The organism is Aeromicrobium sp. P5_D10 (genome assembly GCF_054049535.1).
Window position 1 is genome coordinate 1 of the sequence record NZ_JBFUME010000002.1, and the last position, 461373, is coordinate 461373.

A 461373-nucleotide genomic window follows, 5' to 3' on the forward strand; every position below is an offset into this window, starting at 1 on the left:
AACCGACGCCACAGCTCCCACAATGTCTTTGAACTTGCCTACCGGAACCTTAGGAACTGGTGGCTTAGGTTTGGGCCTACCCAACGGATCGACCGGGTTGTACGCATGAGGATCACGCTGTCCCGTGCCCGGATTGACCCAATCCATCTSATCTGGATGACTCGTCCARCYTCCRSCRSTMRSCCAYAGTCCGGACGGATCACTTCGCGTAACAGGATCATTGTTCAGGTCGGTCAGGTTGTCGTCGTGGACGAAGACGTGCTCGACCCACTTGGCGGCTTGTTCGCCGGTCTCGGGGTCGGTCGCGATGACCTCGTCGCCGACCTCGATCTGGTCGATGGGCCTCTTGGTCCCGTCGGCCATCAGAACCAATGTTGCTCCGGAGAAAGAGCAGGCTCTGGCGGCGATCTCAGCCAGCTCATCGCCGTACGTTGCGGCAACGCCCGGGACCGGAAGCGGACGGGGCACTGCCTCGCGGCCTCCAGTGGCCGTCCGGGTTATACCGCCACCGCTGTCGACCTGCGCAAGCTGCACGGTGGGGTCGTAGGTGGTCTAGGTCAACGTCGCAGCGGATTCCAGGCGCGCGGACGCGCCGTCCGACCAATCGCTGACGGCGCGGTGCGAGACGGGAAGGCCGTACGCCGCCGGAGGACCCCGCTCCGACGCTGGTTCGAAGTCGACGCCAGCGTGGCCGAGGTCGTCGTAGACGAAGGCGGCAGCGGCGTGCGCCATCGGCATAGCTGCGATGGAGGCTGCTGGCAGGAATCCGAGCCAGACCAGCAGCAATCCGATCGCAAGTGACAGAGCTCGCCTCACGAGGACCCGCCTAACGCATCCGAGATCGGCGACTGCTGAATCGCAGCGCAGAGTTGCGAATGGTCGGTGTACGGACTTGCCATTGATGGTGCGTAGAGGGCAAGAGCCTCCAAGAGGTCCTCGAACTCTTCTTCGTATGGATGATGAGCGTGAAGCTCTTGTTCGAGTGCAGCAGCTGCAAGACCGGAGTCGTCTCCGTCAAGGATGCGACGGGCGGCCTCGGCGACCTCTGGTGCGACGCCGGTCATCGGACCATCACCGTCACAATGTGCATCTGCCCGTTGTCTCGGACGGCGACCCAGTCCTTTCCTTGGTAGACGCGGACCGTTCCGTTCGGTCGCATCATCGTCCTCGTCGGATTTTTGAGGATGTCGTCGACCCGGCTCAGTGTTGTCGGCGACCGGCCAGGGGCCCCATAGACAATTCGCTCGGCCGCGTGAGCACTCACCGTGTAGCCAGAAGGCGTGCGCGCGTACCCCTCTCCGACCTGGCCGAGCAGGTTTCGCGATGCCGCCGCGGGGTCGTACCTGACGAGAGCGCCGGCCTCATCAACGGTCTTTGCGGCAACACCGGCTGACCCGGATCTTGCGGCGCCGGCAGCTGTTCCGGCCTTGGTCGCAGAAAGCGTACCAAGTGACGTAAGAAGCATGCCTGCGTCCATCACGCTCCATAGGAACGAGAGCGGATCCAAGTCGAACTGCTTGATCATCCAATTGGTCGAGTAGGGGTTGTAATCACTACTGAACGGCGTACGCCCCTGAACACCGTTGGCAACGAGGTCAGCAGCACCCGTAGCAACCGACGCCACAGCTCCCACAATGTCTTTGAACTTGCCTACCGGAACCTTAGGAACTGGTGGCTTAGGTTTGGGCCTACCCAACGGATCGACCGGGTTGTACGCATGAGGATCACGCTGTCCCGTGCCCGGATTGACCCAATCCATCTAACCGACAAGAACCTGCCAAGCTTCGGGTCGTACTCGCGAGCCTCCAGATGAGTTGTACCCGTCGAGACATCCATCGTCTTATCGAGATAACCACGACCATTGGGCCACGGCCCCGCAGCCGACTTAAGCTCCAAACCAAACGGAGTGAACCGACGCTTCTGAACCGACAACGTCGCACCATTGATCGCGAGCTGACCAGAATTGTTGCGATCTCCGATCATCACCGTCAGACCAGAACCACTCCTGCTGGCAACTGGCTCCCCACCGAGACTGTAGTTGCGGACCAGACTCAGCACGCCGCCCGTGCTGGTGTACTCGCTGGCTCCCACATACGCCGTGATCGAGTCAGCAGCTGAATCACTCTTGAGCAGCCGGTTGCCGTCGGCGTCGTAGATGTAGGTGGTGGTCTCATGCGTTGCCTTGTCCTCCACCGACTTCTGGCGACCCTCACGGTCCCAGACGATGAGCTGTCCGCCAGCACCGGTCGAACGCTCAGTCGTGTTGCCGGTGCTGTCGTACTCGAACAATTCGGTCTGATCCACAGTGCCCGTCGACTCCACCTTCGTTGGGGCATGCGGCGCCGCCGTCAGTGATTGCGGATCTGGATAGGTCGACACATGCGTCGTGGATGAGACACCCGAACCCGTGCCGGTCTTCTGGATCCACTGGGTACGGTTGCCTGATTTGTCGTAGCTGTACTGATCCCAGTACGGATTCTCGGTCCCCAACGAAGTTTCCGAGGGTGCCTGGCAATCGCTGCTGCCAGTCGACCACGCCTGCTCAAGGCGTCTCAGGTGGTCATAGCTGAAGCACTGCTTGAGCGGGGCAGAGTCGGAAAGGTCATCGAGACTGATGATGTTGTCAGCTTTGTCGTAGCCGTAGCGCAGGTCGAGCTGAGTGGTCGCTGCCGACGGTTGAAGCGCTACCGACTGGCGGGTGAGCCGCCGTGTCGCCTCGTCATACTCTCGGCTGTCGTACACAGTCTTTCCGACCGTCGACCCCAAGGCACGCTGCGCCAGTTCACCGAACGGCGTGTAGGTCGTTCCGGCCACAAGAGCCCCAGCACCTGTGAGCGTCTTGACGTTGCCAAGATTGTCGTAGGTGTAGTTCAGATTCTCGTTGACGACGCCGGTGCCGCTGGTCGATGGCTGTTCAACCTGCTTGAGCAAGCCATTGTCGTAATACGACAGCTTCGTGACGTACCCGCCGGCCCGGTACAAGCCCGACGCCGATTCCGGCAGTTGGAGCCTCGTCGCCGCCGGACGACCTTCGCTGTCGTACGCCGTAGTCGACGTCGTGTACTCGTCTGATCCCACAATCCGGGTCGATGCCGACGGCATGCCCTTGAGAACAGAGTCATACGTCCACTTTGCCCTTAGGTTGCCGTTTTCGTCGCCATCGCGCAGTTCGGTCTTGCGACTGAGCCGGTCGTAGCCGGTCCACAAGCTGTGGCCCTCCGCGTCCGTCGTCGTGACAGTTCGCCCCAGGGCGTCGAATGTCGTCTGGGTAGCTCCCTTGTCAGGATCGACTGCCTCGATTCGGCGTCCACGAGCGTCGTAGCGGTACGACCACTTTGTTCCGTCGACATTCGTGACCGTCTTGAGTTGTCCAGCCAGCGTGTATGCGTAGGTCGTCTCGTCGAACGCTGCTCCCGATTGGAGCGGATCGCCCGTGGTGTACTGGCGCAGCGCCGTGGTCCGGCCGTGAGCATCACTGATCGTCGTCGTGGCCGTCCCACCGGTCGGCGGTTTGACGTGGACCCGGTCCCCCTCCTGCGTGGTCTCAGTGCGCGAGATCTCCTTGCTACCCGACATGAGAATCGCAGTCGTGCGACGAGAAATCGGGTCGAACTCGAAGTTGGTGTAACGCGGGATGCCATTGGTCATGGCTGTGACGAGTGTTTCGTCCACGGCGGCAGTGTTGAAGTATGGCCCGCGCTCTGACTCGACTCGACCCTGAGCGTCATACCGCGTCTCGGTGATCAACCGACCCCCGGTCGGATTGGCTGCGGGTGACTGAGTCTGCCTCGGTCGGACGAGACCGTCGAAGAACTGCACCGACTTGATGTAGCCGTTGTCGGTGCCGAGCGTTTGGGTCGTGATCCGGTTGGGCGCCGTGGCAGACATGAAGTAGCTGTACTTGGAGGTGGGAGTCTTCGTCGCCCGATCACGGCCAGGTGCCCACACATTGGTCACTCGACCCAGCGCGTCGCGGGCGAATTCCGTGGTCCGACCGCTCACGTCGACAGACTTGTCGACCGATCCCCACTCGCGATTGAGTGTCTGGGTCGTCTTGTGCGCCAGACCCCCTTCACCAGAATCGGCCGTCGTGGTGATCGTCGTAGGTATCCCGAAGGTGCTTCCATAGACCGTGCTGGACTTCGTGCCGACCGCATCGGTCACCGTCAAGGGACGTCCACTGGCGTCGTAGGTCGTGACCGCATCGGTCTGATAGGTCACGCCACTGTCGAAGCCGTCCATCGAGCGCGATGTCGTGGCGAGTCCACGTGTGGGGACTGCTGACGTGCTGCTTGCGCCGTCGAAGTATGTCTCGGTCGCGCTGATCACCGCGTCAGCGTTCGTAGGTTGGGCGCACGCCGACGAGGTCGTCGCGTAGGTGGTCTCCCGCTCCACCGCTGCCATCAACCAAGCCGTCGAACCCGTGGTCGGCGTCGCGTAGACGCGATCCGTGCATCGATCGTCGGACGCATCGCTCACGTCACCCTCGTCGAAGGCCCGAGTCTGACGGCCTTCGGCGTCGAAAGTGTTGGTGGTGCGGGTAACCCGGAATCCGCCACTCTTGAGCGCAGTCCTGAACTCGGTTTCACCCGTCAGTCGGATGTTCGCGTGGTAGTCCCCTCCGTCAGCGGTCTGTCTGAACGTAGGAGTAGTGACATCAATCGAGACAATACCGCCGCCCGACGTGGTCCTGGTTGTTGTGCGACGAGCCACACCGAGAAAGATGTTCTTGTCGCTGATGGCCGGACTGTTTGATCCATCGGTGATAGTCACCACCTTGCGAGCGTTGGGATTTATCGTGCCGTCAGCGTCTGCGATCCGATCTCCGTCCATGCCTCGCAAATACAGTGTCTCCGACCAGGTGCGGTCATCCGAGTAGCCCGATCGCCCCCCAACTTCGGTGATGACCTTTTGATAGCCGCGCCAGTCTGACCACGTGCGATGTTTCCACAAAGTGAGGTAAGAGCTGTCGAAGCGCCAAGCGGGATCACCGACGTACGTGTAGGTGGTCGTAATCGGCGGTGCTCCACCCGTCTGATCCGACTCCACGATGCTGTCAACCCGATACTTGTTGAAGAACTCCAGTCGAGGCGCGGTTGCGTACTTGGGCTGGTAGTAGCTCGGAAAACACCGGTGCGTGTTCTCGTCCAGCTCATACACTCCCGGCCGATTCGTCAGCGAGCAGGCCCTGGCCGAGTAGTTGACCGCTGTGACACCTCCGAGTCCATTGCGGATCGTCTTGACTCGCCACTTCACGAATGCGGCGACACCGTCGCCTGTGCCGTCGACACGGCTCTCCATCTGCTCGCCGGAGAAGACAATCTCAGGCAGGACGATCGCACTTCCGTTTGGCGCCCTGCCGGTCTGCTGGATCGTCGAGAGCCACAAAGTACGGTCGGTGTCGTCTCCCGACTGCGGGAACTTCTGTTCGAAATCCCATGAATTCACTGGGCGATAGACAGGGGATGTTCCCGTACTGCTGAGAACTGACGTGGTCACCTTCGTCATACGGAAGTTGGTGAAGAATGTCGGCGACGGCCGATTGGCGCACACCGTCGAAGCTATTGTGCAGATCCGGTCATACGGGACGTCTGGCCACGAACGCGCAGTCTCCTCACTCAAGTGGCCTGGGGCGCAATTCTCAGCCTCGGTCGGGATACATCTCTGCTCGTAGTCGAACGTCACGATGGCCGGAGCCGTGGACACAGGCTGGGTTCGGGTGCCGTATTCGATGCGATCGAGCCGCGAGCCCCGCGCATAAAGGGATTGATACGACTCGTCCTCCGCCCCATAGCGATTCTCCTCCTGCTCGTAGAAGTACGTCATGGTGTTGCCGTTGACGTCTTCGACGTAGTCGAGTGACCAGCGCCAGCCCTGCTGGCAGCGGGAGGTGTGGAACGTCGACCCCCGGCACGGCTCTCCGGGATTGTTGCCGAACACCTGAACGAACGACACCGAATCGGTCGTTCGTCCCGAGAACGGGACCCTGTTGATGCCGAAGTGGTACTTCGTGCCATCGGTCGTAGTGGCGATGAAGTACTCGCTGTCGTTGTCGCGGTTGTCACCTGCCGCGCCATGATCACGGACGATCCGAGTGCCGTCATCACTCTGCATCCGCCAGCTGTTGTTGGCCTTTCTGATGAGCCGGCTCGATTTGCCGTTGAGCACGATCGTCAGATCGTCATCGTGCCAACACAGGTCATTCTTGGGCTGGGTGTTCTCCGGAGATTCGTCATCCCCACATCGCACATAACTACGTTCGATGAAGTTGTCGTTGAAGCTGAACCCTTCACCGATCACCGAAGCCTGGTTGTTCGTCGATTCGGTGCGTCCATCCACCGAACCTGACGAGTAGTTGACCGACAGCTCAGGGGTCGGGCCACCTGCCCCGGGCGGAACAGCCAACGGATAGTTCCACGTGAAGTCACCGGACTGTCCGCCGGAGGACCAGGAAGAGTTTGCCGCCAGCGGAGACGCGCTGTAGCTACCCTGGTCACCTGAATCGCCCGCCACCAGAGCCATCGTCACCGCGCCGACGTTGTAAGACCCGGCGGGGAGCACAGCCGTCACCGTCTTGGCTTCGGAATCGTTGGTGGACTCCAACGGCGTCGTCTTCGTGCAACTCAGCTCATCGTCTACGGTCACACAGTCATCGAGCTTGACAGCCGATAGTCGACTGGCCCAGTTTCCGCCGAAGGCTCCCTCAAAATCCTGATATCCGAGCTGGATCTCCAGATCGGCGGTCGGCATGGTCGGCGTCTCCGCAGGCTCTTCCGACGGCGGGTCTACGGGCACCTCGGTTGGCGGGGTCTCTGCTTCCTCGTCATCCTGCAAAGATTCAGCAGAACTCTGCGGCTGCACCGGGGCTTCTGTCACTCCAGGCGCTTGCGACTGAGCCGCCGGCGTGACGGTGTACACCGGACCCTGGCCGGTCACATTTTTCGGCGCCAACTTGCCCAGCGACTCCACGGTCACCGTAGCCGGGGCAGTCTCGGGGTCCGATGATCGCACCGCGATCTCGTCGTCCTCGGCGAACTCATCGGAGACAGCGAGCTCGGTGGTCTCGCCTGCTGCCGGCCAATCAGGTTTCGGTAACCGGTCTGTGTCTGTTACGGCCAGATCCTGCTGTGCTGCCTTGGCGGCAGACTTTGTCACCTTCACCGACGCCGTTTGGTCGACGTCCGGCGTGCCTGCAGAGGCGGCGACCGACGGCGAGGCAGTCAGCATCCCTGCCGTCAATACGGTGCCGAGGGCGGCAACCAGAGCGACCCTTGGGGCCGTCCGGTTCGAGCTGAACGTCAGTTTGCGCACGATGTCGGTCCTTGATCGATACGGTCGTCGGCGTAGCAGCGGCCACCGTCGCTGGTATGAAGCTGCACCAAAGCAACGTCATCCAGCAAGCCCTGCTTGAGCATGATGTTGTCGAGGTCGCCCTTCCATTTCTGTGCGTACGCTGACGCCGATCGAGCACCCCCGATCAGAAGTGGTCCGTCGCTGACTTGGGAAGGAGCCGTCGAAGTTGCTCGGCTCTCCGTGACGACGCCGTCGACCATGACACGCAGACGGATCACGCCGCTCTTCGAGACATCACCCACCAGGTGCACCATCCGGGGCTTAGCGGGCGGCGCGACCGCCAAGTCCTCTGCCACAGTTCGGCTTGACTCGACGTAGATCATCGCGCCCGCCGAGTTGCGAACCCCAAACCGGTAACAGCCGGCAACCGGAGAGGTGCACGCAGTCGACGTCCCCAGAGTGAAATTGCTCTGGGCAGCCGTGCCCTGACTGACTGCGACACGATCGGCGACCTCATCCGGCCGCACCCATGCCGACACCGTGAAGCTCTCGTTGGTCGCGACCACTGGACCAGCACTTCGCGGCGGTGCCGGCTCAGAACCAGCGAGGCGGACCAGATAGTCATCCTTGTTCGCACTCGGAAGAGAACCATCTGCACGATACCCGCCGCGCTTGGTCCACACCTCGGTCATGCCCGACAAGTCGTGGGCACCCGCCTGATCGACCGAGGTTGTTCCATTGCCCTCATCGAAAAGGTACTGAGCCGAGTACCCCTCTCCGCCGCCTTGAGGCTCGAACTTATACGCCGTCGACTCGCTGACACTGCCAGCCGTGTTGTAGGCCCACACTCGAATAACGTTCGGTCCCGTCTTCGTGGGGGTGACAGCGATCGTGGCCCGCCTGTCGGTGGTAGTCGGGACGATGGCCGTCGATGTCGGGGTCTGTGAATTCACTGACCATCGGTAGTACGCGAACGACGACGGAGTCGGGTCATTGACGTTGGCCGTGGGATCGAGCGTCACCGCAACGGGAGCCGCGTCGATGCTCCACGCTGCGCCTCCCGGCACGATGATGCCCGGCGGTCCTACCAAACTCCCGTCGACCTTGAAGGTGCAAGTGACCCAATCCGTCGAAAGATCGGTGTAGTCCGGGTCGGGGTCGACGGCTCTGACTTGCCACGTGTAAGTGCCGTTCGGCAATGTACCGTCAGGCTTCTCCACACGAGTCGCGGACGTGAATCGCGAACCGTGCGAGCCGGCCGCTGAAACCGTCTCCGCCCAAATTGGTGAGCCGCTGACTGTCGATCCGGAGTAGGCGTAGAACTGCACCTTCAGATTGTCGTAGTCCGGGCTGGTCAGGTAGGTGCTCAGACGCGGCTTCACGCCGCCGATCGTGGGCACGGGCGAGGTTCCACACGCCAAGGTGGGATCGGCAAGGTGGAGATTGGTCGGCACGTCTGGCGGGAATTTGTAGATCACGTTGAGCGTCGCCTCGTGATCGAACCACTTCGCGCTCTCATCACTGGTCTCCGTATGCGCCCGCATGCCGAATGTCACGGAACTGTACGGCGCCGCCGCAACAGAAGCGACGGCACTCGTGACTGCGAACTCCGACCGTCGTCCGTAGAGGCCGCATCCCCCCGCAGCTTGATCAGTGTTCGTGTCGAGGTGGGACGACCACGACGGCTGGTTGTTCCACGTCGTGGTCGAACTGATGACCGATGTGCGCCACAACTGCATTCCGTGAGGTGCGCAGGCGTGAGTGCCCTTCAGGCGGCCAACAAAGGTTGCCCTCCTGATCGTGGCACCAGCCAATGACGAGGTACTGAACCGCCAAAACAGGCGCTGCAACTGAGTGCCTTGAAATCCCGCATGGAGACTCGCGTAAGTCCACTTGTAGTAGGAGGCCGTGGGATTCTCCTTGCGGATCCCGGTCCAGTCGACTGTGGACGGCGAAATCTGCGGATCGATGAAAACCGGATACGACACGTCTGGCCCGGTCAACGCCTCGACCTCTGGCCGCAGAACCACCGACTTCCTACTCACAGTGGTGCGGACCGCCGTGACGTCATCACTTTCTGAAGGACCCTCAAACACAGATGCAGACGCGCCCTCGGCCACCTTGTTCGCGTCACGTGCGGCTGGGGACTTCTTCGAGTCCCACATCAAAGGCTGGGGCGCCGCACCGACTTCGCGCCCCTTGGCGTCCACAATGGCAAACCCACCATTAGACGACCGCAGAATGCCCCCATCCACGTCCGTATCCAACACAATCCGGCGCAGGGCAGGATTCCGCGCGGCTTGGCGATTCTTCACCACGAGGATTTGCGAGGTCCCTGCGTCGGTCACCGTCATTCGCAGGTCCACGTCTGGGAAGACATCCGCATACGTCGCAGTAGCACCGTCAAGCACAGGCGCCGGCAGTTTCTCAGGCCAATCCGTCGAGATCTGGACGCCACCGACCTGCGTCACCAACAGCGCGGTGTCACCGCCGCCGGACAGGGCCGTCGGCTCTGGAGGGGCCTTCGGCCGCACTTTGCCGTCGGATCCACGTGTCAGGTCAAGGTCGATTGGCACCCAGGCTTTTCCGACTCGGGCCCGAACCGGCACCGTCGATATCTCACGGCGGAAGTATCCGTCCGGGTTGGCCCACACCGTCTCAGTCGTCGTACGTTCACCGACGACCTCGACCGGCTTGCCCGTGGCCTGTGCTTTTGCGGTCTCTGGGAGAACACCCAGATCGAGTCGCGGCGATCTGCCGGCGGCAGGCAGGATCACCAACAGCAACGCACCCATGACGATGACCACGACGAGTCTCCTGAGAGAGGCCTGTTGATCGCTCGCTGGTCGAACGGATTTGTGCATGGACCGATGTTCAGATGACACGGCAACTCTCAGGATCGATCCGCCCCGTACGTCGCCCCGTGAGTGCAACCAAGATCGGAATTCTTGGCATCGGCTGACCGCCGAGCCTGAACAACACTTGGAATACTCTCAGGTTGGACAGCCATTTGTCCGCGATATGACGAACTCCGAGAAGCTCACGGAATCAGTTTCGGGGCAGCTGCGCAATCAGTTGGAGCTCGTCGTGCCTCGAAAGACCCGCCTTGCGCTCGCGCTCGAGCCCGCGGGTGCGCTCTTCGACGAGCGTGTCCCGCAGGGTCGACGTGAGCGGCCGACGTTCAAGGCCCCACTCAAGGGCGCGCCGGTCGTCCATCATGCCCATCCCACGATGGCTGAACGGGAGCCACAACGGCAGGGAGCGCGGTCCCATCCACTCCTCGATGCCATGTGATCGCAGCCAGCCCGGATCGGCCTCGACCAGGCGGCCGGTGTAACCGGCGGCTTCTGCGGACAACCGCACGAGCTCGCCGACGGTCGTCGGTTCGCCGACACCGTGGACGAAACCGGTGGCTCCGGCCTCCGCGGCGTGCAGGATCCAAGCAGCGAGGTCCCGCACATCGATGACTTGCATGGGCTGCGCTCGGTCACCCGGCACCAGGACAGGTTCAGAGCCTGCGAGCGCGAACCGCGACACGTAATAGCCGAGGCGGTCGGACCGATCCCCAGGCCCGCCGATCAGACCCGCTCGGACGATCAGGTGGCGGCGCAGAGTAGCCACGGCCTCTTCGCACGCGACCTTTGCCTCTCCATAGTGCTCGGGATCGGCTTCGTCGTGGGTATGCGGCTTCAGAAGTGGCGAATCCTCGGTGAGCGCGACACTCTGATCGGCGTAGACCGAGCCGGTCGACACGAGCGTCCAGTGCGAGGTGACACCTCCGAGCGCCTCAACAGCCGACCTGACCTGGCCGGGTTGCCGCGCCACATCGATGACGAAGTCCCAGCGCTTGTCGAGGACTTCGTCATATGCCCCGTGCACAGAACGATCCGCACGAACGAACCTCGCCGCGCTCGGCGCATGCCCGGACTCCCCGCGCGCCAGACACGTGACGTCGTGGCCACGGGCCACTGCATCGTGGGCGATCAGCCCGCCGAGCCAGGACGTGCCGCCCAGAACCAGAACAGAACCCATAGGGCAAACCAACCACAACCCCCACAATCAGCAAGATGACGGCGGAATGCGCTGATGGACGCCATGGTTGTGCCTGACATGACTGTTGTCGCGTTGACCGGGTCCACCGGAGTTGTCGGAGGCGTTGCGGCGCATCTGCTCGCTGACGCCGAGATCCCGGTGCGCCTGCTGGTGCGCGATCCGGCGCGGGCACCGCACGTGACCGGTGCCGACGTGCGAACTGCCGCCTACGGCGATCCTGCTTGCGTCGATGCTCTGGTCGGAGTCGACACGGTCTTCATGGTTTCGGCCCACGAGAGCGCCGAGCGGATGGACCAGCACCGCTCATTCATCGATGCTGCCGTCGAGGCCGGCGTACGTCACGTCGTCTATCTGTCATTCGTCGGCGCTTCGGCGACATCCGGCTTCACGCTCGCCCGCGATCACGGAGCGACCGAGGCCTACCTTCGAGCGTCCGGCCTCGACTGGACGTTCCTGCGCGACAACTTCTACGCCGAGGTTCTGGTCGATTTCGCCGACGAGCACGGCGTCATCCGCGGACCGGCCGGCAATGGACGAGTCGCCCCCGTGTCACAACGTGATGTCGGCGCGGTTGTCGCACACGTCCTGACCGAACCGCGCGATCACATCTTCCAGACCTACGATCTGACCGGTCCAGAAGCGCTGACTCTGGCAGATATCGCGACGATCGCGAGCCACATCACCGGCCGGCAATTCTCCTTCGTCGACGAGACGATCGAGGAGGCCCATGCCAGTCGCGCACACTACGGCGCACCCGACTGGCAGGTCGAGGCCTGGATCAGTACCTACACCGCGATACGCGATGGCGAGCTGCAGCATGTCGACGACGACGTCAGCCGTCTCCTCGGACGACCCGCCACCTCGTTCGACGAGGCCATCGCCGAACGGGCATAGGGTTGTGACCATGTCATCTGAGCTGCTCACCGTCTCCGGCAATGTCTTCTTCCGCGAACGGCTGGCACTGCCGCCCGGCGCGATCGCCACGATCAAGCTGGTCGATGCCGAGGGCGAGGTGCACGCCGGTACCGCCGTCGCAGCTGATGCCATTCCGACCGAGTTCGCCCTGCACGCCGACCCGGAGTTCATCGCCAAACCCGATGAACTGTTCATCTGGGCCGCTCTGCGCTCCGACGTCGGAGTATGGGGAACCACCGATCTGGTGGCAGTCGAAGGCGAGACCGTCGAGGTGCTCCTCACCAAGATCGAGGACTAGCCAGTGCCCCGGGGCGATCGCGGATCCGGCGTCACACATTTGACCGACGCCGAGATCAAGTCAGGTGGCGCGCCGATCCTGGGGCGGATCGCCCACATGCTGAAGCCCTACCGGACCAAGATGATCTTCGTCGCGGTCGCGGTGGTGGCCTCCGCCGTGCTGACCTCGATCGTCCCGTTCCTGACCAAGGCCGCATTCGACAAGGCCTTGTTCCCGCCGAGCGGGGGCGTCGACCTGCACCTGCTCGCCTGGCTCGTGGCCGGCATGTGCGTGATACCGGTCGTCACAGCCTTGATCGGCATCGGCCAGAACTGGCTGACGTCGACGATCGGCAATTCGGCGATGGCCGATCTGCGCAGTGACTTGTTCGCCCACCTGCAGAAGATGGAACTCGCCTTCTTCACTGCGACCAAGACCGGCGCGATCCAGTCACGTCTGGCCAATGACGTCGCGGGGGTGCGGACTGTACTGACCGATACCGCGACCACGATCCTGCAGAACAGTGTCACCGTCACGGCGGCGTTCGTGTCGATGCTGATCCTGTCGTGGCAGCTGACGCTGCTGACTCTGGTCGTCATGCCGCTGTTCGTGTTCATCCAGTTGCAGGTCGGCAAGCGCCGTCAGCGCCTGGCCCGCAAGACTCAGGAATCGCTGTCGGAGATGACCGCGATCACCGAGGAGGCACTCAGCGTCTCGGGCATCTTGTTGTCGAAGGTCTTCAACCGGGCCGACTCCGAGGTGGCCCGCTACCGCGAGGCCAATCACAACCAGACCCGCCTCCAGGTCGAGCAAGCCATGACCGGCCGCGCCTTCTTCGCCACGGTGCAGACGTTCTTCGCCATCACCCCGGCGATCATCTACCTCGTCGCGGGCTACATGCTCGACGGCGGAACGGGCCTGACCGCCGGCACGCTCGTCGCGTTCACGACGCTGCAGGCCCGGCTGCAGATGCCGCTGCTGCAACTCATGCGCGTCACGCTCGACGTGCAGACCTCGCTCGCGCTGTTCCGTCGTCTGTTCGAATATCTCGATCTCGAGCCGGCCATCACCGAACGTCCCGGCGCCCAGGCCCTCGACGCCGAGAACCTCCGCGGTGAGATCGAGTTCCGCAATGTCTTCTTCCGCTACCCCGAACCCCGCAGTCTGACCGGAACGGTCAACCACGATCGCTTCGGTGATTCCGGTGTCCGCATCGACCGAGTCACGCCGGCGCCAGAACCCGGATGGGCGCTCGACGACATCTCGCTGATCGTCAAACCCGGCCAACTCGCGGCCATCGTCGGCCCGTCGGGATCGGGTAAGACAACCATGACCTATCTGGTGCCGCGGTTCTACGACGTCGATCGGGGAAGCGTGCTGATCGACGGCACCGATGTGCGTGACCTCACGATGGGTTCGGTGGCCGAAGCCGTCGGCATGGTCACCCAGGAGCCGTACTTGTTCCACGGCTCGATCCGCGACAACATCGCCTACGCCAAACCCGATGCCACTGCCGACGAGATCGAGCAGGCTGCCCGCGATGCCAATATCCATGACCGGATCCTCAGTTTCGCCGAAGGGTACGAGACCATCACCGGCGAGCGGGGCTACCGGCTCAGCGGCGGAGAGAAGCAACGTCTCGCGATCGCGCGGGTATTGCTGATGGATCCACGCATCCTGATCCTCGACGAGGCCACCTCGGCACTCGACACCGAGACCGAACGACTCGTGCAGGACGCCCTGGAGCGGGCAACCCACAACCGGACCACGATCGCGATCGCGCACCGGTTGTCGACGATCCACAATGCCGACGTCATCTTCGGGCTGGAGGACGGCCGCCTCGTCGAACAAGGCACCCACGATGAACTGCTCGAACTGGGCGGCCTCTACTCACGTCTGTACGTCGAACAGTTCGGCGCCGGCCAGATCGAGGCACGGTTCACCGACGGCGTGCGGTTCGTCAACGGGTCGACGTTCTGCGACCGGCCGCGCGACGACGAGCGCCGCGCCGACGTGTCGCTGTAGACCCCTCGGCGATCAGGCAGCTGCGGCCAGTGCACGCTTGTGCGCGGCCTTGAGCGCGGTCGCAACCCTTCGCTCGTACTTCTTGGACTGCTTGAGTTCTGGCGTCGAGAAGACCAGCGACGTCAGACGTCCACCCGTGCAGGTCTGCGACGAGATGCCGACGACGTCCTCGCTGATCGGCAGATAATTCAGGGTTGTACTTGTGCCCGCCTTGTCACCGCCGATCGCCGCGAGCCGCGAAAATGCACTGCACGCCTGCTTGCCGGTGAACGACTCAGCCTCCGCCAACAGCTTCTTGGCCTCGGCGAGCTGCGCCTTGTCCTCGGCCTTCTGCAGGTCGGCCGTCTGTTCCATCTGCGCGACGATGTCAGGCAGGGTCTTGGCCCAGTCCTCGGCGGCCAGATCCGTGACCTGGATCAATCCCATATCGCTGGACCATCGACACTGCACAGCACCTTCTTTGGCATCGGCGCCCACGACGGCGTCGAGCTCACTACCCAGGAGCGCTGCCCGCTCGGAACCGTTCAACAGTGCGCATCCGGCAGACTCGTCGACCTTGGGATCGACCTTCTCGTTCGAGGCCGTCGAGGTCGGATCGCTCGTGGGTTCATCTCCGGACGAGCTACAGGCCGCAACCGACACCGTTACCGTCACGGCGAGAACCACTGCCTTCCAGCTCACGGTCATGCGGCATCGGGACGACGGCGCAGCTCGCGCACCCGGACGAAGACGAAAACGCCGATGACGACCAGCACCGCCAGGATCACGAGCTTTTGGAACACATCGGCGTAGGGCTCGACCTTGTCCCAGTTCTCACCCAGTCGGTAGCCCGCGATGACGAAGATCGAATTCCAGATCAGACTGCCGAGGGTGGTCAGCACGAAGAACAGGCCGAAGTTCATCCGCTCCACGCCAGCCGGCAAGGAGATCAGACTCCGGAAGATCGGCACCATACGGCCGAAGAACACAGCCTTGCCGCCATGTTTGGCGAACCAGGCCTCAGTCTTCTCTAGGTCACTGACCTTGAGCAGGGGAACTTTCTCGAACACCGTGACGGCGCGGTCACGACCGAACACCGCGCCGAGGCCGTACAGGAGCACCGCACCGATGACCGAGCCGAGCGTTGTCGCGATCAGCGCACCGGTCAGGCTGAACGTGCCCTGACTCGCCGCGAAACCGGCCAACGGCAAGATGAGCTCGCTGGGGATCGGCGGAAAGATGTTGTCCATACCCACCGCCAGCGCCGCGCCGAGCAGGCCCAGCCGGTCCATCAGGTCGACGGCCCACCCGGCCAGCCCCGAATCGGGAGCGTTGGCGGCCTGGGTTGTGAGTGCGGTCAGTAAGGTCACGGGAGTGAGCGTATCCGTCAGGATCAATCCCATCGTCGTGGTCGGCTGTCTGGCTGCTGTGATTCTCGCGGCGGTTGTCGTCGTGACCAGCCGCGACGGCGAAGCCGACTCCGCCAAGTCACCCGATGCTCCAGCCGTCCACTCACCCGCCAAGGCCGTCGACGTCATCGACTCCGCTACGCCGGCGCAATCCGCGGTCGCGATCTCAGCGAGACTCTTCACCCGCTCACCGGTCGCAGTACTCCTGGACGGCCGCGATGCGGCGGCACAGAAGATCGCGATCCACACCGCCAAGAGCTTGGGCGCGCCGGCCCTGGTCGACGACTCTGCAGCCCGCGCGGAGATCACTCGACTCAAGGCCACCACCGTGCTGACGTTCGGTCAGACCCGTGACGTACCCGGCGCGGTACCGGTCCCCGTGGACGCCGAACGTGCCACCGCCGACGTCGCAGCGCTCAACCTCCCCGCACGAGCCCATCAGGTGGACGCCGTCGTCGTGACGCGATCGCTCACCGCGAATGCGGTCGCCGTCGCCACAGCTGAGATCGCCGGTGCCACGGTCATCGAGATTCCCGATGCCGATCCCCGGACCTCACCAGAAGTCTCCAAGCAATTGCGTGACAGACCGGGGAGTCCGGTCATCGCGCTGGGTCGACCGTTCGTGCGCGGATTCCCGTACGCCCTCGACGTGGTCCGACGCAACATCGAACAACCGTCCGGTGGATACCTCGCACTGCCAGGCAAGCACTACACCGCGATGTACGGACATCCCGGTGCGCCGCAACTCGGGGTGCTCGGTGAGCAAGGGGTCCGAGCCTCCATCAAGCGGGTCGAACAGCTCGCTGCCAAATACCGACGGGTCAGCAAAGCCGAGTTCGTACCGACGTTCGAGATCATCGCGACGGTGGCATCGGCCGGCCCCGGTAAGGACAAGGACTACTCCACCAAGGCCTCGCTCAGAACCCTCACTCCCCTGGTCGACGCCGCCGAGAAGGCCGGCGTCTACGTCATCTTGGATCTACAGCCTGGCCGCAGCGACTTCCTGACTCAGGCCAAGCGCTACCGAGCGCTGCTCGAGCGTCCCCACGTCGGCCTCGCCCTCGACCCCGAGTGGCGACTCAGGCCTAAGCAGAAGCATTTGGTCCAAATCGGTTCGGTCAACGTGAGCGAGATCAATCGCACCGCCGATTGGCTGGCAGATCTGACCCGTAAGAAGCGGCTGCCCCAGAAGCTTTTCGTCGTACACCAGTTCTCGCTGTCGATGATCAAGAAGCGCTCCCAGCTCGACACGGATCATGCCGAGCTCGCAACCGTGATCCACGTCGACGGCTCGGGTTCCCAGGACGCAAAACAGGGCACCTGGAAGGTGCTGCGCCAGGACGCCCCGCAGGTCGCCGGATGGGGCTGGAAGAACTTCGTCGACGAGGATGAGCCGATGCTGACGGTGCCGCAGACCTGGCGGTCGGTCCGTCCGCGGCCGGATCTGATCACGTACCAATGAGTCACTGACACCGTCTTGACCTTGACGCTACGTCAAGGTTGCAGGATTGGGCCATGCCACGTAGACCCCTCGCCGTGCCGCTGTACATCGGCGGCGCCTCGCTATCGCTGTTCGGCAACTCGGCCATTTCGATCGTCCTGCCCTGGCTCGTCCTGAGCACAACCGGAAGCCTGTCCTCGGCCGGTGTGATCGCAGCGGCTTCCGGTCTCGCAGCCGTTCCGGCGACGTTCGCCGGTGGACGTCTCATCGACCGGTTCGGCGCGCGCAATGTCGCCGTGGCCGCCGACCTCGGCAGCGCATCGGCTGTCCTCGGTCTCGTCATCGTCCATTCGACCGTCGGTCTGTCGGTGCCGTGGTTCATGATCTTGGGCGCAGCGGGCGCGATCTTCGACGTCCCCGGCATGACCGCCCGCCAAGCCATGCTGGCCGGGGTGTCGTCGGTTTCAGGAACGTCCGTCGACAAGGTCGCCGGACTGTTCCAGGCCGGTTTCTCGCTGGCATTCCTCGCCGGCCCCGGTATCGCCGGCCTCTTGTTGAGCGCGATGGATCCGATCGACGTCGTGTGGATCACCGCCGCCTGCTCGGCAGGTGCCGCTGCCGCGACGGCGCTCGTGCCCGTCATGGGGCAGTCATTCGATCAGGGCGTCCCCACCCCCGGCGGCGGACTCGACCTGATCCGGCGAACGCCTGCCCTGCGCGCGATGCTCATCATCGCGTTCTCGGCCAGCCTGGTCACCCCGCCCATGATCAGCCTGCTCCTCCCAGGTCATTTCAACCTGATCGGCGAACCGGGCCAGCTCGGATTCACAATGTCGGGATTCGCGGTCGGCACCCTGGTCGGATCGGTGCTGTTCGCCGTACTGGCCAAGTATTCTCGTCGCGCCGCGTACGTCGCCGGGATCCTGGCGATGTCGGCCGGCATGTGGCTGTTCGCCCCGCTCGGAGACTTCTGGCTCATCATCGCGGGCATGGTCGTGATGGGGATCGGCTCTGGCCTGTTCGGCCCGATCTGGAACGTCTACATCGCCGAGCAGGTTCCAGACGATGTACGCGGGCGCGTACTCGGCTGGCTCAATGCCGGCAGTCTGGTGGCCGGTCCGATCGGTCTGGGCTTGATGTCCCTCGTGCTGCTCGGCGGCGACCTGGCTCTGGGTGCGATCCTGGTCGCTGCGGGTTGGTCGGTCGTCGCGGCATATGCCGTCATGAGTCGCGGCGCGCATGATCTGACCGAGCCGTCCCACGACCCGGTCGTGGTTCCGGATTGATCAGGCACGATAGTCGGCATGCTGCGCATAGGAGAGCTCGCATCGTACGTCGGCATATCGACACGGACCGTGCGGTTCTACCACCAGCTGGGTCTGCTGCCCGAACCCGAGCGCAACGCTGCCGGCTATCGCTTGTACGGCGCTGACGACGTGCTCCGCCTGTCGCGGATCGTGGCCCTGGCGTCTGCGGGTGTACCGCTGGCCCGTATCCAGGAACTGCTGGGAGCGTCCGACACCACGTTCTCGGATGCACTGGAGGAGATCGACGCTGATCTACGCCATCGCATCCGTCAGCTCAAGGACGACCGCCTCCGCCTTCAACGGCTGCGCGCCGGAGATGCGCTGACCCTGCCCGATGTGATCGCGAGGCATCTGGCCTATCTTCGGTCGGCCGACATCGATCAGTCCAGGGTCGATCACTACCGCGACTCATGGGTGCTGACTCATGCGCTGTACGCCGACCGCTTCGATCCCTGGCTCCGAGAGTTCGGCGAACACATGTACGGAGATCCCGACTACCTCGACCTCATGGTCCGCATGTTCCAGGTCATCGACCATCCCCCGGACTCTCCCGACCTCGACAGTCTGGCCAACGACGCGGTCCAGTGGATGATCGACAACTGGCAGGCCAATAGCGCCGCGTGGGGACTCGACTTCGCCCTCGACGACCCGGTCGCCAATGACCTGCTGAACTCGCAATGGGTCGACACGCCCGCTTGGAGCCGGCTCAATGAGTTGCTCCTGGAAGGGCTCAGAGCGCACCGGCCCGATCACCCGGTACTGGATCGGTAACCGGCAGATCAGCCGAAGAAGTCGCCTGCGGCCGGAGCGCCCGGCGGCGGCTCGGCATCGCGGGCCATGGGGGTGAACCGCGAGTAGTGACCCTGGAAGCTGACCGCGATCTTATTGGTCGGACCAGAACGGTTTTTCGCGATGATGATGTCGGCTTCGCCCGGACGTTCGGACTCGCCGCCGCCGGTCGCGTCGGGCCGATTGAGCAGCAGCACGATATCGGCGTCCTGCTCGATCGAGCCGGATTCACGTAGATCGGAGATCTGCGGGGTCTTGTCGGTGCGCTGCTCGGAGCCACGGTTCAGCTGGCTGATCGCGATGACCGGGACTTCCATCTCCTTGGCCAACAGCTTGATATTTCGGGAGAACTCCGAGACCTCGACCTGACGGTTCTCGACCTTCTTGCCCGACGTCATGAGCTGCAGGTAGTCGATCACGACGAAGCCGAGACCGTGCTGCTTCTTGATCCGCCGGGCCTTGGAACGGATCTCCGGCATCGTCATATTGGGGCTGTCGTCGATGATGATCGGTGCGCTGTTGACCCGCGGCATCGCCTTGGTGATGGCATCCCAGTCACGCTGATGCATCCCGCCACCTCGCATATGCCCGATACTGACTCGCGCCTCGGCCGAGAGCATACGCATCGCGATCTCGGCGCCGGTCATTTCGAGCGAGAAGATCGCGCACGGTATCTGGTGACGGATCGCCGCCGAACGTACGAAGTCAAGGCCCAGCGTCGACTTGCCGACACCGGGCCGGGCGGCGACGACTATCATCTGGCCGGCCTTGAAGCCGGTCGTGAACTTGTCGAGATCGGGGAAGCCCGACGGAACGCCCGACATGCTGCCGTCTCGACCCTGGATCTCTTCGATCTCATCGATCGTGAGCGGCATGAGTTCGGAGACGAGTCGGTAGTCGTCGGCCTGGCTCGTGCCGTCGACGTCGAGCACCTCGGACTGGGCGCGATCGACGATCTCGGCGACCTCGCCCTCACCGGCCTGTCCGAGCTGGGCGATGCGTTGGCCGACCTCGACCAGCCGGCGCAGAATAGCCTTTTCGCGGACGATCTCGGCATAGAAGTCGACATTCGAGGCGATCGGAACAGCTTGAACCAGGTCGTGCAGGTAAGGAGCTCCACCGACTCGACCGATCTCGCCGCGACGGGTCAGTTCTGCCACGACCGTGATGGCGTCGGCGGGCTCGCCGCGATTGGCCAGGTCGGTGATGATGTCGAAGATCAGCTCGTGGGCGGGTCGATAGAAGTCACGACCCTGGAGGATGTCGGCGGCCGGATCGATCGCATTCTTGCTGATCAGCATGGCGCCGAGAACGCTCTGTTCGGCTGCCATGTCTTGTGGCGGAACTCGTCCCGAACCGGGATTGTCGCCCGGGCCGGGACCCGGTTCGTAGAGGTCCGTCACACTCACAGATGAGCACCTTCCATCGTCACGATTCACGTTAGACATCGGCACTGACACAACTGCCGACCCGTCACCTTATGCCTGTCACCAGCCCTCACCAAGACACAGCCTCACAGGGCCTGTGCGCAACTTGGTCATCGCTGTGGAAAACGCCGAGAGCGGTGTGCACAGCCGGTGGATGAACTTGTGGACAAACAAAAATCTTCTGCCCTCCGCAGGCCTCTGACCTGCTGAAATACACGTTTACCGGTGTGGAGACAAACTTTTTCGTGCCAGTCGGTCATCCACGGGTGCCTGTTCATAGACTTGTCGACAAAACCCGCCACTTTGCCCGTACGACACCCGCTGGTCACTTTCGGAAGGCCCTCATGGCTCTGCGTAACCCGTTCGACCGGCAGATCCTGGCGGTCGCCGTACCGGCCTTCTTCGCGTTGATCACCGAGCCACTGATGCTGCTCGCCGACACCGCGATCATCGGTCATCTCGGAACGCCGGAACTGGGCGGTCTCGCGTCCGCATCGGTCGTCCTCGGCAGTGTCGTGGGGTTGTGCGTCTTCCTTGCGTACGGCAGCACCGCGACCGTCGCCCGACACCACGGTGCCGGCGATGAGCGGGGTGCCTACGCGCTCGCGATCAGCAGTCTGTGGCTGGCCGTCTGCCTGGGCGGCGTTCTGGCCCTCGCCCTGGCCGCGACGAGCGACATTCTGTCCCGCGCGCTGTCGAGTTCGTCAGCGGTGGCTGTGTTCGCCCAGGACTATTTGCTTGTCTCGACGCTCGCGATCCCCGCGATGTTGTTGATCCTTGCCGCGACCGGAGCACTGCGCGGCAGCCTCGATCTGCGCACTCCGCTGCGGGTCATGATCGCGGCCAATATCGCCAACGTCCTCCTCAATGTCCTGTTCGTCTACGGTTTCGACTGGGGTGTCCGCGGGGCCGCCACCGGCACGGTCCTCGCGCAGTGGTTGGCCGCCGGATGGCTCGTGACCGTGATCGTCGGACGGGCCCGACGCGCCCGCGCCACGACCCGGCCCCAGGTCGGCGAGATCATCGACGCTGCTCGCCAAGGAGTTCCACTGTTGGTGCGAACTGCGACGCTGCGCGCCTCGATAGTTCTCGGCACCCTGGTCGCGGCGGACCTCGGCGATATCTCACTGGCGGCTCATCAGGTCGCGGGCACCATCGTGCTGTTCTTGGCGTTCGCCCTCGACGCCGTGGCCATCGCCGGTCAGACGTTGACAGGGCACTCCCTGGGCGCCGGCGATGCGGCCACGACGCGATCACTGACCCGTCGCATGATCCGGTGGGGACTGTGGACCGGCCTGCTCGCCGGTGTCGCGCTGGCCGTCTCAGCGCCATGGATCTCGCACCTGTTCACCTCCGACGCCGAAGTACGAGATGCCCTGGTCCCGGCGCTGCTCGTCGTCGCGGCGATCCAGCCGTTGTCCGGTGTCGTCTTCGTGCTCGACGGCGTGTTGATCGGCGCCGGTGACGGGGTCTACCTCGCAACTGCCGGCGTGATCGTCCTCATCGCCTACGTGCCGCTCGCGCTCGCGGTCGGTTGGACCGGTGCTGGTTTCACCTGGCTGTGGCTCGCCTACGGCGCCTTCATCGCCGCGCGCCTCGCAACACTGTGGCACCGGCAACGTCAGGACGCCTGGATGGTGCTCGGTGCCGCCAGCACGCCACACTGAAGTCATGACGCTGCACGATTACTCACCCGGTCGATCCCTTGAGGCGCTCGGACGTCCCGAGCACGGAATCGCGCTGTTGTGGCACGGACGCGGTGTCGACCACGGGGCGTCGATGCAACCCCTGGCCACGCGGATTGCCGGCTCGGGCGTTCTGGCCTTGAGCGTCGACTGGGACTCCGAGGCCGCCGACGCCGGCCGCGCGGACCTGTTGTCATCTGTGCGATTCGCCCGGGAACTGGCGACCTCGAATGGCCTGGATCCCGACTCTCTCGTCATCGCGGGCTGGTCGCTGGGTGGCAGTGCGGCGCTCAGCCTGGCTACCCATTCCAAACGCCTCGGCATCGGCCTGGGTGCCGTCGTGCTGATCGCGCCCGGCGATGGCGATCGTCTGGTCGAGCCGATTACGGCGGCGCCATTGCCTCAACGATTCCCGCCTGGTGCCGGCCGGTGCCGCGTCGATCTGGTCTACGGCGAACGTGACCCCTTGGCGACTCCGGACCTCGTGACCGGCTTGGAGCTTCGCCTACGCGCCTGTGGCTGGGACACCTCGATGCACTCAGTCGACGCCGATCACGCCGGCGTCGTCGGTACACGATATGAGGCGCGCACCGAGCGCTATCTGCCCTCTCGGGCAGCAGACGCACTCCACGCCGCCGACACCGTCGCCGAGCTGATCGTGACGGCGGTCAGTCGTTCTTCGCCGGCTTCTTCTCCTTGAGATAGCCGACCGACGTCCAATCGGGCTGCTCGAACTGTGCCGCACCATAGTTGACCAATCCATCGCGCACCGCCATGGCCAACGGCGTCACGGCCAACGGAATGACCGGTGCCTCGGCGAACAGCCACTCGTCGAGCTTGGCAATCCGTTTGCTGCGCTGCTTGTCGTCGAGCGTTCCGAGCACGGTATCGAAGCCGAGACCGAAGCGGCTGGGCCCGATTCCGGTGAAGTTCTGGGCCGAGTCCAATGGGTAGTAGGTCGGCGCAGCCGCAGTCAGTGGGAACGGCGAGGCCCGCCGCACGAACGTGACCAGATCGAAGTCGAGCGGGATCACGACTTGATCGTAGAAGTCGACCCCGGTCGGGGCGTCACGGAGTTCGACCGTGATCCCGACCTTGGCCAGATCGGCTGCGATGAGCTTGGAGCGGGCGGCATTGGTCGGCGTTTCACGGGGAACCGGCATCCGCAGCGTCAGGAGTTTGCCCTTGCGCTCCACCATCCCGGCGGCGTTCTTGGTGTATCCGGCCTTCGCCAGCAGCTTCTGCGCACCGCCGGGGTTGTAGGCGATCGACGCGGACGAATCCTGATAGCCCTTCTGCCCGGGCACCAGCAGCAGGCTGCCGAGCGGGGCCGGTGGCGCGTGGAGCCCCGTGGCCACCTGCTCCGCGATGGGCCGCCGATCGATCGCCATCGCGACGGCGCGGCGAACGTCCAGATCCGCCAGAGGACCGCGCCCGCCGTTGAGTGTCACCTGCGACCACTCGACGCCGAAAGCCTTCTGCACTGCTCCGACGCCCTTGACCGTGTCGTATGTCGCTGCTTCGAGGTCGACCGCGTCGAGCTCGCGGTTCGCGAAGGCTTTGGCCTGCGTCGTTGCGTCAGCGACGTTCCAGCTGATCTTGTCGAGTTTGGGCGGGGCGCCCCACCAGCGTGGATTGGGCACCTGTGTCACGACACCCTTGGTGGTGTCGATCGCGCTGACGATGTAGGGGCCGTTCGAGGAGATCGCGCGTTGGCGAAATCCTTTGTTGAAGAGCTTGGGCGATGCCGAGACGTTGGCGGCGAGACGTGGGTAGATGTACTGCGGCCAGTCGGCGGTCGGTTCCTTGAACGTCACGGTGTAGTCGAACCGGCTCTTGGCCGGTTCAACCGCTGAGATCGCGTCATAGCCATCGGTCGACGTCACCTCGAATGCACCGTTGCTGCCGTTCTGCGCCTTCCAGAACGCGATCATGTCTTTCGCGGTGATGGAGGTGCCACCCTGCCAGACGGCGTTCTTGTTGAGCTTGACCTCGACCGTCAGCGGGTTCTTGTCGACGACCTCGACCGAGCGGGCATAGTCGGGGTCGACGGTCCAACCGCCGTCCGCCGTGATCCGCACCGCACCGCCGGTCGTCGGCGCGAGGATGCGTGCGGCATCGGAGTTGGCGGCATCGGCCTGGAGCGGATTGAAATTGGGGGGCAGCATCGTGGCTGCCAGTCGCAGGGTGCCGCCTTGAGCGACATCGGCCGATGGCGATGTACGCCACGCGGTGCTCTGCGGGCCTTGCTTGGCGGGCTTCTTGGAGCTCGGGGCGGAAGCGGGCTTCTCGTCGTCGTTTCCGGACAGGACCGAGCAGCCGGAAAGCGCGAGGCTCCCGGCCAGGATGAAGGACGCGGCCGCTGCGACGGGGGAACGCATGAATGGCGGTGCCACCGATAACGGGCCGACACCCTGGCCTTGATGGCTCAGCGGTGTCGGCCCGTCAGTGGACTACTTCGCGGCAACCACGTTGAGCTTGACCTGCGCGCTCACTTCGGGGTGCACGCGCACGGAGACCGTGTGGGCTCCGAGCGACTTGATCGGGTTACCGACCTCGATGCGACGCTTGTCGACCTTGGCACCGGCGACAGCCAGAGCTTCGGCGATGTCGGAGACCGTCACGGCACCGAAGAGACGTCCGCCGACGCCGGCGCGAACCGGAACGTTGATCGGAGCGGCTTCAAGGTTGCCCTTGATGCTCTTGGCCTCTTCGAGATCGTGGATCGCGTGCGCAGCACGGGCAGCCTGGATCGACTCGACCTGCTTGGCAGCACCCTTCGACCAACGGATGGCGAAGTTGCGCGGCAGCAGGAAGTTACGGCCGTAGCCGCTCTTGACCTCGACGATATCGCCGGGGGCTCCGAGGTTCGTGACCTCGTGCGTCAGGATGAGCTTCATCTCAATACCCCTTAACGGCCGGTGGTCGTGTAGGGAAGCAGCGCCATCTCACGGGCGTTCTTGATCGCCTTGGCGATGAGACGCTGCTCCTGAACGGTGACACCCGTGACGCGGCGCGCGCGGATCTTGCCGCGGTCCGAGATGAACTTGCGCAGCAGCGCGGTGTCCTTGTAGTTGATTTCGGTGACCTTGGCCGCAGCGAGCGGATTGCTCTTCTTCTTCGGCTTACGGACGACTGGCTTAGCCATGTTGCTCCTGGTTTCGGTTCTGACCCGATGGATCAGTCTGACGTGAGTGGTTTAGAAAGGGGGCTCTTCGGACGCGCCGGAGTTGCCGCCCCAGCCAGCTCCACCCTGCGATCCACCCTGCGCGGGCTGCGTCGACCATGGGTCGTTGCCGCCTTGCTGGGGTGCGCCACCGCCGGAGTTGCCTCCGCCGTAGCCGCCGCCACCTGAGTTGCCTCCGCCGCCGAAGCCGCCACCGCCGCCACCGCCGGAGCGGTTGGCACGGGTGACCTTGGCAGTTGCGAAGCGCAGCGAAGGACCGATCTCGTCGACGTTGAGCTCAACGCTCGTGCCGCGGGATCCGTCCTGGCGCTCGTAGTTGCGAACCTTCAGGGCACCGGTGACGATGACCTGCTGACCCTTCTGCAACGACTCCGCGACATTCTCGGCGAGCTGGCGCCATGCGGCACAGCGAATGAACAGCGCGTCGCCGTCCTTCCACTCGTTCGTCTGACGATCAAACGTACGAGGCGTGGAAGCGACGGTGAAGTTGGCGACTGCGGCGCCCGAAGGAGTGAACTTCAGCTCCGGGTCGTCGGTCAGGTTGCCAATCAGCGTGATGTTTGTTTCGCCTGCCATGACTCAGCCTTTCAGGTGTGTGGGTGTCTGACTCGAGTGTTCCTCAGCCGTACGACATCTCGGAAGAGTTGTCCACAACTGGGAACGGATCAGGCCTACTTCACGTCGGGACGTGTGACCTTCGTACGCACGACGGACTCGTTGAGTCCGAGCTGGCGATCGAGCTCCTTGACCGTGGCCGGCGTGGCCTGGAGCTGGACGACGGCGTAGATGCCCTCGTTCTTCTTGTTGATTTCGTAGGCAAGACGACGCTTGCCCCACACGTCGACGTTGTCGACGGAGCCGCCATCTTGGCGCACGACGTTGAGGTACGTGTCCAGGCTGGGGGCGACGGTACGTTCTTCGAGATCACCGTCGAGGATGATCATGACTTCATACGGACGCAAAGACATTCAGTCTCCTTCGGACTAAACGGCTACAGGATCCCTGTAGCAGGAGAAAACGCTGCCGATTGGCAACCGCTGAAGTCTACGGGAGACCACCCGCCCGAGGGAAATCCCCTCCCGGAGATCCGCGAGCGGTGCGGTTTGGTCTTTCTGGGACGGCGTGTCTGTCCAGGGCGCACCGCTCGGGGCCCTGCATGCACCACTCGCGCTCATCCGTCTCACTTCCGCCGAGATCGCCGAGAGGTCGGCTGCTCCAACCGGCTGAGCCGCCGAGCCAGTGCACGTCGTCCTGCGGCGGTGACGCTGGCCAGCCTCGCCTCCGCGACCCAGAGGTCGGCCCGTCCGTGCAAATGAGCCAGACCTAGAGCATCCTCCGCATCGCGGACGATCTGGCGGGCCGAGTGGATGATCTCGGTGGCTATGTATCCGTATCGCTGCAATCCATATCGACTCAGAGCCTTCTCCCGACGAAGATCATCTTGATGCTGTGCGCGATCACGATGATCACTCCCGTCGTACTCGGCCACGCGAGCGCTGCCCCGGATGCGCAGATCGACGCGTGCGATCTCGACCCCGGCCGCGTTGACCACCTGCTCCTGCGGATCCACCGCGATGCCCGAGAGGACGTGCACGAGGCGCAGCATCGTCTCCCACCACGACTCGCTCCGACCATCCACGAGGTCGAGCGCCCGTCGAAGCACCCGCACTCCACGTCGTCCTTTGCGCATCGTCGCGCGGATCGCGGCGATCGTGGTGTGCTCGTTATGCAGCGCACAATCGATCACGGCGACAAGATCCAGCAGAGCTAGGTGCTCGGCCAGCTCGACGATCGTCCACTCCGGCGATGCCACCGCGAGGTCACCGAGCTGATGCCGATGCCCCGGCGGGATGTCACAGCGCCGGACGTAGACGCCGCGACGGTCGTGATGCGTCGTGTCGCCATTCGTGCACGCGACGACCGGAAACGAATCGATCATGGGCATCCACCACCCCCGCAGGAGCGCGCTCGTCACGTGCGTGAACACCGCGTCGTCCGGCAGTACGACCGCGATCGCGCGGCAGGTCGATGCCAAGTCATCGGCGGTCGCCGCGAGTTGGGCGACCCCCGCGACGGGATGGATGAAATGTGGCGACCGCCGGAGCGCCCTGGCGGTGTGACCCTGCGCCTCGGCATCTCGATGAAGGATGGGTTGCATCCGCCAACGCTCGGCACTGCCGGACACCCCCGAAAGACCGATCTGATGACCTGTGGACGCACAGGTACGTCCACAGGCTCGCCGAGTGGTGCAGAAGGTGCTCCGAGCGGTGCACCTTGGACAGACACGCCGTCCCAGAAAGACCAAACCGCACCACTCGCGGTTCACGCGGGCGGCGGGTGGGGTTAGGGGTTTTCGGGCCAGTTGTGTTTGGGGTAGCGACCGCGGAGTTCGGCGCGGACCTGGCGGTAGGGGCCGGCCCAGAACGACTCGAGGTCTGCGGTGACAGCGGCGGGACGCCTGGCCGGCGTCAGCAGGTGCAGCAGCAACGGCACCCGACCATCTGCGAGGCGGGGCGTCTGCGTCCAGCCGAAGGCGTCCTGGATTCGCAGTGACAGCACGGGCTGCTCGGTGCCGGAAGCGCCGTACTCGACGCGGATCGCCTGTCCCTTCGGGATGGTCACCCGTTCGGGGGCCAGCTCGTCGAGGCGGCCGGCGGCCGGCCAAGGCAGTAGCCGGCGCAGCGCTCCGAGGACGTCGATGCGCGCGAGGTCGCGACTACTGCGCACGCGGACCAGATCGTTGCCGAGCCAGGCGTCGATACCGGCCAGGAGCGCACCGTCGCCGACATCGGGCCACGGATCGCCGAGGGCATGGTGGAGGAATGCGAGCCGTCGCCGCAACGCGTCGGCGGCTTCGCTCCACGGCAGGACCGCGAGCCCGTCACGGGCAAGGCCCGCGGCAACTGCCTCCGCGACCGCCTCTGGAGACGGATCCGGGAGGGCGGCCGCCGACAGCTCGATCGCCCCGAGACGGGTCACCCGTTGGGCCACGATCCGGCCATTCGTCCAGCTGACCTCATCGACCTCATGCCACGCACCGCCGGCCGCGTCGAGTGCGATGTCCTCATCTATGGGCGCCGCCGAACGGATCGTGGCGTCACGGGCACCCGGCCGCCGCTCGGCGTCGGCGATCGCGATCCATGCCACACCGGCGAGGGCCGGATCGGCGGCACGGAACGATGCTCCAGTGCCCGACACCATGAGGTAGGAGTTACCTCCTGAGCGCCGTCGCGCGATGCGTCCCGGGTGAGCCAATGCCACGACAGTTCCCACCGCGAGGTCATCGGTGAGATCGGTTCGCGCCGGACGTGTCGGCAACAGCGACTCCAGCCGCTTCACGGTGTCCGACCACGATCGGCTGGTCGGGCCGCCCCGCCGCATCGCACGTAGCGCAGCGACCAGATCGCCGCCCGGTGCGCGAACATCGTCATCAAGCAATGCGACGACCTCGGCAGCGCGATGTGCACCCACCGCTCCCGCGCCGTCGAGCAGCGCGCGGGCGAGCCGCGGATCGGCCGGGACCTGCGCCATCGCCTTGCCGCGGGCAGTGATCGTCCCGGTCTCATCGACCGCACCGAGATCGGCCAATGTCTGCCGGGCCGCCTCGACCGCAGCCGGCGGCGGACGGTCGAGCAGCGCAAGATCCGCACTCTCGACGTCACCCCACGCGGCGAGCTCCAGGCAGAATCCCGTCAGATCGGCCACCCTGATCTCCGGGGCCGGGTGAGCGTCCAAGTGGACGTGATCGGCCCGGGCCCAGCACCGGTACACCGCACCAGCTGCCTCGCGGCCCGCGCGTCCGGCACGCTGCTCGGCAGCGGATCGACTGACTCGCACAGTCAGCAAAGAAGGAAGGCCGCGCGTCTGATCGGTGCGTGGTTCGCGCGAGAGTCCAGCGTCGACCACGACCCGCACCCCCGGAACCGTCAGCGACGACTCCGCGACCGCGGTCGACACCACGATGCGACGGCGCGGGCCGCGCGCGAGGGCCGCATCCTGCTCGCGGACGGGTAACCGGCCGTGCAGCGCCAGCACGTCGACGTCCGCGATGCCGGACAGTCGGCGCATAACCCCGTCGACCTCGCCGACGCCGGGCACGAACACCAGCACGTCGCCCTGATCGGCGGCGACAGCTTCACGCACCGTGGCAGCGACGTGGTCGAGAAAACGGGGCGGCACCCCGCGCTCATCAGTCGGCAACACCCCCGGCGGTGGTGGCGCCCAGTGCTCCGTCACGGGATACAACGCACCCGGGACGTCGATGACCGATGCATCGCCCAATGTCGCGGCCGTGCGTTCGGCCTCGACCGTTGCGGACATCGCGACCAGCAGCAGGTCGTCACGCACCGTTGCGCGGACGTCGACCAGGAATGCGAGTGTCAGATCGGCGTCAAGCTGCCGCTCGTGCACCTCGTCGAGGATCACCGCCGCGACGCCAGGCAGCTCGGGGTCTCGCTGGAGCCGCCGCAGGAGCACTCCGGTCGTCACGAACTCGATCCGGGTTGTGGGCCCGACGACCCGATCGCCGCGCACCGTGTGGCCGACGGTCTCACCGACCCGTTCGCCGAGCAGACCGGCAAGACGACGGGCTGCCGCGCGAGCCGCGATACGTCTCGGCTGGGTCACGATGACCACACCGCCACCGGCAACCTGTGCTGCGACGGCGGGCGGCACCAGCGTGGTCTTGCCGGTACCGGGAGGAGCCTGCATGACCGCCACCCCGTGCTCACGCAGTGCCGCGGTCAGCGCCGACAGCCCGCCCAGGACCGGAAGGTCGGGCGGGCTGTCGAGCAGCGTGCGGATCGAATCAGAGATCAGCCGAGACCCTCCACAGGTCGACGCCCTCGGTGTCGCCCGCGAGTCGGTCGATCGCGGCGAGCTCGTCATCGGTGAAGTCGGTCTTGGCCGCAGCAGCCAGATTCTCGTCGAGCTGCTCGGTCGACGACGCGCCGATCAGCGCGGACGTGACGCCGCCGGGGCGCAGAATCCACGAGATCGCGAGCTGCGCCAGCGACTGTCCGCGTTGCTGCGCGATATCGGCCAGACCCTTGAGCCGCTCTATGTTCTCACTCGTCAGAACTCCTTCGTCGAGGCTGCCCCGGTCGCCCTTGCGCTCGACCGGCTCGTCACCGAGATAGCGATCGGTGAGCAGTCCCTGCGCCAGTGGTGAGAAGCCGATCGATCCGAGACCGTGCTCACCCAGCACCGTCAGCAGGCCGCGCTCGACCCAGCGGTTGAGCATCGAGTACGACGGCTGATGGATTACAAGGGGGGTGCCGAGATCGCGCGCGATGGCGATCGCCTCTGCGGTCTTCTCTGGGGAATACGACGAGATGCCCGCGTACAGCGCCTTGCCCTGGCCGACCGCCGTGTCGAGAGCCATGATGGTCTCCTCCAGCGGCGTGCCGGGATCGACGCGGTGCGAGTAGAAGATGTCGACGTAGTCGACGCTCATCCGCTCCAGGGAGGCGTCGAGGCTCGACAGCAAGTACTTGCGCGAGCCGAGCTTGCCGTACGGGCCCGGCCACATGTCCCAACCGGCCTTGCTCGACAAGATCAGTTCGTCACGGTACGGCTTGAAGTCGGTCCGCATCATGCGGCCGAAGTTCTCCTCGGCCGATCCGTACGGCGGGCCGTAGTTGTTGGCCAGGTCGAAGTGGGTGATCCCGTGGTCGAAGGCATGGCGCAGCACCTCGCGCTGGGTGTCGAACGGGCGGTTGTCGCCGAAGTTCCACCACAGTCCCAGCGAGATCGGCGGGAGCAGCAGCCCCGACGTGCCGACCCGGCGGTAGTCGAGATGCTGATAGCGATCCTCGGCGGCGACGTACGGGCGATGGGTCTCGGGCACGCGGTCGGCGTAGAAGCGTTCCTCAGTCATATGACCCACGCTAGCCGGATGGGCTGTCTAGCGCGCCACGGCGAGCAGAACCGGATCGCTCTGACCGTCCCAAGTGCCCGTCAGGGTCTTCCCGCCGAGTGCCCAGGAATCTCCGAGGACCCGCAGCACTTCGATGTCGGCGACGGAGGTGGCGACCAGCGTCGCGGCGTCGACATCGCGCACGTCGACCAAGCCGACGGATCCCACGTCGGTCTCGGAACCACTGCCCACGACCCGTACTGAGGGTTCGACCGGCTCGCGTACGCCGTCGGTGTCGCGTTCGAGCAGGGCCTCGCTGCCGCCGCCGAGGATCGTCGCGGCCAATGCGGCCGCATAGACCGGATCACCGCACGCGTCATAGATCCACCGCGGACCGAGGACCGTGTGCTCCATCGTCGTGATGAGCCACTCGTCGGCTCCCGCCAGCGGCTCGCCCCGGTACGTGAGAGGTACCTGCAGGGTCGGGCCGCCGGGGGAACGGACCAGGATCGTCTCGATGCCCACCTGGCCGTCGGGATCGTCGAACCGATACGCGCCGATCGACTCCAGCCCGACATCGTCGCCGACGAACCAGGGCTGGGTGGGTGCCCAGGCGCGGATCAGTTCGATCTTGCTCGGGCGGATTTCAGCGGCGTGCAGGAGTGCCATTCGTGCACTCTAGCTCCGACGGGGTCGACTCACGCGTCAGGCGAGGGTTGCGACCGCTGCGTCATAGTCGGGTTCCTGGCCGATCTCGGGCACGAGCTGCGAGTGCAGCACCGAGCCGTCACGATCGAGTACGACGACCGAACGGGCGAGCAGGCCCGTGAAAGCGCCTTCGGCCAATGTCACGCCGAAGTCCTGGCCGAACGACGAGCGGAAGGCCGAACCGACCTTCGCGTTCTCGATGCCCTCGGCTCCGCAGAAACGCGCCATCGCGAAGGGCAGATCGACCGAGACGTTGATGACATCGGTCTCGTCGAGACCGGCTGCCAGCTCGTTGAATTTGCGGACGCTCGCAGCGCACACGCCGGTGTCGACGCTGGGGAAGATGTTGAGCACCGTGCGACGTCCATCAGCACGTTCGAGATCGCTGAGATCAGGGGCAGTGAGGGTGAAGGACGGGGCGGCAGAACCGACCGTGGGAAGATCGCCGGACAATGCGACGGGAGTACCGCCGAAAGCAGTTGAAGTCATGCCCTATTCCTAGCAGCCGAGTGGTGCGAACCGTCCTCCGAGTGGTGCACATCGGTACGACACGCCGTCTCGAAACGTCCGAAACGCACCACTCGCGGGAAATGCGGAGACTGGGGAACTAGCGGAGGCGGGTTATTTCGACTTCGACGAACAGTTCGGAGCCGCCGGACGTCGAGAAGATGCCGCGTAGCGGTGGACTGTCGGCGTAGTCGCGCCCCTTCGCCACGACAACGTGCCGGGGCCCTGGCGCGACCGCGTTGGTGGGATCCCAGCCGACCCACTCGCCGTCCCACCACTCGATCCAGGCATGTGACTCACCCGCCACCGGCTCGCCGACGACCGGGTCGATCGCGGGATGCAGATACCCGGAGACGTAGCGGGCCGGAACGCCCGCGGCCCGCAACGCACCGAGGCTCAAATGTGCGAAGTCCTGGCACACGCCGGTCTTGGCGTCCCAGGCATCTGCGGCCGTCGTCGTGACTTCGGTGCTCCCTGGGACATACGCGACCTGTTGATGGATATGTGCCACGACCGCCATCGCATACTCACTCGGCCGGGCCGCCTCGGCCCGCAGCCGATCCAGGTCGACGACCAACGCCGGTGCCGGAGCGACCCAGTTGCTGAGCACCAGGTATTCGCACCACTCGTCACGCACATCGGAAGTGAGGTCCTCCCAGGCGATCTCGTGCGCCTTCTCGGCGACGCCCTGCGTATCGACGATCGAGGTCGCGACGACGGTCAGGTCGACATGCGGTTCCTGCACTTCGAACGAGGTGACCGTCGTTCCCCAGTAGTCGCGGTATTCGTACGACCACGGCGTCGGCGTGATGTCGAGCCTCGAGCGCAGGACGTACTGCTCGGTGGTCGTCATCGGCGTCATGCGGGCCTCGTTGAACGACGCCATCGCGCCCTGCTCGTAGTGATATCCCGTGGTGTGCTTGATCCGCATCTGCATCGATTCGCTCACAGCAGCACTCCCCCTCGCCAGGTGTGGAACTCCGATTCGGCGAAGTAGCGGGCCGAGACCGCATCGCTCGCGGCGGCGCAACTGCGCTGCAGACGCTCCATCTCGGTCGGCAGATCGAACACGATGTCGGTCAGCGGACGGTACTCCAGCTCAGTGCGGGCCCGACCGAGGAGTCGTTGCGCCTCATCGCTGAATCCGGAGCGTTGGCCAGATGACTGCAGGTGTCCCAGGGCGCGTTCGGCTTCGGCCAGCGACGACACGATCGAGCGTGGGAACCAGCGATCCAGCAACAGGAATTCGGCGGCCTGGCGATCGGCCTCGATTCCACGGTAGGCCCGGATGAAACTCTCGTACGCACCGCACGCCCGGAGGGTCGTCGGCCAGGCGACCTGCGGACCCGAGGCGAGCGCCGCGGTCGACAGCAGTCGCGCCGTCATGTCGACGCGCTCGATACTGCGACCCAGCATGTAGAAGTGCCAGCCGTCATCGCGCGACATCGTCGAATCGGCGATCCCCGAGATCATGGCCGTGCGGTTGCGCACCCAATTGAACATGTCGGGCGGACGCATCGCCCGGGCCGATCCGAGTCCGCGCCACGTCGTGTTGATCGCCGCCCAGATATCAGTCGACAGCGTCTCGCGGGCGCGGCGAGCACTCTCGCGGGCAGCACCGATCGCCGCGGCGATCGAGGTTGGCGAATCGGGATTGTGAGCCAGCAGGTCGAGCAGCATCCACCGGTTGGGCTGGCCGACGTACTGCTCGACCCCCATGACCGACAGCAGTTGTTCGCACGAGGTGCGTTCGTCCATACCGGGATCCTCGACCAGCACCTGCATCTGGACGTCGAGGATCCGCGCGGTGTCATCGGCGCGCTCGAGATAACGCCCGATCCAGAACAGTGACTGCGCGATACGACTCAGCATGGGTCACCTGCTTGTTGTTGCTGCTGTTCTTGTTCTTGCACGTGCAGCTCTCTGCCGTCCTCGATCGCCGGTCCGACCGATTGGGCGATACCGCCGACCAAGGTCGCGGTCGGTGCGATCTCGCCTTCGTCCTCGGGATCGCTGGGCCTGGCCAGGACCCAGGTGTCCTTCGAACCGCCGCCTCGGCTGGAGTTCACGATGAGCTCGCCTTCTGGCAGTGCGACGCGGGTCAGTCCGCCGGGGAGTACGAAGACGTCATCGCCGTCGTGCACCGCGAACGGACGCAGATCGACGTGACGGGGCCGGATCCCGTCCTCGACCAGCGTCGGCACGGTTGAGAGCGAAACCACCGGCTGCGCGATCCAGGCTCGCGGATCGAGCAGGATCTTGGCCCGTAGCTCGTCGAGTTCGGGACGGGACGCCGCCGGTCCGATCACGATGCCCTTGCCGCCTGAACCGTCGACCGGCTTGAGCACGAGCTCATCGAGCCGGTCGAGCACCTCCTCGCGCTGATCGGCCTCGCCCATGCGCCAGGTGTCGACATTGCGCAGGATCGGCTCTTCCGAAAGGTAGTACCGGATCAGATCCGGCACATAGGTGTAGAGCAGCTTGTCGTCCGCGACGCCATTGCCGACCGCATTGGCGATCGTGACGTGACCCGCACGGGCCGCGTTGATGATGCCCGGGACGCCGAGCGCCGAATCGGGCCGGAACTGCACCGGATCGAGGAACTCGTCGTCGATCCGCCGGTAGATGACGTGCACCGGTTCGAGGCCCTGCGTCGTGCGCATCATGACTCGCCCCGAGCGGCACACCAGGTCACGTCCCTCGACGAGTTCGACGCCCATCGTCCGGGCGAGCAGCGTGTGCTCGAAGTAGGCGGAGTTGTAGACGCCGGGGGTCAGCACCACGACGGTCGGATCACTCACTCCGGCCGGGGCGGCCTTGCGAAGGGCGGCGAGCAGATGCTGCGGATAGTGGCCGACCGGACGGATCCGGTGATCGGCGAACACCTCGGGCAGCGCGGCCGACAGTGCCCGCCGGTTGGTCATGACGTACGAGACGCCCGACGGGACCCGGACATTGTCTTCGAGCACCCGGAAGTCGCCGTTGCCGTCACGGATCAGATCGACTCCGGCGACGTGGACGCGCACACCGTTCGCGGGCTCAAGACCAGCGACGACCCGGTGATAGTGCGGGGACGTGACAACTGTCGCGCGCGGCACGACGCCATCGGCGAACAGCTCGCCGGGACCGTACGCATCGGCGAGGAACGCTTCGAGCGCCAGCACACGTTGACGTACACCGGTCTCGACGTGATCCCAGTCCTCGGCCTCGATGAGCCGCGGGGCGATATCGAGCGGGAACGGCCGCTCCTCCCCCTCGACGCCGAATGTGACGCCCTGCTCGAGATAGGAGGAGGCCAGCGACTCCGACCGCAGTCGAACTTCGTCGGCGCCCATCTGCTCGAAAGACTCGTGCACCCGGCTGTAACTCGTGCGCACCTGCGTCGCGTCGAACATCTCATCGAAGCCGGCAACCGGGCCGTACCCGTCGAAGAGGTCTGAGGTGTCCACCCGTCCACCGTAGGACAGATTTGTTCGCAGCATGTTTCGAGCAGAGCGCCGGAGTCGGTGACTTCTGCGAGTTTCTGCTCGGCTTTCAGCCTGGATCGCGGCCACACCGACTACGATTCGTCACAAGGAAGGGGCCCGCCATGTCGGATTCGTACGTCCTGGTGCTCAACGCGAGCTATGTGCCCCTTCAGCGTGTCTCGATGCGACACGCGATCAAGATGCTCGTGCGCGAGGTCGCCGTCATCGAGGAAGAAGCCGGCGGAACGTTCGGGCCCTTCCCGGTTCCCAAAGTGCTGCGGCTCGTCCGATATGTCGTGACCCGCTGGATGCACCGCAGCGCCAAGGTGTGCACCAAGTCGGCGATCAAGGCTCGCGACAAGATGTGCGGCTATTGCGGCGGCAGCGCCGAAACCGTCGACCACATCATTCCGCGCAGCCGCGGTGGTGCTCTGACCTGGGAGAATGCGGTAGCGGCGTGCATGCGCTGCAATCACCGCAAGGCCGATCGCACTCCCGCAGAGGCCGGCATGCGATTGCTGATCACGCCGATCCAGCCGCGGTTCAGCGTCGTGGCCTGACCGAGGCCCCGAGCTCGCTCAGCGAGCGACCGGCCGAGGTGGTTGAGGAGCCGAGGAGCGCAGCGACGAGCCTCGAAACCTGGTGAGCCAAAGGGCTCGAGTGGACCGTGGTTTCGAGGCTCCGCTTCGCTTCGCACCTCAACCACCAGCGCTACCAGGCGAGCGCACGGACCGGATTGTGCCGGGTCAGCATGTCGATCTCGTGTTCGTCGACGCCGAGTGCCGTCAAACGAGGGACGAACGAGGTGAGGACGTGCCCGTATCCCGCGCCGCCGAATGACTTCAGATCACTGCGGAAGCAGCGATCGCTCGACATCAGGATCCGCTCGCCCCACCCTTCACGCAGCAGCTGCACGAGAATCTGCGCCCGCCGCTCGTCGGGATTGAGGTGTGTGCGTCCGATCGTGTCGAACTGGACGAACGCCCCGCGCCTCAGCAGCTCGCGGTGGTAGTCGATGTCGAGGCACATGTCGACGTGGCCGATGATGATCCGTTCCGGATCGACGCCTTCTTCGGCCAGGATGTCGAGTTGATCGATCCCCACCGGGTAGACGCCGGTATGGGTCGTGATCGGCGCACCCGTCAGATTCGACGCCCGGCCGCTGGCCCGCAGGACCCGCTCCTCGATGCCCGACACGAAATCGCGGTCGACGCCGATCTCCCCGATCACACCGGCCTTGAAAGCCGTTCCGTCCACACCTTCGACGAGTTCGACAACCATCGCCTCGGCCATCTGCTGCGTCGAGGTGCGTTCGAGCTGGGACGGATAGAACGAGCCCCGATACCAGCCCGTGCCCATCACGATGTCGAGCCCCGACTCGGCCGCGATCCGCGCCAGGTCAGCAGGACGGCGACCCAGATCGGGTGGAGTGACCTCGACCAGACACGTCACTCCCAGATCGACGAGACACTGGACCTCGTCAACGGCCAGAGCCACATCGTTGAGAATGTGATCGAGCTGTCCGGTCACGGCACTGAAGTCACACAGCAGGTGCTCATGCGGCAGAACCCGGCCCACCGAGCTCGGGCTGACGGTCCGGTCCAGGGCATGGATGACGGGCGGCACTACTCGTACGCCTCCATCGCGAAGATCCGATCCAGACCCGATGCCAGGGAGACGGCGACGCTGCGACGCGGGTTGACGACCTGACAGATCTTGACCTCCAACAGCAGTCCCACCGCGAGATAGGCATCAGCCGCCGACATGCCCTGGGTCTCGGCGAAGCGGTCGACGCACAGTCGCAGCGCGATCTCCAAAGCTTCCTCGATCGAGTCACCGACCCCCAAGAGCCAGAATCGGCCGCCGGTCGAGATGATCGGCAGGCCCGGCTGCCAGCCGCGTGCGCGATGCACGGTCAGCTCACTCGACGCCGCGACCTCCACGCCCGTCCCGCACACTTCGGCATCGCCCATCGCGGCGTGCACGTCACCGAGGAAGATGCCCGCGCCGTCGACCTGCGCGCGCAACCACACCGTGGAGCCGGCGCCGGTTCCGACGAAGTCGAGATTTCCTCCGTAGGTTCCGAGCGTCCGCGGCAGCTGTTCGATCTCTGGCAGTACGCCGACCGTGCCGACGTGAAGCTGCGACGGTACCGGGATATCCGGCCCGGGACCCCACTCGATGACGGGGTTCACTGAATCAAGCGACCTGACATGGAACTCGGTCTCGGATCCGAAGCCCAGGCCTGGACGTGTCCAGGTGTGTCCACGAGGATCGGCGACGATCGAATGGATCTCGACGCCGATGAAGTCGCCGGCGCGGACGCCGGTGACGTTGACCGGGCCGGCCACCGGAAAGAGCCGATCGCGATCCAGATCGTCCTGGACGACACCTTCGCGGATCTGATTGCCCGAGGCGTCCTTGGACCGCATGACAAAACGGTGACCGGGCGCGGATTCGAACACGAAAGGTGTGTCCGGCCCGACCAGGTGCGTGTCTTGGGAGATGACCGGGGAAGAAGTCGTCACGGTTCAGCTCACCGGTCCAAGCGTGATCCGCTGGGACAGTTGCGCGCACAGCTCGGAGATCTCCCGGCAGGCAGCGGCAATCGCTTCGCCTCGTTCGGCGATATCGGATTCGCTCCACTTGACGCTGACGTTCGCGATCGCCGCAGCACCCAGGATTTCGCCCTTGGCGTTGAGGATCGGAGCACCGACTCCGGTGATGCCGACTTCAACGTCCTCGACGCTCACGGCGTAGCCGCGCGACCGGATCGTCGTGCGATCCGCACGCAGCACGTCCGGATCGGTCTGGGTCGACTCGGTGTAGCTGACCAGATCCATCGTCAGATATGCGGCGAACACCGGTTCGGGGTAGTGGGCCAGGATCGAGCGGGACGCGGCGCCGATGTGCAGAGGCAGTCGCTTGCCGGTGTCGCAGTAGAAGTGGACGCTGCTGTTGCCGTCGATCCGGTCGACGAACAGCACATTGGGTCCGTCCGGAACCGCGAGCGTCACCGATTCGCCATATCGGTCCGCGATCGAACCGAGGCTGTCGGCGGCGAAGGTGCGCAGCTCGCTGCGATCCAAAATCGCGGCAGACATCTCGACGATCTGCCAGGTCGCCTCGTAGCCGGCCCGGCCGTCGCCGGCCGCACGGACGTAGCCGCCCTCAATCAGCGTCTGTGCAACGCGGTAGGCGGCGACTTCCGAGACGTTCAGCTGCTTGGCCAGGTGCGAGAGGGAGACAGGATCCTTGGAGTGGCAGATGAACTGCAATCCGTCGAGCACCCGCAACGCCGACGACAGCACATTGCCCTTCTTGGCAGGACTCTCAGTCATGAGTTCTTCTCCGATGCTGCAACGCCCGCCAGGATTCGCGACGGATTGTGGATCAGCATCTGATCGATGTCTTCTGGTGATACGCCGCTTTCCAGCATGGCCGGTACCACCTGACGGGGGATGAACGTGTAGTCCCAGTCGGGCAGCTTCTCGGCGAGGGCGTCGGCATTCATCCACTCGTTATGGCAGGCGGTGTCGTGTGACAGGACCATCCGGTCGGCATAGCCCTCGCGGCACAGCTGCGCAACGACTCTGATGCGGGCAGCCGTGTCGAGCGCCGTCTCGAGGCCAAAACGGTCCATCCCGATCGACGATCCGGCGTCCATCATGGCGCGCAGGTAGTCCAGATCCGTCGTGTCGCCGGCATGTCCGATCACGACATTGGTCAGATCGACCCCACGCTCACCCAGGTACGCCTGCTGGTCGAGGCCGCGACGCGTTCCGGCATCCGCGTGGGTCAGGATCGGCACGCCCGTCGCGATACTGGCCTCGGCGGCTGCGCTCATGACGCGGGCCACGCCGGACGTCACGCCCGGCACGTCCGTGGCGCACTTGATGGCGCCGGCCCGGATGCCGGTGCCGGCGATACCTTCGACGATGTCGCGGATGAACCACTCAGTGAGCTGGTCCGGGCCGCCCAGCACTTGATCGGGCGCGGTGAACTGCAGCTGATACGGGAGTTCATTGAGGACGTACATTCCGGTCGCGGCGATGACGTTGACGCCCGTCCCGGTCGCAGCTGCCTTCATGAGCCTGATGTCACGACCCAGGCCCACGACGGTCAGGTCGACGATCGATCGCACCCCGGTCTCGTACGCCGCGCGCAGCTTCGCAGCGGCGTCGGCGACCCGGATCTCGTCGGACTGCCAACTGTCGGTGTAGTTGAACGAGACATCGGGCGAACGGACGAAGATGTGCTCGTGCATGAGAGTCATGCCCAAGCTGGTGGCATCGATCGGCCCGTCGAGGGTTGCGACGACTGCGTGCACGTGAGTTCCTTTTGGTCGGGTAGAGCTTTCAGCAGTTCTTGGCGCGAGTCCGGTCGGCCCTCGGTCAGAGGGCCGACCGGCCACGACTAGTTCAGACCTTCGACATTGCCGAACTTCTGGAGAACGCCGGTGTCGGCAAGGTACTGGCTCTCAGCCCTCAGCGGGGGGAGTTTGACCGCAACCTTGGCATCGCCGGGGTAATACGTCTCGACCGTCTTCTTGTCCATGGCCAGCTGCGGGAGCATCGTCAGCTCCGGCGGCTCGACGCCATTGGCCACGGCGACGGCCATCGCCATGATGTACTGCCCCCACTGCGGGAGGAACAGTGTTCCTTCGACGACCCACGACGGGTTGGTGCGCAGCTCGCGCAGACCCTCGGGCGAACCGTTGTTGCCGCCGATCAGGGTGTTGTCATTGCGCTTGGCCTCGTCGAGGGCACGCCAGGCGCCCAGCGTCAGATCGTCATTGGGGCTGAACACGATCAGGTGACGATCCTTCGGCACCGACTGCAGCGCGCTCTTGACCGCGCTGTAGGACGTGTCGCGGCCGAGGCCGCCGTCGACCTGGAGCAGATTCTTGCCGAGCTTGGTCGTCTTCTCGTTGATATCGGCGGGCTTGACCTCTTCGAGGCCCATTTCCTTCGCGGCCTGGACGTAGAAGTAGCGGGGCGAGTCGTTGACCTCGGTGCCGCATGACGCGCACTGCACGATCAGCGCCGTGGTGTCTTCTGCGGTCCAGCCCTTGGCCTTGGCCTCGCGGGCCACGATCTTGGCGGCGTCCTCACCGGCGATGCGGTTGCTCAGGTTGATGAGCGGGCAGCCCGGGGTTTCGACGTTGACCGCGATGCAGGGGATCTTGGCGCCCTTGAACGTGTTGCCCAGGGCCTTGTTGACGCCCGAGACCAGGTTGTAGGAGATGATGACGTCGGGCTTGGCCTGAGCCATCAACTGGGCGTTGGTCAACGCGACCTGGCCGTCGTCCTTGTTGTTGTACAACTTGAAGTCGACGCCTGCGGTCTTAGCCGCTTCCTCGACGCCATCGCTGATGACGACCTCGTATTCGGCAGACTCTCCCGGGCTGCCGTACGCGACGGTCAGATCTGAGAGTGACTTGTCGCCCGAGGGCTTGGCTTCCTTGCCGCCGTCGCTGCTCCCGCACGCCGAGAGTGACACGACGGCCACCGCGACGATGGCAGCCGCAAACTTCTTGCGCACTACGCTCTTACCGGACATCTTGCTCTCCTTGAACATGGGCTGCCACGGGCGTGGCAATGGGTGAATTCGGGGACGCACGATGGGTCACGTGCGTTGCTTGCCCTGGCGCAGCTGGCTGAAGGCCACTGCCAGGAGGAGTACGAGACCTGTAGCGATCTGCTGATAGAACGGGTCGATCTGCTTGATGGTCAGGCCGTTCTGGAAGGTGCCGAGCACCAGGACGCCGATCATCGTGCCGAGCACGGTGCCGCTGCCACCGGCGAGGGAACCGCCGCCGAGGACGACGGCCGTGATGGCGGTCAGTGCTGCGTCGCGGCCGAGGTTGGTCGATCCGGCCAGCAGCTGGCTCGCCAGGACGGCGCCGGCGAGACTGGCCAGCGTCGCGGAAATGACATAGATCAGCGAGACGGTTCGGTCGACCCGGATCCCGGCGAGCCACGATGATTCGGCATTGCCGCCGATCGCGTACATCGACCGGCCGAATGTCGTGAAGCGCAGCATCAGGGTGAATCCGACGGCCAGGACGAGGAGCACCCACACCGAGTTGGAGACGCCGCCGATGGATGACCGGGCCAAGATGTTGACCTGGGGATCATCGAAGGGCACCGTGATACCGCCCGCGACGGACTGGGCCATGCCGATCGCGACCGACAAGATGCCTAGCGTCGCGATGAGTGGACTGATCCGCAGCTTGGTGACCAGCAGGCCGTTGACCAGGCCGAACGCGGCGCCGACCAACATGACGACCAGCAGGCTGAGCGCGAAGCTGTGACCGGCGTTCAGCATCTTGGCGAAGACGATCGCGCCCATGGGAATCAGACCGCTGATCGACAGATCGAAGCCGCCGCTGATGATCGCCGCGGTCTGCCCCAGCGAGACGATCCCGATGACCGCGACACTCGACAAGATGATCAGGAAGTTGTCGACCGTCAGGAATCCCGGTGCGGTCGATCCGAAGACCGCGACCAGGACGATGAGGAACACGACCAGGCTCACGACCGAGATCGAGTTGCGCAGCCAGGCCATCAGGTCGCTGCGGGCGCCGGTGCGATGCTGAGCCGGTCGCGTTTCCGGCTCGGTCTGGGTGTCGATGCTCATGAAGGTGCCCCTGTCGCAAGTAGAACGGCTTGTGCCTGTGTGGATGTGCTGCCGGAGAGCTCGCCGACGATCTTCCCGTCGCGGATCACCAGCACGCGGTCGGAGATCGCGATGACCTCTTCGACGTCGCTGGTCGCGAGAAGGCAGGCGAGTCCCTCTTCGGCCAGTTGGCGCAGATAGTTGTGGATCTGGAGTCGGGCGCCGACGTCGACGCCGCGGCTCGGTTCGTGCAGCACGACGATCGCTGGTTCGGGCGCGAGCCTGCTGGCCAGCAAGGCCTTCTGCTGATTTCCGCCGCTGAGCTGGGACACCGGCTGCGCCAACGAGGCGAATCTGATGTCGGTGCGCTTGGCCAGATCCTCGGCGATGCGCTGTTCATCGCGGCGAGCGAGGATGCCGAACTTTCGCGCGATCTTCTGGCCGACCGGCAGGACGATGTTGTCGCGGATCGACATGCCGAGGACGAGGCCATTGCGCTTGCGCTCGGCCGGAACATAGGAGATGCCGGTGGCCTGCGAACGTCGAGGATCCTTGAAGACCTTGCCGGACTTGCCGTCGATCTCGATCTGTCCCTCGGCATCGGGGCGCAGGCCGCCAAGGGCTTCGGCCAGTGTGTCGGTGCCGCTGCCCCGCACACCGTAGAGCCCGAGCACCTCGCCTTTGCGAAGTTCGAAGCTGATGTCGGAGATCGGTGCCGCACCGTCGGCGCTGAGTCCGCGCACGGTCATGGCGACAGGACGCGGGGCGCCGACCGTCAGCGGGACCAGTGTTTCGGGGGCCTGACCCAGCATCGCTGTGACGATCTGTTCGCGGGTCGATTCCTGCGGAGTCGTCGTCAGCGCGATCTGGCCGTTGCGCAGAACGTGGACCGTGTCGCTGAAGCGGCCGATCTCGTCCATCCGGTGCGAGATGTAGATCGCCGCGAGGCCTTCGCGCTTGAGCCCCAGCAGGATGTCGATGAGGTGATTGCTCTCCGAATCGGTCAGCGCTGCTGTCGGCTCATCGAGGATCAAGACCTCGGCATCGCGGACCAACGCTTTGGAGATCTCCACCATCTGGCGATCGCCGAGGCTCAACTCGCGCATCTTGCGATCGAGGTCGAGTTCGATGCCGAAATCCTTGATCTTGTCTTCGACGTGGCGGCGCATCGCGCTGGGGCGGGTCACGCCGAACCGGCCCGGCCAGCGGCCGAGCACGACGTTCTCGAAGACCGTCAACTCAGGAACGTAGGCCAATTCTTGGGGCAGCAGACCGATGCCGCAGGCCGATGCCTCTCTGGGTGACCCCAGGTGCACGACCTTTCCGGCGACCGTCAGAGTTCCGGAGTCGGGCTGGTGGACGCCGACCAGGCACTTGGCAAGCGTCGACTTGCCTGCTCCGTTCTCACCGACGAACGAAACGCATTCGCCTGCGGCCACCGAAAAGTCGATGCCACGCAGGATCTGCTGATCTCCAAAGGACTTCTTCAGTCCTGTCACTTCTAATGCGTTTGCCATGACTTCCTTTATATGTAACCGTACTTACATATCTCGTAACGGGAACCTATAGGCGCCCGTAGCGAGCTGTCAATGGCAAACACAAAAAATGGCGGGCCGAGTAATTCGGCCCGCCATTGCGGTGAGGTCAATCGGTCTTCTACAGACCGACCGACTCATAGATATCGTCGAGTGCATCGAGGTACGCGCCTTCGTCCTCGCCGATCTGCTGCTGTGCCTCGGTCGACTTCTTCATGACTTCGTCCGCGACCTCTTCATAGCGGGCATTCCATTTCTCGGCTTCGATCTGCCAGTAGCCGCACGTGTAGAAGTCGCTTTGCGGCCACTTGAGTTCACGACGCAAGTGGCGGCGGGCCGCGCGACTGGCCCGCGCCTCGCCGGCCAACCAGACATATCGGTCGGCGTCCGGCAGGTCGCGCGACGTCACGGCCTGGGCGAGCGCATCGCTGATGTCGGTGTCCTTCGCGACGACCTGCCAGGTGATGTCGACGTCAGCGGCACTCGGCAGGACGATCTTGTCGCCTTCGTCGGTCAGAACCAGGTGGACCACGGCGCGCTGCCCCGGCGAGAGACCCCGCAGGATGCGGGCGACCGCGGGAAGTCCGGTGATGTCGGCGACCAGAAGCTGCCAACCCACATCATCGGGCGCCGCGTAGAGGCCATGCGGTTCGATCAGACCTACCCGATCACCGGCCCGGCAGTTCTTGGCCCAGTCCGAGCCGACCCCTTCATCGTGCACCGCGATGTCGAGGTCGATCTGGGCGTCGCCTTCGACGATGCGGTGATCGGAGATCGTGTAGACCCGGAACTCCGGCTCGACCGCACCCTCGGGGTAGGTGATGGCCCATTTGTCGTCGATCTGCGGCAGAGCGAGCTCTGCACCGGCCGGGGGAATCATGACCCGGATGTACTCGTCAGGAATGCGGGTCGTCGCATAGTCACCTTCGACCCGAAGCGTCACCCGGATCAGATGGGCAGAGATCTGGGTGCGTCCGAGCACTGTTGCGGCGTACGCCTTCACGTGGGGTTCCTCCCGATTGACAAACTTAGGCAAGCCTAACTCATATCGGAAATCTCTGTTCCGCGTCCCAGTTGGTAGCGTGGAGCGGTGACCTCAGCACCTTCCCCGAAACCCCTCAGTGTCAGGTCCATCAGCGACGTCGAGCATCTTGCCTTCGTCCGCACCCGCCGCTCGGTCAGCTTCCTTCAGACTCCCGCGTGGGCGAAGGTCAAGAACGACTGGCGCGGTGAGTCGATCGGCTGGTTCGACGGCGAGACGCTCGTGGGCGCCGCTCTCGTCCTCTACCGCCAACTGCCCAAGCTCAAGCGCTATCTCGCCTATCTGCCCGAAGGGCCCGATATCGACTGGTATGACGGCGAACTCGACCGTTGGCTGACCCCGATGGCGAACCACCTGAAAGCGCAGGGCGCATTCGGCATCCGCATGGGTCCGCCCGTCATCACCCGCCGCTGGCACGCCGGCACGATCAAGCAGGCGATTGCCGATCCGGTCCTCGAAACACTCTCGGAGGTACCCGCCGACGTCAGCGACGAGTCCGCCTTGGCGGTGGCTTCGACGTTGGCCGAACTCGGTTGGAAGGAGATCCCCACCGAGGGTGGATTCTCGGCCGGCCAGCCCAAGTTCAACTTCCAGATCCCACTAGCAGGTCGCACTCCTGACGACCTGCTCGCCGGAATGAACCAGTTGTGGCGTCGCAACATCAAGAAGTCCGCCAAGACGGGAGTCGAGGTGACGATCGGCACTCGTGACGATCTCGCCGCGTTCCACGGTGTGTACGCCGAGACGGCCGAGCGGGATCACTTCACGCCCCGTCCGCTGTCGTACTTCGAACGCATGTGGGACGCGCTTGCCGCCGAAGAGCCCGACCGTCTCGTGCTCTACCTCGCCCACCACGAAGGTGATCTTGTCGCAGCCACCACGATGGTCCGGGTTGGCGAGCACGCCTGGTACTCCTACGGCGCATCGACGACAGCCAAGCGTGATGTCCGCGGATCCAATGCGATCCAATGGCAGATGATCCGTGACGCCCACGCCGCGGGCGCTTCGACGTATGACATGCGGGGTATTACCGAGACCCTCGATCCCAGCGACTCCCATGTGGGGCTGATCCAGTTCAAGGTCGGAACCGGTGGCGAGGCCGTGGAATACCTCGGCGAATGGGATCTGCCGCTCAACCGAGTCCTGCATCGAGGATTCACCGAATATATGAAGAGGCGATGACGATGGGCTTCGAGTTGCAGGTCGACACGGCCCGTTGGCGCAAGGGGCTCTCGGCCGTCGTGGAAGCGACCCCCGGAATCGTGCCGGTCATCAAGGGCAATGGCTACGGCTTCGGCCGCAATCTGCTGGCGCGCGAATCGACCTCGCTCGGGCTTGAGACGATCGCTGTCGGCACCTACGCCGAGGTGCCCGAAGCGCTCGCGACCTTCGCAGGCGATGTCATGGTGCTGACGCCGTGGCGGCCGTTCTTTACCGATGTCGTGCTCGACAAGCGGGTCATCCACACCCTCGGCAGAGTCTCCGACATCGCCGACCTGGCCGGCCGGTCCCCCCATGCGCGCATCGTCCTGGAGGGCGAGACCTCGATGGCCCGCCACGGGCTCGACCGCCACGAACTGGCAGCTGCGGTCGCCGCATTGGGTGAGCTGACGGTCGAGGGACTCGCGATCCATCTGCCCATGGCGGGCGGCAACTTCGCCGAAGCCCAGAGCTGGGCAGCGGCATTGGAGACCTCGCAGGTCGAGACCACGACGATGTTCATCTCGCACCTGACATCGGCCGAGATCACGGCACTGCGCACCCACCGGCCCAATCTCGACATCAAGCCCCGCATCGGCACCTTGCTGTGGCTCGGCGACCTCGGCGCCCTCTCAGTCCGCGCGACAGTTCTCGACACCCACCTGGTCAGTCGGGGCGAACGGGTCGGCTACCGCCAGCGCCCCATGCCCCGAGACGGCTCACTGCTGATCATCGCCGGCGGAACCAGCCACGGCATCGGCCTGGAAGCGCCGAAGGCGACGTCGGGTGTCGTGCAGCGTGGCAAGTCGCTGGCCAAGGGCGGGCTCGAAGCGGCCGGATTCTCGCTCTCGCCGTTCACGATCGACGGCAAGCAGCGCTGGTTCGCCGAGCCACCGCACATGCAGGCCAGCATGGTCTTCCTGCCGACCTCTGCTGCGATCCCCGAAGTCGGCGACACCGTCGACGTCGCGGTGCGGTTCACCACCGCGACGTTCGACGACATCACCTTACTGTAGTCGCGCTGCTCGATCTGGTCGGTCACCTAGTGCGTCGGCACCAGGAGACCGGTCCGACTGGTCCGGTGGCACCAGACGGAAACGGTGGCCGAGGACGATGCTCCGACACGTACCGGAAAGGCAATGTGGAAATCGCGTGAATTTCGCGCATTTCCCTGTGTCTATTCAGTGTCTGGAGTGATCGACGGTGGCAACAATTCTCTACCGGATCGGACGGTGGTCATTCCGCCGCCGCCGGCTCGTGGGCGGCCTGTGGTTGGGCGCCTTCCTGCTCGCGATCGTGGCAGGTCTCACCGCGCCGGCCGGGGATGAGGAAGACATCTCGATGCCGGGCACCGAGTCACAGAAGGCATTCGACCTGCTGGACGAGCGCTTTCCCCAGAGCAGTTCCCAGGGCGCCGAGGCCCGCTTGGTGTTCCAAGCCCCTGACGGTCAGCAGGTGACAGCCACGAAGCACAAGGTGGCCGTCGAGGAAGCGATCGCTTCACTCGGCGCGGGCGAACAGGTAGCGGAGGCCACCGACCCCTTCCAGACCGGCGCGGTCAGCGAGGACGGCACCATCGCGTACTCCACGATCACCTATACCGCGGACGCCGTTGACTTGACCGGGTCGACGAAGGACGCGCTGGAGGACGCTGCGGACCAGGCGCGGGACGTGGGGTTGACCGTGGAAATCGGCGGCTCGGCCTTGGATGCGGAGGTTTCGCCAGGAGGCACGACGGAGATCATCGGCGTGGCGATCGCTGCGGTCGTACTGATTCTCACCCTCGGCTCGCTCGTCGCGGCCGGACTGTCATTGCTGAGTGCCTTCACGGGAGTGGCAATCGCCTTCGGCCTGGTCTCCGCGCTGACCGTCCCCTTGGGACTGACATCCACGGTCGCCATCTTGTCGCTGATGCTGGGGCTCGCGGTCGGCATCGACTACGCGCTGTTCATCACATCTCGATACCGCGAAGAACGCTCGCTGGGCAGGTCGCCGGAAGAGTCCGCCGGGCTGGCGGCCGGCACTGCCGGATCTGCCGTCGTCTTCGCGGGCGCGACCGTCATCATTGCTCTGGTCGGACTGAGCGTCGTCGGCATTCCCGAACTCACCAAGATGGGCTTCGGAGGCGCTGGCGCCGTGGGCTTGGCCGTTCTGGTCGCTCTGACACTGGTCCCCGCGTTGTTCGGTCTCTTCGGACGGCGCGTACTGTCCCGCAAGAGTCGTAAGACCGCGTCCATCGCGACAAAAGACGGGCTCGGCGTTCGTTGGGCACGATTCGTGCTGCGCCGACCGGCGGCTGTCCTGATCGTCGCCGGGCTCGGGCTCGGCGCCGTCGCCTCGCCGACCCTCGCCCTCGAGCTGGGACTGCCCGGAGACGAGTCCAAGCCGGTCGAAACCACGCAGCGACGTGCCTACGACCTGCTGTCGGAAGGCTTCGGCCCCGGCTTCAACGGGCCACTGACCGTCGTCGTGGACACTGCGAAAGCCTCAGACGGCCAGATCGCCAGGGACCGCGTCGTCGAGACCCTACGAGACGTGGAGGGGATCGAGTCAGTGGCTGAACCGATCCTCAACGAGGCTGAGGACACCGCCGTCATCACCGCGGTCCCTGTGACCGCACCGACCGACGTCGCGACCAAGGACGTTGTGGAGGCGATCCGAAGTCAAGCCACCACGATCGAAGCCGACACCGGGGCAAAGATTGCAGTGACCGGCAATACCGCGCTGAACATCGACATTTCCCAGGCCATGTCGGACGCGCTCCTGCCGTATCTGAGCGTCGTCATCGGCCTCGCGATCATCCTGCTGTTGGTGGTCTTCCGCTCGATCCTGGTTCCGATCAAAGCCGCGCTCGGCTTCCTGCTGTCGGTGGGTGCCGCCTTCGGCGTCCTCGTGGCGGTGTTCCAGTGGGGATGGGGCGCAGACCTGATCGGCATCGATCAGACCGGACCGATCATGTCGCTGATGCCGATCCTCATCATCGGTATCGTGTTCGGCCTCGCGATGGACTACGAGGTCTTCCTGTTCACTCGGATGCGTGAGGCCTATGTCCGTGGTGCTTCGCCGGAGGACGCCATCGTCGACGGCTTCCGGCAAAGCGGGCGAGTCGTGGCAGCGGCCGCGATCATCATGGTCAGCGTGTTCGCCGGATTCATCGGGCTGCACAATCCGACGATCCAGACCATGGGTCTCGGGCTTGCCGCCGCCGTGGCATTCGATGCTTTCGTGGTTCGGATGGCGATCGCGCCTGCGGTTATGGCATTGCTCGGCCACCGGGTGTGGTGGCTGCCCCGTATCGTGAGCCGGGTGCTGCCGAATGTGGATATCGAGGGTGAGGCGCTCAGACGGCATGTCCCGGCGCCCGCGTCTGAGCAGTTCGCAGCGGTGGGAGGCGAAAGCCGGCCATGACCCACACCGGTGGCTCCGTCCCGCAACCACGCAGTACGTGGTGGCGGGAGGGAGCGATCACAGGGACCACGTTCGTGATCTGTCTGCTCGGCGGTGTCCTGCAGGTCGACGACACGGTGTCGGCACCACGTCTCGCGGCCTACGTCCTCGCCGTGATGTCATGCGCGGTGCTGCCGCTTCGGCACCAGGCGCCCCTCGTCACGATGGCCGCCACGACTGCATGCGGGATGCTGGTCGCGCCCTTGGATCTCCTGCTGACCCCGCTGATCGTGGCTCCTGCCGTGATCACTGCCTACTCACTCGCCGTGCGCCTCGAACGGCGAACAGTAGTTACGGTGCTCGTGATCTCGGCTGCATTCCTGGTCACCTCTACCGCCTTGTACGGCGACCTCTCATGGCAGGACGCGAGCAGATTGGGAATCGTGGCAGCATTCCCGTTGGTGGCCGGCGTGCTCGGTCATTCGACGCAGAACCGGCGGGCCTACCTGGCGGCCGTGGAGGAGCGGGCGCAGCGAGCCGAAGAGAGCCGAGACAGCGAGGCGCTTCGACGAGTCGCCGAGGAACGCCTGCGCATCGCACGAGAACTGCACGATCTGGTGGCTCATCAGATCACCCTGGCCAGCGCGCAGGCGACGGTCGCCGCCCATCTGTTCAACACTCGGCCGGAGCAGACCCGCAAAAGTCTGAACGATCTGGTTGAGACCACCGGTAACGCTCTCGACGATCTGCGGGCCACGGTTGGACTGTTGCGTCAGACCGGGGACTCAACGGCTCCGGTCGATCCGGCGCCCGGGCTGTCGCGGCTACCCACTCTCATCGAGTCCTTCGGTCGCGCAGGTTTGGAGGTGTCGGTAGTCGAGGAGGGCACGACCAGGCCGCTTCCGCCCGGATTGGACCTCACCGCTTATCGCATCATCCAGGAGTCACTGACAAATGTGACCAAGCACGCCGATACGGGCTGCGCCCGGGTCGGCCTTGTCTGGAACCGCGATCGCGTGACAATCACGGTCACCGATGACGGCGGTGGACCGGGTACGTCCATAGCGTCGGATCGTCCCCCCGGCTACGGTCTGATCGGGATGCGTGAACGTGCCACGGCAGTCGGGGGACGTCTCTTCGCCGGTAGCCGTCCGGGTGGCGGTTTCCTCGTCTCCGCCCAACTGCCCCTTCCCTCCACCAAGGCCGGTGAAGTTCCATGACTGTCCGCGTGCTGCTCGCAGATGATCAGGCCCTGCTGCGTGATGCCTTCCGAACGCTTCTCGACAGCACCGACGACATGATCGTGGTCGGGGAGGCCGCCAATGGCAAGGAGGCGGTGAGACTCACTCGCGAACTACGCCCCGACGTGGTGGTCATGGATATCCGGATGGCCGAGATGGACGGACTCACCGCCACCGCAGAGATCTGTGCTGACCCTGCGCTGCACGCCAGCCGGATCCTGATCCTGACGACGTACGAGACCGACGACTACGTCGCTCAGGCGCTGCGCGCGGGAGCCAGCGGATTTATCGGCAAGGGGATCGGTGCTGATGATCTGTTCGATGCGGTGCGGACGATCGCCGACGGAGACACCTTGCTGTCGGCGGCTGCAACCCGATCACTGATCGCGCGTTTCCTCGCCTCTCCCGATAACGCTCGACAGCACCATCCCGCACAGTTCGCTGTGCTCACCCCTCGCGAACGCGAGATGGTCGCTTTGGTCGCGACCGGGCTCTCCAATCAGGAGATCGCCGAGCACACGTTCCTCAGCCCGTTCACGGTCCGCGCCCACGTGCAACGCGCAATGACGAAATTACAGGCCCGCGATCGCGCACAGCTTGTCGTCATCGCCTACCAGAGCGGCCTGGTCCAGGCTGAGCCTTAGCCCGGATCCAGAGCCGCACCTACATGACCGGCTACTCGTCGCACGGCTCCAGCTGACCGGGGCTGCAGACCGGTTCCGTCGGTTCCGGTGGTGTCGGGACCGTGGTCGGAGGAGTCGTCGGTGCCGGATTCGTCGGCGCAGGCCTGGTCGTGCGTGACGGCTTCGGCTTGGGCTTGGGCTTGGGTTTCGGCTTGGGCTTCGGCGCGACGTAGACCGTGCCCTTGTCGGCACGGATGTTCGCGGCAGGCGGGAACGTCCCGCAGTCACTCGGGTCGAGCGAGGCATTCATGTAGGCGCGGAACGTGAGCGCGGGAATCTGGCCGCCGAAGAAGGGGACCATATAACCCTCGAGATCCGCGTTGCCGAGCTTGCCGCGGTTGTACATCACCGCAGTCGCCACCTTCGGGGTGAATCCGGCGAACCACGAGGACGAGACGTGTTGATCATTGTCCGAGCCTGCAGTCGCGGTCCCAGTCTTGCCAGCCGTCGTGCACACGGTGCGCGCATTCGAACCGGTTCCTGCGGCACCCGTGTTGACGACCTTCTGCATCGCCGCGATGGTGTCGGCCGCGACATCCTCGGGAATTGCCTGTTTACTCTTGACCTTGTGCTTGTACTTGGTGGTGCCCTGGTAGTCCGTTACCTTTTTGATGACGTACCAGTCTGCCCGTTTACCCTCTGCAGCGATGGTCGCGTAAGCATTGGCCATATCGACCGGCGCGACTGGGAAATAGCCTAGAGGGGTAACGAGGGGGAGGCTGTCGTTCTCCAGCTTGCGCTGATTGTCGAGCAGGGATTGCGGAATGCCTGCTTGCTGGGCGGCCTCCAAAACCTTCTCGGGGCCATCCTCCATTTGATCCATCAGATCCAGGAAGGCGGTGTTGACCGATTTCTGGGTTGCGAACTCGAGTGAAACACTGCCGAACGGCCGCCCGCCACTGTCACCCTGATTCTCACCAACTCGCTTACCGTCGATGTACAACGGAGAATTTCCATTCAGCTTGGTCTTGAGGCTGTAACCGTTCTCCAGTGCTGCAATGACCGCAAAAGGTTTGAATGTCGACCCAGGCTGGGTCCCATTAGTGGCCCAGTTGACCTGATTCTTCAAATAGTCTCGCCCCGCGTACATCGCTCGGACCGCACCGGTGCCTGGCTGAACTGATACGAGCGACTGATGCAGTTCCTTTGCGCCGGCCGGGCGGTGCTGCTTGATCGCCGCGACAGCGTTCTTCTGGTCCTGGTAGTCGAATGTCGTGACGATCCGCAGACCGCTGCCGTCGACTTCACTCGGATCGAACTTCAGCTCGTTGACCATCTTGTCCTTGACCAGCTGGAGCAAGTAGCCCTTGGAGCCGCTGAACCGGTTGACGTTCTTCTTCTCGACCACCTTCGGCAGCTTGTCGGCGAACTGCGCCGCCTCGTCTTCGGTGATCGCGCCGGCTTTGGCCATACCTGCCAGGACGTAGTTGAACCGCGGCTGAATGCGGGCCTGGGCGCCCTCGGCGTACGGATCGTAGTAGCTCGGGCTGTTGATGATCGTGGCCAGTAGCGCTGACTGAGCATAGTTGAGCTTCGAGGCGGGCTTGCCGAAGTAGGTCTGGGAGGCGACTTCGATTCCGTACGCGCCGTTGCCGAAGTAGATCGTGTTGAGGTAGCCCTCGAGGATCTCGGACTTGCTCAACTGGTTGTGGATCTTGATCGAGAGGATCGCCTCTTTGACCTTGCGCGTGTACGAACGCTCCTGGGTCAGGTAGAGGATCTTGACGTACTGCTGGGTGATCGTCGAGCCGCCGCCTTGGATCGAACCGCTCGTGGTGTTGTCGCGGGCGGCGCGAAGGATGCCCTTGAAGTCGAGTCCGCGGTTGGTGTAGAACGAACGATCCTCCGCCGCGATAGCGGCTGCCTGCATCGAGGCCGGAACATCGTCGAGCGAGATGCTCTCGCGGTCCTGGGTCGCGAACTCTCCGAGCTTGTGCTTGCCGTCGGAGTAGAAGACCTGGGTCGTCTGGGTCTGGAAGTCGGCGTTCGCATCCGGGATCGAGATCGACCGATAGAGGATGAAGAACGTCAGCGCGAGCATCAGGATTCCGGCGACGCCGAGGAAGGCGAACCACCGAATCGTGCGGACCCACCAACGTCCGCGACCGCCGATTTTGCGGCCGAGCGTCTTGAATCCACTACCGAGTCGGGGTGCGCTTTTCTTCTTCGCGTTCTTCGTGCTCGCGCTCTTTCGCTGTGCTGCCAAGGGTCCGTTTACCTCCGTCGGGACCCCTGAAGCGGATCCACCGTCGATCAAGTGTGCCGAACGTATCTGAAAGAACGGTAATCGCGGGTGCAAACAGTGTCCTGGCTCACACCGGGTCGCTGGTTTGCACACGTCGCGATTCGATGTATCGTCTCGATATAACAAATGACACACTTTGTCTGGACGGATCAATGACACGACGCGGCGCGGCACTCGAGGTGGCAGTTCTAGGACTGCTGCACGATGCCCCGATGCATGGCTATGAACTGCGCAAGCAGGTCAACGCCCTGCTGGGCTGGGGTCGGATCTTGTCCTACGGCACGCTGTATCCCGCCTTGAAGGCTCTCGGCAAGTCCGGCTACATCGTGGCCGACGAGACCGTGGATCCCGAAAGCCGGAGTCGGCGTGCTCGCATCGTCTACAAGCTCACCGCCGAGGGCAAGGACTATTTCGCCCAGGCACTCGAGGACTCCGGTCCGTCGACGTGGGACGACGAAGCGTTCGGCGTTCGATTCGCCTTCTTCTCACGCACCGACGCAGCTTCGAGGGTTCGCATCCTCGAAGGTCGTCGAAGCCGTCTGGAGGAGCGTCTCGAGAACGTTCGCAAGTCCGGGCAGCGCAAACGTGACCGTGTCGACTCCTACACCTTGGAGCTGCAGCGGCACGGACTCGAATCGGTCGAGCGCGAAGTGAAGTGGCTGACCGACCTGATCGATCGTGAGCGTTCGGGCGGATATCCCGCCACTGACCTCACGGACACCAAACCAACCGAGTAATGAACACAAAAGGAGAACCCATGGGTTCGGTACGCGTAGCAATTGTGGGTGTGGGCAACTGCGCCACGTCCCTGATTCAGGGCGTCGAGTACTACAAGGACGCTGACCCGTCGGGCACCGTCCCCGGGCTCATGCACGTCAAGTTCGGCGAGTACCACGTCAGTGACATCGAGTTCGTCGCAGCGTTCGACGTCGACGCCAAGAAGGTCGGCTTCGACCTCTCCGAGGCAACGCAGGCCAGCGAGAACAACACGATCAAGATCATCGACGTGCCGCCGACCGGCATCATCGTGCAGAAGGGTCACACCCTCGACGGTCTCGGCAAGTACTACCGCCAGACCATCGAAGAGTCCGACGCTCCCGCGGTCGACGTCGTGCAGATCCTCAAGGACACCAAGGCCGACGTGCTGGTCTCCTACCTGCCGGTGGGTTCTGAAGAGGCCGACAAGTTCTACGCGCAGTGCGCGATCGACGCCAAGGTCGCCTTCGTCAACGCACTGCCCGTGTTCATCGCCTCCGACCCCGAGTGGGCCAAGAAGTTCGAGGACGCCGGCGTCGCGATCATCGGTGACGACATCAAGAGCCAGGTCGGTGCCACGATCACCCACCGCGTCATGGCCAAGCTGTTCGAAGACCGTGGCGTCACGCTGGACCGTACGTACCAGCTCAACGTCGGCGGCAACATGGACTTCAAGAACATGCTGGAGCGTGAGCGCCTGGAGAGCAAGAAGGTCTCCAAGACGCAGGCCGTGACGTCGAACCTGACGGGCCCGCTGGCCGGTCTGATCGACAGCAAGAACGTCCACATCGGCCCCAGCGACTATGTCGCTTGGCTCGATGACCGCAAGTGGGCGTACGTCCGCCTCGAAGGCCGCGCCTTCGGTGACGTTCCTCTGAACCTGGAGTACAAGCTCGAGGTCTGGGACTCGCCGAACTCCGCCGGCATCATCATCGACGCGATCCGTGCGGCGAAGATCGCCAAGGACCGTGGAGTCGGCGGCGCACTGCTGTCGGCCTCGTCCTACCTGATGAAGTCGCCGCCCGAGCAGCGTCCCGACGACCTCGGTCGTCTGAAGCTCGAGGCGTTCATCAGCGGCGAAGAAGAGCGCTGATCAGCTAGTAAGGCACAAAGAAGGGGCCCGGATCCTTACGGATCSGGGCCCTTTCTTCATGCTCGTTGACTCGCGGGGCCTTAGTGGCTCCGCTTCTTGCGGGGGATCACGTGCATCACCGCGACGACGACAGCACCGACGATCGAGCCGAGCAACGCCGAAAATGCGGTGTTGACGAGCCAGCCGGCCGCTCCGCCCCCGACCTCTCCCTCAAGATGGTGGACCTGCTCGTACGGCCAATGCCAACCCAGCTCGTCGATACCCACGAGCAGGATGTGACCGCCGACCCAGAGCATTGCGACGATTCCCACGGCGGAGAGCACACGCAGGAAGATCGGCATCGCCACGACCAGGCCACGGCCGACTCGCTGCGAGATCGCCGATTTCTGCTTGGCCAGATGCAGGCCGATATCGTCCATTTTGACGATCAGGCCGACGGCCCCGTAGACCAGAGCAGTGATCGCGACGGCGACGACCGCAAGGATTGCGGCCCGGGAGAAGAACGGCTCGTCGGAGACCTCATTGAGTGCGATGACCATGATCTCGGCCGACAAGATGAAGTCGGTGCGAATAGCGCTCGTGACCATGGTCTTCTCATGGTCGGCGCCGGCCTCCGTCGCCACAGGAGCCTCGGCATGATGTTCGCCCGGCCCGAACTTCTCCCACAGCTTCTCCGCACCTTCGAAGCACAGGTACGTTCCGCCGAGCATCAGGATCGGCGTGAGCAACCACGGCAGGAACTGACTCAGCAGCAGCGCCGCCGGCAGGATGAAGATGAGTTTGTTGCGCAATGAACCCACTGCGATCCGCTTGATGACCGACAGCTCGCGCGAAGGATCAAAGCCCTGAACGTACCGGGGAGTGACGGCAGCGTCGTCGACCACGACACCGGCAGCCTTCGTGGCTGCGCGGCCGGAGGCAGCCGCGATATCGTCGACTGAGGCAGCCGCTAGCTTGGCCAACGCCGCGACGTCGTCAAGGAGCGCTACGAGTCCGCCGGCCATCAGCTCTCACACGCAAGAGGGTTCATGGCCAAAGCCTAGGGCCCAACCATAAGCCGAGCGAAGCGAGGCAGCTGCCCGGGCGAAGCCCGGCCGGGACGAAGTCACGGGAACGGCGAGCGCTAGCGAAGCCGTGCAGCCCAGAATGCCTTCAATGCCTCAGTCGCATCGGCCTCGCTGAGCGGCCCACGATCCATGCGCAGGTCGAGCAGGAAGCGGTACGCCTCCCCGACCTGCGGGCCCGGCTCCAGACCCAGGATCGACATGATCTGCGCACCGTCGAGGTCTGGCCGAATCGACCCGAGCTCCTCCTGTTCGGCCAGCACGGCGATGCGCTCCTCGAGCTCGTCGTACGTGCGTTGCAACCGCATAGCCTTCTTGTGATTGCGCGTCGTGCAATCTGCGCGGGTCAGGATATGCAGCCGCTCGAGCTGATCGCCGGCGTCACGGACATAGCGCCGCACGGCCGAGTCGGTCCACTCCCCCGAGCCGTAGCCATGGAATCGCAGGTGCAGTTCGACCAGCGAAGCCACGTCATCGGTCATGTCATTGCTGTATCGCAGTGCGCGCATGCGCTTGCGGACGAGCTTGGCCCCCACGACATCGTGATGGTGGAACGAGACCGTGCCACCTTCTTGGAACCGTCGGGTCTTGGGCTTGCCGATGTCGTGCAGCAAGGCTGCGAGCCGGATCGTCAGATCGGGCGCCTGGTCGAGGCGGTCTTCCAAAGCGATGGCCTGTTCCAGAACTGTCAACGAATGCTCGTAGACATCCTTGTGCCGATGGTGCTCATCGCGTTCGAGCTTCAGCGCCGGCAGTTCGGGCAGCATGCGCTCGGCCAGGCCGGTGTCAACCAGGAGTCGGAGCCCCTCGACCGGATGCTGGCTGAGCAGGAGCTTGTTGAGTTCGTCTCGCACCCGCTCGGCCGACACGATCTCAAGCCGATCGGCCATCGCCGTCGCCGCGGCGATGACGTCGGGCGCCGCCGTGAAATCGAGCTGGGCGACAAAGCGCGCGGCGCGCATCATCCGCAGCGGATCGTCGCTGAAGGACTGTTCTGGCGTGACAGGGGTCCTGATCAGTTGGTTGTCGATATCGTCGAGGCCGCCGAACAGATCGACGAATTCACCCGACGGCAATCGGATCGCCATCGCATTGACCGCGAAGTCACGGCGGGCGAGATCTCCTTCGAGGGTGTCGCCGAACTTGACTTCGGGCTTGCGGGACGCCGTGTCGTACTCATCGCTGCGGTAGGTCGTGATCTCGAGTTGATGATCGCCCTTGCGGAGTCCGATCGTGCCGAACTCACGTCCGATGTCCCAGATGGCATCAGCCCACCCTTTGGCGATCCGTTCGATGTCATCAGGACGCGCTGAGGTCGTGAAGTCCCAATCATTGCCCGGACGTCCGAGGACCGCATCGCGCACCGGCCCGCCGACGATCGCGAGCTCATGGCCGGCCTCGGCGAACAGCACACCGAGCTCGGCCAGGAACGAGTTCGCAGCAAGCTCGGAATCGATCCTGGCCCGGCGGTCTGGGGTCAACGAGGACATAGGCACGGGGACATAGTCTATCCGCCAGACCGGCGTCCCCTGTCCCTGCCGATGGGACGTCTAGCATGTTCGGGTGAGCCGCTGCCGTCGAACTGTCGTGATGACGCTGCTTGCGACGGTTCTCGGCACCTTGTTGCTGTCGGTGCCCCCTGTCACCGCAGCCGAGGAAAGCCCGGATATCCGGGTGTCGATCTCGTCGGTCAGCCCGAGTCGCCTGTCGGCCGGGAGCAAGGTCACGCTGTCCGGCACCGTGGCCAACCGCAATGACCACGCGTGGCAGAACGTGCAGGTGTACCTCGTGATCCCTGCCTCGCCCTTCACGACCCGCGCCCAGGTCGCCGAGGCCACGACCAATCCGAAGGCCTATACCGGTGTGCGTGTCGTCGACGTGGGCACCTTCGACGAACTTGGCGATATCGCCTCCGGCACGCAGCACCGGTTCACGGTGTCGGTTCCGTTCGACAAGCTCGGCATCACTGGAGAAGAAGGCGTCTATCCCGTCGGCGTGCAGGTACTGGGCACCGACACCGACGGCACCCGAAGCGGCGATGCGCTCGCCCGGGCCACGACCTTCCTGCCGCTCATCTCGTCGGACACGGCCGCAGTTCCCACCTCCGTCGTATGGCCGTTCCTGATGCCGGACTTTCGCGGTATCGCCGGCAACTACCAGGATCCCAAGTCCCTGATGGCATCGGTGAGTGCCGGAGGTCAGTTGCGCAATCTGCTGGATCTGGCCGGCTCGTCCGGAACGGCCGCGACCGCATTGATCGATCCCGCGCTCCTGGTCGGCGTCGATGATCTGGCCAAGTTGCGCCATCTGCCCAAGGGCACCGAATTCTCCGCCGCCCAGCAGGCCGAGGCCGAACGTTTCCTGGCAGATCTGCTGGTCTTCGCTCGCGGGCACAGCCCGTGGATCCTTGACTTCGACCGTCCCGACGATCTGGCGTTGACACTCAATCCGGATCTTCGACGGACCCTGCGGACGGCGATCACGACCGCGACGGATGCAGTCCTCGCGAAGTTCCAGCTGAGCGGTCGACGTGTCTCGTGGCCCACCCGAGAAGGCGTAACCGAGGCACTTCTCAGCGATCTGCGCGATACGGGCGACAGTCCCGTGATCGTGAGTCCGATCGCGGTGGATGACTGGCAGCCCCGACTAGGTTCGCTCATCCAATACAACAGTGTTGCCGGACCCGTTCCGATGCTCGTCAATTCGATGCAGACGCTCAACGGAGCCGGCCCGCAGACTGTGGTCACCCTGCGCCAAAAGGTTTTGGCTGACGCCGCGCTTGCAGTTCTCGAACGGTCGATCGATCCCGAATCGCGCGCGGATGCCGTTATCGTGGCCGATCCCCAGTGGAACCCCGGCACCGATTGGGCGAGTGGTCAGTTCTCATCCGCATTCGAGGCACCGTTCACCCGCGGCGTCGGCCTCGACTCACTCCTGACCCGGCCACTCGCTCCGTATGCCGGCAAGGTCCCTGAAAGCGCCAAGGCCAAGCCCATATCGCGCGAGCAATTGAGCCTCGCTGCCGAGATCGTGACGGCGGGCGGAGTCCTGAGCTCAGCGATCTCCCAGTCCGACGAAGTCGACGCCGACCTGGCGCAGACCCTCGCCGGGGTGCTCGGTGTGCGTTGGCGGTCGGATCGCTCGACCGGCGTAGCAGTCGCGGCCGCACGCCTGCGACAGACCCGCGCCGAACTCGACAAGATCTCGATCGAGGCCCCCACGTCGGTGACGCTGTCGAGCTCCAAGGGCGGCTTCCCGCTGACGATCCTCAATGATTCGGATTCGGCGATCACAGTCGGTGTGGACCTCGACTCGAGCAATCCTGCCCTGACGATTCCGGCCGTCGAGCCGGTCACGGTCGGCGCGGGTGATCGCCACACCCTGACCGTCACGGTTGACCTGGGCGATCAGCGCACCGCGTATCTGACCGCCAACCTGGTCACCGCCGATGGAAAAGACGTCGGCAAACCAGAGACTTTCAAGGTGCGTTCCAGCAGCATTGGAATCGTGCTCTGGGTCGCGATGGGACTGGCCGGCGCGCTGGTACTCGCCGCACTGATACGTCGGTTCCACCGGCGACGTACCGGAATGACCGCTGTACGTCTTTCGGACGACGATGACTGAGCAATCCGTGGCGCGCGCCAGCGCCTGGATGGCACTCGGCACGATCGTCTCGCGCGCGACGGGCTTTCTGCGCACCGGTCTGTTGGCCATGGTCATCGGCACCCAGCTCAACGCCGACCTGTTCGAGGTCGCCAACACGATCCCCAACACGCTCTACATCCTGATCGCCGGCGGAATCTTCAACGTCGTGCTGGTGCCCCAACTCGTCCGCGCCATGAAGAACGATCCCGATGGCGGGGACGCATACGCCAATCGGGTCGTGACCCTCGGCTTGTTGGTGCTCGGGGCCGGAACCGTCGTATTGATGTTCGCGGTGCCGTGGCTACTGCATTTGGTCTATCCCGGCAAGCTCTTCACGCCGGCGAACGCTCCGCAGCTCGAGTCGGCGACGCTGTTGATGCTGCTGTGCCTGCCGCAAGTGTTCTTCTACGGCGCTTTCGTGCTGGTAGGCCAGATCCTCAATGCCCGCCGCCGGTTCGGGCCGATGATGTGGGCGCCGATCGTCAACAACATCGTGGCTTGTGCCGTGATCATCTGCTTCTACTTCGCCTTCGGTGCGAGTTCCGGTGTAGGCGGTTTCGAGACCAACGAGGCGCTGCTGCTGGGACTCGGATCGACATTTGCGATCGCACTTCAGGCCATCGTCCTGGTTCCCTACCTGCGTCAGGTGGGCTTCCGGTTCCGTCCGCGCTTCGATTTCCGTGGAGTGGGCCTGGGACACACCCTGCGGCTCGGCGCCTGGACGTTCCTGTTCATCATCGTCAACCAGATCGCCTTCGTGGTCATCACCAGGATCGCGACTGGCTCGACGGTGAGCGGTGCCAGCAATGGTGAGCCCGCAACCGGTGCCTTCGTCTACAGCTTCGGATTCCTGATCAGCCAGTTGCCGCACGGCGTCGTCACCGTCTCACTGGCGACGGCGATCATCCCGACGTTGGCAGCGCTCGCAGCCGATCGCAACTATCCGAGGATGCGCCTCGAGCTGGGGCGAACCATTCGCATCGCTCTCGTGCTCGTGGTCCCGGTCGCCGTTGCCCTGCTGTGTCTGGGACAACCACTGACCGCGATCGCCGGCGGTCTTGGCGCATTGGGTGGCCACACAGTTCCGATCGGTCACACGGTCCAGGCGTTCTCCCTGGCCATGGTGACGTTCACGATCCACTACCTGATGTTGCGTGGCTTCTACGCCAATGAGGACAATCGCTCGCCGTTCTTCATCCAAATCGCGATCGCGGTCGTCAACATCGGTCTCGCGCTGACCTTGACGCAGTTGGTCAGTCCGGCCAGCGTCGCCGCGATGCTCGCTCTGTCGTATGGCATCGCCTACCTCGTGGGTTCGGTCATCTCCGTCACCTGGTTGTCGCGTTCGATCGGCCCGATCGTCGACCGGGAGATGATCTTGTTCGTCATCCGCCTGACGTATGCGACCGGGCTCGCGGCGTTCGTGGCGCTCGGCGTCTCATTCGGGATCGATTCGGCCGGCGTGGAACCCGCCCGGGCGGTGGGTGGCGCGATCACGACAGTCGTCGCCGGCGGTGCCGCGCTCGTCACCTACGTGGCTGCGGCCAAGGTCGTCGGCCTCACCCAACTGAACTATCTGATGGACGCCGTACTCCGACGGACCCGCTGACCGTGCGCAGCTTCTCGGCCCGTCTAGCATGGGCTGAGGTCACCAGTTGGGTTCGGGCGAGGGGCGTGGAATGAGCGACAGGCGGTCTTTGGCCTCCGGTGACGTGCTCGCCCAGCGGTATGAGCTGCAGGACCTGGTCAGCGAGAAGCTCGGCGCCAGTACGTGGCGCGCCCACGACAAGGTGCTCAACCGCAATGTGGGCATGGAGATCCTCAGCAGCTCCGATTCGCGCGCTACCCGCTTCTTGGATGCCGCCCGTGAATCCACCGCGGTCACCGATCCCCGGTTCCTGCGCGTACTCGATCTCATCGAGTCGGAGCAGGGACACCATCTGGTGATCCGCGAGTGGGCTCGCGCATTCCCGCTCGACCAGCTCCTGGCACAGTCCTCGTTGCCCAACCGGCGCGCCGCGACAGTCGTCGCCGAGGTGGCCGAAGCACTTGCACACGCCCACGAGCACGGTGTCTACCACCGGCGTCTGACGCCGCACCAGGTATTGCTGAAGCAGTCCGGTGCCGTCCGGATCATGGGACTGGGCGTCGCGACGGCTCTCGCCCCCCCTGGGCGCCAGGACACGATCGCCGATCTGCAGCAGTACGAGCAGCTCGACGTCCAGGCCCTCGGCAAGTTGCTCTACGCCTGTTTGACCAGCAGATGGCCAGGCGCGAACGTCGACGGCCTCCAAGCCGCACCCACGGAGCATGGACGGCTGCTGCGACCACGCCAGGTCCGTGCCGGAGTGGCCCGTGACGTCGACACCATCGCCGACCGCATCCTCGGCCGTCCTCCGCGCAATCACGCACGGCCACTGCGCAGCGCAGCCGAGATCGCCCGCACCCTGCGATTGTCGGGTGAGGATGAGGATCTCGTCGACGATCAGCCGAGTCTCATGGGTCTGTCATCACCTGATCTACTGCGACTCGATCCGGTGATAGTCCCCGACGGTCCCCCACCGGGTCTGGAACCGCCACGGCGTCGGCCTAAGGCCTTCGAACCGGCTCCCCCGACCACATTCGAGCGCGGACGGGCACGGGCCCGGCGTGCCGCCCGCGGCGACCGCGGCCTCGTACTGACCGGTGTGGTCGGCGCTCTCGTGCTGGTATCGCTGATCGGCTTCTTGGTGAGCCGGTCGGGCAGACACACCGAGGAGCCGATCAACGACTCGTCGCCCGTACGGGTGTTGCCGATACAACGGGTATTCGACTTCGACCCGCAAGGTGAGGACCGCAAGGAGAATTCCGAACTCGTCAACGGGGCGATCGATGGAAAGGCCGAGACCGGGTGGCGAACAGCGACCTACTTCGGCTCCCCCCAGCTGGGCGGGCTCAAGGACGGTGTTGGGCTGGTGCTCGATCTCGGCGGCATGCGTGAGGTCGATTCGATGCGCATCCAGCTCCTCGGCGCTCCGACCGATCTGTCGATCTACTCAGCCCCCCATGCCTCGTCTCGACCTCCCGATCGGATCAAGGCATTGACCCGCGTCGCTTCGCTGGATGGGTCTGGCACGGATGCCAGTCTGTCGTTGTCATCGGGAGTAATGACCCGTTACGTCGTGGTCTGGCTGACGTCGTTGCCCGAGGTCGAGGACGGTTCGTTCCGAGGCGAGATCCGCGAGGTAGTGATCCGCGGACGCTCATGAGCCGTCACAACCCTGGCAGGGAATGCCCACCGCCTAGAATTCGTTGACACCAGCAACACGACCAAAGGGACCTCATGAGCGAGACCGTTCGCAACCTCATCATCATCGGATCGGGCCCCTCGGGCTACACATCTGCGATCTATGCAGCCCGGGCCAATCTGGAGCCCCTCGTCTTCGAAGGCGCGGTGACTGCTGGCGGCGCGCTGATGAACACGACAGACGTCGAGAACTTCCCGGGCTACCCCGACGGCATCATGGGCCCGGATCTGATGGACAAGCTGCGTGCCCAGGCCGAGCGCTTCGGAGCCGAGCTCGTGACCGACGATGTCACCGAGGTCGACCTCACCGGCGACATCAAGACCGTCACGCTGGGCGATGGCACCACTCATCGGGCCAGGGCCGTCGTCCTGGCGATGGGATCGGGATACCGCAAACTCGGTGTCGACGGCGAAGATCGACTCTCGGGTCACGGCGTCAGCTGGTGTGCGACGTGTGATGGCTTCTTCTTCCGGGAGCAGAACATCATCGTGGTCGGCGGCGGCGACTCCGCGCTCGAAGAGGCGACGTTCTTGACCCGTTTCGCCAGCAAGGTCACGATGGTCCACCGTCGCGGCGAGCTGCGCGGTTCCAAGATCATGCAGGACCGCGCCTTCGCCAACGAGAAGATCGACTTCGCCTGGAACAGCGAAGTGGCTGAGATCATCGGCGAAGACAAGCTCGAGGCCGTGATCTTGCGTGACACCGTCACTGGGGAGACTCGCAGGCTCGATGCGACCGGCCTGTTCATCGCTATCGGTCACGATCCTCGCTCTGAGCTGTTGACCGGCCAGGTCGACCTCGACGACGAGGGTTACGTCCTGGTGCAGCCCGGCTCGACCGCCACGAACCTGCCGGGCGTGTTCGCTGCAGGCGACCTGGTCGATCACACCTATCGTCAGGCGATCACGGCTGCCGGCACAGGTTGCGCCGCCGCACTCGACGCCGAGCGCTTCTTGGCAGATCTCGAACATGCCGGTGCCCCGGCGCCTGCCGCCGCACTCGTGGAATAACTGTCCGACCCCAACGTTCTACTTTTGCACAGACCTCAAGGAGATACTCATGGCTGAATCCACTCTCGGCGCCGTCACCGATGCCGACTTCCAGCAGCTCGTGCTCGATGCCGAGGGCCCGGTCCTCGTCGACTTCTGGGCCAGCTGGTGCGCGCCGTGCCGTCAGCTCGCTCCGATCCTCGAAGAGATCGCCACGGAAAAGGGCGACAAGATCACGATCCTGAAGATGGACGCGGACGCCAACCCCGCCACCCCGGCGCAGTACCGGGTCACCGGACTGCCGACGATGAACCTGTACTACAAGGGCGAGGTCGTCCGATCCATCGTGGGCGTCCGTCCCAAGAGCGCGATCCTCAAGGAACTCGAAGAGCACACAGCCTAAACGCTGCCCGCTGAGGAGTCCGCTACGGCCCCTCGATGAGCCCTGAACCTGCGCAAGTGAGCGGGCTGAGGTGCTCGTCGAGGGGCCGTAGTTGACTCGTATGCTTAAGAAACAATATCTATTTGTAACTTTGTCGACTTATATACTTATTTCTTACCTGGATCCATCATGTCGACGATTCGCTCCAGGTCCTCGAGGGTCGCGAATTCCACCGTGACTTTGCCCTTGCTCCGCCCGAGGTCGACTTTGACCCTCGTGTCGTATCGCTCTGAGAGCCGAGCAGCCAGATCGGCCAGGCGCGGCGCGGAGACCTTCGGCGACTGCCGGGCCGCGGGACGCTTGGAACCCTCAGGACCGACCGTGACGATCTCCTCCAGTGCCCTGACCGACAATCCCTCGGCGACGACCCGCGTTGCGAGTCCGTCCTGCAGATCCGGATTGGCGATGCTGACGAGCGCACGGGCGTGCCCGGCCGAGAGCACCCCCGCGGCCACCCGACGTTGAACAGTCGGCGTCAGCTTCAGCAGTCGCAGAGTATTGCTGATCTGCGGGCGGGATCGGCCGATACGTTCCGCGAGCTCTTCGTGCGTGCAGCCGAAGTCGTCCAGGAGCTGCTGGTACGCGGCTGCCTCTTCCAGGGGGTTGAGCTGGGAGCGATGCAAGTTCTCCAACAATGCGTCACGCAGCAGGTCCTCGTCGGACGTGTCACGGACGATCGCACCGATCGTGTCGAGGCCGGCTTTGCCGGTGGCCCGCCAGCGACGCTCGCCCATGATGAGTTCATAGCGATCCTTGGCGACTTCGCGTACGACGATCGGCTGAAGCAGTCCCACTTCCTTGATGGAGTGGACCAGCTCTGCCATGTGGTCCTCGTCGAACACCTGGCGAGGCTGTCGCGGATTCGCGACAATCTGCTCGAGGGGGATTTCGGCGAACCTTGCACCTTGGATCTCCTGGAGGCCGGAGGCCTTGGCATCTGCCGGGCTCGACGGGATAAGGGACTCAAGCCCGCGTCCCAGTCCTCGACGTGTACTCATCGTTCCCTCACTCCCGCCTGCGAGATCTCCCGCGCGGCCTCCAAATAGGACAGCGCACCCGAAGATGTTCCGTCGTACGTGATAACTGACTGCTGATAGCTCGGCGCTTCAGAGATCCGGACCGACCGCGGGATCGGTGTCGGCAGCACCTTTTCGGCGAAGTGCGCGCGCACCTCTTCGGCAACACCGGCCGATAGACGCGTACGCGCGTCGTACATCGTCAGGAGGATCGTGGTGATCTCCAACTTGGGATTGAGGTGCGAGCGAATCAGATCGATATTCCGGATCAGTTGTCCTAGGCCCTCGAGCGCGTAGTACTCGCACTGGATGGGAATCAGTACCTCGCGGCCGGCCACCATCGCATTGACCGTCAGGAGTCCGAGCGAGGGCGGGCAGTCGATCAGGACGTAGTCGATACGGTCTCCCGCGTCTTCACTTGATGCCAGGTAGCTCTGTAGCGCTCGATCAAGACGCGATTCACGTGCCACCAACGACACCAGTTCGATCTCAGCGCCAGCTAGATCGATCGATGCCGGCAATACCGTCAGTCCAGGGATGTCTGGGCACGGCTTGACCAGGTCGTCCAGATCCGCCCCGTCGACGATCGCCTCGTAGACGCCAGGCGTCCCTTCCGTGTGTGGGATGTTCAGTGCTGTCGAGGCATTGCCCTGGGGATCCAGATCGACGACCAGGACCCGTAGACCGCGCAATGCGAGTGCAGCCGCGATATTGACCGTTGTCGTGGTTTTGCCGACGCCGCCCTTCTGATTGGCCACCACGAAGATCCGGGTCCTTGTCGGAGCCTCGAAGCGGGTCACGGCGCGGGTGCGCTGCAGCAAAGACACATGTTCTTCTGCAGCTGCAGCCAACGGGGTCGAATCAGTATTCGACGGGACCGGCACGTCGTAGTTCGACGCTGCGGCCATAGCCGACTGTGGAGACGTGGGGTGTCGATCCGCACCTGGGTGAGGTGACTGGTTCATGCGATCCCCTTCATGGTTTCACGTGAAACATCGTTCACTTGGATACCTCGACGACGGTCGTGGGCACGTCGCCATTTTCATAGCTCTCAACCACGATAGACGTCGCGCCGAGTCGGTGGAGGGTCGCTGTCGCGGCGGACACCTCTTCAGCTGCGGTCCTACCTTTCATCGCGAGGAGCACTCCCCCAGGCTTCACCAGAGGCATGCACCAACGGCCCAACTTGTCGAGCGCCGCGACCGCACGAGCGGTCACGATGTCGAATGTCTCGTCGACTTCTTCGGCACGCGCCCGAATCACCCGGACGTTCGCGAGACCCAGACCATCAACGACCTCATCCAGGAAACTCGTGCGTCGGAGCAAGGGCTCGATCAGCGTCATCTGGATGTCAGGACGTGCAATAGCCCACACTAGACCGGGCAGTCCCGCACCGGTCCCGACGTCAGCGACAGTCGCACCGGAGGCCAGGCGCGGCGCGACCACTGCCGAGTTCATGATGTGGCGATCCCAGATACGAGGCACTTCCCGCGGTCCGATCAGACCGCGAAGGACAGCATCAGTCGCCAAAAGATGCGCGTACTCCTCGATGACACCCAGGCGAGAGCCAAACACCCCCGCCGCATGCGGCGGGGGTGTTTCACGTGAAACATCGGGGGTGTCCGACATCGTCGTGACTACTCCCCCGCGCTGTGGACGACGACGTAGCGGTGAGGCTCCGCTCCGTCCGACGAACTATTCAGACCCGCAGCAGCAACCGCATCGTGGACGACCTTGCGCTCGAACGGGTTCATCGGGTCGAGCGCAACAGAAGGCTCCCCGGCCTGAACCTTCGCAATAGCCGCAGTGGCAATCTCCACCAGCGCGACCTTGCGTGCGGCACGAAATCCAGCCACGTCCAGCATCAGTCGGCTGCGCTCGCCTGTCTCACGGTAGACCGCCAGGCGGGTCAGCTCCTGCAGTGCATCGAGAACCTCGCCGTCACGCCCTACGAGATGATCCAGGTTTCCACCGACCACCTCGACCGCCGCACGGTCGCCTTCGACATCCATATCGATGTCACCATCGAGGTCGGCGATATCGAGTAGGCCTTCGAGGAAATCAGCCGCGATATCGCCCTCTTGCTCAAGCTTGGAAGCGTCACTCATGAAGCCCCGCCCTTCTTTCCGTTGTCGCCCGGCTTCGGCTTCTGAGCCGTGATATCAGGCTTCTTCTTAGGCTTTTTCGCCACAGGCTTCTGGTTCTGTACAGCCTTGTTCACCGGCTTGGCAGGCGTCACCGGCTTCTTGCGCTGACTACGCGGCTGGTTCTTCGGCTGCACCCTAGGGGCCGGCTTCGGTGACGGTTCCTCATCGAGTGCCTTGAGTGGATCCTCGGCGGCGACCTTGCCACGCTTGACGTCACGGTCCTGCTTGGCCTTGAACGCCGGAGTGCCAGGCGCCGGGTTATTACGGATGACATAGAACTGCTGGCCCATCGTCCAGAAGTTGGAGGTCGTCCAGTAGAACAGCACGCCGAGGGGGAATGCGACACCACCGACGGCGAAGACGATCGGCAGGATATAAAGGAGCATCTTCTGCTGCTGTGCGTACTGGCCCGTCATCGCATCGGCCGGCATGTTCTTGCTCATGAGCTGACGCTGAGTCGTGAACTGAGTGATGCACATGATGATCACAAGTGACATCGTCAAGACACGGGTCTGTGTCAGATCGGTGTTCATGAAGGTATCGGCGATACGTGCGCCAAGCAGCTCGGCATTCTGCAGCTGCACGGCATTCGCCTCGGTCATGAAGCCACGTGCACCGCTGGCGCCATTACGAGCCGCTTGATCGATGACCCGGAAGAGCGCGAAGAAGATCGGCATCTGCAGAATCAACGGCAGGCACGACGCAAAGGGATTGGTCCCAGTCTCCTTCCAGAGCTTCATCTGCTCTTGGGTGAGACGCTCGCGATCGTGCTTGTACTTTTGCTGCAATGCCTTGATCTGCGGCTGCAGGAGCTGCATATTGCGGCTCGACTTGATCTGCTTGACGAACAGCGGGATCAGAAGTGTACGAATCGTGATCGTCAGTCCGACGATCGACAGCATCCACGTCCATCCGGAGTCACCAGAGAGACCGATCGCCTCAAAGATCTTGTGCCAGACCAACAGGATGCCTGACACGGCGTAGTACAGCGGCGTCATGATCGCGCCGCCGATATCGCCTAAGAAGCCGAACATTCTTCTCCTCTATGTGACTGTGGAACCGGGTCATACCCGCCCGAGCTCCAAGGATGGCACCGCAGGATGCGACGACCAGCAAGCCAGGTGCCACGCAGCGCCCCATGAGTCTCCACGGCCTGCAAAGCATAGGCCGAACAGGTCGGATGGTAACGACAAACTTGGCCGTACAGGGGACTGATAGCGAATCTGTACGCCTTCAGAAACCAGATGATTGGGTACTTCACCGTGCACCAGCGCGGCGCAATGCCTCATCGAGGTGAGTCGACAACGCCTCGGAGCCGGCCTCGCGTGAGGCGGGCAGCGCTCGCACAACCACCCGGGATCCGGGTGGGAGATCGGCAATCCGATCGCGCATCAGGTGACGCAGACGGCGCTTGACCCGATTGCGTTCCACCGCCGTGCCAACTGCCTTGCTCACGACGAAACCGACGGACGTGTGTCCGCCGGTTCCAGGAACGACATGTGTGACGAGGGAAGGTTGGACTCCGCGGGCTCCACGACGAATCGTGCGTCGGAAGTCCTCCCCGCTGCGCATGCGTTGACTGCGCGCGAGCAAGGGATCAGGCGGACAGCTTGGCGCGACCCTTGCGGCGGCGGTCACCGAGGATCGCGCGGCCGGCGCGGGTACGCATCCGGAGGCGGAAGCCGTGCTTCTTGGCACGACGACGGTTGTTCGGCTGAAATGTGCGCTTGCTCACGATGCTGTCCTTTTGATCTGTACGAGTCTTGCGAATCGCATGTAATTGGGCCGGTCGACGGCCACCGCTCGCCCACAGCCAGTGAAATTGTTGTCATGGGCACGCGGCGGAAGTCGTTCAGGACGACTAGCCAAAGATACGTGGGTGCCAGAGTGCGGTCAAACTGACCCCGTACGCCTCAATCGGCCCAAGATCCAGACGACACGCCGACTTGCTCGGAAAGCGCCGAATCCGCAGCCTGGGGACAGTGTCTTGTCTGGCATTGCCAACGCTGCTAGCGTCACCGCGGTACCGACTTTTCCACAAGGCTGCCTCAACCCTCGAGTTCGCATTCACATACTGTGGAAAACCATGTGGACACATCGGGAGGCAACACATGAATGACACCCATGAGTGACAGTCACGCCGGCAGTCCGGACGAGGAACTCGAACAGATCTGGCAACGAGCTGTCGACACGCTATCTCCTGGCGCCAAGGTGTGGGTCTACTCGGCCACGCCGCTGACACTGCACAACAACATCCTGATCGTCTCGGTACAAGATGACCTGACCAGAGCGCAGTTGGAGTCGCGAGTACGACCCGCGCTGGAGCACGCCATCAGCACGAGTCTCCAGCAAGAGACTCGACTCGTGGTCACGATCGAGCCGACCGTGACAGACTTCAAACAAAGTCCACAAGACGATAAGTCGACAAATCGACCTACCGCATTCGTCCCGGAAGACATCGACGACGATGACGAGGACGACAACGATGAATTCGTTCCCAGCTGGGCCGTTCGAACCACGACTCCCCCACGGATCGGAAGCGTCGCCGAGGCCCGGCTCAATCCGCGCTATCTGTTCGAGAACTTCGTCATCGGCTCATCCAACCGCTTCGCTCACGCCGCCGCCGTCGCCGTGGCCGAAGCCCCGGGCAAGGCCTACAACCCGCTGGTCATCCACGGCGAGTCCGGCCTCGGCAAGACCCACCTGCTGCATGCGATCGGCCACTACGTCCTCAATCTGTATCCGTCGTCGCGCGTTCGCTACGTCAACAGCGAAGAGTTCACCAATGACGTCATCAACGCGATCCGCGAGAACCGCACTGCCGCGCTGAAGCGCAAGTACCGTGAGATCGATGTCCTCCTTGTCGACGACATCCAGTTCCTCGAGGGCAAAGAATCGACCCAGACAGAGTTCTTCCACACCTTCAACGCGCTGCACAACGAGAACAAGCAGATCGTGATGACGTCCGATCGGCCGCCGAAGAACTTGACCACGCTGGAAGACCGCCTACGTAACCGGTTCGAATGGGGTCTCACGACCGACGTCCAGCCGCCCGATCTCGAGACCAGGATCGCGATCCTGCGCAAGAAGGCCGCCAACGAGAAGCTGACCGCGCCGGCCGACGTGCTCGAGTTCATCGCCAGCAAGGTGCAGACCAATATCCGCGAGCTCGAAGGTGCCTTGATCCGTGCCACGGCCTTCGCCAACCTCAACGGCACGACGGTCGACCTGCAGTTGGCGCAGATCGTCTTGAAGGATCTGATCGCCGAGGGCGAGGAGCCCGACATCACCGTCGGCATGATCATGGCGCAGACAGCGGCGTATTCGGAGTTCTCGATCGACGACCTCTGCAGCACCAACCGCAGCCGTGACCTCGTCTTGGCCCGCCAGATCGCGATGTACCTGTGTCGAGAGCTGACTGAGATGTCATTGCCCAAGATCGGCCAGGAGTTCGGCAACCGCGATCACACGACGGTCATGCACGCCGACCGCAAGATCAGGAAGCTCATGGCCGAGAAGCACGCGGTCTACAACCAGGTCACCGAACTCACAGCGCGCATCAAGCAGCAGGCCCGACAGCCGTGAACAGGACAGGATCCTCGCCCATTCACACCTGGGGACGATCCTGTGGGAAACCCCATCAAGCACGTGGACATCAGCAGTCACAATGTGAACACGATGTGAACAAGGCACCTGAGTCCACAACAACTTGTAGTTTGGCCCGCACGCCACACACAGGTTGTCCACCGGGCAAAACCACGCCGTTGCACCACGAAAGACGGTTATCCACGGCGTCCACAGAGGCTACGACTACTACTACTCTTCTAAACTTCAAAAGTTCCAGCGGAAGTCACATCGCGCCCTGTCTGTGGATGAGACTTTGTGTCATTCCCCTGACTACCTCCCAGCACTCCTTCCGTGGCAGGATTCATCACCACGGACCCCGTCCCCGGAAAGGCCTCAACTCGTGAAGTTCCGCATCGAGCGCGACACACTCGCCGACGCTGTCGCATGGACAGCACGTAGCCTTCCTCACCGACCCAGCGTGCCGGTTCTCGCCGGGCTCCTGATCGAGACGGCAGCAGATGGACTGACGCTGTCAGGCTTCGATTACGAGACCTCGACCCGCGCGACGCTTCCAGCCGAGGTCAGCGCGGACGGTCGGGCGCTCGTTTCGGGTCGACTCCTCGCCGAGATCGTCAAGTCACTGCCGGCCAAGCCGGTCGACATCGCCCTCGACGGCACCAAGGTCCAAGTTGTGTGCGGAAGTGCACGATTCAGCCTGCAGACCATGCCGGTCGAGGAATATCCGCAGCTCCCGCAGATGCCGACTGCGTCCGGCACGGTCAAATCAGAAGACTTCTCGACAGCCGTCGCTCAAGCGAGTGCGGCGGCGGGCCGCGACGAGATGCTGCCGTTGCTCACCGGAGTTCGACTCGAGCTCGAAGGTTCGACCATCTCGCTGATGGCGACCGATCGTTTCCGCGCGAGCCTGCGCGATCTGCAATGGCGCCCCGAGGCCAGCGATCTGTCGGCAAACGCTCTTGTGCCGGCCAGAGTGCTCAACGACACCGCACGATCACTCACCGGCGGCAGTGACGTGACGATCGCAGTCTCATCGGGCGAAGCAGGCGATGGACTCATCGGTTTCGAGGGAGTGGTCGGCAACGGCACCCGTCGCACCACGACCAGATTGCTCGAGGGAGACTTCCCGCGCGTGCGCCAGTTGTTCCAGGCTGCAGCCGAGACAGTTGCGTACGTTCCGACGCAGGCTTTCGTCGATTCGGTTAAGCGCGTGGCACTGGTAGCCGAGCGCAACACACCGGTTCGACTGACGTTCGCAGACGGGCAGCTATTGCTCGAGGCCGGCAGCGGCGAAGAAGCCCAGGCGTCCGAATCGATCGAAGCGACGATCAACGGCGCCGATATCTCGATCGGCTTCAATCCGACTTATCTGCTCGAAGGTCTCGCGGTCATGTCGGACCCCGTCGTGCACCTGTCTTTCACCCAGCACACCAAGCCCGCGGCCATTTCGGGAGTCCAGGAGATCGGCGCCGATCCAGACGTCGCCTTCCGTTATCTGATCATGCCCGTACGCTTGCAGGGCTGACGTCAGAAGATCGAGGGGAACGCACGATGGACATCGGACTGGTCGGACTGGGCAAAATGGGTGGCAACATGCGCACCCGCATGCGAAACGGTGGAATCACCGTCGTCGGCTACGACCGCGATCCAGAGCTCAGCGATGTCGACTCTCTGGCCGCGCTGGTCGAAAAGCTCCCCTCCCCCAAGGTCGTATGGGTCATGGTTCCGGCCGGTGACATCACTCGCAACACCGTCACCGACCTGATCGACCTCCTTGGACCTGGCGATGTCATTGTCGACGGAGGCAATTCACGCTGGACCGACGACGAACTGCACGCGGGGCTGGCCGCCGAGAAGCAGATCGGCTACATCGACTGCGGTGTCAGCGGCGGAGTCTGGGGCCTCGAGAACGGCTACGCACTGATGGCGGGTGGATCGGTCGACGACATCGCCAAGGTGCAGCCGGCGTTCGACGCCCTGCGACCAGAGGGCGAATCGGGCTTCGTACACGCTGGCCGGGTAGGTGCCGGCCACTTCTCCAAGATGGTTCACAACGGCATCGAGTACGCCATGATGCAGGCATACGCCGAGGGATATGAACTCCTCGAAAAAGTCGACATCGTCGACAACGTCACGGCAGTCTTCGATTCATGGCGCGAAGGCACCGTCGTGCGCTCGTGGCTGCTCGACCTTCTGGTCAAGGCACTGGAGGATGACCCCGGACTTTCGAAGATCCGCGGGTACGCCGAGGATTCTGGCGAAGGACGTTGGACCGTCGAAGCGGCGATCGACAATGCCGTGCCGATGCACACCATCGCGGCATCGTTGTTCGCGCGGTTCACGTCCCGCCAGGACGAATCGCCAGCAATGCAGGCGGTGGCGGCGATGCGGCAACAGTTCGGCGGGCACGCGGTGCAGGCCGCAGCCGAGGCGGGGCACGACCCCAAGGACGCCTGAGTCTTGAAGGCGTGTCCAGCGTGCACGTAGCGCGACTTGTCCTCCACGATTTCCGCTCCTACGCCGAGGTCGAACTAGAACTCGAACCCGGCGGAACCGCCTTCATCGGCCTGAACGGTCAGGGCAAGACGAATCTGGTCGAGGCCATCGACTACCTTTCACGGCTCGATTCTCACCGGGTTTCCAGTGATGCGCCGCTGATCCGTGCGGGTGCCGACCAGGCCATCGTGCGGGCCGAAGTGGTCAAAGCCGGTCGGACCGCGCTGCTCGAATTGGAGATCACCCCGGGTCGGGCCAACCGTGCCCGCATCAACCGAGCGGCTCTGCCCCGCACACGTGATCTCGTCGGAGTGCTGCGTACCGTGATCTTCTCCCCCGAAGATCTGGCCCTGGTCAAGGGCGATCCATCCGATCGGCGCAGGTTTCTCGACTCCCTGTTGGTCTTGCAGACTCCTCGACTAGCCGGCGTGAAGGCCGACTACGACCGGGTACTGAAGCAGCGCAACACTTTGCTGAAGTCGGCTCGAGGACGCCGCAATGTCGAGATCGCGACCCTCGACATCTGGGACGAGAACCTGGCTCGCACGGGAGCAGAACTCATCGCGTGCAGACTCGTCCTCCTCGATCAGCTCGCACCTCACCTGGCAGCGGCCTATCGGCGGGTGGCGGCCGAATCGGCCGATCATCGCCGTGAGGTCACCGCGACGTACAAGCCATCGCTCGATCTCGACCCGGGTCTTCGTGAGCAGGACCAGATCGAGCAACTTCTCCTCGCCGAGATCGAGCGCCGCCGCGGCGATGAGATCGACCGCGGGATCAGTCTGGTCGGTCCGCACCGCGATGAGGTGATCTTGACGATCGGCGAGCTGCCAGCCAAGGGATATGCGAGCCACGGGGAGTCCTGGTCGTTCGCACTGGCGTTGAAGCTGGCTTCCTTCGAGCTATTGCGCGACGATGGCGATGACCCGGTGCTGATTCTCGACGATGTGTTCGCCGAGCTCGACCAGGGACGACGTCAGCAACTCGCCGAGCTGGTCGGCGACGCCGAACAGGTACTTGTCACCGCAGCGGTCGCCGACGATGTTCCGGCAGCACTCAAAGGACACCGATTCCACGTTTCAGGAGGGACGGTCACCCGTGACTGAGTCAGAAGACGGACTCGACCTGGCACGGCAGATCGCCAACTCCTATCGCGGCAACGGACCGTTGCGGCCGGGGGGGCCACGCAAAAGATCGCGGCCGATGCCGCCTGCACGCGGCAAGAACGAAGATCCGTCCACGATCGGTGACCTACTGGGTCAGGTGGTCCGTAATCAAGGTTGGTCCGACAAGCTCGACGATCAGCGGATCTTCACCGACTGGGTCAAGATCGTGGGACCCGAAGTAGCCCAGCATGCGCAGATCGACGGATTCGAGGACGGAATCGTCCACGTTCGCGCCGATAAGACGGCTTGGGCCAAGGAGTTGACGCTGCTCGCGCCGCGCATCGTGGCCAAGCTCAATCAGGCACTCGGCGACGGGACCGTCACACGCATCGAAGTGCGCGGACCGCAGGCACCGAGCTGGAAGAGCGGGCCCCGCTCGATTCGCGGGGCACGAGGTCCGCGCGACACTTACGGTTGAGCCGCTAGTCCTCTGGGGATATCGCGGCGCACGTCGTGACGAACAGTGCTGTTGCCGCCGAGACGGCACCAAGGACGAGCGCGGCCTCGGTGAAGCCGTCCCACCCCATGACCGGACGCACGCCGATCATGACGAGGAATCCGAGCGCAGCAGCGCAACCCGCGAGCGCGCCGAGCGCAGAGGGCATGAACGACTGACTGGGGCCGGACAGGTAAGCGGCGACGGCTGCGGTCCAGATCAGGCTGACTGCCAAAGCCGCGACGACGTCGGACGGTCGGTGCCAGCCCGCCACGATCGTGGACGCGCCCGTGAGTGTCGTGACCAAGCCGCCCACGGTCGCGATCAACGGCCGGGCGAGCCGAGGTGCGACAAGCAGTGCGGCTCCCACAGCGCTCGCGGCAACTGTGGTGTGACCGCTGGGCAGGCTGTTGAGCGTTCCGAGATCGAAGTCGGGGCGGGTCAGCAAAGTCTGCTTGAGTAGCTGGGTCGTGACATTGGCACCGGCGATCACGATGATGGCGCCGATCGCCAACTGCACCTTGCCGCGCAACAAGGCGACCAGGGCGCAACCGGCCACCACGACGACGATAGCTCCGATCGAGATGTAACCCAGGACGCTGAGCACCTTGAGCTGGGTATCGCGACCCGCCACAACCGTGCGCATCGCCGAATCGTCCCAGTCCTGTCCGCCGGCAGAATTCAGGCAGACGGCGACCAGACCAAAGAGAATGACCGCGCCGGCAAGAGCCGCCATGACCGCGGCAGGCGCCGTCGTTCGGCGGGAGATCAGCATCGTCATACCTCTACGATGCCTGACCAATCCACACCGTCCGCGCGGCTTGGGCCAATCAGCGGCATGGGCGAACTTTCACGCCACGGGCGTGACTGGGGATTGACGGACATGGTTCGACGACGCCAAATGTGCCGTTCTGTGTCTCTCAGGGCCACACCAGGGGCGCGACTCGCGGTCCCAGATCGCCCACTTGTCCGTGAGAGCCACACAACGGCCCGTATACTGATTAGGTGAGCCAAACTCCAGATCCTGAAGCTTCGTACGACGCCAGTAATATCCAGGTTCTCGAAGGTCTGGAGGCGGTGCGTAAGCGTCCAGGCATGTATATCGGTTCCACTGGCGAGCGCGGTCTGCACCACCTGGTCTATGAAGTCGTCGACAACTCGGTCGATGAAGCCTTGGCCGGATACGCCAGCCACATCAAGGTCGTGATGCAGGCCGACGGCGGAATCCGGGTCGAGGACGACGGCCGAGGGATCCCGGTCAAGGAGCACCCGACCGAGAAGATCCCCGCCGTGACGCTCGTGCTGACCTCGCTGCACGCGGGCGGCAAGTTCGGCGGCGGCGGCTACAAGGTCTCCGGCGGTCTGCACGGTGTCGGTGTGTCAGTGGTCAACGCTTTGTCGACAAAGCTACATGTCGAGATTAAGCGCGACGGCTACCGCTGGACCCAGTCATTCACGTACGGCGAGCCCGATGCGCCGCTGGAACGGCACGAGGCGACCGAGGAAACAGGCACCACGACGACGTTCTACGCGAGTGCCGACATCTTCGAGACGGTCAACTACAGCTACGACACGCTCGAGAAGCGTTTTCGTGAAATGGCCTTCCTCAACAAGGGACTCGAATTGGTCCTCCGGGACGATCGCCCCGACGTCGACGGTATGGAGGGTCCCCAAGGCGAAGATCGGTCCCGCGACGCGCGGTTCCGATTCGACAAGGGGCTCGTCGACTACGTCGAGCACATCAACGTCGGCAGCAAGGCGCCGATCCACAAAGACGTCATTGCCTTCGAGACCGAGGACGAGTCCAAGGGCCTGTCGCTCGAGATCGCGATGCAGTGGAACGACAGCTTCGTCGAATCGGTCCACACCTTCGCCAATACGATCAACACGCATGAAGGCGGCACGCACGAAGAAGGCTTCCGGTCCGCCCTGACCGCTACGGTCAACAAGTTCGCCACGACGCAGGGCCTGATCAAGAAGGCCAGCGACAATCTCTCCGGCGAGGACATCCGTGAAGGCCTCACCGCGATCATCTCGATCAAGCTCGAGGAGCCGCAGTTCGAGGGACAGACCAAGACCAAGCTCGGCAACAGCGAAGCCAGGTCGTATGTCCAGGCGGCCCTCAATGACGAGCTCGGTGCCTGGTTCGAGCAGAATCCCGGCGAAGGCAAGACGATCGTGCGCAAGTCGATCGACGCTGCCACAGCCCGCATGGCCGCACGTAAGGCACGCGACCTCGCCCGCAACCGCAAGGGACTCATGGGTGGCGGTGGACTACCCGGCAAATTGGCCGATTGCCAGTCACGCAATCCCGAAGAGTGCGAGATCTTCATCGTCGAGGGCAACTCCGCCGGCGGCTCGGCCAAGGGCGGACGCGATCCGTACGCCCAGGCGATCTTGCCGCTGCGCGGCAAGATCCTCAACGTCGAGAAGGCCCGTATCGACAAGATCCTGCAGAACGCCGAGGTCCAGGCGATCATCTCGGCGCTCGGCACCGGCGTCCACGACGACTTCGACGTCGCCAAACTGCGCTATCACAAGATCGTCCTGATGGCCGATGCCGACGTCGACGGCCAGCACATCTCGACGCTGTTGCTGACGCTGCTGTTCCGGTTCATGAGGCCGCTGATCGATGCCGGTCACGTGTACCTCGCACAGCCGCCGCTCTACAAGATCAAATGGACCAACGCTCCGGCGGAGCTGGCCTACTCCGACAGCGAACGCGATGGACTGCTCGCTGCCGGCGCAGAAGCCGGTCGCCGGCTCCCCAAAGAAGCCCCGGTCCAGCGCTACAAGGGTCTCGGTGAGATGAACGACTCCGAGCTGTGGGACACCACGATGGATCCGGCCCAACGTGTGTTGCGTCAGGTGACCCTCGAGGACGGTGCGGTCGCGGACGAGATGTTCACGATCCTGATGGGCGAGGACGTCGAGCAGCGTCGCTCGTTCATCCAGAGAAACGCCAAAGACGTCCGCTTCCTCGATATTTAAGACTTAAGGGACATAGACCCAGATGACTGATACGACTCCTCCCGAGTACGACCGGATCCAGCACGTCGAGCTGCAGGTCGAGATGCAGCGCTCGTACATCGACTACGCCATGAGCGTTATCGTCTCGCGCGCACTCCCCGACGTCCGAGACGGCCTCAAGCCCGTGCACCGTCGCGTCCTGTACGCGATGTACGACGGCGGCTACCGACCCGACCGCGGCTTCTCCAAGTGCTCGCGCATCGTCGGTGACGTGATGGGCCAGTACCACCCGCACGGCGACACCGCGATCTACGACACCCTGGTCCGACTCGCGCAGCCTTGGGTCATGCGCGCGCCGATGATCTCGGGGCAGGGAAACTTCGGTTCTCCGGGCAATGACGGCGCCGCGGCGATGCGATACACCGAGTGCAAGCTGGCTCCCATCGCGATGGAGATGGTGCGCGATATCGACAAGAACACCGTCGACTTCCGTCCCAACTACGACGGTCGCTCGCTCGAGCCCACAGTCCTGCCTGCTCGGTTCCCGAACCTGCTGGTCAACGGCTCCGCCGGTATCGCGGTCGGCATGGCGACCAATATCCCGCCGCACAATCTGCGCGAAGTCGCCGACGGTGCCCAGTGGTCGCTGGCCAATCCGGACGCATCGAAGGAAGAACTGCTGGAGGCGCTCATGGAGCGCATCAAGGGTCCTGACTTCCCCACCAAGGGCCTCATCGTCGGCACGACCGGCATCGACAATATGTACCGCACGGGTCGCGGCTCGATCCAGATGCGCGGCATCGTCGACATCGAGGAGGATTCCAAGGGTGGCCTGAGCCTGGTCATCAAGGAACTCCCCTACCAGGTCAACCCCGACAACCTCGCCGAGAAGATCGCCGACCTGGCCATCTCAGGTCGCGTCCAGGGCATTGCCGACGTCAACGACGAGTCGTCGTCGCGGGTCGGACGTCGTCTCGTGGTCAAGCTGCGGCGTGACGCTGTCGCGCGAGTTGTGCTCAACAACCTCTACAAGCACACCGAGCTGCAGTCCAACTTCAGCGCCAACATGCTCGCGATCGTCGATGACGTACCGCGCACGCTGACGCTCGACGGATTCATCAGCAACTGGATCAACCATCAGATCGAAGTCATCCAGCGTCGCACCCAGTACTTGCTTGACGAGGCCGAGGCGAAGGCCCACATCTTCCGTGGCTTGGTCAAGGCGCTGGATGCGCTCGATGACGTCATCGCGCTGATCCGTCGCAGCCCGTCGGCAGTCGAAGCCCGCGAAGGGCTCAAGACCCTGCTCGACATCGATGACGATCAGGCCACCGCGATCCTCGATATGCAGTTGCGCAAGCTCGCGGCGCTCGAACGTCAGAAGATCATCGACGATCTCGCCGAGCTCGAGCGCGAGATCGCCGATTACAAGGACATCCTGGCCAGCCCGCAGCGCCAGCGCACGATCGTGTCCGAGGAGCTCGCCGAGATCGCCGAGAAGTACGGCGACGACCGACGTTCGCCGATCGTCCCGGCTGATGGCGATCTGTCGATGGAAGACCTCATTCCCGATGAGGAGGTTGTCGTCACGATCACCAAGGGCGGCTACGCCAAGCGCACCAAGACCGATCTCTACCGCGTGCAGAATCGTGGCGGCAAGGGTGTCCGTGGTGCCGCATTGCGCGGAGACGACCTGGTCGACCACATGTTCTCGACTACGAGCCACCATTGGATCTTGTTCTTCACCACGGCCGGCCGGGTCTACCGTGCTAAGGCGTATCAGCTGCCCGAGGCGGGCCGTGACGCCAAGGGCGGACACGTCGCTGGGCTGTTGTCGTTCCAGCCCGACGAGCAGATCGCTCAGGTGCTGGCCATCCGCGACTACGAGCAGGCCCCCTATCTGGTTCTCGCGACCAAGAAGGGCCTGGTCAAGAAGACTCGCCTCGCCGACTACAACAGCCCGCGTCAGGCCGGCGTCATCGCGATCAACTTCCGCGATGACGACGATGAGCTGATCGGCGCCGAGCTGGTCACGCCGGAGGACGATCTGCTGCTGATCTCGCGCAAGGCTCAGGCGATCCGGTTCCAGGCCGACGACGAGCAGCTGCGTCCGATGGGACGTGCGACCTCCGGTGTCACGGGTATGAAGTTCCGTGACGGCGATTCGATGCTCTCACTGTCGGTCATCCGGCACTCTGCTGACGCCCTCGAAGATGTCGATGTGCCGGCCGAAGACCAGCTCTACGTCTTCACCGTCACCGACGGTGGATTCGCCAAGAAGACACCCGTCGACCAGTACCGTTTGCAGGGCCGTGGTGGACTGGGCATCAAGGCCATGCAGATCACCGAGAATCGCGGCGAGCTGGTGGGCGGTCTCGTACTCGTCGACAGCGATGATGTGATCTCCGTGACGGCCGGTGGACAGGTCACCCGCAGCCTCGTCTCCGGGGTCAATCCCACCGGACGTGGCACGATGGGTGTGAGTTTCGTGAAGTTCAAGGGGGATGACCGAGTGGTGACTATCGCGCGCAACACCGAAGTCCTCCAGGACGAGGCCTCCGAAGCGGCGACGACTGACGAGACTATTACCGACGAGGGCGGGGATCAGTGAGCAAGGAATCTGAAGGCGCCAAGACAACTCCCGGATCGGGGGCCGGCGATGCGGCTCCCACGCAGGCGATCCCGCGGATTCCCAAGCCTGACAACTCCAAGAGTTCAGCGGCGAAGAAGTCTCCCGCGAGCGGGAACGGCACCCAGCCGGCCAAGAAGCCTTCTTCACCGCCTGCGGCCAAGACGACCAGCACCGACAAAGGTCGTCCTCGGCCCGTGACGAAGCAGCCGGCGTCCGCGCCGGAGAAGAAGCGCACGATCGAGCCGATCGGCGGTCCTCCAGGACGTCCGATCACTGCGGCCGAGTACGCCAGGACCACCAAACCGTCCGCGGCGACCACCTCGGTGATTCCGGCGGTCAAAGATCCCAAGCCCACCGCGCCACGACCGGGCTCGGCTCCGGCCGAGCCGACGGCCAGTGGACGTCAGGCCAGCCTGCGGCTGACCCATGTCGAACCGTGGTCGGTGACAAGACTCACGTTCTCGGTCTCGGTGGCGCTGATGATCGTTGCTGTCGTCGCCGCTGCGATCTTCTGGGTCGTCCTGAACGTCATCGGCGTCTGGGGACAGATCAACGAGGCGTTCACGTCGGTGCTGAGCGATGACAGCTCCAGTTTCGACGTCAAGGACTACTTCGGCTTCGGTCGTTTCGTCGGACTCACGCTGGTTCTGTCGTCGATCAACGTCGTCCTGATGACGATGTTCGCCACGATTGGAGCACATGTGTACAACCTCGCCGCCCAGCTCATGGGCGGCGTGGAGGTCACGTTCTCTGAGGAGAAGTAGCCCGGGGGGACCCGTGCTCGCGGGTCGAATCGGCGTGCGGTAACGTTTACCGCTGTTGCGGGCGTATAGCTCAGCTTGGTTAGAGCGCTTCCCTGATAAGGAAGAGGTCCCAGGTTCAAGTCCTGGTACGCCCACTCAACGAGGAGGTCAGATGAAGAAGATAGTTGCCCTCGGGCTGGCTGTTGCAGGAGTCTTCTGGTTCCTCGGCAAGAAGAATTCCGAGAAGAGTTCGGATACCTGGGAGGCGCACACCGACAAGGTGTGATCACCCTTTCGGGGCCGTGGCGCAATTGGTAGCGCACCTGCTTTGCAAGCAGGGGGTTAGGGGTTCGAGTCCCCTCGGCTCCACAGCACATACCAAGCCCGGACCCCAGTCAGCGCAACTGCTGACTGGGGTTCGGGCTTTCTGTGTTCTGGGTGCTGCCGAGTGTATGAATGCAGTCTGTGTCAAATTTGGATCCTGATACAATTTGTATCCACATACAAATTTCAGGAGGTGACACGGTGCGTCCGATGACTCGCGACGAGGTTCGAGCCTCCATCGTGAATCTGTATCCAGCCACTGCGAGGGTGCGTCTGCCGGCGGGGTTCGATGACACTCGCTGGGACAGGATCGACTACCTCGGCTGGCGAGACACCAGGTCGCGGCACCACGCCTATCTCGTCGCGGGCGTCGACGGCCGGGCCTATGGAGCGATTCTGCGGCAGAACCCCAATCAGTCGGCTCTCGCATCACGAGCAGTAATGTGCGATTTATGCCGATCGACTCGCAGATTCAACGAGGTCTCGCTCTTCACCGCATCACGCGCATCGGCAGACAAACGCCGCCGACTCAGTACGGTGGGTCTCTTGTTGTGCACTGAACTGGACTGCGTTCGGGTCGTGCATCACGTACCGGCCACGAGATCACACGATCGACCTCCGGAGCAGATCATCGAAGCTCGTCGCAGCGGGCTCCGCACCCGCACGATCGACTTCCTGCGATCGGTCCCCGATGCATCAATCGCAACGAGAGGTGTGGGCTGATGGCGTATCTGACAAAAGCTGCGCGCCGTCAATCCATCCTGGAAGCGGCGGCAGCGGTGGTTGCTCGTGAGGGTCTAGGCGCCGTCACGACCCGCATCGTCGCCGAAGAACTCAAGGGATCGCCGGGACAGATCCATCACCATTTCGCCTCGACCGATGAACTGGCTGCGGAGGCGTGGCATCACTATGCGCTGGCGGAGATCGAAAGCTATCGAAGTGAAATCATCGGCCTCGACCCGAGTTCGGCACTCAGCCTGTTCTTCTCGGATCTGCTGAGCGAAGACGACGGCCGCCGAACCGCGCTTCTGCGGTGGGCCGAAGCAGGGGCCCACGCGCAGCTGAGGCCGCTTGTCGGAACCCGGTACCTGGAGACGCTGGTCATCTTGACCGACGTGCTCACTTCGATTCTCTCGGCGCGACACAGCGACGAGAAAGAGGCACGCAACGCCGCGGGACGGATACTCCTGCTCGGGGTGGGGCTTGCCGGTACCACGCGGGTCGCCGGGCCGGCGCCGGTGCCAGCCCACGTCGTCATGGCCTCGGCGATCGAGCTCGAAACCGGTTCGCCTCGGTTGTCCCCAGCTGTGCACACAGCTGTGGATAAATAACACTGATGTGATTTCGGGAATAACAGGGATTTCCACACCCCCCGAGCAAAGCCCACAGGGGCCAGATACCGTCGTGTTGAACGCCATCGTGAGTAGAGGGAGCAGATATGCCGCAGATCGTCCGGGGAGTCGTAGCACGCGCAAAGGGTGCTCCCGTCACTGTCGAGAACATCGTGATTCCAGATCCGGGTCCCGGCGAGGTTGTTGTCGATATCGCCGCCTGCGGTGTGTGCCATACCGACCTGCACTACCGCGAGGGTGGCATCAACGACGAGTTCCCGTTTTTGCTCGGCCATGAGGCCGCCGGCGTCGTCGAGACCGTGGGTGAGGGCGTCACCGATGTCGTCCCCGGTGACTTCGTCGTGCTGAACTGGCGCGCGGTGTGTGGCAACTGCCGGGCATGTCTGCGTGGTCGTCCCTGGTACTGCTTCAACACCCACAACGCGAAACAGAAGATGACGCTCGAGGACGGCACCGAGTTGTCGCCTGCGCTGGGCATCGGCGCCTTCGCCGACAAAACCCTCGTCGCGGCAGGACAGTGCACCAAGGTTGATCCCTCGGCCTCGCCGGCGGCCGTCGGCCTGCTGGGTTGTGGTGTCATGGCCGGCCTCGGTGCGGCCATCAACACCGGCAATGTGCAGCGTGGCGACTCGGTGGCCGTGATCGGCTGCGGCGGCGTCGGCTCGGCAGCGATTGCCGGAGCGCGCCTGGCGAATGCGGCCAAGATCATCGCTATCGACCTCGACGATCGCAAGCTCGAATGGGCCAAGGGCATGGGTGCCACCCATACGATCAATGCCTCGGCCGGCGATGTCGTCGAAGCGATCCAGGCCCTGACCGACGGCAATGGTGCCGATGTCGTGATCGACGCGGTGGGCCGCCCTGAGACCTGGAAGCAGGCCTTCTACGGCCGCGATCTTGCCGGCACGGTTGTGCTTGTCGGCGTCCCGACCCCTGATATGCAGCTCGAGGTGCCGTTGATCGACGTCTTCGGTCGCGGCGGATCACTGAAGTCGAGTTGGTACGGCGACTGCCTGCCGTCACGCGACTTCCCGATGCTGGTCGATCTGTACCAGCAGGGCCGCCTGGATCTCGACGCATTCGTCACCGAGAAGATCGGCATCGACGATGTCGAGGCCGCCTTCGACAAGATGCACCGAGGCGAAGTCCTGCGCTCGGTGATCGAACTCTGATGGGCGCGGCCATTCAGAAGGTCGTGACGTCGGGACAGTTCTGCCTCGACGGCGGCAGCTGGGATGTCGACAACAATGTGTGGCTGGTCGGCGACGATGCCGAGGTCATCGTGGTCGATGCTCCGCATGACGCCTCGAAGATCCTCGACGCGATCGACGGACGTACCGTGCTCGCCATCGTCCTCACCCACGGGCACAATGACCACATCAATGCGGCGGTCGAGCTGTCTGCCGCGACGGGCGCCCCGATCTGGTTCCCTGCCGCCGACCGGATGCTGTGGGACGCAGAGCATGCGACTGCTCCAGATCACGAACTCGCATCCGACACGACCTTCGAGGTGGCCGGCACGACGCTTCGTGCGATCGCGACCCCGGGTCATTCGCCAGGCAGCACATGTCTGTACGCCGAGCAGTTGGGCGTCGTCTTCACCGGCGACACCTTGTTCAACGGCGGACCTGGAGCGACTGGTCGCTCCTACTCCGACTTCGGCACGATCATCGATTCCATCCGCGATCACCTGCTGACGCTGCCGACTGAGACGGTCGTGCACACCGGTCACGGCGATGACACGTCGATCGGTGCCGAGGCACCACACCTCGACGAATGGATCGCCCGCGGGGCGTGAGGCTCAGCGTCGGCGCCAAATCAGCATTGCGGCGCCGACGCCCAGCGCGAGTACGCCTATCGCCGCGCCGATTCGAGTCTTGTCCGCCGCGGCGAAGGACTCCTGTGCGCGGGTCTTGACGTCGAGCTTGGCGGCGAGGGCATCGACGGTCTCGCCCAAGTGCTCCCTGGTCTCGGCGATCTCGGTCTCAAGCTCGGACGTCATGCCGAATCACCCTCCGTGCCATGCCGTGCGGCTGCGACGTCGGCTTTGACGCTCTCGCTGCGGTCATGCGGCGCATCGGTTGCCTGGTCGATGCTGCCCTTGCCCACGATGGCCGCGACTCCGGCAGCGATGAACAAGACAAGCGTGACGATGCCGGCCGCGATCCACGGTGCGAGGCCTTCTGCGATGCCGAGTATCGCGGTGGCGATCAGCGCTCCTATGCCGTAGAGCGCCAAGGTGCCCGCGAGCCCGAACATGCCGACACCCACGCCGACCTTCTTGCCGCTTTCGGCAAGATCACGCTTGGCCAGTTGCATCTCGTCGCGGATGAGTGTCGAGATGTCTGCCGTGGCAGCCGCGATGAGCTGACCCGTGGACGCCTCCGACGGGGGCACATGCTGATCGGTCACAGTGGCGTCCCTCCAGCTGACGACGGTGGGACCGGCCGGGATGTGGATTCGTCATCGGAGCTCGAGCCCGAAATGGTGTCGGTCACCTTGGCCTTGACGTCGCCGGCCGCCGAGGCGACTTTGGACCCGACCGACGATGCGACGTCCGCCCCGGTGTGTTTGGCCTGTTCCTGCACGACATCGACGGTCTCTTGCACCTTGGGATTGTTCCAGGCCTTCGTGGCCTGGTTCTTGATCTGTTCGTAGCGCTCACGACCCGCCCGGGTGCCGAGGACGTACCCGGCGGCTGCGGCGATCAGCACGGTCAGCTTCTTCACGTCTTCACTCCTTCATTGAGCAACTCCTGGGTTGTGGAGGTACCCCATCTGGAGAAGATGACACCCGGCGCGGTTCGTCGTGCTTGTCAGGCAGCTGCGCGCAGCTTGAGGGTCACCGAGCGCGCATTGGTACGGGCCGTCTCGTGGGATTCGGCCAACTGGGCGTGCGCCAGATCGCGGAGTTCGGCCATCTGGGGGGTGACGTCGGCCAGTGTCAACTCAGTCTCGATGACGTCCAGGTCGAGTCCCCAGACATCTTCGAGGTAGCGGCGCATCCAGCCGGTCGCGTGGTCCCAGCCGGCCCGCGGGGTGCCCTCGCCATATCCGCCACCGCGTGCCGTGACGAGGAACGCCGGACGGCCCTTGAGTGTCTCTGTGCCGGGCGCGAACCGAGGATCCGTCGCGACGGTGTCGACCCAGGTCTTGAAATGGTGCGAGACGCCGAAGTTGTACATCGGCACGGCGAAGATCAGCACGTCGGCCTCGCTGATCTCGTCGGCCAGCGATGCGGCCGTCGCGAGTGCGGCGGACTGTTCAGCGGTTCGCTGGTCCTCAGGCGTGTAGCCGGCGAAAGCGGCTGTCCCCCAGATGCTCGGATCGATCGGATCGAAGGCGACGTCGCGGCGCACCACGGTTGAATCGCTCAGCTCGGCGGCGATAGCGGACTCGAGTGTGTCTGCGACTGCCCGGGTGACGGATCCTTCCTGGCGGATGCTGGCGTCGAGTCGAAAGATCGTGCTCATGTCATGTGCTCCTGTTGTCGGGGGCCGGTGTGGCTCGCTCCTATATAGTCTTCCAAATAGATCATATTCACAACAGATGATCATGAAAAGTGATGATAGTCATGTCTGAAGGCCGATATAGACTGCAGGGCATGACCGAGACGACCGATGCACAGGCACCCCTGGCTGACGTCGACTTCGGTCAGGCACTCAGCGCGCTGTTACGTCGCTATCTCGACGGCGCACGTGAGGTAGTCGACGATGTTCCGGGTGGACCGCGAGGATTCCAGGTCCTCTCCGTGTCATCCGAGGGAGCTTGCAGTAATCAGGCCACGATCGCCCAGCGGCTCGGAATCGACCGCACGGTCATGACGTACCTGGTCGACGATCTCGAGAAGGCCGGCATGGTCGAGCGCCGACCCGACCCGGCAGACCGCCGAGCCCGCCAGGTCGTCCTCACCGCGCGTGGTGAAACTGTCGTCGCCGATGCGTCGAACCGGCTGAAAGACATCGAACGGTCGGTGCTCGGGCGGCTCACCGAAGACGAGGCGAAGGCGTTCCACAGTCTGCTGGGTCGGGCCATCGCCGATGCGCCGGTGGACCACTCGGCCTGCGGCGAACCTGAAGTTCCGACTTGCTGATCGTCAGGGCGCAGTCGGCGCGTTGATGGCCCAGCGGATCGCGCTCGTCACCGCGATCCCACTGGTTCGCACGGCCGTCGCCTCGGTGACCGGCAGATACGGCAACCTGAGCGGAAGCCTGGTCCAGCGAGGCATCATCGCGACCGCGGCCGCCGACAACAGCCCGTACGGCGCTCGAAGTGCGAGCGGCACAGGCGGGTGGATCAGGATGAATCGGGCAGCCCGTCGCGCGGCGGCGGTGCCGTGCAGTTCTGGACGGTACGCCGCCATGACCTCATCGAGCTCGGCGACCGATTCTGGTACGTCGATCGCGCCGAGCGCCCGGGCGACGTGAGCGGTCTCGGCGACGTAGGCATCTCGACCGGGCTGGTCGAGCCGTTGCGAGCCGTAGCGATCGTGCGCACGCAGGAAACTGTCGATCTCGGCCACGTGGACCCATCGGATCAGATGCGGGTCGGCTGCGGCGTACGGTCGACCGTCTGGGGCCGTGCCGGTGATACGGTCGTGCACCGCGCGGACGATCGCGATCGCTCGGTCCGAGTCCTCGACGGTTCCGAAGGTCGTCTCGGCCAGGAACGTGCTGGTGCGTTGCAGACGTCCCCAAGGATCGCCGCGGTAGCCCGAGTGCTGGTCGACCGCCGCCATCGCCAGAGGGTGCAGCGATTGGAGCAACAGGGCTCGCATGCCGCCGACGAACATCGAGGCATCGCCGTGCACGCGATGAATAGCCGAGTCGGGCGGATAGCGCCTTGGCCCTTCCGACAGATGGATCCGGTCACGCCGGGCCGGACCTTCGTCGCCGGCAACGCGGGCGAAGATCGTCGCACCGACCCGGGTGCGGACAGCGTCGACAGGGTTCATCACTCCAGTGTGCAATGCAGATCCACAACAGGCTGGGGATCACGTGATGTTGGTGAGCAGCGCTCCCCGTTCGGCTCGTCGCCGTGCCTGTTCGACCGGATCCGGGACGGGCACAGCGGCGATGAGCCGCTTGGTGTACTCCTCCTGGGGATCGCCCAGCACCCGATCACGCGGGCCGATCTCGACGAGCTTGCCATGCTGCATCACCGCGACCCGGTTGGCCAGGGTGTCGACGACGGCCAGATCGTGGCTGATGAACAGACACGCGAATTGCAGCCGCTGCTGCAGTTCGGTGAACAGATCCAGGACCCTGGCCTGCACTGACACGTCGAGTGCCGATGTCGGTTCGTCCGCGATCAGCAGATCGGGGTCCAACGCCAAGGCCCGAGCCAGGCTGACCCGCTGGCGCTGGCCGCCTGACAGCTCGTGCGGGAACCGTTCGGCATAGGCACCGCCGAGTTCGACGCTGTCGAGGAGCGATCTGACCTTGGCGTCGATCTCCGCCGTCGACATCTCGGTCTGGACGTGCAGCGGCTCGGCGACACACTGGCCGATCGACATGCGCGGATTCAGTGACGAGGCCGGATCTTGGAACACGAAGCCGAATCGAGAGCGCAGGGGCCGTAGCCTGCGGTCACTGAGCCCGGAGATCTGGTTGCCCGACACATGGATCGTGCCGCTCGACGGTTGTTGCAGACCGACCGTCGTCCGGCCGATGGTCGACTTGCCCGATCCGGATTCTCCGACCAGGCCGAGCACCTCGCCCTTGCGAACCTCCAGCGAGACGTGATCGACGGCCCGGAATGCGGGCTGGCCCAGCTGACCGGGGAAGTCGACGACGAGATCCTCGACGGACAGGACGATGTCGTGGTCGTCGACGAGTCCAGGACCGTGTTCCTGGCCGAGGTGCGGCACCGCGGTCAGCAATGCCCTCGTGTACGGATGGGCAGGCGCGGCGAACAACTGGCGTGCCGGCGCCTGCTCGACGATGGTTCCGCGATACATCACCACGACCCGGTCGGCCATATCGGCGACAACGCCCATGTTGTGGGTGATCAGGACTATCGCGGTGCCGAGCCGATGGCGCAGCGACAGCAGGAGTTCGAGGATCGCGGCTTGCACCGTGACGTCGAGCGCGGTGGTCGGCTCGTCGGCGATGATGACATCCGGGTCGCAGGCGATCGCCATCGCGATCACGACGCGTTGTTTCTGGCCGCCGGACAGTTGGTGCGGGTAGTAGTTGACCCGGACCGATGGATCGGGCATACCGACCAGCTCGAGCAGCTCGACGGCTCGCGCCCGGGCGGCCTTCTTGGAGATCTTCTGATGGGCCTGCAGGCCCTCGATGATCTGCCAGCCGACGGTGTAGACCGGATTGAGTGCGGTCGACGGTTCCTGGAACACCATCGACACCTGATCGCCGCGGATGGGCCGCAGTTCTCCTTGCCGCATGCCGAGCAGCTCGCGCGATCCGAGGAGGGCCGAGCCACTGACTTCGGCTGTTGACGGAAGCAGGCCGAGAACCGCACGGGAACTGACCGACTTGCCCGATCCGGACTCACCGACAACCGCGACGACCTCCCCCGGCGCGACGTCGAAGCTGATGCCGTTGACGGCCCTGACCTGGCCGGCGTCGGTACGAAATGTGACGGCCAGATCGGTCAGTGACAGCGCCGCGACCCGTTTCTGATGCGTCTCGACGGGCTCGACGAAGGGGGCCGGCGCAATCGGTGCGACGTCCAGCTCGGCGAACTCCTGCTCGATCTCGGCTTGGTCGGCCTCGCTGGTGTCGGCGCCACGAGTGCGCAGCAACGGGTTCAAGATGTCATTGAGACTCTCACCGACCAAGGTCGCGCCCAGCACGATCAGCACGATCGCGACGCCCGGGAAAACGCCGGTCCACCAGATACCGGAGGAGGCATCGGGCAAGGCCTTGTTGAGGTCATAGCCCCATTCAGCCGCGGCCGATGGTTCGATGCCGAAACCGAGGAAGCCCAGTCCGGCCAAGGTCAAGATCGCCTCGGACGCATTGAGCGTGCCGATGACCGGCAATGACGAGGACACGTTCGAGAAGATGTGTTTGCGCAGGATGCGCGGCGTACGTACGCCGACAACCTTGGCCGCGTCGACGTAAGGCTCGGCCTTGACCGCGAGCGTCGCATTGCGGATCACCCGGTAGTACTGCGGCACGAAGACCACCGTGATCGACAGTGCGGCGGCCAAGATGCCGCCTATCGCGCCGCTGTTGCCTCCGGAAACCACGATCGACACGACGATCGCGAGCAGCAGCGACGGGAAGGCGTACAGCGCATCCATCACGAGCACCAGAACGCGGTCGAGCCAACCTCCGAGATAGCCCGAGACGAGACCGAGTGGGACGCCGATCAGCCCCGATAACACGACGGCCAGGATGATGACCTCGACCGCAGTACGCGCACCGTAGATGACTCGCGACAACACATCGGTGCCGCCCACCGTGGTGCCGAACCAGTGATCGGCTGAGGGGCCTTGCTGCGTTCCGAACACGACGCCGTTGGCGCGGTCGGCGTTGAAATCGTAGGGGGCCAGCCAGGGTGCGAAGATCGCCACGAAGATGAACACCGCGACCAGACCGAAGCCCAGCAGAAGCATGAAGCGTTGCAGTCCGTGGGACTGCTTGAGAACTGTGAGCATGTCAGAACCTCACCCTCGGGTCGACGAAGGCGATGATGACGTCGATCAGGAAGCTCATGGCCCCGACGATCAGGGCGATGACGGTGACGATGCCCTGGACGGCCAGGAAGTCGCGGCGGATCAGATACTCCGACAGCTCGTAGCCGAGGCCCTTCCACTCGAACGTCGTCTCGGTCAAGATCGCGCCGCCCAGCAGCAGTGCGACCTGCATGCCCATGACTGTCACGACCGGAACCAGCGCATTGCGGAATGCGTGCTTGTTCATGACCCGGCGTTCTGAGACGCCTCTGGCCCGGGCGGCCGTCACGTAGTCCATGCGCAGTGTCTGCAGCAGATTGACCCGGACAAGCCGCAAGAAGACGCCCCCCGTCAGCAGGCCCAAGGCGATTGCCGGCAACATCGCGTGTTTGAGGACATCGCCGATCAGTGCCGGATCGCCCCACAGGAGAGCGTCGACGATCATGATGTTGGTGTGCGGATTGACGTCCTGCAAGGTCAGCTCGGTCGCGATGCTGGCTCGTCCGGACGATGGCCAGCCCAAGGGGGTGAAAGCAAGTTTGAGCAGCAGCCCGACGAAGAACACGGGTGCGGCGTAGACGAGGATCGAGAACAGACGCAGGAGCACGTCGGGCACCCGATCGCGGTACCGGGCGGCGAGTCGTCCGAGGGGGATGCCGACGGCGAAGGCCACGAGTAGTGACCAGAACGCCAGCTCGAGGGTCGCGGCGCCGTTGACCAGGAGGATGTCCGAGACCTTGCGGTTATCGGTCAGCGTCGTGCCGAAGTCGCCGCGGAAGAGCCCGGAGATGTACTCCCAGTACTGCGTGAGGATCGGACGGTCGAGGCCTGCCTCGGCTTTGCGTTCGGCGATCTGTTCGGACGTCAGACGTCCACCGAGCGCCGCTTGGATCGGGTCGCCGATGACGCGCATCAACACGAAGACCATCGTGACGAGCACCCAGATCATGGGCACCAGGAGCGCGAGCCTGATCAGCAGATAGCGGGTGAGTGGACTCAGGCGACCCCGGGAGCCAACGGGAGGTTCGCTCCCGGACGGCTCGAGTGGTGCGAGGACTTCAGCGGTGGCCATGTGTTCCCCTTCTGAACTCCCCGAGCTTGCCGAGAGGAGACCCCTCGGCAAGCTCGGAAATGCGCTGGACCTACTTCGACAATGAGCTGAAGCGGAACTTGAACGAGGCGTCAAGCGTCTTGTCGAGCCCGTCCACCCCGTCGACACCGATAGCGACCTGTGAACCGGTCAGCAGCGGCAGATACGGCACTTCGGCCGCGATCCGGTCCTGGATCTGCTTCAACGTGGCCTCGCGGCTGCCCTTGTCGCCGTCAGTGCGCTCGCTGTCGAGCAGCTTGGTCATCTCCGAATCGGCGTAATCGGTGCCCAACTCGTTGTAGTGCGAGTTGGTGAAGTTGCCCGGCTGCTTGTCGTCGTACGGGCTGAGGAACGGCGACAGGTAGTTGTCGGCATCCGGGAAGTCCGGGAACCAGCCGAGCTGGAACACCGGATAGGCGTCGGCGTTGTACTCCGTGGAGTAGGTGACCCATTCGGTCGACTGCAGATCGACCTTGAACAGACCCGACTCCTCGAGCTGGCGCTTGACGGCGTTGTACTCCTGATCCGAGCTCGAACCGTAGTGGTCCGGGTTGTACTGCAGCTTGATCGTCACCGGAGTCGAGACCCCTGCATCGTCGAGGAACTTCTTGGCCGCGTCCTTGTCGGGCGCTTCGCCGTAGGCGTCCTTGAATGCTTCTGTCGCGCCGGCCTGGCCTTCGGGCACCATCGAGAATGCCGGGGTGTAGGTGTCCTTGTAGACCTGTTTGGCGATCTCGGTCCGATCGATCGACGAGGCCATGGCCTGGCGGATCGCCAGCTTCTGCTTGAGGTCGTCGCCGGGCATCGTCTTGAGGTTGAACGTGATGTAGCGCAGCTCGCCGCCGGCACCGGTGACGACATTGATTCCGTCGGTCTTCTCCAGATCGGCGATATCAGTGGGTGTCAGTGAACGGAAGGCGACGTCGATGGCCTTGTTCTTGATGTCGAGTTTGAGGTTCTCGGGCTTGGCGTAGTACTTCATCGTGACGTCGGACGTCTTGGGCTTTCCGTACGTTCCGTTGTAGTCGGGATTGGCCTTGAACTCGGCCAGCTGGTTCTTCGAGTACTTGGTGATCGTGTACGGCCCGGAGAAACCCTTGGCCTTCACGGCGGCGTCATCGTCGAGCACCTTGTCGGCCGGGTAGGTGTCCTCGTCGACGATCGGGCCGGCGGAGGTCACCAGGATCTGCGGGAACGTCTGATCGTTCGGGGCGTTGAGCGTGAATGTCACGGTCGAGTCGTCAGTGGCCTCGACACTCTTCATCGCGCCGAGCAGCGAGGAGGGACCGTTGGGGTCCTTGATCGTGATGATGCGCTGGTAGGAGAACGCGACGTCGGAGGCGGTCAGCGGATTGCCGTTCGCGAACTTCAAGCCGGGCTTCATGGTGCACACGTACGTCGTGGGAGTCGAGAAGTCGCACTTCTCGGCCGCGTCAGGCGTCAGCTCGGTGCTGCCTTCGGGGAAGTTCAGGAGATATTGGTAGACCTGCGTCTGCACATTGAGCGACCCGTTGTCGTACGAACCGGCTGGGTCGATCGAGACGACCTTGTCCGTCGTGCCGACCACCAGGGCACCGTCACCGGCCGAGTCGTCGTCCTTGCTTTGGCCACACGCACCCAGTGCCAGTCCGGCTGCCGCTGCCACCGCCACGAGTCTTGTTCCTCGACGGAATGTGTTCATTTCGCTCCTCCGTGTCGCGCCCACCACCAGCGCACGGCCGGCGTGTCCACATCATGGGATTGGGCTTTTTCGGCACGCTACACGCGCAAAGCGGTGTCGAGCCTGGCCAGGACGATTGCAGTTTGGTGTACCCCGCAACCAGTTGCGGAGGCCGTGCGCACGCCAAGAGGCCCCGTTCACGCGATGCGTGCCCGGGGCCTTGACCTGGTTGCGCCGTCAGTTGCGTCCAGTGCGAACTCACGGTTTCAAGATCCGGCCGGGAGAGGCCAAGTCTTGAACGCTCCTACGGGGGGAGACCCGCATCGGAACCAGACAGGGAGTGCCTGAAGTCCGAGAGTTCGTACTCCATAGTCGTATATCTAGCGATACCTTGGCAGGGACCTAGGTCCTTGACATGATCGCCGAAGGTCGCAAATTGGGGTTAGCAGTCAATACTCGATCCGTATGCGGACTGAGAGGAGCAGGATGCCGGCCAGTGCCAAGGTTGCGGCTGCTCGGCTGCGCAGCGTCCTGGATGCCGTGGCGGCGATATCCTCTGACCTGTCCTTGGATGGTTTGCTCGACCGGATCCTGCGCCAAGCTGGAGGCTTGGTCGATGCCGAGCGCGGATACCTCGATGTGCTGGATCGACGTTCCGACCGGCGGATAGGCGCCTTCGCGGCTTATGGACTCGACTCGATCGGCGACGATGAGGCCCCGGGACGCCAAGTACTCGTCGACCTCCTCGAGCAGAGCGAGGTTCGACCGGGCCGCGGTCGCAAGGAACTGAACCCTTTCATCGGGGTGCCGATCCGGATCCATGACTTCTTGTTCGGAAATCTGTACCTGTTCGACAAACGCTCCGGCTCCGGGTTCAGCCGAGAGGACGAGGAGGTCACGCATGCGTTGGCCTCGGCGGCGGGGGTCGTTATCGAGAATGCCCGACTGTACGAAGAGGGTGAGCGTCAGAGGATGTGGCTCGAAGCCGCATCCGAGATCACGACGGCGCTGCTGTCACCGATCAGCCGCGAGGTCGCCCTCCAGCTCGTGACCGACCGGGCGCGACAGGTCGCGGCGGCAGATTTCGTCTCGCTCCTGATGCCGCACAGTGATGAGGAATTGGTTGTCGAAGCGGTGTCGGGAATCCCCCCGCAGGGCGTATTGGGCGAGGTCGTCGATGCCGGTCGCAGCCTGGCCGGTGATGCAGTCCGAACGCGCGAGACCGTCGTCGTCGCGGACACCGACTACGAGCCGCGCTACGAACCCAAGAAGACACCGGCCTGGCCGGACCTCGGGTCACTCATGGTGTTGCCGTTGAACAGTGGCTCCGACACGGGCGCTTTGATCGTCGGTTGGTTCAGGGGCCACCATACGGATCGGTGGGAGCTGGATCCGGCTGTTCCCCAGCAGTTCGCCGATCAGGCAGCACTCGTGCTGCAGGTCGCGCGGGCCCAGTCCGATCAGGCTCGTCTCGCAGTGTTCGAGGATCGGGACCGGATCGGCCGGGATCTGCACGATCTGGTGATTCAGCGTCTGTTCGGCATCGGCTTGATGCTCGACAACACAACCAAACTCATCACTTCGCCGGTCGCGGTCGAGCGACTCTCGACGGCGATCGACGACATCGACGAGACGATCAAGGACATTCGCCGGACGATCTTCGCGCTCGGCGCCGCGACCGAGTCGACGGATCTGCGGGCCGAGCTGGAACACATCCTCGACAACGCATCGAAACTGCTGGGGTTCCGCCCCGAACTCAGATTGACCGGAGCCGTCGACACGCTGGTCTCCGACGACGTCCGCGAGCATCTGCTGGCAGTGCTCGGTGAGGCATTGACCAATATCGTCCGTCACGCCCACGCGACCTGGGTTTCGGTCGCAGTCGACGTCGGCGATGGGATCGACTTGACGGTAAGGGACGATGGAATCGGGATCGGCGAAGGGGCCCCGGGGCACGGTTTGCGAAATATCCGGGAACGAGCTGCCCTGTTGGGCGGAACCAGCGAGGTAGTCAGCGATTCGGGTGGCGGAACATTGATCAGGTGGCAAGTACCTAGGGGCGAGATATGACCGAACAACCCATCAGACTTTTCCTGCTCGACGACCATGAGCTGGTGCGCCGCGGACTCAAGGACCTGCTGGAGCAGGAGGACGACATCGAGGTCGTCGGCGAGTCGAGCCTCGCCAAAGACGCTGCTGCACGCATCCCGGCGATCGCCCCCGACGTGGCAGTGCTCGACGCCCGGCTGCCCGACGGTTCGGGCATCGAGGTGTGCCGGGACGTGCGTTCGGCCAATCCCGAGATCGCCGTCATCATTTTGACCTCCTACGACGATGACGATGCGCTGTTCGCCGCAATCATGGCCGGAGCCGCGGGATACGTCCTCAAGCAGGTCCGCGGCACCGATTTGGTCGACGCGGTTCGCCGGGTGGCCGGCGGCCAGTCGCTGCTCGACCCCGCCGTGACCCAGCGCGTGCTCAACCGGATTCGTCAAGGAACCGCCGATGACGACCCGTTGAGTTCGCTGACGAAGCAGGAGCGCCGCATCCTGACGCTGATCGGCGAAGGACTCACGAACCGGCAGATCGCGGCCGAGATGTTCCTGGCTGAGAAGACGGTCAAGAACTACGTGACCCAGTTGCTTTCCAAGCTCGGACTGGAGCGGCGTACGCAGGCCGCGGTTCTGGTGACCCGCCACGCTTCGGCCAAGCCGCGCGACGTCTGACGCGACTGCGATCTCGGTCGGTCGCGGCTCGAAGCTGCCCGTTACTCTTGGGCCATGAGCCTCAACCAGTCCCTTGCTGCTTTCGACCCCGACATCGCCGCGCTTCTCGACGCTGAGCTGCACCGCCAGCAGTCGACGCTCGAGATGATCGCATCGGAGAACTTCGCCCCGGTGGCGGCACTGCAAGCACAGGGAAGCGTGCTGACTAACAAGTACGCCGAGGGTTACCCGGGCAAGCGCTATTACGGCGGTTGTGAATTCGTCGACCAGGTCGAGACGATCGCGATCGATCGGCTCAAGCAGTTGTTCGATGCCGAATACGCCAATGTCCAGCCGCACTCCGGTGCCACCGCGAATGCCGCGGCTCTTCATGCGATCGCGACGGCCGGTGACACGATCCTGGGACTCGACCTGGCCAATGGCGGCCATCTGACACATGGCATGAAGCTCAACTTCTCGGGAAAGATCTACAACCCGATCGCCTATCACGTCGTGCCCGAGACCGGGCTCGTCGACATGGACGAGGTTCGCGCGCTGGCCATCGAGCACAAGCCGGCAGTCATCATCGCGGGCTGGTCGGCTTATCCGCGTCAGCTCGACTTCGCGCTGTTCCGCGAGATCGCCGACGAGGTGGACGCCAAGTTGTGGGTCGACATGGCGCATTTCGCCGGACTCGTGGCCGCCGGTCTGCACCCCAGTCCGCTCCCCCACGCACATATCGTCACCACGACAACTCACAAGACATTGGGCGGCCCACGCGGTGGCGCGATCTTGACCAATGACGCCGAGGTTGCCAAGAAGATCCGGTCGGCGGTGTTCCCCGGTCAGCAGGGCGGACCCCTCGAGCACGTTATCGCCGCGAAGGCGGTTGCCTTCAAAATGGCGTTGGAGCCCGGTTTCAAGGAGCGTCAGGAGCGCACGATCGAAGGCGCACAGATTCTCGCCAAGCGACTGCTCGCCGACGATATGACCTCGGCCGGCGTCAAAGTTCTCAGCGGCGGAACCGACGTCCACCTGGTGCTGGTCGATCTGCGCGACTCCGAGCTCGACGGCCAGCAGGCCGAAGATCGCCTGCACGAGGCCGGCATCACGGTCAACCGGAATTCGGTCCCCAACGATCCCCGGCCGCCGATGGTCACCTCGGGTCTGCGGGTCGGTACGCCGGCACTTGCCACCCGGGGTTTCGGGGCCGAGGAGTTCACAGAGGTCGCCGAGATCATCGCGGCAGCGCTGCAGCCGGGTGAGGTAGACCTCGAAGGACTGCGCAAGCGGGTGACCGCCCTGGCCGAACGCTTCCCGCTCTACCCGGACGTCGTGCCCTTCACGGCGTGACACGTAAGACACCGCTGCGGTCCTGGTTCTCGCCAGGGCTGGTCGGCCTCCACATTTTCGCCGTCGCGGCGGTCTTGTTCTGCATTGTGATGGGTTTGTGGCAGGCCGGCGCCTACGACGACCGGCAGCATGACGAGCAGACCGAGAAGCGCGTGGTACCGACCGTCGCGTTCGACGGATTGTGGAAACCCGGAAGCGCATTTCTCAAGACGTTCAACCATCGTCCGGTCACGGTCGTCGGCGAGTTCGCGCCGACCGGTGACCAGTTCTGGGTCATCGACAAGTCACAAGGCGATCGCACCGGCGCATGGCTGATGGCACCGTTCATGGTCCGCAGCAGCGGCGACGCCCTGCTGATCCTGCGCGGCTGGGCAGCCGAGCCCGGTGAGTTGCCCCCGGCGCCGCAGGGCGATCGCAAGATCAAGGCCGTGCTGGAGCCGGGTGAGAAGGCAGGTACGCCATTCGATGCCGCGAGCCGCACGATCGGTTCGGTCCGCATCCCGGCGCTGCTCAACGAAGTGTCGTACGACTTGTACTCCGGATTCGCCATCAGCACCGATGCGTCCATCAGCGGGGGTCTCGAGCTCGTCGAGCCGCCGCAGCCCGATGACGTGTCGTGGACTGAGGGCCTGCGGAATCTGGCCTATGCGCTGCAGTGGTGGGTATTCGGCGCGTTCGCAGCGTTCATGTGGTGGCGGATGACGGTCGAGACGGCCCGCTCTACAGGCCGAAAGGTAGCCTGAAACAGTGAAGAATCCCCTCGGACCACTACGTCCCTACCAGGTGCTCGCGACGATCCTGGGTCTCAATCTGCTGTTCGTCTGCGGTGCCGCGATCGCACAGCGCGCGACCGATCCGGTCTCGTGGTGGAACCGCAATGACGACCTCATCATGATCGTCGATCAGGTGCATGGCGTGCTGTTCATGGGACTGCTTGTGATCATCGCGATTCTGGCGACCCGTAACCGCTGGCAGCCCGGCCAGACGATCCTGACGATGTTGTTGGCGACGATCCCGTTCGTGAGCTTTTGGGCCGAGCGCCGCACGACCCGGATCGTGCTCGCGGATAACGCAGGCGTCAGCGCCCCGTAAACGTCGCCTTGCCGGGACCCTCGGTCAGAAATGACTCCATTCCGCGTTGCAGGTCTTGGGTGTCGAAGAGCTCTGCGGCGATCGCGGTCGTGTGGGCATTGGCTTGGGGCACTCCCCCGGACTCGAAGTGGCGCAGGATCTGCTTGGCCGCGCCGAAGGCCTGAGTCGGACCCGTGGCGATCTGACGGACGAACGTCATGACCGATTCGTCGAATCCGTCGACCGGCAGAACCCGGTTGACGACATTCCAGCGTTCCAGAGTGTGCGCATCGTAGAGGTCACCGGTGAAGACGAACTCCTTGGCGCGTCCGACGCCGGCCCGCGCGGCCAGGCGTTGGGTCCCGCCCATCGTCGGGGTCAATCCGATGACCCGCTCGACCAGCCCGAACTTGGCCTTCTCGGAGGCAAGGATCAGATCGCAGGCCACGGCCACCTCGAACGCCCAGGTCAAGGTCAGACCATGTGCGGCGAAGAAGGTCGGCACGTCCAGTGCCTCGATGCGGTTGGGCAGCTCGAGCATCCGGTCATAGAGCACCTTGGTCGCGGCTTTGGTCTTCTGGGCATGGAACTGGGACACGTCCACCCCGCCGGAGACGACCTTGCCCTCGGCGCGGATCAGCAGCGCGCGGGGCAGATCAGCGGCGACCTGGTCCAGGGCACGGTCGAAATCGGCGTGCATCTGCAGCGAATACAGGTTGACCGGCGGCTCACTGAATGTGACGACCGCGATGTCATCGGCAGTGCGTTCGACGTGAACCGTCATGCGCCGTTGCCGGGTGCCGTCGGATCGTACGAGCCGCCTTTGTTGGCGGAGGCATTGCGGAATGCAAGCACGGCGGCGATGACTGCCGCGATAAGGACGAGCTTGCGGATCGGGTGGCGTGAAGAGCTGTTCGACATGGGCCAACGATAGCGACCGGTAGTCACTGTGACCTGGGAATGACCGCCGTGGGGTGCTGGTTGGCCGGCCGTGGGAAGATGCGTACAGCACTTTCGAAAGGAATCCCCCTGTGGCCTCGCAGCTCACCGCGACCTTCAAGACCAACCACGGCGACATCGTCGTGGAGCTCTTCCCCAACCACGCGCCCGAAACCGTCAACAACTTCGTCGGCCTCGCCGAGGGCACCAAGGAATTCCTTGACCCCGAGACGCGCAAGCCGACTTCCAAGCCGTTCTACGACGGACTGGTGTTCCACCGCATCATCAAGGACTTCATGCTCCAGGGTGGTGACCCGCTCGGTACGGGTACCGGCGGACCCGGATACACGTTCAAGGACGAGTTCCATCCAGACCTGCAGTTCGATCGTCCCTACCTGCTGGCGATGGCGAATGCCGGACCCGGCACGAACGGCTCGCAGTTCTTCATCACGCTGGTGCCGACCGCTTGGCTGACCCGCAAGCACACGATCTTCGGTGAAGTTGTCGACGAGGCCAGCAAGGCCGTCGTCGACAAGATCGGTGTCGTCGCGACCGACCGCTTCGACAAGCCCCACGATCCGGTCGTCATCGAGAAGTTGACGATCTCCCGCTCCGAGGGATGAACCTCCCCACTTCGGACCATCGCTGCTACCGGCATCCTGACCGCGAGGCCTATATCTCGTGCCAGCGCTGTGAGCGGTTGATCTGTCCGGAGTGCATGAGGGATGCCTCTGTCGGTTTTCAGTGCTCGTCCTGCGTGAACGAGGGCGCCAAGACGGTCCGTGCTCCGCGTACCGTCGCCGGTGGCGCCATCTCGGCACACGCAGGACGGGTCACGACCGTCCTGATCGCGATCAATGCGATCGCATTCGTCGTGACGCAGCTGACCGGGGGCCGCACGGGCGACTTCTTCACCAACGGTGCTCAGGCCGGCATCCCGGTGGCCGACGGCGAACTGTGGCGTATGGTCACGTCGGCCTTCCTGCACAACGATCTGTGGCACTTGTTGTCGAATCTGATCGTGCTGTTCCTATTCGGCCCCTTCGTCGAACGTGCACTTGGCACGGTTCGTTACGTTGCGGCCTATTTCACCTCCGCGGTCGTCGCCTCGGCATTCGTCTACGTCCTGACCGACCCGTTCGTCTACACGATCGGTGCTTCCGGCGCCGTGTTCGGACTGTTCGGAATGGCGTTGCTCCTGCTCTTGCGCGCCAAGGAGGACGTGCGGACCCTGCTCGTCCTGCTGGCGATCAACGCCGTCGTCAGCGTGACCAATGCCTCGATCAGCTGGCAGGGTCATCTGGGCGGTTTCGTCGCCGGCGTCGTGCTGGGCGCGGCCTTTGCATATGCGCCGCGCGATCAGAAGAAGCTGGCCCAGCTCAGCGCATTCGCGATCTTGTGGATAAGTGTCATCGCGGCTGTGGTGCTGAGGACGAACTACCTGCTCTGACCGGCCGCGCAGGGAACTACAGCCATGTCATTATCAACAACTGTGCACACAGCTGTGGATAACTACACGTGTGTGATTCATTCCCACTTCATCGCGAAGCCGAAGGCTGCCACGATGAAGCCCATACCGATGACCAGGTTCCAGTTCCCGAGGTCGGAGTACCAGTCCAGGAATGACGGGTAGTCGATGTCCTGGCCGTTGAGTACGTAGAACACCACGATCCAGACCAAGCCGACGATGGCTGAGGTCAGCATCGCCGGACCTGCCCAGCGGTTGCCGATCTTCTGGGCCTTGGGGCCCCGGGGGGTCTTGTTTCTCGCCACAACGTCTCCGGATGCTCGTTGCGGCGCGAGGCCGCATCGGTGGGTGGTCTCCGATAGCCTAGTCGTCGTCGGACCAGGGAGGAATACGGCATGGCGAAGCGAGGCTCTCATGCGCGCCAGCACTCGCCTGTCATCGTGCTGCTCCTGTTCGTCTTGAGCGGCTTCGTGTTCGTGACGGCTTCGATCAGCGCCGATGGCGATGATCTGCGCCCCGCCGGGGGCGATGTCTCCTCGCTGCTGCAGGAGAGGTCCCAGCGCATCGAGGAACGGCGCAATGAGGCCAAGTCACTGCGGGCTGAGATCGACGCCCTGTCATCGGGCGTTTCGGGCACCGGGCTCGACAAGTTGCGCGAGAAGGTCGAGGAGCTGGAACCGGCCACGGGTCTGACTGCCGTGCGGGGTCCGGGTCTGCGGGTCACGTTGACCGATGCGCCCGATGCGGGAAAAGACTCCGATATCGACGCGAATTATCAGATCGTGCATCAGCAAGACATCCAGGCCTATGTCAACGCACTCTGGACCGGAGGTGCCGAAGCGATCTCATTGCAGGGTCAGCGCCTCATGGCCACGACCGGGATCGTCTGTGTCGGCAATGTCGTGATCCTCGACGGGGTCCCTTACTCGCCGCCCTATGTCATCGAGGCGATCGGTGACACGACAGGTATGGAGCGAGCCATGGCAACGTCGCCTGAGACTCTCAGCTACGCCCGCTATTCGCGGGATTACCAGCTCGGACTCGAGATCGAATGGGTTGACCGGCTTGTCGTGAAGGCCTATGAGAATCCGGTGTCTTTGACCCATGCCAAGCTCGCGACTCCTTAGTCGACGTGTCGGTGGTGCAGGTGTGAGGTGCCGGCTTTGCGCTTGCTGACCGCGACGAGGTGCTGGTAGTCGGCTGCGACTCCGCGGAGCAAGGCGTGGACGGCGCGTTCGACCTCGGCATCGTCGGTGGAGGCATGGCCGAAGATCGCGCGATAGTGGACCAGTGACGCCAAAAGATCCAGCAACAGGTCTCGGTCGACGTTCTCGCGTAGGTCGCCGCGGCCGATCGCGCTGTCGAGCACTTGACCGACGGCTCGACGCGGAGGATCGAATAGCGCTGCCATGAACGCCTCGCGCCGCTGGGGATCGTCATTGCAGTCGGCGAGCAAGGAGGCGAGGGCGTGCGGTGGCATCCGTTGAAAGGCATCGACATGGATCTTGATCGCATCGCTGAGATCACAGATCGTGCAGCCGGTATCGGGTACGTCGAGTTCGCCGAGTCGATCGGTCAGGGCATCGAGCAGCAGTTCGGGCAGTGTGGCCCACCGGCGGTAGATCGTCGGTTTGGTGGTGCTCGCTCGGCGGGCGACTGCTTCGAGCGTCATGCGCGAGTAGCCGACCTCGTCGAGCAAGGTGAGGCCGGCATCGAGGATGGCCTGGTCGATCGTGCGGTCGCGAGGACGACCGCCCAGGTTGCGGCCGGTTTCGTCGTGCTGGCTGTCAGGGAGTGTCGTGTGGTCAGGCATCGAGTCAAGTCTAGCGTATGTTACGTTACGAGCCGTATAGGAACGATAGGTGGAATTGAGAGTGGACATGCCGTCAGGTCGGACTGCAAGAGGTGCGCGAGACCCTGCGACAGGGTGGGGCGCGCTATTTGACCGCAAGCACGGACCGGTCGCCGCGACGCTGGCCGCGGGCGTGGCGTTGCATGCGGTCAACGTCTACCTCGCGACCACGATCCTGCCCTCGGTGACTGCCGATCTCGGTGGGGCGAATCTCTATGCGTGGGCCACGACGGTGTTCGTCTTCGCCTCGGTCCTCGGGTCGACGGTCGCCGCGGTGTTCTTGGGTTCCCGCGGACCGCGGAGCAGCTACCGCATCGCGGCATTGGCCCTCGGTGTCGGCACTGCGATCTGCGCCCTCGCTCCCACGATGCCGATCCTGCTGACCGGACGACTCGTGCAGGGGCTTGGTGGCGGTCTGCTGTTCGCGCTGTGTTACTCGATGGTGCGGATCACGTTCGACGAAGTGCTGTGGCCGCGCGCCATGGCGCTGGTTTCGGCGATGTGGGGCGTCGCGACGCTGGTCGGCCCCGCACTCGGGGGAGCGTTCGCCGAACTCGACGCCTGGCGATGGGCATTTTGGGTCCTGGTCCCGTTCGTGCTCTTCTTCGGCGTCTGGGGTGCGGCGCGTCTGCCAGCAGGAGCTGACGGGGTGGTGCCGCGGATCCCGTGGCTCAGCGTGGGTCTCCTGGCCGCGGCGGTCCTGGTCATCTCCGCGGCGAGCATCTCGTCTCGACTGTCGATCAACGTGGTCGGCCTTTTGATCGCCGTCGTGTTGCTGGTCGCCTGGCTCAGACATGAGCGCGGTGCGACGCTCCGGCTCATCCCCGCCGCCGCATTCGGACCTCATGCGCGCCTTCGACTGGTGTATCTGACGATGGTGTTTCTGGTCATCGCCAGCACGGTCGAGGTCTTCGTGCCGTACTTCGGCCAGAATCTACAGGGAATGGGACCGCTTGCGGCCGGTTACCTCGGGGCCGTCATGGCTGCCGGCTGGACTGCGGGCTCGATCGTCTGCAGCGGCATGGGACACCGTCGCGGCACTGTCATCGCGATCGCGCCGGCGTTCTCGGCGATCGGCCTGATCGTCCTGGTGTTCACCGGACCCGTCCACTCAGACGGCGTCCTGGCGATCAGCGGGGTCGCGGTCGGTCTGCTGTTCCTGGGCTGGGGCGTGGGTATGGCCTGGCCACACCTGATCACGATGGTCTTGCAACACGTTCCGGATGAGGAGCAGAGTCTCGCCGGCTCGTCGGTCACCACGATCCAACTGACCGCGACCGCGTTCGGATCGGCGATCGCCGGGGCGATCGCCAATGTTGCCGGATTCTCCGATGTGGCCGGTATCGACGGAACTCAGGACGCGGCGCGTTGGCTCTTCGGGGCCTTCACGATCGCAGCGGTCCTCGCCCTCGTCACGGCTCGCGCTACGCGTCGCTGAACGCCCACGAGGGGCAGCGGCCGGCAGCATGTGAAAGCCTGTGTCGGACAGTCAGCAACATCGACAATCGGGGGCAATCATCTTTTCAGCAACGTTCGGACCGACATCACGGACCAAGAAGTCCGTCGCCATCGCGACATCGGCGGCCGCGGTCCTCGCGAGCACGGGCCTGGCCGTCGCTACGTCGACGCTCGTGGCGTCACCAGCCGCTGCGGCCTCCCCGCCGGGAACCTGTTTCGTCTCATTTCGGGGTGTGACCAGCACGGGCGCCATCGTGAAGCGTCAATACGCCAGCGGCAAGCTCACTTCGAACACCTACAATCCGGGGCGGCTCGGCTTCGTGCCGCGCGGGATGGTCGGCACGGGCTCCGGCGGCATGGACTTCATCGGCGAGGGCTATCTGGCCAACAGCGCGGACGGCAATCTGTACAGCGTCGGGGTCAGCGCCAAGACGAGCTATAACGATGTCGTCATCACCAAGAAGTCGGTCAACCAGACCTGGGGATCGATCCGATCGCTGACCTGGGGCAGCAATCTGCCGAATGGGAACTCCCTGCTGTACGGGCTCAGCGATGCCAATGGCTTCTACCGCTACCAGACCAGTGCCGGCAGTGCGGCACCCCACACGCGGGCCACGATCGGTGCCAGCGGTTGGTCGCTCAACACCATCACATATGACCGCACAGGGGTCGTTGCCGGTACGACGCGCAAGGCCGACATCTTTGTCGCCACCAGCGCGGGAGGAAAGCTCATCGAGTACACGGTGCCACTCGACAACCCGAGTCAGTGGAGCAGCAAGGTGCTCAAAGCCTCCACCTGGGGTGGCTTCAAGGCTCTGCAGACCGGCGACTGCTACAACTCCACAACCGGCAAGGTGTCCGGTCGGGTCATGATCGGGGTGCTCAAGAACGGCGACGTCAACCTGTACTTCGACAAGGTCGCCACGGACGGTTCGGGCGCTGACATCGTGGGATACGGGAAGATCGCGAGCGGCTGGACCGAAAAGGTCTACAGCTGACACTGACAACGCCAAGGGCCGCCCGGAAGAAGTCTTCCGAGCGGCCCTTGGCATCTGTGTCCGGTCTCAGTCGCCGCCGAGGGGATCCGTCCCGCCGCCACCTGGATCGGTCGGATCGGTGGGGATCTCCCCGCCGTCGCCATCGGCATCGGCATCGCCGGGATTGGTCGAATAGGTCAGGGCGACCGTCGAGCCGCGGGCGACCTGGGTTCCGGACGAGACCGACTGCGCGGTCACCTCGTTCTCCAGTGCGGTCGAGTTGGGATCGGCGGTTGTCGTGACCTTCAATCCGAGCTCTTCGAGCAGACCCTTGGCTTCCTCGATGTCCTTGCCGACCAGGTCGGGCACCATGACTTGACCCCTTGACACGAACACCGTCACCTCCGCACCGACCTGGACATCGGAGTTGGGCGTCGGGGTCGTATTGATGACCTCGTCCTTGGCTGCGGTGTTGTCGACGTTCTTGCGGATGACCTTGAAGTTGTAGGGCGCGTCCTCGAGCGTTGACTTGGCATTGCTGAACGGCAGACCGCGTACGTCCGGCATTTTCTGCGTCTCCGGCCCGGTGCTGACGACGATGTCGACTGTCGTTCCTTCATCGACCTTGGTGTCGGCTGGGGGATCGGTCTCGATGACCTCGTCCTTCTCGACATCGGCACTGGCCTGCTCTCGGACCTCGCCGACCACGAATCCCTTGGCGGTCAGGGCGCGCTCGGCGTTGTCAACGGTCATGCCCGAGACATCGACGACGCTGACCTGTTTGACCGGGGGTGGCTCCTTGGAGTCGAAGGCCCCGGTCATCCACAAGACGCCGACGATCGCGGCGATGATGACCAGCACGAGCGCGCCGATGGCCCACCACATGCCGGAACGGTCGTCAGCCTCTTCCTCAGGCGGGGTGGGCGGACGTGAACCGGCCGCCGCCACAGCCGCAGCTGGCGCCACCGCGGTGGCACCCGGCACGATCGACGTCGCGGCAGTGGGTGCGTCGACCTGATGGCCGGCCAGAACCCGTTCGATGTCCTTGCGCATCTCGGCCGCGCTTTGGTAGCGGTCCTCGACCCGCTTGGCCAATGACTTGGCGACGATGTGGTCGATCGCCTGGCTGACATCGGGATTGAGCTGCGACGGCGGACGCGCCTCCTCGCGGACATGCTGGTACGCGACCGAGACCGGGCTGTCGCCGACGAACGGCGGACGTCCCGTCAACAGCTCGTACAGCAGGCAGCCCGTCGAGTAGATATCGCTGCGGGCGTCGACGGTCTCGCCGCGGGCCTGTTCGGGGGAGAGGTACTGGGCCGTGCCGATCACGGCTGCGGTCTGGGTCATCGCCGACGAGGTGTCGGCGATTGCCCGCGCGATGCCGAAGTCCATGACCTTGACCTGGCCCGATGGCGTCAGCATGACATTGGCCGGCTTGATATCGCGGTGGATGATGCCGGATCGGTGGCTGTAGTCGAGCGCGCTGAGGATGTCAGCGGTGATCGACAGGGAGCGCTCGGGCAGGATCTTGCGGCCGTTCTCAGCTCCGCGCAAGATATCGCGCAGGGTCTGGCCCTCGACGTACTCCATCACGATGTACGGCACGTGGCTGCCGTGCTTGTCGATCGACTCGCCGGTGTCGTACACCGCGACGATCGACGGGTGGTTGAGCGCCGCCGATGACTGCGCCTCGCGGCGGAACCTGGCCTGGAACGTGTCGTCCGCGGACAGATCGCCGCGCAGTTGCTTGACCGCGACCGTGCGGCCGAGGCGGAGGTCTCGACCCACACGCACATCGGCCATACCGCCGCGCCCCAGCAGACCGCCGAGTTCGTAGCGGTCGCCCAGGCGGATCGTCTCGTCGCCGGATTCGGTCATTGTGTCAGTCTCCCAGAACGTGAAGTGAGTGCGAGTAGGGCCAGCGTCGTTGCATCAGACATGCGCACACCGTCGCCGAACTCGCTGAGGGTCTTTGTGAGTACGTGGATCATTTACCCAGCACTGCTTCCATGACGGATTTGGCGATGGGGCCGGCGAGTCGCCCACCGGCGATCTCGCTGCGTTCGGTGTTGCTCGACTCGACGACCACGGCCACGGCGACTTGGCGGTCGCCGTCCTTGGCGTATGAGACGAACCAGGCGTAGGGCGGTCGGTCTTGGGTTGACTGGGCGGTGCCGGTCTTCGCGCCGACCTCGACACCGGGGATCTGAGCCGACGTCGCGGTTCCGACCTCGACGGTGCTGATCATCATCTCGCGCAGCTTGCGGGCCGTGCTGGAGCTGACGGCTTCGCTGAGCTGGGACGGTTCGGCCTTGTCGAGCACCCGCAGATTGGGTGCGCGGACGGTGTCGACGACGTAGGGCTTCATGACCTTGCCGTCGTTCGCGATGCCGGCGACGACCATGGCCATCTGCAGGGGAGTCGCGGCGACCTCGAACTGGCCGATGCCCGACTGGGCCAATTGGGGCTGGTTGAGCTCTTCGCTGCCCGAGGTGGTCCGGCTGGGACTCATCGGCAGGTTCTCCAGTGGGTCGGTGCCGAAGCCGAACTTGGCCGCCTGGGCCTCCAGGTCTTCCTGGCCTACCTTCAGTGCGAGTGCGCCGAAGGCGACATTGCACGAGACGTTCATTGCCCGTTCGAGGGTTATCCGGTCGCCGCCGCAGTTGCCGCCGCCTTCATTGGGCAGCGTGTAGGAGCCGGCCGCGCCGCCGAAGCTCAGCCTGGCGCCGGCCTTGACCTTGTCGTCGATATCGTCGACGATCCCGTTCTCGAGCGCCGCGGCCGCGGTGACGAGCTTGAACGTCGATCCGGGCGGCAGGGTCTGCTGCGCGGCCCGGTTGAGCATGGGCTGATCTTTGTCGCTGTTCAGCTTGTCCCACGACTTCTGCACCGCACCGAAATCGTGGCTGGCGAGCTTGTTGGGGTTGTACGACGGCTGCGTGACCATGGCCAGGATCGCGCCGGTCTTGGGATCGAATGCCGCAACGGCTCCCTTGGTCCCCTTGCCGAGCGCCTCGAGGCCGTCGGCTGCGGTCTTTTGGGCCAGCGGATCGATCGTCAGCTCGACGCTTCCGCCCTTGCGCTGGCGGTTCGACAGCAGGTCGACGACCTGGTTGACGAACAGCCGGTCGTCGCTGCCTGAGAGCACCGGGTTCTGGGAGTTCTCCAGGCCGCCGCGACCGAAGACGTACGAGAAGTAGCCGGTCAGCGGGGCGTAGAGGCCGCCGTCGGGGTATTCGCGCTGGAACTTGTACTCGTCATCGGACTTGACGCTTTCGGCGACCGCTTTGCCGTCGACGAGGATCGCGCCGCGATCACGCGAGAACTGCTCGTTGATGACACGCTTGTTGCCGTTCTTGGCGTTCAGGCTGTCGGCGTTGACGAACTGGACGAAGTTGATGTTGACGAGCAGTGCCACGAACATCACGAGGCACACGATGGCGATATTGCGGATCGGGCGGTTCATGACAGCTTCACCACCTGGGTCTCCTCGTCACTTTGGAAGGTCGAGATCTCCGGGGCGGGACGCCTGGTCTGATCGCTGATGCGCAGGAGCAGGCCGATGATGGCCCAGTTCATGACGACAGACGAACCGCCTTGGGCGAGGAACGGCGTCGTCAGACCCGTCAGCGGGATGAGCCGCGTGACGCCACCGACGACGACGAAGACCTGCAAGGCGAACGAGAAGGCCAGACCGGCTGCGAGCAGTTTGCCGAATGCGTCACGGCACGTCAGGGAGATGCGCAGACCGCGTTCGACGATGAGCCCGTAGATCAGCAGGATCGCCATGAGGCCGGTCAGGCCGAGCTCTTCGCCCATCGAGGCGGCGATGTAATCGGAGAAGGAATAGGGCGTCAGCTGCGGACTGCCCTGCCCTAGGCCCTGCCCGAGCACCCCGCCATGGGCCAACCCGAAGAGACCGCTAATGACCTGGAAGTTGTCGTCGGGATTGGAGAACGGGTCGAGCCAGGCATCGAAGCGGGTACGGACGTGACCAAAGGCCAGGTAGCCGAAGTAGGCGCCGACCGCGAACAGTCCGGCGCCGACCACGATCCAGCCGGGGCGCTCGGTCGCGACGTACAGCATCACGACGAACAGTCCGAAGAACAGCAGGGACGAACCGAGATCGCGCTGGAACACCAGGATGCCGACGCTGATGAGCCAGCAGGCCAGGATCGGCCCGAGATCGCGGCCACGAGGCAGATCGATGCCGATGACCCGCCGGCCGGCGAGCGCGAGCGCGTCCCGTTTGACCACGAGGTAGCCCGCGAAGAAGATTGCCAGGCACACCTTGGCGGCTTCGCCCGGCTGGAAGCTGAATCCGGCGAAGCTGACCCAGATGCGGGCACCGTTGATGGTCCGGCCCAGGCCGGGTATCAGCGGCAGGACGAGCAGGGCGATGGCCACGAACCCGAAGGTGTAGGTCAGCGACTGCAACCGTCGGTGGTCGTGGACCAGGATCATGATCGCGGCGAAGGCCACGATGCCGATCGTGGTCCAGATCAGCTGAGAGTTGGCGAAGGCCGCCCGGTCCGGATTGATCTGTTGGCGACCCAGGTCGAGCCGGTAGATCATCGCCAGTCCCAAGCCGTTGAGCGCGATGACGAGGGGGAGTAGGACCGGATCGGCGTAGGGCGCGACCTTGCGGACGATCAGATGGGTCGCGATCGCGACAACGACGAGGGCGCCACCGAGCTTGTAGGTATCGGCCGGGATCCGGCCTTCGACACCCAGGCCCACCGACGCGTACGCGAAGATGCCGATGAACACCGCGAGCACGGTCAGGAAGAATTCGGCTCCACGGCGTTTGCGGGGAACCCACACGGGGGTCGTCATGGCTTCCATGCCACGTTGGCCGAACTGGCGGCCTTGGTGGTCTTGGTTGTCTTGGGTGTCGGGGTGGTGGTCGTGGGAGTAGGGGTCGGCGGCGGCACCGGCGTGACGTCGAGTTCGGCGACGGTCTTGCGGGCGTCTGCCTTGCTGGACGCCTCGACGCCGGCTTCGATCTGTCGGCGCTGGAAGTCGCTGAGCGAGGTCAGGGCGATCTCGGTCTGCTCTTCGACGTGCTGCAGCGTGATGCCCGGGATGTCGACCTGGACACCCCGGAAGATCGCCACCTTGCCGTCTTGGGCGGCCACGAAGTACTGGTCCTGCGTCCACTTGTAGGCGTAGGTGCCGGCCGCGGCCAGGATCGCCGCGATCACCAGGAGGCCGGCGGTCCAGCGCACCCACCGACGTCTGTCAGGTGCACGCGGGGCGTAGCGAAGCTCTTCGGGATCGAAGTTGGTCAGCTGATCGTGACCGCTGCCGGCGGCGCCTGTGCGGGGGCGCTCCTGCTGGCTCGCGGCACCCACGAGTTGCGGCCGGCCGTCGGCGCACGAGAGATGTTCGTCGGGATCTGAGCCGGCCTCGACGAACTCGGCGATCACGACCGTGACGTTGTCGACCCCACCGGCCTCCAGGGCGAGCCGGACGAGTTCGGTCGCAGCCATGTCGATCGTCTCGGCGCCGAGTGCGCGGGCGATGACCGGATCCTCGACCATGTCGGACAGGCCATCGCTGCAGAGCAGGTAGCGGTCACCGAGGACGGGCTGAACCCAGCTCAGGTCGGCGCCGTTGTCGTCGCGACCCAGCATCGCGCGCAGGATCAGGGAGCGGTGCGGATGTACGCGGGCCTCTGCGGCCGAGATGCGGCCCTCGTCGATCAGACTCTGCACGAAGGTGTGATCGGTGCTGATCTGATTCAACTCGCCAGATCGCAACCGGTACACCCGGGAGTCGCCGAGGTGCGCGAAGGCGAACTTCTCGCCATCCCACAGCAATGCGTCGAGCGTCGTGCCCATGCCTTCGACGGCCGGATCGCGCGCGATGAGCTCGGCGAGTCGTTTGTTGGCATCGTTGACGGCCCGGTCGAGCGCATCCAGGGCGTCGACGTCGAGGTCGCGGTCGAGCTGACGGATGACGTGCAGCGTCTCGGAGGAGGCGATCTCGCCGGCAGCGGCTCCGCCCATACCGTCGGCGATGACCAGGAGTCGCGAGCTGGCGTAGCCGGAGTCCTCATTGTCGGCGCGGCGCAGACCGGTGTCGGTCAGCGCGACATAGCGATACGTCAGGGCGGTCATGGCTTACTTCTGCAGCTCGACGATGGTCTTGCCGAGGCGCACCTGGATTCCGAGACCGATCGGTACGGGTGCGGTGATGCGCTGGCTGCCGAGGTAGGTGCCATTGGTCGAGCCGAGGTCTTCGACGAACCACTGCTCGCCGTTCGTGGCGAATCGGGCGTGCCGGGTCGAGACGTAGTCGTCGTCGAGGCGGATGGCCGCGTCGGTGCCGCGCCCGAGCAGGATCGGCGCATCGCCCAGCGGCACGCTCTGGCCGCTGTTGGGACCCGACACGACCTGCAGTTTGGTCGGCACGCCTCTCGGCGGCTTGCGGGTCTTGGTCGAGGGCGCCTTCTGCTTGGCCGGTCGGGGAGTGGAGGGGGCCTTCGTGCCGAAGATGTCGGATCTGATGACCGAGACGGCCGACAGGACGAAGAGCCACAGCACGGCCAGGAAGCCGAGCTTGATCAAGGTCAGGGTGAGCTCGGACATCAGGTGGCCTCACTCATGCGGATGACGATGATGGTGTTGCCCAGACGGATCTCGGAACCGTCGCCGACCACACCCGTGGCCACTTTGTGACCGTTGAGCACGACTCCGTTGGTCGAGCCGAGGTCGACGATCGTCACGGTCGTCTCAGTGCCGCTTTGGTGGATCTTGATCTGCGCATGGCGCCTGGAGATACCCGGATCGTCGATCTTGAGGTCGGCATCATTGCCGCGGCCGATCACGACGCCGGGAGGGTCGAGCGGGTGTTTCATCCCGTTGACCTCGATCACGACGTTGGAGGATCGGACCGCGGTCTCGGTCATACGCTGGCCGGCGACCGGTGTCACGGCGGCGTTGGTGCGGCTGCGCACCCGGAACCGTCCGGTGCTGAGCTCGCCGGTCTTCTTGAACGAGATCGCCAGGGGACCGGTCAGCGTGTAGCGCTGCTCGGTCACATGCTCGTGGACCAGTGTCGAGAGCTCTTCGGCCAGCGTCGTGCTGAACGGATTGAGACGCTCGTAGTCGGACGGCGACAGCTCGACCGTGAAGTCATTCGGTACGAGCATGCGCTCGCGCGACAGGATGTGGGCAGAGTTGTCGACCTCGCGCTGCAGGGCCGCAGCGATTTCCACGGGCTGCACGGCGCTGCGAAATGCCCGCGCAAACGCGCCAGTGACCGCCCCTTCGAGTCGTTGCTCGAAACGTTGCAGCACCCCCGCCATCTGCGCTCACCCCTTCTCTGCTCGTTGGTGTTCCATGTGATCGTATCGGGAGAGGGCGAAGAGGCGAGTCGTCCGAGGGGGGTAGCCGGGACGAAAGCTCGTTCTGACCGCCTGTTAGACTTCCTTGTCGGTCCTCGAGACGTGTTTTCTTGGACCATGCGCGGGTGGCGGAATGGTAGACGCGCTGGCTTCAGGTGCCAGTGTCCGCAAGGGCGTGGGGGTTCAAATCCCCCCTCGCGCACAAATAAGGATGGGCTCCGACGGTTTTTGTCGGAGCCCATCCTTGCTTTGTAACTGGCCGAAGGCGTTGGCGGTGGAACACGTTCCAGGGTGCTCGAATCCTTACGTGGTAACGCCGCCTTGAGGTCAGCCGCCAGTTGGGCGGGAGACGGCGTGGCGAAAATAGTTACCGAGCCGGTGTAACAACGCGTGCTTCCGTGGGATCTACCTATGTGAGAAACCTCAGAGCCGCGCTTGTCGCCATCGCTATTCCGTCCACGTTGCTGGTCAACTCTCTGTCCGTATCGGTGGCGGTGGCCAATGAAGAGCCGATTAAGCGGGATCCGTTCTCTCTGGCACGAGATGCGGATGAGCCGGTTGAGGTTGAGGACGCCCGCACGACAACTGACACGGTCTACGCCAACCCGGACGGCACCTACACTCGCGAGATCAACGCTCTACCGATACGCGTCAAGGGCGCGGAGGGTTGGGAGCCGGTAGACCTCACGCTTGAGACTGTTGAGGGCGTGGTGCGCCCGAAGGCAGCTTTGGGAGACATCTCGCTTTCTGGCGGCGGTTCTGAAGACATGTTCGGCTACTCGGTCGGAAGCGCGCGCGTCACGCTCTCATGGCCTGACGAGTTGCCGGCACCGGAGCTCGAGGGGAACGTCGCGACATACTCGAACGTTCTTGAAGGCGTCGATTTGAAGGTGACCGTCACCGAAACCGGGCCCACGACGGTGCTCGTCGTCAAGAACGAGCAGGCCGCAAGCAATCCGGAACTTAGCCGCCTGGAGCTCGGCTTCGTTGTCGAGGGCGGCTCTTCTCAACAGGAACCAGGTGGAGCGCTCGAGATTCTCGATGACTCCGGCCGGCCCGTTGCATTCTCGGGGGAGCCGTTGATGTGGGACTCGACAGGGCAGGTCCGCAACGCGGCCAATACGCCGGTCGGTGACTCAACGGCGGAGGCCGTGGAACAGCGAACTGAAGGGCCTGCTGAGGGTGACGCGGTCACCACCGTGGATTCGACACTTGCTGGTGACGAGCTCGTGCTGGAGGCGCCGGCTGATGCCCTAGAGGATGAGGACGTCACGTACCCGCTGTACATAGACCCGGAAGTGACGCGGAACAGACATTCGTGGGCGATGGTGTTCAAGCAGTATCCGTCGACCAAGTTCTGGCACTGGAGTGAGTCGAGCCAAGGCGTGGGGCACCAGTCTGGTTATGGAATGGGAACGTCCACGAAGCGTCTGTTCTGGAACTTCGGCATGCCTTCGTCGCTCGACGGCGCGTACGTCTACTCGGCACAGTTCAGCGCCAACATGGTGCATTCGGCGTCGTGCACGAAGACGGTGACCAAGCTCTATCGGACATCGGACATGAATCTCGACAACCGTCCAACCTGGAACGATCAGCCCAGCTGGTCCAAGTTCCAAGACGAGAAGAAGGCTGCCTACGGCTTTTCCGGTTGTACCCCTGGCGGCAAGGAGATCGAGTGGGATGCCAAAGAAGCCGCCGAGTACGCCGCCAGCAAGGGGCGAAACTGGATGACGTTCGGGCTTCGCGCTGAGGACGAGTCTGACCCGCGGAGCTGGAAGCGGTTTGCGAAGAACGCGAAGTTCACGGTTCGCTACACGCAGAAGCCGCGTAAGCCCACCGCGCTCACTACCAATCCGGCGGTGACCTGTACCGGAGTCGAAGCGAAGCGACATATGGGATACCAGAGGCCTCGCCTCAAGGCAAAGCTCAGCGACCCCGATTCAGGTGACAAGGTGCTTGCTAGCTTCCAGTTCTTCCGGGGAACGAGTCTCACGGAAAGCGCGAGGATTACAACTGTCTCGACGGCCTACCGGGCACCTGGTGACACGTACTACGAGTCGACGTTGATGCCTCTTGACCCGGTGAAGATCGTGGGCGGTATCAAGCAGAAGCAGGTATACACGTGGAGAGTCATAGCAAAAGACAACTCCAAGGACGGTTCCTCTGACGGAGTCACCGGACCATGGTCGGCGCCCTGCACGATCATTGTCGATCCTCAGCGGCCCCTGACCCCTCAAATCCTTGGCGTCGACGATACGACGGTGTGGAGTTACCCAAACACGCAGAAGTCGGTGACATTCGCCCCGGCAGAAGGTGACCTCAATCCGGACATCAGTTTGTACAGATGGCGCTTCAACAACGATCAGCCGCCGACAACAGGGGGTGCGGTTCCGGGCGCTGGTCACAGGCTGACCACGACGGTCACGGCACCGAAGATCGGCATCAACACCCTGTATGTCTGGGCCTATGACGCCGCGAACAACGTCAGTGAGCCGGCTGAGTACCGGTTCGAGACCGTCAACTCCTTCACAACACGCACCTACTTGATGGACGAGGGCTCTCCGACAGCAACGGTGCCGTCCATCTTCGACGACAACGGCGGACTTAACCCGCTGCCAGTAGGCCATTTGCAGTGGATGTACCGCGGAGTCAAGGAAGACGAGTTCGGCAACGGAACGCCAGACCCGTCGTTGAAATTCCAGGGCGGCGAGTCAACAACAACGACGGGAGCCGTGATCGACACATCCCGATCGTTCGCGGTCTCCGCCTGGCTCAACCCGTTCCAGCAAGGGTCGGCCACAGGAGTGAGTCACAGCAACGGCACCAAGACTGGTTTCAAATTGGGCGTGTCGAGCGGTTCCTGCCCAGCGCCGGAGGACGGCGAAGTGCCCGATACCTGCTTCTCGTTCAGTGTTTGGGACGCGGCGAAGAATGCGTACGTCACCGCGTTCGTGCCCCGCGAAATCGATATGACAGTTCAAAATTTGGACCCCTGGGTCAACGTCGTCGGGCGTTTCGACGCGATGAACGGAACCGTCTCGATCTCCTTGCCCGACGGTCTCTCCGAAATGAACTACACGGCAGATGTCGAGATCTCTGACCAACCTGCCCAGAGCAGCGGTCAACTGGCGATCGGGGGCGCGCTAGCGACTGCTGGCGTCACTAGTCGCTGGACCGGAGGCATCGATCATTTGACCCTCATCCAGGGCTACCTCACCCCGATCGACTCCAACGTCATCTACAACAACTCGGTCCGGTCCGACTGTAACGAGAGCTGCTCATGAACCTCTACTCAGGCGGCCAACGCAGCCTCATCCTGACCCTTGCGATCACGCTGTCGGCGTCAACCGTGTCGCTCGCCACGGTGCAGGGCGCGCAGGCCTCACCCGGTGCTCCCGTCGTGCAGCGGGAGAAGTCGGTACCGGTCAAGAACGTCCCACAGGTTCCTTCGACGCTGTCGGCCAAGTCCCGATCTGCTGTGCCGACACAGAAATGGCCAAAGAAGGACAGCAAGGCCTCCGTCGCAGTCACCAACTCGTGGTCGAAGCCAGCCAGCACTGGGCTCTCCCTACGCACAACTCGACAGCCTGAGACAACGCGAAAGTTCGACGTCGCCGTTCTCAAGACAAAGGACCTGGGTGCCAAGCGGGGCCCCGGTCTGGTCTATGAGATCCGGCCCAGGCCCTCAAACACTGTGAAACCCGGCGTGAAAGGGTCGAAAGAGACACTGGAGCTAGCAGTGGACTACTCCTCGTTCGCGGCATCGGCCGGCGGGGACTGGGCCAACCGACTTCAACTGGTACAGACAGACAACGACGGCAATCCCGTCTTTGTCTCCGCGCAGGAGCCTGGACTCGTATCGAACAACGACACGGAAAAGCAGGTTGTCACCGCAAAGGTCTCGGCTGGAGCCGCAGGCCAGCCGATGGTTGTTGCCCTTGCAGCGAGCGCTTCAGGCTCAACCGGCGACTACACGGCAACGCCCCTCGCGTCGAGCTCATCTTGGTCCGCCGGTGGCCAGACTGGTGATTTCAACTGGGCGTATCCGATTCCCACGCCCGAGAGCATCAATGGGCCAGCGCCTGATCTGTCGATCAACTACGCGTCGGCATCCATCGACGGCCGGACCTCGAGCACGAACAATCAGGCCTCCTGGATCGGCGATGGTTTCGACCTCGACGTCGGTTTCATCGAGCGCTCCTACGTTCCTTGCCGGGACGACTCCGCAAGTTCTAACGCACCCTCGGGAGTTGGTGACCTTTGCTGGGATGGGCAACGACTGACAATGTCCCTGGGTGGACAGTCTTCTAAGCTCATCCGCGTTGGCTCGTCAGCGGTGTGGCGGTCTGAGACGGACGATGGAACGCTGATCGAGCGACTGGACGGCGGGAGCAACGGAGCCAGGGACGGCGAATACTGGCGGGCCACCACGACCGACGGCACCAAGTACTACTTCGGCAAGACCCGCAGAACTGGCGACACCTCGAACGTCACAGACTCCGTTTCGACGGTTCCGGTGTACGGAAACCAGTCCGGCGAACCTTGCCACGCTTCGACTTGGGCTGCCTCTCGGTGCACCCAAGCATGGCGATGGAATCTCGACTACGTCGTAGACCCCCACAGCAACAGCATGACCCTGTATTACGCGCAGGAGAAGAACCGATACGGTGCCAACAAGAACACGGCTTGGCCCGAGTACGACCGCGGTTCGGTCCTGAAGAAAATCGAGTACGGCACCCGCACGACCAGCGAAGGAACGACACCGCCGTTCCGTGTCGTCTTCACAACGGCCCAGCGCTGCCTCGTCAAGTCCGGAGTCACCTGCGCAACGCTCGACTCATCACACGCCAAGGACTGGCCGGATGTCCCGTTCGATCAGGTATGCACGAGCAGCACCAGCTGCTCGAACAGGTGGTCACCCGCGTTCTTCAGCCGACTGCGCCTGACCACAGTTGATGCCCAGGTCCGCGACGCCGCCGGCGCCTACAAGACGGTAGACACCTGGGCGCTGGATCAGTCGTTCCCGGCACCCGGCGACGGATCGTCCGCGAGCCTGTGGCTGAACTCGATCCAGCGCACGGGCAAGTCCCAGACCCCGGCTATCACCCAGCCGAAGGTGCGATTCAGGTCAGATGTTCTGCCCAACCGAGTTGACCAGATCGGCGACGGCATCCAGAAGTTCCTCAAGCACCGCCTGGGAACCATCTACAACGGCAGCGGCGGACAGATCTCGATCAACTATCTGGCAACGAACTGCACCTGGGAAAACAAGCCCACGGCCTCAGAACTGGACAGCAATACCAAGCGTTGTTTCCCGTCGTATTACACGCCGGCCGGTTCGACGACACCACAACTGGAGTTCTTCAACAAGTGGGTGGTCGACAATGTCGTCGAAACTGACGGCACTGGCGGTGCGCCAGACAAGCTCACGTCTTACACCTACTCCGGTGGCGGCGCGTGGCGGTATGACGAAGGTTCAATGCTTCGCGCGAAGTACCGCACATGGAATCAGTGGCGCGGCTATGAACGGGTCACCACGAGGGTCGGTCACTCCAGCGAAAACCCCACGAGCACCGAGACGCTCTACATGCGGGGCATGCATGGCGATCGAAAGGTCGGCGGTGGAACCAGAAGCGTCACGGTCACGGACGACGTCGCACCAGACCTCACCGATCACGACTACTTCAACGGATTCGTGCGTCGAACCAGTACCAAGCTTGGGTCCGGTGCAGACAACGTCGAGCACGAGATCAACACGCCCTGGTCAAGCGATCCTACGGCGACAGGCGGCGGTGAGGCGCGCGTGGTCGCTGTGGCCAAGAGCGACACGAAGAGCCCGGTCAGCACGGGTGGCACACGAATCACTCGAGTCACCAACACCTACAACAACGACGGTCTCATCACAACGAGTGAGGACCTTGGAGACACCTCCGTCGCAACCGACGACCGGTGCACCAAGACGTCGTACGCGGTCAACAATGCCGCGAACATCAGTGCCCTCGTCTCTCAGGTCGTGACCACCGCTGGAGATTGCGATACGGCACCATCCGGTGCGAACGACGTCATCTCCGCCGAGCGGTACATCTACGATGGAGGCGCGGTGGGCTCGTCTCCTACCAAGGGCGACGTGACCCAAGCGCTGTCGGCCTCGGGCTGGAGCTCCGGGATTCAATACCAGGTCGATCAGACCCGAACATACGATGACTACGGTCGCGTCAAATCAGAGAGCGACGCGGCGGGCAAGACCGCCACCACGGCGTATTCGCCGACTTCGGGCCCGGCAGATTCGGTCACGACGACCAACGCTCTCGGACAGAGCTCGATCACGACGTTGGATAGATTGCGCGGTGTTCCGACACGCACGAAGGACGCAGCCAATCGCATCACCGACGTCACCTACGACGCTCTGGGCCGGACCACCGCGGTGTGGAAGCCAGGACGAGCGAAGGCAACCCAGACGGCAACCGCGAAATACACGTACACAGACAGCGACACCGCGCCCGGTGTGATCAAGACGGAGCGACTCAACGCGACTGATGAGTATGTGGCGTCCTTCGAGATCTTCGACGGATTGCTGAGGCCGCGGTCCACACAGTCACGCGCCGCCGGCGTGGGAGGCGGACGTCTCATCACGGAAACTGAGTACGACTCGCGCGGGTGGGTGGCTAGCGAAAGAGGTCCGTTCTACAACAGCTCGGTGCCATCCGGAAACCTTGTGACCGCTGCGGACAACGCGACGCCGACGATGACGGCATACGAATATGATCTGGCTGGCCGGACCACACGTGAACTAACAAAGTCATTCGGCGACGATCTGTGGGACCAAAGGACCGCCTACGACGCGGACCGTGTTCGCGTAACCCCTCCAGCTGGCGACACCGCTACCACCACCTTCAGCGACGCTCGAGGACAGACGACCTCCCTTGTCGAGCACAGGGCGTCGGCGCCTACAGGACCCGGCGAAACGACCACCTATGCGTACACCAAGCGGGGTGAGCTCAAAACCATCACAAATCAGGCGGGTAGCAAGTGGGAGAAGTCCTACGACATTCGTGGACGACTGATCACAGATGTTGACCCAGACAAGGGTTCGAGCACGTTCACGTACGACTCCCTCGACAGGCAGGTCACGTCGACTGACGCCCGTGGCGTCACGCTGTGGACTCAGTACGACGCGTTGGGGCGTGAAGTCAAAACCCGTGACGACAACGCTAGCGGAACGCTGCGGACCAGCCGCGTCTACGACACCGTGGTGCCAGGCATGGCGACGTCATCGACCAGGCACACCGCAGCGGGCGACTACACCTCCTCGGTAATTGGTTACGACGCTTCCGGTCGTCCCACCGGCACCAAATTGATGTTGCCGTCAACGGAAACCGCTCTGTATAAGGCGGCTGGTTACGTCACCAATCTGACGTACAACGTTGATGGTTCGGTCAAGACGGTTCAACTGCCCTCGACCACGGGACTTCCGTCAGAGACTCTGCAGTACGGGTACGACGCGCTTGGCAACCAGACCCAACTCGCTGGGTACTCGTCAATCGTCCCCGAGACGATCTTGTCACCGTTCGGCGAAGTGCTACAGCGAACGTTCAAGTCGGCGCTACAAAAAGGTGTCTACGAGACCCGTGACTACCAAGTAGGCACGCGGCGTCTCGAACGCAGGATGGGGTCACTCGAAGGTTCCGGAACGACCGCCATCCTCGATCAGCGCTACAGCTACGACCCAGCCGGTAACGTCAAGACTCTGAACGACATTGCTCCGGGCGACACGACGGGCGCAGGAGCTGACAGCTTCCGGCAGTGCTTCACGTACGACCACCTTCGACGCATGACACAAGCCTGGACGAGCGCGACCACGAACTGTGCTGCGCCCACCAAGGAGACACTTGGCGAGAAGGATTCGTACTGGGACTCGTATGAGTTCGATTCGGCAGGCAATCGGACTCAGTGGGAGAAAGTTCGAGGAAGCGGCCCGAACCAGACTTCGACCACATTCCAGTCAAACTACCCGGCCGCGACGGCCGCGCACCCGCACGCGTTGAGCTCAGTTACCGCGATCGGCGATCAGACAGGAACTGAATCGTTCGAGTATGACCAGACCGGTAACACGACTAGTCGATCTGCCTCCGCCAACACGACCCAAACATACGAATGGGACCGCGAAGGCCGGGTCAAGTCGGTAGTGCACGAAGGTAGTGCCGAGTCGGCTGAGTACGTCTACGACGCCAATGGAAACCGCCTGATTGCGCGGGACAGCGCATCAAATTCCACGACGCTGTTCGCCGGCATGGTGGAGGTGAAGGCGACCGGATCCGCGGTCACATCGACTCGTCACTACACGCTGGGCGGCGAGAAGGTCGCAACGCGTATTTCGGGATCGATCAACTTCCTGATCACGGACCACCAGGGCACCCCACAAGTGTCGGTCTTGGGGTCGAGCCAGCAAGTCACGAAGCGTCGCTTCTCACCCTATGGTGATCCGCTGGCCGAGCCAGCTTCGTGGCCTAGTGACAAGGGATTTCTGGGGAAGACGACGGATCGAGCCTTGGGCACGACCCATCTGGAGGCGCGTGAGTACGACACGGCCTTGGGTCGGTTCCTCACGGTTGACCCGGTTATCGATCCGATGGATCCGCAGCAGCTGAATGGCTATGCCTACGCCAACAACAGTCCTGTGACGATGATGGATCCAGACGGTCTGTGGCCGGGATGGGCGAAGCCGTCGTGGGGCGGGATCAAGGGCGCGGCCAGCGGTGCATTCCGCACGGTCGTGTTCGACTACAAGGCTTGCTCGGGCATGTCGTGGGGTTGCGCCTTCGAGGTGGCGTCCGCGACGCCATGGACGAAGGCAGCAAAAGTCGGCAAGTTCATGCTGAAGGCTAATCCGCGTACAGCAGTGTTCACGAAGAACTTTTCCCCCAAGCCGGCTCCGAAAGCGCCGGTCGCGAACAGGACTTTCCGCAAGGTTCAGGACACTCCGAAGTCTCGGAAGGCCCCGGACCCGGCACCAAAGGCCAAGCCGGACACCGAGGCACCAAAGACCGCCAAGGCGAGCGCCTGCTCGTTTGCCGGGGCGACGACAGTGCTGATGGCCGACGGATCACGCAAACCGATCCGGAAAGTCAGGATCGGGGACAAGGTTCTGGCCACAGACCCGGCCAACGGCCGCAAGGTCGTTCGGAAGGTGCTGACGGTCTTCAAGCACCGCGATGCAGTCGTGGACCTCAAGCTGTCCAGCGGGTCTGTACTGACTACGACGCCGGACCACCCGTTCTGGAATGAGTCCGAGGGCGAGTTCCAGCGCGCGGACGCGTTGTCCCAGTCTGACGAGTTGCTCACGCCGAAGGGTGGTGCGGTGACTGCCGTTGGACTGCAGCGCAGCACCGTTAGGTGGGCAGAGGCCTACAACCTCGAGATCGACGACGTCCACACGTATTTCGTGGGCGAAGACGAGGTCTTGGTCCACAATCAGAACACATGCGACGTTGGCAGTGGCGGCGCGAAGCGCGGCCCGAAACCATTCGGCGAGGGCCTTCACAACGTGAAGATCAAAGAGGTGGCGGACTCGGTTACTGACGGCAGGGTCGTCGGAGGTGGTCAACGGTTCGGCCAGAAGGAGAGCGTCGTAGATACGACGGGCGGATTGAAGTCCTCCCGTCGTCCGGACGTCACAGTTCGTCGGCCCGATGGCAGCCGTTACGGAATAAACGTCGGCAAGCAGAGCCGGAGGTCAGGTGCGCCGATCAAGCGGGAAGCCGAGGCCCTCAACGATCTAGAAGAGTACGGCGGATGGGAGATGTACTTTGTCCCCTACAACTAGGATCATCCCGTGACAGAACCCCAGTTCCGACGGCTTGGTGCGCAATTCCATGCCACGCCATCCGAGCTTTGCGATCTGATTGATGCATTCGCGGAGGCTCACGAACTTGAGCTGATTGCTGAGCGCTTCTTCCCCACGAGGGTTGTGAACGTGTCTGAAAGGGGCCAGCTCTTTCAGTTAACATCCGAGGCGGACAACCCGGTGCGGCGAGTCTTGATGTATCCGGCTGGTGGGGAGGTGCCGAGCGAAGAGAAGCCGGGTGGGTGCTTCGTAACCTTTGGGCTGATCGAGGACTGGGGTCTGGAGCAGACCATGATCAGCGCGTCGTGGGATGTTGCGGACCTTGATCGGGCTCGGTTGTGGAAGAAGTTCAAGCGAACGATCCACAACCAAGCGAGGGCAGGGGCGACGTTTGTCGGCCCGCGCGCATCCGCTTACGACAAGTCTTATCGAATTCTGCCCGAAGCAGAGGAGTACGCACGTGGGGGCGGAAAGCTCGTCACCTTCAAGGATGGGCCGGAGTACCGGCTTCCTGCGAGAGGCTGACTGTCCGGCGTGTGGGCGCCAGAGTGTCGAGTTGCCTCCAGTTCGTCATTCTTGACAACGCTTCAGACAGTTGGCGAGACGTGTGAGTCTGGGAGGTTGATTCATGAGCGGGCGCAGGCGCAAAGTTGGCGATGTCTACCAATTCCAACTGTCTGATGGTAGATATGCTCACGGTCGAGTGCTGAAAGACTCTTGTGTGGCCTTTTACCGAGAGATGACGGTTTCGCCGGACGAACCTCCGATAGGTTCTCGCGACTATCAGTTCGTTGTGGGGGTCTACCGGCATGTCTTCGGCGCCGATGGAGTTACTTTTGTCGGTCATGACAAGAGCCGAGATGAGGTGGATGACTGGCCCCCGACGATGAAGGTTGTGGACGCCCTCACAGGCGAGCCGAGTCTCTACGAGCGTGGTGAGATTCGTCCCGCAGGCACCGTGAATTGCGACGATTTAGAGCCTGTGGCCGCGTGGGATCTGCCGCACCTATTACCGAGGCTTGAAGAGCAGGGATCGGTCTAACCGGGCACGGGTCATTTTCCTGATGCGTTGACGAACATGATGCCGTTGGAGCTTTCGGTCAACAATAGGTTCTGTTCTCAGAGCGTGTGGTCCTCGCGGGAGTCGAGCCGGGCACCTGGTCACTGTCGTGTCGAAATGTTGAGGGGAATTGGATGTATCAGCGTTTCAGGGCCGAGTACGCGTCCCGCAGGGACTCGCGCGTTCTGCCGCCTGCGCCGTGGATCGATGATCGTTTGATTCGTGCCGCTGGGTATGGGGAGTTCGCTGCAGAGTTCGCGGGAGCATCCTTCGAGTCGGGCCTGTACCGGGTACACGACGACAAGACTGGGCCGTTGGCCATGGCTCTTGTCGCTTCTGCGTTCCCCGAGTTTTCGACCCGTGTATGCCCATTCGGCTACGACTGGCTTGGTAGACAGTTCGCTCTGGACAGCAGTCGAGTGGAACGAAATGAGCCGCAGGTTCTGTTGTTGGAGCCAGGCACTGGTGAAGCGTTGGAAATCCCTGTCTCGCTGGCACAGTTTCACAACGAGGAACTGACGGAGCACGCTGATGCAGCCCTAGCAAACAGCTTTTACCAATCGTGGTCACGGGCTAACAGAGAGTCGCTGCCGCTAGGCCGGGATCAATGTGTGGGCTATGGAGTGCCGCTCTTCCTGGGCGGGAATGACGATATCGAGAACCTTGAGGTCATCGACTTGGATGTGTACTGGACTTTGTCGGGCCAGCTGCGTCAGGGCATAGTCCAGCTTCCTCCCGGCGTTTCGATCAGCGGCGTCTCTGGTCGCTAGCTGGCCTCAAGATCGAGAGGCCAAGGCGTGACAGACGCCCATGTCCGAAGGCTATGCGCGCAGTCGCGATTGTTCTCGGTGGCGATCGCATCGACTCGATTTTCGCGTCGCCACGGGGATTCCGGGCGCCGGGGTTGGCTGCCGGAACATGTTCCACTGATCACTGGATGTCGTTGGCGACGAGGAACGTTCGATCTGGTTTGCTCGTTTTGGTCACGCAAGGGCTATTCGAGAGGACAGGATGAGCTTCGTCGAGAAAGTGCAGCGCGCGATTCGACTGACTGAGGAGTTGAACGCTCTTCGGTATGCCGAGCAGGAGGCGATCGGTGAAGCGTGGAGCGAGCTCACGGCCCAGCCCGTCGACGAGTCATTTCATCTGATCCCGCCGGTCTACTCCGACCACGGGATCAACATTCGGATCGGCCGCAATGTATTCGTGAATCAGAATTGCCGCTTCAACGACATCGGTGGGATCGAGATCGGTGACGACGTCATGATTGGGCCGGGCGTCAGCTTGATCACTTCAGGCCATCCCATTGATCCAGCGCAGCGACGACACGGGATCACGTCGGCGCCGATCCGTATCGAGCGAAACGTGTGGATAGGCGCCTCCGCACTGATCATGCAAGGTGTGACCGTCGGCGAGGACGCAGTGATTGCTGCCGGTGCGGTCGTCACCCGTGACGTTCCCGCGCGAACGGTGGTTGGTGGAGTCCCGGCCACCGTGATCAAGGAGATTGATTGAGGCCCTCAGTCCTTCAGCGGATGTGCTGTCTCGTTTTGCGGCATTCGCCCTAACCAGACTGCGATAGCCGCAAGGAGTACGGGTGTGAGGCCGGCCGCCAGGAACAGCGTTGAGATCGGGACTGTCTTCGCCAACAGCCCCGCGAGCATGATGGACAACGGCATGAAGGCGATGGACACGAAAAAGTCCAAACTGGCGACCCGCCCGAGCATGGCCAGTGGCACGCGCCGCTGAAGCAACGTTCCCCAGATCACCATGCCCACTCCGGTGCTGAAACCTACCGCGAAGAGCGCGCCACACATAACCCTGAAGGAACTGGTGAACCCGACGAGCGCAAGCGGCAGTGTGCCGGCGCCCCACCCCATCACCATCACCGTCAGATATCGCCGAGGCAGCTCGAGCGAGGACATAGTGAGTGAGCCGGCGGCGCCACCGAGACCGAAGACGGCCAGGAGTAGCCCGAAAAGGCGCTCGCTGTCGACGAAGTTCTCCCGTACGACGAACGGCAGGAGTACCTCGATCGGGCCCATCACGACCAGCGCCATGAGCGACGCGAACAGTAACGTTCACAGCAGCCAGCGGGTTCCGATGACGAACCGCAAGCTGTCCTTGAGATCCGACAGAGCCGATGTCTCGTGTGCGTCGGCATCACCTGATGCCGGCTCGTGGGACTTCTTCCGGTGCCAACACGGTTGGTAGCAAGGCGCTGTAGGCGGGATAGAAGAACGCGCTGCCGGCCCCGAGGGTGAATGCCGTGAGCGCAAGATGCCACAACTCGATCTTGTCGCTCAAACGGAGGATGGCGACTGCGGTGACAGCCGCTGTGTTCGTTATCCGGACGGCGATAACGATCCCGCGGCGAGATCGTCGGTCGGCCACGATCCCACCCGGGACGGCGGCCAGGAATAGGCCGGCGCTCAGACAGGCCGCGACCGCCGACAGCGCCGCTGGATCATCTCTGACGGCCAGAACCTGAAACACCATGACGATCGTCCACATGCCCGTCGCGAAGAGGGACAGTCCCACGACTGCGATCATCACAAGCTCCCCTCACTGCCACAGTTCGCGTCGGAGCCGGAACCGCGCAGATCCAGGTGGTCCCAACCGGCGATGTCGCGGCGCAGTTGCCGGTCGTGGGTCGCGATCACAACAGCAGCCGGGGTGACCTGAAGAGCCTCCGTCAGTTCCGTCACGAGGGCGATCGACAGGTGATTGGTCGGCTCGTCCAACAAGACGACATGGGGCCGCGCCGCCAGGAGCTTCGCTAGATCGAGTCGGCGCTGCTGGCCCATGGAGAGGTCCTGCACCCGCTTGTTCTGGTCTGCGGATGACAGGAGGCCCATGCCGGTGAGGGACGGTGGTCCTGCCGCGTGCCCGATGCCTTCCCGACTTAGCGACTGGACGTGGGCGGTGAACTCTTCTCTCGGCGTGCGGTCACGCGCGGGCGGGGACTCTTGAGCCAGGAATCCGATCCGCGCTGTGCGTGCTGCCCGGACCGTGCCGGAACTCGGCGTCAGGCGACCGGCCAGGACTGCGAGGAGCGTGGACTTCCCGGAGCCGTTCTCACCCGTCACAGCCAATCGTGATCCCGACTCGAGTGTCAGTGAGGTGCTCCGATGGAGTCGTCCCTCGACGCGGACCTCGTCGGCGGACAGCAGGAGCACACCAGGCCTACTCGGAAGCTCGGGCATGGAGAACCGCAGAGGCGGCACCGGGGCGGTGATGGCATGTTTCTCCAGATCATCTCGACGCCGGTGGACCGATCGGACCAGCGCGGGCGCCCGGGTGGCGCGCGCATGTTTACCCGTGCCTTTGTCAGGTCGCCATCCGGTACTGAGCCTGTTCTGAGCCTCCGACAGATCTTGAGTGAGCCGAGCGTGTTGCAGTCGTTGCTGCTCGTACTCGTTCTCCCAGCGGACAAGTTCCGCAGCTCGGCCATCCCGGTAGCCCTGGAAGCCGTCGCCGTAGGTTCGAGGCAGTCCGTCCAGGCTTGGGTCGAGGTCGACGATCGACGTCGCTACGTCCGTCAACAGTGCTCTGTCGTGACTGACCACGACCACCCCGCCGGGATGAGCTCGGAGACGCGCGGTCAGGAAGTCCAGTCCGGCGGCGTCCAGATGGTTCGTCGGCTCGTCGAGCAGAAGGAAGTCGTGCTGCGCGCCCAGCAGGCAAGCGAGTCGCACTCGGTAGCGCTGACCCACTGACAGTTCGTCGAGGCGAAGTTTGCGGTCCGTGACGGCGCCGAGGTTTTCCAACGCGATGTCGACTCGACGGTCGGCGTCCCACGCGTTCAGGCTCGCGGCGGTGTCGAGCGCGTCCGCGTAGGCGTCTTCGGCGCCGTGCGTTCCTTCGGCGATCGCCTGGGTGCTTGCTTCCAATGCGCTGAGCGCCGCGCGCGCGTCGGCGAGTTCGATGTCGATCGCGTCGCCGACAGTGCCGTCGGCCGAGACCGACATCTCCTGTTCGGCGAGCCCGATCGTGCCGATGCGGTGGACGGTCCCGTCATCGGGCGTCAACGTCCCGGCGAGGATGTGCAGCAGCGTCGATTTGCCGCGACCGTTTTCGCCGACGACTCCTAGACGAACACCGGGTCGAACGACTAGATCGACTGCGGTGAGGACGGTACGACCGCCCCGGTTGATGCCGATGCTGTCGGCGGTGAGTTGTGCTCGGGCGCGCGCAGGCAAGGAAATATGCGTGGTCATGCGGGTTCTCTTCTCCGGACGGGAGGCACCCCTTCAGCGCAAGACGGCGCGAGGAGTGCACTTCTCGGTGACTCGACCTGGTGAAGGTCGAAGGCGACATCAGACAGCCCGCTGGCTCACGTAGGTGAGAGGCGAGTCGTCCGGAGCGGTATCAGGAGAAGAGCAGAGATTGCATACGAGAAGGTTAGCCGAACGCTTCGTCCGACAATGACGAGGTCATTCGGGTGGCGCGGGTAGGCGCATCGATCGCTGCGAAGATCTGAGCGCGGCACCTTCAGGTAGTCGGGTGCTGCTTCAGATGCTCGAGAAGCTTCGACTCCGCGTGGGACAGGTGGTAGAGGCCAGCGCGCTTGGCCTCGGCCGAGTCTCCCGTGCGGATGGCGTCGAGGATCCGCTCGTGTTCGGCAAGGATCTCGGTCGCGTCGAGCAGGTGATGGCTTTGGACTTGCGCAAGGCACAGTCGCATCTCGTTGATGACCAACTCGTGCGCACGGGCCAGTCGGGTGCTGTCGAGGCTCGTGACCAGTGCGCGGTGAAATGCCACGTCGGCATCGACGATCGCCGTGACGTCGGAGCCTTGGGCCGTACGGGTGAAGGCCGCGTGCGTGGCCTCGACGATGTCCGAAACGCCGGTGCCCTCAGCCAGAATCTCGTAGCAGCGTGACTCGATGACGCCGCGTGCGAAGTACAGGTCTTGGATCTGGGGTGCTTCCAGGACGGGAACCCGGGCGCTGCGATGCGCGGTGCGCTCCAGGAGGCCTTCGCCGACGAGCCGCTCGATCGCGGCCTTGGCTGTTTGACGGGCGACCTCGTAGTCACCGGCGACAGACGTCTCGGTGACCGGTACGCCGGCCTTGATGTCCTCGGTGAGGATGCGCTCACGCAGGGAATCCACGAGGGCGTCGCCGACCGACTGAGTCGCGAGATGGATGGGCATGGCGGCTGTCCTTCGGGCCCGTGGTCGGCGGGCCGGAACAGTTTATCGGACGATGTGTGGACAACTAGGTTGGTCGTCGTGATAACTTGACGAACAATCTAGTGATGGAGGACACGTTGATCGAGGCGGAGATGACGCCGAGGGTCGTTCTGGCCCCGGACAAGTTCAAGGGGACGCTCTCGGCCCCTGAGGTTGTCGAGTCGATGCTGGCGGCTTTCGGCTCACAACCGGGTGAGGTCATCGCGGACCGCCTGCCCATCGCCGACGGTGGCGACGGAAGTGTCGAGACTGCTCTGTCGCGCGGGTGGACCCAGATGGTTCTGCCCACGACCGACGCGGGGGGAGTGCCCATCGGAGCCCAGGTCGCGGTGCACGAGAACCGGGCGATCATCGAGGTCGCCTCGATCTGCGGGCTCGGATCTCGGTTGCCGTCGGCCGCCGAGGCGGCAGATGCGACGACTCGCGGTGTCGGTGGCGTGCTGCGCAAGCTGGCCGACCGCGGGTTCGACGACATCACCTTGGCCCTCGGCGGGAGCGCGACGACCGACGGCGGGTCCGGTCTGCTGCGCGCGCTCGGCGCGGTCATGCTCGACGCTCGGGGTGAACCTGTCGTCGAGGGACTCGACGGGCTGCTTGCGTGCTCGTCGATCGACGTGTCCCCCGCGTTGGCGACGATCCGCGGACTGACGCTGACGCTGGCCTGTGATGTGGACACCCCGATGGTCGGCCCGGACGGCTCCGCTGAGATGTTCGCCCGCCAAAAGGGTGCTGATGACTACACCGTGGCCCAGATGTCACAGGCTCTGGCTCGCCTCGCCGCGATGGTCGAGCCGCAGGTCGATCGGGTCGGCGCCAGTTTGCAGGCCGGGTCCGGAGCGGCCGGTGGCCTGGCCTGGGCCGGTGCCCTGCTCGGCGGGCGGATCCGGTCGGGTGGTGAGGTGTTCTTGGACCTCCTCGACGCCGAGCGGGTGATCCGCGGCGCCTCCTTGGTCATCACCGGCGAAGGCCGTGTCGACGAGCAGAGCCTGCGCGGGAAGGCGCCGGTCGCCGTGGCCACGCTTGCGGCCCGACTCGGGGTGCCCACCGTCGCAATTGTCGGAAGCAACCGGCTCGCTGCGTCTGCAGACCATCCCTTCCGTTCGATCATCGCCCTCGACCGTCTCGACGCCGCATGCGCGACCGATCCTGCCCTCACACGGACATTGCTTCAGCAGGTCACCGCGCGGGTGCTTGCCGCCAATCTGCCCACCCCTACCGTCGCCGGAGGCAACTCATGACCACACACCGCCCCTGGAGCTGCGACACGTTCGTGGCCCTGCCCGACGCCACGGCGTCCGGTTCCGTCCTGTTCGGCAAGAACAGTGACCGCCCAGCTGGAGAGACCCAGCCGCTACGCAGCTTTTCGGCTCGAGCGGCCGGCGAACCACTTCAGCTCGCCTACGTCACGATCGACGATGCACCGTCTTTCGCGCATATCGGATCGGCGCCGTTCTGGTGCTGGGGACATGAGATGGGCGTCAACGAGCACCGGGTCGCGATCGGTAATGAGGCGGTCTTCACCCGACCGTGGGCCGCAGCCGTGACTGCTGAGAAGAACGGTGACGGCCCCGAGCCGGGCCTGCTCGGAATGGAGCTGGTGCGGTTGGGTCTCGAGCGTGGCGACTCGGCCCGTTCGGCTCTCGACGTCATGACCGGACTGCTCGAACAGCACGGCCAGTGGGGATCGGCGATGTTCGGGAATTCGCATGCGGATGGCTCGTACGACAATTCCTTCATCGTCGCGGACCCCCACGAAGCGTGGGTGCTGGAGACGATCGGCCGCGAGTGGGCGGCCCGCCGCCTGACGACCGGCGTCGAGTCGATCAGCAATGAGCTCACGACACGACACGACGCCGACCTGACGAGCGACGGACTGCTCGATCTGGCGCTGCGTTCTGGCGGGTGGGACCCCGCACGCGGCGAGCTCGACGTCGCCGATGCCTTCACCGACCCGCAGACACCGTTGCAGGTCTCGCACATTCGGCGACGCCGTTCGCACCAGATGCTCACCGCCGCAGCCGGTCGGGGAGGAGTGACTGTCGCCGACGCGAAGGCAGTGCTACGCGATCATCTGGAGGACTCGTTCCTCGGCGGACCGAGCCTCGACGCATCGCGGCCCGACTTCCACACCTTGTGCATGCACGAGCATCCGTCGGGTTTCACGTGGGGGAACACCGCAGCCTCGATGGTGGTCGAGCTGCATGACGACCCTGACCGGCCGGTGACGATTCTGTGGTCTCCCGTCACGCCGTGCACCGGTGTCTACCTGCCGGTGCATGTGAACGTCGACCTGCCACAGAGCACAGTCGTGCCGGAGCCGTCCGGTCCGGCGGATCCGCGCGGTCACAGGCAGCCCGCTCACGACGCTGCATCGGACTGGTGGCTGTGGCAACAGCTTCTCGATGCCGCCAAGGATCCGCTCGCACGTGACTTCACGGCCCGCGCCGCCACGATCCGTCGTGCCTTCGATGCACTGGAGGCGACGTGGGCGGCGACACCGCCAGATCCCGCTGACCTTGCGGCCTCGTCGGCCCGCGCTGTCGAGCAGGCGCGAGCGGCGGCTCATTCGCTTCTCCATGACTTCGGAGTCAACCCCGATGTCCCCGTCGACGAGCGATGGGCCGCCCCCACCGCCTGACGTCACGCCCTTCTGCACGACATCACCGTTCACCCAAGGAGACACACATGTCCAAACGTTCCGCCTTCCGAGGACCGGAGGCCTCGCTCGACGAGCAGATCGAGAGCTACTCCGTCGAGCGGGTTCCCGACGATAAACGCTGGCCCATCCCCGCGATCAGTCTCGTGCTGCTGGGCAACGCCACCGCGATGTTCTTCTTCTCCTTCGGCGCCCAACAGACCTTCCTGGTCGGCTGGCCCAAGATGCTGATTCCGATCAGCTACTTCTTCCTCGGCGCGATCTTGATCGGGTCGCTGACGATGCGGATGACCAGCCGTGAGGGACTCTCGCAGGGACTCATCTCCCGCGGTCTCGGGTTTGGAAGTCGCGGCGCCGCGATCGCCTCGTTCATCTACGCGCTCAACTTCATCTACTACTTCCTGTTCGAGGGCACGATCGTCTCGCACGCCCTCGCGTACTACTTCGACATCCCGATCGACTCACTCACCGGTATCGCGATCTTCGCCCTCATCGGCCTCGTGACGATCGCGTTCGTGTGGCGCGGGATGTACGCGATGTCGGCGCTGCAGACGTGGGGCTTCCCGATCTTCGTCGGCCTGATGGTGTGGGCGCTGCTGTCGCTCAACGACAAGCACGACGTCGCAGGTCCCGGGATGTGGGAGGCGACCGGACTGTCCGGCGGGGCCGCGCTGATGACCGCGATGAGCTTCGCCAACGGCCAGATGATCTTCCAGGGCCTGATGGCGACCGACTACGGGCGCTTCGCCAGCCGCAATATCCGCTACCGCGGAACCGGCACGATCATGTTCCTCGAGCTTGTCCCGATGTTCACGATCATCTTCCTCGGCGCGATGCTGGGCTCCACCCTGATCGGTGAGTTCGGTGCCGAGAAGGCGCAGGACCCCGGCTTCGTGTTCGTGCACCTGATGGGCTTCGCAGGCGTGGTCTTCGTCGTCATCACCCAGATCCGCATCAATGTCATGAACCTGTATGGCGGCTCGATCACCTTGTCCAGTGGCGTCGATGCGGTGTCGGGCTACCGTCCGGGCCGCCCGTGGTGGATGTTCGCGATCTGGCTGTTCGGCGTCATCTTCTATGCGACCAACGTCATCAACCACCTCGGCACGTTCCTGGCCATCACCGGCGTCCTCACCAATACGTGGGTGCTGATCCTCCTGGCCGACTACTTCGTGTGCCGCCGCTGGCTGGGGCTGGGTCGCTCCGAGAACATCGAGTTCCGCGAGGGCGAGGTGCGCGAGTGGAATCCGTGCGGGCTGGTCTCCTTGGCGGTCGCTGTGGGCATCGGCGCCCTCGGGATATTCGAGGTCTACCCGACCTACTACGCGTCCTTCATCGCGATGTTCGTCGGGCCGATCATCCACATCGCGATGACCGTGGCGACCAAGGGCCGGTACTACACGCCTGACTCGGCGCCCGTGGCCGCCAAGGCCTGAGCTCGGTACGAGGGGGCCGGTGCCGAACTGCGGTCCGGTCCTCTCACACTCTCAGCGCGGCATCTCTTCCCTCGAAGATGCTGTCCTCGATACCCCGTGGAGAGTAGGCGTCCCCGATCAGCACCACGTCGATGTCGGTCGACCGCAGCTCGTGGAACAGCGCGTCCTGCGCGACTGGGGCACCGATCCAGACCAAGGCGTCCAGATCGCCGATGTGTGCCGTCGTCCTGGCATATCCGGTGCGGACGACAAGAGCCCGTTCCGCGGTCTCGACGACATCGGTGATCGGGTGGAACTCGACACCGGCGGCGACCAGCTGTTCGTACTCGAGGCGCCAATTGGTCAACTCCAGGGCTGAACCTGGATACGGCGTCGGCGAGACATAGACGACTTCGGCGCCACGGTCGCAGAAGGCGTGCGCCACACTGATCCCTTGCCAGTCGCCGAGGGCGTCGTACAGGGCGATGCGACCGGTCATCGGCTCCTTGGTCAGACCGCGCCACGGGTCGAGTGACGGCAGCGGACCCCCGTCGAAGGGGTTGTCGGGCAGCCGAGAACCGGTCGCGATCGCCACGGTGTCGGGGGCGAGCGCCGCGACGATCTCCGCGGTCGCTTCGACCTCGGTGCGAATCGTGACGCCCGCGACCAGGCATTGTTGGTGGAGCCATTCGGTGATGTTGAACAGTTCTGACCGGGTCGGAGCGAGGGATGAGGTCAAGACCTGCCCGCCGACCTTGGCCGCCTTCTCCAGCAAGACCACATCGTGGCCGCGGAGTGCGGAGACGCGTGCATGTTCGAGGCCGGCGGGTCCACCTCCGACGACGACGATCTTCTGCGGCCGCTGGGTCATACCGACGTCCTCGGACATCCAGCCCTCCCGGCTCACCGCAGGATTGTGAATGCAGCGAATACCCTCGCCATGGTCGAGGTGTTGCAGACAGTTCATGGCTCCCACACAGGGGCGGATCTGCTCGGTGCGTCCGCTTCGCGCCTTTTCGGGCAAGAACGGATCGGCGATCAGCGCGCGCACCATACTGACGCCGTCGCACGCGCCGGCCTCCAACATGTCTTCGGCGGTTCGCGGGTGATTGATGCGGCCCACCAAGAACGTCGGCACCTCCAACACGCTCTTGATCGCACGTCCATATCGCTGCCACAGGCCGGGGGCGAAGGTCATGTTCGGCACGTTGCGAGCCGTGTTGAGGGCGTCCGAGTAATGGCCGACCGTCAACGAGACGTAATCGAGCAGGTCCCAGGAGCCGACAGTGCCGATGATCTCGGTCATGTCCATCGCGCTGGGCTCCCCGGGATCGAGGCCCAGCGCTGTCATACGTGCACCCACCGCGATATCGGGACCGACCGCTGCACGCACGGCGGTGAGGATCAGTTCGGCGAAACGCAGTCGGTTCTCCAGCGAGCCGCCCCAGTCGTCTTTGCGTCGATTGGTCCGCGGAGAGATGAACTGTTCGACCAGGTTCCCGTGGGCGAAGTGCAGCTCGACCGCCGAGAGCCCGCCGGCGCGACAACGGGCGGCCGCCGCGCCGAACGCGTCGACGAGGGCGAGGATCTCGTCGTCGGTCAGGGCGTGGGGGACCCGCCAGCCGGCATGGAAGTACTCGGCGGGCACGCCGGAGGGGGAGACGAAGACGCTGGCGTCCGGCCCGTGATAGCTGCCCTGGCTGCCGGGGTGGTTGAGCTCGGCGCCGTAGTGGGCTCCGTGTTCGCTCACGGCCTTCTGCACCGCCGCGTACTGCGGGATGATCTCGTCGGAGTCGTTGTAGAGGTCGAGATACCCCGGGACGACCGAGGTCGCTTGAGAGACGATGAACGCTGCCCCGCCGCGGGCACGCTCTCGGTGATAGTCGACCAGCTGATCGGTGTAGCGGCCTGCGTGCGCGTAACCGGTCTGGTGCGGCGCGTTCACGATGCGGTTCTTGAGGGTCATGGGCCCGATCTGCAGCGGCGAGAACAGCAGGGGGAACTCCGGGTGGTCCTCGGTCATCGCGTCGATCTCCTTCTACTCGGTGGGCTCGCTTGGGTGGAGACGGTACACACAACAAGCCCTGCATGCAATACTGCATGCAGAGAGGCTTGGAGGTCTGATGAGTACGGGATCCACGCGAGCCTTGAGGGCCCTGGACGCCGCTCACGTGCCTTATGTCGTGCGGCCGTACGAGCACGATCCCCTCGTCGCGAACTACGGCGATGAGGCGGCCGCTCGGCTGGGCCTCGCGCGCCAGCGGGTACTGAAGACACTCGTGGTCAGGGCGCCGCACGGATTGGTCGTCGTGATCTTGCCGGTCGCACATCGCCTCGACCTGAAAGCGCTTGCGGCGGCGCTGGGGGTCAAGCACGTGCGGGTGGCAGATCCCCAGGAGGCCGAGAGGTCGACGGGCTATCACGTCGGCGGCATCTCACCGTTCGGGCAGAAGAGGGCGTTGCCGACCTTGGTCGATGTGTCGGTGACATCGCAGCGGACCGTCGTGGTTTCGGCCGGAAAACGTGGTCTTGCGGTCGAACTGGCCGTGGTGGACCTGATCTCGGCGACTGCAGCGACCGTGGCCTCGATGAGTCGCGAGGCGATTTAGGGCTGTAATGGCAGGGGAAATCTCCGCGATACCTGCGTGGTCGTGATTTGTAACACGGAATTTCCTTGACGGAATGCGGTATCGCATACGAGACTGCATGCACCAACAAGGAGGCAGAATGTTGATTCCCAAGTTCACTTCGCGCATTGGAGCGGTTGCTCTGGCGGCCACGGTGGTGCTGACCCTGTCCGCGTGCGGCGGCAGCAGCGACGACGCCGGCAGCAAGCGCGAGATGCCTGCGGCCAATGCCGAGCTGAAGGGCGAGATCCACCTCGGCGCGGTCCTGCCGCTGACCGGCGTGAACGCCACGATCGGCAAGGACCAGAAGCGCGGCATCGACCTCGCAGTTGCCACGATCAACAGCAAAGCCGGTGTACTCGGCAAGAAGCTCGTCGTCGACGTCGAGGACTCCGAAGGACGGGCACCGGCCGCGATCCAGGCCGCACGCAAGCTCGTCGACGTCAGCAAGGTGCCGGTCATCATCGGTGAGTACTCGTCCGGCAACAGCATCCCGATGCAGCAGTACCTGCAGAAGCAGGGCATCGTCGGCCTCAACCCCGGCAGCTCATCGATCGATATGCGTCCCCTCGGTGACAAGCAGTTCTCGGTGATCGGCCTCGACGACGTCGCCGGCGCATTCACCGCTGATGCCCTGAACGAGTCGGGACACAAGTCGATCGCGGTCCTGGCGCCCAATAACGCCTACGGCTCGGGGATCGTCGCATCCGTCGCGGACGCCTTCGGCAAACTTGGCGGCAAGGTTGTCGGCAAGGAGCTCTACACCGAAGGGCAGGCCGACTACCGCCAGGAGTTGAACCGCCTCAAGGACCTCAAGCCCGATGCGTACGTCATCACGACGTACGGCAAGGACGGCGCGACGATCAACAAAGAGGTCTTCGAGCTCGGCATCTCCAAGGACCCCGTCTTCGACATCTACCTGTCGCAAGACGTCCCCGACGCCGATCCGGTCGCGGTCGAGGGACGTACCGGCATGGACGTCAACGCGATCGCCGACGCACCCGAGTCAATCGCCTACCGCGATGCCTACAAGCTCGCCTTCGGTGAGGACTTCGTGTCCTCGTTCAACGGCCTGGCCTATGACGCGGTCCTGATCGCTGCAGCTGCGATCAACGAGGCCGGCGCCGCCACGAGCGAGGCGATCGCCAAGGCGCTGCCCACGGTCTCGCAGACGTTCACCGGCGTCACCGGTCCGATCCTGTTCGACGCGGATGGCCAACGTTCCAAGCAGCCGTATGTGCTGGCGACCGTCAAGGACGGGGAGATCGTTCCCCAGTGATCACGTGTCCGGTCCCCATCCACCACCTCATCCAGAAAGCGACCTCATGAGCGAGATCTTGGTCGACGCGACCATCCGCGGCAGCCTCCTGGCGCTGCTGGCCGTCGGACTCACGATGGTTCAAGGGACGCTGGGCTTCGCGAACGTGGCGCACGTCGAGTTCGCCACGATCGCGGGCTACCTGGCCGTGGTGCTGACGGGGGCCGGAATCGGCCTCCTGGCCAGCTCCGCCCTCAGCGTCGTCGGCGTCGCGATCATCGCGATCGTGCTGTACAGAACGATCTTCAGGCGACTTCTCGCGGTCAATCCGATCATGGCGATGATCGGTTCGTTGGCCGTCTCGATCATCGTCCGTGCACTGATCCAGTTCTTGTTCGAGTCTCGACCGCGGACCCTGCCGACTGCGCTGGAACGTGGCATCGACATCGGCGGTGCGCTCGTGACCCCCACTCAGGTGCGCGTCGTGATCATCGCGACGGTGCTCCTGGCCGGGACATTGGCTCTGCTGCGGTGGACTGCGCTCGGCCGGTCGATCCGCGCGGTGGCCTCCAACCCCGAGCTGGCCGAAGTCGCCGGCCTCAACCGCGGGCGGGTCGTCGACGCGGTGTGGGTCCTGTCGGGTGCACTGGCTGCAGCTGCCGGCATTCTGCTCGGGCTCAACTCCGCAGTGTCCCCCGATCTCGGATTCAATCTGCTGCTCCCGGTCTTCGCCGCCGCGATCGTCGGTGGACTCGGCAGCGTCAAGGGCGCAATCATCGCGGCCTACGGCTTGTCGCTGATCGAGGGCATCGTCTTGCGAATCGACTTCGGGGACCTCGTCGACGGGGCCGGATATGTGGCCGTCAGCTACCGGCCGGCCATCGGGTTCGTCCTCCTCATCCTCGTTCTAGCACTGCGTCCCCAGGGACTCATGGGAAGGAAGGTGCGTCGTGCCTGACTACCTCATCGGAGTCGCGATCCTCTTCGCGGTCTACGGCATCAACGCCATCAGCCTCAATCTCCAGGTCGGCGTCACGGGCCTGATCAACTTCGGTCAGGTCGCCTTCGTCGGCATTGGCGCCTACAGCGTCGCGATCCTCTCGCAGCACTCGGTTCCGTGGCCGCTCGGCTTCCTGGTCGGCGGCATCATCGCTGCACTTGCCGGAGCAGCGGTCGGGCGTCTCGGCCGCACCTTGGCCAGCGACTATTGGGCGATCGCCACGCTCGCCCTGGCCGAACTCATCCGTCTGATCGCCCTCAACTCCGATTTCACGGGTGGAGCGCAAGGCCTGAGCAATGTCCCGAACCTGTGGTCCGGTCTGTCGGGCCGAAGCCGCGACCTGGCCATCCTGCTCACAGTTCTGGTCCTGCTGGGCATCGCCTATCTCATCGGTCGCCGCCTGGTCGACGGCCAGTTCGGAAGAGTGCTCCGCACGATCCGCGAGCACCAGGATCTGGCCGCTGCGCTCGGCCACGACGTCGTCAGCGCGAAAGTGCGGGTCATGGCGATCTCGGCTGCCATCGCCGCGGTGTCCGGCGGCTTCTACGCGATGTACATATCGTTCATCGGTCCTAGCCAGCTCATGCCGTTCGAGACGTTCCTGATCTTCGCGATGGTCGTCGTCGGCGGCCAGGGCAGCGTGCTCGGGGCGCTGCTCGGGGCAGCGCTCATCACGCTGCTGTACGACTCGTCGCGCTTCCTGAACGACATCATCAACCTGTCGGCCGATCAGGCGGCCAGCGCGCGAGTGCTGGTTGTCGGAGCGGTGCTGCTCGGATTCCTGCTGGTTCGCTCGCGCGGAATCGTCCCGGAGAAGGCAAGGATCTTCCATGCTGCACGTTGACCGAATCCACAAGAAGTTCGCGGGTCTGGTGGCCCTCGACGGCGCGAGCCTGCAGGTAGAGCAGGGCGAGTCGGTCGGACTGGTCGGTCCGAACGGCTCCGGCAAGAGCACGCTGCTCAACGTCATCACCGGCTTCGAGCGTCCCGACGACGGGACCGTCACATTGGGCGGCCGCGACATCACGAAGAAGGAGCCGTGGGCAGTGGCCGACCACGGCGTGCGCCGGACGTTCCAGCATGCCAACCAGCCCACCCGCATGACGGTCATGGAGCTGATGTTGGCCGGCGGGAGGCTGCCGGTCGGACAGTCGATGTTCGGCAGCATCTTCACGCCCGGACGGGTCAGGCGCGAGCAGGACGAAGCCTTGGAGAAGGCTTGGTCGATCCTGAGGCGGGTCAAACTCGACGCCCTGGCCAATCATCCGGGCGGCAAGATCTCCGGTGGCCAGCAGAAGCTTCTGGGTCTGGGCATGGCGCTCATGGCCGATCCGAAACTGCTGCTGCTCGACGAGCCCACCGCCGGGGTCAACCCCGCGCTCCGTGTCCAGCTGGCCGAACATCTGCGCGATCTGCAGGCCGAAGGTGTCACGGTCCTGACGATCGAACACGACATGCGGTTCATCGCCGATGTGTGCGACCGGGTCTACGTACTCGACAAGGGATCGGTGCTCACGACGTGTCGGCCCGGTGAACTGGCCTCTCATCCAGAAGTGCTGGAGGCCTATCTGGGTCGCAGCGGTCGTGACTCGGTCGAGTCCGCACAAGCGGCAAGCAAGGAGAACGTATGACCATCGAGTTGCGTGATGTCACCGCGGGATACGTCAAGGACGTCCCGGTGATCTGCGATGTGAGCGTCACGGTCGAGCCACACAGCATCACGACCGTGATCGGGCCCAATGGTTCTGGCAAGAGCACTCTGCTCCGGGCCGTGATGGGTCAGGTCCGCAAGATGGCCGGCGACATCCTGCTCGACGGCCAGAACGTCCTCGACACCCCGGTGTACCAGCGGGTGCTGACGCACAAGGTCGCCTTCGTGCCGCAGGTCTCGAATGTCTTCGGACCGCTCACGATCCACGAGAATCTGGAGGTCGGCGGCTCACGGCTGTCGCGTCGTGATCGGCGCGAGCGGATCGATGAGCTGCTGGAGACCTATCCCGATCTGGCCGCCAAGAAGAAGACCCGGGCCGAATTGCTGTCGGGTGGCCAACGCCAGTTGCTGGCCCTGGCCAGGGCGCTCATGACGAGTCCGACCACGCTGCTGCTCGACGAGCCGTCGGCGGGGCTGTCGCCGCGCATGATGGACGAGATGTTCGATGCCGTTCGGGCAACTCGCGATCTGCACGATGTCACGGTGCTTCTGGTCGAACAGAATGCCGTGCAGTCGTTGCAGATCTCCGATCACGGACTGGTGCTGGTGGCCGGACGTGTTGCGATGGCCGGTCCGGCCCAGGAGATCCTCGCCGATCAAAGCGTCGGCGAGCTGTACCTCGGCACCTGAGTTGCGAGGCGGTGCGGGTTCAGCCGATCTTGTCCATCGTGACTTGGAGAGCCTGCATCACGTGCCGTCTCGCGGCCGCTGCTGCCGCATCTGCGTCGCGACTCTTGAGTGCGTCGAGGATCTCCCGATGGCCGCAGATCGCGTCGGTGGCTTCCTGGTCGCTGTAAAGGCGGGCGACCCGACGGTTGAAGAATTGTTCGGAGTTCTGCTTGTTCAGCGTCGCCAGCAGATCGTTGCCGCAGATCTGCACGATGGCCTCGTGGAACACGCCGTTGAGCTGGACGATGACAGCTCTGCTGCCTTCGGCGATCGACTCCTCGTGGGCGCCGATCGCCTCGATCGAGGCGATCTGTTCGTCGGTGGCGCGTTCGGCGACCAGCCGGGCGGCCATCTCCTCGAGCGCGGCGCGGACCTCGTAGATCTGCCGGATCTCGTCGCCGGTGTGCTCGCGCACGACATATCCGCGGTTGACCGCGACGATCAAACCGTCGGCGGCCAGGAGCTGCAACGCTTCGCGGACGGGTGTACGCGAGATGTTCAGTCGCTCGGCCAAGGTTCCCGCAACGAGCCGTTCATTGGGTCTGATGCGACCTTCGAGGATGTCCGAGCGCAGTTGGGCGTGGGCCTCGCGGGTGAGGGAGACGTTCGTCGTCATTGGGAGGCCTTTCCGCCAGCGATTGAGGGTTCAGCATACAACTGTGCATTCAACTTTCCGGCGTGGCCTGACCGCGATTCGGGCGTCGGCGGCATCCACGATTCGGACACTTGGTTGCTGAATTCTACACTGCATGCAATCCTGCATGCATGCCAGAGTTTCAATTCTCACCGTCCCACGACGTGCTCGAGCCGCTGCGTGTTCTCGACAAGTCGGGCCATCTTCTCGTCGATGAGTCTCCGCTCACCGACGACGAAGCACTTGCCGCTCTCGGGCTCATGCTCCTGACGCGTACGTTCGACGAGAAGGCCACGAGCCTGCAACGTCAAGGCCGCTTCGGCACCTTCTCGTCGGTCCGCGGGCAGGAAGGTTCGGTCGTCGGTGCGGCCTCGGCCCTCGATCCGGCCCGCGACTGGGTTGTGCCCCAGTACCGCGAGCTTCCTGCGCTGCTGCGCCAGGGCCTGCCGCTGGAGAACTTCGCGCTGTATTTCATGGGCCACCCCGCAGGTGGGTCGATCCCCGATGACGTCAACGTCCTGCCGATCCAGATCTCGCTCGCCGCCCAGCTTCCTCAGGCGGTCGGACTGGCGTGGGGTCTGCGCAAGCAGGGCCGCGACTCCGTCGTCACGACGTTCGTCGGCGACGGGGCGTCCTCGGAAGGCGACTTCCACGAGTCGCTCAATCTCGCAGGCGTCACCAAGGCACCGGTCATCTTCTTCCTACAGAACAACGGTTGGGCGATCTCGACCCCACGCAGCATCCAGACCGCCGCGCGGACGTTCGCCGAACGCGGTCCGGGCTACGGCGTCGAAGGCATTTACGTCGACGGCAACGACCTCTTTGCGGTGCATGCCGCGATGAGGATCGCCGTGGCACGGGCCCGTGCCGGCGAAGGGCCGACGCTGATCGAGTCGCTGACCTGGCGCGCGGGCGCCCACAACACCGCCGACGACCCCACCAAGTACGTCGGAGCAGACGATCACGAGCAGTGGGAGGGCACCGACCCCATCGAACGGGTCCAGGCCTATCTGACCCGACGCGGACTCTGGACCGAAGAGGTCGAGCAGGACGTGCGTGACCGTTGCGTGGCCGAGGTCGAACGCGCGCTGAGCGTCGCGCAGAAGACTGCCCCGGCAGGCGTCGAAGCGATCTTCGAGCATGTGTTCGCCGAACCGCCGGCACGACTGGACCATCAGCGCGCCCAGTGGGTCGCCGCCGCGAGCAAGGGGATCTGAGATGACCGTCAAGACCATGGTTGAAGCGATCCGCGAGACGCTCGCCGACGAGATGGAGCGGGACGAGCGCATCGTGTTGATCGGCGAGGACGTCGGCAAACTCGGCGGAGTCTTCCGAGCCACGGACGGACTGCAGGCCAGATTCGGCGCCGACCGGGTTGTCGACATGCCCCTGGCCGAAGGCGTTATCGTCGGCTCGGGCATCGGTCTGGCGATGAGCGGGCTGCGGCCGGTCGTGGAGATCCAGTTCCTCGGCTTCGGGCACCAGGCGTTCCACCAGATCGGCCAGCAAGTAGCCCGTTTGCGGTACCGCTCGCAAGGCCGGTTCGCGATCCCCATGGTCATCCGCGCGCCGTTCGGCGGTGGTGTCCGCACCCCCGAGCTGCACTCTGATGCGTTCGAGGCGCTGTACGCGCACGCCCCCGGGCTCAAGGTTGTCGCGCCGTCGACGGCGCACGACGCCCGCGGACTGTTGACCGCGGCTCTCGAGACCGACGATCCGGTGCTGTATCTGGAGCCGCTCAAGGGTTACCGGCTGAGCCGTGACGACGTGCCCGAAGAGCGCTACACCGTCCCCATCGGCGAGGCGGCCGTCGTCCGCGAAGGCGCCGACGTCACCTTGATCGCCTGGTCTGCGGCGGTAGGTCTGGCGAAGCGGGCAGCCGAGGATCTGGCCGCGCAGGGGATCGATGCCCAGGTTGTGGACCTGCGGTCGTTGGTGCCGCTGGACGTCGACACGGTCGCGCGGGCGGTGTCGTCGACGGGACGCGCGGTCATCGTGCACGAGGCGCCGCTGACCGGAGGGTTCGGGGCTGAGCTGGCCGCGACGATCCAGCAGGAGTGCTTCTACGACCTGGAGGCCCCGATCCTGCGCATCACCGCCCCCGACACTCCGTATCCGCTCGCGGGAATCGAGGACTCATACGTGCCCAGCCAAGAGCGTGTCGTGCGTGAGGTCCTCGCCCTGATGGAGGTTTCGGCGTGAACGAACAGTTCGAGTTCTCCCTCCCCGACGTCGGCGAAGGCATCGCCGAGGCGGAGATCGTCGAGTGGCACGTCGCAGTAGGTGACGAGGTGCGTGAGGACGCTCCGCTAGTCACGGTCGAGACCGACAAGTCCTTGGTCGAGCTGCCCTCCCCGGTCGCCGGGACGATCACGACGCTGCACGCCGAAGAAGGCGTGGTGGTCCAGGTCGGATCGCCGATCGTGACGGTGCAGATCGCCGAGGGCGCGACGGCGCCCGCGGTCGAACACGCCCCGATCGCCGCCGGTGTTCCCGACAGTGTGCCGGTGCCCGATGTTCCTTTAGCGACGGCCACGCACGTTCTGGCGAGCCCGTACACCCGTCGGCTCGCGGTACAGCGGGGCATCGACCTCGCCGAGGTGACCGGTTCGGGGCCCCATGGACGGGTCCTGGCGAGCGATCTCGACGATCACGTTTCGGGCAAGACCCGTCCTGACGCGTCTGGACCGGTGCGCTCCGACCGGCCCGCCCCCGCGCGCAGCCACGACGACGAGATCGTTCCCGTACGCGGACTGCGCAGGCAGATAGCCCGCTCGATGACCGAGGCGCTCGCGATTCCGCACGTCACCGAGTTCAAAGAGGTCGATGCGACTGCGCTGTTGCGGGCGCGCGCCGCCCTCAAGCCGCATTTCGAGGCTCGCGGACAGAAGCTGTCGGTGCTGCCGTTCCTGCTGCGGGCGGTGACACGGGCCCTGTTGCTCCAGCCGTCGATCAACGCGACGTACGACGCGGACCGCGAGGAGTTGACCCGCTACGCCGGAGTGCACCTCGGCGTCGCTACTGCCACCGACGACGGATTGATCGTCCCGGTCATCCGCGATGCCGATCAGCTCGGCATCCAAGGACTCACCGAAGCGGTGGATCGGCTGGCCGACCGCGCCAGGACCCGCACCGCGACCCTCGACGAACTCACGGGCGGCAGCTTCACGGTGACCAACTTCGGTTCGTTCGGCACGTGGCTGGGCACGCCGGTGATCCGCCCGCCTGAGGTCGGCATCGCCGGATTCGGCCGGATCGCCGAGAAGGTCGTCGCAGTCGACGGCCAGGCCGTGGTCCGGCCGATGTTGCCCATCGCCGTGGCCGTCGATCACCGCATCAACGACGGTGCCGACTTGGGGCAGTTCGTCGCGGCGGTCGCCGAGGCGATCGTCGAGCCGCTGCTCCTGCTCGGCTGAACCCGTCCTGTCACGACACAGACTCGCCAGATCCCGTCCCGCCAGGACAGAAGGAGAAAACTCACATGGTTGTCGGAGAGATGCCCGAAGGCGTCGACCTCGTGGTCGTCGGCGGGGGCCCGGGCGGTTACGTTGCCGCGATCGCAGCAGCTCAGCTCGGACGCCAAGTGGTCCTGGTGGACGCCGACGGCGCCGACGGGCTGGGCGGTGTGTGCGTTCGCGTCGGCTGTATTCCGTCCAAAGCGTTGATCGAGCTGGCGCATCACGTGCACGACGGACCTGTGTGGGCCAAGCGCGGAGCGCCTGCCGTCGGCGGGTCCGACGTCGACCTGGCGGCATTCCAGACATTCAAGAACGACGTGGTCTCCGGTCTCAACGCCGGAGTGCGGGGTCTGCTCAAGAGCGCAGGGGTCGACGTCCGTCAGGGCTACTTCCGGCTCACCCGACCCGATCAGGGAGCGCTCGTGACAGATCCGGAGGCTCCGCCGAGTCATCTGCAGTTCGCGTCGTGCATCCTGGCGACCGGATCGCGGCCCATGCCCTTGGCCGTCTTGCCGGTCGACGGCATGCGCATCGTCGGCTCCACCGGAGTGCTCGATCTCGACGAGCTTCCCGCCCGGGTCGCGGTGGTCGGCGGCGGCTACATCGGGATCGAGCTCGGAACCGCTTTGGCCAAGTTGGGCTCCGCGGTCACGATCGTCGAGGCCGAATCGACTCTGCTGCCCACCATGGACCCTGCTGCGGGGCGCGCCGTGGCCAAGCGGTTGAAGGAGCTCGGCGTCGCGGTCAGGACGTCGACGACCGTCACGGGGGACGACGGACAGTCGCTCAGGGTCACCGGCAGCGGCGGCGAGGAGGGCATCGAGGTCGACCTCGTCGTGGTGGCGATCGGCCGGGTGCCCAACACCGACGACCTGGGCCTGGAAGCGATCGGAGTTGCTCCTGGTCCACGTGGTCTGCTGGAGGTCGGACCCGATCGACTGCTGACACCTCGGATCGCCGCGATCGGCGACATCACTCCGGGTCCGGCACTGGCACACAAGGCCAGCGCCGAGGCGCATGTGGCAGCTGCGGTGCTCAGCGGACATCGGGAGGTCTACGACCCGCGGACCGTCTCGGCCGTCATCTTCAGCGATCCCGAGATCGCGCAGACGGGACTCACGGTCCAAGAGGCCGAAGCCGCCGGTCACACCGTACGGAGATCGTCGTTTCCGGTGTCGGCCTCCGGCCGGGCCCGCACGATGGGCGCGAGCGCGGGGCAGGCCGACTGGATCGTCGACGACGGCACAGGCATCGTGCTCGGCGCGTTGATCATTGGACCACATGCCACCGAGCTGATCGGCGAGGCTGCCCTGGCCATCGAGATGGGTGCACATCTCGAAGACATCGCCGGAACGATTCATCCCCATCCGACGATGTCCGAAGTGCTGCACGAGAGCGCGCTCGTCGCATTGGATCGCCCGGTCCACGTCCCGAGGGGGACACGATGAACGCGAGTGCCTCTGGCCCGGTGTTCCACGCCAGGCCCGGGCAGGTCGCCTACGGCTACCCGATCGGCATGCTGTGCGCTCAGTGGAACATCCCGTTCGTGCCCGGCGACCTCAACAACGCCGCGACCTTCGACTTCCCGATGCGCTACCTCGAAGTTGACGGCGTATCCGGTGCCGACGTCCTGCGCGGTAACGGCGAGACCTTCACCCGCCTGCTGATCGAGGGGGCACGTCAACTCGAAGCCGAAGGGGTGCGCGCCATCACCGGCAACTGCGGCTTCATGGCGGTCTGTCAGGACGAGGTCGCCGCCGCGGTCGATGTGCCGGTGTTCATGTCGAGCCTGCTGCAGGTGCCGATGCTCAGCAGGATGCTCGGACCTCACCGCCGGCTAGGAATACTGGCTGCCAACTCCGCCGCGCTGACCCCGAGCGTCCTGGGAGGTGCAGGTATCACCGACCTGGATCGCATCGTGATCGGCGGACTCGAGCACCAACCACACTTCCGTGACGTCATCCTCGAGGAGACGGGCACCCTCGACCTCGCGTTGATGAACGCCGAGGTTGTCGCCACAGCGGTCGAGCTGAAGCTGGCGTTCCCCGACCTCGGTGCGTATCTGCTCGAATGCAGCGATCTGCCCGTCTACTCCGCCGCGATCCGCGAAGCGACCGGCCTTCCCGTCTTCGACTGGGCCTCGTACATCGGCTATGTCGAGCGAGCCGCCAATCCACAGCCCTACACGGTCGGCATCTGCTGACCGTCCTGTACCGACCGACAACCCACCAAGGAAAGAAGTCCCATGAGCACCATTCGCACCGTCAACCCGTCCACATTCGGCCCCGCCCTGTTCCCGTACTCCCAGGCCACGGTGGCGAACGGATTCGTCTTCGTCGCCGGCCAGGTCGCACTCGACGATGACAACAAGGTCGTCGCACCCGGTGACGCCTATGAGCAGACCAAGGTCACCCTCGACCGGATCTCGCGGGTTCTGGCAGAGGTCGGCGGAACCCTCGACGACGTGTTGACCGCCACGGTCTTCGTTCCCGGGCTGGAGCATCTGCCGGAGTTCAACCGCGCCTGGCAGGAAGTCTTCGGCTCGCACCGTCCGGCGCGCGCCACGGTCGTGGCCGGACTCCTCATCGACGGTCTCGTCGTCGAGGTCCAGTCCACGGCCGTGCACCACGGCGCCTGAACGGAACAGATATGAAGACAGTCATCCTCGGCGGAGGCATCATCGGTGTCACCTCCGCGTATTACCTGGCCAAGGAAGGCCATGACGTCACGGTGATCGAACAGCGCGAAGAGTTGGGCCAGGACGCCACCGGTGGCAACGCCGGACTGGTCGCGCCGGGTCACTCGTTCGCCTGGGCCTCGCCACAGGCACCCAAGATGTTCTTGAAGTCGCTCGGCGGCCAGGCCACCGCGATCCGGGTCAAGATCAGCGCCGATCCGCGGTTCCTGTGGTGGGGCATGCAGTTCCTGCGCGAGTGCACGACCAAACGGGCCCGCATCAACACCCTGGCCAAGCTGGCGCTGTGCCAGTACAGCCAGGCCGAGATGGATGCCCTCGCTGAGCTCGAAGGTATCGAGTACGACGCGGTCAAACAGGGCGCGGTGTACCTCTACCGCGATGAGAAGGAACTGCAGCTCGGTCTGGCCAAGATGAAGCTCCTGACCGACAACGGTCAACAAGTCCGCCAGCTCACTGCCGATGATCTCGTCGCGCTCGATCCGGCTTTCAAGGACGCGGCACCCAAGCTGACCGGTGCGATCCATGGAGTCACCGACGCCAGCGGCAACTCCGAGCTGTTCACCCTCAACCTCGCGCGGGTCTGCCAGGAGAAGTACGGGGTCACCTTCGTGACCGGTGTGACCGCGAAGAAGTTTCTGGCCGAGGGGCAGCGGGTCACGACCTTGGTCACCGACAAGGGCGATTACACCGCCGAGCAGTTCGTGCTTGCTCTTGGCATCCAGAGCCCGTTCCTGTCGCGGACCGTCGGTCAGAACCTGCCGGTCTATCCGGCCAAGGGATATTCGCTGACCGTCGACGTGACCGATCCTTCGGCCGCGCCGACCGTGTGCGGTGTCGACGAGAAGACCCTGGTGGCGTGGTCGCGCTTCGGCGACACCTTGCGGATGAGCTCGACGGCCGAGTTCGACGGCTACGGTCGGGGCTTCAAGGACGACGACTTCTCCAATATCTTCGCGATGGCTCAGGAGCTGTTCCCGGGCGCGGCCGACTGGGACAACGCCTCGATGCGCTCGTGCCTGCGACCCATGACGCCCGACGGCCCGCCGATCATCGGGCGGGGCAAGAAGCACACCAATTTGTACTACAACACGGGTCACGGTCACATGGGCTGGACCATGGCATGCGGGTCGAGCCTGATGCTGTCGGACATCGTGGCCGGACGGCCCTCGGCGGTCGACACGTCGGCGTTCGTGGTGCGGAACAGGCGCAAGGGATGAGTGTGCCGGCCGGCCGGGCCCTGGTCACAGGCGGCGCGAAGGGAATCGGACTGGCCATCAGCGAGCGACTGGCCGCCGACGGGCATGACGTGTTCATCACGGGCCGCGACGCCGAAGCGATCGACCATGCGGTCGAGACCATCTCGTCGCGGACCGGCGGCCGGGCGCACGGCCACCGCATGGACGTCGGCGATTCGGCCGAAGTCGATGCGGTGTTCGACAGCATCCTTGCCGACCACGGACCGTTGTCGGTGCTGGTGAACTCCGCGGGCGTAATCGTGCGGTCACCCGCGGAGAGCTACTCCGACGACGACTGGTTGCGAGTCATCGACACCGATCTCAACGGTGTCTTCTGGTGCTCCAGAGCGGCCGCGCGGCACATGCTGCCGCAAGGTTCTGGTGCGATCGTCAACATCAGTTCGGTGGCCGCCAATGTCGGTATCTCGGGTCGTGCGTCGTACACGACCGCCAAGGCCGGACTCACCGGGCTGACCCGCACCTTGGCCCTGGAATGGGCCGAACGCGGAGTGCGGGTCAACACTGTGGCCCCCGGATGGACTCTCACCGAGATGGTGCAGTCGGGGTTCGACTCTGGGGATCTCGACGAGGCGACCCTGACGGCTCGCATTCCCCAGGGACGGCTGGCTGCCCCCGCGGAAGTCGCGGCGGTGGTCGCGTTCCTGGCCTCGAACGAGGCGAGCTATGTGACGGGGCAGGTTCTGACCGTGGACGGTGGATTCACCGTCAACGGCGACGCTGTGTGACCGCGCGGGGTCACACCCTGCCGAAGTCGCGGTCGCGCATGCCGGCGGCGAGTCCGTACGCCACTCCCACGAAGACCACCAGGGCCATCGTCCCGACACCGGCAGCGACATGGGCGGTCTGTGCGATGACGCCGGCGACCACTGCTCCGATCGGTGCGCCGCCCCAGGCGAGCATCCGGCCGGTCGTGTTGACCCTCGCCTGCAGACGATCGGGCGTGAGCTGTTGACGCAGGCTGATGCCGTTGAGGATCACGATCGTGTTGCCGACGCTCCAGACCAGGAGGCAGGCCGCGGCGGCGATGATCGAGGTGGATGCCGCGAGCAGGACGAGGGCCAGAAGACAGAGACCGAGGGCGCCCAGGGTTATCCGGCCCACCGCGATATGGCGGACCAGACGCGGGAGGGCCGCCGCGGCCAGGAATCCTCCCACGGCCACAGTCGTGAGGAGGCCGCCGAGAGCCCCGCCCCCGGACGTGATGTCGAGTCGTTCGACCCCCAGCACGAGAAGGAGTCCGGTCACACCACCGGCCGCCACCGAGTTGGCGACGCCTAGCAGCGTCAGGGGACGAATGACGTCGTGCCGCCATAGGAATACGATCCCTTCGCCGATGTCCGAGCGCAGGGTGGGACGTTCGTGGTCCGCCGTCTTTTTCAGCGGGCCCATGGGACGGACGACTGCCAGCATGCAGATCGCGGCCAGGACGTAGCACGTGGCGTCCACGCTGAGGACATTGTGGGCGCCCATCAGTGGAACGAGTAGTCCGCCGAGAGCGGGAGCGCCGATGCCGAGGAGGGTCGACGCCGTCCAGAGCGCGCTGTTGGCCCGTCCGATGTCGGTTCGCTCGACGATCGTGGGCAGGGCACCGAACGCGGCGGCATCGAACCACACGAACGCCGACGCGACGACCGCCGCCACGACCAGTACGTGTGCGACGTGGAGTGTGCCGAAGTGCTCCGTGACCGGGACGGTCAGGAGAGCGAAGGCCGATACGACCTGCGCGCCCAGCATGATCCGGCGGCGGGGCAGCCGGTCAGCCATGGCTCCGGCGAGAAGCCCGAAGACGAGATAGGGCGCAACCTGCAGCGCCGTCACCGACGAGGTGAGCGAGGGTGATTCCGTCAGGTCGTAGACGATGACCGGGAGGGCGACCGCCGTGAGCGCGGAACCCACGACGGCCACCATGCGGGCGGCCCAGAACCAGCCGAAGTCACGTCCCAGGCCGCGCGAGGTCACCCGTGCAGACCCTTGGCGACGATGCGGGCGCCTTCGATGGCCGACAGGGTTCCGGGCTGGACGAAGGTGTTGTCGACCGCGATAAGTCGGCCCGACTTCGCGGCTGGCGTGTCGCGCAGATTCTTGGTCAGGTACGCGCGGGTCTTGGCTTCGTGCTGCTTGTCGTTGACCGCGAAGACAAGCGCCTCCGGGGCCTTGGCCAAGATGACTTCGGCGTTGACCTCGGCGGCGAAGAAGTCGGCGAAGCGACCGTCGCCCGCGAACACGTTCTCGCCCCCGCCCAGACGCAGCACATCGATCTCGACGGCGCCGCCGATCGCGTAGAGCTTGCCGCCTTCGACATAGACCTGGGCGGCCGGGACCGGTGCATCGTCTCCGACGATGTCGGCCACCTCGGCCAGATCGGCGCGGGCCTGCTTCTCGACCTCCGCCGCCTTGTCTTCGGCACCGAACGCCTTGCCGAGGAATGCGATGTCGTCGAAGGTGTCCTCGACAGTTCCGGCGGAGCGCCGGTCCTTGCAGCCGGCGGTGGCGACCCAGGTCTGGGCGCCGACGCTTTCGAGGTCGTCGTAGCTCGCGAATCCCATATCGCTCGTGAATTCGTACTCGGTGCCGCTCAGCACGAGGTCGGGAGTCTTGGCCAGGAGCGTCTCGCGGTTGGGCGGGGTGTCGGCACTGATCGAGGGGATTGCCTCGATCTGCGGTGCCAGTTCCGGCGATGGCTCGCCGAGAGCGTCTTGGGCCTGGGCGACGATCTTGTCACCGAGGCCCAGCTGAATCAGCAACTCGGTGATGCTGGGGTGCATGCTGACGATGCGCTGCGGTGTGTCGGCGATCGAGATCTCGCGGCCGCAGTTCTGCGCCACGACGGGATAGTCGCCGCTCGCGGACGCAGGGGTCTTGTCACTGCCGGTCGTGACGGTGCCACAAGCGGCGAGTGAGGTGAGCAGAGCTGCCGCTGCCAGGCCGAGGCGACTCGTCCTGAGATGGGATGTGGTCATGTTTCTCCTGATTCAAGGCGTTGTGGCGTGGGCACGCTGCCCGCGCCGATGGGTGAGGGCGACCACGGGTCGACCTGTCCGGGGGTGGGTGAGCAGATCGCAGTCGACGCCGTAGACGTTCTCGATCCGTTCGGTCGTCAAGACCTCGGCGGGGGTGCCGACGGCGACGAGTCGTCCGGCGCGCAGCAGCGCCACGCGGTCGCAGTAGGTGCTTGCGAGCGTCAGATCGTGCAGTGCGACGACGCATGTGAGGTCGAGGGATGCCACGAGCTCGAGCAGTCCGAGCTGATGTGAGACATCGAGGTGATTGGTCGGCTCGTCGAGCAGCAGTACCTGTGGTTGCTGGCACAGTGCTCGTGCCAGCAGCACGCGTTGGCGTTCACCTCCCGACAGCGTGGGAAATGAGCGCCCCGACAGATGTTCGGCATCGGTCCGGCGCAAGCTCTCGGCAGCCAGCTCGAGATCGGACCGATCACCCGACGACCGCCGGTGCGGGATGCGTCCGAGGAGGACGACATCGAGTACGGAGAGCTCGATGTCGGTCGCGTGATCCTGCGAGAGGACGGCGCACCGGCGCGCGATCGCCTGCCGACCGGCTGTCCCGACATCGAGATCGTCGAGTGTGATGCGTCCCCGCGTCGCTGGCAGGATCCCGCTGACGGCCCGCAGCAGCGTCGATTTGCCACTACCGTTGGGTCCGAGCAGGCCCACGACCTCGCCGCGCCGGGCAGTCAGGCTTACCTCGTGCAGGATCGGGGTGCCGCCGATGACGACGGAGACATCGTCGACGATGAGTTGATCGCTCATCGTTCGGCTCCCATCGGCCGACGCCGCATGAGCCACAGGAAGAAGGGTGCGCCGACCAGGGCCGTCACGACACCGATCGGGATCTCGCGCGGCGAGGCGGCGGTACGCGCGATCGTGTCGACGAGCACGAGCAGGACGGCGCCGGTGACAGCCGACAGCGGGATCAGCGCACGATGGCCGGCTCCGATCATGAGGCGGCAGACGTGTGGCACGACCATTCCGACGAAACCGATCCCGCCCGCGACCGCGACGACGGCGCCGGTCAGCGCGGACGTGACGACCAGCGTTTCGAGCCGAAGACGCGTCATGTCGACGCCGAGCGAGGCCGCGGTCTCCTCACCGGTCATTGCCGCATCGAGGTGATCGGCCCGCCACACGGCGTAGGCGATGCCGATCGCCAGCGCGACGGCCGGTATCGCCAGAAGGCTCCAGCTCGCCGAACTGATGCTGCCGAGCAGGAAGAACATGAGTCCGGGCAACTTGCCGTGGTCGGCCGTCACGGTGATCCACCCGGTGATGGCACTGAAGAGGTATGAGAGCGCGACACCCGCGAGAACCAGCCGCAGCGGTTCCAGCCGGCGACCGCGCACGGTCAGCACGTAGACCGCGATTCCGGCGGTCGCCGCTCCTGCGAATGCCGAGCCGGTCACCAGCAGCCCGGGGACTGTCGCACCGATTGCGAGAGCGCCGACCGCACCGAGCGCGGCCCCTGAGGATGCGCCCAGCACGTAGGGATCGGCGAGCGGGTTGCGGATGATGGCCTGCAGGATCGTCCCGACCGCGGCAAGTGTCGCCCCGACGAGGGCGGCCAGGAGTACCCGCGGGACGCGGAACGTCCACACGATCTGGTCTTCCACCTGGGTCCAGGCCGCCTCGATCGATCCGGGCATGATGTGCGCCCAGAGGATTTGGATAGTCGTGCTGGGGCTGACCCCGACCGGGCCGACTCCCACGCTGAGGACTGCGACGAGAAGTAGCGCGATGAGCGCGCCGGTCACCGCCAAGCGGCGCCGACGCACTCCGACGTGGTGCACGGCGTCCGCTGTGGTGGGCGGGTGAGCAGAGGTCGTAGCCATATCGGAATGATAACCATTCCCATTAGGGGGACTCGACGTGGCCTGGCCGGGCCCGCGCTACATGCCTGCTTCAGATCAGTGCGCGCCGACTCCCGCCGGACGTTCGGATCCCGTGCGTTCCATGTCAGCCCTGCTGGAGCGCATCATGGCAAATGCCACGAGGGCGCCGGCGAAGGTCAGGCCGGCCGCCCACCAGAACACCGTCGTGTACCCGTGGATGCTGGCCTCGACAGCGGCTCGTGGGCCGGGGTTGTCGGTCGCGTAGTCGGCGACCGCGCTGGCGAACAGGGTCGAGAGCAGCGCCGTGCCCACCGATCCGCCGATCTGCTGCGCCGTGTTGAGCATCGCCGATGCCACTCCGGTGTCGCGTTCGTCCACGCCGAGGGTGCCGGTCGCGAACGTCGTGGTGAACAGGAAACCTGCGCCGACGCCGACGAGGAGCAGCGCCGGCAGGATCGTGAGGTAGCCCGAGCTGCTCGTGATCTGGGCGAGCACGACCATGCCTGCGGCGGCGAGCAGGAGGCCCCACACGATCAGGACGCGCGGGCCGAGCTTGGGCAACAGCACCGATGCGCACACGCCCGACACGATCATGACGGTGATGTTCAACGGCATGAAGGCCAAGCCGGCCTTGACCGGGGAGTAGCCGAGGTTCTGCTGCAGGAAGTAGGTCAGGAACAAGAACACGCCGAACATCGTGATGCCGAGCACCGCGATCGAAAAGTACGAGCCACCACGTGTCGCGTTGAGGACGACGCGCAAAGGCAGCAGGGGTTCGCGCACCCTCTGCTCGATCATGACGAAGGCGATCAGCAGCAGGGGTGCGGCCACGAGGGATGCGATCGTCAGCGGGGAGTCCCAGCCGCGCGCCTCGGCAGAAGAGACGCCGAAGACGAGGGCGAAGATTCCCAAGGTTCCGGTCACGGCGCCGGGGACGTCGATCGTGCGTGCGTGACCGTCTGCTGCCCGGTCGCGATGATGCGCGTGGACGTAGACGATGGCCGCGATCGCGGCCGGCACCGCGAACGCCAGGTTGACGTACAGGCACCAGCGCCACGACAGCCACTGCGTCAGGACACCGCCGAGGAGGAGGCCGACGCCGGCTCCGGCACCTGCGATCGCGCCGAAGATGCCGAACGCCTTGCCGCGTTCTTGCGGATCGGTGAACGTCACCGAGAGGATCGCCAGGGCCGCCGGGGCGAGTGCGGCGGCGAACACGCCTTGAAGGGCACGCGAGACGACGAGGAGTTCGAAGCTGTTGGCGGCACCGCCGAGCGCGGAGGCCAAGGCGAAACCGAACAGGCCGACAATGAACATCTGCTTGCGGCCGAACAGGTCGCCGAGGCGTCCGCCGACCAGCAGGAGGGAACCGAACGCCAAGGCGTAGGCCGTGACGACCCACTGCCGGTTTTCGTCGCTGAAGCTCAGGTCCGACTGGGCTGACGGCAAGGCGATGTTGACGATCGTGGCGTCCAGGACGACCATCAGCTGGGCGACACCGACGATGGCCAGAATGATCCAGCGGGCGGCGTGGTTTGGATCGGTCGACGATGGGTGAGGCGCGCGGGCGCTCATGAAATTGCTCCTCGAGATTGGCGGAACGGGTGGGAAAGACCCACCCGCGAGGGGTGGTCTTTGCGCCCTTGCCCTAGCGCCAACGACCGAAGAACGCTCGACGAGCCGGGAAGACCGGATGAGGCCAGGTCGAGTGGACTTCTCGCGCGCGGGAACCGAAAAAAGGTCACTCCGTGCGCGGCGTCAAAGTTAACACTCGACAGACGTTTCGGCCGCCTCGAACAGGCCGTTCCGGGCTGCGCGGATCGTCACATTGACGCTCGGCGAGTGTTGTGGGCACTGGCGTCGTGTGTTGGGAGATATCTCCGATGCGACGCGAGCCTTGAGTATTGGCAGGAACGTGGCTTAGCGTTCGCCAACCTGGAGGTACCGGCCCGCAGCGGCCCTCGTGGCCGAAGCGTCGGCCAACTCTTCTGTCCCGAACTTTGGCACCAGGTCGAGGGTGCCGTCCGACATCCTCCGACCAGCGAAAAGATATTGCTGATCAGAATTCAGGAGGTTGTCTCCTTCAGGAAGCATGAGTTCGGTGCCGTCTTTGGTGACCCCTCCTCCGAACCCGACCAGAGTGGTTCCGGGTGTCTTGCCATCGAGAGATTGGTCGACCTCAACCTCGTAGACCGTAAGTGGATCCAGGCCGTCATCGTCGAGATACTTAGTCTCGACCTTGCGAGCGACCGTACCTATGAAGATCTCGTCGCTAAAGTCCGCAAGCTCTTGTGGGCTTTCGGGGTCAAACTTATAGATGGCCGAGACTCGGCTCACAGGCAGACCGTCGATGTGCTCGACCTCGGAGTCTGGGGCCGCAGAGCTGCCCGACTGATCGGGGCTGCATCCGGACACAATGGAGAACGTGAGGGCTGCTGCGACGAGCGCAGTGGTTCGGGTCGCTGTCGTCATGAGATCCTCACCAGAGACTTTTGTAGTCGGTTTCGTCGTGCGCACGCACGGTGGTCCATCCTCGAATTGCGTAGTACATGATGTTTTTCCATGATGTCGACTCGTGATCGTCCAGACCGAGCGCATGCCCCATCTCATGAACCATCACATTCTTCATGTTGTTGCCACTCGTATTGCTCATGTAGTTGATCTCAAGCTCGAGCAGGTCGATCTTCGGATACGGGCGGCTGTGGTAGCGACCGGCCCAAGCGGCTGAGGGCCGGTCCACATCCTTGATCTCGAGGTCCGCATTGGTGGTCGCGGAATCGCCCTTGAAGTCGACTCCGCCGACCGCATTCCACTCGCTCTTCGCGTGTTTGAAGGTCGCGTTGTACCTCGTGTTCTCCTCATATCGGATCTCACCACCGTCTACCGAGTCGTGGCCGGAAAAGTGCGCCGCCATGGCCGGACTTGCTATTACGAGCACGAATCCCACTGCAATACCAGTTCCGCCTGCTACCCATCGCCTGCGCGTCATGCCGCAAGATTACGGCGTCAGGCGTAATTGTGTCTGTCTTTCGCAATAAAACCTATGAGGTCTCGAACCGTCGCGCGCGGGGACCTTTGGGTCAATTCGTGCTGCCATCGCAGCGCATTCGACCCCACGGTGTGCTCCGGGCCACATCCGCTCTTGACACTAAACCTAAAACATTTAATGCTTTGGGTATTAATTCGAACCGATGGAGCTCACAGTGATGGCAGAACCGACCTTCAACATGGCGGACCCGAGATTCTCGGTGAAGTCCGACCTGGTCCGCGATGCGCGCGACAGCGATTGGTACGCGACGACCAACTACGGACTCGCGATCCTGCGGTATGCCGAGGTCAACAAGCTCATGAAGCATCCGAAGCTTCGTCAGGGCAGTGTCGCCTGGCCGGCCCACAACGGCGTCACGACCGGAACGTTCGCCGACTGGTGGGCGAGCTGGATCCTCAACAAGGAAGGCGAGGATCACCGGCGTCTTCGCCGCCTGCTCAATCCGGCCTTCTCGCCCAAGCTCCTGGCCAGTCTGGCGCCGCGCTTCGCCGACCTGGGCAATGAGCTGATCGACGGCTTTGCCGACCGCGGCGAAGTGGAGTTCGTCTCGGAGTTCGCCGAACCATATGCCGCACGAGTCATCGCGATCATGCTCGGGATCCCGGAGGCGGAGTGGAAGACCATCGCGAGCCTGTCGACCACGATCGGTCTCGCGATGGGTGTCACGCTGCGCGAAGATCTGCCTCGCATCGAAGAAGCGCTGCTCGGGCTGTACGAGTACGGTGACCAGCTCATCGCAGATCGCTTGGCCAATCCGCAGGACGATTTCGTCACCCGGCTGGTGCAGGCCCAGCGCGATGAAGACAGCCTCAGCGAGCTGGAGCTGCGCCAGACCCTCGCCCTGCTCGTGTTCGGCGGCTTCGACACGACCCGCAATCAGCTGGGTCTCGCGATCCAGACCTTCATCGAGCACCCCGACCAGTGGAAGCTGCTGGCCGACAACCCGGATCTCGGTGGCGCGGCGGTCGAAGAGGTCATGCGCGTCAATCCGACCGTGACCTGGGTGACCCGCGAAGCGCTGGAAGATTTCACGTTCCAGGATCTCGAGATCAAGGCCGGCACGACGCTGCACCTGTTCTCCGAGTCGGCCGGAACCGATCCGCGTGCTGTCGACGGCGGATTCGACATCACCGCCGAACGTCCGCCGCACTTCGGCTTCGGCGGCGGCGCGCACCACTGCCTCGGACACTTCGTGGCCCGCAGCGATATGAGTCTCGCGCTTCCGCTGCTGGCCCAGCGCATGCCCCATGTCGCATTCGGCGGCCCGTCCGAATGGCTCCCGTTGTCGGGCAACACCGGACCCAACATCCTCCCGCTCTCATTCGACCCCACGCCCACGGCCTAGGCCAGGCCCAGCCCGAAAGGACTGCAAACATGAATCTCACAGTCGACCTCAAGAAGTGCCAGAACCACGGGCAATGCGCGATCGCGGCACCAGATGTGTTCCACATGGACGACGAGGGTGAGCTGGTATTCGATGCGAACCCCTCCGACGACACGTACGACGAAGTCGAAGAGGCTGCGGACGTGTGTCCCGTGCAGGCCATCTTCATAGAAGACTGACATGACCGGATCGATTGTCGTCGTCGGTGCCTCGATGGCCGGACTCCGCACCGCAGAGCAACTGCGCGCCGCGGGTTGGGAAGACGCGATCACGGTCGTCGGCGACGAGCTCCACATGCCGTACAACCGGCCCCCGCTGTCGAAGGAGGCCCTTGCCTTACCGACCGAGGCGACCTTGGACGACTGGCACACCGCGACCGCCTTCCGCCGCAAGCGCAGTATCGCCGACGTCGACTGGATGCTCGGAACAGCTGCGGTCAGCGCGGATCTCGCGGAGCGTGCGGTCGTCCTGGCAGACGGACGGCGGGTGCCGTACGACGGACTCGTGATCGCGACCGGCCTGCGTCCCCGGCGTTTGGCTGTGCCGGGCGCTGACGATCGCCGGTTCGTGATTCGGACGATCGAGGATGCCTGGACGCTTCGCCAGCAACTCAAACCAGGACTGACGATCGGCGTGATCGGCGGCGGGTTCATCGGCTGCGAGGTCGCGGTCGCACTCAGCGGAACGGGCCATCGGGTCGTGGTCGTCGAACCACTGACGACCATCATGGAACGCGCGCTGGGAGAGTCCGTCGGTGCCGCGATCCAGGCCCATCACACCGACAGATCGGCGGTGACGTTCCGAACCGGAGCCCAGGTCGTCGGCATCGAAGAGATCGACGATGCCGTCAGACTCGTGCTCTCGGACGGATCTGCGCTGGAAGTCGATCTGGTCGTCGAGTCGGTCGGAGCGGTGCCGAATTCCGAGTGGCTGGCCGGCAACGATCTCGACCTCACTGACGGGGTCCTGACGGACAATCGGTTGCAGCTTCCCGGACATCCCGAGGTTGTCGCAGTGGGCGATATCGCGCGCTTCGACAATCCCCGATTCGGTTCGCGGTCCAGGCGGGTCGAGCACTGGTGCATTCCCACCGACACCGCCAAACGAGCGGCCCGCAGTCTGGTCGACCACCTCGCAGGGCATTCGCCGTCAGCCGAGACATTCGCTCCGCTGCTCTCGTTCTGGAGTGATCAGGGCGAGTTGCGACTGCAGAGCTTCGGCAGTCCGGCGCTCTCGGAACAGCATCGAATCGCCGAAGGAGATCTGGACGATCTGACCGCCGGGGTGGTCGTCGAATACCTGACCGACGAACGACTCACCGGCGTCCTCCTGATCAACATTCCACCGGCCCGACACGCGGAATTCCGCGAACGGGTCGATCACAGCACCGGGTCGATCACGACCACGCCACAACCTATCGAAGGGGCACGACCATGACAGCGCTCGACAGACAACGTGAACTGAACGCCGACGAGGCCAAGATCCGCGAGATCGAGGAGCAGATCGCACGAGCCGGAGTGGAGTTCCTCTACTACCAGGTCGTGACGGTCTCCGGACGGGTCCTGTCGAAGGTCGTGCCCGCTCGCCACTTGCGCCGCAATCTCGACAAGGGCGTCCTGATGCACCGCACGGCGATCGCCGATCTGCAGGCCAACCGTGCCGGGGAGCTGCTCGGCGGCGGAGCGTCATCGCCTGAATTCAATGCCGTGCCCGATATCGACACCTTCGCGATCCTGCCGTGGGACACGACACTCGGCCGCTTCTTCTGCACGCTGTTCGAACCCGATCATCGGGTCGGCAACGGCGGATCGCCGTTCGGCGCCGACGCGCGCGGCGTCCTGAAACGGACGCACGCTGAGTTCACCGAGGCGACCGGGCTCGTGCTGAAGACCGGCTGTGAGCCGGAGATGACCTGGACCGGCCCCGGCCTGGAGGTCAACGTCCGTCCCGACGCGTCACCGGCCTATCACTTCGAGCAGCTCGAACGGATGCGCCCGATCTACCAGTCGCTGATCCGCTACTCGCAGGCCATGGGCCTCGACATGATCGAGGGCGACTACGAGGACACCGGTCAGCTGGAGCTCAACTGGATGTTCGACAGTGCGGAGCTGACTGCCGACCGGCTCATGACCTACCGGCTGATCTGCAAGCAGGTCGCCCGTGAGCACGGCGTGACGGCCAGCTTCATGCCCAAACCCGCGATGGGCACGATGGGCAATGGCTGCCACCACAATCTGTCGTTGTGGGACGGCGACTCCAATGTGCTGGAGGACGGCTCGTCGGAGCTGCATCTGACTCCGATCGGCCGCGACGCTCTGGCCGGACTGTTGCATCACGCCGCGGGATCGATGATCGTCATGGGGCAGACCGTCAACAGCTACAAGCGCTATTGGGATATCGGCCAGTTCGCGCCCACCAAGATCGACTGGGGCATGGACGACAAGACGTGCACGGTCCGTCTTCCCGCGGTCGGACGGCTGGAGTACAAGCTCCCGGACGCGAGCGTCAACCCGTACTTGTCGCACACCCTGCTGCTGGCCGCGATGCGCGACGGTATCGAGAACAAGTTGCCTCTGGAAGGCACCGAGTTCCCGGCACTCCCGAAGACCCTGGGCGAGGCCATCGACGTGTTCACCGACAACAAGCAGATGCGCACGGCCTTCCCGCCCGAACTGTCCGATCTTCTGATCGACGCGAAGACCGATGAATGGGCCCGCTTCTGCGGCACCGTCACCGACTGGGAGCACATGATGTACTCGGAGGCCATGCCGTGAGCCGGCCACTGACTCTGGTCTGCAGCGATCTGTCGGCCATGCCGTTGTTCGAGCTCGCGGACGCTGACGGCTTCCGCGACGGATACGAGCCCGCGGTCGCGGCCCTGCTCGCCGACGTGCTGGATCGCCCGCTGAAGTGGGAGTTCCGGCAATGGGGCGACATGCTGCCCTCGCTCGCCGATCCCGATATCGACGGGGTGCTGTGCGGTCAGGGGATCTCGCCCTCGCGCTTGGAGGTCGCCGACTTCACCCGCCCGTATGCAATGTTCGACGAATCCGTCCTGGTGAGAGGCGACGATCCGTCGTCGAGTCCGTCCGATCTGGTCGGCCGCAAGGTCGCCGCGATCGACGGCAGCGTCAACCTGACGTTGGCGCAGACCTTCGAAGGTGCCGTCGTGATCCCCTTCGACGGCGGCAGCGATGACGTCTTCGGTGACATGCTCGGGGCACTGGCCGCCGGCGTGGTTGACGCCGTCGTCGACGACGATGTCGCGCTCCTGCCGCTGGACGGTGACGAGCGGTTCAACGTGGCCTTCACGGTGCCGACCCGCAATAAGTGGGGTATCGCGGTCTCTCAACAGCGTCCCGAGATCAGGCGCGAGCTCGACGATGCGCTGACCGACGTCATCGGTTCGGGCGAACTCCAGAAGGTGTGGGAGCGCTGGCTGCCGGGCCTGGACTTCCCGCTGGGTGAGCGGCGGTGACCGGGCGGCGCAAGCTGATCGCGGTGACCGGCATGCGCTCCGAGCACGCCGACGGCCTGCGACGCCGGGCCGTGACGGCGTCGGAGAAGGTTCTCGAGAGCATCTGGCGGTCCGGCGCGGAGCCGGTCATCCTGGCACCTTTGACCGGACGGGACGAAGTCGATCTGTCGTCGTACGGCGGCGTCGTGCTGCCCGGCGGTGGCGATATGGATCCGAGTCTCTACGGCCAGGATCCGCATCCGGCCACGGAGAGAACCGATCTGGTCCACGACCGGATGGACATCGCGGTGGCCCATGAGTGCGTGCGTACGGGGCTGCCGTTGCTCGCGATCTGTCGCGGGATGCAGGTTGTCAACGTCGCGCTGGGTGGCACCTTGATGCAGGATCTTCCGGCGTCCGATGTGCCGCATCGCGAGGGATTCCACGCCGTCGCGCTGGAACCTTCCAGCGGATTGCGCGCCGTGATCGGCAGCGACGAGGTGTCGGTGTCGTCCTATCACCATCAGGCCGTGGCCGAACTCGGCTCGGGTCTGATCGTGACGGGCCGCGCCGCCGACGGCTGCATCGAGGCGCTGGAACATGTGTCGTCCCCGCTGCTGGCTGTGCAGTGGCATCCGGAGGATGACGCGCACGAGACGGCGTATGAGCAGGCGATCTTCGATGCCTTGCTGGTCCCGGAGAATTGGAGCAACAGACTCAGCAACAGGGCAGGAGTGTCGGTGTGAGCGGTTTGGACATCGCGGTTGTCGTACCGCTGAAGATTCCCGGTGTCGGCCCGGAGGTCGACGCCCTGGTCGATCGGTTCACGGTCAGCGCACTGCGGTACCTCACGGCCTTGGGCGTCTCGCCGTTGATCGTGGACGTCTCGAGCGTCGCGCCGGTAGCGATCGAGCGAGTTCTCCGCTGTGACGGGATCGTCCTGCTGGGCGGCGGCGATATCGCGCCGGAACGATATGGCCATCACGACGAGGTGCCGAACTCGTACGGCGTCGATCATGGCGCCGACGAGTACAGCATCGATCTGGTGCGGCGGGCTCGCGAAGCGCAGATCCCGCTGCTCGGGATCTGTCGCGGCTCTCAGCTCATCAACGTCGCGTTCGGCGGGACGTTGATCCCCGACATCACCGATCATCTGCTGCATCGCGGCGTGGCACCCGATCCGACATTCCTCGACGAGACGGTGACGCTGCAGGACGGCACGTGGTTGCAGGAGGCATTCGGTCGCGCCGACCTGGTCGTGCGCAATGGTCACCATCAGGCAGTCGACGCTGTCGCGCCGGGATTTCGGATCGCGGCACTGGCCCACGACGGCATCGTCGAGGGAATCGAGTCGGTGACCGGATGGTGTGTCGGTGTGCAGTGGCACCCCGAGGACGCCGACGGCTCCGAAGACGATGCACGGACGCTATTTGGTGGATTCGTCCGCGAGGTCGCCGATCACGTCCGGCCCGCCGGGGTGTCTCAGTCGAGCTGACACAGCGTCCAGTCGGCCCGTCCGGGGTCGACCGGATGAGTTTTGTCGCCCGGGGTGCGAAACCGCTCCCCGGGCGCGAATTCTGGCGAGTTCGAGGTCACGATCCGCGACTCGCGATTGACCAGGACGCAGGACTGGTCGAGCGGTCCCATGTGACTGAGGAAGATCGGCTCGAGCAGGGAGACCAGTACGTCTGCCCCGGTGATGCCCACGAATGTGCCGTCGTGCACGACCGGCTCGGTGCAGGTGATGACGAAGCGGTCGGCACCCGCGAAGTCGAGGTACGGTCCGACGACGGTACGGGTGCCCTCGTGCGCGTGCGCGAACCAGTCCATCGACTCATAGGCGTAGCTGGTGTTGTCGTCATCTGTCGTGCGGAGCAGTAGCCGGCGCGGCTGGCCGCCATGCTCGCCGGCGGTCCACCATTCCCAGAACCGGTGATGGCCCTCGACGATGTCGATCTCGGCGACGAAGCCGCATCCGCTCAGGTGGGGCTGCTTGTCGAGTGTGTCGGCGATGAGGGGCCGCAGTTTCGCCAGGTCGTCCGGCGTGATGGGGCGATCCTCGACGTCGGCCCAAATGGATTCGACCAGACCTCGCAGGTCGTCGGCCGCCGAGAAGATGTCGTCCAGGGTCGTTTCGATGCGCTGGGCGGCCAGAGCGAGCGCGGGGCCGGAATCGGCAGCGGTCACGAGAACATCCTTAGTCGAAGGTCGATGAGCTGGCGGGTGTTGGCGGTCGCGTGCGACTCAGCGAGCGCCCGGGCGGTGAGACCGTCCTCGGCTCGGATCGCGTCGACTATCGCGCGATGCTCGGCCGCGCACTGTGTCGTCTCGATCGTGGATTCGGGCAGCCATAGAAGGTCAACGTACTCCGCGTGCAGGGCCACGAGTCGGTGCGTCAGCCGCTCCGATTGAGTACTGACGGCGACTTCGATGTGGAACCTGGTGTCGAGGCGGGCGGCGTCGGCCCGGTCGGTGGCCTGCTCGAGCTGGGAGACCAGATCGTGCAGTGTGCCGATGTTCCGTTCGTCGAAACGTTTGGCCGCCAGCATCGCCGTGACCCCGGCGATCGCGAACAGCTCGTCGCCGAGCTCGCGCAGATACGAGGGCGTCATCGACTCGAGTCGTTCGAGTGATTTGGCGGCCGAGACGGCGCCCGACGAACGGATGAAGCTGCCGCCGTTGCGTCCTCGTTTGGTCTCGACAAGCCCCTGCTGGCGCAAGATCAGCAGCGCTGCCCGCAAGGTGACGGTCGAGACGCCCAGTTGGACCGACAGGTCGGTCTCGGACGGAAGCTGCTCGCCGTCGGCGATGAGCCCCATGGCCGCGGCCTCGGCGATCCGTTGAGCCACAGCATCTGCGAGGACACCACCGGCTTGGACCGGGACGAAGAAGGACTCTCCGACCACATTCGGCCACGTCTGCGTCATCGTCCGCCTCTCGCAACACGCTGTCAATACAAAGATTACCGGAAACACTGGACAAGAAGACCTTTGAAAACATAGGTTAACGCAATCACATGTTAACCACGTCACACCGAATGAAAAGGTAGACCATGGATCACCCCGAACAAGTCCACGACTCTGAAGGCGCCCGCCTTGCAGAGCTGGGCTACGAGTCGCAGTTTCGACGTGAGATGAGCCCATGGGCGAACTTCTCGCTCGGCTTCACATACCTCTCACCGGTCGTCGGCATCTACACGCTGTTCGGCATCTCATTGGCGCTCGGGGGACCGCCGATGATCTGGAGTCTTGCGATCGTGGGCGTGGGGCAGCTGCTGGTCGCCTTGGTCTTCGGCGAGATCGTGTCGCAGTATCCCGTCGCGGGCGGTGTCTACCCGTGGGCTCGACGCCTGTGGGGCAAGAAGTGGGCCTGGATGACCGGCTGGGTCTACCTGATCGCATTGCTCGCCACGATCGCAAGCGTCTCGTACGGTGCAGGCCCGTATGTGGCGACGGTCCTGGGGTTCACGCCGTCGATCAACACCACGATCTTGTGTGCGATCGCGACCATCGTGGTGGCGACGTTGATCAACCTGTCGGGCACGAAGGTTCTGGCCAAGGCCGCGATCATCGGCTTCGCGGCCGAGATCGTCGGCGCCCTGATCGTCGGCATCTGGCTCCTGGTCGCCCATCGTGAGCACGGCCTCGGCGTCCTGTTCGACGCATTCGGTGCCGGCAGCTCGGGCTCCTACATGTCGGCCTTCATGGCTGCCGGCCTGATCGGCATCTTCCAGTACTACGGTTTCGAGGCCTGCGGCGATGTGGCCGAAGAAGTCACCGATCCGACCCGCAGCATCCCCAAGGCCATGCGGATGACGATCTACGTCGGTGGCGCTGCGGCGACATTCGTCTGCCTCGCCCTGCTGCTGTCGGTCAAGGACTATGCCGCTGTCATCGCCGGCGACGACCCTGATCCGGTCTCGACGGTGCTGGGTTCTGCCTTCGGCAGCGTCGGATTCAAGCTTGTGATCGTCGTCGTCCTGATCTCGTTCCTGTCGTGCGTGATGTCGCTGCAGGCCGCGGCGAGTCGCCTGACCTATGCCTATGCGCGCGATCACATGATCGCGGGAAGCAAGCTGCTCGGGAAGTTCGACACCGTCCGAGGCATCCCGCCGTATGCGCTGATCCTGGCCGGCGCGGTTCCGGCTCTGATCGCGATCGGTTCGAAGGTCTCCGAGGACGCATTGGTCAAGATCGTCTCGTTCGCCGCTTTCGGTATCTACCTCGGTTTCCAGATGGTCGTGCTCGCGGCGCTTCGTGCCCGTCTGCGCGGTTGGCGACCGTCCGGCGCGTTCACGCTCGGCGTATGGGGTGTCCCGGTCAACGTCGCTGCGCTGACCTACGGCGTTCTCGCGATGACGAACCTCGCTTGGCCGCGGACCCCCGACGAGCCGTGGTTCGACAACTACATCGTGATCCTGTCGGCCGTGGTTGTCGTCGGTGCCGGAATGCTCTACATGGCAGTCACCAAACATCACGACCGCAGTGATGCGGCCGCGGGTGATGCGATGCAGGATCGGCCGAGTCAGCTCGCCGGCTGATCCGCCTCGGCCCGACAGCGGCACCGAATAGCTCTCTTGAGCTGTCGGTGCCGCTGTCATGCCAGGCCGTTGCCGCGCAGGTAGAGCCAGACCTCGGCTGCGACGTCGGGATGATCGAGATCGGCGCCCAGCAGTTCGCGACAGCGTGCGATCCGGTGTCGCAGGGTGTTGCGATGGACGCCGAGATCGCGGGCGGCCGGGTCCCACTGGCCACGGTGGCGCAGATATGCCACGAGGGCGGGCACCAGGTCGGCACGCGTGTAGTCGAGGACTCGGCCGATGCCGTCCTGCAAGGCGTCCGACTCGATCTCGAGCTGACGCGGCGACAGGACGGTTCCGCCCGGTGCGGAGGCAACTGCCGACAACAGGCCGACGCGGACCTCATGCACATTGGTCACCGACACGACATCGGACAGCGTGGCTGCCGCGCCGGGATCGACCCCGAGCAGCAGGGGAGTCAGCGTCTCGACATCGGCCTGTGCGGCCGGCACGACGAACCACGAACGGTTGCCTTCCGACGGCGCTGGGATCGCGGCACGATTCCATTGCAGCACGGCGGTGACGACGTCGGCGGACCGTGAGGATCTGACCGCGAGGATCCGGGCGCTGTCGCCGAAGTCCACGAGCTGCAGCCGTGAGGAGAGCCGGTGGGCCGCCTCGACGAATCCCATGTCGAGCAGCGTTGCGATGGCCTGCAGTTGCGACTGGGCGCCGGCATCGGCGCGCTGATGCTGCACCGCGTTGAGGCTCAGCAAGGCGCTTGCGGTCAGCACCAGGCGCCGGTCGGTCGAGGTCAGCCGAGACGACGATCCGACGGCGATGTAGCCGACTACCCGCTCCTCGAGTGGCAGTGGGAAGACCGCGACCACCTCGTCGCCCAGAGGGAAGGTCGCGGCCGAGTGGATCCCGGCGACTCGAAGGTCCTTGATCTGGTCGGCGACGGCCATGGCGTCGACGATGCGTCCGCTCGGGTACACATGTTGGACCTGTCCGCCGGGGTCGAGGGTCGCGACCCATGCGCCGATCGCGCCGGACAGGCTCTTGAGCGTCTCGGCCACCGGATTGCCTGAGACCACCGCGTTGACGAGCGATCGGTGGGCCGTGATCGCATCGCTGAGCTGTTGCTGCGTGGAGCGCGAGCGCGTGGTCCAGTAGGTCTTGGTGATGGTCAAGAAGGCAGAGTCCGGCGGCACGACCAACAGGCACAGTCCGTACTTGGCGCAACTGTGCGCGAGATTGGCCGGCACCTCGGAGATCGTCGGGCCCAGCCCCAGACCCAGGGCGCTGACCCCGACGCCGAGGAGTCGCGAGACATAGCGGTCACAGCCCATCGCGGAGTCCGGGAGCGACAGGCCCGTCGTCAGCAGGAGCTCGCCACCGCTGAGGTAGGCGCTCGGATCGGACAACTCACTCACGTGCACTGCCGAGACCGGGCTTGAGGGCGCTGAAAACCCTTCGGCGAGCATCAGATCGTCCGGGAGTGCGGCGCAGAGCTCGGCCACGGTGGGAAGATCCATACGGACAGAGTATCCAAGATTCGATACAGATGGATGAATTGACCGAGGAAAACCCATCGGCTGAGCGAGAGGATGGGGCTACTCTGACCGCCGCACCAAGGAGCAACCGCGATGTCGCAACCGACCCAGCAACGGATCATCAAGACGGCCCTTCCGGGTCCACGGTCCGTCGAGCTGCAGGCTACCCGCGACAGCAATCTGGCCGGCGGTCTGGGAAAGACGCTGCCGATCTTCGTCGAGGAGGCCGGCGGCGCGATCATCGTCGACGTAGACGGCAATCACCTGATCGACTTGGCGTCCGGAATCGCGGTCACCAGCGTCGGAGCATCGCATCCCCGCGTCGTGGCACGCATCCAGGAGCAGGCCGAGAAGTTCACCCATACGTGCTTCCTCGTGACGCAGTACGACGTCTTCACCGAGGTCGCGGCCGCCCTCAACCGCATCACGCCGGGTGATCACGCCAAGAAGACCGCGCTGTTCTCCACCGGCGCCGAAGCCGTCGAGAACGCGATCAAGATCGCCCGTGTCGCGACCGGCCGCCAGGCCGTCGTCGTGCTGGGCCACGCGTACCACGGTCGAAGCCTGCTGACGATGTCGATGACCGCCAAGAACGTGCCCTACAAAGAAGGCTTCGGACCGTTCGCGCCCGAGGTCTACCGGGCACCGTCGCCGTACCCGTACCGCTGGACCGGAGGCGCCGACCAGGCTGCCACGGAAGGTTTCGAGGCGCTCCGCGAATTGATCCAGACCCAGATCGGTGCCACGAACGTCGCGGCCATCGTTGTCGAACCCATTCAGGGCGAGGGCGGATTCATCGTCCCGCCGCCGGGCTATCTCGCGATGGTCCAGGAGTTCGCGAAGGCGAACGGCATCGTGTTCGTCGCCGACGAGATCCAGACCGGTATCGGCCGCACCGGCGAGTGGTTCGCATGCGATCACGAGGGCGTCGTGCCCGACCTGATCACAACGGCCAAGGCACTGGGCGGCGGTATGCCGATCTCGGCGGTCACAGGTCGCGCCGAGATCATGGACGCCGTTCCCGCCGGTGGTCTCGGCGGCACGTACGCCGGAAACCCCGTGGCCTGCGCTGCGGCGTTGGGTGCCATCGAAGCCATCGAAGCCGAGGGCCTGATCGAGCGGGCGCGCGCGATCGAAGCGACGGTCATGCCGCGTCTCGGCGCACTCGTGGGCGCTGACTCACCGGTCGGCGAGGTGCGAGGACGCGGCGCGATGATCGCTATCGAGTTCGTCAAGCCTGGCACGACTGATCCGGCGCCCGAGATCGCCAAGGCCGTTGCGGCGCACTGCCACGCCGAAGGTGTTTTGGTGCTGGTCTGCGGAACGTTCGGCAATGTCATCCGGCTCCTGCCCCCGCTGGTCATCGAAGACGAGCTGCTCGAAGACGGTCTGTCGGTTCTCGAAGCAGTCATCAAGGCACAGCGATGAGTGTCGACACCAGCTTCGATCCCCGGACGGGAGCCGTTGCCGCGACGGTCGCGCACACCACGATCGAAGAGCTCGACGCCGCTGTCGCGCGCTCCGTGGTCGCCGCCGATGTGGCCGCCCGCACCTCGCCGGCGGATCGCCGAGTCTGGCTGAATGCCGCGGCCGACGCACTCGAATCCCACCTCGACGAACTGGCCCGCATCGCTGACTGGGAGACCGCGCTGGGTCGTACCCGGCTCGACGGGGAAGTCGCCCGAACCGCCAACCAGATCCGTTTCTACGCCGACGTCGCGGTCGAGGGCAGCTACCTCGGCGCGGTCCGCGACGAGGCGGCACCACACATCGCCCGGGTCCAAGTGCCTCTCGGCCCGGTCGCGGTGTTCGGTGCGAGCAACTTCCCGTTCGCGTTCAGCGTGTTCGGCAATGACACCGCCTCGGCGATCGCGGCGGGTTGCAGTGTCGTGGTCAAGGCGCACCCCGCGCACGTGCAGGTCAGCCAGCGAGTCTTCGAAATCACGCGTGATGCGATGGCTGCCGCCGGAGCCCCGCAGGGAATCCTGGAGATGGTCTACGGCTTCGAGCCGGGTCGCGCGCTCGTGCAGCATCCGGCCATCACGGCGCTGGCGTTCACCGGCTCGCAGTCCGGTGGCATGAGTCTGTGGCGGGCCGCGAATGAGCGGGCCACCGTGATTCCGGTGTTCGCCGAGATGGGCACGGTCAATCCCGTTGTCGTGACACCGACTGCCGGTGCCGATATCGCGACGATCGCGAAGGGCTTCGTGGGCTCGTTCACGCTCGGCAGCGGTCAGTTCTGCACCAAGCCAGGTCTCCTACTCGCTCCGCGTGGCGTGGACGCGACGCGCGTCATCGCCGCAGCGCTGGAGGATGCGTACCCGCAGCCGGTCATGCTCACGCAAGGTATCTCCCAGGCCGTGGAGTCCGGGATCGCTGAACTGCAGGAGGCCGGAGCAACAGTCGTGGCTCAGACCTCGGCGTCAGGCGCAGGTTGGTCAGCACCCGCGACGGTCCTGGCCGCCCCGCTCAATCTGCTCCGCGAAGGCAATCGCGTGCTCGAAGAGTGCTTCGGCGCAGTCGCAGTGGTCGTCGAGTACGACTCGATCGACGAGGCGCTGCTGGCCGTCGACAACCTTCAAGGTGCGCTGGCGGCCAGCGTCATGATCGGCGACGAGGACGCGGATGCGGCCGAGGTACTCGATCGAGTGCAGCGCAAAGTCGGCCGGGTCATCGTCAACGACTGGCCGACGGGTGTCGCATTCACCTGGGCGCAGCAGCACGGCGGCCCCTGGCCGTCGACCTCGAATGCTGCCGCGACGTCGGTGGGCGCGGCCGCGCTCGACCGGTTCGTCCGTCCGGTCGCATTCCAAGGACTCCCGGATCAGCTCTTGCCCCCGGCGCTCCAGAAGGCTAATCCGTGGGCGATCCCCGTGCGTGTCGATGGCGCACTCATCGTGCCGGAGTCGACGTGACCGGTCCGCTCGACGGCATCGTGGTCGCCGACTTCAGTCGGGTACTGGCCGGCCCGTTGGCCACCGCCTCGCTGGCCGATCTCGGCGCGACCGTCATCAAAGTCGAACGGCCGGTCGTCGGTGATGACACCCGTCATTGGGGCCCGCCGTGGACCGCGACGACCAGCGCCTACTTCGAGTGCGCCAACCGCTCGAAGCAGAGTGTCGAACTCGACCTCGCTGTGGCCGAGGATCGACGCATCGCGGTCGAGATCGCCAGCACCGCCGACGTCCTGGTCGAGAACTTCCGGCCGGGTGCGCTGGCAGCCAAGGGTCTGGGATACGAAGCGTTATCGGCCGCGAATCCGGGGCTCGTGTACTGCTCGATCAGCGGTTTCGGCAGCGGCGGAGGCGCACACCTGCCCGGATACGACTTCCTGGTCCAGGCCGTCGGCGGTCTCATGAGCATCACCGGTGAGGCCGACCACGAGCCGACCAAGGTTGGAGTCGCTCTGGTCGACGTCCTGACATCCAAGGACGCGGTCGCCGGAATCCTGGCCGCTCTGTTGGAACGGCAGAAGTCCGGTCTCGGACAGCACGTCGAGGTCAACCTGCTGTCGAGCCTGCTGGCGTCGATGGCCAATCAGGCATCGGCATATCTCGCGACCGGCGTCTCGCCGGGACGGATGGGCAATCAGCATCCGTCGATCGCACCGTACGAGACCTTGCGGTGTGCCGACGGTGCGATGGCAGTGTGCTGTGGCAATGACGGCCAGTTCGCCAAGCTCGCCGACGCCGTGGGATCTCCCCTTCTGGCCGAGGATCCGCGGTTCCGGACGAATGCCGACCGCGTGCAGAACCGGCCCGAACTGGTCGCTCTGCTGGAAGCCGCGCTGACCGCCGAGCCCGTCGCGCATTGGGTCGCTGCCCTCACCGCATGCGGTGTGCCGGCCGGCCCGGTCGGTGACGTCGGATCGGCGTTCGCCCTGGCCGAGGAGCTCGGTCTCGAGCCGCGCGTCTCGGTGGGCGAGGACTTCAACGACCAGGTCGCCCACCCGGTGACGTACTCCAGGACACCTGTCAATCACTACGGGCCACCACCCCTGCTGGGCCAGCACAACGAATCCATACGCGCCACCTACTCCGACAAGACGAGGACTTCATGAGCACCAACAGCAAACGCATCAAGCTCGATCCGCTGGACCTGGCCGGGATCGACGACCTGCTCAGCGTCGAGGAGAAGGCCGTGCGCGACTCGGTCCGCCAGATGTGCCAGGAGCGGATCCAGCCATATGTCGCCGACTGGTTCGAAAACGGAGCGCTCGACGATCCCCGCGGTCTGACCAAGGAACTCGGCACGCTCGGCGTGCTCGGAATGCACCTGGAGGGTTACGGCTGTGCCGGCATGAGCGCGACCGATTATGGCTTGGCGTGCGTCGAGTTGGAGGCCGTCGACTCGGGCATCCGTTCCCTCGTGTCGGTGCAGGGTTCGCTCGCGATGTTCGCGATCTGGAAGTGGGCGTCAGAAGAGGTCAAGCAGCAGTGGCTTCCCGACATGGCGGCCGGTGTGGCGATCGGCTGCTTCGGCCTCACCGAGCCCGATCAGGGCTCCGATCCGGGCAATATGCGCACGGTCGCGCGTCGCGACGGTGGCGACTGGGTCATCAACGGCCGCAAGATGTGGATCACGAACGGCACGATCGCCGACGTCGCCGTCGTGTGGGCGCAGACTGATGAAGGCATCCGTGGCTTCGCGGTTCCTACCGACACCCCCGGTTTCAGCGCTCCAGAGATCAAGCACAAGATGTCGCTGCGCGCTTCGGTCACGAGCGAGCTCGTCCTCGACGACGTCCGGATCCCTGACGCCTACGCCTTCCCCGAGGTCCGCGGTCTGCGCGGTCCGCTGAGCTGCCTCAACGAAGCCCGTTACGGCATCGTGTGGGGCGCGATGGGCGCCGCGCGTTCGTCGCTCCAGGCTGCATTGTCGTACTCGATCGACCGCGAACAGTTCGGCAAGCCGATCGCCGGTTTCCAGCTGACGCAGCAGAAGCTCGCGGACATGAACCTGGAATACACCAAGGGCATGCTGCTCGCGCTCCACCTCGGTCGCCGCAAGGATGCCGGAACGCTGCAGCCCGTGCAGGTCAGCCTCGGCAAGCTCAACAACGTCCGCGAGGCCATCGAGATCTGCCGCACCTCGCGCACGATCCTCGGTGCCAACGGGATCTCGCTGGAATACCCGGTCATCAGGCACATGAACAACCTCGAATCGGTGTTGACGTACGAAGGCACGGTCGAGATGCACACCCTCGTGATCGGCCAGGCCATGACCGGAATCCCGGCGTTCCGATGACCGCGATCCAGGACGCCCCCGCGGCGATGGAAGCGACTCCTCTGGCCGATGCGCTGAGCCAGTTGCGCGAGGCCATCGACGTGCTCGGATATGACCAGAGCATGTACGAACTGCTGTCGCGGCCGCGCCGCGAGATCACCGTCAGCATCCCGCTGCGCCGCGATGACGGCACCGTCGAGGTGCTGACGGGCCACCGGGTGCAGCACAACTTCTCGCGTGGACCGGCCAAGGGCGGTCTGCGCTACAGCCCCGACGTCAACATCGACGAGGTGCGAGCTCTCGCGATGTGGATGACGTGGAAATGTGCCTTGCTCGACGTCCCGTACGGCGGCGCCAAGGGCGGCGTGCGCGTCGACCCGCGCAACTACAGCTCGGCGGAGTTGGAGCGGTTGACCCGGCGCTACACGAGTGAGCTCACTCCGGTGATCGGACCGGAGATGGACATCCCGGCGCCCGATATCGGCACCGACGAGCAGACCATGGCCTGGATCATGGACACCTATTCGGTCAGCCAAGGCCACACGGTCCTCGGTGTCGTCACCGGTAAGCCGATGGCTCTGGGTGGATCACTGGGCCGGGCGACCGCGACGTCGAAGGGCGTCGTCCACGTCGCGCTGGCAGCCATGGCTTCGCGTGGTGTCGAGCCGTCGACCAGCACCGCTGCGGTCCAGGGCTTCGGCAAGGTCGGCCGCGGAGCCGCTCGCCTGCTGCACGACGCGGGTCTCAAGGTTCTGGCCGTCAGTGATCAGTACGGCACGATCCACGCCGGCGACGGGATCGACATCCCGGCACTGGAGGCACACGTCGACGAGCACGGGACGGTCGTCGGCTTCGACGGCGCGGAGCCGCTCACGGCGCCCGATGCCCTGTTGCATCTCGACGTCGATGTCCTGATCCCCGCAGCGGTCGAGGGTGTCATCAATTCCGCGACGGCGCCTGGCATCGTGGCCCGCTTCGTGGTCGAAGGGGCCAATGGTCCGACGACCCCCGAGGCCGACCGGATCCTGGCGGCCAAAGGCACCCTCGTGGTGCCGGACATCTTGGCCAACGCCGGTGGTGTCGTGGTCTCGTACTTCGAATGGGTCCAGGCCAATCAGGCCTACTGGTGGAGCTCGGACGAAGTCGACGAGCGACTGCAGACCCGCATGCTCTCGGCCTGGGAAGCGGTGAGGTTCCATGGGGAGTCCCACGGCCTCACGCTCCGCGCGGCCGCCACGTCGCTTGCGGTCAAGAAGGTCTCCGAAGCGCACCGCGCGCGGGGGCTCTACCCGTAAACCGACGCAGTTTTGCGACGCTTCTTTCCGTATTCCTGATCAAGGAGATGTGACATGACCGGTCCGGCCTATCAAACAGTCAATCCGGCAACGGGCGAGACGGTTCGCCGTTTCGAGACCGCAAGCGACAGCGATATCGAAACGGCTCTGACCTCGGCGCACCAGGCCCAGGCGGCTTGGCGTGCGGTGCCGATCGCCGAGCGGGCCGAGATCGTCAAGCGGGTCGGCGCGCTGTTCGTCGAGCGGGCCGACGACCTGGCCGCTTTGGCGACCCTCGAGATGGGCAAATCGCTCGAAGAGGGTCGGGGCGAGGCCGAGTTCTGCGGCTCGATCCTCGACTACTACGCGACTGAGGGTCCGGGCCTGGCTGCGGACACTGAGATCAAGAGCTTCTCCGGTGGTCGCGCGGTCGTGCAGAAACTGCCGATCGGCGCGCTGCTGGGTGTTATGCCGTGGAACTTCCCGTACTACCAGATCGCTCGGTTCGTGGCGCCCAATCTGATGCTGGGCAACACCGTGATCCTCAAGCACGCCGAGTCGGTGCCTCAGTGCGCCCTGGCCGTCCAGCAGATCATGGACGATGCAGGCGTTCCGGCAGGTGTCTACGTCAACGTGTTCGCATCGCACGAGCAGATCGAGACGATCATCGCTGATCCCCGAATTCAAGGCGTCTCGTTGACCGGATCGGAGCGGGCGGGCGCGATCGTCGGCGCTCTGGCGGGCAAGCATCTGAAGAAGTGCGTGCTGGAGCTCGGCGGATCCGATCCTTATGTCCTGCTCGACACTCCGGACGTCGATGCGGCGGCCGAGACGGCTTGGGGCACCCGGATGTACAACACAGGTCAGGCCTGCAACTCCAACAAGCGGATGATCGTCATGAACGACATCTACGCCGAGTTCGTCGAGTCGCTGACTCAGCGCGCCAAGGAGACGACAACGTTCGCACCGATGTCGTCGCGGGCTGCAGCCGTTGGTTTGGCCGCTCAGGTCGAGGACGCTGTGAGCAAGGGCGCGACCCTGCATGCCGGTGGACAACTGTCGGAGGCTCCCGCCGCTTACTACTCGCCAACCGTGTTGACCGGGATCACCAGGGACATGCGGGCCTATTCAGAAGAGCTGTTCGGGCCGGTCGCGGTGGTCTACTCGGTCGACAGCGACGAGGCGGCACTCAAGCTGGCCAATGACACGGTGTTCGGCCTTGGTGGTGCGGTGTTCAGCTCTGATGAGGACCGGGCTGCACGTCTTGCCACTCAGTTGGAAGTCGGCATGACGAACGTCAACACGCCGGCCGGCGAGGGCCCTGAGATTCCGTTCGGTGGGGTCAAGCGCTCGGGCTTCGGTCGCGAGCTCGGACCGCTCGGAATGGACGAGTTCGTCAACAAGCGGATGTTCTACATCGCGGACTGACGGCGGTGCTCGGCGAGGCGAGTCTCAGATCGCTTGACTTCGTCCGACGGCCGATGACTACTGTGGCGTATGGCTGCCGACACTGACTCCCATGCCGTGGCACTGCGTGATTTCACCCGGCTCTCGGTCGGCTCGGCCGTGTGGCTGGGATTGATCGGGATCGGCGGTGTCGTCTACGCGGCCACCCTTGGCACGAGCCAGAGGGAGCAGGTGCGATTCGTCGGTCTTGCGATCGGGGCAGGCCTCGTGCTCATCTCGCTGGGCTTCCTTGTCGCGCTCGTCGTGGCCTGGCGGCGAGATGTGAGGGCGGTTCCGCTCATCGCCGATGATCGCCCCGAGCGCGCCAGCGGCGGGGCGGCCAGGTTCTACGAAGGCTATGTCTCATGGTGGGCCTTCTTGATTGCGGCGATCCTCGCGGCGTTCGGCTTCGTGTTCGTGCCCTCCGTCGCCGATGGAGCGGTGTGGGGCTGGCTCACCCCGGTGGTGATGGGGTTGGTGGCCATCAGTGTTGGGGTGTTCGTGCAGTGGCGCGGCCATGAGTATGTCGGCGTGCACGCGGAGGGAATCAGGATGATCCGCCGCGGGCGACTCGAGACGGCGTCCTGGTCGCGGGTGCTGTATTTCGAGAGCGGGCAGGTCGGTATCGAGGGCAAGCCCGACCGGGCAGGTGTGAGTGACGAGGTGGAGACGCGTATCAAGGAGTCGTCCATCGCGGCCGGACTCGCCACATTCGAAGAGCGTCTTCTGGCCGGGGAGTCGATCGACCTGGGCGCCGTGACTCTCCAGTCAGCTGTTCTGGTGGTTGAGGGCCACCCCATCAGGTGGGACGAGATCGACTCGGTGACCTACGAGCATGACGGAGAGAACAACTGGACCCATGTCGTGGTGCGTGATCGGCGGCGCCGGCAACGTGGCAAGGTGAAAGATTCGGGCATCGCCAACTTCCCCGTCTTCAAGGAAGCGCTCCGCAAGTACACGGGCCTGCGGGTTTGATCCCGCCGTAGTATGCCGGTGGCAGTGCCGTTGATGTCAAGCCTTGGAGCAACCTGTGGAACATAACGTGATCAACACTCCGGATGCCCCGTGGCCCCCTGTGGGGTGCAGCCAAGCGATCACGTACGGCGGTCTGCTCCACGTGTCGGGCCAACTCCCGATCGACCCAGAGACTGGACGAATGCTGTCCCGACCGCCGAACCCGCTGTTTGGTGGGGGTGAAGAAGCGGTCGGCGCTCAGACGAGACAGTGCTTGAAGAATCTGAACGCCATCTGCCAGACCGCAGGGACCGAGCTGTCCAATGCAATCAAGCTCACGATCTACACGCCCGTGCTGATCGAGTTCGGATCCATCATCGATCTCGCGTATCGCGAATTCTTCATCGACGCTTCCCCCGCGCGCTCGATGATCGGGGTCAATGTGCTGACAGGCAATGCCCTGCTGCAAGTAGACGCGATCGTGTCGCTCAGCTGAGGGCAGAGTTCTCCTACCGAACCTGTCTTACGGTCGCCAGCGGTGGTTGCGTTGCCACAGGGTTGATCCGGGTGGCCGGTATTCGATATGGCCGGCGGTGCTGAGTCTGATCGACCACGGTTCGGAGTGAATGAGCCGGTGGTGGTGTGGGCAGATCAGCAGTCCGTCGTCGAGGGTTGTGGTGGCGCCTTTGGCCCAGTCCATCCGCCAGTGATGGCCTTCGGTCTGTTCCGGTGGCCTGTCACATCCCGGGAAGGTGCACCCGTGGTCGCGGGCGGCTAGCGCTTGTTTCTGGGCTTTGGTGAACAGGCGTTGTTCATGCCCATGATCCAGCGGCAGCGATTTGCCGCCGAATACCTGCGGCACAATCCCCAAATTGCAAGCCATCAGCCGTGCCTGTGAAGCAGAAATCCTGGTGCCGGTCGATAACGTCGCGGCTTTGATGCCGTGGATCAGGGTGTCGAGATCCAAGCGCACCATCAACGTCGCACCCAGCCCACTGCGGCCCGGCAGTAGATGCCCGGGAAGGTGTGAGCACAACTCAGCAAAACCGACACCCATCCGGGTCCGGCCCTTCGAGACGCTCGCTTCGCTCGCTCCTCAGGGACCCGTTCATGTCCCTGGCCGGTGGTTGAGGAGCTGTTGGGGGCACCTCCCGCGAGCGTAGCGAGTGGGGGCGGGACGAGCAGCGTCTCGAAACCACCAGCCAGATCAACCTGATTCGGCCTGCGCGTCAGGGAGTTTGAACCCACCGCTGGTGGTGCCGTCACCATTGGGTTTCATCCAAAACTCCGATGCTTTCCAGGCCCGCTTCTCCTGGGCTTCGAGGTTCTCGTTCTCGTCCTTGTCGACTTCTGGTTCGGGTTTGAACTGGTCAGTGATCCGCTTCGACCTGGACTTCAAGTCTTTGAGGTTGTACTTCGGGGCATCACCGATCAACGCCTCTCCACACGCCTTCTTCTGCTCCTCAGTGGTGCCATCGGGCAGGTCACCGATCGCACCGGCAATGATCCCGGCCTGCTTCTCACCAATCTGCCCATCCGCCAAGGCTTCTTCTGTCGACGGCACGTCTTCGAGCGCCTGGCCCTGTTTGACCATCGCCTCAGCAGACCGCCGGTCACCACCAAAAGAACCAGCCAACATCGCACCCGTCGACGTCGCACCAGACTTCCTCGCCAACCCAGACGCCTCCAACGCCCGCGCCGCAGCCAACTGATGCGCCTTGACCCGCGCTTCAGCCCGCATCAACCGTTCAGCCAGACCACGCACCAACTCCGGCTCCAACCCCGCCCACGCGGCGATCGGCATCCGATCCAAACCGTCCTCGATCGCCACAACCCCACCCGACAACGGGTCAGGCAGCAACGCGAGAACAGCCGACACGGGCAACCTCCAAAAGTGACATTCACACCGCCAACCGGTGCAATATCCACTCTGCCGAGAGGGTCAGACAATCACTTTTCGAGCACCCGAAGTTATCCACATCGACGACACCAGGTCAGGAATTCCGCGAGAGCTGGTCGTGCAGCACGACATAGAGGTTCGCGATGACGGCTGGCGATGACAGCGGCGCTTCGATGATCTCCTCGACGCGCCGCAGCCGGTAGCGCACCGAGTTCGGGTGCAGGAACATCGCAGCTGCGGTGGTCTTGGCGTCCATGCCCGACCCGAAGTAGGCGACAAGCGTCTCCACAAGTTCGGTCTTCTCGAGCAGCTCGCCGAACTGCTGCTCGGCTTTGACGTTGAAAGCCTCGACGCTGCGGCTCGACAAGAGCCAGTTGATGACGTCTGCGTCCTCGAACTTGACGATCATCCCGGGCGATCCGCCGCGTCTCTCCTGCACAGATTTGCCGGCAACTTTGTACGCGACCCGGCGTTGGGCGACCCGCATCGCGCGTACCGCGTCCCGGCGACGGGATCTGGACGCGTGAAGATCGACGAACGGTTCGCTGAGACCGACGTGGAACTGATCGGCGAGCAACCGACACCACTGGTCGAGCATCTCGCTTTCGCCGACCATCCCCGAGACGCCGTATTCATCGACCTCGAGCAGAAGCGGCAAGCCGATGTCATGCGCCAGGCTGACGGCCCGGTCGGTGATGTCGTCGCCGTCGACCCCGCGAAGTGCACGAGGTTCGACGCCAGAGATCGAGGCGGTGACGAATGCGCGAATCTCCTGGCCTCGCTGGAACCTGAACGACCGCATGCGGTCCCACGTGCGGTCTGCGGTTTCCGGCGTGATGCTGCTGCGCAGCGACCGCAGGATCTGGGCGGACTCCGCCACGGACTGAGCAGCCGACAACGTGCGCACGCCCCGGATGGCACCGAGGAGACGCTGGGTGGAATCCAGGACGTGTTCGCCGATTTCGTCGAGCACTTCTTCGCGGCGCGAACCCAGTGCGATCCAGTAGCCGACGCCGCGCAAGACGGTAGGTCGTGCGACGACGTGCCAGCGGCCGACCGTGAATCGCAGCTGGGCGGACGGCGTGGATTTGATCGAGCTCCAGATCAACATCGCCGGTCCGTCTCCGGTCGAGGCGACGACGGAACCTGACTCCTCGTAGAGGATCGCGGTGCCCTTGATGAGCCTGCCCATGCGCCTGACGAGTGACTGGATCGGCTGATCGTCGGCGAGCGCAGTGATGAGATCTGTCTGCACCTGAAGGTTCTGCTTCAGCTGCGAGGCCTCGGCCGACATGACGGAGTGGTTGACGGCGCGCTCGACGGCCAGGAACGGCACATCGGCGTCGATCGAGATCAGCGCGACCCCGAAGTCGGCTGCGGCCTTGATCAGTCCGTGCGGGACGGTGTCGAAGTGCACGCCCACACCGAAGAGCAGGGCGGGGACGCCTCGGCGGTCAAGACCAGCCATCAGCTCGGCCTGTGCCGCGCTGGAATCAGCGACTCCGACGAATCGCATGCCGGTCGTCAACATGACCCAGCCGGGCTCCAACCACGCGCCGGGTTGGTCGATCTCGATCGTGTGCGCACCGAGCACTTCGGCGTCGAGATCGCCCTCGACGACAACCTTCAGACCCAGAGTGCGATTGTCGACCAAGTCACGGACTCGTAGCTTTCGCTCTGCTTGCACTCCCATACTCTGTCCAACTTTTGGACATTTCACAACAAACTAAGTGCTGGTTGTCACTCAGTGACAATGACTGGGCCAGATCTAGCGAGCATCGTGGCATGTGATCACTGCCACATAGGCAGCCCCAGTTGGTAGGAGGAACACCGTGCCTGGACTCAGAGTCGCCGTCGATGTCGGAGGAACATTCACCGACGTCTGCATTTTCGACGAGGACACACATCAGGTCCGCGTCACCAAAGTGCCGTCGACACCGGACGACCCCATGCTTGCCGTCATCGCCGGCGTCGAGCGCGCCGAGATCGACCTTTCGGACGTGACGCTGTTCTCGCACGGCACGACCGTCGCGACGAATGCGCTCATCACCCGCCGCTTCCCGAAAGCCGCGCTCGTGACGACCCGCGGGTTCCGCGACGTCATCGAGATCCGCGATGGAACCAAGGACGACCTCTGGGATGCGTACTCCGATGTCTCCAAGCCGTACATCCGTCGGCGTGACCGTTTCGAGGTCACCGAGCGGGTCGATGCCGCCGGGCGCGTCATCACTCCGCTCGACGAGGACGAAGCCCGCCGGGTCGCAGAGCTCCTGGCCCGCCGAGGCGTCACGACCGTCGCGGTCTGCTTCGTGAACTCGTACGCCAATCCGTCGCAGGAACTCCGCATGGCCGAGATCCTCGCCGAAATCCTGCCCGAGGCAAGCGTCTCGACGTCGGCGCAGATCCTGCCCGAGATCTTCGAGTACGACCGCTTCAACACGACCGTCGCGAACGCCGTGCTGGCGCCCCTGGTCACCGGATACGTCAACCGGCTCGAGAAGAAGCTCGCCGACGACGGCTACCGGGGAGACCTCCTCCTGCTGCACTCCGGCGGCGGCTCGATGACGCCCCGCATGGTCGGCACGTACCCCGTCCGTCTGGCGGCCTCCGGTATCGCCGCCGGCGCGATCGCGGCCAAGCACGTTGCCGCCCAGTGTGGTTACTCCAATGCCATCGGCCTCGACATGGGCGGTACCAGCACCGACATCTGCCTGGTCCACGACGGCGAACTGCGGATGACCAAGGAATGGTCTGTCGAATACGGCTACCCGATCATCTTCCCCAGCATCGAGGTGCTCACGATCGGCGCCGGCGGCGGCTCGCTGGCCTGGATCGACGAGGCCGGATCGCTGCGCAACGGCCCCCAGTCGGCCGGCGCGAGTCCCGGACCTGCCTGTTATGGCGGCGGCGGCGATCAGCCGACCAACACCGACGCGAATGTCGTCCTCGGTCGTCTCGGCACCGCACTCGCCGGTGGAGCCAAGCAGCTCGAACCCGTACTGGCCGAGAAGTCGTTCCAGCAGGTCACCCAGCCTCTCGGCCTGGAATTGGCGGAAGCGGCTGGTGCCGTGGTCAAGGTGGCGAACGCCAATATGGCCGACGCGGTTCGCCTCGTGTCGATCCGTCGCGGCTACGACCCGCGCGACTTCGCGCTTGTCGCATTCGGCGGTGCCGGAGCTCTCCATGGAGCCGAGGTGGCCCGTGAACTCAACATCCCGACCGTCATCGTGCCGCCGAACCCCGGTGTCACGTCTGCGCTGGGCTGCCTGCTCGTCGACATCCGCCACGACCTCTCGGCGATGTTCTCGTGCCTGGCCGCCGAGGCGGACGAAGCCGAGTTCGAGTCGACCTTCCTCGACCTCGAACGCGAAGCCTCCCAGCGTCTCGACCAAGAAGGCGTCCAGCCGGGTGACGCGCTCCTGCAGCGCAATGCCTCCATGCGTTACCGCGGGCAGTGGCGTTCCTTAGTCGTCGAGGTCGGCACCGGTGAGGGCGCGCTCGCCGCGGCCGTCGCACGTTTCCACGAGGAGCACGAGCGCGAGTTCGCGTTCCGCCGCGATGACACTCCGGTCGAGATCTATCAGCTCGGACTCCAGGCCATCGGCGTGACGCCGAAGCCGGCGTTCGCCGTCCAGGAAGCCAGCGAGAAGGAGCCGCCGGCACCGAAGACGACCCGTCAGGTCTGGTTCCCCGAGACCGAATGGGTTGCCACGCCCGTCTACCAGCGCGAGGAACTGCCGGCCGGTACCCAGATCGCCGGTCCCGCGATCCTCGACCAGTTCGACTCCACCACCGTCGTGCCGCCGTCGACTCATGCCGAGATCGACGAGTGGCTCAACATCCGCATCCACCTGAAGGAGGCCTGATGAGCACCCAGCTCGACACCCTCGCCAACCGCCGCACCCTGGATCCCGTCACGTTCGAGGTCCTGAAGAACGCCTTCACGACCTCGGTCGACCTGATGAGCGAGCAGATCCTGCGTACCTGCTACTCGTTCGTGATCTACTGCCGCGACTTCTCATCGGCGCTCTGCGATGCAGAAGGCAACACCGTCATGCAGGGCAGCCAGGACATCGCCGTCCACGTCGGCACGCTGCACTTCCAGTGCAAGGCCGTCATCGAGTACTTCGGCGACGAGATCAATCCCGGCGATGTCTTCGCGATCAACGATCCGTATCGCGGCGGAACCCACTTCAACGACATCAGCTTCATCCGTCCGATCTTCGTGGACGACACGATCATCGGCTTCGCGCAGAACAAGGGACACTGGGCCGATGTCGGCGGAACGGTCCCCGGCTCGTTCGACGTCAACGCGAAGGAGCACTTCGGCGAGGGCCTGCGCATCCCGCCGTTGAAGATCTGGGACCGGGGCGTCTTCCGTCACGACGTCGCACAGTTCATCGTCGAGAACACCCGCTCGCCGTTGGTCGGCCTCGGTGACCTGCACGCCCAGTCGGAGGCGACGGCGGTGTGCGAGCGCGAGCTCTTCCGCCTCGTCGAGAAGTACGGCAAGGACACGATCGTCCAGGCCATGGCCGAGGTGCAGGATTACGTCGAGGACATCATGCGGCACCGTCTCTCGGAGCTGCCGGACGGAACCTGGGAGGCCGTCGACTACCTCGACGCCGATCCGGGCGCCGAAGAAGCCCTGGTGCCGATCAAGGTCTCGATGACGATCAAGGGTGACACCGTCACCTACGACCTGGCAGGCAGCGCGCCCGCCGTCGAGACCTTCCTCAACAGCGGGTACGGAGCGACGTACTCGGCGCTCTACGCCGGGACGAAGACGTTCTTCCCGGACATCCCGCTCAACTCCGGCTTCTACCGCGCGGTGCTCGGTGAGCTCGGCCCCGAGGGGACCGTCGTCAACGCCGGCTGGCCCATCGCGGTGACCGGTTTCTGCTCCGGTGCGTACGAGAAGCTCATGAGCTCGATCATCGAGATCTGGTCGGGAATCGTGCCGGAACGGGCCATGGCCTGTTCGTTCAACCTCGAGTACCTGCTGGTCGGCGGACGTGACGGTCGAGAGGAGAGTCGTCCGTACTTCATGTGGTACGACTGGATGGCCGGCGGATGGGGTGGCCGAAGCACCAAGGACGGCTCGAATGCGACCGCGCCGGTGTTCGGCCCGGGACTCGCGGTCCAGCCGTTGGAAGGGCAGGAACGTCTCTGTCCCGTGCTGACCACGACCCACAGCATCCGTCCAGATTCGGGTGGTCCCGGAGAGTTCCGTGGCGGGTGCGGCGTCGAAAAGGGCGGTCTGCTGACCGACGCCGAGAAGACCGTGATGTCGTACTGCTGCGACCGTGCGCGGTCGATCACCTGGGGTATCGAAGGCGGTCTGCCGTCGATCCCGCACGGTGTGTGGCTCAACAAGGACACCGAGAACGAGCGGTTCCTCGGCAGCGTGTTCTCGAACGTCGCGATCGAGTCGGGCGACAGCTTCACCCGGCCCAGCGCCGGCGGCGGCGGTCACGGCGATCCGCTCAAGCGCGAGGTCGACCTCGTCCTCGACGACGTCATCGACGGCTACGTCTCGCTGAACCGCGCCGCGAAGGACTACGGCGTCGTCATCAAGGCGATCGATCCGGAACTGGATCTGTACGAGGTCGACGAGGCCGCGACCCGCAGCCTGCGCTCCGACATCTCAGAGGCGCGCGTCGGTTGGTTGGACGAAGACCCCGTCGCCCTCGCTGAGCGTTACCGCGCCGGTGAGATCGACATGCTCGACATGATCCGTCGCTACGGCGTCATCGTCGACTGGGGCACGGGTGAGCTGCTGCCCACCACGACCGGACAGTTCCGCGAGAGCTTCAAGCGCCGCGCGCTCGCCGGCTGGTCGTGATCTAGACGGAGGTGGTCCGTCGCTGCGAGGCGGCGGACCGGTTCCGTGACCGTTGGTATCGCGCCGATGCGTGATGCCGGGTGGGGTTCGGTGTTGCACCACCGATCCCACCCGCCCGGCTCGGGGCGGGTCTGCAACATCCCACACATGAAGCAAGGAGAAGTCATGCCCGCAGTTCACAGTAACAATGCTCAGGAAGAGGTCGCGCGCATTCCGCGCATCTCCCTGATGATGGGCTGGTGGTCCCTCGTATCGGCCATGTTCTACCTGTACCTCTCAGCACTCATCGCCTCGGTCGTCGGATTCAACAACGCCGTGATCGGCATGGTGCTCACGGTGGCGGTGTTCGGCGCCGTCAACCGGTTGCTCAGCCAGTACGCGATCGACACCGGTTTCAGCGTCGAGCTGTTCTCGCGTGTCGTCTTCGGCAAGGTCGGTGCGCTGCTGGCCACGGCCGTCTTCGCCGCAACTGCGCTGTACTACGGAGTCTTCGAAGGCTCGATCATCGCGGTGACGTTCGAGTCGTACACCCGCTCGTCCCTCGGCTGGCCCATTGAGATCTGGTACCTGATCGTCGTCCTGTATTCGACGCCGCTCGTGTTCGGCGGGGTGCGCAACTGGCTCGACCGGTTCAACGGAATCCTGCTGCCGATCTATGCGGTCGGCCTCATCGCGGCGGTTGTCGTCGCGGGCGTCAAGGGCGAGCCCAGCGGTTGGACCTCGTTCGGCAACGACATCGACATTTCGCTGTCGCATGGCGGTCCGGGCTGGCTTCTGGCTTTCGGCATCTACATGGGTGTCTGGATCCTGATGATGTACACGGTCGACTTCGCCCGCCTCGGACGCAAGGAAGATCGGGCCTTCCACGGGACCGTCACGTTCGGCTGGGTGTTCTACAGCCTGGCCTTCCTGGCCAATGGCGTCATCGGCATCTTCCTGGCGTACGCGCTGCGTGAGTATGTCGGCGCCACGATCACTGAGGGAGGCGTCGCAGTAGCCCTGACACAGGTCATGGGCATTTGGGCGGTGCTGCTGGTCTGGATCAGTCAGACCCGCATCAACACGGCCAACTACTACCTCTCGTCCAGCAACCTCGAAACGCTGGGACGCGAGCTCCTGCGGCTGAAGTTCCCACGGGTCGTGTGGGTGCTCGTCGGCTCCACGATCATGTATCTGATCATGCTGACCAACGTGTTCAGCTACATCCTCACAGCGCTGAACTGGCAGGGCGTGCTGGTCACTGGCTGGGTCTCGATCGCGGTCTGCCACATCCTGGTCGACCGTCGAGAAGGGATCGACCCGAACCTGGCCGAGACCGAACGGGTCAAGTTCGCGAGCGGTCCGGGCGTCATCGCCTGGGTCATCAGTTCGGTGATCGGACTGACGCTTCTCGAGGCCGGTCCGGATTGGGCGGCGACGTGGGGACCGATCGTTACAGCTGTCACCGCAGCGGCGATCTATGTCGGGGCGAGGCGCTCGACTGGTATCAAGAGCGCAGTCGACTATTCCGAGAGCCGTGCTGCTGACCTTGTCTGACGGACGGCCCGGGGCGTGCTTTGCGCGTCCCGGGCTTTCGGGGTTTTGGGTCGGGAGACTCAGCCGTTGGGCTACGTTGACCGCGATGGGCGCAATCGGTTCGACATGACCTGAACAATGATCTGAGATCGCGACGCCCTCGGGCAAAGTCAACAACAGTGGTACTGGCACGACACACTTTGTCTTCTTCAGACAGGAACAAGGTATGGAGTCCACTGCTTTGTCGCCGCAGGCGCGTGAACAGCGTTTCCGGGAGATCTACGAAGCGGTGTACGCCGATCTGCTTGGTTTCGTACGCAGACGCGTGGACCCAACCCACGCTGAGGACGTTGTCGGTGAAGTCATGCTCGTCGCGTGGCGCCGCCTCGACGATGTTCCCTCCGACCTGTCTGCGGCGCGTGCCTGGCTCTTCGGTGTGGCCCGTAAGATCCTCCAGAACACCCGGCGCCGCGACGACAGGCACGTTGCTGTCGCGGTCCGTCTCGCCCAAAGTCGTCGCGGTCCTGCCGATGTCGGACTTCACCCCGACCTGATTGCCTACCGGGTCGACATCGCTGCAGCCTGGCCGCTCCTCAGCGCGTCCCACCAAGAAGCAATCGCACTCTCCGCCTTCGATGGGCTCACCGCGCCCGAGGCGGCCGTCGTGCTGGACATCTCGTCCACCGCCTTTCGCCTGCGGTTGTCTCGTGCCCGGCGTAGTCTGCGGCGCTACCTCGACTCCACTTCCGCTGGCGATCGTCTTCCCAGTAGCCCTACCTCCGAGGGGATCCCACGATGAACAAACACACCAGCGACCAGATGACCGCCGCTCTGCGCGACCTTGACCCCGCACCGAAGACCGACCTGACCGAGGCGGAGCGTCAACACGCCGACGACACGTTCGTCCGCATCATCGCGACGCCCATAGCTGAATCGCCGCCAGTAGGGTTCGATCGCCCTCGGCGGCGCCGGACGCGACTGTTGTTGCCGATAGGTCTGTTGGGTGTCGCAGGAGTTGCAGCGACCGCCCTGGTGTTCGGCGGGGGTTCTGCCCTCGCGTCGTGGACGCCGACGCCCGAGCTACTTACCCCGGCGGAGACGTCTGCGGCCGCCAGCACTTGTCGCGCTGACATCGGTATGCCTGCGAAGGGTGGGGCGACCTTGGTCGCCGAGCGACGTGGCAAGTGGACCTACGTGCTCGTATCTGAACCCACCGGCGAGGCGACTTGCTTGATGCGCAACCACCTTGTTGGCCAGGACCCTGCAGGTCACGAGGTTTTCGGGAGCTATGACACGGAGCCTGAGACGCCGACGGTGGCAAGCGATGGCATTCTCGAGATGGGAAGCACAGCGACCAGCATCGATGAAGGGTGGTTCCGCGGGGAAAGCTGGCTCACCTGGACCTATGGTTATGTGGGCAGCGGTGTCACCGGTGTCATGGTGCACACTCCTTTGGGCTTCGACGTCGAAGCTTCTGTCAACAACGGACGGTTCGCCGCTTGGTGGCCGTCGGACAAACCCAGTAGCAAGAACCTCGAAGTGATGGGTGCGTGGAGCTACACCGTGACCCTTGCCGACGGCAGCACGCGGCGACAGACCACGGGCTGACCTTGAGTCGCTGGCGGTCAGGCGTCGTCAAGTAAGTCATAAAAGGTGGAATAGCGGGGTAGGGGACGAAGGGTGCTCGTGTCAGCAGTTAGAGTCCGGAACGCGTCCCCGGCCCTAGTAGATCCCGAGATAGAAGCGCGGACTTTCGAGGAGATGGCTGCTGGGCCAAGTGTCTTCGCCACGACGGCACTCAACGCGGACGCGGAATTCTGGCACGACCTCCGAGACCCCCATACAAAGTACGAATGCCAACTCTTGACCAATCTGAATCGGTCCGAGGTCCGCCTCGTCGCCGTAAGCAGTTCCGCGACGCGCCACGGGATAGGTGATGTCGTCGTCCGGGCGGGGCCGGTGAACGACAACCGAGTCCAGGTCCTGAGGCCCGTTGTTACGCAAATAGTAGACGGCCGAATTGTCGGGCGCGCTGACAGCCTTCTCAAGCCGGACGCTGATCTCTGGTCGGCGTTCTCGACGATCCTGACTGCGCGCGGCTTCGGCTTGGCCTTCAGTGGCTCGAGTCTGCCGGTGGGTATATGCGACAGAAATGATGGAGACGATAAGCGCAAGGATCGCGACGACGAGAGCTGCCCATGCCATGGGGTGATAATACGACCGGCATCCGACAAGCACGAGTCTTTCGACGGCGGATCGTGGCGGAAAGACGCACGTCCTCTTGCCTTGTGAGAAGCGGCGCGATTCGGACAGACCTGCTTCGCTGCGGTTGCTTCGGTCGAACTCGCGATTCCGTAGAAGGTCACGAGGACGAGGACCTGGACGAGCCTGACGCATAATTGGGCAACAACTTGGCGACCGATTTCGTACATCTAGCCTGAGTGGCCGAGTATCTTGCCGACCATGCCAGATTTCCTCCCCGAGTATCCCTCTCTCAGCATCGCCGAGAGAGCTACGGAGTCATCCGTGCGCCTGAAAAAATCGCGTCGCCATTTTGAAGGGACCAATCCGCTTGCCCCGAAGAATGAGCAGTGGCTTCTTGAGAGCATCGGCCCGGTTGGCGACTTCACCCACGCCTCCACTCGGGACATTCAGTCTTGGCTCGAGGGTTGGCGCATGCCGCACGAAGACTCAGGCGAGGGTGATCTTCACACTTCGGCGTCAGTCTTCGTGGGCGTGGTCGACTCCAGCGGAATGCCGGAGAGTAGCCGCCGCGGTCAGTCCAACCCTTTCGTGGTCATCCCCACGTATTTCGTTCAGTTGTGCTCGAAAGTCGCCGATCTCTTCCCGACCTTCTCACTACTTGTTGCAGGTTCGCCCTCGGCCACTCAAGCATGGAATGCGCGAGAGTTGATCTTCGACTACCTGGGTCCTGAGACGCCTGCCGGAACCAAGAATGTTGCCCAAGTCCGCGCCTGTCGCGACGAACTCTTTACCACACGCACAACAGCTTCTGCTGTCCGATGGGCCATTGCACATGAGATGGCGCACGTTGTTGCCACCAAGCAACAACGTGCGGATGCATACAGCCAAGTCGATCAACTATGGCCTGGCATGGCAAAAGAACAATGGGTGCGATTGAGGAATGATCTGGGTGACTACAGGGGCTCCCTTGAGGCCTACAAGAACGAAATTGCTTGTGACCTACTCGCAAACCAGTATGTTCTTGAGTCGGTTTTTGCCGTTGACGACCTGATGACGCAAGTGTCAGGCGCTCTGCTCGCTCTGCAGACCAGCATCTGGGAAGGCTGGCTCCAGGATGGTTCAGCGATCTCGGAGACGCACCCATCGCCGACGTTGAGGTACAAACTTGTCTACCTGGCTTGGATCAAAACCCTCAGCGATCCTGCGACGTGGATCGGGCGTGAAGCACCGGGGCCTTTGGGTTTGGAAGATTTCGCCATGTGGAACGCGTTTCAACGATGGGTGGGAGGCGAATACGGGGATCATCGTGACGGTCCTCAATGGGACAACGACACGCACCGTGTCCGAGCAACCCTGCATGCGCAAGTTCCCACCGTGGTCGCGGAGCAAATCTACGGCCGCCTTGGCTCTCGCTTAATCCGCATGCCGGAGGCGTTGTCTCAGGTTTGATGGCAACGATCCCAGTTGTGACCGCAACCTGTTGCAGTGCTCAACTTGTCGAGCATATTCGTGCATCTCGCGAGGCTCCTGGCGCCTTCGCTTCTAAGCGTCTGGTCTGCGGCCGTCCAGGAGACTCACCATCTCGGCCAGTTCGCTCAACTTCGTGTGACACTCGTCTACGATCTCGCCGTACTCCTGCGCGTCGTACCCAGGCTCAGCGCCAAAACCTTCGGTCCATACTTTGCCTTCGATAACTCGCGGCAGAGAACTCTTGAAATAGGCGTTTGTGTACTACCGGGCCATGCGCGGTAGCCGTCATAGTGTGAGCCTACTCACGCCAGAGACCCAGTCCCGGTGAGGTTGGAATCCTGTCCGTGGTCTACGCAAGACTGCACCCGTGGACCTTACTGACAGCCTCGCGATCGTCGCCCTAACCGTTTCATTGGGGCTCGCCCTTTGGGAAGTCATTAAGTTCAGGCGGGAGGGCGCCTGGATCCGCGTCACGCTCAGTCCCGGACTTTACGACGACAACATGCTGCGCACGATGAATATGCGAGTGTCGGAAGAGTCTGAACTTTACGGCGAGAAAGGTCTTCGCTTCAACGTCGAGGTAGCCATCGTCGAGGTTGAGAACCGTGGCCGCACCGCCGTGACAGTCCGCGGTGTATCGCTCGAATTCCAGCGGCAGCGGTGGCCGCGGCGACGCAAGCGCCAATCAGTTGGCTTCCCGTTCATCGAGTTCAAGGACTCATCGGCAAGCGACCGGGTCAGGATCGAGGCCTTCGACAGTGCCACCTTCATCATCGACGCGTGTCAGGCACTTCCAGCTATCACAAGCCGAGAAGCAACCGCCGATGTTCGCGCCCTTGTTGACGTTGCCGGCCGGAAGCCAGAGCGGTCGCCGCGGCGCTCGGCCTGGCACTTCGAGGAGGGCGATAGGCCGTGGCTCTTTGACATCGGAACCTTCGATCTGTCTCGTCAGATTTACCGCCTCCTCGCCTGGCGAGTTCGGGCGGACGCCGGGTCGAGGTTGGCTTTGCCGGACTTTGCAATGAAAGTCGCCGCCCTAGTGGAGAGCGGAGCTACACCCAGCCGCGATGAGCTGGAAGAGGTGGTCAGAGGCGAGGCCGACGACTACTTCCCTTTGCGAATGGCCACCTTCGAGTTGGCCACTGCACTTCAAGATCCGTCAGGAGGAATGTTGGACGGGACAGGCATCGAGCGCCGCCGACTGGCTCGGGGTGCGCAGGTAACAGGATCCGACGAGCGCGCTGTCAACCAGTCGCAGTAGCGGGCACGAACTGGCTTCGTTCCCGGCCTACCCCGCTCCGGCGTGTCGTACGTGAAGTTTCCCAAGAACATCGACGAAGCGATCGTCGGCTCCTGCCACCCTGATGGCCGCCAAGATCATGGCCCGCGATGACCTTGAGTCGCACGGCCGGAGGGTCTTCGCGCTCGGATCCCCAATTCCGCCTGACGACATCCCGGCCCCAGGTGTCGTGCCGGAATCCGAGGAACTGCTCCTAGCGCGCGACCAGTAGGCGACGCGCGTCGGTTGCTTCTCTGTAGATCCAGCCCTAGGCAGCTGAACGCGGTGGATTGTTGCGCGGTCAGACGATCAGCATTCGAGAGCCTAGAGGTCGGCGAGGATGCCTCGGTCGATGCTTCGGACAATGACGCCGCGTAGTTGCCGGATGTAGTGCTCCACGTCCTCGGTGAACTGCCACAGCGATAGATCGTGGGTCATGTGAGGGCGACTCTTCACTCGCGTATGACGATCAAAGTCGCCGTGCAAGAGCCCGCCGTAGATTAGGTCTTCTATGATCTCCGGCGCGCTCCGTTCGAAATCCGGGCCTTCCAGTACACCAATTGAACGACCGACGCCTCGGAAATCAGTCCGGTAGGTCTCCACGTTGGCCGCCAGGTCCTGGTTAGTCAGGCACCGCAGGGCTGAGTCAAGCACCCTCGGCACATAGACGTGATCGGTCTTGCTGAGCGCGAACTTGCGGAGCGCCATCACCCGCACGATTCGATGCCAATGGTCGGGTGCTGGCTCTGAGGAAGTTGGTACCAGTTGAAGATTCAGTTCAACCAGTGGAAGTGCAGCCGCCAGGTCGTCGTATTCATCGACCAGATCACAGAAGAGCGCGAGTCGAGCAAAGTCTGTAGGCGGGCCACTCACGTCGCGAACCCTACATTGGGTGCTGCGATGGCTTCTGAGCCTGGCTTCTAGAGCGTTCCGGAGGTCTTGCCTACGTTGGCGATTTGATCAGCGCGGTCGGCGCGGTAGTGGATCCTCCTCTTCTCTCCCGTATGTCACCAATCGACTTCGATGACTGATTGGGGAGAGTTGGATTTACCGACCAAGTTATCCCAACGGCTTCAGGTCGAGAATGTGCTAGCTATCCGGCTAGATGGCGCGAAGGTTGCGGCTCTCGAGAGCACTGGGCGTATCGGGAGGCGAACCGACACGCATCGGCCAAATGCCAGACCGCAACATCAGCGGATTTGATCAGGGCAGACTTGCGGCATGGTGACGCAATCAGCCCGCAGCGAAGGCGATCGAGTCCGGGCGATCGGGGCAGTCGGATTTGAGATTCGGATGATGGCCCATAGTTTTGCGCTGCTGCGCCAGGCAGAAGGGGCAGACGATGAGTCAATGGCGCAGAACGCCTACATCGATTCCGCTTATCTACATGCCCGAGCCCTGATCGCATTTCTCCTAGAGCCCGGCCGGGGATCTGATATCCGGCGAACGGATTTCGCACCTGATTGGAACCCGGAGCCATTGGACGCCGTCGCGAGGCTGAGCATCAATGTCCGACTGCTGCATAAGTACCTTGCTCACCTGACTTGGGAACGAGTTAGCCTCAACGCGCCGGTCTTGAACTACCCGAACATCGCTACCGACGTCATCGACGTTGCCGACGCGTGGTCAGCGCACCTAGCAGCCTCCGCGAACAAGGTCATGTGGAACACCTTCCGACCCCACGTGTACCTGGCGCGCCAGATCCTGAACGGACAATAGTCGGGTCCTTCCCAAGCGCCTCGACGAGGAAGGCCTTGGCGCGCAGGCGACGGAATGACACGCCCTGATACCGCGCTGGTGGGGCAGATCTACCCGCCCGTTAGCAGCAGTCGGCAGTGGATCCACGAACCCGCAACATTTGTGGCGTAAGCATGGTTGGCTGAGCGTATGAACGAGCTGGCGTACGTACAGGCCCGGCTGCACGCGGCAGCCATCGACGACGAGCAAGCGGGCAATCCCGAAGCCGCCGCGACCGCGCGTATGTATGCACTGGAGGCTGCGAAGCACGACCACGGCAATCCGGATGGACGGACCGTCGTTGCGCACGGAACGCCACAGGTCTGCTTGGTTGACGGCGAACGCTGGCCTTGCAATTTCCTCAAGGAGCTCGCTGGTCCTTGGAGCGACCAGGACGGCTTCCCGAAACACCTTCTGTAGGCCGAACCTAGTCCGCCCGCACTTCGGACTCGTAGCAACAGGCGGCGGAATGGCGTACCCAAGTCGCGGCCGACGCGCATCTGAATGTGGGCAACAAGGCGTGGGCGGAGCCTGGCATCAATTGTCGGTTCTACTTGGCATCATTGACATATGGCCGCCACCGTTGAAGAGAGCGTACGCATCCGAAAGTTCCTTCGACGAGCTGAGATCGCCCTCACTGGGCGTGTGTTCGAGCATCGTGGCATGGAGGAAGGCGACTTTGCCATACAGCTGACCTGGGAACAACATGGAGGGACTCAGGAGATGCGGCTTAAGAAAGTCGACTATGGCGTAGACGAGTACACCGAGGACGAACTCACCGGAACCGCAGCACGCTGCCGAGTATTCATCTTGAAGCGCGAGGACAACTATCTACCGAGCGTAGTCGCAGTGTTGCGTCGAGCCGTCACCGTTGACTTCAGTCGGAAGTTGGTGCCGCTAGAGAATTTCGTGAACGAGCACATTTCGGAGGACCGGCTGGTCGGCGCGACCTTCTATTCGGGTCGTCTTGAGTCAGACAATGGTCTGGGACCGAATCAGCTTCTTGGCAATGACCAAATTGCTATGGACTTCATCAACGGGAGGTTGTTCCATGAGGACGATGCGGCTGGCGTTCGGCTGAAGAACGTCGCCTCGAAGGACACGCTAAAACTAGCGATCGTCGTGAAATTGAATGACCTCATGCGTGTTGTCTATGCCGTTAAGGCGCAAATTGAGAAGTCACTAGCTGATGGAAACCTGGTCCTAACAGAAGAAACAGACCCCGAAGAGCGTCTGCGTGACTGACCCAATCCTGAGTAGGATGCGAACGCAGTACAACTGAATCGTGGGTCTAGGTCAGGGTCTTGTTGCGGTTCGATTCCGCACGTCAGCGTGGTTGTATTCATTGGACTGAGTCTGAGCGACGAAATCAAACTGGTACTGAATCTGGTTCGTGTTCTCAAGATGATTCTGAATGGAGTGATGCGTATGAGCACTAACGTGCGATTCCTCGTGATCATGGCTGCCGCTTCACTGGGTGGGAGCCTGACCTAGATTCACGATTCGTTAGAACGGCGGTCCATCCTTCCGGAGGACTGCGCCTTATTTGTCCAGATGCTAGGGCTTCGGCACCTGGTTGTGCGTTATAAACCCGCGTATGATCCGTTTTTCCTACGTGATCTCTCGGAGAGGGGCTTAACTGAGTCAGTCTTTCGCTTAGGTGTTCTCGGGAGCCTCGTGAGCACAAGTCCTAGGGAACATGGAGATGGGTCAATTCCGATCTCATCGGTTCCCCACAAACGAGCTCAATCGGCTGAGGCGGCCACTTCCGCCTGGATCTGTCTACTCAACGAGTGGGTCCCAGCGGTTCCGTGTCACGCTGTGTTCCAGCGTTGCAGGCGCGGCGCCGATCTGTGGGAGTATCAGCCGTGCTGTGAGAACTTTGACGCGGCCATCGACAGTAACAATGGTTTATCGCAGTTCGACGGTGGAACAGTCCGAGGCTCGCACTACGATTTCAATATGGCCGACAAGGATCCGTTGCGCGGGATCTTCAACAGTCCCAGCTTCCAGGTCGTCGCTCGTTCGCAGCGCTTGGCCAGCCAAGTCGTCCAGCAGCAGGCCGAACATCGCCGAAAGATGGACGAACTAACTGACGCCGTCGGTAGCGCACAACGCGAGAAGGTAAAGCGGGAGCGCTCCACCGCCGAGAGTACGGCCGAGGTTGCAGCCTGGGCGCGTGAGCAGTCGGAAGAGAACCGTCGTCTGCGGTACCTGACCAATGTGCTGGCCTTCGCCGTCATTTACGACGTCGTCAGCGGCACGTTCGACAACCATACGTGGTGGACGACCGTCATCTCAGTGACTGTCGGCGTGGCTGTCCTCGGTGGCGCATTACTGCTCGGCAAATGGCATCACCGTAAGCAGGTGGCCGCTGCGGCGGCGAACAACGTGTCCTAAGGCGTCATGTGTGAACCCGACTGAACTGACAGCGCGCAGCGGACATGATCGATTGGGACGCGCAGTCGGCAACTCCGAGAGTCGTGCCGCTGACCTTGTCTGTCAGCGGGAACGTCTCACCGCCCAGACATAGTCCAGGCGTTCGAGACCAGGTCGATGACAACACCCTCCGGCCCGGTGAACTGGCCCAGGATCTCCGGGTCCAACATCGCGTGCATCGCGATGCCGTCGGCGAGACCGACCAGCTCGGTCGACAGGTGCATGGGGTCGAGCTCGGACGGGATCTGTCCGGCGGCCTGGGCCTCGATGACGATGCGGGCGACGACCCGGCGCCAGTTGTGCAGGTAGTCGATGACTTCTTCTCGTGCCTCGACGTTGGCACCCGCCTCGGCGTAGAAGACCAGGAAGATACGAGTCATCGCGACCCGTCGGTCGTCCAGCGGGAGGATGCTCTCGATCAGGCGCCCGAGCCGCTGCATGGGATCGGTCGTGGCGTCGAGCCGCAGCTCACGGAACATCCGACCCTGGATCTCCGCAGCCCTTCGCAGCGCTCCGACCAGCAGATCGTGCCGCGAGGTGAAGTAGTGGTTGATGACGCCGGTCGACCATCCGGACCGCTCGGCGACCGCCCGCGTCGTGACCGCCTTGATGCCTTCTTCGGCGATCAGGCTGAGTGCAGCATCGGCCAGCTCGGCGCGACGAACGTCGTGGTCGACGACTTTGGGCATGGGCACTCCTTTGTTGGACCACGGCAGGGTAACTGATCACGTGGCATAGATCTAGAGCATTTGACGCTTGAAACGCGCTTGAAATCTATTGGGAACATACCATCCTGCTCGCCTGGATACAGCGAAAAATGATCCTTGACACATATTCGAACGACCTTTACGGTTCTTATATCAGTTGGTTGAAATAAGAAGCGGAGAGCACGTGACGAGTACGAACGGGACGCAGCCTGGAGTCATTCGGGTTCCGCTGCGCTGGCGCGACCTGGACCACCAGGCGCACGTCTATCACGCCACGATGCTCACGCTGCTGGACGAAGCCCGCACCCACTGGCTGCGCGACGTCATCGGCGTCGACTTCCCGGACGAGTATGTCGTGGTCCGTATCGAGATCGACTACGTCGCCGAGCTGCTGATCGATGCCGGCGCAGTCGACGTCGAGTTCAAGGTCTCCCGAGTCGGGCAACGGAGCCTGACCACCGCAGAAGTCGTACGCACCCCGCAAGGCGTCGAAGTCGCTCGCACCGCGGTCACGATGGTCATGTGGGACCGGGACGAGCGGCGCTCGCGCCTGCTCACCGACGCCGAGCGTGCCGCGGCCGCAACGATGATGGCTCCGGGAGTGACCCATGCCTGAAGCAGTCATCGTCGCATCGGCACGCACGCCGATCGGCCGCGCCTTCAAGGGTTCGCTGAAGGACGAGCGTCCCGACGACATGGTCGCCCAGGTCGTCCGGCAGGCCCTCGCAATGGTTCCCGAGCTGGACGTCGCCGAAGTCGAAGACCTGCTGCTCGGCTGCGGTTCACCCGGCGGGGAGCAGGGCTTCAACATGGCGCGAGTCGCAGCCATCTTGCTCGGCCACGACCACCTGCCCGGTGTCACGCTGACCCGCTACTGCGCCTCCAGCCTGCAGACCACCCGCATGGCGATGCACGCGATCCGCGCCGGTGAAGGCCACGCCTTCATCTCGGCCGGCGTCGAATCGTGCTCCTCTTACGTCAAGGGCGAGTCCGACTCGATCCCCGGCACTATGAACCCGGCCTTCGACGCCGCACGAGCCCGCTCGGCCGCCGCGAGTGATCCGGGCGCCGACGTGTGGACCGATCCGCGCGCACTCGGCGACCTGCCCGACGTCTACATCGACATGGGCCAGACCGCCGAGAACGTGGCGCTGCAATTCGACGTCAGCCGCGAAGACATGGACGTCTACGCCGCGCGTTCCCAAGAACGTGCCCGCCTCGCGGTGGAGAACGGCTTCTGGGCCTCCGACATCACGCCGTACACCCGCGCCGACGGAACCGTGCTGACCGCCGACGAGTCGCCTCGCCCGAGCACGACACTCGACGGTCTCGCCGGTCTTCGCCCGGTGTTCCGGCCCAATGGCCGGGTCACGGCGGGCAACGCCTGCCCCCTCAACGACGGTGCTTCCGCACTGATCGTCATGAGCGACACCCGGGCCCGCGAGCTGGGACTGCGGCCGCTGGCACGCATCGTCTCGACCGCCGTGTCGGCGCTCTCCCCGGAGATCATGGGAATGGGCCCGGTCGAAGCCACCCGCAAGGCCCTCGTGCTGGCCGGAATGACGATCGGCGACATCGACCAGTTCGAGATCAACGAGGCGTTTGCCGCCCAGGTCATCGCGAGCCAACGCGAACTCGGCATCGCCGACGACCGACTCAACATCAACGGCGGAGCCATCGCGGTCGGACACCCCTTCGGCTCCACCGGCGCACGGATCACGAGCACGCTCGTGAACTCCCTGCGCTTCGCAGACCACCAGCTCGGCGTCGAGACGATGTGCGTCGCCGGTGGACAAGGCATGGCCATGGTCGTCGAACGACTCGACTGACCACACAGATTTCGGGAACTCAATGCAACGCAGGAAACAAGGAAGGTAAGAGACATGAAGCTCTTCAAGAAGCGAGCGGGTATCCCCGCCGCGGTGCTCGGCATCTCTGCTGCTCTCGTGCTCTCCGCCTGTGGCGGCGACAGCGGCGGCGGCTCGGCATCGGATCAGAAGGAGATCCGCATCCTGGTCTCCGCGCCGTTGACCGGCGACTCCGCCGAGACCGGCAAGGACCTGGTCGACGGCGCGAAGCTCGCAGCCGAGTACCTCAACGAAAAGGGCGGCGTGCAGGCCGGCCCGCTCAAGGGCAAGAAGTTCGTGATCGAGTCGGCCGACGACCAGCTCGAGACCGAAGCCGCGACCACGATCGCCGCCAAGTTCGCCGGCGACGACAAGCTCTTCGCCCTCACCGGATTCCTCAGCAGCGGTCAGGCCCAGGCGGCCGGCGTCGTGCTCCAGAAGTACAAGCTCCCCGCCGTCGTCTCGTTCGCCTCGGCAGACTTCCTGACCACGGACGCCGACAACCTCGTCGTCGTATCGGCGGCAGTGTCGAACTTCGCACGAGTCGCAGCTGACTACGCCTCGACCGACCTCGGCGCCAAGACGGTCGGCAGCATCGCCGGCGACTACTCGTTCCTCGACTCCTACTACAAGGGTCTCGACGCGGCGCTGAAGACCAATGGCGCCAAGAACGTCTCGAAGCAGACGTACGCCGACGGCACCGCCGACTTCGCAACGCTGCTGACCCGCATCAACAAGTCCAAGCCCGACGTCGTCATGAGCGGCGCGTTCCAGGCAGATGCGGGCAAGATCGTCTCGCAGATGCGACGCACCGGCATGAAGCAGCCCTTCGTCGACTTCCTCGGTGAGGGCTGGGGCCAGACGTTCTCGGACGCCGCAGGCTCGACCATCACGCAGGGCGACGTCTACCAGATGGACCCGGCCAACGTGTTCCCCGAAAAGGGCTCGCTGCTGGAGCAGATGGACGCCAAGTTCAAGGCTGCGAACGGCAAGAACATCCCGACCGCCAGCATGCACAGCTTCGACAGCGTCCTGACGATCGCGGCGGCCATCGACGCCGGTGCGGAGTCCAAGACTGACCTGCTGGAGTTCATCACCAAGACCAAGGGCGAAGGCCTGCTGGGACCCATCGACTTCACGAAGGACCTGACTCCCAAGGAGCGGTTCGGAACGATGTCGAAGGTCACCGGCTCCGATCCCCAGGATCGCGAGAAGGCTGCTTCTTACACCATGAAGTCGGACGGGACGGTCGAGCGCACCGATGCCCCGTAACGACCTGACCGTGGCCGGGGCTTCCGCTCCGGCCACGGGCCGCCCGCCCCAGGACTACCGGGCGCTCGCGTCGCGGTACCTGACCAAGGTGGCCACGATCGGCGTCCCGGTGGTGCTGGCGCTCGCCTTCTTGCTCCCCCAAGTCGTGACCTCGCCGTTCCGCCTGCAGATCTTCACGGTCGCATTCCTCAACGCCGCGGTCGTTGCGCCGCTGGTCCTCTCCTTGGGCTACGCCGGAATGCTCAATCTCTCGCAGGGCACGTTCTACGGCCTCGGCGCCTATACGACGGCGATCCTGGTGACCGACCACGGTTGGTCGTTCGAGGCCGCGATCGTCGCCGCCGCCCTTGTGGCCGGTGTCGGCGGTGGCCTGCTCGCGTTGGCCACGGCCCGCGTCAAGGGTGACTACTTCGTCCTGATCTCGCTCGGGCTCACGATCGCCGTCGCGCAGCTACTGGCGAACCTCCCGGATCTGACCCGCGGACGTGAGGGCTTCTTCGGCATCCCCACACTCGACTTCTTCGGACTCTCGTTCGGCGACCCGGTCAACGGCTACTACCTGTGCCTCGGACTCCTGGTCGTCCTCTATATCGTCATCAGCCGGATCGCGTCGGGCTTCCTCGGTCGCTCGATGCTCGTGGTCCGCTACGACGATGTGGCCGCCCGCAGCATGGGCATCAAGCCGCTCAAGATCCGGGTCACCGCGATGATCCTGAGCTCGGCCCTCGTCGGCGTCGCGGGTGCCTTCCTGACTGCCACCTTGCAGTTCATCAGCCCCGCCGATTTCAATTTCGACGCCTCGTTCATGCTCAGCCTGTACGTCATCATCGGCGGCATGGCGAGCCTCCCCGGCGCCGTGGCGGTGGCGATCATCTTCACCCTGCTGAACGAGGAGTTCCGCGGAATCAGCGACTACAGCGTCGGCCTGATCGGCATCGCCGTGATCATCGCGGTCTTCCTGCGCGGCGGTGTCTTCAAGGACGCCCTCGGCGAACGACGTTCCCGACGTGGAAAGCAGGTGCGCGATGCTTCGCGTTGATGAGGTTGGAATGACCTTCGGCGGTGTCGTCGCACTCAAGGACGTCTCGTTCTCGGTGGGCCCCGGCGAAATAGTCGGCGTGATCGGCCCGAACGGTTCGGGCAAGTCGACGCTGATCAACGTCATGACCGGCTTCTACCGGCCGACTCACGGATCGGTCAGCCTCGGCGGCGAGACGCTGTCGGGGCTCTCCCCAGAGGCGATCCGTCAGGCCGGACTGGCCAGAACCTTCCAGAACCTGCGACTCGTGCAGGAGATGTCGGTCCTCGAGAACGCGGTGGCCGGTCTGTATCTGCAGATCACGGATGGCCGGTCGCTGACCCAGCGCTGGCTCGCCGACATGATCGCGACACCAGCGGCCCGGCGCCGAGCATCCGCCGCCAAGGACGCCGCAGAGGCTGCCCTCGAACAGGTCGGTCTGCAAGACAAGCTCAACGAAACAGTGAGCTCCCTGTCGTACGCCGACCAGAAACGTCTCGAGCTGGCCCGCGCGATCGCGCTGCGACCCAAGGTCTTGGTGCTCGACGAACCGACGGCGGGCATGTCGGTCGACGAGGCCGACGAGCTGATCCGCATGGTCACGGCATTGGTCGAATCAGACGGTGAGCCCATGAGCCTGTTCCTGGTCGAGCACCGGCTCGAATTGGTGCTCGATGTCTCGCACCGCGCGGTCGTCATGGACGGCGGCCAGGTCATCGCGGACGGACTGCCCGATGACGTCGCCCGCGATCCGCACGTCCGCAGCATCTACGTGGGAGGTGAGTGACATGCTCGAAGTCTCAGACGTGAGCGCCGGATACGGCGTCACCGAAGTGCTCCATGACCTGTCGTTGCGGGTCGAACCCGGCGAAGTGCTGGCGGTGTGCGGCCCCAACGGTGCCGGCAAGTCGACGCTGCTGAAGGTGCTGTCGCGCCAGCTGCGGGCGACCTCGGGAACCGTGACGTTCAAGGGCGACTCCCTGCTGAAGGACTCCCCGGCACGAGTCGTCGAACGCGGTATGGCGCTGTGCCCCGAAGGCCGTCGGGTCTTCCCCCGCATGACGACCGAGGCCAATCTCCAACTCGGTGCCTACAGCCGCAAGGACCGCGCCGCGATCGACGCGGAGATCGAGGCCTATCTCGACGCCTGGCCCGTCATCAAGCGCCGCCGCACCTCACCCGCGGGCCTGCTCAGCGGCGGTGAGCAGCAGATTCTCGCGATCGGCCGCGCCATGATGTCCAATCCGTCCCTGCTGTTGCTCGACGAGCCCTCGCTCGGACTGGCCCCGGTGCTGATCGACCAGGTCTATGAAGGACTCAAGTCGCTCGTGCAGTCGACCGGCATCAGCGTGCTGCTCGTGGAGCAGAACGTCGTCAAAGCCCTCGAACTGTGTGACCGCATCGCGGTGCTGACCGACGGCGAGATCGTCTTCGAGGCCGATGCCGCCGATGTCACCGCCGATGAGGTGGGTTCGCACTACTTCGAGCATCACGGAGAGGCACGCGCATGACGTACTTCCTGCAGCAGCTCGTCAACGGCATCGCGATCGGTGCCCAGTATTCGCTGTGGTGTGTCGGCTACGGACTGGTCTACCAGGTCCTCGGCCTGATGCACTTCGCCCACGGCGACACGCTGATCTTCTCGGCGTTCTTCGCCAGCACCCTGATGCTCCTGGGCGCACCGTTCTGGGTCGCGGTGCTGTTCGCGATGATGCTCGCGGCGATCCTCGCGATCGGCATCGAGCGGGTCATCTACCGTCCGTTGATGTCGCGCAAGCAGCTGTTCATGGCGTTCATCGCGGCCATGGCCGCAGGATTCGTCCTGCGCAACCTGGTGCAGCTGTTCTGGGGCGTGCAGCCCCGGACGTTCCCCGAGGGGCTGCTGCCATCGGGTTCGATATCGCTGGGCGAAGTCCGCATCACGTACTTGGCTTTGATGAACCTGGTCGTGGCACTCGGCATCGTGGCGCTGTTCCAGCTCTTCTTGACCCGGAGCCGACACGGTCAGGCGATCGTCGCCGTCTCGCAAGACCGGGCGACCGCCGAGCTCATGGGCATCCGGGTCAACCGGATCGTCGCACTGGTCTACGGACTCAGTGGAGCGATCGGCATGATTGGCGTGTTCATGTACATCACGAACTTCCGCACCATCACGATCGGCCTCGGCTTCCTGATCACGCTGAAAGCCTTCATCGCAGCGATCATCGGCGGCATCGGATCGATCCGCGGGGCTGTGCTCGGCGGCATGGTGCTGGGCATCCTGGAAGCAATGGTGTCGTCATATCTGTCGAGCACCCTGCTGGAAGCCATCGTCGTCTCGTGCCTGGTGGTGTTCCTGATCTTCAGACCCAACGGCATCATCGGCATCAAGGAGAACCTCAAGCTGTGACGCTCTACTTCAACCAACTCGAGCAGGGGACGTCGTACACGTCCTCGGGCCGCACTGTCACCGAGGCCGACATCGTGGCCTTCGCGGGGCTGTCGGGCGACTTCAACCCGCTGCACATGGACGCCGAATGGGTCAGGGAGAACACGGACTTCGGCGCCCGGATCGCGCACGGGTTGTTGATCCTGTCGATCTCGAGCGGGCTCCGCACGCCGGGGCTCGACGATCTGGCGATCCAGGCCTACCTCAACGTCGACCGGCGGATGTCGGCCCCGACGTTCGCGGGCGACACGGTGCACGTCGTCCAGACCATCAGCGGGCTCAAGCCCAGTTCGTCGAAGCCCGGCATGGGCGTCGTGACGCTCGACGTCGTGGTTGAGAAGCAGGATGGGACCGTCGTCCAGCAGGGGACCGACGTGCTGCTCGTGGCAGGAGCCCCCGATGCATGAACGCGGACACTCGGGTCGTCGCTATGTCGTGACGGGCGGCGCCTCGGGCATCGGTCGTGCGGTCAGCGAGGTGCTGATCCGCGACGGCGCTTACGTCGCCGTCGCCGACCGCGACGTCGACGCGGCGCAGCAGGTCGCCGACGCGCTGGGCGAGCGGTGCCTCGCGGTCCGGCTCGACGTGAGCAGTCGCGAATCGTGGGACGAAGCGGCCCGTCAGGTGCGCGACGAGCTCGGCGGTGTCGACGGTCTGGTCAACAACGCCGGCATCACCCGCGACCGAACCATGAAGCGCATGAGCGACGACGAGTGGCACCAGGTCATCGACGTCCACCTGCGCGGCACCTGGTTGGGCTGCCAGATCCTGGCCGACGACCTCGGCGCCTCGCCGACGGGGTCGATCGTCAACATCTCGTCGTCGGGACGGCACGGCTCGTACGGACAGACCAACTACGCCGCCGCGAAGGCCGGCATCGTGGGGCTGACCAAGTCGGTGGCGCTCGAGCTCGCGAAGCACGGCGTGCGCTGCAATGCGGTCGCGCCCGGCGCCGTCGAGACCCCGATGCTCGCGGACGTGCCCGAGACGGTCAAGCAGGGCTGGATGGATGCGACTGCCCTGGGCCGCCTCGCCCAGCCCGAAGAGATCGCCGAAGCGGTCGCCTTCCTGCTGTCGCCGGCTTCGTCGTACGTCACGGCGCACGTGCTCGACGTCAACGGAGGTGAGATGCACCTGTGAGGGGACACGTCATCGAGGGGGCCGATATCCATCGGCAGGGTCCGGTCATCGACCTCCTGGAGGCCGAGCGGCTGCGCGCCTCGCACCTGCTGCTGCGCTGGCCCGACGGCGAGTGGACTGTCAGCGAGCTCGCCGGTGCGGCCCGCCGGTGCGCCCAGCACCTGCTTGGCATCGGCGTCACCGAGGGTGATCGGGTCGCTCTCGTCAGCGGCAATTCCGAGTGGCGTCTGGCCTGGCAGTTCGGCATCTGGTGGATCGGCGCCGTCGAGGTCTCGGTCAACGCCGAGCTGCGCGGACCGATGCTGGAGTTCGTGCTCAGCGACTGTGATCCCACGGTGATCCTGGCCGAGCGCGAGATGGCCGACGGTCTTCCCCAGGTCGGCGAGGTGCCGCTGGTCGTCACCGACGAGCTCGTTCTCGCCGACATCAGCGCCGACCAGGCTGCCGCGCTCGACGCCGTCGCGGTCGGGCTCGCGCCGTCCGCACTCGGCACGATCCTCTACACGAGCGGCACGACGGGCGCGTCCAAAGGCGTCATGCTGCCACGCGCCTACTTCTCCAACCTCGGCTCGGTCGTCGGTCGGGTCCTCGACCTCGACGAGGGAGACGTCGGCTACTTCGTCCTGCCGTTCTTCCACGTCGACGCGCACATCGTCCTGCCGGCGGTGATCCAGTCCGGCTCGGTGCTGTCGTTTGACCGCCGGTTCAGCGCCCGCAAGTGGTGGCCGCAGATCCGCGAGCTCGAGGTCACGTGGGCGTTCGTGATCGGTGCCGTGCTGTCGGTCGTCATGACGACCGATCCGGGACCGGCGGGCAGCACCCGGCTGACCCGGTTCCTGGGTGCGCCCATCCCGGCGGAGGCCTACGAGTACTTCGAGGACGGCCTCGGCATCTCGATCCTCAGCATGTTCGGCCAGACCGAGGCCGACGGCCCGACGTTCGAGTCGCGCGGCCACCAACGCCGCGGCAGCGCGGGCTGGCCGTGCGCGGGCTTCGACATCGAGATCCACGACCCGGCCGGAGTGCCGGTCGAGACCGGTCAGGTCGGCGAGATCGTGATCCGTCCGCAGGCCGCGAACATGATGACGCTCGGCTACTGGCGTCGCGACGACGCGACCGTCGAGGCATGGCGGGGGCTGTGGTTCCACAGCGGCGACCTCGGACGCCTCGACGACGACGGCTACCTGACGTTCGTGGGACGCCTCACCGACAGCCTGCGCCGCCGCGGCGAGAACATCTCGGCCTACGAGCTCGAGTCGGTCATCGGCACCGCGCCGGGCGTCGTGGAGTGCGCCGTGATCGGCGTCCTCGACGAGATGGGCGGCGAGGACGAGATCAAGGTCTTCGTCGTGCCCGACGAGACGGCGGCGTTCGACGTCGACGACTTCTTCGCCTTCTGCGAGCAGAGTCTGCCCCGGTACGCGGTGCCGCAGATCCTGCAGCTGACCCAGGCGTCGACGTTCGTGCGCAGCGTCGGCACCGGTGTGATCCAGAAGCGACGGCTGTCCGTCGACATCGAAGGACCAGACATCTACCAGCGGGGAGCGACACGAGCCCCCCGCGACGACAGAGAGGTTGCTCAGTGAGCTTCACGTGGAAGAACGCCCTGGAGGAGCTCGACAAGCGTCGCGCCGAGGCCCGCAAGCTCGGTGGCGAGCGCCGGATCGATCGCGCTCACCAGCAGGGCAGGTACACGATCCGCGAGCGCATCGAGCGGGCCTCGAGCGCGTTCTACGAGATCGGCGAGTTCACGACGTACGACGATGTCGACGTCAACGGCAACCTGATCGGGCAGCTCCCGGCCAGCTACGTCATGGGTCTCGCGGAGTTCGCCGGACGTCCGGTCGCGCTGGGCGGCGAAGACTTCACGGTGCGCGGCGGTGCCCCGCAGACCTACCTCGACCGGCTCAAGGGCGGGCTCGGCGGATTCGTCGAGGACCTCGCCCACGAGTACCGCATCCCGCTTGTGATGTTCATGGAAGGCATCGGCGGTGACGTCGCGGCCCAGGCCGAGAAGGGCCACTCCTACCTCGTCAGCTCGCTGAGCTGGAAGCGGTCGTACGAGCTGCTCGCCGAGGTGCCGGTGCTGGCGATGGTCAGCGGCGCGGCCGTCGGCGGCACCGCAGGCCGCACGGTCCTGAGCCACTTCTCGGTCATGACCAAGGACTCGGTGATGTTCGCCGGCGGTCCGCCGCTGGTCAAGCGGGCCCTCGGCCTCGACATCGACAAGTTCGAGCTCGGCGGCGCGAAGATCCACACCTCCGGCTCGGGCGCGATCGACAACATCGCCGAGGACGAGGACGACGCGATCCGCCAGATGCAGACCGTGCTCGGCTATCTGCCGCAGAACGTCTGGGAGCTGCCCCCGCGCGGTGAGCGCACCGATCCGGTGACCCGCCGCGGCGACGAGCTGCTCGAGATCATCCCCGAGAACCGGCGCCAGCCCTATCACGCGTCGAAGGTCATCAAGACCGTCGTCGACGCCGACTCGTTCTTCGAGGTCGGACCCAAGTGGGGCAAGAGCGTCACGACCGGCTTCGCCCGCATGGACGGCATCCCCGTCGGCGTCGTCGCGAGCAATCCGCGCCACCTGGGGGGAGCGCTCGACGCTGCCGCCGCCGAGAAGCAGGTGCGCTTCGTCGACACGTGCAGCACCTTCCACCTGCCGATCGTCTACTTCGTCGACGTCCCGGGCTTCATGGTCGGCCCCAACGCCGAGCGCGGAAACGTCGTCCGCTGGGGCATGCGGGCGATCCAGTCGATCATCGAGGCCGAGGTCCCGGTCGTGACGATCCAGGTGCGCAAGGCGTACGGCATGGCGGTCTCGGCGACGTCGAGCCCCGACAGCCTCAGCCTGCGTATCGCCTGGCCCACCGCCGAGTGGGGCGACCTGCCGATCGAGGGCGGCGTCGAGGCCGGCTTCAAGCGCGAGATCGAGGCAGCCGACGACCCCGTCGAGTACCGCCGCCTCGCCGAGCAGCGGATGCTCGAGCTCTCCGATCCGTGGAAGACCGCCGAGGCCTTCGGCGTCGAGAACATGATCGACCCGCGCGACACCCGCGAGATCGTCTGCGCCTTCCTCAACGCGTCGATGCACAAGGTCGCGACCAACTTGGGACCGCAGAAGAGGCAGTGGAGCCTGCGTCCGTGACGCTCCGCACCACAACCCGTCCGACGCCCAGCACGACTCCCCGTACGAACCAAGCCCGTATCAACGAAAGGCAGAACCCATGACTGACATCGAGTCCGACACCACCGCCGTGGTCTGGAAGGTCCTGGTCAAGGAGGGCGACCAGGTGGCAGAAGGCGACGCCGTCGTGATCCTGGAGTCCATGAAGATGGAGATCCCGGTCGAGGCCGAGACCGCCGGCACCGTCACGAAGGTCCATGTCGGCGAAGGCGATGCGGTCGACGACGGCGACGTCGTCGTGACGCTGGACTGAGGCGCCGTGTTCACCCGGATACTGGTCGCCAACCGCGGCGAGATCGCGGTCCGTGTCATGCGGACGTTGCGCGAACTCGGCATCGAATCGGTCGCGGTGCACTCTGACGTCGAGGCCGATGCGCTGCACGTCAAGGCCGCCGACCACGCCGTGGCGATCGGCGAAGCGCCGGTGGCCGAGAGCTATCTGCGCATCGACGCCGTGATCGAGGCCGCCCTCAGCAGCGGCGCGCAAGCCATCCACCCCGGGTACGGCCTGTTGTCGGAGAATCCCGACTTCGTCGACGCGTGCGAGGCCGCCGGGCTGGTCTTCATCGGCCCGTCGGCGGCGTCGATGCGGGCGATGGGCTCCAAGATCGCGGCCCGCAACACGATGTCCGCCGCCGGTGTCCCGGTCGTGCCGGGTTCGCTCGACGCCATCACGTCGCTGGAGCAGGCAACGGCGATGGCGGCCGACATCGGCTACCCCATTGCAGTCAAGGCATCCGGTGCCGGCGGCGGCAAGGGCTTCCGGGTCGCAGCGTCGCCAGATCAGCTCGAAGCCGCGATCGAAGGTGCCAGCGGCGAAGGCCAGCGCTTCTTCGGTGACGCGACGGTCTACCTCGAGCGCTACCTGGAGGATCCCCGACACGTCGAGGTGCAGGTGCTGGCCGACTCGCAGGGCTCGGTCGTCCATCTCTTCGAGCGCGACTGCTCGATTCAGCGGCGTCACCAGAAGCTCATCGAGGAGTCACCTGCCCCGCAGGTCACGCCCGAGCTGCGCGAACGCATCGGCGCGATCGCAATCGAGGCCGCCCGGGCCGTGGGCTACCGGTCGGCGGGGACGGTCGAAGGCCTCCTGGTCGGCGACGAGTTCTTCTTCCTGGAGATGAATACCCGCATCCAGGTCGAGCACTGCGTCACCGAGATGGTCACCGGCGTCGACATCGTCGCCGAGCAGGTGCGCATCGCGGCGGGCGAGCCGTTGTCGTTCGCGCAGGACGATCTCGTGATCAACGGCCATGCGATCGAGTGCCGGATCAACGCCGAGAACGCCGCCAAGCGGTTCCTGCCCAATCCGGGCACGATCGAGGAGTACGTCGAGCCGACCGGGGAGCACGTGCGCGTCGACTCGGGTGTCACGGCCGGCACCAAGGTGCTGCCCTACTACGACCCGATGCTGGCCAAGCTCGTCGTCTGGGGCCACGACCGGGAGTCGGCGACGCAGGCGATGCTCGCCGCCCTCGACGCGTACACCGTCACGGGCATCGCAACCCTTTTGCCGTTCCACCGTGCGCTCCTGGCGACCGACCAGTGGGCCAAGGCCGAGACGTGCCGCGACATCCTCGACGATCCGGCCAGGCTCAAGGCGTTGCTGGCCGATGCCTGACGGCTACGAGCTCGATCACACGTCGGTCGCGGTGACCGACATCGCCGCGACAGGGCGGTGGCTGCGGCGTGAGCTGGGAGCCACCCCGATCGCGGGCGAGGTGCTCGACGATTTCCGGTACGTGCTGTTCCACGTCGGTGACGCGGACGGCGGCGGACGTCTTGAGCTGATGGAGCCGGAGGCGCCGGGAGGTTTCCTCGACCGGTTCGTCGCGTCCCACGGCGAATCGCCGCACCATCTCACGTTCACGGTGCCGGATCTGGTCGATTCGGTCGCGCAGGTGCGGGCGCTCGGGCTCGAGGTCGTCGGCGAGGACTACTCGTACGACAAGTGGCGCGAAGCGTTCGTCATGCCCGAGCTCACGCATCGCGTCGTGATCCAGCTCGCCGACACCACCGCAGCGTTCCCGCCTGCGGCCGAGCTGATGGCGACCCATGAGCGCGATGTCGACAGCTTCCCGGGCAACCGGGGCGCCAGAGAACCCCGGTGGTGGGAGTTCATGTGGGACGAGGAGCCCAGGCGGCATGTGAAGCTGGTCTCCACGACTCTGCGGTCGCGCGACTTGGATCTGACCGATGCGCTGCTCGGCGGGATCCTGCACGGCACCGCCACCGCCGAAGGCGACGACGTCCGCTACTCGTGGGCACATGCGTCGGTCCTGGTCCGCCCGGCTGCCAAGGCCGGTGTCGCCAGCATCCAGTGCCGTGGCCCGCTTCCTGAGTCCGTGCACGTCGGACTCCTACCTATCGAGGAATTGTCATGATCGCTTCACCTGTCATCGGCACCGAGGTCGTCGGCGAACATGTCCTGGTCGTCACGATCGATCGGCCTGACGCGCGTAATTCGATCAACGATGCCGTCGCCGACCAGCTCGGCCGGGCCATGGAACGGCTCGACGACACCCCGACCCTGCGCGCCGCGGTGCTGACCGGTGCGGGTTCGGGCTTCTGTGCGGGCCTCGACCTCAAGGCGTTCCTCGACGGAGAGCTCGGCGAGCATCCCGAGTACGGTTTCGCCGGGCTGACCCGCCGACCACCCCGCAAGCCGCTGATCGCCGCCGTCGAAGGCTTCGCCCTGGCCGGGGGGCTTGAGATCGCCCTGGCCTGCGACCTGATGGTCGTCGCCGACGACGCCCGACTCGGCATCCCCGAGGTCAAGCGGGGGCTCGTCGCCGACGGCGGCGCGCTGCTGAGGCTGCCCGACCGGTTGCCCGGGAACATCGCGATGCAGATGGCCCTGACCGGCGGCGAGATCTCCGCGACTCGGCTCTACGAGCTCGGCCTTGTCAACGTGCTGACCGCTCCGGGTGAGGCGTTGCGTGCCGCGCTCGACCTCGCCGGTGAGATCGCCGCCAACAGCCCGGCGGCGGTGCAGGTCAGCAAGCAGGTGCTGCGCACGGCTCCCTCGTGGACGCCGGATGAGCTGTGGGAGCGCCAGCAGGTCATGGTCGAGCCGGTCTGGTCGTCGAATGACGCCCGAGAAGGTGCGACGGCGTTCGCCGAGAAACGTCCGCCACGGTTCACCGACGTCTGAACCCTTCTAGTCCGGTCGGTTTGATCTCCCGCACTCCGTTGATATCATCAGATATCAACGGAGGTTTCACATGCCAGATGTATTGATTCGCAACTTCCCAGCAGATGATCTCGCGTTGTTGGATGAGCAGGCGGCCCGGCTTGGCATCTCGCGGACAGAGTTCTTGCGCCGTCAACTGCACCAAGAGGCGCGACGCGCCGTCACGGCCGTCACTGCGCTCGACCTCGCCAGGTTCAGCGCCACGTTCGCAGACCTGGCCGATGACGATGTGATGGCAGACGCGTGGTCGTGAGCACAACCTGGATCATCGACAAGTCGGCGCTCGTCAGACTGGGTGCGAGCCCGGATGCCGACATGTGGGCCAACCGCATCGAGCGTGGCCTGGTCCACATCACGGCGATCACTTTGCTCGAAGTCGGTTACTCGGCCCGGTCGGGCACTGACCTTGACGCGTTGTTGCGTACGGCGCCAATTTCGGCCATGCCGGTCGAGTATTCAGCGCCCGCGATGGAGGACCGCGCGATAGAGGTGCTGCAAAGACTGGTCGAACGCGGTCAGCACCGAGCGCCTTCGATCCCGGATCTCCTGATCGCCGCGACCGCCGAAATCAGCAACCGCTCAGTCCTTCACGTGGACAAGGACTTCGAGCTGATCGCGGGCTTGACTGGCCAGCCCGTTGAGCGACTGAGCCTGTAGTCCAATCGTCGAATGTCACCGTCTGTAGATCCCGACCTCTGGTCGGCTACGCGATCGGTCTGCGCCAGCTCCGAGTCCGAGCAGCCGGCGACGCTGTCAACGAGTGCACACGAACTGAGAGAGACCCCTGCTACTAGGCGCAACGCGATTGCCATCGCCGCGGATCGCGATTGAGCGGTCGCCGTTCTTGACGGCCGGGGACACAGTGCCAACGCGTTGGTGTGGCACAGCGCGATGGTGCGGCTTTTGGGTCTGCGTGTACCGAAACCTCTAACTGGGAGGCGTACCGCATACGATTTCGACAGGAGCGGACGTAGCCGTCGGTCAGCGGCCGGCAACGCTGATGCGTACGTCGAGTCCGTCATTGCCCGGTGCCGCGAGCCCGCCCAGCACGCCGACGAGCATGCCGATCGCGACTAGCTGGCGGATCGGGGCGCCATCGTGGACCGACGGTTTTGTGCGCTGCCAGGCGTACCAGTCGGTGCGGTGGAACCTCGCCAGCCCGGCCAGCGCCACCACCGTGGTCGCGACGGAGAGGACGACCAGGGGCGCCTGGCTGAGGTCGTCGATCGAGACCAGGGCGACGAGTTCTGCGATCAAGCTAAGCACCATCACGATCCAGGCGAAAACCAGCCGGACGGTGCGGGCCCGGACGACCCCGGCGGAGACGTAGCCCACGAGGAGCGCGCCGAGCACGACTGACAGGACAAGCGAAACTTCGTTGTCAAGCTGTACGCCCCGCTGGCCCAGCAGCACCGCCTGGCCCGCCATCGACGCCCAGGCGACCACCCAGATTGAACTTGGCAATGGCGGCGTGGCTCCGAGGTGCTCGGCTCCCCTGTCGATGCCCACGGTGACATCTTGGCACGTCGCTGCCGGAACATACGCATCTGATCTTGGGCGTCCCAGATAGAGCTATGGAGGTCCTCACGTGTCATTTGGGCGGTATGAAACGCCGGTCGGATCGCAGTGAGCGGCAGGCGTCTGCGGCCACTAGTACTCAGCCATGGCCCATAGGACAGGTGTATAGCAATTGCTATAGAGATCGAAGATCTGCGCCGCTCATCGCCGTGGTCAAGGGACCAGCGGTTGCGCGCGAGCCCACGTATCGACGGCGAACGGTCCGGCCTCGGCTGGCAGTGAACCCACACCGGCTGTCCGCTCCACGATGTCGCCGGGCAGTCGACCATCGTCCATCCCAAGGCGATGCCGGTAGTCGGTCGCGAACGCCGCGGCGACCTGGTCCGCAGTAAGGGAGGGCTCGTAGTCGCGCAGACCGGCGATCGATTCCGTCCGCAACTCATAGCCGAGTGCATCGGAAACAGCGGCGATCACCGCGCGCACCTCGGCTGAGACCGCAACCTGCACGACGGTGCTGAACAACGACCCGGTTCCGGTGATGCGTTGGGCCGAACCGACGACCTTGGTCCGTCCGGCGACATTGATGCTGAACTCGCCCGGGCAGTACTCACCGTCGACCGGCCCGACCTGCGCATCGATGTCACCCAACGACCGCAAGACGTTCGCATGACTCCCAGCATTGTCGGCAAAAGTCGATCCACCGGCCTGACGCAGACCCGAACTCCAGGTGAGGTGGTCGATCACGACGGCCCCACTGTCGTACGCGACCATCTGCCCGCCGGGTGAGCGCACGACTGGCTCGAAACCGGCGGAACGAGCCAGATCGGTAGCCGCGAGGATCCCCGGCCGGCGCAGGTCACGGGAGCTGAATGCGACGGTCGGCCCCTGTGGCACGTAGATGTGCACCAGCTCTGACCAGAGGCCAGGGGGGTTGCGCAGCAGCAGGGCGGGGATCGCGAGTTCGACTGCTGCCGACCTGGCCTCGGGAGCCCCATGACCCGCGATCAGTAGGCGAGGAGATTTCTGTTGCACGGCGTGCAGGCCTTCAGCCGCGGTCGATCTGCAGCTCGCCCATCAGGCCCCAGTCCTGGTCGGGGATCACGGCATTGATGATGTGAGGCGTCGACTCCAGCCACTGCGGCATGACCTGCATGGCCTTGACGAAATGCGCCGACTTCACGTGCGCCTCGGCAGCATCGTCCTCGAACGCTTCCAGCAGCACGTATTCGTTCGGATCATCGAGACTGCGCGACCAGCGGAACCACAGGTTGCCGGGTTCGGCGCGGGTGGCCTCGGTGAACTCACGCGATAGCTCGGGCCACTGCTCGGCGTACTCGGGCAACACGTGGAATCGGACGTTAATGAGGATCATGGTTCTCCTGCGGTCGGGTCGGTCTTTATTTACTACGGCGTGCCTGCTCGTGCAGGGAGATCAGCAACTCGGGAGTCGTCCGTCTGATCGTGCCGGCGATTGCCTCGGCGGCCAGATCGTCGAAGCGTTTGAATCGCACACAGCTCTTGCCCATGTCGAGCTTCTTGCCGCTGGCAGTCCAGTCAGCCTGGAACGTTGCCTCTTCCTCGGCGTTCGCGTAGACCCCGTGCAGGTACAACGAGGTGTAGTTCTTCTGCGCGGCGAGGGCGGCGACGCTCAACGGGTGCCCGTTGTAGGTGTCGGGGTACACCTCGAGCGGAATGACCCAGTTCGGCATGCCGAAATCCATCTCGCGCACATACCCTTCTGGCAGGGCCTCCTCGACCAGTTCGATGGCCTGGGTGAGGACCTCGAACCGTTCTGGTGGCAGCCCCGCCAGGTACTCCTCGAACTCTGGCGCTGTGCTCATGATGAGACAGTACCGAGGGCGCGTGCGCGTGAACCGGCCGACGCGAGATGCTGAAGGCTGCACCCCGGCGACACAGGAGATCAGATGACTGTCCATGGGCCCGTCGCGGTCGGCGTCGCAGACGACCAGCTGTCGATCCTCGACTACGCCGCACGTGAAGCCGCCCGGTCCGGCTGCGGACTGCGACTCGTCCGCGCCTATGTCGTGCCGCCCGCACCGCCGGGCCCGATCGCGGGCGTCGACATCGCGGCTTCCTATCGTGCCGGGGGCCAGGACGTCCTCGACGCCGCGGTACGGCATCTGGAACAGAACCACCCGGGTCTCGTCATCGAATGTGTTCTGACACGCGGCCACACGCAGGAGATTCTGGAGCAGGAATCAGCGGACGCGAGGCTGATGATCATTGGTCCGGCAGCTCGCAAACCCTGGTACGTGAAGATGTTCGAGGGAGAGGTCACGCATCACCTCGTCAGGCGTGCCGTATGCCCGGTCCTCGTCGTGCCGGCGCAGTGGCCGCTCGAGCGTGATGCCTTGCCGGTTGTCGTCCTGGTCGGCGGCGACACCCCCGCGCCGTCAGCCCTGGAGTTCGGTCACAAGACGGCGCAGGCCCGCGGGGTCGAACTCCGGGTTGTCCACGCCGAGGGCGTCTCGCGTGACGTCGCTATCGAAGCGGCCGACCGGGCAGGGTTGCTGGTCTTGGTCGATCCGCACGCACAGGAGATCGTCGGCGCGGCCAGCTGTCCCGTCGTCGTGATTCCAGCGGCCGACCGGGAGTGAATCAGCGGTGGTGGACTCGTCTACCGGCGATCGAGCGCGGCTGGACCTCGACGATCGTATTGCGATCGCCGCCGGCCCACGCCGATCGCCGTCCGGAGTGTTCGAGCGCATCGCGGATTGCATCGTCATCGACCTGACTGCTGCTGCCGTGCACCGTGACGTTCCAGCCGTGCCCGAACAGGGAATCGGCGTGGCTGGCGGCCACCGCGACATCGTCATGGCCGTCGGCGAGGATCCCGAGTGAGGTCGTCTCGTCGATGCGGAAGTACAGCCGCTGTTCGATCACCTGGATATTGACCGGGATCAGCTGTTGGCCGTCGGCGTCCACGAAGCCGACGATGCCGACCACGGCAGAGTCGAGCAGATCCCAACACTCCCGCTCGCTCAGTACCGCCAGCTGACCGTTCAACTTGTCGGTCCTGCCTCGGGGTCGAGGTGGAGTTCGGGATCGCCGGCCGTGTCGGCTTCGTCATCGTCGTGCGGGGGCGGAGGTTCGTGTCCTGCGATATCGACGGGTCCGAAACCGGACGGGTCGTCGAGCGGCTGGGGCTCGTCGGGGTCGGGCGAGGCGTCTGATGATGTCGATGTCATGGGAATTCCTGTCCTCAGCTGCCAGGCCACTCGCCGGTCGCCCGCTGGAAGCCCTTGGCGCCCTGGCGTTGGATGACAGTTTTCACAACTGAATAGATGGCTCCCTGGAGCACGGCAGCCAGCAGGATCTCCTTGAATGGATACTCCGACTGCAGCGGTCCGGGTGGGTCCCCGCCGTCGGTGCTGCTGCTGACCCGTTTCCAGATCTGTTTGAACAGCAGACTCGCCACGAGTCCGCCGGCGATCGAGCTGACGATGCCGACGGGTCGGTAGAGGATCTTCGCCGAAGTACTCGGCCGATGGGTAGATGTCACATTGCCTCCTGGAGGCGGCCAGAGCGGACGCCGCGCCCCCGAGACGTGGCGTCCACACTGGTGGTCATAGGGGATTCAACTCGCGATCTTGGAGGTGCGGGCCAAAGCCGCGCGCTCTCCCTCGGTCATGCCGCCCCACACGCCGTAGGGCTCACGGACTGCGAGAGCGTGCTCACGGCAGCGATCGATCACGGGGCAACGTCGGCACAGCGATTTGGCGGTTTCCTCACGGCGCTCGCGTTTGGCGCCACGCTCGGCCTCGGGTGAGAAGAACACCGAGCTGTCGACGCCCGCACACAGGCCGTCGTACTGCCATTCGTACGCGTCGATCATCGGGCCCGGAAGTCGGTTGACGTTCACCATGTTCCTGAAGTTCCCCGCTGTTGACGTTTCAAACAAGTAGGGGATCACTACTCGCGGGTAACATGGGGATATGACCGCACCTAGAGTTCTGACCGAGATCGACGGCCCCGTGGCGTACGTGACGCTCAACCGTCCCGACAAGCTCAACGGAGTCGATCTGGAGACGATCGCCGAGCTCATCGACGCGGCCAAGTTGCTGCGGAACAACACCGAGATCCGCGCCATCGTGCTGCAGGGCACCGGACGTTCATTTTGTGCTGGACTCGATTTCGCCGCAGCGTTCAAGGACAAGAAGCGGGTTGCGCGCTACTTCTTCGCCGGCCCGAGGACCGTCAACAGATTCCAGCAGGTCAATCAGATATGGCGCACGCTGCCTGTTCCGGTCATCGCGGTCATCCAGGGACATTGCTACGGGGCCGGTCTGCAGCTCGCTGCAGGCGCCGACTTCCGTTTCACGACGCCCGATGCCACGTGGGCGATTCTCGAGGCCAAGTGGGGGCTCGTGCCCGACATGGGCGGGACGGTCCCGTTCAGCGAGTTGCTGCCCGCCGATGTGGCGATGCGGTTGTCGATGACCGGCGAACCGTTCAGCGGCGAACGGGCCGTGGAACTCGGTCTGGCAACCGAAGCGAGCGACGATCCGCTGAAGGCCGCGCTCGTGTTGGTCGACCAGATCGTCGAACGTTCGCCCGACTCCGTCGCCGCGACCAAGCAGCTGATCTACCGAACGCGCCGCGGCAGCCTGCGTTCGGCGTACCGGCTCGAGCGTCGACTGCAGGCCGCGATGTTCAAGGCGCGCAATACCGCAATCGCCCGCAAGGCCGGCGCCGCCAAGGAGAAGCCGGTTTTCGGACCCCGCACATTCGGCTGATTCGGGATGCGGCCGTTCGGTTGCTAGGGTTCTGGGCGTGACTGACGAGAATCCCGGCAAGAAGGTTGCCAACCAGTACGAGCGCAACTACGACTACACCAAGTACTGGGACAACCGCGATTACGAGAACGCGGCCGAGCACATTGCGATCCGGCGTCTGCTGAAGGGCAACCGCTACTCCAAGGCGGCTGACATCGGTGGCGGCTTCGGACGTCTGTGCCTGCTGCTGCGCTCGTTCTCGAACGAAGTGACGCTCGCCGAACCTGCCGCGACGCAGCTGGAGGCGGCCAAGAAGGTGCTGGAAGGCACCGACATCAAGCAGGTCCAGATGCAGGCCGACGACCTCAAGTTCGCCGACGGCGAGCTCGATCTGATCACGATGGTCCGCGTCATGCACCACATTCCCGAGCCGACAGCAGAGTTCGCCGAGATCTCCCGCGTGCTCGCTCCTGGCGGTACCGCGATCATCGAGGTCGCCAACTACGGTCACTTCAAGAACCGTCGTCGGCACAAGAGAGAGGGCAAGCCGATGCCGACCACACCGGTCGACATCAGGCAGACCAAAGCCGATGAGCCCGACGCGATCGCGTTCGTCAACCACAACATCGACACCGTCGTGGGGCAGCTCGCAGCGGCGGGACTGCAGCTCGAAAGCAAGCTCTCGGTCTCGAACCTGCGCAGCCAGCGCCTCAAGCGCGCGCTGCCGACGAGCGTCATGCTGGCTGCCGAGAGGGTCACCCAGGCCCGTCTCGCCCGCAGCAATTTCGGCCCCAGCATCTTCTTGAAGCTCCGCAAGTCCTGACGTCCTACCGCACGATCGCTGGCCCTGCCTCGGCTGAGGTGGAGGTCAAGCGGTCGCGCTTCCTGGGTCAGGTCCGGCGGGTCGAGTCCGAGGTCGGTGCACGCGCGTTCATCGACGCGGTGAGGCGCGAACATCACGACGCCCGGCATCACTGCACGGCGTTCGTGATCGGCGCCGACTCGATGTTGCAGCGCTCGAACGACGACGGCGAACCGTCCGGGACGGCCGGCGCGCCGATCCTCGAGGTCGTCACTCGGCGGTCGATCAGTGACGTCGTGGTCGTGGTGTCCCGCTGGTTCGGTGGGACGCTGCTGGGTGCGGGTGGCCTTGTGCGGGCTTACGGCGATGCGGCCGGCGCGGCACTGGATGCTGCAGGGGTGCAGGAGCGATCGCTACGCCATGTCATGCAGGTCGTGGCGATGCCGGCGGACGCCGGTGCGCTCGACAACCGGCTGCGAGCACTGGGAGAGGTGACCGATGTGGAGTACGGCTCCCGCGCGGTGTTCACGGTCAGCGTCGTCGACCCAGCGCTGTTCGAGCGTCAGGTGGCTGAGGCGAGTGCCGGGCGTGCAAACGTCACGAAGTGCGCCACCACCTGGCTCTGACCCCCACGCTCGCGAGTCACTGAATTACCGCTCGCGAGTCGCTCCCTTACGGTCCGTGAGTCACTCAAGTACGCGTGGTTCGTAATTCAGTGACTCGCCGACGGTAACTGAGTGACTCGCGAGCGCTGGGTTAGGAGGCGAAGCGTTTGGCCGATCGTTCCTTGGCCTTGGCGGCCTCGACCTCGCGGTCCTTGGGCGGTGCGGTGGTCACCAGATCGTCGAGCAGGTGTCCGGTGATGTGGGCGATGTCGTCGACGGCCTGCCAGAACACGGCCTCATTGGCCTTCGACGGTTTGGTCGACCCGCTGATCTTGCGGACGAATTGGATCGCGGCGGCGCGGATCTCGTCATTGTTGGCGGCCGGCTCGAAGTTGTGAAGAGTTCGGATGTTTCGGCACATATGTGCAGGCTAACCCCGACCACCCCATTCCCGCGAGTGGTGCAAAGCTGCCCGCGAGCGGTGCGGTTTGGACCGACGCGCCGTCTCAGAAAGACCAAACCGCACCACTCGCGAGAAAGGGGAAGGGGGGAACGGGGACGAGTTAGAGGGCGTTGAGTCTTTTGAGGACGTCGCGGACGTGGGTCAGTGCGTTCTTCTCGCTCAACCCGGTCGTGTCGTCGAAGTACAGACCGTCGCCGATCAGCTGGATCGTGCGGGCCAGGGCCTCGTCGTCGATGTGATCGCGCAGTACCGCGAACCAGTCCTCGCGCAGATCCGCAAGAGCTGCTGAGGCGCGGGAGTCATTCTCCTGCGCGATGCGGCCGGCCGCGATCAGCGCTCGATCGAAGTCGCTGCCGGTGTTGATCGATGTCGTCAGGTAGAACTCGACCGGTCCCTCGCGTGCGGTGCGCATCTTCTCGACGTCGGTCTTGCCCTGCTCGCGAAGCCGGTCGAGCATTCCCTCGACAAGCTCGTCCTTGCTGTGGAAGTGATACAGCAGACCGCCCTTGGACACCTCGGCCGCTGAGGCGACGGCATCGAGGGTGGCAGAACGGCTGCCGGCGGTCACGAGCAGAGTCTCGAATGCGTCGAGGAGGCGGTCGCGAGTCGAACGCTCCTTGGCTGCCATGGGGTCACTGTACCGAGGTGAAGATCACGTCACCCGAGGTATCAACTGTACCGTCCAGACGGTATAGTTGAAAGGTAACCACAAAACCGTGAGGAGGACGACATGACCATGCTCAACGACACCAGCACCTTGAACGACAGCACCATGAACGAACACCGGGCCGGACCCCGTGAATGGGCCGCGCTGGCCGTGCTCATGTTCCCCGTCCTCATGGTCTCGGTCGACAACACCGTCTTGAGCTTCGCGCTCCCGGCGGTCAGCGTCGACCTCAAACCCAGTGGCACTCAGCTGCTGTGGATCGTCGACCTGTACGCCATCATGCTGGCGGGTCTGCTCATCGCGATGGGCAGCATCGGCGACCGTTTCGGGCGGCGCCGGCTCCTGCTGATCGGCTCGGTCGGTTTCGGCTTCGCGTCGCTGCTCGCGGCCTACAGCCAGAGCCCCGAGATGCTGATGGGCGCGCGTTTCCTGCAGGGCGTCTTCGGTGCGACGTTGATGCCCTCGACCCTGTCGCTGATCCGCAACGTGTTCCCCGATGTCCGTGATCGCCGTATCGCGATCGCGACCTGGGCCGCGATGTTCTCCGGCGGTGCCGCGCTCGGACCTGTGCTGGGCGGCTGGCTGCTCGGCCATTTCTGGTGGGGCTCGGTCTTCTTCATCAATGCGCCGATCATCTTGGCACTGATCCCGCTCGCACTCATACTCCTGCCCGAGTCGCGCGATCCCGAGCCGGGACCGCTCGACCCGGTGGCGATCGTCCTGTCGTTGTCGGCGATGTTGCCGACCGTGTTCGCGATCAAGAACGTCGCCGAGCACGGCCTGAACGACCTGACGCTGACCGCGTTCGCGATCGGAGCGATCTCGGGCTGGGCGTTCATCCGCCGGCTGCGCCGCAGTGCTGCGCCGATGATCGACCTGACGCTGTTCAGCAACCGGGTCTTCACCGGCGCGATCATCGCGAACCTGCTGAGCCTCATGGGACTGACCGGCTTCCTGTTCCTGGGTGCCCAACTGCTGCAGCTCGTCATGGGCCTGAACCCCATGGACTCGGCCCTGGTGCTGCTGCCGGGCCTGGCGGCGACGGTTCTGGCGGGCTTCGCGGCGGTGCGGCTCGTGCAGTTCATCTCGCCGCGAGTCCTGGTGACGGTGAGTTTCGCGGCATCGGCGGCGGGATACACCGTCACGGCGTTGACCGGGACGCCCACCGTCGTTTCGGTGGCCGTCGCATTCGCCGTCATGGGAGTCGGCATCGGCATGGCCGAGACACTGACCAATGACCTCATGCTGTCGGCGGTCAAGCCGTCGAAGGCAGGAGCAGCGTCGGCGATCTCGGAGACTGCGTACGAGATCGGTGCGGTTCTCGGCACGGCTGTGCTGGGCACGGTCCTGACCTCGACCTATCGCACGCACCTGACGTATCCGGCGATGCTCGAGTGGGGCGAGCGCCAGGGTGCGTTCGAGACGCTCGGCGGCACGGTCGAGGCCGCCAAGTTCTACCCCAACGAGGTCGGCGAAGGTCTGCTCGAGTCGGCCCATTCGGCGTTCGACTTGGGCGTGCAGTACACCTCGGCGGTCGCGATCGGACTGGCTCTGATGGCGGCGATGGTGTCGTGGCGGACGCTCAAGAACGCCTGACGTCCGGCACTGGGCGACCCCGCTGAGCCCGGCGTCTCATCACGAAGACGACACTGGTTCCATGTCACCTCGTCACAGTCTGCTCGCGCTGACCGTGATGGTGATCTGGGGCGCGAACTTCGTGGTGATCGACGCCGGGCTCGACGGGGTCCCGCCGCTGCTGTTCCTGGCGATGCGGTTCGTGCTGGTCGCCTTGCCGTTGGTGTTCTTCGTCCCGCGACCACAGGCGACCTGGCAACAGGTCGTCGCGGTCGGAGCGTTCATGAGTCTCGGCCAGTTCAGTCTCCTGTACATCTCGCTCGATCTCGGTATGCCGGCCGGGCTGGCATCGCTCGTGCTGCAGGCCCAGGTGATCTTCACGATCGTCATCGCGGCGGTCGTGATCAAGGAACCGCCGACCCGTCGCCAACTCATTGGCGCGACGGTCGGCACGACCGGGCTCGTCGTGGTCGTGCTGGCCCATGGTGCCTCCGCGCCGGTGCTTCCACTGATCGTCCTGTTGGGTGCCGCGCTGTCCTGGGCGACGGGCAATGTCATCGCACGTAGTGCCGGAATCGCCTCGGGCTTCTCACTCGTCGTGTGGTCTGCGCTCGTGGTCCCGATCCCCGCGCTGGTGCTCTCCCTGCTGGTCGATGGACCGGACGAGATCGCCCACGCCATGACTCACCTGTCGGGTGCGGCGATCGCGAGTACGGCGTACACCGCGGTCGGCGCCTCGCTGATCGGCTACGGGATCTGGAACACGCTGCTGGCCCGCTATCCGGCGAGCGCCGTGGTGCCGTATGTCCTGTTGGTGCCGGTCATCGGCATCGCCACGGCGTGGATCGTCCAGGACGAAGTCCCGACCGGGCTGGAGATCGCCGGTGGCGTCGTGATGCTGACCGGAGTAGCGGTGGCCACGATCAGTCGGAGTCTTCGACCTGCGTCGCGTCGATCACGAGGTCTGCCAGCTGAGGAGAGTTCTCGCGGGCGATGAGCGCGACCTCCTGATCGGCCCAGCGCTGCCAGTGCGGCCGATACGTATCACCGTCTCGGGCGAAGGCGCGAGTCTGTCTGAAGGCCTCATCCGCCTCGACCCAGATCGAGTAGGTTGCCAAAGCCGAGCTCGCCCGGGTCAGTGCGCCGGCGCCCTCGACGATCAGCGGATCCGTCGCGTTGGCGGTGAGCCAGCGGCCAGGTGCGGCCGCGAACCAGTCGTACGTGCGCCAGTTGGCGCTGCCGCTCTCGACCAAAGGTTCGAGGATCTCGGTCACGAGGGTGTGAGCGCCTGCTTCGAGTCCGTCCCATCCGGGGTAGATGTCTTCGAGATGTTCGAGCTGCACGCGGATTCCGCGATCTGCGGCGAGAGCCACGAGCTCGGCGGCAAGGGTCGATTTGCCCGAACCGGAGCGGCCGTCGATCAGGATGCGCGCGCCCGGTGCGGTCACGCGGGGAAGGAGTGTCTTGGCCCATTCCCGCCACGTGCGGTTCACGCCAGGAGGGCGGCGCGCGCCATTCTGGCCAGTCGGTCCCGCATCGCCGATTCGCTGATGCGGGCACTGTGCGGCGTCGAGTTCAGCAGGCCGAATGTCGCCTGGACGACGGCCCGGGCCTCCGCGGCATCGAGGTCGCCGCGTAGTTGTCTGACGGTATCGACCCAGATGTCGATATAGGCCAACTGCAGCCTGCGAACCGCGGTGCGGCCCTCGACTCCGAGATTGGTCCACTCGCTGACCTGGATCGTGATGAGTGCGGGATCGGCGAGCGCGAATTCGATATGCCAGTCGATCAGCGCCTCGAGCGCGACGGACGGATCGGCGTTGGTGGCCGCCCGTATCTGTCCTTCGGCCAGCAGGCGCTCGCTGATCCCGACCAGGGACTGGTTGAGGACGTCGTCCTTGCTGGCGAAGTGCTTGTAGATGGCAGGTCCGGAGATTCCGCAGGCGCTGCCGATGTCATGCATCGACACTCCATGGAATCCGCGTTGAGCGAAAAGCGTCGCCGCAGTATCAAGGATTTGGTCGCGGCGCGTCATTGTCACAACCCCAGTATAGCGGCCCCTGGTTAATGGGTGTTAACCTCGGTGTTATGCGTGAACTCGTCCAACAGTTACGTGACCGGCTGGTCACTGTCCGCCAGGGTGGCAGTGAAGCCGCCCGTACCCGACACGTCCAGCGCGGCAAGCTGCTGCCCCGTGATCGTATCGACCGTCTCCTCGACCCGGGATCGCCCTTCCTGGAGGTCGGTTCTCTCGCGGCATACGGCATGTACGGCGGCGAGGTGCCGAGCGCGGGAGTCATCACCGGAATCGGCCGGGTCAGCGGACGTGAGTGCGTCATCATCGCGAATGACGCGACGGTCAAGGGCGGAACGTACTACCCCATGACGGTCAAGAAGCACCTGCGGGCGCAGGCCATCGCGCAGGAGAATCAGCTGCCGTGCCTGTACCTCGTCGACTCCGGCGGAGCGTTCCTGCCGATGCAGGACGAGGTCTTCCCCGACCGCGACGACTTCGGCCGGATCTTCTTCAACCAGGCCCAGATGTCGGCGCTGCGCATCCCGCAGATCGCGGCGGTGCTGGGTTCGTGCACCGCGGGTGGCGCCTACGTTCCGGCGATGAGCGATGAGACCGTCATCGTCAAGGAGCAGGGCACGATCTTCCTGGCCGGTCCGCCGCTCGTGAAGGCCGCGACGGGCGAGGTTGTCACGGCCGAGGCGCTCGGCGGCGGAGATGTGCACGCGCGGACGTCCGGCGTCGTCGACCACCTCGCCGAAGACGACGAGCATGCTCTGCAGGTCGTGCGGTCGATCGTCGGGACGTTGGAGCGTCCCACGAGTGAGCCGCCGCCGCGCGAGCCGGCGCCCCCGCGCGAGGATCCGCAAGGGCTCTACGACGTCGTGCCGGTCGACGGCCGCACGCCATATGACGTCCGGGAGGTCATCCGCCGCATCGTCGACGACTCCCGGTTGCACGAGTTCAAACCGCTCTACGGCGAGACGCTGGTGTGCGGTTTCGCTCGTATCGAGGGTTATCCCGTCGCGATCATCGCCAATAACGGCATCCTGTTCAGCGAGTCGGCGCTCAAGGGCGCGCACTTCGTCGAACTGGCGAATCAGCGCGGGATCCCGCTGGTGTTCTTGCAGAACATCACCGGCTTCATGGTCGGCCAGGAGTACGAGAACCGCGGTATCGCCAAAGACGGCGCCAAACTCGTCACAGCGGTCGCCTCGTCGGTCGTACCGAAGTTCACGGTGGTGATCGGCGGATCGTACGGTGCCGGTAACTACGGCATGTGCGGTCGCGCCTACGATCCGCGATTCCTGTGGATGTGGCCCAACGCCAAGATCTCGGTCATGGGCGGCGAGCAGGCCTCGGCGGTGCTGGCCACGGTCAAGCGCGATGGCATGGAGGCCCGCGGCGAACAGTGGTCGGCCGAGGACGAAGCCGCGTTCCGGGCGCCGATCCGCGAACAGTTCGAGGATCAGGGTTCGGCCTACTATTCCTCGGCGCGATTGTGGGATGACGGGATCATCGACCCCGTCGACACCCGCCGGGTGCTCGCGATGGGCCTGCAAGTGTCCACAGCCGTTCCGATCCCGGAGCCCCGCTTCGGCCTCTTCAGGATGTAGCGATGACTTTTTCTTCTGTTCTGATTGCCAACCGCGGCGAGATCGCCCGCCGGGTCATTCTCGCCTGCCGTGAGGCGGGCCTGCGCAGCATTGCGGTCTACTCCGACGCCGATGCCGACGCTCCTTATGTGCAGTTGGCCGATGATGCGGTGCACCTCGGCCCGACCCCGGCCACTGCGTCGTACCTGTCGATCGACCGCCTCCTCGCCGCGGCGAAGGAGTCCGGTGCGGAGGCCGTCCACCCCGGATATGGATTCCTCTCCGAGCGGGCCGAGTTCGCCCGTGCGGTCGTCGAGGCGGGACTGATCTTCATCGGCCCGACGGCCGAGGTCATGGACGCGATGGGGCGCAAAGACCGGGCTCGGACGATCGCCGAGACGTCAGGTGTCCCCGTCACCCCGCAGTACGACCCCGCCGCGGTTCCGGCCGATGCGTATCCCGTCCTGGTCAAGGCGGCGGCCGGAGGCGGCGGCAAGGGTATGCGCATCGTCCGCGAAGCCGCCGGACTCCAGGACGCGATCGATTCGGCTCGGCGTGAGGCGGCTTCCGCCTTCGGCGACGACACGTTGCTTGTCGAGGCCTACGTCGAAGGTGGCCGACACGTCGAGGTGCAGGTCTTCGGTGACAGCCACGGCAATGTCGTCCACGTCTTCGAGCGGGACTGCTCGGCCCAGCGCCGGCATCAGAAGGTCGTCGAGGAGGCTCCGGCCTACGGACTCAGCGATGACTTGCGGCGCACGCTCCACGACTCGTCCGTGGCGTTGTGCCGCGAGGTCGGATACACCGGTGCTGGGACGGTCGAGTTCCTCGTGTCCGACGGTCGCGCGTACTTCCTCGAAATGAACACCCGCCTCCAGGTCGAGCATCCCGTCACCGAGGAGATCACGGGCATCGATCTCGTCCAGTGGCAGTTCGCTGTGGCCGCTGGGGAACGCCTGCCATTGGCTCAGGATGAGATCACCGCATCGGGGCACGCGATCGAGGTGCGGGTGTATGCCGAGGACCCGTACTCGGGCTTCCTGCCGCAGGCCGGACACGTCCTCGACGTCGCCTGGCCAGATGATGCCCGGATCGAGACCGATCTGGTGGGCGGCGCCGAGGTCTCGACGGCCTACGACCCCATGCTCGGCAAGATCGTCGTCTCGGGTGTGGACCGTCAGGACGCGATCACGGCCATGGTGGAGGCGCTCGACGACACCGGAATCTTCGGCATCACGACGAACCTGGGGTTCGTCCGCCGTCTTGTCGCGAGTGAGGCGTTCGCGGCTGGCGAGGTGCACACCGGATGGCTCGACAGCGAGGCGTCGGCCGACCTGCTGGCGACGCCCTTGGTTCCCGAAGAGGCCGCCCACGCCGCCGCCACGCTCTGGGCCCGTTATGAACTGGTCGGCAGCACTGACCCGTTCGGTCAGTTGGACGGTTGGCGCTCGGGTTCCGATCCGGCGCCGACGCGGATCGCGCTTGCCGACGAGACCGGGCACGTCTGGTCGTTCGACCTCGCCGAGGACGAGATCGACGACGCCGGTGCGTTGGCCATCATCGATCGCGATGCCATCACGATCGCGTGGCAGTCTCAGACCTGGACGCTCGAAGTGCCCGATCCGATGCGCGGTGGTCATCAGCGTGGCGTGTCGACCGACGCCGACCTGGTTTCTCCTATGCCGGGCACGGTGTTGCGCGTCGACGTCGAGCAGGGCGAGGCGGTGACCGAGGGACAGCAGCTGGGTGTGGTGGAGGCGATGAAGATGGAACTCGCGCTGACAGCCCCCTACGACGGCGTGGTGTCCCACGTGGGAGCCGCCGTCGGAGACCAAGTCCCGATCAAGCACCTCCTCTTCACCGTGGACCCCACGTGAACCCCCTTAACCGCGAGCGGTGCGGTTTGGTCTTTCTGGGACGGCGTGTCTGTCCAAAGCGCACCACTCGGGGCGCTGTTTGCACCACTCGAGGAGGCACGTTATGACCAAACCCATGATCGTCCGCGATCCCGCACTGCCGAAGAAGGTCACGATCTATGAGGTCGGGGCCCGCGACGGCTTGCAGAACGAGTCGGCGATCGTGCCGCTCGACGTCAAGGTCGAGTTCATCGAGCGACTGATCGCGGCGGGTCTGCCGATCGTCGAGGCCACCAGTTTCGTCCACCCGAAATGGGTGCCACAGCTCGCCGATGCCGCCGAACTGGTCGGACGCCTACCGCTCGACGGGTCTGTCCCGCTGCCGGTTCTGGTGCCGAATGAGCGCGGTCTCGACCGGGCGCTCGCGGCAGGGGTCAGCCACATCGCCATTTTCGCGAGTGCGACCGAGACCTTCGCGCGTAAGAACCTCAACTCGACGCTCGACAGTCAGTTCGAGATGTTCGAGCCGGTTGTCGAGCGCGCCAGGGATGCTGGATTGGACGTACGGGCGTACGTATCGATGTGCTTCGGCGATCCCTGGGAGGGCGACGTTCCGGCCGAGCAGGTCATCCGGGCCGGCCAGCGACTTCTCGACCTGGGGGCCTCGCAGCTGTCGCTCGGCGACACGATCGGTGTCGGCACGGCCGCACAGGTCGGCGATCTCGTCACCCGCTTCGTCGCTGCCGGAACCCCCGTCGATCAGTTGGCGATGCACTTCCACGACACCTACGGCCAGGCCCTGGCCAATGCGCACGCCGCGTTGCAGGTCGGCATCACGACATTCGACGCGTCCGCCGGTGGCCTGGGAGGGTGCCCGTACGCCGAGAGCGCGACCGGGAACCTCGCGACCGAGGACCTGGTGTGGATGCTCAACGGACTTGGCATCGAGCACGGCGTCGACCTGCCGTCGTTGGTCGAGACGAGCAGGTGGATGGCTCAGCATCTGGGTAAGGAGCCCGCCAGCGCAGTAGTCCGCGCCCTGTCCTGACCGTTCGCCGAGTGGTGCAAAGACGCTCCCGAGTGGTGCAACCTGGACAGACACGCCGTCCCGAAAAGTCCCAACCGCACCACTCGCGGTCGAGGCGCGGTCGAGGCGGGGTTAGCGGAGGCGGCGGTCTTTGAGTTCCTTCGCGGCGTAGGTGCCGATCTGCCACGTCGTGTAGGCGTCGCTGGATGCGCCGACGGCACCGCCGAGGAGCGGCACGCGACGCCCGATCAAGGTGATGGCGCGTCGTCCGGCCGTCCGGCCGATCAGCTCCGACGTCACCTCTCGCGACAACGTCTCGTCGAGCGCCGGATCGTGTACCGGAGACGTCGCGAGCGCCATAGGGGACGACGGCAGCCGATGCGATGCCACGAGAGAGGCGACCTCGTCCTCGCCCAGCATGCAGGCCAGTATCGCGTTGCGGACCCGCGGATCCTCCAGGTCGTAGCCGCGCAGATGCGCGATCCCGGCGACCAAGTGACACTGCACGATCGTCACGCCGGCGACATTGGCCGGTACCGTCACTGCGATCGTGCTCACGCCACCGAGATTCGTCACGAACCCCTGAAGACCGGCCAACGAGGTGTGCATGCGCAACAGGGCAGCCAGAGCCTTCTCGACATCACCGCCGGCGTCGACAAGTTTGGTGTCGGCCGACGCTGCGGCGCTGCGCAGGGGTCCGACGCCGTCGATGGCTTTGTCGAGCACGACCCGCACATAGCCCGACGCAACTGTCGGAGCCAGCTTCGCCCCTGCGCTGACGGCCATAGTGCGACGGACACCCATGGCATCAGCATATGAGAGACCTCCACGTCTCGCGTCGTGTCAGTCGCGGCGGATGGCATCGGTCCGGGCCTACTCTTGGCCCATGAGTCGCCCGTTCTCCGAGCGCGTCGCGCACGATGACTGGCATCGTGACGTCGAAGACTGGGTCCGCACCAGCCTGGCTGGATCCGGGTATGCGGTCGCGGGCCCGATCGAGCAGCTGCGAATACGTCCGTGGTCGACGCAGCTCGCGGTGCAGACCGATCAGGGCCGGGTGTGGTTCAAGGCCAATTGCGCGTCGCTGGCATTCGAGCCGCTTCTACAGGCCGAACTCGCCCGCCTGCTCCCCGACGCGGTCGATGCCCCGTTGGCCATCGACGCCGACCGAGGCTGGATGTTGACGTTCGACCGTGGCGCGACTCTTGCCGACGCGACCGATGTCGACACCGCCAGCTGGCGCCAAGTCATGACCAGGGCGGCCCACCTGCAGCAGGCGACCGCCGGCCACCGTGAGGCGTTGCTCGCTGCTGGGCTGCCCGACTGCGGACCGGAGACCGTCGTCCCGCGGTTCGAGCGCCTGATCGAGATCCTCGCAGAGCTGCCGTACGCCCATCCCTCACACGTTCCGCCGCATCTTCGCGATCGGCTGGTCGGTCAACGCTCCGCGATCGCCGACGCCGCGGCGCAGCTTGCCGCGTCCAGCCTGCCGGTCACCTGGCAGCACGGGGATCTGCATCCCAATAACGTCTTCGCGCGCGATGGACGGCTTTTCGACTTCGCCGACGGTCAATGGGCCCATGCCGTCGAGGTGCTCAGCGTCCCGTACGGGTGGATCATGAGTCAGACCACCTTGGCCTGGCCCGATGTGTTGGAGGCGTACTGCGAGACTTGGGGCGTGCCGATGGTCGAGGTCCAGTCGTTGTCGGCGGCGGCGACCTTGACACAACCGGTCAACCGCACATTGCTGTGGTGGACGTGCCTGCAGGAGGCGACCGCCGCGGAGTGGGCCGAGTGGGGTTCAGCGCCGTTACATCATCTGACGAGGGTGCTCGATCCATGACCCGGAGCCCTATCGAACCTTCGGTGTGGGTCTTCGACCCGGCCGACTGGCCCGATGACGATTGCGTTGCCGTCGGTGCCGATCTGGCCTCGTCCACGCTGTTGGAGGCGTACCGCCGCGGCGCCTTTCCGATGCCGCACGGCGATGAACTGCTGTGGTGGTCGCCGATGCAACGCGGCGTGCTGGTCCCTTCGGAGATCAAGGTGAGTCGGTCGCTGCGGCGGTCGATGCGGCACTTCACGATCACGGTCGACGAGTCGTTCGAAGAAGTCATCGATGCCTGCGCCGATCCGAGCCGGCCCGGTGCATGGATCGATTCGGACATCCGCGAGGCGTATGTCCGGATGTACCGACTGGGCTGGGCGCACTCCGTGGAGACCCGAGATCTCGACGGAAACCTCGTCGGCGGCCTGTACGGACTCAGCATCGGTGCTCTGTTTGCAGGCGAATCCATGTTTCACCGCGCCACGGACGCCTCGAAGGCAGCCCTCGTCGCACTGGCCGAAATGATGGGCACACCCGCCCTGATCGACACCCAATGGAGTACGCCGCACCTGGCTTCGCTGGGTGTCGAACAGTGGTCGCGGCGGCGCTATCTCGGCGCGATCGACTTCTTGGTCGACGTGCGTCCACCCGCGATCTGGCCCTGATATCAGGCGGAATCATGGGGCCGAACGCCGGGGCGCCACAATTCGTCACCGGGCAGTTCATAGACTGTCTCAAGAAAACATCACCACTCACAAGGAGCTTTTGTGGCTATCTCACGCAACGACCTCGTCGCTGCCCTCGCTTCGAAGGCCGGCACCAGCAAGGCCGAAGCAGACGCGGTTCTCTCGTCCTTCAGCGAGATCCTTCTCGATTCCGTCGCCAAGGGCGAGAAGATCTCGATTCCCGGCATTCTCTCCGTCGAGCGAGTTGCACGTGCCGCGCGCACCGGCCGCAACCCCTCGACCGGTGAGACGATTGACATCCCCGCCGGTTTCGGCGTGAAGGTCAGCGTTGGCTCGCGCCTCAAGGCTGCCGCCAAGTAGGCAGAACACTTCAGCGCCCCCCGGGCGGCGGCGGGGGGCCGCTTTTGCGCGTCATGAGCTGCGCAGCGTCAGCTCACGACGGGCAGCCCTGCGGCCTCCCAGGCCTCCATGCCGCCCTCGACGTTGGTCGCGTCGTATCCCTGGGCCTGCAGCCATTGTGTGGCACGCGCCGAGCGTCCACCCAGATGGCAGATCACGAGCGTCGGGGTCGTCGGGTCGAGCTCCCCGAGACGGGTCGGCAGATCACCCAACGGGATGTGGACCGCGCCGTCGATATGACCGGCCGCCCACTCATGCGGCTCACGTACATCGAGCAGCGCATGGCCGTCTGTCAGTGGGCTCGGAACACCCTGGACGTCGATGGTCGGAATGTTTGAGTCGTTCATGGATCCATCGTCCCTTGCCCGCCAAGCTCGGGTCCACAGGGGGATCCAGTGGCAAAAGACTGGCCAATGACCCGGTCGTATAGTTAGTTTGGACCATAGACAAGTCGTCACTACGAACCGAGGCGGCTCCTTTTTTCGCCGATGTTCCAGGGTGGTGAACGACCTGAAGTCCCACGACACGATCTGTCTGCCGTTCGTCATGTCCACTCCCGGTGTGGCCCGTACGCGCCTCGCGGCGTTCTTGACGGTGCACCGCGCCTCGGAGACCGTCATCGACGACGCGCTGATCGTGATCAGCGAGATGATCGCCAACGCCGTGAGCCACGGCGAGCCGAATTCGGCCGGCACGATCGAGATCTCCTGGACGATCAACGGGGATCTGCTCGAACTCAGCGTCCAGGACGCGGGCGAGGGCGGATCGCTCACGCCGATCGACTTCGATGAGGACTCGCTCAGCGGCCGTGGCCTGTCGATCATCAACCGGGTGGCCGACCGCTGGTGGGTCGATATGTCGGCCGGTACCCGCGTCAATGCCGAACTCGGCCTCACTCCCCACTGACCGCGACACCCCGCAGTGACTAGACTCGCCCCTCATGGGCAAGAAGTCGCGAATCAAGAGCAAAGCCGCCAAGAAAGAACGCATGCCGTTCGTGGCGCGCACCTTCGAGGGACTCCCCGGAGAGGCTGACTGGGTCGCGTTGCGCGAGTTTGTGCCGTCGGCGTCGGGAACGATAACCCTGAAGACCGGCGAGACCGTGCGCATCTGTTCGCTGCTGCCCGGCAACGGTGCCGGCATCCGGCGACCTGACGGCGAGATCTGGGTCGGCTTGCAGGTCGCCCACAACTTCGGTGACATCAGCCGCGATCTCGCGCATGTCATCGAGCTGGCGCTCGAGACCGAGCCCGGTAACCCCGTCCGCATGACTGATCCGGGTGTCGGTCCGCGGGTGCAGGATCTGATCGATCCGGCGAGCGGTTTCGATGTCGAGGTCCATGAGGGCTTCGACTACTGGCTCGAAGGTGTCGACCAGGCCGAAGGCGCCCAGGAGATGCTCGACGAGGCGAACGACACGATCGACCCGACGGTCCAGCTGTCGTCGGTCGAGGGTGCGTACTGGACCGAGATGGGTCCGCAGCGCTTCCTGCGTTGGATCATGACGGTCGATGAGACCAAGCTCCTCGACGCCTTGGCCCGCCTGCGCGCGGCCGACGAGGACACCCTCGGTGAGGGCACCAAGCTGATCGGTCACTTCCGGGCCCATGGTCTGCTCGTGCCGGTCTGGGAATTCCCGCATGACGCGGCCGATCTGGAGAAGCCCGCGGTCGAGTTCAAGGCCCGGCTCGATGCCGCCTTGGCCGATGACAGCCCGCTGACCTCGGAGCAGCGTTCAGCTCGTGGGGCCCTGATCAGCCGTCAGGTCACGGTCTGAGTCTGCGGCGATAATCAGGGGTGTCACGTCTGGCACCCCTGCGTCGTCTGAGGGGTGAGCGGCGCACCCGCGCCGCAGGACTGGAGACCTCTCATGCCTCGTATTCCCGCCGTCTCGCCCCAGGACGCCTCATTGCTGGTCAAGGTGGGCTACAAGATCGCGGGCCGACGCTTCGGCGTCGTGCCTGAGCCGTTCACGATCCTGGCCCATCACCCCAAGCTGTTCATGGCCGCGGCCCGGCACGAGATGGCGGTCGAGAAGGCCACCCGGATCATGCCGGGGTCGTTGATCCAGCTGGCGGTCTATCGCACGGCGTGGACGGTCGGCTGTTCGTGGTGCGTCGATTTCGGCACGATGCTGCAGCGTCTGGACGGTTTGGATATCGACCGTCTCCGCGAGATCGGAGACTTCGAGACGTCTGAGGCGTTCACCGACGCTGAACGAGAAGTCATTCGCTACGCCGACGCGATGACCGCGACGCCGATGACCGTCACCGACGATCAGGTTGCCGCGCTCGTCCGGACGTACGGCAACTCCGGCGTGGTCGAGCTGACCTATCAGATCTCGATCGAGAATCAGCGCGCTCGGATGAATCACGCCCTCGGCATCGTCGACCAAGGTTTCAGTTCGGGCGATTCGTGCCGGGTCCCGTGGGCGGCGGAGGCCAGTCAGGAAGCCTGACACCGCCGAGCTTCTCTGGATTGGCCATGTCGTACGTGGCCCAGACCAGGCCGTCGCGCACCGTGAAGCCGCCGACCCGTGGCGGTGAGCTGAGTCGTTTGGTCTCGCCGGTGAAGCCCATGGTCATCAGACCCAGTTGGCCGTTGACGAGGACCGGGACCAACCGATCCAGGGCCTCCGCGCCGTAGCGTCGCAGCAGACCCAGATAGAACCGGGCGAACTTCTCGGGCCCGCGGATCACGTTGACGGCGGTGCTGGTCGTGCCGTTGGCATCGCCGATCACAAGCGCGTCGGGATGCAGGGTCGCCAGGATCGCCGCCAGGTCACCGGCGGCCATCGCGGCGAGGAAGCGGCCGACCGCTTCGTTGTGCACGTCATCGCTCACGGGAGGTGGCGGGTCCGCCACGGTGGCGCGGGCCCGGGAGGCGAGCTTTCGCGCATAGGCCTCGGTGATGTCGAGCGTCGTGGCGATCTCATCGAACGGAACGCCGAAGGCATCGTGCAGGACGAACGCGACGCGCTGCGCGGGCGGGAGAACGTCGAGCACGATGAGTGCGGCCAGACGGTTCTCCTCATGCCGGACCACGGTTGTGAGCGGATCGACCGCATCGGGTTCGAATGACGTCACGATCGGCTCGGGCAGCCACTGTCCGATGTACGTCTCGCGCCGGGCCGCCGCTGAGGTCAGCCGGTCGAGGCACAGTCGGCTCACGGTTGTCGTGAGCCAGGCCTGCAGATTGCGGATCTCGGTGGCACCAGTCGCCCGGTCGAGACGCAACCACGCCTCCTGCACGGCATCCTCGGCGTCCGCGATGCTGCCGGTCAGCCGGTAGGCGACGTTGAGCAGTCGTGGACGCTCGGCTTCGAAGCGGTCGAGGAGATCGGTGTCCATGGGCTCAGTCGCGGTCGATGGGACAGGACATGCAGCGCGGCCCGCCACGGCCCGAGCCGAGTTGATCGCCGCTGATCGCGATGACCTCGATGCCATGTGCTTCGAGTCGGGCATTGGTCTGGACATTGCGTTCGTACGCCACCGCGAGCCGGGCGTTGATCGCGAGCGTGTTGTTGCCGTCGTCCCACTGCTCACGTTCGGCGGTCACCGGGTCGAGGCCTGTGTCGATCTGATGGAGTGTCTCGATGCCCATTGCGGTGGCCGCGGCGGTGAAGAACGATTGCGGTCGTGCGACGACGAGTCCGTCGGCCGAACTCGTGACGGCGTAGGCCTGCAGGGTGTCGGCCATATTGGGGTAGATCACGACAGTGTCGACGTCGACCATCGTGACGATCGTGTCGAGGTGCATCGTGGCCCGGTCCTGCGCGATGGGCACGGCCAGAACGGTTTCGGCCAGCCCCTCGGACAGGACGCTCCCGGCGAAACGCTCGAATCCGGCCGGGGTCGTGCGTTCGCCCACTCCGACCGCGATGACGCCGGGTGCGAGTTCCAAGACATCGCCGCCTTCGAGATGTTCTAGATGCGGACCGTGCACTATTCCGGTGCCGGCGAATCGCGGGTGGTGGGTGTAGATCAACCCGGTCAGCTGGGTCTCTCTCACGCGCGCGGGCATCGCGAGACTCGTGACGGCGACCCGATCGCGCAGCCACACCGAGGAGTCGCGGGTGAACAGCAGATTGGGCAGCGGGTCGATCAGGAAGTCTTCGGGTTCCAACAGGCCCGTCACGATGGACCGGAATCCTGTCACCTCGTCATTGCGCAGCCCGGCCATCAACACCTGGGCCAGCGCGGCCGCATCGAGGTCGGCAAGCCCACGACGCAGATATGACCGCAGACTGTCACCGAGCCGCAGACTGCTGATCGTCGATTCGATGACAGATGTGCGGGCGTCCGGCAGGTCGAGCGTCTCGATCAGCAGATCGGCGAGGTACAGCACGTCGACGTCGTGATCGCGGAGTGCCTGGGCGAAGGCATCGTGTTCTTCCTGCGCACGACCGAGCCAGGGGATTCCGTCGAACAGCAGCTGATCGTTGTTGCGGGGTGTCAGTCGGGCAAGCTCGGCACCTGGGCGGTGCAGCATGACCGTGCGGAGTCGTCCGACTTCGCTGTCTGTGCCAAGGGGCATGCTGTCACCCTAGTCGCGTCCGGGAGGTCATCACGGGCGAAGCGTCGATGCGCCACGCCTGTGATGACGTCCTGCGGGGTCAGGCGGGACGGATGTCGTCGTACCCGTTGAGGACCGCCGACAAGCTGAACGGCGTCTCGATGTTGTACTTCTGAAGCTTCCTGACGGTCTTGGTGCTCGGGGCGACAGCCTTCTTGTAGGCCTTCTTGGCGCGAGCGATGCTCTTGGTCATCGTCTTCTTCGCCTTCTTGGTCTTGCCCGCTTTGGTGTACTTCTTCTTGGCCGACTTGACCGCCGACTGGTACTTCTTCTTGGCGGCCTTCTTCTGCTTGGCGGTCTTGGCCTTCTTGACCTTGGCGTTGACCCAACGGGTCGCGGGTTTTAGGGTCTTGCCGGTTGCGGTCAGGTTCCCTTGCGCATATTCCTCCACGTCGGTGAAGACCGGCTCGGTCAGTACGAGATCGCTGCTGAGCCCTGCGGCGCGATGTGTGACGGGATCCATCGACGAGGTGACGTCCATCGCGTAGCGCCCAGTGAAGGTCAGGCCCTCGTCGGTGAAGATCATCGCGTATGTGCAGGTTGTATCGAGCTCGCCGAAGCCGTCGGCATCGATGTCGGCCGAAATCATCAGGGAGGAGACGTTCTGGGCTTCCGCGATGTCGAGGAGGACGATCGACGCATCGGGGCCGACCGCCTGGCACACCGTGCTGCTGAGGGTTTCGAGCTGTCGAATGAACTCTTCGAATTCAGCATCGGCAGGACCGATCCTGCCAGCGCCATGCGCATCGACGAACTTGGCGACGGCGGCGCGGCTGATCTTCGGGGCGGGTTCGGATGCCTCAGCCGGAACGGCGAGTGCGGCAGTGCCGATGGCCAGCGACGCGATGGCGATCACCGAACGGGACAGGATGGACGTGTGCATGAATCTCCTGGTGAGTGGATCCGGCCATGAGGCCAAAACTCGATCTTCGGGCGGAATGAGGTCTCAGCGCAGGAGGTCGTGACGAAATCATCCTGATGGGCCACATGGAGATGGTCACCATGACTACGTCGACACGGTCCTGGTCGGGCGAAGGCGGCTCGCCGCTCGATGCCGTGACCTTGCCGGCGACCGTCACTGGTCCCGAGTGTGGCGATCATCGCCCTGGGGGATTTACGCACAAGCGACCAGACCTGCGTACGCTCGTGGGTGTGGACTGGAATGACTACGACGCCGCGCTGTTCGACCTCGACGGCGTGATCACGCCGACGGCCGAAGTGCACATGCGGGCCTGGGACCAGATGTTCAACGACTTCCTGCACGAACGAGGTGTCGTCGAGCCGTATACCGCCGATGACTACTTCAAGTACGTCGACGGAAAGCCCCGGTATGACGGGGTCAGATCATTCCTGGCCTCACGCGGAATCACGCTGCCGGACGGTGAGCCGTCCGATCCCGCGACGGCGCAGACCGTGGCGGGACTCGGCAACCGCAAGAACCACGATTTCGAGCAGATCCTTCAAGACGAGGGAGTCGAGCCCTATCCGGGATCGGTCCAGCTGGTCAAAGCGCTGGCCGCCCGCGGCACCAAGATGGCGATCGTGTCGAGCTCCCGCAACGCGGCCGCCGTGTTGAGTGCCGCAGAGGTCTCTGGCTACTTCCCGGTGCTCGTGAGCGGCAAGGAAGCTGCCGAACGAGGCCTGGCCGGCAAACCGGCTCCTGACACATTCCTCGACGCCGCTGCGCAGCTCGGCGTCGACAAAGAGCGTGCTGTCGTCTTCGAAGATGCACTGTCCGGCGTCCAGGCGGGTGCTGCAGGCGATTTCGGCCTCGTGATCGGCGTGGATCGTGGAGTGGGTGCCGAGGCATTGATCGCCCACGGTGCCGACGTCGTGATCTCCGATCTCGCCGAGGTGACGCCATGAGCCCAAGTCACGTCGCGCCGGAGGTCAAGGACTACCTCGACCGCACGCGTTACCCCGTCGACGAATGGGCCCTGGTCGAAAATCACATCAACAATGACGATCTCGGCGCGACCGAGACGCTGTTCTCGGTGGGCAATGGCTACTTGGGCCTGCGCGGGAACGTCGATGAAGGTCGCGACTCGTTCTCGCACGGCACCTTCATCAACGGTTTCCACGAGACCTGGCCGATCCAGCACGCCGAAGAGGCCTATGGCTTCGCGCGGGTCGGTCAGACGATCGTCAACGCCCCCGACGCCAAAGTCATTCGGCTGTACGTCGACGACGAGCCGCTGTTGCTGCCGATCGCCGATCTCGTGGAATACGAGCGCCGTCTCGACTTTCGCACCGGCGTCATGTCGCGCGACATCTTGTGGCGGACGCCGGGTGGCAAACGGGTGCAGATCAGGTCACGCCGGATGGTCTCGTTCACCCAGCGGCACCTGATGGTGCTGACATTCGAAGTCACGATGCTCGACGATCACGCCCCGATCGCGATCTCGTCGCAGATCCTCAACCGTCAAGACGGCGAGGACGAATATCACGTCCGGTCCAAGTCGATGGGCGAAGGCGTCGACCCGCGCAAAGCCGGACAGCTGCGTCATCGGGTGCTGATCCCCCAGAGCAATTCGGGTGAGCTCGAGAACGGGCGGGTGACACTCGGCTACCAGTGCGCCGAGAGCGGTATGACGATCGGCGTCGCGGCAGATCACATCATGGAGACGGCCAACAGCTTCACCGAGCGGGTCACGACCGACGACGATCTCGCGAAGGTCACCTACCGGATCGATGCTCAACCGGGACAGCCCATCACCCTGTCCAAGATCGTCAGCTATCACACCTCGCGCGGTGTCCCATCGCGTGAGTTGATCGACCGTTGCCGGCGCACGATCGACCGGGTGCACGACGAAGGCATCGAGAAGCAGTTCGACGACCAGCGACGGTGGATGGACGATTTCTGGGCGCGTTCCGATGTCGAGATCACGGGTCAGCCCGAGGTCCAGCAGGCGACTCGCTGGAATCTGTTCCAAATCGCTCAGGCCTCGGCGCGCGCCGAGGGGATCGGTATCCCGGCCAAGGGTGTCACCGGATCCGGCTACGGGGGTCACTACTTCTGGGACACCGAGGTCTACGTCCTACCGTTCTTGACCTATACGACGCCGCGGGCCGCCCGCAATGCGCTGCGGTTCCGTTACACCTTGCTGGACGCCGCCCGTACCCGCGCCGGGCAGCTTGCCCAGCACGGGGCACTGTTCCCGTGGCGCACGATCAACGGCGAGGAAGCCTCGGCGTACTACGCCGCGGGAACCGCGCAGTATCACATCGACGCCGACATCTCGTACGCGTTGAGCCAGTACCTGGCAGCCACCGGCGACACGGACTTCCTGACCCGTGAGGGCATCGACATCCTCGTCGAGACCGCTCGCATGTGGGTCGATCTGGGCTTCTGGCGCAATGAGGAGGATGGCACGTTCCACATCCACGGCGTGACCGGTCCTGACGAGTACACGACGGTGGTCAACGACAATCTGTTCACCAATGTCATGGCGAGGTTCAATCTGCGCCGCGCCGCGCAGGCCGTCAAGGAACTCGCCGTCCGTGACGGTGTCGCGTACGACCAGGTGGTGAATCGGCTGTCGCTGGATCTGGCCGAGGTCGACGACTGGAACCGGGCCGCCGATGACATGGCGATCCCGTACGACGAGCACCTCGGCGTGCACCCGCAGGATCAGCATTTCCTGGAGCGCGAGGTGTGGGACCTGGCGAACACCCCGCTCGACAAGCGGCCCTTGCTGTTGAACTATCACCCGCTGGTCATCTACCGCTTCCAGGTGCTCAAGCAGGCCGACGTCGTCCTGGCGTTGTTCTTGCAGGGCGATCACTTCAGCGCGGAGGAGAAGCGCGCCGATTTCGAGTACTACGACCCGATCACGACCGGCGACTCGACGTTGTCTGCGGTCGTGCAGTCGATCATGGCTGCCGAGGTCGGCTATCACGATCTCGCGCTGCGGTACTTCTTGTCGGCGTTGTTCGTCGATCTCGCCGATCGCCATCACAACACCTCCGACGGTGTCCATGTCGCGTCGACGGGCGGCGTGTGGAGCGCGTTGGTCAACGGCTTCGGCGGGTTCAGGGATCACGGTGGGCGGTTCACGCTGGATCCCCGGCTGCCCGAGGAATGGGAGCAGCTGGCCTTCCGGCTCACGTTGTTGGGTACGCGCGTACGGATCAGTGTCTTGCCGGACCGGGTCGATCTGGAGGTTGAGCACGGCGACGAAGCCACGCTCATCATCCGCGGTCAGTCGGTGACGGTGCGGTCGGGCGAACCTGTTTCGATCGCGCTGGTGGGACAGGGTCCGCGACTCGAAGGCGAGCCCGAACCGGTGCCGGGTCGTCGTCGTGCCGACGGCACGATCATCGCGGCGATCGTCCCCGGCACCTGACGCTCGCGAGTCACTGCCTTACGGCCCGTGAGTCACTCAATTACCTGCCGCGAGTCGGGGTTGGCGGGTCTGTGACTCGCCGACCGTGAGCGAGTGACTCATGAGCGTGGGTTGGCCAGCCGGTCGCGAGCTCGATTCGCCGCGGCGGTGACGGCCACGCGGCGGGTTGCGGCGGCGAGACCGCTCAGTGGGGTGTTGACGTACATCGATTCGGCGCTCTGCACGACGTATGTCTCGTGCCAGACTCCGACCGCCCGTGGCGCCTGACGTGCTCGGCGGTTGAAGGTCTTCCAGGCAGGACGATGTGTGGCGGCGGGGTCGGATGCGTATTCGTACAGCGCGTCGACCGACGACCAGTACTGGACGACGGAGGGGCCGCGGGGGCCCACGACGAGCCGGTAGCCGAGGAGCCCGCTGTTCGCGTCGCGCGAGAGCTCGATCAGCATGCGAGGCATAGCGGTGAACACCGGAATCCAGCGGTCCGGCCGCCACCAGTGGTTGATCGTCATGCCGATCAGGAACACGACGAGTTCACCGTCGTGCTGGTGGGTCGTTCGACCCAGGTCGGAAGCCTTCATGATTCTCCAATTAGATAGTTGTACTATCTGATATTGGATAGTGTGAGTCGCTATTGTCAAGGGGTGCGGATTTCAGAGCTTGCTCGTCGGGGCGAAGTGTCGACTGCAACGGTCAAGTACTACCTGCGGGAGGAACTCCTTCCGCCAGGACGGTTGACGTCACCCACGCAGGCGCAGTACGACGAAGAACATGTCGAGCGCCTTCGACTGATCCGGGCGCTGCTGGCCACCGGGCTGTCGGTGGCGACGGCCAAAGAGGTGCTCCAACGCATGGACGCGCCGCCGGCCGACGTGCTCGGCCTGCTGGCAGACGTCCAGATGAGTCTGACTCCAGTGCTCGAGCCGGTCGATCGTGGCGAGGTGACGGCGCTGTTGCAGCGCTGGGGCTATAACGCCGAGGTCGCACTCGACGGGCCTGTGGCGGCGCTCGGCCATGCGCTTGCGGTGGCACGCGATGCGGGATTCGAGATGTCTCCCGAAATGCTGGACCGTTATGCCGCTACGGCTCGGACGATCGCGGAGTACGACATTGCCGGCGTTCCGACCGAATCTCCGGAGGCTGCGGTCCGCTACGTCGTCCTGGGCACGCTGCTGATGGAACCCGTGCTGCTGGCGATGCGGCGATTGGCGCACGCCGATGCCTCGGCTCGCCGCTTCCCCTGACCCTGCGAGTGGTGCAAACCCGTCGCCGAGTGGTGCGCTCTGGACAGACTCGCCGTCTCGAAAGGTCCGATCCGCACCGCTCGCGGGCTGGGGCGTGAAAAACTGTGCCGACGAAAGGGGAGCCATGATCACCGTGACATGGAAGACCGCTGAGGGAACGAGCGGCGAAATGCAGCTTGTCGGCGATGACAAATGGACGTTCGGCCGGTCGGATGGACCCGAGGACCCGACAGTCAGTGTCGACAATCCGCTGATCAGCCGGACTGCTCTGGTGATCCGCGATGCGGGACCGGGGCCGGTCGTATTCCGGGGGCAGCTCGACAACGGTGTGAAGGTGCGGGTCGTCAGCGTCCTCGGCTCGTTCACCTGGCTCGAAGAGGGTACCGCGCGCAATCTGACCGTCGAGGAGAACCGAGTCGAACTGTCACTCGACGACGAGGTGCTGGTGACAGCCGATGTCGCCTTCGAGGACCGGGGCACGGTCGTGGAGCTCCAGCAGACTGAGCGCCAGCAGGACAAGGAGGCCTAGGGGTATGTCGTTCGAACTCGGTCTGCCCAAGGCAGAGCTGCATGTCCACCACGTCGGATCCGCATCGCAGCGGACCGTCTCCGAGCTCGCAGCGAGATATGCGGGCGATTCGCCGGTGCCGACCGATCCTTCGCTCTTGGCCGACTACTTCCGATTCACCGACTTCGCGCACTTCATCGAGGTGTACCTGTCGGTCGTCGACCTGATTCGCACTCCAGAGGACATCTGGACCCTGACCCACGAGGTGGCTCGCGACCTGGCCGCCCAGAACGTCCGATATGCCGAGCTGACCCTCACTCCCTACACCTCGATCGCACGGGGTATCGCTGCGGAGGCCTACTGCGAAGCTGTCGAAGACGCCAGGATCCGGGCGAAGACCGATTTCGGTATCGAGCTGCGGTGGTGCTTCGACATCCCCGGCGAATCCGGGCTTCCGGCCGCCGAGGTCACACTCGATGCCGCGCTGCGGGTGCGCCCTGAGGGGCTCGTCAGTTTCGGTCTGGGCGGCCCCGAGATCGGTGTGCCCCGTCCGCAGTTCGCGCCCTACTTCGAGCAGGCGATCGCGGCTGGTCTGCGCAGCGTTCCGCACTCGGGGGAGTCGACCGGACCCCAGTCGATCTGGGACGCGATCAACTTCTTGGGTGCCGAGCGGATCGGCCACGGTATCGCCGCGGCGCAAGATCCTGAGCTGATGGCCTATCTGGCCGAACATCAGATCGCGCTCGAAATCAGTCCGACGTCGAATGTCTGCACCCGTTCGGTGCCGTCCTTGGCCGAGCATCCGTTGGCGACCTTGGTCGCTGCCGGGGTGCCGGTCTCGATCAACTCCGACGATCCGCCCATGTTTGCCACGACGTTGAGCCAGGAGTACGGCGTGGCCCGTGACCTGCTCGGGCTCGACGACGCGGGTGTGGCCGAGCTGGCTCGCGCCGCGGTGCGCCAGTCGTTCGCGCCCGCTGACGTGAAGGCCTCGATCCTGGCCGAGATAGACGGATACGCCGGGCGCTGATCAGGCCGGGGTTGACGGCCCCATCACCATATGGTTATATATAACCAAGGAGTTATATAAAGGAATGGTCATGAGTGATGAGCAGCTCGATCTCGTGTTCGGGGCCCTGGCGGACCGCACCCGCCGTGCGATCTTGGCCCGACTCTCTCAGGAAGATGCGAGTGTCGGCGACTTGACTGCGCTGTTCACGATGTCGCAGCCGGCGATCTCCAAGCACCTCAAGGTGCTCGAGAACGCAGGTCTGATTTCGCGCACCAGACAGGGCACGATGCGGCTCAGCCGGTTGGAGGGCGCGCCTTTGAAGGACGCGACCAGCTGGCTGGCCGACTACCGGGGCTACTGGTCGCAGAGCTACGACCGGCTCGACGAACTGCTCGACTCGCTCGACTGACCGACCACACCACGAAGGAGACGCACCATGAGTACTACCGACACCCTCACGATCGAGACCCCCGGCAGCCACGCCATCACGATGACACGCGAGTTCGATGCCCCGGTCGACAAGGTCTTCCGGGCTATGACCGATCCGGAGCTCATCGGCCGCTGGATGGGCCCGCGATACCTCACGAATGTCGAGACCACGAGCGATGCGCGCCACGGTGGCACGTGGACGCTGGTCCAGCGCGATCCGGATGGAAACGAGCATGCCTTCCGCGGCGTGTTCCACGGCGAGCAGACCCCCGAGCTGTCGATCCGCACCTTCGAGTGGCTCGGCATGCCCGGCCACGTCTCGTTCGAGACGCTGCGCCTCGAAGATCTCGGCGACGGCCGAACCCGCGCTCACAACGTCTCGGTCTTCACCTCGACCGAGGACCGCGACGGCATGGCCTCCAGTGGAATGGAGACCGGAGTCCGCGAAGGCTACGAACGCCTCGACGAGCTCCTCCCTACGCTCTAGCGAGGCCCTTTCCCGCGAGTGGTGCGGAATGGTCGGTTTCTGACCCGAAATCTGACCAGTTCGCACCATTCGGGGAGGTGTCGACGGGTGTGGATCAACCGGCAGCGGCCGGGGCGACCGGCACCCGCACCAGCAGGACGCCGGGCTGTACGAGGGCCGTGATCATCTGGCCCTCACCGACCGGATCGCCGTCGAGCTGCATCGGCACGGGCTTCTCGGTCTTGATGACGACCTTCTTGCCCGTCAGGCGGTCGAGCCGCTCGTTGGTCCGCTTCTGTCGTCCCACGACCCGCACGATGATCGCGAGCCAGCCGATGAATCGCTTCGGCGCGATCACCACGACGTCCAGAAGACCGTCGTCGATCTGGGCATCTGGCAGCAACGGGATACCGCCCTGCAAGAAGCCGACATTGCCGACCACGACGGTGCGGGCGCGGAACTTCTTGAATTCCTCGTCATCGACCGATATCTGCACCTTCATGGCCGGGAACCGAGCAGCTTTGACCCCGCTGACGAAGTATGCGAGCCAGCCGACCTTGCTCTTGAGCTGATCGTTGACACCGGTCATGATCGCGGCGTCCATCCCGAGCCCGGCCATCACGAGGAAGGTTGTGTTGGCGCCGGTATCCGTTTCCAAAGTCGACAAATCGATAGCTCGGTCTTGACCGCCGAAAGCCACGTCGAGCGCATCGCGGGTGTTGAGCGGGATACCGAGATTTCGGGCCAACAGATTCCCGGTGCCATGTGGCAGGACACCGATCGCGACGCCGGTGCGGGCGACTTCCTCGCACACATTGCGGACCGTGCCATCGCCGCCGGCGGCGATGATCAGATCGACTTCCTCGTGCAGTGCGGCGGTGGCCTGCCCGTGCCCCGGATCCTCGATCGTGGTCTCGTACCAGAGCGGTTCACTCCAGCCTGATTGTTCGGCGACCATCCGCACGCGTGCCTTGAACTCCTCGACGTCCCCGACCTTGACCGGGTTGAGGATCACGGCTGCGCGCTTGCGACCCGATCCGGTGATGACAGCCAGCTCATGGGGCAAGCGGGTCGCATTCGAGACGAGCAGGATCCACAGGCCGAGTGCCACGACCATGCCGAAGCACAGGCCCGCGACGACATCGCTGAGGTAGTGCACGCCCAAGAAGATGCGGCTGGCACCGACGCCGATGGCCAAGGCGCCGAGGATCGTGACGGGGATGCGACGCTTGAAGCCGCGGCCGGTCAGCACGATCGTCATCAAAATCGCCACGGTGAAGAACATCCCTGCGCCCGCTGAGTGGCCGCTCGGGAACGAATAGCCGCCTATCTCGTGCAGCGGTTGGTCGAACAAGGGACGATCGCGGCGGAACACGAGTTTCAGCAGGGCATTGCCGCCGATCGCGACGACGCCGCTGGCGACGATCCAGATCGCGACCATGCGTTCACGTCGGTACAGCGCGAAGGCTGCCAGCAGCGCCAAGGCGATCCCGCACGCCAGATTGCTGAAGATCACGGCGACCGCGTCCAGGAACGAGATCAGACCCGAATCGCCGGATGAGACGTCGTATGCCCAGTCGGCCACGTGGTCGTCGAGCCTGATGACGGCAGGAGCGTCGAACGCGATGCAGAGCGCGAGAACGACGAAGATCGCTGCCGGTACGGCAACCAGCCAAGCAAGAATGGACGGTCGACCGGGCTCGGCACGACGCAGGTCAAACGCCACAGGTCCTCCTCAGGGGTCGGTCTAGAGTAATCGACGGCCAACACTGCCTCACCCGGACGATAGGCTGGCACGGTGATTGACGCCCGAATCCTGCGAGATGACCCCGATGCCGTGCGAGCTGCCCAGCAGCGCCGTGGACTTTCGACCGATGTGGTGGATGAACTCATCAGTGCAGATGAGTCGCGGCGGTCCGCGATCGTTGCCTACGAGGCGGTGCGCGCCGAGCAGAAGAATCTCGGCAAGCTGATCCCCCAGGCTCAGGGCGAGGAGAAGCAGCAACTGCTCGCCCGCACCAAGGAGCTCAGCGCGACGGTCAAAGACGCCGAAGCCGCGCAGACCGAGACGGCTGCAGCGTTCGAGACGCTCATCAAGACGCTGCCGAACCTCGCCTCGCCAGAAGCCCCGCAGGGTGGTGAGGACGATTTCGTCGTGCTCGACACCATCGGCACTCCGCGCGACTTCGCCGCCGAAGGCTTCGAGCCCCGCGACCACCTCGAGCTCGGGCAGCTGCTCGGAGCCATCGACGTCGAGCGCGGCGTGAAGGTCAGCGGCTCACGGTTCTACTTCCTGACCGGTGTCGGCGCCCAGCTCGAACTCGCGTTGACCCAGCTCGCGATGAGCAAGGCCGCCGAATGGGGCTTCACGCCGATGATCCCGCCGGCCCTGGTCAAGCCCAGCGCGATGGAGGGCACCGGCTACCTCGGGCAGGGCTCGGGGGACGACGTCTACTACCTCGAGAAGGACGACCTCTACCTGGTCGGCACCTCCGAGGTGGCGCTGGCGGCCTACCATTCCGACGAGATCCTCGACGCTGCGACGTTGCCGAAACGCTATGCGGCGTTCAGCCCGTGCTACCGGCGTGAGGCTGGCTCGTACGGCAAGGACACCCGTGGGATCTTCCGGGTGCACTGGTTCGACAAGGTCGAGATGTTCGTCTACACGACGCTGGAGGAGTCCTACGCCGAACATCAGCGCATCCTCGGCTGGGAGAAGGCCTGGCTCGACGCGCTCGAGTTGCCGTATCGCGTCATCGACGTCGCCTCGGGTGATCTCGGCCTGTCCGCGATCCGTAAATTCGACTGCGAGGCGTGGATTCCGAGCCAGGGCAAGTATCGGGAGGTCTCCTCTGCGTCCAACACGACAGAGTTCCAGGCGCGCCGCCTCGACATCCGCGTGCGCGGCGAGGAAGGCACAGCGCCTGCGGCGACGCTCAACGGCACACTGTGCGCCATGACCCGCACGATCATCGCGATCCTGGAGAACGGCCAGCAGGCCGATGGGTCGGTGCGGCTGCCGGCGGCGCTGCATCCTCTGCTCGGCGAGGTCCTGAGGCCGCTGCCGTGACCTGGCGGCCGCGCCTCATCGCGCTCGACGTCGATGGCACGATCGTTGACGGTCTCAACGAGATGAGCGCGGCAGTGCGCGAGAGCGTTCGCGCATTGCGGGATTCGGGTATCGAGATCGTCATCTCGACGGGTCGTGCGATCCCCGGTGTGCTCAACACGACCGGCAAACTCGGCTTCACCGACGGCTATGCCGTCGCCAGCAATGGCGCGATCGTCTTTGCCTACGACCCGATCGAGATCCTGCACGCCGTGACGTTCGATGCGAGCGATGCGGTGCGCCGGGTCATGGAATACGTCCCCGACGCGATCGTCGCGGTCGAGGAGATCGGTGTCGGCTTCCGGGTCAACCGGCCGTTCCCGGATGGCGAGGTCTCAGGTCAGTTCATCGTCGAGGACGTCGAGTCGTTGATCGCCGAGCCGGTGACGCGGGTCGTCATCCGTTCCACGGATCACACGGCCGAGGAGTTCTCGGCGATCGTCGATGATCTGGGTCTGACCGGAACCAACTACTTCATCGGCTATTCCGCCTGGCTCGATCTGGCTCCTGACGGAGTCTCCAAGGCTTCGGGACTGGAGTTCATCTGCAATCGGCTCGACATCGCTCAAGCCGACGTCCTCGCGGTAGGCGATGGCAACAACGACCTCGAAATGCTCGAATGGGCCGGCCGAGGGGTGGCGATGGGCCACGCCCCAGAAGCCCTGAAAAAGGTGGCCGACGCCGTCACCGGCTCAATAGAAGAAGACGGCCTTCTAGACGAACTCCGGCGGTACCTGTAACCGGCCGGCAGGCCGGAGGCGCGGATGTCGGCGGTTTTACGTCGATAGGACGACGTCAACGACCTAAAACCGCCGACATCTTGGCCGGGCGGGGGGTGAACCACTTCAGCCACATGATGCTGAAAGCCGGGACGGGACCGTCGTAGCCACGCTCTACCAGGGCGATGTGCACGCGGTGGACGATGGTGCGTGGCTTCTTCAGGTCGGCGACGGTCACCACGATGATGCGCCAGCCGGCCTGTTCGAGGCGTTCGCGACGACCGATGTCGTGTTGGCGCTGCCGGGCGTCCCGCTCATGTTGCCAGCCGTCGTACTCGACCAGAACCAAGTACGTGGGATAGACCAGGTCGCCACGTGCCAGGAAATCGCCGTGCGCGTCACGGATGATCTGATTGGGAAATGGCTCAGGGAGCCGGGCGAACACGAGCATCAGTCGAACGAAGGTCTCCATGGGAGACTCTGCCCCTTCGCGGACCAATGCGAGACAACGGCGAGTGCGGCAGACACCGTCGAGATGTCTGCTCAGCGCATACTCGGCCAATCCCGACAGGGTCGTATGGCCACGGTGGAGCATGAACTCGATGGCCTGGATCAGCTGAATGAGGTCGACCTTGGTGGCGATGTCGACCAGTGTGCGTCGTGGCCCGGTCACGGCGATGCCGTCGATCACCGTGCTTGAGATCTGCGCCCTCCGCTGGTGGGTCGTAATTCCTGCGCGACGGGTGTGCGTCTTCGCGCGGGTTGAGACGTGGAACGGCCGCTCTGCGCCGATCTCGAAGCCGTACAGACGCAGAGCCGTGACGTGGCTGATCACTGATCCGGGTGGTGAGGCGAGCAGCGCAGCCGAAAGCCACAACCGGAGGGTCAACTCGACTGAGGACTGGATGTAGACGCCGTTGAACAGGCGCCGCAGTCGCCTTCGGCGCAGTACCGTGTCGCTGATGCCGGCGGCCAGCGCGCGTTCGCGGGTGAACGGCGTCAGGGTGAACTCGGGCAGCGGGGAGACATAGGGCATCCCCTCACCGTCGGATGCGGCCCGGGAGCAGAAAACCCCTGTGGCGACGGCTGTGGAAAAACCGACTGCCGTCCACCCCTGGGGACGCCGGAAATGTCGGCGGTTCTACGTCGAAAAGTCGACGTCAACGACCCAAAACCGCCGACATCTTGGCCGTTGGGCATTGCGCGGGTTAGGCGACGCGGCTGGACTCCAGTTGGTCGAAGACGTCGAGGACGGCGTCGACGGTCGGCATTGTTGAGTCTGCGGTCGGGTCGGTCTTGGCTTCGACCAGCTTTGCTTCGCGGGCCCGCCGCAGGTGGCGCTTGATCGTCGAGGTCGAACAGCCGAGACGCTCTGCGAGCTGGTGGCAGGTGTCCTTGGGATGGGCCTGTCGCATGTTCATGACGGTCTCGTGATTGACCGGCCCGCCGCCGACTCGAGGTGCACCGTAGGGGACGGTCGAGGCCTGACGGATCTGGACGCCGAGCTTGCGCCGGATCTGCTGACGATCCGCCTCGGTGGTGCAGGCCACAAAACCGGAGACGTCGACCTCGACGACGGCACGGTACAGACAGTCCACGAGCACGGGGCAACCAGCACACTGTCGGTGCGCGGAGGCTCGCTTGACGTTGAGCTGTTCCCACTGAGCCGCGCTGATGTCGGTGCGCGCCGGTGGTGAGTGCAACTGCTCGTCGTCATAAACCTCTGGCACCGCAGCGCATGGAGGTGTGATTTGTTCGGCCAAGATGGTCATGGGCTCCCTCTTCCCAATTGAGGCAGGCACGAGGTGCCGACCTCAGGTCACATCAGGCAAAACTCTAGAGGTACATGCCGCCAGAAGTACTGGTTTCACCAGAATTGGCCGAATCATCACCTTTGGCGTCGTTTGGACCCGGCAGGGCCAATCGCATGTTCTGCAGTTGCGACTGGGCCTGCACCTGCTGGGCGTAGAGGGCTGCCTGGAGGCCGTGGAACAGTCCTTCGAGCCAGCCCACGAGCTGTGCTTGCGCGATACGCAGCTCGGCCTCACTGGGTGCTTCGGAGTCGAACGGCAGACTCAAACGATCCAGTTCGTCGACCAGTTCGGGAGCCAATCCGTCTTTGAGCTCTTCGATCGACCGCAGATGGATAGTACGCAGCCGGAGGCGACTGGCTTCATCGAGCGGCGCTGCTTTGACCTCTTCGAGCAGGTGGCGGATCATCCCGCCGATGCGCATGACCTTGGCCGGCTGCGCGACCAGCTCGCCCAGGTCGGTCTCCTGTGGGGGGACGGATACGGCGTTGCCGTCGGGGCCGATGATCTGTGCGGATTCGACGCGAGATTGTTCGTCAGTCATGTCCCCACACTAACGAGCGATACCGTCAGAGGCTCAGCAATACCTTGCCGAGGTGGCTCGACTCCTCGAGTACCTGGTGCGCCAGTCGCACGTCTTCCAGCGGGTAGGTCGCATGGATGATGGGTCGCACCGTGCCGTCGGCGATCAAGGGCCACACCTGAGCCACCATCTGCGAGACGATGGCCGCCTTCTCACCGGTCGGCCGGGCCCGCAACGATGTCGCCATGACGGCAGCGCGCTTGGTCAGCAAAGCCGCGAGGTTGAGCTCGGCTTTGATGCCGCCCTGCATGCCGATGACGATCAGCCGTCCCGCGGTTGCCAACACCGACACATTGGACGCCAGGTATTTCGCGCCGATGATGTCGAGGATGACGTCGGCCCCGATCCCGGCCTGGTCCATGACCTCGGCGAAATCCTGCTCTCGATAGTTGATCACCAGATCGGCGCCGAGTTCACGACAGAAATCGGCCTTCTCCTGTGATCCGACGGTCACCACGACCCTGGCTCCGAAGGCTTTGCCGAGTTGGATCGCCATGGTGCCGATCCCGCTTCCACCACCGTGGACGAGCAGCGTCTCGCCGTGCTGGAGCTTGCCCATCATGAAGACGTTCGACCACACGGTCGAGGCGACCTCCATGAGGCCGGCCGCCTCCGTCAGCGAGATGCCGTCGGGCACCGTCGCGACCTGGCCGACCGGCACGCTGACGTACTCGGCATAGCCGCCGCCGGTCAGCAAGGCACACACATGCGCGCCGGGCATCAGGTCGGTGACGCCCTCGCCGACCTCGACGATGTCACCGGAGCATTCGAGTCCGAGGATGTCGGAGCCCCCGGGAGGGGGTTCGTAGAAGCCCTGCCGCTGCAGCAGGTCGGCGCGGTTGACACCCGCGGCAGTGACCCGGATGAGTACCTCACCGGGCGCAGGTTCGGGAATCGGGCGATCGACGATGACGAGGGCGTCGACCCCACCGGGATGGGGAGCTGTAACGGCACGCATTCCAACCACGGTATCGGACCGTGACCCGCACGCGATGTCCGCAAGTGCTCGGACGGGCCGGTCTCTAGTGCCTCAGAGTCAGACGGAACTAGTCATGCCGAGTCATTTTCTTGAGTGATTCCGGTTTTGATTTTCCTTCCGGGTGCCGATTCTGTTGGATGTCCTAGGGAGTGTGATCAATGTTTATCGCTGGAGCTGTTCGTCCACGCCGTTCGCGGCGTAATTTTTTTGTTTTCCGCAGGCGGTTCTCGGTGCTGTTGGCAGCCACCATGGCGACCTCGGGCCTCGCGATCATGGCCGTGAACGCACCGGCCGAGGCGGCACCGGTCAGCATCTCGCTCGACAAGACCTCGCCGGCGACAGTTCTGGTCGGTGAGCCGATCACGTTCTCGGTCAAGGCCTCGAACCCGACCGATGACGGCGATGCGGACTTCCAGTACAACCTCACCTTCCGTGACGTCCTGCCCGCCGGCGTGGCCTATGTGTCGACTTCGGCCCCTCAGGGCGCGGGTGATCCCCAGCAGATCGCCGAAGTCAACGGCTCGAATCAGCCGACGGGCCGCACGATCCTGATCTGGAGCAATGTCGCCGACCTGCCGGACGGTTCGGATGTGACCCTGACCTACAAGGTCCAGCCCGATGCGACGACCTACCCCGTCGGCTCGACCGTCACCAACGAGGCCACAGGTTTCGCGAGCAGCAACGAGCGCAAGCTGGCCAAATTCAACGGCAAGGGCGAGCTCCAGCCCGACGCCGCGATCAGCTCGGCCCAGGACACTGCCACCACCGCGATCTCGGCGCTCGAACTGCACAAGAGCGAGCCCAGTTCGGAACACGAGCTGACCCGCGGTCTGCATGACCGTCCGACGGTCTACTCCCTCGAAGTCGTCAACAACGGCAAGGCCGCGACCAATGGCGTCACGGTCGTCGACTATCTCCCTGCCGGCCTGGAGTTCCTCGGCTGCGGCGCGGTCGACAACAGCAGCCCTGGAACCGAGGAGTACCCGGGCTCGGGACGTCTGACCGGCACTCCCGCCGTCTCCGGCTGCCTCGCCCCGACCTCCGTCACGACGGTCAACAGCGGGCTCCCGACCGGTTATCCGGCCGGCGTCTACACCCGGGTCGAGTGGACCCTGCCGTCCGCGCTCGCCGCCAACGGCACCTACACGATCAAGTACGCCGCAGGGATCGCGCTGCGTCAGAACGTCATGCCGGCCGCCGGATTCACCTCGACCGCGAACCTCGACAACAACACCGGCGCTTCGACCCGCGAATCCGCGACCGAGATCGGTTACACCAATCGCGCGGTCGCCACGGGACGCTACCAAGGTCTCAACAACGCCGGGCAGAGCAATGTGCAGGTCAGTGCAAACGACACGGTCACCGTGACAGCCGAAGACATCGCCGTCGCGAAGTCCGTCACGAACTCTGCCGATTTCAATCAGGGTGGCGAAGCCGAGTACGAGCTCGTGGTCCGCACCAGCGAGTACACCGACGGCTCCGACATCGTCCTGGTCGACACGCTGCCGGACGGGCTGTGTCCGGCGGACGCCCCCAGCGGGACCTACACGACCGCAGCCTTGGCGCAGGCCGCCGGCGACTGCGCCCCGACCGGCTCGAATGCAGCCATCGAGAAGGTCGACTATGTGGGCGGCGCCTTCGTCATCACCTTCAAGTCATTCGACCTCAGCGCCGAGGATGCCTCGAAGACGCTGAGATACAAGGCTCGTATGCGCACGGTCTACAGCTCCGGCGACGAGACGTCAGCGGGCGACTCGTTCGTCAACAAGGTCGCCTTGACCGGCACCACGACGCCGATATCGGGCACTGGCGAGTCAGGCACCCGCGCGGTCAAGGACGACTCGGAGGCCACACTCGGTTCGAAGGCCCCGACGCTCGACAAGCGGGTCCTGCCCAACACTGCGGCGACTCACACCTGCAACGAGTCCGACTGGGACAACTGGGAGGACCACCAGACGGCAGCCGCCGACGCCGGCTTCACGACCGGTTCACGGGTCTGCTTCCAGGTGCGCGTGACGTTCCCGGCCGGCTCGTCGACGCGTCTTCCGGTCGTCACGGACTATCTGCCCGACAATCTGACGTACGAGCCGAACTCCTTCGCGCTCGTCAGCGGTGTCAACACCGCTGCCTACACGGTCGACCAGTCTGCACTCAACACCGCATTCGCGACCGGTACCGCGGCGCTGCGTCCCGGCGTCGACGTCGGAGCCAATCGCTATGTCGAAAAGGGGAAGGTCTTCGCCTTCCGAGTCAGCGCGACCGTCAACGGCAATGACAAGACGACCAACGACGTGCAGGGAAATCTGGCCAAACTGCGCTGGACCAACAAGGGCGGACAGGTCTCTTCGCTGCGCGACAAGGCCGACTTCAAGGTGCCGCCGATCCCTCCGGTGAACATCCTCAAGCAGGTTGCCAAGTCGCCATACAGCAGTTATTCCGGCACCCAGACGGTTCGCCAGGGCGACGTCGTCCGCTTCCGGATGGTGGTCCTGAACGAGGCACCGAGCAGCGGTCTGGCAGTCAAGGGCTTGCAGGTCTGGGATGTTTTGCCGCCATTGTTCCGGTGCGTCGACGTCGTGAATCTCAACGGCGGCACGTGTACCGATCCGGGCGCGACAGGACACCCGTCATTTGACGGGAGCGGTGTCTACAGTGCGATCCGCTGGACGCTTCCGGCGACGCTGGCGCCCGCCAACGCGACGAATATCAGCTATGACGTCAAAGTTCCGGTCGGCACGAGCGTCGACACCGAGTACGTCAACACCGCGGCCGTGCGCACGTACACGACCGAGACCAACCTCGGTGTGGCCGTTCCGCATTTCCCGGCCAACAACATCGACGGGACGGTGACGGATGAGCAAGAAGACGTCCCCGCAGCCATCGCCACTGCTTCGGTCAAGCTGCCCGCAGTTGGCATGACCAAGACGAATGTCACCGGCATCACCGAAACGAACAACTCCGCGACGCAGGCGGTTCCGGGCGAGACTGTGACCTACATGATCCGGGCCACCATCCCGGCCCACACGACGGTCTACAACGGCATTTTGACCGATCCGTTGCCGGCCGGCATCCAGTTGATCAGTTCGATCGGCACATATTCGGCGACGGGAGCCGATCCGGCGACCGCACCACTGCCCGCAGGTGTGGCGGTCAGCGCGGAGGGCGTGCTGACGCTGCCGCCGACCTGGACCAACGACACCGACGACCCCCAGGTCTTCCAGATCAAACTCGGCACCAGGGTGTGGCCCAATCACACCGGCACATCGACCCTGACCAACACCGCGACATTCCACAGCAACACGACCCCGGGTGGAGTCCTGCCGGTCACACCGGTCAGAGCCTCATCGGACGTCAATCCGGTTCAGCCGAGCCCCACGCTGACCAAGGCGCTCACGACGCCGCCGACTCAGAGCACCACGCCGGCGATCGGCGAGTCTCGTGAGTTCGTGCTGACCGCTTCCAACGCCCCTGGGCGACCGAATCTGTACGACACGGTCGTCGTCGACTGTGTCCCGACCGGACTTGTGGTCACGGCTCTTGGCAGCGATGCGACCCAAGCTCCTGCCGAAGCCGGTGATGCGTGCGCATCTGTGACCGGGACCGGCACCACGATCACCTGGCCGGTCGGCACAGTTGCTGCGGGCTCGCCGAAGACGTTGAAGTACACCGTCAAGGTAGGCACCGGGGCGGCCGGCGGTCAGGCCTACAAGAACGTCGCGAAGCTCACGGGCAGCACGCTCGACAACGGTGGCAACACCACGACCAACGAGCGCGTCCTGACGGCGACGGACAACAAGACCTTGACGGTGCCGCCGGCCACGATCACCAAGGTGATCACGGACGGCACCCTGATCGTCGGTGAACGCGCGAAGTACGTCCTCACTGCGACGCTGCCGGCGAACGTCAACTTCTATGACGCGTCGATCACCGATGCGCTCCCGGCCGGTCTCGATGACGTGACCCTGTCGTCGGTGACCTGTGTCAACGCCGACACCACGGACTGCACCTTGCCGACCGGCGCGACGCTGACGCCGAGCGGACAGAACGTCGGTTGGTTCCTCGGTGATATTGCCGAGAGCACGCAGAGCCGCACCGTCACGCTGGTCTTCACGGCGAAGGTCACGGCGGCCACGTCCAGCAACTCGATCGGCACGGTCCGCTCCAACACGGCCAAGGTCGCCTGGAACAAGACCAACAAGACCGATCCGACGTCGATATCGGCGACCTTCGACGCCTCGGCCACGTCCTCCGCGGTCACCTACACGATCCAGGAGCCGAAGACCGCGATCACCAAGTCGGTCTCCGACACGACCCCGGCGCCCGGCGACACGTTCACGTACACCGTGCGGGCCTCGAACCCGGGCGGCACGAACGTCAGCGATGCGCACAACGTCGTGGTCAAGGACGTCGTACCGACGGGCGTTATCGTCGACGAAGCCACGATCAGCGGAGGCGGCACGTACGATTCCGACACCCGGACCATCACGTGGAACGTCAGCGTTCTGACGGTCGCATCGCCGAACTTCAAGGAGTTCACGTACGAGGCCGAACTGGCCGCGACCAGCACCCTGGACGCCTCGGGCCGCACCAACACCGCGACCATCACGCGTTTCACGAGTCTGCCCGTCATCGCGGACGGCCGCACCTACACCGGCAGCAATGCCACGGCCACCGTCACGCCGGACTTCCCGCACACTACGGTCGCCAAGCGAGTCGTGGGCAGCGCCGTGTCGTACGTCGGACAGCCGCAGAACTTCGAGATCGTGGTCACGAGCGACGGCAAGTCACCGGCCTACAAGGTCGACGTCACCGACGTGCTGCCCAAGAACTGGTCGTATGACGCAGGCACGGCGACCGTCAAAGTCGGCGACGCCGCAGCGATCGCGTTGGCACCGACCAGTGACGCGGGCAACCCCGAGACGATCACCTGGTCCGATCTGGCTCCGGCGCCGACAGGTCTGCCGGTCGGCAAGACGATCGTGATCAACTACACCGCCACCCCCACCGAGGACGCCGTCGTGGACGCAGGTGCGGGCGCCGACGTCGACCACACCAACACGGTGTCGATCAATGCCGAAGACAAGACCGGCGCGACCGGCATCACGGGCGCACCGTTCTACGGCGGTCCCGGCGACGCTTCGGCACAGATCCATTCGGCCGACCTCGAGATCACCAAGACCGGTGACGGCACACCTGTGGCCGGCAAGACGTATTCGTGGGACATCGTGGTCAAGAACCTCGGCGGCGACACGTCGAAGGCCGACATCGTGGTCACCGACACGATCCCGGAGGATGTCTCGAACTTTAGCCTCGACGGTGGGGACGACTGGGTCTGCGCATCCGATGAGGATGAGTGGACCTGCACCTTGGACGCCGACATCGCGAATGGCGCCTCGGCTCCCACAATCGTGGCCAGCGGCCTGATCGACTCCGATCTGGCCGACGAGGCCGAGATCGTCAACACTGCTCGAGTCAAGGGACACACGTACGATCCCGACCTCGACAACAACCGCGACACCGAGACCGTCGAGGTCACGACGCGCGCCGATCTGACGATCGACAAGCGCCTCGGTGGCACCGTCGTCAAGGCCGGCGAGAACGCGACCTGGACGATCGACGTGACCAACCAAGGTCCGTCGACCTCACGGGGCGCCATCAAGGTCGTCGACACCCTGCCGAGCGGATCGACGTTCGTGTCGGCCACCGGAACGGGCTGGTCGTGCTCCGAGGACGAGGGCGTCGTGACGTGCAACCGCGCGGACGACCTGGCAGCCGACGATGCAGCGAATCAGATCACGATCGTGGCCAAGATTCCCGCGTCGCAGACGGCGAACGTCGTCAACTCTGCGAAGGTCAGCGGCCCGACGACCGATCCGGTCGCGTCGAACAACTCCGACGAGGTCTCGACTGCCCCGACACGTACGGCGGAGCTGACGATCGAGAAGGCGTACACGGGCGAGGAGCCGGCAGTAGCCGGTGACGAGTTCAGCTACGACATGACGGTTCACAACGAGGGCCCGTCGACGGCAACCGGTGTCACGGTCGTCGACACCCTGCCGAGCTACATGAAGTTCGTCCCCGGCGGTACGGGCAATGCCGATTGGGCCTGCACCGCGGCCGGACAGCTCGTGACCTGCGACTTCGACGGCTCGATCGGCGTCGGGGATGACCAGAACTTCAAGATCAAGGTCAAGATCGCGTCGGGCCACACCGGAACTGTCGAGAACACCGCGAAGGTCACGGCAACCGAGGACCCGACCGGCGCCACCGACATCGACGTCAACACGCCTGACCTCGAGTCGGATCTCGAGGTGGAGAAGTCGCACGACGACGACAACGCGATCGCAGGGGAGTCGCTGACGTACGACGTGTTGGTCACCAATCACGGTCCGTCCGACACCGACGGCCCGATCGTGGTCGAGGACACCGTCCCGGTGGGTATGACCTACAAGTCAGCCTCCGGAACAGGTTGGACGTGTGACGAGGACGAAGGTGTCGTGACCTGTACGCACGCCGACGGTCTCGTCGACGATGCCAACTCGACGTTCAGCCTGACATTCGATATCGCGGACGATGCCGGCCCGGCAACTGTGACGAACACTGTCACGGTCGACGGCCCCAATACAGATCCGAAGCTGCCCAACAACAGCGACAGCGATCCCACCGTCATCAAGGATCAGGCGAACATCAAGGTCGCCAAGGCGGCCTCGGCCGACACGGTCGATGCGGGCGACAACGTCTCGTGGACGATCGATGTCACGAACGACGGCCCGTCGACGGCCGACGTGATCTCGGTGGTCGATACCCTGCCGGCTGGCCTGAGCGTCGTCTCGATCAGCGGCAGCGGCTGGACCTGCTCCGATTCGACGATCAGCTGCACGCGGGCAACCCTCGCGCCGGGCGCTGCTCCGACGATCACGGTGGTCACGAAGGTTGGCAGCGGCGTCGCGGCCGGGACCGAGCTGACCAATGGCGTCGAAGTCTCGACCTCGACGCCGGGAGACGACCCGGACGACAACGACTCTGACGACTCCGTCGAGGTCACGACAGCGGCCGATATGACCCTGGCAAAGACCCACACGGGTACGCCGGTGGCGGGTGAGCCGTTCACGTTCACGCTGACGGCGACCAACGACGGACCGTCCGATGCGCTCGCTCCGGTCACGATCAGCGACACCTTGCCGGTCGGGATGACCTATGTGTCGGCCAATGACGCTTGGTCATGTGTCGCCGATGCGGTCTCCGCAGCGGGTCAGGAGGTGCTGTGCACTCTGGTCAGCACAGATCCGCTGCTGCCGGGCACCAGCGCTCCGGCGCTGGCGATGGTCGTCGACGTCGCGGCCGATCAGTCGGGCGAGACGCTGGTCAACCAGGCCGTCGTCGACTCCGACACCCCGGATCCCGACACAACCAACAATGAGGACGACGACACCGTCACGCCCACCGACGAGGTCGATCTGTCGATCACCAAGTCACATGCGGGACCGGTCGAGGTCGGAACTCAGCTGAAGTTCGAGGTCAACGTCAAGAACGCGGGGCCGTCCGAGGCTCGCGACGTCAAGATCGACGACACGTTGCCGACGGGGCTGACCTTCGTCAGTGCCGAGGGCGACGGTTGGACCTGCTCCGATGACGCGGCGACATGCGAGCTCGACGAGCCGCTGGCTCCGGGAGCGTCGGCCGATCCGATCACGGTGACAGTCGATGTGACGCCGCAGGCGTATCCGACGGTCGACAATATCGTCGAGGTCGCGACGTCGTCGAATGACACCGATGACTCCAACGACAAGGCGACTGACTCGGTTGTCGTGCCGCCGAAGGTCGACCTCAGTGTCGTCAAGGAGCTCGCAGGAAAGCTCCGGGTCGGCCAGCAGGGGGTCTACACCTTGACGGTCCACAATGACGGTACGACTCCTGATCCCGGACCGATCTCGGTCACTGACGAGCTCCCGGCAGGCCTGAAGTTCGTCTCCGGAACGGCTGACAACTGGGCCTGTGCTGCCAACGGGCAGAAGGTCACCTGTGATCGTGACGGGGCACTTGCGGTCGACGCGACCGATGTCATCAAGCTGACGGTCGACGTCGGCGCGAAGGCGTACCCGTCGGTGACGAACACGGCAGTTGTCTCGACTCCGTCGAATGACATCGATCCAGTCAACGACAAGTCGACGATCGAGTCGCCGGTCGACGGCAGCGCCATGTTGACGATCGACAAGTCGCTGGACAAGCAGAAGGGCGATGAGGCCGTGTGGTCGATCGTCGTCACCAATGAGGGTCCGACCGAGACCACCAAGGCGATCAGGGTCACCGACAAGCTGCCCAAGGGGCTGAAGTTCGTCAGCGCGCAGGGCGAGGGCTGGGACTGCTCGGCGGCCGGTCGCACGGTCACCTGTGACTACGACGGTGCGCTCGCGGTCGATCAATCGGCCGAGATCCAGATCACGACCAAGATCACGGTCGACGACGGCTCGGAGATCGTGAACGTCGCGACCGTCGAAGGTGGCAACAAGGCCGCAGAGAGCGGCGTCCTGAGTGATGACGCGACCGCGGTCGCGCCGGAGGCTGAGGGCCTGATCCCGGATACGGGCGGTCCGGCGCTGTGGCTCCTGTTGGCCGGCCTGCTCGGAGTGTTCGGTGGTGGGGTCCTGGTGACCCGTCGTCGGCCGAAGGCTCCGCAGAGCGCTGGTCGGCACCGCTGAGACAAGGTGGTCCCCCMCGCCCTTCGTGCGKGGGGGACCGCCCTCAGGGGTGACCTGAGAAGATGGTCGGTATGCATATCGCACTGGTCCAGCGGGCGTCAGCGATCGATTCGACGGCCAACCGGGCATCCATCGCGGCACAACTGGCTGAATTGACCGCTGCCGACGGTTTCGACCTGGTCGTACTGCCCGAAGCTGCGATGCACGACTTCGGTTCCACCGACCACGATCTGGCCGCCCATGCGGAGCCACTCGACGGTCCGTTCGTGAAGCTGATCGCCGACGAGGCGAAGCGTCTGGGTGCGACCGTCATCGCCGGCATGTTCGAACAGACCGATGCGCTGCCGTTCAACACCTTGGTGGTCGTCGGTCCCGACGGCGCGCTGCGGGGCACGTACCGCAAGATCCACTTGTACGACTCTTTCGGCTACCGGGAATCCGATCGCATGCAGGCTGGTGAGATCGAGCCGGTCGTGATCGAGATCGCCGACCATCGGATCGGCCTGATGACGTGTTACGACCTGCGGTTCCCCGAACTCGCACGGGCGCTCGTCGATGCGGGAGCCGACACGATCGTCTTGCCGGCGGCGTGGGTCGCCGGTGACCGCAAGCTCGACCATTGGCGCACTCTGTTGACAGCGCGCGCCATCGAGAACACGGTCTACGTCGCAGCCGCCGCTCAAGGTGGCGAGCGTTGCACGGGTCATTCCTTGGTTGCCGATCCTTGGGGCTCTATCGTGGTGGAGGCCTCCTCCGAACCGGCGATCCTGCGTACCTCGCTCGATGCCGCGGAGGTCGAGCAAGCGCGGAAGACCAATCCGTCGCTGGTCAACCGAAGGATCTGTCGAAGTTCATGAGCTCCCCCGTGCAAGGCGGTCGTCGACGTCTCGACGCATCAGTCGCGCCGGAGTACGATCTGCCGACGCGCGAGCCGCGCCTCGGATCAGCCCGCACGGCACGTCTGGTCATGATCGGCGTGTTCTTGATGTGGGTGGTCGGAACGCTGGGTGCCGCCACGACAGTCGTCGCGGTCGACGCGCCCGAAGGGATCGGCCGGCCATCGGCCGCCCTGCTGATGCTGGTTTTCACGATCGGTCTGATCCACCGCGGCGGCGGGCATATGCGTATTTGGATACCCATCGTGACGGTGCTCGGGATCTCGGCCGTGGTACTGGAGAAGAACTTCCTTCTTGTGTCGTCAGCTGTCGTGTGTGCCGTGTTGTCGGCCGTATGGGCCGTCTTGGTGACGCGTCCGGCACCATCTGTCCTGGCGGCGATCCGGGAGTATCTCCTGGCGTTGTTGGTGGCGCTGAGCGGGACGCTGTCCGTCGCGGCCTGGAACGCTCCGGTGAACTATCAGCGCTTCAACCTCATCGTCGTGGCGGTCTCGCTGGTCCTCGCGATCGCCCTGGTCTGGAACCTGGGCGCCGGCCTGCACGGCCTGGGACGGCAGAATCTGTTGATCCTGACGGGTGTGGCGGCTTTGCTCATCGTGATCTTGGCCTACAGCAGCTTCGTCCGTACGCACGGCTCACAGGCGGTCGTCGACCTGTTCAGCGACGTCGTGGTGTGGAGCCGGCAGAACTTCGAGGGAGTGCCCCGCCCCGTCGAGGTGTTCATCGGCTTCCCGGCGTTGATCGTGGGGGTGTCCATGCGGTCGGCCAGGCGCGAAGGCTGGTGGGTCCTGGTCTTTGCTGTCATCGGTACCGCCGTGCTCACGACATCGCTCGTGACACCGGGAGCTTTTCCGACCTATGTGGGCCTGTCGACGCTCTATTCGGTCGTCTTGGGGCTGCTGGTCGGGCTCATCGTGCGGCACTACGTCGTACGTGAGCGGTCGGCGCGGGCAGCCCGGGCGGTCGAGCCGATCGCCCGTGTCGAACCTCCTCGCTTTGCTGCACTCAAGTGATGCGATACTGGGTCTCGGTGCAGCGCCCCGGCGTTGTCCAGGAGGGGTGCCGGAGCGGCCGATCGGAAGCGCCTTGAAAGCGCTCGCTGGCAGCAATGTCAGCCGCGGGTTCGAATCCCGCCCCCTCTGCCAATGGGTATCGAAATAAGTTTCCCTCGACCAAGATCATTCCTCATGACTTCTGAACAGCCGCAGCCTGCTTCCAGCCCCGATTCGATCGAAGTGGTGAAGTACCGGCTCGACCGGCGGTTTGTGCTGCCGGCGGTCGGACTCCACATCGTGGCGGCAGGAGTCCTGGCGGCGCTGGCATTCGTCTGGTGGCCGCCCCTGGGCATCCTCGCGGCCCTCTTGGTCGTCAACGCGCTGCGCGTGCTGGCGATGCCACCCCACGTGGCTCTGACCGATTCGGCGGGCGTCAGGCTGGGAGGTCCGATGACCGTCAAACGGCTGCGGATCGAGTGGTCCGAGGTGGAGGACGTTTCGGTCGAAGGTGCGCGGTTGTTCTTCGACCGCGGCGATTCGCGATTGCTGGTCTTCCCCTTGGCCTACGTCGGGACGCGCGCAGGAGAGCTGGCCGCCGATGTGCGTGAGCGGCTCAACGCCGCCCATGGTTACCGGCGCTACGACCCCACAGGCCACACTCCGCAGGATCCGGATCCGGCCTGAACCGGCCCGGGTCACCGGGTGTGGGGTGCTGTCGGTATCCTGATGCGGTTGCACTTTGCAGTTGCAGCGAGGAGATGTCGCATAGTGGCCTAGTGCGCCCGCCTGCTAAGCGGGTTGAGGTTTAAACCTCTCGAGAGTTCAAATCTCTCCATCTCCGCCACAGCAGTAGAAGCGCCAGAATGGCCAGCGATCATATCGCTGGCCATTCCTGGTTTCGTCCCTCGACACCACGGGAGAACGACCCCATGACCCATCTCGTCCGGCCCGCGACGCCGGCGGACCTGAGTGCGGCAGCGCGGGTCCTTGCCGCGGCCTTCGACGACTATCCGTGGACGCGGTGGACCCTTCCCGAGGAGGGGTACGCCGAGCGCCTCGAAGAGATCCAGCACCTCTATCTCTCTCACGCCCTTGAGCAGGGCATCGTGATGGTCGACAGCCAGGTCCGCGCGGTAGCCGCGTTCCTCCCACCCGCTGCGTCTGCCCCCGCCGAGCAGACGCAGCAGAGAGTGGCCGAGCTGCACGGATCGCGTCTCGCGGCACTGCTCGAACTGGCTCTGCCTGCAGCCCCTGAAGGCTGTTGGACTCTCGAAACGGTCGGCGTCGATCCGGCGTATCAAGGCATCGGGCTCGGGACAGCTGTGGTCGCCGAAGGATTGGCCACGATCGACCGGAGCCGTGCTCCCGTTGCCCTGGAGACATCCGATGACAAGAATCTGCGTCTCTACCAGCGGCTCGGATTCGCAACTTCTGCGACGACCAGGATTCCGGACGGTCTCATCGTCTACTCGATGAATCGTGCCGCTGCTGAGTAGCAGATACCCTTGACCCCACCAGGGATGCCGAGGGGAGTGGGCGTACGTGGACAGTCCGACGCTTGGTCTGCGGAGTCTCGCCGACATGGTTCACCTTTCAATGCGGGCACACCGCGTCGATGAGCTGATCGAGTTCGCGGCCGAGCATGCCTGCATTGCGCTGGGCGCGGCCACGATATCGATCAGCCTGATCGACGAGGACAATGATGTGATCCGCACGCTCGTCAACGTCGGTGATCTCGGCCCCGATGAGGTGCGTTGGCCCGAAAACGAGGTCTATCCGATCTCCGGTGATCAGCGATTGATGGCTTCGCTGCGGGAGCGACGCAGTGGCGTCGACAGTGTGACCGATCCCGATTGCGAACCCGGCGAGCGTGAGCTGCTGACCCGACTCGGCAAGGGATGCTCGCTCACCACACCGATCATCGTCGACGGGATCGTATGGGCCGAGTTCTACGCGACCCGCTATGTATCGGACGGAATCTTCAACGATGAGGCCGTGGCCTACGCCGAAGTGCTGGCCGCGATCCTCGCGGCAGCGGTAGCCCGCCGGCAAAGAGAAGCCGACCTGGAGGATCTTGCCTTCCACGATCCATTGACGGGAGTCTTCAACCGTCGGGCCCTCGACAGTCGGGCCGCCGAGATCTTCACGGTGCCTGCTGGTGTCTCGCGATGCATCGCGATCGTCGCGGTCGACATCGACGGGCTCAAGAACGTCAACGACTCCGAAGGGCATGCGAGTGGAGACCGGCAGATCCAGGTCGTGGCAGCGGCATTGACGAGTGCCTTCTCCGAGTTCGATCACAGTGTCGTTGCGCGTGTGGGTGGCGATGAGTTCAACGTCTTGGTTGCCAACCACCCCGTGGGGGCCGTCGTGCATGCGATCAACGAAGTATGCCGTGAAGTGGCCTCCGCGCCGCTCGCGGTGGGCGTCTCAGCCGGGGTGGCGGCCGTCGAGATCACGAGCGAGTCGGCACTCCAGCCCTCAGAGCTCTTCGCGGCGGCCGATCATGCGCAGTACGTCGCCAAACGCTCGAGGTCAGGTCTCGCGGTGGTCTCGGAGGAATTTCACGGCTGATCGCCCGGAAAGAAATAGCAGTGCCCCGACGGTCCCGCCCAGCGTGTTGGCCACGACATCGCTCAATGTCGCGAACCGCTCGGGTCGCAGGAGCTCCTGCACCAGCTCGATCGTGACCGACAGGGCCGCCGCGAGGGCGGTCACGTACCACCACCGCCATCGCGAGCCCAGCAGCATCGTGAAGATGCCCAACGGGATGAACAGCGCGACGTTGGCGGCGAACTCGGTCACGTCATAGCCCTGGTCGAGGGTCAGACCGAAGATGCGGATCAGCCAGGCGACCGGCCAAAGATGTACGACGTCCACGCCGCGGTCGACGGGTGAGGACCACAGCGCGATCAGCGCCAGCGCCGACGCATACGCGGTCATCGGGACGAGGAGCCACCGAACGCGCATCCCATGATCCTAATTGCGGGCGTCGGCGCGGTCCGCGAGGCACTAGGATCGGGCCGTGAAGAAGACTCTGCCGCTTCTGTTGATCGCAGCTTTCGTCGTCGTCGATGTCGTACTCATCATGGGCGCACGACGCCACGTGTTCCAGGATCCGCCGCCCGCCGACATCGCGGCGGTATCGGCAGTCTCGACGCCTCAGCCGACGGCCGAGCCCGAGAGTACACAGGTCGACTACGACTTCGATGCCGAACGCTCTGTCGCGATCTCTTCGGCCAGGGACGGTGCACTCGTGTTCGGCAGCCGCGGCGGCACCTGCAGCACTTCGGCCCCGCGTGCTCTGATCTCTGCATCGGCGGATGGGGGAGCCAAGCTCAACCGGGTCGAGACAAGCCTTGTCACGGTTCTGGCAGCCCGCGCCAGTAACAGAACGGACCTGCGGATCCTGGGACAAGATGCCAGCTGCACGGTGCGAGAGGCCCGTTCGACCGACGGCGGTGTCACCTGGAAGGCCAGCAAGGAGATCTCCCTTTGGTATGCCGACCCCGACAACGGCAAGCACGTCGTCTCACCTGTCAATGCGGCCGACACGGGGTGTGACGTCATCTCGGTCAGCCAGGTCACGCCGCAGTCGGCCCGGGTGGGATGCGTCGATGGCACGATCAAGGGAACCGGTGACGGTGGCCGGACCTGGACCGATCTCGGCAGGCTCGACAATCTGCGGGTCGCCACGTTCTTGACCCCGACGGCCGGCTACGCCTTGGCCCGGTACAACGGATGTGCGGCCAATGCCTTCACGACCAAAGACGCCGGCGTGACGTGGACGCCTGGAGGCTGTATCACGGGTGAACCCGCGCAAGGCCTCGCCGCCAGCGCGAACGGCTTGGCCGCGATCGTCGATGACGGGCTCTACACCAGTGGCGACGCTGCGACCTGGACTCAGCCCTGACCCGAATCGGTTCAGCAGGCGGTCTTGATCGTTGTCGACTTCGAGCCCGGCACGATGGACGGCGTCGCCAGGACGCGAGTGTCTTCGCGCTGAGCCTTGCCTGAGGCGATCGTGCTCTCGACCGTCGCGGTCTGGCCCGGCGCGAGTTCGACTGTCACCTGCGTGACTCCCCGTCCCAGGTGTGTCCCGGGGAAGGCTGTCGTCTCCTTGCCGTCGATCGTCAAGGCCGTGACCTTTCCGCCGTCCGGCGCGTACACATAAAGGTTCATCAGCATGGTTCCGGGCACGGCGCCGAAACCTGGGCCCTTGATCGCGACGGGTAGGTCCGCGGCATCGGCCGGGGCGGTGGACCTCAATGTCATGACGGTGTCGTATTTCTGCACGCCGGCGCTGTTGCACGTGGTTGCCTTCGCGGCGATGTCGTAGTCGAGGTAGTACTGCATCTTCGCACCGGTCGCGTCGTTGAGATAGAAGCCGATTGCGGGCCGGGCGTCCTTGCCGGTGGGAAGCTCGCCGGCGATCTGGGTGCCCGACAGTCGGTCTTGGATGGCCTTGTCGGACGACCACACCGCGATCCGTCGCTCGTTGGTGGCGCGGGTCAACGCCGACAGGACCTCGGTGGGATTGCCGGCACCGTTGAGCACTCTGGCAAGGATCTTGTCGGTTGCCGATGCGAAGAAGGCATCCTGTGCCAGGCCGTCGGAGTAGTCGACGTACACGCTGTTGAGCAGCACGTCGACGGCATTCTTCTCGGTCAGGACAGTGCTGTCCGACAAGGCGATCGATCCGGTGCCCTTGAGCAGATACGACAATGTCACCGGATCCAGAGAGATCACGCCGTCGACATCGATGCCGCGTTCTCGTTTGAGCACCTTTGCTCCGATGGCGGCGGCGCGCGGGAAGTCCGGAGTGAAGTTGATATTGCGGAAATCGCGGACGAGCTGGGTGTCGAACAGATCGAGTTCTTCGTCACTGATCGAGGTCACATCAGAGGCCAGGTCGCCCATCGACGCGCCATTGCCTTGGGCGCCGAGGCTGATCGCACCGTTCCTGACCTGGAGCACCGCCCAGGCGCCGGGCAGTCCACCGGTCGCGCGGATCTCGGCATTGTTCTGGAACAGCAGGAGATAGTCATGGGTCCCGGTGAGCATCTCGGGAACGATCTCCGAGGCGGTGTCGGCCCGTGCGGCGGCCGTCGCGGCGTCAGCGACCTTTTGCTGGGCCTCTCGGACGGGTTCTTGGACCGCGCTGAGCAGCGCGCCGGCGTCCACGGTCGCGATCTGTTCGGCGGCGGCATCGAGAACTGTCGATGCCTGCTTGATATTGGGCCCGATCTTCTCGATCGCCGCGACATCCACCGCGCCGCCACGAGGATTGAACGTCTTGGCATTGAACTGATCGGCCACCTCGACCAGCGGAGGCAGACCGGAGTCGGCGATATGTTTGACCGCTGATGTCACGGTGCGCACGGCCGTGATGTTCTTGCCCATGAACGGGACCTTCGTGCCGACCGAGAAGATCGTGCTGTCGAGGATCGAGTCCGCGCTGTCGACATCGTCCTGAAGTGATGTCAGGGCCGCCTTGGCCGCGGGGACGTCCCCGTTTGTCAGGGCGGTCTGCAAGGTTGTCGCCTGCGTCGTCGCGCGGTCGAGGTCGGTTCGGGCCGACGACAGCTGCTGGTAGGCGAAGAACGAGATTCCGCCCAGGACCACCACGACGATGCCGAGCCCGATCAGAGCGAGGCGCAGGATGGTCGACTTCCGTTTTCTGCTGGACCGTTGGCCTGTCACGTGTTCGGCTCCCGAGAGTTCAGGCGGACATGTTCCGCCTGTGCAACTTCACTGCTGAATATCGGACTGCTGGAAAATAAGCAGTGGGGCTGCCGATGGCAGCCCCACTCACGCCTTGATGGCTGTCGAAGCCAGGCGTTACTTCTTCTTCTTGACGTTCTTGACCGTGATCTTCTTGGAGCCGCTGCTCTTCTTGTAGACCGAGCCGGCCTTTGGGGTGAAGGTCGCCGAGATCGTGTACTTCTTGTTCTTGGACACCTTGGGCGCCTTGAACTTGACGCTGGCCGAGCCCTTCGACACGGTCTTGGTGTACGACTTGCCCTTGAAGGTGATCTTGATCTTGCCGGCGACGGCCGAGGCGCTGCCGCCCCGGACCCGAGCCTTGACCGTGAAGCTCTTGCCTTCCTTCACGCTGGAGGGCGCGGATACCGAGGTCGAGGTCTTGACCGTGCCGGGGTATACCTTGGCCTGAGCGGGGCTGGTGAAGGCCAGCGCACCGAGGATGAGTCCGAAGGTGGCGAAGAGTGCGACGAGGGTCTTCTTCATGGCAGTTCCTTTTCTTGGTGCACTAGCCGAGTCTGTTCAAGAAATTCGTGAACCGTCTGGAGAAAAAAACAATAGCGAACTCAGACCGGTGTAAACGACTGTGATCAAGAAAAGTTATTGCAAAGCGGAGTGATCTCGGTCACATTTCTTGCGGCTTTGGCTCCCGCTTGCCTTTGCGGGAGCTCGGCTTCGCATCTGACGGCCCGTAGCCGTAACCGTAGCCATATCCGTAGGCGTCACTGGCCGAAGCCTTGACCATCGACAAGATGATGCCCGACGTGTGTGCACCGACGGCCTCCAGACGGGCTTGTGCAGCCGTGATCTGATCGACCGTGGTCTTGCTGTGACGAACCACCAACAGGGCGCCGTCGGCCTGGGCCGCGATCAGGGCGCCGTCGGTGACAGGCAGCAAGGGCGGCGAATCGATCAAGACGATGTCGAACTCTTCGCGCAGGTCCGCCAGCAACGTCGACATCGCCTTGGACTTCAGCAACTCGGCTGGATTGGGCGGTGTCGCGCCGCTCGCGAGCACCGTGAGGTTCGGGTGAGTGGTCGGCTGCAGTGCGTCCTTGAGTTCGACGCGCCCGACCAGGACCGTGGTCAGTCCGACGGTCGGCTCCAACCGCAGATACTCGCTGACCTTGGGACGGCGTAGGTCGGCTTCGATCAACACGACCCGCTCCCCGCCTTCTGCCAGCACCAACGCCAGGTTGACGGCCGTGGTGGTCTTGCCCTCGCTCGGCAGCGAGCTGGTGACGACGAAGACCTTGTGGTCTTGATCCGGGTCGACGAACTGCAGATTGGTGCGCAGCACCCTGAAGGCCTCGGTGCGCGGGGCGTACGTGTCGAGCGCTGTCACGAGCGGGGTGTCGACAGCCTGGCTGTCGAAGCCGATCGCGCCCAGTACCGGGGCGTCGATGATGGCGCCGAGTTGTTTGGTCGATTTGATAGTCGAATCGAACGTTTCGCGCAGCACCGCGATTCCGGCACCGACCAGCAATCCCAGTGCCAACCCGATGACGAGATTGCGCTTCGGATTGGGCGAGATCGGCGATTCGGACAGATTGGCCGGATCGACGATGGTGGCCTTGATCGTCGCCTCGTCCTTGCCGGGAGGGGTCTCGAGCACGGCGACATAGGCCACGAACTCTTCTGAAACGGTATTCGCCAGCACCCGGGCACGTTCGGGCGAAGGGTCGGTGACCTTGACAGTCAAGATGACGGTGTCGAGTGCTGACGAGGCGGAGATCTGCTTGGCGAGTTCTCGTGGATCCTCCTCCAGGCGGAGTTTCTCGGTCACCCTGCGGGCGATGACTTCGCCGGTGAGCAGATTGGCATATGACTTGACGCGTTGCAGCGAGAACTGGCCGCCCTGATTGGCCTGGACGTCGTCGGCGGCGCTGGAGGTCGAGACGAACAATCTGACCGACGACGTGTACTGAGGTGTCGAGGCCCAGGTCAGTGCGGCGGCGATGCCGAGGGTGATCAGACCGCACAGTGCGATCGACACCCAGCGCGTCCGAGCGATCCTCAAGTAGTCACGCAGGTCCACGGGAGCTCCGTCCAAGCTGGGTAGGTCGCGAATCAGTGTGTGAGTGTATCCGGGGGCGTGGTGAGAGGTCGGGACGAGTGCGGTGGGAGCGGCCCTGTCGGTCAACGCGGTCCTCGCGACCTTCTCTCGAACCGACGCGTGCGTACCGAAGCACCAGGTACCAGGCGTAGATCACGAAAACGTTCTCGATGCGAAGAAGAATGCCTTCTGAGTTGAAGTACGCGGACACCGAGATCAAGAAGGCGATCTCCGGGTAGCGCTTGAGCTGGAAGAGATGCAAGACCGATGATCCGAATGCGTACACGTACAGGGTAGTCAGGACGACACCTCCTCCAACCAGTAGGTGGAGGTAGGAGTTGTCGACGGTGCGCACTGCCAGAACATAGGAGGAGAACTGCTTGACCGACGTACTCAAGACGAAACTGTCGAGGCTCACGTTCTGCAGGAACAGGCTGATCAACTGCGGCCGATAGCTGAAGAACTTGTCTGCTGCGGGGTTGCTGGCCAAGCTCGCGAGGAAGAACGAGATGGCGATGAAGATGACCGGCATGGCCGCCGTGGCACCTCGGAACAGCGGCCACGTGGAGAACAACGGGACGAGCCATAGGAGAACCACGAAGATCAGGAAGGCGAAATATCCGCCTCGGGCGTCAGTCTGCAGGTACAGGTACGTCGTGATGGTTAGGCAGGCCGCGAGTACGAGTTGCCGCCGCCTCAGACGGTACTTGTACGAATACAGCGTCGCCATGGTGGCCGCACCGTAGACGACATTGAAGAAGAATGGGACTCCCTGAGTTCCGAACGTGGCCCTGCTTCTGTAGTCCAGAACCACGTTGTGGGTCACGCCCGCGGCAAGGAAGGCGAAAATCAGTCCGAATGACACCAGCGCGCCGAACACCACGGCGCGTTCGGCATCGCGTTCGGGAATCGACCACAGCAGCGGCACGATGAGAAATACGAAAACGTATGACAGCTGATCCGGATTGCTGCGTAGCAGCATGAGCCCGCACGACAGAAGCGTCGCGCACACGAGCCACCGGGGCAGTTTCGTACCGTCGAGAAGCGCGGCAAAGCCTGCGAGTAGCAGAACGCCGGCCCTCACGATGTTCTTCAGTGGCGACGCCTCGTCGGTCACGACAGTTTGGATCACGACGGCGTTGACCGCGATCGCGACCAAGCAGACGTACGCGACTCGCCGCATGGCGGTGAACCCCAGCCGTGACTGTGTCAACGGGGCGGGCGCGGTCGTACCGGCGTCGTACGGCTGCGGAGTTGTGGATTCCATGGGGGTCGATCGTCTCAATGTCTGTCCTGCTCGGGATGAGACGGGGCGGCCAGCGCGTGTGAGAACGGGGATCTCCCCTCCGCCCTGATGAGTGACAGCATCGTCTTCGTTGCGTCCCGAGTGTGGATCAGTCCGATCCATTCGCTGGCATCTTTGCGCTGATCAGAACTGCCGGGCAGCCGCCCCAGCACCTCGGCCGACCAGGCTGAGAACTCGTCTTCAGTGGCGATCAAAGGGCCCGCGAGATGATTAAGAACCTCGGGTGTCCAGACCCCGCGGCCCTGAAGGTACTCGTCCAGGTCAGGGAAGAAGTACGCGATGGGCCGGTCAAGGAGCAGGTAGTCAAACAGCACGCTGGACACATCGGTGATGAGTCCAGCAGATCTGCCAAGCACTGAATAGAGCGAAGCGCCGACCTGGAAAAGGTCCGAATCGTCGATCGTCGTGGCGCCCACGACACCGCGTGACATGGAGTCGGCGGGGTGGGCCTTCACCACGAACTGGATCCCGTGGGTCGCCAGCACATCGGCACCTGCCGTGATCAGGTTTCCGAGGGCCTCGTCCTGAGTCAGATCTCCTGCATCGCGATAGGTGCGGTCCACGCCGCTGACAACAGAGTTCCGGAAGCTTGGCATCCACACGACGAAAGGCATGGCCGGATCGATGCTCATTTGCCGGAGCTTCTCGTCACTGCACGGACGAAAAAGCTCATCATTTCGCGGATAGCCCGAAAGGATGATGTCCTCTTCCTTGAGCAGTGTTGCTTTCGCGAAGTATGCGGAGTATTGCCGTGTACATGCAATCAGGTAATCAGCAGGCTTGCCGCCGACGCGCCTTCCCGGGAAGGGAGTTGTGCTGTCCTTGATACCTTCGCCGTGCCAGAGATTGAAGGTCGGCTTCCGGCGAACTGTCCGGGGAATGCCGTACAGGCCGTGGGTGAAGAACACCGCTTCTGCTCGAATGTAGAGCCACATGCCCGGCAACGAGAGTCTGCGCACCGATCGAATTGCGCCGGGATCGAGCCCTAGCTCCTGGCAGTACTCGTTGCTGGGAGCATCGAGCCACACCACCTCACCCGCGTAGCGTTGAAGCAGCCCGCGAACCGTTTCGACGACATTGCCTTCGGTGCTGGGGAAGCCGAACAGTACGACGTGTCGGCGTGCGGGCGTCATCGCGCGAAGAATCCAGAGCAGCGTCGGCACGACCCATCGGCCCAAGAGTTGCTTCGCCACGGTGGTTGCCCTTTCGTCGTAGTTGGAAGTGCGGCAAGATGCGCGGAGGCCTCAGCCTGGCACGGAGACCGAGCCGCCCACGCCGCGTCCTTCGTGTCGTCTTCGCAGATAGGCCGTGAGAGCAAGGGCCGATTGGAGAGCAGACGTCAGAGCGATCGCCCAGGCAGCTCCGGACGTACCGGCGATCCAGTAGCCGAGGAAGAACAGCGGGACCATGAGTGCTGCGGGATAGAGGCGGAGCGAGAGGGTGGCCCGAGGGTCCACGATGCGCAGCGCTAAGAACGCCACCGTCGAGATACTGGTGAACGCTGTCTGGACACCGATGGGAACGACGAAATCTCGCGCCAATGTCCAGGTATCGCCGAGGAGGCGTTCACCGATGCCCTGAGGCAGGAGCCACAGGACTGCTGTCAACGTCAGACACGCGACAAGGAGACCTCCGGCCATCAGCAGGAGAGCGGTGTCTCGCCGTGAAGCGCGGACAGCGCTGATCACGGGTGCGCCGAACGAGGTCGTGGCGAGGACCACGACCGTCAACGGTCCGAACAGGGTCGTTGCTCCGCGAAATGCGCCAGTCGCGCTGAGGCCGGCCAACACCCCGAGGATCAGTATCAGCGTCTGGCTTGATGCGCGTAACGCCAGGAACTCCCAGATGAAGCGATATCCCAGATAGGTCCGCGCCCGAAAACGCGCAAGCGTAGGGCGCGGTAGGGCGGGCTCGATGAACCGCGCCGCGGCGAACACCCCTGACAAGCTGCCCGCCACAGTCCAGATTGCGATGAATGCTGTGGGCGAAGGATCAATATCTGCAAGGTGAAGACCGGCGATACCGACGGCACCGAGTCCCAGCCAGGCCGCGTCCGCGATGACCGCGATGTGCATCGAATGGAGCAATGATGCGCAGTACCGCACAGTGTCCTGAACGAGCAGCAAGGGTATGGTCGCGCTCAGGACAAGAAGCGACGATCGCAGATCCCCGAACAGCCAAGCGGCGGCGAAGACCAGCAGGCCTAATCCGAGCCCCAGACAGACCGCGAACAGCAGGGCGTCGCGGCATCGTGCAAGCGTCACAGGTGGTGTTTCGCGGGTCAACACCAGTTCTTGACCGATGATCGCTTGAGCGCAGGCGACCAGGAGTCCGGCCACGATGAACGTCGCTGAAAATGCGCCGAAGTCACCGGGCGACAGAGCGACAGCGGCGACGATGACCACGCCGAAGTTCGTGACACTTGAAATGCCCTGGTCGACGACTCCGAGAACTGCATTGGTCTTTGGCCGGTGCGGACGCCCGGACACCATGGATCGCCTCGTCATAGGCGGCCCTCGTGTCGTCGTCGCTCCATGGAGGCGCCAGTCATCTCAGACGGGCGCGGACGCGACGGACGACGTTCAGCACCGACCCCGCGAAAGCCAGGGCGAGGCTTCGTAGGTGAGGAAGCGACCAGAACCGGGCCCGTCGATGAGAGTCGGCGTGACGTGTCGTGGGGGTACCTCGCAATGCCTCCAAATATCCGTACCCGTGCTCCACGTCCGGTTCGAGGTACGCGCCTTCGGCCCACTCGTTCCATGCATTGACGAACATCAGGCCATGATCCCCGCGGGCAGTGGACTCTTTCTCGCGGGCCTGCTCTACCCAGCAGGAGAATTTCTCGGGTGTCGCTCCCACGTAGACGGTGGCCTTCGATTGACGGCGTGCGGTGTTGTCCCAGCCGGGGACGACACTTCGATATCGGATGAAATCTGGCTCGGGGCGCACTGCGAAGTACCGAGCGAGACGTTCGTACGACATCAGGCGGCCGCTGAAGTCGCGGGCAACCCCGCGGATCGGCGCCAGTGCCGAGGTCCGCAGAGTGTTGGCACCGACCGGCGGGAACTCGACGGCCGCGTCGAATCCCAGGGCCAGCGGATCCACACCGTGCGTTGTTTCGGCCGCGACGAGGTGCACGCCTGGGAGGCCAGCTTGTTCGGCGCGTCTGCGGAAGGTCTCAGCGAAGGCGCGGGGATCAGGAATGATGTCAGCGCGGTGCACCACCAAGATCGGCTCCCCATCTTGTCGCAGATAGTGCGGAGCTTGGAAGTGCGGGAGCAGGTCGTCAAATAGATCATCGGCGTAGCCCGGCGCGTAGCCTTGCGGCATCAGGACATCTCGGGTCTTCCCGTCCCACCGTCGGGTCCAACTCTCGTTCGCCCACGACAGGCAGTACGGCAGCAGGGTTCGGTCTGTCCGCCAGGCCTCCACGGGTCGCTCGAGCAGTCGCTGCCCGTCGAACCAGTAGTAGTACATGCAGAAGGCTTCGACCCCATATTGCAGAGCCAGATCACTTTGCTGTCGATAGACGGCCGGGTCGGTCAGGCTGTACTCGCCGAGCGCGGGCACCCGGGGATGCACGTGGCCTTCGAATTGTGGCTTGGCCCTCCGGACGTTGGTCCATTCGGTGAAACCTTCGCCCCACCACTCGTCGTTCTCGGGAATCGCGTGGAATTGGGGAAGATAGAAGGCGACGGTTCTCATGTGCTGAGCAACTCCTGCGGGGGCGTCAAGGCTGGTCTGAAGAGAGGCGAGATATCGCAGGCGCAGGTCACGCGACCGGCTCCCACAGGCGCCGGAAAAGTTCGCCGTAGCCCTTACGCTCCAACCGGCTGGATCGCGCGGCCGCCGACCAACCTGAGCGCAGCAGTTCGGGGTGATCTCGGTAGAAGGTCCGCATGGAGTCGAGCTCGTACCGCCAAGCCGGTGTGTTGACCTGCATCGTCGCGCGCTGCCACGAGTGGATCCAGCGGACCCGGGGATCCAGGACGACGGACAGTCCGTTTCGCCACGCGCGTAAGCCCAGTTCATGGTCCTCGTAGTAGAGGAAATAGGACTCATCCCATCCTCCGAGATCGCGCACGGTATCTGTCCGTCCCGCAACCGCAGCCCCCATGGCCCAGGCGCAGTAGGTCGGCACAGCCAGACCGGTGCGGGCGTAGTCGTGGCCTCGATCGGTTTCCGGGCGAAGGCGGTTCCGCACTTTTGCCGAAAGGAATGGAATGCCTCGCGCGTTGGGCTGCTCCGAGCCGTCGCTGTAGAGCAGTTGCGGCGTGACGAGTCCGCCGGTTGCGTCGACAGTTTCGGCCAGGGTTCGCTGCCAGCTCGTGCCGCTGATGGAGACGTCTGGATTCACGAAGACGACATACGGGGTGCGAACCGCAGCCAGACCGAGATTGTTGGCCACGGAGAATCCGTGATTGCCGCCCGATGGGATGACGCTGTCGGCCATCTGCGAGGCCAGTTCAACTGTTTTATCGCGTGAATCGTTGTCCACCACGATCCAGTGGAAGTTGCGGTCGGCCGGATCCGCGGGCCAGTGCGCCCGCAGGTGTTCGGCGCTGTTGTAGGTGACGGTGATGACGGACCACTGCTTGTTCATCGGGTTGTTCATCGATCAGTAAGCTCCGCTCGACTGCAGGACGGCACGAACCGTCCGCCACAAGATCATGAGATCGCCGATCATCGACCAGTTCTCGACGTACCTGACATCGAGTCGGATCGCCTCTTCCCAGGCCAGGTCGGACCGTCCTGACACTTGCCACAATCCCGTCATTCCAGGGCGAACCCGAAGTCGCCGGTGAGCTGCATCGTCGTAGAGCTCGACTTCGGCAGCGCGTTGTGGGCGGGGCCCGACCAGGCTCATATCGCCTTTCAGGACGTTGACGAGTTGGGGTAGTTCATCGATCGAGAAGCGGCGTAGGAATGCGCCGATCGGGGTGATGCGCGGGTCGTTCGTGATCTTGAACAAAGGTGTGTCCGCTGTTCCCTGCTCGGCGAGGAGCGAATCGAGTTCGCGGTCTGCGCCGGTACGCATCGAACGAAACTTCAGCATCTTGAACGGTTTGCCGTTTCGCCCGATGCGCTCTTGGCGGTAGAACACGGTTCCGCGGCTGCTGACCTTCACCGCGAGCGCTGTGCCGAGCAGCATCGGCGAGAGCATGAGAAGTAGGAGAGCAGCCCCGCATCGGTCGAAGAGTGCCTTGGGCCAGTTGCCTGCCGAGGCGTACTGCGGCTCCTCCAGATGCAGGAATGACATGTCGGCGATGCCCCGCATATGCAGACGCGCACCCGTGATGTCGATCATGTTGGGCGAGACCATCAAGTCGATGCCCGCGGCTTCGAGTAGCCACATCAGATCACGGAGTCCCTCATGGCCGAGGAATTCGGTGTCAGTGACGATCACAGTGTTGGCATCGGAGATCGTGAGGGCGTCGTTCAGGGCGCGCTCGGTTCCCAATACCGGGATTGAGCGGTGGGCGATCTCCAGCTTTTCGTCCGAGCTGTATCGACGGTCAGGGACCCACACCCCGGTGACCCGGAAGCCGGCGGCCGGATTGGAATCGAATGCCTGGGCGATACTGCTCGACGAGCGCACCCCGCCGATCGTGAGCACTCGTGCCATCCCGTGGCCCCGAACCCGCTGATTACACAACCAGACGCGCCAGATCTTGCGAGTCAGGAGCAGGCCGACGATTCCGACCGGGAAGGCGATGGCCAGGTAGCCGCGGGAAAGATCTGCCTTGAACAGCAGGGAGACGATTGCGAGCAGACTGAAGGTGAAGACAGTGGCACGCACGACCCGTCGGTACTCCTCGGCGTCATCGCCGAAGAGTCGTAGATCGCGGCTGCGGAAGGCGATCAGGCTCAACCACCAGATGGCGACGATGATGATGCCGAGAGTGTTGTAGGTGAGGCCGAGCAGTCCCTGTCCGTCGGTTTGTCCGGTGTCGCCGAATCTCACGACCAGCGCGATCAGGACGGCGATCGACAGTACGAGTAGATCGGACAGTGCCAGTCGTGCAGCGTGACGGCGGTCCCACGCATCGCGGGCAACATGTACGTCGGGGGGCGCGCCGAGTCGGAGTCGTCGTCTACCGGGGCCGCCATTTTGTCGGCGATCGGTTCTGCGCCTCTCCACCAGCGCAGGGTCTACTTGCTGCGTCACGTCTCTCCCTCGTAATCCGGCTCATCGAGCCAGAGCAGCCAGCCGGATCCCCTGCCACTCCCATAGCAGCGGTCCGTAGGTGACACCGTATTGTTAAATCGACTCTGGATAGCGCAAATAAATAAATATTTCACCAGGCGTTCTGTGATGTACGTCATATCTGTTCACCTGCAGTTGCTAATGGGAGAGGTCGGGACAGATTTGTCGGCAGTAGGTCGGGGATCTGTGCCGACCATCGACAGACGGAGAAATTGACTGCTGTGACGAGCCGTTAGGCTCATGGTGTGACCACGAAGATTGCCGTTGTTGGGCTGGGCTATGTCGGACTCTCCATCGCTGTCCTGCTCTCGCAGCGCCACGAGGTCGTGGGTCTGGAGATCGACGCCGACAAGCTGCGTGACCTCGAGGTCCGCCGGAGCCCGATCCAGGATGCCGAGATCGAACGCTTCTTGGCCCGTGACGACTTGCAGCTGACGTTCACGAGCGATCCGGCCGTCGCCTACGCCGATGCCGAGTTCGTCGTGATCGCGACACCTACCGACTACGACGTCGACAACAACTACTTCAACACCAAGACGGTCGAGAGTGTCATCAGCGATGTGACGAGCCGCCAGCCGTCCGCGACGATGGTCATCAAGTCGACGATTCCGGTGGGCTTCGTCCTCGACGCCCGCGAGCGACTCGGCACCGAGAACATCATCTTCTCCCCGGAGTTCTTGCGCGAAGGCAAGGCGCTCTACGACAATCTGCACCCTTCGCGCATCGTGGTGGGCGAGCAGAGTGACCGTGCCCGGCGGTTCGCCGATCTGTTGATGGAGGGCGCCGAGGACAAGGGTTGCCCCGTGCTGCTCACCGAGCCCACCGAGGCCGAAGCGATCAAACTGTTCGCCAACACGTACCTGGCGATGCGGGTGGCCTTCTTCAACGAGCTCGACTCATTCGCGATCAGCCACGGTCTGGAGACTCGGCAGATCATCGACGGCGTTGGCCTGGATCCGCGTATTGGCACCCACTACAACAATCCGTCATTCGGCTATGGCGGTTACTGCCTGCCCAAGGACACCAAGCAGCTCCTGGCCAACTACCAAGACGTGCCGCAAACGCTGATCAGTGCGATCGTCGATGCCAATCGAACCCGCAAGGATTTCATCGCCGAAGACATCCTGTTGCGTCAGCCCAAGGTCGTCGGCATCCACCGGCTCATCATGAAAGCCGGATCCGACAACTTCCGGGCCAGCAGTGTGCAGGGCATCATGAAGCGGCTCAAGGCCAAGGGCATCGAAGTCGTCCTCTACGAGCCCGAGCTGACCGATGACGAGTTCTTCCACTCCAAGATCATCCGCGATCTCGACGAGTTCAAGCGCATCGCCGACGTCATCGTCGCCAATCGGCTTGTCGACGAACTGGAAGACGTGCGGGCCCGGGTCTACACGCGGGACTTATTCGGCTCCGACTGATCGCGCTTACCGGTGCCCGGCTTTCTGGCCGGTTTGTCGGCAGTCGACGACTTATCGCGTTCGGCCAAGCCGTACTCGGCTCGGATGGTTGCTTGCGCCTCGGCCAACTCCCTGACCAGACGCGCTTTATCCCCCTCGAATGACATGTGCTGATCATAGGGGCAGCCAAACGGTTTTGGTGAGCCTAAGTCAGCGCTGCAGTGCGAATTGCAGCAGAAAGTCCCGTTCGATCCGGGCCTTTTTGCCCTGTGCCTACCGAAGAAGTCGTTTTGCTGCGCCACGCACCGTCCTTCCGACAGGATTTGGTCCATGCGCGTTCACTCCCTCAATTGCGGCACATTCGATCCGCCGCTCGCCGGATCCATCGTGTGTCATGTGCTGTTGTGCGAGACCTCCGAAGGGCTAGTGCTCGTCGACACCGGTCTCGGCTTGGCCGACTACGCCGATCCCAAGAGTCGTATGGGTCCGGTCCGCGCCCTCCTGCGTCCGACCTCAGGTGACGGCGACACGGCTCTGCGACAGATTGAGGCTCGGGGTCACAGCGCATCCGACGTCAGTCACATCGTGGTGACGCATCTTGATTTCGACCACATCGGAGGGCTTTCAGACTTCCCTGACGCGCAGGTCCACACGACGGCCGACGAACATGCCGCGGCCGTGACAGCTCCGGATTTTCGCGACAAGCAGCGTTACCGTCCGGTGCAATGGGCCCACGGACCGAGATTCGTGCTGCATGAGGGGCGCGGAGATCTTTGGCAGCACGACCTCACGGGTCATGAGGTGCTGCCCGGCATCACACTCGTGCCGATGCCCGGTCACTCTCGGGGCCATGCCGCCGTGGCGGTGCAGTCGAGCGGGCCGCGAGGTGAAGAGTTGCTGGTGCATGCCGGCGACGCAGCGTTCGATGCCTCGTCCTATGCCGACACCTCGCCGTCAGGCACACCCCTGGCCAAGACCCGCACCATGCGGATCTTCGAATCGACGGTCGGCCGGGACCGGCGGGCCATCAAAGCCAACCACCAGATCCTGCGCAGACTCAACGACACTGCGGGCGTCACGGTGTTCCCGGCACACGACGAGCGCATCCTCGACGACATGATGGACGCCTGAATCCGGTCAGGCGGCGCCGGGAGTGAGTCGCCCCACGTTTGATGGGATCCGACTCATCGGTCACCTAATATGGTTGCAACAAGCAATCGCTTGTCCATGTGTTCGTGAAAGTTTTTGTCTGTGCCTACCGCCGGCCGCCGTACCCATTACTGGCTGACCTTTGCCGTCCTTGCCGTTGCCGTGTCCTCGTACTCGCTGATGCAGTCGCTGACCGTTCCCGTGCTTTCGGAGATCGAAGCGCAGATGGACACCGACCAGAACACCGTCACGTGGGTCCTGACCGCGTACTTGCTGTCGGCTTCGGTCTTCACCCCCATCATGGGACGCCTCGGCGATGCGTACGGCAAACAGCGACTGCTGGTCATCTCGCTCGCGGCTCTCGCGGCGGGATCGATGGTGGCGGCGCTTGCTCCTTCGATCGGCGTGCTGATCCTCGCCCGCGTGATCCAAGGGATGGGCGGCGGTGTCTTGCCATTGGCCTTCGGCATCATCCGTGACGAGTTCCCGATCGCGAAGATCGGCGGAGCCGTCAGCATCGTCTCATCGTTGCTGGCCGTCGGATTCGGCGCCGGTATCGTGCTCGCCGGTCCCATCACGTCGACCCTGGGTTACCACTGGCTCTTCTGGCTTCCGTTCATCGTCACGTCCACCGCAGCGGTCGTCTCGATCCTCGTCGTGCCGGAGTCGCCGGTCCGCACACCTGGTCGTATTGCCGTCCTGCCGGTTCTGCTGCTGTCGGGTTGGCTCGTTGCTCTCCTGCTGGGACTCAGCCAGGCACCCAAGTGGGGCTGGGGCTCGCCAGGAACTATCGGCCTGCTGGTGCTCGCGGTGATCCTCGCGGTCAGCTGGATCTTCGTCGAGTTGCGCGTCGATGTTCCGCTGATCGACATGAAGATGATGCGGCTTCCCGGCGTGTGGACGACCAACCTCGTGGCGCTGCTCGTGGGCACGGGCATGTACGCCTCATTCGGATTCATCCCGCAGTTCAACCAGACGCCCAGCGACAGCGGCTACGGCTTCGGCTCATCGATCACCGAATCGGGGCTCCTGATGTTGCCGTCTGCGGTCATGACCTTCCTCACCGGACTCATCGCGGCTCCGATTGCCCGACGGATCGGGCCGAAGACGGTCGTGGTCTTCGGTTCGGCTCTGGGCGCGGCCGGCATGTTCCAACTGGCCCTGTTCCACGACGAGAAGTGGCAGGTCGCCTTGGCCAATGGCATCACCGGCACCGGCATCGGTCTGGCGTTCGCCTGTCTGGCGGGTCTGATCGTCGCGGCAGTCACGCCGGCGCAGACCGGTGTCGCGAGCGGTATGAACGCCAATATCCGCACGATCGGCGGCTCGGTGGGTACCGCGATCATGGCCAGCATCGTGACCGCGCACTATCTGCCCAACGGCTTTCCGAAGGAGATCGGCTACACCGCCGGCTTCGCGGTGTTGGCCGCGACCTTGCTGGCAGCGGCGATCGCCGGACTGGCCATCCCGTCGATGTCGGAGAAGAAGATCGAAGACACCATCGATCAGGAGCGCATCGATCGCGAGCTCGCGATCATGGGCGCCTGAGCGGACGGTTCCTCGATGAACAGTCGATCGGATGGGGTGAGCGCTCGCCGGACGGTCGCGGTCCTCGCAGTCGGTGTCGCATCGTTCGGACTACTTCAATCGCTGATCATCCCGGTCCTGTCGCAGGTCCAGGACCGGTTCGACACCGATCAGTCCACCGTGACCTGGGTGCTGACGTCATATCTGCTGTCGGCCGCCGTGGCGACCCCGTTGATCGGCCGTATCGGTGACGCTGTCGGCAAGCAACGCATGCTTGTCGTGACGCTCTCGCTGCTGTCGTTCGGCTCGGCCATGGCGGCGCTCGCGCCCAGCATCGAATGGATGATCGCGGCCCGGGTCGTGCAGGGTCTCGGCGGCGGTGTGCTGCCACTGTCGTTCGGGATCATCCGCGACGAGGTGTCGCGGGAACGCTCGGGCACGGCTGTCGGCATGGTGGCATCGCTGCTGTCGGCGGCGTTCGGCATCGGCATCGTGCTGGCCGGTCCCATCGTCGAGGTGCTCGGCTACACCTGGTTGTTCTGGCTGCCGGCTATCGCGACGGGCCTGGCCGCGCTGGGCGCCGTGCTGTTCATCCCCGAGTCGCCGGTCCGACTGTCGGGGCGTATCAGCATCGTGCCGGCGATACTGCTGTCGGGTGGTCTCGTCGCCTTGCTGATGGGGATCAGCGAAGGGAATGATCGTGGGTGGGCCTCGGTCACGATTGTGGGCCTCTTCTGTGCCGCGGTCGTGCTGCTGTTCGGCTGGATCATGGCGGAACGCCACGCCGCGGTGCCGCTGATCGATATCGATCTGATGCGATTGCGAGGGGTGTGGACCTCCAATATCGTCGCCTTCGTCGCCGGCTTCGGTACCTTCGCGTCACTGGGCTTCCTGCCGCAATTGCTGCAGACGCCGGTCGAGTCGGGATACGGCTTCGGTGACACGATCTCGCAGTCCGGGTGGGTTCTGTTGCCGTCGTCGGCCACTGCGTTCGTGATGGGATTCGTCGCCCCGCGTTTGGCGCGGTCGTTCTCGGCCCGTGGGGTCATCTGTGCCGGTTTGGTCGCGAATGTGTTCGCATTCGGCGGGGTCGCACTGTTCCACGACGAAACCTGGCAGCTGGCTGCGTGGATGGTGTTGCAAGGTGTGGGCGTCGGCTGTGTCGTCTCGACCCTGGCTGGGGTCGTGCTCAGTTCGGTGCCTGCCGAGCAGACCGGGGTCGCCAGCGGACTCAATGCCAATATCCGGCTGATCGGCGGATCCATCGGATCGGCGATGATGGGCGGCGTGATCACCGCCCGTGTCGGCGCAGGAGGCTTCCCCCTCGAGGTGGGTTACCGCGATGGATTCCTGGTGCTGTCAGCGGCAGCGGTCGTGGCTGCCGGCACGGCACTGCTCATTCCGCGGGTGCCCGGACATGTGTCGGAGTCGACCGCTGCCACCGGACTGCTGCGTGCTCAGCTCTGAGTGTGGCCGAGCTCTTCGACCAGATTCATGAATCTGCGTGCCGGCTCGGTACGTTCCGTGCCGCCGAGGTAGAGATCGGCCTGCTGCGCGCGGACTCCTGCGAGCGGGTCCTTGCCCAGGGCCGCGGTCAGCACGGAGTCGAGCTGCACGAGATCACGGTCGATGACATAGGCCGCCCGGGCCGATGGATGGGAGGTCCGGAAGTCCGCCGGATCGACGTACTGCGCGGCGTACATCACGAGCGGCTTGTTGCTGGCCATGAAGTCGACCACGATGCCCGAGACGTCGGAGACCATCAGATCGGCGGCGTTGAATGCCTCGATGAGCGGTTGCTGCATCGCCTCGGCACCCCACATATGTGATCCGGGCGCCGACTCCAGGAGTTCGTTGACGCGGACGATCATGGCTTCGGCTTCGACGTGGTTCTGACCGGCGAAGTGACGGCGGAAGATGACGTTGCAGCCCCGATCGAGCAGAGCCTGCACGATTCGGTCGGCCACCGCGAGCGATGAGACGTTCAAGGTGTCGTCCGCGTGGCGCCACGTCGGCGCGTAGAGGACCGTGGGGTTCTTGCGGACCCGCTTCGCGGCAGGTCTGATGCCCTCGGTCTGCGGGCGTCCGATGATGCGGATCTTGTCGGCCGGAACATCGAGACCTGCGGCGGCGAACCGGTCGATCGCAGCCTGACCCGCGACCGCGATCAGGTCGTACTGCAGGACGCGCTCGGACGCGCTGAGCGGCTTGTCGCTGTCGCCGTGGCCGAGGAAAACGTGGGTCGCCGTGGAACCGTCGATGAGGTCGGTATTGGACTTGGCGCCATGCGAGTAGAACGCGGCAGTGACGCTGGCCGGAATCTTGCCCTGGACGATGGGGGTGCCGGGATACATCGCGGCGAGCTCGCGGAACAGGCCCGGGGTGCGGGCCACGATGACCCACGGGATGCGGGTCCGTTCGATCCACGGCGACCACATGCCGATGTGCACGCCCACCTTGCCGGCGTACGGCATCGCGATCTTCGGCTGGAAAGCCTCGACCGCGGCCCGGACCTCCTTGCAGCCGGTCGCGTAGCGCCGTAGAACTGCCGAGATCATGCCCAGCGCCGCGGCGCTGAGGAATGCCGCGGCGACTTGAAACTCCGGCGCGAACAGCATCAGGGCGATCGTGACGAGGGTCGCGATCGCCGCGACGATCACCCAGATCCGGAACCGGAACGGCGGGGCGGGGCTGACCCAGGTCGGCTGACCGGGGATGTGGGCCGCGAGCGGCGGGCGTGCCTTGGCGCCGGCCAGCGCCAGGGGGGCGGTCGCCAGACCGGCAAGAAGAACGACAGCCGCCACGAAGATCACGAGTCGACCTTATCGACCCAGGAACACCGCACCGGCGCGCGGCGTTGACCTGGGCATGACACACGTCGGGTTCTTGTCCTTCGGCCACTATCAACCGGTGCCGGGTTCGCAGACCCGCACGGCCAGCGACGTTCTCCTGCAGTCGATCGATCTGGCGATCGCGGCCGAGGAGCTCGGTCTCGACGGCGCGTATTTCCGGGTGCATCACTTCGCCCGCCAGCTCGCTTCGCCCTTTCCGCTGCTGGCTGCGGTCGGTGCCCGGACCAGCAAGATCGAGATCGGTACCGGAGTCATCGACATGAGGTACGAGAACCCGCTCTACATGGCCGAAGATGCCGCTGCAGCCGACCTGATCAGCGGCGGCCGACTGCAACTTGGCATCAGCCGCGGCTCGCCGGAGACGGCGATCCGCGGTTACGAGTCTTTCGGTCATGTGCCGCTCGAGGGGATGACCGACGCCGACATGGCACGTGCGCACACCGAACTGTTCCGGGCAGCGATCGAGGGTGCGGGAGTCGTCGACTCCGATCCGCGGATGACCGGTCGGTCGGTGAGGCTTCCCGTCATGCCGCAGGCGCCGGGTCTGGCTGAGCGGATCTGGTGGGGATCAGGCAGCCGTTCGACGGCCGCCTGGACCGCGCAGCAGGGGATGAACATGATGAGTTCGACTCTGCTGACCGAAGACACCGGTGTGCCTTTCGACGAATTGCAGCTCGAACAGATCGAGATCTTCCGCGACGCCTGGGCCGAGGCGGGGTGGGAACGTACGCCGCAGGTCTCGGTCAGCCGCAGTGTGATCCCGCTGCTCGACGAGCAGGACCGGGCGTACTTCGGGGAGCGCTCCGGCGACGATCAGGTCGGCCATCTCGATGGCGGTCTGGCCCGTTTCGGCAAGTCGTATGTCGGGACGCCCGACGTCCTGGCCGAGGAGCTCGCCAAGGACGTCGCGGTGCAGGCTGCGGATTCGCTGCTGCTGACGGTGCCGAACCAGCTGGGTGTCGACTACAACACCCGACTCCTGTCGGCGCTGGCCGATCACGTCCTGCCCGCGATCGGCTGGAAGCCCCGCCCCTAAACGCAAGATGTCGGCGGTTTTACGTCCATCCCGGCGTGGGACGACGTAAAACCGCCGACATCTTGGTGGGCGGCCAGAGGCCGGGGTTACAGGCCCAGGCGGGACTTCAGGCCGTCGAGCTCGGTCCAGAGGACGGCCGGCAGGGTGTCGCCGAACTTCTCGAACCATTCGTTGATCTGCGGGATCTCGGCCGCCCATTCATCGGCGTTGACTTCCAACGCCTTGGCCAGCTGCTCTTCACTGACGTCGAGGCCGTCGGTGTCGATCGACGACGTCGGCGGCACGAGACCGATCGGGGTCTCATTGGCCGACACCTTGCCCTCGACGCGGTCGATGACGTACTTCAGGATGCGGCTGTTCTCGCCGAAGCCCGGCCACAGGAAGCCACCGTCTTCGTCGCGGCGGAACCAGTTGACGTAGAAGACCTTGGGGAACTTCGACTCGTCGTTGTTCTTGGCCATGTTGATCCAGTGACCGAAGTAGTCACCCGCGTCGTAGCCGATGAACGGCAGCATCGCCATGGGATCGCGGCGCACGACGCCGACGGCTCCGGTCGCAGCAGCAGTCGTCTCGGACGACAGGGTCGCACCCATGAACGTGCCATGGGTCCAGTCGCGGGCCTCGGTGACCAGGGGGATCGTGGTCTTGCGGCGGCCACCGAACAAGATCGCGTCGAGCGGGACGCCGTTGGGGTCGTCGTACTCGGGAGCGAGGATCGGGCACTGCTTGATCGGCGTGCAGAAGCGGCTGTTGGCGTGGCTTGACAGCTGATCGCTCTCGGGCGTCCAATCGTTGCCCTTCCAGTCGGTCAGGTGCGCCGGCGGTTCGTCGGTCATCCCCTCCCACCAGACGTCATTGTCGTCGGTCAGCGCGACGTTGGTGAATACCGAGTTGCCCTGCGCGATGGTCTTCATCGCGTTGGAGTTGGTGTCCCAGCCGGTGCCCGGCGCGACGCCGAACAGGCCGAACTCGGGGTTGACGGCGTACAGGCGGCCGTCGGCACCGACCCGGATCCAGGCGATATCGTCGCCGATCGTCTCGACCTTCCAGCCCGGGATCGTCGGCTCGACCATCGCCAGGTTGGTCTTGCCGCACGCGCTCGGGAAGCCGGCAGCGATGTACTTGACGACGCCCTCGGGGTTCGTGAGCTTCAGGATCAGCATGTGCTCGGCCATCCAGCCCTCGTCGCGGCCCATGACCGAGGCGATGCGCAGCGCGTAGCACTTCTTGCCGAGCAGGGCGTTTCCGCCATAGCTCGAGCCGTACGACCAGATCGTGCGCTCTTCGGGGAACTGCACGATGTACTTGGTGTCGTTGCAGGGCCAGGCGACATCGGCCTGCCCATCGGCGAGCGGGGCGCCGAACGAGTGCAGCGCCGGCACGTAGTCGGCATTGGTCGACTCGATCTTGTCGAGGACGTCCTTGCCGATACGGGCCATGACGGTCATCGACGCGACGACGTAAGCCGAGTCGGTGATCTCGATACCGAACATCGGGTGATCGGAGTCGAGGTGACCCATGACGAACGGGATGACGTACATCGTGCGGCCCTGCATGCAGCCGTCGTACAGGTCCGTCATGATCTTCTTCATGTCGGACGGGGCCATCCAGTTATTGGTCGGCCCGGCATCTTTCTCATCGACAGAACAGATGTAGGTGCGGTCCTCGACGCGGGCGACGTCATTGGGATCCGAGGCGCAGTAGAAGGAGTTCGGCTTCTTCTCTTCGTTGAGGCGCTTGAAGGTGCCTGCTTCGACGAGCCGGTCGGTGATGGAGACCCATTCTTCTGGGCTGCCTTCGCACCAGTAGATATCGGCCGGCTTGGTGAGGGCGGCTACTTCGTCGACCCAACTTTGCAGCTTCGTGTAGGTGGACGTGTAGTTCGTGGTCAGGGTGTCTGCAGACATGTGTGAACTTTTCCTTCTCGCGCATCGCGGACCAAGCGCATTGGACCGCACTCCCAGGACGATAGGGGCCCTGGGCAGCTGATGTGTGATGAAAATCGTCAACGACGGGCGATGACGATTCAGATGACTTTACGCGGCGGTCTTGGGCATTGGTACGCGTACGCGGGTGAACATAGTCACACATACGTCAGGCCGGGAGCGTGGAAGCTTCCGGCCTGACGTACATAGTGGTGCGGTGGGCTACTTGCGGACGTTGACCTTCAGTTTGAACTCACCGGAGACGATGACCGGGGACTTGACCGTACGGGCATACGACCGCCCGCTCGACAGCATGAGTGCCGCACTGAGAGTGTCCTGGCGAGGCAGCGACTTCATCTGCTGGATGAGTTGGTCGAAGGACTTTGGACGGGTGTCCTCGCCTGCTATGTAGCAGTCACCGTCCTCATCGCATTCGTACGGGACGTCTTCGAACTCCTCAAATTCCTCGAATTCGTCACCGCCTGACGAATTGCCGACGATTGTCGCAAGCGACGCTCCCCGAGCCGACTTTGGGACTTTCCAGGTCACCGTGCGGATCATCGGCACCGCATGGGACTTCTTGTCGGCCTTGACCAGGTTGACCCGAACCGTGAGCTTCTTGCCGGCCCGTACCGTGACCTTGCTGCCGGACGTGGACTTCCGGTTCCACTTGCCCTTGGCGCGGACGTCGACCGATCCGATCTTGTACGCCCGATGTTTCGGCGTGACCTTGTTGGTGAAGCTCACGCCGGTGATCTTCACGTTCTCGAACTCGTTGTCGAAGATTGTGCTGATATCGCCTGCGAGCCCGAGCACGATCTCTTCGCCGATCGAGTCGCTGCTGGAGTAGCGCTCGCTGCGGCTGAAGCTCTGCTGAGCGCCGTTGGCTCGCGTGTAGTTGATCCGCCACGACACGACGGCTTCGCCACCAGCGTCCTGATCGAGGCTCAGAACGGAATCGCGGTAGGCCTGTGTCGCCGCGATGAATGCCAGCGACTTCGGGTTCGGGACCGTGGAGACGCTGCTGCGGCCGTTGGTCGTCGAGGTGATGGTCGGGTAGGTCGGAACGGCGCCTAGCTTGCCCAAGATGGCGTGCAGGCCGTCCTTGGCGAGGGTGCCGCTCGGTGCGCCGAGGTTGGCCATCTTGAAGGAGAAGGCGCCGGCGGCCTGGACCATGACCGCTGAAGCGCCGTGGATCGCCTTGGTCGAAGGCGCGTGCTCGTAGGGATGGCCGAACGCGAGGACCTGGTTGCCGCAGATCGCCGTGGCAGTGCCGACGCCGTAGGACGCGACTGATCCGTAGGAATCGGAGGCAGCCAGGTTGCCGCCCGGGACGATCGGAATGTCGCGGCCCTGGGTCGAGCCGCCGGAGCCGGCAACCCGCGGGACCGGCTGACCGGCTTTGCGAGCGATCGCCGCGATAGTCGCGGGCTTGACGTTCTTACCGCCGCTGACCAGGGGCACCGGGTCGAGTCGCCGCAGCTGTCCGGCCGCCGTCGCGGGTACACCGCTGCGGACGAGCTTGGACTTCTCGCTTGACGAGGTCTTGACCGTCTTGGGCGCGGCTGCTGTCCGGGCGAGCAGCGCGGGGCCGTCGAGGAGGTCGTACATGTCGGCAGCCGGGGTCACACCGGCGAACTCCGAGGCGCCGTCTTCGCCGAATGTGTAGGAGACGGCTCCGATCAGGCGGCCGTCGGCGGCGTAGACGGGGGATCCCGACATGCCCGACCAGATGCCGGCGTCGATATCGCCGTTGGCCTTGGTGATCCGAGATCCCGCAGTCTGGAAGACGAACAGGTCGCCGCTGTCATCTTCGACCGTGCCGATGTAGGTGCCGGTGAACTCCTCGGGGGTCTCGGTGGAGTCGTGCGTCACACCGAGGCTGTCCTTGTAGCGGCCAGCGGTCGTCAGGCCCGTCACCTCCTGGAAGGGGGTGAGCTCATCTGCGGGAAAGACGTCTGGGCAGGGGGTTCCGATCGGAACGGCGGATGGTGCGGCGGTCGCGGTGCTGGTCGTGGCGGCGATACCGGCCGCGATAAGTGCGAAAGTTGAAGTGGCGCTGGCGGCTAGGCGCAGCGTACGAGACGTCATCTCGTGCTCCCCTGGGTTAGTGACATAGTGAATCCAATAGCCTACGGGTTGCTGCCCCGTTGTGGGGTGAGTTGGGCAAGTTCACCCGGTTTCCTTTTCCGAATGGAGCCAAGGTAGGATCGTCAAGGCCCGCAAGGGTGTGCGCCCGTAGCTCAACGGATAGAGCATCTGACTACGGATCAGAAGGTTAGGGGTTCGAATCCCTTCGGGCGCGCAAAGCTGGTCTTTTGACCAGCGACAGCAGATGAAAGCCCCGCGAAACGTCATGTTTCGCGGGGCTTTCGTGTGTCTGGGGCCTCTGTTGCGCCCGGAGTGGGATGTCCGTGCACACGAGGGATCTTTCTTTTGGCGACCCCTTGCGGTGTTTCTGGTTTGCCCCTACATTCAGTCATGAATTAGGCAAGGCTTACCTAACTAAGGAGTTTTCATGTCCGTTCTGACCCCCTCTCGACGCACTACTGCCCGTCTCGCCGTCGCGTCTGCTGCCGCTGCAGCGGCCGTCCTGCTGCCGCAGGCGGCCTTCGCCGCCACGGTGTCCATCAGTCCGAGCAGCGGCCTTTCCGACAATGACGTCGTCAGCGTGACCGGTACCGGCTATGTCGCGAACGGCTCGTACAAGGTCGGCATCTGCTCGAAGGAGACCTACGGGATCTTCGGCATCCCGGCCTGTGCGACAGGCGTTGCTGTCAGCGCCAGCGGCAGTGGTGCCTTGAACGTCAACTACACCGTCATCGCGACGAACGCCAACGCCCATGCGTCTATCCCGGTCGTCGGCCTCGGTCAGCCCAGCACGTTCACGTGTGCCGGCGTCGGTGACGACGACTGCGAGATCGTGGTGACCGATCACAACGGCACCAGCTCGACGGTCGTGGCGCGCCAGGACATCTCCTTCTCCTGATCGAGCGATTGGCCCCGCCGTTCGGCGGGGCCAATCTTCGGTTTTGCTGACCGCCGGATTCGATATGTATTAGGTTAGCCTCGCCTCACTTTGAGTCTCCCCACTTTCAAGGATCTCCATGCACTCCCGCCATCTGCTGCCCCGTTCCTTCGCGGCGCTGGTCGTCGCTGTCGCCCTCGTCTTCTCGACGCTCGGGATCGTTGCTGCGACGACCGCACCTGCGACCGCTGCCTCGGCTGACATCACGAGCGGCTCGTTCGTGTGGGGCTTCAAGGAGTCGTGGCGCAAGTACATCGCGGACGGCGCCACGACTGGCGACGGCGCGACCATCACGGGGCAAGTCCCGAACGGGACCCAGATCCCGTACCCGGCAGCGTTCTCGTTCCCGATCGAATCGGGCTCCTACGAGCCGGAGACCCGGACGACGACCCTCAGGCTCAAGGGATATGTGCACTTCCGGTCGTGGTTCGGGCAGGTCACGCCCGGGCAGTACGCACTCGACACCAAGTTCAGCGACCTGACCGTCACGATCAGCCCCGCCACCCAGGAGATCCGCGGCACCCACACGGGTTACAACCGCAGCGATCCCGGCGGAGCGCTGCACGTCGATGAGGACGTCGTCCTGGCCTCGATGGATATCACCGCAGCGACGACGAGCTTCGCCGACGACGCCACGAGCTGGACGGGTATCCCGACTGTTGCCGGCGACGGCTTCTCGATCTACGGCCCGGGCACGACCCTCGACGCGGCATCGATCTCGTACCCCGGCCCGGGCGGCATGCCGGACCTCACCGAGAAGTTCGACGCTCCAGGCGTCCCGGTCATCGATGCGGGTGAGGTGTGGGCGACCGGTAGTGCCGACTACAACACCAATGGCGGTGCGCGAGAGCTCGAGGTCTCCGGCGACGGCAAGCGGCTGTTCTCCTTCGAGACGTCCCCCACGACCGGCGGCAAGCTTGTTGTCACCGCGGTCAATGCAGCGACCATGAAGACCGAGGGCACGCCTTACGAGTTCAACTACGCCCCCGGCTCGTTCAAGTACGTCCGGACCGCGATCGACCCCGAGACCGACACCCTCTTCTTCGTGACCGGCAAGGACGGAGCCAGCGGTCTTGAGACCACGGTCCGGAGCCTGAACTTCAGCAAGGAGTCCGGCGTCTTCACCGCTGGCGTCGTCGGCCGGCTGCGAGATGCCGCAGGCGCTGTCAACGTCGGACCACTGGTGTGGAACGGGATTAAGCGCGAGCTCTTCACCGCGACCAACTACGTGACTCGCCCTGACATCCTGACGGCGGACGAGGCCTATCGCTTCGTCCGCAGCGGCTCCCAGTGGGACGTGTCGCGGACCGACCTGAGATATCCCACGACGGGAGACTTCGCGGGCGCGACGAGCAATGTCGCGAGCGCTCTGACGGCGTCAGGTAGCTCCAGCCAGATCGCCGATCGTCTCGCCGTGGCATCCGACGGCTCGTACATCCTGGCTGCGGGTGCGACGACGGTCTACCGCGACGCCGCATCGGTCACTCCGCGGATCACTCATCGCATGCCTGCCTTGCGCCTGGTCTTCGGCGCTGATGGGGCGGCCACGATGACCGAGATCGCCGGCACCGTGCAGACAGCGACGGTCCTCGGCACGTACTACGGCTACAGCCGGGTCATCACGACCAAGGGTGGTGTGACGTACCTTCACGGCGACGGCCAGTCGCTGCAGGACTACCTCCGCGTCGACCTGGCTGGTGGGTCACCCACTGTCGGGACCCCCGTCACCGGCCCGGACATCTTCACTCCCTATGGGATGTCGGTCCTGGCGTCGTCCATGATCGACGACCCGTCGCATGGCCTTCTCTGGGCGACAGATCCGCAAGATGTCGACGGCAAGTCGCTCAAGGTCGTCGACGATGACGGCGTGGTCGCCGCCTATCGCATCGCCGACTTCGCCGACAACTACTTCGGGGAGCGCACGATCCACGCTCTCGCGGACGGCGCGCTGATCATCCCTGCCAAGGACCCGGTCTCCGGCACGTACGGGTGGCAGCGTGTGGACGTGCTCGGCATCGCCCCGGCCGTCACCGAGCAGCCCGAGCCGGCCACGGTCGAGCTGGCGGCGGACGAGGAATCCAGGAGCATCTCCTTCTCCGCTGCGATCGACACAGATATCGGCGGTGACCTGCAGTGGCAGTCCAAGCCGGTCGGTGCTTCGAAGTTCGCCGATGTGCAGGGCGCGACGTCGACGTCGTTGGCCGTCGACGCTGGTCCGCGTACGGACGGCAGCCGGTATCGCCTGAAGGTCTCGAACGGCGCGGGGACGGTCGTCTCGGACGAGGTGACCTTGTCGGTCACCTATTCACCCCGATTCGCGGTCCAGCCCAAGAGCGTCACGGCACGTCCGGGCACCATCGCGAACTTCAACGCCGAAGTGCTCTCGAACCCGGGCACCACCTCGACGGCGTGGCAGCGCAAGTCTGGTGGCTTCTGGGTCGACATCGTTGACTCGGATGACAATTTCGCGGTGTCGGGCAATGCCCTCACGGTGCGCGAGACCGACGTCGCCCAGTCCGGAACGCAGTTCCGTCTCAAGGCGGTCAGCTCCCGGGGCACCGCCTACTCATCGGTGGCCAGGCTGACGGTCGAGGCGCCGCAGATCGAAGACGGCTCGATCACCGGAGCCACGTTGGTGTGGACCGGATCGAAGGAGCTGCAGAAGGCGCCGCCCTTCGGCGGTTCCTCGTTCTTCTCTGCGGGAGTCTCTGACGGGCAGGAGTCGACGTATGCGGCGGCGAAGGGGAACGTGTCGATCTTCCAGGTCGACGGGCAGAGCCAGGTGCCTGCAACCTGGTCGACCCGGGCCGCGCACCTCGGTGGCTCGTCGACGCAGACCGTCGTGGTCGCCGACGGCGCGGGCAGGATCGCTGCGGACGGCTCGGCGACGATCGAGTGGGACGGGTCCTGGAGCGTCAACTTCTACGGAGGACTCGTGCCCTTCACGCTCACGGATCCTGTGTTGACCGTGGACGAGCAGGGTAAGGGCACGCTCAAGGCTGATCTGTCCGGCTATGGCTCGACGCAGGAGGATCCGTCGGTCCGTGAGCCGATCGCGAGCGTCGAGGACGTCACGGTGGCGACGTTCGACGACGTGGCGGTCGATCCTGACGGATTCACGATCACACCGGACTACGACGGCGTCGAGGTTGACGTTCCGGTCGAGTTCACGCCGCAGAAGCGATCGGGAGAGTGGGGTGGATGGCCTCAGCCGTTCGTGGGATTCCACCTTGCGACCGGCCTGTCGTCCTACTGGTACACCTCGGGGGGCAGCGCGGATGCGGACAAGGCTCCCTCCGACATCAGGATCGGCAGCTTCGATGTCGCCCGCACGCCGCCGGTCGTGGTGGCGCCGGCCATCGTCGTCCAGCCCTCGCGCACCGCGAGCACGATCGGCACCAAGGCGCGGTTCCAGGTCACCGCGACCGGCACGGATCTTGCCTATCTGTGGCAGCGCCGGGTCGGGTCGAGCTGGATCGACCTCTCGGACGAGCGTTCACCGACGATTGCTCTCGCGAAGGTGCGCTTCGATGACGACGGCGCCCAGTTCCGCGTCAAGGTGTCCAATTCGGCGGGCAGCGTGACGTCGGCGGTGGCGCGCTTGGACGTCGCGGCCATTGCGACATCGGCCGAAGTCACCCGGTCGAAGCGGTCGCAGAAGTACAAGTCGGCGCTGAAGAAGCGGGTGCTGCTTACGGTCAAGGTCCGTTCGGCCACGGGTGGGCCTGCAGCCGGGCGGGTGCGGTTCTATGACGGCAGTCGCAAGATCGCCACGGTCCGGGTCGGCTCGGGACGGGCCAAGTTGCGGCTGCCTCGAACGCTCAAGGTCGGCAGTCACCGCATCAAGGCCGTCTATGAGCCGTACTCGAACGGTGTCTTCGCACGGTCGACGACCAGGACGATCACCGTGAAGGTCACCCGCTAGGGCCGAAAGCCCGGGTGGCACAGCCAGCCATGCAGATTGAGAAATCTGCGTGGCTGGCCCTTTTTTTTGATTGTCACGGCAGTTTCTGATCCCATGTATTGAGACCGGATGAAAACTTCCCCAGTCCGCCGCTGCGAGCAAGAAATGGCTCGGCAGCGGCTCGTTTGCGCTCGTGGCGCTCGACTCAAAACGGGGTGTCCCCGCTCACTTTGTATTTCGAGGTGATTAATATTGCGCTAGGGATTGAATCATGGATCCAATCTCGGATAGTTTCATTCCCACAGTTCATCCGGGGGCAGACCCGAGTGTCTGCGATTGAGAAGAGGAATCACAATGTTGAGGAAGACCTCATCGATCAAGCTGCTGGCTCCCGTGCTGGCTCTTGGCCTGACACTGTCCGCCTGCGGATCATCCGACAGCGAAGGTTCGGACAAGCCCGAGGCCGGCGCAGAGAACACGTACGGCCTGCCGGCCGACTACGTCGGTGGAGAGGTCAAGGTCGGAACATCGGTCGGCCTGGCTCCCTACGAAGTCTTCGGCAAGGACGGTAAGACGATCGAGGGCTACGAGCCCGACATCCTCAACGAGGTCGCCAAGCGCCTCGGCGTCAAGCTCGACTGGACCGCGGCCAAGTTCGAAACGATCATGCCCGGCGTCAACGCCGGACGTTACGACATCGCCGTCAACGGCATCTTCTACAACGAAGAGCGCGCCGCCGAATTCGATCTGCTGAACTACTTCGGCGACTCGGCCACCTTCTTGGTCAAGAAGGGCAACCCGAGCAAGATCGCGTCGTTCGCGGATCTGTGTGGCAAGAACATCGCCGTGCACAGTGGCACCAAGTACGCCGAGGACGTCGCCGAGCTGTCGAAGGAGCACTGCGCCTCCGCCGATCTGCCGGACATGAAGGTCATCAAGTACGGCGACTCGGCCGGCTACGTCCTGCTCATGAACCAGGGACGTGCCGACGCGACTGCCACGGCCCGTCTGGTTGCGGACTACGCCTCGCACATGGGCGACAGCCCGCTGGAGACCGTCCCGGGCGTCGACTTCGACAAGTCGAACTACGCGCTCGTGTTCAAGAAGGACAGCAAGCTCGTTCCGGCGTTCCAGAAGGCACTGCAGTCGATGATCGACGACGGCACCTACGGTGACATCGCCAAGAAGTGGGGCCTCGAGCAGAGCATGATCGAGACCGCTAGCACCGAAGCGCCCGCGAGCTGATCACTAGATGAACTCCACCACACCAAAGCAGCACTCCGCCTCGGCCGACCTCGCGKCGGCCGMGCGGGTGCTGCCCCGGCGGCATTACGGACGTTGGTTCTCTGCCGCCCTGATCGTGGCCGTGGCCGCGATCGTCGTACGCCAGTTCGCCAACGCCGAGATCGACTGGGGAATCATCCCCGACTACGTGTTCTCGGGCATCATCCTCGAAGGCCTGTGGGGCACTATCGCTCTCACGATCCTGGCCATGGTCGTCGGCATCACCGTCGGCGTCGTGGTGGCGATCATGGGGCTGTCGGACAATATCGTCCTGCGTGCCTCGGCCAATTTCTACCTGTGGTTCTTCCGCGGTATCCCCGCGCTGGTCCAGCTGCTGATCTGGTTCAACATCGCGCTGGTCATCAAGGACGTCAACTTCCCCCCGTTCTATGAAGGTTCGACCAACGATCTCGTGACCCCGCTCGTCGCGGCGGTCCTGGGCCTCGGCCTGTCCGAAGGCGCCAGCATGGGTGAAATCGTCCGCAGCGGCATCCTCTCGGTCGACAAGGGTCAGGCCGAAGCGGCGCGCGCCCTCGGCTTCACGCAGGGCAAGACGATGCGCCGGGTCATCCTCCCGCAGGCGATGCGCGTCATCGTGCCGCCGACCGGCAACGAGATCATCAACATGACCAAGTACACGTCGTTGGCGTTCGCGGTCTCGTACTCCGAGCTGCTGAGCAATGCGACAAATGAGTACTCCAGGAACTTCAAGGTCATCGAGCTGCTGTTCACGATCACGATCTGGTACCTGGTGCTGACCACGATCTTGATGTTCATCCAGGCCCGCGTCGAGGAACGCCTCGGCCGCAGCAAGGGTCAGCAGGCCAAGGCCAAGCGTCGGATCCGCCGATTTCGCCCGGAGGTGAAGGTATGAGCACCCTTGTCAACGTCACGGGAGTGACCAAGAGCTTTGGTAGCAACCTGGTGCTCAAGGGCATCGACCTGTCGATCGAGAACGGGAAGGTCCTGTGCATCATCGGGCCGTCGGGCTCGGGCAAGTCGACATTCCTGCGCTGCCTCAACCATCTGGAGAAGATCGACGGTGGACGCATCGAGATCGGCGGCGAGCTGATCGGCTACGAGCGTCACCGCGGTCACCTGCGGGAGATGCGCGAGAGCGATATCGCCAAGCAGCGCAAGTCGATCGGCATGGTGTTCCAGAACTTCAACCTGTTCCAGCACCGCACCGTGCTGGAGAACATCATCGAGGCGCCGATCAAGGTCAAGGGTGAGAACCGGGCCGAAGCGGTCAAGACGGCCAATCAGCTGTTGGCGCAGGTCGGTCTGGCCCATCGCGGAGACGCCTACCCGTCGCAGTTGTCCGGCGGACAGCAGCAACGAGTCGCGATCGCGCGTGCCCTGGCGATGAAGCCCGCGCTGATGCTGTTCGACGAGCCGACGTCGGCTCTGGATCCCGAGCTCGTCAGCGAGGTCCTCAACGTCATGAAGGGACTCGCCGAGTCCGGAATGACGATGGTCGTGGTGACTCACGAGATCGGCTTCGCCCGCGAGGTCGCCGATGAGCTGATCTTCATGGACGACGGACTCATCGTCGAACGAGGCGTGCCTGAAGAGGTCATCTCGGCTCCGCAGCACGAGCGCACCAAAGAGTTCCTCAGCAAGGTCTTGTGACGGTCTTGTGAATGCGCGGATTGGAGTAGAAGGCATGGACCTCGAGGAAAGCTTCCACACCGTCATCATCGGCGGCGGTATTGCCGGTGTCTCGCTGGCGTACTACCTGGCCGAACAGGAGGGTGACGGCAACGGCATTCTCGTGCTCGAGGCCGACGAACTGGCAAGCGGTGCCACGGGTGGCTCGCTCGGTGGCGTGCGCCAGCAGTTCAGCACGGCACAGGCAGTCGAGTTCGGAATTCGCGGCCTCGACTTCTGGCGTGGATTCGAAGATCGCTTCGACTACCCGTGCCCATTTCATCAGGAGGGCTACCTCCTGATGACGAGCGAGGCCGAAACCTTCGGGATGCTGGAAAAGGCAGCCCAGGTCCAGCGTGACGCCGGCGCGCCCAACGTCGAGATGCTGACCGCCGACGGAATCGCCGACCTGCTTCCCTGGGTCGGTACCGACGACCTTGTCGGCGGATGCTGGACACCGAACGACGGCCGGGTCAACCCCACCGACGGCGTCTACGGCCTGGCTCGCGCAGCGCGCAGGCTCGGCGTGAAGTTCCAACTCCACACTCCGGTGCGTTCGATCTCTCCGGTCGGCAGCAGTTGGCGGTTGGAGACTTCTGAGCCGATCGTCACCCAGCGGGTCGTGGTCGCGGCCGGAACCAAGACCCCGGCGCTGCTGTCGCCGTTCGGGCTCGAGCTGCCGATCACGCCGATGAAGATCCACTCGGGATTCACGACCGAGGTGTTGAAGGGCGAACTCTTCCCGATGACGATCGACATGGAGACCGGCTTCTGTGCCGAGCGCGAGCAGGACGGGGCTGTCGTCACCGTGACGAGCTCCAATGCGCCCGACTCCTACGGCGTCGACGACATGCTGATGGAGTTCGCCGAACTGGCCGAGGTGCGGGCACCGATCTTCACGGAGGTCAGCATCCACTCGACCACGACTGCCTATGCCGATGCCACAGGCGGTGACGGCCAGCCGTTCATCGGAGAGGTCGAACCCGGCCTGTGGGTTCTGGCCGGATTCGATGCCCACGGCACCATGATGGCGCCCGTGGTCGCCGAATTCACCGCCAAGCAGATGGCGGGAATCGCAGACCCTGCGATCGACCCGAGCGTCTATGCGCCGCGCCGAGAAGCCGGCGCCGGTGAGTGGCTGCGCGCCGCCAAGCGCGAATAGCGCCGTCTCGTCCGAACTGAACGACCACCTGACCCTGAAAGAGGAAAGTCCATGACGTTCGCCATCGGCACCGCATGTGTCGAGGTGCAGGATCGCTCCTGTGTCGACGTGTGCCCGGTCGACTGCATCTATGAGGGTGATCGCAAGCTCTACATCCACCCGGATGAGTGCATCGACTGCGGCGCCTGCATGACCGAGTGCCCGGCCAAAGCCGTCATCCGGATCGAGGACGCGCTCGACGTCGATCAGGAGGCCGTCGCCGACAACGCACGGTTCTTCCTGGAGATCCTTCCGGGGCGCACCGAGCCATTGGGATCGCCCGGTGATTCCCGCGCGATCGGCCGAGTCGGCGTTGACACTCCGTTCATCCAGGACTTCGTGGCTCAAGGCACGGACGCATGAGCAGCCTCGTCCGGGTCGCGCTGGTCGGGCTCGGCGGGATGGGTATGCGTCACCTGCGCGCGTACGCCGCTTTGCACAACGAAGGTGTGGCCGATGTCGAGCTCGCCTTCATCTGCGATCGTGACGAGGGGCGCCAGCTGGCGGCAGCGAAGCTGTATGAGTCGCTGACCGGGGTGTCACTCGACTGCGTCGCCGACCTCACTGATCTCGCGGCGGGCGATGTCGACGCGGTCCACCTGGCAGTGCCGACCGGTATCCACCGTGTCGTGGCCGAATCGGCCTTCGCGGCCGGACTGCACGTGCTGGTCGAGAAGCCCATCGCGATCACGATCGCCGATGCGCGTGCGATGCAGACCGCCGCCGACGGGGCTGGCCTGGTGCTCGCGGTTGCCGAGAACTTCCGTCGCATCCCGTCGAACCGGGCGGTGCGGGCCATGGTGCGCGACGGCCTGATCGGTCGACCGTACTTCTCGACGTCCTTGTTGTCGCTCCCGGCGGCGCTCGTCCACCCCGACGGCGGTGGCGCGTGGTTCCGCGATCCGGCGGTGGCCGGGTCATTGGCCGCCCTTGAGATGGGCGTACATGAAATGGACCTGTTGCAGTACTGGTTCGGTCCGATCGCATCGGTGCACGGCACCGCCCGCGTGCTCGAACCGGCCGTGCCGGGCCCGGCGGGCATCGCGCCGGACGACCAGACCGATGACTCGTGCTTCGCAACGGTCAGCCTCGCGAGCGGTGTCGTCGCACAGTTCGCACTGACGATGGCCGGACACGGCGGCGCCCAGGCATCGCGACTGATCGTGGGAGATCGCGGCAGCGTGACATCAGACATCTGGGAGGGCTGGCAGGGCGGATTCGTGACGACCGACGATGGTCAACGCCGCCCCGTGCAGGATCAGGTTGCCGACTGGATCGCGGGCCTGGACGAACGGGAGCGGGCCCAGCTGTTGCCTGCGGGTACCTGGGATCCGGACGATCTGACGATCTCGACCGCCGAGCCGCTGCGCTATGGACTGGCCTACGAGATCTGGGACTTCGCGCGCAGCATCATCGAGTCGCGTCAGCCAGAGATCGGCGGACCCGAGGCCATGACCGCGCTGGCCGGTGGCCTCGCGATCCTCGAATCCTCGTGGGCCAAGCGCGAGGTGTCGATCAGCGAGGTCCTCGACGGCAGCGTCGATGCCTGGCAGGCGAGTTTCCAGGCCCGCCAATGAGCAATCTGCTGGTTCGTGGCGGTCGGGTGCACACCCCCGACGGCTCTGAGCTCCGCGACATCCTGGTGCTCGGCGGCCGGATCGTCGCGGTCGAACCCACGATCGCGTCGGTCGACATCGCCGGCGTCCTGGTGCCTCAGTTGCATGCCACGGGCATGGACGTCTTCGCGGGCCTGGTCGATCAGCACTGCCATCCGACCGGTGGTGGGGGCGGACAGGGACCGGCCAGCCAGAACCTCCCGCTGATGTTCGAGGAGTTCACGACCGGCGGCATCACCTCGCTGGTCGGCGTCCTGGGCCACGACACCGTCGTGCGCAATCCCGAGTCGCTGCTTTCGCGGGTGCGGGCGCTCCAGGCCCAGGGCCTGCATGCCTCGATGCTGACCGGTGAGATCAGCGCACCACCGGTCACGCTGACCGGCGATGTGAGGCGAGATATCGCGCTGGTTGCCGAGGTGCGCGGTCTCAAGATGGCCATCGGTGAACTGGGGGCGGTCAGCTCCTCCCGCCAGCTCGCCGATCTGGCGGCCGCCGTCGCAGCCGGTTCCCGTACCGCGGGCAAGCCGGGTGTCGTGCACATCCACATCGGCGCCGATCCGGCCTGCCTCGATCTGGTCGAGCAGGCCGTGAACGAGCACCACGTGCCGCCTGGTCTGTTGACGATAACCCACGTCAATTGGAATGCCGAGGTGCTCGGGAGATCCATCGAATTGGGTCGACTCGGCGTCAATCTCGACGTCACGGCGTGCATCACGCCGGCCTATTTCGCCGGCACGGTGGCTCCCGAAGCGGCGCTGAAGGTTCTGGTGACAGCTGTTCCTCTCGGCCAGCTGACGGCTTCGTCCGACTCCGGCGGCTCGCATCCTGATGCCCACGGTCTTGTCGTCCACACGCCCGGACTGTTGCTCGACGTGGCGCTCGGCTGCCTGTCTGATGGTCTCTTGACAGGACCCGAGGTCGCGGCGATCTTCGCTGCGAATCCGGCGGGCCGCAATGGTCTGAGCGAAGCCGGTCGGGTCGAGCCGGGAGCTCATGGCGATCTGTTGGTCGTCAACGCCGCACACGGCCGTTCCTCGGCCACGGTGGTGCTCGGTGGACGTGTTGTCGTCGCTGACGGAACCGCCACGGTGACCGATCCGTTGACTCGCACCACGGCGGACCGATGACCGCCCATCCGTCCGTCGTCGACATCAGGCGTGACCTACATGCCTATCCGGAGCTCGGTTTCATGGAGTACCGGACGTGCGCCGTGGTGGTGCAACGGCTCAATGAGCTGGGCTGGTCGGTCTCGGTCGGAACCGAGGTGCTCGACCCGGCGCTGCGGATGGGAGTGCCGCCGCAGGAACAACTCGACGAGGCGTGGCGCGAGGCATTGGCCGCAGGAGTTCCCGAAGCGGTGCTTGCGCCGATGGCAGGCGGGATGACGGGAGTCGTCGCGACGCTGACGGGACGCCGGCCGGGCCGGGTCGTGGCGATCCGCGCCGATATCGACGCTTTGCCGGTGCTCGAATCGGCCGATCAGACCCACCCGCCGACGGCGCTCGGCTTCGCGTCCACCAGACCCGGACTCATGCACGCCTGCGGCCACGACGGGCACGTCGCGATCGCCTTGGACGTGGCCAGACGACTGGCCGACCGCGACTTCGCCGGAACTGTCAAGTTGCTGTTCCAGCCGGCCGAGGAGGGGCTGTGCGGCGGCCGGGCGATGGCGGCATCCGGCGTGCTGGACGACGTGGACGATCTGTTGTGCATCCACTTGGGTGTAGGAGTCTCCAGTGGTGCCATCAGCACCGACACCGCGGGATCGCTCGCATCGGCCAAGATGCGTGCGACGTTCGAAGGCACCGCCGCGCACGCGGGTCTGGGTCCAGAACGCGGACGCAGTGCCCTGCTGGCGGCGGCTGCTGCGACGCTCGCGGTGCACAGCATGCCTCAGCACGGCAGCGCTTCGGTGCGGGCCAATGTCGGTTCGCTACACGCTGATGGCGCGACCAACGTCGTACCCGCGCGGGCGGTCATGACGTTGGAGGTGCGGGCCAGTCGCTCCGACGCCTGCGCGGAATTGCTGTCGCGGGTCGAGCAGGCCCTGCACGGAAGCGCCGCGACGTACGGTGTCGGTTGCTCGATCGATCTGATCGGCCAGGCGCCGGCCGTGGTGTCGGATGCGAGTCTGGCCGAGAGGGTCGCTGGCGTGGCGACCACGGTGCCGTCCGTGCTCGAGGTACTGCGGCATACGTCCGACGAGGGCAGCGACGATGCGTCGTGGTTGATGGACCGGGTGCACGAGCTCGGGGGGCGGGCGATCTACCTCGTGATCGGCAGTTCACCGGCCGCGCACCACCATGAGGCGACCTTCGACCTGGACGAACAGGTGCTCCAGATCGGATCGGATCTGCTGTTCCAGAGCGTGCAGGAGCTCGGCACCCGCTCCTGACCCGTGCTCCCGCGCCCCTGGGGCGGTGCGCCAGCGTCCAAGACGTCGGGCTAGGTGGACGCCAGCGCACCGCCCCAGGGGTGGTGCGGCGGCGGGGAAGGGTTACAGAATCGCGGAGCTGTCGATCGTCGAGCGCCACGGCTTGCGGGCGAGGAGGTCGTCGACGTCGATGTCGAACTCCAGCTGCGGGAGGAGCTGAGCCAGTTCGCCGTCGCGGTGCAGGTTCTGCAGATTGATGACGGTGCGGGCGTCGCGGGCCGCTGCGGCGTCGGCGATCGCCTGGTGCTCGTGCGCGTTCGCGATCGCGGCCTGGATGTCGGAGGTGTAGAGCGAGCGGTACGCGTCGGCGTTCCAAGCCTGCTGGATCGCGCCCAGTAGCTGCTCGTGTTCGGGCCGGGTGCACAGCGCGAAATGGAAGCTGCGGTTGGCGTACGTCGCCGCGACCCGGTCTCCGGCGGCCAGGGCGTCACTCGTGGCATCGCAGGCGGCCCGTATGGCCGCGACGTCAGCGTCGGTCAGGTGCGGGACCGTGCGGGCCACGGCTTCGGCCTCCAGCAGCTCACGGGTGCGGTACAGGTCGAACAGCGACTCCAGGCTCAGCCGCGGAACGACATATCCGCGGTGGGGTTCGTACTCGACCTGGTGCTCGCCTTCGAGGATGCGCAAGGCATCGCGGACCGGCGCGCGGCTGACGCCCAGGTTCTTGGAGATCGCGTCGACATTGACCCGGCCGCCGACCGGGAAGTCGCCGACCAGCAAGGCTCGCCGTACTTCCTGCAGCACCGCCTCGACCTGGGTCGGGGGCTTCTGAAAAGAAGGCGCGCTTGACATGACTCTCCTATCGAATCCTGGATCCAAGGAGCCTAGCAGCATCAGCAGACAGGGTGATTCGATTGTTCGGGTGATCTCACATACAAGGACGCCTGCCCTCGACTCCTTCCAACAATCCGACAAAGCGGCCGCTTACTTCTGTGATTCCAGGCTTTTTAGTGCCTGAAGGATTTTCTGTCAACCCATTGACAGTGGAGTATGCATCCTTCATATTGGATCCATTCGCCGATCCGAACCAGGACTAGCACACCCACGAAGTGTCCCTGGACAAGGCTCAGCGGCCACCACGGATGGACGACGCTCTGCTCGCCCGCCAAGCCCCGAGAACGCCGAGTACGCCCCCGGATCACGTTGTCAGTTGCGCCCCAGTGGGGCGCCGGTCCCTGGGGTGAGTTCGGCGCGCTCGCCTGACGAAAGGGAAGTTTCTTCGATGAAGAACAACGGCGCCACACGATTCATGACCGGCCTGGTGATCGGATTGCCGATTCTGGCACTGACCGCCTGCGGCGGAGCATCCGGCGAAAGCGGCGATATCAAGATCGGCGTGCTCGCGCCGATGAGCGGAAGCGTCGCGGCCGACGGAGAAGATATGGTCCGAGCCTCAAAACTGGTCGTCGAGGAAGTCAACGCAGACGGCGGCATCGACGGCCGCAAGATCAAGCTGGTGGTGGCCGACGATGCGTGCGAGGCCCAGCAGGGAACCCAGGCAGCCCAAAAGCTCGTCACCGACAAGGTTGTTGCGGTCGTCGGCGGCTTCTGTTCGTCCGCGACCTTGCCCGCCAGCGAGGTGTTCCACCGCTCCGGGGATCTCCCGCTGGTCACGTCGGTGTCGAGCAATCCCAAACTGACCGACGCGAAGTACCCCGGAATCACCCGCTACATCGGGCGTGACGACCAGGAAGCGCCGGTCACGGCGGTCTACATCGCCGACCAGCTCAAGTCCGAGAAGGTCGCGATCATGAATGACAACACCGAGTTCTCGCGCTCGGTGGCGGACTCGCTGAAGTCGGAGATCAAGGCCAAGGGCTCTGTCGAAATGGTTTACGACGATGGAATCCAACCGGGCCAGAACGACTACCGGGCGGCATTGGAGCGGGTCAGCCGAAGCGGTGCGGACACCCTGGTCTACACCGGCTTCTATCCCGAATTCGGCATCCTCGCCAAGCAATGGGCCCAGCTTCAGCATGGCTATCGTTTGGTCGGTGGTGCCTCGTCGATCGACCTGACGGTCCTCGCGGCGGCGCCCAAGGCCGTCACCTCGCCAGAATTCAGCATCATCTCGTACCCGACAGCAGGACTGTTGCAAGGCGATCAGGCCGATAGGTTCCGCGCAGCGTACGACGCGAAGTTCGACGCGACGCCGGGGCAGTTCGGCGTCTTCCAGTACGACGCCATGCAGGGCCTGGTCAAAGCATTGAAGGAAGATCCGAAGAAGCTCGATCCCAAGGATCTCGGTCGCCGCCTGCGGGCGCTGACGTTCACCGGCGTGACCGGAGACATCTCATTCGACGAACGCGGCGACCGCAAGGCCTTCCCGTTCCTGGCCATCCGAGAAGGCGAAGTGGGCAAGTTCGCCCCCATTGCGTCCTACTCCCCCGACGCAGGTTGGTCGGACGTCGGTTAAGCGGATCTGAGCCAGGAAAGGTCGCCTCCTCATGGACACCTTCATCCAGGTCGTCTTGACCGGCTTCACGATCGGATCCTTCTACGCACTCGTGGCCCTCGGGTACACGATGGTCTACGGGATCGTCAGATTGATCAACTTCGCGCATGGCGATCTCGTCATGGTCGGCGCGTATCTGGGCTGGATGTTCCTCCAGATCGGCTGGATCGACGCGATGCCGATGCTGCCGAGATTGCTGGTGGCAGGTACCGGCGCGGTAGTGGGAACCTCACTGCTGTCGCTGGTCCTGCTGCGCTTCCTCTACACCCGGTTGATCGGCCGATCCACGCTGGGATTCATGCTCGTGACGTTGAGCGTCGCCTTCGCGATCGAGGAGATCGTCAAGCTTGTCTTCGGCGCTCAGCAGAAGACCTACCCGCAGACCGAGCTCGGCAATATGACGATCGACATCGGGGGCGTCGCGATCAGCGGCATGGACGTCCTCGTGATCGGCCTGGCCGGTCTGCTGATGGTCGGCATGATCTATTTCGCCCAACGGACCATGACCGGAACCGCGATGCGGGCGCTGGCCGTCGACCACGATGCGGCCAGGTTGATGGGCATCAACGTGTCATTCCTGATAGCTGCCGCCTTCGTGATCGGTGCGGCCCTGGCTGCTCTCACCGGGGTGCTGGCCGGTGCCTACTATCAGCGGATCTCCTTCGACATGGGATTCGCCTTGGGTCTCAAGGCCTTCACCGCAGCAGTCATCGGCGGTATCGGAAATATCGGCGGTGCCGTCCTCGGCGGTCTGCTGATCGGGCTTCTGGAGGCATTCGTCCAGGGCTATCTGGCAGGAACCTGGTCCGATGCGGTGATCTTCGGCGCTTTGATCCTCGTCCTGTACGTCCGACCACACGGAATCCTTGGCGAACGAGTTGCGGAGCGTGCCTAGATGTTGACCTTTTTGCGCCATGACAAGCTGCGCAGTCTGTGTGATCGGGCTGCGACCTCGATGATCGCGATGCTGTGCCTCGGCCTGCTCGCGGTCGGAGTGCTCAGCCTCTACGGATCCGACTACATCACGACCGTCGCGATCGGCGTGACGACCTATGCAGCGCTCGGCCTCGGCCTGAACGTCGTGATGGGCTACGCGGGCCTCCTGGACATGGGGTACGCGGCGTTCTTCGCGATCGGCGCCTACGTCTCAGCGATCTGCGGGGTCCAGTGGGGGCTCAACTTCTTCGTGTCGATCCCGATCGCGGTGCTGGTCACCAGCGTCGCCGGCATCATCATCGGCTATCCGACGCTGCGCCTGCGTCCGGACTATCTGGCGATCGTGACGATCGGATTCGGTGAGCTGATCCGCACGATCGCCAACAACTGGGATTTCGTGGGCGCCTCGCGGGGACTGTATCCCTTGCCGATCCCGACGCTGGGAGGGTTTCAGTTCGACTCGCCCATCCGTCAGGCGCTCCTTGCGTTCTTGTTGTTGGGGATCGCGGTCGTGTTCTGCAACCGCCTCGGACGTTCGCACATCGGCCGGGCCTGGCGAGCCATCCGCTCTGACGACATCGTGCCCGAATCCATGGGGCTGCCGACGCTGCGACTCAAGATCGGGGCGTACATCGCCGGTGGTGCGATGGGTGCTCTGGCGGGGTCGATCTTCGCTGCGCGATCCGTGGCGATCGACCCGACGAACTTCACGTTGTTGTTGTCGGTCCAGATCATCATGGTCGTGGTACTCGGCGGACTCGGTAGCACGACGGGCGTCTTGTTGGCGGCGGTGATCTTCGTCGGGCTGCCCGAGGTGTTGCGTTCCTTCCAGGAGTACCGTCTGCTGCTCTTCTCGATCGCGGTGATCGTCCTGGTCGAATTCAGGCCGCAAGGGATGATTCCCGAACGGGTGGCCACCCGGGTTCCTGCCTTGGACGGTCTCCCGGAGCGGGTCGCTTCTCGGCGGCGCGAAACCACACCGTTGTCGGGCAGTCCGCTGCTGGAGGTCCGCGACATGACCCAGAAGTTCGCCGGGCTGACCGCGCTCGACGGCGTCTCGATGACGCTGGAGAGCGGAAAGGTCGTCGGCATCATCGGTCCCAACGGGGCGGGCAAGACGACGCTCGTGAACGCAATCACCGGAGTGTGCAGTGCGACGCGCGGATCGGTTCTGCTCGACGGGACCACCATCTCGAATCTCTCGGCCCACCGCGTGGCTCGTCTCGGCATCAGCCGGACGTTCCAGTCGGCTCGCCTGATCGACCAGATGACGGTTCTCGACAATGTCCTGGTTGCCGACTACGCGGACTCGGGGCTCACTGTCAGACATGCGCTGCTCTCGCCGGGTTCCATGAGGCAGTACGACAGCGAGGCCGCCGTGCGGGCGCTGCAGATGCTCGACCGGGTCGGGATTGCTCACCTGGCCGGCCAATGTCCGCCCGAATTGTCGTACGCGGACCGGAGACGCGCGGAGATCGCGAGGGCGCTCATGATGGAGCCGCGTCTGCTGATTCTGGATGAACCCGCGGCCGGGATGAATCCGGTGGAGAAACAAGATCTGGTCAAATTGCTGCGCTCAATCGCCGCGGAGTCTGTCGGCGTTGCGTTGATCGAGCACGATATGCCGCTGGTCACCTCGGTGGCCGACGAGCTCGTGGTCCTCGATCAGGGGAAGGTCATCGCGGCCGGGAAACCCGCCGAGGTTCTGGCCCGGCCCGACGTTATCGAGGCCTACCTCGGAGCGCCAACTGCGCAAGAAGGAGGGACACGCCATGGCACTGCTCAGCATTGAGGCTGTCGATTTGGGATACGGGGAGTTGACCGTTGTCCACGACATGACGTTCGACGTCAACGCCGGGGAGGTCGTGGCGCTGCTCGGCCCTAACGGGGCCGGTAAGACCACGACGATGAACGGCATCTCCGGTCTCTTGACGCCCAAGCGTGGACGAATCCTCCTGGAAGGGCAGGACATCGCCGGGATGCCGGCCCACGAGGTGGTGTCGAAGGGGTTTCGCCATGTTCCTGAAGGCCGGCGGGTTTTCGGCACTCTGTCAGTCGGTGAGAACTTGCGCCTCGGTGCGTACTCGCTGAGAAAGACCCGATCGGTGATCGGCGAGCGGATCGAGGAGGTTTTCGAGATGTTCCCGGTCCTGGGGCAGCGTCGCGATCAGCTGGCAGGGACCTTGTCCGGAGGAGAGCAACAGATGCTCGCGGTCGGTCGGGCTCTGGTCACCCGGCCTCGAGTTCTGGCTCTCGATGAGCCGTCATTGGGGCTGTCGCCGCGAATGTCCCACGAGATACTCGGTGTCGCCTCGAGGCTCGCCGAGGCAGGGACGGCCGTATTGCTGGTAGAACAGAACGTCCGCGAGGCGCTGCGGATAGCTGACCGTGCCTATGTCATCGAACTGGGTCGGATCGTCCTGTCGGGAACCGGCAAGGAGCTTTCGGCCAATAAGCGCATCGAGGAGACCTATCTCGGTGGCACGGTTGACGATGGCAGCAATACTGCTGGTAATCAGGCGTGAGGAAGGAATCCATGACGATTCGCGATGTGGCCCAGTTCGCGTCCGAGCTCACGATCGACCTCATTCCCGATCTTGCCCGCACTCGCGCCCGACAAGGTCTGCGTGACACGGTCGCCACCGCGCTGGCGGGCGCGACGACGAGCGCGGCCCGCACGGCGGAGATGGCCTTCGGCGATGATCTCGGAGACTTCCGGGTTCTCGCGCCGGGCGCTCCGGGACGCAGCGCGACAGCGGCCGGCTTCCAGAGTGCGCTCGCGGCAAGCGCTCTCGACTTCGATGACGGGCACTATCAAGGCGGTGCGATCCATCCGTCCTCGGTCATCGTGCCGACGATCTTGGTGGCTGCCTCGAATCGGCCCACCTCGATGAAGGCGGTGCTGGAGGCGCAGGTGGCAGGTTTCGAAGTCGCCGTCCGGCTCGCCCACCTGTTGTGGCCCAAGGATGAGGTCACCGATCGCTGGTATTGCTCGGGGACTGCCGCGGCCGTCGGAGCGGCGGCCGGAGCGGCGAAGGTCCGAGGGGCTGATGAAGACGGGATCCGGCGGGCGATGCAGATCGCCTGGGCCCACGCTCCGATGGCGGCGCTGCAGTGGCCCATGGTCAAGGAGGCGATCGGCTGGTCCGGAGCCACGGCATTGACCGCCACGAAGCTCGCCGAGGCGGGATTCATGAGGCCGACTCTTGGCGGCGATGTGGCCGATCCGGCGATTTTCCCCGCCACGCCATTCGATGAACCCGGCGCGATGAATGATCCGTTCGTCGACTCGTGGGGCACGGTGTTCGAGATCGAGCGCTCCTACCTCAAGCCGTACCCGAGCTGCAGATACACCCACACGGCGCTCGACGCGTTGGCCGATCAGATCACGCAAGGGCTGGCGGCCGAGCAGATCGAAGGCATCACGGTGCGGACGCACCGATGGGCATCATTCCTCGACCACAAGCGGCCGCCGAGCCTGGAGCACGCGCAGTACAGCTATCCGTTCGTGCTGGGGACGCTGCTGACACACGGCACGGTCGGTCCGGCCCAGATGACGGCCGAGGCCCTGAGTAACGAGCGAGTCCTGGCCGTGGCCGAAACTATCGAAGTGGTGCACGATCCGGCTCTGGATTCCCATCTTCCCGACAAGTATCCGACGCAACTCGAGCTCCGGTTGTCCGACGGCCGCACGATCGTCTGCGAGCCACGGATCGATGCGCGCGGCGACGTGGAACTGCCGATGAGCGAATCGGATCAGCGGGCCAAGTTCTTCAGCTGCGTCGAGCCGGCACTGGGCGCCGAGGTTGCCCGGCAACTCGCGGACGGATTCGACGGCGATATGGACACCGCCGGGTTGTGGGCACTGATCGGCCGCAGCAGCTAGCGATCGAGGTGTCTGCCGGCCTGGCAGGCACCGCACGCATCCGGCTGGTCGGTTGGCCAGGCCGGTGAATCGACGACGGCATATGCGGTCGTTCTTGCCGGGCACGGGTCGCGTGGAGACGACTGTGCCGCTCGGGTGGAACGTGACACCCGACATATGTATGATTGAATCCTGGATCCAATCCTGACCTTGGAGGTGGCATGACAACGCCCGATGCATCAGCGATCGAGCAATTCCGAATTGCGATGGAGCAGTTCTGGCATCCGGTGATCCGGTCGCAGGATCTCGGCGACAAGCCCGAACGCATCACGATCCTCGATCAGGACATCACTGTCGTCCGCTTGGACGGCGAGATCGCCGCATTCCCCGATGTGTGCCGCCACCTCGGTGCCGCCCTGTCGCTGGGAGATGTCACCGACGGCGGCAAGGCGTTGCGCTGCCGCTACCACGGTTGGTCGTACGACAAGTCGGGCCGTTGTATCGACATCCCGCTGCGTGCCAGCGAGAAGATTCCCGCCCAGGCGCGCGTCCGCAAGTACCACTCGCAGGAGCGCTACGGCCTGGTGTGGGTGTGCCTGGCCGAAGAGCCCGTCGGCGATCTGCCGCCCTACGACGAGTTCGACGATGACCGGTACTACAAGAACGAGATCCTGCAGCACGACGAGTGGGCAGCCAGCGCGCCCCGGCTCGTGATGGCCGCCTTGGACGACACGCACTTCTCCTGGGTGCATCCAGGTTCGCTGGGCGTGGCCGGACAGCCGCGCATGCCCGAGCGTGTCGGTGACGTCCCGGTCCGGGTCGAGGACAATATCCTCTACTCGGACTATCGCACCCGGCTCCCGGCAGGTCCGCTGGCACACGAGGGCGCAGAGGTCGGCGAGGACGAGACGATCGAGGTCGAGTTCAACAACGTCTCGACGATCTCCTCGACCAAGAACATCGTCAAGTCCGCGATCGGCGACTCCGTCACCTGGAATGTCTACCTGCCGGTGTCGTACAACCGCACCCTGACGTTCACGCAGCTCGCACGCACGTACGACAAGGATCCCGCCAACGATGCGGCGATCGAGGAGTTCAACCTCGGCGTGAAGCTCGAGGACAAGGAGATCGTCGAGAGCCAGAAGCCCTGGCTCCTGCCGCCGCTGCGCGCCCAGATGATCCTCTACGTGCGTCCCGAGGACGTGCCGTTGGTCGAATTCCAGAAGATGGCCGAACGCCTCGGCGTTCCACAGGTCTGACGGAGGAGAACATGAGTGGTCACGTCAAGGTCGCAGTAGTAGGTGCCGGTCCGGCCGGTACCTACGTTGCCGGCGAGCTGCTGAGCCGCAGCCCGGTGCCGTGCACAGTCGATGTGCTCGATCGGGATCTGACTCCCTGGGGCCTGGTCCGCAGTGGGGTCGCGCCTGACCATCCGAAGATCAAGTCGGTGACCCGGGTGTTCGACCGCATCGCCGACCGCGAGGGCTATGCCTTCTGGGGCGGGGTCAACGTCGGCTCTGACGTGACTCACGAAGAACTGACCCGGCACTTCGACGTCGTCGTCTACGCCACGGGCGCCGAGGTGGATCGCCGTCTCGGCATTCCGGGTGAGGACCTGGCCGGAGTCATGGGTGCCGGTGCATTCGTCGGTTGGTACAACGGACGAGTCGCCGAAGCCGGTCTCGAGATCGGCCTCGATGGGCGTCGCGCCGTTGTGGTGGGCAATGGCAACGTCGCGATGGACTGCGCGCGGATGCTGCTGGCTCCCGATGAGCTGCTCACCGCGACCGATATGGCCGATCACGCGATTCACGCCTTGTCGGCGAGCGCTGTCGACGAGGTCGTTCTGCTGGGACGTCGCGGCCCGGATCAAGCGGCCTGCTCCCCTCAGGAACTGAGGGAGTTGTGCTCCTTGCCCGGTCTAACCGTTGTGGTCGAGGGTGCAGAACTCGACGGCGACAGCGAGATCAGCGCGATCCTGCGCGATGCGGTGTCCCGCGAGCCGGATCCTTCAGCCGACAAACGGCTCGTGCTGCGGTTCCACGCGAGCCCGACCGAGGTCATCGGCGCCGACGCGGTGACAGGTGTGCGTATCGGTGGCGAGGTCGTCGAGTGCTCCTTGCTGATCACCGCGATCGGCTTCTCGACCCTTGCCCTGCCCGATGTCCCCTTCGCCGAGGATCTCGGCCGGATCCCGCACGAGGACGGTCGGGTCGCACCGGGTGTCTATGTCGCCGGCTGGGCCAAGCGCGGCCCGCGAGGTGTCATCGGCGAGAACAAGCGCTGTGCCACGGCGACGGCGGCCAGCATCATGGCCGATATCGAGTCCGGCGCCATCGCGCGGGGCTCGGTGCGTCCGAGCTTCGCCGCGCTGCTGAACCAACGAGTGCCTGCCGCGGTGACGATCGACGGCTGGCGGCGTATCGACCGGGCCGAGGTGTCCGCCGGACTGGCTCAGCAGCGTCCACGGGTCAAGTTCGTGTCCGTGGCGGACCTCCAAGCAGCTGTACGGGCCACCGACGAGAGCGAACGCGAGGCGAGTTGATGAGTAGCCATATCGAGATCGACGAGGGTGCCAAGGCGCAGCTGACTGCGATCCTGCAGGCCGGCGCACGGCTGTACATGCACTTCACCGAGGAAGTCCTGGCGATCGGCGGCCCCACGGCCGAGCCCACCGTCAGGCGTCACCTGCGCGAATACGGCAGCTGGCGAGGCAGGGAGATGCGTCAGGCGCACAACGCCCTGGGCGGGTCGATCGATATGGAAACCCTGATGCGTCGCTGGGACAGCGCGAGCACCTATGTCGTCGCGGACGAGATGGAGTCCAGCGGATCGTACGCACCGTCTGACGTCCAGCACGATGTGCACTACTGCCCGGCGTCACTGGCCTGGAAAGAAGCCGGCTTCCATCGCTGGGGCCACGTGTACTGCGATGAGGTCCACCAGTCGATCGCCAGCAGCTATCACCCCGACGGCATCGTGGTGATCCCCACGAATCTGATGAAGGGCGACAGCCACTGCTCGTTCCGCTGGGTGCTGCCCGGCGGAGTCGATGCTTTCGAGGCCGGCGAGCCGACCGAGCTGGGCCGGCGTCTGGCGCGGATGTATCCCGGCTCGGACACCGATCCGGCCGAGGGTCTCCGCTCGGCGTTGCAGCGCACGAGCCGGCTGGTGGCGGGGCGCTATCTGACCTACGCCAGGTCGATGGAGACCGGAGAGATGCCTGCCGGCGTCCTCGAGCGGGCCATCGGCGTCTGGGCGACCCAGCGCGGCGAGTTGCTGGCCGAGGTGCTGCGGGAGGCAGGTACGCCGTTGACTCCGGCGGCACTGGTCGAGCACCTCGATGTCGCTCCGCTGCGCATCTGGGAGATGGATGTCGAACAGTGCGATGACGACGGATTCGTTGCCGCGGTGCACGACACACCATTCGATGAGCTCTTCCGCGATGAGCAGGCGGGCCAGCACGCCGCACTGTTCTGGGCGGTGTCGTTGCCGGCCATCGTTCGCGGATTCGCGCCCGATTGGGAGTGCCGGGTCACGGTGCAGCCAGGTGAGACTCCGCGTCTGGAGCGAGTCGAGATCACCCGGTCCGCCTGAAGCTGGCGAGATCTCGCAGCGGCCGAAGTGAGGCGAGCGGGGATGGGCTGAGCTCCCATCCCCGCTCTTCAGTCATTGTCGCTCAACCGGGCGCGATTGGGATAATCGCGCTTACCGGATCAGCTGAGCGGGGGCTCCGGGGCCAATGGATCGCCGGTCGCGGCGGCCGGTGCCGGCGGAGTCTTGGGTGCCGCCGGGCTCGCGGGACGCGGCGGTGTGGGCGGCGGGGGAGTGTAGGCCGGGGGCGTGTCGCCGCGGCGCTTGAGGATCGCGAATGCTGCGGCCCCCGCACCGGTCAGTACGCCGACCACTGCGACCTTGCGTAGCCGGCGGCGTCGGGGCTTGACCCGCTCGGGCAGTTTCTCCTGCACGCCTTCGGGCAGCTTCTCGAACAGATCGTCGCGCAGATCGACCAACTGGTCCTTGTCGGGGAGTGCGGCGATCAGCTGATCGCGGACGCCCGGTGCGCGGTCGACAACCTGCTGGCGTAATCCGTCGGTCTGAGAAGCCAGGTCCTCGATATGGTGCTCCAGCTTGTCACGCAGGGTCTTGTTTTTGCGGATGGGCATCTGGGTTTCTCCTCCATGATTCAGACCGACATAGTTCAAGCGAACTATGCCACCTAGTTACTAGTTACCCTTCGGGGCTTGCTTTCACACATCAAATGGTGAAAGGGTTGTGGAGTGGTTGAGCAGTAGCCGCACCCCGGATCGATAGCCCCAGGAGGGTCATCGTGAATTCCGCTCAAACTCGCCCCAGTAGCAGCCACTTCGAGGATACGGCCGTACTCATAAAAGCCGCAGCCGTTGCCGACCCGCACGAGCGCGAGGCACTCGAAGATGAAATCGTGCGCCGTTACCTGGGCCTTTCCCGTCAGCTCGCGGGCCGATATTTCGGCCGCGGCATCGACCGAGAAGACCTGATCCAGGTCGCCAATTACGCCTTGGTCAAAGCCATCCGTGGCTTCCATCACGATCGCGGAGAGTTCGTGCCGTTCGCAACCGTCACGATCCTCGGCGAGATCAAAAAACACTTCCGCGATCACGGCTGGGGCGTACGTCCCCCGCGACGAATCCAGCAGCTCCAGGCCGATATCGCCAAGGCGTCGGAGCGCCGCTTGCAGACAGAGGCGCACGCCCCGGGGGTCGACGATATCGCCGATGAACTCGGTGCTGACGTGGCTGACATCACCGAGGCGCTCGCGGCGAAGGGCTGCTTCGCGCCGACGTCGCTCGACCAGCCTGTCGGCGGTTCGAGCCAGCCGCTCGGCGAGACGATCCGTGTCGAGGAGTCGGCCTATGACTTCATCGACGACTGGGTCACGGTCGGACCGCTGTATCGCCAACTGCCAGAGGACGAGCGCGAGCTCATCCGGTTGCGATTCGTCGAGGACAAGACCCAGCAGGAGATCGCCGATATCGTCGGCGTCAGCCAGATGCAGGTCTCGCGTCGTCTGGCCAAGGTTCTCGAAGGGCTCAGGGCCAAAGTGGGCTTCGCCGACGCTGCCTGACCGAGCGTCCTGACTCCGCCTCGTGGGGTCAGGGCGCTTCCAGTCCCGTCGGCTCGAAGATCTCGTCGGCAATCGTCGAGACGAGTTCGTCGAGCGATGTCCGGTCGAGTGAGGTGTGCAGCGCGTCGAGCGAATCGTGCCAGATCAGTGACGTGCGGTGGTTCTCGCCACTTTGCGCCCAGGCCGTGCGGATGCGGTCGGCCGCTGCAGCATCGCTGGTCGTCTCGCACACCGCGACGGCATGAGTCGCGGGGGCCGAACTGGCGGCCAGGCCGTGCATCGCCTGGTCGCCGGTCGGGGTGCCCAACCGGATCACGGCATGCGTTGTGGAAGCCAGCCAGCCCATCGAGGCGGTGATGATGTGAGTGCTGCATCCTCGTCGGGCCAACTCGACTCCCAAAGCCTGGTCCAGTTCGTCGCGGATGCCGAAGAGGGTCACGGTAGGACCCTCCAATTGCAGGTCTGCGGTCATGACGATCTCCCTTATGGCCGGGCCGGTCAGTGACATATCAACGATGTGCTATCTGCGGAGGTACCCTTCGATCTAACCGCCAAACTGTGGCGACATGACCGCGGTGTACGGTCTCGACAAGCAATTGTCTTTCTGCTCCTGAAAATTCGACTCTGAGGGGATTGCGGTGACCGGTTCTTCGTTCTTCGCGCAGATGGCGCTGGATCTTCACGATGCGCCGACAGCTGAGCGCACCGTTGAGAAGATTGCCGAGTATGCACAGCTCGCCACGAACTGTGATGACGCCGGGATCATGCTGGTACATGCACGTCAACAGATCGAGACTGCTGCGGCGACCTCCGACCGGGTGGGTGAGTCGCACAATCTGCAGATCATCCATGACGAGGGACCGTGTCTCGATGCGATCGAGGGTCCGTCTCATTTCATCTCCGGAGACGTGGGCATCGATCCGCGGTGGCGCAAATGGGGGCCGGCAGTGGCTGCTTTGGGTATTCGCAGTGTGTTGAGTGTGCGCCTGGAGACGTCGGCTCGCCGGTACGGATCGCTCAACCTGTACGCCAACGGGCCCGATGCATTCGACGAGGATGACTTCGCGGTTGCGGCGATCTTCGTGCGCCATGCTGCCGTGGCGCTCGCCAATGCCCACAATGAAGAGGGCCTGCAGATCGCGATCGATGCGCGCAAGCTGATCGGTCAGGCGCAGGGCATTCTCATGGAGCGGTTCGATCTTGACGCGGACCGGGCCTTCGAGTTCCTGCGCCGTCAGTCCCAGACTCACAATGTCAAGCTGCGCTATGTCGCTGAATGGGTTGTCGAGAACCGCCGCAAGCCCGACGCCGTGTTCGAGGTCGGCCCTCTGGCTTGAACCGGCCGCTCTGTCCTCTCTTGTGCATCATGCACAGTGCGGGCCGAGAAGTTCGTGGGGCTGGGACGTGGGCGGGGCCCCCAGTTGTCCCTAGTGTCGTAGGTCACATCTACGACGAAGGGCGCAACTGTGGACCTCCCCTATCTGCCGTGGCAGCAGCCAGCTCGACGACACGGCCGGCCCTGCCTCGCCGACGACAGTTCAGATCTGACGTACGGCCAGGTGGAGCAGCGGGTCGAGGCGATCGCCGAGCAACTGGCTGCCCGCGGCTTCGGGTCGGGAGACGTGCTGGCGATCATGCTGCCCAACCGGGTCGAGCTGATCTTGGCGGTCTTCGCCGCCTGGCGCCTCGGCGGCTGCGCGACCCCGATCAATCCGGTCTTCACGGCTTCGGAGGCCGATCACCAGATCAATGACTCCGGCGCCGTCCTGGTGATCAACGCGGGTTCCGACGCCCCCACCGCAGGACGTCCGCACGTGAGCGTCGACGAGCTCGCGAAGACGACTACGACTGCCGCGCCTCCGCCAGTGCGGCTCGGGCCGGACGACCTCGCACTGCTGATCTACACGAGCGGCTCGACCGGCTCGCCCAAGGGCGTCATGCTGAGCCACGGCAATCTCGAGGCCATGACGTCCTCGATGGGAGCGCACCTGCAGATCTCGGCGGACGATCACTGCCTGCTCGTGCTGCCGCTGTTCCACGTCAACGCGATCGTCGTCAGCACCTTGACCCCGCTCGTCGCCGGAGCCCGCATGACGATCGTCGGCTCGTTCTCGCCCAGCACATTCTTCGGGCACGTCGAACGACTGCGCCCGACGTACTTCTCGGCGGTTCCCACGATCTACGCCCTGCTGGCCGCCCTTCCCGAAGATGTCCGTCCCGATACCTCGTCGCTGCGATTCGTGGTCTGTGGCGCCGCGCCGGTGTCGGCCGAGCTGCTGCAGCGTTGCCAGGACCGGTTCGGCTTCGTCATGGTCGAGGGCTACGGGCTCACGGAGGGAACGTGTGCTTCGGCCTGCAATCCGGTCGACGGCGTGCGCAAGCTCGGCACCGTCGGGCCCGCACTGCCAGGTCAGCAGATCAGGGTCGTCGATGCCGCTGGCGACGATGTGCCGACTGGGACGAGCGGCGAGGTGCTGATCAGCGGCCCCACCGTCATGCGCGGCTATCTCGGCAAGGCCGACGCGACCGCCGAGACGATCGTCGACGGCTGGTTGCACACCGGAGACGTCGGACGCCTCGACGACGACGGCTACCTGTCGATCGTCGACCGGGTCAAGGACATGATCATCCGCGGCGGGGAGAACATCTATCCCAAGGAGATCGAGACCGTACTGGCACAGGTCGACGACGTCCTCGAGGTCGCCGTCGTCGGGCGACCCGATCCCATCCTCGGCGAGGTGCCCGTCGCCTACGTGACGCTCTACCCCGCCTCGACGGTCACCGCAGACGCGCTGACCCAGCACTGCCGCACCCACCTGACCCGGGTCAAGGTGCCCGAGAGCATCACGATCGTCGACGTCCTGCCGAAGAACCCGGTGGGCAAGATCGACAAACCCACATTGCGCAGGGCGCTGCACCCCCAGCCCGCCTGAGCAATAGCACCGCCGCACGACCGCGACATCCCCTCGCGGTGCTGTGCCCTGCCCCCACGCCATATCGAAGGAGACATCTGATGGGACTCAAGACCGCCGACATGCCGCCGGTTGACCCGGCCGAATTCGGCTCACTGCCATTCATGGAACGGATGAAGCTGCTCGCGATCCACTGGTGCGAGTACGGCTTCGGCGGGCCCAAGCAACTGCACCTGCTCTACGTGTTCAAATTGATCTTCTTCATCGGCGGCGGCATCGTCGTGGTAGGACTGACCACTCCAGGACTCGGCGGCTTCGGTGACTTCAGCTCGTGGTGGGACCAGCCGATCGTGTACCAGAAGCTCATGGTCTGGACGATCCTGTTCGAGATACTGGGCCTCGCCTCCTCGTCGGGCCCGCTGGCGTTCAAGTTCAGCCCGTTCATCGGCGGCTGCCTGTACTGGACGCGGCGCCGCACGTTGCGGGTGCCGCCGTGGCCCGGCAAGGTGCCGTTCACGAAGGGTGACGAGCGCACGACTTGGGATGTCACGGTCTACGTCGCGATCCTGGCGGTGTTGCTCTTCCTGCTCGTCGGCCCCGGTGCCACGTCCGACACCTTCCCGGTCGAGCCGGGACTGCTTCCGGTGTGGGGTGTCGCGGCCTATCTCGCGCTGATCGTGCTGATGGGCCTGCGCGACAAGACGGTTTTCCTGGCCGCCCGGTCGGAGCAGTACATCCTGATCCTGTTCTGCTTCGCGACGTTCAGCTCCCTCGTCGACATCATCGTGGCCGCCAAGATCGCGATGGTGGTGATCTGGATGGGCGCCGGCGTCTCCAAGTTCGGCCACAACTTCACGAGCGTCGTGGCGCCCATGGTCAGCAACACCCCGTGGATCACATCGCGCCGGTTCAAGCGGTCGCTGTACCGCGACTTCCCGCACGACATCCGGCCGTCCAAGGTCAGCAGCGCGCTGGCCCACATCGGCGGCACGGTCGTCGAGCTCGTGCTGCCGCTCGTGCTGTTGTTCTCGACCAATCGCACGATGACCTTGCTCGCGATCGTCGGCATGCTGCTGTTCCACGCGTTCATCACGTCGACGTTCCCGCTCGCGGTGCCCTTGGAGTGGAATATCTTCTTCATGTTCGCGACGCCGTTCCTGTTCTGGAACTTCGACGCCGGTGCGGGCTGGGGCGTCGGCGACATGACTCCTGCCTTGTTGGGGTTCGTGGTGGTGGCTGTGCTGTTCTTCCCGATCCTCGGCAACCTGCGGCCCGATCTCGTCTCGTTCCTGCCGTCGATGCGCCAGTACGCCGGCAACTGGGCGTCGGCGACGTGGGCGTTCCGCGGCCGTGACGTCGAGGAGAAGCTCAACACCCACCTGGTCAAGTACAACGCCAATCAGATCGATCAACTCACCGCGGCCTTCGGCGAGGAAGTCGCCGAGATCTTCATGCAGAAGGCCGTCGCCTGGCGCACGATGCACACCCAGGGACGGGCCCTGATGTCGCTGATGATGCGGCACACCGACGAACTGGAGAACTACGTCATCCGGGAGGCGGAGTTCGTCTGCACACTGCTGATCGGCTGGCAGTTCGGCGACGGCCACCTGCACGACGAACGGACCATCGCGGCAGTCCAGAAGCGCTGCAACTTCGCGCCGGGCGAGGTCGTCGTGACGTTCACGGAGTCGCAGCCCATCCACAAGAACTACGTCGAGTACCGGGTCATCGATGCGGCCCTCGGGGTCGTCGAGCGCGGCACCTACATCGCCAAGGACGCGGCGGACGCGCACCCGTGGCTCCCGGACGGTCCCATCCCGCACCAGGTCACCTGGACCCTCGAGGGATACCGCGCACCCGGCGACCTGCCTAAGGTGGCTACGTGACTCAAGCGGTGGTGGTCGGCAGCGGGCCGAACGGGCTCGCTGCCGCCGTGACCCTCGCCGCCGAGGGGGTCCAGGTGCGAGTGCTGGAGGCGGCCGAGACGATCGGAGGCGGCACCCGCAGCGGTGAGTACACCGGTGCCGGGGTGCTGCACGACGAGTGCTCGGGCTTCCACCCGCTCTCGGTCGACACCGCCTTCTCGAGGCGCATCGACCTGTCGCGCTACGGGCTGACCTGGAAATGGCCGCAAGTGCAGTATGCGCACCCGCTCGACGGCGGGCGCGGTGCGGCGGTGCGGCGTTCGGTCTCTGAGACCGCGGCGACGCTGGGTGCCGACGGACGTCCGTGGCAGCGGATCTTCGGGCCGCTCTCGGAGCGTTTCGGCGATATCACCGAAGACTTCACCCGGCCGATGCTGCATGTGCCCGATCACCCGGTCAAGCTCGCCCGCTTCGGGGCGTATGCCGCGATGCCGGCTGCCGTCCTCGCCCGCAGGTGGTCGACCGAGCCGGGGCGGGCGCTGTTCGGTGGGGTCGCGGCCCACGCATTCCGTCCGTTCGGGGGTCCGATGTCATCGGCGATCGGCGTGGCTCTCGGCTCGGCGGCGCATACCTACGGCTGGCCCGTCGCGGAAGGCGGTTCGGCGTCCATCACCACCGCGATGGCCGATCTGCTGGTCGACCTCGGCGGCACGATCGAGACGGGTGTGCAGGTCACCTCGCTCGACGAGCTCGACCGGCCCGACATCGTCATGCTCGACACGGCCCCGGGTGCTGCGGCCCGCATCATCGGACCCCGGTTGCCCGGTCACGTCGCGAGGGCCTTCGGGCGGTATCGGCATGGTCCGGGGGCGTTTCAGGTCGCCTTCGCCGTCGACGGCGGGATCCCGTGGACGCACGCCGACTCGCGTCTCGCCGGTACGGTCCACGTCAGCGGTTCGTACGCCGAGACGGCGCAGGCCGAGCGCGATGTGCACGCAGGACGGATGCCCGAACGTCCCTTCGTCCTGCTGGGCCAGCAGTACCTGGCCGATCCGGGACGCTCGGCCGGAACTGTTCACCCCGTCGACGCCTATGCGCACGTCCCGGCCGGGTTCACGGGTGATGCGACGGCCGCGATCGAGGCGCAGATCGAGCGGTTCGCACCGGGCTTCCGTGATCGGATCGTCGCCCGGCACGTCCGATCCGTCGCCCAGATCGAGGCCTCCAACGCCAACTACGTGGGCGGCGACATCGTGACAGGGGCCAATGCGGCGCTGCGGCTCGTGTTCCGTCCGCGTATCGCGCTCGACCCCTACACGACAGGTGTCGCAGGTGTGTACCTCTGCTCGGCGGCGACTCCTCCGGGTGCGGGCGCGCACGGCATGTGCGGATTCAATGCGGCCCAGTCGGCTCTGAAGCGGCTGAGATGACCCCCGAGGCCGATCAGGAGGTCGCCGCGCTCGTCGCGGTGATAGGCGACCGGCTGCAGCTGCACTTCGATGAGATCACGACGCGGATGACCGATGTCATCGCCCGCGAGGTGGACTTTTTGAATGATCCGGAGCTGATGGCGATGCTGCGGGCCAGCGTCGAGGGCAATATCTCCACGATCCTGCACATCATCCGGCACGGAATCCCGTTCGAGCACGTGCAGCCCATCACGGCCGCGACCGAGTACGCGTTCCGGTTGGCGCAGCGTGGCGTGCCCGGCACGTCATTGCGCCGGGCCTATCACTTCGGTTCAGATGATCTGCGCGACTGGATGTTCGACGAGGTCGAGCAGCTCGACTGCGAGGCGGGGGTCAAGCTGCGTCTGCTCAATGAGTTGTCGCGCTTCCTGCACCAGTACATCGACTGGATCACCCAGATAGTCCTCGACGCGCATGAGCAGGAACGTCAACGGTGGCTCGACAAGAGCGCGAGCGTCACCTCATTGTTGGTCAGCCGGGTACTGGACGGCCAGGCCGTCGACCACGCCGACTTCGCCACGGGGGCGCGGTACCGGCTCGATCAAGTGCACGTGGGTGCGGTCATCTGGATCGACGGGGCCAACTCCGGCACCGACCAGACCGAGGAACTGCGCGATTTCGCCCGAGGACTCGCCGATCCGATCGGCGCCGCGACGATGCTGTTCACAGCCGTCGACCGCGGCACGGCATGGGTGTGGTTCGGTCGTGGGCGAAGTGCGATACCCGTGGATGTCGAGCCGGTCCGTCACAGCCTGGTGCGCACGCCTGATGCGCGGATAGCGCTCGGCTGTCCGGTACACGGGGTCGAGGGCTTCCGGCGGACGCATGAGCAGGCCGATGCCGCGATGAGCGTCGCCCTGACGTCGGCGAGCCCGGTGACCCACGCGATCGGCTTCGGCGAACGAGGGGTCGCGGTGGCGTCGATGTTGGTGCGTGATCTCGACGCGGCCCGCCAGTGGATTGCCGAGGTGCTGGGACCGCTCGCGGTGGACGGCCCGGCCGAGGCGCGCATGCGCGAGACATTGCGGGTCTTCCTCGGCACGGGCGGAAGCTACGCACAGACGTCCGAACAGCTCATGCTGCATCGCAACTCGGTCAAATACCGAATCGGCAAGATCGAGGCCGAACGAGGCCGATCGCTCGACCCCGACCGGCTCGATCTCGAGCTGGCGGTGCAGGTGTGCCACTTCCTCGGCGCGGCTGTCTTGGTGGCCGACCGCCGCTGAGCCCGGCTAGTCCTGAGGTCCCTTCGGAGTCGCGAGAGCGATGACCGCGGCCAGGATCGAGGCTCCGGCGCACAGCGCGAACAATTCGCGGTACGCATCGAGGGTCGGGAAGTCGTGCCCGCCGAGGCTGATGACACTGGCGGCCAGCAACGCTCCGCCCACCGCGCTGGCCAGCGAACTGCCGACCGATCGGACCAGACTGTTGAGCCCGTTGGCGGCTCCCAGTTCGGAGACGGGGGTGTGTGCATTGATGATGGCCGGCATCGTCGCGTAGCCGATCGCGGTGCCCGCGCCGACGATCGTGGCACCGATGATGACCTGGGTCAGCGAGTCGATGAACACGATGCGGCACAACCAGCCGGCCGCGACGACCAGGGCACCGAACGTCAGGATGCGCGGGGCGCCGAACCGGGTGGCGAGCTTGGCCGAGAGCGGCGCCAGCACGAGCATCGCGAGACCGCCGGGCAGCATCGCGAGGCCACCGGTCATGATCGACGAGCCGAAGCCGTAGCCGGTGGCCTCGGGCGCCTGGACGTACGAGGCGGTGCCGATCAGTGAGGCGAACAGCGCGAAGCCGAAGAAGATCGACGCGATGTTGGTCAGCATGATCGGGCGACGGCGCAAGGTCACCAGGTCGACAAGCGGCTCGGCGATACGGGTCTGGGTGAACGTGAAGACCGCGAACAGTACGGCCGACAAGATCAGCAGGCCGATGACCTTGGGTGAGCCCCAGCCCCATGCGCCGGTCTCCGACAGCGGGTAGAGCAGCGAGACCAGGGCGGCGGCGAGCAGTGTCGCCCCGATGAAGTCGACCTTGCCACCTGCCAGCTGGGTGTCCTTGGGGACCACCGTCATGATGCCGATGAAGGCCAGCGCGCTCGCGCCGGCGGTCACCCAGAACAGCACGTGGTAGTCGGAGTTCTGGGCGATCGCCGCGGCTAATGGCAGGCCGAGGGCGCCGCCGACGCCCAGCATCGCGCTGACCGTGGCGATCGCCGTGCCGGCACGCTCGCGCGGAACGAGCGAGCTCAGCAGGCTGATGCCCAGGGGGATGGCGGCGGCCGAGATGCCCTGGATCGCACGTCCGAAGATCAGCACGCCGATATTGCTCGACAGAGCCGTGATGACCGAGCCGACGACGAGGGCCCCGACCGCGATCAGCAGCAGCAGACGCTTGCCGAACATGTCGCCGAGGCGTCCCATCAGGGGCACCGCGACGGCAGCGACGAGCAGCGTCGCGGTCAGCAGCCACTGGACGTTGGCGCCCGAGGTGTCGAGCTCCTCGGGCAGCAGGCCGAGCACGGGAATCAAGATCGTCTGTGCGAGCGAGACGACGAGGGCTGCGGTGCCGACGAAGAAGAGCCACAGGCCGACGCGGGGTTCGGAGTCGAAACTGGTCTCGGGCGGGTTGGTCTCGGGTGTGTTGGGAAGAGTGCTTGTCATCAGGGTGATTGCTCCGAAATCTGGGTTGTCAACTAAGTTGACACCGAATAGTTGCGAGAGTCAACTTGATGTGACGTGAGGAATACTCGAGCCATGACCAAGCCCGTCGCTGTCCTCCCCAAGGACCTGATCGCCGCCAGCGCCAAGTCTCTGTTCGAGGAGCGTGGCTTCGCCGCCGTGACCGTGCGGGCGATCGCCGCCGATGCAGGAGTCGATCCGTCGCTGGTCATCCGGCACTTCGGATCGAAGGAGGCGCTGTTCCTCCAGGTGCTGGGCCTCGACGAGTATGTCCGGCCACCGATCGACGGTCCACTCGACGAGCTCGGGCAACGCCTGGCCGGCTTCGTCCTCGCCAAGGAGCACGAAGAGTTCAGGTCGCACTTCTCCACCATGATCCGGGCCTCCGACCGCGAGGCGATCCGCGACGGATTACGTGAGACGGTGCGGCGGATGTTCCTGGACGATCTCGTCGCGGTGCTGCCGGGACAGGACCGTTATGTGCGCGCGCTGCTGATCGGCACCCAGCTCGGCGGCATCATGCAGTCGGTGCAGTCCATCGAGGAAGAAGTGCTCCCCGCGATCGGACGCGACCGACTCGTCCAGATGTACGGCCGCGCGATCCAGTCCCTCGTCGACCAGGGGTGAGGGCTGCTCAGAGCCAACGGCGCTTTTTCGCAGGCTCGGCTGCGGGGGTCGGCTTCGGTATCTCGAGGTACCCGGGGTCATAGGTCGGGAGACCATCGACGAGGCGGTCACGCAACTGCTGGGCGGCTGCCTCGGGCTCGTCATACGGGATGCCGCTGAGCTGATTGGGTGAGTGGCGCCACCAGCGCAGGTCGAGCAGTTCGTCGCGCAATTCGTCGTCGACGCGCGGACGGATGACCCGGGCCGGGATGCCGCCGGCGATCGAGTACGGCGGGACGTCCTTGGTCACGACCGCGTTCGCCGCGATGATCGAGCCGTCGCCGATCGTTACACCGCGCAGCACCACGACGTTCGCGCCGAGCCACACGTCATTGCCGATCGTGGCCTGGTCGGGACCCACGCTGCGAAAGCTCTGCCGTCCGCCGGCCTCGGGGTCGACGATCTGGGTGTCGTCGGCCGACGGATGCCAGCCCCACGTCGACTTCTTGTACTGAAACGCCGAGACGCTGAGCCAGCTGGTGGGATGTCCGGTGGCGCCGATCAGGCTGCCGGGTCCGATCTCGCAGTAGCGGCCGATCGAGCCGGCCTGCACCTCGACCTCGCGGCCGAACTCGGTGAACGCGCCGATGCGGGTATCGGACCGGATGACGAACGCGCCGAGGAAGCGCACGGGCGGTTCGACCAGAAGGCGTGACGTGCCGACGCGCTGCACCTGGTGCGCGCCGCGGGTGTGCTGTTCCACCTGACCTCCTCGGGACCAGGTCTTAGGCTATCGACCCGGACAGCGGTGCCGTGGGACCACTAGGGTCGACATGTGAATCGACTTTGGCATGGCACCATCGCCTCACTCGCGACGTTCGCACTCGTCGCTCAGATCATCCTCGTGATCGACGGCGACCGCAGCGTCGTCAACTACCTGAGCTACTTCACGGTTCAGTCGAATCTGCTTGTCGCAGTGGCCTGTTGGCTGCTCGTCGCGCGCCAGGATCGTGACGAGCCGTGGTACCAGGCTCTACGGCTGGCCAGTCTGGTCGGCATCACGGTGACAGGCATCGTCTTCGCGACCGTGTTGGCCGGCGACGTCGAACTGACAGGGCTTTCGTGGTGGCTCGACAAGATCTTCCACTACGTCGTCCCCGCGATGTCGGTCATCGGTTTCCTGGCCTTCTCGCCCCGTACGAGGTTGTCGAACGCGGCCTGGTGGTTCTTGGTCTGGCCGATCGTCTGGCTCGTCTACACTCTGGTGCGGGCCGAGGTGGCCGAGCCGGTCTACGAGGTCGGCGAGGGCATCACGAGCGCGGTGCCGTACACGTTCCTCGACATCGCCGAGAACGGCGGCCTGAGCGTCGCGATCGCGTCCCTCGCCGTCACAGCGCTTGCGGTCGTGATCGCGGCGGGTTACATCCGGGTCAGCCGGCGCGGCGCTGCGGCCTGACGACCGTCAACGGCAGTCGACTGCAGCCGACTGCGTCGGGATAGTCGTCGAGCGGGACGAGACTGCCGGTCGCGATGTGAGGGTCCGCTGAGGCGACAGCGCGACCGTCCTGGTTGACGACGGTCGCACCCGCGGTCCGCAGGCTGGGCAGCAGGAGACGTTCGAGCGTCTCGACCAGGGTGTCGGCGCCCACGACTCCGACCATCCGTCCGCGCGAGACGACGGGCGTCGTCGCCGTCATGACGTATTCGTCGGTGCACACGAAGTCGACGTACGGTCCGGTGATGTGAGGTTCGCCGGTGCGCTCAGGGGTCCGGAACCAAGGGTGCCGGGTGTAGTCGAGCGGCTCGCCGGTGTCGGGTGCGCCGGACTCGCCGAGCAGGTGCTGGTCGTCGCCCTGCCACCAGGCGAGGTATAGCGGGACGTTGCTCAGTGCACCGCGGGCCGCGACGAATCCGGCTCCCACGATGTCGGCCGAGGCGAGGAAGTCACGGGCGAGCGGCTCGAGTGTCGAACGGGCTGCCTCGGAGTCGACCGCGCCGGCCTCGAACAGTGTCACGAGCTGGGCGCGCATCGTCTCCAGCTCGTCGAGGATGTGATGGAAGTGGTGTTCCACGCGCTCGGCGCATGCCGCGAGCTCAGCTGTCTGGGTAGGCATGCGGACTGCTCCTGTCGAGAGGTTCGATGTGTCGATCATTGCACCGCCGCATGCAGATCTGCCAGTCTTTCCAGGGCATCACTGACATGCTCCTTGACGCAGCGGCGGGCGGTCTCAGGGTCTTGCCGTTCGATCGCGTCGACGAGTTGGCCGTGGCGTTCGAACGTCGACGACCGGAATGTGTCATCGGCGAGGGGTAGCCGCAACAGCGCGCCGAAGTCGGCCTCGAGGCGTACGACCTCGCGAGTCATCCGGGCCGACTGGGTCAGGGCCGCGATCGACAGGTAGAGCTCGGCGTCGGCATGTCGCCAGTGCCCGATGTCGGTGTCGTCGGCGTCGACCAGAAGCACCCGCAGCCCCTCGACATCGTGCGCGTCGGAGCGTTCGGCCGCCAACTCGGCGCAGCCCGACAAGATGACGCCGTAGATCGTGCCGCGGTCGCGCAGCTCGACACGCGACATCGCGGTGAGCCGTTGGTTGAGGTCGGCGGCCCGGCTCGGTGCGGGCCGACTCACGAAGCTGCCGCCGCCACGTCCACGCGTCGTGGTGACGAGCCCCTGGGCCCGCAACGCAACGAGTGCCTCGCGGGCCGTCACGGTCGCGACACCCAGCATGGCGGCGAGATCGGGTTCGCTCGGCAGCCGTTCGCCGTCGGCCAGGACGCCCGAGCGGATGGCCTCGGCCAGTCGGTTCTCGACCCGGACCGCGCGCCCCTCGTCGCCGATGGGGGCGAAGATCGCCGATCGGGCTCGGGTCGACGCTCGTCGCACAGTCGCCATCTCCACCTCCTCGAGAACGTAACAAGATCGTCGCAAACAGCACCTAGCCAATTAATATCTGGTCCCATATGATTTTGCCAGCACGTGGCTCAGGTCACACCACCGACCCCGAGGGGACAACCCAACGATGAGCGTGAGCACCATCGACGAACCCGCATCCGACCGCACCGCGCCATCTGGCACGGCGATCTCCCTGCGGGGACTCAGCAAGCACTTCGGTGACGTCAAGGCCGTCGACGGGGTCGATCTCGACATCGCTGACGGCGAGTTCTTCTCGATGCTCGGACCATCCGGATCGGGCAAGACCACGGTGCTGCGGCTCGTCGCCGGATTCGAGCAGGCCACCGCCGGGACGATCGAGCTCGCCGGCGAGGACGTCACCTCGCGCGCGCCCTTCGACCGCGACGTCAACACCGTCTTCCAGGACTATGCGCTGTTCCCGCACATGAGCGTCCTCGACAACGTCGCGTACGGTCTGCGCGTCCGCGGCGTCAAGAAGGCCGAGCGCCGCCGGCAGGCCGCTGAAGCCCTCGGAACTGTGCAGCTCGCCCACCTCGGCGACCGGCGCCCCGGCCAGCTGTCGGGTGGTCAACGTCAGCGCGTCGCTCTGGCCAGGTCGATCGTCGTGCGGCCAAAGGTACTGCTGCTCGACGAGCCGCTCGGCGCCCTCGACCTCAAGCTGCGCGAGCAGATGCAGGTCGAGCTCAAACAGCTGCAACGCGATCTCGGCATCACGTTCGTGTTCGTGACCCACGATCAGGAGGAGGCGCTGACCCTCAGCGACCGGGTCGCGGTGTTCAGCGAGGGCAAGATCGTGCAGCTCGGCTCACCGCAGGAGATCTACGAGCAGCCGACGTCGGAGTACGTCGCCTCGTTTGTCGGGACGTCCAACATCTTCGACAGCGCGACCTCGCAGCGGCTTCTCGGCCGTCCGGGTACGCACGCGCTGCGGCCCGAGAAGATCACGATCGGGGCGGGGGCCTCGACAGTCTCGACGGGCGTCGTCTCAGCACCCGGCGTCATCACCGAGTCGATCTACCTCGGCTCGGGTCATCGCCTCCACGTCCGGCTCGACGATGGCACCCGCCTGGTCGTGCTGGAGCAGAGCACCGGCGCGCAGGCCCAGAAGGAACAGCGCGGCGAGAAGGTCGTCGCGAGCTGGTCGCTCGACGATCTCGTGCCCCTCACCTGAACCAGCAGATCCCCGAGAAGTATCACTCCCACCCCGAAGAGATGGAGACAACGATGAGAAGGACGACACACCGGAGGAGGGCCGTCGGCGCCCTGCTCGCCAGCAGCGCGCTCGTCGTGCTCGCCGCCTGCGGCGGAAGCGACTCCGACAAAGCCGCAGAAGTTCCGACCAAGCTCGGCGCCATGGAAGGAAAGGTCTCGATCCTGGCCTGGCCCGGGTACGTCGAGGACGGCAGCAACGATCCGGCCGTCGACTGGGTCAGCGACTTCGAGAAGGAGACCAAGTGCCAGGTCACGTCGAAGACCTACGGCACCTCCGACGAGGCGTTCAACCTCGCCAAGACGGGTGACTATGACGTCGTCGTGGCCTCGGGTGACCTCACGGCGCGCATGGTCGCGTCGAAGGAGGCCGTCGAGGTCAACACCGACCTGATTCCCAACTACGCGAAGGTCTTCGACTTCCTTAAGGACCAGGAGTGGAACACATTCGACGGCAAGCACTACGGCGTGCCGCACGGCTACGGTGCCAACCTGCTGATGTACAACGCCGACGAGGTCTCGCCTGCCCCGACGTCGTGGTCGGCAGTGTTCGAGCCCGACGAGCTGGCCAAGTACAAGGGCAAGGTCACGGCCTATGACTCGCCGATCTACATCGCCGATGCCGCGCTGTACCTCATGAAGCATCAGCCCGATCTCGGGATCAAGAACCCCTACGCGCTCGACGACAAGCAGTTCACCGCTGCGGTCGACCTGCTCAAGGGACAGCGCGCCAACGTCGGCGAGTACTGGTCGGACTACCTGAAGGAGATCTCGGCGTTCGAGACCGGCGACTCGGTCATCGGCACGACGTGGCAGGTCATCGTCAACTCGGTCGACGCCAAGAAGACCAACGTCAAGGCGATCCTGCCCGAAGAGGGAGCAACCGGCTGGTCCGATACCTGGATGATCTCGTCGAAGGCCAAGAGCCCCAACTGCGCGTACGCCTGGCTCAACTACATCGACTCGCCCAAGGCCAACGCTGCGGCGACCGAGTACTTCGGCGAGGCGCCCAACAGCAAGGAAGCCTGCGACTTCGCGAGCGATCCCGGCTTCTGCGATACGTACAAGGCCGGTGACGAAGAGTTCGCGTCCAAGCTCTGGTACTGGCGCACACCGGTCGCCGAGTGCCTCGACGGTCGTACCGACGTCGAGTGCAAGGACTACTCGGAGTGGACCAAGGCCTGGACAGAGATCAAGGGCTGATCAACGACATGTCGATCGACACCAGCCGTGGGGGGGGGGGGGGGGGGGGGGGGGGGGGGGGGGGGGGCGGCTCGCTGCGCTGCTCGTCACGGCGTTGTGGTCGGTCGACAGCTTCACAGGGGAGCTCAACCGCTCCCTGACGTTCGACAACCTCAAAGAGATCGCGACCGAGTCGCTGTACCGGACCGTCGCCCTGCGCACGCTGGGCGTCGCGGTTGCCGTGACGATCATCGACGTCCTCATCGCGCTGCCGATAGCGTTCTACATGGCCAAGATGGCCTCGAAGCGGATGCAGCGCATCCTCGTCATCGCGGTACTGACACCGCTGTGGGCCAGCTACCTGGTCAAGGCCTTCGCCTGGCGCTCGGTGCTGTCGGATGACGGCATCTTCGAGTGGGCCACCAGCAAGATCGGCATGGGCACCCCCGGGTACGGCATCACGGCCGTCATCATCACGCAGGCCTACATCTGGCTGCCCTACGTCATCCTGCCGATCTTCGCGGGGCTCGAACGGGTGCCGAACTCGCTGCTCGACGCCTCAGGAGACCTGGGTGCCTCGACTTGGCAGACCCTGCGCACGATCGTGTTCCCGCTGCTCACGCCGGCGATCATCGCCGGATCGATCTTCAGCTTCTCGCTGACACTCGGCGACTACATCACGGTCAACATCGTCGGCGGGGCCAATCAGATGCTTGGCAATCTCGTCTACACCAACGTCGGCGCCGCCAACAACCTGCCGCTCGCCGCGGCGGTTGCGCTGATCCCCATCGTCATCATGATCGGCTACCTGACGGCTGTGCGCCGCACGGGTGCCCTCGAGAACCTGTGAGGTCGCGATGATCCTCGGCACGGGCGTACGACGCCTCCTCGCGGCGATGACCGCCGTCATCTTGTTCCTGATGTACCTCCCGCTGTTGCTGGTCGTGCTCAACTCCTTCAACACCAGCGCGTCCTTCGCCTGGCCACCGACGGGCTTCACGCTCGACTGGTGGCAACGGGCCTGGAACTCCGACGGTGCGCGCGAAGCAGTGCTGACCAGCGTGCAGGTCGCGCTGGCATCGACCGCGATAGCGCTGGTGCTCGGCACGCTGATGTCGCTGGCCTTGCAGCGGTACAGCTTCTTCGGCAAGAACTCGGTCAATCTGCTGGTGATCCTGCCGATCGCGCTGCCTGGCATCGTCACCGGTATCGCGTTGAACAATGCCTTTCGCGGCATCATGGGTATCCAGTTGTCGATCTTGACCGTCATCGTGGCGCATGCGACGTTCTGCATCGTGACGGTCTTCAACAACGTCCAGGCCCGGCTGCGGCGAATGGGCGGCAGCTTCGAAGAGGCCTCTGCCGACCTCGGTGCCGGAGTCTGGACGACGTTCCGGCTCGTGACGTTCCCGCAGCTGCGTTCGGCCCTGCTGGCCGGTGGTCTGCTGGCCTTCGCGCTGAGCTTCGACGAGATCATCGTGACGACATTCACCGCGGGTGCGGGCACCACGACCCTACCGATCTGGATTCTCAACAATCTGTTCCGTCCCAACCAGGCGCCCATCGTCAATGTCGTCGCCGTGGTGCTGATCTTGTTGTCGATCATCCCCATCTGGGTGGCGCAGAAGCTCAGCGGCGACACCGAGGCGTTGAAGTGATGACGCACACTTGCACCATCCCCATGAAAGCGAGGAGTACGACATGAGCAGTCCCAGCTATCAGGTGACCGACCCGTCGACGGGGGAGGTGCTGGAGTCGTTCGACACTGCGACTGACGCTGAGATCGAGTCGGCGTTGGCGTCGGCGACGACGGCGTACTCCGCGTGGAAGGACGTGCCATGAGGGTGTGGAGGAGGCGGAGTTCTGTCAGGCGATCTTCGACTACTTCGCCGATGAGGGTCCGGGTCTGGCGGCCGATCAGCCGATCAAGTCGTTCTCYGGYGGCAAGGCTGTGGTGCAAAAGCTCCCGGTGGGTCCGTTGCTGGGGATCATGCCGTGGAACTTCCCGTTCTATCAGATCGCCCGTTTTGCGGCGCCCAATCTGATGTTGGGCAACACGATCATCCTCAAGCATGCTGAGTCGGTGCCGAAGTCGGCGTTGGCGGTCGAGCAGATCATGAAGGATGCCGGGTTGCCCGAGGGGGCGTATGTCAACGTGTTCGCGACGCATGAGCAGATCGCCACGATCATCGCCGATCCGCGGGTGGCAGGTGTTTCGCTGACCGGTTCGGAGCGCGCTGGAGCGATCGTGGCCGCGCTGGCAGGCAAGAACTTGAAGAAGTGCGTGTTGGAGCTGGGTGGCTCYGAYCCGATGGTCGTACTCGACACCGATGACCTCGATGAGGTGGCCGACCAGGCCTGGGGTTTCCGGATGTACAACACGGGGCAGGCGTGCAACTCCAACAAGCGGATGATCGTGATGGAGGACCTGTTCGACGACTTCGTCGGGAAGTTGACCGAGAAGGCACTGGCGCTGGAGTCGTTCTCGCCGTTGTCGTCACGTGCGGCGGCGGAGTCATTGGCCGAGCAGGTGCAGGACGCGGTCGATAAGGGCGCGACGTTGCATGCCGGCGGTGTGTTGGGTGAGGGGCCGGCGGCGTTCTACTCGCCGGCGGTGCTGACCGGCATCACCAAGGACATGCGGGCGTATTCCGAAGAGTTGTTCGGGCCGGTCGCCGTGGTCTACAGGGTCGACTCCGAGGAGGAGGCTCTGGCTTTGGCCAATGACACGGCCTATGGCTTGGGTGGTTCGGTGTTCAGCGCCGATCCGAAGCGGGCGGAGTCATTGGCCCAGCGGCTCGAGGTCGGCATGGCCAATGTCAACACGACCGCCGGTGAGGGTGCTGAGATTCCGTTCGGCGGGGTCAAGCGTTCAGGGTTCGGCCGTGAGCTCGGCCCGTTGGGTATGGATGAGTTCGTCAACAAGCGGATGTTCTACATCGCCGACTGAACCCAAGGGTTTCGAGGCTCCGCTTCGCTCCGCACCTCAACCACCGTTGGTTGAGGTGCGCTTGTCATCGTCGACAAAGAACATGATGACTGAGAACACTGCGCCAGCAGCTACTGAGATGAGAATGCCTCTAGCGCCGGTCGAACTCGACGCCCACCCGAGAGCGTTCCCGAGGGACTGAAGGACATAAACGGTGATGGTGAAGACTGCGAACCTTGCAAAGTGTCTCAATTGTCACCTCCACCAACACGCGTGGTGCTCACCGTGCACCGGAAGTGCCCTCGACAGGAATCGAACCTGTGGCCTACCGCTTAGGAGGCGGTCGCTCTATCCGACTGAGCTACGAGGGCTACGGGTGTCAGGTTATCGGTCCTTGGTCGCAGCACATACGATCGCCCTTATGCCCTGCCTGCCGAGCCTCGCCTCGAGCCCGGAGTTTCAGTGCTGAGGCGGTTGATCTTCGGCAGCGCAACGCTCGTGATCGCGGCCGGGACGCTCGCGGCGTGTGGCACATCCGATCAGACACCGGCGGTCTCTCAGCAGGAGTGCGCAACGGCTCGCCCTCTGCCGGCGGGACAGACCGAACGCACGATCGTCTCCGGTGGCCAGAAGCGCTCGTACGTCATGCATGTGCCGCCGGGCTACGACCCCACCGAGCGCACCCCCGTCGCGGTGATGTTCCACGGCCTCGGCGGCGACCCCGACACGGTGCTGAAGGCCACCGACATGGTCAAGCAGGCCAACAAACGCAATGCGATCATGGTCGTCCCGCTGGGCCGGGGCAAGGTCGCGGAGTGGCAGTTCCGATCACCGATCACCGATCCGAACTCGGACCTGGCCTTCGTGCGCGATCTGGTCAAGGAGATCAAGCGCGATGGCTGCATCGACTCCTCACGGGTCTACGCGGCCGGATTCTCCAACGGATCCGCGCTGACCTTGGCCCTGGCGTGTGATGCGTCGACCCAGTTCGCGGCGTACGCGGCGGTCGCCGGTCCCTATTTCGAGCAGCGCTGCGCCGAGGCGCCTCCGGCCTCGATCATCTACTTCCACGGCACCGCCGACACCACGGTTCCGTTCGCCGGCGCGAAGACCGTGATCGGTCCGTTGCCCGCAGTCAACGACACCATGGCCAACTGGGCCATGCACGACCGTTGCCCCGCGGCGAAGGCCGTCACGACGGCGTCGGAGAGCGTGCACTACTTCGCGTGGGCCAACTGCAAGGCGGGGACGTCGGTCGACATCTATGCCGTCGTCGGTGGTGTGCACGGCTGGCCAGGGGGAGGCCCCATGTCGCCGGGACGGACTTCGCGGACGAAGGACAGTCCGGTCGATGCGACCAAGCTGATGTGGGAGTTCTTCGATCAGCACTCGGCCACTGAATAACGTAGGTACTGGTGGACAATGGTCACATGACCAAGCCGATCGAGACCTGGCTGACCGACATGGACGGCGTTCTCGTGCACGAGGAGAAGGCGATACCGGGGGCGGCCGACTTCATCGCACGCCTGCGGGAGGCTGAACGCAAGTTCCTGGTGCTGACCAACAACTCGATCTTCACTCCTCGCGATCTGTGCGCCCGACTGCGAGCGGCCGGCATCGACGTCCCGGAGTCGGCTATCTGGACCTCGGCGCTTGCAACCGCGAAGTTCCTCTCCGAGCAGCGTCCCGAGGGCACCGCCTACGTCATCGGCGAGGCCGGTATGACGACCGCGCTGCACAATGTCGGATACATCATGACGAGCAGTGAACCCGACTACGTCGTGCTCGGGGAGACCCGGACGTACTCCTTCGAGGCGATCACCCGGGCGATCCAGCTGATCGACAACGGTGCCCGGTTCATCGCTACCAACCCGGATGCGACCGGCCCCTCGCCTTCGGGATCGCTGCCCGCGACGGGTTCGGTCGCGGCGCTGATCACCAAGGCGACGGGAGTGGAGCCGTACTTCGTCGGCAAACCCAATCCACTGATGATGCGCAGCGCGCTCAATCAGATCGAGGCCCATTCAGAGACGACCGTCATGATCGGCGATCGGATGGACACCGACGTGCTCTCCGGTCTCGAGGCCGGGTTACGGACCTTCCTCGTGCTGACGGGCTCGACGCCGGCCAGTGCGGTCGACCGGTTCCCGTTCCGGCCCACGGAGATCTTCGCGTCGATCGCCGACGTGGTTCCGCTCGTGACCTGAAAGTTACCCGCTGGTAACACTTTGGCGTCGAAGTTTGTTATCGTTTCGTAATCTCCGGATCCGCCCACAGGCGGCGAAGGCGATGCCCGGATAGTACGTGTCCGGGGACCCCCATCAGGGAGAGAAACGTGAAGGTATTTCTCACGGGTGCCACGGGAGTCATGGGCCGATCCTCCATCGACGCGCTGCACCAAGCCGGACACGACGTCGTCGGACTCGTCCGCACGAGGGAGCAGGCCGCCCTGGTCACGGCCGCGGGCGCACATCCGTGGGTCGGCGACTTGTTCGATCGGGCCACGTTGACCGCAGGTATGAAGGGCTGCGATGCGGTCGCCAATCTCGCGACGAAAGTGCCGATCGGCAAAGGCGCGCTGCGTCCCGGATCGCTCAAGGCGATCGATCGAATCAGGCTCCAGGGTTCGCGGATCGTGGTCGACGCCGCGCAGCGAGCCAGTGTCGGCCGGGTCATCCAACAGAGCCTGAGCTTCATCTACGCCGACCAGGGCGATCAGTGGATCGACGAGCGTAGTCTGGTCGATGTGACCCGGGCGACTGAGCCGGTCGTGGTGGCCGAGGACAATATTCGTGCATTCGGCTCAAGCGGGGGAGTCGCGGTCAGCCTGCGATTCGGGCTCATCACCGGCAAGGATCGCAACACCGCGTGGCTGTTCCGGCGTGCGGCAGCCGGCCGGGCCATCGGGCTCGGCGAACGTGATTCCTGGATGCACGCGATCCATCCGGACGACATCGGCACCGCCGTCGTGCACGCCCTGGCAGCGCCCGGCGGAATCTACAACGTGGGTGCCGATCCGGTAAGGCGTGGCGAGTACGTCGACTCGATCGCGATCGCCGCCGGACGTCCGTCGGGTGAATTCCTGCCGCACTGGATCTTGCGCGTCGGCGCCGAGAAGCTCGAGATCCTCACCCGGTCACAGCGGGTCTCGTCGCAACTCTTCAGCGAGCAGACGGGCTGGCAACCGATCCATCGCACCATGACGCCAGAATGGTTCCGTGAACTCGTCCAAGCCTGAGCCGAAGGCATCAGAACGTGAACGCCGTCGCCGTGCGGCTGAGCTGCTCGGTGACCTGTTGCCGTCCACGACGACCGATGAGACCGACGAGGGCTGGAACGAGCAAGGCGGAACGTCACGCGATGAGGACTACCTCCGCGACGTCCCGCCCCACCACGGCTGAGCCGTGAATTGGTCCTGTGACTGAGCTGTAGTCAGATCTGGGGGCGACGAGCCAGCTGATCGCGGATCTCGCGCAGCAGCGCGATGTCCTCGGAAACGCCTTCCGGCTCGGGCTCCTTGCCCTTGTCGCGCAGCTCGTTGAGCTTCTTCATCGGGACGACGATGAAGAAGTAGACGACTGCGGCAGTGATCACGAAGGTGATGCACGCGGTGATGAATGCGCCGATCGTGAACTGCTGGTCGTTGATCTCGAAGCTCATGCCGTACTGGCCGCCACCGCCGATGACGCCGAGCAGAGGCTCGATGAACGACTTCGTGAACGCTGCCACGAGAGCTGTGAAAGCGGTGCCGATGACAACGGCGACGGCAAGATCGACGATATTTCCGCGGAGCAGGAAGTCTTTGAATCCCTGGAGCATGCATCCCCCTGAAGGTGTAGAAGCTGGTACGACGACCCTAGCCACGTCACGCGGTCCGGCGCTATCCCGGCTGTCACGAGGACGAGGTGATGACGCTGAACCGCGAGTTCAGCCCTGCGGTCGCCAGCGCGAGGGCGTTCTTCTCCGACGTCACGACGCCGAGGGCTGTGACGCCCGAGTCGTCGACGGACGGCACCGTGACGACCTCGACGCCGCGGGCAATCACCTCGGCTTGGCTGTTTCCGTCGGGGTCGACCGCGACGATGTCGACCCGGTCGCCGGGCTGGACGTTCGCCGCGCCGTCTGAGCGGTCCACCCGGATCGTGGTGAGGACGGCGCCTTTGCCGTATCCGGCCATCGTCCCCGGCTGCAATACGCGATAGTCGGTCAGCGCCTCGCCGTCGCGCATGGGACCGGCCACCGTCCGGCCAATCGCCTCGTCGTGTTCGAGCGCATGCTCTGGAGCGGCGTCGGGAGGGACATGCGCCGTACGGAGGTCGGCCCCGGTGAGAATCTGCCCGCTGCGCAGGTCATGGCTGGCGACCGTGACGGCCGTCGTGTCGGGAGAAGCTGTCAGCGCATTGAGTGCCGCGAGGACGGCGAGACCCGTGAAGAGCGCAGCCAGCAATCTGCGGTGCTCGAAGACGATGCGCCAGATGCGGTCCATGACCGGAGCCTAGGAAGGTCCGGCCCGCCGTGCAGGCGGCTGTCCACAGGGTTCAGGCGGCGGAACCGGACCCCGAAGTCTTGGCAGGCGTCGAGGTGGATGCGGCAGGCGTCGCGCTCTCGGACTTGGCCGGCTTGCTGCTTTCGGCCGATGACGAAGTCGATGAGGCAGGTGAGGACGCCGTGGATGTCGAGCGGCTGTCGGTCTTGTAGAAGCCCGAACCCTTGAAGACGACGCCGACTGCGTTGAAGACCTTGCGCAGGTTGCCGCCGCACGCGGGGCACACCGTCAGTGCATCGTCGGAGAAGCTCTGCTGCACTTCCAGCGCTTCTGCGCAGTCCTTGCACTGGTACTGGTACTTCGGCACGACAAGCTCCCGATCGATTGATTGGCCTCCCAAGGGTACAGTTACGCCATCGTGATCGATTACATCCCTCACCGAATCAGTCCTTGTAGAGACCATCGTCCCGGAGTCCTTCGATGACTGAATGGCTGCTCCTGGCCACCTCCTTACTTCTCATGCTGGCCTGCGGCGTGTTCGTCGCCGCAGAATTCTCGTTCGTCACCGTCGACCGGGCGACGATCGAACGCGACGCCGAAGCCGGCGACAAGGGCGCGCAAGGCACCTTGATCGCGTTGAAGTCGCTGTCGACCCAGCTCAGCGGTGCTCAATTGGGCATCACGATCACGAACCTGGCGATCGGCTTCCTGGCCGAGCCGGCGATCGGCAAGCTCCTGAAAGGGCCGTTGGAGTCGGTCGGCCTCGAGGACGGGGCCCTGCGGGGTGTCTCGTACGCGATCGCGCTGGTGCTGAGCACTGTCGTCACGATGCTGGTCGGCGAGCTCATCCCCAAGAACTTCGCGCTGGCGCTGCCGCAGCGCACTGCCGCGCTGACCCAATGGCCGCAACGTGCGTTCACCAAGGCGATGGCGTGGCCGATCCGGTTGCTCAACGGCCTGGCGAACGCGATCCTGCGGGCCCTCGGCGTCGAGCCACAGGAAGAACTGCGCTCGGCCCGTTCGCCTGTCGAGCTGCGGTCGTTGGTGCTGCGCTCGGCCATGGAAGGCGCGATCGACGACGAGACCGCCGACCTGGTGGCCCGCAGTATCGCGTTCGGTGACCGCACCGCGGCCGACGTTCGCACGCCGCGGGTGCGGGTGCACTTCCTCGAAAGCCGCGACACCGCATTCGACGTCATCGAGGCGGCGAGGCAGACAGGCCATTCCCGATTCCCGGTGATCGGCAAGAGCCCCGACGACATCTTGGGCGCGGTGCACGTCAAGCGCGCGGTCGGCGTCGACGTCAACCGTCGTCGCAGTGTCCGACTGATCGACATCCTCGACCCCGTCACGACGGTGCCCGACAGCATCGAGCTCGACCCGCTGCTGCTGTTGCTGCGCGAGCAGGGCATGCAGATGGCGGTCGTCGTCGATGAGTACGGCGGCACCGACGGCATCGTGACGCTGGAGGACCTGATCGAGGAGATCGTCGGCGATATCGCCGACGAGCACGACCGGCTGTCGGCGCGCAGCCGGCACCGTCGCGACGGCACCTGGTCGTTGTCGGGGCTGTTGCGTCCTGACGAGGTCGAAGAGCAGACCGGTATCGCGCTGCCCGAGGGTGAGGACTACGAGACCATCGGCGGCCTGATCAATCTCGAACTCGGCCGAATCGCGGTACGCGGCGATGTTGTGCGGCTCACGATCGAGCGCACCCCCGACGAATCAGATGAGGAGCTCGAACCCACCATCGTGATCTTGACGGTCGAACGCATGGACGGTCGTCGCATCGATCGGGTCTCCCTGACGATCGATGACACAGCCTCGGTCGAGGCAGGTGATGGGCATGAGTGACTGGGCCGGAGTACTCCTCCTGCTGGTGCTGTTGGCGCTCAACGCCTTGTTCGTCGCAGCGGAGTTCGCACTGATCTCGGCGCGGCGCACTCAGCTCGAGCCGCGTATCGCGGCGGGTTCGCGTCCCGCGCGCATGGCGATGCGGGCGATCGAGAACATCACTCAGGTCATGGCCGCGGCGCAGCTCGGCATCACGATGTGTTCGCTGGGTCTCGGTGCCGTCGGTGAGCCCGCGATAGCGCACCTCATGGAGCCGGGCTTCGAAGCGCTGGGCGTCCCGCACGGACTGCTGCACCCGATCTCGTTCGTCATCGCGATGACGATCGTGGTGTTCGCACACGTCGTCCTGGGCGAGATGGTGCCCAAGAACCTCGCGCTTGTCGGGCCCGACCGGGCGTCGTTGTTCCTGGGTCCGTTCATGCTGGGCGTGGTGTTCGTGCTCAAGCCGTTCGTCGTGGTCCTCAACGGCATCGCGAACGTCATCATCCGGTTGTTCCGGGTGCAGCCGGTCGACGAAGTGTCCTCGACCTACACGCACGACGAGGTCGCCGGCCTGGTGGCCGAATCACGCCGTGAGGGCCTGCTCGACGAGCACGAGTTCAGCCTCGTCTCCGGAGCGCTCGACTTCTCCGACGGGACGATCGACCAGGTTCTGTTGCCCCGTGACGGTCTTGTCACGATCCCGCCGAGCTCGACTCCCGTCGACGTCGAACGGGCCTGCGCCGATACCGGGTTCTCCCGCTTCCCCGTCACGGACGGGAGCGGGAACCTGACCGGCTACCTGCATATCAAGGACGTTCTGGAGACCGACGAGACATCGCGCCTGGAGACGATCGCGGACAAATGGGTCCGTCCGCTGGCGACGGTCGGGATCGGGTCTGGCCTGTATGAGGCACTGCGCACGATGCAGTCAAGAGGCTCACACATGGCGCGGGTCGCCGACGAGAACGGCGACGTGCTCGGCGTCATCATGCTCGAAGACGTTCTGGAAGAGCTCGTCGGCGAGATTCGCAGCGCAGAGAGGGCCTGAGCGCCGGCTCGTTCGCAACCGTTGGTGCGGTGGGTGAGAATGGCTCGGTGCGTCGCATCCTGATCGGTCTCGTTGGCTTGCTCACCGTCCTGCTCGTGGCAGGAGCGGTGTTCTCGTTCGTCACGGTGCGCAAGTCGTTTCCCGACACCACGGGTGCGGTACAGATCGCTGGGATCAAGACGGATGTCACGGTCAAGCGCGATGGATTGGGCATTCCGCAGATCTACGCGGACACGTCTGAAGAGTTGTTCCTGGCGCAGGGTTATGTGCACGCCCAGGACCGGTTCTACGAGATGGACTTCCGCCGTCATGTGACGGCAGGACGTCTGGCCGAACTGGTGGGCGATGCTGCGCTGGACACCGACAAGTACGTTCGCACCCTCGGCTGGCGACGAGTCGCCCAACAGGAGCTGGCACTGCTCGACGATGAGACCTTGGGCCTGCTGCGTGCGTATGCGCGTGGCGTCAACGCCTATATCGAGAGCCGTTCGGCGTCGAAGCTGTCGTTGGAGTATTCGGTGCTGGGCCTCACCGGACCGGACTACACACCCGAACCATGGACGATGGTCGATTCGCTGGCCTGGATCAAAGCGATGGCGTGGGATCTGCGCAGCAATATGACTGACGAGATCGACCGGGTACTCGCGACGCAGAAGCTCTCGGTCGCCGAGGTCGAACAGCTGTACCCGGACTATCCCAAGGACCACGCGACGATCGTCGGAGATCAGGGAACCGTGGTGGGCGATCAGTTCGCCCAAGACGGTGCGCCCACGCCGACTGAGGCGGGGCTGGCCAGGTCCGCGGTCGCGTCGTTGAAGAAGGCACGCAGTGGCGCCGAGGCGCTTCCCGCGCTGCTCGGCATCGGCGACGGTATCGGCTCAAACTCCTGGGTCGTCGACGGCAAACGCTCGAAGACCGGCAAGCCGATCCTGGCCAATGACCCGCACCTGGCGCCGTCGATGCCGGGTATCTGGTACCAGGTCGGCCTGCACTGCAGGACCGTCAACAAGGCGTGCCCGTACGACGTCGCGGGCTTCTCGTTCTCCGGTCTGCCGGGCGTCGTGGTGGGGCACAACGCGAAGATCGCGTGGGGTGTCACGACGATGTACGCCGATGTCACGGATCTGTACCTCGAGCGGGTCGTCGGCGACACGTACGAGTTCAACGGCAAACAGGTTCCGCTGGAGACCCGCAAGGAGACGTTCAAGGTCGCCGGCGGCGACACCGAGACGATCACGGTGCGCTCGACGCGGCATGGGCCATTGCTCTCTGACCTCGACGACGACATCGACGAGGTGGGCGAAGGCCTGCAACGGACCACCGATCAGGGGACGTACGAAGTCGCGCTGCGGTGGACGGCGCTCGACCCGTCGCCGACCGTCAAGGCGGTCTTCGCGCTCGGCAAGGCGCAGAACTGGGAGCAGTTCCGTGCGGCCGCCAAGCTGTTCACGGTGCCGTCGCAGAATCTGATCTATGCCGATGTCAAAGGCAATATCGGTTATCAGGCGCCCGGCACGATCCCGATTCGCAAGAAGGGCGATGGACGTTGGCCCGTTCCGGGCTGGGACTCGTCGTACGGCTGGAGCGGCTCGATCCCGTTCGATTCATTGCCGCGTGTCTACAACCCCGATGAGGGCTTCATCGTGACGGCCAACAACAAGGTCATCGGTGATCAGTACCCCGAGATGCTGGGCGCCGACACTGCGGCGGGCTACCGGTCGCAGCGCATCAGGGAGCTCATCGAGGCGACCGACAAGCTCAGCGTCGAGAAGATGGCCGACATCCAGAACGACACCTACAGTGCCGTGGCGGCCAGGCTGGTTCCGGCGCTGCTCGACATACCTTTGGAGAGCAACTACTACCGTCAGGGCGCGAAGACGCTGAAGGGGTGGGACTTCCGGCAGGACGCCGATTCGTCTGCCGCGGCGTACTTCAACGCTGTGTGGAGCAATCTGCTCGCCGACACCTTCCACGATCAGCTGCCGAAGGCAGTGTGGCCCGGCGGGGGAGAGCGTTGGTACAGCATCATCGACGAGATCCTCGACGATCCCGCAAATTCGTGGTGGGACGACGTCCGAACCCCGGTGCGGGAGACTCGCGATGACATCTTGGCTCAGGCCATGCGGGATGCCCGCGACGAGCTGACGATGCACCAGTCACGTAGCCCGGAGAAATGGCGCTGGGGCGCGATGCACACCCTGGAGCTGGTCAACCCGACGTTGGGCGACTCCGGCGTCGGGGCAGTCAATTGGCTGTTCAACCGTGGGCCGTACAAGATCGGCGGCGGCAGCGGCCTCGTCAATGCGACCGGCTGGGATGCAGCTGAGGGCTACGAGATCACCTCGGTTCCGTCGATGCGGATGATTGTCGACCTGGCCGACCTCGACCGGTCGAGGTGGATCCAGCTGACCGGCAACTCCGGGCATGCCTTCCACGACAACTACGTCGACCAGCAAAAGCTCTGGGCGAAAGGCGAGGCCGCGCCCTGGGCGTTCGGCCAGAAGGCGGTCGAGAAGGTGACGGAGAAGGAGCTGACCTTGACGGGAAGGCCGGATTAGTTCTGGCGGCGGTCATTTCGGCATACTTGCCGTGTGACCTGGAGAGTCCTGCACGGCGGATAAGCAATAGTCCGGTCGGAGCGGGAGCTCTGCCTGACACGATGGGTCCATGGCTTCATCTCTTGACGTTGTCGACTGGCCGGTCCGCACCGAACGGTTGGTGTTGCGACGCTTGGCCGACGGTGACATTCCCAAGATCTTCGCTTACCGGTCGCAGCCTCAGGTCGCTGAGTGGATCGGAGGCAATGCCACCGACCTCGAATCGCTCGCCGAGCGTTTCGGCGACGGCGAGACAGCCGTCATCGTCGAGCACGACGGCCAGTTGATCGGTGACCTCATGGTCAAGCTCCGAGCCGCCTACGCGCAGCGAGAGGTGGCCGAGCAGGCCGTGGGATCGGAAGCTGAACTCGGCTGGACCTTCAATCCGGCGCACCACGGCCGCGGACTCGCGACCGAGGCGATTCGAGCTTTGATCGGTGTCTGCGTCGATGACCTGGCGCTGCACCGGGTCACGGCCGCCTGCTTCACCGACAACGAACCGTCGTGGCGTCTGATGGAGCGGGTCGGCATGCGCCGCGAGGCTCATCACGTCAAAGACTCGCTTCACCGCGACCACGGCTGGATGGACGAGTACGTCTACGCGCTCCTCGCCGACGAATGGACGCGCTCGGCCTGAGTCACTGGCGATGCGACGGTAGCGCTGCCTCCGCAGACTCCTCCGCCGGCGCATGGTCCAGCTCCGGCAGCAGCCGATCCAGCCACCCCGGCAACCACCAGTTCGCATCGCCCAGAAGCTTCATGGTGGCCGGGACAAGCACCAGGCGTACGACGGTTGCGTCGAGGAAGATCGCCGTGGCCAGTCCCACTCCCATCATCTTCACCACCGGGTCACTGCCCAGGACGAAGCCTGAGAAGACCGCCACCATGATCAGCGCGGCTGCGGTGATGGTGCGCCCGGTGCCGGCGATCCCCGCGATGACCGCACGGGTGTTGTCGCCGTGTCGCCGGTACTCCTCGCGTACCCGCGACAACAGGAACACCTCGTAGTCCATGGAGAGACCGAACAGGATCGCGAACATGAACAGCGGGATGAACGACACGATCGGCACCGCCTGTTCCACGCCGATCAGGCCGGCCGCCCAGCCCCATTGGAAGACCATGACGAGCACGCCGTACGCCGCGCCGACGCTCAGCAGGTTCAGCAGGACCGCCTTCAGCGGCACCAAGACCGACCTGAACAGCACCGTGAGTAAGAGGAACGACAGCAGCAGCACGGCCATCACGAAGCGGGGCATCCGCTCCTGCACCCGGTCACCGAGGTCGGCGAACGTCGCTGTCTGGCCGCCGACATGGGCTGTCGCCGCGGTGCCTTCGAGCATCGTCGGGATGACCTCGCTGCGTAGCCTCGCGACGGTCTCCTGGGTGGCAACGTCTTGGGGCGAGGTGCTCGGCTGCGCCACCAGGGTCGCCACGCCCGCGGTGAGATCGATGGTCGGTTCGCTGACCGAGGTGATGCCCGGATCGGCTGCCATCGCCTCTGCCAACGGAGCCACGACGGACCCGTCCTGGGAGATGTCGACCGCGATCACCAACGGCCCGTTGGCGCCGGGGCCGAATCCGTCGGCGATCAGGTCGTAGGCCCGTCGTTCGGTCCTCGACTCGGGCTTGGTCCCGTCGTCCGGGAAGCCCAGGTTGAGCGCGAGAACGGGCGTGGCCAGGGCGATCATGAAGACCGCTCCGCAGGCGAGGTACGCCGTAGCGTTGCGGGTCACGTGGGCGCCCCATCGGTACCAGCCGGTGCTCGGCCGGTGCGGCGTGCGCCGGCGTCCGTTGATCCGGTGCCCTGCCAGCCCGAGAAGTGCCGGCAGCAGGGTGACCGAAGCGAACACCATCACGAGCACCATCGCGGAGATCGCGATCCCGCCACCGGTCACGAACGGGATCCCCGCGAAGAGCAGTCCCAGGATGGCCACGACGACCGTGCCTCCGGCGAAGATCACCGCCTGTCCTGCCGTAGCCATGGCTCTGCCCACCGCTTCGGCGACCGGCATGCCCAGTGCCAGGTGTTCGCGGTGCCGGGTGACCAGGAAGAGCGCGTAGTCGATACCGACGCCGAGTCCGACCATCGCCGCAAGCTGCGGCGCCCACGCCGGGATGTCGATCAGGTACGTGACGAGCTTCATCGAGGTGACGCCGACGACCAGACCGAACAGCGCCATACCGATCGGCAGCCCCATCGCGACAAAGGAGCCGAACGCGATCAGCAGGACGATCATCGCGACGACGATTCCCGCGACCTCGCCGAGTCCGGTGGGGGCTTCCTCGAACGCGAAGAACAGATCGCCTCCGGTCTCCAGTGTCAGGGACGAGTCCTCACGCAGGTCGGCGACGGCGTCCTGGAGGTTGTCCAGGTCGGCGGCATCGAGGTGCTCGATCGCGGGGTACTGCACCCGCACGAGTGCAATATCGCCGTCCGGTGAGATGCTGCTGGTCGTCCCGAGCACGTGGGGGAGTGCCTCGAGAGCTGACTCCACCGACGCCAGTCGCGCTGCTGCGTCCTGGGCTTCGAGTACGACGTGTGCGGTGACCCCGCCCTCGTCGGCCTGCGCCTCGGCGAGCAGCTCCGCAGCTTGGTAGGAGTCGAGGCCGGGCGCCTCGAAGCTCTCCTCGAGATCGCGCCCGAAGGCAACGGAGGAGGCGATGACAACGAGCGTGAGAACGACCCAGGCGCCGATCGCGACCCAGGGCCGGGTGGCAGCAGACCGGCCGAGCCGGTAGAGGAGATTCGACATGCCTCCACGGTGGCCCGGCAGCGAGCGACATACATCGGGCCCAGGATTGAGGGACTCCTCGGCCGAAAGGACGAGAAACGGCTCGTACTTGTGCCCCGTACGGTGAGGGTCAATGCTCCCTATGCTGGAGCGGTGTTCGCCGCATTCATCCGCTCGGTCCTAGCCGAGCCCCGTGCCCCGGACCCGCCAGCGCGGGTGTGGTGGGACTGGGCCCTGGTCGGCGCCTTCCTGGTCGCGGCCGCGGGCGAGGCGATCTTCCGCCCTGACGTACCGGAACGCCCCTTGGCCATCGTGGTCGCGCTTCTGGTGATCCCGGTCCTGCTCTGGCGGCGTACTCATCCGCTTCTGGCGACCGCGGTCGGCTTCGGCGGCGCAATGGTGCTGCAGATCCCGATGCTCCTCGACGGCGTCTCCGATGTGGGGTTCAACTCCATGGTCTGCGTCCTGCTGTTGCCTTACGCCTTGTACCGCTGGGCTTCCGGCCCCGAAGCGCTGGTCGGTACGGCGATCGTCGCCGTACCGGCGGGCCTGGGTCTCGCGACCAGCGGGAACCTCGGGGACGTCATCGGTGGCACCACCGTGCTGGTCGCGTCGTTCGCCCTCGGGGCCGCGATGCGCTATCGCTCGGTTGCGCGCCAGCGCGAGGTGCAGCAGGTCCGGACGCTTGAGCGCGGTGAGCTCGCCCGCGAGCTGCACGACACCGTCGCGCACCATGTGTCGGCCATCGCGATCCAGGCCCAGGCGGGACGGGCGGTGGCGGCCACCGACCCGGCTTTGGCGGTCGAGGCGCTGGCAGTGATCGAGGCGGAGGCGTCGCGGACACTGTACGAGATGCGCACGATGGTCCGGGTGCTCCGCGACGGGGAAGTGTCCGACGCAGAGCCAGTCGACTACGCGCCGCAGCGGGGCATCAGCGATCTGGACGAGTTGACCCGCATGAGCTCCCTGGTGCAGGTGAACCGCGGGGGCGACCTCGCTGGCCTGCCGCAACCGGTGGAAGTCGCGGTCTATCGGATCTGTCAGGAGTCGGTCACGAACGCGATCCGGCATTCGCTGAACGCCACAGCGGTCACCGTGGGTGTCACAGGCGACGTCGACGTCGTACGGTTGCGTGTGCACGACGACGGAGAAGCGCCCCGCCCCGCGACCACCGTGGGCTACGGCCTGCTCGGCATGGCAGAACGAGCCAAGCTGCTCGGTGGTGTCTGCCAGGCTGGCCCGGACCCGCTCGGCGGCTGGACCGTCGAAGCGACTCTGCCGCGGGAAGTGCCGCGATGACCATCCGGGTGGTGGTCGCCGACGACCAGCTCCTGGTCCGCACCGGGCTCACCATGATCCTCAACGCGCAACCCGGGATCGAGGTCGTCGGCGAGGCAACGGATGGTCATGAGGCGGTGGCCGTGGCACGCGAGTTGCGTCCCGACGTCTGCCTCTTCGACATCCGGATGCCCGGGATTGACGGCGTCGAGGCCACCCGCCAGCTCGCCGGCCCAGGCGTCGAGAACCCCATGGCCATCGTGATCATCACGACCTTCGATCTCGACGAGTACGTCCATGGCGCCCTCAAAGCCGGAGCCCGGGGCTTCCTCCTCAAGGACGCTGGACCCGAGCTGCTGGTCCAGGCAATTCACGCAGCCGCGAACGGCGACGCGCTCATCTCGCCCGACATCACCCGACGCCTGCTCACCACACTGGCGGGCCCAGACCGAGCCTCCCCACCGGCTCAGCCGATCGAGCCGCTCACTGAACGTGAGGAAGAAGTGCTCCTCACCGTCGCCCGCGGCCGCACCAACGCCGAGATAGCGGACGAGTTGCACATCACCTTGAGCACCGTGAAGACCCACGTCGGCGCGCTGATGAACAAGCTCGGCGCCCGCAACCGCGTCGAGGTCGCGATGTGGGCGTACGAGACCGGTCGCGTCAAGGGATAGGGCCAGCTGTCACGCCGGACCCGTCAGCGTTTGGTGCGCGGCGCCGCAGGTCGGTCGGCCCCCTCGGCCGAAAGGTGTCGAACATCCACAGGAGGATCATCAGCGCCAGGACGCTGCCCGCGGCGTCGCCCCAGTCCCGCCCGCCGAGCGCCACCACGAGTCGCCACCCACACCTGAGTATCAAGTACACGACCCACAGCCCCACGACCCATCGAAGCGCTGTCCTCATGAAGGTACGGTAGCGCTTCGGCATGGCTCAGGTACCAATCTTTGGAAGAGCCACGTTGTCGAGGGTCCACCTCTTCGGATCATGTGTGCGTGCCGATATACCGAGGCACCCGGACCTGTCGTAGAGATAACCGGTCGCATCTTGCTTGACTAGATTTCACCTCTGAGCCGAGACTGCAGAGCGTCAACAGACTCGGTAGCACTGCGACATCAGTTGATTGGACGTATCGCAGGCTTGGTCCTTTGCCTGCCAGAGCGACGTTGATCCTCATCCATCTGACGGAGTCTTGCGGAACCAGACAACGCGAAGGACCGGGTGTTTAGCGCTCTCTGCCCCATTCGCGGTGGATTGAGGCGCTAATCTCCAGTGGTGACCGAACGTGCCTATCTGGAGCATCGCCTCGACGACAACGTGCTGCTCGTGCTCGACCACCGGGTGGTCGACATCTATGACGCCTCTGAGCGTGTGGTGGCGGGTGGGCACGGCCGGTGGCACGTCGATCATCTCGGTGTGGAAGCGAAACCCGTCAGGGGCGGAATGAAGATCAGGGTCGGACTCCGCCGCCCGGATGAGAGCATCAGCGTCAGCTCTGACATTGCGAAGTTCACGGTCACCGACCAGCAGTTGCCGCACGTACTTGCGTTCTTCGACCGAGCCAAGGCAGCCCGACTACTCCTTTGATGGATTCGGAGCTCGCGGTTTGACGCGAACGACCAAGTGCCCCTTGACTGGGACGGTCGGTGCCTTCAAGCGATCAACAGATCGCGGGTGTGGCCGTTGCTGCCCGACGTGCACCTGAGGGTCTGCTCAGCGTGCCTCGCAGCAGACCAGGCTGGTTTCTGCGTTCCGATCCCGCCGGCCGAATAGCGGGGATTGACGCGCGCCACGGTGCGCAGAACCTGGCGATCGCATGGATCGCCATCTCTTCACCGCTCTCGAAAACCAGAACGACAGTCTCGAGTAAACGAGCCCGGGTGTCGAAGCCGAGCCGCAACTCACAATGCGGTCAATCATCACCATCAAGGGGCTCAATCCACTGGGGCCAATCGGCCGCCTGGACAGCGTTCTCGGACAACACTCCGTGCTTGAGCGCACTCGAGTGGATCCTCACGCTGCAAAGTCAGCCAGTGCGCGCCGAATCGCCTCAGAACGGGACAAGTGCTCGCGCTCGGCAACCGCATCGAGCGTCGCGATCTCGTCAGCGGTGAGCCGTACGGCAACCACCTGCATCGGCTCAGCACCACGACCCGGCCGACCACGACCGCGACGCTTCAATTCGTCGATGTCATATCCCGCAGCAGCCTCGTCCGACCACTCCCGAATCTGCTTCTCAGTGACCATAGACAAATCGTATAACGAAAATCCCAGCCAGGTAGGTGCCGACGCCGCTACGGACATTTCGAACAGGCTTCTCCCCGCAGCAAATGCGGTGGATGACGCAGATGTGGAAAGCGGGTCCTGACCTCCGCCTACGTGTCAGAGACTGCTGCGCCCTCGGCCGCCTCGTGGCCGTTGAGGAACTTCACTACCTTGTCGTACGGCATCTCCCAAGGTCCGGAGTGCTTCCCCAGGTGATCGGCAAGCGCGACGATCCGATCCGTCTTGCCATAGGCGGCATCCAGCTCAGAGTGATACAGCTCCATCAGCGGCTGACCCAACATGTCGGTCAGCTCGCGTTCTTCGAGGAGGTCCCTGCGGCCAGCGCCGATGCGCCAAGTAATGATGTCTTGGCGCCACCCGCCGGATATTTCGTGACCAAGCACAGCGCGCTCCGCGACAGCCCCGCCGAGCAAGAAGCGCATCGACGCGAGCATGTCGTTAGGAACCCAAGTCGCCGGGTCGCCATCCAACATTTCGACCGCACCCGGCGCGACTACCAAGCCGTCCGCAAACTTCGGCATGGCATCCTCAGCGAAAAGGACGATGCGCCGGAACTCTAGTCCGTTGTCGATCGCTGCAACAGCGTGCCCTGCCTCGTGCACGAACACGTGCCGATCCAGCCCGTGCTTGTCGCACTCGCTCTCCACCACGTCGTCGTTCATCAGTTTCGAAAGGCCCGAACCAGGTTCATCCCGTCGCCCTCATCCCTAGTAGTCGGTGACAAAGTGTCACACGCCACGGTCAATCTGACGCCCTTTAGTCCTGAAACTCGTCTCTCCAGGCTTCATCAACCTACTTCCGGCGCCTTTGGGTGCCGAGACGCGGCGGATGACGCCTTACGTCTCAGCACCAAGAACACACATCTCAGCATCGTTGTCCGCCTCATGCGCGATAGATCGTCCGATCTTTCAGTATCTGTGCCGAACGTGGCTCGACACGTCTTCTCAGATTCCGGCACTACTGGACCCCAACTGTCACTAAGGTGAGCGCATGTCTGACATCCACGCGCTCGCGTCCGGCGCGTCAGGCTTCTTATCAAGTCCGGCACCGGACGATTCAGGGGCGCAAACGCAGGATCGGTTTGAATGGCAGGCTGCGATGGCAACCGCTGATGTCCTGGCGATGTACTTGGAGTCGCTGGCTCCAGACGGCACCTTGCTCGCCGACTCGGACTTCCAGCTTGTCTGCGAGCATCACGAAGACTGGGCGCTCATTTCCAGTGACAAGATTGAGATCGTCTCGGCTAAGCACAAAGAGACCGCCTTCGGAGCGTTTACTACCGTCTCTTCACTTCTGACCGAGGGTGGGGTTCTCCATCTGTATGAACGTTGGGTAGCGCTTGGAGCAAAGTGTCGATGCCGAGTTGCGACGACGGCAGGTATTGGAGCGGAGGTCTCGAACCTGTCGGCTCTAGGCATGCAGACGATTCCTCCACCGGGTCCGGGCAAATTGACCAAATCCAAACCTTCCATCGACGCGCTTTGCGCAGCCGTTGAGAAGGCACATGGAGGCGGCGTTCCAGTGGCTGACGGGGCCAGTCTCATTGAGAGCGTCTCACGGTTTCTCGCGATACTAAGGATCGAGCACAGCCTCGCTCACCGTCAGCATCTCCCACATGCTGCGCCAGGCATGTACGCAGCACCTATCGCAGCAAAACTCGGCTCTCCTCTCGCAGCTTCAGCAATCTGGAAATCGGTTCTTGAGGTGGTCAGAGAACGAATGCGTTCGGCGGGTCCGAGGACGGCCGGCCGGTTGCCAACTGTCCTCGGACACGAAATTGCACATGGGGACGAAGCTAGGTGCCTCACGCTTCCTGAACTGGATCTAGTCATAAGGATCAGCGCGGCGAATCCAAGGGGATACGACCCCCTACCTCGCCTGCCAAGAACGAATCGCATGGCCATCAAGATGGCAACGGGCCGCTGCTCCGACAACTCAATCGAACGCGCAGAACTGCTGCGTCTTGACTATCGACAGTTCGTGAATGGGCGCGGTTCCTCTCCGTCGAACTCGACTGATGTCAGGCAGCTCCGTCGTCTCTTGCTCCGTGTCGTGGATACCGCAACACATGAGGTCGAAACGTCCGGCGTGCCGTGGGGCGCCGCGCTGTGGCGAAAAGTCGAGGGCGAACTTCTCGCTCTACAGGGAAGGCCGGAGGCTCTAGGTATGGACGCCGACCTGCTTCTCGGAGGAGTCTCTGACCTGTCGAATCAATGCAAAGTTTGGTTCTCCGATCGTTTTGACATCGCTGAGCGAATTGATGCGATTCGTCGAGGCGATGCGCAGTGGTGAATTCAGCAGCCACGAGCGAAGAGGATCGCCGCTGGCTTTTGGACGACTTGGCGTACCACCAGTCACGGGTTCTCCTCCTCATCGAAGCGGTCGCAGCCGACCCCGGCCACGCAAGGAAACTGGACGGACTGACAAAGCTTGCGAAGCTGGACTTCCTGGTTCGATACCCGGGACTCGCGCCAGCCGTATTAGAGGATTTGCAACCGACGGATCCTCGGCTACATATCGAGGATCCCGAGTTTCCCACGCGAGTCGACGATCCAATGATCCGATACAAGTACGGGCCTTGGGATGACCGGTACTACCCGGTGATTGGAGCACTAGTGTCTCGAGGGCTTGTCAAGTACGTACGAGGCCGACGCGGCAGCGTCGCCCTCGCCCCGACGCCATCTGGGCAAGCCTTGGCGAGCGACTTGAAAGACGCCGCGATGTGGGGCGAGATCGCGGAGCGATGCGCCGTCATAGCGCAAGCCACAGGCGGAATGTCGGGTAACCATCTGAAGTCGTTGATCTACGCGAACCTCCCAGCGCTGATGAATCGCCCCCAAAGGACAGAGATTCGATGACTTCGCATTTCAGAATCGTATCTATCCGGCTAGATACGACCAATGGCCAGCTTGAACACTCGTTCTCGTCCGATTTAAGCGTATTGGCGGGCCATACCGGTGTTGGCAAGACAACTCTCCTCGAGCTGGTGAAGCACGTGCTCGGTGGCGACGCGATGTTAGCCCCAGTTGTAAAGGAATCCGTTACTGATGTTCATCTGAACGTCCAAGTCGGCAACGAGTCATTCCAGCTTTCACGTTCGACGGACGCAAACGGCATGAAGAAGATCCGCGTAGTAGATCTCATGACCCGCGAGCGGCTTGGCGACCGCAATGTCGACTCACGCGAACCAAGCATCAGCACCCTCCTGCTGGAGTCGCTTGGACTTGAAGCTGGGATGAAGGCAGCGGCACGAAGTGGACGAAGCGCGAAGCCAGGTGCTGCGATCACCTTCAACGATGTCTTCCAGTACATGTATGTGCCGCAATCCGCGATCAACCGAGAGATTGCGAAGAGTAATGACGGCTACTACGAGCCGAAGCGTAAGGCAGTGTTCGAGGTACTGTTCGGCCTCACAGATTCCGAGATCTTGGGACAGTGGTCCGAGTTCAATCGGCTGAAGGGTCAGATCGAGTCGGCAACTCATGAGTTCCAGACCGTCAATCAGTTCCTGGAGTCAAGCGGCCTTACCGACCGGTTGGACGTCGAGATCCTGCTCGCGAAGGCCGTTGCCGATCAACAGGAAGCCGAGGCTGAGATCGCTTCGCTCCGGGATGAACTAGCTCCAGCAAGCGACCGGGAGACGCAACTGCTGCGCGAGATGCTCGGCAGTGCCGAGCAGGCTCTCACAGAAGCCAACCGAATGGCTGTTGATCTCGCCAGAGAGAGACAAGAGTACGCCAGCGAGAAGAATCGGGTCAGGTCGGAATTGGGCCGCCTCGCGCGTATGTCCGATGCTGGGGAACGACTTGCAAGTATCGAGTTCTCCGTCTGCCCGCGGTGCACTCAACGTTTAGATGCTCGCCAAGTCGCTCCAGAGCTGTGCCGGGTCTGCTTACAGGCCGACGTGGTACCGGGACACAATCACGAACTGCAATACGAAAGCGAGCAGCTTACCGTCCAACTGGCAGAGCTCGAGGATCAATTGAATGTCATTGACCAGCGTGCCTCAGAGACTCAGCGGGTTCAGTTCAGTCGGTCTGAGCTCATTTCATCGATTGCTGAACAGATCGAAGTGCGCACCTCGACCCGGGTGTCTCCGAGGCTGCAGGCGTTCGCCGACGCCACCGCAAAACAGCAACGCGCGATCGTCCAACAGGAGTTTCTCGAGCAGACCCTCCGACAGTGGGACCATGCTGACGACCTCGGACAAGAAGCTGAACGGCTCACCTTGCGTCGCAATCGACTGAAACTGGACGCTGAGAGCGGTCAGGCTCGCTTGTCCCAACGCAAGACGGAAGTCATAGCCGAGTTGAGCGAAGAACTGCAGTCGACGGTTCTTGCGTTCGGAATCCCTAGCGTGGAATCAGCAGTCATCAATCCAGACACATACCTCCCCATGATTAATGGCCTCGTCTTTGACGAGGTCAGTTCAGGCGGCGGGATCATCACATCGACACAGGTTGCGTACTGGCTGAGCCTGCTCACTGTCGCCAACCGTAGATTTGACTGTCCCTACCCAGCCTTCTTAATGATCGACAGTCCAAGGCTGGCTCTGAATAACCAAGACGACATCGCCGCTCAGATGTATCGGCGATTCGTTACGCAGGCAGACGCCACGCCGGGACGTCTGCAATTCATCGTCGCCGACAACGCCATCCCAGACAGGTACGGACAGGAATTCTCGGAGATCGACTTTGACTACGACCACCCAACAATCTCCACGATCGCTCACCCAGGCTTGGCAGCCGTCACAACTCTCGTGCCGGAACCCGAGTAGTCGCACATGCACATGGAAGAACGGACGATGCGCTTGGCGACGATACCGGATCGATTCGACCACGACGGAGCGCCTCGCATCTGAAAAATCATCGTGTCCCCCGCCCGGATGCTGCCTCGACCGTTCTGCACCTTTGTGACTTGCAGGTTTGGTAGAGCGTCATTCTGGGCGGAATGACGCACGTCTTTGAGCATCAGGGATTCTGGGACAATGACACTTATGAGTATCCCAGCGTTCCTCGACAGTGAGGCGGTCACGCGTGCATGTAGACGGCGCGGCGTGGCCCGGCTGTGGGTCGTCGGTTCGGTCGTCGCTGGTCGGTTCGATCCAGAGCGGAGCGGCGTCGACTTCTTGGTCGATTTCCTTCCCAGGGTTCACGATCTGTTGGGGAACTATCTAGCACTCAAGACAGACCTTGAGCGGATCATCGGTCGCAAGGTCGACCTGGTGATGTCCGATGCGGTCGAGAATCCGCACTTCGCGGCTGAGGCGTTCGGAACTGCTGAAGAGATCTACGTTGCCTAGATCGCTCCACCCGCGCTCACGGCACTCGAAAGATCCCCGCAGGAGTCGCAGCCATCTGCACCGGCACGTCGTGGGGCTCGTGCGGAACCTCGGGCAGCAACTCATGGACGAACACCACGGCACAGATCGGAGCAGTGACACTCGCCAGCGCGCGGTCGTAGAAGCCGGCACCGCGGCCCAGCCGATGTCCGGAGTGGTCGACCGCCAGCGCCGGGACGATCACGACATCACAGCTCGCCAAGGCCTCGGCACCCAGACGCTCGCCGTCGGGTTCGGGGATCCCGAGACTCGTCGTAGTCAGTGCGACCGCGGGGTCAAACAGAACCCAGTCGAGAGTGTGATCGTCCTGGGTGATCGGCACGATGACCTCGATCCCGTGCTCGGCAAGCGCAGAGAGAGTCGGCCCAGTGCCGGGCTCTGACAGCATCGACAGATAACAAGCGACCCTGCGAGCCCGCGCAATCACGGGCGTGGCGAGCAGGTGCAATGCGATCGCCTCGGCGGCTTCGGCCCGCTCCGACGAGCTCATCGACCGTCGCCGCGCGAGCAGCTTTTCGCGCACATCGCTCTTCGTCACGCGGCTGACGCTAACCTATGGGCCCTGGGGGAAGAGGGAATGACTGTGACCGGACTCGAACAAGCCAAGCAGCGCATGCTCGCCGCAGGCGTACCTCAGCGTGCCATCGACGTCTTCGCGTCGTTCTACGTGCAGCTCGAACAGGGCGCGACCGGGATGATCCCCGAGTCCGACGTCGAACCGCTGATCGACATCGACCACGCAGGTGCCTTGGAGATCAGCGACGACGACTGTCGCGCGGCCGCCGCCGTCACGGCTGTCATCAAGCTCAACGGCGGACTCGGCACGTCGATGGGTCTCGATCGGGCCAAGACGCTGCTCTCCGTGCGCCCCGACCTGACGTTCCTCGACGTCATCGCCGGCCAGGTGCTCGCGGTCCGTGAAACGTATGGCGTACCGATGCCGTTGCTGTTCATGAACAGCTTCCGCACCCGCGACGACACCTTGGCCGCACTTGCGAAGTACGACGATCTCGCCGTCGAGGGGCTGCCGCTGGACTTCCTTCAGAACCGTGAACCCAAGCTGCGCGCGGACGACCTCACCCCGGTCGACTGGCCGGCCGATCCCTCCCTCGAATGGTGCCCCCCGGGGCACGGCGATCTGTACACGGCGCTCGAAGTCTCCGGAATCCTCGATGCCCTGATCGACGCCGGTTACCGCTACGCGACGGTCTCCAACGCCGACAACCTCGGTGCGGCCCCGGATCCGGCGATGATGGGCTGGTTCGCCGCATCAGGCGCGCCCTACGCCGCCGAGGTGTGCCGTCGCACGCCCGCCGACGTCAAGGGCGGGCACATCGTGGTGCGACGCAGCGACGGACGGCTCGTGCTGCGCGAAACGGCGCAGACTCCCGAAGAAGACATCGAAGCGGCGTCCGATCTGACGAGGCACAAGTACTTCCACACCAATAACCTGTGGTTCGACCTGCAGGCCATGAAGTCGACGCTGCAAGAACGCGACGGCGTGCTCGGGCTGCCGTTGATCCGCAATGCCAAGACCGTCGATCCGACCGACCCGACTTCGACTCCGGTCGTGCAGATCGAGTCGGCGATGGGGGCTGCGGTCGAGGTGTTCGACGGCGCCACGGCGATCGAGGTCGACCGGTCGAGGTTCCTTCCGGTCAAGACGACGAATGATCTGCTGTTGCTGCGGTCCGACGTCTACGGCCTCGGCGACGACTTCCGCGTCCGCGCGCAGGTCAAGAGCCCGCCGCTGGTCGACCTCGACCGCCGGTTCTACACGACGATCACCGACTTCGACGCCCGCATCCCGGAGCCGCCCTCACTGGTGGGCGCCGAGTCGTTGACGGTCAAGGGTGACTGGCGTTTCGGCCACGATGTCGTGGTCGTGGGCAAAGCTCATCTCGACGACACGGGCATGGCCGAGAGCGTCGCAACCGAGACGCGGTTAGGCTGATCGACATGTCGACAGGAGAGACCGGTGACTCATCAGATCAGGACATGCTGCCGATCGACCCGGTGAATTCTGAACCGACGGGCGATGAAGAGCTCACCCAGCCGGTGCCGAGCCCAGAAAAAACAAGCCCGGAGAACCCGAGCCCCCATAAGAACCCGGTGACGCCCGACCCCCAGAAGCCCGCGGCAGAACCGCAGGCCCGTTCGGCGCGTCCCCGACCCGCGAGCATTCGCGAGGGTCTGCTGACGGTCGAAGACCACCTTGAGAAGATCCTGCGCGGAATCGGCCCCCTCGCGGCGTACGACCAGCCGCTCGTCGAGTCCCTGGGACTACCGCTGCACGAAGCATTCGTCGCGCCGATGAGCCTGCCGCTGTTCGACAACTCGGCGATGGACGGATACGCCGTGCGCGCCGAAGACATCACGGAGGCACGCAAGGACCGTCCCGTGACCCTGCCGGTCGTCGGTGAGATCGCAGCAGGATCGGCCAAGCCGTTCGCGATCAGCGCTGGAACCGCAGTCAAGATCATGACCGGTGCCCCGATCCCACGCGGCGCCGATTCGGTCGTTCCGGTCGAGGAGACCGACGGCGGAAACGCCCGGGTGCAGATCTTCGCCTCGACCCAGCCCGGGGATCGGATCCGCCCCAAGGGCGAAGACGTCGCTGCCGGCGACACCGTGCTCGCCGAAGGGACGGTTCTCGGTCCCCGCGAGATCGGCCTGTTGGCCGCACTCGGTGCACCTCGGGTCAAGGCCCGTCCCCGTCCTCGCGTCGTCGTGATTTCGACGGGCACCGAACTGCGCGAGCCCGGCACACATCTCGACTACGACTCGATCAACGACGGCAACAGCTACATGCTCGCCGCGGCGGTCCGCGAGGCCGGTGCGATCTGCTACCGGGTCGGTGCTGTCGATGACAATCCGCGCACGTTCCGCCGGGTGCTGTCGGAGCAGCTCGTGCGCGCCGACCTCGTCGTCACGAGCGGCGGCATCAGCATGGGCGATCACGATGTCGTCAAAGAGACGCTGTCGGCGCTCGGCACGGTCGAGTTCAACCAGGTCGCGATGCAGCCGGGCAAACCCCAAGGCTTCGGCCGGGTCTTCGACGAGCAGACGCCGATCATCACGCTGCCCGGCAACGGAGTTTCGGCGTATGTCTCGTTCGAGGTGTTCGTGCTGCCGGCGATCCGCCGGATGATGGGACGCACGCCGTACCGCCGGCCCATGGTCCACGCGGTGCTCGCGGCTGACCTGCAGTCACGCCCGGGCATCCGCCAGTACGTGCGAGGCGTCTTCGAGGTGACCCACCGTGGTGCCAAGGTCACCCCGCTCGTCGGCGCCGGATCGCACATGGTCGGAGCCTTGGCCAAGGCCAATGCACTGATCATCGTGGGGGAGGACCAGACCGCGCTCAACCTCGGCGACACGGTCCGTACCCTCGTGCTCGACAGGCCGTTCTGATGGGTCACCGGCTGACCCACGTCGACGATTCGGGCGCCGCCCGCATGGTCGACGTGACGGCCAAGGCGGTCACCGCCCGGACGGCGACGGCCAGTGGACGCGTCGAGGTCAGTGCCGAAGTCATCGCCTTGCTGCGGGGCGACGGCGTACCCAAAGGCGATGCCCTCTCAGTAGCCCGCATCGCCGGAATCATGGCAACCAAGCGCACACCCGATCTGATCCCGCTGTGTCACCCACTGGCGATCGGCGGCGTCGAGGTCGATCTCGAAGTCGCGGACGACGCCGTTCTGATCGCCGCGACGGTGCGCACCGCCGACCGTACGGGCGTCGAGATGGAAGCCCTCACAGCGGTCAGTGTCGCGGCCCTGACGGTCGTCGACATGGTCAAGGCGGTCGACAAACTGGCCCGGATCACCGACATCGAAGTCGTCGCCAAGTCAGGCGGCAAGAGCGGTGACTGGCGGCGATGAGTACGCCGAAGGCCGCCGTCGTCGTTGCCTCCAATCGGGCGGCGGCCGGCATCTACTCCGACGAGACCGGGCCCATGATCGTGGAGGCCCTGCGGTCGTGGGGATTCGAGGTCGACGATGCCGCAGTGGTCGGTGACGGCGACCCGGTAGCGGTGGCCATCAAGGCGGCGTTGGATGCCGGTGCAGATGCTGTCATCACGACCGGCGGAACGGGAATCAATCCAACCGACCGAACGCCTGAGGCGACCAGGCCGCTGCTCGACCGCGAACTGCCCGGCGTGGCCGAGGCGATGCGCGCCCGAGGAGTCGCTGCCGGTGTACCCACTGCCGTCCTTTCGCGGGGACTCGCCGGAGTGGCGGGATCGACGGTCGTGGTCAATCTGCCCGGTTCCCGAGGCGGCGTGAAGGACGGGCTGGCCGTACTCGCCGACATCCTGCCGCATGCGGTCGACCAGTTGCGTGGCGGCGATCATCCCCGGAGCGACTCCTGAGCCCCGGCTGGCCGGTCGAGCTGAAACACGGATCGATCGGCGTCCGTCCGCTGCGCAGGCGTGACGCCCGTGCTTGGGCGCGAGTGCGGAACGCCCACGCGTCGTGGCTTCAGCCTTGGGAGGCGACATTGCCCCAGGAGGCCGGACCGCCAGCCGCGTCGTACCTCGGCATGATCTCGACTCTTCGCCGCAGAGCCCGGCAGGGCCACACGATGCCGTTCGTGCTGACCTGGGACGACGAGTTCGTGGGCATGCTGACGGTCAATGCGATCGCCTGGGGATCGTCCCGATCGGCGAGCATCGGCTACTGGGTGGCTCGAAGTCACGCGGGTCGCGGCATCACCCCGACCGCCGTCGCGTTGGTGTGTGACCATTTGCTCACGACAGTCGGACTTCACCGGATCGAGATCGCGATCCGCCCCGAGAACGCTCCGAGCCTGCGCGTCGTGGAGAAGTTGGGCTTCGCCGAGATCGGTCTTGCCCCGCGATTCCTGCACATTGCCGGTGAGTGGCAGGACCACCTCTTGTTCCAGATCCTGGCCGAGGACGTCCCGCGCGGACTCCTCGAGCGTCTCTCGCGCTGACCGAGTCACACCAGCCTCAGAAGTTCTCAGGCGACACACGGCGATTTGTCCGGGCTATCTGCCGCTCGACAGCCTACGGTTTTGCTTGTGGGTGCCAGTGCCGGGTTGATCGTTGCGTTCGTCGTCGTTGTGTGGGCGGCGTACTTCATCCCGCTTGCCCTGCGCCGTTACGACGAAGCCAGCAAGAGCGCGTCCGTGGAGAGTTCCGGATCGCTGAGCCGGGTCATCGCTTGGCCCCGGAGTGGCGCTGCGTCAACTGTCGAGAGCGATGGGGTCGATACGCCTGTCGCAGTGACCAGCAGCGCCGACAAACCCGAGGCACGCAAGCTCGACCGTCCGGCCGCACGACTGGCGGCTCGCCGCCGTCGCCGCACGCTTCTGACCCTGCTGGCGCTTGCTGTGATCGTCAGCGGTGTCGCCTTCGCAGGTGTCATCGCCAAGACGTACATGGCTATCCCGGCCGCCCTGATTCTGGCGTGGCTCGTGGCCTGCCGTATCCAGGTGCGCGGTGAGCTCGGGCTCGTCCGTGACAAGAAGCCCCGCTCGACCAAGTCCGTCGGCACATTCGCGAACAAGGTCAAGAGCAAGGCCAAGGCGAAAACTGCCAAGACCAAGACCAAGAGCAAGACCGGTGCCAACGTCTCGACGGCTGCCGACGAGGAAGAGACGATCATCGTCTCCGGGCAGTTCGAGGACGTCGACCCGGGACGCCCGCACGTCATGGAAGTCGTCGCCCTCGAAGACGATGCGCTCGACGACAAGATCGTCATCGCCGTCCCGTCGGTGTCGACGTCGGGGGAGGCCCTGTGGGATCCGCTTCCCGTGACGCTGCCGACCTACGTGACCAAGCCGCGGGCCGGCCGCACAGTGCGGACGATCGACTTCTCGCAGCCCGGAACGTGGACCTCGGGTCACATCGAGGGCGAAGATGTCGAACTTCCGGCACGCGCCGATGAGCCGGGTGAGGAACGCCGCGCGGTGGGTCACTGACCCCGCCTGATAATGTTGCGGAGCGCTCGCAGGTTGAGCGCATGGGGCATTGGCGCAGTTGGTAGCGCGCTTCGTTCGCATCGAAGAGGTCAGGAGTTCGAATCTCCTATGCTCCACCAGTAAGTCGAGATATGTGACATCCAGAGGAGTCCGGGCCATCGGCCGGGGCTCCTTTGCTGGTTCCGCCGATAGTCAGGTCGATGACGGTGGCTGTTGCGGCAAGGCGTAGCGTGCCCGCATCAGCTCGCCTGCTGCTGGTCCGGCGCGGAACGCGAAACGCGGGTCGGATACCGACACCCCTGTGACGGGATCGATCGTCTCCGGTTCCACCTCGCGTCCGGTCGCCGTATCGACGAGCACCATCGCACGCTCGGACGGAGCGAGCTGCTCGTTCCTCCACGCGGCCATCGCCACCAGGATCGGCCGCAGCGAGCGACCGAAGTCGGTGAGCACGTACTCATACCGGACCGGTCGCTCTTGGTAGGCGCGTTTGGCGAGGATGCCGTTGTCGACCAAAGTCTTGAGCCGGGTCGTGAGCATGCTTGAGGACAAGCCGATGTTGGCCTCGAACTGATCGAAGCGGGTGTACCCGTCGAAGCAGTCGTGCAGGATCAGGATCGTCCACCACTCGCCGACGTACGACATCGCTGTCGACAGGGGGCACTCGCGGTCTTCGGCTCGGACATGCGCAGACACTTGGTTCCTCCTTCGGACGGGCGGTCGAGGTGTCGGTATTCGACGACGCCGACCGTGACTGCTAATCTAGCAGCCGTAGCGACTGCGAAAATAGAAGTAACTGACGAAACGGAGAACTCCATGACCGACACCTTCACCGACTACACCCGCGCGGCGCTCCCGGCCCCCGTACTCGCCTACCTGGACGCCCATGACGAGAACCGCCACGCCGACGCCGCGGCGGTCTTCGCGCCCGATGCGACCGTCCTCGACGACGGGAACACCTACGAGGGCATCGATGCGATCAGCGTCTGGATCGAGACATCCGCGACCGAGTACACCTACACCAGCACCCGCATCGGTCAGCGGGTCGCCGACGAAAATCACGTGGTCGTGCAGATCCGAGTGGACGGGAATTTCCCTGGCGGCACCGTCACCCTCCGCTACCAGTTCGAACTCCACGCCGGACTCATCAAGCGGTTGGCGATCGAAGTCTGACCGCAGAGAGGTCGCGTAAGCAGGCCGTCCCCGAGGTGGAAGGTGTCGGAGCAAGGGTGAGCCGATCTGATTTACTACTCCACGTAGTAGTCATGCGCTCTGCGCAACTCGCAAGGAGGACTGTCATGAGACGCCTGCCCATCCTGTTCGGCGCGATCGTGTGCCTCGTTGCCTTGGTAGCACCGTCGGCCGCGATGGCGCACACCTCGCTGACGGCGTCCTCTGGGACGGCAACACCTACACCTACACCGACGCCCACGACCGGACCCCAGAAGGCGCCGTCGTCCGGTAGTTCCACGACGGCCGTCGATGCCCTGACGATCGTCGGCTTCTCCATCGTCACGATGGCCGGCCTGATCCTGGTGATCCGCGCCGGGCTCAAGTCGGCCAACTCCGAGGACGAGGACTGACGCTGCTGGTTGCGCGATAGCGCTTCCGATGACTATCATCGCCATATGACGATGATAGTCGCGCAAGACGATACCCAGGCCGAAGCCTCGTTGACCGCCGCCGCTTGCCTGTTCCACGGTTTCAGCGATCGTGCCCGCCTGGTGATCCTCCAGCACCTGCTGCTCGGCGAGCACCGCGTCGTCGAACTCACCGAGCACCTCGGCCTGGCGCAATCGACGGTCTCCAAACACCTGGCCTGCCTCAAGGACTGCGGTTTGGTCACATCCCGCCCCCAAGGTCGCGCGTCGGTCTTCAGCGTCACGCATCCCGAGGCGACCACGGCGCTCCTCTCGGCAGCTGAACAGCTCCTGGAACTCACCGGATTCGCGGTCACGCTCTGCCCCGACCACGGGATGTCGTCACATGACTGACCTGGACGTCGCCACGAAAGTGCGACTGGGCAGGCGTGCCCAACTGCTCGCCGGATTGTCGGTGACCTACAACGTCATCGAAGCGATCATCGCGATCACCGCCGGGCTGGTTGCGGGCTCGGTGGCGTTGGTCGGATTCGGCCTCGATTCCGTCGTCGAAGTCTCCAGCGGCCTGATCATCCTGTGGCAGTTCTCGCACCGCATCCCCGAATCCCGCGAGCGCCAGGCCTTGCGGCTCCTGGCCTTCTCATTCTTCGCGCTGGCCGCCTACGTCGGATTCGAATCGCTCCGAGCGCTGATCTTCGGCTCAGAACCTGATGCCTCGACCGTCGGAATCGGGCTGGCGGCCGTGTCGCTGATCGTGATGCCGTTCATCTCCTATGCCCAACGACGCACCGGCAAGGCATTGGGATCCAACGCCGTCTACGCCGACGGCACCCAGACTCTGCTCTGCACCTACCTGTCAGCGGTTCTGTTGATCGGTCTGCTCCTGAACGCGACCCTCGGTTGGTCTTGGGCCGACCCCGTCGCCGGCCTGATCATCGCCGGGGTCGCCGCACGCGAAGGTCTCGAAGCGTGGCGAGGCGACGGTTGCTGTGCAGGCACCCAATCCAGTTGTTCAATCGAGTCGTCAGACTCATTAGAAGGGAAACTCTGATGGGCGCAGGACACAGCCATCCGCCGGCACCGGCCGGACACGCGGGCGGACGGTACCGCCGCAGGCTCATGATTTCGTTCGGCCTCATCGCCGCCTTCTTTGTCGTCGAACTCGTTTACGGACTGCTCGCCGACTCGTTGGCACTGATCTCCGACGCGGGTCACATGGCGGCCGACGTGGTCGCGCTCGGCGCGGCACTCGCCGCGACCAAGATCGCCACCCGCAAGGACAAAACCGGCAGGCGGACGTTCGGCTCCTACCGCGCCGAGGTGTTCGCCTCCGGGTTCACGGTGTTGCTGATGCTGGGCGTTTCCGCGTACGTCGTCGTCGAAGCCATCAGCCGGATCGGAAGCGACCCCGAAGTCTCGTCCGGACCCATGGTCATCGTCGGCGGTATCGGTCTGCTCATGAACATCGTCGTGATGCTCCTGCTCAGAAGCGGCGCTCAGGAAAGCCTGAACGTCAAGGGCGCCTACTTCGAGGTCGTTGCCGACACCGCCGGTTCCGTGGGCGTCGTCATCGCCGGAATCCTCATCGCCACGACCGGCCAAGCGTGGTGGGATACCGCAGTCGCGCTGGCCATCGGAGCGTTCGTCTCTGTGCGCGCCGTGATCCTCGGTCGCCAGGTCCTCGCGGTCCTCGGGCAGCACGTACCCGATGGCATGGAGATCGACCGGGTCGCCGACGACCTCGCAGCCATCCCAGGTGTCAAGAACGTGCACGATCTGCACGTCTGGGTCCTCACCTCCGGGATGAACGTCGCGACCGCGCATCTCGTCGCCAGCGAATCCGATAACTTCCAGCGGATCCTCGACGACGCTCGTGCGACGTTGAAGAGCGGCTATGAGATCGAGCACGCGACTCTGCAGGTCGAACACACCGCTGCCCATGAATGTCACGAGATTGACTGGTAGTGCTGGGAATTATCTTTATCTCGGATCAGTGTGTTTATCGTCGCACTGCCGCGAAAGTGGAAGTTGGTGACACCCTGCGCCGATAGAATTCCTGGGTGAATCGACAGCATCAGAGCAAGTTTGGCCGTTTTGGACGTTCTGGGACCTCCCGACGTTGGTTGATGATCCTGATGGCAGGACTGTTGAGCGTGCTGTCGCTGCCGGTCCTGCAAGGGACGCCGGCTTCTGCTGCGCCGAATTCACTGCAGATCGACAAGAGCGTCGATGTCGCGAAGCCGGCACCCGGCGAGGTGTTCACCTATTCGATTCAGGTGCGCTGCTCCGAGGACGACTGCCTCGACACCCAGGTCGTCGACGAGCTTCCCGATGATCTGATCGGCTTCCCCATCACGGGTGTGACGTTGAGCCCGAACGCCACGAGCGTCCCGCGCGATGTGACGTGGGCCCCCGGCGGTACGTCGACGCCTCCGGCGACCGTCACGGCCGACACGAAGCTGACCGTCGATCTCAAACAGGTCACGGATGATCCGGCCGGCGTCGGCCTCCAAGCCGGTACGACCTACACGATTCAGATCTCGCTGAAGGTGCCCGAGAACTACCCACCGGGCAACAGCGGCGACATCGTCAACACCGCGTCGGTGTCGGCGTCCAATGCCAACACCAAGACGAGTGCTGCCACGATCAACATCGAGTCGGCGATCAAGATGGGCGCCGCCGTTGACAAGAGCTGGTCGCCGTCGAGTCAGAGCTTTAATCCCGGTGCTGAGTCGACGATCGGACTGGAGATCGGCAACACGTCGAATGTTTCCGTCGACAGCCTGACCATCCAGGAGCCCAAGAACGCCCCCAACGGTGCCGCGAACCTCGACTCGAGCAACCCCTACACGATCACCGACTTCGCAGGCTTCGGCGATGTGACGCTGCCTGCGGGCTGCGAGAACGTCAAGGTCTCTGCCTACGTCTACTCCGGCGGTAGCTGGAACTGGGTGGCTGGAACCGAAACGGCGACTCCGACGACCCTGGCACTGCCCAGCGGTGTCAGCGCGGGTGACGTCGGAGGAATCCGGGTCACGTGCGCCGGCGACATCGAGCCGGGCCAGAAGATCTCGCTCGACCTCGACGTCGAGCAGCGGGCGACCCATCGCAATGACGACAGTGATCTGTCGACCGCGGTGCACAAGGTCGACAACGTCGCGACCGGCACGGCCGCCCTCGAGGGCCAGGATTCGGCCACTGACGACGATTCGGCCAGCTTCACGGTCAATCCGGCGATCCCCACCGTCGAGGCGGCCAAGGACATCACGCCCGGCAGCATCACGGCGGGCCAGTCAGCCACCGCGACGATCACCGGAACCAACGGTGGGATTCCGGTCAAGTCGATGACGGTCGCCGACCTCGACTTCTTCACCGCCGATGTCACCTTCGACGGATTCTCATCGGCACCGACGTGGCCTGCCGGTGCAACCGCGGCCACCGTGAAGTATCACCTGCTCGGCGGTGGAGCCGAAGACGTGTCATTCACCGAGGGCAACAAGCCTGCGGATCCCAGCGGCAACATCTCCGGATTCGAGATCACCTGGACCGGTAACACGATCGCCGCAGACGAGACCGCGACGGTCAAGTTCGATATCGCGACCAGCGAGACGGCGACCGGCAACGAACCCGATGTCACGTTGACCAACACGGTCGACACCGACGTCGAGTCATCCAATGGGCTGAAAGCCGACGATTCGGCCAATGACACCTTGCGCATCGTCGACCCCAGCATCGAAGCGACGCTCGAGAAGACCGTGCGTCCGTCGTCGGCTGTCCAGCCAGGTGAAACGGTCATCTCGTCGCTGGACGCCAATGCGAGCGCGACCGGCGATGGCGCGGTCCTCCACGACATCGTGGTCGAAGACGCCCGCGCCAACGGTGACCACGAATTCTGGAATGCCTTCGACCTGAAGTCGATCGCCTCGACCCAGGTTCCGGCCGACACCGAGTTGACCGTCGAGGTCAAGGGCACCGATGGAACGTGGCACACGCTCACGGTCCACAGCCCTGACCCGAGCACCACGATCTTCAAGATGACAGAGGCCCAAGTCACCTCCGCGCTGACGGGACTGGGACTGACCAGAGACGACGTCGTGGGAATCCGATTCAGTTTCCACAACGAGGACGGCTTCGCGTCGGATACCTCGGTCACCCCCAATATCGTGTTCGAGGCGCGTGGCGATCTGCGCGATGGCGGAGCGGTCACCCCCGGAACCAATCAGCCGACGCAGTACACCAACACCGCCACCGTGACCGGTGAGGGCGAGACCGCCGGCGGCACTCCGCTTGAGGGTGAGGACACCGACACCGGTGTCGGCACGATCGAGACTCTGCCGGGTGCGCCCGGCCCGCTCGGCATCGAGAAGCACTGGGTCGAGGACAACGTCGACGCTCAGTCCAACGACCAGGCGAGCACGAACCTCGACTGGCGGGTCAGCGAAGGCTTCTCGCCGGTCACGATCAGCGATCCGGCCAGCGGATTCGCCAATCCCGCCGACACGGTCTTCGATGCCTTCGACCTGATCGGCATCAAGCCGATCTCGGCCTCGAACACGCCCTACTCCACGGGCTGGTACCTCAAGTACGACACGGTGACCGATGTCCAGCTCTTCCACGGCGGATCCTGGCACTCGGTGCCCGCGCCCGGCGGCAGCTGGATGACGTCCGATCGCGGCTTCAAGGGCTACGAGCTGACCGGCACCGAACGCGCCGACACCCAGGGCATGCGGGTCGTACTGCAGGAGACTGCAAGCGATACCGCGGCGCGTGAGGCGGCGCAGCAGGATGGCAGCGCCTTCGACCCGTTCGCTCCGGAGCCCGACTCCGGCGTCGGTGCAGGAAGCACCGACCGCCGCTTCGGACTCACCTGGCAGCTGCGCGACAAGGCCCGCTCGGACGGTCGCTTCGTGACCGGAAAGGCCACCTACAACACCGCGAGTGCGGGAGAGGTCGACAACACCACGTCACTGAGCGGCAAGCCGCTGACTGGCGGAGTCGAAGTCGAGGACGTCGACAACGACACGATCCTGATCATCGACCAGAAGCCGGCGGCCAAGGTGGCGAAGTCGGTCAACCCGACCAGTGACGTGTTCACGCCGCCGGTCGGCACTCCGACCGAGGACTATCCGACGGCGACGTGGTCGATCGTCGGCCACAACAACTCGACGGCGAAGGCCTCGTACGTCCGGCTGACCGATCCTGCGACGTGCACCGACACATCGCTCGGCGACTGCACGAGCGCAGGCACCGCTGCAGGCGCCGTGGCAGACCCCTTCGACACGGCAGCGAACTATCTGAGCAACACCGACGTCGCGAATCCGTTCGAGCGTTTCGATGCCACCAAGATCACGATCGCCGCGAGCAAGAGCGGTCAGATCGATCCGGCCGCTTCGAAGGTGTGGCTGCTGCATTTCAACGGCGGCGTGTACACGACGACATCGCACACCGTGACCGCTGCGAACGCGCTCTCGGCGAGCGCACTGTCTGATGTGGTCGGCTTCTCGGTGACCTTCCAGGACACCGATCCGGCCGCTTCGGGCGGAACCATCACGCAGGACAACAACTTGACGATCACGGTCGAGTCGAGGCTGCGCGCCACGGTGCGCAGCACGGGCGCCGATCAGGTGCTGCGGGCCGGCCAGACGCTCGATGTGCCCAACCGCGTCTTCGTCCAGTCGTACGATCCGGTCCTGGCCGAAGGCATCACTGAAGGAACCAGCGATGTCGACGATGCGATCGTGACGCTGACCGGTGGCGTCGTCAACGTGACGCCCACCAAGCAGGTCTCACCCGGACTCATCACCGAGCCGGCTCCCGACGTCCCGGTGACGGTGACCCTCGGCGCCAACCAGGGCTCGGATCCGCGTAGCTCCTTGTCGCCGGCCAAGGTCACGATCGAGGATCAGGCCGATTCGGCCGAATTCTGGAATGAGTTCGAGTTCACCGGCCTCGGTGCTGTGACCCTTCCGGCTGGTGCCGACCGCGTCCAGGTCGACGTCTACGACGGGACAGCGTGGGTGACCGGTACGGCCGCCGCGACCGCTGCCTTGCCGGCCGACGTCGACAACGCCGACGTCCAGGGCATCCGCTTCACGTTCACCCGTGCTGACGGCGCACTGTTCTCGCAGACGATCCCGGCCCCGAACTGGACCGGATCAGGGGCCTTCACGGTGCAATTGCGTGACACCTACCGCGATTCGGGCGAGCCGGTGACGTTCGATCACTCGGTCGAGAACACGCAGACCTCGCAGTCGACCCGACCGGACGGCAACGACTCGGCCGAGAAGGATGCGACCGCCAAGATCGACCTGGGCCTGGGAACCCACGAGATCGCGGTGCACAAGCTCACCAACGAGGGAGTACGGACCACCTCCGCAGGTGAGACGGTGCCATTCGATCTGACGTTCAAGAACGTCGGCACGGGCTTTCTGACGGTCGACAAACTGACTGACGTGCTGCCGGCCGAACTCGCCTACAACGGCGATCCGGCACCGGAGTACACCGCCGAGTCGGGCGGACTGCTGTCCGAAGACGTGTCGCTCTCGTCGAGCCCTGATGGCAAGACGCTGACGTTCAACTGGCCCGAGGACGGTCAGAAGATGAAGCCGGGGGAGACGTTCAAGATCCGGCTCTTCCTCGAACTGCAGCCCGGTCTCGGTGCGGGGCAGCGGGCCACCAACACCATGACGGTGCAGACAGCGCAAGAACTCGTGGGTTGTCGCAACACCGAGTCGGGTGGAAACCTGACGGGCGATTGGGCAGCTGACAAGCACACGTGCGGCACCACCGACTACATCGGTGCCGTGACCGGCTCGAACCTGTACACCCTCAAGGGCGTCCGCGGATCAGTCGAAGGCGCTTACCGCCCCGGTGCTCCTTCCGCGATCTGCTTGCCGACGCTGGCCGCAACGGGAGGCAACTTCTACCGTTCGCCGTGTGTTGCCAACAGCCAGCTGGACGGCACGGACGACTGGGTCCTGCACAACGTCAACTCCGGTACCGTCACGATCGACGAGATGACGATCTTCGACCAGCTTCCGGTCGCCGGCGACAAGGCACTCGTCTCCGGCGGTTCGCGAGGTTCGGAATACCGTCCCCAGATGGTCGCCGATTCGCTGCAGGTCACGGCTCCGGCCGGCACGACAAAGGTCGTCGAAGTGACGACCAGCGCCGATGTCTGCGTCGGAACCTGGGACGATCTGGCCACCCAGCCGGTCTGCGAACAGAGCTCTGAGGTCTGGAACGCAGTAGACGGTTCGACCGACTGGTCGAAGGTCACCGGTGTCCGGGTGCATCTCGATTTCCGCACCAGCGCCAAGGGACACCTGGCACCGGGCGAAGCGGCCGACGTCAATTTCTCGACGGTCAACAAGGCCAAGACCGACAGCGATGCCAGCGGCGCATCCGACCAGGTGCCGGCCATCGACCAGCTGGCGTGGAACCAGTACGGCGTCAAGTTCAAGTACACCGGCGCCTCGGTGTTCCGCACGATCGCACCGAGCAAGGTGGGTGTCCACCTCCAGTTCGGAGCGATGCAGTTGGTCAAGAACATCACCGGCCCGGCGAAGCAGTACGCGCCGAAGTCGTTCAAGGTCGATCTGGTCTGTACCGCCGGCGACGTCACACTCGACATGGGCGATGATTCGACGGTCGAACTGACCGAGGGCAATGACTACTCCGTCCGGATCGACGGTATTCCGTTGAGCCAGGACGGCACGTCATGTGTCGCGACTGAGCAAGGAGACCTCGGCGAGTACGGCGAGACTTCGCGTTCCGGTTCGCCGTCCACCGTCGACATCACGACGCCGGTCGCACCGGGCCAGCCGCTGCCCGAGGGCTCGCTGGCTGAGATCAGCAATGACTACCAGTACACGGGCCTTTCGGTCACCAAGAAGGTCGAGACCGAAGCCGGCGGCGCCGAGTTCGGGCCGTTCACGTTCGGGGTCAAGTGCGAGACGGCCATGGGCGACGACGTGCTGTTCGACGGCGATGTCACCGAGCTCGAGTTCACGCTCGAGGACGGCGAGACGTGGACCGCGCCGGCCGACCGGATTCCGGTGGGCGCTTCGTGTGCCGTGACGGAGACCGACAAGTTCTTCGCAGATGACATCTTCGTGACGGGTGACAATGTGGTCGACAACGGCGCTGGCGAGGCGACCGTCACGCCCGGCGTCGATCCGGCCGCGATCGTGTTCACCAACGCGTATGACGCGGCGACTGTCACCCTGGGCAAGGTTGTCGACGGTGCGGGAGCTGCGCTGTACGGCACGAAGCCGTTCACGTTCGCGGTCAAGTGCGAGTACCACGGCCAGACTCCGTTCGAGGGCGAGTTCGAGATCCTGGGCGGCAGCACCAAGACCCTCGGTCCCTTCCCGGCAGGCACCAGCTGCGCCATGAAGGAGACCAAGGCGGCAGGTGCGACGACCACGACGCTGGAACCGGCCGATGGCGTCGTCGTGCTGGCCTGTGAGACCGAACCGGAGCCCGCCGACCGTGCGTCGGCTACGCCCGCGCGTGCCGATCGTGACTGCGATGTGACGCTGACCGCGACCAACACCTTCGACCTGACGTCATTCGACGTGGTGAAGAAGGTCACGGGTGACACGACGGTCGACGGCGCCAAGGGGCCGTTCGAGGTCGCAGCGGTCTGTACCTGGCTCGTCGACGGCCAACGGGTCGCGCTCGACGTACCGGGAGGCGACACGCGCAAGCTGTCCAAGGCCAATGGCTACCGGGCCGGCTTCACCGAGCTTCCGTCCAGCACGGAGTGTGAGGTGACCGAGACCGATGCCAAGGGCGCCGACGAGACGACGATCGTCTCCGAGGTCAAGGGCAAGACCCACAAGGTCAAGGGCGAGAACATCACGGTCGATCTGTCGGCCACCGATGGTCCGGACCAAGCGGTCGTGACGATCACCAACCGGTTCAAGTCCGATGCGGGAGTGGGCGACGACGGCGAGGAGAATGGCATCTTGCCGGGCACCGGCGCATCGGCCAGCCTCTGGACGCTGTTGGCGGCACTGGCCCTGATCGGTGCCGGAACCGCAGCGGTGCGACGGAGTCGCAAGGCCTAGTCACCGCCTCCGAACCGAGATCTGGCGAGCCAAACTCGCCAGATCTCGGTTCAGTTCAGTTCCAGTGTTTGCGTCGGGCGATGAGCCGGGCGAGGCCTGCAAGCAGCGCGGCGATGGCGAGCCACGGCAGGAGAATGCCGACCAGCTCGACGACATTGTTGACCGTCGAGACCAGGCCGTTCCACCCGTCGCGAAGGCCGCCGGTGAATCCGCCGGGCTCGACTGAGTCGACGCTCGCCTTCTGGTTGAAATCGACCGAGACGGTCGACAATTCCACCTGACCGGCCAGTGACCGCTTCTGCGACTGCAGGCTCTCCAGCTGCTCCTGGCGCTTGGTCAGCGCACCCTCTGCGGAGATCACTTCACGACTCGTTGTCGCCTTGGCCAAGATCGCCTCGAGCCGCTCGACCGAGATCTTCAGGGCGCCGATGCGCGCATCGAGATCCCGTGACACCGTGGTGACGTCCTCGTTCTGCAGCGACACGTCGTCGACCGTGCCGTACGTCTTGAGCCGCTCGATCATCGCCGAGACCTTGGTCGCGGGTACCCGGACCTGCAGGGAGGCGCCGGTGGTGTCTCCGGTGCCGTTCTCATTGCGGTTGTCGACGCGTCCACCCAGACTCTCGACGTAGGCACTCAGCTTGGCCGCGCTCTGGCGGGGCTGGGTCACGGTCACCGAGATCGACCCGGTCGTGATGACCTGACGGTCTGCGTCGGCCTTCTCGTCCGAACGCAACGCACCGACGTCAGAGCCGCTGGAGCTCTCGTCACCCGCATCGCCCGCGGAGCTCGGCATATCGGACTGGATCTCAGCTGAAGAGCCTCCGGAATCGGCGGAGGTGGTCGACGTGACGTCGAGCGCCCGGACACCGATGGCACCGAAGCCGATCACCACGACACTGGCAGCTGCGATCCCCACTGTGCGCCGGGCGCGGCGTCCGCGTCGCGAGATGTCGTGGTCGACCGCGAGCATGACGCCGGCCCGCATGGCCTGGATCCGCTCGTCGTGCAGGGTAGGTGTGCTCATGATGTCTCCCTCATGGAACGAAGATCGGCGCGAAGCCGGGTGCGGAGTCGTGAGATGCGGTTGCGGACCACAGCGTGGGTCACCCCGAGCTCACGGGCGGCCATCTCATAGGTGTGTTCGCCGTCGACGCACAGTTCGTAGAGTTGTCGATCGAGGGTGCTGAGTGAGGCGATGGCTTTGTCGATCTCGGCGCGGACCTGACTGGCTTCGACTTCGTCCTCGACCGTGTGGCCAGTATCGAGGTCGGGAGCCAGTTCGCTGCTGCGCCGTCGATGTCCGCTGCGGCGAGCGTTGAGAGCCGTGTAGCGGGCAGTCACGAGCAGCCAAGGCAGCACGGATTCATCGACCAGTGTGATGGTTCCGATCCGTCGCCACATCGTGATGAACGCATCCTGAGTCACATCTTCGGCCTCGCGGTCGTCACCGACGACGCCGTACGCCTGCCAGTACACGGGACGGACATGCCGGTCGTACAACTGCCCGAAAGCGCTGCGGTCGCCGGCTGCGGCACGGGCCAGCAGATCACGGTCCCCGCCGGGTTGGTCCGGGGCGATCGACATAGGTGTCACCAGTCGACTCCGATCTGTGCGGTGGTGCAAGACGTCTTTGACTACAGATGTCCGTTCCGCGCTCACCGTCTCACGGTTCGCGCAGGAAATTTCTCGATCGTGGATGATTGAGGGGCAGAGCGTCGGGAGGTGTCGTGAAACGACTCGCAGTGGCCGCAGCCGTACTCGGCCTGCTCGCCGGCTGTTCGGCCGCGCCCTCCGCGCCGTCCGACGTGCCGGCGTCCGTGCCGCGACCCAGTCCGACGATCGAAACACCTGTACCACCGCCGCCGGCCAAGTTCTCCCGCACGATGTTCGCGGCCTCGACATTGAAACAGTCGACCGATCTGATCGACCAGTGCCGGGGACCTGTGGCGGTTCAGTTGCGCGGCGATCGGCCTGTGCTGGTCGCCGAGCACGACTACTGCGGCGGCGAGGACTGGATCCCTCAACTCGCGACGGGCGATGCGGTGAAACTGGACGGTGACGGAGTCGCGGCCGACACGTACATCGTGACCGGGATCGAACTGGCACCCCGCGGAGTCACGAAGGTTAAAGACCTCCCTGAGGGAGATGTCGTGCTGCAGACGTGTATCTCGGCAGATGAGCTGGTCCTGGTGTCACTGGAGCGTTTCGACGGGCTTCGCGAGTCCTGAGAGTCGGTGACCCGGCGGAGTTGCTATCTTGCGTTGTGCTTCCGTCGCCTCCGAGTTCGCCGTCGCGGGTCGGAGCGTTTTCGGCAGTCGCCTTGGTCACCGGCGCGGTCCTCTTCGGCCTGGGTGTGCCGTGGCTTCTGCCGGCGGTGACCGCCGGATTGTTGATCGCGGCCTTCGCGGTCCGGCTCTCCTGGTCCGGGGCAATGGGTGCGGCAACTGTCGTGTCGGCGGCGGCATTGGCCGGGGCGATGGCGGTGCTTCCGCGCTTGGGCGTCCCGGTGACGACGGGTCTCGTCGTGTTGTTCGTGGCATTGGGCGCCGGAGCAGCAGCTGCGCTGTGGTGGAGCGGTGGGCCGCGGCTTCCGGATCATGACGACAAATGGCTGGCATCGGCGACGGCGATCGTCGCGCTGGGCGTGGCGCTGTTCGCGATCGTCGGACACGCCCGCAACGCAGGCGTCTCGTGGGCGATGTGGAATGACGGCATCTATCACCTGACCGGCACCCGTCAGATCTTGGCCGATGGTGGGCTGCTCGCCAGCAGCGGCAACCGGGATCCACTGGCCAATGAGGTCCTGGCCATTGCGACGGCGCCTGGACGGGGATCGGTCGCCCCCCAGGATCTGCTGCAATTCGACGTCGGACGGCAAGCCCTGGTCATCGTGCTGATGCTCGTGTGGCTGGGCATTCTGGCCTCGGTCATCGTGGCGACGGCGGTGCCGCCGAAGCACAGGTACATCCGCGCGGCAGTCGCGATCGGGATCGGCGCATTGCCGTGGACCTGGTTCATCAGCGGCTTCGCCCTGCGCTTCGGATTCACCAACGCCCTGGTATCGATGGTCGTCCTGCTGGCGGCCTGGCTGATCTGGTCGGCGGCACCACAATCTCCGGTTTTGGCATCAGCGCTACTGATGCCGGCGGCCGTCGCGCTCCTGGCAGCCTGGGCTGTGCTGGCTGTGGTGCCCATGGGATGGGGTGCTTGGATCATCTGGCGCTATCGAAGCGAACATCTGGCTTTACGTGGTGCCGGTGCCACGGCCTGGTTCGCAGTCATGGCTGCTTCGGCCGCCTACGCGGGGTGGGTGACAGCACCTGGTGTCAGTACGTCCGACGAGGCGGGGTTGAGCGCCGAAGGTGGCTTCTTCGAGTTCGCTGCCTTTGCCCCGGCACTCGTCCTGATGGTCCTTCTGGCGCTCGCGTGGGTGACCTCGCGATCGACCGGCGATATGTGGAGTCGCACAGGCAGTTTCGTGTTCGGTTTCGCGGCGCTGGTCGGTCTCGCCGTGTTGCTGAGTCAACGCATGGGGAGCGATGCCACGTTGTGGGGCTACTACCCGCAGAAGTACACCTGGGTCCTCTGCGTGCCGGCAATCGTGATCGCGGCTCGGCTGGTCGCTCAGGCGGTCAGTCTCGACCTGCGCCGTGGGCGTGACCGGTTGGCTGCTCCGGCGGTGATCGTGGGAATCGCCATCGTCGTGATGCTCATTGCGCCGCCGAGCGCCTCGCCGCTCGTGGCGAGGGGTGGGGGAGTCGCGATGGTGTTGCCGGTCCTGACCATCGTGGATGGCGCGCATGGAACGTTGGCCGATGACCTGGGTTACCTGTCAGCCGCCGCGCCGGTGTTGTTCGCGCATTCGGAGCCGGATCGTCCGGTGCTGTTGGCACGCTACTTACCGGACACAGTTGCCGAAGGATGGGTCAACGAGTGGACCGTCGAACTCGCGCGTAGCGACGGCAGCACGATGTCGCGCCGTAACGTCCAACGGCTTGACCTACGAGAGCCGGCCGACTTGTGCGAGCTGTTGGCGACGTCGAATCGGCCCGTCACAGTGCTCAGCCGCGACCAAGGTTTGCTCGACCGAGCCCGCGGCCGCTGTCCCAGTGAAACCGCAATTTGGACCCTCGCTGACTGAATCAGGTGGTAGGTTCCCGGCAGGGGGAGCCGTTCGGGTGTCAGGCTGAGCGGTCGAGGAGGAGCACTGCACGGGCCCGGGAGACGCTCGTGCAGGTTTCGCAGCTATAGGGAGAAGTTGTGAGATCCGACAACCGTTCGCGGGGCAGAAAACGCCGAAACCACCGGTCAGATCGCGGTGCGGCAATGGTCGAGTTCGCCCTCGTTCTGCCGATCTTCTTGGCCCTCGTGTTCGGCGTCATCAGCTACGGCTACATGCTGAGTTTTCGTCAGGCCGTCAGCCAAGCAGCGGCCGAAGGTGCCCGGGCCGCAGCCGTGGCACCGCCCGGCATGACCGATGGGGTGCGGACGACCAAGGCGACTGCGGCGATCAACAATGCCCTCGGCGGCTACGGCATCACCTGTGTCTCGGGGCAGCTGCGCAAGGGCAGCACCCCGGTGGGTACGTGCGCAGTGCCGCCGGCAACTGCATGTCCGAATGACGTGACCCGCCGGTGCGCGACCGTCACGGTGACGCACCAGTACCGTGCCAATCCGCTGATCCCGAACTTCCCCGGTCTGGGATTCTCGTTGCCTGAGCAGCTCACCTACACGTCGGTTGTCGAGGTCGGCTGATGCCGGCGAAGTCCCGTGACGAACGCGGCTCGATTCTGCCGCTGACGGTCTTCCTGGTTGTCGTCGTCCTGACGTTCACGGCGTTCGCGGTAGACCTCGGCATCAAGCGGGTCGCCCGCAGCGATATGCAGGCGATCGCCGATGTTGTGGCTCTCGACCTGGCGCGGCAGATGGAGGGCCGCACCCGATCGACGATCGAGGCGGATCCTGCCTGGCTGCAGGCCCGCAATCGAAGCGTGGCCCGTAACAAGACGTCGGTCGGCTCGGCTCCGGTGGCAACGCCGGAGCTGGGCAAGGTCGACGCCGCGACGGGTGTGTTCTCGGTTGTGGGACCTTCTGAAGTGCCCACAGCAGTCAGAGTCACTGCCGGGACCAGCGTTGAGTTCACCTTCGTCAGCGGCAGCGGCCAGACGGCGCGGTCGGCGATAGCGACCGTCGACGCACAGGCGTGCTTCGTGATCGGTGGGTATGCTGCGGCCCTCAACAGCGCTCAGTCGCCGTTGCTGCGGGCGCTCGATGTGGCCGGGGTCGATCTGACCGTGATCGGCTCTGGAGGAATTGCCGCGATCGATTCGGCGACAGTGCCGCTGCTCGGCCTGGCCACCGCATTGGGCGTCGGCACACCGGCAGAACTGACCAATCTCAACGTCAGCCTGCTGACTTTCGTCAAGGCGGCCGCGACGGCGATCGGTAGCTCGAACACCGCAGCCGTCACCGCCCTGAACGCTCTGGCACTCGAACTGAGCGGTCTACCGCCCATGAAGGTCGGCGACATTCTGGGACTTGAATCCGGCGACAACTCGGCGTTGGGTCTCGGAGTCAACGCCTTGGATCTGATCACCGCCGCTCTCTTCATCGCCGGTAAGGGGCACGCTGTGGCGATCCCGGGGGTCACGATCAACCTGCCGGGGCTCGCGACACTCGGGATCGTGTCGACGATCATCGAGCCGCCCAAGATCGCATGCGGTCGTCCCGGCAAGGCCACCGCGCATTCGGCGCAGATCAGGCTCGCGCTCGACGGAGATGTGCTGAAAGTGCTGACCGGCCTGGCGAACGCCAAACTGCATGTCGGCGTCACTGTCGCGGATGCGGTGGGCACACTGTCGTCGATCCGTTGCAACGTCGCCGGTGCCGGACCGAAGCTCGTGGTCGACACGTCGTCGGGGGTCGCGGCCGTCGATGTCGGGCTGACGGCCAAACTCAGTCTGCTGCTTACTACGGCCAAGCTCGACGTTCAGGTCGGACCGAGTTCCGTTGCGCCCCGCGGTCCGCAGCCGATCACACTGCAGTTCGCAGCTCCGCCTTCGACTGTCCTGCCGAAGGCAGCCATGACGGGTGGTCTGACCAGTCTTGGTCTGTCGAGTCTGGACCCGAAAGTGACGCTGACCCCTGACCTGTTGGGTCTGCTCAGCGGGGTCTTGGATACGGTGTTGAGCGGGGTGCTGACGCCGATTCTGGCCGCCCTCGACAGCACCTTGGCGACTCTCTTGTCGCCGGTATTGGATCTGGTCGGCATCAGACTGGGTGGGGCCGAAGTCAGCGCTGCGGGTATGCCGAGCTGCAACTCGCCTCAATTGAACGGATGAGCCGCTTCGCCTGGTCGTCGCGTGCGGTCGTCGCGCTGATGATCGGTCTGGTCGTGTGGGGAATCGCCGCGGGCGCTCCAGAGACAAGCGGCCAGCGTCACGGACCTGCGGATGCGGATCTTCGGCTCTATGCCGCGATCGGCCAACAGATGGGGCAGGGGACGGGCTACTACGCGGCGGTGGCGGAACACCAGTCCCGGCTCGGCTACCCGACCCGGCCTGTCATGACGGTGCGCGAACCGACCCTGGCTTGGGTCGTCGACACCGTAGGGGGACCTGACGCGGCACGGGTGCTGTTGCTCGGGCTTGCGATCGTGACGTCGGTCGTCATGGTTGTCCGCTTGCGATCGGTCATGTCGTCATTCGCGAGCTGGGCTGCTGCGGGCACCTTGTCGACACTGTCACTGCTCCTGATGGCGTGGACGGATCTGGTCCTCCTGCACGAGGTTTGGGCAGGTGTCCTGATCGCCTGGTCCATCGCGCTACGGACCCGTCGGCGGTGGTTGGCGAGTGTCGTAGCCGGCCTGGCCGCGGCGTTGATCCGCGAACTCGCAGTGCCGTACTTGCTGGTGATGTTGTTCCTTGCCTGGCGTGATCACCGCCGCCGTGAAGTGGTTGCCTGGGGGCTCGCGCTCGTTGCTTGGGCGATCTTCTATGGGGTGCACATATGGCGGGTGCTCGACCTCGTGCCTGCGGGAGACAGCGCCTCGCCGGGCTGGCTCGCTGCGGAGGGCTGGCCCCTGTTCGTCGAGATGATCAGATCACGCTCGATGCTGGTGTTGTTGCCGTTCTGGGTCTCAGCCGCCGTGGTTCCGCTCGCTCTCCTGGGATGGTGGACGCGCAAGTCGGCGTATTCGATTCGGGTGGCATTGACGCTCACGGTTTACGCAGTGGCGTTCATGGTCGTCGGCCGGGCTGACACGACGTACTGGGGCTTCTTGTTGGCCGCGCTGGCGTTGCCGGGGATCGCGATGGTCCCCAGGGTCCTGGGACCCATGGCGGACTCTCGGGACCCCGAAAACCGACCGGCGGGAGATGTTGCCAGAACGACGGCGAATTCCCGCCTGGAAGTGGTTCCAACTGACTCGGAGTGACTAGTTCAAGATGGCTCGAACGGATCGTGGCCGAGCGGACTTTATGCCCTAGGTTCATCGGTAGGGAGCGTCGCCGACCGGCGACGGGCAGCACAGCTAGAGGGAGAAAACCATGTTCGTTTTGGCATCCATCATGTCGTACGTCGTCAATCTGGAAGAGCGTCGCAAGGACGACAAGGGCGCGACCGCCGTCGAGTACGGCCTGCTCGTGGCCCTGATCGCCGCCATCATTATCGCTGCGGTTGCGCTGCTCGGTACGAATATCGATAAGGCATTCGGAAAGATCAACAGCAAGCTCACTTGACGTCCAGGCCGGTGCCGACGATCTCGGGTCGTCAGCACCGGCCGGCCGCGCATTTGGGAGACTGCGCCGCCACAACTGCATGACCTGAGCGTGCTGTACCGCTTCACATCTAAGGGAGTAGATCGTGAACAAGAAACTCGCTGCCATCGTCGCAGCGATAGTCCTGGCGTTGCTGGGCATCGTGGCGCTCGTCAGCTACGTCAACAACGCAGACGATCGGGCGTTGGAGAACGTCGAGCTCGCAACGGTCCTGCGGGTGACCGAGCAGATCGACCCGCTGACGTCGGCCGCCGACGCCCAGAGCAAGGTCGAGGCCGTCAAGATCCCCAAGGTCGCGGTTGTGCCGGGCGCCTTGACGAGTCTTGATGAGGTCGCCGATCTGGTGACGGTCGGTCCCTTGGTTCCCGGCGATCAGCTCACCGCTGCGAAATTCGTCAAGCCTGATGAGGCGGTCGGGGAGATCACACTGCCCAAAGGCATGCAGGAGCTCACGATCCCGCTGGCCGGCGCGCGCATCGTCGGCGACGCCCTGCATGCTGGCGACAAGGTCGGCGTCTACATCAGTTATCCAGACGGCGCGAAGACCGCCAACCCGATCAACCAGCTGTTGTTGCTGCGGGTGCAAGGTGTAGTGGCAGAGGACGGCACGGCCGGAGAGCCATTGCTGACGTTTGCGGTGTCGACGCCGAAGGCCCAGGCGCTCGTCAACGGTATGGAGTTCGGCAAGGTCTGGCTCAGCAAGCAGAATGCCGACACCGAATCCAAGGACACCAAGACCATGACGCCGTCGGATGTGGCGCCATGAGCATCGCCCTGATCGTGGGAGGCGGCGATGACCTGGCCCGCCGGATGTCGGACGTGATCGGTCACCCGACGGTCGCGCTTGGCGCCGAGTCCGTTGTCGTCGAAGGCGCCAGCCTGCTGCGGGGCCTCGACGCCGCGACCCTGCCTGAAGCCATCGTTTTCACCGATGCGGTGCCCCTGGCGCGTTCGCTGGCGATGGCCGATGAGATCAGGGCCGTCCGTCCCGACATCGACATGGTGCTGATCGCCGCCGCCGAACGCGAGATCATGCGTGATGCGATGCGGGCAGGTATTCGCGATGTAGGCCCGTCGATCGACGATCCCGCCCTGCTGGCCGGTCTGCGTGATCGACTCGATGCCCGATCGGGCATCGCGCGCCTGGCCGCAGCGGCCCCGGTCCAACAGGCGCCGGTCGACTTCAGCTCCCGCACAATCGCTGTCGTGTCGCCCAAGGGTGGGGTCGGCAAGACGAGTGTTGCCAGCAATCTGGCCGTCGCGTTGGCCCAACTGTCACCGATGGAGGTCGTGCTCCTGGATCTCGATCTGCAGTTCGGTGATCTGTCGACGGTGCTGGACCTCAAGCCGATCCACACCCTGGCCGATGCTTTCGGAACAGCCGCGCGTGACAATCTGCTGCTCAAGACGTATCTGACCGTGCACTCCGCCGGTTTCTACGTCTTGTGCGGGGCCGACTCTCCGGCGGCCAACGACAAGGTCGAAGGTGAGCAGGTCGCCCAGCTGATCCGTCAGCTGCAGGATCAATTCCGTTACGTCGTGGTGGACACCGCCGCCGGTCTCGACGACGCCACGCTGGCCGCGCTCGACTGCGCTGACGACGTCGTACTGATGTCGACGATGGACGTCGCGTGTCTGCGTGGCGTCCGTAAGGAGATCGAGCTGCTGACTGAGCTGTCGCTGTTGCCTGAATCGCGTCATGTCGTGCTCAACTTCGCCGACAAGCAGACCGGCCTGCGGGTCAAGGATGTCGAAGCGATGCTCGGCATGCCGGTCGACTTCGTGATCCCGAGGGCCAAAGAGGTGCCGGCTGCGGCCAATCGCGGCGTGCCCTTGTTGGCGAGCGCCAAGAGCGGACCCTTCGTCAAGACCATCAAAGCGATGTCGAAGCGCATCTACGACCGGGCGCGGGCCGCCGAGGAGAAGCAGGGCCACCGGCGGGTGGACGTCGCATGAGGCTCAGCGACCGGCTGGAGGCCAAGCGCGATGCGCGTGACCACGCGTTGTCGGCCATCGACGCCGAACTGGTTCCCGACCAGGAAGAGGACGTCGAGGCAGTCGGCGATGCATTCGCCGACATCAAGTCGCGGGCATCGGATCAACTGTTCGACCGGCTCGGGGTGCGGATCAGCGATGCCAGCCTGACCGAGAACCAGTTGCACGAACTGGTTCGCGGTGAGCTGACCGAGATCATCGCCACGGATCAGGCATTGCTCAGCGCCGACGAACGACGTCGACTGCTGCGCGATATCGAGGATGACGCGATCGGGCTCGGACCGTTGCAACGGATGCTCGACGACGAGACCATCACCGAGATCATGGTCAATCGCTTCGACAAGGTGTACGTCGAACGCCGAGGACGCCTGAGCCTGTCATCTGCCCGGTTCAACTCCGAGGAGCATCTGCGACGGATCATCGAACGCATCGTCGGCAAGGTGGGGCGCCGTATCGACGAGTCGTCCCCCTTGGTCGACGCCCGTCTGGCCGATGGGTCACGCGTCAACGCGGTGATCCCGCCGCTGGCGGTTGACGGCTCGTCGCTGACAATCCGCAAGTTCTCCAAGACCCCGTTCACGGTGACCGATCTGGTCGCATTCGGCACCATGACCGAACAGATGGCCCATCTGCTGAACGCCTGTGTGCAGGCCAGGCTCAACATCTTGGTCACCGGGGGGACCGGCACCGGCAAGACGACGCTGCTGAACGTGTTGTCGAGGTTCATCCCGGTCAATGAGCGGATCGTGACGATCGAGGACGCCGTCGAACTCAGCCTGCAACAGCCGCACGTCGTCCGTCTGGAGAGCCGTCCGCCCAACATCGAAGGCTCTGGCGAGGTCAAGATCCGTGACCTGGTCCGCAACTCCCTTCGAATGCGCCCCGATCGCATCGTGATCGGGGAGTGCCGCGGCGGTGAGGCACTCGACATGCTGCAGGCCATGAACACCGGCCACGACGGCTCGATCTCGACGCTGCACGCCAATACTCCGCGCGATGCGATGGCTCGGCTCGAGACGCTCGTCCTGATGGCGGGTATGGATCTGCCGTTGCGAGCGATCCGCGAGCAGGCGGCATCCGCGGTCGACCTGGTTGTCCACATTTCCCGGCTGCGCGACGGCAGCCGTCGTATCAGCCACGTGACCGAGGTGTTGGGGCTCGAGGGCGACACGATGGTCATGCAGGACGTCTTCTTGTTCGACTTCGCTGCCGGCGTCGACGCCCATGGACGGTTCCTGGGCACGGCGGTGCCGACCGGCATCCGTCCGCGGTTCAGCGACCGCTTCGAGGAGATGGGCATCGCGTTCGACTTCGACAATCTGGTCAACCACGATCGGCAGGGATGAGGAGATGCTGCTACTGCTGGGACTTCTCCTGATCGCCGCAGCGATCGGTCTGCTGTACGTCGGCGTCGCGGGAGTGCCTGAGGCAAGGGTGCCCAAGGAACGTCTCGTCGCCTTGTCGGTGACCCAGCACAGATCATTGCTGACCCGCGTGACAGACGGCGTCGTGGCTCAGGTCGAGACGGTTCTGAGCCGTCGGGGCTGGCGTCCGTTCTCGGCCAGCGAACTCGAGTTGGCGGGCGTGCGGGCGTCGATCGCCTCCCTGGTCGTGATGATCCTCAGTTTCTCGGTCGTTGCCTTCGCGGGCGGCTTTCTGCTGTTCGGCGGACCACTGGGCGGGGTGTTGCTGGCGCTGCTGGTCCCGATCGCGTGGAAGGCCGTGCTGAGCATTCGGGCCGACCGCCGGCGCAAGAGGTTCGCCGATCAGCTGCCGCAGGCCTTGCAGATGATCGCCGCCGCCTTGCGGGCCGGGCACAGCATCACCCGCGCGATCGAGGCGGTCGCGCAAGAAGCGGCGCCGCCCATCAATGAGGAGTTCGCCCGGGTCGCCAACGAGGTCAGATTGGGACGCGATCTCGTGGAGGCACTCGAACAGGTCGCGGTGAGGATGGAGTCTGAGGATTTCGGCTGGGTCGCCGGTGCGATCGGGTCCCAACGTGAAACAGGCGGCAACCTCAACGAGATCCTCGAGCAGGTGGCAGAGACGATCCGCGAGCGCGGTCATATCCGTCAGCAGGTGCGGTCATTGTCGGCCGAAGGTCGGATCTCGGCGTACATCCTGATGGCTCTTCCCATCGTCATCGGCGTCTACTACGGCCTGGTCAGCCAGGAGATCATGGGCGCCTTCATCGGCTCCGGGATGGGCAAACTGCTGCTCGCCGGGAGCCTCATCCTCTACGTGCTCGGCGGTCTCTGGATGCGCTCTGTCGTGCGGATCGAGTTCTGACATGGCCGCCTATCTGATCCTCGGCATCGCCTTGATTGCTGGCTCATTGGTGTGCCTGTCGGCTGCGATGGGACTCATCACGGTGCCGAACGGAGCCATGCAGAAGCGGGTGCGGGCCTTCTCGTCGAACGTCGAACAGACTGCGCGGAGTGCGCGTAGTTCGGCCGGGAGCGAGTCGGGTTGGCTGGCCAGATTGACACCTGTCTCGATGTTGGATCGGATCGAGCGCAATATGGTGTTGGCCGGACGTCCCGAAGGCTGGTCGCGTCAGCGCGTCATCTTGCTGAAGCCGCTCGGTGCCGCATTCGGTCTGCTGTTCGCAGTGGTGATCGTCTCCAAGAGCGACAACCCCCTGTGGCTGCTGGTGGGTCTCGGGGCGATCGTGCTCGGGTATTTCGTCCCTGACCTGTTGGTCTACAACTATGCGATCAAGCGGCAGGAACTGATCCAGAAGGCGCTGCCCGACACTCTCGACCAGATCGTCATCTCGATCGAGGCGGGAGTCGGCTTCGAATCAGCGCTGACCCGGTCGGCCGAGAAGGGCACCGGCCCGTTGGCCGAGGAGTTCATCCGTCTCATCCAGGACGTGTCGCTCGGCATGTCGCGCCGCGAGGCCTATCTCGCGCTGGCGGGACGGACTTCTGTCGATGAGTTGCGCAACTTCGCACGTGCCATCGTGCAGGCCGAGCAGTACGGCGTCTCGATCGCTTCTGTCGTACGTACTCAAGCGCGGGAGATGCGCATCTCACGCCGCAGCCGGGCCGAGGCCAGGGCGCAGCAGGTTCCGGTCAAGATCCTCATGCCGCTGATGCTGTGCATACTTCCCGTGCTGTTCATCATCGTGTTGGGCCCGCCTGTCGTGAACGCCTACGCGATCAACTAGACCCCGCTCCCTCGGGGAGTCAGCCCGGACCGGCATCCGTCGGCCCGGGCTGACTTGTACCTGAACCGTCCCGGTGTCTGCTGGTTTCCCATGAGGCCTCCGGGTCTTGTCACGCCCCAAGCGCTGTAACGCGAGGTGCGTGGCGGAAACGCTAGGCCTCATGGGAAACCGACGAGGCGGCAGCACTGTGACCCTTGCCACGTCGCTTTACATTTAGTACCTTGATGTAAAGCGACCCACCAGGAGGCACGGCATGACGATCGAGGCAACTGTCGACGGGACGGTCATTCGATGGCGTGACAGGAAGCGTTACCTGTGGCTCATCGGCGCGATCGTGCCGCTGATCCCGGTCTCGATGTGGGGGCTGTACGTCCTGACCGATTCGACCCTGGCGTGGTACTTCGGACCGTTCTTCGTGTTCGTGGTCATCCCCATCGCCGACCTGATTGTGGGCCGTGACAGCGAGAATCCGCCCGAAGAGCTCATCGAGGCGATCGAGGAGGACCGCTACTACCGCTGGGTCACGTACGCCTTCGTGCCGGTGCAGGTCATCGGCCTGATCTGGGGCGCCTACCTCTTGGGCGGCGGCACGCTGCCTGGAATCGACGATCCGCTGACCATCGCCCAGAAGATCGGCCTGTCCCTCGGCCTCGGCATGGTGGCCGGCATCGGTATCAACACCGCGCACGAACTCGGCCACAAGAAAGAAGAGTACGAACGCTGGTTCGCTCGGGCCGCCCTCGCGCAGACGTTCTACGGACACTTCTTCATCGAGCACAACCGTGGTCACCACGTCCGGGTCGCGACACCGGAGGATCCGGCCAGCGGCCGCCTCGGCGAGACCGTCTGGGAGTTCATGCCCCGCACGATGTGGGGCAGCCTGGTCAGCGCGTGGGACCTGGAGAAGAAGCGCTTCGCCCGGCAGAAGAAGTCGCACTGGTCGCTCAAGAACGACGTACTCAATGCCTGGGCGTTCTCCGTCGTCCTGTGGGGCGGGCTCATGATCGCCTTCGGGTGGCAGATCCTGCCGTACCTCGTGCTGCAGGGCATCGTCGGCATCTGGCTCCTCGAATCGGTCAACTACCTGGAGCACTACGGCATGAAACGCCGCAAGCTCGACTCCGGCCGCTACGAGCGCGTGCAGCCCAGCCACAGCTGGAACTCCAACAACATCGGCACCAATGTCTTGCTCTACCACCTGCAACGGCACAGCGATCACCACGCCAATCCGACGCGGCGCTACCAGGCGCTGCGCGACTTCAAGGAGGCGCCGGTCCTGCCCACGGGATATGCGGGCATGATCGTGTTGAGCTGGGTGCCGCAGATCTGGCGGTCGGTCATGGACAAGAAGGTCATGGACCACTACGACGGCGACCTCAGCCTCGCCAACGTCCACCCGCGCACGGCCAAGAAGTATCAGCGCAAGTACACCGAGGTTGCCGCATGAGCAGGTTCGTCTGCCCCAATTGCGAGTACCTCTACGACGAGCAGATCGGGAATCCGCGCGAAGGATGGCCAGCCGGCACAGCGTTCAGCGATATCGATCCCGACTGGACCTGCCCGGACTGCGGTGTACGCGAGCAGGTCGACTTCGTCCCGGTCGAGGAGTTCGTCAAAAATGACCAGGACGGCAATATCATCGCCGCAGAGACGCGGGGACGGAAGGACACACAGTCATGAAGCGTTGGGAATGCCTGCAATGTGGATTCATCTACGACGAGGCCGAGGGCTGGGAAGAGGAGAACATCCCGCCCGGCACGAAGTGGGACGACATTCCGGACGACTGGACGTGCCCCGACTGCGGTGCGGCCAAGGCCGACTTCGTCATGGTCGAGCTGGTCTGATGCTGATCGGGGGAGCGAAATGAGCTGGCGTGTGGTCATCATCGGCGCCGGGATCGCGGGCGTCAGTGCTGCTGGAGCGATGCGGTCAGCGGGGTACGACGGCGAGATCGTGATGATCGGCGACGAACCCGAGTTGCCCTATCGGCGGCCGCCGGTCTCGAAGGAGATCGTGCGAGGCGACAAGACCGCCGACGAGATCAGGATCAAGAAGGCCGCCTGGTACGACGACCAGCGGATCGAGCTGCGCACCGGCGTCCGGGTCGAGTCGATCGACGTCGCGGGGACCACGGTCGCCCTGGAAACCGGAGAGACGCTGACCTACGATCAGCTCCTGATCGCGACGGGCGGACGTGCCCGGAACCCGTGGCCGGCGACAGGAGCGCACACCCTGCGCAGCCTGAGCGATGTGCCGGCCCTGCACAAGGAGCTCATGTCCGGATCGCCCGTCATCGTGGTGGGAGCCGGTCTGATCGGATCGGAGATCGCCGCGAGTGCTCGCGAGCTCGGCTGCCCGGTGACGCTGCTGGAGTCCGCAGAACTCCCGCTGCCCAAGCTGTTGCCCGCCGAGCTCGGGCAGATGTATCTCGACCTGCATCGCGATCGGGGCACCGAGCTGCACACCGACGTCATGGTGTCCTCGATTCACGACTTCGACGGCTCGACGGTCGTGGAGGCCGCCGACGGACGGTCCTGGTCGGCCCCCGTGGTCGTCGTCGCGGTCGGCATGGAGACCCACGTCGAGCTCGCCGAAGCAGCCGGTATCGCGATCGCGTCGGCCGCCGACGGCGGCGGGATCCTGGTCGACGATCACGGCCGGACCTCCGTCCCAGGCGTGTACGCCGCGGGTGATGTCGCCAATCAGCCTCATCCGGTGTTGGACGGGCGTCACCGGGTCGAGCACTGGCAGGGGGCACAGAATCACGGCACGGCGATCGGAAAGATCCTCGCGGGCGGTGACGCTGCCTTTGTCGAGGTGCCGTGGTGCTGGTCCGATCAGTACGGGGTCAACCTGCAGGTCGTGGGCTGGCCGCAGGCGGGACACGAGCTCGTCGTCGACGGGTCGCTGACCGGGCACGACTTCATCGCGTATCTGCTCGATGACGGGATCGTGCGGGCGGCGGTGTCGATAGGACGTCCACGCGATATCCGGACCGCCCGCGCCTGGATCGCCGACCAGGCCCGGCTCGCCGACGTCATCGAGAAGCAAGCGTGACGGTCGACGGCGTTGTGGCGCCGGTGAGGGTCCGATTGCTCGATGCAGCACACGACATGATCGAGTCGTCGGGCTGGTCGGCGGTGACGATGGCGCGTATCGCAGATGTTGCCGGAGTCAGCCGTCAGACCGTCTACAACGAGTTCGGCACCAAGCATGGCCTCGCCGAGCAACTCGCCCTGAGGGAGCTCGCCCGCTTCCTCGACGTCGTGCGTGAACGGATGGAATCGCAGCACGAGATCACCGAGAGCATCCGCGCCGCCTGCGAGGGTGTCCTGGAGGTCGCCGAGCACAGCCTGTTGGTCCGCACGATCGTGGGCGCCGCTCCGAACGACCAGGACACCGATTTCCTGAAGATCATGACGACCGAGTCCGGTGAGATCGTCGAGGCTTCGGTGACTGTCGTCCAACAGAGCATCAACGAGTTGTACCCCGAGACGCCGCTGACGTCCGAAGAACTGTCGGTCGCGGTGGAACTCGTCGTCCGGCTGGTCCTGTCGGCGATCACCCGGCCCTCCAAGTCCCCGTCGGCCGCCGCGGCCGATATCGCATGGATCGTCGACCTGGCCCTGAAAGGGACGCAGGTCAGGGAGTGACCGGGTCAGGCGTCGGGAACGTGGGCGCTGTCGGCAGAGTCGGTGTCGGCAGGGTGGGTGTCGGCGAAGTTGGCTCCGGCGTCTGACCCTGCGGAGTCACCGGCGACGTCGTGCCGGCATCGGTCACATAGACCAGGCGGCCGTCGGCCAATCGATACACGGTGCCGACCGGGGTGCCACGCCCCTGCGTCTTGACGCCCTCGTCGGGCACATCCTCGATCGTCTGGCCGGGTTTGATGGCCACCTCACCGAGCGCGGGCTTGGTCAGACCGCCCTCTTTGACCGCATCCGACAGACCCAGCGACGACAGCGCGGCCAACAAGAACGCCACGGCCAGCACGATCCCGATATCGAACATGTTGACCAGGCCGTCGAGCGGGTCTCCGGCCTTGTCCTGATGGACGCGTGCGCGCGGAGTGACCTTGATCATGACTGGCCGTCCACCGCGACGGTGGGCGCAGGGGGAACCAGGGGTGGCAGCGGTACGGAATCGGTGGTCGGGCCCGACGCGGCCGGCTTCGGCGGAGCCGGCGGGGGAACGATCGACGCAGCAGCCGAGCCGTCATCGGTCAGGATCGCGGCGATGTATTCCAGGTCTGAGAAGTCCTGGCCGTAGAGGCGTTCGCGGAACAGCGAGAGGCCCAGCGCCAGGACGCCGATCATGATGCCCAGCACCGTGATGCTGAAGGCCAGGCGCAGGTTCTCGGTCAGGGTGTCGACATCGCCGCGAGCCAGACCGTCGAGCGCCGGAGCGAGCGGGATCAGGGTGCCCATCAGGCCCAGGGCCGGGCCGAGGCGGACCAGCAAGCGGGTCCGGCCCAGGCGTGCCTGTCGCCCGAAGTCGAAATCGGCCAGTTCCTTGGCGATGCGGGTATCGGCGCCGGGCTTGCCGACTGCAGCGATCAGGACTTTGAAGGCCTTGCTGACAGGGCCACTCCACGCAACGGTCTGCAGCAAGGCCGAGGCCTCGTCGGTCCGTCCCTCGTCGACAGCCCTGCGGGCACCGGCGCCCGACTTCGCCAAGGCCGAGAACGTGCGGCTACGCCGTTTGATCAGCTCGGTGATGAATGCTCCGACCTCGACCAGTACGGCCGCAAGAGCCAGCAGGGTGAGGATCACCACCGGCAGCTCGAGCACCTCCGCGACACGGAAGATGAAGTTGTAGATCTTGTCGCTCATGCACGTCTCCTGAAGTGGTGCAGCCGGTTACGGAACCATCGGGTCTCACTCGTTGCACCGGCACCGACCAGGAGGACGATCGCCAGTGCTGCCACGGCCCAGGTCGCGATCCGCTTGCGGACCGATGTCTCGCTGGCCGGGGTGGGCGAGCTGGACGCCTGGGTGCCGGGGATTGCCTCGGGGATGCCACCAGGGACGATCTCCGAGCCTGCCAGCACATATCCCTCGACATCGATCAGACCGTCGTCGACGGGAATGTCCTCGGTGGGCTCGTCCTCCAGCGGCTCGTCGATGGGATCGGGCGCGGGCGCGGGCAAATTCGTCGACGGAGGATTGTACGGCGGAACGTATCCGCCGCTGTTGCCGCGGACTCCGCCGCCCGATCCTGTCGTGGGGGAGGACGGTGCTTTCGGCGGCTTGCCGACCTTGACCGTCAGGACGGCGGAGCGTCCGTACGAACCATCGGCGCCGAAAACGCTGACGAAGGCCCCGTAGGTGCCCTTCTTGGTGTACTGGTGCGAGGGCGACTTGGAGCCGCGATTTGGTCCGCGGTTGTCGCCGAAGTCCCAGCGGTACTTGAGGAATGTGCCCGGCTTGCCGCTCAGGGAGACCGAGAACTTGGTCTTGTCCTTGGTCGTCGGTGCACTGATGCTGCTCGTCGCGGTCGGCGCGAGGAGCTTGCCGGTGATGTGGATCGTCAGATCGAGGCGGCCCTTGACGAAGAACTTGTCGGGTCCATTGACGTCGTCTTCGCCGGTCAACGGCCGGAAGTAGCCGATCTGCCCGCCTGAAACGTAGAGCGCGGGAGAAAGATTGTCGTCGAACGGAAAGTCCTTGCCATTCGGGTCGCCGAACGCAGGTTGGTCCAATACCCGAGGGATTCCGGACGCGTCGGGGGCTTCCGAGAACGTGACGTCGTCCGTCAGGTCGGCGTGCTCAGGATGGTTCTCGCCGATATTGGTCAGCAGCGTTCTCAGGCTGAGCGCCTTTGCGGGGCGAGGCGTCGGTGACCGCTTTCCCCCCGGCTTGGTGCGGGTGTAGAACGCTGGTTTGTCGAGGTCGGTCTGGGACAGTTGCCGGATCTGGTCCGCCGTGAAGACGTACTTCGTCACGGTTTTTTTGAAGTCCTGGGTCGAGACGACATTGACGACCACGCACGACTGACTCGCGTCGGGGCATCCTGCCGCTTCGACGGGTCCGGCGGCCAATCCGAGGCCGGCAGCGGTGAACCCGAGCGTCAACAGGGCAGCACGCAAAGCTGTCCTACGCATGTCGTTGCTCCTCCCTGAGCGTGTCGCAGATCTCGATGAACTCTACGGTGTGTTCCAAGTTTGCAAAGAGAGTTACCAGATGTCACGTAAAGGGCAGCGCCGTTGCTGCCCAATAGCGCACCACACACGGTCAGAAACGATAACCTGACCCAGGAATCAATTGGATGTGTCGTCGGCAAACCTGGGCTGAAGGGCGTGTTGTGACAAGTCGAAGCCGGGGCGAGCTTCGATACGAGATCGTCGTGATCCTTGTGGGACTCGCCGTGGTCCTCGTCTCGTCATTGAGGTGGCGTCTGGGTGTTCCGGATCTGAACATCGTGACGATCGCCGCCCTGGTGCTGGTGCCGGTCGCCGTCAGATTTCAGATGTCGATCTCGCGAGGGCCCACCGATCTGACCCTCGGGGTCTCGGCTGCGGCACTGTTCGCCGGAGGATTCGACGACCGAGCCACGGTGCTGCCGATCTGGTCGGTTCTCGTGGCCGTCAGCTACTTCGCCTTCCACCGCGATGAATCCGGGGGACAGTTCCGGGCCGCGATACAGGTGTTGGGCGGTGCCGCTCTGATCGCCGCAGCGAAGCTCACCGATGTGGGTGTGCCTCCGTATGACCAGGTATTCGCCGGGCTCCTGGCCTATTTCGTGACGATTTCGATTCTGGAGATCCTCCGCCGGCTCGTCGCCGGATCCGGCAGCGAAGCCAAGGTCCCTCGCCTGAGGTGGACCTTGACGTTCATCATCGGGCTCGCGGCGTTCTACATCGGTTGTGTGCTGGCCGCGGTCCACCGCGTGGAGACCGGCACGCCATTGGGTGTCGTCCCGAGTCTTGCGGTGACAGTCATCGGCCTGTCGGCTGTGGTCGTGGGCCAGGCGATGCGCAACCGGGAGCTGAGCCGAAGCGTCGAGGCCCTCTCGGGTGCCGCTGTGACGATGCCGTGGCGCAAGGAGGTCATCGCCGAGACTCTGAGTCTGTGGGGCGCCAAAGGTCTGCGGGTGCGGGAGGTCCGGGTCGACAAGTCGCCGGGGTCACGCTCGGACTTCAGCGTTCCGTTGCTCGATGGTCGACATGTCGTGGCCGAACGTGCTGTCGGCGGCCTGCCGTTCACGCAGGTCGAACGACACGTACTCGAGGCGTTGGCCAATATGGCCGACACCTCGCGGCGCGAGTCCGAGCAGCGCGAGAAGCTGCGCAACCGCGCGAACACCGACGGTCTCACTGGTCTGTCGACCTACACCTACTTCCGGGAGGTGCTGGCCGAGGTCAGCCGGTCGCGGAGTCCCGGCGAGTCGATCGCGATCGTCTTCATCGACCTCGACGGTTTCAAGGAGATCAACGACCGGTACGGGCACATCGCCGGCGACCGCGCGATCCAGGTACTCGCCGAACGGTTCCTGCGCCACACCGGCGACAGCAAGACGGTGACCCGTTACGGCGGTGACGAGTTCGCCGTGTTGGTACGCGATGTGGGTGACTACGCGGCGCTTACGGAAGAGTGCGAGCGACTCACGGCATTGGTCAGTCGGCCCATCACGGTGGGTCAGAACACCCTGCGGCTGCGGGCGAGTATCGGCTCGGCGCTGTCATCGAGCCCCGAGGATCAGCTGGAAGAGCTCGTACGGGCCGCGGACCAGCAGATGTACCAGCGAAAGCGCGCGATCCACGCCGGCGACAAGGAAGTCACCTCACGCATCGACGAGGGCGTCCGGCAAGCGATCGTCCACGGGCGCCTCACCACGGCGTACCAGCCGATCGTCCATCTCGACAGCGATGCGGTCGCGAGTCTGGAGGTGCTGGTCAGGTACGCCGACCCGCAGATGGGATCCATCCCGCCGCCGGTCATCGTGGAGTCCGCGATCCGGCTCAACATGCTCGACGATATGACGATCCAGGTTCTCGATCAGGCCATCGCGACGATGATCGAGTGCCGCGAGGAGGTTCCGGGTCTCCGTTCGTTCTCGATCAACCTCGAACTCGAACAGATGATGACCTGGACGCCGTTGCTGCAGCGCATCGCCGACTGCAATGACGAGCACGGCATCGGGATCGTGATCGAGATCTCCGAGGGATCCATCGGGCGCTGGTCGGAGGCGAATGCCGATATCTGTTGGCGTCTCCAGCAGGCGGGCGTGCAGATCGCGATCGACGATTTCGGTGCCGGATTCGCCGGGCTCGGCTCGCTGTACTTGCCTCGGGTCGATGTCGTGAAGCTCGATCGCAGTCTGTTGACCGATCTTGCCGATCCACGCCAGACGCTGGTTGTGACCCGGGCGACCGCGATGCTCAACGAGCTGGGGTTCTGGGTCGTGGCCGAGGGGATCACCGACCTGCACGAAGCGACGGTGTTGCGCGAGGCCGGAGCGACCCACGTGCAGGGATTCCTGTACGGCATGCCCGAGGACCGCTCCGCGACGCTCAGGCGATTTCGTGACCACGGTCTGAAACCGCTGGTCTGTTAGATCCAGCGGTTGAGCCACATCCTGTCGTGCCAGCTGTCGTACGGGATCAGGTCATTGGTCAAGATGGGATGGAAGTACCAGAACGCGACGACCGCGGCCAGGGCGTACAGGCCGATCATGAGCCCTGCCAGGTAGGTGTGACGCGGTGTCGTGCGGCTGCGCCACAAGGCATCGGCCACGAGCGAGATGGCGATGATCGTGAACGGGATGACCGTAACGGCGTAGAACGAGAAGATCGGTCGATCGGCGTTGAAGAACCAGGGCAGCCAGCACGCCGCGACAGCTATCGGCGCAAGGCCCCAGGTCCAGCGCCGGGTGACGAGCCAGGCGATGATCGAGCCCACCAGGGCCAGTGCTCCCGACCACCAGATGATCGGATTGCCCAGGATCAGGATCTCCCGCACGCACTTCTCGCCGGCGGCCTGGCCACATTGCAAAGTGGCCGGCAGATCGAACTGGGCGTCGGCCCCCACAGGGCGCAACTGCAACAGCCAGCCGATCGGATTGGACTGGTAGGGGTGACTGACCCCGTCGAGATTGCTGGTGTGGAAGTCGAATGTCATGACGTGGAAGTGCCACAGCGACCGCAGTGCGTCCCATGTCCCGCCGCCGAAACCCGTGGTCGGACGGTCGACGTAGCTGCCCCACGGCGCGGAGTAGTCGCCGTAGCCGTGTCCGAAACGTGCCTCGTACACCTCGTGATGCACCAGGAAGCCCGTCCACGAGACGACGTAGACGACCAGGGCCACCAGCACGATCGAGACGAAGGCCGGAGCACCCACGATCAGCGTCGTGCGCAGCCAACCGTGATGCATTGCGGTGCGCGGATTGCGTCGGCGGGCCAGGACCTCCCAGACCACGACGACGATGCCGAACACCGCCAGGACGTAGACGCCACTCCACTTGGTTGCGCAGGCCATCCCGAAGCTGAGTCCGGCCAGGAGCTGCCAGGGCCGTAGCAGTCGGTAACTGCCGAGGCGGTCCCTGATCCAATCGCGATCGGCCACCAAGCAGGCGACGCCGCACACGATCCAGAACGTCAGGAAGATGTCGAGCAGCGCCAACCGCGACATCACGAAGTGCATACCGTCGACGGTCAGCAGCAGGCCGGCGAAGCAGCCCATGAACGTCGAGCCGGTCATCCGGCGGACGAGCCGTGCCAGTACCAGGACGGTCAGGGCGCCGATCACGACTCCGGATATGCGCCAGCCGAATGAGTCGAAGCCGAAGAGCTGTTCGCCGATCGCGATGATCCATTTGCCGCCGTCAGGATGCACGATCCATGACGGCTCGCCGGTGAAGATATTGGACAGGTCGCCTTTGACGATCTGGGCGTTCGCCTTCTCGACGTAGTCCTGGACGTAGCCATGCTGCAGCAGCGACCAGCCGTCCTTGGCGTAGTAGGTCTCGTCGAAGACGAACTTGTTGGGATAGCCGACGTTCCAGACCCTCAGGACGAATGCCAGCAGCGCCACGCCGATCGGACCGATCCAGCCCCAGGCACGCGCGGGTATCCGGGACACGTGGTTCACGGCTCCAGCCTAGGGGGCCCGTCCCGGATCCGGTCGTCGAGTGGATGGTCGTGCTGGAGGTCTAGGCGGAAGGGCGCCGACCGCCGAGGCTGAGACACTGGACCCATGTTGATCCTTGCCGCGACCCCCATCGGGCAGGTCGCCGACGCCAGCGGTCGCCTGGCGGACGCGCTGACCACCGCAGACGTCGTCGCGGCCGAGGACACCCGCCGGCTCAAACGACTCGCCGCCGACTTGGGGATCGAGATCGGCGGACGGGTCGTCTCGTACTTCGAGGGCAATGAAGAACGACGCACCCCCGAGCTCGCCCAGTTGCTGGCAGACGGGCTGACGATCGTGCTCGTGACCGACGCCGGGATGCCGAGTGTCTCCGATCCGGGCTACCGGTTGGTCGTCGCGGCCATCGCCGCAGACGTCAAGGTCACCGCGATCCCCGGACCGTCCGCGGTGCTCACAGCTCTCGCGGTCTCCGGGTTGCCGGTCGACCGGTTCTGCTTCGAGGGCTTCCCGCCGCGCAAGGCGGGAGAACGCACCCGCGCATTGAAGGAACTCGCGACCGAGCGTCGCACGATGGTGTTCTTCGAGTCGCCGCACCGCACCGAGGCGACACTCGCCGCGATGGCCCAGGTCTTCGGCGGCGACCGGCCGGCTGCGGTGTGCCGGGAGCTGACCAAGACATATGAAGAGGTTGCTCGCGGCACCCTGGATGACGTCGTGGCGTGGGCCGGCAGCCAGGAGCAGGGCATCCGGGGCGAAGTGACGATCGTTGTCGGAGGGATCGTGGCCGAAGCGCGTACATACGGCGCCGACGAGCTCAAGGCCCTGGTCGCCGCGCGTCAGGGCGACGGACTCAGTCGCAAGGACGCGATCGAGCAGGTCGCCGGCGAGACCGGCGTGCGCAAGAAGGACGTCTACGACGCCGCGCACTCCTGAGTCCACAGGTCGGACGTCCACAGCGCCCTACGTCATCGCCCCGCGAGCCGGCACCAGTCGTTGCAGGAGTACATCTTGCAGAGCCTGATCGACCTGGCTCGGACGCCGACTGCTGCGGAAGTACTTGATCTGCACTGGACACGTATGGACGAGTTGGAGGTCGAAGGACCGCCCGTCGACCGTAGCTCCGCTGCTACCGAGGATCTGGGAGCTGCGTGACAACTTCACGTCCTACGACGCGAGCTACGTGACGCTCGCCGAGGCGCTGGGCTGTCCTCTCGTGACGGCCGACAAGCGGCTGGCGAGCGCGCCAGGCGCCCGTTGCGAGATCGTGGTGCTCGGCGTCTGACGCACTCACTAGACTCATCGTTGTGTCCGACCAAACGTTCTACGTCACCACGCCCATCTACTACGTCAACGACGCGCCCCACATCGGGCACGGCTACACGACGGTCATGGGCGACATCATCACCCGGTGGCACCGCCAGCGAGGCGAGAATGTCTGGTATCTGACGGGCACCGACGAGCATGGCCAAAAAGTCCTGCGCAAGGCCGAGGCCAATGGCGTCTCGCCGCAGGAGTGGGTCGACAAGCTTGTCGAGGAGGAGTGGAAGCCGCTGTTGGAGACGATCGACGTCGCCAACGACGACTTCATCCGCACCACCGAACAGCGTCATTTCGACGGTTCGAAGGCCTTCTGGCAAGACCTCTACGAGCGCGATGCGGTCTACAAAGGCTCGTTCAGCGGCTGGTACAGCGTCGGCAGCGAGGAGTTCGTGGGTGACGATGACGTCGTCGACGGCGAGGGCGATGACGAGGGTCACAAGGTCTCCAAGCTCGACGGCAGCCGGGTCGAGCACATGACCGAGGAGAATTACTTCTTCCGCCTCGGCGACTACCAGCAGAAGCTGCTCGACTTCTACGAGGCCAATCCGACGTTCATCCAACCCGACTCGGCCCGCAACGAGGTCATCTCGTTCGTGTCGCGCGGCCTGCGCGATCTGTCGATCTCCCGTTCGACATTCGACTGGGGCATCGGTGTGCCCTGGGACGAAAAGCACGTCATGTACGTCTGGGTCGAGGCATTGCTCAACTACGTCACGGCGATCGGATACGGCGACGACCAAGAGCGCTTCGAGAAGCTCTGGCCGGCCAATATCCACATCGTCGGCAAGGACATCGCCCGGTTCCATGCCGTCATCTGGCCCGCGATGCTGATGGCTGCAGGTCAGCCCGTCCCGCACCAGGTCTTCGCGCACGGCTGGCTGCTGGTCGGCGGGCAGAAGATGAGCAAGTCCAAGGCAAATGGCATCCGTCCTGACGAGATCGTCGGCACGTTCGGCTCGGACGCCTACCGCTATTACTTCGCCAGGGCCCTGACCTTCGGCAGCGACGGCTCGATCTCGTGGGAGGACATCAGCGCCCGCTATCACTCCGAGCTGGCCAATGGCTTCGGCAATCTGGCCTCACGCGTCGCGGCGATGGTCGGCAAGTACTTCGACGGATCGCTCCCCGCGACAGGTGAGATCACCGCCGCTGAACAGAAGGTCATCGACACGGTTGCTGCTGCGGTGCGTGACGCCGACGACGCTATCGAGGCCGTTGCGCCTCAGGACGCACTGGCTGCCATCTGGCGCATCGTCGACGAGCTCAACGGCTACATCACCGAGCAGGCTCCGTGGAAGGTCGCCAAAGACACTGCTGCTGGCGATCGTCTCGGCACGATCCTCGCGACCGCGGCCGAAGGCTTGCGCGTCCTGGCCGTCCTGCTCAATCCGGTCATGCCCAAGGCATCGGCGGTGCTGTGGGACTCGCTCGGTGCCGAGCCCACGCTGGGGGCATTGGCCGATCAGCGGATCGACGCCGTCGCAGCCTGGGCGCAGTTGCCGGCCGGTGCGACGATCACCAAGCCGGCATCGCTGTTCCCGCGTATCGAGGCACCTGCGGAGTGACCGTCACCCAGGGCTGGCCGCAGGCGCCGGAGGCACTGCCGTCTCCGGTTGTCGACAACCACTGCCACCTCGATCACCGCGCCTACAGCAAAGGTGTCGAGGGCGGGCTGCTGATCCCGCTCGACGAGGCACTCGATCGGGCGGCCGCGGTCAACGTGACGCGAGTGGTGCAGGTCGGGTGCGATCTCGAAGGCTCCCGCTGGGCCGTGGAGACCGCCAGGACGTACGATTCCGTCGTCGCGGCCGTGGCGCTGCACCCCAACGAAGCGCCGAAGCGGGCCGAATCGGGTCAACTCGACGCAGCCTTGGCCGAGATCGATCGGCTCGCGCAGGCCGGTGGCCACGTCAGAGCCGTGGGTGAGACAGGTCTCGACTATTTCCGCACGGGGGAGAGCGGCCGTGAAGCCCAGCACGCCTCGTTCCGTGAGCACATCCGGATCGCCAAGCGACACGATAAGACGCTGGTGATCCACGACCGTGACTCCCACGACGATGTCTTGGCGGTGCTCGACGATGAGGGCGTGCCCGAGCGGGTCGTCATGCACTGCTTCTCCGGCGATGCCGGATTCGCTCGCGAATGCGTCGAGCGTGGCGCCTACTTGTCGTTCGCGGGCACCGTGACGTTCAAGAATGCCGAAAACCTGCGTGAAGCGCTCCGCGTGACTCCCGCTGACCGTATTCTTGTCGAGACCGATGCGCCCTTCCTCACACCCATTCCGTATCGTGGGCAGCCGAATGCTTCGTTCATGATTCCACTCACCGTGAGATTCATGGCTGAAATTGCAGGCAAAAGCGTTGAAGAATTGTGCAAGGACATAGATTCCAACACCGATCGCGCATTTGGCGGGAGCTGGGCGCAGCGGGGTTGAAATGGCAACGGATTTGACCTTCAGGAGGTCGCGGTTATGGTGGAAAGTCGGCCCGGTCATCGACTTTCGAGGAATGCAGTGCACAACCCTCCAGAACATGAAGCATCGCCCAAGGTACCCGGACGGCGCGTCAAGCACCGTCAGCGCAAGTCCGTCAAGCTCATCGCCCTGAACGCCGCGATAGTCCTCGCGATCGGCGGCGGCACGGCTGCCTACGGTGCCATGAGTCAGACCGTGACGCTGTCGGTCGAAGGCGTCGACTCGTCGATCCGCACCTTCGGCGGCACCGTGAGCAGCGTTCTCGACGACCACGAAGTCACGCTCAAGACCGGCGACAAGGTCAACATGCCGTTGGACGGCGGGTTGTCGGACGGCGACACGATCGAGGTCGCGTACGCCAAGCCCGTGACGCTGACCGTCGACGGCAAAGTCTCCAAGGAGACGGTCTACGACCGCACCGTCGATCAGGCAATCAGCTCGCTAGGCGTGACAGCGGCGCCCGATGCCTACATTTCGGCGAAGCGTACGGCGACGGTGCCGCGCACGGGCATGTCGCTGGTGATCAGCTCGCCCAAGCAGCTCACGATCGTGGCCGACGGCAACAAGAAGACCGTGACGACCAAGACGCCGACCGTTTCCGGTGTGCTTGCCGAAGCAGGAGTCACGCTCGACAAGGACGATGAGGTCAAGCCGGCGCTCGACGCGTACGTCACTGCCCAGGACAAGGTGCGGGTCGTCCGCATCAAGAAGGTCACCAAGACCGAGACGGTCAAGCTCAAGCACAAGGTCGAGGTGCGCGAAGACCCCGATGCGCTGATGGGTGAGACCGAAGTCGTCAAGGCAGGCAAGAACGGCAAGGCCCGCGAACGGGTGACGCTGGTGTACGCCGACGGGAAGCTTCGCGAGCGCACGGTCCACTCCACCGACGCGGTGAGCAATCCGGTGACCGAAGTCGTGTCACGTGGCACGAGTCGCACACCTCCCGACAGTGTGTGGGACAAGATCGCGCAGTGCGAATCCGGTGGCAACTGGTCGATCAACACCGGCAACGGCTACTACGGTGGCCTGCAGTTCAGCGCCGCCACGTGGCGCAGCGTCGGCGGTCCGGGGCTGCCGCACCAAAACAGCCGCGAGGTCCAGATCAAGTACGCCAAGATCCTCCAGGCTCGTTCGGGCTGGGGCCAATGGGGCTGTGCCCACGCGAGGTTCAACTGACGCACGCGAGGCTGCTCGGAGCCGCTGACGTTCGTCGGCTAGCCGAAACCTGCGGGATCCGTCCCACCAAACAGCGTGGTCAGAACTTCGTCCATGACGCCAACACAGTTCGCCGCATTGTCAAGGCATCGGGTATCACGCCCGACGATGTCGTCGTCGAGATAGGCCCCGGGCTCGGCTCCTTGACCCTGGGCCTGCTCGAAGTGGCCCGGCACGTCACCGCCGTCGAGATCGACGAGGTACTTGCGGGCCAATTGCCGACCACCCTGGCCGAGTTCGCTCCCGATCAGGTCGATTCATTCGATCTTGTGCTGGCCGATGCCATGAAGGTGACCTCGCTTCCAGGTCCGGAGCCGACGGCGTTGGTGGCGAATCTGCCGTACAACGTCTCGGTGCCGGTGCTGCTGACCTTCCTCGAACGGTTCCCGTCGATCCGCACCGGACTCGTCATGGTGCAGGCCGAAGTGGCACATCGTCTGGCGGCTGTTCCGGGCTCGAAGATCTACGGCATTCCGAGCGTCAAAGCCGCGTGGTACGCCGAGGTGAAACTCGCCGGATCGGTTGGCCGCAATGTGTTCTGGCCGATGCCGAACGTGGAGTCCTCACTCGTCGCCTGGACACGGCGCGAGGCACCCGGCGATGAGGAGCTGCGGTTGAAGACGTTCGCGGTCGCTGATGCCGCCTTCGCCCAACGGCGCAAGACCATGCGCGCCGCGCTTGCGTCATTGGCCGGATCAGGCGCCGAAGCCGAGGACGCTCTGAACGCTGCCGGCATCTCTCCACAGGCTCGCGGGGAGATGTTGACGGTCGAGGACTTCGCCCGTCTGGCGGCGCATTTCTAGCCTGGCCCATTACTCTGGCGCCATGATTGTCGACGAGCGGATCTGGCGCATCGCCGGTGATCCGCTGGTGCGCCCGACCGGCTCGGGTGCTCTGACCGGCGAGACTGTCGCGGTCAAGGACATGTTCGCCGTCGCGGGCGAACGGGTGGGCGCGGGAAATCCCGCCTGGCTGCACGATGCGGTGCCACAGCTCTCACATGCCTGGGCGGTCGAGCGTTTGCTGGCCGACGGTGCCGCCGTCCGGGGAATCGCCCGGTGCGATGAGTTCGCGTACAGCCTGGCCGGCACCAATGTGCACTACGGGACACCGCCCAATCCGAAGGCACCGCACCGCGTTCCGGGTGGATCAAGCTCCGGATCGGCATCGGCGGTGTCGATGGGATTGGCGTCGATCGGCCTGGGAACCGACACAGCCGGGTCGATCCGGGTTCCGGCCGCCTATCAGGGACTGTGGGGTATCAGGACGACGCACGCAGCGGTGCCGAATGACGGACTCCTCGCGCTGGCCCCGATGGCCGATGCGATCGGCTGGCTGACCCGCGACTCCGCTCTTTTGGCCACGGTTGCGGAGTCATTGCTGCCGGTCGACACGGCGTCTTTGGCAGAAGTCGTGGTCGTCGACGGACTGTTGGACTTCGCCGAGCCGCAGGTCCGGACTGCGGTGCGAGGACTGGCCGGGACGTTTGCCCGGATCGACTGGCCGCTCGCGGAGATGTCCCGGGTGCTGACGGCGTTTCGGACCAGGCAGGCCTATGAGGCCTGGCAGGAACGCGGGCACTGGCTTGCCTCCCGCCTGGACACGCTCGGGCCTGGAGTGCGTGCCCGGTTCGAATGGGCCTCTTCTCTGACGGCCGAAGCCGGCGAGCAGGCTCGCGTCGAGGTGTTGCGTCATCGCGAGGGCATCCGCCGGCTGCTTGGCAACCGAGTGCTGTTGGTGCCGTCCGCGTCCTCTGTCGCACCGCCTTTGCGCAGGGCCCGGGATCTGGAGTTGCTGCGTCGCACCACGATGCAGTTGACCTGTATCGCCGGGGTTGGGGGACTGCCCGCAGTCAACGTCCCTCTGGTCACCAAGAGCGGCTTGCCGACCGGTGCGAGTCTGGTCGGACCAGCGGGATCCGACCGGGCTCTGATCGACTTGGCGGCGCAGTTGGTGCCTCCGCATGAGCAGGATCGGGTCAAACCACTAGGTTGAACGTGTGAGTTCTGCCAACGTCCGTGTCCCCGCGAAAATCAACCTCTGCCTGGGCGTCGGTCCCGTCCGCGAGGACGGCTACCACCCGCTCGCGACGGTCTATCAGGCTGTCGACCTACATGACGAGGTCCGGGCGACGCTGCGCGATGACGATGAGATCACCGTGGTGGTGCATTCGGAGCTCGACGTGAGTACCGAGATCGCGATCGTGCCCGAGGACGACGACAATCTCGCGGTACGCGCCGCCCGGTTGCTCCGTGAACGCACCGGCGAGGTTCGGGGCGTCGACCTGGCAATCCGCAAGGTCATCCCGGTTGCAGGGGGTATGGCGGGGGGATCTGCCGATGCCGCCGCGGCGCTCGTCGCGTGCAATGAGGCCTGGGGGACGGGTCTGAGTCGCTCGGCGCTCGAGCAGCTCGGCGCCCAATTGGGCAGCGATGTGCCGTTCCTGCTCCACGGCGGCAACGCGATCGGCGGCGGCCGAGGTGAGACGATCAGCCCGGTACTGGCCCGAGGCTCGTACAACTGGGTCTTCGCGACGGCACATGAAGGTCTGTCGACAGCCGCGGTCTACGCCGAGTTCGACCGCATCAACGCCGATTCGGGTGTTGCGATGCCTGCGGTCCCCGATGCCCTCCTGGCCGCTTTGCGGGCCGGTGATGCCGACGCTCTCGGTGCCGCGCTGTCGAATGATCTGACCGAGGCCGCGCTGTCGCTGCGCCCCGAACTGGCCGACACGCTTGCGGTCGGCATCGAGGCAGGAGCCCTCGGTGCGATCTTGTCGGGTTCCGGTCCGACCGCGATGTTCCTGGCCTCGGACGAGCAGCACAGCCTCGACATCGCCTTCGCGCTCACGAGTGCCGCGGACTGCGCCGATGTGATTCAGTCACGTGGTCCCGTCGCTGGAGCACGCCCGATCTGACTCCGCGCTGAGGAGGCACTTCCCGCCCCGTGAGGAGGTGCTTGCGGCCCCCTCGTTGCGGGACGTACCTACCTCGCCGACGGACGATAAGTGCCTCGTCAGCGTTGTTGCAGAGCTTTGGCGGCCTTCGCTGCAGCCGAGCCCCCGGTGAACCCGGCCAGCCAATTGCGAAGCTCAGGTACGTGGGTGCTGCGCCCGAGGCGGATCGATTCGTCCAGGAGTACGGCAAGGATCGCGCCCATGCCACGAGTCTGACGGTCGAGGCGGGGCAGCAAAGCCGTGAGCACGTCGACCACTGAGGCGGGAGCGAGCATGGCAGCGTCGCTGAAGGAGTCGGCCCAGCGGGTCAGGATGCAGGCGGGCACACATGCGGCGAAGCCTTCGGCCGCATCGGCCGCGGACAGCCGAGTGGGGATCACGGCGGCGAAGAGCTCTGCGGCCTGAGCTTTCAGTGAGGCGTCCACCGCCGACATACCGAGCGCGACAAGCTGCCCGGTCTCAGCGGTCCAGCTTCCCGGATGGTTCGCCAGCGCAGTCAGGATCGCGGTCGCTCGGTGCTCGGATCCCTCATCGGCTGCTGATTTCAAGATGCCGATGCCCGCCGCAGTGAGAGGCATGGTCGATGGCGGGTGCACGAGTGCGAGCTGCGAGGAGACCAGATCGGTGACGCCCCAATAATGGGGATGTGTGCTCGGATCGCGCGAGGCAATGATCCCCGGATCGAGTGTCGAGGGTCGTGTGGCGGAATCAGCACGGACCACCGGCGTCCACCACACCCACTGCGGATCGCCGTTGGCCTTACGTGAATCTGACTCGCGGCTGCGCCATTCGATGCCGATTGACTCAGTCACCGGGGGAACCGGGGCCCCTGTCGCGGCAAGTACGCGGTCGAGTTCTGGTGGTGGAACCCGCAACAGGGCTTGGGCGAGATCGGCCGGCAGGGGAGTCACGGAAGCCAACCGGAATCGCTCGAGGAGCACATCGGCGTCGATCCATCCGTGCGAGTCGGTCGGCGTCGCGAGCAGCGGGCGATGTGGTGCATGTCCCTGGGCTATTGCAGCGACCTCGCGCAGCCTGGTGACCAGGCTTGGCAGGATCGTGTGCTCTTCCTCGGTGGGGCGTAAGACTCCTTGCCAGAAGGTCTGGGGCAAGAAGTCAGCCTGCGGATCGACGGCCGCGAGCACCAATGCGGCCGTCCAGGAGTGCGAGTCGTCCGCGTTGATCTTGCGGGCTCGTTTCTCCAATGGTCGCAAGATCTCGTCAGCGCTCTGGGTGCAAGCAAGCCAAGCCAGCGCGCGCTCGAACTCGATCGCATCACTCGAGCCCTCGAGCAGTGAAGCGAATAGTTCCAGTGCATCGTCATTGCCGCACGGCGCTACCGGCACCGGCGTGGGTACTGCTTCTGGGGCTTGGCACGCTGGCTGTGCGGATGTGACCGGCTCGGCAGCTGCCGCCGGCATCAGCTCGGCGAGGACTGCGGGAGCCAATAGCTCGCGTGCCTGGTCGATCAGATCGTCCTGGTGGAGTCTGAGGAGTGAAGTGACGGCAACTCGCTGAACATCGGCATGCGGGTGGGTCAGCCCTTCGGCGATCGCCTCAGCCACCGCATTGCTGTCTGCGTCGGGCTGTGCCGCGATGGAGTTGAGCATGCGGAGCACAGTCAAAGCTGCGGCCTTACTTCCCGCCAAGGCAGGCATGCAGGCCGCGACGAACCCGGCGGCGTCCAGCATCTCTGCCTTGTGGACCGCAGCGAGCTGCTTGACCGCGAGGGACACGCTTGCGGTGACCGATGAGCTGAGCGAAAGCAACAGCAGCTCTTGATCTTCCGCAGCCTCGGCCGGCGTGGGCGTGAGCGCGGCATAAACCCGGGAGAACCAGCCGGCTCGATAGGAGGAGAAGTCGCGGTTCAGGGCTTCGAGACAGGAACGCAGCACGCGCCTGCGGTCCAGAGTTCCCTCATGCGTGAGCAAGACGACCGTGCGATGCCAGTTGAGGTCTCCGCGCGAAAATTTGTCGATATTGGCCAGCGAGATCTCGCCACCACCCTCGACCTCGAAGACCCGCCAGAACACGTCGTCGCGCAAGGCATGGTCATGGCGCAGCAGGTGGATCCGGATCTCCTGCTCATACCGTCCGCCCAGCGACCCGATCAGCGCGAGGACGTAGTCGTCGGTGTGCTCGATCTCGGCGCCACCGAACAGTTCCGTGAGGCGGATCAATGCGAAGAAGGGTCTTTGACTCCACGACGTTGCCAACTCGCGCAATGCCGTCTGGGAGGTGTCGAGCACCCGGATGTCGTCCTGCTCGACGGTCAGCATCGCGTCGTAGATCTCGCGCAACGTCGCCTCTTCGCCCACGAGACGGGTCGTGTCCTTGCAGAAATCCCAGACCGTCTTGTAGCTCATGAAATCTCCTGCTCGAACGTCATGCGGGCCGCGAGACTGTGCTTGCAGGGGCCGCGAGTGCCCCGGTACTTCGCGTACCAAGGGCAGCTGCACCGATCTGCGGCAGCCTCGCTGCCGAGTCGTACCTCGTATCGCGTGCCAGCCGAGTTCACGTGGGCCAATCCGTTGCCGTCCAGGTGGACAGCCCCGGCGAGGATGAGCTGGTGCGCATCGGCCAGGCGTGGGTGCAGGGTGTCGAGCAAGTCTTGGCGTACCGGCATGGGGCGGTGGAAATAGGTTGAGGTGGTGAGGTCGTAGCCGACCTGCCCAGAAGAGGCCAGCACGCTCAACACGATCTGGACCCGTTCCTGAGGCATCGCGAGCACGCTGGCCAGGCGGGTCACGTCGATCCGCGCGTCGAAGCCCAGCAACGCGGCGACACGCTCGACGTCGGCAGACACATCGCCCTCTGCCAACGAGTGCAGCACAGCGCCCTCGCCGGAGAATCCGCGTGCCTTTTCGGGACTCAGCGCGACGGTAACCCGGGCCCCCGGCAGGTCGAGCACCCAGGCGCTGGACGCCGGCAGAGACATGGCGTCGGCTTCAGGACCGTACACACGCAGTCCCGTGGCAAAACGCAGCAGCGGTTCGAGCACACGCAACCGTTCTGGTCCGGCAAGGCACACAGCGCCCGCACTGGGACGGGATGCGAGGCGCAACGAGCGTGCTGCGTGGGTCGCCCACATCGCTGATTTTGTCGCGGACGATCGCGGCAGCGTCTGAACGAACTGGCGGGCGGCCGGGCCGTCGAGTTCATGTCGAAGGTTCATGTTCGCGCTCAGCATCTGGGTCTCCGCGAAACCCTTGAGCCAGCGATGGGGCAAGGGGACCTTCTCTTCTACGATCTCGGCGTCCATGGTCGATATGCGGAGTTCGTCCTGACCGACGTTCAGGTGAAGCGGCTCCGAGGGACGCAAAGCTGCCAGCGCCTGACGAAGCGGCGGGTTCACGTCGACATTCGTCACTCCCGTAGCCACGTGGGCGGCGTCGAGGGCCGCCGCATCGATGTCGAGCCGGCTGTAGACGCCGCAGCACACGCTGAACGACTCGAATCGCAGACCTTCAGGGGTCGAGGTGACCACCGGATCTGCGGCCCGGAGAATCGCGGCCAGAGTATTGGGCGGCACATAGAAGCGGGTGCGCGCGACTCTGGCGATCACGAGCAGGGCTTGTGCCACGACGGCGGGATGTTCGACGAATCCAGAGAAGAAGAACGGGTGCGCAGCAGTCGTCCCGCCGCTGGTGGCAAGCGCTAGTCGCGAACCGTTGCCGTCGGCGACGAGTGTGGAGGAGGCGAGGTAGGCGTAGTCGAGTTCGGGAGCCATCGGCAGTCCAGCGTGCTGCTCAGGACTCGAGCAGTTCGGTCAGCTCCAGCCAGCGTTCTTCGTGGGCGGCGATCTTGCTTTCGAGCTCTTGGATCTCGGCTGAGAGCTTCGTCAAGGTCGGGACGTCCGTCGGATCGACCTCGGTCAGTTCGATCTGTGCGGCGCTGATCCGGGCGGCAAGCTTCTCGATCTTGCGGTCGATCGAGCCGACCTCTTTGCGGGCATTGCGCTCGTCTGCGCTCGACAACGATGACTTCTTGACGTGCCCGGCCGAGGACGGGTTCGACGCCGACGGACCAGAGGCCGCGTCCTGCTTCTTCCGCAGATCGAGGTACTGGTCGACGCCACCGGGCAGGTGCCGGAAATGGCCGTCCATGATGGCGTACTGCTGATCGGTGATCCGCTCCAGCAGATAGCGATCGTGCGAGACGACGAGCAGTGTTCCGGGCCAGGTGTCGAGCAGATCCTCCATCGCCGCGAGCATGTCGGTGTCGAGGTCATTGGTCGGCTCATCGAGAACCAGCACATTGGGCTCGTCGAGCAGGATCATCAACAGCTGCAGGCGACGCTTCTGGCCACCTGACAGGTCCTTGACGGGGGTCGACATCTGCGCGCTGCTGAAGCCGAGGCGTTCGAGCAACTGCGAGGGCGTCATCTCCTTGCCGCCAGAGACATAGGAGGTGCGCTGGCGTCCAACGACATCGCTGACCCGGTCGTTGCCGACGTCCTTGAGCTCATTGAGCTCCTGGGTCAATGTCACCACCCGGATCGTCTTACCGCGCTTGACTCGGCCCGACGTGGGCTGGACCTTACCGGTCACCAGGCCCAGCAGCGTCGACTTGCCGGCACCGTTGGCGCCGAGGATTCCGGTCCGCTCGCCGGGCGCGATCCGCCACTCGACGTTCTTGAGCACCTCGTGGTCGTAGGAGACGCTGACGTCGAGGATGTCGACGACGTCCTTGCCCAAGCGCGAGGTCGCCATCTGCTTGAGTTCGATCGCATCGCGCGGTGCCGGTTCGTTCTCGATCAGTGCGTTGGCGGCGTCGATCCGGAACTTGGGCTTGGTCGTCCGGGCAGGTGCGCCGCGTCGCAGCCAGGCAAGCTCCTTGCGCATCAGGTTCTGCCGCTTGGACTCGGTCGCGGCGGCATGACGGTCGCGCTCGACCCGCTGCAGGATGTACGCCGCGTACCCGCCCTCGAAGGGCTCGACGATTCCGTCGTGCACCTCCCAGGTCGCGGTGCAGACCTCGTCGAGGAACCAGCGGTCGTGGGTCACGACCAGGAGACCCCCGGCATTGGACGACCAGCGCTTCTTGAGGTGACCGGCAAGCCAGGTGATGCCTTCAACGTCCAAGTGGTTGGTCGGCTCGTCGAGGAACAGGACGTCGTCGTCGCCGACCAGCAGCTTGGCCAGCGCGACACGTCGACGTTGACCACCCGACAAGGTGCCGATCGTGGCGTCCCAGGCGATGTCGGAGACGAGCCCGGCGATGACATCGCGGACATTGGCATCACCGGCCCACTCGTAGTCCTCTTTGTCTCCGACGATCGCGTGGCCGACGGTGCCGTCCTGGTCGAGCGTGTCGGTCTGGTCGAGCATCCCGATCGTCACACCGCCGCGCGTCGTCACCCGGCCGGAGTCGGGCTGCACGACTCCGGTGAAGATGCGCAACAGGGTCGACTTGCCGTCGCCGTTGCGACCCACGATGCCGATCCGGTCGCCCTCGTCGATGCCGATGGTGACCGATTTGAAGACGGTCTTGGTAGGAAAGTCGAGCGCGATCTGTTCTACGCCGAGGAGATGTGCCACCGCACGAGTCTAGGCTCCCAGCGGCGGGCCTCACGCAGTGCGTCAGTGGTCGAATGGCAGGGAGAGCTTGCGCAGGGCCGAGATGATGCTGGCCGTCTCGTCAGGCGCCAGTGCCACGAGCAGTCTTTGCTCTGCTTCGAGCAGCGCGTCGAGGGCGCCGTCGACGGCGATCCGGCCGGAATCGGTCAAGCTGACCTGGACCCCTCGCCGATCTGCGGGGTCAGGCAGACGTTCGACCAGCCCCTTGCGGACGAGCCTGTCGACCCGGTTGGTCATGGTCCCGCTGGTCACGAGAGTTTCCTGGACCAGCTGTCCGGGGGAGAGGCGATAGGGCTTGCCGGAGCGCCTGAGCGCTGACAGCACATCGAACTCAGATGGCTCGAGACCATGGTGCGCGAAGGCCTCTTTGCGAGCACGATCCAGGTGCAGCGCGAGCCGGGTGACCCGGCTCAGGACATGCATGGGAGTCACGTCCATGGCAGGGCGTTCGTGCTGCCATGCCGCGATGAGCCGATCGACGTCATCCTCCATGAGTAGACCTTATCAAGATTCTTGATGTCGAGATTGTTTCGGGTGGTCGAACGCCGGTAAGTTGGCGGTGTGCCTGTCTGGGATCCCCACCGCTATCTGCAGTTCGCCGACGACCGGTCACGTCCGTTCGTCGACCTGATCGGCCGTGTGCGCGCCGAGCCGCGGACCGTCGTCGACCTGGGCTGCGGGCCCGGCCATCTCACAGACGTGCTGCGTCATCGGTGGCCCGAGGCAGCGATCCACGGGGTCGATTCCTCACCAGAGATGATCGACCGCGCGAATCACGACAACGGCGACGAGCGTGCGAGCTACGAGCTGGCCGACGTCTCGACATGGACGCCCGCCGAGCCGGTCGACCTGATCGTGTCGAACGCGCTGTTCCAGTGGGTACCCGACCAGTTGGAAGTCATCGAGCGATTGGCTGCCCGGATTGCGCCCGGTGGTGCATTCGCGCTGCAAGTGCCTCGCAACTACTCCTCGCCGAGTCACACCCTGCTGCACGAAATCGCCTCGGAGCCGCCATATGCCGCGCACACCGCGGACATCGTCGCCGACCGTGGGATCGAACCCGTCGCCTATCTTCGGCTGTTCGCGGCTCTCGGTTGGAGCGTCGACCTGTGGGAAACGACCTATTTCCACGTACTGCAAGGAGACGATCCGGTGTTCGACTGGGTCTCCGGCACAGGTGCACGGCCCTATCTCCAGGCCCTCCCGGACGATCTGCGTGAGCAGTTCGTGGCGAGCTACCGGGCTGCATTGCGCTCGGCGTATCCGCCTGAGCCGTGGGGAACCGTGTTCCCATTTCGTCGAACGCTTGTCGTTGCGCACAGCGCAAAAGGTCTCGGGTAGTCTGGCTGGGCAACATTCCCCGGTTGGTCTGCCGGCAGGGCCCGCCGCACTTTGAATGCGGACAAGCGACGTAGGTTCGACTCCTACCCGGGGAGCCACGAGATCGAGTAGATCTATTGGAGGAGCTCACATGAGTGAGAAAGTCACGGCCATTGTGCTGGCAGCAGGTGCCGGAACTCGGATGAAGTCCTCGCGGGCCAAAGTGCTCCACTCGATTGCCGGACGCACCATGATCGAGCACGCGCTGGTCGCCGTAGCCGGTGCCGGAGTGTCCACAACGGTCGCAGTCGTCGGGCACGACCGCGAGCAGGTCGAGGCAGCGGTCGCCGCCTATGATCCCAGCGTGACGCTCGCGGTGCAGGAGCAACGACTCGGCACCGGCGACGCCGTGAGGGCCGGACTCGACGCGCTCGACGAGGTGCCGGTCGGCCCGGTGCTGATCAGCTACGCCGATGTGCCGCTGCTGTCGGCGCAGACCCTTGCCGAACTGATCGTCGCTCACCGGGCAGCCGAGCGATCCGTCACGATCCTGACCGCCGAACTCGAAGATCCCTTCGGTTACGGCCGCATCCTGCGCGATGAGTCAGGCGCGGTCACCGCGATCCGCGAACACAAGGACGCGACTGACGCCGAGCGGCAAGTCCGCGAGGTCAACAGCGGCATCCTGGTCGTCGACGGGACGTTCTTGGCCCGTGCTGTCGCGAATCTCAACGCGGCCAATGCGCAAGGTGAGCTCTATCTGACCGATATCGTCGGGCAGGCCGTCGACGAGGGACTGCCCGTCGGTGCGCACGTCCTCGAGGACGTGTGGCAGACCGAAGGTGTCAACGATCGCTCGCAGCTCGCCCGCCTCGGTCGAGAGCTCAACCGGCGGCTGACCCAGCACTGGATGGCCGAGGGAGTGACGATCGTCGACCCGGCCACGACCTGGATCGACTCGGCCGTCACGCTGGCGCCCGACGTCACGCTGCTTCCCGGAACCCAGCTGCTCGGCGCGACGAGCGTCGGGCAAGGTGCGACGATCGGCCCCGACACGACATTGCGCAATGTCGAAGTCGGCCAGGATGCCACCGTCGAACGCACCCACGGCTCCGATGCTGTCATCGGCGCCGGAGCCAGCGTCGGACCGTTCGCGTACTTGCGCCCCGGCGCCGATCTGGGTGCCGGCGGCAAGATCGGCACGTTCGTCGAGGTCAAGAATTCGCTGATCGGACCGGGTGCGAAGGTTCCGCACCTGTCATATGTGGGTGACGCCACGATCGGCGAGGGAACCAACATCGGGGCCGGCACGATCTTTGCCAACTACGACGGCGTGAACAAGAACCGGACGATGATCGGCGCACACGCCAAAACTGCGTCCAACAACACGTTCGTCGCACCGGTCACCGTCGGCGATGGAGCCCACACCGGAGCGGGAACCACGGTGCGCGAGGACGTACCGGCGGGGGCGCTGGCGGTCTCGGCAAGTGCACAGAGGAACATTGAGGGGTGGGTCTCGGCGAAGCGGCCGGGATCGGCATCCGATCAAGCAGCGCAAGCGGCATTGACACGAACCACTGAGGAGACAACCGGTGAGTAGCCTGTCCAAGAGGACGCCCACCCGGAACATGCTGTTGTTCTCTGGCCGCGCGCACCCCACGCTCGCGCAGGAAGTCGCCGATCTCCTCGAGATCGAAGTTGTCCCGACCACGGCGTACGACTTCGCGAACGGCGAGATCTACGTGCGTTTCGACGAGTCGGTCCGCGGCTGCGACGCCTTCGTGCTGCAGAGCCACGCATCGCCGATCAACGAGGCGATCATGGAGCAGCTCATCATGATCGATGCGCTCAAGCGCGCCTCCGCCAAGCGCATCACGGTCATCCTGCCGTTCTACGGCTATGCCCGCCAGGACAAGAAGCACCTCGGTCGCGAACCGATCTCGGCGCGCCTGATGGCCGATCTGTTCCTGACCGCAGGAGCCGACCGGTTGATGACGGTCGATCTGCACACCGCACAGATCCAGGGCTTCTTCGACGGGCCGGTCGACCACTTGCTCGCGATGCCGATCCTGACCCGCCACGTCAAGAAGCGCTATGGCAAGAAGGATCTGGCAGTCGTGTCACCCGACGCCGGCCGCATCAAGGTCGCCGAGCAGTGGGCCGCTGCCCTTGGCGGGGCGCCGCTGGCGTTCATCCACAAGACCCGCGACCCGCGTCGCCCCAACGAGTCGAAGGCCAACCGCGTCGTCGGTGACGTCACCGGACGGGTCTGCATCCTGGTCGACGACTTGATCGACACCGGTGGGACCATCGTCCAGGCCGCCGAGGCCCTGATGGCAGACGGTGCCGAAGACGTCGTCATCGCGGCGACGCATGCGGTGTTCTCAGGTCCGGCCGTCGACCGGCTGAAGAACTCGACAGCGTGTGAGGTCATCGTGACCAATACTTTGCCGATCGAGGACGACAAACGCTTCGACAAGCTCACGGTGCTGTCGATCGCCCCGCTCCTGGCTCAGGCCACGGCGGCAGTCTTCGAAGAGGGCTCGGTCACGAGCCTGTTCAAAAACTGACGCGCGGATTTCTCCGCCGTGTTTCGCTGCGGTAGACTGCTCCGGTTGCCTCGGCGAGGGTCCTTTCGGACCGTGATCGACAGGGCGCTCCACAGGAGTGCTGTGTCGAGCGCCGGGTCATCTGACCACCGACATTCGCATCACCCCAACGCACTCACCCAGGAGATACCCCGTGGCTGACCTCAAGATCGCTGCCGAGACCCGTACCGAATTCGGCAAGGGTGCGGCCCGTCGCATCCGCCGTGCCGACAAGGTTCCCGCCGTCCTGTACGGACACGGTTCCGATCCCGTGCACGTCACGCTCCCGGGCCACCAGCTCATGCTGGCCCTGAAGCAGTCGAACGCGCTGCTGACCATCGACCTCGGCTCCGAGAAGCACCTCGCGATCCCCAAGCAGGTCCAGCGCGACCCGCTCAAGGGCTTCATCGAGCACGCTGACCTCCTGATCGTCAAGAAGGGCGAGAAGGTCACGGTCGACGTTTCGGTCCATGTCGTCGGCGACGCCGTCAGCGGCAACCTGGTCGTGCTCGAGAACTCGACCATCTCGGTCGAGGCCGAGGCCACCCACATCCCCGAAGGTTTCGAGGTCTCGGTCGAGGGCCTTGAGGCCGGTGCGCAGATCCTGGCCAAGGACGTCGAGCTGCCCAAGGGCACGACGCTCGCGGTCGACGAGGATCTGCTGATCGTCAACGTCACCGCTGCTGCGCAGGAGGTCGAGGAGACCGACGAGGCCGCCGACGCCGCTCCGGCCGACGCTGAGGCAGCCACCGAGTCGGAGTGACCTGGTTGGTCGTCGGGCTCGGAAATCCGGGCCCGACGTACGCCAACACCCGGCACAACATCGGCTACATGGTGGCCGACGTGCTGGCAGCCCGCATGTCGGGGCAATGGAAGAAGCACAAGTCGGGTCGTGCCGACGTCGTCGAGGGACGGCTCGCCGGTGAGCGGGCCGTACTCGGTCGTGCGCGCACGTATATGAACGAGAGCGGCGGTCCGGTTTCGACGCTGGCCAAGTTCTACGATGTCGACGCCGATCACGTCATCGCGATCCACGACGAGCTGGACATCGATTTCGGCATGTTGCGGATCAAATTCGGCGGCGGGGACAACGGTCACAATGGCTTGAAGTCGATCCGCCAGTCGCTCGGCACAGGCGACTACTACCGGGTGCGTGTCGGCATCGGCCGCCCGCCCGGACGCCAGGATGTGCACGACTTCGTTCTGAAGCCGTACTCCTCGACCGAACGCAAAGATCTGCCGACGTACATCGAGGAGGCCGCTGACGCGATCGAGAGCCTCATGACCGTCGGCCTCGAAAAGACCCAGAGCACCTTCAACCGATGAAGGTCCGCGACCGGTGAACTGACCGACCCTCCACGGTCTTTGCGCCAATTTTACGTCGTCAAGAGACGCTTGCCTGCGTTCAGCTCTGAGCTCTTTTCGATGGAGGTGTGGTGAGACGTGACGTCTGTCGAACTTGGTGCCGACCCGATAGGGGCCGCTGCAGATTCCGTCGAGGGACGGATGCGCGGTATCTCGATCCTTCCGCGCGCCGCGCTCGGCCTGGTGAGTGCGCCAGGAGCGTCATATGCCATGGCCTGTGCCGTGGCCGCGATCGTGGCCGCAGCCGTGGCAGCTGAGGCAGGACCTGTTGTGTGGTCGGGCGTGGGCATCGTTGTCATGACGTTGGGTCTGGATTTCGCCGTCGCGCGACCCAGCGATCGGATCGTCGCTCTCCGGACGGTCAGGCGTCTTGCTGTCACAGCAGGCGCCGGCACACTGCTGGCGTCGTCGATGGCCTGGGTGAGCCCGGCCGACGTTCGCTGGGTGGGCCTCATCGTCGTCACGGCAGGGACGGTCTTCACCGGCGTCGTGCTGTTGGCGCGGACGATGCAGGCTCCTCGGTCCGTTCTCCTCGTCGGGGGTCGGGTCGGGACCGGCCAGCTTGCTGCACAGTGGGCTTCCTGCCCAGACATCGAAGTCCGAGGGGTCTGTCTGCCCGAGTTCTTCGACGAATCCGCGCAGGAGATCGGGCTCGTCCCGATCCTCGGCTCGCTCGATGACGCCGTCGCGGTCGCCAAAGCCATCGATGTCGACGAGGTCGTCGTGGTACCGGGACCGCTGCTCAGCGCATATCACGTGCGCCGGTTGAGCTGGGAGTTGGAGAATTCGGCGATAGACCTTTCAGTTGCTGCCGAACTGGAAGGTGTCGTGGCCCGCCGGATCACGCCGCGGGTGCTCGGACGAAGAGTCACACTCACAGTCCAACCAGGACGCCGGTCACGTCCGGCCCTGTGGGTCAAGGGCATCGTCGACCGGATCGCAGCGGCGATCCTGCTGGTGATCCTCTCTCCGCTCTGCGTGCTCGTCGCCATGATCATCCGGCTGGACTCGCCCGGACCGGCGATGTTCAGGCAGACGCGGGTGGGTCTTGACGGGAAGGTGTTCACGATCTACAAATTCCGCACCATGCTGGTCGATGCAGAGTCCAGGCTCGCCGAACTCACCTCCCGCAATGAAGCTGCCGGGCCACTGTTCAAGATGGCTTCGGATCCGCGCACGACAGGTGTCGGACGAGTCCTGCGAAGCAGCTCGATCGACGAAGTGCCGCAATTGATCAACGTTCTCAAGGGAGAGATGTCGCTGATCGGACCGCGTCCCGGTCTGCCGGGGGAGGCGATGATGTACGACGAATGGATCCATCGGCGTCTACGGGTCAAGCCGGGCATGACCGGTGCATGGCAAGTAGGCGGTCGGTCGAATCTGAGTTGGACCGACTCGGTTCGACTCGATATCGACTACGTCGACAACGCGACGCTTCGCGATGACGTCATGATCGCGATGAGGACCGCCCGGGTTGTCATCAGCCGAGAAGGCGCGGTGTAGCCGTGAGGCGCCGCAGGGTCATCGGTTCGGCAGTAGCGACCGTCCTGGTGCTGGCATCGGCGCTGGTCGCGGCCAACAGCAGCGACTGGAACGGCGGCGAGCCGAAGGCAAGTTCCTCGACGGCCGCGACCGAGGCCAACGGGACGTCGGACCCGATCGACTCGTCAGCATCCGAAGACGAAGTGTCCGACAACGGGGTGACGAACGGCGATGGCTCGGAGGTCATCCGCCAGCCGGAGGGCTCCAAGACCAAAGGACTGCCTGGCTTGAGCAAGGTCAAGCCGTCGACCAAGACCTCGCTCATCTCGAAGCGCTTGCCTCCGAGCGCGAGCAGCCGAGGCAGCATCGTGGCGGGCTTCCCGGTGTCGGTCATCCCCGTGGCGCCTGATTCCGTGGTCCGATCAAGCGGAGTCTCGTCCACGGCGAAGACGCTTCAGGTGTCGATCGTCGCGAACAGCTCCAAGTCGCGCGGCACGGTACTCAGGTTCTATCGCCACACACTGTCGGCACGTGGATTCGCGGAGTCGAGTGCGCCGACGACCGCTGGCTCCACCGCTGCAAGTTTCAAGCGGGGAGCCGATCACCTCATCGTCACGGCCAGGGCCGGCGCCAAGAACACGAGCTACTCCCTGTTCGGCACCCTCCAGGCCGATGCGCAGGACTGAGCTGCGACCCGTGACGAGACGTTGGTGACACGGTGTACATATCGATCGGCGATCGCCCCCGAGCCGATCCGGCGAGCCCGCCGGTACCGAAGGCACGCGTCGCCCGGATCGTCGTCCTGCTCGGCGTCGTCAGTCTGCTGACTGATATCTCATCGGAGGCAGTCGCGGCGATTCTCCCGCTCTACCTGATCACTGTCGTCGGTTTGTCGCCGGTGGCCTACGGCTTCCTGGATGGCCTCTACCAAGGAGTCAGCGCGTTGGTGCGGATCGGCAGCGGTTGGGCTGCCGATCGAGGTGGCCATCCGAAGTGGGTTGCCTTCCTGGGCTACGGTCTGTCCGTTGTGGCCAGAGTCGGGCTTCTGATCGCCAGCGGATTCGCCGCCATCACGGCTGTGATCGCCGCCGACCGTATCGGCAAAGGCATCCGGACGGCCCCGCGCGACGCCATGATCGCCGCCTCGACTCCGAGTTCGCACCTGGGCCGCGCCTTCGCGGTGCACCGCACGCTCGACACGATCGGCGCGGCTTTGGGACCCCTGATCGCATTCGCGATCCTCTGGGCGGTGCCGGACGGCTACACCGTCGTCATGGTCGTCTCATTGGCCTTCGCGCTGATGGGGCTTGCGCTGCTGGGGCTACTGGTACCTGACCAGCGCTCGACTCCTGACCGCGTCCCGGCAGGGACCGAGCCCCGCTTCCGGTGGCGCGAAGTAGTCGATGCGCGTCTGCTGAGACTTCTGGTTGTTGCAGGGGCCCTCGGACTTCTGACGATCGGTGACGGTTTCGTCTACTTGGCGCTCTTGGACAGGGGCGGCTTCGCGGCCACGTGGTTCCCGCTGTTGTACGTCGGCACGAATCTGGCCTACCTGGCGCTTGCCCTACCGATAGGGCGCATCGCTGACCGGGTCGGTCGGATGCGGATCTTCGTCCTCGGCCATATCGCGCTCCTGTTGGCGTACCTGTCCGCGGCATTGCCTGTGGGCGGGGTGGCCATGGTGATCGCGCCGCTCGTGCTGCTGGGTGCGTTCTACGCCTCGACCGACGGGATGCTGGCGGCGATTGCGGGCCATCTGGCTGCGCCGGAGGTCCGAGCCAGTGCGATTGCGAGCGCCCAGACTGTCGTGGCACTGGCCCGGCTCGCCGCATCGACGCTGTTCGGTCTGCTGTGGTTCATGCAGGGCCCGCACGGCGCTTTGCTGATTGTCGCGGCCTTGCTCGTGATCGCGGTGCCCCTGGTCTATCGCATCGTCAAGAACCTCGATCGAACCTAGATCGTCACGTTGCAGAGCCGTCAGCTGGCAGAACCCTCGGCCCGAAGCTCCCGTTGGATGCGGCGCTGCGTCCGCGCCTTGACCGCAGGTCGCAGGTGGTGCTCGAATGCATCCCGGATCGCGCCATTGCGGAACTCGTAGCCGTCCTGGCCTACCGTCAGCACGCCGAGGTCTGCCAATTCGTCGAGCTGCGACTGGATCACCTCGAGGTCTGAGCCGGTGTCGCTGAAGGGGCTCAGGAGCTCAGGAGTCACGGGGCGCTTGATCATCGCCACAAGGTGGCAGAAGTCCCTCTGGTCCAAGGTCAACTGCTCCAGCGTGATCCGAAAGTAGTCGCCGACGGGAGAATCGCCCACCAACGCGGTCGCATCGTTGTAGAGATCGAGTCCGTCCAAAGTTGAGATGATCCAACCAGAGGCCATCCACTCGCGCAGGACTGAGACGGCCCGACCGGCCAAGTATTCGCTCTGCTCGGCCAGCTCACGTAGCAGCCGGGGCGCGGCCTTTCCTGACAGGGCGACAGCGGCCAATTGTTTCAGATCGGCCTCGGAAATGGTTCCCACGCTCACGCTGTGCATCGAGATGGGGCCGTCTTTGAGCTTGTCGGCAAGTAATTCTGCGACCGCGGGCGAGGCCACGACGGCGATGACCCGAGAGATCGTGGGATCGATCCCGGAGAAGAATGTCAACAACCGGGTCACCTCCCAACCGGGATCTCCTTGGCACGGTCCCCAGACAGTGATGTCGGACCGGCGGCGACTCACCATGCCGGCCAGGGTCAGCGCATTGGACGTTGGCGGTCCGCCGTGCAGCAGTACGTGAATCTGCGCGTGGGGCACGGTCGCCGCGGCTTCCGCCAGGAGGGCTCCGCGTCCAGACCCTCTCGGGCCGGACAGGCACACGACAGTGCAGCCGTTGTCGGCGATCGCGGCGCGTAGTGCGAGGGCCAGCGTGCGGACGTCCTCCGACCGACCCGCGAATGGGTTGATCGACAGCTCCTCGGTCTCTTCCGAGAGGATCTGGATGTGCAAGGCACGGGTCTGCGGCGATGGATCGGCGCCCAGTTCCTGGGAGAGGCACACCCTGCAGTGCTCGAAGGCACGCAAGGCGAGCTCGATCTCACCGAGCGCCACATGTGCTCGCATCAGTGTGCGATGGGGGCGCTCGAAGCAGGGATCTGCTGCAATTGCCAGGGTCGAGAAATCGATCGCGTCACGCATCCATTTCAGTTTGAGCGCGGACTCGCCGGCGTCGGCCAGCAGCGATTGACGGCTGAGGCGCATGGATTCGCGTGTCTCGGTCGCCCACGTGCTCTTGTCGTCGTAGGCGCGGAAGTCTGAGATGTAGAGTGCCTCAGCTTCTCGTACCAGGGCCACGACGCGTGCGTGATCTCCCTCGCGCAATGCCGTGGCCACGTCATGGATGATGGTTTGGAAGGCCATGACGTCGGACCACGAGTTGCGCAGGATGAGTCCGCCCAGTCGCCGTTCGATACATGGCTCGCCAAGGACCTGACGTACCCGCGAAGCAGCGGTGCGAAGACTCGCCTTCGCCTTGTCCTCGTCGACGTCGGGCCACAGATTGTTGATCAGGCTCTGGACACTGACCGGCCGGTTGCCGTTGAGAGCGAGTAGACGGAGCAGATCTGCGGTCTTACCTGTGCTCCACTCGTCGGCGTCGACGATCTCGCCGTCGGATCGGCGCACGAAGAGCCGGCCGAACATACGAATTTCGATTCGATCGATATTTGGTGCAATCATCGTCCCTCCGCTCCCCTAGCAATCCTCAGACTACGTCGAATATTTGATTCCCGAGCCGAAATGGAAACCGAGTTCCCACTACCCGATCCGGATGTCTGTAGTCGGCTCGGACCCGGCTTTCACGCTGCCTTGACGGCGAGGACCGATGATTCAAGGTGAGTGGCACAACGTGCACTTGATGCCGCGAGGAGCTACCGCGCCAAGCACTCGCATCGCCCGAGGATGCAGTGCGGCGTGGCAAGAGGGATGGCAGCGCGGGAGGGAAACCTCCTGCGCGGCCTCCTGCTTCCCAGGCGGCACAAGGGGCCAGGAACCGCCTTTGACGGCAATTTTGCTGGCACGTGCACTAATAGGCCATCGAGTTTGGGAGCACGACCGAATCGCCATTGGGCGCATGAGTTGGCGAACGGTGACTCCTCTTGGCATTTCAGGGAGCACTGCATGATCAGACAACACACGACGGTGGGTCAGCCGCAACGTCGAGCGTCGCGGCTCGTCATTGCCTCACACGCGGGAGATGAGGTCCTCGGCTGCGGCGGAATGCTCGCGAAGTACCGAGATGATTCGGCCGTCGTCATCCTTGCGGACCCCGACGAAGTTCACGCAGGTCAGATCGAGACAGCGCAGTGGATGCTCGGCGACCCGGAGGTCACCATGCTCGGCCTGCAGATCGGGCACTTGGCCGATGACGTGGACCGGATCGTCGGAGCGTTGGCTGATGTGGTTGCGCAAGTACGGCCAGCGGAGGTCTATCTGCCGTATCCCTTGCTTCACCACGATCATCTGGTCACCTTCGAAGCAGGTATGCGCTCGACCCGGATGTCATCGCCGCGAGAAGACCGGCCTCAGGTCTCGGTCCTGGCCTATCACGTGGGTGCCGTCGGCCCGCAGGACTATCCCGCCGACGTTCAATGGAATGTCTGCGAGCCGCTCGGTGAGGAGGATGTCGATTGCAAGGTTGCTGCGGCGATCGCCTACCGTTCGCCGCTCGCCAAGGTACTCAAGAGTCGTGCCGAAGAGATCGGTTCGGTCAGGCGCACGGCCTGGGCCGAGCAGTTCGCACTCGTCCGGTCTGCACGAGGAGTCTCCCATCGGCACGATGTGCCGTTGGCGACGGCCCAAGACCTGGCGGGCGTCGTCCGATGATCATCGCGAGCCAGTCGGTGGATCTGCTGCCACCGTCTGGATTCTGGTACAAGATGGCCAATGCCGACCTGTTCGACCTCAGGATCTTCGACACCATGCGCTCGTCGGGACCTCAGCGCAGGGTCATGATGCGTGGATACTGGGCCACCATCCCGGTCATCGGTGGACCGGCCGGTTCGCTGATCTCCGATGCCCGGATCCTGCCTGACGAGACTGCCGCCGAACTCACCGCGGCGATAACCGGGCGCTATCAAGATGCCAAACACTGGTCGCGTCGTGGACCACAGATTCTCGACATGGTCAATCAGGTTCGCACCGATCACTTGTGGCAGTTCAACCTGCAGCTGATCCTCGGGATCCGTGACCTGCTCGACATCACGACTCCGGTGTCGATCGGCCGGCCCCGGCTCGGCCAAGGAGGTGACGGGCTGGCGGAGGTCATGGCTGCGTACCACGCCACGACGTATCTGTCGGAGACTGCGGGTCGCGCCTATGTCGGTGGCGACGAGAGCTACGAGCAGTGCGGGCCGAACATCTCCTGGTCGGCCCATCGGCCCGTGACAGCCGACTCGATCCTGTCGGTGCTGATGGACTATGACGACCCGATGTCGATCGTGATGGCCGAACAGCCCCGTCCAGGCGTCCACCGATCCGCCGAGGGCATTTCGGCATGAGTAGCAGCGCCCGGCTGGCCACGTTCATCGTCGTCGCGGCGGTACTGCTCATCATCGCTGCGGGCTACGTCTTGTTCGCGGTCAACCGAACATCGGCGCGCGCAGCTGCACCACCCCGGGTCGCCGTCACAGGCGTCGCCGCGATGGAGGATGCCCCGAGGGTGGTCTTTCGCAATACCGAGGTCGGCAGCAAATACGGGCTGGTGTCGATCGTGAGTCTGGCCGATCCCGGGGGACCTCGGGCGTTCACGAATGTCGCGTGCGACCGGGTCTACGCGACAGCAGCCATAGCGACCTGCCTGCGCACCAAGCGCGGGATCGTCACGAAGTTCGAGGCGGTTTCGTTCGATGCCTCGTGGGACACCACGAAAACCTGGCCTCTGCCCGGTATCCCCAGCAGGACCCGGGTCTCCGCGGACGGCTCGCTCCTGGCCACCACATCATTTGTCACGGGCCATTCCTATATGCAGTCGGGATTTTCGACGGCGACGGAGATCCGCCAGAACGGTGGCCGGGACTACGGGGACCTCGAGAAGTTCAGCTTGATCATCGATGGCAAGGCCGTGAACCCGATCGATCGCAATGTCTGGGGCGTGACGTTCGGGACCGATGACAATACGTTCTACGCGACCGTCGCTACCGGCGGCGACAACTATCTCGTGCGGGGCGATCTCGCATCGCGCACGTTGACCGCGCTCCACAAGGGAGCCGAGTGCCCGTCCCTGTCGCCCGACGGGAAGCGCATCGCGTACAAGCACGACGTCGGCGGATCGACCCCGCACTGGCAGATCGTGGTCCTCGACCTGGCGACCGGCCGTGAGACCGCCCTGGAAGGCGAGGCTCGTAGCGTCGACGATCAGGTCGAGTGGCTCGATAACAGCATTCTGTACGGCCTGCCCCGGACCGATGAGACCGGCGTGAGTGACATCTGGAAGATCGACATCAGCCGAGGGGCCGAGCCGTCATTGTTCATCGAGCAGGCCTGGTCACCGTCGGTCGTGAGGAGCGCAGACGCGTGGTAGCTGATCTGCAGGGCGAGGGACGTCGGGCCGGCGGGGAAACCGGTGACCGGATCACCCGGGTCGAGGCGCACGGCGCCGGTCTTCAAGTGCGACGGCTCCTGAGCGTCGGTCGCGCGGGACTGGCTGCGGGTAGTGAGCCCTCATCCGGTGAGTTCGCGCAGACCTTGAGGAGGGCGAACGGGCCGGGGGAGGGGCAGTCTGCTCGCAGAGAGGGGACGAGCGTCCGCTACACGGCGATCGCGGCACTGGGGCTGGCCCGTCTCGACGTGGCTGCGCAATGTGACGCGCTGCACGGGAGGACGGCCGCCGACCTGGCCCGCGCCGTCGGCGTCCGGGCCCTCGAGCAGTCCGATCCGGGTGCGATCGCGCTGGCGGCATGGGCGATCGCGGAGGTCTCGGGATCAGTTGACGGCGCCCTGTTCTCGCGACTCGACGACATCCTCGCTTTCGACGGGCCGATCCCCACGGTCGACTTGTCATGGATCCTGACCGCTGCGGTGGCAGCGGGCCGGCCGGGCGAGGGTCTTGCCGAGCTCGCGAGTTCGCGGCTGCTGGCGGGACAGGGACCCCACGGGATCTTTCCGCATGTGTTGCCGGCAGATTCGCAGAACCGTTGGCGGCGTCATGTCGGCTCCTTCGCCGACCAGGTCTATCCGATCCAGGCTCTGGCTCGGATGTTCCGGATCTCAGGAGATCGGGAGTTGCTCGAGGCCGCCGAGGCCACTGCCCGCCGGATCTGCGATCTACAAGGCTCCGCCGGCCAGTGGTGGTGGCACTACGACATGCGGACGGGCGAGGTCGTCGAGCGCTTTCCCGTCTACAGCGTGCATCAGCATGCCATGGCACCCATGGCGTTGTTCGATCTGAGCGATGCCGGCGGCACCGACCGGACGACCGAGATCGTCCGCGGACTGCAATGGATCGAGGCCCATCCGGAGGTCGATCGAGATCTCGTCTCCGAGCCGCTCGGTTTGATCTGGCGCAAGGTCGGACGACGTGAGCCGCGCAAAGCGGTGCGGAGGATCTCGGCGGTCACCACGGCGATCAGGCCGGGCTTGCATGTCCCTGGCGTTGATCGGGCGTTTCCGGCCAACACCGTCGACTACGAATGCCGGCCGTACGAACTCGGCTGGCTTCTGTACGTGTGGCTTCCAGCACGCCGGGCGGCGCGCCATGGCTGAATTGGTGCCACCGCGGGTCAGAAGGCCATTGTTCGGGATGCTGATCGACGCCTTGACGCCGCAGGACGTCATAGCCCTCGCCGAGGAGGCCCTGCGGTCGCGCCGACGTCTGCTGATCGGCGTCGTCAATGCGGCGAAGATCGTTCACCTGCGGTCCGATGAGGCGCTGCGTGAGTCGCTGCTCGAATGCGATGTGCTGCTGGCCGACGGACAGTCCGTCGTGTGGGCGAGTCGTCTGCTCGGAAAGCCGCTGCCCCAGCGAGTGGCCGGCATCGATCTGTTCGAACAGCTCTTGGCGCTCGCGGATCGCGACGGTCGCTCGGTCTACCTGCTGGGAGCCAAACCCAGCGTCCTGCGGGCGGTCGAGGAGGTCATTGGACCTCGGTGGCCAGGAGTTCGGATCGCGGGAAGTCGGGACGGCTACTTTGATATGGCCGCTTCTGCTCAGGTCGCCGCGCAGATCGCGTCATCGGGTGCCGACATGCTCTTCCTCGGTATGTCGTCGCCCAAGAAGGAGACCTTTCTCGCGAGTTACGGGCCGGTACTGGGAGTGCCGATCCGGCATGGGGTCGGAGGATCATTCGACGTACTGGGCGGACTGACCAAGCGCGCGCCCGAGCGTTGGCAGCGCTGGGGGCTGGAGTGGCTCTATCGCGTACTTCAAGAACCAGGACGGTTGTGGCGGCGTTACCTGACGACCAACACGGCCTTCGTGCTGCTGTTGATGCGCGAAAGGCTCCACCGTTCACACTTGTACATTCCAACCAGAACCGCCAGTGAGCGGACATCGCGTGCGGCGTGAGGCATCGAGGGCCGTGTCGACATCATCGTCCTGGGGTATTTCGGACCGCCGACGGCCGTCGCGCTTTCGCCCCGCGGTGTGCCTGACCTGTACCTGGTGGGCAAGGTTGTCTACGACACCCGGGGGGTGGCGGTAGAAGCTGGTCCCTGCAATACGAGTGATTCGTGCCACGCGGATCGGGGGGATCGGTCGTGCGGCGTTTGGGTTGCGCATTCTGATGGTGTTACGGTTTCGAGGTTGCGTCGCGACCTCGGGCATTGCGGCTTTCGATTGTCCATAGCTAACTCGGGCTATATCCGGAAGATGTCATATGCCTCAAGGACCCCTCGTCAATCCCTCGATCACCCGGCCGTCGAGAAATCGACGGCTGGCAGCTGTCTGGTTCGTCCTCGTCGCGGTGGTGGTAGCCATGAGCTCCTCGTCGGCGATTGCCAAGAACTCTGAACGCAAGACTGTCCGCGCCTCCGCGAGTTTCAGCGCGCCGACCCAGTGCACGCCGATGACCTGGTACAGAGGCGCGATCGATGGCCAGTCCGCCGGGACGATGGTCAAGCCGGCTTACAGGAAGCACAAGCGGTGCGGAAGCTGGAGGCCCACCACGCCGGCTCCCACCACGCCGGCTCCGACCACGCCGGCTCCGACCACGCCGGCTCCGACCACGCCGGCTCCGACCACGCCCGCTCCGACCACGCCGGCACCGACAACGCCGCCCCCCACCGGCGGAATCGCCACGGCGGCCAGCACAGGAGTTCCGGCCGGCGTCAACCTCGCCGCTTCGAGCGGAAGCATGAATATCACCAAGGACGGCACGGTCGTCGAAGGCAAGAACATCAGCGGCGGCATCTGGATCGATGCCGACAATGTCACGATCAAGTCCAGCCGCATCGCAGGAAGCGGCTTCGCGGTGATCCAAATCAAGAACGGCTCCAAGGGCGTCAAGATCCAGAACGTCGAGATCGACGGCAAGGGAGCCCAGGCGGGCTCGATGGGCATCATCGGTCCGGCCGACGTCTCGGGCGCCGACATCACGGGCGTCGAGAACGGGCTGACGCCCGGTAGCGGCTCGGTGCTGACGAACAACTACGTCCACGGCTTGAAGTCGCCGGGTTCGCCGCACTACGACGGAATCCAGATCGATGGCGGACTGTCCAACATCACGATTTCGCGCAATAACATCGACATGCGTGAGCACACCCAGACCTCGGCGGTCATGATCGACAACTACTTCGGTCCGATCTCCAATATCAAGGTCGACGGAAATCGCCTGGTCGGTGGTGGATACACGGTCTATTCCGATGGCCAGTTCAGCGGAGGGTCGATCTCGGGGGTCTCCTTCACGAACAATGCGCTCGGCAAGGGCTACTACGGATACGCCTCGATCGTGGGCAACAGCCCGGCCTGGTCAGGCAACACCGATGCCACCAGCGGTAAGGCTGTGAACCGCTGAGCCTCAGCGTGCAGTGACCACCTCGACCTGATCGAGGAGGCCTCGTTCGATCCCGTGCCCGCTCACACCGATCAGGTGGCGAGCGGGCCACGGGCGGTCGTGGGAGACATCGTCGAGGTCCTCGACTTCGTACAGCGTGTTGCGCGGTGGGTGAAAGTAGAAGAACCGGTAGCCGAGGGCGGCGATCTTGGGGAACCATGGCACCGATCCCTCGCTGATCAAGATGACGAGCACGTCAGCGCCCTGGCGCGCCAGGAAGGCCGCAGATCCCTCGAGTACTTCGGCCTCGAAGCCGGCGACGTTGATCTTGAGACAGTTCACATGCTCCAGACCGAGGATGTCGACGGTTCCCGACAGCGTCCGCACTGACACCGGTTCGCCGCTGACGGACCCCTGGCCGTGATCGAGCCGGCTGAGGAAGGGATTCTGGAGTGTCGGAAACGTCATCTCGGCATCGCTGTCGGACAGCGCCATGTGTGCGATCGTGACGTGGTCGGCCACGCGATTGCGGCGCAGATTGGCCTTCAACGTCGTGATGTTGTCGCTGCTGGGTTCGAATGCGTGGACGTGAGCGGTCGGCAGCATCGCCGCGAAAACGCTGAACTGGCCGATCGCGGCGCCGACGTCCAGCACGACCCAGTCGGGCCGTGAGACCCTGCGCAAGAAGTCCATCTCGGGATCGATGTAGTCGCCGAAGGCCACCAGGGCCGGGACCAACTGACGGGGATAGCTGAAGCCGAGTACCGGACCGGATCTGAGGTGGACGATGCCTTCGGCAGGGCGACGCAGCAGCAGGCCGGCGAGGCGGAACAGGCCGTTGAGGGCCGCGACCGGCCCGACCACCTTGACCCCCCAACGCAGCTTCGCGGCTGACCTACGCATCTGGTTGAGCATGGGCGCGACCGACTCGGCGATCACGTCCTCGCCCGTGCCAATGAGCCGCACGGTCCCGGCCTCGACGGGCTTCTTGGGGCTCATGCGATCCCTCTCAGCTGATGGATCATGCGGATCTGGCGTCGCTTGCGCGCCAAGGCATTGAGAAGACGGTCTGCCCCGACCGCACCTATCGAGATCAGTCCTGCGCCGAGGAGCAGGGTCGCCGCAGCCGCCTTTTTGCGGTTTCCGTCCAAGCGGAAGACAGTTGCCGAGGCCGGTGCCGACGAAGTCATGACGCGGTTGATCCGGGGAATGTCATCGGCCGCCTGAAGAGCGGCGAGACGCTGCTCGACAGTGCCGACGAGTGAGGCGAGGCGGGTGCGGACCACTGCCTCGCTCGGACCGACGACCTGCACGTCAATGACAGGCCGGCTGAAGTCCGCGGCCCATTGACCGCCGGTGTTCGGCAAGGTGATGGCGTGGCCGTCGCGAACGCCCTCGCCGGCCAGCGTCACGGCCGCGGACGCCGTGGCCGCGGTGTCGATGCCCTTGTTCACCTCGCGCTCGATGAGTCCGGCCATGGCGATGAGGCTCGCGGAGGTCTGTTCGATCACATTGGGATAGCGCGCGCTCTTGGGCGCGAGGAACACGACGTCGACCTGGCTCGAATACACGCTGGGTCGCGAAGTCACGGCGTGGAGCGCGCCCGTGAGCAGCGCGATGCCCAGCACGACGACGTACCACCGTCGCCGCAGGATGCTGCACAGATCACTGGTTGTCATGTCGCCCCTAGATCGCTCGCCTCAGCAGTCTTACAGCGCGCAAGGGCGACCGCCACAGTCTTTTTCGACGTTATTCGACCCGGGTCGGCGATTTTACGGATTTGTGATGGAGACGACTCAGACTGACGTGAAACGGCCCACGGCCGCTCGGGATTGGAAGTGTCATATGTACTTGCGCGATCTTGCAGACAGCTTGCTGAGACGCTGGATCCTCGTCGTCCTGGCCGTGATGATGACCGCGGGGATGTGCTTCCTCGCGGCGAGGTCCATCGCCCCGACATATAAGGCCGAGGCCAGCATGGTCCTTGTGCCGCCCAAGAGCGTGGTCGAGCCGACAGCCAACCGGTTCCTCGGACTCAGCAGTCTGACCCAGGCGGTCGACGTGCTGACCCGGTTGCTCAACGCCGACGAAACCCAGGAACTGGTGCACAAGACGGCAGCTGCCGGCACCTACGAGGCGACGGTCGATGACGCGACCAGCGCGCCGGTACTCGTTGTCACGGCCGAGGCGCCCACTGCGGCCGCGGCCGGGGCCCTGGTCGACGCGGTGCTGAAGCAGACTCCTTCGAGTCTCGCGGCGCTGCAGTCCAAGCTGTCGATCGCTCCGAAGGCCGCGATCACGTCGATTCCGCTCACGCGCGATGCGCCGAAGGCAGATCAGAAGTCCCGGTTGAGGGCCATCGCGGCGCTGGGGGTCATGGGTCTGGCCGGTGGTGCGGTGCTGATCGGGGCGCTCGACGGTCTGCTTTTGGTGCGTGCGAGCAAGAAGGAGCTGCGTCGCCGACGCAATGACGGCGCACCGCCCACTGCGGCTCGCGAGGACGATGACAACTGGCTCGAGAACGAGTTGGCCACGATCTCCAGCGGTGTGCTCGACGCGGGACCCTTGACCAAGAAGACCAAGAAGACGAGGCCGCGCGATCCCGGAGAGCCGTCGTCCCGGAACCGCGAATGAGACGGCACGTCGACGCCGTCCACGTTCTCACGGTCGTCCTGGTCGTCTTGGTGGCGCTGCCGTCCCGTCTGACTTTCTCTCCTCTCGGCGGGGCCGGTGCACCGGCACTTGTCATGGGACTCGGGTGCTTCCTGTGGTGGGCCTATCACCAGGCGCAACGGGTCGAGTCCCGGCCGGTCGGTCTTCAGCCGGTCCGCACTGCGCTGTTCATACTGATGGCCTGCTTCCTGGTCAGCTACGTCGTCGCCATGACGCGGGCGATCGAGGCCGCGGAGTCGAGCACCGCCGATATCGGCATGGTCAGTCTGATCAGCTGGGCCGGGATCCTGCTCCTCGCCAATGACGGCATCCCGTCGCGAGAACGCTACGAGGCACTTGTTCGACGTGTTGTCTTCGCCGGGGGAGCCCTTGCGACGCTGGGCTTGATCCAGTTCGTCACAGGGGCGGCGTGGGTCGACCGCATCAGTATCCCCGGCCTCAGCCTCAACACGACGCTTGTCGGAGTCATCGAGCGAGCCGGCTTCAATCGGCCAGGAGGCACCGCGATCCATCCGATCGAGTTCGGGGCGGTGATCACGATGATCCTGCCGATCGCGATCAACAGTGCGCTGACGGATCCTGTCCGAGGAGCGGTCCGGCGTTGGTACCCGGTGCTGGCGATCGGGCTCGCCGTCGTGCTGTCGATCTCCAGATCGGCCATTGTCAGCGCCGTCGTCGCCCTCACGGTCGTCGCGTTCGCCTGGACCCCGGCAGTGCGCCGCCGGGCGGCGGTGATCGCAACCGGCTTCCTGTGCGTGGTGTTTTTGTCGGTCCCAGGCCTGCTCGGCACCATGACCGGACTGTTCACCGGAATCGGCGATGATTCCAGTGCCCAGTCGCGCACGGGGTCATATGCCATCGCCGCTGAATTCATCGAGCGGAGCCCCCTGTTCGGCCGCGGGTTCTCGACCTTCCTGCCGAAGTACCGGATTCTCGACAACCAGTACCTGGGTCTTGCCATCGAGGTCGGCATCATCGGCTTGCTGGCCGTTGTGGGGTTGTTCGTGGTCGGCGGCCTGTGCGCATGGCGCACCAAGGCCATCGGGCGTGACGAGCGCACACGACAGCTTGGCCAGTCATTCGTGGCAGCGATCTTCGCGTCCGCTGCCGGACTGGCCCTCTACGACGGATTCGGCTTTCCGATGGCCACGGGAATGACGTTCCTGATCTTGGGCCTCGCGGGGGCGGGACTGCGCCTGGCCCGTCTCGAGGCCGCAGCCGTCGAGCGGACGGCAGATGTGTCCAGCCCGACTCGAGTGGGGTGGTGAGACATGCTCCCGGAACTCGGCATCATCGTGGTGACCTACAACAGTTCCGCGGTGATCGGGAAGCTGCTCGACAGTCTCCCTGACGCGTTGGCCGGGGTCGGCGCACACATCGTGGTCGTGGACAACGGATCTGTCGACGACACCTGCGACGTCGTGAAGCAGCGAACCGACGTCGAGCTCGTTCGGGCGGAGAACCGGGGCTATGCCGCGGGCCTCAACCGCGGGGTCCGCGCCCTGACGGGGAATGGGCCGGTCCTGCTGCTGAACCCGGACGTCAGGATGTGCCCGGGGTCGATCCCCGCCCTCCTCGAGGTCTTGCAGCAGCCCCGCACCGCCGCGGTCGTCCCCCGGTTGATCGACGACGTCGGAGAGCTGGCGTTCTCCTTGCGCCGAGAGCCCACCCTCGCCCGGGCTCTGGGTCTCAGCAGGACCGGGCGTGCCGCGCTCAGCGAGGCGGTGGTCCACCGTGCTGCCTACGAGTCGGCCGGTGTGACGGACTGGGCGACGGGGGCCGTGATGCTGCTGTCCCGTGATTGCTATGAGGCCCTGGGCGGGTGGGACGAGTCGTTCTTCCTGTACTCCGAGGAGACGGACTATTGCCTGCGGGCGCGCGATCTCGGCTGGTTCACGCGGTACGAACCGACTGCCGTCGCTGTCCACATCGGCGGACAGTCGGGTCAGTCCGCACGCATCCACGCGATGCAGATCGTCAATCGAGTCCGCTTGTACCGCCGCCGTCACAGCGCGGTCACGTCCGTGCTCTACCTGTTGCTCGCTGTGGCCTGCGAAGCGTCGTGGCTGCTGAGGGGTAGGCGCAGGTCGCTGACGGCGGTCAGGGCGTTGCTCCTACCCCGAACGCGGCCGAATGAGCTGGGTTGTTCGGACCGGCTGCTTCCGGGATGACTGCTGACATACCAGTCAGCTTCGAAGGACGAGGGGCGTGAATATGCGTTCCAGGTCCTGCCGCAAGCCGTCAGAGTGATAGCGATCCAAGATCGCGGCCGATGCCCTACTGCCGGCGGCGGCCAGCTCGGCCGGCGACGTCGTCATCGCGCGCTCGAGCGCCTGAACCAGCTCAGCCGTCGACCGTACCGGCGCGCAGTAGTCGGGGTCGAAGAACTCCTCTCCGCCGCCCCCCGTGTATCCCACGACGTAGCAGCCAGACGCCATCGCTTCGGCAGGAGGAAGGCCGAAGCCGTCACGGTCGCTCAGGCTGAGGAAGACGGCCGTGCGCCGAAGCGTCTCGGCCACTTGCATCTCGGACATCCCGGTCAACGGGACCGGCTCCCAGGTGAGTCCCCGAGCACGAAGCATGTGCAGCACTTGGTTGCGCTCGTGATGTCGTCGGGTCAGGACGTACGAGAACGCCTCGCGGCCCGGCTCCCGGCCAGGGTGGAAGATCGAGCCGTCGACAACCGGCCGGGCGATGCTGATCGGTATGTCCGGGAATGACAGCGACAGCAGCTCGGCACTGTCGTGCGACACCGTCATGATTCCTTCGAGCCGGCCGACGTCCCGGTACGGCGAACCGTTCCCGGTCCGATCGGGGTCCAGCGCATCGAACGTCAGGTAGGCACCCTGGTTGAAGACCAGCACGCGCACTTGCGGATCGATCGAGTGCATCGATGGCGCGTACACCTCGGGGACGACGAGCAGATCGTCCGAGCCGAACCGCAGCGCCTGTGTGTCCAGGACGCGCGTGGAGTTCGGGAACCAAGTGGCACGGAAACCCGGCGTGCCGTGCAGCACCGCGGCTGGTTGTCCGAGTGAGTTCAGGAGGTCGACGTGACGGTAGGCCACGCGCACGCCCCCGTGTGGTGCCACGACATCTGGCACGAGGTAGTAGACGGTCGACGATCCGCGTGCCGGATGCACGTGGATCGGCGGGATGCGACGCCATCGAAGGTCCCGGTAGGCGCGGTAGCGTTCGACCGCACTGCGGGTTGTCGACGGCAGGCTAGACAGCATGCTTTTCCCCGACCCCTACAGGCTCGGCAGGTGCGAGCGCGGCCGCCGGTGGCGAGTCGACGGTGACCAGGTGTCGCATCGTCCGGCCGGCGATCGCAACATAGACCACGGTCATCGCGATCCCGGCGCCGATCAACTGGGCGAATGGGTCATCCACGACCCGGGTCGCCGCGATGCCGACTACCGTCATCGGCAGCGCGGCCATCGTGGGAACTGCGAGTGGCCGAAGCATCTGCGCGCAGCGCACACCGGCGGCTCGCAAAGCGATCAAGAAGGCCGGCAGCACGATGCAGAACGCGACGGCGACGTGTGCCAGCCCGGCTCCCTCGAGGCCGCGGTGGTGGACCGACCAGATCATGATGGGCACGAGTGCTGCGAACCACGCCGCCTGACAGAGCAACAGCATGACGGAGTGTCCACACGCCGTCAGGTACGCGACCCAGACATCGATCAGGATTCGGAGTGCCCCCAGCGGAGCCAGCCACACCAGTGCCGTGGCCGCTGCTGCCCACTGCGAGCCGTACAGGATCGCCACGACAGGGTGCGCCAGCACGCCGAGCCCGACCGAGATGGGCACGGCCACGCCCCACGTCAGTCCGCAGGAGCGCGCCAGCACCGTGCTGCCGTCCTGACCGCCGTTCTGGGCGTTCTCGGCGAATGCGGGCATCGCGACGGCGCGGATCGCCGTGCCCACGACAGAGCTCGGCCATGACGACAGGTTGAACGCGAGAACGTAGAGCCCCAGCAGGGCGGCGCCCCCCATGCGACCGACGACGACGTTGTCCACGTTCAGCAATCCGAGGGACAACAGGCCTGCCAGCGAGAGTGGCAGGCCGAAGCGGAGCCCGGTGAGGGCGATCGAGCGGTCCCAACCGAGTTTCGGCCGGGTTCGCGTCATGGAGAACATCAGGACGACGACCGCTGCCTGCGACACCAACCGGCCGATCGCGATCGACATCGCGCCCGTCCCCGCGACCGCCAGACCGATCGACAATCCGGTTGAGAGCCCGAAGGCGACCAGCTCGATCTTGAACAGCTCTTTTTGGCGGAGATCCCGCTGCAGGCGCGAGAACGGGACGACCCCGATCCCGGCCAGGATCAGGGTCAGCGCCATCACCTGGATCACGGGCGAGGCCTGGGGCGTCGCGAAGAAGCCGGCGATCGCCGGCGCGGCGAGCAGCACCGCGACGGTCAGCAGCCCGGACGAGATAAGTGACAGTGTCGCGATGGTCGGGCCTCGGCGGTCGATGTCACCGTGACGTACCAGATCGGCCGCCAGGCCCAATTCGCTGAGTGTGATGAGCGCGGTCTGCACCGTCAGCGCAATGGCGAAGACGCCGAACGCCTCAGGATCGAGAAGACGAGCGAGCGCGACTCCGGTGACGAGGGTGCCGACCCGCAGCGTCAGATTGTTGAGCGCGCTCCACATAATGCCCGTTCGTACCCGGGCGCCCAGGGTGGACGGCTCGCTCATATCCCGTACCTGCGCCACAGGCGCCACCTGAGATGTGCCTCGACCCGGCGGGGAAAGGCTGCGGACGGGTGCTCCATGGCAGCGTCCACGATCCCCGACACCCGATGGACGGCCGATCCGGCGATCATCGCCTGGGTCTGGTCGGCGAAGTCGTCGAAGGCGGCCGCCGCCTGGTCAGAGCCGCCGCGATGCTCCGCGAGTGCGAGACGTCGAGCCCGTCGGACGAGCGACCGCTGGGCCGCCGCCTTGAGCTCGGGCCGCAGATCGGTGCCGTCGGGGGCTTCGCCGAACAGGATCTGCACCACTTCGCGTTGCTCGGTGAGGTCGCGGAGCATCCCCGCGTACTCCGTGAGGTGCATGTTCGCGCCGTGTACGCGGTACAGCGCCTGCGCGGCGTTGTTGACCCGGCCCACGCCCCACCTGGCCGCTGTCTGGTACCAAAGCAGCATGTCCGCGGCGTGCGGAAGGCGGGCGTCGTAACCACCGACGTCAGCCCAGGCCGAGGCGCGCATCACGGCAGTCGGCGTGTAGACCGGGTTCCTCGCGCGGCGCAGTCGCGGGGGCAGCCACTCGCCCGGCTCCCAAAGCGACCAGCTGCGGGCCTGCGTGTCCCGCGTTCCGATGGCGTCGGTCGAGGACGCGGCATCCGTGAAGGAAGGAGCATGGCCGTAGACCAGACCGATCCGGGGATCCGACTCCAGCAATGCCGCGGCCCGCGCCAGCGAGCCCGGCACCAGCATGTCGTCGGCCGAAAGGAGGACGACATGGTCCCCGCTCACCTTGGCCAAGCCGTCGTTGTACGTCGCGATGTGCCCGCGGTTGGTCTCGTGCACCATGACCTCGACGCGACTGTCCTCGGCCGCGAGACGGTCGGCGACGGCGGCACTGCCATCGGTCGACGCATCGTCGACGATGAGGACATCGACATCGACGCCGTCCTGATCGAGCGCCGACGAAACCGCCGCAGGCAGGAACGCGCCGTAGTTGTAACAGGGCACGACAACCGAGACGCGCGGTCGGCCGGTCAGCGGAACCGGACGGCGCAGTCTCATGCCGACCTGCGCAGTGCCGCTTCGAGACTGGCCGCGACTTTCGCCTGCTGCTCGGCCGTGAGGTGCGGGAACATCGGGAGCGAGAGGATCTGCTGGGACGCGAGCTCCGCGACCGGATAGGTCCCACGCCGATGGCCCAGATGCGCGTAGGCGCGGGTGAGATGCAGGGGCGTCGGGTAGTGGATCCCTACGCCGATGCCGTCGTGCGCGAGTGCGGCGAGTACCCGGTCCCGATCGGCGGTCCGGACGACATAGAGATGCCAAACGTCGATGTTGCCCTCGGCGGACCGTGGGAGCTGCAGATCGGTCAGAGCTCCCAAGAGATCCTCGTAGCGGGCCGCTGCCTCCCGCCGGAGCTCGTTCCATTTCTCCAGGCGGGAGAGCTTGGCTCGCAGATAGACGGCCTGGATGGTGTCGAGCCGCGAGTTCATCCCGACGACGTCGTGCACGTACTTGCTCGGCGATCCATGCGCCCCGAGCACCCGCACGGTCTCGGCGATCTGCGGGTCGTTGGTCGTCACCGCTCCGGCGTCCCCGGCGGCACCCAGGTTCTTGCCGGGATAGAAGCTCGTGGCCGCCACAGCACCGAGGGAAGCGGCCGGTCGGCCGAAGCGGAGCGCTCCCTGTGACTGGGCGGAGTCCTCGACGATGGGGATCCCGGTGTCGCCGACGGCCTGTTGGATCTGCTCGACGAATGCGGTCTGACCGAAGAGGTGGACCGGGACGATGGCCTGGGTACGTGGGGTGATCGCGCCGCTGACCTGGTCGGGATCGATGAGCAGGTACTCATCGTCGACGTCGACAAGAACCGGCCGTGCGCCGATGCGCGATACTGCCTCGGCAGTGGCGATGAAGGTGTTGGCAGGCAGGATGACCTCTCCACCGGGCGTGACGCCGACCGCGCGCAGCGCGAGTTCGAGCGCGTCGGTCCCGTTGCCGGCACCGACGCAGTGGGCCGAGCCGACGTAGGCCGCATACTCCCGTTCGAACTCGTCGACCTCGCGGCCCCCCACGAACGCCGTGCGTGCGAAAACGTCGGCGATGCCGATACCGACCTCGTCGGCGACCTCCAGATGCTGCGCTGCCAGATCTACCAACGGAATCGTCATGAGACCCCCTCGGCCGCACTCACGAGGTGAATCGGCGCGCGGTCGAGTCGCCGGGCGGGCACGCCGGCCCACGTCTCGCCGTCCGGGAGGTCGGTCAGCAATGAGGCACCCATTCCGAGGGTGCTGTCGTCCCCGACGCGTAGGTTCTGGCGCACGCTCGCATTGGTGCCGAGGTAGGCGCCGGACCCGACGGTGACGCCGCCGGCCAGGCTCACGCCGGCACACAAGGTGGCGAAGTCGCCGACGACGTTGTCGTGGGTCACCGTGACGTTGGGCATCGCGACCACGTGGCGTCCGATGTGTGCATCCGCGGTGACTGCCACCTGCGCGAGAAGCACCGAGCCGACGCCGACGAAGCACGACGGCGGAATGTGCACGGACGGATGGACGACCGTGCCGTACCGACAGATGCCGACGTCATGCGCTGTGAGTTGTTCGACGATCTGGCGCCGGGTCTGGCCCCGACCGACGCAGATGACGATATAGGAGCTGTGATCCCAGTAGAGCTGGTCTATGCCACCGAGAACCGGCAGGCCGGCGATCGACGTGCCATGAAGTGTCACGTCGTCGTCGACGATGCCGAGGATCCGATATCGGTTGCCGGCATCGACGGCTTCGACGACTTCACGGGCCAGACCGCCGGCCCCGACGAGGATCAGGTTGTCCATGGTTCAGCTCACTTTCCTGTCATCAGCGCATCGGTGACCCGTGCCTGCTCGGACTCGGACATCTGGTGGAACAACGGGAGTATCAACGTGCGGTCGCTGAGCCGTTCGGAGACGGCCAACGGTCCGCGCGTACCGAGGTGGCCGGCGTGGGCAGGTTGGCGGTGCGACGTCATGATTCCTCGCCGCGCTGAGATGTCGAGCGAGGCCAGATGCGTCAGCAGACCGTCACGATCCACCGGGTACGGCGGGGTGACCTCGATCCAGTACGACTGGAAGTTCGTGGTGCCCCACTCCGGATCCGCGACGGCTCTCAGACCTTCGATAGCGTCGATGTGCTTGGTGTAGACGGCTGCGAGTTGACGCCGGCGGGCCACGACTTCGGGAAGCTTCTGCAACTGAACCAGACCGACGGCCGCCTGCAGATCCGTCATGCGGTAGTTGAACCCGATCTCGGGATACTCCTCGGCAGGCGCCAGGACGCTTCCGTGTCGCTCGGCTGCCGAGACGCTCATCGAGTGCTCGCGTAGCCGGCGGGCGCGTGCTGCCCAGTCGGGGCGGGACGTCGTGATCATTCCGCCCTCGCCGGTCGTCAGAATCTTGCGGGGGTGGAAGGACCAGGCGGCGATCTCGGCGAGGGACCCGACGGGGCGGCCGAGGTAGGTCGATCCGGCACCACAGGCGGCGTCTTCGATGATGACGATTCCGCGTGGATCGCAGAGCACGCGCAATTCGGCAAGATCCACCGGCACCCCCCCTTGGTCGACCGCGATCACGGCGCGGGTCCGGTCGGTCAGTACTGCCTGGACCGTTGCGGCCGTGATGTTGCCGCTGGTCGAGTCGACGTCGGCGAACACCGGAGTCGCGCCGACGTAGGTGGGTGCATTGGCCGTCGCGATGAAGGAGAACGAGGGAACGATGACTTCATCGCCGGGGCCGACTCCGGCGACCAGGAGGGCCAGATGGAGTGCAGCGGTGCAGCTGGACACCGCAACCGCGTGATTGGCCTGTTGGGACTCCGCGAATGCGGTCTCGAATTCGTTGACCCGCGGTCCCTGGGCGATCCAGCCGGAGGAGATGACGGCAGTCAGGGCATCGACCTCTTCTTCGCCCAGCCAGGGCTGCATGACGTTGATACGGCTCATCGTGCGGCGTCCCGACCAGAACCGACCGAGATCTCTGCGCGCAGTGGTTGCCACCAGTTCACGAGATCGGCCAGACCGGCTTCGAGATCCACCTGGGTCGTGAAGCCCAAGTCCCGGCGCGCCGCCGAGACGTCGGCAAGACGACGCGAGACGCCGTTCACGGCACGTTCGGGGCCGTGAACGATGGGCGCGCTCGACCCCATGACCTTGAGCAGCGCCTGTGCGAGATCGAGGAGGCTGGTCTCGGTCCCGCTGGCGATGTTGTAGACGCCTTCCGTGACGTCGCTCTGGGCAGCGAGGATATTGGCCCGCGCGATATCGGTCGTGTAGGCGAAATCCATGGTCTGTCGCCCGTCGCCGAAGATCGAGATGGCATCGCCGTCGGCGATACGTTCCATCCACCGGACCAGGACTTCGGTGTACAGGCCGTGCACGTCCATGCGGGGTCCGTAGACATTGAAGTAGCGCAGCAACACGTAGTCGAGGCCGTACATGGCCCGGAAGCTGCGGAGCATCCCCTCGTTGAAGGATTTGGCGGCCCCGTAGAACGTGTCGTTGTTGTGGTGATGATGCCGTTCTGTGGTGGGGAACTCCTCGGCCATGCCGTACACCGACGCCGACGAGGCCGACACGACCTTGTTGACGTTCGCATGTGCTGCGGCCTCGAAGACGTTGAACGTCCCGTCGACCAGAACCTCCAGGGCCAGCCGTGGCTCTTCAGCGCACTGCGTGATCCGGATCGCCGCCTGGTGGTAGACCACGTCTTTGCCGAGCGTCATGTCGTGGACGAGATCGCGATCGCGGATGTCGCCGTCGACCAGGGTGACCCGGCCGCTGGCAAGAGCGTCGTCGAGGTTGTCCAAGCGTCCCCGCACCAGATTGTCGAGCACATCGATGTGTCCGGCTCCGGCCTCCAGCACTTGGTCGACGATCGTGGACCCGATCGTGCCGGCACCGCCGGTCACCAGCACGTGTGCTCCCTCGAGTGAAGTCATGCTGCGGTTTCCTTCCTGCGGTTGATACCGGGTACGACCGGTTCACGGTGGGAGTCGATCAGTGCCCCGTGATCGTTCAGACTCTGCGCGGCGGCCTCGAGGACGGACAGCACCCGGAGCCCGGAGACGCCATCGGTGCGAGACGCCCGGCCCTCACGAATGCACGAGGCGAATTCGGTGACCATCTGGCCCAAGGCCTCATGGTGGGGGAGGGCGGGGGCCCAGGTGTCGCCGAGTCGGTACGAGATCGTGGACTCCGATCGGTTCGCGCCCTCCGTGGACTGACCTGCGAGATCGACTCCGCGGTCGTAGACGCTCAACGGCTGCTGCGGGTTGAGGTCGTCCCAGACCAAGGTGCGTTTGGTTCCGCCGATGACCATCTGGCGGATCTTGGTCGGGCTGAGCCAGTTGACGTGGATATGCGCCAGTGCGCCGTTGCCGAAGGGCAGCGTCAGGTAGCCGACGCATGGCCGCCCGGCTCCGAGCGGATCGGCTCCCTGCGCCGAGACCCCGGTCGGACGAAGGCCCCCGGGCAGGATGAAGTCGAGGATCGAAAGATCGTGTGGTGCCAGGTCCCAGAACACGTCCACATCAGGCTGGATCAGTCCGAGGTTGATGCGCACCGAATCGATGAACAAGACGTCGCCGAGCAGGCCGTCGGCGATGAGTTCACGGATTTTCAGGACGGCCGGGGTGTAGCAGTACGTGTGGTCAGCCATCAGTACGAGGCCATTGCGGCGGGCGGTCTGCACCATCTTCAGGCCATGTGTGTAGCTGTCTGCCAGGGGCTTCTCGACCAGGACGTGTTTGCCCGCCGCCAAGGCGGGCAGCGCCATGGTCTGGTGGGTCCGCGCGGGTGTCGCGATCGCGACGGCGTCGACGTCGTCGCGGGCGAGCACGGTGTCAAGCGATGTCGTGACATCGACGCCGTCCCCGGCGACCCGCCGGGCACGGTCCAGGTCGAGATCGCACACGGCGCGAACGACCCAATCATCGCTCGACCGGAAATTCCGGACCAGATTCGGTCCCCAGTAGCCGGCGCCGATGACGGCTACCCCGAGCTCTTTTCCAGGTATCACGTTGTCCTCCAGTTGAAAGCCGTGCATTGAAGTGCCCCCCTATCGACTTGCAGCTCAGCGCTGTGCCGTCAGGGCGGGGTCATGACGCGCCTCGGAACACCACATCGACGAAGTAGTTGGTCGAGTTGTACGACCCGGTTGGGAACCCGCCGGAGGGGCCGTAGAAGTAGAGGCCGTTATTGCCGGCCCGGGCCGAGAGCGGCCCAGCGGTGTAGGTCGTGTTGAAGAAGGCAGGAGTGCCCGAGTAGCGACCTACCGGTGCGAAGTAGGAGACGACATACGTCGTACCTGCGGTCACGGCAACAGGCGTCGACAGCGAGGCGGTCTGCCAACCGCTGGCGCTCTCGCCGGTGAACGTGACGGTCGCGAGCTTGGTGCCGCCGGCCGACCACAGATTGCCGACGTGGGTCCCGGTGTTCCCACTGCCCTTGTAGAACCTGATGCCGGTGACAGTGCCTGCGACCGACGGGGTGAAAGCAGTCCCGAGCTCGACTGCGCTGCTGTCGCTGATCGACGGGATCGTCGGAATCAGATCGTCGAAGAGCGAATATGCGGTCGAACTGGTCGCCTCGGTGTGGAACGTCCAGGTCTGCGTCGCCAGGACGGCGCCGTCGGTCGACACGACGCCGCTGAGTGTGACCGTGATATCGGAGTCGGCGGGCAACGGGCTCGTGGGCTGGAACGTCACCTGGGTCTTGTCGCTCGACAGTGAGGTGGTACCCGCAACGCTGGCTGAACCTTGTCGCACGGTCAGGGAGTAACCGGCGGCGACAGGCGCAGACAGCGTTGCGGTGATCTTGGACGACCTGACGACGTCGGTCGCTCCCGGGGACGGGCTCTGCCCGGTCATGGTGATCTTCGGCTGATCGGCGATGAACGACACGTCCACGAAGTAGCTCGTGGAACCCCAGTCGTAGAGCGGGAATCCGCCGCTGGCGCCATACAGGTAGCGGCCGTTCTTGCCTGCAGGACCGGTCAAGTCGCCATTCGTCAACGAGTTGGTGAACAGGCCCGAGGTGTACGAATAGTGTCCCTGCGGGGCGAGGTACGAGACGAGATACGTGGTTCCGGCCGTGACGGTCACGGGCTGGGCGAGGTTGGCGGTCTGCCAACCGGTTGGGGTTTCGCCTGTGAACGTGACCGAACCCAGTTGCTGACCGGTTGAACTCCAGATCCGGCCGACGTGGGTTCCGTTGTTGCCGGTGCCCTTGTAGAAGCGGATCGAGGTGATCTTTCCGTCCTTGGCCGGTGTGAACACCGTGCCGAGCTCTACCGCCGAACCTTCGTTGGCAGCCGCGGTGGCCGGGACCTGATCGCTGAACAGCGACTGGGGCGCGGCCCCGCTGGTGGCGGCCGTTCTGAAGGTCCAGGACGTGGGACTCAGTGCTGCGCCGTCCGTCGAGGTGACGCCGGCGAGCGTGACCGTGATGACGGTGTCGGACGGCAGCGCCGACGAAGGTTTGAAGGTCAGCCTTTTCGCATCCGCGCTGAGCGTCGTGGTGCCGGCGACGGTGGTCGTGCCCTGTTTGACCGCCAGGGTGGCACCCGGCCGGATCGTCTCGGTGAACCACACGCTGACATCGGTGGACCGGGCGACATCGACGGCGCCGGAGGGCGGGTCCTGTGCGGCGATCGCGATCTGTGCGGCGGGACGTTCGAACACGACGTCGACGAGGTAGGAGGCCGATGTCCTGGCGTCCGGGAAGCCGGTTCCGTACGTGTATGAGCCGCCGTTGGCCGGGGTGCGCAGCGGCGAGCCCGCGACAGCCGAACCCAGAGCGTCCGGGGTCACGGAGTATTTCCCGGCAGGTGCCCGATACGAGGCGATGTACTCGGTGTCCTTGGCGATCGCGACCGGTTGGCTGAATGTCAGTGTCTGCCAGCCGCTGCTGGACTCAGCGGCGAAGGTGCCCTCTGCGAGCTTGGTTCCGGTGCTGCTCCACAGGGTCCCGGTATGTGCTCCGGTGTTATTGGGTCCCTTGTAGAACTTGACGCCGGAGATCGTGCCTGCGCTGTCGGAGGCGAACCGGACCCCGAGTGTGACCGGTGCGGGATCGGCGGCCTCCAAGACCGTGGGGACGGTCGAGTCATTGAACAGGCCGCACGGGCAGACTCCGGGTGCCGGAGTCGGCTTGGCCGTGGTGAACGACCATGTCTTCCCGGTCGTGACCGGATTGCCCTGAGCATCTACGCCACCGGCCGTCGCGGAGTACTTGACGAAGCCGCCCAGTGCCGATGACGGCGTGAACGTCACGGTACGACTGGTTGCGTCGTAGGCGGTGCTGCCGGCCACGGCTACTCCATTGGCGTCCTTGAGCGACAGAGTCGCGGTGGAGGCCGTCACGGGTTTGGAGAACGTTGCGGTGACCTTCGTCGTCGTGGGGACGCTGGTCGAATCCGCGAGTGGCCATTGCGTCACGACGGTCAATGGCGAGGTATCCGTGGACGTGAACATCGCGTCCACGTAGTAGTTGCTGTTCTGGTACGACAGGTTCGGGAACTGTCCCGCATTGCCGTACACCCCGGCCGGAGTGGCACCGAATCCACCGGCAACGGAGAAGGGCCGCGCATCAAGCCCCTGCGCGGTGAAGGCATTCGCGGCAGCCGCATAGCGTCCGTTGGGCGCGGTGTACGAGATGACGTAGTCGACGCCCTTCGTGACAGCCACGGCCGATGAGAAGTTGGCCTGCTGCCAGCCGGTTGCGGTCTCGTTCGTGAACGTGACTGTCGCCAGCCGCTGTCCGGCGGCGCTCCACAGCGAGCCCGTGTGTGTGCCGGTGTTGCCGGTGCCCTTGTAGAACCGCGCGCCGGAGATGAATCCGTCGATCGTGGGCGAGAATCGCAGTCCGAGCTCGACAGGGTCGGGGTCGTTGGCGGCAGGATTGGCCGGCACCTCGACCCCGAACACGGTGCAGGAGCAGGTCACGGTCAAAGGCCTACTAGTCGCCGTCCCGATATTGGCACTGTCGTCGATTGCACGAGCACGCAGAGTCGTGCTTGCACTGCCGTGCTGGATGTATGAGTACGTCCACGACGTCGTTCCGGTCGCGGGGTGCCACGTTTGGCCCTCATCGGTCGACACCTCGACGCCGGCGACGACACCGCCGATGTCGGCGGCCGTGCCAGTTGCCGTGACCCGGGTGCCGTTCGCGATCGATGCGCTTGCTGCCGGTGTGGAGATACCCGCGGTCGGCTTGGTCGTGTCAGTCGACTTGGTCGCAGCGGTCAGTGTGGCGTCGAGCGTCGTGGGTTGTGCGCCCATGTCCGCGAACAGGTTGACCTGAGCCTGCTGCATGCGGCGGTCCGCGGGCGCACCGTTCCCGTCGTGGGTCGCGTCCAGACCCCAGGTCCACTGGATCGATCCGGCCGAGAAGACCAGTGCGCCGCTCGCCGCGCGGTACATCGTCACGTGGTGGGTCGTCGTGCCCGGCGCGACGGTGCTGCCGTAGTCCTGCAAATACTGCGGTGCGGGTCCGGTCGTCGTGGAAAGCCGAACCAGGCCAGCAGGTCTGGACCCGTTGTCGAGATCCTCGTTGGACTCATATCCCACGGTGTGCGGTGCCAGCGCGGTCTTCGTGCCGGCCGCCATCGACTGGAGTCCGGAGTTGCGCCACAGCCGGAGCTTTCCTTCGGCAGCGCTGACAGTCACGGGTAGGTCGGTGTCATTGGACATGTACATGGTTCCGGTCAGCCCGTTCTCAGGCACGCCGCCGCCCTTGTCCTTGGGCGCGTAGCGGGGATCGCGCCACGTGCCGGTCCATTCGGCGGACGGGTCGATCTTGTCGTTGGCCCAGGTCTCCTTGTACGACGTCAGGGTGCGGTAGGCGGTGTGGCCCGCATCGCTGGAGGTTTCGTAGCGGGTCTTCCAATAGACCTCGTTGCCGCTGAGGAACATCAGGTTGACCCCGGCGTCGCGGGCCGCCTCGACATTCGCGCGCTGGGCCTTGCTCCAGTACTCGTCGTGTCCCATCGACACGAACGTCTTGTGGTTCTTGAGCAGGGCGCCGTTGCGGTCGGAGTCGACTCCGGCGATATAGCTGACGTCGTACCCGTTCTTCTCCATGAACCGGACGAGGGGGTACTCGGCGCTGAAGTAGAAGTCACGGGCCTCGGTGCCGTCGCGGGTTGCGAACGGCCGGTTGTAGCTCAATTTGTAGGCACGACCATTGCCTGCACCGCGATAGAAGTTCGATCCGCCGTAGACGTTGTAGGCCTGCCAGGTCGGATCCGAGGTCTGCGCGACGATGGCCGAGGTACTGGAGTCGTCGCGGACGATGAACGTGATGTGGCTGACGCCGCCGGTGTCGGCACGACGCAGCCTGGCGATGTAGACCCCGGAGACCGCCGAGCTCGGAACGTTCCAGGACGCCGAGACGCCCCAGTTGCCGCAGTCGTACAGCTCGGTGCTGACATCGGTGATGCATTGGGGTTGGCGCTGAGGGAGCGTCGCCGACGGCGTGACGGTCGTGATCTTGCGAGCCCCGGCGCCGCCGTAGTAGCCGGTCCGGTAGATCGTCACGGAGTAGGCCGAGGCGCTGGTGTCGATCTTGAAGTCGACTCGGCTTCCGACGTTGACGCTGATGTCGGTGGCGTAGCCCTGGATGTCCTCGTCGCCGGCACCCTCGATGTCCCATTCGCTCGGAGGCGATCCCGGCTTGCTGTTCTCGCACGAGATCTTGTTGCCGGAGGCGCCGCAGGGATCGATGGCCGCAGACGACGATGTGGTCGTGAGCGCAGTCAACAGTCCGGCGAGCAGCAGCGTGCAGACGAACACCGCAAGGCTTCGTGCCGGTACTCGGCTCACGGGCTTGTTGTTCGACATGGCGGCCTCGGATCTTGGTCAGTGAACTGGATCCACGGCTAAGTCGATTGCCTCATGGATCGATGTGGCTTCTGCCAGAATCGCCACACTTCGGCGTCGGCGACAGGTGTTTGCCGAACCAATCTTTGGACCGGCTCCAGATTTGACGTTGCTTTCACGATCGCGAGGAGTATTTGCCTATGAGGCAAATATGAGTGACCTGCGATCTGGGCGGATTGTCGACAGTGCAGACGTCGACGAACGTGCCGTGGTGGGCGAGGACACACAGGTCTGGCACCTTGCACAGGTGCGCGAAGAAGCACGGATCGGTGCGCAATGTGTCATCGGTCGGGGTGCGTACATCGGGCCCGGGGTCACGCTGGGAGACCGTTGCAAGATCCAGAACCACGCCCTCGTCTACGAGCCGGCGGTTCTGGCCGATGGCGTCTTCATCGGCCCTGCCGCAGTACTCACCAATGACCTCTTCCCACGAGCCGTGACGCCGGCCGGAGAGCTCAAGGACGCGCAGGACTGGGATGTCGTCGGCGTGGTGATCTGTGAGGGTGCCTCGGTCGGTGCACGTGCGGTGTGTGTCGCGCCGATCACGATCGGCCGCTGGGCCATGATCGCTGCCGGCTCGGTCGTCACCAAGGACGTCCCCGATTTCGCCCTGGTGGTGGGTGTTCCGGCCCGCCGGGTCGGGTGGGTCGGTCGCGCCGGCGTGCAGCTCGACGAGCTCGACGGGCAGATGTACCGGTGTCCCCGAACCGGCGAGACGTACATCGTTCGCGACGGGCTGCTCGTGGAATCAGCGACGGACTGAGGCGTGACCGTGCTCATGAAGGTGGGCCAGGAGCCCAGTCGAAAACGGCATCCGGTGCGAACCTTCCTGGTTTCGGTCCTGTCCTGCATCCTGGTCATGGTGCTGACTCTTGTCGGCGCGGCTTTGTACTTCCAGCACCGATTGACGAGCCAGATCAACCGCATCGACGACGTGTTCGTAGGTCTGCCGGACCGTCCGGCCAAGCCCCCGGGAGAGGCCGCGAATGCGGTCAACATCCTGCTGCTCGGCACCGATCGCCGTTCAGACCAAGCCACCACCGGCACGAATGCGTCGGCCCCCGCGTGGGTCCCTGGTGCCCAGCGTTCCGACGCGATCATGATCCTTCACATCGACAGTGACCGTCGTGGGGCCTCTGTCATCTCGATCCCTCGCGATTCCTGGGTCAACATCCCCGGACAGGGGCCGGCCAAAATCAATGCAGCGTTCTCGCACGGGGGCCCGGCCCTCGCGGTGCGCACGATCGAAGCGGTCACCGACATCCGGATCGACCACCTCGCGGTGATCGACTGGGATGGCTTCCGGGCGTTGACCGACGCATTCGGAGGAGTGACTCTGGACGTGCCGGCCACGGTGCACGACCGATATCGGGACATCACCTGGACGGCTGGTCGGCATCGGATGAACGGCGATGAGGCGCTCGACTACGTGGGACAACGTGCGGGCCTGCCGGGCGGTGACTTCGACCGGATCCATCGACAGCAGTACTTCCTGCGCACCTTGCTCGATGAGACGTTGAGCCAAGAACTGATCAAGAAGCCCCGGACGGCGTACAAGATCCTCGATCTGCTGACGGAGAATCTGTCGGTCGACAGCCAGTGGTCGGTCGGGAGCATGCGGAGCCTGCTGCTGTCGCTGCGTCATCTGCGATCGGCGGGTATCGAGTACCTCACGGTGCCGCTCGACGGCACCGGCATGGAGGGTTCGCAGAGCGTGGTCTACCTCGACTGGCAGGCCAACGAGGAGCTGTGGACCGCGCTGCGAGAGGATCGGGTCGCGGACTGGCTTGTCGCGAATCCCGCCAGCGCGGTGCCCGACTCGGTGAGCTGAGCGGCGAAGCGTTTCAGCCGCGTGAGGACTCATCCCGCTGCCAGGTCGTGAAATCTCCTGCCGCGATGTATCGACGGGCCCGGAACCGGGCGATTGCGGTGATGAAGATGAAGACGCCCAGGCGGGGAATGAGGGAGGGGCGCTGTCTCGCCAACTGCAGCAACGTCGCCTTTGTCGTCACCGAGTCCTGACGGCGTATGCCCAGCTGTCCCGCCTGCGCATTGCCGGCAGCGACCCGGATCCGTCGGCGTAGTAGGTCATTGACCGTGCGAGGGGGCCGCACGGTCACCGTGGCGGTGTCGACCACCACACGTTCGGCAGCGCTGAAGGAATCCGAGACAGCCAGATCGTCGCTCATGACGTTCGGCAGGGCGTTCACGCGTTCTTGCGCTTCCCGGCTCAGGGCGAACGCACCCCGGCCGAAGAGGCCGTCCCTGACCTGCGGGAGTTGCTCCCACACGTCGTAGTACCAGCGCACGAGCAGGCTGCAGCCGTCGCGGGGAATCACCCGACGGGGTGCGGTGGCAAGTATTCCCGGACGGGCGAGGGGCTCGAGCAGGCGGAGCAGATCCGACCCGGACAAGGTGACGTCGGCGTCCAGGTGGACGCGCGGGAACACGTCACTGGCCGCATTGCCGGCCCGGACGGCGGCCGTCTTGGACGGCTCGGGAAGCTCGATGACGCGGACGGAGTCGGCGAAGCCGCGGGCCACCTCCGCGGTCCGGTCGGTGCAGCCATTGGTCACCACGATGATGTCGAGGGCGTGGGAGCCGTCGAGCAGGGCCGTGAGATTGCGCGCGATGCCGCGCTCCTCGTTGTGGGCCGGGATCACCACGCTCGCGATGAACCCGTGACCGGGGTCCGATGGCAGCACATTGCTCACGCTGCCATCGTGGCACGGGTGTTCGTCAGATTGTCGTTGAACGGTAGATTGCCTGGGACATGACACTGATGCCTCTTGCGACTCTCGTAGCCACTGAGCCGACCGTTTCCGAGGTGCTCGCCGACCGCGCCAGCGGCGTCAAGACCCTGGCGGTCCAGGCACCTGAGCCGGTGCGTCCCTTCCTGACGTATGCGCTCGCCCAGCAGTCGACCGTCGTCGCGGTGACGGCGACGGCGCGCGAAGCCGAGGAGCTGACAGTTCAACTCGGTGAACTCGTCGGTCCCGACGACGTCGCCTACTATCCGGCGTGGGAGACGCTGCCGCACGAGCGGCTCTCGCCTCGATCCGACACCGTCGGACGGCGTCTTGCGGTGTTGCGCAGGCTCGTGCACCCGACCGCTGCCGGTACCGCATCGGGCCCGTTGCGAGTCATCGTCGCCCCGATCCGCTCTCTGCTGCAGCCGCAGGTCAAGGGCCTGGCGGACCTGGTACCCGTCGAGCTGCACAAAGGCGATGAGATCGAGCTCGACCAGGTTGTCAGCGACCTGGCCGCAGCGGCCTACTCGCGCGTCGATTTGGTGGAGCGTCGCGGTGAATTCGCGGTTCGTGGCGGCATCATCGACGTCTTCCCGCCGACCGAGGAGCATCCGCTCCGTATCGAGTTCTTCGGCGAAGAGGTCGATGAGATCCGACGGTTCGCGGTGGCGGATCAGCGCACACTCGAAGAGGTCGACCAGGTCTGGGCGCCACCATGTCGCGAGTTGCTGCTGACCGACGAGGTGCGGGCCCGGGCAGCCGAGCTGGCGGTGGCTCACCCGTCGTTGGCCGAGATTTTCACCAAGCTGTCCGAGGGGCATGCGGTCGAGGGCATGGAGTCATTGGCTCCGGCGCTGGTTGACGAGATGGAGTCCCTCGCCTCGCTGTTGCCTGCCGAATCGGCGATCCTGCTGATGGATCCTGAACGGATCAAGGCACGCTCGGCCGACCTCGTGGCGACGAGCGAGGAGTTCTTGCAGGCATCGTGGGCCGCAGCCGCAAGCGGAGGCGATTCACCGATCGATCTGGGCTCTGCGGCCTTCCACACACTCGAAGATGCGCGTCTCGAAGTACTGGCCCTCGGCCACAGTTGGTTCAGCCAATCGCCGTTCGGCCTCGACCCCGAGGAAGGCACTCGGGTCATCGACATCGAGGCCGCGGCGGCCTACCGCGGCGACATGAGCGCGGCATTGGCCGATATCGTCCGGTGGACCGAAGCCGATATGCGTGTTGTCTTCGTGGCTCCCGGTCACGGCCAGGCGCAGCGGACCGTCGAATGGTTGGCCGACAACGGCGTCGCCGCGACCCTTGACGACGAGGTGACCGGCCCGTCGAGACGGGTCGTGCAGGTCAGCCTCGGCGAGCTGGCGCACGGATTCGTCTCCGAGCCGCTGGCCTTGGCCGTCATGACCTATGACGATCTCGTGGGTCAGCGGGCCGCCGACCGCACCGAACGCAAGATGCCGGCCCGTCGGCGTAAGCAGGTCGACCCGCTCGAACTCAAGCCCGGCGACTTCGTCGTGCACGAGCAGCACGGCGTCGGCCGTTACGTCGAACTGATGCAGCGGGTCGTGCAAGGCGCCGCGCGCGAATATCTGGTCATGGAATACGGGGCGTCCAAGCGAGGCCATCCGCCCGATCGGCTGTTCGTCCCGATGGACCAGCTCGACCAGATCAGTCGCTACGTCGGCGGTGAGTCGCCCTCACTCGACCGGCTCGGCGGCGCCGACTGGACCAACCGCAAGAACAAGGCCCGCAAGGCGGTCAAGCAGATCGCCGGAGAGCTGATCAAGCTCTATGCCGCACGACAGGCCACCAAGGGCCATGCCTTCGGCCCCGACACCCCGTGGCAGGCCGAGCTCGAGGATGCGTTCGCGCACGTCGAGACGCCAGATCAGATGATCACGATCGACGAGGTCAAGCGCGATATGGAGCGCACTGTGCCGATGGACCGTCTGGTCTGCGGCGATGTGGGCTACGGCAAGACCGAGATCGCGGTGCGTGCGGCGTTCAAGGCGATCCAGGACGGCAAGCAGGTCATCTTGCTGGTGCCGACGACGCTGCTGGTGCAGCAGCACTATGCGACGTTCGCCGAACGCTTCGGGCAGTTTCCGGTCACCATGAAACCGCTGTCGCGGTTCCAGAGCGAGAAGGAGTCGAAGGAGACTCTCGCGGGCCTCGCCGACGGCTCGATCGACATGGTCATCGGCACGCACCGGCTGTTGCAGCCAGGTGTGCGCATCAAGGACCTGGGACTTGTCATCGTCGACGAGGAACAGCGGTTCGGCGTCGAGCACAAAGAGGCCATGAAGATGCTGCGCGCCGCCGTCGACGTCTTGTCGATGTCGGCGACGCCCATCCCGCGCACGCTGGAGATGGCGATCACCGGCATCCGGGAGATGTCGACGATCGCGACCCCGCCGGAAGAACGGCATCCCGTGCTGTCGTTCGTCGGCGCATATGAGGACCGGCAGGTCATCGCGGCGATCCGCCGTGAACTGCTGCGTGAGGGGCAGGCGTTCTACATCCACAACCGGGTGCAGAGCATCGACAAGGCCGTCGCCCGCATCAAGGAACTCGTACCCGAGGCGCGAGTTGCTGCCGCGCACGGCCAGATGGGCGAGCACCAGCTCGAAGAGGTCATGGTCGACTTCTGGGAGAAGCGCTACGACGTGCTGGTCTGCACCACGATCGTCGAGTCGGGTCTCGACGTGTCGAATGCCAACACCATGATCATCGAGCGCGCCGACACCCTCGGTCTGTCGCAGCTGCATCAGCTACGAGGCCGGGTGGGCCGCTCGCGCGAACGCGCCTACGCCTACTTCCTGTACCCGCCGGAGAAGCCGCTGAGCGAGACCGCGCACGACCGGCTCGCGACGATCGCGCAGCATTCCGAGCTCGGTGGCGGCATGGCCGTGGCGATGAAGGACCTCGAGATCCGCGGAGCCGGCAACCTGCTGGGTGGCGAACAGTCCGGCCACATCGCCGACGTCGGCTTCGATCTGTATGTGCGGCTCGTGGGCGAGGCAGTCGCGGAGTTCCGCGGCGACGCCGAGCCTGAGCGGGAAGTCAAGATCGAGTTGCCGATCGAGGCACATCTGCCGCACGACTACGTGGGCAGCGAGCGACTCCGACTCGAGATCTACAAGAGACTCGCCGACGTCCGGGCACTTGCCGATGTCGACGAGATCCGCGCCGAGTTGGTCGACCGCTATGGCGAGCCGTCGGAGACGGTGGACGTCCTGCTCGACGTGGCGCGCCTGCGCGTACGCGTGCGAGAGGCAGGGCTCACCGAGGTCACGGCGGCCGGGTCGAATATCCGGTTCGCTCCGATGGTGCTGCCAGACTCCGCGCAGATGCGTCTGCAAAGGATCTACCCACGCAGCACCTACAAGGTCGCCGCCGAGATCGTGCTGGTTCCGCGACCCAAGACCGCTCCGGTGGGTGGCAAACCCTTGGTCGGGCGCGAGCTGCTGGAGTGGACCCGCACGGTCATCGACACGCTGATCCCACCGGCGTCGTCCTGATCTGAAGAACCGCCGCGCGGTAGTCGCCAGGATCACAGTGAAAAATTTTGCCGTTCTGGCCTCGGGCGGTCAGTTCGTGCTTAGGCTTGGTCCGGATCCGGGTCGCAATACGTTCAGGGAGAGACAGCCGTGCTGATTGCCGAAGCAGTCGGCTCTGTCGCGGCCTTCGCCCTTGCCGCGCTGACCTGGATCCTGCATCGGCGTGATTCAGGCGGCAAGCTGCTCGGCACCGCGTTGACCGCGCTGGGCGTCTGGTTCGCGGCGTTGATGACCGCGCAGATCATCATGCCGGACCCCGTCGCGGCCGACTCGGCCGGGATCGAGGCGTACCGCCTGGTCACCGGACTGATACTCGCCTCCGTCTCGGTGGTGTGCGGCAGTTTCTTCGGGCTCTGCCTGAAGATCGGCGCGAGGAGTTCTTCGGCGATCCTGCGGGTGCTGGGCATCGTGGTCGCCGTCGAAGTGACGGTCGTGCTGATGTCTTCGGCGCTACCACGCATCAAGGGGTGGACCGGATCCATCGAGGACGGGGAGGTCGTCCCTGGGAGCTTGTTCGTGCTGCACACGGCGTTCTGCTTCCTGCTCGCGATCGGTGCGATGTTGGTCCTGGTCAGCCGATGGGACGCCTTCGACCGAGTGACGAAGCGTCGGTGTGCCGGAATCCCAGTGCTGATCGCGGCGATCATCGCCAACGAGATCGGCCAGTACGGTATGACGCCGTTCCTGGCGCTGCTCGGGCTCGCCACGGCCTATCTCGCGCAGTTCCGGCTGGGCTGGGGCACACAGGTCCAGCTCGGCCGCTCCTTAGTGGCAGATCAGCTGGCTGATCCGATGATCGTGGTCGACAACGACGGCCAGGTGGTCGATGCGAACCACCAGGCGCGCAAGCTGTTCGGTTGGGTCGGCAGCCCACGGTCGATCGCTGATGTCCTCGGCGAAGACTTCCAACTCAACGAGCAGCATGATTCTTTGGTGACACTCAACCGATCCGGTGGGCACATCGACATGATCGTGCGGTCGACCCGCGTGACCCACCGTGAGGATCTCCTGGGGTGGGCCGTCACGCTCCGCGACATCGATTCACTGGTCTATCGGCAAAATGATCCGGCCGGCGACTATCGCATGCTCCGTCGTCGCCGCGGGGATCAGCGCACCGGCAGCGAGAACCTCGCGGTCCTGATGCGCCACGATCCTCTCACGGCGGCATCCAACCGGATCGCGTTCGAGAGTGTCCTCGAAGCGGCCGTGGCGTCGAGCCGCAAAGACGGAAACGGCCTCCAGGTCCTGATGCTCGACATCGACAGGTTCAAGACCATCAACGATCAGCACGGCCACCTCGCGGGCGATGTCATCTTGCGCGAAGTTGTCGATCGGGTCGCGGGTTTCATCCGGGCCAATGAGATGATCGCGCGGTTCGGCGGTGACGAGTTCGTCCTGCTGCTGCGTCGGAGTTCGGCGGACGCGGCTCGGGCCACCGCCGAGGCAATGTGTGCCATGGTCGCGGCATCGCCGGTCATGGCCGATGCCGAGCTCGACGTCACGGTCAGCATCGGAGTGGCCGGATTCTCCGGAGACGGCGCCGAAAACGGTGCGAGTCTGCTCGCGGCAGCAGATCAGTCGATGTACCGGGTCAAGCGGGCCGGTGGCAATGGCGTCGGATGGGGCTCTGACATCTTCGCATCGGGCTGAGGTTCACGACTGCGGTGGGAGTTCTTCGCGCAGCCGTGGCGGAGTCGCGTTCTTGGGTCGGATTCCGTGCTTGTCGGCGAAGAACGCTCGCACGATGTCCATATCGGCGGTGACGTCCTCGGAGGCGTGGAACGTCGGCCCGAATCCCATGGTCTTGGTCGGCGGGTCGAAGAAGGCCAAGGTGATCGGCAGGCCGGTCTCCCTCGACAGGCGCAGGAAGCCCGACTTCCAGTACTCACCCTTCGAGCGGGTGCCCTCCGCGGCGAGAATCAGCCGGAACGGCTCACCGTTCTTGGCCTCGGAGGCCAGCTCGGTGACGACCCTGCTGGCGTTGTCGCGGTCGAGAGGCACCCCACCGAAGAGCCGCAGGATCCAGCCGAGCGGCCCTTTGAATAACTGCTTCTTGACCAACACCCGTGGATGCGCGCCGTCATTCCACATGACCAACAGCATCGTGAAGAAGTCCCAGTTGGAGGTGTGGGGGGCACCGACCAGGATTCCGCTCTCGGGGACCTCGCCGACCATGCGGTAGCCGATCAGGCGGGTCGTGCCGCGGGCCAGCCGCTGTCGGATCATGCGGGTACCTTATCCAGTGGCCAGCTGCTGCCGCAGAGCGACTCGGTCGATCTTTCCCAGCGGGGTGCGCGGGAACTCGTCGACGACCCTGGCCCGTCGAGGGTATTTGTACCCGCCGATGTGATCGCGGGCGTATGCCACGACATCCTCGGCCACGAGGTTGTCACTCGACGTCGTCACGAATGCGACGACTTCCTCGCCCAGCGTGTCGTGTGGTTCGCCGACGACGACCGCCGCCTCGATCGTGGGATGTTCGAGCAACGCCGACTCGATGTCTGCGGGATAGATGTTGAAGCCGCCTCGGATGATGACGTCCTTGCTCCTGCCGACGATGAACAGATTGCCGGCCTTGTCGAGGTAGCCGATGTCGCCGGTGTGCAGCCACCCGTCACGGACAGCTGAGGTCGTCGCGCCTTCTTCATCACGCCAGTAGCCCTGCATCACGAACGGTGAACGGCAGACGATCTCGCCACGCTCTCCCGGTGGCTGCACGGCATCGTCGGCGTCGACGATACGCAACTCGCAATCGGGGACGGCCCGGCCGACCGAGCCAGGCACGCCTTCTCCGAGCCGGGTTCCCGTCACGAGCGCCGATGACTCGCTGAGCCCGTAGCCCATGCGCAGCTCGACGTCCGGGAACGCCCTTTGGAAGGCCTGCCGGGTCTTGTCGGGTAGCGGCGCAGACCCGCACACCGCGAACCGCAGGGTCGAGATGTCGACGTCCTCCTGCGACTCGGCGACCAATGACTCCACCGCCGCCGGGACCAGGCAGAGCTCGTCGACCCGCTGTTCGTCGACGAGACGGAGTGCATCTGCCGCGGAGAATCGGCGCATGAGGACGCGCAAGCGAGGCTCTTCCCAGTGCCAGTCGGCCACGGTCATCAGGAGGCCGAATGCGTGCGACATCGGCAATGGCATCAAAGAACGGTTGACGTGGGAGTCGGCCCAGATCTGCATCCGGCTCCGGCCGGCCGACCAGAGATTGCGATGGGTCAACAAGACGCCCTTGGACCGCCCCGTCGTCCCGCCGGTGAAAAGCAAGGCAGCGATATCGTCGTCACGCACACCATCGGCCACGGGACAAAGCGGCATGTCGTCGACGGTCGAGAGATTGTGCACGCCCTCGGTCTGCAGATCGAGATCCAAGGTGACGACTCGGGGCGGCTGCCGGGTGCGTCCTACCGCGAGCTGCACATTCGACAGCGCCCCGGCTTCGGTCACGACGACGGCCGGCTCACTCGATTCCATGACCCGCACCAGATCGCGCACCGACGACATGACCACGAGCGGAGTGATGATCGCTCCGATGCGCCAGGCAGCGAGGTAGAACCAGCTGATCTCGGGCCGGTTCTGGGCCACGATCAGCACCCGGTCGCCGCGGGTCACCCCGAGCTCTGTCAGGAGCGTTGCGATGCGCGCACTCCGGTCGAGCTGATCGTGAAATCGGAACGATCGGCCCTCGAACACCAGGGACTCATGATCGCCGAGTCGCTCGAGCGTCTGCTCGGGCAGCCGGCTCAGGTGCATGTGTGAAGGATTCATGAGTGGGCCGCTCAGACGAATGCGTTGACGCCGGTGACCGCGCGAGCGATCAGCAGCTGTTGGATTTGGCTCGTGCCCTCGTACAGGGTCATGACGCGGGCATCGCGCATGTACTTCTGCACCGGGAACTCATCGACGTACCCGTATCCGCCGAACACCTGTATCGCGGCATTGGCGGCTCTGAGGGCGGCCTCGCTCGCGAAATACTTGGCCGTGGACGCCGCCGACGTGAAGTCCTCGCCACGTTCGAGCAGATCTGCTGCCCGCCACACCAGGAGGCGGGCAGCGTCGAGGTCGACCGCCATGTCGGCGATCATCGCGGCAACCAGCTGGAATGAGGCGAGCTGGCGGCCGAACTGGGTGCGTTCGGTGCTGTAGGCAGAAGCCGCATCCAGACAGCCCTGGATGATGCCGACGCAACCGGCGCCGACCGAGATCCGGCCCTTGCCCAATGCCGACATCGCGATCCGGAAACCCCGGCCCTCCTCGCCGAGCATCGCGCTGCGCGGTACGACGACGTCCTCGAAGCTCAGCTCGGCCGTCGCCTGGCCGCGAAGGCCCAGCTTCCCCTTGATCTCCCGTCGGGTGAAGCCGGGCGAGGAGGTGGGGACGAGGAAGGCCGTCACCCCGCGCGGTCCGGGTTCGCCGGTGCGGGCGAACACCAGACAAAGATCGGCCCAGGTGCCGTTCGTGATGAAGATCTTCGAACCGTTCAACACGAAATCGTCCCCGCGCTGCACCGCGCGCATCGTGAGACTGCCGGCATCCGAGCCGGTTCCGGGTTCGGTCAGGGCGAAGCAGCCGATCAGATCGCCTGCTGCCAGGCCGGGAAGCCACTGCTGTTTCTGTGACTCGGAGCCGAACGACAGGATCGACTTGGCCACCAGCCCCAGAGACACCGAGACGATGCCGCGGACGGCCGAGTCGGCGCGGCCGAGCTCTTCCATCCCCAGTGCGTAGGTGATCGAGTCGCACGGGACCCCGCCGTACTCTTCAGGGATCGTCATGCCGAGGAAGCCGATGCGCCCCAGCTCCGGCACGAGTCCGACGTCGACTTGTTCATCGCGATCCCATTGAGCCCGGTGCGGCACAACATGGGTGTCGAGGAAGTCACGCGCAGTACGACGGAATGACTCCTGTTCCTCGGTGAGAACCAGTGAAACCACGAAACGTGCCTCGCAATCAGATGGGAGATGAGCGTCCGCTCAGGATGTCGAGACACGGTTGCAGGTGTCAACGGATCCACGGTTGTGCCCAGCCACAGTGTTTGGCCGATCTTCATGCTGCGGCCCAGTTGTCCCGGATGGGCCGAAATCGGGACTGTGGTGACATGCCCGATCCGATGTCTGAAACGAGTTCCAGTGCCTACGACGCTCGCGCGCTGGCGGTCCTTCCCGGCGGTACCACGCGCGGTCTGACGGCGATGATCCCCCTGCTGCCGAGAGCCGTGTACGGCGAAGGCTATGAAGTCGTGGGCGAGCGCGGACAACGGTGGATCGATCTGAACAACAACTTCACGTCCTTGATCCACGGGCATGCGCACCCCGACGTCGTGAAGGCAGCAGCACAAGCCCTGTCGGCCGGTCCCTCGTTCGGCATGTCGACGATCGCCGAGATCGAATTGGCCGAGCTGCTGGTCGATCGAGTGCCGTGGGCGACTCAGGTCCGGTTCTGCAACTCCGGGACGGAGGCCGTCATGGCGGCGGTCCGGGCGGCGCGCTCGCTGACCGGTCGGGACAAGATCATGCTGCCGATGCCGTCGTATCACGGTTCGGCCGACCATGTCCTTCCTGCGCTCGGCGGATCGGCGCTCAACGGGGTGCCGCGCGGAGTTCGAGGCGACACACTGCTGGTGGAACCCGGCGACCTCGGTGCGCTGGAAGCGGCGTTCGCGGCACATGGCGAGGAAGTGGCAGCATTGGTTCTGGACCTGGTCCCGAGCCGCGCCGGCGCTCGACCGGTCAGCCCCGAATTCCTGCAGCGTGCCCGGGAGCTCACAACATCGGCCGGGGCGTTGCTCATCGTCGACGAGGTCGTGACATTCCGCCACGACTTCGCCGGAATGACGGCGGGGCACTTCGGCGTCCAGGCCGATCTTCTGGCCGTCGGCAAGATCATGGGCGGCGGCTTCCCGGTCGGGGCGGTGTTGGGCACCCCCGAGGCGATGGCGGTCTTGGATCCGCGCCACGGATCGACGATCTTTCACGGTGGAACCTTCTCCGGCAATCCCGTGACGATGCGGGCCGGAATCGCCGCGATGGAGCTTTACGACCAAGCAGCCGTCACGAGGCTCAACGGCCTGGGCGATCGCCTGAGGGGTGCGATCTCCGACGACGCCGAACGACTCGGCTGGAACGTCACCGGATTCGGTTCGATCGTCAAGATCGTCCACGACACCGCGGCAGCACCGTCGGACTGGCAGGTTCAGCTCTGGTGGGCTGCGGAGCGACGGGGAGTGCTGATGATTCCCGGCACCATGAGCATGTGCATGTCGACACCCATGGACAACGACGTCGTCGACACCGTCGCCGAGCGGATTCTCGAAGCGTTGCGTGAGGTGACCCAGTGAGCGACCCCGTGAGCGCCGCTGAAGAGGCACCCGTCGACTGGCATCGCGTCATCGGCTTCAGCCGGGTTCGCCGGGTCGGCCCGCTGGTGCTGGTGTCAGGCAGCGGCGGCGTGGATGCCGACGGACGGTTTCCGCCCGATGCCTATCGGCAGACCGTCCTCGCCCTGGAGTCGGTGCAAAGGAGCATCGAGTCTGTCGGCGCCGACAAGGATCATCTGATCGGCACGCGCATCTTCGTACGCGATATTGGGGATTGGCAGAGTGTGGGCCGAGCTCACGGTGAGATGCTCGGACATCTCGCCCCGACCTTGACGATGGTGCAGGCAGCCCTCGTGGATCCCGGCATGTTGGTGGAGATCGAGGCAACCGCATGGGTGTCGGACTCCTATGAACCAGGAGGTAGCTAGATGGCAGCGCAACGCAAGATCGTGGTCGTGGGCGGGGGAGTGCTGGGGCTCAGCTGCGCCCTTTCGCTCGCGAAGCGACCCGACGTCGAGGTCACCCTCGTGGAGAAGAACCATCCGGGCTCGGGCTCGTCGGGTCTCGCGGTCGGGATGGCTTCACGTCAGCAAGGTGACGTATTGGGGCTGACGATCGCGCATCGTGCCTATCAGCTGCTCGAGGATCTCGAAGAGAACTATGGGCTGAATCTGCGTCGTATCGGCTACTTCACGCTGACCCGCACGCAAGCCGATGTCGAGAACTTCCAGGTCACGGCACAACGCCAAGCCGATCTCGGCTGGGCCGAGTCGCGGGTCGTGACGCTCGAGGAGCTGGCGACGATCTGCCCGCCGTACGTGCCGCCCGCCGATGCGACGGGTGCGGTGTGGGACGAGCACGCGTTCTACATGGACGGCAATGAGCTCTGTGCCTCCTTGGTTCAGGCCTTGCGCGACGCCGGCGGGACTGTTTTGACACGTACCGAGTTCCTCGGTCTGGAGCCGTCGAGCGGCGATGCCAAATATCGCGTCGTGACGTCGGCCGGCGATCTGGATGCTGACGTGTTGGTCAACGCGACAGGTGCCTGGAGCCGGGAGGTCGGAGATCGTTCCGGCACCGCGGTCCCGGTCCTCAACGAGCGTCACGAGGCCTACATCTTCCGGGTGCGCAATAACGATCACCCTCTGCCGATGATGCTCGACTTCATCCCGGGCTCGAAGATGGGCGAGGGCCTGTACTTCCGTCAGGAGGGACCCGACCGTCTGATTGCCGGTATGCATTCGAGCAATCTGCTCGGCCCGGACGAGAGCGATATCGAGAACTACTCGCAGCGCCTCGATGAGGAAGCCTCAGAGCGGGTCTTCGGTCTGCTGACCGAGGTGCTGCCCGATCTGGAACTCGGTTTCGAGGGTGGCTGGTGTGGTCTGTATCCGCATCACCCGAGCAATGGATTCGTTCTGGGTCCGCACCCCGAAAACCCCGACATCATCATCGGCGTGGGACTCGGCGGCCGTGGTCTCGGCCCCGGTGTCGCCCTCGGCGAGATTCTCGCCGATTGGGCCGCTGACGGTACCCCGACGCGGATCCCGGGCGCGGTCGCGTATGCGCCGCAGTCCAGCTGATTCCCACTGATTCCCCACGACCTGGAGGTCACCATGAGTACGACGTTCACCGATTGGCGCGACAAAGTAGCGCTTTCCGACCAGCTCACGACGAGCTTCTTCGGCGGCCGGCGCGAAACCCATCACAGCGATGAATCATTCACGGTCGTGACACCTATTTCGGGTGAGAATGTCGCGGACGTGTCCGCGGCCGGTATCGCCGATGTCGATCGCGCGGTCAGCGCGGCTCGGACCGCATTCGAGAACGGTTCGTGGACGGGTCTGTCGCCGCGACAGCGCAAGCAGATGCTGTTCACGTTCGCCGAGGTCATCCGCTCGCATGCCGATGAGCTGGGCGCCTTGATAACCCTCGAGATGGGCAAGCCACTGGGCGTCTCGACCTGGGAGGCCGGGGCGGCTGCGGCTCACCTCGAATGGTTCGGCGAGCTCGTGGATCACGACTACGGTGATGTCGCGCCGCTCGGTCCGGGCGCCTTCGGGACGATCACCCGGGTGCCGATGGGCGTGGTGGCGGCGATCGTGCCCTGGAACTTCCCGCTTCTGATGGCGGCGTGGAAGCTTGGTCCCGCACTGGCGACCGGTAACACGGTTGTGCTCAAGCCGGCTGAACAGTCGCCGCTTTCGGCGCTCCGGTTGGCCGAACTCGGCGCAGAAGCTGGATTGCCCCCTGGTGTCTTCAACGTCGTCGCCGGTACCGGCGAAGTCGCGGGCAGGGCACTGGCGGAGCATCCTGACGTCAATGCCGTGACGTTCACCGGATCGACCAAGGTCGGTCGGTTGATCATGGGCTATGCCGCGAGTTCCAATCTGAAGCGGGTGTCGCTGGAGCTCGGCGGCAAGTCGCCCAATATCGTGCTCGCGGATGCGGCCGATCTGGGCGTCGTGGCGGCCCAAGCCGCTGCCGGGATCTTCGCCAACACCGGCCAGCAGTGCGATGCGGGTTCACGTCTGATCGTGCACGAGTCGATTGCCGATGAGCTGATCGAACGCGTCGTCGCCGAATCAGCCGGATGGCAGCCGGGCAATCCATTCGAAGCGGGGGTCAATCAGGGTCCGGTCGTCGATGCTCAGCAGCTCGACACGATCCTGGCCTACATCGCGACGGCGCAAGATGACGGCGATCAGCTCGTTTCGGGCGGCCGACGTGCTCTGCAGGAGTCGGGCGGGTTCTACGTCGAGCCGACGGTCTTCCGATCGCCGTCCAACGGCACCCGGTTGGCCCGCGAAGAGGTCTTCGGACCGGTGCTCTCGGTCATCACGTTCTCTGACGAGGCGGAGGCTGTACGTATCGCCAATGACACCGAGTACGGCCTCGCGGCCGCGGTCTGGACCTCTGATGTGACCAAGGCACACACGATCTCGGCGCAATTGCGTGCCGGCCAGGTGTGGGTCAACGCGTACGACGCCGGTGACATCAGTCTTCCGCACGGAGGCTTCAAGTCGTCGGGCTTCGGACGCGACAAGTCCAAGTACGCGATCGACAACTACACCGAGCTCAAGAGCACGTACTTCAGCTTGGCCTGAGGCCTCGGCCCTGTCGGTTGCCACGGACCCGGTTGGGTTCGGATACGACCTCACTCGCCGACAGGGCCAGCCACAGCTGGGAGCGATCACGAAGCGAATTGAGATCGCGGCCGGTCAGAGCTTCGATCCGCTTGAGCCGGTACGACAGCGTGTGCTTGTGGATGTGGAGCTGGTCAGCCGCGGACTGCAGACGTCCTTCGTGCGCGAAGTAGACCTCGAGCGACGTCATGAGCCCGGCATCGCGTTGCTCGTCGTACTCCAGGATCGGACCGAGCGTGTTCTTGACCAATTGCGTCAAGGCCGGGGGATCGGCAGGAAGCCACTGGGCCCACTCCTCCTCCTCGGCGCGGAAGAAGCCGATGTTCCCGTCGGCCTTCTTGCGACCGTGCCGCTCGGCCCAACTGGCCTCCCGCCTGGCCACGGCGGCATCGATCAAGGAACCTCGGACGGCCGAGACCCCGACCTGGATCGGCAGATCTGCTGCCAGCTCGTCGAGCAGCTCGATATCGTCGGCCCGCATCGCGACGAGAGTTCGTTCATTCTCGGTCAGCAGCAGGTGGGTCGTACCCCGGTCGACGAGCTGGTGATGGATCTCCCGGTCGACCTGGTACTCGATCGGAGCCGAGGGGTCGACGCTGATCGCGGCGAGGACGAGTCCGTGCTCGAAGTTGGTCCCCCAACCGTCACGTGAGTCCTGTGAGCGTTGGGAGGGATGGGCGCCGTGCAGATAGCGACCGAGCAGCTCGGCACCTTTGCGGCGGACGACCTCGCGTTCGCTGTACAGACTCGACACGTCGAGGCGGGTGATGGTTTCGATATGACGGAACGTCCCTAGCCCCGCGGCCGGACGATCGGGTCGCTCTTGTGCGACCAGGAATCCGGCCAGACGTTGCGCAACCGTGATGGGGCACGCATATCCGTTGGGGATCGCCAGCGAGGTCCATCTGGCATCGCTGGGTTTGGTCTGTTTGACGTCTTCGAGCAGTTCCGGCGGTAGATCCTTGAAGCCCGACATCAGGGCCTTGCCCCGAGTCGAGACCACAAAGAGCTCGTAACCGGTGATCTTCTCGATCTGCTGGAACCGGCGCCAAGGCTCCATGTCTTCGTCTCGGGGAGCGAGCGTTTCGAAAACCCGGATCGCGGTCACGAGCTTTTGCTGGACTTCGCCGGCATTGGCCGCGGCGACGAACTTGACGATCGGGAGATGGGCCGTCTCACGCGGGACGCGCAGGACCGGGAAGGCGAGCTCGTTGGCTTCGGCGAGGAACTCGTCGCAGATCGGCGGTCCGAGGAAGCCCATGGCCAGGCCTGCGGCGTGATGGGTCTCCAGTCGACGCAGGAACTCGATCTGCTCGTCCGGCCCGGCTGGAAAATGCACACCCGTGACGATGACAAGCTCGCCGCCGTCGACCCAGCCGCCGGGATCGGCGACGTCGAAGACATGTGCCCAGGTGACCGCCCGGTCGAGGCCGCGTTCGCCTGCCAGCAGTTCAAGCTTCCAGGACGTGATCTCGGCCAGGTCGCCGACTGTCACCTGATGCGCCATGGTCAGCTCCTCGGTGCCGCGAGTCTTACGGACGCACCAGTATGTGTGTGACGTGAAGAGTTCGCCATTGTGTCGATGGCCCATTGTATGGTCCGTGCTTGTGCCAATGGCCAGGAAGCGGGATAGCCGACTGCCCCGATTGCTCGAGGAATCCGGCTTTCGGGCTGGTCGCTCGTCATGTTGTTGGCCAGCAAAACGGCGAGAGTTTGGTCTCGGGGACAGTGGAGGGGGTCGTCGGCGTCTACGTAGCATCTGGCCATCAACGATGATCGTTCAAGCAAGCCCGCGGTCAGCGATAATCAACGGAGGCGTGATGAAACACACCAAGATCGGCATGGCGACGCTAGGTGTCGTGACGACGCTCGCGATGGCTGCTTGTGGCACCGATACCGCGGGTGACGACAGCAAGTCGTTGACTGTCGTCTCATACGGCGGTGAGCCGCAGAAGGCGCAGGTCGGCGCATGGGCCCAGAAGTGGGCCGACGACAACGGCATCAAGTTGTTGCAGGACTCTCCCACGGACTACGCCAAGCTCCGCGCCCAAGTCGAGGCCAAAAAGGTCACCTGGGGTGCGGTCGAGGTCGAACCCAACTTCGCGGTCAGCGCGTGCGAGGACGGCATCTTGGAGAAGATCGACCTCTCGGACATCGATATGACCGGGCTCGACCCGGAACAGTTCTCCGAATGCGGTGTCCCGACCCTGCAGTACTCGTTCACGATCGCTTACAACAAGGAGTCGTTCAAAGACGGCCATCCGACGACATGGGCCGAGTTCTTCGACACCGATGCCTTTCCGGGCAAGCGTGGTCTGATGAAGTTCGCGAGCACCGGCGTCATGGAAGCTGCCCTCTTGGCCGACGGAGTCGCCGCCGACGATCTGTATCCCCTCGATATCGACCGGGCGCTCAAGAAGCTCGACACGATCAAGAGCGACATCGTCTGGTACGAGACGGGTGACCAGCAAAGCGAATTGCTCAGCACCGGCGAAGCCAGCGCCGCGATGGGCTGGAGTGGCCGCATCGCCCAAGGTGAGAAGGCGGGCCAGCCCATCGCCAATGAGTGGTCGCAGAATCTTGCGACCTACGACCAGTGGGTTATTCCGAAGGGCTCTGCCCAGGCGGCAACAGCCAAGGAATGGCTCGCGCACCTTCTCACCGATGCGGACGGGCAGGCCAAGGCGGCCGAAAGCTACTACTACGCACCGTCGTCGGCCAAAGCCCTCGACAAGTTGCCGGCAGACATCCGCGAGCAGATGGCCAATGCGCCTGAGAACGTCGAGAAGCGGGCGGTCTTGATGGACTACGGCTACTGGGCAGAGAACTTCGACGCGGTTTCGGAGAAGTTCAATGCGTGGCTCGCAGGGTGAGTGAGACCTTGCAGCACGGGGGAGCGGTGACCGAGACGCCTCGGTCGCCGCTGCCTCGGCGGTCTCGCCGTCCCCAGTTCGGGTGGGGAATGCTGGCAGCTCCGCTGTTCGCATACCTCGCCGTGGTCTTTGTTCTACCGCTGTCGCTGATCCTGGTGAGGAGTTTCACCGAACCGCAGGCAGGCTTCGGCAACTACTCGGACTTCTTCAGCAATGGCGTCTATGTCGACGTCCTGATCAACACCTTTGTGACGGCCTTCGCAGTCTCGTTCGTCGTGCTGGCGATCGGCTATCCATTCGCCTATCTCATGACGTTGGCCACTCCGATGTGGCGGACGATCATGTTCGTGATCGTCCTGCTGCCGTTCTGGACAAGCCTGTTGATCCGTTCACTCGCTCTGGTCATCCTCTTGCGCGACACCGGTGTCATCAACGAGAGCTTGCAGTCGATCGGCCTGACGTCTGGCCCGATACCCCTGATGCGCAATTTCGTCGGCGTCGTGATCGGCATGACCCAGATCCTGCTGCCGTTCATGGTCTTGCCGCTCTACGCCACGATGCGGGGTATCGATCGGGGTCTCCTGCGGGCCGCCGAAGGACTCGGCGCACGTCCTGTCTTCGCATTCTGGCGGGTGTACGCACCGCTCAGCCTCCCGGGCGTGTACGCGGGCCTGCTGCTCTGCTTCGTCCAGGCTCTCGGTTACTACATCACCCCTGCCCTCCTGGGCAGTTCGGAAAACGTCATGCTCGGTGAGCTGATCGTCCAGCAGGTCAGCGGTCTTCTCAGATGGGGATTCGCGTCGGCGCTTGCTGTCATCCTGCTTGCTGTCACCTTGCTGTTGCTGTTCGTGGTCGGCCGTTTCGTCGACATCAAGCGAGTTTTCGGGGGGAGTTGGTGATGGGCCGGATTCTCGTTCGCGCAGGTCTTGTCGCGGTAGCCGTCTTGGTGGCGGTGGCACTGATTCTCCCTCTGGTGATCGTCGTGCTGCTGTCGTTCACCGACAGCCAGTTCTTGACGTTCCCGCCTGACGGCTGGTCGTTGCGGTGGTTCGACAATCTGGTCTCCGATGCCGCTTGGCGCCAGAGTGCTATCAGCAGCATCAAGGTCGCGGTTCTCGTCTCGATGCTGTCGGTCGTGCTCGGCACGGCCGGGGCACTCGGGCTCACCCGTGGGTCCTTCCGGTTCCGCACTGTGCTCTCGGCCTTGGTCTTGGCTCCGATCCTGATCCCGTCGATCGTCGTGGCTTTGGCGGTCTACAACATCGCTCTCACGACCGGCCTGACCCAGACGACGCTCGGCTTCGTCCTGGTTCACACGTCGTTGGCGGTGCCTTATGTGACGATCAACGTCGCGGCAGCGCTCGCGACGTATGACCGGCAGCTCGACCTGGCGGCGATGAGTCTCGGTGCGAGCCCGTGGGTCACCTTCTTCAAGGTGACACTGCCCAATATCGCTCCGAGCGTCATCACCGGCGCCTTGTTCGCGTTCGTGACGAGCTGGGACGAGATCGTGGTCGCCTTGTTCATCTCCGGACCTGAGATGACGACGTTGCCGGTCAAGATGTGGCAGGGCGTCAAGGTGTCGATCGATCCGACCGTCGCCGCGCTGTCCAGCGTTCTGCTGGCCTTCACGATCATCACGTTCGCCGCGATGGGAATCGTCGGCGCGCTCCGCCGGCGTCGCACCCGTCCTTCCCACCAGGAAATGAGGAATTCCGCATGAACGTCACCCAGGGCGAAGCCCCCGGGGCCCGGGTCCGGGTCACCGGCGTCACGAAGCACTACAAAGAGGTCGTGGCATTGGATGATCTCTCGATCGACATCGAGGCCGGCGAATTCATCACGCTCCTGGGCGCGAGCGGATCGGGCAAGTCGACGCTGCTCAGCATCATCGCCGGGTTCATGACCCCGACGACAGGCTCGGTC

At 64.7% G+C, this 461373-nt stretch carries 418 protein-coding genes, 9 tRNA genes and 3 pseudogenes (1 of these 430 only partly in view); 266 read left to right on the plus strand and 164 right to left on the minus strand.

The features are described 5' to 3' along the window. From ACXJKC_RS01700 to ACXJKC_RS01730, 7 genes are all read right to left on the minus strand, one after another. The coding region (locus ACXJKC_RS01700) for a hypothetical protein (protein WP_456694944.1) at window positions 1–534 on the minus strand (534 nt) is incomplete at its 3' end. Between the two features lie 18 nt (window positions 535–552). Further along, entirely contained in the window at window positions 553–816 is a 264-nt protein-coding gene (locus tag ACXJKC_RS01705) for a hypothetical protein (protein WP_456694945.1), read from the minus strand. Next, window positions 813–1064: a hypothetical protein gene (locus tag ACXJKC_RS01710; RefSeq protein WP_456694946.1), complete on the minus strand. Its 252-nt coding sequence runs from the start codon at window positions 1062–1064 to the stop codon at window positions 813–815. The genes ACXJKC_RS01705 and ACXJKC_RS01710 overlap by 4 nt, the downstream gene beginning before the upstream one ends. Continuing rightward, window positions 1061–1624, minus strand: a complete 564-nt coding sequence (locus ACXJKC_RS01715; protein ID WP_456694947.1) for a hypothetical protein — start codon at window positions 1622–1624, stop codon at window positions 1061–1063. The genes ACXJKC_RS01710 and ACXJKC_RS01715 overlap by 4 nt, the downstream gene beginning before the upstream one ends. A gap of 26 nt (window positions 1625–1650) precedes the next feature. Next, window positions 1651–7311, minus strand: a complete 5661-nt coding sequence (locus ACXJKC_RS01720; protein WP_456694948.1) for a DUF6443 domain-containing protein — start codon at window positions 7309–7311, stop codon at window positions 1651–1653. After that, window positions 7299–10100: a LamG-like jellyroll fold domain-containing protein gene (locus tag ACXJKC_RS01725; protein WP_456694949.1), complete on the minus strand. Its 2802-nt coding sequence runs from the start codon at window positions 10098–10100 to the stop codon at window positions 7299–7301. The genes ACXJKC_RS01720 and ACXJKC_RS01725 overlap by 13 nt, the downstream gene beginning before the upstream one ends. Before the next feature lie 241 nt (window positions 10101–10341). Continuing rightward, entirely contained in the window at window positions 10342–11325 is a 984-nt protein-coding gene (locus ACXJKC_RS01730; RefSeq protein ID WP_456694950.1) for an NAD-dependent epimerase/dehydratase family protein, read from the minus strand. A 54-nt stretch (window positions 11326–11379) separates the two neighbouring features. Here ACXJKC_RS01730 and ACXJKC_RS01735 point away from each other — a divergent pair, with 54 nt between their 5' ends. Genes ACXJKC_RS01735 through ACXJKC_RS01745 form a run of 3 tightly spaced genes read left to right on the plus strand, consistent with a single transcriptional unit; the run spans window position 11380 to window position 14563 of the window. Continuing rightward, entirely contained in the window at window positions 11380–12240 is an 861-nt protein-coding gene (locus ACXJKC_RS01735) for an SDR family oxidoreductase (RefSeq protein WP_456694951.1), read from the plus strand. Window positions 12241–12250: 10 nt separating this feature from the next. Next, window positions 12251–12559: a YbaY family lipoprotein gene (locus tag ACXJKC_RS01740; RefSeq protein ID WP_456694952.1), complete on the plus strand. Its 309-nt coding sequence runs from the start codon at window positions 12251–12253 to the stop codon at window positions 12557–12559. A 3-nt stretch (window positions 12560–12562) separates the two neighbouring features. Further along, entirely contained in the window at window positions 12563–14563 is a 2001-nt protein-coding gene (locus ACXJKC_RS01745; protein ID WP_456694953.1) for an ABC transporter ATP-binding protein, read from the plus strand. A gap of 12 nt (window positions 14564–14575) precedes the next feature. Here the strand turns inward: ACXJKC_RS01745 and ACXJKC_RS01750 are convergent, their stop codons facing one another. Next, window positions 14576–15250 carry a hypothetical protein gene (locus ACXJKC_RS01750; protein ID WP_456694954.1) on the minus strand — a complete coding sequence of 225 codons (675 nt, stop codon included), beginning with the start codon at window positions 15248–15250 and terminating at the stop codon, window positions 14576–14578. Further along, window positions 15247–15912: a DedA family protein gene (locus ACXJKC_RS01755; protein ID WP_456694955.1), complete on the minus strand. Its 666-nt coding sequence runs from the start codon at window positions 15910–15912 to the stop codon at window positions 15247–15249. The genes ACXJKC_RS01750 and ACXJKC_RS01755 overlap by 4 nt, the downstream gene beginning before the upstream one ends. A 4-nt stretch (window positions 15913–15916) precedes the next feature. Here ACXJKC_RS01755 and ACXJKC_RS01760 point away from each other — a divergent pair, with 4 nt between their 5' ends. The 3 genes from ACXJKC_RS01760 to ACXJKC_RS01770 are packed head-to-tail and all read left to right on the plus strand — an operon-like array spanning window position 15917 to window position 19470. After that, window positions 15917–17413, plus strand: a complete 1497-nt coding sequence (locus ACXJKC_RS01760) for a hypothetical protein (protein ID WP_456694956.1) — start codon at window positions 15917–15919, stop codon at window positions 17411–17413. Window positions 17414–17466: 53 nt separating this feature from the next. Further along, window positions 17467–18678 (plus strand): MFS transporter, encoded by a 1212-nt coding sequence (locus ACXJKC_RS01765; RefSeq protein ID WP_456694957.1) that lies wholly within the window; start codon window positions 17467–17469, stop codon window positions 18676–18678. Window positions 18679–18696: 18 nt separating this feature from the next. Then, window positions 18697–19470: a MerR family transcriptional regulator gene (locus tag ACXJKC_RS01770; RefSeq protein WP_456694958.1), complete on the plus strand. Its 774-nt coding sequence runs from the start codon at window positions 18697–18699 to the stop codon at window positions 19468–19470. An 8-nt stretch (window positions 19471–19478) separates the two neighbouring features. On the opposite strand, the gene dnaB is transcribed toward ACXJKC_RS01770, so the two are convergent. After that, window positions 19479–20819, minus strand: a complete 1341-nt coding sequence (dnaB, locus tag ACXJKC_RS01775; protein WP_456695588.1) for a replicative DNA helicase — start codon at window positions 20817–20819, stop codon at window positions 19479–19481. A 440-nt stretch (window positions 20820–21259) separates the two neighbouring features. Between dnaB and ACXJKC_RS01780 the strand changes: the two genes are divergently transcribed. Next, on the plus strand, window positions 21260–22582 hold the full coding sequence (locus ACXJKC_RS01780) for an MATE family efflux transporter (protein WP_456694959.1): 1323 nt from the start codon (window positions 21260–21262) through the stop codon (window positions 22580–22582). 4 nt (window positions 22583–22586) lie between these two features. Beyond that, on the plus strand, window positions 22587–23300 hold the full coding sequence (locus tag ACXJKC_RS01785; RefSeq protein WP_456694960.1) for an alpha/beta hydrolase: 714 nt from the start codon (window positions 22587–22589) through the stop codon (window positions 23298–23300). Here ACXJKC_RS01785 and ACXJKC_RS01790 read toward each other — a convergent pair. From ACXJKC_RS01790 to ACXJKC_RS01850, 13 genes are all read right to left on the minus strand, one after another. Next, the gene (locus ACXJKC_RS01790) at window positions 23269–24981 is read right to left on the minus strand and encodes an ABC transporter family substrate-binding protein (RefSeq protein WP_456694961.1); all 1713 of its coding nucleotides are present in this window, start codon (window positions 24979–24981) and stop codon (window positions 23269–23271) included. The genes ACXJKC_RS01785 and ACXJKC_RS01790 overlap by 32 nt on opposite strands. Before the next feature lie 72 nt (window positions 24982–25053). Next, window positions 25054–25500: a 50S ribosomal protein L9 gene (rplI, locus tag ACXJKC_RS01795; RefSeq protein WP_456694962.1), complete on the minus strand. Its 447-nt coding sequence runs from the start codon at window positions 25498–25500 to the stop codon at window positions 25054–25056. 11 nt (window positions 25501–25511) lie between these two features. After that, on the minus strand, window positions 25512–25748 hold the full coding sequence (gene rpsR / locus ACXJKC_RS01800) for a 30S ribosomal protein S18 (protein WP_108580638.1): 237 nt from the start codon (window positions 25746–25748) through the stop codon (window positions 25512–25514). A 51-nt stretch (window positions 25749–25799) separates the two neighbouring features. Further along, entirely contained in the window at window positions 25800–26363 is a 564-nt protein-coding gene (locus ACXJKC_RS01805) for a single-stranded DNA-binding protein (protein ID WP_456694963.1), read from the minus strand. Window positions 26364–26458: 95 nt separating this feature from the next. Further along, on the minus strand, window positions 26459–26749 hold the full coding sequence (rpsF, locus tag ACXJKC_RS01810; protein ID WP_456695589.1) for a 30S ribosomal protein S6: 291 nt from the start codon (window positions 26747–26749) through the stop codon (window positions 26459–26461). 218 nt (window positions 26750–26967) lie between these two features. Continuing rightward, window positions 26968–27945, minus strand: coding sequence for a hypothetical protein (locus ACXJKC_RS01815; protein ID WP_456694964.1), 978 nt, complete (start codon window positions 27943–27945; stop codon window positions 26968–26970). A 185-nt stretch (window positions 27946–28130) separates the two neighbouring features. Then, window positions 28131–30674, minus strand: a complete 2544-nt coding sequence (hrpB, locus tag ACXJKC_RS01820; protein WP_456694965.1) for an ATP-dependent helicase HrpB — start codon at window positions 30672–30674, stop codon at window positions 28131–28133. Beyond that, a complete protein-coding gene (locus ACXJKC_RS01825; RefSeq protein ID WP_456694966.1) occupies window positions 30595–31665 on the minus strand; it encodes an aldo/keto reductase in 1071 nt (356 codons plus the stop codon). Before ACXJKC_RS01825 ends, hrpB begins: the two co-directional genes overlap by 80 nt. Window positions 31666–31692: 27 nt before the next feature. Beyond that, window positions 31693–32313 (minus strand): CG0192-related protein, encoded by a 621-nt coding sequence (locus tag ACXJKC_RS01830; RefSeq protein ID WP_456694967.1) that lies wholly within the window; start codon window positions 32311–32313, stop codon window positions 31693–31695. A 36-nt stretch (window positions 32314–32349) separates the two neighbouring features. Next, complete coding sequence (gene tpx / locus ACXJKC_RS01835; RefSeq protein WP_456694968.1) at window positions 32350–32841, minus strand: thiol peroxidase; 492 nt, start codon at window positions 32839–32841, stop codon at window positions 32350–32352. Between the two features lie 118 nt (window positions 32842–32959). Next, window positions 32960–33808, minus strand: a complete 849-nt coding sequence (locus ACXJKC_RS01840; RefSeq protein ID WP_456694969.1) for a transglutaminase family protein — start codon at window positions 33806–33808, stop codon at window positions 32960–32962. Next, window positions 33805–34731 (minus strand): alpha-E domain-containing protein, encoded by a 927-nt coding sequence (locus ACXJKC_RS01845; protein ID WP_456694970.1) that lies wholly within the window; start codon window positions 34729–34731, stop codon window positions 33805–33807. The genes ACXJKC_RS01840 and ACXJKC_RS01845 overlap by 4 nt, the downstream gene beginning before the upstream one ends. Continuing rightward, entirely contained in the window at window positions 34725–36308 is a 1584-nt protein-coding gene (locus ACXJKC_RS01850; protein WP_456694971.1) for a circularly permuted type 2 ATP-grasp protein, read from the minus strand. The genes ACXJKC_RS01845 and ACXJKC_RS01850 overlap by 7 nt, the downstream gene beginning before the upstream one ends. Before the next feature lie 140 nt (window positions 36309–36448). Here ACXJKC_RS01850 and ACXJKC_RS01855 point away from each other — a divergent pair, with 140 nt between their 5' ends. Next, entirely contained in the window at window positions 36449–36886 is a 438-nt protein-coding gene (locus ACXJKC_RS01855) for an HNH endonuclease (RefSeq protein WP_456694972.1), read from the plus strand. Between the two features lie 151 nt (window positions 36887–37037). Here ACXJKC_RS01855 and ACXJKC_RS01860 read toward each other — a convergent pair whose 3' ends face one another. The 8 genes from ACXJKC_RS01860 to ACXJKC_RS01895 all read right to left on the minus strand — a co-directional run bounded on the left by ACXJKC_RS01860 (window position 37038) and on the right by ACXJKC_RS01895 (window position 45485). Then, the gene (locus tag ACXJKC_RS01860) at window positions 37038–37952 is read right to left on the minus strand and encodes a phosphotriesterase family protein (protein WP_456694973.1); all 915 of its coding nucleotides are present in this window, start codon (window positions 37950–37952) and stop codon (window positions 37038–37040) included. Further along, complete coding sequence (locus tag ACXJKC_RS01865) at window positions 37952–38854, minus strand: acetamidase/formamidase family protein (RefSeq protein WP_456694974.1); 903 nt, start codon at window positions 38852–38854, stop codon at window positions 37952–37954. Before ACXJKC_RS01865 ends, ACXJKC_RS01860 begins: the two co-directional genes overlap by 1 nt. A gap of 3 nt (window positions 38855–38857) precedes the next feature. Continuing rightward, a complete protein-coding gene (locus tag ACXJKC_RS01870) occupies window positions 38858–39667 on the minus strand; it encodes an IclR family transcriptional regulator (protein WP_456694975.1) in 810 nt (269 codons plus the stop codon). Next, window positions 39664–40656 (minus strand): phosphotriesterase family protein, encoded by a 993-nt coding sequence (locus ACXJKC_RS01875; protein WP_456694976.1) that lies wholly within the window; start codon window positions 40654–40656, stop codon window positions 39664–39666. Before ACXJKC_RS01875 ends, ACXJKC_RS01870 begins: the two co-directional genes overlap by 4 nt. Before the next feature lie 86 nt (window positions 40657–40742). Continuing rightward, window positions 40743–41888, minus strand: coding sequence for a sugar ABC transporter substrate-binding protein (locus ACXJKC_RS01880; protein WP_456694977.1), 1146 nt, complete (start codon window positions 41886–41888; stop codon window positions 40743–40745). A gap of 66 nt (window positions 41889–41954) precedes the next feature. Next, on the minus strand, window positions 41955–42968 hold the full coding sequence (locus ACXJKC_RS01885; RefSeq protein ID WP_456694978.1) for an ABC transporter permease: 1014 nt from the start codon (window positions 42966–42968) through the stop codon (window positions 41955–41957). After that, on the minus strand, window positions 42965–44464 hold the full coding sequence (locus tag ACXJKC_RS01890) for a sugar ABC transporter ATP-binding protein (RefSeq protein WP_456694979.1): 1500 nt from the start codon (window positions 44462–44464) through the stop codon (window positions 42965–42967). The genes ACXJKC_RS01885 and ACXJKC_RS01890 overlap by 4 nt, the downstream gene beginning before the upstream one ends. 139 nt (window positions 44465–44603) lie before the next feature. Next, a complete protein-coding gene (locus ACXJKC_RS01895; RefSeq protein WP_456694980.1) occupies window positions 44604–45485 on the minus strand; it encodes a siderophore-interacting protein in 882 nt (293 codons plus the stop codon). Between the two features lie 87 nt (window positions 45486–45572). Here ACXJKC_RS01895 and ACXJKC_RS01900 point away from each other — a divergent pair, with 87 nt between their 5' ends. The 5 genes from ACXJKC_RS01900 to ACXJKC_RS01920 all read left to right on the plus strand — a co-directional run bounded on the left by ACXJKC_RS01900 (window position 45573) and on the right by ACXJKC_RS01920 (window position 51996). Then, a complete protein-coding gene (locus ACXJKC_RS01900) occupies window positions 45573–46706 on the plus strand; it encodes a lipid II:glycine glycyltransferase FemX (protein WP_456694981.1) in 1134 nt (377 codons plus the stop codon). Continuing rightward, window positions 46703–47740, plus strand: coding sequence for an alanine racemase (locus ACXJKC_RS01905; protein WP_456694982.1), 1038 nt, complete (start codon window positions 46703–46705; stop codon window positions 47738–47740). Before ACXJKC_RS01900 ends, ACXJKC_RS01905 begins: the two co-directional genes overlap by 4 nt. Before the next feature lie 187 nt (window positions 47741–47927). Further along, window positions 47928–50132: an MMPL family transporter gene (locus ACXJKC_RS01910; RefSeq protein ID WP_456694983.1), complete on the plus strand. Its 2205-nt coding sequence runs from the start codon at window positions 47928–47930 to the stop codon at window positions 50130–50132. Beyond that, window positions 50129–51331: a sensor histidine kinase gene (locus ACXJKC_RS01915; protein WP_456694984.1), complete on the plus strand. Its 1203-nt coding sequence runs from the start codon at window positions 50129–50131 to the stop codon at window positions 51329–51331. The genes ACXJKC_RS01910 and ACXJKC_RS01915 overlap by 4 nt, the downstream gene beginning before the upstream one ends. Next, window positions 51328–51996 carry a response regulator gene (locus ACXJKC_RS01920; RefSeq protein ID WP_456694985.1) on the plus strand — a complete coding sequence of 223 codons (669 nt, stop codon included), beginning with the start codon at window positions 51328–51330 and terminating at the stop codon, window positions 51994–51996. The genes ACXJKC_RS01915 and ACXJKC_RS01920 overlap by 4 nt, the downstream gene beginning before the upstream one ends. Window positions 51997–52027: 31 nt before the next feature. Here ACXJKC_RS01920 and ACXJKC_RS01925 read toward each other — a convergent pair whose 3' ends face one another. Then, window positions 52028–54241, minus strand: a complete 2214-nt coding sequence (locus ACXJKC_RS01925) for a transglycosylase domain-containing protein (protein WP_456694986.1) — start codon at window positions 54239–54241, stop codon at window positions 52028–52030. Between the two features lie 191 nt (window positions 54242–54432). Here ACXJKC_RS01925 and ACXJKC_RS01930 point away from each other — a divergent pair, with 191 nt between their 5' ends. Together ACXJKC_RS01930 and ACXJKC_RS01935 are read left to right on the plus strand one after the other, a co-directional pair. Further along, entirely contained in the window at window positions 54433–55017 is a 585-nt protein-coding gene (locus tag ACXJKC_RS01930) for a PadR family transcriptional regulator (protein ID WP_456694987.1), read from the plus strand. A gap of 20 nt (window positions 55018–55037) precedes the next feature. After that, the gene (locus ACXJKC_RS01935) at window positions 55038–56129 is read left to right on the plus strand and encodes an inositol-3-phosphate synthase (protein ID WP_456694988.1); all 1092 of its coding nucleotides are present in this window, start codon (window positions 55038–55040) and stop codon (window positions 56127–56129) included. A gap of 80 nt (window positions 56130–56209) precedes the next feature. Here ACXJKC_RS01935 and ACXJKC_RS01940 read toward each other — a convergent pair whose 3' ends face one another. Beyond that, window positions 56210–57133, minus strand: coding sequence for a DUF808 domain-containing protein (locus ACXJKC_RS01940; RefSeq protein WP_456694989.1), 924 nt, complete (start codon window positions 57131–57133; stop codon window positions 56210–56212). A 119-nt stretch (window positions 57134–57252) separates the two neighbouring features. After that, window positions 57253–58683: a CCA tRNA nucleotidyltransferase gene (locus ACXJKC_RS01945; RefSeq protein ID WP_456694990.1), complete on the minus strand. Its 1431-nt coding sequence runs from the start codon at window positions 58681–58683 to the stop codon at window positions 57253–57255. Between the two features lie 73 nt (window positions 58684–58756). Between ACXJKC_RS01945 and ACXJKC_RS01950 the strand changes: the two genes are divergently transcribed. From ACXJKC_RS01950 to trxA, 5 genes are all read left to right on the plus strand, one after another. Then, window positions 58757–60817: a DUF6049 family protein gene (locus tag ACXJKC_RS01950; RefSeq protein ID WP_456694991.1), complete on the plus strand. Its 2061-nt coding sequence runs from the start codon at window positions 58757–58759 to the stop codon at window positions 60815–60817. After that, window positions 60810–62447, plus strand: coding sequence for a murein biosynthesis integral membrane protein MurJ (gene murJ, locus ACXJKC_RS01955; RefSeq protein WP_456694992.1), 1638 nt, complete (start codon window positions 60810–60812; stop codon window positions 62445–62447). The genes ACXJKC_RS01950 and murJ overlap by 8 nt, the downstream gene beginning before the upstream one ends. A gap of 70 nt (window positions 62448–62517) precedes the next feature. After that, complete coding sequence (locus ACXJKC_RS01960) at window positions 62518–64086, plus strand: protein kinase family protein (protein ID WP_456694993.1); 1569 nt, start codon at window positions 62518–62520, stop codon at window positions 64084–64086. A 74-nt stretch (window positions 64087–64160) separates the two neighbouring features. After that, window positions 64161–65135: a thioredoxin-disulfide reductase gene (gene trxB / locus ACXJKC_RS01965; protein WP_456694994.1), complete on the plus strand. Its 975-nt coding sequence runs from the start codon at window positions 64161–64163 to the stop codon at window positions 65133–65135. Between the two features lie 49 nt (window positions 65136–65184). Continuing rightward, the gene (gene trxA, locus ACXJKC_RS01970; protein WP_456694995.1) at window positions 65185–65517 is read left to right on the plus strand and encodes a thioredoxin; all 333 of its coding nucleotides are present in this window, start codon (window positions 65185–65187) and stop codon (window positions 65515–65517) included. Between the two features lie 146 nt (window positions 65518–65663). Here trxA and ACXJKC_RS01975 read toward each other — a convergent pair whose 3' ends face one another. From ACXJKC_RS01975 to rpmH, 8 genes are read right to left on the minus strand one after another with little or no spacing between them, the layout of a single operon-like run. Continuing rightward, window positions 65664–66554 carry a ParB/RepB/Spo0J family partition protein gene (locus ACXJKC_RS01975; RefSeq protein ID WP_456694996.1) on the minus strand — a complete coding sequence of 297 codons (891 nt, stop codon included), beginning with the start codon at window positions 66552–66554 and terminating at the stop codon, window positions 65664–65666. Beyond that, entirely contained in the window at window positions 66551–67537 is a 987-nt protein-coding gene (locus ACXJKC_RS01980; protein WP_456694997.1) for a ParA family protein, read from the minus strand. The genes ACXJKC_RS01975 and ACXJKC_RS01980 overlap by 4 nt, the downstream gene beginning before the upstream one ends. Window positions 67538–67571: 34 nt before the next feature. Next, window positions 67572–68201, minus strand: coding sequence for a 16S rRNA (guanine(527)-N(7))-methyltransferase RsmG (rsmG, locus tag ACXJKC_RS01985; RefSeq protein ID WP_456694998.1), 630 nt, complete (start codon window positions 68199–68201; stop codon window positions 67572–67574). 8 nt (window positions 68202–68209) lie between these two features. Beyond that, on the minus strand, window positions 68210–68680 hold the full coding sequence (locus ACXJKC_RS01990; RefSeq protein WP_456694999.1) for a Jag family protein: 471 nt from the start codon (window positions 68678–68680) through the stop codon (window positions 68210–68212). Continuing rightward, entirely contained in the window at window positions 68677–69753 is a 1077-nt protein-coding gene (gene yidC, locus ACXJKC_RS01995) for a membrane protein insertase YidC (RefSeq protein WP_456695000.1), read from the minus strand. Before yidC ends, ACXJKC_RS01990 begins: the two co-directional genes overlap by 4 nt. Continuing rightward, window positions 69738–69980 carry a membrane protein insertion efficiency factor YidD gene (gene yidD / locus ACXJKC_RS02000; protein ID WP_456695001.1) on the minus strand — a complete coding sequence of 81 codons (243 nt, stop codon included), beginning with the start codon at window positions 69978–69980 and terminating at the stop codon, window positions 69738–69740. Before yidD ends, yidC begins: the two co-directional genes overlap by 16 nt. Beyond that, window positions 69977–70291 (minus strand): ribonuclease P protein component, encoded by a 315-nt coding sequence (gene rnpA, locus ACXJKC_RS02005; RefSeq protein WP_456695002.1) that lies wholly within the window; start codon window positions 70289–70291, stop codon window positions 69977–69979. Before rnpA ends, yidD begins: the two co-directional genes overlap by 4 nt. Window positions 70292–70316: 25 nt before the next feature. Further along, window positions 70317–70454, minus strand: coding sequence for a 50S ribosomal protein L34 (gene rpmH, locus ACXJKC_RS02010; protein ID WP_056289702.1), 138 nt, complete (start codon window positions 70452–70454; stop codon window positions 70317–70319). Between the two features lie 380 nt (window positions 70455–70834). Between rpmH and dnaA the strand changes: the two genes are divergently transcribed. The 5 genes from dnaA (at window position 70835) to ACXJKC_RS02035 (ending at window position 76384) form a co-directional block, all read left to right on the plus strand. After that, window positions 70835–72304 (plus strand): chromosomal replication initiator protein DnaA, encoded by a 1470-nt coding sequence (gene dnaA / locus ACXJKC_RS02015; protein WP_456695003.1) that lies wholly within the window; start codon window positions 70835–70837, stop codon window positions 72302–72304. A gap of 382 nt (window positions 72305–72686) precedes the next feature. Then, entirely contained in the window at window positions 72687–73829 is a 1143-nt protein-coding gene (gene dnaN, locus ACXJKC_RS02020) for a DNA polymerase III subunit beta (RefSeq protein ID WP_456695004.1), read from the plus strand. Between the two features lie 26 nt (window positions 73830–73855). Next, entirely contained in the window at window positions 73856–74761 is a 906-nt protein-coding gene (gene gnd / locus ACXJKC_RS02025; protein ID WP_456695005.1) for a phosphogluconate dehydrogenase (NAD(+)-dependent, decarboxylating), read from the plus strand. A 20-nt stretch (window positions 74762–74781) separates the two neighbouring features. Continuing rightward, window positions 74782–75906, plus strand: a complete 1125-nt coding sequence (gene recF / locus ACXJKC_RS02030) for a DNA replication/repair protein RecF (RefSeq protein ID WP_456695590.1) — start codon at window positions 74782–74784, stop codon at window positions 75904–75906. Further along, on the plus strand, window positions 75899–76384 hold the full coding sequence (locus ACXJKC_RS02035; RefSeq protein ID WP_456695006.1) for a DUF721 domain-containing protein: 486 nt from the start codon (window positions 75899–75901) through the stop codon (window positions 76382–76384). The genes recF and ACXJKC_RS02035 overlap by 8 nt, the downstream gene beginning before the upstream one ends. 4 nt (window positions 76385–76388) lie before the next feature. Here ACXJKC_RS02035 and ACXJKC_RS02040 read toward each other — a convergent pair whose 3' ends face one another. Next, entirely contained in the window at window positions 76389–77183 is a 795-nt protein-coding gene (locus ACXJKC_RS02040; RefSeq protein WP_456695007.1) for a phosphatase PAP2 family protein, read from the minus strand. Between the two features lie 224 nt (window positions 77184–77407). Here ACXJKC_RS02040 and gyrB point away from each other — a divergent pair, with 224 nt between their 5' ends. The 9 genes from gyrB (at window position 77408) to ACXJKC_RS02085 (ending at window position 86221) form a co-directional block, all read left to right on the plus strand. Further along, window positions 77408–79393, plus strand: a complete 1986-nt coding sequence (gene gyrB, locus ACXJKC_RS02045; protein ID WP_456695008.1) for a DNA topoisomerase (ATP-hydrolyzing) subunit B — start codon at window positions 77408–77410, stop codon at window positions 79391–79393. 22 nt (window positions 79394–79415) lie between these two features. Then, window positions 79416–81983: a DNA gyrase subunit A gene (gyrA, locus tag ACXJKC_RS02050; protein WP_456695009.1), complete on the plus strand. Its 2568-nt coding sequence runs from the start codon at window positions 79416–79418 to the stop codon at window positions 81981–81983. Beyond that, complete coding sequence (locus tag ACXJKC_RS02055; protein ID WP_456695010.1) at window positions 81980–82768, plus strand: DUF3566 domain-containing protein; 789 nt, start codon at window positions 81980–81982, stop codon at window positions 82766–82768. The genes gyrA and ACXJKC_RS02055 overlap by 4 nt, the downstream gene beginning before the upstream one ends. 59 nt (window positions 82769–82827) lie before the next feature. Beyond that, window positions 82828–82902: transfer RNA gene (locus tag ACXJKC_RS02060), tRNA-Ile, on the plus strand. A gap of 141 nt (window positions 82903–83043) precedes the next feature. After that, window positions 83044–83116 (plus strand) — tRNA-Ala (locus ACXJKC_RS02065). 165 nt (window positions 83117–83281) lie between these two features. Beyond that, window positions 83282–83794 (plus strand): FBP domain-containing protein, encoded by a 513-nt coding sequence (locus ACXJKC_RS02070; protein ID WP_456695011.1) that lies wholly within the window; start codon window positions 83282–83284, stop codon window positions 83792–83794. Next, window positions 83794–84402 carry a TetR family transcriptional regulator gene (locus ACXJKC_RS02075; protein WP_456695012.1) on the plus strand — a complete coding sequence of 203 codons (609 nt, stop codon included), beginning with the start codon at window positions 83794–83796 and terminating at the stop codon, window positions 84400–84402. The genes ACXJKC_RS02070 and ACXJKC_RS02075 overlap by 1 nt, the downstream gene beginning before the upstream one ends. A 107-nt stretch (window positions 84403–84509) precedes the next feature. Then, window positions 84510–85595 carry an S-(hydroxymethyl)mycothiol dehydrogenase gene (locus tag ACXJKC_RS02080; protein ID WP_456695013.1) on the plus strand — a complete coding sequence of 362 codons (1086 nt, stop codon included), beginning with the start codon at window positions 84510–84512 and terminating at the stop codon, window positions 85593–85595. Then, window positions 85595–86221, plus strand: coding sequence for an MBL fold metallo-hydrolase (locus ACXJKC_RS02085; RefSeq protein WP_456695014.1), 627 nt, complete (start codon window positions 85595–85597; stop codon window positions 86219–86221). The genes ACXJKC_RS02080 and ACXJKC_RS02085 overlap by 1 nt, the downstream gene beginning before the upstream one ends. A gap of 3 nt (window positions 86222–86224) precedes the next feature. On the opposite strand, the gene ACXJKC_RS02090 is transcribed toward ACXJKC_RS02085, so the two are convergent. The 4 genes from ACXJKC_RS02090 to ACXJKC_RS02105 all read right to left on the minus strand — a co-directional run bounded on the left by ACXJKC_RS02090 (window position 86225) and on the right by ACXJKC_RS02105 (window position 87895). Next, a complete protein-coding gene (locus ACXJKC_RS02090; RefSeq protein WP_456695015.1) occupies window positions 86225–86425 on the minus strand; it encodes a DUF3618 domain-containing protein in 201 nt (66 codons plus the stop codon). After that, window positions 86422–86835 carry a phage holin family protein gene (locus tag ACXJKC_RS02095; RefSeq protein ID WP_456695016.1) on the minus strand — a complete coding sequence of 138 codons (414 nt, stop codon included), beginning with the start codon at window positions 86833–86835 and terminating at the stop codon, window positions 86422–86424. Before ACXJKC_RS02095 ends, ACXJKC_RS02090 begins: the two co-directional genes overlap by 4 nt. After that, a complete protein-coding gene (locus ACXJKC_RS02100) occupies window positions 86832–87152 on the minus strand; it encodes a YtxH domain-containing protein (RefSeq protein WP_456695017.1) in 321 nt (106 codons plus the stop codon). Before ACXJKC_RS02100 ends, ACXJKC_RS02095 begins: the two co-directional genes overlap by 4 nt. A gap of 86 nt (window positions 87153–87238) precedes the next feature. Beyond that, window positions 87239–87895 carry an FMN-dependent NADH-azoreductase gene (locus ACXJKC_RS02105; protein WP_456695018.1) on the minus strand — a complete coding sequence of 219 codons (657 nt, stop codon included), beginning with the start codon at window positions 87893–87895 and terminating at the stop codon, window positions 87239–87241. Window positions 87896–88026: 131 nt separating this feature from the next. On the opposite strand from ACXJKC_RS02105, the gene ACXJKC_RS02110 reads away from it, so the two are divergent. Further along, window positions 88027–88515, plus strand: a complete 489-nt coding sequence (locus ACXJKC_RS02110; protein ID WP_456695019.1) for a MarR family winged helix-turn-helix transcriptional regulator — start codon at window positions 88027–88029, stop codon at window positions 88513–88515. Window positions 88516–88518: 3 nt separating this feature from the next. On the opposite strand, the gene ACXJKC_RS02115 is transcribed toward ACXJKC_RS02110, so the two are convergent. From ACXJKC_RS02115 to ACXJKC_RS02130, 4 genes are all read right to left on the minus strand, one after another. After that, window positions 88519–89376 carry an oxygenase MpaB family protein gene (locus ACXJKC_RS02115; RefSeq protein WP_456695020.1) on the minus strand — a complete coding sequence of 286 codons (858 nt, stop codon included), beginning with the start codon at window positions 89374–89376 and terminating at the stop codon, window positions 88519–88521. A gap of 39 nt (window positions 89377–89415) precedes the next feature. Next, the gene (locus tag ACXJKC_RS02120; RefSeq protein WP_456695021.1) at window positions 89416–92049 is read right to left on the minus strand and encodes a dipeptide ABC transporter ATP-binding protein; all 2634 of its coding nucleotides are present in this window, start codon (window positions 92047–92049) and stop codon (window positions 89416–89418) included. A gap of 1 nt (window position 92050) precedes the next feature. Beyond that, window positions 92051–93139 (minus strand): ABC transporter permease, encoded by a 1089-nt coding sequence (locus ACXJKC_RS02125; protein ID WP_456695022.1) that lies wholly within the window; start codon window positions 93137–93139, stop codon window positions 92051–92053. Window positions 93140–93209: 70 nt separating this feature from the next. Then, a complete protein-coding gene (locus tag ACXJKC_RS02130) occupies window positions 93210–94838 on the minus strand; it encodes an ABC transporter substrate-binding protein (RefSeq protein WP_456695023.1) in 1629 nt (542 codons plus the stop codon). 465 nt (window positions 94839–95303) lie between these two features. Here ACXJKC_RS02130 and ACXJKC_RS02135 point away from each other — a divergent pair, with 465 nt between their 5' ends. From ACXJKC_RS02135 to ACXJKC_RS02155, 5 genes are read left to right on the plus strand one after another with little or no spacing between them, the layout of a single operon-like run. Beyond that, window positions 95304–96887 carry a GAF domain-containing protein gene (locus ACXJKC_RS02135; protein WP_456695024.1) on the plus strand — a complete coding sequence of 528 codons (1584 nt, stop codon included), beginning with the start codon at window positions 95304–95306 and terminating at the stop codon, window positions 96885–96887. Then, entirely contained in the window at window positions 96884–97543 is a 660-nt protein-coding gene (locus tag ACXJKC_RS02140) for a response regulator (RefSeq protein ID WP_456695025.1), read from the plus strand. The genes ACXJKC_RS02135 and ACXJKC_RS02140 overlap by 4 nt, the downstream gene beginning before the upstream one ends. Before the next feature lie 54 nt (window positions 97544–97597). After that, on the plus strand, window positions 97598–98875 hold the full coding sequence (gene glyA / locus ACXJKC_RS02145; RefSeq protein ID WP_456695026.1) for a serine hydroxymethyltransferase: 1278 nt from the start codon (window positions 97598–97600) through the stop codon (window positions 98873–98875). Then, window positions 98872–99618, plus strand: a complete 747-nt coding sequence (locus tag ACXJKC_RS02150) for an SURF1 family protein (protein ID WP_456695027.1) — start codon at window positions 98872–98874, stop codon at window positions 99616–99618. The genes glyA and ACXJKC_RS02150 overlap by 4 nt, the downstream gene beginning before the upstream one ends. Before the next feature lie 4 nt (window positions 99619–99622). Further along, window positions 99623–99967 (plus strand): DUF3817 domain-containing protein, encoded by a 345-nt coding sequence (locus tag ACXJKC_RS02155; protein ID WP_456695028.1) that lies wholly within the window; start codon window positions 99623–99625, stop codon window positions 99965–99967. Here ACXJKC_RS02155 and ACXJKC_RS02160 read toward each other — a convergent pair. Together ACXJKC_RS02160 and ACXJKC_RS02165 are read right to left on the minus strand one after the other, a co-directional pair. Beyond that, the gene (locus tag ACXJKC_RS02160) at window positions 99954–100730 is read right to left on the minus strand and encodes an enoyl-CoA hydratase/isomerase family protein (protein ID WP_456695029.1); all 777 of its coding nucleotides are present in this window, start codon (window positions 100728–100730) and stop codon (window positions 99954–99956) included. The two genes, ACXJKC_RS02155 and ACXJKC_RS02160, sit on opposite strands and share 14 nt — an antisense overlap. Next, entirely contained in the window at window positions 100727–100867 is a 141-nt protein-coding gene (locus ACXJKC_RS02165) for a hypothetical protein (RefSeq protein WP_456695030.1), read from the minus strand. Before ACXJKC_RS02165 ends, ACXJKC_RS02160 begins: the two co-directional genes overlap by 4 nt. 110 nt (window positions 100868–100977) lie before the next feature. Here ACXJKC_RS02165 and ACXJKC_RS02170 point away from each other — a divergent pair, with 110 nt between their 5' ends. Then, the gene (locus ACXJKC_RS02170; protein WP_456695031.1) at window positions 100978–101508 is read left to right on the plus strand and encodes a peptidylprolyl isomerase; all 531 of its coding nucleotides are present in this window, start codon (window positions 100978–100980) and stop codon (window positions 101506–101508) included. A gap of 134 nt (window positions 101509–101642) precedes the next feature. Beyond that, window positions 101643–102335: a rhomboid family intramembrane serine protease gene (locus ACXJKC_RS02175; RefSeq protein WP_456695032.1), complete on the plus strand. Its 693-nt coding sequence runs from the start codon at window positions 101643–101645 to the stop codon at window positions 102333–102335. 77 nt (window positions 102336–102412) lie between these two features. Here ACXJKC_RS02175 and ACXJKC_RS02180 read toward each other — a convergent pair whose 3' ends face one another. Then, entirely contained in the window at window positions 102413–102658 is a 246-nt protein-coding gene (locus ACXJKC_RS02180) for a cell division protein CrgA (RefSeq protein ID WP_456695033.1), read from the minus strand. 90 nt (window positions 102659–102748) lie between these two features. On the opposite strand from ACXJKC_RS02180, the gene ACXJKC_RS02185 reads away from it, so the two are divergent. After that, on the plus strand, window positions 102749–103480 hold the full coding sequence (locus ACXJKC_RS02185) for a DUF881 domain-containing protein (RefSeq protein WP_456695034.1): 732 nt from the start codon (window positions 102749–102751) through the stop codon (window positions 103478–103480). On the opposite strand, the gene ACXJKC_RS02190 is transcribed toward ACXJKC_RS02185, so the two are convergent. After that, the gene (locus ACXJKC_RS02190) at window positions 103477–104166 is read right to left on the minus strand and encodes a TetR/AcrR family transcriptional regulator (protein WP_456695035.1); all 690 of its coding nucleotides are present in this window, start codon (window positions 104164–104166) and stop codon (window positions 103477–103479) included. The genes ACXJKC_RS02185 and ACXJKC_RS02190 overlap by 4 nt on opposite strands. A gap of 49 nt (window positions 104167–104215) precedes the next feature. Here ACXJKC_RS02190 and ACXJKC_RS02195 point away from each other — a divergent pair, with 49 nt between their 5' ends. Next, complete coding sequence (locus ACXJKC_RS02195) at window positions 104216–105643, plus strand: MFS transporter (protein WP_456695036.1); 1428 nt, start codon at window positions 104216–104218, stop codon at window positions 105641–105643. Window positions 105644–105917: 274 nt separating this feature from the next. Beyond that, window positions 105918–106661: a hypothetical protein gene (locus ACXJKC_RS02200; protein ID WP_456695037.1), complete on the plus strand. Its 744-nt coding sequence runs from the start codon at window positions 105918–105920 to the stop codon at window positions 106659–106661. Between the two features lie 66 nt (window positions 106662–106727). Here the strand turns inward: ACXJKC_RS02200 and pknB are convergent, their stop codons facing one another. From pknB to ACXJKC_RS02230, 6 genes are all read right to left on the minus strand, one after another. Next, window positions 106728–108521: a Stk1 family PASTA domain-containing Ser/Thr kinase gene (gene pknB / locus ACXJKC_RS02205; protein WP_456695038.1), complete on the minus strand. Its 1794-nt coding sequence runs from the start codon at window positions 108519–108521 to the stop codon at window positions 106728–106730. Window positions 108522–108630: 109 nt separating this feature from the next. Beyond that, complete coding sequence (locus tag ACXJKC_RS02210) at window positions 108631–110109, minus strand: peptidoglycan D,D-transpeptidase FtsI family protein (protein ID WP_456695039.1); 1479 nt, start codon at window positions 110107–110109, stop codon at window positions 108631–108633. Beyond that, entirely contained in the window at window positions 110106–111479 is a 1374-nt protein-coding gene (locus ACXJKC_RS02215; protein ID WP_456695040.1) for an FtsW/RodA/SpoVE family cell cycle protein, read from the minus strand. Before ACXJKC_RS02215 ends, ACXJKC_RS02210 begins: the two co-directional genes overlap by 4 nt. Further along, window positions 111476–112765 (minus strand): PP2C family protein-serine/threonine phosphatase, encoded by a 1290-nt coding sequence (locus ACXJKC_RS02220; RefSeq protein WP_456695041.1) that lies wholly within the window; start codon window positions 112763–112765, stop codon window positions 111476–111478. Before ACXJKC_RS02220 ends, ACXJKC_RS02215 begins: the two co-directional genes overlap by 4 nt. Before the next feature lie 3 nt (window positions 112766–112768). Further along, window positions 112769–113236 (minus strand): FHA domain-containing protein FhaB/FipA, encoded by a 468-nt coding sequence (locus tag ACXJKC_RS02225; protein ID WP_456695042.1) that lies wholly within the window; start codon window positions 113234–113236, stop codon window positions 112769–112771. After that, complete coding sequence (locus tag ACXJKC_RS02230; protein WP_456695043.1) at window positions 113236–113955, minus strand: FhaA domain-containing protein; 720 nt, start codon at window positions 113953–113955, stop codon at window positions 113236–113238. Before ACXJKC_RS02230 ends, ACXJKC_RS02225 begins: the two co-directional genes overlap by 1 nt. A gap of 158 nt (window positions 113956–114113) precedes the next feature. Between ACXJKC_RS02230 and ACXJKC_RS02235 the strand changes: the two genes are divergently transcribed. The 7 genes and pseudogenes from ACXJKC_RS02235 to ACXJKC_RS02265 all read left to right on the plus strand — a co-directional run. After that, a tRNA-Leu gene (locus tag ACXJKC_RS02235) sits at window positions 114114–114196 on the plus strand. A gap of 136 nt (window positions 114197–114332) precedes the next feature. Next, window positions 114333–117278, plus strand: coding sequence for a hypothetical protein (locus ACXJKC_RS02240; RefSeq protein ID WP_456695044.1), 2946 nt, complete (start codon window positions 114333–114335; stop codon window positions 117276–117278). 1052 nt (window positions 117279–118330) lie between these two features. Continuing rightward, complete coding sequence (locus ACXJKC_RS02245) at window positions 118331–123817, plus strand: RHS repeat-associated core domain-containing protein (RefSeq protein ID WP_456695045.1); 5487 nt, start codon at window positions 118331–118333, stop codon at window positions 123815–123817. Between the two features lie 9 nt (window positions 123818–123826). Beyond that, window positions 123827–124363: a hypothetical protein gene (locus ACXJKC_RS02250; protein WP_456695046.1), complete on the plus strand. Its 537-nt coding sequence runs from the start codon at window positions 123827–123829 to the stop codon at window positions 124361–124363. Between the two features lie 103 nt (window positions 124364–124466). Then, window positions 124467–124880, plus strand: a complete 414-nt coding sequence (locus ACXJKC_RS02255) for a hypothetical protein (protein ID WP_456695047.1) — start codon at window positions 124467–124469, stop codon at window positions 124878–124880. Between the two features lie 152 nt (window positions 124881–125032). Next, entirely contained in the window at window positions 125033–125668 is a 636-nt protein-coding gene (locus ACXJKC_RS02260; protein ID WP_456695048.1) for a T6SS immunity protein Tdi1 domain-containing protein, read from the plus strand. Window positions 125669–126251: 583 nt separating this feature from the next. Next, window positions 126252–126401: pseudogene (locus tag ACXJKC_RS02265) on the plus strand (DapH/DapD/GlmU-related protein); the annotation flags it as partial. A 17-nt stretch (window positions 126402–126418) separates the two neighbouring features. Here ACXJKC_RS02265 and ACXJKC_RS02270 read toward each other — a convergent pair. The 4 genes from ACXJKC_RS02270 to ACXJKC_RS02285 all read right to left on the minus strand — a co-directional run bounded on the left by ACXJKC_RS02270 (window position 126419) and on the right by ACXJKC_RS02285 (window position 130055). Further along, window positions 126419–126958: an MFS transporter gene (locus tag ACXJKC_RS02270; protein WP_456695049.1), complete on the minus strand. Its 540-nt coding sequence runs from the start codon at window positions 126956–126958 to the stop codon at window positions 126419–126421. A gap of 103 nt (window positions 126959–127061) precedes the next feature. Next, window positions 127062–127451 carry an MFS transporter gene (locus tag ACXJKC_RS02275; protein WP_456695050.1) on the minus strand — a complete coding sequence of 130 codons (390 nt, stop codon included), beginning with the start codon at window positions 127449–127451 and terminating at the stop codon, window positions 127062–127064. Further along, a complete protein-coding gene (locus ACXJKC_RS02280) occupies window positions 127451–129118 on the minus strand; it encodes an ABC-F family ATP-binding cassette domain-containing protein (RefSeq protein ID WP_456695051.1) in 1668 nt (555 codons plus the stop codon). Before ACXJKC_RS02280 ends, ACXJKC_RS02275 begins: the two co-directional genes overlap by 1 nt. 274 nt (window positions 129119–129392) lie before the next feature. After that, window positions 129393–130055: a GntR family transcriptional regulator gene (locus ACXJKC_RS02285; protein WP_456695052.1), complete on the minus strand. Its 663-nt coding sequence runs from the start codon at window positions 130053–130055 to the stop codon at window positions 129393–129395. A 104-nt stretch (window positions 130056–130159) separates the two neighbouring features. On the opposite strand from ACXJKC_RS02285, the gene ACXJKC_RS02290 reads away from it, so the two are divergent. Genes ACXJKC_RS02290 through ACXJKC_RS02300 form a run of 3 tightly spaced genes read left to right on the plus strand, consistent with a single transcriptional unit; the run spans window position 130160 to window position 134186 of the window. Continuing rightward, on the plus strand, window positions 130160–131332 hold the full coding sequence (locus tag ACXJKC_RS02290) for a glycerate kinase (RefSeq protein WP_456695053.1): 1173 nt from the start codon (window positions 130160–130162) through the stop codon (window positions 131330–131332). Then, window positions 131329–132732 carry a C69 family dipeptidase gene (locus ACXJKC_RS02295; RefSeq protein WP_456695054.1) on the plus strand — a complete coding sequence of 468 codons (1404 nt, stop codon included), beginning with the start codon at window positions 131329–131331 and terminating at the stop codon, window positions 132730–132732. The genes ACXJKC_RS02290 and ACXJKC_RS02295 overlap by 4 nt, the downstream gene beginning before the upstream one ends. A 47-nt stretch (window positions 132733–132779) precedes the next feature. Beyond that, window positions 132780–134186 carry a purine-cytosine permease family protein gene (locus ACXJKC_RS02300; RefSeq protein WP_456695055.1) on the plus strand — a complete coding sequence of 469 codons (1407 nt, stop codon included), beginning with the start codon at window positions 132780–132782 and terminating at the stop codon, window positions 134184–134186. A 43-nt stretch (window positions 134187–134229) separates the two neighbouring features. Here the strand turns inward: ACXJKC_RS02300 and ACXJKC_RS02305 are convergent, their stop codons facing one another. Next, the gene (locus ACXJKC_RS02305; protein ID WP_456695056.1) at window positions 134230–136188 is read right to left on the minus strand and encodes an oxidoreductase; all 1959 of its coding nucleotides are present in this window, start codon (window positions 136186–136188) and stop codon (window positions 134230–134232) included. Window positions 136189–136288: 100 nt separating this feature from the next. Here ACXJKC_RS02305 and ybaK point away from each other — a divergent pair, with 100 nt between their 5' ends. The 6 genes from ybaK (at window position 136289) to ACXJKC_RS02335 (ending at window position 141391) form a co-directional block, all read left to right on the plus strand. After that, a complete protein-coding gene (gene ybaK / locus ACXJKC_RS02310) occupies window positions 136289–136774 on the plus strand; it encodes a Cys-tRNA(Pro) deacylase (RefSeq protein WP_456695057.1) in 486 nt (161 codons plus the stop codon). Window positions 136775–136892: 118 nt separating this feature from the next. Continuing rightward, complete coding sequence (locus tag ACXJKC_RS02315; RefSeq protein WP_456695058.1) at window positions 136893–138071, plus strand: ABC transporter substrate-binding protein; 1179 nt, start codon at window positions 136893–136895, stop codon at window positions 138069–138071. Window positions 138072–138117: 46 nt separating this feature from the next. Next, on the plus strand, window positions 138118–139008 hold the full coding sequence (locus ACXJKC_RS02320) for a branched-chain amino acid ABC transporter permease (protein ID WP_456695059.1): 891 nt from the start codon (window positions 138118–138120) through the stop codon (window positions 139006–139008). Continuing rightward, window positions 139001–139894, plus strand: coding sequence for a branched-chain amino acid ABC transporter permease (locus ACXJKC_RS02325; protein WP_456695060.1), 894 nt, complete (start codon window positions 139001–139003; stop codon window positions 139892–139894). Before ACXJKC_RS02320 ends, ACXJKC_RS02325 begins: the two co-directional genes overlap by 8 nt. Further along, a complete protein-coding gene (locus tag ACXJKC_RS02330) occupies window positions 139881–140681 on the plus strand; it encodes an ABC transporter ATP-binding protein (RefSeq protein ID WP_456695061.1) in 801 nt (266 codons plus the stop codon). The genes ACXJKC_RS02325 and ACXJKC_RS02330 overlap by 14 nt, the downstream gene beginning before the upstream one ends. Next, window positions 140678–141391, plus strand: a complete 714-nt coding sequence (locus tag ACXJKC_RS02335) for an ABC transporter ATP-binding protein (RefSeq protein ID WP_456695062.1) — start codon at window positions 140678–140680, stop codon at window positions 141389–141391. The genes ACXJKC_RS02330 and ACXJKC_RS02335 overlap by 4 nt, the downstream gene beginning before the upstream one ends. A gap of 19 nt (window positions 141392–141410) precedes the next feature. On the opposite strand, the gene ACXJKC_RS02340 is transcribed toward ACXJKC_RS02335, so the two are convergent. Continuing rightward, a complete protein-coding gene (locus ACXJKC_RS02340) occupies window positions 141411–142046 on the minus strand; it encodes a GntR family transcriptional regulator (protein ID WP_456695063.1) in 636 nt (211 codons plus the stop codon). 149 nt (window positions 142047–142195) lie between these two features. Here ACXJKC_RS02340 and ACXJKC_RS02345 point away from each other — a divergent pair, with 149 nt between their 5' ends. From ACXJKC_RS02345 to ACXJKC_RS02380, 8 genes are all read left to right on the plus strand, one after another. Beyond that, on the plus strand, window positions 142196–143281 hold the full coding sequence (locus tag ACXJKC_RS02345) for a thiamine pyrophosphate-dependent dehydrogenase E1 component subunit alpha (protein WP_456695064.1): 1086 nt from the start codon (window positions 142196–142198) through the stop codon (window positions 143279–143281). A gap of 1 nt (window position 143282) precedes the next feature. Beyond that, complete coding sequence (locus ACXJKC_RS02350; RefSeq protein ID WP_456695065.1) at window positions 143283–144266, plus strand: alpha-ketoacid dehydrogenase subunit beta; 984 nt, start codon at window positions 143283–143285, stop codon at window positions 144264–144266. Continuing rightward, on the plus strand, window positions 144263–145480 hold the full coding sequence (locus tag ACXJKC_RS02355; protein WP_456695066.1) for a dihydrolipoamide acetyltransferase family protein: 1218 nt from the start codon (window positions 144263–144265) through the stop codon (window positions 145478–145480). Before ACXJKC_RS02350 ends, ACXJKC_RS02355 begins: the two co-directional genes overlap by 4 nt. A gap of 65 nt (window positions 145481–145545) precedes the next feature. After that, a complete protein-coding gene (gene lpdA / locus ACXJKC_RS02360) occupies window positions 145546–146970 on the plus strand; it encodes a dihydrolipoyl dehydrogenase (RefSeq protein WP_456695067.1) in 1425 nt (474 codons plus the stop codon). Further along, window positions 146967–147725 carry an aspartate/glutamate racemase family protein gene (locus ACXJKC_RS02365; protein ID WP_456695068.1) on the plus strand — a complete coding sequence of 253 codons (759 nt, stop codon included), beginning with the start codon at window positions 146967–146969 and terminating at the stop codon, window positions 147723–147725. Before lpdA ends, ACXJKC_RS02365 begins: the two co-directional genes overlap by 4 nt. A gap of 42 nt (window positions 147726–147767) precedes the next feature. Further along, on the plus strand, window positions 147768–148160 hold the full coding sequence (locus ACXJKC_RS02370) for a RidA family protein (protein ID WP_456695069.1): 393 nt from the start codon (window positions 147768–147770) through the stop codon (window positions 148158–148160). A gap of 11 nt (window positions 148161–148171) precedes the next feature. After that, the gene (locus ACXJKC_RS02375) at window positions 148172–149437 is read left to right on the plus strand and encodes an FAD-dependent oxidoreductase (RefSeq protein WP_456695070.1); all 1266 of its coding nucleotides are present in this window, start codon (window positions 148172–148174) and stop codon (window positions 149435–149437) included. Further along, window positions 149434–150201, plus strand: a complete 768-nt coding sequence (locus ACXJKC_RS02380) for an SDR family NAD(P)-dependent oxidoreductase (RefSeq protein ID WP_456695071.1) — start codon at window positions 149434–149436, stop codon at window positions 150199–150201. Before ACXJKC_RS02375 ends, ACXJKC_RS02380 begins: the two co-directional genes overlap by 4 nt. 10 nt (window positions 150202–150211) lie before the next feature. On the opposite strand, the gene ACXJKC_RS02385 is transcribed toward ACXJKC_RS02380, so the two are convergent. From ACXJKC_RS02385 to ACXJKC_RS02415, 7 genes are all read right to left on the minus strand, one after another. After that, window positions 150212–151435, minus strand: a complete 1224-nt coding sequence (locus tag ACXJKC_RS02385) for an MFS transporter (RefSeq protein ID WP_456695072.1) — start codon at window positions 151433–151435, stop codon at window positions 150212–150214. Beyond that, window positions 151432–152436 carry an ABC transporter substrate-binding protein gene (locus ACXJKC_RS02390; RefSeq protein WP_456695073.1) on the minus strand — a complete coding sequence of 335 codons (1005 nt, stop codon included), beginning with the start codon at window positions 152434–152436 and terminating at the stop codon, window positions 151432–151434. Before ACXJKC_RS02390 ends, ACXJKC_RS02385 begins: the two co-directional genes overlap by 4 nt. Before the next feature lie 12 nt (window positions 152437–152448). Beyond that, window positions 152449–153243, minus strand: coding sequence for an ABC transporter ATP-binding protein (locus tag ACXJKC_RS02395; protein WP_456695074.1), 795 nt, complete (start codon window positions 153241–153243; stop codon window positions 152449–152451). Further along, window positions 153240–154319, minus strand: coding sequence for a FecCD family ABC transporter permease (locus ACXJKC_RS02400; RefSeq protein ID WP_456695075.1), 1080 nt, complete (start codon window positions 154317–154319; stop codon window positions 153240–153242). Before ACXJKC_RS02400 ends, ACXJKC_RS02395 begins: the two co-directional genes overlap by 4 nt. Window positions 154320–154394: 75 nt before the next feature. Further along, the gene (locus tag ACXJKC_RS02405) at window positions 154395–155894 is read right to left on the minus strand and encodes an MFS transporter (RefSeq protein WP_456695076.1); all 1500 of its coding nucleotides are present in this window, start codon (window positions 155892–155894) and stop codon (window positions 154395–154397) included. 345 nt (window positions 155895–156239) lie between these two features. Further along, the gene (locus ACXJKC_RS02410) at window positions 156240–156791 is read right to left on the minus strand and encodes a hypothetical protein (RefSeq protein WP_456695077.1); all 552 of its coding nucleotides are present in this window, start codon (window positions 156789–156791) and stop codon (window positions 156240–156242) included. Between the two features lie 7 nt (window positions 156792–156798). Next, a complete protein-coding gene (locus ACXJKC_RS02415) occupies window positions 156799–157308 on the minus strand; it encodes a matrixin family metalloprotease (RefSeq protein WP_456695078.1) in 510 nt (169 codons plus the stop codon). A gap of 217 nt (window positions 157309–157525) precedes the next feature. On the opposite strand from ACXJKC_RS02415, the gene ACXJKC_RS02420 reads away from it, so the two are divergent. Genes ACXJKC_RS02420 through ACXJKC_RS02450 form a run of 7 tightly spaced genes read left to right on the plus strand, consistent with a single transcriptional unit; the run spans window position 157526 to window position 163704 of the window. Continuing rightward, window positions 157526–158713, plus strand: coding sequence for a cytochrome P450 (locus ACXJKC_RS02420; protein WP_456695079.1), 1188 nt, complete (start codon window positions 157526–157528; stop codon window positions 158711–158713). A gap of 29 nt (window positions 158714–158742) precedes the next feature. Next, the gene (locus ACXJKC_RS02425; protein WP_456695080.1) at window positions 158743–158931 is read left to right on the plus strand and encodes a ferredoxin; all 189 of its coding nucleotides are present in this window, start codon (window positions 158743–158745) and stop codon (window positions 158929–158931) included. A 1-nt stretch (window position 158932) separates the two neighbouring features. After that, window positions 158933–160189, plus strand: coding sequence for an NAD(P)/FAD-dependent oxidoreductase (locus tag ACXJKC_RS02430; RefSeq protein WP_456695081.1), 1257 nt, complete (start codon window positions 158933–158935; stop codon window positions 160187–160189). Continuing rightward, window positions 160186–161526: a glutamine synthetase family protein gene (locus ACXJKC_RS02435; protein WP_456695082.1), complete on the plus strand. Its 1341-nt coding sequence runs from the start codon at window positions 160186–160188 to the stop codon at window positions 161524–161526. Before ACXJKC_RS02430 ends, ACXJKC_RS02435 begins: the two co-directional genes overlap by 4 nt. Continuing rightward, complete coding sequence (locus ACXJKC_RS02440; RefSeq protein WP_456695083.1) at window positions 161523–162230, plus strand: substrate-binding periplasmic protein; 708 nt, start codon at window positions 161523–161525, stop codon at window positions 162228–162230. The genes ACXJKC_RS02435 and ACXJKC_RS02440 overlap by 4 nt, the downstream gene beginning before the upstream one ends. Next, window positions 162227–162955 (plus strand): gamma-glutamyl-gamma-aminobutyrate hydrolase family protein, encoded by a 729-nt coding sequence (locus ACXJKC_RS02445; RefSeq protein ID WP_456695084.1) that lies wholly within the window; start codon window positions 162227–162229, stop codon window positions 162953–162955. The genes ACXJKC_RS02440 and ACXJKC_RS02445 overlap by 4 nt, the downstream gene beginning before the upstream one ends. After that, a complete protein-coding gene (locus ACXJKC_RS02450; protein ID WP_456695085.1) occupies window positions 162952–163704 on the plus strand; it encodes a gamma-glutamyl-gamma-aminobutyrate hydrolase family protein in 753 nt (250 codons plus the stop codon). Before ACXJKC_RS02445 ends, ACXJKC_RS02450 begins: the two co-directional genes overlap by 4 nt. Here the strand turns inward: ACXJKC_RS02450 and ACXJKC_RS02455 are convergent. Together ACXJKC_RS02455 and ACXJKC_RS02460 are read right to left on the minus strand one after the other, a co-directional pair. Continuing rightward, window positions 163692–164396, minus strand: coding sequence for a cache domain-containing protein (locus tag ACXJKC_RS02455; protein ID WP_456695086.1), 705 nt, complete (start codon window positions 164394–164396; stop codon window positions 163692–163694). The two genes, ACXJKC_RS02450 and ACXJKC_RS02455, sit on opposite strands and share 13 nt — an antisense overlap. Further along, window positions 164393–165136, minus strand: coding sequence for a FadR/GntR family transcriptional regulator (locus ACXJKC_RS02460; protein WP_456695087.1), 744 nt, complete (start codon window positions 165134–165136; stop codon window positions 164393–164395). The genes ACXJKC_RS02455 and ACXJKC_RS02460 overlap by 4 nt, the downstream gene beginning before the upstream one ends. Before the next feature lie 125 nt (window positions 165137–165261). On the opposite strand from ACXJKC_RS02460, the gene ACXJKC_RS02465 reads away from it, so the two are divergent. Beyond that, window positions 165262–166749, plus strand: coding sequence for an APC family permease (locus tag ACXJKC_RS02465; protein ID WP_456695088.1), 1488 nt, complete (start codon window positions 165262–165264; stop codon window positions 166747–166749). A gap of 56 nt (window positions 166750–166805) precedes the next feature. On the opposite strand, the gene ACXJKC_RS02470 is transcribed toward ACXJKC_RS02465, so the two are convergent. Beyond that, complete coding sequence (locus ACXJKC_RS02470; protein ID WP_456695089.1) at window positions 166806–168266, minus strand: PucR family transcriptional regulator; 1461 nt, start codon at window positions 168264–168266, stop codon at window positions 166806–166808. Between the two features lie 111 nt (window positions 168267–168377). On the opposite strand from ACXJKC_RS02470, the gene gabT reads away from it, so the two are divergent. The 8 genes from gabT to ACXJKC_RS02510 all read left to right on the plus strand — a co-directional run bounded on the left by gabT (window position 168378) and on the right by ACXJKC_RS02510 (window position 177680). Next, window positions 168378–169712, plus strand: coding sequence for a 4-aminobutyrate--2-oxoglutarate transaminase (gene gabT, locus ACXJKC_RS02475; RefSeq protein WP_456695090.1), 1335 nt, complete (start codon window positions 168378–168380; stop codon window positions 169710–169712). Further along, window positions 169709–171199 (plus strand): aldehyde dehydrogenase family protein, encoded by a 1491-nt coding sequence (locus tag ACXJKC_RS02480; RefSeq protein WP_456695091.1) that lies wholly within the window; start codon window positions 169709–169711, stop codon window positions 171197–171199. The genes gabT and ACXJKC_RS02480 overlap by 4 nt, the downstream gene beginning before the upstream one ends. Then, on the plus strand, window positions 171196–172344 hold the full coding sequence (locus tag ACXJKC_RS02485; RefSeq protein WP_456695092.1) for a CaiB/BaiF CoA transferase family protein: 1149 nt from the start codon (window positions 171196–171198) through the stop codon (window positions 172342–172344). Before ACXJKC_RS02480 ends, ACXJKC_RS02485 begins: the two co-directional genes overlap by 4 nt. Continuing rightward, window positions 172341–173531 (plus strand): acyl-CoA dehydrogenase family protein, encoded by a 1191-nt coding sequence (locus tag ACXJKC_RS02490; protein ID WP_456695093.1) that lies wholly within the window; start codon window positions 172341–172343, stop codon window positions 173529–173531. The genes ACXJKC_RS02485 and ACXJKC_RS02490 overlap by 4 nt, the downstream gene beginning before the upstream one ends. Continuing rightward, on the plus strand, window positions 173528–174805 hold the full coding sequence (locus tag ACXJKC_RS02495) for a Glu/Leu/Phe/Val family dehydrogenase (RefSeq protein WP_456695094.1): 1278 nt from the start codon (window positions 173528–173530) through the stop codon (window positions 174803–174805). The genes ACXJKC_RS02490 and ACXJKC_RS02495 overlap by 4 nt, the downstream gene beginning before the upstream one ends. 54 nt (window positions 174806–174859) lie before the next feature. Then, window positions 174860–176212, plus strand: coding sequence for an NAD-dependent succinate-semialdehyde dehydrogenase (locus tag ACXJKC_RS02500; protein WP_456695095.1), 1353 nt, complete (start codon window positions 174860–174862; stop codon window positions 176210–176212). Window positions 176213–176281: 69 nt separating this feature from the next. Beyond that, a complete protein-coding gene (locus ACXJKC_RS02505; protein ID WP_456695096.1) occupies window positions 176282–177205 on the plus strand; it encodes a hypothetical protein in 924 nt (307 codons plus the stop codon). Window positions 177206–177272: 67 nt separating this feature from the next. Then, complete coding sequence (locus ACXJKC_RS02510) at window positions 177273–177680, plus strand: RidA family protein (RefSeq protein WP_456695591.1); 408 nt, start codon at window positions 177273–177275, stop codon at window positions 177678–177680. Between the two features lie 27 nt (window positions 177681–177707). Here the strand turns inward: ACXJKC_RS02510 and ACXJKC_RS02515 are convergent, their stop codons facing one another. The 3 genes from ACXJKC_RS02515 to ACXJKC_RS02525 form a co-directional block, all read right to left on the minus strand. After that, window positions 177708–178241, minus strand: a complete 534-nt coding sequence (locus ACXJKC_RS02515) for a DUF222 domain-containing protein (RefSeq protein WP_456695097.1) — start codon at window positions 178239–178241, stop codon at window positions 177708–177710. A gap of 150 nt (window positions 178242–178391) precedes the next feature. After that, window positions 178392–179063: a DUF222 domain-containing protein gene (locus ACXJKC_RS02520; protein ID WP_456695098.1), complete on the minus strand. Its 672-nt coding sequence runs from the start codon at window positions 179061–179063 to the stop codon at window positions 178392–178394. A 115-nt stretch (window positions 179064–179178) separates the two neighbouring features. Beyond that, window positions 179179–180771, minus strand: coding sequence for a PucR family transcriptional regulator (locus tag ACXJKC_RS02525; protein WP_456695099.1), 1593 nt, complete (start codon window positions 180769–180771; stop codon window positions 179179–179181). 145 nt (window positions 180772–180916) lie between these two features. Between ACXJKC_RS02525 and ACXJKC_RS02530 the strand changes: the two genes are divergently transcribed. The 5 genes from ACXJKC_RS02530 to ACXJKC_RS02550 all read left to right on the plus strand — a co-directional run bounded on the left by ACXJKC_RS02530 (window position 180917) and on the right by ACXJKC_RS02550 (window position 188052). Beyond that, the gene (locus ACXJKC_RS02530; RefSeq protein WP_456695100.1) at window positions 180917–182950 is read left to right on the plus strand and encodes a hydantoinase/oxoprolinase family protein; all 2034 of its coding nucleotides are present in this window, start codon (window positions 180917–180919) and stop codon (window positions 182948–182950) included. Then, a complete protein-coding gene (locus ACXJKC_RS02535) occupies window positions 182950–184929 on the plus strand; it encodes a hydantoinase B/oxoprolinase family protein (RefSeq protein ID WP_456695101.1) in 1980 nt (659 codons plus the stop codon). Before ACXJKC_RS02530 ends, ACXJKC_RS02535 begins: the two co-directional genes overlap by 1 nt. A 165-nt stretch (window positions 184930–185094) precedes the next feature. Then, window positions 185095–186465 (plus strand): purine-cytosine permease family protein, encoded by a 1371-nt coding sequence (locus ACXJKC_RS02540; protein ID WP_456695102.1) that lies wholly within the window; start codon window positions 185095–185097, stop codon window positions 186463–186465. Between the two features lie 205 nt (window positions 186466–186670). Beyond that, a complete protein-coding gene (locus ACXJKC_RS02545) occupies window positions 186671–187243 on the plus strand; it encodes an RNA polymerase sigma factor (protein WP_456695103.1) in 573 nt (190 codons plus the stop codon). Then, window positions 187240–188052, plus strand: a complete 813-nt coding sequence (locus ACXJKC_RS02550; RefSeq protein WP_456695104.1) for a hypothetical protein — start codon at window positions 187240–187242, stop codon at window positions 188050–188052. The genes ACXJKC_RS02545 and ACXJKC_RS02550 overlap by 4 nt, the downstream gene beginning before the upstream one ends. Window positions 188053–188166: 114 nt before the next feature. Here ACXJKC_RS02550 and ACXJKC_RS02555 read toward each other — a convergent pair whose 3' ends face one another. After that, a complete protein-coding gene (locus tag ACXJKC_RS02555) occupies window positions 188167–188649 on the minus strand; it encodes a hypothetical protein (RefSeq protein WP_456695105.1) in 483 nt (160 codons plus the stop codon). A gap of 258 nt (window positions 188650–188907) precedes the next feature. Here ACXJKC_RS02555 and ACXJKC_RS02560 point away from each other — a divergent pair, with 258 nt between their 5' ends. Further along, window positions 188908–190098, plus strand: a complete 1191-nt coding sequence (locus ACXJKC_RS02560; RefSeq protein ID WP_456695106.1) for a hypothetical protein — start codon at window positions 188908–188910, stop codon at window positions 190096–190098. A 388-nt stretch (window positions 190099–190486) separates the two neighbouring features. Beyond that, window positions 190487–191380: a hypothetical protein gene (locus ACXJKC_RS02565; RefSeq protein WP_456695107.1), complete on the plus strand. Its 894-nt coding sequence runs from the start codon at window positions 190487–190489 to the stop codon at window positions 191378–191380. A gap of 342 nt (window positions 191381–191722) precedes the next feature. Here ACXJKC_RS02565 and ACXJKC_RS02570 read toward each other — a convergent pair whose 3' ends face one another. After that, the gene (locus ACXJKC_RS02570; protein ID WP_456695108.1) at window positions 191723–192271 is read right to left on the minus strand and encodes a hypothetical protein; all 549 of its coding nucleotides are present in this window, start codon (window positions 192269–192271) and stop codon (window positions 191723–191725) included. A gap of 348 nt (window positions 192272–192619) precedes the next feature. Between ACXJKC_RS02570 and ACXJKC_RS02575 the strand changes: the two genes are divergently transcribed. From ACXJKC_RS02575 to ACXJKC_RS02590, 4 genes are all read left to right on the plus strand, one after another. Then, window positions 192620–193117 (plus strand): hypothetical protein, encoded by a 498-nt coding sequence (locus ACXJKC_RS02575; protein ID WP_456695109.1) that lies wholly within the window; start codon window positions 192620–192622, stop codon window positions 193115–193117. 168 nt (window positions 193118–193285) lie between these two features. Next, window positions 193286–193555 carry a hypothetical protein gene (locus tag ACXJKC_RS02580; RefSeq protein WP_456695110.1) on the plus strand — a complete coding sequence of 90 codons (270 nt, stop codon included), beginning with the start codon at window positions 193286–193288 and terminating at the stop codon, window positions 193553–193555. Between the two features lie 150 nt (window positions 193556–193705). Further along, window positions 193706–194380, plus strand: coding sequence for a hypothetical protein (locus ACXJKC_RS02585; protein ID WP_456695111.1), 675 nt, complete (start codon window positions 193706–193708; stop codon window positions 194378–194380). A gap of 717 nt (window positions 194381–195097) precedes the next feature. Then, window positions 195098–195535 (plus strand): hypothetical protein, encoded by a 438-nt coding sequence (locus ACXJKC_RS02590; protein ID WP_456695112.1) that lies wholly within the window; start codon window positions 195098–195100, stop codon window positions 195533–195535. Window positions 195536–195651: 116 nt separating this feature from the next. On the opposite strand, the gene ACXJKC_RS02595 is transcribed toward ACXJKC_RS02590, so the two are convergent. Further along, entirely contained in the window at window positions 195652–196263 is a 612-nt protein-coding gene (locus ACXJKC_RS02595; protein ID WP_456695113.1) for a TetR/AcrR family transcriptional regulator, read from the minus strand. A 202-nt stretch (window positions 196264–196465) separates the two neighbouring features. On the opposite strand from ACXJKC_RS02595, the gene ACXJKC_RS02600 reads away from it, so the two are divergent. From ACXJKC_RS02600 to ACXJKC_RS02680, 17 genes and pseudogenes are all read left to right on the plus strand, one after another. After that, complete coding sequence (locus ACXJKC_RS02600; RefSeq protein WP_396048436.1) at window positions 196466–196897, plus strand: acyl-CoA thioesterase; 432 nt, start codon at window positions 196466–196468, stop codon at window positions 196895–196897. Then, window positions 196890–198110, plus strand: a complete 1221-nt coding sequence (locus ACXJKC_RS02605) for an acetyl-CoA C-acetyltransferase (protein WP_456695114.1) — start codon at window positions 196890–196892, stop codon at window positions 198108–198110. The genes ACXJKC_RS02600 and ACXJKC_RS02605 overlap by 8 nt, the downstream gene beginning before the upstream one ends. 54 nt (window positions 198111–198164) lie before the next feature. Continuing rightward, window positions 198165–199400 carry an ABC transporter substrate-binding protein gene (locus ACXJKC_RS02610; RefSeq protein ID WP_456695115.1) on the plus strand — a complete coding sequence of 412 codons (1236 nt, stop codon included), beginning with the start codon at window positions 198165–198167 and terminating at the stop codon, window positions 199398–199400. Beyond that, entirely contained in the window at window positions 199390–200439 is a 1050-nt protein-coding gene (locus ACXJKC_RS02615) for a branched-chain amino acid ABC transporter permease (RefSeq protein ID WP_456695116.1), read from the plus strand. Before ACXJKC_RS02610 ends, ACXJKC_RS02615 begins: the two co-directional genes overlap by 11 nt. Before the next feature lie 10 nt (window positions 200440–200449). Continuing rightward, window positions 200450–201205 (plus strand): ABC transporter ATP-binding protein, encoded by a 756-nt coding sequence (locus tag ACXJKC_RS02620; protein ID WP_456695117.1) that lies wholly within the window; start codon window positions 200450–200452, stop codon window positions 201203–201205. 61 nt (window positions 201206–201266) lie between these two features. Continuing rightward, window positions 201267–201929: pseudogene (locus ACXJKC_RS02625) on the plus strand (ABC transporter ATP-binding protein); the annotation flags it as partial. Next, window positions 201926–202807, plus strand: coding sequence for a branched-chain amino acid ABC transporter permease (locus ACXJKC_RS02630; protein WP_456695118.1), 882 nt, complete (start codon window positions 201926–201928; stop codon window positions 202805–202807). The pseudogene ACXJKC_RS02625 and the gene ACXJKC_RS02630, both read left to right, overlap by 4 nt. Next, a complete protein-coding gene (locus ACXJKC_RS02635; protein WP_456695119.1) occupies window positions 202804–203253 on the plus strand; it encodes a MaoC/PaaZ C-terminal domain-containing protein in 450 nt (149 codons plus the stop codon). Before ACXJKC_RS02630 ends, ACXJKC_RS02635 begins: the two co-directional genes overlap by 4 nt. After that, entirely contained in the window at window positions 203246–203986 is a 741-nt protein-coding gene (fabG, locus tag ACXJKC_RS02640) for a 3-oxoacyl-ACP reductase FabG (protein ID WP_456695120.1), read from the plus strand. The genes ACXJKC_RS02635 and fabG overlap by 8 nt, the downstream gene beginning before the upstream one ends. Next, entirely contained in the window at window positions 203983–205572 is a 1590-nt protein-coding gene (locus ACXJKC_RS02645) for an AMP-binding protein (protein WP_456695121.1), read from the plus strand. Before fabG ends, ACXJKC_RS02645 begins: the two co-directional genes overlap by 4 nt. Then, window positions 205569–207137 (plus strand): acyl-CoA carboxylase subunit beta, encoded by a 1569-nt coding sequence (locus ACXJKC_RS02650; protein WP_456695122.1) that lies wholly within the window; start codon window positions 205569–205571, stop codon window positions 207135–207137. Before ACXJKC_RS02645 ends, ACXJKC_RS02650 begins: the two co-directional genes overlap by 4 nt. A 79-nt stretch (window positions 207138–207216) precedes the next feature. Further along, the gene (locus tag ACXJKC_RS02655; protein ID WP_456695123.1) at window positions 207217–207429 is read left to right on the plus strand and encodes a biotin/lipoyl-binding carrier protein; all 213 of its coding nucleotides are present in this window, start codon (window positions 207217–207219) and stop codon (window positions 207427–207429) included. A 6-nt stretch (window positions 207430–207435) separates the two neighbouring features. Continuing rightward, on the plus strand, window positions 207436–208797 hold the full coding sequence (locus ACXJKC_RS02660) for an acetyl-CoA carboxylase biotin carboxylase subunit (protein ID WP_456695124.1): 1362 nt from the start codon (window positions 207436–207438) through the stop codon (window positions 208795–208797). After that, complete coding sequence (locus ACXJKC_RS02665) at window positions 208790–209560, plus strand: VOC family protein (RefSeq protein WP_456695125.1); 771 nt, start codon at window positions 208790–208792, stop codon at window positions 209558–209560. Before ACXJKC_RS02660 ends, ACXJKC_RS02665 begins: the two co-directional genes overlap by 8 nt. Beyond that, window positions 209557–210330: a crotonase/enoyl-CoA hydratase family protein gene (locus tag ACXJKC_RS02670; RefSeq protein ID WP_456695126.1), complete on the plus strand. Its 774-nt coding sequence runs from the start codon at window positions 209557–209559 to the stop codon at window positions 210328–210330. Before ACXJKC_RS02665 ends, ACXJKC_RS02670 begins: the two co-directional genes overlap by 4 nt. A gap of 70 nt (window positions 210331–210400) precedes the next feature. Further along, the gene (gene vapB, locus ACXJKC_RS02675) at window positions 210401–210622 is read left to right on the plus strand and encodes a type II toxin-antitoxin system VapB family antitoxin (protein ID WP_456695127.1); all 222 of its coding nucleotides are present in this window, start codon (window positions 210401–210403) and stop codon (window positions 210620–210622) included. Then, entirely contained in the window at window positions 210619–211026 is a 408-nt protein-coding gene (locus tag ACXJKC_RS02680) for a PIN domain-containing protein (protein WP_456695128.1), read from the plus strand. Before vapB ends, ACXJKC_RS02680 begins: the two co-directional genes overlap by 4 nt. 324 nt (window positions 211027–211350) lie before the next feature. Here ACXJKC_RS02680 and ACXJKC_RS02685 read toward each other — a convergent pair whose 3' ends face one another. The 4 genes from ACXJKC_RS02685 to ACXJKC_RS02700 form a co-directional block, all read right to left on the minus strand. Continuing rightward, window positions 211351–211878: a hypothetical protein gene (locus ACXJKC_RS02685; protein ID WP_456695129.1), complete on the minus strand. Its 528-nt coding sequence runs from the start codon at window positions 211876–211878 to the stop codon at window positions 211351–211353. 222 nt (window positions 211879–212100) lie between these two features. After that, window positions 212101–212919 carry a lipoyl protein ligase domain-containing protein gene (locus tag ACXJKC_RS02690; RefSeq protein ID WP_456695130.1) on the minus strand — a complete coding sequence of 273 codons (819 nt, stop codon included), beginning with the start codon at window positions 212917–212919 and terminating at the stop codon, window positions 212101–212103. A gap of 13 nt (window positions 212920–212932) precedes the next feature. Beyond that, window positions 212933–213259 carry a putative quinol monooxygenase gene (locus tag ACXJKC_RS02695; RefSeq protein WP_456695131.1) on the minus strand — a complete coding sequence of 109 codons (327 nt, stop codon included), beginning with the start codon at window positions 213257–213259 and terminating at the stop codon, window positions 212933–212935. Window positions 213260–213284: 25 nt separating this feature from the next. Continuing rightward, window positions 213285–213728 (minus strand): DUF1801 domain-containing protein, encoded by a 444-nt coding sequence (locus ACXJKC_RS02700; RefSeq protein ID WP_456695132.1) that lies wholly within the window; start codon window positions 213726–213728, stop codon window positions 213285–213287. 84 nt (window positions 213729–213812) lie between these two features. Here ACXJKC_RS02700 and ACXJKC_RS02705 point away from each other — a divergent pair, with 84 nt between their 5' ends. Then, the gene (locus tag ACXJKC_RS02705) at window positions 213813–214505 is read left to right on the plus strand and encodes a universal stress protein (RefSeq protein WP_456695133.1); all 693 of its coding nucleotides are present in this window, start codon (window positions 213813–213815) and stop codon (window positions 214503–214505) included. A 1-nt stretch (window position 214506) separates the two neighbouring features. Here the strand turns inward: ACXJKC_RS02705 and ACXJKC_RS02710 are convergent, their stop codons facing one another. The 4 genes from ACXJKC_RS02710 to ACXJKC_RS02725 form a co-directional block, all read right to left on the minus strand. Further along, window positions 214507–214914, minus strand: coding sequence for a pyridoxamine 5'-phosphate oxidase family protein (locus ACXJKC_RS02710; protein ID WP_456695134.1), 408 nt, complete (start codon window positions 214912–214914; stop codon window positions 214507–214509). Next, window positions 214911–215096 (minus strand): hypothetical protein, encoded by a 186-nt coding sequence (locus tag ACXJKC_RS02715; protein ID WP_456695135.1) that lies wholly within the window; start codon window positions 215094–215096, stop codon window positions 214911–214913. Before ACXJKC_RS02715 ends, ACXJKC_RS02710 begins: the two co-directional genes overlap by 4 nt. A 14-nt stretch (window positions 215097–215110) precedes the next feature. Next, window positions 215111–215410, minus strand: coding sequence for a DUF4235 domain-containing protein (locus ACXJKC_RS02720; RefSeq protein WP_456695136.1), 300 nt, complete (start codon window positions 215408–215410; stop codon window positions 215111–215113). 75 nt (window positions 215411–215485) lie between these two features. Then, on the minus strand, window positions 215486–215773 hold the full coding sequence (locus tag ACXJKC_RS02725; protein ID WP_456695137.1) for a WhiB family transcriptional regulator: 288 nt from the start codon (window positions 215771–215773) through the stop codon (window positions 215486–215488). Between the two features lie 70 nt (window positions 215774–215843). Between ACXJKC_RS02725 and ACXJKC_RS02730 the strand changes: the two genes are divergently transcribed. From ACXJKC_RS02730 to ACXJKC_RS02740, 3 genes are read left to right on the plus strand one after another with little or no spacing between them, the layout of a single operon-like run. After that, window positions 215844–216644 (plus strand): crotonase/enoyl-CoA hydratase family protein, encoded by an 801-nt coding sequence (locus ACXJKC_RS02730; RefSeq protein ID WP_456695138.1) that lies wholly within the window; start codon window positions 215844–215846, stop codon window positions 216642–216644. Between the two features lie 37 nt (window positions 216645–216681). Next, window positions 216682–217446, plus strand: a complete 765-nt coding sequence (locus ACXJKC_RS02735) for a class I SAM-dependent methyltransferase (RefSeq protein ID WP_456695139.1) — start codon at window positions 216682–216684, stop codon at window positions 217444–217446. 38 nt (window positions 217447–217484) lie between these two features. Beyond that, the gene (locus tag ACXJKC_RS02740; protein ID WP_456695140.1) at window positions 217485–218051 is read left to right on the plus strand and encodes an IMPACT family protein; all 567 of its coding nucleotides are present in this window, start codon (window positions 217485–217487) and stop codon (window positions 218049–218051) included. Between the two features lie 130 nt (window positions 218052–218181). Here ACXJKC_RS02740 and ACXJKC_RS02745 read toward each other — a convergent pair whose 3' ends face one another. Both ACXJKC_RS02745 and ACXJKC_RS02750 read right to left on the minus strand, forming a co-directional pair. After that, on the minus strand, window positions 218182–218451 hold the full coding sequence (locus ACXJKC_RS02745) for a DUF2277 domain-containing protein (RefSeq protein ID WP_456695141.1): 270 nt from the start codon (window positions 218449–218451) through the stop codon (window positions 218182–218184). Window positions 218452–218593: 142 nt separating this feature from the next. Beyond that, entirely contained in the window at window positions 218594–219121 is a 528-nt protein-coding gene (locus tag ACXJKC_RS02750) for a TetR/AcrR family transcriptional regulator (protein WP_456695142.1), read from the minus strand. A gap of 102 nt (window positions 219122–219223) precedes the next feature. On the opposite strand from ACXJKC_RS02750, the gene ACXJKC_RS02755 reads away from it, so the two are divergent. Continuing rightward, entirely contained in the window at window positions 219224–220756 is a 1533-nt protein-coding gene (locus tag ACXJKC_RS02755) for an MFS transporter (protein WP_456695143.1), read from the plus strand. Window positions 220757–220817: 61 nt separating this feature from the next. Beyond that, complete coding sequence (locus ACXJKC_RS02760) at window positions 220818–221732, plus strand: EamA family transporter (protein WP_456695144.1); 915 nt, start codon at window positions 220818–220820, stop codon at window positions 221730–221732. Here the strand turns inward: ACXJKC_RS02760 and ACXJKC_RS02765 are convergent. Both ACXJKC_RS02765 and ACXJKC_RS02770 read right to left on the minus strand, forming a co-directional pair. Further along, on the minus strand, window positions 221659–222228 hold the full coding sequence (locus ACXJKC_RS02765) for a hypothetical protein (protein ID WP_456695145.1): 570 nt from the start codon (window positions 222226–222228) through the stop codon (window positions 221659–221661). The two genes, ACXJKC_RS02760 and ACXJKC_RS02765, sit on opposite strands and share 74 nt — an antisense overlap. Then, window positions 222225–222770 (minus strand): TetR/AcrR family transcriptional regulator, encoded by a 546-nt coding sequence (locus tag ACXJKC_RS02770; protein WP_456695592.1) that lies wholly within the window; start codon window positions 222768–222770, stop codon window positions 222225–222227. Before ACXJKC_RS02770 ends, ACXJKC_RS02765 begins: the two co-directional genes overlap by 4 nt. A 53-nt stretch (window positions 222771–222823) precedes the next feature. Here ACXJKC_RS02770 and ACXJKC_RS02775 point away from each other — a divergent pair, with 53 nt between their 5' ends. The 3 genes from ACXJKC_RS02775 to ACXJKC_RS02785 all read left to right on the plus strand — a co-directional run bounded on the left by ACXJKC_RS02775 (window position 222824) and on the right by ACXJKC_RS02785 (window position 227248). Continuing rightward, window positions 222824–224365 carry a carboxyl transferase domain-containing protein gene (locus ACXJKC_RS02775; protein ID WP_456695146.1) on the plus strand — a complete coding sequence of 514 codons (1542 nt, stop codon included), beginning with the start codon at window positions 222824–222826 and terminating at the stop codon, window positions 224363–224365. Window positions 224366–224367: 2 nt separating this feature from the next. After that, window positions 224368–226221: an acetyl/propionyl/methylcrotonyl-CoA carboxylase subunit alpha gene (locus ACXJKC_RS02780; RefSeq protein WP_456695147.1), complete on the plus strand. Its 1854-nt coding sequence runs from the start codon at window positions 224368–224370 to the stop codon at window positions 226219–226221. A 103-nt stretch (window positions 226222–226324) separates the two neighbouring features. Continuing rightward, complete coding sequence (locus ACXJKC_RS02785) at window positions 226325–227248, plus strand: hydroxymethylglutaryl-CoA lyase (protein ID WP_456695148.1); 924 nt, start codon at window positions 226325–226327, stop codon at window positions 227246–227248. A gap of 111 nt (window positions 227249–227359) precedes the next feature. Here the strand turns inward: ACXJKC_RS02785 and ACXJKC_RS02790 are convergent, their stop codons facing one another. Beyond that, entirely contained in the window at window positions 227360–228031 is a 672-nt protein-coding gene (locus tag ACXJKC_RS02790) for an EcsC family protein (RefSeq protein WP_456695149.1), read from the minus strand. A gap of 82 nt (window positions 228032–228113) precedes the next feature. Between ACXJKC_RS02790 and ACXJKC_RS02795 the strand changes: the two genes are divergently transcribed. From ACXJKC_RS02795 to ACXJKC_RS02805, 3 genes are all read left to right on the plus strand, one after another. After that, window positions 228114–229070 carry a phosphotransferase gene (locus ACXJKC_RS02795; RefSeq protein WP_456695150.1) on the plus strand — a complete coding sequence of 319 codons (957 nt, stop codon included), beginning with the start codon at window positions 228114–228116 and terminating at the stop codon, window positions 229068–229070. Beyond that, the gene (aat, locus tag ACXJKC_RS02800; protein WP_456695151.1) at window positions 229067–229720 is read left to right on the plus strand and encodes a leucyl/phenylalanyl-tRNA--protein transferase; all 654 of its coding nucleotides are present in this window, start codon (window positions 229067–229069) and stop codon (window positions 229718–229720) included. The genes ACXJKC_RS02795 and aat overlap by 4 nt, the downstream gene beginning before the upstream one ends. A 102-nt stretch (window positions 229721–229822) precedes the next feature. Then, entirely contained in the window at window positions 229823–230101 is a 279-nt protein-coding gene (locus ACXJKC_RS02805) for an HU family DNA-binding protein (protein WP_456695152.1), read from the plus strand. 68 nt (window positions 230102–230169) lie between these two features. Here the strand turns inward: ACXJKC_RS02805 and ACXJKC_RS02810 are convergent, their stop codons facing one another. Further along, complete coding sequence (locus tag ACXJKC_RS02810; protein WP_456695153.1) at window positions 230170–230487, minus strand: rhodanese-like domain-containing protein; 318 nt, start codon at window positions 230485–230487, stop codon at window positions 230170–230172. Between the two features lie 154 nt (window positions 230488–230641). Here ACXJKC_RS02810 and ACXJKC_RS02815 point away from each other — a divergent pair, with 154 nt between their 5' ends. The 3 genes from ACXJKC_RS02815 (at window position 230642) to ACXJKC_RS02825 (ending at window position 232598) form a co-directional block, all read left to right on the plus strand. Beyond that, window positions 230642–231046, plus strand: a complete 405-nt coding sequence (locus tag ACXJKC_RS02815) for an ATP-binding protein (RefSeq protein ID WP_456695154.1) — start codon at window positions 230642–230644, stop codon at window positions 231044–231046. Window positions 231047–231080: 34 nt separating this feature from the next. After that, window positions 231081–231917, plus strand: coding sequence for a DUF5926 family protein (locus tag ACXJKC_RS02820; protein WP_456695155.1), 837 nt, complete (start codon window positions 231081–231083; stop codon window positions 231915–231917). Window positions 231918–232010: 93 nt separating this feature from the next. Next, the gene (locus ACXJKC_RS02825; RefSeq protein WP_456695156.1) at window positions 232011–232598 is read left to right on the plus strand and encodes a carboxymuconolactone decarboxylase family protein; all 588 of its coding nucleotides are present in this window, start codon (window positions 232011–232013) and stop codon (window positions 232596–232598) included. On the opposite strand, the gene ACXJKC_RS02830 is transcribed toward ACXJKC_RS02825, so the two are convergent. The 3 genes from ACXJKC_RS02830 to ACXJKC_RS02840 form a co-directional block, all read right to left on the minus strand. Continuing rightward, window positions 232540–233490, minus strand: coding sequence for a sigma-70 family RNA polymerase sigma factor (locus ACXJKC_RS02830; RefSeq protein WP_456695157.1), 951 nt, complete (start codon window positions 233488–233490; stop codon window positions 232540–232542). The two genes, ACXJKC_RS02825 and ACXJKC_RS02830, sit on opposite strands and share 59 nt — an antisense overlap. 4 nt (window positions 233491–233494) lie before the next feature. Further along, window positions 233495–234676, minus strand: coding sequence for an arginine deiminase (locus tag ACXJKC_RS02835; protein WP_456695158.1), 1182 nt, complete (start codon window positions 234674–234676; stop codon window positions 233495–233497). 79 nt (window positions 234677–234755) lie between these two features. Further along, on the minus strand, window positions 234756–235598 hold the full coding sequence (locus ACXJKC_RS02840; RefSeq protein ID WP_456695159.1) for a hypothetical protein: 843 nt from the start codon (window positions 235596–235598) through the stop codon (window positions 234756–234758). A 269-nt stretch (window positions 235599–235867) separates the two neighbouring features. Here ACXJKC_RS02840 and ACXJKC_RS02845 point away from each other — a divergent pair, with 269 nt between their 5' ends. Together ACXJKC_RS02845 and ACXJKC_RS02850 are read left to right on the plus strand one after the other, a co-directional pair. Continuing rightward, a complete protein-coding gene (locus tag ACXJKC_RS02845) occupies window positions 235868–236581 on the plus strand; it encodes an HAD family hydrolase (protein ID WP_456695593.1) in 714 nt (237 codons plus the stop codon). Next, a complete protein-coding gene (locus tag ACXJKC_RS02850) occupies window positions 236578–239061 on the plus strand; it encodes a glycoside hydrolase family 65 protein (RefSeq protein WP_456695160.1) in 2484 nt (827 codons plus the stop codon). Before ACXJKC_RS02845 ends, ACXJKC_RS02850 begins: the two co-directional genes overlap by 4 nt. Window positions 239062–239159: 98 nt before the next feature. On the opposite strand, the gene ACXJKC_RS02855 is transcribed toward ACXJKC_RS02850, so the two are convergent. Beyond that, window positions 239160–239639: a DUF4188 domain-containing protein gene (locus ACXJKC_RS02855; protein ID WP_456695161.1), complete on the minus strand. Its 480-nt coding sequence runs from the start codon at window positions 239637–239639 to the stop codon at window positions 239160–239162. 63 nt (window positions 239640–239702) lie between these two features. On the opposite strand from ACXJKC_RS02855, the gene ACXJKC_RS02860 reads away from it, so the two are divergent. The 5 genes from ACXJKC_RS02860 to ACXJKC_RS02880 all read left to right on the plus strand — a co-directional run bounded on the left by ACXJKC_RS02860 (window position 239703) and on the right by ACXJKC_RS02880 (window position 242738). Next, window positions 239703–240302: a MerR family transcriptional regulator gene (locus ACXJKC_RS02860; protein ID WP_456695162.1), complete on the plus strand. Its 600-nt coding sequence runs from the start codon at window positions 239703–239705 to the stop codon at window positions 240300–240302. Between the two features lie 124 nt (window positions 240303–240426). Next, on the plus strand, window positions 240427–240831 hold the full coding sequence (locus ACXJKC_RS02865) for a hypothetical protein (protein WP_456695163.1): 405 nt from the start codon (window positions 240427–240429) through the stop codon (window positions 240829–240831). A 4-nt stretch (window positions 240832–240835) separates the two neighbouring features. After that, a complete protein-coding gene (locus ACXJKC_RS02870) occupies window positions 240836–241840 on the plus strand; it encodes an adenosine deaminase (RefSeq protein WP_456695164.1) in 1005 nt (334 codons plus the stop codon). 70 nt (window positions 241841–241910) lie between these two features. Continuing rightward, window positions 241911–242231 carry an ArsR/SmtB family transcription factor gene (locus ACXJKC_RS02875; RefSeq protein ID WP_456695165.1) on the plus strand — a complete coding sequence of 107 codons (321 nt, stop codon included), beginning with the start codon at window positions 241911–241913 and terminating at the stop codon, window positions 242229–242231. A 27-nt stretch (window positions 242232–242258) separates the two neighbouring features. Beyond that, window positions 242259–242738, plus strand: coding sequence for an SRPBCC family protein (locus ACXJKC_RS02880; protein WP_456695166.1), 480 nt, complete (start codon window positions 242259–242261; stop codon window positions 242736–242738). Between the two features lie 94 nt (window positions 242739–242832). Here the strand turns inward: ACXJKC_RS02880 and ACXJKC_RS02885 are convergent, their stop codons facing one another. Beyond that, window positions 242833–244443, minus strand: coding sequence for a YegS/Rv2252/BmrU family lipid kinase (locus ACXJKC_RS02885; protein WP_456695167.1), 1611 nt, complete (start codon window positions 244441–244443; stop codon window positions 242833–242835). Window positions 244444–244515: 72 nt separating this feature from the next. Between ACXJKC_RS02885 and serS the strand changes: the two genes are divergently transcribed. After that, window positions 244516–245787, plus strand: a complete 1272-nt coding sequence (serS, locus tag ACXJKC_RS02890) for a serine--tRNA ligase (protein WP_456695168.1) — start codon at window positions 244516–244518, stop codon at window positions 245785–245787. Next, complete coding sequence (locus tag ACXJKC_RS02895; protein ID WP_456695169.1) at window positions 245784–246566, plus strand: HAD family hydrolase; 783 nt, start codon at window positions 245784–245786, stop codon at window positions 246564–246566. The genes serS and ACXJKC_RS02895 overlap by 4 nt, the downstream gene beginning before the upstream one ends. Before the next feature lie 55 nt (window positions 246567–246621). On the opposite strand, the gene ACXJKC_RS02900 is transcribed toward ACXJKC_RS02895, so the two are convergent. The 4 genes from ACXJKC_RS02900 to ACXJKC_RS02915 all read right to left on the minus strand — a co-directional run bounded on the left by ACXJKC_RS02900 (window position 246622) and on the right by ACXJKC_RS02915 (window position 249897). Next, entirely contained in the window at window positions 246622–247581 is a 960-nt protein-coding gene (locus tag ACXJKC_RS02900) for a hypothetical protein (RefSeq protein WP_456695170.1), read from the minus strand. Window positions 247582–247753: 172 nt separating this feature from the next. Then, window positions 247754–248317: a WhiB family transcriptional regulator gene (locus ACXJKC_RS02905; protein ID WP_456695171.1), complete on the minus strand. Its 564-nt coding sequence runs from the start codon at window positions 248315–248317 to the stop codon at window positions 247754–247756. Window positions 248318–248381: 64 nt separating this feature from the next. Continuing rightward, window positions 248382–248900 carry a bacterial proteasome activator family protein gene (locus ACXJKC_RS02910; RefSeq protein ID WP_456695172.1) on the minus strand — a complete coding sequence of 173 codons (519 nt, stop codon included), beginning with the start codon at window positions 248898–248900 and terminating at the stop codon, window positions 248382–248384. Between the two features lie 25 nt (window positions 248901–248925). Continuing rightward, window positions 248926–249897 (minus strand): NAD(P)H-quinone oxidoreductase, encoded by a 972-nt coding sequence (locus tag ACXJKC_RS02915; RefSeq protein WP_456695173.1) that lies wholly within the window; start codon window positions 249895–249897, stop codon window positions 248926–248928. A 251-nt stretch (window positions 249898–250148) separates the two neighbouring features. On the opposite strand from ACXJKC_RS02915, the gene ACXJKC_RS02920 reads away from it, so the two are divergent. The 8 genes from ACXJKC_RS02920 (at window position 250149) to ACXJKC_RS02955 (ending at window position 263082) form a co-directional block, all read left to right on the plus strand. Further along, window positions 250149–258617 (plus strand): isopeptide-forming domain-containing fimbrial protein, encoded by an 8469-nt coding sequence (locus ACXJKC_RS02920; RefSeq protein WP_456695174.1) that lies wholly within the window; start codon window positions 250149–250151, stop codon window positions 258615–258617. Window positions 258618–258688: 71 nt separating this feature from the next. Then, complete coding sequence (locus ACXJKC_RS02925) at window positions 258689–259474, plus strand: carbon-nitrogen hydrolase family protein (protein WP_456695175.1); 786 nt, start codon at window positions 258689–258691, stop codon at window positions 259472–259474. After that, window positions 259471–260526: a hypothetical protein gene (locus tag ACXJKC_RS02930; RefSeq protein WP_456695176.1), complete on the plus strand. Its 1056-nt coding sequence runs from the start codon at window positions 259471–259473 to the stop codon at window positions 260524–260526. The genes ACXJKC_RS02925 and ACXJKC_RS02930 overlap by 4 nt, the downstream gene beginning before the upstream one ends. A gap of 40 nt (window positions 260527–260566) precedes the next feature. Then, window positions 260567–260658: transfer RNA gene (locus tag ACXJKC_RS02935), tRNA-Ser, on the plus strand. Between the two features lie 42 nt (window positions 260659–260700). After that, window positions 260701–261192: a hypothetical protein gene (locus tag ACXJKC_RS02940; RefSeq protein WP_456695177.1), complete on the plus strand. Its 492-nt coding sequence runs from the start codon at window positions 260701–260703 to the stop codon at window positions 261190–261192. 70 nt (window positions 261193–261262) lie between these two features. Continuing rightward, window positions 261263–261352 (plus strand) — tRNA-Ser (locus ACXJKC_RS02945). 85 nt (window positions 261353–261437) lie between these two features. Next, window positions 261438–262004: a GNAT family N-acetyltransferase gene (locus ACXJKC_RS02950; protein WP_456695178.1), complete on the plus strand. Its 567-nt coding sequence runs from the start codon at window positions 261438–261440 to the stop codon at window positions 262002–262004. An 85-nt stretch (window positions 262005–262089) separates the two neighbouring features. Continuing rightward, on the plus strand, window positions 262090–263082 hold the full coding sequence (locus ACXJKC_RS02955) for a GGDEF domain-containing protein (RefSeq protein WP_456695179.1): 993 nt from the start codon (window positions 262090–262092) through the stop codon (window positions 263080–263082). Here ACXJKC_RS02955 and ACXJKC_RS02960 read toward each other — a convergent pair. Then, window positions 263044–263478 (minus strand): VanZ family protein, encoded by a 435-nt coding sequence (locus ACXJKC_RS02960; RefSeq protein ID WP_456695180.1) that lies wholly within the window; start codon window positions 263476–263478, stop codon window positions 263044–263046. The two genes, ACXJKC_RS02955 and ACXJKC_RS02960, sit on opposite strands and share 39 nt — an antisense overlap. Window positions 263479–263533: 55 nt before the next feature. Between ACXJKC_RS02960 and ACXJKC_RS02965 the strand changes: the two genes are divergently transcribed. Next, window positions 263534–264421: a WD40/YVTN/BNR-like repeat-containing protein gene (locus ACXJKC_RS02965; RefSeq protein WP_456695181.1), complete on the plus strand. Its 888-nt coding sequence runs from the start codon at window positions 263534–263536 to the stop codon at window positions 264419–264421. 11 nt (window positions 264422–264432) lie between these two features. On the opposite strand, the gene ACXJKC_RS02970 is transcribed toward ACXJKC_RS02965, so the two are convergent. From ACXJKC_RS02970 to ACXJKC_RS03010, 9 genes are all read right to left on the minus strand, one after another. Continuing rightward, window positions 264433–266211 carry a DUF4012 domain-containing protein gene (locus ACXJKC_RS02970; RefSeq protein ID WP_456695182.1) on the minus strand — a complete coding sequence of 593 codons (1779 nt, stop codon included), beginning with the start codon at window positions 266209–266211 and terminating at the stop codon, window positions 264433–264435. 138 nt (window positions 266212–266349) lie between these two features. Beyond that, window positions 266350–266757, minus strand: coding sequence for a hypothetical protein (locus tag ACXJKC_RS02975; RefSeq protein WP_456695183.1), 408 nt, complete (start codon window positions 266755–266757; stop codon window positions 266350–266352). Window positions 266758–266896: 139 nt separating this feature from the next. Next, window positions 266897–268309 (minus strand): polysaccharide biosynthesis tyrosine autokinase, encoded by a 1413-nt coding sequence (locus ACXJKC_RS02980; RefSeq protein WP_456695184.1) that lies wholly within the window; start codon window positions 268307–268309, stop codon window positions 266897–266899. Further along, a complete protein-coding gene (locus tag ACXJKC_RS02985; protein WP_456695185.1) occupies window positions 268296–269594 on the minus strand; it encodes an O-antigen ligase family protein in 1299 nt (432 codons plus the stop codon). The genes ACXJKC_RS02980 and ACXJKC_RS02985 overlap by 14 nt, the downstream gene beginning before the upstream one ends. Before the next feature lie 14 nt (window positions 269595–269608). Beyond that, window positions 269609–270826: a CDP-glycerol glycerophosphotransferase family protein gene (locus tag ACXJKC_RS02990; protein WP_456695186.1), complete on the minus strand. Its 1218-nt coding sequence runs from the start codon at window positions 270824–270826 to the stop codon at window positions 269609–269611. A gap of 51 nt (window positions 270827–270877) precedes the next feature. Next, window positions 270878–272140, minus strand: coding sequence for a hypothetical protein (locus ACXJKC_RS02995; RefSeq protein ID WP_456695187.1), 1263 nt, complete (start codon window positions 272138–272140; stop codon window positions 270878–270880). Window positions 272141–272180: 40 nt separating this feature from the next. Then, complete coding sequence (locus tag ACXJKC_RS03000; protein WP_456695188.1) at window positions 272181–273338, minus strand: glycosyltransferase WbsX family protein; 1158 nt, start codon at window positions 273336–273338, stop codon at window positions 272181–272183. 67 nt (window positions 273339–273405) lie between these two features. Next, window positions 273406–274236: a glycosyltransferase gene (locus ACXJKC_RS03005; protein ID WP_456695189.1), complete on the minus strand. Its 831-nt coding sequence runs from the start codon at window positions 274234–274236 to the stop codon at window positions 273406–273408. A 15-nt stretch (window positions 274237–274251) separates the two neighbouring features. Next, window positions 274252–275802 carry a sugar transferase gene (locus ACXJKC_RS03010; RefSeq protein WP_456695190.1) on the minus strand — a complete coding sequence of 517 codons (1551 nt, stop codon included), beginning with the start codon at window positions 275800–275802 and terminating at the stop codon, window positions 274252–274254. A 284-nt stretch (window positions 275803–276086) separates the two neighbouring features. Between ACXJKC_RS03010 and ACXJKC_RS03015 the strand changes: the two genes are divergently transcribed. From ACXJKC_RS03015 to ACXJKC_RS03030, 4 genes are all read left to right on the plus strand, one after another. Next, the gene (locus ACXJKC_RS03015; RefSeq protein WP_456695191.1) at window positions 276087–277259 is read left to right on the plus strand and encodes a nucleotide sugar dehydrogenase; all 1173 of its coding nucleotides are present in this window, start codon (window positions 276087–276089) and stop codon (window positions 277257–277259) included. Between the two features lie 309 nt (window positions 277260–277568). Beyond that, complete coding sequence (locus ACXJKC_RS03020; RefSeq protein WP_456695192.1) at window positions 277569–278369, plus strand: MBL fold metallo-hydrolase; 801 nt, start codon at window positions 277569–277571, stop codon at window positions 278367–278369. Between the two features lie 120 nt (window positions 278370–278489). Continuing rightward, the gene (locus tag ACXJKC_RS03025; protein ID WP_456695193.1) at window positions 278490–279935 is read left to right on the plus strand and encodes an MFS transporter; all 1446 of its coding nucleotides are present in this window, start codon (window positions 278490–278492) and stop codon (window positions 279933–279935) included. 15 nt (window positions 279936–279950) lie between these two features. Next, complete coding sequence (locus tag ACXJKC_RS03030; protein ID WP_456695194.1) at window positions 279951–281381, plus strand: MFS transporter; 1431 nt, start codon at window positions 279951–279953, stop codon at window positions 281379–281381. On the opposite strand, the gene ACXJKC_RS03035 is transcribed toward ACXJKC_RS03030, so the two are convergent. Beyond that, window positions 281372–282727 carry a CDP-glycerol glycerophosphotransferase family protein gene (locus ACXJKC_RS03035; RefSeq protein ID WP_456695195.1) on the minus strand — a complete coding sequence of 452 codons (1356 nt, stop codon included), beginning with the start codon at window positions 282725–282727 and terminating at the stop codon, window positions 281372–281374. The two genes, ACXJKC_RS03030 and ACXJKC_RS03035, sit on opposite strands and share 10 nt — an antisense overlap. 55 nt (window positions 282728–282782) lie before the next feature. On the opposite strand from ACXJKC_RS03035, the gene ACXJKC_RS03040 reads away from it, so the two are divergent. Beyond that, the gene (locus ACXJKC_RS03040) at window positions 282783–283802 is read left to right on the plus strand and encodes an LLM class flavin-dependent oxidoreductase (protein ID WP_456695196.1); all 1020 of its coding nucleotides are present in this window, start codon (window positions 282783–282785) and stop codon (window positions 283800–283802) included. Between the two features lie 86 nt (window positions 283803–283888). Here ACXJKC_RS03040 and ACXJKC_RS03045 read toward each other — a convergent pair whose 3' ends face one another. Both ACXJKC_RS03045 and ACXJKC_RS03050 read right to left on the minus strand, forming a co-directional pair. Further along, window positions 283889–285709 carry a phosphoenolpyruvate carboxykinase (GTP) gene (locus ACXJKC_RS03045; protein WP_456695197.1) on the minus strand — a complete coding sequence of 607 codons (1821 nt, stop codon included), beginning with the start codon at window positions 285707–285709 and terminating at the stop codon, window positions 283889–283891. Between the two features lie 240 nt (window positions 285710–285949). Then, window positions 285950–287818 carry a hypothetical protein gene (locus ACXJKC_RS03050; protein WP_456695198.1) on the minus strand — a complete coding sequence of 623 codons (1869 nt, stop codon included), beginning with the start codon at window positions 287816–287818 and terminating at the stop codon, window positions 285950–285952. A 141-nt stretch (window positions 287819–287959) separates the two neighbouring features. Here ACXJKC_RS03050 and ACXJKC_RS03055 point away from each other — a divergent pair. The 11 genes from ACXJKC_RS03055 (at window position 287960) to ACXJKC_RS03105 (ending at window position 300805) form a co-directional block, all read left to right on the plus strand. Continuing rightward, window positions 287960–288032 (plus strand) — tRNA-Arg (locus ACXJKC_RS03055). Between the two features lie 213 nt (window positions 288033–288245). After that, window positions 288246–288716, plus strand: coding sequence for a neocarzinostatin apoprotein domain-containing protein (locus ACXJKC_RS03060; RefSeq protein WP_456695199.1), 471 nt, complete (start codon window positions 288246–288248; stop codon window positions 288714–288716). A 118-nt stretch (window positions 288717–288834) separates the two neighbouring features. Beyond that, window positions 288835–292680, plus strand: coding sequence for an HtaA domain-containing protein (locus ACXJKC_RS03065; protein WP_456695200.1), 3846 nt, complete (start codon window positions 288835–288837; stop codon window positions 292678–292680). Window positions 292681–293013: 333 nt separating this feature from the next. Continuing rightward, entirely contained in the window at window positions 293014–293904 is an 891-nt protein-coding gene (locus ACXJKC_RS03070) for an ABC transporter substrate-binding protein (protein WP_456695201.1), read from the plus strand. Between the two features lie 7 nt (window positions 293905–293911). Continuing rightward, window positions 293912–294817, plus strand: coding sequence for an amino acid ABC transporter permease (locus ACXJKC_RS03075; protein WP_456695202.1), 906 nt, complete (start codon window positions 293912–293914; stop codon window positions 294815–294817). Next, complete coding sequence (locus tag ACXJKC_RS03080) at window positions 294814–295575, plus strand: amino acid ABC transporter ATP-binding protein (protein WP_456695203.1); 762 nt, start codon at window positions 294814–294816, stop codon at window positions 295573–295575. The genes ACXJKC_RS03075 and ACXJKC_RS03080 overlap by 4 nt, the downstream gene beginning before the upstream one ends. 34 nt (window positions 295576–295609) lie before the next feature. Further along, on the plus strand, window positions 295610–296755 hold the full coding sequence (locus ACXJKC_RS03085) for an NAD(P)/FAD-dependent oxidoreductase (protein ID WP_456695204.1): 1146 nt from the start codon (window positions 295610–295612) through the stop codon (window positions 296753–296755). A 51-nt stretch (window positions 296756–296806) separates the two neighbouring features. Then, window positions 296807–297157 (plus strand): indolepyruvate ferredoxin oxidoreductase subunit alpha, encoded by a 351-nt coding sequence (locus tag ACXJKC_RS03090; RefSeq protein ID WP_456695205.1) that lies wholly within the window; start codon window positions 296807–296809, stop codon window positions 297155–297157. After that, a complete protein-coding gene (locus ACXJKC_RS03095; protein ID WP_456695206.1) occupies window positions 297154–298371 on the plus strand; it encodes a Gfo/Idh/MocA family protein in 1218 nt (405 codons plus the stop codon). The genes ACXJKC_RS03090 and ACXJKC_RS03095 overlap by 4 nt, the downstream gene beginning before the upstream one ends. Then, complete coding sequence (locus tag ACXJKC_RS03100; protein ID WP_456695207.1) at window positions 298368–299537, plus strand: hypothetical protein; 1170 nt, start codon at window positions 298368–298370, stop codon at window positions 299535–299537. The genes ACXJKC_RS03095 and ACXJKC_RS03100 overlap by 4 nt, the downstream gene beginning before the upstream one ends. Continuing rightward, window positions 299534–300805: an amidohydrolase gene (locus ACXJKC_RS03105; protein WP_456695208.1), complete on the plus strand. Its 1272-nt coding sequence runs from the start codon at window positions 299534–299536 to the stop codon at window positions 300803–300805. The genes ACXJKC_RS03100 and ACXJKC_RS03105 overlap by 4 nt, the downstream gene beginning before the upstream one ends. Window positions 300806–300907: 102 nt before the next feature. Here ACXJKC_RS03105 and ACXJKC_RS03110 read toward each other — a convergent pair whose 3' ends face one another. Beyond that, entirely contained in the window at window positions 300908–301636 is a 729-nt protein-coding gene (locus ACXJKC_RS03110) for a GntR family transcriptional regulator (protein ID WP_456695209.1), read from the minus strand. 430 nt (window positions 301637–302066) lie between these two features. Between ACXJKC_RS03110 and ACXJKC_RS03115 the strand changes: the two genes are divergently transcribed. From ACXJKC_RS03115 to ACXJKC_RS03150, 8 genes are all read left to right on the plus strand, one after another. Continuing rightward, window positions 302067–303260: a branched-chain amino acid ABC transporter substrate-binding protein gene (locus tag ACXJKC_RS03115; protein ID WP_456695210.1), complete on the plus strand. Its 1194-nt coding sequence runs from the start codon at window positions 302067–302069 to the stop codon at window positions 303258–303260. A 31-nt stretch (window positions 303261–303291) separates the two neighbouring features. Further along, window positions 303292–304194 carry a branched-chain amino acid ABC transporter permease gene (locus ACXJKC_RS03120; protein ID WP_456695211.1) on the plus strand — a complete coding sequence of 301 codons (903 nt, stop codon included), beginning with the start codon at window positions 303292–303294 and terminating at the stop codon, window positions 304192–304194. Continuing rightward, window positions 304195–306027 carry a branched-chain amino acid ABC transporter ATP-binding protein/permease gene (locus ACXJKC_RS03125; RefSeq protein WP_456695212.1) on the plus strand — a complete coding sequence of 611 codons (1833 nt, stop codon included), beginning with the start codon at window positions 304195–304197 and terminating at the stop codon, window positions 306025–306027. It abuts the gene before it with no gap. Next, a complete protein-coding gene (locus tag ACXJKC_RS03130; protein ID WP_456695213.1) occupies window positions 306008–306760 on the plus strand; it encodes an ABC transporter ATP-binding protein in 753 nt (250 codons plus the stop codon). The genes ACXJKC_RS03125 and ACXJKC_RS03130 overlap by 20 nt, the downstream gene beginning before the upstream one ends. An 11-nt stretch (window positions 306761–306771) precedes the next feature. Next, window positions 306772–308121, plus strand: a complete 1350-nt coding sequence (locus tag ACXJKC_RS03135) for an MmgE/PrpD family protein (RefSeq protein ID WP_456695214.1) — start codon at window positions 306772–306774, stop codon at window positions 308119–308121. Between the two features lie 200 nt (window positions 308122–308321). Beyond that, window positions 308322–309359 (plus strand): Rieske 2Fe-2S domain-containing protein, encoded by a 1038-nt coding sequence (locus ACXJKC_RS03140; RefSeq protein ID WP_456695215.1) that lies wholly within the window; start codon window positions 308322–308324, stop codon window positions 309357–309359. An 11-nt stretch (window positions 309360–309370) separates the two neighbouring features. Then, window positions 309371–310645 carry an FAD-dependent oxidoreductase gene (locus tag ACXJKC_RS03145; protein WP_456695216.1) on the plus strand — a complete coding sequence of 425 codons (1275 nt, stop codon included), beginning with the start codon at window positions 309371–309373 and terminating at the stop codon, window positions 310643–310645. Beyond that, on the plus strand, window positions 310645–311697 hold the full coding sequence (locus tag ACXJKC_RS03150; protein WP_456695217.1) for an L-2-amino-thiazoline-4-carboxylic acid hydrolase: 1053 nt from the start codon (window positions 310645–310647) through the stop codon (window positions 311695–311697). Before ACXJKC_RS03145 ends, ACXJKC_RS03150 begins: the two co-directional genes overlap by 1 nt. Window positions 311698–311816: 119 nt before the next feature. Here the strand turns inward: ACXJKC_RS03150 and ACXJKC_RS03155 are convergent, their stop codons facing one another. Beyond that, window positions 311817–312266: a hypothetical protein gene (locus tag ACXJKC_RS03155; protein WP_456695218.1), complete on the minus strand. Its 450-nt coding sequence runs from the start codon at window positions 312264–312266 to the stop codon at window positions 311817–311819. Window positions 312267–312430: 164 nt separating this feature from the next. On the opposite strand from ACXJKC_RS03155, the gene ACXJKC_RS03160 reads away from it, so the two are divergent. Then, window positions 312431–313207, plus strand: a complete 777-nt coding sequence (locus ACXJKC_RS03160; protein ID WP_456695219.1) for a sigma-70 family RNA polymerase sigma factor — start codon at window positions 312431–312433, stop codon at window positions 313205–313207. Between the two features lie 28 nt (window positions 313208–313235). Here the strand turns inward: ACXJKC_RS03160 and ACXJKC_RS03165 are convergent, their stop codons facing one another. After that, complete coding sequence (locus ACXJKC_RS03165; protein WP_456695220.1) at window positions 313236–313679, minus strand: hypothetical protein; 444 nt, start codon at window positions 313677–313679, stop codon at window positions 313236–313238. Between the two features lie 166 nt (window positions 313680–313845). On the opposite strand from ACXJKC_RS03165, the gene ACXJKC_RS03170 reads away from it, so the two are divergent. The 5 genes from ACXJKC_RS03170 (at window position 313846) to ACXJKC_RS03190 (ending at window position 320679) form a co-directional block, all read left to right on the plus strand. After that, window positions 313846–314544 carry a GAF and ANTAR domain-containing protein gene (locus ACXJKC_RS03170; protein ID WP_456695221.1) on the plus strand — a complete coding sequence of 233 codons (699 nt, stop codon included), beginning with the start codon at window positions 313846–313848 and terminating at the stop codon, window positions 314542–314544. Between the two features lie 129 nt (window positions 314545–314673). Next, window positions 314674–316140 carry a class I adenylate-forming enzyme family protein gene (locus ACXJKC_RS03175; protein WP_456695222.1) on the plus strand — a complete coding sequence of 489 codons (1467 nt, stop codon included), beginning with the start codon at window positions 314674–314676 and terminating at the stop codon, window positions 316138–316140. An 80-nt stretch (window positions 316141–316220) separates the two neighbouring features. Beyond that, window positions 316221–318005, plus strand: a complete 1785-nt coding sequence (locus ACXJKC_RS03180; protein ID WP_456695223.1) for a DUF3556 domain-containing protein — start codon at window positions 316221–316223, stop codon at window positions 318003–318005. Beyond that, window positions 318002–319414 carry a phytoene desaturase family protein gene (locus ACXJKC_RS03185; RefSeq protein ID WP_456695224.1) on the plus strand — a complete coding sequence of 471 codons (1413 nt, stop codon included), beginning with the start codon at window positions 318002–318004 and terminating at the stop codon, window positions 319412–319414. Before ACXJKC_RS03180 ends, ACXJKC_RS03185 begins: the two co-directional genes overlap by 4 nt. Beyond that, window positions 319411–320679 (plus strand): PucR family transcriptional regulator, encoded by a 1269-nt coding sequence (locus ACXJKC_RS03190; RefSeq protein ID WP_456695225.1) that lies wholly within the window; start codon window positions 319411–319413, stop codon window positions 320677–320679. The genes ACXJKC_RS03185 and ACXJKC_RS03190 overlap by 4 nt, the downstream gene beginning before the upstream one ends. A 6-nt stretch (window positions 320680–320685) precedes the next feature. On the opposite strand, the gene ACXJKC_RS03195 is transcribed toward ACXJKC_RS03190, so the two are convergent. Next, a complete protein-coding gene (locus tag ACXJKC_RS03195; RefSeq protein WP_456695226.1) occupies window positions 320686–322122 on the minus strand; it encodes an MFS transporter in 1437 nt (478 codons plus the stop codon). Window positions 322123–322215: 93 nt separating this feature from the next. Between ACXJKC_RS03195 and ACXJKC_RS03200 the strand changes: the two genes are divergently transcribed. Beyond that, complete coding sequence (locus ACXJKC_RS03200; RefSeq protein ID WP_456695227.1) at window positions 322216–322767, plus strand: TetR/AcrR family transcriptional regulator; 552 nt, start codon at window positions 322216–322218, stop codon at window positions 322765–322767. A 7-nt stretch (window positions 322768–322774) separates the two neighbouring features. Here the strand turns inward: ACXJKC_RS03200 and ACXJKC_RS03205 are convergent, their stop codons facing one another. Further along, window positions 322775–323509, minus strand: coding sequence for a CatB-related O-acetyltransferase (locus ACXJKC_RS03205; RefSeq protein ID WP_456695228.1), 735 nt, complete (start codon window positions 323507–323509; stop codon window positions 322775–322777). A 72-nt stretch (window positions 323510–323581) separates the two neighbouring features. On the opposite strand from ACXJKC_RS03205, the gene ACXJKC_RS03210 reads away from it, so the two are divergent. Beyond that, window positions 323582–324202 (plus strand): Pr6Pr family membrane protein, encoded by a 621-nt coding sequence (locus tag ACXJKC_RS03210; RefSeq protein ID WP_456695229.1) that lies wholly within the window; start codon window positions 323582–323584, stop codon window positions 324200–324202. Here the strand turns inward: ACXJKC_RS03210 and ACXJKC_RS03215 are convergent. Then, window positions 324177–324860, minus strand: a complete 684-nt coding sequence (locus ACXJKC_RS03215) for a cache domain-containing protein (protein WP_456695230.1) — start codon at window positions 324858–324860, stop codon at window positions 324177–324179. The genes ACXJKC_RS03210 and ACXJKC_RS03215 overlap by 26 nt on opposite strands. Window positions 324861–324895: 35 nt before the next feature. Further along, window positions 324896–325639, minus strand: a complete 744-nt coding sequence (locus ACXJKC_RS03220) for a FadR/GntR family transcriptional regulator (protein ID WP_456695231.1) — start codon at window positions 325637–325639, stop codon at window positions 324896–324898. A gap of 133 nt (window positions 325640–325772) precedes the next feature. Here ACXJKC_RS03220 and ACXJKC_RS03225 point away from each other — a divergent pair, with 133 nt between their 5' ends. The 5 genes and pseudogenes from ACXJKC_RS03225 (at window position 325773) to ACXJKC_RS03245 (ending at window position 331001) form a co-directional block, all read left to right on the plus strand. Beyond that, the gene (locus tag ACXJKC_RS03225) at window positions 325773–326831 is read left to right on the plus strand and encodes an ABC transporter ATP-binding protein (RefSeq protein ID WP_456695232.1); all 1059 of its coding nucleotides are present in this window, start codon (window positions 325773–325775) and stop codon (window positions 326829–326831) included. Between the two features lie 53 nt (window positions 326832–326884). Further along, on the plus strand, window positions 326885–328072 hold the full coding sequence (locus ACXJKC_RS03230; RefSeq protein WP_456695233.1) for an ABC transporter substrate-binding protein: 1188 nt from the start codon (window positions 326885–326887) through the stop codon (window positions 328070–328072). A 94-nt stretch (window positions 328073–328166) separates the two neighbouring features. After that, window positions 328167–328901 carry an ABC transporter permease gene (locus ACXJKC_RS03235; protein ID WP_456695234.1) on the plus strand — a complete coding sequence of 245 codons (735 nt, stop codon included), beginning with the start codon at window positions 328167–328169 and terminating at the stop codon, window positions 328899–328901. A 7-nt stretch (window positions 328902–328908) separates the two neighbouring features. Then, window positions 328909–329709 (plus strand): ABC transporter permease, encoded by an 801-nt coding sequence (locus ACXJKC_RS03240; RefSeq protein ID WP_456695235.1) that lies wholly within the window; start codon window positions 328909–328911, stop codon window positions 329707–329709. A 43-nt stretch (window positions 329710–329752) separates the two neighbouring features. Beyond that, a pseudogene (locus tag ACXJKC_RS03245) lies at window positions 329753–331001 on the plus strand (aldehyde dehydrogenase family protein). 276 nt (window positions 331002–331277) lie between these two features. Here the strand turns inward: ACXJKC_RS03245 and ACXJKC_RS03250 are convergent. Then, window positions 331278–331351, minus strand: a tRNA-Arg gene (locus ACXJKC_RS03250). Window positions 331352–331442: 91 nt separating this feature from the next. Here ACXJKC_RS03250 and ACXJKC_RS03255 point away from each other — a divergent pair. The 4 genes from ACXJKC_RS03255 to ACXJKC_RS03270 all read left to right on the plus strand — a co-directional run bounded on the left by ACXJKC_RS03255 (window position 331443) and on the right by ACXJKC_RS03270 (window position 334381). Continuing rightward, window positions 331443–332384 (plus strand): alpha/beta hydrolase family esterase, encoded by a 942-nt coding sequence (locus ACXJKC_RS03255; RefSeq protein ID WP_456695236.1) that lies wholly within the window; start codon window positions 331443–331445, stop codon window positions 332382–332384. Between the two features lie 26 nt (window positions 332385–332410). Continuing rightward, the gene (locus ACXJKC_RS03260) at window positions 332411–333187 is read left to right on the plus strand and encodes an HAD-IIA family hydrolase (RefSeq protein ID WP_456695237.1); all 777 of its coding nucleotides are present in this window, start codon (window positions 332411–332413) and stop codon (window positions 333185–333187) included. Window positions 333188–333315: 128 nt separating this feature from the next. Further along, entirely contained in the window at window positions 333316–334218 is a 903-nt protein-coding gene (locus tag ACXJKC_RS03265; RefSeq protein ID WP_456695238.1) for an NAD-dependent epimerase/dehydratase family protein, read from the plus strand. Further along, window positions 334199–334381: a hypothetical protein gene (locus tag ACXJKC_RS03270; RefSeq protein WP_456695239.1), complete on the plus strand. Its 183-nt coding sequence runs from the start codon at window positions 334199–334201 to the stop codon at window positions 334379–334381. Before ACXJKC_RS03265 ends, ACXJKC_RS03270 begins: the two co-directional genes overlap by 20 nt. A 31-nt stretch (window positions 334382–334412) precedes the next feature. Here the strand turns inward: ACXJKC_RS03270 and mscL are convergent, their stop codons facing one another. The 3 genes from mscL to ACXJKC_RS03285 form a co-directional block, all read right to left on the minus strand. Next, the gene (gene mscL / locus ACXJKC_RS03275; RefSeq protein ID WP_456695240.1) at window positions 334413–334799 is read right to left on the minus strand and encodes a large conductance mechanosensitive channel protein MscL; all 387 of its coding nucleotides are present in this window, start codon (window positions 334797–334799) and stop codon (window positions 334413–334415) included. 73 nt (window positions 334800–334872) lie between these two features. Beyond that, window positions 334873–335466, minus strand: a complete 594-nt coding sequence (locus ACXJKC_RS03280; RefSeq protein ID WP_456695241.1) for an SAF domain-containing protein — start codon at window positions 335464–335466, stop codon at window positions 334873–334875. 52 nt (window positions 335467–335518) lie between these two features. Then, window positions 335519–335833: an FmdB family zinc ribbon protein gene (locus tag ACXJKC_RS03285; RefSeq protein ID WP_456695242.1), complete on the minus strand. Its 315-nt coding sequence runs from the start codon at window positions 335831–335833 to the stop codon at window positions 335519–335521. A gap of 113 nt (window positions 335834–335946) precedes the next feature. Between ACXJKC_RS03285 and ACXJKC_RS03290 the strand changes: the two genes are divergently transcribed. From ACXJKC_RS03290 to ACXJKC_RS03305, 4 genes are all read left to right on the plus strand, one after another. Next, window positions 335947–337320: a hemolysin family protein gene (locus tag ACXJKC_RS03290; RefSeq protein ID WP_456695243.1), complete on the plus strand. Its 1374-nt coding sequence runs from the start codon at window positions 335947–335949 to the stop codon at window positions 337318–337320. Next, window positions 337313–338350: a hemolysin family protein gene (locus ACXJKC_RS03295; RefSeq protein ID WP_456695244.1), complete on the plus strand. Its 1038-nt coding sequence runs from the start codon at window positions 337313–337315 to the stop codon at window positions 338348–338350. Before ACXJKC_RS03290 ends, ACXJKC_RS03295 begins: the two co-directional genes overlap by 8 nt. Before the next feature lie 47 nt (window positions 338351–338397). Next, window positions 338398–340908, plus strand: coding sequence for a penicillin acylase family protein (locus ACXJKC_RS03300; protein WP_456695245.1), 2511 nt, complete (start codon window positions 338398–338400; stop codon window positions 340906–340908). Window positions 340909–341017: 109 nt separating this feature from the next. Further along, complete coding sequence (locus tag ACXJKC_RS03305; RefSeq protein WP_456695246.1) at window positions 341018–341584, plus strand: GNAT family N-acetyltransferase; 567 nt, start codon at window positions 341018–341020, stop codon at window positions 341582–341584. 1 nt (window position 341585) lies between these two features. Here ACXJKC_RS03305 and ACXJKC_RS03310 read toward each other — a convergent pair whose 3' ends face one another. Beyond that, on the minus strand, window positions 341586–343700 hold the full coding sequence (locus ACXJKC_RS03310; protein ID WP_456695247.1) for an MMPL family transporter: 2115 nt from the start codon (window positions 343698–343700) through the stop codon (window positions 341586–341588). A gap of 132 nt (window positions 343701–343832) precedes the next feature. Here ACXJKC_RS03310 and ACXJKC_RS03315 point away from each other — a divergent pair, with 132 nt between their 5' ends. Continuing rightward, window positions 343833–344978, plus strand: a complete 1146-nt coding sequence (locus tag ACXJKC_RS03315) for a sensor histidine kinase (protein WP_456695248.1) — start codon at window positions 343833–343835, stop codon at window positions 344976–344978. After that, a complete protein-coding gene (locus ACXJKC_RS03320) occupies window positions 344975–345631 on the plus strand; it encodes a response regulator (RefSeq protein WP_456695249.1) in 657 nt (218 codons plus the stop codon). Before ACXJKC_RS03315 ends, ACXJKC_RS03320 begins: the two co-directional genes overlap by 4 nt. Here the strand turns inward: ACXJKC_RS03320 and ACXJKC_RS03325 are convergent. Then, window positions 345621–345860 (minus strand): hypothetical protein, encoded by a 240-nt coding sequence (locus ACXJKC_RS03325; protein WP_456695250.1) that lies wholly within the window; start codon window positions 345858–345860, stop codon window positions 345621–345623. The genes ACXJKC_RS03320 and ACXJKC_RS03325 overlap by 11 nt on opposite strands. Window positions 345861–346229: 369 nt before the next feature. On the opposite strand from ACXJKC_RS03325, the gene ACXJKC_RS03330 reads away from it, so the two are divergent. Next, window positions 346230–346541 (plus strand): hypothetical protein, encoded by a 312-nt coding sequence (locus ACXJKC_RS03330; RefSeq protein ID WP_456695251.1) that lies wholly within the window; start codon window positions 346230–346232, stop codon window positions 346539–346541. A gap of 426 nt (window positions 346542–346967) precedes the next feature. On the opposite strand, the gene ACXJKC_RS03335 is transcribed toward ACXJKC_RS03330, so the two are convergent. Together ACXJKC_RS03335 and ACXJKC_RS03340 are read right to left on the minus strand one after the other, a co-directional pair. Continuing rightward, window positions 346968–347201: a ribbon-helix-helix domain-containing protein gene (locus ACXJKC_RS03335; protein WP_456695252.1), complete on the minus strand. Its 234-nt coding sequence runs from the start codon at window positions 347199–347201 to the stop codon at window positions 346968–346970. A gap of 128 nt (window positions 347202–347329) precedes the next feature. After that, window positions 347330–347902 (minus strand): hypothetical protein, encoded by a 573-nt coding sequence (locus ACXJKC_RS03340; protein ID WP_456695253.1) that lies wholly within the window; start codon window positions 347900–347902, stop codon window positions 347330–347332. A gap of 328 nt (window positions 347903–348230) precedes the next feature. Between ACXJKC_RS03340 and ACXJKC_RS03345 the strand changes: the two genes are divergently transcribed. The 3 genes from ACXJKC_RS03345 (at window position 348231) to ACXJKC_RS03355 (ending at window position 352542) form a co-directional block, all read left to right on the plus strand. After that, window positions 348231–349532 (plus strand): hypothetical protein, encoded by a 1302-nt coding sequence (locus tag ACXJKC_RS03345; protein ID WP_456695254.1) that lies wholly within the window; start codon window positions 348231–348233, stop codon window positions 349530–349532. 562 nt (window positions 349533–350094) lie between these two features. Beyond that, window positions 350095–352017, plus strand: coding sequence for a hypothetical protein (locus ACXJKC_RS03350; protein ID WP_456695255.1), 1923 nt, complete (start codon window positions 350095–350097; stop codon window positions 352015–352017). Between the two features lie 219 nt (window positions 352018–352236). Next, window positions 352237–352542, plus strand: coding sequence for a nucleotidyltransferase family protein (locus ACXJKC_RS03355; RefSeq protein ID WP_456695256.1), 306 nt, complete (start codon window positions 352237–352239; stop codon window positions 352540–352542). A gap of 16 nt (window positions 352543–352558) precedes the next feature. Here ACXJKC_RS03355 and ACXJKC_RS03360 read toward each other — a convergent pair whose 3' ends face one another. Further along, window positions 352559–353119 (minus strand): 5-formyltetrahydrofolate cyclo-ligase, encoded by a 561-nt coding sequence (locus ACXJKC_RS03360; protein WP_456695257.1) that lies wholly within the window; start codon window positions 353117–353119, stop codon window positions 352559–352561. A 39-nt stretch (window positions 353120–353158) separates the two neighbouring features. Between ACXJKC_RS03360 and ACXJKC_RS03365 the strand changes: the two genes are divergently transcribed. The 7 genes from ACXJKC_RS03365 to ACXJKC_RS03395 all read left to right on the plus strand — a co-directional run bounded on the left by ACXJKC_RS03365 (window position 353159) and on the right by ACXJKC_RS03395 (window position 358649). Beyond that, entirely contained in the window at window positions 353159–354535 is a 1377-nt protein-coding gene (locus ACXJKC_RS03365) for a UTP--glucose-1-phosphate uridylyltransferase (RefSeq protein ID WP_456695258.1), read from the plus strand. 5 nt (window positions 354536–354540) lie between these two features. Then, window positions 354541–355995: a molybdotransferase-like divisome protein Glp gene (gene glp / locus ACXJKC_RS03370; protein ID WP_456695259.1), complete on the plus strand. Its 1455-nt coding sequence runs from the start codon at window positions 354541–354543 to the stop codon at window positions 355993–355995. After that, window positions 355995–356465, plus strand: coding sequence for a cyclic pyranopterin monophosphate synthase MoaC (moaC, locus tag ACXJKC_RS03375; protein ID WP_456695260.1), 471 nt, complete (start codon window positions 355995–355997; stop codon window positions 356463–356465). Before glp ends, moaC begins: the two co-directional genes overlap by 1 nt. Further along, a complete protein-coding gene (locus tag ACXJKC_RS03380; protein WP_456695261.1) occupies window positions 356462–356956 on the plus strand; it encodes a MogA/MoaB family molybdenum cofactor biosynthesis protein in 495 nt (164 codons plus the stop codon). Before moaC ends, ACXJKC_RS03380 begins: the two co-directional genes overlap by 4 nt. A gap of 50 nt (window positions 356957–357006) precedes the next feature. Further along, entirely contained in the window at window positions 357007–357540 is a 534-nt protein-coding gene (locus ACXJKC_RS03385; protein ID WP_456695594.1) for a GNAT family N-acetyltransferase, read from the plus strand. 87 nt (window positions 357541–357627) lie between these two features. Next, window positions 357628–358530: a divisome protein SepX/GlpR gene (gene sepX, locus ACXJKC_RS03390; RefSeq protein ID WP_456695262.1), complete on the plus strand. Its 903-nt coding sequence runs from the start codon at window positions 357628–357630 to the stop codon at window positions 358528–358530. 43 nt (window positions 358531–358573) lie between these two features. Then, window positions 358574–358649, plus strand: a tRNA-Ala gene (locus ACXJKC_RS03395). Between the two features lie 73 nt (window positions 358650–358722). Here the strand turns inward: ACXJKC_RS03395 and ACXJKC_RS03400 are convergent. Then, window positions 358723–359226, minus strand: a complete 504-nt coding sequence (locus ACXJKC_RS03400) for a winged helix-turn-helix transcriptional regulator (RefSeq protein ID WP_456695263.1) — start codon at window positions 359224–359226, stop codon at window positions 358723–358725. A gap of 120 nt (window positions 359227–359346) precedes the next feature. On the opposite strand from ACXJKC_RS03400, the gene ACXJKC_RS03405 reads away from it, so the two are divergent. From ACXJKC_RS03405 to ACXJKC_RS03430, 6 genes are all read left to right on the plus strand, one after another. Next, on the plus strand, window positions 359347–359703 hold the full coding sequence (locus tag ACXJKC_RS03405; protein WP_456695264.1) for a nuclear transport factor 2 family protein: 357 nt from the start codon (window positions 359347–359349) through the stop codon (window positions 359701–359703). A 125-nt stretch (window positions 359704–359828) separates the two neighbouring features. Then, the gene (locus ACXJKC_RS03410; RefSeq protein ID WP_456695265.1) at window positions 359829–360113 is read left to right on the plus strand and encodes a hypothetical protein; all 285 of its coding nucleotides are present in this window, start codon (window positions 359829–359831) and stop codon (window positions 360111–360113) included. Between the two features lie 45 nt (window positions 360114–360158). Further along, entirely contained in the window at window positions 360159–360524 is a 366-nt protein-coding gene (locus ACXJKC_RS03415) for an ArsR/SmtB family transcription factor (protein ID WP_456695266.1), read from the plus strand. Beyond that, window positions 360517–361182, plus strand: coding sequence for a cation diffusion facilitator family transporter (locus ACXJKC_RS03420; RefSeq protein WP_456695267.1), 666 nt, complete (start codon window positions 360517–360519; stop codon window positions 361180–361182). Before ACXJKC_RS03415 ends, ACXJKC_RS03420 begins: the two co-directional genes overlap by 8 nt. Then, window positions 361182–362096 (plus strand): cation diffusion facilitator family transporter, encoded by a 915-nt coding sequence (locus ACXJKC_RS03425; protein ID WP_456695268.1) that lies wholly within the window; start codon window positions 361182–361184, stop codon window positions 362094–362096. Before ACXJKC_RS03420 ends, ACXJKC_RS03425 begins: the two co-directional genes overlap by 1 nt. A 161-nt stretch (window positions 362097–362257) precedes the next feature. Then, a complete protein-coding gene (locus ACXJKC_RS03430; protein ID WP_456695269.1) occupies window positions 362258–369205 on the plus strand; it encodes a DUF5979 domain-containing protein in 6948 nt (2315 codons plus the stop codon). A 55-nt stretch (window positions 369206–369260) separates the two neighbouring features. On the opposite strand, the gene ACXJKC_RS03435 is transcribed toward ACXJKC_RS03430, so the two are convergent. Together ACXJKC_RS03435 and ACXJKC_RS03440 are read right to left on the minus strand one after the other, a co-directional pair. Further along, complete coding sequence (locus ACXJKC_RS03435) at window positions 369261–370232, minus strand: DUF4349 domain-containing protein (protein WP_456695270.1); 972 nt, start codon at window positions 370230–370232, stop codon at window positions 369261–369263. Next, the gene (locus ACXJKC_RS03440; protein WP_456695271.1) at window positions 370229–370792 is read right to left on the minus strand and encodes an RNA polymerase sigma factor; all 564 of its coding nucleotides are present in this window, start codon (window positions 370790–370792) and stop codon (window positions 370229–370231) included. Before ACXJKC_RS03440 ends, ACXJKC_RS03435 begins: the two co-directional genes overlap by 4 nt. A gap of 143 nt (window positions 370793–370935) precedes the next feature. Here ACXJKC_RS03440 and ACXJKC_RS03445 point away from each other — a divergent pair, with 143 nt between their 5' ends. From ACXJKC_RS03445 to ACXJKC_RS03520, 16 genes are all read left to right on the plus strand, one after another. Beyond that, window positions 370936–371436 (plus strand): hypothetical protein, encoded by a 501-nt coding sequence (locus ACXJKC_RS03445; protein ID WP_456695272.1) that lies wholly within the window; start codon window positions 370936–370938, stop codon window positions 371434–371436. Window positions 371437–371471: 35 nt separating this feature from the next. Continuing rightward, window positions 371472–373349, plus strand: coding sequence for a hypothetical protein (locus tag ACXJKC_RS03450; RefSeq protein ID WP_456695273.1), 1878 nt, complete (start codon window positions 371472–371474; stop codon window positions 373347–373349). A 185-nt stretch (window positions 373350–373534) separates the two neighbouring features. Beyond that, the gene (locus ACXJKC_RS03455; protein WP_456695274.1) at window positions 373535–373963 is read left to right on the plus strand and encodes a TadE family protein; all 429 of its coding nucleotides are present in this window, start codon (window positions 373535–373537) and stop codon (window positions 373961–373963) included. Next, window positions 373963–375549 carry a pilus assembly protein TadG-related protein gene (locus ACXJKC_RS03460; protein WP_456695275.1) on the plus strand — a complete coding sequence of 529 codons (1587 nt, stop codon included), beginning with the start codon at window positions 373963–373965 and terminating at the stop codon, window positions 375547–375549. The genes ACXJKC_RS03455 and ACXJKC_RS03460 overlap by 1 nt, the downstream gene beginning before the upstream one ends. Continuing rightward, window positions 375546–376643: a hypothetical protein gene (locus ACXJKC_RS03465; RefSeq protein ID WP_456695276.1), complete on the plus strand. Its 1098-nt coding sequence runs from the start codon at window positions 375546–375548 to the stop codon at window positions 376641–376643. The genes ACXJKC_RS03460 and ACXJKC_RS03465 overlap by 4 nt, the downstream gene beginning before the upstream one ends. Before the next feature lie 112 nt (window positions 376644–376755). Next, the gene (locus tag ACXJKC_RS03470; protein ID WP_456695277.1) at window positions 376756–376947 is read left to right on the plus strand and encodes a Flp family type IVb pilin; all 192 of its coding nucleotides are present in this window, start codon (window positions 376756–376758) and stop codon (window positions 376945–376947) included. A gap of 124 nt (window positions 376948–377071) precedes the next feature. After that, window positions 377072–377752, plus strand: a complete 681-nt coding sequence (cpaB, locus tag ACXJKC_RS03475) for a Flp pilus assembly protein CpaB (protein ID WP_456695278.1) — start codon at window positions 377072–377074, stop codon at window positions 377750–377752. Then, a complete protein-coding gene (locus tag ACXJKC_RS03480) occupies window positions 377749–378942 on the plus strand; it encodes an AAA family ATPase (protein WP_456695279.1) in 1194 nt (397 codons plus the stop codon). The genes cpaB and ACXJKC_RS03480 overlap by 4 nt, the downstream gene beginning before the upstream one ends. Next, window positions 378939–380327, plus strand: coding sequence for a CpaF family protein (locus ACXJKC_RS03485; protein ID WP_456695280.1), 1389 nt, complete (start codon window positions 378939–378941; stop codon window positions 380325–380327). The genes ACXJKC_RS03480 and ACXJKC_RS03485 overlap by 4 nt, the downstream gene beginning before the upstream one ends. Before the next feature lie 4 nt (window positions 380328–380331). Then, window positions 380332–381270 carry a type II secretion system F family protein gene (locus ACXJKC_RS03490; RefSeq protein WP_456695281.1) on the plus strand — a complete coding sequence of 313 codons (939 nt, stop codon included), beginning with the start codon at window positions 380332–380334 and terminating at the stop codon, window positions 381268–381270. Between the two features lies 1 nt (window position 381271). Next, window positions 381272–382153 (plus strand): type II secretion system F family protein, encoded by an 882-nt coding sequence (locus ACXJKC_RS03495; protein WP_456695282.1) that lies wholly within the window; start codon window positions 381272–381274, stop codon window positions 382151–382153. A gap of 253 nt (window positions 382154–382406) precedes the next feature. After that, window positions 382407–383600 carry an alkane 1-monooxygenase gene (locus ACXJKC_RS03500; protein WP_456695283.1) on the plus strand — a complete coding sequence of 398 codons (1194 nt, stop codon included), beginning with the start codon at window positions 382407–382409 and terminating at the stop codon, window positions 383598–383600. After that, window positions 383597–383833, plus strand: a complete 237-nt coding sequence (locus ACXJKC_RS03505) for a rubredoxin (RefSeq protein WP_456695284.1) — start codon at window positions 383597–383599, stop codon at window positions 383831–383833. The genes ACXJKC_RS03500 and ACXJKC_RS03505 overlap by 4 nt, the downstream gene beginning before the upstream one ends. Continuing rightward, window positions 383830–383997, plus strand: coding sequence for a rubredoxin (locus tag ACXJKC_RS03510; RefSeq protein ID WP_456695285.1), 168 nt, complete (start codon window positions 383830–383832; stop codon window positions 383995–383997). The genes ACXJKC_RS03505 and ACXJKC_RS03510 overlap by 4 nt, the downstream gene beginning before the upstream one ends. Before the next feature lie 19 nt (window positions 383998–384016). Beyond that, the gene (locus tag ACXJKC_RS03515; RefSeq protein WP_456695286.1) at window positions 384017–385210 is read left to right on the plus strand and encodes an NAD(P)/FAD-dependent oxidoreductase; all 1194 of its coding nucleotides are present in this window, start codon (window positions 384017–384019) and stop codon (window positions 385208–385210) included. Continuing rightward, the gene (locus ACXJKC_RS03520; protein ID WP_456695287.1) at window positions 385207–385806 is read left to right on the plus strand and encodes a TetR family transcriptional regulator; all 600 of its coding nucleotides are present in this window, start codon (window positions 385207–385209) and stop codon (window positions 385804–385806) included. Before ACXJKC_RS03515 ends, ACXJKC_RS03520 begins: the two co-directional genes overlap by 4 nt. Here the strand turns inward: ACXJKC_RS03520 and ACXJKC_RS03525 are convergent. Genes ACXJKC_RS03525 through ACXJKC_RS03535 form a run of 3 tightly spaced genes read right to left on the minus strand, consistent with a single transcriptional unit; the run spans window position 385796 to window position 388256 of the window. Beyond that, window positions 385796–386236, minus strand: coding sequence for a DUF2149 domain-containing protein (locus ACXJKC_RS03525; protein WP_456695288.1), 441 nt, complete (start codon window positions 386234–386236; stop codon window positions 385796–385798). The genes ACXJKC_RS03520 and ACXJKC_RS03525 overlap by 11 nt on opposite strands. Then, the gene (locus ACXJKC_RS03530) at window positions 386233–386985 is read right to left on the minus strand and encodes a MotA/TolQ/ExbB proton channel family protein (protein WP_456695289.1); all 753 of its coding nucleotides are present in this window, start codon (window positions 386983–386985) and stop codon (window positions 386233–386235) included. The genes ACXJKC_RS03525 and ACXJKC_RS03530 overlap by 4 nt, the downstream gene beginning before the upstream one ends. Continuing rightward, window positions 386982–388256 (minus strand): PKD domain-containing protein, encoded by a 1275-nt coding sequence (locus tag ACXJKC_RS03535; RefSeq protein WP_456695290.1) that lies wholly within the window; start codon window positions 388254–388256, stop codon window positions 386982–386984. Before ACXJKC_RS03535 ends, ACXJKC_RS03530 begins: the two co-directional genes overlap by 4 nt. 200 nt (window positions 388257–388456) lie before the next feature. Here ACXJKC_RS03535 and ACXJKC_RS03540 point away from each other — a divergent pair, with 200 nt between their 5' ends. Next, a complete protein-coding gene (locus ACXJKC_RS03540; RefSeq protein WP_456695291.1) occupies window positions 388457–390709 on the plus strand; it encodes an EAL domain-containing protein in 2253 nt (750 codons plus the stop codon). Here ACXJKC_RS03540 and ACXJKC_RS03545 read toward each other — a convergent pair. Next, complete coding sequence (locus tag ACXJKC_RS03545; protein WP_456695292.1) at window positions 390706–392241, minus strand: dolichyl-phosphate-mannose--protein mannosyltransferase; 1536 nt, start codon at window positions 392239–392241, stop codon at window positions 390706–390708. The two genes, ACXJKC_RS03540 and ACXJKC_RS03545, sit on opposite strands and share 4 nt — an antisense overlap. A gap of 105 nt (window positions 392242–392346) precedes the next feature. On the opposite strand from ACXJKC_RS03545, the gene rsmI reads away from it, so the two are divergent. The 8 genes from rsmI to ACXJKC_RS03585 all read left to right on the plus strand — a co-directional run bounded on the left by rsmI (window position 392347) and on the right by ACXJKC_RS03585 (window position 400166). Then, window positions 392347–393174, plus strand: a complete 828-nt coding sequence (gene rsmI, locus ACXJKC_RS03550; protein ID WP_456695293.1) for a 16S rRNA (cytidine(1402)-2'-O)-methyltransferase — start codon at window positions 392347–392349, stop codon at window positions 393172–393174. 75 nt (window positions 393175–393249) lie between these two features. Next, the gene (locus ACXJKC_RS03555; RefSeq protein ID WP_456695294.1) at window positions 393250–393393 is read left to right on the plus strand and encodes a hypothetical protein; all 144 of its coding nucleotides are present in this window, start codon (window positions 393250–393252) and stop codon (window positions 393391–393393) included. A 152-nt stretch (window positions 393394–393545) separates the two neighbouring features. After that, window positions 393546–395126, plus strand: coding sequence for a methionine--tRNA ligase (metG, locus tag ACXJKC_RS03560; RefSeq protein ID WP_456695295.1), 1581 nt, complete (start codon window positions 393546–393548; stop codon window positions 395124–395126). After that, a complete protein-coding gene (locus tag ACXJKC_RS03565) occupies window positions 395123–395995 on the plus strand; it encodes a TatD family hydrolase (RefSeq protein ID WP_456695296.1) in 873 nt (290 codons plus the stop codon). Before metG ends, ACXJKC_RS03565 begins: the two co-directional genes overlap by 4 nt. Window positions 395996–396073: 78 nt before the next feature. Beyond that, on the plus strand, window positions 396074–397210 hold the full coding sequence (locus ACXJKC_RS03570) for a transglycosylase family protein (RefSeq protein WP_456695297.1): 1137 nt from the start codon (window positions 396074–396076) through the stop codon (window positions 397208–397210). Then, complete coding sequence (gene rsmA, locus ACXJKC_RS03575) at window positions 397180–398052, plus strand: 16S rRNA (adenine(1518)-N(6)/adenine(1519)-N(6))-dimethyltransferase RsmA (protein ID WP_456695298.1); 873 nt, start codon at window positions 397180–397182, stop codon at window positions 398050–398052. The genes ACXJKC_RS03570 and rsmA overlap by 31 nt, the downstream gene beginning before the upstream one ends. Window positions 398053–398074: 22 nt before the next feature. After that, entirely contained in the window at window positions 398075–399244 is a 1170-nt protein-coding gene (locus ACXJKC_RS03580) for an amidase family protein (protein ID WP_456695299.1), read from the plus strand. 4 nt (window positions 399245–399248) lie between these two features. Further along, on the plus strand, window positions 399249–400166 hold the full coding sequence (locus ACXJKC_RS03585) for a 4-(cytidine 5'-diphospho)-2-C-methyl-D-erythritol kinase (protein ID WP_456695300.1): 918 nt from the start codon (window positions 399249–399251) through the stop codon (window positions 400164–400166). Window positions 400167–400264: 98 nt separating this feature from the next. On the opposite strand, the gene ACXJKC_RS03590 is transcribed toward ACXJKC_RS03585, so the two are convergent. Genes ACXJKC_RS03590 through ACXJKC_RS03605 form a run of 4 tightly spaced genes read right to left on the minus strand, consistent with a single transcriptional unit; the run spans window position 400265 to window position 406276 of the window. Then, the gene (locus tag ACXJKC_RS03590) at window positions 400265–402571 is read right to left on the minus strand and encodes a DUF6493 family protein (protein ID WP_456695301.1); all 2307 of its coding nucleotides are present in this window, start codon (window positions 402569–402571) and stop codon (window positions 400265–400267) included. After that, window positions 402568–403935: an SWIM zinc finger family protein gene (locus ACXJKC_RS03595; RefSeq protein ID WP_456695302.1), complete on the minus strand. Its 1368-nt coding sequence runs from the start codon at window positions 403933–403935 to the stop codon at window positions 402568–402570. The genes ACXJKC_RS03590 and ACXJKC_RS03595 overlap by 4 nt, the downstream gene beginning before the upstream one ends. A gap of 19 nt (window positions 403936–403954) precedes the next feature. Next, window positions 403955–405745 carry an ABC-F family ATP-binding cassette domain-containing protein gene (locus ACXJKC_RS03600; protein ID WP_456695303.1) on the minus strand — a complete coding sequence of 597 codons (1791 nt, stop codon included), beginning with the start codon at window positions 405743–405745 and terminating at the stop codon, window positions 403955–403957. 42 nt (window positions 405746–405787) lie between these two features. After that, window positions 405788–406276, minus strand: coding sequence for a MarR family winged helix-turn-helix transcriptional regulator (locus ACXJKC_RS03605; RefSeq protein WP_456695304.1), 489 nt, complete (start codon window positions 406274–406276; stop codon window positions 405788–405790). Window positions 406277–406345: 69 nt separating this feature from the next. On the opposite strand from ACXJKC_RS03605, the gene ACXJKC_RS03610 reads away from it, so the two are divergent. From ACXJKC_RS03610 to ACXJKC_RS03650, 9 genes are all read left to right on the plus strand, one after another. Continuing rightward, the gene (locus ACXJKC_RS03610) at window positions 406346–407125 is read left to right on the plus strand and encodes a methyltransferase domain-containing protein (RefSeq protein ID WP_456695305.1); all 780 of its coding nucleotides are present in this window, start codon (window positions 406346–406348) and stop codon (window positions 407123–407125) included. Between the two features lie 16 nt (window positions 407126–407141). After that, a tRNA-Gln gene (locus tag ACXJKC_RS03615) sits at window positions 407142–407223 on the plus strand. Between the two features lie 32 nt (window positions 407224–407255). Further along, complete coding sequence (gene glmU / locus ACXJKC_RS03620; RefSeq protein WP_456695306.1) at window positions 407256–408704, plus strand: bifunctional UDP-N-acetylglucosamine diphosphorylase/glucosamine-1-phosphate N-acetyltransferase GlmU; 1449 nt, start codon at window positions 407256–407258, stop codon at window positions 408702–408704. Then, window positions 408697–409674, plus strand: a complete 978-nt coding sequence (locus ACXJKC_RS03625) for a ribose-phosphate diphosphokinase (RefSeq protein WP_456695307.1) — start codon at window positions 408697–408699, stop codon at window positions 409672–409674. The genes glmU and ACXJKC_RS03625 overlap by 8 nt, the downstream gene beginning before the upstream one ends. A 172-nt stretch (window positions 409675–409846) precedes the next feature. Beyond that, window positions 409847–410455 (plus strand): 50S ribosomal protein L25/general stress protein Ctc, encoded by a 609-nt coding sequence (locus ACXJKC_RS03630; protein ID WP_456695308.1) that lies wholly within the window; start codon window positions 409847–409849, stop codon window positions 410453–410455. Then, the gene (gene pth, locus ACXJKC_RS03635; RefSeq protein ID WP_456695309.1) at window positions 410452–411018 is read left to right on the plus strand and encodes an aminoacyl-tRNA hydrolase; all 567 of its coding nucleotides are present in this window, start codon (window positions 410452–410454) and stop codon (window positions 411016–411018) included. Before ACXJKC_RS03630 ends, pth begins: the two co-directional genes overlap by 4 nt. A 117-nt stretch (window positions 411019–411135) precedes the next feature. Then, entirely contained in the window at window positions 411136–412560 is a 1425-nt protein-coding gene (locus tag ACXJKC_RS03640) for a sugar transferase (RefSeq protein WP_456695310.1), read from the plus strand. A 2-nt stretch (window positions 412561–412562) separates the two neighbouring features. Beyond that, entirely contained in the window at window positions 412563–413225 is a 663-nt protein-coding gene (locus ACXJKC_RS03645) for a hypothetical protein (RefSeq protein WP_456695311.1), read from the plus strand. Between the two features lie 32 nt (window positions 413226–413257). Beyond that, on the plus strand, window positions 413258–414496 hold the full coding sequence (locus ACXJKC_RS03650) for an MFS transporter (RefSeq protein WP_456695312.1): 1239 nt from the start codon (window positions 413258–413260) through the stop codon (window positions 414494–414496). A gap of 20 nt (window positions 414497–414516) precedes the next feature. Here ACXJKC_RS03650 and ACXJKC_RS03655 read toward each other — a convergent pair whose 3' ends face one another. Next, window positions 414517–416220: an AfsR/SARP family transcriptional regulator gene (locus tag ACXJKC_RS03655; RefSeq protein WP_456695313.1), complete on the minus strand. Its 1704-nt coding sequence runs from the start codon at window positions 416218–416220 to the stop codon at window positions 414517–414519. Window positions 416221–416697: 477 nt separating this feature from the next. On the opposite strand from ACXJKC_RS03655, the gene ACXJKC_RS03660 reads away from it, so the two are divergent. From ACXJKC_RS03660 to ACXJKC_RS03680, 5 genes are read left to right on the plus strand one after another with little or no spacing between them, the layout of a single operon-like run. Then, on the plus strand, window positions 416698–417402 hold the full coding sequence (locus tag ACXJKC_RS03660) for a PIG-L deacetylase family protein (RefSeq protein ID WP_456695314.1): 705 nt from the start codon (window positions 416698–416700) through the stop codon (window positions 417400–417402). Beyond that, a complete protein-coding gene (locus tag ACXJKC_RS03665) occupies window positions 417399–418076 on the plus strand; it encodes a WbqC family protein (protein ID WP_456695315.1) in 678 nt (225 codons plus the stop codon). Before ACXJKC_RS03660 ends, ACXJKC_RS03665 begins: the two co-directional genes overlap by 4 nt. Beyond that, a complete protein-coding gene (locus tag ACXJKC_RS03670) occupies window positions 418073–419098 on the plus strand; it encodes a TolB family protein (RefSeq protein WP_456695316.1) in 1026 nt (341 codons plus the stop codon). Before ACXJKC_RS03665 ends, ACXJKC_RS03670 begins: the two co-directional genes overlap by 4 nt. Next, window positions 419092–420279, plus strand: coding sequence for a hypothetical protein (locus ACXJKC_RS03675; RefSeq protein ID WP_456695317.1), 1188 nt, complete (start codon window positions 419092–419094; stop codon window positions 420277–420279). Before ACXJKC_RS03670 ends, ACXJKC_RS03675 begins: the two co-directional genes overlap by 7 nt. Continuing rightward, entirely contained in the window at window positions 420272–421081 is an 810-nt protein-coding gene (locus ACXJKC_RS03680; protein WP_456695318.1) for a WecB/TagA/CpsF family glycosyltransferase, read from the plus strand. The genes ACXJKC_RS03675 and ACXJKC_RS03680 overlap by 8 nt, the downstream gene beginning before the upstream one ends. 558 nt (window positions 421082–421639) lie before the next feature. Here ACXJKC_RS03680 and ACXJKC_RS03685 read toward each other — a convergent pair. Beyond that, window positions 421640–421870 carry a hypothetical protein gene (locus tag ACXJKC_RS03685; protein WP_456695319.1) on the minus strand — a complete coding sequence of 77 codons (231 nt, stop codon included), beginning with the start codon at window positions 421868–421870 and terminating at the stop codon, window positions 421640–421642. Between ACXJKC_RS03685 and ACXJKC_RS03690 the strand changes: the two genes are divergently transcribed. After that, window positions 421869–422528, plus strand: coding sequence for a hypothetical protein (locus ACXJKC_RS03690; RefSeq protein ID WP_456695320.1), 660 nt, complete (start codon window positions 421869–421871; stop codon window positions 422526–422528). The two genes, ACXJKC_RS03685 and ACXJKC_RS03690, sit on opposite strands and share 2 nt — an antisense overlap. A 3-nt stretch (window positions 422529–422531) precedes the next feature. On the opposite strand, the gene ACXJKC_RS03695 is transcribed toward ACXJKC_RS03690, so the two are convergent. Both ACXJKC_RS03695 and ACXJKC_RS03700 read right to left on the minus strand, forming a co-directional pair. Continuing rightward, window positions 422532–423506, minus strand: a complete 975-nt coding sequence (locus ACXJKC_RS03695; protein WP_456695321.1) for an FkbM family methyltransferase — start codon at window positions 423504–423506, stop codon at window positions 422532–422534. Then, complete coding sequence (locus ACXJKC_RS03700; RefSeq protein WP_456695322.1) at window positions 423503–424186, minus strand: hypothetical protein; 684 nt, start codon at window positions 424184–424186, stop codon at window positions 423503–423505. The genes ACXJKC_RS03695 and ACXJKC_RS03700 overlap by 4 nt, the downstream gene beginning before the upstream one ends. 166 nt (window positions 424187–424352) lie before the next feature. Between ACXJKC_RS03700 and ACXJKC_RS03705 the strand changes: the two genes are divergently transcribed. From ACXJKC_RS03705 to ACXJKC_RS03715, 3 genes are read left to right on the plus strand one after another with little or no spacing between them, the layout of a single operon-like run. Further along, complete coding sequence (locus ACXJKC_RS03705; protein WP_456695323.1) at window positions 424353–425141, plus strand: hypothetical protein; 789 nt, start codon at window positions 424353–424355, stop codon at window positions 425139–425141. Further along, on the plus strand, window positions 425138–426448 hold the full coding sequence (locus tag ACXJKC_RS03710) for an O-antigen ligase family protein (protein ID WP_456695324.1): 1311 nt from the start codon (window positions 425138–425140) through the stop codon (window positions 426446–426448). Before ACXJKC_RS03705 ends, ACXJKC_RS03710 begins: the two co-directional genes overlap by 4 nt. Window positions 426449–426451: 3 nt before the next feature. Beyond that, window positions 426452–427351 (plus strand): glycosyltransferase family 2 protein, encoded by a 900-nt coding sequence (locus ACXJKC_RS03715; protein WP_456695325.1) that lies wholly within the window; start codon window positions 426452–426454, stop codon window positions 427349–427351. A 15-nt stretch (window positions 427352–427366) separates the two neighbouring features. Here the strand turns inward: ACXJKC_RS03715 and ACXJKC_RS03720 are convergent, their stop codons facing one another. Genes ACXJKC_RS03720 through ACXJKC_RS03760 form a run of 9 tightly spaced genes read right to left on the minus strand, consistent with a single transcriptional unit; the run spans window position 427367 to window position 440757 of the window. Next, entirely contained in the window at window positions 427367–428416 is a 1050-nt protein-coding gene (locus ACXJKC_RS03720) for a glycosyltransferase (protein ID WP_456695326.1), read from the minus strand. Beyond that, the gene (locus ACXJKC_RS03725) at window positions 428406–429890 is read right to left on the minus strand and encodes a lipopolysaccharide biosynthesis protein (RefSeq protein ID WP_456695327.1); all 1485 of its coding nucleotides are present in this window, start codon (window positions 429888–429890) and stop codon (window positions 428406–428408) included. Before ACXJKC_RS03725 ends, ACXJKC_RS03720 begins: the two co-directional genes overlap by 11 nt. Then, window positions 429887–430942, minus strand: coding sequence for a glycosyltransferase family 2 protein (locus ACXJKC_RS03730; RefSeq protein ID WP_456695328.1), 1056 nt, complete (start codon window positions 430940–430942; stop codon window positions 429887–429889). The genes ACXJKC_RS03725 and ACXJKC_RS03730 overlap by 4 nt, the downstream gene beginning before the upstream one ends. After that, the gene (locus ACXJKC_RS03735; protein WP_456695329.1) at window positions 430939–432051 is read right to left on the minus strand and encodes a DegT/DnrJ/EryC1/StrS family aminotransferase; all 1113 of its coding nucleotides are present in this window, start codon (window positions 432049–432051) and stop codon (window positions 430939–430941) included. The genes ACXJKC_RS03730 and ACXJKC_RS03735 overlap by 4 nt, the downstream gene beginning before the upstream one ends. After that, window positions 432048–432719 carry an acetyltransferase gene (locus ACXJKC_RS03740; protein WP_456695330.1) on the minus strand — a complete coding sequence of 224 codons (672 nt, stop codon included), beginning with the start codon at window positions 432717–432719 and terminating at the stop codon, window positions 432048–432050. The genes ACXJKC_RS03735 and ACXJKC_RS03740 overlap by 4 nt, the downstream gene beginning before the upstream one ends. Window positions 432720–432727: 8 nt before the next feature. Beyond that, window positions 432728–433915, minus strand: coding sequence for a DegT/DnrJ/EryC1/StrS family aminotransferase (locus tag ACXJKC_RS03745; protein WP_456695331.1), 1188 nt, complete (start codon window positions 433913–433915; stop codon window positions 432728–432730). Next, on the minus strand, window positions 433858–434856 hold the full coding sequence (locus ACXJKC_RS03750; RefSeq protein WP_456695332.1) for an NAD-dependent epimerase/dehydratase family protein: 999 nt from the start codon (window positions 434854–434856) through the stop codon (window positions 433858–433860). Before ACXJKC_RS03750 ends, ACXJKC_RS03745 begins: the two co-directional genes overlap by 58 nt. After that, window positions 434853–435962, minus strand: a complete 1110-nt coding sequence (locus ACXJKC_RS03755; protein WP_456695333.1) for a Gfo/Idh/MocA family protein — start codon at window positions 435960–435962, stop codon at window positions 434853–434855. The genes ACXJKC_RS03750 and ACXJKC_RS03755 overlap by 4 nt, the downstream gene beginning before the upstream one ends. A 52-nt stretch (window positions 435963–436014) precedes the next feature. Next, window positions 436015–440757, minus strand: a complete 4743-nt coding sequence (locus tag ACXJKC_RS03760) for a DUF4082 domain-containing protein (RefSeq protein ID WP_456695334.1) — start codon at window positions 440755–440757, stop codon at window positions 436015–436017. A gap of 199 nt (window positions 440758–440956) precedes the next feature. On the opposite strand from ACXJKC_RS03760, the gene ACXJKC_RS03765 reads away from it, so the two are divergent. Further along, window positions 440957–441559: an acyltransferase gene (locus ACXJKC_RS03765; RefSeq protein WP_456695595.1), complete on the plus strand. Its 603-nt coding sequence runs from the start codon at window positions 440957–440959 to the stop codon at window positions 441557–441559. A 3-nt stretch (window positions 441560–441562) separates the two neighbouring features. Then, on the plus strand, window positions 441563–442627 hold the full coding sequence (locus ACXJKC_RS03770) for an LCP family protein (RefSeq protein WP_456695335.1): 1065 nt from the start codon (window positions 441563–441565) through the stop codon (window positions 442625–442627). A gap of 13 nt (window positions 442628–442640) precedes the next feature. Here ACXJKC_RS03770 and ACXJKC_RS03775 read toward each other — a convergent pair whose 3' ends face one another. Continuing rightward, the gene (locus tag ACXJKC_RS03775; protein ID WP_456695336.1) at window positions 442641–443510 is read right to left on the minus strand and encodes a glycosyltransferase; all 870 of its coding nucleotides are present in this window, start codon (window positions 443508–443510) and stop codon (window positions 442641–442643) included. A gap of 59 nt (window positions 443511–443569) precedes the next feature. Here ACXJKC_RS03775 and mfd point away from each other — a divergent pair, with 59 nt between their 5' ends. Next, the gene (gene mfd, locus ACXJKC_RS03780) at window positions 443570–447073 is read left to right on the plus strand and encodes a transcription-repair coupling factor (RefSeq protein WP_456695337.1); all 3504 of its coding nucleotides are present in this window, start codon (window positions 443570–443572) and stop codon (window positions 447071–447073) included. A 129-nt stretch (window positions 447074–447202) separates the two neighbouring features. Beyond that, entirely contained in the window at window positions 447203–448762 is a 1560-nt protein-coding gene (locus ACXJKC_RS03785) for a diguanylate cyclase (RefSeq protein ID WP_456695338.1), read from the plus strand. 3 nt (window positions 448763–448765) lie between these two features. Here the strand turns inward: ACXJKC_RS03785 and ACXJKC_RS03790 are convergent, their stop codons facing one another. The 3 genes from ACXJKC_RS03790 to ACXJKC_RS03800 are packed head-to-tail and all read right to left on the minus strand — an operon-like array spanning window position 448766 to window position 452046. Continuing rightward, on the minus strand, window positions 448766–449338 hold the full coding sequence (locus ACXJKC_RS03790; RefSeq protein ID WP_456695339.1) for a 1-acyl-sn-glycerol-3-phosphate acyltransferase: 573 nt from the start codon (window positions 449336–449338) through the stop codon (window positions 448766–448768). A gap of 9 nt (window positions 449339–449347) precedes the next feature. Further along, window positions 449348–450880 carry a class I adenylate-forming enzyme family protein gene (locus tag ACXJKC_RS03795; protein ID WP_456695340.1) on the minus strand — a complete coding sequence of 511 codons (1533 nt, stop codon included), beginning with the start codon at window positions 450878–450880 and terminating at the stop codon, window positions 449348–449350. Window positions 450881–450891: 11 nt separating this feature from the next. Then, on the minus strand, window positions 450892–452046 hold the full coding sequence (locus ACXJKC_RS03800; RefSeq protein WP_456695341.1) for an acyl-CoA dehydrogenase family protein: 1155 nt from the start codon (window positions 452044–452046) through the stop codon (window positions 450892–450894). A gap of 176 nt (window positions 452047–452222) precedes the next feature. Here ACXJKC_RS03800 and ACXJKC_RS03805 point away from each other — a divergent pair, with 176 nt between their 5' ends. From ACXJKC_RS03805 to ACXJKC_RS03820, 4 genes are read left to right on the plus strand one after another with little or no spacing between them, the layout of a single operon-like run. Next, complete coding sequence (locus tag ACXJKC_RS03805; protein WP_456695342.1) at window positions 452223–453449, plus strand: aspartate aminotransferase family protein; 1227 nt, start codon at window positions 452223–452225, stop codon at window positions 453447–453449. Next, entirely contained in the window at window positions 453446–453856 is a 411-nt protein-coding gene (locus tag ACXJKC_RS03810) for a Rid family hydrolase (RefSeq protein ID WP_456695343.1), read from the plus strand. The genes ACXJKC_RS03805 and ACXJKC_RS03810 overlap by 4 nt, the downstream gene beginning before the upstream one ends. After that, the gene (locus tag ACXJKC_RS03815; RefSeq protein ID WP_456695344.1) at window positions 453857–455011 is read left to right on the plus strand and encodes an NAD(P)/FAD-dependent oxidoreductase; all 1155 of its coding nucleotides are present in this window, start codon (window positions 453857–453859) and stop codon (window positions 455009–455011) included. It begins immediately after the preceding gene. 33 nt (window positions 455012–455044) lie between these two features. Then, window positions 455045–456535 (plus strand): aldehyde dehydrogenase family protein, encoded by a 1491-nt coding sequence (locus ACXJKC_RS03820; RefSeq protein WP_456695345.1) that lies wholly within the window; start codon window positions 455045–455047, stop codon window positions 456533–456535. Here the strand turns inward: ACXJKC_RS03820 and ACXJKC_RS03825 are convergent. Next, complete coding sequence (locus ACXJKC_RS03825) at window positions 456522–458081, minus strand: PucR family transcriptional regulator (RefSeq protein ID WP_456695346.1); 1560 nt, start codon at window positions 458079–458081, stop codon at window positions 456522–456524. The genes ACXJKC_RS03820 and ACXJKC_RS03825 overlap by 14 nt on opposite strands. 313 nt (window positions 458082–458394) lie before the next feature. On the opposite strand from ACXJKC_RS03825, the gene ACXJKC_RS03830 reads away from it, so the two are divergent. The 4 genes in view from ACXJKC_RS03830 to ACXJKC_RS03845 are tightly spaced (each overlapping or abutting the next) and all read left to right on the plus strand, a layout consistent with a single transcriptional unit that may run on beyond the window. After that, a complete protein-coding gene (locus ACXJKC_RS03830; protein ID WP_456695347.1) occupies window positions 458395–459447 on the plus strand; it encodes an ABC transporter substrate-binding protein in 1053 nt (350 codons plus the stop codon). Beyond that, window positions 459444–460346, plus strand: coding sequence for an ABC transporter permease (locus ACXJKC_RS03835; RefSeq protein ID WP_456695348.1), 903 nt, complete (start codon window positions 459444–459446; stop codon window positions 460344–460346). The genes ACXJKC_RS03830 and ACXJKC_RS03835 overlap by 4 nt, the downstream gene beginning before the upstream one ends. Continuing rightward, a complete protein-coding gene (locus tag ACXJKC_RS03840) occupies window positions 460346–461170 on the plus strand; it encodes an ABC transporter permease (RefSeq protein ID WP_456695349.1) in 825 nt (274 codons plus the stop codon). Before ACXJKC_RS03835 ends, ACXJKC_RS03840 begins: the two co-directional genes overlap by 1 nt. Next, window positions 461167–461373, plus strand: partial view of an ABC transporter ATP-binding protein gene (locus ACXJKC_RS03845; protein ID WP_456695350.1) — the beginning only. The gene runs 918 nt beyond the window's last position; only the first 207 of its 1125 coding nucleotides appear in the window; the start codon lies at window positions 461167–461169; the stop codon falls past the right edge of the window. The genes ACXJKC_RS03840 and ACXJKC_RS03845 overlap by 4 nt, the downstream gene beginning before the upstream one ends.

Coding starts and splice junctions, on each gene's coding strand:
- ACXJKC_RS01710 (WP_456694946.1), bottom strand. CDS start 1,064: ATGACCGGCGTCGCACCAGAGGTCGCCGAGGCCGCCCGTCGCATCCTT.
- ACXJKC_RS01730 (WP_456694950.1), bottom strand. CDS start 11,325: ATGGGTTCTGTTCTGGTTCTGGGCGGCACGTCCTGGCTCGGCGGGCTG.
- ACXJKC_RS01735 (WP_456694951.1), top strand. CDS start 11,380: ATGGACGCCATGGTTGTGCCTGACATGACTGTTGTCGCGTTGACCGGG.
- ACXJKC_RS01740 (WP_456694952.1), top strand. CDS start 12,251: ATGTCATCTGAGCTGCTCACCGTCTCCGGCAATGTCTTCTTCCGCGAA.
- ACXJKC_RS01750 (WP_456694954.1), bottom strand. CDS start 15,250: ATGACCGTGAGCTGGAAGGCAGTGGTTCTCGCCGTGACGGTAACGGTG.
- ACXJKC_RS01765 (WP_456694957.1), top strand. CDS start 17,467: ATGCCACGTAGACCCCTCGCCGTGCCGCTGTACATCGGCGGCGCCTCG.
- ACXJKC_RS01770 (WP_456694958.1), top strand. CDS start 18,697: ATGCTGCGCATAGGAGAGCTCGCATCGTACGTCGGCATATCGACACGG.
- dnaB (WP_456695588.1), bottom strand. CDS start 20,819: ATGGCAGCCGAACAGAGCGTTCTCGGCGCCATGCTGATCAGCAAGAAT.
- ACXJKC_RS01780 (WP_456694959.1), top strand. CDS start 21,260: ATGGCTCTGCGTAACCCGTTCGACCGGCAGATCCTGGCGGTCGCCGTA.
- ACXJKC_RS01785 (WP_456694960.1), top strand. CDS start 22,587: ATGACGCTGCACGATTACTCACCCGGTCGATCCCTTGAGGCGCTCGGA.
- ACXJKC_RS01790 (WP_456694961.1), bottom strand. CDS start 24,981: ATGCGTTCCCCCGTCGCAGCGGCCGCGTCCTTCATCCTGGCCGGGAGC.
- rplI (WP_456694962.1), bottom strand. CDS start 25,500: ATGAAGCTCATCCTGACGCACGAGGTCACGAACCTCGGAGCCCCCGGC.
- rpsR (WP_108580638.1), bottom strand. CDS start 25,748: ATGGCTAAGCCAGTCGTCCGTAAGCCGAAGAAGAAGAGCAATCCGCTC.
- ACXJKC_RS01805 (WP_456694963.1), bottom strand. CDS start 26,363: ATGGCAGGCGAAACAAACATCACGCTGATTGGCAACCTGACCGACGAC.
- ACXJKC_RS01815 (WP_456694964.1), bottom strand. CDS start 27,945: ATGCAACCCATCCTTCATCGAGATGCCGAGGCGCAGGGTCACACCGCC.
- hrpB (WP_456694965.1), bottom strand. CDS start 30,674: ATGACGAGCTCGCCGCGATCGACCGACTCGCGGGCGACACCGAGGGCG.
- ACXJKC_RS01825 (WP_456694966.1), bottom strand. CDS start 31,665: ATGACTGAGGAACGCTTCTACGCCGACCGCGTGCCCGAGACCCATCGC.
- ACXJKC_RS01830 (WP_456694967.1), bottom strand. CDS start 32,313: ATGGCACTCCTGCACGCCGCTGAAATCCGCCCGAGCAAGATCGAACTG.
- tpx (WP_456694968.1), bottom strand. CDS start 32,841: ATGACTTCAACTGCTTTCGGCGGTACTCCCGTCGCATTGTCCGGCGAT.
- ACXJKC_RS01845 (WP_456694970.1), bottom strand. CDS start 34,731: ATGCTGAGTCGTATCGCGCAGTCACTGTTCTGGATCGGGCGTTATCTC.
- ACXJKC_RS01855 (WP_456694972.1), top strand. CDS start 36,449: ATGTCGGATTCGTACGTCCTGGTGCTCAACGCGAGCTATGTGCCCCTT.
- ACXJKC_RS01870 (WP_456694975.1), bottom strand. CDS start 39,667: ATGACTGAGAGTCCTGCCAAGAAGGGCAATGTGCTGTCGTCGGCGTTG.
- ACXJKC_RS01880 (WP_456694977.1), bottom strand. CDS start 41,888: ATGTCCGGTAAGAGCGTAGTGCGCAAGAAGTTTGCGGCTGCCATCGTC.
- ACXJKC_RS01885 (WP_456694978.1), bottom strand. CDS start 42,968: ATGAGCATCGACACCCAGACCGAGCCGGAAACGCGACCGGCTCAGCAT.
- ACXJKC_RS01890 (WP_456694979.1), bottom strand. CDS start 44,464: ATGGCAAACGCATTAGAAGTGACAGGACTGAAGAAGTCCTTTGGAGAT.
- ACXJKC_RS01905 (WP_456694982.1), top strand. CDS start 46,703: ATGACGATGGGCTTCGAGTTGCAGGTCGACACGGCCCGTTGGCGCAAG.
- ACXJKC_RS01915 (WP_456694984.1), top strand. CDS start 50,129: ATGACCCACACCGGTGGCTCCGTCCCGCAACCACGCAGTACGTGGTGG.
- ACXJKC_RS01920 (WP_456694985.1), top strand. CDS start 51,328: ATGACTGTCCGCGTGCTGCTCGCAGATGATCAGGCCCTGCTGCGTGAT.
- ACXJKC_RS01930 (WP_456694987.1), top strand. CDS start 54,433: ATGACACGACGCGGCGCGGCACTCGAGGTGGCAGTTCTAGGACTGCTG.
- ACXJKC_RS01935 (WP_456694988.1), top strand. CDS start 55,038: ATGGGTTCGGTACGCGTAGCAATTGTGGGTGTGGGCAACTGCGCCACG.
- ACXJKC_RS01940 (WP_456694989.1), bottom strand. CDS start 57,133: ATGGCCGGCGGACTCGTAGCGCTCCTTGACGACGTCGCGGCGTTGGCC.
- ACXJKC_RS01945 (WP_456694990.1), bottom strand. CDS start 58,683: ATGTCCTCGTTGACCCCAGACCGCCGGGCCAGGATCGATTCCGAGCTT.
- murJ (WP_456694992.1), top strand. CDS start 60,810: ATGACTGAGCAATCCGTGGCGCGCGCCAGCGCCTGGATGGCACTCGGC.
- ACXJKC_RS01960 (WP_456694993.1), top strand. CDS start 62,518: ATGAGCGACAGGCGGTCTTTGGCCTCCGGTGACGTGCTCGCCCAGCGG.
- trxB (WP_456694994.1), top strand. CDS start 64,161: ATGAGCGAGACCGTTCGCAACCTCATCATCATCGGATCGGGCCCCTCG.
- trxA (WP_456694995.1), top strand. CDS start 65,185: ATGGCTGAATCCACTCTCGGCGCCGTCACCGATGCCGACTTCCAGCAG.
- ACXJKC_RS01975 (WP_456694996.1), bottom strand. CDS start 66,554: ATGAGTACACGTCGAGGACTGGGACGCGGGCTTGAGTCCCTTATCCCG.
- ACXJKC_RS01980 (WP_456694997.1), bottom strand. CDS start 67,537: ATGAACCAGTCACCTCACCCAGGTGCGGATCGACACCCCACGTCTCCA.
- rsmG (WP_456694998.1), bottom strand. CDS start 68,201: ATGTCGGACACCCCCGATGTTTCACGTGAAACACCCCCGCCGCATGCG.
- ACXJKC_RS01990 (WP_456694999.1), bottom strand. CDS start 68,680: ATGAGTGACGCTTCCAAGCTTGAGCAAGAGGGCGATATCGCGGCTGAT.
- yidC (WP_456695000.1), bottom strand. CDS start 69,753: ATGTTCGGCTTCTTAGGCGATATCGGCGGCGCGATCATGACGCCGCTG.
- rnpA (WP_456695002.1), bottom strand. CDS start 70,291: ATGCGCAGCGGGGAGGACTTCCGACGCACGATTCGTCGTGGAGCCCGC.
- dnaA (WP_456695003.1), top strand. CDS start 70,835: ATGACACCCATGAGTGACAGTCACGCCGGCAGTCCGGACGAGGAACTC.
- gnd (WP_456695005.1), top strand. CDS start 73,856: ATGGACATCGGACTGGTCGGACTGGGCAAAATGGGTGGCAACATGCGC.
- ACXJKC_RS02040 (WP_456695007.1), bottom strand. CDS start 77,183: ATGACGATGCTGATCTCCCGCCGAACGACGGCGCCTGCCGCGGTCATG.
- gyrA (WP_456695009.1), top strand. CDS start 79,416: ATGACTGATACGACTCCTCCCGAGTACGACCGGATCCAGCACGTCGAG.
- ACXJKC_RS02070 (WP_456695011.1), top strand. CDS start 83,282: ATGACTCGCGACGAGGTTCGAGCCTCCATCGTGAATCTGTATCCAGCC.
- ACXJKC_RS02075 (WP_456695012.1), top strand. CDS start 83,794: ATGGCGTATCTGACAAAAGCTGCGCGCCGTCAATCCATCCTGGAAGCG.
- ACXJKC_RS02080 (WP_456695013.1), top strand. CDS start 84,510: ATGCCGCAGATCGTCCGGGGAGTCGTAGCACGCGCAAAGGGTGCTCCC.
- ACXJKC_RS02085 (WP_456695014.1), top strand. CDS start 85,595: ATGGGCGCGGCCATTCAGAAGGTCGTGACGTCGGGACAGTTCTGCCTC.
- ACXJKC_RS02090 (WP_456695015.1), bottom strand. CDS start 86,425: ATGACGTCCGAGCTTGAGACCGAGATCGCCGAGACCAGGGAGCACTTG.
- ACXJKC_RS02105 (WP_456695018.1), bottom strand. CDS start 87,895: ATGAGCACGATCTTTCGACTCGACGCCAGCATCCGCCAGGAAGGATCC.
- ACXJKC_RS02110 (WP_456695019.1), top strand. CDS start 88,027: ATGACCGAGACGACCGATGCACAGGCACCCCTGGCTGACGTCGACTTC.
- ACXJKC_RS02115 (WP_456695020.1), bottom strand. CDS start 89,376: ATGAACCCTGTCGACGCTGTCCGCACCCGGGTCGGTGCGACGATCTTC.
- ACXJKC_RS02120 (WP_456695021.1), bottom strand. CDS start 92,049: ATGCTCACAGTTCTCAAGCAGTCCCACGGACTGCAACGCTTCATGCTT.
- ACXJKC_RS02125 (WP_456695022.1), bottom strand. CDS start 93,139: ATGGCCACCGCTGAAGTCCTCGCACCACTCGAGCCGTCCGGGAGCGAA.
- ACXJKC_RS02130 (WP_456695023.1), bottom strand. CDS start 94,838: ATGAACACATTCCGTCGAGGAACAAGACTCGTGGCGGTGGCAGCGGCA.
- ACXJKC_RS02135 (WP_456695024.1), top strand. CDS start 95,304: ATGCCGGCCAGTGCCAAGGTTGCGGCTGCTCGGCTGCGCAGCGTCCTG.
- ACXJKC_RS02140 (WP_456695025.1), top strand. CDS start 96,884: ATGACCGAACAACCCATCAGACTTTTCCTGCTCGACGACCATGAGCTG.
- glyA (WP_456695026.1), top strand. CDS start 97,598: ATGAGCCTCAACCAGTCCCTTGCTGCTTTCGACCCCGACATCGCCGCG.
- ACXJKC_RS02160 (WP_456695029.1), bottom strand. CDS start 100,730: ATGACGGTTCACGTCGAACGCACTGCCGATGACATCGCGGTCGTCACA.
- ACXJKC_RS02165 (WP_456695030.1), bottom strand. CDS start 100,867: ATGTCGAACAGCTCTTCACGCCACCCGATCCGCAAGCTCGTCCTTATC.
- ACXJKC_RS02185 (WP_456695034.1), top strand. CDS start 102,749: ATGGCGAAGCGAGGCTCTCATGCGCGCCAGCACTCGCCTGTCATCGTG.
- ACXJKC_RS02190 (WP_456695035.1), bottom strand. CDS start 104,166: ATGCCTGACCACACGACACTCCCTGACAGCCAGCACGACGAAACCGGC.
- pknB (WP_456695038.1), bottom strand. CDS start 108,521: ATGACCGAATCCGGCGACGAGACGATCCGCCTGGGCGACCGCTACGAA.
- ACXJKC_RS02210 (WP_456695039.1), bottom strand. CDS start 110,109: ATGAACCGCCCGATCCGCAATATCGCCATCGTGTGCCTCGTGATGTTC.
- ACXJKC_RS02215 (WP_456695040.1), bottom strand. CDS start 111,479: ATGACGACCCCCGTGTGGGTTCCCCGCAAACGCCGTGGAGCCGAATTC.
- ACXJKC_RS02220 (WP_456695041.1), bottom strand. CDS start 112,765: ATGACCGCCCTGACGTATCGCTATGTCGCGCTGACCGACACCGGTCTG.
- ACXJKC_RS02225 (WP_456695042.1), bottom strand. CDS start 113,236: ATGTCCGAGCTCACCCTGACCTTGATCAAGCTCGGCTTCCTGGCCGTG.
- ACXJKC_RS02230 (WP_456695043.1), bottom strand. CDS start 113,955: ATGGCGGGGGTGCTGCAACGTTTCGAGCAACGACTCGAAGGGGCGGTC.
- ACXJKC_RS02255 (WP_456695047.1), top strand. CDS start 124,467: ATGAGCGGGCGCAGGCGCAAAGTTGGCGATGTCTACCAATTCCAACTG.
- ACXJKC_RS02260 (WP_456695048.1), top strand. CDS start 125,033: ATGTATCAGCGTTTCAGGGCCGAGTACGCGTCCCGCAGGGACTCGCGC.
- ACXJKC_RS02270 (WP_456695049.1), bottom strand. CDS start 126,958: ATGGCGCTGGTCGTGATGGGCCCGATCGAGGTACTCCTGCCGTTCGTC.
- ACXJKC_RS02275 (WP_456695050.1), bottom strand. CDS start 127,451: ATGATCGCAGTCGTGGGACTGTCCCTCTTCGCGACGGGCATGTGGACG.
- ACXJKC_RS02280 (WP_456695051.1), bottom strand. CDS start 129,118: ATGACCACGCATATTTCCTTGCCTGCGCGCGCCCGAGCACAACTCACC.
- ACXJKC_RS02285 (WP_456695052.1), bottom strand. CDS start 130,055: ATGCCCATCCATCTCGCGACTCAGTCGGTCGGCGACGCCCTCGTGGAT.
- ACXJKC_RS02290 (WP_456695053.1), top strand. CDS start 130,160: ATGGAGGACACGTTGATCGAGGCGGAGATGACGCCGAGGGTCGTTCTG.
- ACXJKC_RS02295 (WP_456695054.1), top strand. CDS start 131,329: ATGACCACACACCGCCCCTGGAGCTGCGACACGTTCGTGGCCCTGCCC.
- ACXJKC_RS02300 (WP_456695055.1), top strand. CDS start 132,780: ATGTCCAAACGTTCCGCCTTCCGAGGACCGGAGGCCTCGCTCGACGAG.
- ACXJKC_RS02305 (WP_456695056.1), bottom strand. CDS start 136,188: ATGACCGAGGACCACCCGGAGTTCCCCCTGCTGTTCTCGCCGCTGCAG.
- ybaK (WP_456695057.1), top strand. CDS start 136,289: ATGAGTACGGGATCCACGCGAGCCTTGAGGGCCCTGGACGCCGCTCAC.
- ACXJKC_RS02315 (WP_456695058.1), top strand. CDS start 136,893: ATGTTGATTCCCAAGTTCACTTCGCGCATTGGAGCGGTTGCTCTGGCG.
- ACXJKC_RS02320 (WP_456695059.1), top strand. CDS start 138,118: ATGAGCGAGATCTTGGTCGACGCGACCATCCGCGGCAGCCTCCTGGCG.
- ACXJKC_RS02330 (WP_456695061.1), top strand. CDS start 139,881: ATGCTGCACGTTGACCGAATCCACAAGAAGTTCGCGGGTCTGGTGGCC.
- ACXJKC_RS02335 (WP_456695062.1), top strand. CDS start 140,678: ATGACCATCGAGTTGCGTGATGTCACCGCGGGATACGTCAAGGACGTC.
- ACXJKC_RS02340 (WP_456695063.1), bottom strand. CDS start 142,046: ATGACGACGAACGTCTCCCTCACCCGCGAGGCCCACGCCCAACTGCGC.
- ACXJKC_RS02345 (WP_456695064.1), top strand. CDS start 142,196: ATGCCAGAGTTTCAATTCTCACCGTCCCACGACGTGCTCGAGCCGCTG.
- ACXJKC_RS02350 (WP_456695065.1), top strand. CDS start 143,283: ATGACCGTCAAGACCATGGTTGAAGCGATCCGCGAGACGCTCGCCGAC.
- lpdA (WP_456695067.1), top strand. CDS start 145,546: ATGGTTGTCGGAGAGATGCCCGAAGGCGTCGACCTCGTGGTCGTCGGC.
- ACXJKC_RS02365 (WP_456695068.1), top strand. CDS start 146,967: ATGAACGCGAGTGCCTCTGGCCCGGTGTTCCACGCCAGGCCCGGGCAG.
- ACXJKC_RS02370 (WP_456695069.1), top strand. CDS start 147,768: ATGAGCACCATTCGCACCGTCAACCCGTCCACATTCGGCCCCGCCCTG.
- ACXJKC_RS02375 (WP_456695070.1), top strand. CDS start 148,172: ATGAAGACAGTCATCCTCGGCGGAGGCATCATCGGTGTCACCTCCGCG.
- ACXJKC_RS02380 (WP_456695071.1), top strand. CDS start 149,434: ATGAGTGTGCCGGCCGGCCGGGCCCTGGTCACAGGCGGCGCGAAGGGA.
- ACXJKC_RS02390 (WP_456695073.1), bottom strand. CDS start 152,436: ATGACCACATCCCATCTCAGGACGAGTCGCCTCGGCCTGGCAGCGGCA.
- ACXJKC_RS02395 (WP_456695074.1), bottom strand. CDS start 153,243: ATGAGCGATCAACTCATCGTCGACGATGTCTCCGTCGTCATCGGCGGC.
- ACXJKC_RS02400 (WP_456695075.1), bottom strand. CDS start 154,319: ATGGCTACGACCTCTGCTCACCCGCCCACCACAGCGGACGCCGTGCAC.
- ACXJKC_RS02405 (WP_456695076.1), bottom strand. CDS start 155,894: ATGAGCGCCCGCGCGCCTCACCCATCGTCGACCGATCCAAACCACGCC.
- ACXJKC_RS02410 (WP_456695077.1), bottom strand. CDS start 156,791: ATGACGACAGCGACCCGAACCACTGCGCTCGTCGCAGCAGCCCTCACG.
- ACXJKC_RS02415 (WP_456695078.1), bottom strand. CDS start 157,308: ATGACGCGCAGGCGATGGGTAGCAGGCGGAACTGGTATTGCAGTGGGA.
- ACXJKC_RS02420 (WP_456695079.1), top strand. CDS start 157,526: ATGGCAGAACCGACCTTCAACATGGCGGACCCGAGATTCTCGGTGAAG.
- ACXJKC_RS02425 (WP_456695080.1), top strand. CDS start 158,743: ATGAATCTCACAGTCGACCTCAAGAAGTGCCAGAACCACGGGCAATGC.
- ACXJKC_RS02430 (WP_456695081.1), top strand. CDS start 158,933: ATGACCGGATCGATTGTCGTCGTCGGTGCCTCGATGGCCGGACTCCGC.
- ACXJKC_RS02435 (WP_456695082.1), top strand. CDS start 160,186: ATGACAGCGCTCGACAGACAACGTGAACTGAACGCCGACGAGGCCAAG.
- ACXJKC_RS02460 (WP_456695087.1), bottom strand. CDS start 165,136: ATGACGCAGACGTGGCCGAATGTGGTCGGAGAGTCCTTCTTCGTCCCG.
- ACXJKC_RS02465 (WP_456695088.1), top strand. CDS start 165,262: ATGGATCACCCCGAACAAGTCCACGACTCTGAAGGCGCCCGCCTTGCA.
- ACXJKC_RS02470 (WP_456695089.1), bottom strand. CDS start 168,266: ATGGATCTTCCCACCGTGGCCGAGCTCTGCGCCGCACTCCCGGACGAT.
- gabT (WP_456695090.1), top strand. CDS start 168,378: ATGTCGCAACCGACCCAGCAACGGATCATCAAGACGGCCCTTCCGGGT.
- ACXJKC_RS02480 (WP_456695091.1), top strand. CDS start 169,709: ATGAGTGTCGACACCAGCTTCGATCCCCGGACGGGAGCCGTTGCCGCG.
- ACXJKC_RS02490 (WP_456695093.1), top strand. CDS start 172,341: ATGAGCACCAACAGCAAACGCATCAAGCTCGATCCGCTGGACCTGGCC.
- ACXJKC_RS02495 (WP_456695094.1), top strand. CDS start 173,528: ATGACCGCGATCCAGGACGCCCCCGCGGCGATGGAAGCGACTCCTCTG.
- ACXJKC_RS02500 (WP_456695095.1), top strand. CDS start 174,860: ATGACCGGTCCGGCCTATCAAACAGTCAATCCGGCAACGGGCGAGACG.
- ACXJKC_RS02505 (WP_456695096.1), top strand. CDS start 176,282: ATGGCTGCCGACACTGACTCCCATGCCGTGGCACTGCGTGATTTCACC.
- ACXJKC_RS02515 (WP_456695097.1), bottom strand. CDS start 178,241: ATGGGTGTCGGTTTTGCTGAGTTGTGCTCACACCTTCCCGGGCATCTA.
- ACXJKC_RS02535 (WP_456695101.1), top strand. CDS start 182,950: ATGAGCACCCAGCTCGACACCCTCGCCAACCGCCGCACCCTGGATCCC.
- ACXJKC_RS02540 (WP_456695102.1), top strand. CDS start 185,095: ATGCCCGCAGTTCACAGTAACAATGCTCAGGAAGAGGTCGCGCGCATT.
- ACXJKC_RS02545 (WP_456695103.1), top strand. CDS start 186,671: ATGGAGTCCACTGCTTTGTCGCCGCAGGCGCGTGAACAGCGTTTCCGG.
- ACXJKC_RS02550 (WP_456695104.1), top strand. CDS start 187,240: ATGAACAAACACACCAGCGACCAGATGACCGCCGCTCTGCGCGACCTT.
- ACXJKC_RS02555 (WP_456695105.1), bottom strand. CDS start 188,649: ATGGCATGGGCAGCTCTCGTCGTCGCGATCCTTGCGCTTATCGTCTCC.
- ACXJKC_RS02560 (WP_456695106.1), top strand. CDS start 188,908: ATGCCAGATTTCCTCCCCGAGTATCCCTCTCTCAGCATCGCCGAGAGA.
- ACXJKC_RS02575 (WP_456695109.1), top strand. CDS start 192,620: ATGGTGACGCAATCAGCCCGCAGCGAAGGCGATCGAGTCCGGGCGATC.
- ACXJKC_RS02580 (WP_456695110.1), top strand. CDS start 193,286: ATGAACGAGCTGGCGTACGTACAGGCCCGGCTGCACGCGGCAGCCATC.
- ACXJKC_RS02585 (WP_456695111.1), top strand. CDS start 193,706: ATGGCCGCCACCGTTGAAGAGAGCGTACGCATCCGAAAGTTCCTTCGA.
- ACXJKC_RS02590 (WP_456695112.1), top strand. CDS start 195,098: ATGGCCGACAAGGATCCGTTGCGCGGGATCTTCAACAGTCCCAGCTTC.
- ACXJKC_RS02595 (WP_456695113.1), bottom strand. CDS start 196,263: ATGCCCAAAGTCGTCGACCACGACGTTCGTCGCGCCGAGCTGGCCGAT.
- ACXJKC_RS02605 (WP_456695114.1), top strand. CDS start 196,890: ATGCCTGAAGCAGTCATCGTCGCATCGGCACGCACGCCGATCGGCCGC.
- ACXJKC_RS02610 (WP_456695115.1), top strand. CDS start 198,165: ATGAAGCTCTTCAAGAAGCGAGCGGGTATCCCCGCCGCGGTGCTCGGC.
- ACXJKC_RS02615 (WP_456695116.1), top strand. CDS start 199,390: ATGCCCCGTAACGACCTGACCGTGGCCGGGGCTTCCGCTCCGGCCACG.
- ACXJKC_RS02620 (WP_456695117.1), top strand. CDS start 200,450: ATGACCTTCGGCGGTGTCGTCGCACTCAAGGACGTCTCGTTCTCGGTG.
- ACXJKC_RS02630 (WP_456695118.1), top strand. CDS start 201,926: ATGACGTACTTCCTGCAGCAGCTCGTCAACGGCATCGCGATCGGTGCC.
- fabG (WP_456695120.1), top strand. CDS start 203,246: ATGCATGAACGCGGACACTCGGGTCGTCGCTATGTCGTGACGGGCGGC.
- ACXJKC_RS02655 (WP_456695123.1), top strand. CDS start 207,217: ATGACTGACATCGAGTCCGACACCACCGCCGTGGTCTGGAAGGTCCTG.
- ACXJKC_RS02665 (WP_456695125.1), top strand. CDS start 208,790: ATGCCTGACGGCTACGAGCTCGATCACACGTCGGTCGCGGTGACCGAC.
- ACXJKC_RS02670 (WP_456695126.1), top strand. CDS start 209,557: ATGATCGCTTCACCTGTCATCGGCACCGAGGTCGTCGGCGAACATGTC.
- vapB (WP_456695127.1), top strand. CDS start 210,401: ATGCCAGATGTATTGATTCGCAACTTCCCAGCAGATGATCTCGCGTTG.
- ACXJKC_RS02695 (WP_456695131.1), bottom strand. CDS start 213,259: ATGATCCTCATTAACGTCCGATTCCACGTGTTGCCCGAGTACGCCGAG.
- ACXJKC_RS02700 (WP_456695132.1), bottom strand. CDS start 213,728: ATGAGCACAGCGCCAGAGTTCGAGGAGTACCTGGCGGGGCTGCCACCA.
- ACXJKC_RS02705 (WP_456695133.1), top strand. CDS start 213,813: ATGACTGTCCATGGGCCCGTCGCGGTCGGCGTCGCAGACGACCAGCTG.
- ACXJKC_RS02715 (WP_456695135.1), bottom strand. CDS start 215,096: ATGACATCGACATCATCAGACGCCTCGCCCGACCCCGACGAGCCCCAG.
- ACXJKC_RS02725 (WP_456695137.1), bottom strand. CDS start 215,773: ATGGTGAACGTCAACCGACTTCCGGGCCCGATGATCGACGCGTACGAA.
- ACXJKC_RS02730 (WP_456695138.1), top strand. CDS start 215,844: ATGACCGCACCTAGAGTTCTGACCGAGATCGACGGCCCCGTGGCGTAC.
- ACXJKC_RS02745 (WP_456695141.1), bottom strand. CDS start 218,451: ATGTGCCGAAACATCCGAACTCTTCACAACTTCGAGCCGGCCGCCAAC.
- ACXJKC_RS02750 (WP_456695142.1), bottom strand. CDS start 219,121: ATGGCAGCCAAGGAGCGTTCGACTCGCGACCGCCTCCTCGACGCATTC.
- ACXJKC_RS02755 (WP_456695143.1), top strand. CDS start 219,224: ATGACCATGCTCAACGACACCAGCACCTTGAACGACAGCACCATGAAC.
- ACXJKC_RS02760 (WP_456695144.1), top strand. CDS start 220,818: ATGTCACCTCGTCACAGTCTGCTCGCGCTGACCGTGATGGTGATCTGG.
- ACXJKC_RS02770 (WP_456695592.1), bottom strand. CDS start 222,770: ATGACGCGCCGCGACCAAATCCTTGATACTGCGGCGACGCTTTTCGCT.
- ACXJKC_RS02775 (WP_456695146.1), top strand. CDS start 222,824: ATGCGTGAACTCGTCCAACAGTTACGTGACCGGCTGGTCACTGTCCGC.
- ACXJKC_RS02780 (WP_456695147.1), top strand. CDS start 224,368: ATGACTTTTTCTTCTGTTCTGATTGCCAACCGCGGCGAGATCGCCCGC.
- ACXJKC_RS02785 (WP_456695148.1), top strand. CDS start 226,325: ATGACCAAACCCATGATCGTCCGCGATCCCGCACTGCCGAAGAAGGTC.
- ACXJKC_RS02790 (WP_456695149.1), bottom strand. CDS start 228,031: ATGGGTGTCCGTCGCACTATGGCCGTCAGCGCAGGGGCGAAGCTGGCT.
- ACXJKC_RS02795 (WP_456695150.1), top strand. CDS start 228,114: ATGAGTCGCCCGTTCTCCGAGCGCGTCGCGCACGATGACTGGCATCGT.
- aat (WP_456695151.1), top strand. CDS start 229,067: ATGACCCGGAGCCCTATCGAACCTTCGGTGTGGGTCTTCGACCCGGCC.
- ACXJKC_RS02810 (WP_456695153.1), bottom strand. CDS start 230,487: ATGAACGACTCAAACATTCCGACCATCGACGTCCAGGGTGTTCCGAGC.
- ACXJKC_RS02820 (WP_456695155.1), top strand. CDS start 231,081: ATGGGCAAGAAGTCGCGAATCAAGAGCAAAGCCGCCAAGAAAGAACGC.
- ACXJKC_RS02825 (WP_456695156.1), top strand. CDS start 232,011: ATGCCTCGTATTCCCGCCGTCTCGCCCCAGGACGCCTCATTGCTGGTC.
- ACXJKC_RS02830 (WP_456695157.1), bottom strand. CDS start 233,490: ATGGACACCGATCTCCTCGACCGCTTCGAAGCCGAGCGTCCACGACTG.
- ACXJKC_RS02835 (WP_456695158.1), bottom strand. CDS start 234,676: ATGCCCCTTGGCACAGACAGCGAAGTCGGACGACTCCGCACGGTCATG.
- ACXJKC_RS02840 (WP_456695159.1), bottom strand. CDS start 235,598: ATGCACACGTCCATCCTGTCCCGTTCGGTGATCGCCATCGCGTCGCTG.
- ACXJKC_RS02850 (WP_456695160.1), top strand. CDS start 236,578: ATGAGCCCAAGTCACGTCGCGCCGGAGGTCAAGGACTACCTCGACCGC.
- ACXJKC_RS02855 (WP_456695161.1), bottom strand. CDS start 239,639: ATGAAGGCTTCCGACCTGGGTCGAACGACCCACCAGCACGACGGTGAA.
- ACXJKC_RS02865 (WP_456695163.1), top strand. CDS start 240,427: ATGATCACCGTGACATGGAAGACCGCTGAGGGAACGAGCGGCGAAATG.
- ACXJKC_RS02870 (WP_456695164.1), top strand. CDS start 240,836: ATGTCGTTCGAACTCGGTCTGCCCAAGGCAGAGCTGCATGTCCACCAC.
- ACXJKC_RS02875 (WP_456695165.1), top strand. CDS start 241,911: ATGAGTGATGAGCAGCTCGATCTCGTGTTCGGGGCCCTGGCGGACCGC.
- ACXJKC_RS02880 (WP_456695166.1), top strand. CDS start 242,259: ATGAGTACTACCGACACCCTCACGATCGAGACCCCCGGCAGCCACGCC.
- ACXJKC_RS02900 (WP_456695170.1), bottom strand. CDS start 247,581: ATGCCCTATGTCTCCCCGCTGCCCGAGTTCACCCTGACGCCGTTCACC.
- ACXJKC_RS02905 (WP_456695171.1), bottom strand. CDS start 248,317: ATGACCATCTTGGCCGAACAAATCACACCTCCATGCGCTGCGGTGCCA.
- ACXJKC_RS02910 (WP_456695172.1), bottom strand. CDS start 248,900: ATGACTGACGAACAATCTCGCGTCGAATCCGCACAGATCATCGGCCCC.
- ACXJKC_RS02915 (WP_456695173.1), bottom strand. CDS start 249,897: ATGCGTGCCGTTACAGCTCCCCATCCCGGTGGGGTCGACGCCCTCGTC.
- ACXJKC_RS02925 (WP_456695175.1), top strand. CDS start 258,689: ATGCATATCGCACTGGTCCAGCGGGCGTCAGCGATCGATTCGACGGCC.
- ACXJKC_RS02930 (WP_456695176.1), top strand. CDS start 259,471: ATGAGCTCCCCCGTGCAAGGCGGTCGTCGACGTCTCGACGCATCAGTC.
- ACXJKC_RS02940 (WP_456695177.1), top strand. CDS start 260,701: ATGACTTCTGAACAGCCGCAGCCTGCTTCCAGCCCCGATTCGATCGAA.
- ACXJKC_RS02950 (WP_456695178.1), top strand. CDS start 261,438: ATGACCCATCTCGTCCGGCCCGCGACGCCGGCGGACCTGAGTGCGGCA.
- ACXJKC_RS02955 (WP_456695179.1), top strand. CDS start 262,090: ATGGTTCACCTTTCAATGCGGGCACACCGCGTCGATGAGCTGATCGAG.
- ACXJKC_RS02960 (WP_456695180.1), bottom strand. CDS start 263,478: ATGCGCGTTCGGTGGCTCCTCGTCCCGATGACCGCGTATGCGTCGGCG.
- ACXJKC_RS02975 (WP_456695183.1), bottom strand. CDS start 266,757: ATGAAGAAGACCCTCGTCGCACTCTTCGCCACCTTCGGACTCATCCTC.
- ACXJKC_RS02985 (WP_456695185.1), bottom strand. CDS start 269,594: ATGGAATCCACAACTCCGCAGCCGTACGACGCCGGTACGACCGCGCCC.
- ACXJKC_RS02995 (WP_456695187.1), bottom strand. CDS start 272,140: ATGACGAGGCGATCCATGGTGTCCGGGCGTCCGCACCGGCCAAAGACC.
- ACXJKC_RS03000 (WP_456695188.1), bottom strand. CDS start 273,338: ATGAGAACCGTCGCCTTCTATCTTCCCCAATTCCACGCGATTCCCGAG.
- ACXJKC_RS03005 (WP_456695189.1), bottom strand. CDS start 274,236: ATGAACAAGCAGTGGTCCGTCATCACCGTCACCTACAACAGCGCCGAA.
- ACXJKC_RS03020 (WP_456695192.1), top strand. CDS start 277,569: ATGCGCGTTCACTCCCTCAATTGCGGCACATTCGATCCGCCGCTCGCC.
- ACXJKC_RS03030 (WP_456695194.1), top strand. CDS start 279,951: ATGAACAGTCGATCGGATGGGGTGAGCGCTCGCCGGACGGTCGCGGTC.
- ACXJKC_RS03040 (WP_456695196.1), top strand. CDS start 282,783: ATGACACACGTCGGGTTCTTGTCCTTCGGCCACTATCAACCGGTGCCG.
- ACXJKC_RS03045 (WP_456695197.1), bottom strand. CDS start 285,709: ATGTCTGCAGACACCCTGACCACGAACTACACGTCCACCTACACGAAG.
- ACXJKC_RS03050 (WP_456695198.1), bottom strand. CDS start 287,818: ATGACGTCTCGTACGCTGCGCCTAGCCGCCAGCGCCACTTCAACTTTC.
- ACXJKC_RS03060 (WP_456695199.1), top strand. CDS start 288,246: ATGTCCGTTCTGACCCCCTCTCGACGCACTACTGCCCGTCTCGCCGTC.
- ACXJKC_RS03065 (WP_456695200.1), top strand. CDS start 288,835: ATGCACTCCCGCCATCTGCTGCCCCGTTCCTTCGCGGCGCTGGTCGTC.
- ACXJKC_RS03070 (WP_456695201.1), top strand. CDS start 293,014: ATGTTGAGGAAGACCTCATCGATCAAGCTGCTGGCTCCCGTGCTGGCT.
- ACXJKC_RS03080 (WP_456695203.1), top strand. CDS start 294,814: ATGAGCACCCTTGTCAACGTCACGGGAGTGACCAAGAGCTTTGGTAGC.
- ACXJKC_RS03085 (WP_456695204.1), top strand. CDS start 295,610: ATGGACCTCGAGGAAAGCTTCCACACCGTCATCATCGGCGGCGGTATT.
- ACXJKC_RS03090 (WP_456695205.1), top strand. CDS start 296,807: ATGACGTTCGCCATCGGCACCGCATGTGTCGAGGTGCAGGATCGCTCC.
- ACXJKC_RS03095 (WP_456695206.1), top strand. CDS start 297,154: ATGAGCAGCCTCGTCCGGGTCGCGCTGGTCGGGCTCGGCGGGATGGGT.
- ACXJKC_RS03100 (WP_456695207.1), top strand. CDS start 298,368: ATGAGCAATCTGCTGGTTCGTGGCGGTCGGGTGCACACCCCCGACGGC.
- ACXJKC_RS03105 (WP_456695208.1), top strand. CDS start 299,534: ATGACCGCCCATCCGTCCGTCGTCGACATCAGGCGTGACCTACATGCC.
- ACXJKC_RS03110 (WP_456695209.1), bottom strand. CDS start 301,636: ATGTCAAGCGCGCCTTCTTTTCAGAAGCCCCCGACCCAGGTCGAGGCG.
- ACXJKC_RS03115 (WP_456695210.1), top strand. CDS start 302,067: ATGAAGAACAACGGCGCCACACGATTCATGACCGGCCTGGTGATCGGA.
- ACXJKC_RS03120 (WP_456695211.1), top strand. CDS start 303,292: ATGGACACCTTCATCCAGGTCGTCTTGACCGGCTTCACGATCGGATCC.
- ACXJKC_RS03125 (WP_456695212.1), top strand. CDS start 304,195: ATGTTGACCTTTTTGCGCCATGACAAGCTGCGCAGTCTGTGTGATCGG.
- ACXJKC_RS03130 (WP_456695213.1), top strand. CDS start 306,008: ATGGCACTGCTCAGCATTGAGGCTGTCGATTTGGGATACGGGGAGTTG.
- ACXJKC_RS03135 (WP_456695214.1), top strand. CDS start 306,772: ATGACGATTCGCGATGTGGCCCAGTTCGCGTCCGAGCTCACGATCGAC.
- ACXJKC_RS03140 (WP_456695215.1), top strand. CDS start 308,322: ATGACAACGCCCGATGCATCAGCGATCGAGCAATTCCGAATTGCGATG.
- ACXJKC_RS03145 (WP_456695216.1), top strand. CDS start 309,371: ATGAGTGGTCACGTCAAGGTCGCAGTAGTAGGTGCCGGTCCGGCCGGT.
- ACXJKC_RS03150 (WP_456695217.1), top strand. CDS start 310,645: ATGAGTAGCCATATCGAGATCGACGAGGGTGCCAAGGCGCAGCTGACT.
- ACXJKC_RS03155 (WP_456695218.1), bottom strand. CDS start 312,266: ATGCCCATCCGCAAAAACAAGACCCTGCGTGACAAGCTGGAGCACCAT.
- ACXJKC_RS03165 (WP_456695220.1), bottom strand. CDS start 313,679: ATGACCGCAGACCTGCAATTGGAGGGTCCTACCGTGACCCTCTTCGGC.
- ACXJKC_RS03180 (WP_456695223.1), top strand. CDS start 316,221: ATGGGACTCAAGACCGCCGACATGCCGCCGGTTGACCCGGCCGAATTC.
- ACXJKC_RS03190 (WP_456695225.1), top strand. CDS start 319,411: ATGACCCCCGAGGCCGATCAGGAGGTCGCCGCGCTCGTCGCGGTGATA.
- ACXJKC_RS03195 (WP_456695226.1), bottom strand. CDS start 322,122: ATGACAAGCACTCTTCCCAACACACCCGAGACCAACCCGCCCGAGACC.
- ACXJKC_RS03200 (WP_456695227.1), top strand. CDS start 322,216: ATGACCAAGCCCGTCGCTGTCCTCCCCAAGGACCTGATCGCCGCCAGC.
- ACXJKC_RS03215 (WP_456695230.1), bottom strand. CDS start 324,860: ATGCCTACCCAGACAGCTGAGCTCGCGGCATGCGCCGAGCGCGTGGAA.
- ACXJKC_RS03220 (WP_456695231.1), bottom strand. CDS start 325,639: ATGGCGACTGTGCGACGAGCGTCGACCCGAGCCCGATCGGCGATCTTC.
- ACXJKC_RS03230 (WP_456695233.1), top strand. CDS start 326,885: ATGAGAAGGACGACACACCGGAGGAGGGCCGTCGGCGCCCTGCTCGCC.
- ACXJKC_RS03240 (WP_456695235.1), top strand. CDS start 328,909: ATGATCCTCGGCACGGGCGTACGACGCCTCCTCGCGGCGATGACCGCC.
- ACXJKC_RS03260 (WP_456695237.1), top strand. CDS start 332,411: ATGACCAAGCCGATCGAGACCTGGCTGACCGACATGGACGGCGTTCTC.
- mscL (WP_456695240.1), bottom strand. CDS start 334,799: ATGCTCCAGGGATTCAAAGACTTCCTGCTCCGCGGAAATATCGTCGAT.
- ACXJKC_RS03280 (WP_456695241.1), bottom strand. CDS start 335,466: ATGGACCGCATCTGGCGCATCGTCTTCGAGCACCGCAGATTGCTGGCT.
- ACXJKC_RS03290 (WP_456695243.1), top strand. CDS start 335,947: ATGACTGAATGGCTGCTCCTGGCCACCTCCTTACTTCTCATGCTGGCC.
- ACXJKC_RS03295 (WP_456695244.1), top strand. CDS start 337,313: ATGAGTGACTGGGCCGGAGTACTCCTCCTGCTGGTGCTGTTGGCGCTC.
- ACXJKC_RS03305 (WP_456695246.1), top strand. CDS start 341,018: ATGGCTTCATCTCTTGACGTTGTCGACTGGCCGGTCCGCACCGAACGG.
- ACXJKC_RS03310 (WP_456695247.1), bottom strand. CDS start 343,700: ATGTCGAATCTCCTCTACCGGCTCGGCCGGTCTGCTGCCACCCGGCCC.
- ACXJKC_RS03320 (WP_456695249.1), top strand. CDS start 344,975: ATGACCATCCGGGTGGTGGTCGCCGACGACCAGCTCCTGGTCCGCACC.
- ACXJKC_RS03325 (WP_456695250.1), bottom strand. CDS start 345,860: ATGAGGACAGCGCTTCGATGGGTCGTGGGGCTGTGGGTCGTGTACTTG.
- ACXJKC_RS03335 (WP_456695252.1), bottom strand. CDS start 347,201: ATGGTCACTGAGAAGCAGATTCGGGAGTGGTCGGACGAGGCTGCTGCG.
- ACXJKC_RS03340 (WP_456695253.1), bottom strand. CDS start 347,902: ATGAACGACGACGTGGTGGAGAGCGAGTGCGACAAGCACGGGCTGGAT.
- ACXJKC_RS03345 (WP_456695254.1), top strand. CDS start 348,231: ATGTCTGACATCCACGCGCTCGCGTCCGGCGCGTCAGGCTTCTTATCA.
- ACXJKC_RS03350 (WP_456695255.1), top strand. CDS start 350,095: ATGACTTCGCATTTCAGAATCGTATCTATCCGGCTAGATACGACCAAT.
- ACXJKC_RS03355 (WP_456695256.1), top strand. CDS start 352,237: ATGAGTATCCCAGCGTTCCTCGACAGTGAGGCGGTCACGCGTGCATGT.
- ACXJKC_RS03365 (WP_456695258.1), top strand. CDS start 353,159: ATGACTGTGACCGGACTCGAACAAGCCAAGCAGCGCATGCTCGCCGCA.
- glp (WP_456695259.1), top strand. CDS start 354,541: ATGTCGACAGGAGAGACCGGTGACTCATCAGATCAGGACATGCTGCCG.
- moaC (WP_456695260.1), top strand. CDS start 355,995: ATGGGTCACCGGCTGACCCACGTCGACGATTCGGGCGCCGCCCGCATG.
- ACXJKC_RS03380 (WP_456695261.1), top strand. CDS start 356,462: ATGAGTACGCCGAAGGCCGCCGTCGTCGTTGCCTCCAATCGGGCGGCG.
- ACXJKC_RS03405 (WP_456695264.1), top strand. CDS start 359,347: ATGACCGACACCTTCACCGACTACACCCGCGCGGCGCTCCCGGCCCCC.
- ACXJKC_RS03410 (WP_456695265.1), top strand. CDS start 359,829: ATGAGACGCCTGCCCATCCTGTTCGGCGCGATCGTGTGCCTCGTTGCC.
- ACXJKC_RS03415 (WP_456695266.1), top strand. CDS start 360,159: ATGACGATGATAGTCGCGCAAGACGATACCCAGGCCGAAGCCTCGTTG.
- ACXJKC_RS03420 (WP_456695267.1), top strand. CDS start 360,517: ATGACTGACCTGGACGTCGCCACGAAAGTGCGACTGGGCAGGCGTGCC.
- ACXJKC_RS03425 (WP_456695268.1), top strand. CDS start 361,182: ATGGGCGCAGGACACAGCCATCCGCCGGCACCGGCCGGACACGCGGGC.
- ACXJKC_RS03430 (WP_456695269.1), top strand. CDS start 362,258: ATGATCCTGATGGCAGGACTGTTGAGCGTGCTGTCGCTGCCGGTCCTG.
- ACXJKC_RS03435 (WP_456695270.1), bottom strand. CDS start 370,232: ATGAGCACACCTACCCTGCACGACGAGCGGATCCAGGCCATGCGGGCC.
- ACXJKC_RS03440 (WP_456695271.1), bottom strand. CDS start 370,792: ATGTCGATCGCCCCGGACCAACCCGGCGGGGACCGTGATCTGCTGGCC.
- ACXJKC_RS03455 (WP_456695274.1), top strand. CDS start 373,535: ATGGTCGAGTTCGCCCTCGTTCTGCCGATCTTCTTGGCCCTCGTGTTC.
- ACXJKC_RS03460 (WP_456695275.1), top strand. CDS start 373,963: ATGCCGGCGAAGTCCCGTGACGAACGCGGCTCGATTCTGCCGCTGACG.
- ACXJKC_RS03465 (WP_456695276.1), top strand. CDS start 375,546: ATGAGCCGCTTCGCCTGGTCGTCGCGTGCGGTCGTCGCGCTGATGATC.
- ACXJKC_RS03470 (WP_456695277.1), top strand. CDS start 376,756: ATGTTCGTTTTGGCATCCATCATGTCGTACGTCGTCAATCTGGAAGAG.
- ACXJKC_RS03480 (WP_456695279.1), top strand. CDS start 377,749: ATGAGCATCGCCCTGATCGTGGGAGGCGGCGATGACCTGGCCCGCCGG.
- ACXJKC_RS03485 (WP_456695280.1), top strand. CDS start 378,939: ATGAGGCTCAGCGACCGGCTGGAGGCCAAGCGCGATGCGCGTGACCAC.
- ACXJKC_RS03490 (WP_456695281.1), top strand. CDS start 380,332: ATGCTGCTACTGCTGGGACTTCTCCTGATCGCCGCAGCGATCGGTCTG.
- ACXJKC_RS03495 (WP_456695282.1), top strand. CDS start 381,272: ATGGCCGCCTATCTGATCCTCGGCATCGCCTTGATTGCTGGCTCATTG.
- ACXJKC_RS03500 (WP_456695283.1), top strand. CDS start 382,407: ATGACGATCGAGGCAACTGTCGACGGGACGGTCATTCGATGGCGTGAC.
- ACXJKC_RS03505 (WP_456695284.1), top strand. CDS start 383,597: ATGAGCAGGTTCGTCTGCCCCAATTGCGAGTACCTCTACGACGAGCAG.
- ACXJKC_RS03510 (WP_456695285.1), top strand. CDS start 383,830: ATGAAGCGTTGGGAATGCCTGCAATGTGGATTCATCTACGACGAGGCC.
- ACXJKC_RS03515 (WP_456695286.1), top strand. CDS start 384,017: ATGAGCTGGCGTGTGGTCATCATCGGCGCCGGGATCGCGGGCGTCAGT.
- ACXJKC_RS03525 (WP_456695288.1), bottom strand. CDS start 386,236: ATGATCAAGGTCACTCCGCGCGCACGCGTCCATCAGGACAAGGCCGGA.
- ACXJKC_RS03530 (WP_456695289.1), bottom strand. CDS start 386,985: ATGAGCGACAAGATCTACAACTTCATCTTCCGTGTCGCGGAGGTGCTC.
- ACXJKC_RS03535 (WP_456695290.1), bottom strand. CDS start 388,256: ATGCGTAGGACAGCTTTGCGTGCTGCCCTGTTGACGCTCGGGTTCACC.
- rsmI (WP_456695293.1), top strand. CDS start 392,347: ATGTTGATCCTTGCCGCGACCCCCATCGGGCAGGTCGCCGACGCCAGC.
- rsmA (WP_456695298.1), top strand. CDS start 397,180: ATGGGGCTGTGCCCACGCGAGGTTCAACTGACGCACGCGAGGCTGCTC.
- ACXJKC_RS03580 (WP_456695299.1), top strand. CDS start 398,075: ATGATTGTCGACGAGCGGATCTGGCGCATCGCCGGTGATCCGCTGGTG.
- ACXJKC_RS03590 (WP_456695301.1), bottom strand. CDS start 402,571: ATGAGCTACAAGACGGTCTGGGATTTCTGCAAGGACACGACCCGTCTC.
- ACXJKC_RS03595 (WP_456695302.1), bottom strand. CDS start 403,935: ATGGCTCCCGAACTCGACTACGCCTACCTCGCCTCCTCCACACTCGTC.
- ACXJKC_RS03605 (WP_456695304.1), bottom strand. CDS start 406,276: ATGGAGGATGACGTCGATCGGCTCATCGCGGCATGGCAGCACGAACGC.
- glmU (WP_456695306.1), top strand. CDS start 407,256: ATGAGTGAGAAAGTCACGGCCATTGTGCTGGCAGCAGGTGCCGGAACT.
- ACXJKC_RS03655 (WP_456695313.1), bottom strand. CDS start 416,220: ATGTTCGGCCGGCTCTTCGTGCGCCGATCCGACGGCGAGATCGTCGAC.
- ACXJKC_RS03660 (WP_456695314.1), top strand. CDS start 416,698: ATGATCAGACAACACACGACGGTGGGTCAGCCGCAACGTCGAGCGTCG.
- ACXJKC_RS03665 (WP_456695315.1), top strand. CDS start 417,399: ATGATCATCGCGAGCCAGTCGGTGGATCTGCTGCCACCGTCTGGATTC.
- ACXJKC_RS03670 (WP_456695316.1), top strand. CDS start 418,073: ATGAGTAGCAGCGCCCGGCTGGCCACGTTCATCGTCGTCGCGGCGGTA.
- ACXJKC_RS03680 (WP_456695318.1), top strand. CDS start 420,272: ATGGCTGAATTGGTGCCACCGCGGGTCAGAAGGCCATTGTTCGGGATG.
- ACXJKC_RS03690 (WP_456695320.1), top strand. CDS start 421,869: ATGAATATCACCAAGGACGGCACGGTCGTCGAAGGCAAGAACATCAGC.
- ACXJKC_RS03685 (WP_456695319.1), bottom strand. CDS start 421,870: ATGCTTCCGCTCGAAGCGGCGAGGTTGACGCCGGCCGGAACTCCTGTG.
- ACXJKC_RS03695 (WP_456695321.1), bottom strand. CDS start 423,506: ATGAGCCCCAAGAAGCCCGTCGAGGCCGGGACCGTGCGGCTCATTGGC.
- ACXJKC_RS03700 (WP_456695322.1), bottom strand. CDS start 424,186: ATGACAACCAGTGATCTGTGCAGCATCCTGCGGCGACGGTGGTACGTC.
- ACXJKC_RS03705 (WP_456695323.1), top strand. CDS start 424,353: ATGTACTTGCGCGATCTTGCAGACAGCTTGCTGAGACGCTGGATCCTC.
- ACXJKC_RS03710 (WP_456695324.1), top strand. CDS start 425,138: ATGAGACGGCACGTCGACGCCGTCCACGTTCTCACGGTCGTCCTGGTC.
- ACXJKC_RS03715 (WP_456695325.1), top strand. CDS start 426,452: ATGCTCCCGGAACTCGGCATCATCGTGGTGACCTACAACAGTTCCGCG.
- ACXJKC_RS03720 (WP_456695326.1), bottom strand. CDS start 428,416: ATGCTGTCTAGCCTGCCGTCGACAACCCGCAGTGCGGTCGAACGCTAC.
- ACXJKC_RS03725 (WP_456695327.1), bottom strand. CDS start 429,890: ATGAGCGAGCCGTCCACCCTGGGCGCCCGGGTACGAACGGGCATTATG.
- ACXJKC_RS03730 (WP_456695328.1), bottom strand. CDS start 430,942: ATGAGACTGCGCCGTCCGGTTCCGCTGACCGGCCGACCGCGCGTCTCG.
- ACXJKC_RS03735 (WP_456695329.1), bottom strand. CDS start 432,051: ATGACGATTCCGTTGGTAGATCTGGCAGCGCAGCATCTGGAGGTCGCC.
- ACXJKC_RS03740 (WP_456695330.1), bottom strand. CDS start 432,719: ATGGACAACCTGATCCTCGTCGGGGCCGGCGGTCTGGCCCGTGAAGTC.
- ACXJKC_RS03750 (WP_456695332.1), bottom strand. CDS start 434,856: ATGACTTCACTCGAGGGAGCACACGTGCTGGTGACCGGCGGTGCCGGC.
- ACXJKC_RS03755 (WP_456695333.1), bottom strand. CDS start 435,962: ATGCACGGCTTTCAACTGGAGGACAACGTGATACCTGGAAAAGAGCTC.
- ACXJKC_RS03760 (WP_456695334.1), bottom strand. CDS start 440,757: ATGTCGAACAACAAGCCCGTGAGCCGAGTACCGGCACGAAGCCTTGCG.
- mfd (WP_456695337.1), top strand. CDS start 443,570: ATGACACTGATGCCTCTTGCGACTCTCGTAGCCACTGAGCCGACCGTT.
- ACXJKC_RS03790 (WP_456695339.1), bottom strand. CDS start 449,338: ATGATCCGACAGCGGCTGGCCCGCGGCACGACCCGCCTGATCGGCTAC.
- ACXJKC_RS03795 (WP_456695340.1), bottom strand. CDS start 450,880: ATGAATCCTTCACACATGCACCTGAGCCGGCTGCCCGAGCAGACGCTC.
- ACXJKC_RS03805 (WP_456695342.1), top strand. CDS start 452,223: ATGTCTGAAACGAGTTCCAGTGCCTACGACGCTCGCGCGCTGGCGGTC.
- ACXJKC_RS03815 (WP_456695344.1), top strand. CDS start 453,857: ATGGCAGCGCAACGCAAGATCGTGGTCGTGGGCGGGGGAGTGCTGGGG.
- ACXJKC_RS03820 (WP_456695345.1), top strand. CDS start 455,045: ATGAGTACGACGTTCACCGATTGGCGCGACAAAGTAGCGCTTTCCGAC.
- ACXJKC_RS03825 (WP_456695346.1), bottom strand. CDS start 458,081: ATGGCGCATCAGGTGACAGTCGGCGACCTGGCCGAGATCACGTCCTGG.
- ACXJKC_RS03830 (WP_456695347.1), top strand. CDS start 458,395: ATGAAACACACCAAGATCGGCATGGCGACGCTAGGTGTCGTGACGACG.
- ACXJKC_RS03840 (WP_456695349.1), top strand. CDS start 460,346: ATGGGCCGGATTCTCGTTCGCGCAGGTCTTGTCGCGGTAGCCGTCTTG.